At 41.9% G+C, this 461,373-nt stretch carries 383 protein-coding genes, 1 tRNA gene, 10 pseudogenes and 1 riboswitch (1 of these 395 only partly in view); of the genes and pseudogenes, 225 read left to right on the forward strand and 169 right to left on the reverse strand.

Annotation, left to right across the window (positions count from 1 at the left end; genetic code table 11):
- Positions 1-90: 90 nt before the first annotated feature.
- The 5 genes from katG to AC0L6H_RS06255 all read left to right on the forward strand — a co-directional run bounded on the left by katG (position 91) and on the right by AC0L6H_RS06255 (position 6,611).
- The gene (gene katG, locus AC0L6H_RS06235; protein WP_473393218.1) at positions 91-2,280 is read left to right on the forward strand and encodes a catalase/peroxidase HPI; all 2,190 of its coding nucleotides are present in this window, start codon (positions 91-93) and stop codon (positions 2,278-2,280) included.
- A gap of 234 nt (positions 2,281-2,514) precedes the next feature.
- The gene (locus AC0L6H_RS06240; protein ID WP_473393220.1) at positions 2,515-3,528 is read left to right on the forward strand and encodes a cupin-like domain-containing protein; all 1,014 of its coding nucleotides are present in this window, start codon (positions 2,515-2,517) and stop codon (positions 3,526-3,528) included.
- A gap of 349 nt (positions 3,529-3,877) precedes the next feature.
- Positions 3,878-5,599 carry an outer membrane protein assembly factor BamB family protein gene (locus AC0L6H_RS06245; RefSeq protein ID WP_473393221.1) on the forward strand — a complete coding sequence of 574 codons (1,722 nt, stop codon included), beginning with the start codon at positions 3,878-3,880 and terminating at the stop codon, positions 5,597-5,599.
- A 75-nt stretch (positions 5,600-5,674) separates the two neighbouring features.
- Complete coding sequence (locus AC0L6H_RS06250; protein WP_473393223.1) at positions 5,675-6,094, forward strand: cytochrome b562; 420 nt, start codon at positions 5,675-5,677, stop codon at positions 6,092-6,094.
- Positions 6,084-6,611, forward strand: a complete 528-nt coding sequence (locus AC0L6H_RS06255; protein ID WP_473393225.1) for a cytochrome b/b6 domain-containing protein — start codon at positions 6,084-6,086, stop codon at positions 6,609-6,611. Before AC0L6H_RS06250 ends, AC0L6H_RS06255 begins: the two co-directional genes overlap by 11 nt.
- A 210-nt stretch (positions 6,612-6,821) precedes the next feature.
- Here AC0L6H_RS06255 and AC0L6H_RS06260 read toward each other — a convergent pair whose 3' ends face one another.
- The 6 genes from AC0L6H_RS06260 to AC0L6H_RS06285 all read right to left on the reverse strand — a co-directional run bounded on the left by AC0L6H_RS06260 (position 6,822) and on the right by AC0L6H_RS06285 (position 18,272).
- Positions 6,822-8,225: a DUF1552 domain-containing protein gene (locus tag AC0L6H_RS06260; RefSeq protein WP_473393226.1), complete on the reverse strand. Its 1,404-nt coding sequence runs from the start codon at positions 8,223-8,225 to the stop codon at positions 6,822-6,824.
- An 81-nt stretch (positions 8,226-8,306) separates the two neighbouring features.
- On the reverse strand, positions 8,307-11,036 hold the full coding sequence (locus AC0L6H_RS06265; RefSeq protein ID WP_473393227.1) for a DUF1592 domain-containing protein: 2,730 nt from the start codon (positions 11,034-11,036) through the stop codon (positions 8,307-8,309).
- Positions 11,037-11,058: 22 nt separating this feature from the next.
- Positions 11,059-12,399 (reverse strand): L-fucose:H+ symporter permease, encoded by a 1,341-nt coding sequence (fucP, locus tag AC0L6H_RS06270; protein ID WP_473393229.1) that lies wholly within the window; start codon positions 12,397-12,399, stop codon positions 11,059-11,061.
- A 42-nt stretch (positions 12,400-12,441) separates the two neighbouring features.
- Positions 12,442-13,800 carry a DUF1552 domain-containing protein gene (locus tag AC0L6H_RS06275; protein WP_473393230.1) on the reverse strand — a complete coding sequence of 453 codons (1,359 nt, stop codon included), beginning with the start codon at positions 13,798-13,800 and terminating at the stop codon, positions 12,442-12,444.
- Between the two features lie 5 nt (positions 13,801-13,805).
- Entirely contained in the window at positions 13,806-17,471 is a 3,666-nt protein-coding gene (locus AC0L6H_RS06280) for a DUF1592 domain-containing protein (protein ID WP_473393231.1), read from the reverse strand.
- A gap of 456 nt (positions 17,472-17,927) precedes the next feature.
- Positions 17,928-18,272 carry a hypothetical protein gene (locus AC0L6H_RS06285; RefSeq protein ID WP_473393232.1) on the reverse strand — a complete coding sequence of 115 codons (345 nt, stop codon included), beginning with the start codon at positions 18,270-18,272 and terminating at the stop codon, positions 17,928-17,930.
- An 87-nt stretch (positions 18,273-18,359) separates the two neighbouring features.
- Here AC0L6H_RS06285 and AC0L6H_RS06290 point away from each other — a divergent pair, with 87 nt between their 5' ends.
- The 3 genes from AC0L6H_RS06290 to AC0L6H_RS06300 all read left to right on the forward strand — a co-directional run bounded on the left by AC0L6H_RS06290 (position 18,360) and on the right by AC0L6H_RS06300 (position 25,734).
- Positions 18,360-24,098, forward strand: coding sequence for a DUF6701 domain-containing protein (locus AC0L6H_RS06290; RefSeq protein WP_473393233.1), 5,739 nt, complete (start codon positions 18,360-18,362; stop codon positions 24,096-24,098).
- A gap of 364 nt (positions 24,099-24,462) precedes the next feature.
- Entirely contained in the window at positions 24,463-24,951 is a 489-nt protein-coding gene (locus tag AC0L6H_RS06295) for an HD domain-containing protein (RefSeq protein ID WP_473393234.1), read from the forward strand.
- Between the two features lie 57 nt (positions 24,952-25,008).
- Positions 25,009-25,734, forward strand: a complete 726-nt coding sequence (locus tag AC0L6H_RS06300; protein ID WP_473393235.1) for an alpha/beta hydrolase — start codon at positions 25,009-25,011, stop codon at positions 25,732-25,734.
- On the opposite strand, the gene AC0L6H_RS06305 is transcribed toward AC0L6H_RS06300, so the two are convergent.
- Positions 25,731-26,654 carry a hypothetical protein gene (locus tag AC0L6H_RS06305; RefSeq protein ID WP_473393236.1) on the reverse strand — a complete coding sequence of 308 codons (924 nt, stop codon included), beginning with the start codon at positions 26,652-26,654 and terminating at the stop codon, positions 25,731-25,733. The genes AC0L6H_RS06300 and AC0L6H_RS06305 overlap by 4 nt on opposite strands.
- Positions 26,655-26,984: 330 nt before the next feature.
- On the opposite strand from AC0L6H_RS06305, the gene AC0L6H_RS06310 reads away from it, so the two are divergent.
- Positions 26,985-27,536, forward strand: coding sequence for a demethoxyubiquinone hydroxylase family protein (locus AC0L6H_RS06310; RefSeq protein ID WP_473393237.1), 552 nt, complete (start codon positions 26,985-26,987; stop codon positions 27,534-27,536).
- 291 nt (positions 27,537-27,827) lie between these two features.
- Here the strand turns inward: AC0L6H_RS06310 and AC0L6H_RS06315 are convergent, their stop codons facing one another.
- From AC0L6H_RS06315 to AC0L6H_RS06330, 4 genes are all read right to left on the reverse strand, one after another.
- Entirely contained in the window at positions 27,828-28,034 is a 207-nt protein-coding gene (locus AC0L6H_RS06315) for a hypothetical protein (RefSeq protein ID WP_473393239.1), read from the reverse strand.
- Between the two features lie 199 nt (positions 28,035-28,233).
- Positions 28,234-31,041: a TonB-dependent receptor gene (locus tag AC0L6H_RS06320; RefSeq protein ID WP_473393240.1), complete on the reverse strand. Its 2,808-nt coding sequence runs from the start codon at positions 31,039-31,041 to the stop codon at positions 28,234-28,236.
- 311 nt (positions 31,042-31,352) lie between these two features.
- Positions 31,353-31,895: a hypothetical protein gene (locus tag AC0L6H_RS06325; protein WP_473393241.1), complete on the reverse strand. Its 543-nt coding sequence runs from the start codon at positions 31,893-31,895 to the stop codon at positions 31,353-31,355.
- Positions 31,896-31,940: 45 nt separating this feature from the next.
- Positions 31,941-34,868 (reverse strand): hypothetical protein, encoded by a 2,928-nt coding sequence (locus tag AC0L6H_RS06330; RefSeq protein WP_473393243.1) that lies wholly within the window; start codon positions 34,866-34,868, stop codon positions 31,941-31,943.
- A 360-nt stretch (positions 34,869-35,228) separates the two neighbouring features.
- Between AC0L6H_RS06330 and AC0L6H_RS06335 the strand changes: the two genes are divergently transcribed.
- Together AC0L6H_RS06335 and AC0L6H_RS06340 are read left to right on the forward strand one after the other, a co-directional pair.
- Positions 35,229-35,651: a hypothetical protein gene (locus AC0L6H_RS06335; RefSeq protein ID WP_473393244.1), complete on the forward strand. Its 423-nt coding sequence runs from the start codon at positions 35,229-35,231 to the stop codon at positions 35,649-35,651.
- A 227-nt stretch (positions 35,652-35,878) separates the two neighbouring features.
- On the forward strand, positions 35,879-36,565 hold the full coding sequence (locus AC0L6H_RS06340; RefSeq protein ID WP_473393245.1) for a DUF2202 domain-containing protein: 687 nt from the start codon (positions 35,879-35,881) through the stop codon (positions 36,563-36,565).
- Between the two features lie 49 nt (positions 36,566-36,614).
- Here the strand turns inward: AC0L6H_RS06340 and nrdD are convergent, their stop codons facing one another.
- On the reverse strand, positions 36,615-38,429 hold the full coding sequence (gene nrdD / locus AC0L6H_RS06345; RefSeq protein WP_473393246.1) for an anaerobic ribonucleoside-triphosphate reductase: 1,815 nt from the start codon (positions 38,427-38,429) through the stop codon (positions 36,615-36,617).
- Between the two features lie 715 nt (positions 38,430-39,144).
- On the opposite strand from nrdD, the gene AC0L6H_RS06350 reads away from it, so the two are divergent.
- Positions 39,145-41,325: a prolyl oligopeptidase family serine peptidase gene (locus tag AC0L6H_RS06350; RefSeq protein WP_473394476.1), complete on the forward strand. Its 2,181-nt coding sequence runs from the start codon at positions 39,145-39,147 to the stop codon at positions 41,323-41,325.
- A gap of 83 nt (positions 41,326-41,408) precedes the next feature.
- Here the strand turns inward: AC0L6H_RS06350 and AC0L6H_RS06355 are convergent, their stop codons facing one another.
- Both AC0L6H_RS06355 and AC0L6H_RS06360 read right to left on the reverse strand, forming a co-directional pair.
- Positions 41,409-42,014: a hypothetical protein gene (locus AC0L6H_RS06355; protein ID WP_473393247.1), complete on the reverse strand. Its 606-nt coding sequence runs from the start codon at positions 42,012-42,014 to the stop codon at positions 41,409-41,411.
- Positions 42,015-42,035: 21 nt separating this feature from the next.
- A pseudogene (locus AC0L6H_RS06360) lies at positions 42,036-43,033 on the reverse strand (branched-chain amino acid aminotransferase).
- Between the two features lie 282 nt (positions 43,034-43,315).
- On the opposite strand from AC0L6H_RS06360, the gene AC0L6H_RS06365 reads away from it, so the two are divergent.
- Complete coding sequence (locus tag AC0L6H_RS06365) at positions 43,316-43,963, forward strand: DsbA family oxidoreductase (protein ID WP_473393249.1); 648 nt, start codon at positions 43,316-43,318, stop codon at positions 43,961-43,963.
- Positions 43,964-44,024: 61 nt separating this feature from the next.
- Here the strand turns inward: AC0L6H_RS06365 and AC0L6H_RS06370 are convergent, their stop codons facing one another.
- Positions 44,025-44,333, reverse strand: a complete 309-nt coding sequence (locus AC0L6H_RS06370) for an isoamylase early set domain-containing protein (RefSeq protein WP_473393250.1) — start codon at positions 44,331-44,333, stop codon at positions 44,025-44,027.
- A gap of 218 nt (positions 44,334-44,551) precedes the next feature.
- Between AC0L6H_RS06370 and AC0L6H_RS06375 the strand changes: the two genes are divergently transcribed.
- On the forward strand, positions 44,552-45,430 hold the full coding sequence (locus tag AC0L6H_RS06375; RefSeq protein ID WP_473393251.1) for a MipA/OmpV family protein: 879 nt from the start codon (positions 44,552-44,554) through the stop codon (positions 45,428-45,430).
- A 62-nt stretch (positions 45,431-45,492) separates the two neighbouring features.
- On the forward strand, positions 45,493-46,644 hold the full coding sequence (locus AC0L6H_RS06380) for a cupin domain-containing protein (RefSeq protein ID WP_473393253.1): 1,152 nt from the start codon (positions 45,493-45,495) through the stop codon (positions 46,642-46,644).
- Positions 46,645-46,669: 25 nt separating this feature from the next.
- Here AC0L6H_RS06380 and AC0L6H_RS06385 read toward each other — a convergent pair whose 3' ends face one another.
- Positions 46,670-47,485, reverse strand: a complete 816-nt coding sequence (locus tag AC0L6H_RS06385; protein ID WP_473393254.1) for a DUF2145 domain-containing protein — start codon at positions 47,483-47,485, stop codon at positions 46,670-46,672.
- A gap of 20 nt (positions 47,486-47,505) precedes the next feature.
- On the reverse strand, positions 47,506-47,961 hold the full coding sequence (locus tag AC0L6H_RS06390) for a hypothetical protein (protein WP_473393255.1): 456 nt from the start codon (positions 47,959-47,961) through the stop codon (positions 47,506-47,508).
- Positions 47,962-48,114: 153 nt separating this feature from the next.
- On the opposite strand from AC0L6H_RS06390, the gene AC0L6H_RS06395 reads away from it, so the two are divergent.
- The gene (locus tag AC0L6H_RS06395; protein WP_473393257.1) at positions 48,115-48,873 is read left to right on the forward strand and encodes a helix-turn-helix domain-containing protein; all 759 of its coding nucleotides are present in this window, start codon (positions 48,115-48,117) and stop codon (positions 48,871-48,873) included.
- Positions 48,874-48,910: 37 nt separating this feature from the next.
- On the opposite strand, the gene AC0L6H_RS06400 is transcribed toward AC0L6H_RS06395, so the two are convergent.
- Entirely contained in the window at positions 48,911-49,561 is a 651-nt protein-coding gene (locus AC0L6H_RS06400; protein ID WP_473393258.1) for an alpha/beta fold hydrolase, read from the reverse strand.
- 519 nt (positions 49,562-50,080) lie between these two features.
- On the opposite strand from AC0L6H_RS06400, the gene uxuA reads away from it, so the two are divergent.
- Genes uxuA through AC0L6H_RS06415 form a run of 3 tightly spaced genes read left to right on the forward strand, consistent with a single transcriptional unit; the run spans position 50,081 to position 54,211 of the window.
- A complete protein-coding gene (uxuA, locus tag AC0L6H_RS06405; RefSeq protein ID WP_473393260.1) occupies positions 50,081-51,274 on the forward strand; it encodes a mannonate dehydratase in 1,194 nt (397 codons plus the stop codon).
- Between the two features lie 28 nt (positions 51,275-51,302).
- Positions 51,303-52,715, forward strand: a complete 1,413-nt coding sequence (gene uxaC / locus AC0L6H_RS06410) for a glucuronate isomerase (protein WP_473393261.1) — start codon at positions 51,303-51,305, stop codon at positions 52,713-52,715.
- Positions 52,712-54,211, forward strand: a complete 1,500-nt coding sequence (locus tag AC0L6H_RS06415) for a mannitol dehydrogenase family protein (RefSeq protein ID WP_473393263.1) — start codon at positions 52,712-52,714, stop codon at positions 54,209-54,211. The genes uxaC and AC0L6H_RS06415 overlap by 4 nt, the downstream gene beginning before the upstream one ends.
- Before the next feature lie 18 nt (positions 54,212-54,229).
- Here AC0L6H_RS06415 and AC0L6H_RS06420 read toward each other — a convergent pair whose 3' ends face one another.
- Positions 54,230-54,931: a FadR/GntR family transcriptional regulator gene (locus tag AC0L6H_RS06420; RefSeq protein ID WP_473393264.1), complete on the reverse strand. Its 702-nt coding sequence runs from the start codon at positions 54,929-54,931 to the stop codon at positions 54,230-54,232.
- A gap of 769 nt (positions 54,932-55,700) precedes the next feature.
- Between AC0L6H_RS06420 and AC0L6H_RS06425 the strand changes: the two genes are divergently transcribed.
- Entirely contained in the window at positions 55,701-60,854 is a 5,154-nt protein-coding gene (locus AC0L6H_RS06425) for a thrombospondin type 3 repeat-containing protein (protein WP_473393266.1), read from the forward strand.
- Between the two features lie 13 nt (positions 60,855-60,867).
- Here AC0L6H_RS06425 and AC0L6H_RS06430 read toward each other — a convergent pair whose 3' ends face one another.
- From AC0L6H_RS06430 to AC0L6H_RS06450, 5 genes are all read right to left on the reverse strand, one after another.
- Positions 60,868-61,548, reverse strand: a complete 681-nt coding sequence (locus AC0L6H_RS06430) for a DUF4097 family beta strand repeat-containing protein (RefSeq protein WP_473393267.1) — start codon at positions 61,546-61,548, stop codon at positions 60,868-60,870.
- Between the two features lie 376 nt (positions 61,549-61,924).
- Complete coding sequence (locus tag AC0L6H_RS06435) at positions 61,925-62,302, reverse strand: hypothetical protein (protein ID WP_473393268.1); 378 nt, start codon at positions 62,300-62,302, stop codon at positions 61,925-61,927.
- Between the two features lie 14 nt (positions 62,303-62,316).
- Entirely contained in the window at positions 62,317-64,281 is a 1,965-nt protein-coding gene (locus tag AC0L6H_RS06440; protein WP_473393270.1) for an alpha/beta hydrolase family protein, read from the reverse strand.
- 102 nt (positions 64,282-64,383) lie between these two features.
- Positions 64,384-65,994 carry a phosphoenolpyruvate carboxykinase (ATP) gene (gene pckA / locus AC0L6H_RS06445; protein WP_473393271.1) on the reverse strand — a complete coding sequence of 537 codons (1,611 nt, stop codon included), beginning with the start codon at positions 65,992-65,994 and terminating at the stop codon, positions 64,384-64,386.
- A 241-nt stretch (positions 65,995-66,235) separates the two neighbouring features.
- On the reverse strand, positions 66,236-67,123 hold the full coding sequence (locus AC0L6H_RS06450; protein WP_473393273.1) for a DMT family transporter: 888 nt from the start codon (positions 67,121-67,123) through the stop codon (positions 66,236-66,238).
- Positions 67,124-67,338: 215 nt separating this feature from the next.
- On the opposite strand from AC0L6H_RS06450, the gene AC0L6H_RS06455 reads away from it, so the two are divergent.
- The gene (locus AC0L6H_RS06455; protein WP_473393274.1) at positions 67,339-69,513 is read left to right on the forward strand and encodes a glutamine synthetase III family protein; all 2,175 of its coding nucleotides are present in this window, start codon (positions 67,339-67,341) and stop codon (positions 69,511-69,513) included.
- Positions 69,514-69,574: 61 nt separating this feature from the next.
- Here the strand turns inward: AC0L6H_RS06455 and AC0L6H_RS06460 are convergent, their stop codons facing one another.
- From AC0L6H_RS06460 to AC0L6H_RS06495, 8 genes are all read right to left on the reverse strand, one after another.
- A complete protein-coding gene (locus AC0L6H_RS06460) occupies positions 69,575-69,832 on the reverse strand; it encodes a hypothetical protein (protein ID WP_473393276.1) in 258 nt (85 codons plus the stop codon).
- 32 nt (positions 69,833-69,864) lie between these two features.
- The gene (locus AC0L6H_RS06465; protein WP_473393277.1) at positions 69,865-72,147 is read right to left on the reverse strand and encodes a xanthine dehydrogenase family protein molybdopterin-binding subunit; all 2,283 of its coding nucleotides are present in this window, start codon (positions 72,145-72,147) and stop codon (positions 69,865-69,867) included.
- Positions 72,144-72,653, reverse strand: a complete 510-nt coding sequence (locus tag AC0L6H_RS06470; protein WP_473393278.1) for a (2Fe-2S)-binding protein — start codon at positions 72,651-72,653, stop codon at positions 72,144-72,146. The genes AC0L6H_RS06465 and AC0L6H_RS06470 overlap by 4 nt, the downstream gene beginning before the upstream one ends.
- A gap of 23 nt (positions 72,654-72,676) precedes the next feature.
- A complete protein-coding gene (locus AC0L6H_RS06475) occupies positions 72,677-73,345 on the reverse strand; it encodes a nucleotidyltransferase family protein (RefSeq protein ID WP_473393279.1) in 669 nt (222 codons plus the stop codon).
- A 9-nt stretch (positions 73,346-73,354) separates the two neighbouring features.
- Positions 73,355-74,386, reverse strand: coding sequence for an XdhC family protein (locus AC0L6H_RS06480; RefSeq protein ID WP_473393280.1), 1,032 nt, complete (start codon positions 74,384-74,386; stop codon positions 73,355-73,357).
- 220 nt (positions 74,387-74,606) lie between these two features.
- Positions 74,607-74,834 (reverse strand): hypothetical protein, encoded by a 228-nt coding sequence (locus AC0L6H_RS06485; protein ID WP_473393282.1) that lies wholly within the window; start codon positions 74,832-74,834, stop codon positions 74,607-74,609.
- A 3-nt stretch (positions 74,835-74,837) separates the two neighbouring features.
- Complete coding sequence (locus AC0L6H_RS06490) at positions 74,838-75,839, reverse strand: YHYH protein (protein ID WP_473393283.1); 1,002 nt, start codon at positions 75,837-75,839, stop codon at positions 74,838-74,840.
- A 137-nt stretch (positions 75,840-75,976) separates the two neighbouring features.
- Entirely contained in the window at positions 75,977-76,972 is a 996-nt protein-coding gene (locus AC0L6H_RS06495; protein WP_473393285.1) for a GGDEF domain-containing protein, read from the reverse strand.
- 256 nt (positions 76,973-77,228) lie between these two features.
- On the opposite strand from AC0L6H_RS06495, the gene AC0L6H_RS06500 reads away from it, so the two are divergent.
- Positions 77,229-77,441 carry a hypothetical protein gene (locus tag AC0L6H_RS06500; RefSeq protein ID WP_473393286.1) on the forward strand — a complete coding sequence of 71 codons (213 nt, stop codon included), beginning with the start codon at positions 77,229-77,231 and terminating at the stop codon, positions 77,439-77,441.
- A 151-nt stretch (positions 77,442-77,592) separates the two neighbouring features.
- Here AC0L6H_RS06500 and AC0L6H_RS06505 read toward each other — a convergent pair whose 3' ends face one another.
- Positions 77,593-78,081: a tetratricopeptide repeat protein gene (locus AC0L6H_RS06505; RefSeq protein ID WP_473393287.1), complete on the reverse strand. Its 489-nt coding sequence runs from the start codon at positions 78,079-78,081 to the stop codon at positions 77,593-77,595.
- A gap of 175 nt (positions 78,082-78,256) precedes the next feature.
- Between AC0L6H_RS06505 and AC0L6H_RS06510 the strand changes: the two genes are divergently transcribed.
- Together AC0L6H_RS06510 and AC0L6H_RS06515 are read left to right on the forward strand one after the other, a co-directional pair.
- A complete protein-coding gene (locus AC0L6H_RS06510; protein ID WP_473393289.1) occupies positions 78,257-79,045 on the forward strand; it encodes a YiiX/YebB-like N1pC/P60 family cysteine hydrolase in 789 nt (262 codons plus the stop codon).
- A 113-nt stretch (positions 79,046-79,158) separates the two neighbouring features.
- Positions 79,159-79,713: a YceB family lipoprotein gene (locus tag AC0L6H_RS06515; protein ID WP_473393290.1), complete on the forward strand. Its 555-nt coding sequence runs from the start codon at positions 79,159-79,161 to the stop codon at positions 79,711-79,713.
- 40 nt (positions 79,714-79,753) lie between these two features.
- On the opposite strand, the pseudogene cynS reads toward AC0L6H_RS06515, so the two are convergent.
- From cynS to AC0L6H_RS06530, 3 genes and pseudogenes are all read right to left on the reverse strand, one after another.
- Positions 79,754-80,204, reverse strand: a pseudogene (cynS, locus tag AC0L6H_RS06520) (cyanase).
- A gap of 13 nt (positions 80,205-80,217) precedes the next feature.
- The gene (locus AC0L6H_RS06525) at positions 80,218-81,954 is read right to left on the reverse strand and encodes a bifunctional protein-serine/threonine kinase/phosphatase (RefSeq protein WP_473393291.1); all 1,737 of its coding nucleotides are present in this window, start codon (positions 81,952-81,954) and stop codon (positions 80,218-80,220) included.
- A gap of 138 nt (positions 81,955-82,092) precedes the next feature.
- A complete protein-coding gene (locus tag AC0L6H_RS06530) occupies positions 82,093-82,941 on the reverse strand; it encodes a formate/nitrite transporter family protein (RefSeq protein ID WP_473393293.1) in 849 nt (282 codons plus the stop codon).
- A 351-nt stretch (positions 82,942-83,292) separates the two neighbouring features.
- On the opposite strand from AC0L6H_RS06530, the gene AC0L6H_RS06535 reads away from it, so the two are divergent.
- The gene (locus tag AC0L6H_RS06535; RefSeq protein ID WP_473393294.1) at positions 83,293-83,955 is read left to right on the forward strand and encodes an SDR family oxidoreductase; all 663 of its coding nucleotides are present in this window, start codon (positions 83,293-83,295) and stop codon (positions 83,953-83,955) included.
- A 102-nt stretch (positions 83,956-84,057) separates the two neighbouring features.
- On the opposite strand, the gene AC0L6H_RS06540 is transcribed toward AC0L6H_RS06535, so the two are convergent.
- The 4 genes from AC0L6H_RS06540 to AC0L6H_RS06555 all read right to left on the reverse strand — a co-directional run bounded on the left by AC0L6H_RS06540 (position 84,058) and on the right by AC0L6H_RS06555 (position 87,957).
- Positions 84,058-84,429 carry a glutathione S-transferase N-terminal domain-containing protein gene (locus tag AC0L6H_RS06540; protein WP_473394477.1) on the reverse strand — a complete coding sequence of 124 codons (372 nt, stop codon included), beginning with the start codon at positions 84,427-84,429 and terminating at the stop codon, positions 84,058-84,060.
- Positions 84,430-84,518: 89 nt separating this feature from the next.
- Positions 84,519-85,433, reverse strand: coding sequence for an SDR family NAD(P)-dependent oxidoreductase (locus AC0L6H_RS06545; RefSeq protein WP_473393295.1), 915 nt, complete (start codon positions 85,431-85,433; stop codon positions 84,519-84,521).
- A gap of 136 nt (positions 85,434-85,569) precedes the next feature.
- The gene (gene nagZ / locus AC0L6H_RS06550) at positions 85,570-86,586 is read right to left on the reverse strand and encodes a beta-N-acetylhexosaminidase (protein WP_473393297.1); all 1,017 of its coding nucleotides are present in this window, start codon (positions 86,584-86,586) and stop codon (positions 85,570-85,572) included.
- 72 nt (positions 86,587-86,658) lie between these two features.
- Positions 86,659-87,957, reverse strand: coding sequence for an anhydro-N-acetylmuramic acid kinase (locus tag AC0L6H_RS06555; protein WP_473393298.1), 1,299 nt, complete (start codon positions 87,955-87,957; stop codon positions 86,659-86,661).
- Between the two features lie 257 nt (positions 87,958-88,214).
- On the opposite strand from AC0L6H_RS06555, the gene AC0L6H_RS06560 reads away from it, so the two are divergent.
- Entirely contained in the window at positions 88,215-88,637 is a 423-nt protein-coding gene (locus AC0L6H_RS06560; protein ID WP_473393299.1) for a CBS domain-containing protein, read from the forward strand.
- A gap of 58 nt (positions 88,638-88,695) precedes the next feature.
- Here AC0L6H_RS06560 and AC0L6H_RS06565 read toward each other — a convergent pair whose 3' ends face one another.
- Positions 88,696-88,965: a DUF1801 domain-containing protein gene (locus AC0L6H_RS06565; RefSeq protein WP_473394478.1), complete on the reverse strand. Its 270-nt coding sequence runs from the start codon at positions 88,963-88,965 to the stop codon at positions 88,696-88,698.
- A gap of 9 nt (positions 88,966-88,974) precedes the next feature.
- The gene (locus AC0L6H_RS06570) at positions 88,975-89,115 is read right to left on the reverse strand and encodes a hypothetical protein (RefSeq protein ID WP_473393300.1); all 141 of its coding nucleotides are present in this window, start codon (positions 89,113-89,115) and stop codon (positions 88,975-88,977) included.
- A 131-nt stretch (positions 89,116-89,246) separates the two neighbouring features.
- On the opposite strand from AC0L6H_RS06570, the gene AC0L6H_RS06575 reads away from it, so the two are divergent.
- Positions 89,247-89,885, forward strand: a complete 639-nt coding sequence (locus tag AC0L6H_RS06575; RefSeq protein WP_473393301.1) for an ATP-binding protein — start codon at positions 89,247-89,249, stop codon at positions 89,883-89,885.
- 356 nt (positions 89,886-90,241) lie between these two features.
- Here AC0L6H_RS06575 and AC0L6H_RS06580 read toward each other — a convergent pair whose 3' ends face one another.
- Entirely contained in the window at positions 90,242-91,540 is a 1,299-nt protein-coding gene (locus AC0L6H_RS06580) for an ATP-binding protein (RefSeq protein ID WP_473394479.1), read from the reverse strand.
- A gap of 815 nt (positions 91,541-92,355) precedes the next feature.
- Between AC0L6H_RS06580 and AC0L6H_RS06585 the strand changes: the two genes are divergently transcribed.
- Together AC0L6H_RS06585 and AC0L6H_RS06590 are read left to right on the forward strand one after the other, a co-directional pair.
- Positions 92,356-92,580: a DUF433 domain-containing protein gene (locus AC0L6H_RS06585; RefSeq protein ID WP_473393303.1), complete on the forward strand. Its 225-nt coding sequence runs from the start codon at positions 92,356-92,358 to the stop codon at positions 92,578-92,580.
- A 48-nt stretch (positions 92,581-92,628) separates the two neighbouring features.
- Complete coding sequence (locus AC0L6H_RS06590; RefSeq protein WP_473394481.1) at positions 92,629-92,820, forward strand: DUF5615 family PIN-like protein; 192 nt, start codon at positions 92,629-92,631, stop codon at positions 92,818-92,820.
- A 185-nt stretch (positions 92,821-93,005) separates the two neighbouring features.
- Here AC0L6H_RS06590 and AC0L6H_RS06595 read toward each other — a convergent pair whose 3' ends face one another.
- Positions 93,006-93,629, reverse strand: coding sequence for a tyrosine-type recombinase/integrase (locus tag AC0L6H_RS06595; protein WP_473393304.1), 624 nt, complete (start codon positions 93,627-93,629; stop codon positions 93,006-93,008).
- Between the two features lie 393 nt (positions 93,630-94,022).
- On the opposite strand from AC0L6H_RS06595, the gene AC0L6H_RS06600 reads away from it, so the two are divergent.
- Both AC0L6H_RS06600 and AC0L6H_RS06605 read left to right on the forward strand, forming a co-directional pair.
- The gene (locus AC0L6H_RS06600) at positions 94,023-95,069 is read left to right on the forward strand and encodes a PDDEXK nuclease domain-containing protein (protein WP_473393305.1); all 1,047 of its coding nucleotides are present in this window, start codon (positions 94,023-94,025) and stop codon (positions 95,067-95,069) included.
- Between the two features lie 403 nt (positions 95,070-95,472).
- Entirely contained in the window at positions 95,473-95,985 is a 513-nt protein-coding gene (locus tag AC0L6H_RS06605) for a hypothetical protein (RefSeq protein ID WP_473393306.1), read from the forward strand.
- Between the two features lie 102 nt (positions 95,986-96,087).
- Here the strand turns inward: AC0L6H_RS06605 and AC0L6H_RS06610 are convergent, their stop codons facing one another.
- The 3 genes from AC0L6H_RS06610 to AC0L6H_RS06620 form a co-directional block, all read right to left on the reverse strand.
- Positions 96,088-96,672, reverse strand: coding sequence for an FMN-dependent NADH-azoreductase (locus tag AC0L6H_RS06610; RefSeq protein ID WP_473393307.1), 585 nt, complete (start codon positions 96,670-96,672; stop codon positions 96,088-96,090).
- Between the two features lie 26 nt (positions 96,673-96,698).
- Positions 96,699-97,343 (reverse strand): pirin family protein, encoded by a 645-nt coding sequence (locus tag AC0L6H_RS06615; RefSeq protein ID WP_473393308.1) that lies wholly within the window; start codon positions 97,341-97,343, stop codon positions 96,699-96,701.
- A gap of 86 nt (positions 97,344-97,429) precedes the next feature.
- A complete protein-coding gene (locus tag AC0L6H_RS06620) occupies positions 97,430-97,873 on the reverse strand; it encodes a DoxX family protein (RefSeq protein ID WP_473393309.1) in 444 nt (147 codons plus the stop codon).
- A gap of 179 nt (positions 97,874-98,052) precedes the next feature.
- Between AC0L6H_RS06620 and AC0L6H_RS06625 the strand changes: the two genes are divergently transcribed.
- The gene (locus tag AC0L6H_RS06625; RefSeq protein WP_473393311.1) at positions 98,053-98,946 is read left to right on the forward strand and encodes a LysR family transcriptional regulator; all 894 of its coding nucleotides are present in this window, start codon (positions 98,053-98,055) and stop codon (positions 98,944-98,946) included.
- Between the two features lie 510 nt (positions 98,947-99,456).
- Here the strand turns inward: AC0L6H_RS06625 and AC0L6H_RS06630 are convergent.
- The 6 genes from AC0L6H_RS06630 to AC0L6H_RS06655 all read right to left on the reverse strand — a co-directional run bounded on the left by AC0L6H_RS06630 (position 99,457) and on the right by AC0L6H_RS06655 (position 105,394).
- Entirely contained in the window at positions 99,457-100,068 is a 612-nt protein-coding gene (locus AC0L6H_RS06630; RefSeq protein ID WP_473393312.1) for a hypothetical protein, read from the reverse strand.
- A 515-nt stretch (positions 100,069-100,583) separates the two neighbouring features.
- Positions 100,584-101,738 (reverse strand): heme biosynthesis HemY N-terminal domain-containing protein, encoded by a 1,155-nt coding sequence (locus AC0L6H_RS06635; protein ID WP_473393313.1) that lies wholly within the window; start codon positions 101,736-101,738, stop codon positions 100,584-100,586.
- Complete coding sequence (locus tag AC0L6H_RS06640) at positions 101,735-102,943, reverse strand: uroporphyrinogen-III C-methyltransferase (protein ID WP_473393315.1); 1,209 nt, start codon at positions 102,941-102,943, stop codon at positions 101,735-101,737. Before AC0L6H_RS06640 ends, AC0L6H_RS06635 begins: the two co-directional genes overlap by 4 nt.
- Complete coding sequence (locus tag AC0L6H_RS06645; RefSeq protein WP_473393316.1) at positions 102,936-103,658, reverse strand: uroporphyrinogen-III synthase; 723 nt, start codon at positions 103,656-103,658, stop codon at positions 102,936-102,938. Before AC0L6H_RS06645 ends, AC0L6H_RS06640 begins: the two co-directional genes overlap by 8 nt.
- A 41-nt stretch (positions 103,659-103,699) precedes the next feature.
- Positions 103,700-104,671: a hydroxymethylbilane synthase gene (hemC, locus tag AC0L6H_RS06650; protein ID WP_473393317.1), complete on the reverse strand. Its 972-nt coding sequence runs from the start codon at positions 104,669-104,671 to the stop codon at positions 103,700-103,702.
- A gap of 39 nt (positions 104,672-104,710) precedes the next feature.
- Positions 104,711-105,394 carry an alpha/beta hydrolase gene (locus AC0L6H_RS06655; protein ID WP_473393319.1) on the reverse strand — a complete coding sequence of 228 codons (684 nt, stop codon included), beginning with the start codon at positions 105,392-105,394 and terminating at the stop codon, positions 104,711-104,713.
- 478 nt (positions 105,395-105,872) lie between these two features.
- Here AC0L6H_RS06655 and gmk point away from each other — a divergent pair, with 478 nt between their 5' ends.
- The 4 genes from gmk (at position 105,873) to AC0L6H_RS06675 (ending at position 110,492) form a co-directional block, all read left to right on the forward strand.
- On the forward strand, positions 105,873-106,526 hold the full coding sequence (gene gmk, locus AC0L6H_RS06660; RefSeq protein ID WP_473393320.1) for a guanylate kinase: 654 nt from the start codon (positions 105,873-105,875) through the stop codon (positions 106,524-106,526).
- A 163-nt stretch (positions 106,527-106,689) separates the two neighbouring features.
- Entirely contained in the window at positions 106,690-106,962 is a 273-nt protein-coding gene (gene rpoZ / locus AC0L6H_RS06665) for a DNA-directed RNA polymerase subunit omega (protein WP_473393321.1), read from the forward strand.
- Between the two features lie 152 nt (positions 106,963-107,114).
- Complete coding sequence (gene spoT, locus AC0L6H_RS06670) at positions 107,115-109,235, forward strand: bifunctional GTP diphosphokinase/guanosine-3',5'-bis pyrophosphate 3'-pyrophosphohydrolase (RefSeq protein ID WP_473393323.1); 2,121 nt, start codon at positions 107,115-107,117, stop codon at positions 109,233-109,235.
- Between the two features lie 57 nt (positions 109,236-109,292).
- Positions 109,293-110,492 (forward strand): benzoate/H(+) symporter BenE family transporter, encoded by a 1,200-nt coding sequence (locus AC0L6H_RS06675; RefSeq protein ID WP_473393324.1) that lies wholly within the window; start codon positions 109,293-109,295, stop codon positions 110,490-110,492.
- Here AC0L6H_RS06675 and AC0L6H_RS06680 read toward each other — a convergent pair.
- Positions 110,481-111,092, reverse strand: coding sequence for a DUF502 domain-containing protein (locus tag AC0L6H_RS06680; RefSeq protein WP_473393326.1), 612 nt, complete (start codon positions 111,090-111,092; stop codon positions 110,481-110,483). The genes AC0L6H_RS06675 and AC0L6H_RS06680 overlap by 12 nt on opposite strands.
- Before the next feature lie 49 nt (positions 111,093-111,141).
- Positions 111,142-111,402: a DUF5062 family protein gene (locus tag AC0L6H_RS06685; protein ID WP_473393327.1), complete on the reverse strand. Its 261-nt coding sequence runs from the start codon at positions 111,400-111,402 to the stop codon at positions 111,142-111,144.
- 212 nt (positions 111,403-111,614) lie between these two features.
- On the opposite strand from AC0L6H_RS06685, the gene AC0L6H_RS06690 reads away from it, so the two are divergent.
- The 9 genes from AC0L6H_RS06690 to AC0L6H_RS06730 all read left to right on the forward strand — a co-directional run bounded on the left by AC0L6H_RS06690 (position 111,615) and on the right by AC0L6H_RS06730 (position 122,151).
- On the forward strand, positions 111,615-112,001 hold the full coding sequence (locus AC0L6H_RS06690; RefSeq protein ID WP_473393328.1) for a RidA family protein: 387 nt from the start codon (positions 111,615-111,617) through the stop codon (positions 111,999-112,001).
- 18 nt (positions 112,002-112,019) lie between these two features.
- Entirely contained in the window at positions 112,020-112,703 is a 684-nt protein-coding gene (gene trmH, locus AC0L6H_RS06695; RefSeq protein WP_473394482.1) for a tRNA (guanosine(18)-2'-O)-methyltransferase TrmH, read from the forward strand.
- 125 nt (positions 112,704-112,828) lie between these two features.
- Positions 112,829-113,467 carry a peroxiredoxin-like family protein gene (locus tag AC0L6H_RS06700; RefSeq protein ID WP_473393329.1) on the forward strand — a complete coding sequence of 213 codons (639 nt, stop codon included), beginning with the start codon at positions 112,829-112,831 and terminating at the stop codon, positions 113,465-113,467.
- Between the two features lie 91 nt (positions 113,468-113,558).
- On the forward strand, positions 113,559-116,087 hold the full coding sequence (locus AC0L6H_RS06705; RefSeq protein ID WP_473393331.1) for a PepSY domain-containing protein: 2,529 nt from the start codon (positions 113,559-113,561) through the stop codon (positions 116,085-116,087).
- Between the two features lie 267 nt (positions 116,088-116,354).
- Positions 116,355-116,840, forward strand: a complete 486-nt coding sequence (locus tag AC0L6H_RS06710; protein ID WP_473393332.1) for a DUF2383 domain-containing protein — start codon at positions 116,355-116,357, stop codon at positions 116,838-116,840.
- A 232-nt stretch (positions 116,841-117,072) separates the two neighbouring features.
- Positions 117,073-117,522: a PA2169 family four-helix-bundle protein gene (locus AC0L6H_RS06715; RefSeq protein ID WP_473393334.1), complete on the forward strand. Its 450-nt coding sequence runs from the start codon at positions 117,073-117,075 to the stop codon at positions 117,520-117,522.
- 205 nt (positions 117,523-117,727) lie between these two features.
- Entirely contained in the window at positions 117,728-118,636 is a 909-nt protein-coding gene (locus AC0L6H_RS06720) for a glycosyltransferase family 2 protein (RefSeq protein ID WP_473393335.1), read from the forward strand.
- A 120-nt stretch (positions 118,637-118,756) separates the two neighbouring features.
- Positions 118,757-120,112, forward strand: a complete 1,356-nt coding sequence (gene traF / locus AC0L6H_RS06725) for a conjugal transfer protein TraF (protein WP_473393337.1) — start codon at positions 118,757-118,759, stop codon at positions 120,110-120,112.
- Positions 120,113-120,126: 14 nt separating this feature from the next.
- Complete coding sequence (locus tag AC0L6H_RS06730) at positions 120,127-122,151, forward strand: hypothetical protein (protein ID WP_473393339.1); 2,025 nt, start codon at positions 120,127-120,129, stop codon at positions 122,149-122,151.
- 2 nt (positions 122,152-122,153) lie between these two features.
- On the opposite strand, the gene AC0L6H_RS06735 is transcribed toward AC0L6H_RS06730, so the two are convergent.
- Positions 122,154-122,969 (reverse strand): hypothetical protein, encoded by an 816-nt coding sequence (locus AC0L6H_RS06735; protein ID WP_473393340.1) that lies wholly within the window; start codon positions 122,967-122,969, stop codon positions 122,154-122,156.
- A 269-nt stretch (positions 122,970-123,238) separates the two neighbouring features.
- On the opposite strand from AC0L6H_RS06735, the gene AC0L6H_RS06740 reads away from it, so the two are divergent.
- The 7 genes from AC0L6H_RS06740 to AC0L6H_RS06770 all read left to right on the forward strand — a co-directional run bounded on the left by AC0L6H_RS06740 (position 123,239) and on the right by AC0L6H_RS06770 (position 130,500).
- Complete coding sequence (locus tag AC0L6H_RS06740; protein ID WP_473393341.1) at positions 123,239-124,087, forward strand: mechanosensitive ion channel family protein; 849 nt, start codon at positions 123,239-123,241, stop codon at positions 124,085-124,087.
- Between the two features lie 84 nt (positions 124,088-124,171).
- Entirely contained in the window at positions 124,172-126,250 is a 2,079-nt protein-coding gene (gene recG / locus AC0L6H_RS06745; RefSeq protein ID WP_473393342.1) for an ATP-dependent DNA helicase RecG, read from the forward strand.
- Entirely contained in the window at positions 126,243-127,103 is an 861-nt protein-coding gene (locus AC0L6H_RS06750; protein WP_473393343.1) for a class I SAM-dependent methyltransferase, read from the forward strand. The genes recG and AC0L6H_RS06750 overlap by 8 nt, the downstream gene beginning before the upstream one ends.
- 44 nt (positions 127,104-127,147) lie before the next feature.
- A complete protein-coding gene (locus tag AC0L6H_RS06755; protein WP_473393344.1) occupies positions 127,148-127,621 on the forward strand; it encodes a redoxin family protein in 474 nt (157 codons plus the stop codon).
- Between the two features lie 242 nt (positions 127,622-127,863).
- Positions 127,864-128,328, forward strand: coding sequence for a hypothetical protein (locus AC0L6H_RS06760; RefSeq protein ID WP_473393345.1), 465 nt, complete (start codon positions 127,864-127,866; stop codon positions 128,326-128,328).
- Positions 128,329-128,439: 111 nt separating this feature from the next.
- On the forward strand, positions 128,440-128,934 hold the full coding sequence (locus AC0L6H_RS06765; RefSeq protein ID WP_473393347.1) for a hypothetical protein: 495 nt from the start codon (positions 128,440-128,442) through the stop codon (positions 128,932-128,934).
- Positions 128,935-129,318: 384 nt separating this feature from the next.
- Positions 129,319-130,500, forward strand: coding sequence for a BaiN/RdsA family NAD(P)/FAD-dependent oxidoreductase (locus AC0L6H_RS06770; protein WP_473393348.1), 1,182 nt, complete (start codon positions 129,319-129,321; stop codon positions 130,498-130,500).
- A gap of 437 nt (positions 130,501-130,937) precedes the next feature.
- Here AC0L6H_RS06770 and AC0L6H_RS06775 read toward each other — a convergent pair whose 3' ends face one another.
- The 3 genes from AC0L6H_RS06775 to AC0L6H_RS06785 all read right to left on the reverse strand — a co-directional run bounded on the left by AC0L6H_RS06775 (position 130,938) and on the right by AC0L6H_RS06785 (position 133,668).
- Positions 130,938-131,141: a helix-turn-helix transcriptional regulator gene (locus AC0L6H_RS06775; RefSeq protein WP_473393349.1), complete on the reverse strand. Its 204-nt coding sequence runs from the start codon at positions 131,139-131,141 to the stop codon at positions 130,938-130,940.
- The gene (locus AC0L6H_RS06780) at positions 131,131-131,538 is read right to left on the reverse strand and encodes a hypothetical protein (protein WP_473393350.1); all 408 of its coding nucleotides are present in this window, start codon (positions 131,536-131,538) and stop codon (positions 131,131-131,133) included. Before AC0L6H_RS06780 ends, AC0L6H_RS06775 begins: the two co-directional genes overlap by 11 nt.
- A gap of 396 nt (positions 131,539-131,934) precedes the next feature.
- Positions 131,935-133,668 (reverse strand): serine hydrolase domain-containing protein, encoded by a 1,734-nt coding sequence (locus AC0L6H_RS06785; RefSeq protein WP_473393351.1) that lies wholly within the window; start codon positions 133,666-133,668, stop codon positions 131,935-131,937.
- Positions 133,669-134,193: 525 nt separating this feature from the next.
- On the opposite strand from AC0L6H_RS06785, the gene AC0L6H_RS06790 reads away from it, so the two are divergent.
- Together AC0L6H_RS06790 and AC0L6H_RS06795 are read left to right on the forward strand one after the other, a co-directional pair.
- Positions 134,194-135,159, forward strand: coding sequence for a hypothetical protein (locus AC0L6H_RS06790; RefSeq protein ID WP_473393353.1), 966 nt, complete (start codon positions 134,194-134,196; stop codon positions 135,157-135,159).
- 151 nt (positions 135,160-135,310) lie between these two features.
- Positions 135,311-135,778, forward strand: coding sequence for a hypothetical protein (locus AC0L6H_RS06795; protein WP_473393354.1), 468 nt, complete (start codon positions 135,311-135,313; stop codon positions 135,776-135,778).
- A gap of 93 nt (positions 135,779-135,871) precedes the next feature.
- Here AC0L6H_RS06795 and AC0L6H_RS06800 read toward each other — a convergent pair whose 3' ends face one another.
- The gene (locus tag AC0L6H_RS06800) at positions 135,872-137,968 is read right to left on the reverse strand and encodes an alpha/beta fold hydrolase (RefSeq protein ID WP_473393355.1); all 2,097 of its coding nucleotides are present in this window, start codon (positions 137,966-137,968) and stop codon (positions 135,872-135,874) included.
- Between the two features lie 184 nt (positions 137,969-138,152).
- Here AC0L6H_RS06800 and AC0L6H_RS06805 point away from each other — a divergent pair, with 184 nt between their 5' ends.
- On the forward strand, positions 138,153-138,713 hold the full coding sequence (locus tag AC0L6H_RS06805) for a GNAT family N-acetyltransferase (RefSeq protein ID WP_473393357.1): 561 nt from the start codon (positions 138,153-138,155) through the stop codon (positions 138,711-138,713).
- 96 nt (positions 138,714-138,809) lie between these two features.
- On the opposite strand, the gene AC0L6H_RS06810 is transcribed toward AC0L6H_RS06805, so the two are convergent.
- The 3 genes from AC0L6H_RS06810 to AC0L6H_RS06820 all read right to left on the reverse strand — a co-directional run bounded on the left by AC0L6H_RS06810 (position 138,810) and on the right by AC0L6H_RS06820 (position 140,089).
- Positions 138,810-139,274: an META domain-containing protein gene (locus AC0L6H_RS06810; protein ID WP_473393358.1), complete on the reverse strand. Its 465-nt coding sequence runs from the start codon at positions 139,272-139,274 to the stop codon at positions 138,810-138,812.
- A gap of 298 nt (positions 139,275-139,572) precedes the next feature.
- Positions 139,573-139,866, reverse strand: coding sequence for a type II toxin-antitoxin system RelE/ParE family toxin (locus AC0L6H_RS06815; RefSeq protein ID WP_473393360.1), 294 nt, complete (start codon positions 139,864-139,866; stop codon positions 139,573-139,575).
- The gene (locus AC0L6H_RS06820; protein ID WP_473393361.1) at positions 139,853-140,089 is read right to left on the reverse strand and encodes a ribbon-helix-helix domain-containing protein; all 237 of its coding nucleotides are present in this window, start codon (positions 140,087-140,089) and stop codon (positions 139,853-139,855) included. The genes AC0L6H_RS06815 and AC0L6H_RS06820 overlap by 14 nt, the downstream gene beginning before the upstream one ends.
- Before the next feature lie 776 nt (positions 140,090-140,865).
- Here AC0L6H_RS06820 and AC0L6H_RS06825 point away from each other — a divergent pair.
- Positions 140,866-142,290, forward strand: a complete 1,425-nt coding sequence (locus AC0L6H_RS06825) for a hypothetical protein (RefSeq protein ID WP_473393363.1) — start codon at positions 140,866-140,868, stop codon at positions 142,288-142,290.
- The gene (locus AC0L6H_RS06830; RefSeq protein ID WP_473393364.1) at positions 142,229-143,113 is read left to right on the forward strand and encodes a hypothetical protein; all 885 of its coding nucleotides are present in this window, start codon (positions 142,229-142,231) and stop codon (positions 143,111-143,113) included. Before AC0L6H_RS06825 ends, AC0L6H_RS06830 begins: the two co-directional genes overlap by 62 nt.
- A 409-nt stretch (positions 143,114-143,522) precedes the next feature.
- Here the strand turns inward: AC0L6H_RS06830 and AC0L6H_RS06835 are convergent, their stop codons facing one another.
- Positions 143,523-144,947: an FAD-binding oxidoreductase gene (locus AC0L6H_RS06835; RefSeq protein ID WP_473393365.1), complete on the reverse strand. Its 1,425-nt coding sequence runs from the start codon at positions 144,945-144,947 to the stop codon at positions 143,523-143,525.
- 352 nt (positions 144,948-145,299) lie between these two features.
- Here AC0L6H_RS06835 and AC0L6H_RS06840 point away from each other — a divergent pair, with 352 nt between their 5' ends.
- The 9 genes from AC0L6H_RS06840 to ltrA all read left to right on the forward strand — a co-directional run bounded on the left by AC0L6H_RS06840 (position 145,300) and on the right by ltrA (position 156,098).
- The gene (locus tag AC0L6H_RS06840) at positions 145,300-147,654 is read left to right on the forward strand and encodes a chondroitinase-B domain-containing protein (RefSeq protein WP_473393366.1); all 2,355 of its coding nucleotides are present in this window, start codon (positions 145,300-145,302) and stop codon (positions 147,652-147,654) included.
- Between the two features lie 9 nt (positions 147,655-147,663).
- The gene (locus AC0L6H_RS06845) at positions 147,664-148,710 is read left to right on the forward strand and encodes an efflux RND transporter periplasmic adaptor subunit (RefSeq protein ID WP_473393368.1); all 1,047 of its coding nucleotides are present in this window, start codon (positions 147,664-147,666) and stop codon (positions 148,708-148,710) included.
- A gap of 51 nt (positions 148,711-148,761) precedes the next feature.
- A complete protein-coding gene (locus AC0L6H_RS06850; RefSeq protein WP_473393369.1) occupies positions 148,762-149,460 on the forward strand; it encodes an ABC transporter ATP-binding protein in 699 nt (232 codons plus the stop codon).
- Complete coding sequence (locus AC0L6H_RS06855) at positions 149,457-150,614, forward strand: ABC transporter permease (RefSeq protein ID WP_473393370.1); 1,158 nt, start codon at positions 149,457-149,459, stop codon at positions 150,612-150,614. The genes AC0L6H_RS06850 and AC0L6H_RS06855 overlap by 4 nt, the downstream gene beginning before the upstream one ends.
- 2 nt (positions 150,615-150,616) lie before the next feature.
- Positions 150,617-151,804: an ABC transporter permease gene (locus AC0L6H_RS06860; protein ID WP_473393372.1), complete on the forward strand. Its 1,188-nt coding sequence runs from the start codon at positions 150,617-150,619 to the stop codon at positions 151,802-151,804.
- A gap of 244 nt (positions 151,805-152,048) precedes the next feature.
- A complete protein-coding gene (locus tag AC0L6H_RS06865; RefSeq protein WP_473393373.1) occupies positions 152,049-152,705 on the forward strand; it encodes a glycoside hydrolase family 17 protein in 657 nt (218 codons plus the stop codon).
- 2 nt (positions 152,706-152,707) lie between these two features.
- Positions 152,708-152,938 carry a glycosyl hydrolase family 17 protein gene (locus AC0L6H_RS06870; RefSeq protein WP_473394483.1) on the forward strand — a complete coding sequence of 77 codons (231 nt, stop codon included), beginning with the start codon at positions 152,708-152,710 and terminating at the stop codon, positions 152,936-152,938.
- A 2-nt stretch (positions 152,939-152,940) separates the two neighbouring features.
- Positions 152,941-153,867, forward strand: coding sequence for a glycoside hydrolase family 17 protein (locus AC0L6H_RS06875; RefSeq protein ID WP_473393374.1), 927 nt, complete (start codon positions 152,941-152,943; stop codon positions 153,865-153,867).
- A gap of 956 nt (positions 153,868-154,823) precedes the next feature.
- Complete coding sequence (ltrA, locus tag AC0L6H_RS06880; protein WP_473393376.1) at positions 154,824-156,098, forward strand: group II intron reverse transcriptase/maturase; 1,275 nt, start codon at positions 154,824-154,826, stop codon at positions 156,096-156,098.
- A 257-nt stretch (positions 156,099-156,355) separates the two neighbouring features.
- Here the strand turns inward: ltrA and AC0L6H_RS06885 are convergent, their stop codons facing one another.
- On the reverse strand, positions 156,356-157,036 hold the full coding sequence (locus tag AC0L6H_RS06885) for a hypothetical protein (protein WP_473393377.1): 681 nt from the start codon (positions 157,034-157,036) through the stop codon (positions 156,356-156,358).
- A gap of 441 nt (positions 157,037-157,477) precedes the next feature.
- Between AC0L6H_RS06885 and AC0L6H_RS06890 the strand changes: the two genes are divergently transcribed.
- The gene (locus AC0L6H_RS06890) at positions 157,478-158,605 is read left to right on the forward strand and encodes a Fic family protein (RefSeq protein ID WP_473393378.1); all 1,128 of its coding nucleotides are present in this window, start codon (positions 157,478-157,480) and stop codon (positions 158,603-158,605) included.
- A 282-nt stretch (positions 158,606-158,887) separates the two neighbouring features.
- Here AC0L6H_RS06890 and AC0L6H_RS06895 read toward each other — a convergent pair whose 3' ends face one another.
- Entirely contained in the window at positions 158,888-159,367 is a 480-nt protein-coding gene (locus AC0L6H_RS06895) for a hypothetical protein (protein ID WP_473393380.1), read from the reverse strand.
- 674 nt (positions 159,368-160,041) lie between these two features.
- Between AC0L6H_RS06895 and AC0L6H_RS06900 the strand changes: the two genes are divergently transcribed.
- Entirely contained in the window at positions 160,042-160,743 is a 702-nt protein-coding gene (locus AC0L6H_RS06900; protein WP_473393381.1) for a 2OG-Fe(II) oxygenase, read from the forward strand.
- 469 nt (positions 160,744-161,212) lie between these two features.
- On the opposite strand, the gene AC0L6H_RS06905 is transcribed toward AC0L6H_RS06900, so the two are convergent.
- The 5 genes from AC0L6H_RS06905 to AC0L6H_RS06925 all read right to left on the reverse strand — a co-directional run bounded on the left by AC0L6H_RS06905 (position 161,213) and on the right by AC0L6H_RS06925 (position 165,666).
- Entirely contained in the window at positions 161,213-161,587 is a 375-nt protein-coding gene (locus AC0L6H_RS06905) for a VOC family protein (protein WP_473393382.1), read from the reverse strand.
- Positions 161,588-161,811: 224 nt separating this feature from the next.
- Complete coding sequence (rtcA, locus tag AC0L6H_RS06910; RefSeq protein ID WP_473393384.1) at positions 161,812-162,849, reverse strand: RNA 3'-terminal phosphate cyclase; 1,038 nt, start codon at positions 162,847-162,849, stop codon at positions 161,812-161,814.
- 18 nt (positions 162,850-162,867) lie between these two features.
- The gene (locus AC0L6H_RS06915; protein WP_473393385.1) at positions 162,868-164,091 is read right to left on the reverse strand and encodes an RtcB family protein; all 1,224 of its coding nucleotides are present in this window, start codon (positions 164,089-164,091) and stop codon (positions 162,868-162,870) included.
- 87 nt (positions 164,092-164,178) lie between these two features.
- Positions 164,179-165,288, reverse strand: coding sequence for a slipin family protein (locus tag AC0L6H_RS06920; RefSeq protein ID WP_473393386.1), 1,110 nt, complete (start codon positions 165,286-165,288; stop codon positions 164,179-164,181).
- A gap of 307 nt (positions 165,289-165,595) precedes the next feature.
- Positions 165,596-165,666, reverse strand: a tRNA-Leu gene (locus tag AC0L6H_RS06925).
- A 331-nt stretch (positions 165,667-165,997) separates the two neighbouring features.
- On the opposite strand from AC0L6H_RS06925, the gene rtcR reads away from it, so the two are divergent.
- Entirely contained in the window at positions 165,998-167,590 is a 1,593-nt protein-coding gene (gene rtcR / locus AC0L6H_RS06930; RefSeq protein WP_473393388.1) for an RNA repair transcriptional activator RtcR, read from the forward strand.
- A 9-nt stretch (positions 167,591-167,599) separates the two neighbouring features.
- Here the strand turns inward: rtcR and AC0L6H_RS06935 are convergent, their stop codons facing one another.
- Entirely contained in the window at positions 167,600-169,234 is a 1,635-nt protein-coding gene (locus AC0L6H_RS06935) for a diguanylate cyclase (protein WP_473393389.1), read from the reverse strand.
- 341 nt (positions 169,235-169,575) lie between these two features.
- On the opposite strand from AC0L6H_RS06935, the gene AC0L6H_RS06940 reads away from it, so the two are divergent.
- A complete protein-coding gene (locus tag AC0L6H_RS06940; protein ID WP_473393391.1) occupies positions 169,576-170,109 on the forward strand; it encodes an RNA polymerase sigma factor in 534 nt (177 codons plus the stop codon).
- Positions 170,096-170,446, forward strand: a complete 351-nt coding sequence (locus tag AC0L6H_RS06945) for a DUF6768 family protein (protein ID WP_473393392.1) — start codon at positions 170,096-170,098, stop codon at positions 170,444-170,446. The genes AC0L6H_RS06940 and AC0L6H_RS06945 overlap by 14 nt, the downstream gene beginning before the upstream one ends.
- Positions 170,447-170,481: 35 nt before the next feature.
- On the opposite strand, the gene AC0L6H_RS06950 is transcribed toward AC0L6H_RS06945, so the two are convergent.
- Entirely contained in the window at positions 170,482-171,564 is a 1,083-nt protein-coding gene (locus AC0L6H_RS06950; protein WP_473393394.1) for a M48 family metallopeptidase, read from the reverse strand.
- An 11-nt stretch (positions 171,565-171,575) separates the two neighbouring features.
- The gene (locus tag AC0L6H_RS06955; protein WP_473393395.1) at positions 171,576-172,793 is read right to left on the reverse strand and encodes a YjgN family protein; all 1,218 of its coding nucleotides are present in this window, start codon (positions 172,791-172,793) and stop codon (positions 171,576-171,578) included.
- 465 nt (positions 172,794-173,258) lie between these two features.
- Between AC0L6H_RS06955 and AC0L6H_RS06960 the strand changes: the two genes are divergently transcribed.
- The 14 genes from AC0L6H_RS06960 to AC0L6H_RS07025 all read left to right on the forward strand — a co-directional run bounded on the left by AC0L6H_RS06960 (position 173,259) and on the right by AC0L6H_RS07025 (position 187,503).
- Positions 173,259-174,629 (forward strand): MBL fold metallo-hydrolase, encoded by a 1,371-nt coding sequence (locus AC0L6H_RS06960; RefSeq protein ID WP_473393396.1) that lies wholly within the window; start codon positions 173,259-173,261, stop codon positions 174,627-174,629.
- 116 nt (positions 174,630-174,745) lie between these two features.
- Complete coding sequence (locus AC0L6H_RS06965) at positions 174,746-175,285, forward strand: sigma-70 family RNA polymerase sigma factor (RefSeq protein ID WP_473393398.1); 540 nt, start codon at positions 174,746-174,748, stop codon at positions 175,283-175,285.
- The gene (locus tag AC0L6H_RS06970; RefSeq protein WP_473393399.1) at positions 175,282-176,019 is read left to right on the forward strand and encodes an anti-sigma factor; all 738 of its coding nucleotides are present in this window, start codon (positions 175,282-175,284) and stop codon (positions 176,017-176,019) included. Before AC0L6H_RS06965 ends, AC0L6H_RS06970 begins: the two co-directional genes overlap by 4 nt.
- 272 nt (positions 176,020-176,291) lie before the next feature.
- Entirely contained in the window at positions 176,292-177,884 is a 1,593-nt protein-coding gene (locus AC0L6H_RS06975) for a DUF4331 domain-containing protein (protein WP_473393401.1), read from the forward strand.
- A gap of 12 nt (positions 177,885-177,896) precedes the next feature.
- Positions 177,897-178,412 (forward strand): Ig-like domain-containing protein, encoded by a 516-nt coding sequence (locus AC0L6H_RS06980; RefSeq protein WP_473393402.1) that lies wholly within the window; start codon positions 177,897-177,899, stop codon positions 178,410-178,412.
- A gap of 95 nt (positions 178,413-178,507) precedes the next feature.
- Positions 178,508-179,578 carry a tetratricopeptide repeat protein gene (locus tag AC0L6H_RS06985; protein ID WP_473393404.1) on the forward strand — a complete coding sequence of 357 codons (1,071 nt, stop codon included), beginning with the start codon at positions 178,508-178,510 and terminating at the stop codon, positions 179,576-179,578.
- A 2-nt stretch (positions 179,579-179,580) separates the two neighbouring features.
- The gene (locus tag AC0L6H_RS06990; RefSeq protein ID WP_473393405.1) at positions 179,581-180,681 is read left to right on the forward strand and encodes a HupE/UreJ family protein; all 1,101 of its coding nucleotides are present in this window, start codon (positions 179,581-179,583) and stop codon (positions 180,679-180,681) included.
- A 259-nt stretch (positions 180,682-180,940) separates the two neighbouring features.
- On the forward strand, positions 180,941-181,957 hold the full coding sequence (locus AC0L6H_RS06995) for a response regulator (protein ID WP_473393406.1): 1,017 nt from the start codon (positions 180,941-180,943) through the stop codon (positions 181,955-181,957).
- Positions 181,950-182,912, forward strand: a complete 963-nt coding sequence (locus AC0L6H_RS07000) for a sensor domain-containing diguanylate cyclase (protein WP_473393407.1) — start codon at positions 181,950-181,952, stop codon at positions 182,910-182,912. The genes AC0L6H_RS06995 and AC0L6H_RS07000 overlap by 8 nt, the downstream gene beginning before the upstream one ends.
- Before the next feature lie 48 nt (positions 182,913-182,960).
- Positions 182,961-183,389: a thioredoxin TrxC gene (gene trxC, locus AC0L6H_RS07005; protein ID WP_473393408.1), complete on the forward strand. Its 429-nt coding sequence runs from the start codon at positions 182,961-182,963 to the stop codon at positions 183,387-183,389.
- Between the two features lie 83 nt (positions 183,390-183,472).
- Positions 183,473-184,591, forward strand: a complete 1,119-nt coding sequence (locus tag AC0L6H_RS07010; protein WP_473393409.1) for a flavin monoamine oxidase family protein — start codon at positions 183,473-183,475, stop codon at positions 184,589-184,591.
- Between the two features lie 100 nt (positions 184,592-184,691).
- On the forward strand, positions 184,692-185,276 hold the full coding sequence (locus AC0L6H_RS07015) for a TetR/AcrR family transcriptional regulator (RefSeq protein WP_473393410.1): 585 nt from the start codon (positions 184,692-184,694) through the stop codon (positions 185,274-185,276).
- Positions 185,277-185,393: 117 nt separating this feature from the next.
- Complete coding sequence (locus AC0L6H_RS07020; protein WP_473393411.1) at positions 185,394-186,692, forward strand: serine hydrolase domain-containing protein; 1,299 nt, start codon at positions 185,394-185,396, stop codon at positions 186,690-186,692.
- A 178-nt stretch (positions 186,693-186,870) separates the two neighbouring features.
- Positions 186,871-187,503 (forward strand): RpiB/LacA/LacB family sugar-phosphate isomerase, encoded by a 633-nt coding sequence (locus tag AC0L6H_RS07025; protein ID WP_473393412.1) that lies wholly within the window; start codon positions 186,871-186,873, stop codon positions 187,501-187,503.
- An 84-nt stretch (positions 187,504-187,587) separates the two neighbouring features.
- Here the strand turns inward: AC0L6H_RS07025 and AC0L6H_RS07030 are convergent, their stop codons facing one another.
- Positions 187,588-188,868: a multifunctional CCA addition/repair protein gene (locus AC0L6H_RS07030; RefSeq protein ID WP_473394484.1), complete on the reverse strand. Its 1,281-nt coding sequence runs from the start codon at positions 188,866-188,868 to the stop codon at positions 187,588-187,590.
- Positions 188,869-189,100: 232 nt separating this feature from the next.
- Between AC0L6H_RS07030 and AC0L6H_RS07035 the strand changes: the two genes are divergently transcribed.
- The 6 genes from AC0L6H_RS07035 (at position 189,101) to AC0L6H_RS07060 (ending at position 195,246) form a co-directional block, all read left to right on the forward strand.
- A complete protein-coding gene (locus tag AC0L6H_RS07035) occupies positions 189,101-189,922 on the forward strand; it encodes a hypothetical protein (RefSeq protein WP_473393413.1) in 822 nt (273 codons plus the stop codon).
- Between the two features lie 72 nt (positions 189,923-189,994).
- Positions 189,995-190,546, forward strand: a complete 552-nt coding sequence (locus AC0L6H_RS07040; protein ID WP_473393414.1) for a protein tyrosine phosphatase family protein — start codon at positions 189,995-189,997, stop codon at positions 190,544-190,546.
- 306 nt (positions 190,547-190,852) lie between these two features.
- Positions 190,853-191,494: a DUF642 domain-containing protein gene (locus AC0L6H_RS07045; RefSeq protein ID WP_473393415.1), complete on the forward strand. Its 642-nt coding sequence runs from the start codon at positions 190,853-190,855 to the stop codon at positions 191,492-191,494.
- Between the two features lie 267 nt (positions 191,495-191,761).
- The gene (locus AC0L6H_RS07050) at positions 191,762-192,844 is read left to right on the forward strand and encodes a zinc-binding metallopeptidase family protein (RefSeq protein WP_473393417.1); all 1,083 of its coding nucleotides are present in this window, start codon (positions 191,762-191,764) and stop codon (positions 192,842-192,844) included.
- 24 nt (positions 192,845-192,868) lie between these two features.
- On the forward strand, positions 192,869-194,323 hold the full coding sequence (locus tag AC0L6H_RS07055) for a circularly permuted type 2 ATP-grasp protein (protein WP_473393418.1): 1,455 nt from the start codon (positions 192,869-192,871) through the stop codon (positions 194,321-194,323).
- Positions 194,324-194,325: 2 nt separating this feature from the next.
- Entirely contained in the window at positions 194,326-195,246 is a 921-nt protein-coding gene (locus AC0L6H_RS07060; protein ID WP_473393419.1) for an alpha-E domain-containing protein, read from the forward strand.
- Between the two features lie 26 nt (positions 195,247-195,272).
- Here AC0L6H_RS07060 and moaA read toward each other — a convergent pair whose 3' ends face one another.
- The gene (moaA, locus tag AC0L6H_RS07065) at positions 195,273-196,244 is read right to left on the reverse strand and encodes a GTP 3',8-cyclase MoaA (RefSeq protein WP_473393420.1); all 972 of its coding nucleotides are present in this window, start codon (positions 196,242-196,244) and stop codon (positions 195,273-195,275) included.
- A riboswitch (molybdenum cofactor riboswitch) is annotated at positions 196,236-196,407 on the reverse strand. (Overlaps the previous gene by 9 nt.)
- A gap of 72 nt (positions 196,408-196,479) precedes the next feature.
- Positions 196,480-197,346: a protease HtpX gene (htpX, locus tag AC0L6H_RS07070; protein ID WP_473393421.1), complete on the reverse strand. Its 867-nt coding sequence runs from the start codon at positions 197,344-197,346 to the stop codon at positions 196,480-196,482.
- Between the two features lie 200 nt (positions 197,347-197,546).
- Between htpX and pnuC the strand changes: the two genes are divergently transcribed.
- A complete protein-coding gene (gene pnuC / locus AC0L6H_RS07075; protein WP_473393423.1) occupies positions 197,547-198,194 on the forward strand; it encodes a nicotinamide riboside transporter PnuC in 648 nt (215 codons plus the stop codon).
- Positions 198,195-198,197: 3 nt separating this feature from the next.
- Entirely contained in the window at positions 198,198-198,740 is a 543-nt protein-coding gene (locus tag AC0L6H_RS07080; RefSeq protein ID WP_473393424.1) for an AAA family ATPase, read from the forward strand.
- A 76-nt stretch (positions 198,741-198,816) separates the two neighbouring features.
- On the opposite strand, the gene AC0L6H_RS07085 is transcribed toward AC0L6H_RS07080, so the two are convergent.
- On the reverse strand, positions 198,817-200,892 hold the full coding sequence (locus tag AC0L6H_RS07085; protein ID WP_473393425.1) for a cache domain-containing protein: 2,076 nt from the start codon (positions 200,890-200,892) through the stop codon (positions 198,817-198,819).
- Positions 200,893-201,339: 447 nt separating this feature from the next.
- On the opposite strand from AC0L6H_RS07085, the gene AC0L6H_RS07090 reads away from it, so the two are divergent.
- The 3 genes from AC0L6H_RS07090 (at position 201,340) to AC0L6H_RS07100 (ending at position 204,342) form a co-directional block, all read left to right on the forward strand.
- Positions 201,340-202,383 carry a TRAP transporter substrate-binding protein gene (locus tag AC0L6H_RS07090; RefSeq protein WP_473394485.1) on the forward strand — a complete coding sequence of 348 codons (1,044 nt, stop codon included), beginning with the start codon at positions 201,340-201,342 and terminating at the stop codon, positions 202,381-202,383.
- Positions 202,384-202,518: 135 nt separating this feature from the next.
- Positions 202,519-203,052, forward strand: a complete 534-nt coding sequence (locus AC0L6H_RS07095) for a TRAP transporter small permease subunit (protein WP_473393427.1) — start codon at positions 202,519-202,521, stop codon at positions 203,050-203,052.
- A complete protein-coding gene (locus tag AC0L6H_RS07100) occupies positions 203,053-204,342 on the forward strand; it encodes a TRAP transporter large permease (RefSeq protein WP_473393428.1) in 1,290 nt (429 codons plus the stop codon).
- Positions 204,343-204,364: 22 nt separating this feature from the next.
- Here the strand turns inward: AC0L6H_RS07100 and AC0L6H_RS07105 are convergent, their stop codons facing one another.
- On the reverse strand, positions 204,365-204,829 hold the full coding sequence (locus AC0L6H_RS07105; RefSeq protein WP_473393429.1) for an invasion associated locus B family protein: 465 nt from the start codon (positions 204,827-204,829) through the stop codon (positions 204,365-204,367).
- 94 nt (positions 204,830-204,923) lie between these two features.
- Positions 204,924-205,925, reverse strand: coding sequence for a hypothetical protein (locus AC0L6H_RS07110; RefSeq protein WP_473393431.1), 1,002 nt, complete (start codon positions 205,923-205,925; stop codon positions 204,924-204,926).
- A gap of 363 nt (positions 205,926-206,288) precedes the next feature.
- Here AC0L6H_RS07110 and AC0L6H_RS07115 point away from each other — a divergent pair, with 363 nt between their 5' ends.
- Together AC0L6H_RS07115 and AC0L6H_RS07120 are read left to right on the forward strand one after the other, a co-directional pair.
- Entirely contained in the window at positions 206,289-206,513 is a 225-nt protein-coding gene (locus AC0L6H_RS07115) for a VF530 family protein (protein WP_473393432.1), read from the forward strand.
- A gap of 165 nt (positions 206,514-206,678) precedes the next feature.
- On the forward strand, positions 206,679-208,136 hold the full coding sequence (locus AC0L6H_RS07120; RefSeq protein WP_473393434.1) for a polysaccharide lyase family 7 protein: 1,458 nt from the start codon (positions 206,679-206,681) through the stop codon (positions 208,134-208,136).
- Positions 208,137-208,153: 17 nt separating this feature from the next.
- Here the strand turns inward: AC0L6H_RS07120 and AC0L6H_RS07125 are convergent, their stop codons facing one another.
- The gene (locus tag AC0L6H_RS07125; protein WP_473393435.1) at positions 208,154-209,053 is read right to left on the reverse strand and encodes a dienelactone hydrolase family protein; all 900 of its coding nucleotides are present in this window, start codon (positions 209,051-209,053) and stop codon (positions 208,154-208,156) included.
- A 183-nt stretch (positions 209,054-209,236) separates the two neighbouring features.
- On the opposite strand from AC0L6H_RS07125, the gene AC0L6H_RS07130 reads away from it, so the two are divergent.
- The 12 genes from AC0L6H_RS07130 to AC0L6H_RS07185 all read left to right on the forward strand — a co-directional run bounded on the left by AC0L6H_RS07130 (position 209,237) and on the right by AC0L6H_RS07185 (position 220,371).
- Positions 209,237-209,560: a hypothetical protein gene (locus AC0L6H_RS07130; RefSeq protein ID WP_473393436.1), complete on the forward strand. Its 324-nt coding sequence runs from the start codon at positions 209,237-209,239 to the stop codon at positions 209,558-209,560.
- A 116-nt stretch (positions 209,561-209,676) separates the two neighbouring features.
- Positions 209,677-210,111, forward strand: a complete 435-nt coding sequence (locus AC0L6H_RS07135; protein ID WP_473393437.1) for an MgtC/SapB family protein — start codon at positions 209,677-209,679, stop codon at positions 210,109-210,111.
- A 129-nt stretch (positions 210,112-210,240) separates the two neighbouring features.
- Entirely contained in the window at positions 210,241-210,846 is a 606-nt protein-coding gene (locus AC0L6H_RS07140; protein ID WP_473393439.1) for a hypothetical protein, read from the forward strand.
- 20 nt (positions 210,847-210,866) lie between these two features.
- The gene (locus AC0L6H_RS07145; RefSeq protein ID WP_473393440.1) at positions 210,867-212,252 is read left to right on the forward strand and encodes a hypothetical protein; all 1,386 of its coding nucleotides are present in this window, start codon (positions 210,867-210,869) and stop codon (positions 212,250-212,252) included.
- A 40-nt stretch (positions 212,253-212,292) separates the two neighbouring features.
- Positions 212,293-213,819, forward strand: a complete 1,527-nt coding sequence (locus AC0L6H_RS07150) for a hypothetical protein (protein ID WP_473393441.1) — start codon at positions 212,293-212,295, stop codon at positions 213,817-213,819.
- A gap of 36 nt (positions 213,820-213,855) precedes the next feature.
- Positions 213,856-215,883, forward strand: coding sequence for an SUMF1/EgtB/PvdO family nonheme iron enzyme (locus tag AC0L6H_RS07155; protein ID WP_473393443.1), 2,028 nt, complete (start codon positions 213,856-213,858; stop codon positions 215,881-215,883).
- A gap of 46 nt (positions 215,884-215,929) precedes the next feature.
- Positions 215,930-216,064, forward strand: coding sequence for a hypothetical protein (locus AC0L6H_RS07160; protein ID WP_473393444.1), 135 nt, complete (start codon positions 215,930-215,932; stop codon positions 216,062-216,064).
- A gap of 1 nt (position 216,065) precedes the next feature.
- The gene (locus AC0L6H_RS07165; protein WP_473393445.1) at positions 216,066-216,851 is read left to right on the forward strand and encodes a MotA/TolQ/ExbB proton channel family protein; all 786 of its coding nucleotides are present in this window, start codon (positions 216,066-216,068) and stop codon (positions 216,849-216,851) included.
- A gap of 14 nt (positions 216,852-216,865) precedes the next feature.
- Positions 216,866-217,936, forward strand: coding sequence for a VWA domain-containing protein (locus tag AC0L6H_RS07170; protein ID WP_473393447.1), 1,071 nt, complete (start codon positions 216,866-216,868; stop codon positions 217,934-217,936).
- A 37-nt stretch (positions 217,937-217,973) separates the two neighbouring features.
- Positions 217,974-218,933 (forward strand): vWA domain-containing protein, encoded by a 960-nt coding sequence (locus AC0L6H_RS07175; RefSeq protein WP_473393448.1) that lies wholly within the window; start codon positions 217,974-217,976, stop codon positions 218,931-218,933.
- A 72-nt stretch (positions 218,934-219,005) separates the two neighbouring features.
- The gene (locus tag AC0L6H_RS07180; RefSeq protein ID WP_473393450.1) at positions 219,006-219,908 is read left to right on the forward strand and encodes a homocysteine S-methyltransferase family protein; all 903 of its coding nucleotides are present in this window, start codon (positions 219,006-219,008) and stop codon (positions 219,906-219,908) included.
- A gap of 7 nt (positions 219,909-219,915) precedes the next feature.
- Positions 219,916-220,371, forward strand: a complete 456-nt coding sequence (locus AC0L6H_RS07185; protein WP_473393451.1) for a GDSL-type esterase/lipase family protein — start codon at positions 219,916-219,918, stop codon at positions 220,369-220,371.
- 9 nt (positions 220,372-220,380) lie between these two features.
- Here the strand turns inward: AC0L6H_RS07185 and AC0L6H_RS07190 are convergent, their stop codons facing one another.
- Positions 220,381-221,607 carry an RNA-guided endonuclease InsQ/TnpB family protein gene (locus AC0L6H_RS07190; protein ID WP_473393452.1) on the reverse strand — a complete coding sequence of 409 codons (1,227 nt, stop codon included), beginning with the start codon at positions 221,605-221,607 and terminating at the stop codon, positions 220,381-220,383.
- Between the two features lie 381 nt (positions 221,608-221,988).
- Here AC0L6H_RS07190 and AC0L6H_RS07195 point away from each other — a divergent pair, with 381 nt between their 5' ends.
- The 3 genes from AC0L6H_RS07195 to AC0L6H_RS07205 all read left to right on the forward strand — a co-directional run bounded on the left by AC0L6H_RS07195 (position 221,989) and on the right by AC0L6H_RS07205 (position 225,380).
- A complete protein-coding gene (locus AC0L6H_RS07195; RefSeq protein WP_473393454.1) occupies positions 221,989-223,329 on the forward strand; it encodes a putative bifunctional diguanylate cyclase/phosphodiesterase in 1,341 nt (446 codons plus the stop codon).
- 16 nt (positions 223,330-223,345) lie between these two features.
- Positions 223,346-223,789 (forward strand): BLUF domain-containing protein, encoded by a 444-nt coding sequence (locus AC0L6H_RS07200; RefSeq protein ID WP_473393455.1) that lies wholly within the window; start codon positions 223,346-223,348, stop codon positions 223,787-223,789.
- A 520-nt stretch (positions 223,790-224,309) separates the two neighbouring features.
- The gene (locus tag AC0L6H_RS07205; protein WP_473393456.1) at positions 224,310-225,380 is read left to right on the forward strand and encodes a cysteine synthase A; all 1,071 of its coding nucleotides are present in this window, start codon (positions 224,310-224,312) and stop codon (positions 225,378-225,380) included.
- Positions 225,381-225,610: 230 nt separating this feature from the next.
- On the opposite strand, the gene AC0L6H_RS07210 is transcribed toward AC0L6H_RS07205, so the two are convergent.
- Positions 225,611-226,162 (reverse strand): YkvA family protein, encoded by a 552-nt coding sequence (locus AC0L6H_RS07210; RefSeq protein ID WP_473393458.1) that lies wholly within the window; start codon positions 226,160-226,162, stop codon positions 225,611-225,613.
- 192 nt (positions 226,163-226,354) lie between these two features.
- Positions 226,355-228,601, reverse strand: coding sequence for a response regulator (locus AC0L6H_RS07215; protein ID WP_473393459.1), 2,247 nt, complete (start codon positions 228,599-228,601; stop codon positions 226,355-226,357).
- Positions 228,602-228,883: 282 nt separating this feature from the next.
- Here AC0L6H_RS07215 and AC0L6H_RS07220 point away from each other — a divergent pair, with 282 nt between their 5' ends.
- The 3 genes from AC0L6H_RS07220 (at position 228,884) to AC0L6H_RS07230 (ending at position 231,927) form a co-directional block, all read left to right on the forward strand.
- Positions 228,884-229,117, forward strand: a complete 234-nt coding sequence (locus AC0L6H_RS07220) for a FeoA family protein (RefSeq protein ID WP_473393460.1) — start codon at positions 228,884-228,886, stop codon at positions 229,115-229,117.
- A 33-nt stretch (positions 229,118-229,150) separates the two neighbouring features.
- The gene (feoB, locus tag AC0L6H_RS07225) at positions 229,151-230,968 is read left to right on the forward strand and encodes a ferrous iron transporter B (protein WP_473393462.1); all 1,818 of its coding nucleotides are present in this window, start codon (positions 229,151-229,153) and stop codon (positions 230,966-230,968) included.
- A gap of 80 nt (positions 230,969-231,048) precedes the next feature.
- Complete coding sequence (locus AC0L6H_RS07230) at positions 231,049-231,927, forward strand: ATP-grasp domain-containing protein (RefSeq protein ID WP_473393463.1); 879 nt, start codon at positions 231,049-231,051, stop codon at positions 231,925-231,927.
- On the opposite strand, the gene AC0L6H_RS07235 is transcribed toward AC0L6H_RS07230, so the two are convergent.
- The 6 genes from AC0L6H_RS07235 to AC0L6H_RS07260 form a co-directional block, all read right to left on the reverse strand.
- Positions 231,885-232,106 carry an aldose epimerase family protein gene (locus tag AC0L6H_RS07235; protein WP_473394487.1) on the reverse strand — a complete coding sequence of 74 codons (222 nt, stop codon included), beginning with the start codon at positions 232,104-232,106 and terminating at the stop codon, positions 231,885-231,887. The genes AC0L6H_RS07230 and AC0L6H_RS07235 overlap by 43 nt on opposite strands.
- A 27-nt stretch (positions 232,107-232,133) precedes the next feature.
- The gene (locus AC0L6H_RS07240) at positions 232,134-233,336 is read right to left on the reverse strand and encodes a response regulator (protein ID WP_473393464.1); all 1,203 of its coding nucleotides are present in this window, start codon (positions 233,334-233,336) and stop codon (positions 232,134-232,136) included.
- Positions 233,323-235,554: a hybrid sensor histidine kinase/response regulator gene (locus AC0L6H_RS07245; protein ID WP_473393466.1), complete on the reverse strand. Its 2,232-nt coding sequence runs from the start codon at positions 235,552-235,554 to the stop codon at positions 233,323-233,325. Before AC0L6H_RS07245 ends, AC0L6H_RS07240 begins: the two co-directional genes overlap by 14 nt.
- Before the next feature lie 147 nt (positions 235,555-235,701).
- Positions 235,702-236,319: a GTP cyclohydrolase II gene (ribA, locus tag AC0L6H_RS07250; protein WP_473393467.1), complete on the reverse strand. Its 618-nt coding sequence runs from the start codon at positions 236,317-236,319 to the stop codon at positions 235,702-235,704.
- A 129-nt stretch (positions 236,320-236,448) separates the two neighbouring features.
- A complete protein-coding gene (locus AC0L6H_RS07255) occupies positions 236,449-237,105 on the reverse strand; it encodes an EAL domain-containing protein (RefSeq protein ID WP_473393468.1) in 657 nt (218 codons plus the stop codon).
- Positions 237,105-239,300 (reverse strand): diguanylate cyclase domain-containing protein, encoded by a 2,196-nt coding sequence (locus AC0L6H_RS07260; RefSeq protein WP_473393469.1) that lies wholly within the window; start codon positions 239,298-239,300, stop codon positions 237,105-237,107. Before AC0L6H_RS07260 ends, AC0L6H_RS07255 begins: the two co-directional genes overlap by 1 nt.
- A 269-nt stretch (positions 239,301-239,569) precedes the next feature.
- On the opposite strand from AC0L6H_RS07260, the gene AC0L6H_RS07265 reads away from it, so the two are divergent.
- Both AC0L6H_RS07265 and AC0L6H_RS07270 read left to right on the forward strand, forming a co-directional pair.
- Positions 239,570-239,956: a c-type cytochrome gene (locus tag AC0L6H_RS07265; RefSeq protein WP_473393470.1), complete on the forward strand. Its 387-nt coding sequence runs from the start codon at positions 239,570-239,572 to the stop codon at positions 239,954-239,956.
- Positions 239,957-240,042: 86 nt separating this feature from the next.
- Positions 240,043-240,714 carry a glutathione S-transferase family protein gene (locus tag AC0L6H_RS07270; RefSeq protein WP_473393471.1) on the forward strand — a complete coding sequence of 224 codons (672 nt, stop codon included), beginning with the start codon at positions 240,043-240,045 and terminating at the stop codon, positions 240,712-240,714.
- Between the two features lie 2 nt (positions 240,715-240,716).
- Here the strand turns inward: AC0L6H_RS07270 and recQ are convergent.
- A pseudogene (gene recQ, locus AC0L6H_RS07275) lies at positions 240,717-242,569 on the reverse strand (DNA helicase RecQ).
- A gap of 201 nt (positions 242,570-242,770) precedes the next feature.
- Between recQ and rarD the strand changes: the two are divergent.
- A complete protein-coding gene (gene rarD / locus AC0L6H_RS07280; RefSeq protein ID WP_473393472.1) occupies positions 242,771-243,691 on the forward strand; it encodes an EamA family transporter RarD in 921 nt (306 codons plus the stop codon).
- 29 nt (positions 243,692-243,720) lie between these two features.
- Here rarD and uvrD read toward each other — a convergent pair whose 3' ends face one another.
- Together uvrD and AC0L6H_RS07290 are read right to left on the reverse strand one after the other, a co-directional pair.
- Complete coding sequence (gene uvrD, locus AC0L6H_RS07285; protein ID WP_473393473.1) at positions 243,721-245,889, reverse strand: DNA helicase II; 2,169 nt, start codon at positions 245,887-245,889, stop codon at positions 243,721-243,723.
- A 134-nt stretch (positions 245,890-246,023) separates the two neighbouring features.
- On the reverse strand, positions 246,024-246,635 hold the full coding sequence (locus AC0L6H_RS07290; RefSeq protein WP_473393475.1) for a flavin reductase family protein: 612 nt from the start codon (positions 246,633-246,635) through the stop codon (positions 246,024-246,026).
- A gap of 230 nt (positions 246,636-246,865) precedes the next feature.
- Here AC0L6H_RS07290 and AC0L6H_RS07295 point away from each other — a divergent pair, with 230 nt between their 5' ends.
- Together AC0L6H_RS07295 and AC0L6H_RS07300 are read left to right on the forward strand one after the other, a co-directional pair.
- The gene (locus tag AC0L6H_RS07295) at positions 246,866-247,051 is read left to right on the forward strand and encodes a hypothetical protein (RefSeq protein ID WP_473393476.1); all 186 of its coding nucleotides are present in this window, start codon (positions 246,866-246,868) and stop codon (positions 247,049-247,051) included.
- A 75-nt stretch (positions 247,052-247,126) separates the two neighbouring features.
- Positions 247,127-247,654 carry a paraquat-inducible protein A gene (locus AC0L6H_RS07300; protein ID WP_473393478.1) on the forward strand — a complete coding sequence of 176 codons (528 nt, stop codon included), beginning with the start codon at positions 247,127-247,129 and terminating at the stop codon, positions 247,652-247,654.
- A gap of 32 nt (positions 247,655-247,686) precedes the next feature.
- Here AC0L6H_RS07300 and cysE read toward each other — a convergent pair whose 3' ends face one another.
- The 7 genes from cysE to AC0L6H_RS07335 form a co-directional block, all read right to left on the reverse strand.
- Positions 247,687-248,496, reverse strand: coding sequence for a serine O-acetyltransferase (gene cysE, locus AC0L6H_RS07305; protein ID WP_473393479.1), 810 nt, complete (start codon positions 248,494-248,496; stop codon positions 247,687-247,689).
- A gap of 138 nt (positions 248,497-248,634) precedes the next feature.
- The gene (locus AC0L6H_RS07310; RefSeq protein WP_473393481.1) at positions 248,635-249,399 is read right to left on the reverse strand and encodes an exodeoxyribonuclease III; all 765 of its coding nucleotides are present in this window, start codon (positions 249,397-249,399) and stop codon (positions 248,635-248,637) included.
- 185 nt (positions 249,400-249,584) lie between these two features.
- Positions 249,585-250,268 (reverse strand): hypothetical protein, encoded by a 684-nt coding sequence (locus AC0L6H_RS07315; protein WP_473393483.1) that lies wholly within the window; start codon positions 250,266-250,268, stop codon positions 249,585-249,587.
- A 232-nt stretch (positions 250,269-250,500) separates the two neighbouring features.
- Complete coding sequence (locus AC0L6H_RS07320; protein WP_473393484.1) at positions 250,501-252,114, reverse strand: NAD(P)/FAD-dependent oxidoreductase; 1,614 nt, start codon at positions 252,112-252,114, stop codon at positions 250,501-250,503.
- 154 nt (positions 252,115-252,268) lie between these two features.
- The gene (locus tag AC0L6H_RS07325) at positions 252,269-252,988 is read right to left on the reverse strand and encodes a hypothetical protein (RefSeq protein ID WP_473393485.1); all 720 of its coding nucleotides are present in this window, start codon (positions 252,986-252,988) and stop codon (positions 252,269-252,271) included.
- Between the two features lie 252 nt (positions 252,989-253,240).
- Entirely contained in the window at positions 253,241-256,003 is a 2,763-nt protein-coding gene (gene prsT / locus AC0L6H_RS07330; RefSeq protein ID WP_473393487.1) for an XrtA/PEP-CTERM system TPR-repeat protein PrsT, read from the reverse strand.
- Positions 256,004-256,304: 301 nt separating this feature from the next.
- A complete protein-coding gene (locus AC0L6H_RS07335; protein WP_473393488.1) occupies positions 256,305-256,988 on the reverse strand; it encodes a cyclase family protein in 684 nt (227 codons plus the stop codon).
- Positions 256,989-257,238: 250 nt separating this feature from the next.
- Between AC0L6H_RS07335 and AC0L6H_RS07340 the strand changes: the two genes are divergently transcribed.
- On the forward strand, positions 257,239-259,944 hold the full coding sequence (locus tag AC0L6H_RS07340; protein WP_473393490.1) for a cation-transporting P-type ATPase: 2,706 nt from the start codon (positions 257,239-257,241) through the stop codon (positions 259,942-259,944).
- A 68-nt stretch (positions 259,945-260,012) separates the two neighbouring features.
- On the opposite strand, the gene AC0L6H_RS07345 is transcribed toward AC0L6H_RS07340, so the two are convergent.
- Positions 260,013-260,144 (reverse strand): helix-turn-helix domain-containing protein, encoded by a 132-nt coding sequence (locus AC0L6H_RS07345; RefSeq protein ID WP_473394488.1) that lies wholly within the window; start codon positions 260,142-260,144, stop codon positions 260,013-260,015.
- 12 nt (positions 260,145-260,156) lie between these two features.
- Positions 260,157-260,336 carry a transposase gene (locus AC0L6H_RS07350; RefSeq protein ID WP_473393491.1) on the reverse strand — a complete coding sequence of 60 codons (180 nt, stop codon included), beginning with the start codon at positions 260,334-260,336 and terminating at the stop codon, positions 260,157-260,159.
- Between the two features lie 38 nt (positions 260,337-260,374).
- On the opposite strand from AC0L6H_RS07350, the gene AC0L6H_RS07355 reads away from it, so the two are divergent.
- From AC0L6H_RS07355 to fdxA, 14 genes and pseudogenes are all read left to right on the forward strand, one after another.
- A complete protein-coding gene (locus AC0L6H_RS07355; RefSeq protein WP_473393492.1) occupies positions 260,375-261,601 on the forward strand; it encodes an RNA-guided endonuclease InsQ/TnpB family protein in 1,227 nt (408 codons plus the stop codon).
- Positions 261,602-261,735: 134 nt separating this feature from the next.
- Positions 261,736-262,332 carry a hypothetical protein gene (locus AC0L6H_RS07360; protein ID WP_473393493.1) on the forward strand — a complete coding sequence of 199 codons (597 nt, stop codon included), beginning with the start codon at positions 261,736-261,738 and terminating at the stop codon, positions 262,330-262,332.
- 249 nt (positions 262,333-262,581) lie between these two features.
- On the forward strand, positions 262,582-263,037 hold the full coding sequence (locus AC0L6H_RS07365; protein ID WP_473393495.1) for a c-type cytochrome: 456 nt from the start codon (positions 262,582-262,584) through the stop codon (positions 263,035-263,037).
- 299 nt (positions 263,038-263,336) lie between these two features.
- Positions 263,337-265,382 carry a GAF domain-containing hybrid sensor histidine kinase/response regulator gene (locus AC0L6H_RS07370; protein ID WP_473393496.1) on the forward strand — a complete coding sequence of 682 codons (2,046 nt, stop codon included), beginning with the start codon at positions 263,337-263,339 and terminating at the stop codon, positions 265,380-265,382.
- Between the two features lie 135 nt (positions 265,383-265,517).
- On the forward strand, positions 265,518-266,951 hold the full coding sequence (atpD, locus tag AC0L6H_RS07375; protein WP_473393497.1) for a F0F1 ATP synthase subunit beta: 1,434 nt from the start codon (positions 265,518-265,520) through the stop codon (positions 266,949-266,951).
- Complete coding sequence (locus AC0L6H_RS07380; RefSeq protein WP_473393499.1) at positions 266,941-267,381, forward strand: F0F1 ATP synthase subunit epsilon; 441 nt, start codon at positions 266,941-266,943, stop codon at positions 267,379-267,381. Before atpD ends, AC0L6H_RS07380 begins: the two co-directional genes overlap by 11 nt.
- A 66-nt stretch (positions 267,382-267,447) precedes the next feature.
- Positions 267,448-267,753 (forward strand): AtpZ/AtpI family protein, encoded by a 306-nt coding sequence (locus tag AC0L6H_RS07385; protein ID WP_473393500.1) that lies wholly within the window; start codon positions 267,448-267,450, stop codon positions 267,751-267,753.
- On the forward strand, positions 267,746-268,060 hold the full coding sequence (locus AC0L6H_RS07390; protein WP_473393502.1) for an N-ATPase subunit AtpR: 315 nt from the start codon (positions 267,746-267,748) through the stop codon (positions 268,058-268,060). Before AC0L6H_RS07385 ends, AC0L6H_RS07390 begins: the two co-directional genes overlap by 8 nt.
- The gene (locus AC0L6H_RS07395) at positions 268,047-268,718 is read left to right on the forward strand and encodes a F0F1 ATP synthase subunit A (protein WP_473393503.1); all 672 of its coding nucleotides are present in this window, start codon (positions 268,047-268,049) and stop codon (positions 268,716-268,718) included. Before AC0L6H_RS07390 ends, AC0L6H_RS07395 begins: the two co-directional genes overlap by 14 nt.
- A gap of 33 nt (positions 268,719-268,751) precedes the next feature.
- A complete protein-coding gene (locus tag AC0L6H_RS07400) occupies positions 268,752-269,033 on the forward strand; it encodes a F0F1 ATP synthase subunit C (protein WP_473393504.1) in 282 nt (93 codons plus the stop codon).
- 2 nt (positions 269,034-269,035) lie between these two features.
- Positions 269,036-269,833, forward strand: coding sequence for a F0F1 ATP synthase subunit B family protein (locus AC0L6H_RS07405; protein WP_473393506.1), 798 nt, complete (start codon positions 269,036-269,038; stop codon positions 269,831-269,833).
- Positions 269,811-271,226 (forward strand): annotated as a pseudogene (locus tag AC0L6H_RS07410) (alternate F1F0 ATPase, F1 subunit alpha); the annotation flags it as partial. The gene AC0L6H_RS07405 and the pseudogene AC0L6H_RS07410, both read left to right, overlap by 23 nt.
- 16 nt (positions 271,227-271,242) lie before the next feature.
- Positions 271,243-272,157 carry a F0F1 ATP synthase subunit gamma gene (locus tag AC0L6H_RS07415; RefSeq protein WP_473393507.1) on the forward strand — a complete coding sequence of 305 codons (915 nt, stop codon included), beginning with the start codon at positions 271,243-271,245 and terminating at the stop codon, positions 272,155-272,157.
- Positions 272,158-272,348: 191 nt separating this feature from the next.
- Entirely contained in the window at positions 272,349-272,672 is a 324-nt protein-coding gene (gene fdxA / locus AC0L6H_RS07420; protein WP_473393509.1) for a ferredoxin FdxA, read from the forward strand.
- Positions 272,673-272,720: 48 nt separating this feature from the next.
- Here the strand turns inward: fdxA and rlmE are convergent, their stop codons facing one another.
- Complete coding sequence (gene rlmE / locus AC0L6H_RS07425) at positions 272,721-273,341, reverse strand: 23S rRNA (uridine(2552)-2'-O)-methyltransferase RlmE (protein ID WP_473393510.1); 621 nt, start codon at positions 273,339-273,341, stop codon at positions 272,721-272,723.
- 204 nt (positions 273,342-273,545) lie between these two features.
- Between rlmE and AC0L6H_RS07430 the strand changes: the two genes are divergently transcribed.
- Positions 273,546-274,292: a TrmH family RNA methyltransferase gene (locus tag AC0L6H_RS07430; protein WP_473393511.1), complete on the forward strand. Its 747-nt coding sequence runs from the start codon at positions 273,546-273,548 to the stop codon at positions 274,290-274,292.
- Here AC0L6H_RS07430 and AC0L6H_RS07435 read toward each other — a convergent pair.
- Complete coding sequence (locus AC0L6H_RS07435; RefSeq protein ID WP_473393512.1) at positions 274,287-275,690, reverse strand: MATE family efflux transporter; 1,404 nt, start codon at positions 275,688-275,690, stop codon at positions 274,287-274,289. The genes AC0L6H_RS07430 and AC0L6H_RS07435 overlap by 6 nt on opposite strands.
- 126 nt (positions 275,691-275,816) lie before the next feature.
- Between AC0L6H_RS07435 and AC0L6H_RS07440 the strand changes: the two genes are divergently transcribed.
- Positions 275,817-276,728 (forward strand): helix-turn-helix domain-containing protein, encoded by a 912-nt coding sequence (locus AC0L6H_RS07440; protein ID WP_473393514.1) that lies wholly within the window; start codon positions 275,817-275,819, stop codon positions 276,726-276,728.
- A 7-nt stretch (positions 276,729-276,735) separates the two neighbouring features.
- Here the strand turns inward: AC0L6H_RS07440 and yghU are convergent, their stop codons facing one another.
- The 7 genes from yghU to lptM all read right to left on the reverse strand — a co-directional run bounded on the left by yghU (position 276,736) and on the right by lptM (position 282,267).
- Positions 276,736-277,590, reverse strand: coding sequence for a glutathione-dependent disulfide-bond oxidoreductase (gene yghU, locus AC0L6H_RS07445; protein ID WP_473393515.1), 855 nt, complete (start codon positions 277,588-277,590; stop codon positions 276,736-276,738).
- A 6-nt stretch (positions 277,591-277,596) separates the two neighbouring features.
- The gene (locus AC0L6H_RS07450) at positions 277,597-278,322 is read right to left on the reverse strand and encodes an HAD-IA family hydrolase (RefSeq protein ID WP_473393516.1); all 726 of its coding nucleotides are present in this window, start codon (positions 278,320-278,322) and stop codon (positions 277,597-277,599) included.
- Positions 278,319-279,233: a tyrosine recombinase XerC gene (locus AC0L6H_RS07455; RefSeq protein ID WP_473393518.1), complete on the reverse strand. Its 915-nt coding sequence runs from the start codon at positions 279,231-279,233 to the stop codon at positions 278,319-278,321. The genes AC0L6H_RS07450 and AC0L6H_RS07455 overlap by 4 nt, the downstream gene beginning before the upstream one ends.
- 5 nt (positions 279,234-279,238) lie before the next feature.
- The gene (locus AC0L6H_RS07460) at positions 279,239-279,952 is read right to left on the reverse strand and encodes a DUF484 family protein (RefSeq protein WP_473393519.1); all 714 of its coding nucleotides are present in this window, start codon (positions 279,950-279,952) and stop codon (positions 279,239-279,241) included.
- On the reverse strand, positions 279,949-280,758 hold the full coding sequence (dapF, locus tag AC0L6H_RS07465; protein WP_473394489.1) for a diaminopimelate epimerase: 810 nt from the start codon (positions 280,756-280,758) through the stop codon (positions 279,949-279,951). Before dapF ends, AC0L6H_RS07460 begins: the two co-directional genes overlap by 4 nt.
- A gap of 84 nt (positions 280,759-280,842) precedes the next feature.
- Positions 280,843-282,093: a diaminopimelate decarboxylase gene (lysA, locus tag AC0L6H_RS07470; RefSeq protein ID WP_473393520.1), complete on the reverse strand. Its 1,251-nt coding sequence runs from the start codon at positions 282,091-282,093 to the stop codon at positions 280,843-280,845.
- 3 nt (positions 282,094-282,096) lie between these two features.
- Positions 282,097-282,267, reverse strand: coding sequence for an LPS translocon maturation chaperone LptM (gene lptM / locus AC0L6H_RS07475; RefSeq protein ID WP_473393522.1), 171 nt, complete (start codon positions 282,265-282,267; stop codon positions 282,097-282,099).
- Positions 282,268-282,438: 171 nt separating this feature from the next.
- On the opposite strand from lptM, the gene rraA (AC0L6H_RS07480) reads away from it, so the two are divergent.
- Positions 282,439-282,921, forward strand: a complete 483-nt coding sequence (rraA, locus tag AC0L6H_RS07480) for a ribonuclease E activity regulator RraA (protein WP_473393523.1) — start codon at positions 282,439-282,441, stop codon at positions 282,919-282,921.
- Between the two features lie 17 nt (positions 282,922-282,938).
- On the opposite strand, the gene AC0L6H_RS07485 is transcribed toward rraA (AC0L6H_RS07480), so the two are convergent.
- Genes AC0L6H_RS07485 through mpl form a run of 3 tightly spaced genes read right to left on the reverse strand, consistent with a single transcriptional unit; the run spans position 282,939 to position 285,756 of the window.
- Positions 282,939-283,724 (reverse strand): S1/P1 nuclease, encoded by a 786-nt coding sequence (locus tag AC0L6H_RS07485; protein ID WP_473393524.1) that lies wholly within the window; start codon positions 283,722-283,724, stop codon positions 282,939-282,941.
- Positions 283,725-283,766: 42 nt separating this feature from the next.
- Positions 283,767-284,384, reverse strand: a complete 618-nt coding sequence (locus tag AC0L6H_RS07490) for a flavin prenyltransferase UbiX (RefSeq protein ID WP_473393526.1) — start codon at positions 284,382-284,384, stop codon at positions 283,767-283,769.
- Entirely contained in the window at positions 284,377-285,756 is a 1,380-nt protein-coding gene (gene mpl / locus AC0L6H_RS07495; RefSeq protein WP_473394491.1) for a UDP-N-acetylmuramate:L-alanyl-gamma-D-glutamyl-meso-diaminopimelate ligase, read from the reverse strand. Before mpl ends, AC0L6H_RS07490 begins: the two co-directional genes overlap by 8 nt.
- Positions 285,757-285,954: 198 nt before the next feature.
- Between mpl and AC0L6H_RS07500 the strand changes: the two genes are divergently transcribed.
- From AC0L6H_RS07500 to AC0L6H_RS07510, 3 genes are all read left to right on the forward strand, one after another.
- The gene (locus AC0L6H_RS07500; RefSeq protein ID WP_473393527.1) at positions 285,955-286,923 is read left to right on the forward strand and encodes a class 1 fructose-bisphosphatase; all 969 of its coding nucleotides are present in this window, start codon (positions 285,955-285,957) and stop codon (positions 286,921-286,923) included.
- A 74-nt stretch (positions 286,924-286,997) separates the two neighbouring features.
- Positions 286,998-287,534: an inorganic diphosphatase gene (gene ppa, locus AC0L6H_RS07505; RefSeq protein ID WP_473393528.1), complete on the forward strand. Its 537-nt coding sequence runs from the start codon at positions 286,998-287,000 to the stop codon at positions 287,532-287,534.
- 127 nt (positions 287,535-287,661) lie between these two features.
- Positions 287,662-288,144: a DUF3299 domain-containing protein gene (locus AC0L6H_RS07510; protein WP_473393529.1), complete on the forward strand. Its 483-nt coding sequence runs from the start codon at positions 287,662-287,664 to the stop codon at positions 288,142-288,144.
- Positions 288,145-288,166: 22 nt separating this feature from the next.
- Here the strand turns inward: AC0L6H_RS07510 and AC0L6H_RS07515 are convergent, their stop codons facing one another.
- The 3 genes from AC0L6H_RS07515 to AC0L6H_RS07525 all read right to left on the reverse strand — a co-directional run bounded on the left by AC0L6H_RS07515 (position 288,167) and on the right by AC0L6H_RS07525 (position 292,069).
- A complete protein-coding gene (locus AC0L6H_RS07515; RefSeq protein ID WP_473393530.1) occupies positions 288,167-288,562 on the reverse strand; it encodes an acyl-CoA thioesterase in 396 nt (131 codons plus the stop codon).
- Positions 288,563-288,565: 3 nt separating this feature from the next.
- The gene (gene uvrA / locus AC0L6H_RS07520) at positions 288,566-291,400 is read right to left on the reverse strand and encodes an excinuclease ABC subunit UvrA (protein WP_473393532.1); all 2,835 of its coding nucleotides are present in this window, start codon (positions 291,398-291,400) and stop codon (positions 288,566-288,568) included.
- Between the two features lie 195 nt (positions 291,401-291,595).
- The gene (locus tag AC0L6H_RS07525; RefSeq protein ID WP_473393533.1) at positions 291,596-292,069 is read right to left on the reverse strand and encodes a LabA-like NYN domain-containing protein; all 474 of its coding nucleotides are present in this window, start codon (positions 292,067-292,069) and stop codon (positions 291,596-291,598) included.
- 452 nt (positions 292,070-292,521) lie between these two features.
- On the opposite strand from AC0L6H_RS07525, the gene AC0L6H_RS07530 reads away from it, so the two are divergent.
- From AC0L6H_RS07530 to ssb, 4 genes are all read left to right on the forward strand, one after another.
- Entirely contained in the window at positions 292,522-293,403 is an 882-nt protein-coding gene (locus AC0L6H_RS07530) for a hypothetical protein (RefSeq protein WP_473393534.1), read from the forward strand.
- A gap of 167 nt (positions 293,404-293,570) precedes the next feature.
- Entirely contained in the window at positions 293,571-296,363 is a 2,793-nt protein-coding gene (locus tag AC0L6H_RS07535) for a tetratricopeptide repeat protein (protein ID WP_473393536.1), read from the forward strand.
- Positions 296,364-296,468: 105 nt separating this feature from the next.
- Complete coding sequence (locus tag AC0L6H_RS07540; protein WP_473393537.1) at positions 296,469-297,842, forward strand: MFS transporter; 1,374 nt, start codon at positions 296,469-296,471, stop codon at positions 297,840-297,842.
- Between the two features lie 24 nt (positions 297,843-297,866).
- Complete coding sequence (ssb, locus tag AC0L6H_RS07545) at positions 297,867-298,418, forward strand: single-stranded DNA-binding protein (protein WP_473393538.1); 552 nt, start codon at positions 297,867-297,869, stop codon at positions 298,416-298,418.
- A gap of 182 nt (positions 298,419-298,600) precedes the next feature.
- Here ssb and AC0L6H_RS07550 read toward each other — a convergent pair whose 3' ends face one another.
- Positions 298,601-299,335 carry a FadR/GntR family transcriptional regulator gene (locus AC0L6H_RS07550; RefSeq protein ID WP_473393539.1) on the reverse strand — a complete coding sequence of 245 codons (735 nt, stop codon included), beginning with the start codon at positions 299,333-299,335 and terminating at the stop codon, positions 298,601-298,603.
- A 284-nt stretch (positions 299,336-299,619) separates the two neighbouring features.
- Here AC0L6H_RS07550 and AC0L6H_RS07555 point away from each other — a divergent pair, with 284 nt between their 5' ends.
- Positions 299,620-300,573 (forward strand): sugar kinase, encoded by a 954-nt coding sequence (locus AC0L6H_RS07555; protein ID WP_473393540.1) that lies wholly within the window; start codon positions 299,620-299,622, stop codon positions 300,571-300,573.
- 128 nt (positions 300,574-300,701) lie between these two features.
- Here the strand turns inward: AC0L6H_RS07555 and AC0L6H_RS07560 are convergent.
- Positions 300,702-300,884 (reverse strand): annotated as a pseudogene (locus tag AC0L6H_RS07560) (PLP-dependent transferase); the annotation flags it as partial.
- Between the two features lie 434 nt (positions 300,885-301,318).
- Here AC0L6H_RS07560 and AC0L6H_RS07565 point away from each other — a divergent pair.
- From AC0L6H_RS07565 to tldD, 25 genes and pseudogenes are all read left to right on the forward strand, one after another.
- Entirely contained in the window at positions 301,319-302,383 is a 1,065-nt protein-coding gene (locus AC0L6H_RS07565) for a biogenesis protein MshI (protein ID WP_473393542.1), read from the forward strand.
- Complete coding sequence (locus AC0L6H_RS07570; RefSeq protein ID WP_473393543.1) at positions 302,367-302,987, forward strand: hypothetical protein; 621 nt, start codon at positions 302,367-302,369, stop codon at positions 302,985-302,987. The genes AC0L6H_RS07565 and AC0L6H_RS07570 overlap by 17 nt, the downstream gene beginning before the upstream one ends.
- Positions 302,984-303,682 (forward strand): hypothetical protein, encoded by a 699-nt coding sequence (locus tag AC0L6H_RS07575; protein ID WP_473393544.1) that lies wholly within the window; start codon positions 302,984-302,986, stop codon positions 303,680-303,682. Before AC0L6H_RS07570 ends, AC0L6H_RS07575 begins: the two co-directional genes overlap by 4 nt.
- Entirely contained in the window at positions 303,672-304,142 is a 471-nt protein-coding gene (locus AC0L6H_RS07580) for a hypothetical protein (RefSeq protein ID WP_473393546.1), read from the forward strand. The genes AC0L6H_RS07575 and AC0L6H_RS07580 overlap by 11 nt, the downstream gene beginning before the upstream one ends.
- The gene (gene mshL / locus AC0L6H_RS07585) at positions 304,139-305,827 is read left to right on the forward strand and encodes a pilus (MSHA type) biogenesis protein MshL (protein WP_473393547.1); all 1,689 of its coding nucleotides are present in this window, start codon (positions 304,139-304,141) and stop codon (positions 305,825-305,827) included. Before AC0L6H_RS07580 ends, mshL begins: the two co-directional genes overlap by 4 nt.
- 3 nt (positions 305,828-305,830) lie before the next feature.
- Positions 305,831-306,784: pseudogene (locus AC0L6H_RS07590) on the forward strand (ExeA family protein).
- Positions 306,781-307,806 carry a tetratricopeptide repeat protein gene (locus tag AC0L6H_RS07595; RefSeq protein ID WP_473393548.1) on the forward strand — a complete coding sequence of 342 codons (1,026 nt, stop codon included), beginning with the start codon at positions 306,781-306,783 and terminating at the stop codon, positions 307,804-307,806. Before AC0L6H_RS07590 ends, AC0L6H_RS07595 begins: the two are co-directional and overlap by 4 nt.
- A gap of 2 nt (positions 307,807-307,808) precedes the next feature.
- A complete protein-coding gene (locus AC0L6H_RS07600) occupies positions 307,809-309,761 on the forward strand; it encodes a GspE/PulE family protein (protein WP_473393550.1) in 1,953 nt (650 codons plus the stop codon).
- Positions 309,761-310,993, forward strand: a complete 1,233-nt coding sequence (locus tag AC0L6H_RS07605; protein ID WP_473393551.1) for a type II secretion system F family protein — start codon at positions 309,761-309,763, stop codon at positions 310,991-310,993. The genes AC0L6H_RS07600 and AC0L6H_RS07605 overlap by 1 nt, the downstream gene beginning before the upstream one ends.
- 4 nt (positions 310,994-310,997) lie before the next feature.
- Positions 310,998-311,525, forward strand: a complete 528-nt coding sequence (locus AC0L6H_RS07610; RefSeq protein ID WP_473393553.1) for a hypothetical protein — start codon at positions 310,998-311,000, stop codon at positions 311,523-311,525.
- 14 nt (positions 311,526-311,539) lie between these two features.
- Positions 311,540-312,145: a prepilin-type N-terminal cleavage/methylation domain-containing protein gene (locus AC0L6H_RS07615; RefSeq protein ID WP_473394492.1), complete on the forward strand. Its 606-nt coding sequence runs from the start codon at positions 311,540-311,542 to the stop codon at positions 312,143-312,145.
- Between the two features lie 27 nt (positions 312,146-312,172).
- Complete coding sequence (locus tag AC0L6H_RS07620) at positions 312,173-312,688, forward strand: prepilin-type N-terminal cleavage/methylation domain-containing protein (protein ID WP_473393554.1); 516 nt, start codon at positions 312,173-312,175, stop codon at positions 312,686-312,688.
- A gap of 54 nt (positions 312,689-312,742) precedes the next feature.
- Positions 312,743-313,309 carry a type II secretion system protein gene (locus tag AC0L6H_RS07625; RefSeq protein WP_473393555.1) on the forward strand — a complete coding sequence of 189 codons (567 nt, stop codon included), beginning with the start codon at positions 312,743-312,745 and terminating at the stop codon, positions 313,307-313,309.
- Positions 313,296-313,613, forward strand: coding sequence for a type IV pilus modification PilV family protein (locus AC0L6H_RS07630; protein WP_473393557.1), 318 nt, complete (start codon positions 313,296-313,298; stop codon positions 313,611-313,613). Before AC0L6H_RS07625 ends, AC0L6H_RS07630 begins: the two co-directional genes overlap by 14 nt.
- 67 nt (positions 313,614-313,680) lie before the next feature.
- Complete coding sequence (locus AC0L6H_RS07635) at positions 313,681-313,896, forward strand: hypothetical protein (RefSeq protein ID WP_473393558.1); 216 nt, start codon at positions 313,681-313,683, stop codon at positions 313,894-313,896.
- Complete coding sequence (locus AC0L6H_RS07640) at positions 313,896-314,774, forward strand: prepilin-type N-terminal cleavage/methylation domain-containing protein (RefSeq protein ID WP_473393559.1); 879 nt, start codon at positions 313,896-313,898, stop codon at positions 314,772-314,774. The genes AC0L6H_RS07635 and AC0L6H_RS07640 overlap by 1 nt, the downstream gene beginning before the upstream one ends.
- A complete protein-coding gene (locus AC0L6H_RS07645) occupies positions 314,764-315,255 on the forward strand; it encodes a type II secretory pathway component (protein ID WP_473393561.1) in 492 nt (163 codons plus the stop codon). The genes AC0L6H_RS07640 and AC0L6H_RS07645 overlap by 11 nt, the downstream gene beginning before the upstream one ends.
- Positions 315,252-320,297 (forward strand): DUF6701 domain-containing protein, encoded by a 5,046-nt coding sequence (locus AC0L6H_RS07650; RefSeq protein ID WP_473393562.1) that lies wholly within the window; start codon positions 315,252-315,254, stop codon positions 320,295-320,297. Before AC0L6H_RS07645 ends, AC0L6H_RS07650 begins: the two co-directional genes overlap by 4 nt.
- Before the next feature lie 143 nt (positions 320,298-320,440).
- A complete protein-coding gene (locus AC0L6H_RS07655; protein WP_473393564.1) occupies positions 320,441-321,484 on the forward strand; it encodes a rod shape-determining protein in 1,044 nt (347 codons plus the stop codon).
- 11 nt (positions 321,485-321,495) lie between these two features.
- A complete protein-coding gene (gene mreC, locus AC0L6H_RS07660) occupies positions 321,496-322,371 on the forward strand; it encodes a rod shape-determining protein MreC (RefSeq protein ID WP_473393565.1) in 876 nt (291 codons plus the stop codon).
- A complete protein-coding gene (gene mreD / locus AC0L6H_RS07665; protein ID WP_473393566.1) occupies positions 322,372-322,848 on the forward strand; it encodes a rod shape-determining protein MreD in 477 nt (158 codons plus the stop codon).
- Positions 322,849-323,421, forward strand: coding sequence for a Maf family protein (locus tag AC0L6H_RS07670; protein WP_473393567.1), 573 nt, complete (start codon positions 322,849-322,851; stop codon positions 323,419-323,421).
- Positions 323,422-323,427: 6 nt separating this feature from the next.
- Entirely contained in the window at positions 323,428-324,894 is a 1,467-nt protein-coding gene (gene rng / locus AC0L6H_RS07675; protein ID WP_473393568.1) for a ribonuclease G, read from the forward strand.
- Positions 324,894-328,784, forward strand: a complete 3,891-nt coding sequence (locus tag AC0L6H_RS07680) for a YhdP family protein (RefSeq protein ID WP_473393569.1) — start codon at positions 324,894-324,896, stop codon at positions 328,782-328,784. Before rng ends, AC0L6H_RS07680 begins: the two co-directional genes overlap by 1 nt.
- A 103-nt stretch (positions 328,785-328,887) precedes the next feature.
- The gene (gene tldD / locus AC0L6H_RS07685) at positions 328,888-330,333 is read left to right on the forward strand and encodes a metalloprotease TldD (RefSeq protein WP_473393570.1); all 1,446 of its coding nucleotides are present in this window, start codon (positions 328,888-328,890) and stop codon (positions 330,331-330,333) included.
- A 7-nt stretch (positions 330,334-330,340) separates the two neighbouring features.
- On the opposite strand, the gene AC0L6H_RS07690 is transcribed toward tldD, so the two are convergent.
- Positions 330,341-330,625 (reverse strand): YebG family protein, encoded by a 285-nt coding sequence (locus tag AC0L6H_RS07690; protein WP_473393571.1) that lies wholly within the window; start codon positions 330,623-330,625, stop codon positions 330,341-330,343.
- A gap of 215 nt (positions 330,626-330,840) precedes the next feature.
- Between AC0L6H_RS07690 and AC0L6H_RS07695 the strand changes: the two genes are divergently transcribed.
- Positions 330,841-331,437, forward strand: coding sequence for an HAD family hydrolase (locus AC0L6H_RS07695; RefSeq protein ID WP_473393572.1), 597 nt, complete (start codon positions 330,841-330,843; stop codon positions 331,435-331,437).
- Positions 331,438-331,605: 168 nt separating this feature from the next.
- Positions 331,606-332,862, forward strand: a complete 1,257-nt coding sequence (locus AC0L6H_RS07700) for a helix-turn-helix domain-containing protein (RefSeq protein ID WP_473393574.1) — start codon at positions 331,606-331,608, stop codon at positions 332,860-332,862.
- 9 nt (positions 332,863-332,871) lie between these two features.
- On the opposite strand, the gene AC0L6H_RS07705 is transcribed toward AC0L6H_RS07700, so the two are convergent.
- The 3 genes from AC0L6H_RS07705 to AC0L6H_RS07715 form a co-directional block, all read right to left on the reverse strand.
- Entirely contained in the window at positions 332,872-335,094 is a 2,223-nt protein-coding gene (locus AC0L6H_RS07705) for a GspE/PulE family protein (RefSeq protein ID WP_473393575.1), read from the reverse strand.
- 174 nt (positions 335,095-335,268) lie between these two features.
- On the reverse strand, positions 335,269-337,503 hold the full coding sequence (locus AC0L6H_RS07710) for an ATPase, T2SS/T4P/T4SS family (RefSeq protein WP_473393577.1): 2,235 nt from the start codon (positions 337,501-337,503) through the stop codon (positions 335,269-335,271).
- A 157-nt stretch (positions 337,504-337,660) separates the two neighbouring features.
- Positions 337,661-340,291 carry a diguanylate cyclase domain-containing protein gene (locus tag AC0L6H_RS07715; RefSeq protein ID WP_473393578.1) on the reverse strand — a complete coding sequence of 877 codons (2,631 nt, stop codon included), beginning with the start codon at positions 340,289-340,291 and terminating at the stop codon, positions 337,661-337,663.
- A gap of 563 nt (positions 340,292-340,854) precedes the next feature.
- On the opposite strand from AC0L6H_RS07715, the gene rpsJ reads away from it, so the two are divergent.
- Genes rpsJ through rpsQ form a run of 11 tightly spaced genes read left to right on the forward strand, consistent with a single transcriptional unit; the run spans position 340,855 to position 345,802 of the window.
- A complete protein-coding gene (gene rpsJ / locus AC0L6H_RS07720) occupies positions 340,855-341,166 on the forward strand; it encodes a 30S ribosomal protein S10 (protein ID WP_006012796.1) in 312 nt (103 codons plus the stop codon).
- Positions 341,167-341,201: 35 nt separating this feature from the next.
- Positions 341,202-341,840 (forward strand): 50S ribosomal protein L3, encoded by a 639-nt coding sequence (rplC, locus tag AC0L6H_RS07725; protein ID WP_473393580.1) that lies wholly within the window; start codon positions 341,202-341,204, stop codon positions 341,838-341,840.
- Between the two features lie 14 nt (positions 341,841-341,854).
- Positions 341,855-342,460 carry a 50S ribosomal protein L4 gene (rplD, locus tag AC0L6H_RS07730; RefSeq protein ID WP_473393581.1) on the forward strand — a complete coding sequence of 202 codons (606 nt, stop codon included), beginning with the start codon at positions 341,855-341,857 and terminating at the stop codon, positions 342,458-342,460.
- Positions 342,457-342,756 carry a 50S ribosomal protein L23 gene (rplW, locus tag AC0L6H_RS07735; protein ID WP_473393582.1) on the forward strand — a complete coding sequence of 100 codons (300 nt, stop codon included), beginning with the start codon at positions 342,457-342,459 and terminating at the stop codon, positions 342,754-342,756. The genes rplD and rplW overlap by 4 nt, the downstream gene beginning before the upstream one ends.
- Positions 342,757-342,767: 11 nt before the next feature.
- A complete protein-coding gene (gene rplB, locus AC0L6H_RS07740) occupies positions 342,768-343,592 on the forward strand; it encodes a 50S ribosomal protein L2 (protein ID WP_473393584.1) in 825 nt (274 codons plus the stop codon).
- Between the two features lie 15 nt (positions 343,593-343,607).
- A complete protein-coding gene (gene rpsS / locus AC0L6H_RS07745; protein WP_473393585.1) occupies positions 343,608-343,883 on the forward strand; it encodes a 30S ribosomal protein S19 in 276 nt (91 codons plus the stop codon).
- Between the two features lie 12 nt (positions 343,884-343,895).
- Positions 343,896-344,228, forward strand: coding sequence for a 50S ribosomal protein L22 (rplV, locus tag AC0L6H_RS07750; RefSeq protein WP_473393586.1), 333 nt, complete (start codon positions 343,896-343,898; stop codon positions 344,226-344,228).
- 9 nt (positions 344,229-344,237) lie between these two features.
- The gene (gene rpsC / locus AC0L6H_RS07755; protein ID WP_473393588.1) at positions 344,238-344,942 is read left to right on the forward strand and encodes a 30S ribosomal protein S3; all 705 of its coding nucleotides are present in this window, start codon (positions 344,238-344,240) and stop codon (positions 344,940-344,942) included.
- A gap of 2 nt (positions 344,943-344,944) precedes the next feature.
- The gene (gene rplP, locus AC0L6H_RS07760; RefSeq protein WP_473393589.1) at positions 344,945-345,358 is read left to right on the forward strand and encodes a 50S ribosomal protein L16; all 414 of its coding nucleotides are present in this window, start codon (positions 344,945-344,947) and stop codon (positions 345,356-345,358) included.
- Complete coding sequence (gene rpmC / locus AC0L6H_RS07765; protein ID WP_473393590.1) at positions 345,358-345,549, forward strand: 50S ribosomal protein L29; 192 nt, start codon at positions 345,358-345,360, stop codon at positions 345,547-345,549. The genes rplP and rpmC overlap by 1 nt, the downstream gene beginning before the upstream one ends.
- Before the next feature lies 1 nt (position 345,550).
- Entirely contained in the window at positions 345,551-345,802 is a 252-nt protein-coding gene (gene rpsQ, locus AC0L6H_RS07770) for a 30S ribosomal protein S17 (protein WP_473393592.1), read from the forward strand.
- A gap of 55 nt (positions 345,803-345,857) precedes the next feature.
- Here rpsQ and AC0L6H_RS07775 read toward each other — a convergent pair whose 3' ends face one another.
- Complete coding sequence (locus AC0L6H_RS07775) at positions 345,858-346,712, reverse strand: hypothetical protein (RefSeq protein ID WP_473393593.1); 855 nt, start codon at positions 346,710-346,712, stop codon at positions 345,858-345,860.
- A 335-nt stretch (positions 346,713-347,047) separates the two neighbouring features.
- On the opposite strand from AC0L6H_RS07775, the gene AC0L6H_RS07780 reads away from it, so the two are divergent.
- The 3 genes and pseudogenes from AC0L6H_RS07780 to AC0L6H_RS07790 all read left to right on the forward strand — a co-directional run bounded on the left by AC0L6H_RS07780 (position 347,048) and on the right by AC0L6H_RS07790 (position 354,443).
- Positions 347,048-348,886 carry a S8 family peptidase gene (locus AC0L6H_RS07780; protein WP_473393594.1) on the forward strand — a complete coding sequence of 613 codons (1,839 nt, stop codon included), beginning with the start codon at positions 347,048-347,050 and terminating at the stop codon, positions 348,884-348,886.
- A gap of 344 nt (positions 348,887-349,230) precedes the next feature.
- The gene (locus AC0L6H_RS07785) at positions 349,231-351,069 is read left to right on the forward strand and encodes a S8 family peptidase (protein WP_473393595.1); all 1,839 of its coding nucleotides are present in this window, start codon (positions 349,231-349,233) and stop codon (positions 351,067-351,069) included.
- 183 nt (positions 351,070-351,252) lie between these two features.
- Positions 351,253-354,443: pseudogene (locus AC0L6H_RS07790) on the forward strand (ligand-binding sensor domain-containing protein).
- A 299-nt stretch (positions 354,444-354,742) separates the two neighbouring features.
- Here AC0L6H_RS07790 and AC0L6H_RS07795 read toward each other — a convergent pair.
- Positions 354,743-357,772 carry a sigma 54-interacting transcriptional regulator gene (locus tag AC0L6H_RS07795; RefSeq protein ID WP_473393596.1) on the reverse strand — a complete coding sequence of 1,010 codons (3,030 nt, stop codon included), beginning with the start codon at positions 357,770-357,772 and terminating at the stop codon, positions 354,743-354,745.
- Positions 357,773-358,087: 315 nt separating this feature from the next.
- Between AC0L6H_RS07795 and AC0L6H_RS07800 the strand changes: the two genes are divergently transcribed.
- Positions 358,088-359,446 carry a 3-deoxy-D-manno-octulosonic acid transferase gene (locus tag AC0L6H_RS07800; protein WP_473393598.1) on the forward strand — a complete coding sequence of 453 codons (1,359 nt, stop codon included), beginning with the start codon at positions 358,088-358,090 and terminating at the stop codon, positions 359,444-359,446.
- Positions 359,447-359,550: 104 nt separating this feature from the next.
- Here AC0L6H_RS07800 and AC0L6H_RS07805 read toward each other — a convergent pair whose 3' ends face one another.
- Positions 359,551-361,716, reverse strand: coding sequence for a M3 family metallopeptidase (locus AC0L6H_RS07805; RefSeq protein WP_473393599.1), 2,166 nt, complete (start codon positions 361,714-361,716; stop codon positions 359,551-359,553).
- 302 nt (positions 361,717-362,018) lie between these two features.
- Here AC0L6H_RS07805 and AC0L6H_RS07810 point away from each other — a divergent pair, with 302 nt between their 5' ends.
- Positions 362,019-363,539, forward strand: a complete 1,521-nt coding sequence (locus AC0L6H_RS07810; RefSeq protein WP_473393600.1) for an EAL domain-containing protein — start codon at positions 362,019-362,021, stop codon at positions 363,537-363,539.
- Between the two features lie 15 nt (positions 363,540-363,554).
- Here AC0L6H_RS07810 and purU read toward each other — a convergent pair whose 3' ends face one another.
- The 3 genes and pseudogenes from purU to AC0L6H_RS07825 form a co-directional block, all read right to left on the reverse strand.
- Positions 363,555-364,403, reverse strand: a complete 849-nt coding sequence (gene purU, locus AC0L6H_RS07815) for a formyltetrahydrofolate deformylase (protein ID WP_473394493.1) — start codon at positions 364,401-364,403, stop codon at positions 363,555-363,557.
- Positions 364,404-364,419: 16 nt separating this feature from the next.
- Complete coding sequence (locus tag AC0L6H_RS07820) at positions 364,420-364,713, reverse strand: peptidoglycan-binding domain-containing protein (protein ID WP_473394494.1); 294 nt, start codon at positions 364,711-364,713, stop codon at positions 364,420-364,422.
- A 6-nt stretch (positions 364,714-364,719) separates the two neighbouring features.
- Positions 364,720-365,639: pseudogene (locus tag AC0L6H_RS07825) on the reverse strand (lytic murein transglycosylase); the annotation flags it as partial.
- A 446-nt stretch (positions 365,640-366,085) separates the two neighbouring features.
- Here AC0L6H_RS07825 and mrcB point away from each other — a divergent pair.
- From mrcB to AC0L6H_RS07840, 3 genes are all read left to right on the forward strand, one after another.
- The gene (gene mrcB, locus AC0L6H_RS07830; RefSeq protein ID WP_473393601.1) at positions 366,086-368,398 is read left to right on the forward strand and encodes a penicillin-binding protein 1B; all 2,313 of its coding nucleotides are present in this window, start codon (positions 366,086-366,088) and stop codon (positions 368,396-368,398) included.
- Positions 368,399-368,752: 354 nt separating this feature from the next.
- Positions 368,753-369,091: a P-II family nitrogen regulator gene (glnK, locus tag AC0L6H_RS07835; protein ID WP_473393603.1), complete on the forward strand. Its 339-nt coding sequence runs from the start codon at positions 368,753-368,755 to the stop codon at positions 369,089-369,091.
- Between the two features lie 24 nt (positions 369,092-369,115).
- On the forward strand, positions 369,116-370,348 hold the full coding sequence (locus tag AC0L6H_RS07840) for an ammonium transporter (RefSeq protein WP_473393605.1): 1,233 nt from the start codon (positions 369,116-369,118) through the stop codon (positions 370,346-370,348).
- 146 nt (positions 370,349-370,494) lie between these two features.
- On the opposite strand, the gene gloA is transcribed toward AC0L6H_RS07840, so the two are convergent.
- On the reverse strand, positions 370,495-370,938 hold the full coding sequence (gloA, locus tag AC0L6H_RS07845; protein WP_473393606.1) for a lactoylglutathione lyase: 444 nt from the start codon (positions 370,936-370,938) through the stop codon (positions 370,495-370,497).
- Complete coding sequence (locus AC0L6H_RS07850; protein WP_473393607.1) at positions 370,939-371,325, reverse strand: VOC family protein; 387 nt, start codon at positions 371,323-371,325, stop codon at positions 370,939-370,941. It lies immediately after the preceding gene.
- 231 nt (positions 371,326-371,556) lie between these two features.
- On the opposite strand from AC0L6H_RS07850, the gene AC0L6H_RS07855 reads away from it, so the two are divergent.
- The 4 genes and pseudogenes from AC0L6H_RS07855 (at position 371,557) to AC0L6H_RS07870 (ending at position 374,619) form a co-directional block, all read left to right on the forward strand.
- Positions 371,557-372,090, forward strand: a complete 534-nt coding sequence (locus AC0L6H_RS07855; protein ID WP_473393609.1) for a prepilin-type N-terminal cleavage/methylation domain-containing protein — start codon at positions 371,557-371,559, stop codon at positions 372,088-372,090.
- Positions 372,091-372,376: 286 nt separating this feature from the next.
- Positions 372,377-373,375: pseudogene (locus AC0L6H_RS07860) on the forward strand (permease).
- An 8-nt stretch (positions 373,376-373,383) separates the two neighbouring features.
- Entirely contained in the window at positions 373,384-373,620 is a 237-nt protein-coding gene (locus AC0L6H_RS07865) for a thioredoxin family protein (RefSeq protein WP_473393610.1), read from the forward strand.
- A gap of 177 nt (positions 373,621-373,797) precedes the next feature.
- Positions 373,798-374,619 carry a M90 family metallopeptidase gene (locus AC0L6H_RS07870; RefSeq protein ID WP_473394495.1) on the forward strand — a complete coding sequence of 274 codons (822 nt, stop codon included), beginning with the start codon at positions 373,798-373,800 and terminating at the stop codon, positions 374,617-374,619.
- Positions 374,620-374,641: 22 nt separating this feature from the next.
- Here AC0L6H_RS07870 and AC0L6H_RS07875 read toward each other — a convergent pair whose 3' ends face one another.
- From AC0L6H_RS07875 to AC0L6H_RS07890, 4 genes are all read right to left on the reverse strand, one after another.
- Positions 374,642-375,745 (reverse strand): diguanylate cyclase domain-containing protein, encoded by a 1,104-nt coding sequence (locus tag AC0L6H_RS07875; protein ID WP_473393611.1) that lies wholly within the window; start codon positions 375,743-375,745, stop codon positions 374,642-374,644.
- A 127-nt stretch (positions 375,746-375,872) separates the two neighbouring features.
- Positions 375,873-378,974 (reverse strand): efflux RND transporter permease subunit, encoded by a 3,102-nt coding sequence (locus AC0L6H_RS07880; RefSeq protein ID WP_473393613.1) that lies wholly within the window; start codon positions 378,972-378,974, stop codon positions 375,873-375,875.
- Complete coding sequence (locus AC0L6H_RS07885; RefSeq protein ID WP_473393614.1) at positions 378,971-380,164, reverse strand: efflux RND transporter periplasmic adaptor subunit; 1,194 nt, start codon at positions 380,162-380,164, stop codon at positions 378,971-378,973. The genes AC0L6H_RS07880 and AC0L6H_RS07885 overlap by 4 nt, the downstream gene beginning before the upstream one ends.
- Positions 380,151-381,536: a TolC family protein gene (locus AC0L6H_RS07890; RefSeq protein ID WP_473393615.1), complete on the reverse strand. Its 1,386-nt coding sequence runs from the start codon at positions 381,534-381,536 to the stop codon at positions 380,151-380,153. Before AC0L6H_RS07890 ends, AC0L6H_RS07885 begins: the two co-directional genes overlap by 14 nt.
- A gap of 208 nt (positions 381,537-381,744) precedes the next feature.
- Here AC0L6H_RS07890 and efpL point away from each other — a divergent pair, with 208 nt between their 5' ends.
- Positions 381,745-382,311, forward strand: coding sequence for an elongation factor P-like protein EfpL (gene efpL / locus AC0L6H_RS07895; protein WP_473393616.1), 567 nt, complete (start codon positions 381,745-381,747; stop codon positions 382,309-382,311).
- 35 nt (positions 382,312-382,346) lie between these two features.
- Here the strand turns inward: efpL and AC0L6H_RS07900 are convergent, their stop codons facing one another.
- The 5 genes and pseudogenes from AC0L6H_RS07900 to AC0L6H_RS07920 form a co-directional block, all read right to left on the reverse strand.
- Positions 382,347-382,769 (reverse strand): DUF3465 domain-containing protein, encoded by a 423-nt coding sequence (locus tag AC0L6H_RS07900; protein WP_473394496.1) that lies wholly within the window; start codon positions 382,767-382,769, stop codon positions 382,347-382,349.
- Positions 382,746-383,654 (reverse strand): annotated as a pseudogene (gene ypfJ / locus AC0L6H_RS07905) (KPN_02809 family neutral zinc metallopeptidase); the annotation flags it as partial. The gene AC0L6H_RS07900 and the pseudogene ypfJ, both read right to left, overlap by 24 nt.
- 64 nt (positions 383,655-383,718) lie before the next feature.
- A complete protein-coding gene (locus AC0L6H_RS07910) occupies positions 383,719-385,965 on the reverse strand; it encodes a YgiQ family radical SAM protein (protein ID WP_473394497.1) in 2,247 nt (748 codons plus the stop codon).
- Between the two features lie 692 nt (positions 385,966-386,657).
- Entirely contained in the window at positions 386,658-389,897 is a 3,240-nt protein-coding gene (locus AC0L6H_RS07915; RefSeq protein WP_473393618.1) for a S41 family peptidase, read from the reverse strand.
- A gap of 620 nt (positions 389,898-390,517) precedes the next feature.
- A complete protein-coding gene (locus tag AC0L6H_RS07920; RefSeq protein WP_473393619.1) occupies positions 390,518-391,141 on the reverse strand; it encodes a tyrosine-type recombinase/integrase in 624 nt (207 codons plus the stop codon).
- Positions 391,142-391,255: 114 nt separating this feature from the next.
- Between AC0L6H_RS07920 and AC0L6H_RS07925 the strand changes: the two genes are divergently transcribed.
- The 3 genes from AC0L6H_RS07925 (at position 391,256) to AC0L6H_RS07935 (ending at position 392,301) form a co-directional block, all read left to right on the forward strand.
- On the forward strand, positions 391,256-391,501 hold the full coding sequence (locus AC0L6H_RS07925) for a ribbon-helix-helix domain-containing protein (protein WP_473393620.1): 246 nt from the start codon (positions 391,256-391,258) through the stop codon (positions 391,499-391,501).
- The gene (locus AC0L6H_RS07930; RefSeq protein WP_473393621.1) at positions 391,494-391,775 is read left to right on the forward strand and encodes a type II toxin-antitoxin system RelE/ParE family toxin; all 282 of its coding nucleotides are present in this window, start codon (positions 391,494-391,496) and stop codon (positions 391,773-391,775) included. Before AC0L6H_RS07925 ends, AC0L6H_RS07930 begins: the two co-directional genes overlap by 8 nt.
- Before the next feature lie 79 nt (positions 391,776-391,854).
- Positions 391,855-392,301: an Ig-like domain-containing protein gene (locus AC0L6H_RS07935; protein ID WP_473393622.1), complete on the forward strand. Its 447-nt coding sequence runs from the start codon at positions 391,855-391,857 to the stop codon at positions 392,299-392,301.
- A gap of 275 nt (positions 392,302-392,576) precedes the next feature.
- Here the strand turns inward: AC0L6H_RS07935 and AC0L6H_RS07940 are convergent, their stop codons facing one another.
- Together AC0L6H_RS07940 and AC0L6H_RS07945 are read right to left on the reverse strand one after the other, a co-directional pair.
- Positions 392,577-393,314, reverse strand: coding sequence for a PEP-CTERM sorting domain-containing protein (locus AC0L6H_RS07940; RefSeq protein ID WP_473393623.1), 738 nt, complete (start codon positions 393,312-393,314; stop codon positions 392,577-392,579).
- Positions 393,315-393,745: 431 nt separating this feature from the next.
- Positions 393,746-394,525 carry a hypothetical protein gene (locus AC0L6H_RS07945; RefSeq protein WP_473393625.1) on the reverse strand — a complete coding sequence of 260 codons (780 nt, stop codon included), beginning with the start codon at positions 394,523-394,525 and terminating at the stop codon, positions 393,746-393,748.
- 397 nt (positions 394,526-394,922) lie between these two features.
- On the opposite strand from AC0L6H_RS07945, the gene AC0L6H_RS07950 reads away from it, so the two are divergent.
- The 5 genes from AC0L6H_RS07950 to AC0L6H_RS07970 all read left to right on the forward strand — a co-directional run bounded on the left by AC0L6H_RS07950 (position 394,923) and on the right by AC0L6H_RS07970 (position 400,791).
- Positions 394,923-395,471 (forward strand): P-loop NTPase family protein, encoded by a 549-nt coding sequence (locus AC0L6H_RS07950; RefSeq protein ID WP_473393626.1) that lies wholly within the window; start codon positions 394,923-394,925, stop codon positions 395,469-395,471.
- A 546-nt stretch (positions 395,472-396,017) separates the two neighbouring features.
- Positions 396,018-397,712 carry a gamma-glutamyltransferase gene (ggt, locus tag AC0L6H_RS07955; RefSeq protein ID WP_473393627.1) on the forward strand — a complete coding sequence of 565 codons (1,695 nt, stop codon included), beginning with the start codon at positions 396,018-396,020 and terminating at the stop codon, positions 397,710-397,712.
- On the forward strand, positions 397,712-398,653 hold the full coding sequence (locus tag AC0L6H_RS07960; RefSeq protein WP_473393629.1) for a Dyp-type peroxidase: 942 nt from the start codon (positions 397,712-397,714) through the stop codon (positions 398,651-398,653). The genes ggt and AC0L6H_RS07960 overlap by 1 nt, the downstream gene beginning before the upstream one ends.
- Before the next feature lie 44 nt (positions 398,654-398,697).
- The gene (locus AC0L6H_RS07965) at positions 398,698-399,426 is read left to right on the forward strand and encodes an ATP-binding cassette domain-containing protein (protein WP_473393631.1); all 729 of its coding nucleotides are present in this window, start codon (positions 398,698-398,700) and stop codon (positions 399,424-399,426) included.
- A complete protein-coding gene (locus tag AC0L6H_RS07970; RefSeq protein ID WP_473393632.1) occupies positions 399,427-400,791 on the forward strand; it encodes an ABC transporter permease in 1,365 nt (454 codons plus the stop codon).
- 4 nt (positions 400,792-400,795) lie between these two features.
- Here the strand turns inward: AC0L6H_RS07970 and AC0L6H_RS07975 are convergent, their stop codons facing one another.
- The 3 genes from AC0L6H_RS07975 to AC0L6H_RS07985 all read right to left on the reverse strand — a co-directional run bounded on the left by AC0L6H_RS07975 (position 400,796) and on the right by AC0L6H_RS07985 (position 404,280).
- Positions 400,796-401,890, reverse strand: a complete 1,095-nt coding sequence (locus AC0L6H_RS07975) for an adenylate/guanylate cyclase domain-containing protein (RefSeq protein WP_473393634.1) — start codon at positions 401,888-401,890, stop codon at positions 400,796-400,798.
- Complete coding sequence (gene hemL / locus AC0L6H_RS07980; protein WP_473393635.1) at positions 401,891-403,177, reverse strand: glutamate-1-semialdehyde 2,1-aminomutase; 1,287 nt, start codon at positions 403,175-403,177, stop codon at positions 401,891-401,893.
- Positions 403,178-403,263: 86 nt separating this feature from the next.
- On the reverse strand, positions 403,264-404,280 hold the full coding sequence (locus AC0L6H_RS07985) for an aspartate carbamoyltransferase (protein WP_473393636.1): 1,017 nt from the start codon (positions 404,278-404,280) through the stop codon (positions 403,264-403,266).
- Between the two features lie 138 nt (positions 404,281-404,418).
- On the opposite strand from AC0L6H_RS07985, the gene AC0L6H_RS07990 reads away from it, so the two are divergent.
- A complete protein-coding gene (locus AC0L6H_RS07990) occupies positions 404,419-405,321 on the forward strand; it encodes a DMT family transporter (RefSeq protein WP_473393638.1) in 903 nt (300 codons plus the stop codon).
- Here the strand turns inward: AC0L6H_RS07990 and AC0L6H_RS07995 are convergent.
- Positions 405,318-405,992, reverse strand: coding sequence for a TetR/AcrR family transcriptional regulator (locus AC0L6H_RS07995; protein WP_473393639.1), 675 nt, complete (start codon positions 405,990-405,992; stop codon positions 405,318-405,320). The genes AC0L6H_RS07990 and AC0L6H_RS07995 overlap by 4 nt on opposite strands.
- 206 nt (positions 405,993-406,198) lie before the next feature.
- Between AC0L6H_RS07995 and AC0L6H_RS08000 the strand changes: the two genes are divergently transcribed.
- From AC0L6H_RS08000 to AC0L6H_RS08010, 3 genes are all read left to right on the forward strand, one after another.
- Positions 406,199-407,437: an efflux RND transporter periplasmic adaptor subunit gene (locus AC0L6H_RS08000; RefSeq protein WP_473393641.1), complete on the forward strand. Its 1,239-nt coding sequence runs from the start codon at positions 406,199-406,201 to the stop codon at positions 407,435-407,437.
- Entirely contained in the window at positions 407,434-410,592 is a 3,159-nt protein-coding gene (locus AC0L6H_RS08005; RefSeq protein WP_473393642.1) for an efflux RND transporter permease subunit, read from the forward strand. Before AC0L6H_RS08000 ends, AC0L6H_RS08005 begins: the two co-directional genes overlap by 4 nt.
- 96 nt (positions 410,593-410,688) lie before the next feature.
- Entirely contained in the window at positions 410,689-411,393 is a 705-nt protein-coding gene (locus AC0L6H_RS08010; protein ID WP_473393643.1) for a DUF2982 domain-containing protein, read from the forward strand.
- Positions 411,394-411,412: 19 nt separating this feature from the next.
- On the opposite strand, the gene AC0L6H_RS08015 is transcribed toward AC0L6H_RS08010, so the two are convergent.
- Positions 411,413-414,574 carry a hybrid sensor histidine kinase/response regulator gene (locus AC0L6H_RS08015; RefSeq protein ID WP_473393645.1) on the reverse strand — a complete coding sequence of 1,054 codons (3,162 nt, stop codon included), beginning with the start codon at positions 414,572-414,574 and terminating at the stop codon, positions 411,413-411,415.
- Positions 414,575-414,777: 203 nt separating this feature from the next.
- Here AC0L6H_RS08015 and parC point away from each other — a divergent pair, with 203 nt between their 5' ends.
- A complete protein-coding gene (gene parC / locus AC0L6H_RS08020; protein ID WP_473393646.1) occupies positions 414,778-417,093 on the forward strand; it encodes a DNA topoisomerase IV subunit A in 2,316 nt (771 codons plus the stop codon).
- A 17-nt stretch (positions 417,094-417,110) separates the two neighbouring features.
- On the opposite strand, the gene AC0L6H_RS08025 is transcribed toward parC, so the two are convergent.
- Positions 417,111-419,021, reverse strand: a complete 1,911-nt coding sequence (locus AC0L6H_RS08025) for a methyl-accepting chemotaxis protein (protein ID WP_473393648.1) — start codon at positions 419,019-419,021, stop codon at positions 417,111-417,113.
- 219 nt (positions 419,022-419,240) lie between these two features.
- On the opposite strand from AC0L6H_RS08025, the gene AC0L6H_RS08030 reads away from it, so the two are divergent.
- Entirely contained in the window at positions 419,241-419,558 is a 318-nt protein-coding gene (locus AC0L6H_RS08030; protein WP_473393649.1) for a hypothetical protein, read from the forward strand.
- 24 nt (positions 419,559-419,582) lie between these two features.
- Here AC0L6H_RS08030 and AC0L6H_RS08035 read toward each other — a convergent pair whose 3' ends face one another.
- Positions 419,583-420,611: a GGDEF domain-containing protein gene (locus AC0L6H_RS08035; protein ID WP_473393651.1), complete on the reverse strand. Its 1,029-nt coding sequence runs from the start codon at positions 420,609-420,611 to the stop codon at positions 419,583-419,585.
- 323 nt (positions 420,612-420,934) lie between these two features.
- Complete coding sequence (locus AC0L6H_RS08040; protein ID WP_473393652.1) at positions 420,935-421,618, reverse strand: thioredoxin family protein; 684 nt, start codon at positions 421,616-421,618, stop codon at positions 420,935-420,937.
- An 87-nt stretch (positions 421,619-421,705) separates the two neighbouring features.
- Here AC0L6H_RS08040 and AC0L6H_RS08045 point away from each other — a divergent pair, with 87 nt between their 5' ends.
- Positions 421,706-422,068 carry a DUF2750 domain-containing protein gene (locus AC0L6H_RS08045; RefSeq protein ID WP_473393653.1) on the forward strand — a complete coding sequence of 121 codons (363 nt, stop codon included), beginning with the start codon at positions 421,706-421,708 and terminating at the stop codon, positions 422,066-422,068.
- A gap of 85 nt (positions 422,069-422,153) precedes the next feature.
- Here the strand turns inward: AC0L6H_RS08045 and astD are convergent, their stop codons facing one another.
- From astD to rpe, 7 genes are all read right to left on the reverse strand, one after another.
- Complete coding sequence (gene astD / locus AC0L6H_RS08050) at positions 422,154-423,629, reverse strand: succinylglutamate-semialdehyde dehydrogenase (protein WP_473393655.1); 1,476 nt, start codon at positions 423,627-423,629, stop codon at positions 422,154-422,156.
- A gap of 13 nt (positions 423,630-423,642) precedes the next feature.
- Positions 423,643-424,683 carry an arginine N-succinyltransferase gene (gene astA, locus AC0L6H_RS08055; protein WP_473393656.1) on the reverse strand — a complete coding sequence of 347 codons (1,041 nt, stop codon included), beginning with the start codon at positions 424,681-424,683 and terminating at the stop codon, positions 423,643-423,645.
- A 10-nt stretch (positions 424,684-424,693) separates the two neighbouring features.
- The gene (locus tag AC0L6H_RS08060) at positions 424,694-425,902 is read right to left on the reverse strand and encodes an aspartate aminotransferase family protein (RefSeq protein WP_473393657.1); all 1,209 of its coding nucleotides are present in this window, start codon (positions 425,900-425,902) and stop codon (positions 424,694-424,696) included.
- Positions 425,903-426,323: 421 nt separating this feature from the next.
- Entirely contained in the window at positions 426,324-427,553 is a 1,230-nt protein-coding gene (locus AC0L6H_RS08065; protein ID WP_473393659.1) for an HDOD domain-containing protein, read from the reverse strand.
- A gap of 5 nt (positions 427,554-427,558) precedes the next feature.
- Positions 427,559-428,140: an anthranilate synthase component II gene (locus tag AC0L6H_RS08070; protein ID WP_473393660.1), complete on the reverse strand. Its 582-nt coding sequence runs from the start codon at positions 428,138-428,140 to the stop codon at positions 427,559-427,561.
- A 1-nt stretch (position 428,141) separates the two neighbouring features.
- Positions 428,142-429,185 (reverse strand): tryptophan--tRNA ligase, encoded by a 1,044-nt coding sequence (gene trpS, locus AC0L6H_RS08075; protein WP_473393661.1) that lies wholly within the window; start codon positions 429,183-429,185, stop codon positions 428,142-428,144.
- 9 nt (positions 429,186-429,194) lie between these two features.
- A complete protein-coding gene (rpe, locus tag AC0L6H_RS08080) occupies positions 429,195-429,857 on the reverse strand; it encodes a ribulose-phosphate 3-epimerase (protein ID WP_473393662.1) in 663 nt (220 codons plus the stop codon).
- A 418-nt stretch (positions 429,858-430,275) separates the two neighbouring features.
- Between rpe and AC0L6H_RS08085 the strand changes: the two genes are divergently transcribed.
- From AC0L6H_RS08085 to AC0L6H_RS08095, 3 genes are all read left to right on the forward strand, one after another.
- The gene (locus tag AC0L6H_RS08085) at positions 430,276-430,911 is read left to right on the forward strand and encodes a TorF family putative porin (protein ID WP_473393663.1); all 636 of its coding nucleotides are present in this window, start codon (positions 430,276-430,278) and stop codon (positions 430,909-430,911) included.
- A gap of 317 nt (positions 430,912-431,228) precedes the next feature.
- Positions 431,229-431,552 carry a hypothetical protein gene (locus AC0L6H_RS08090; RefSeq protein ID WP_473393664.1) on the forward strand — a complete coding sequence of 108 codons (324 nt, stop codon included), beginning with the start codon at positions 431,229-431,231 and terminating at the stop codon, positions 431,550-431,552.
- Entirely contained in the window at positions 431,549-431,746 is a 198-nt protein-coding gene (locus AC0L6H_RS08095; protein ID WP_473393665.1) for a DUF2970 domain-containing protein, read from the forward strand. The genes AC0L6H_RS08090 and AC0L6H_RS08095 overlap by 4 nt, the downstream gene beginning before the upstream one ends.
- A 3-nt stretch (positions 431,747-431,749) precedes the next feature.
- Here AC0L6H_RS08095 and AC0L6H_RS08100 read toward each other — a convergent pair whose 3' ends face one another.
- Positions 431,750-434,164 (reverse strand): putative bifunctional diguanylate cyclase/phosphodiesterase, encoded by a 2,415-nt coding sequence (locus tag AC0L6H_RS08100; RefSeq protein WP_473393666.1) that lies wholly within the window; start codon positions 434,162-434,164, stop codon positions 431,750-431,752.
- A 343-nt stretch (positions 434,165-434,507) separates the two neighbouring features.
- Positions 434,508-437,285, reverse strand: coding sequence for a TonB-dependent receptor (locus tag AC0L6H_RS08105; protein WP_473393667.1), 2,778 nt, complete (start codon positions 437,283-437,285; stop codon positions 434,508-434,510).
- Between the two features lie 588 nt (positions 437,286-437,873).
- On the opposite strand from AC0L6H_RS08105, the gene AC0L6H_RS08110 reads away from it, so the two are divergent.
- Together AC0L6H_RS08110 and AC0L6H_RS08115 are read left to right on the forward strand one after the other, a co-directional pair.
- Positions 437,874-438,059 carry a DUF1289 domain-containing protein gene (locus AC0L6H_RS08110; RefSeq protein WP_473393668.1) on the forward strand — a complete coding sequence of 62 codons (186 nt, stop codon included), beginning with the start codon at positions 437,874-437,876 and terminating at the stop codon, positions 438,057-438,059.
- 184 nt (positions 438,060-438,243) lie between these two features.
- Positions 438,244-439,434 carry an amino acid aminotransferase gene (locus AC0L6H_RS08115; RefSeq protein ID WP_473393670.1) on the forward strand — a complete coding sequence of 397 codons (1,191 nt, stop codon included), beginning with the start codon at positions 438,244-438,246 and terminating at the stop codon, positions 439,432-439,434.
- Positions 439,435-439,511: 77 nt separating this feature from the next.
- Here the strand turns inward: AC0L6H_RS08115 and rraA (AC0L6H_RS08120) are convergent, their stop codons facing one another.
- Positions 439,512-439,991: a ribonuclease E activity regulator RraA gene (gene rraA / locus AC0L6H_RS08120; protein ID WP_473393671.1), complete on the reverse strand. Its 480-nt coding sequence runs from the start codon at positions 439,989-439,991 to the stop codon at positions 439,512-439,514.
- A gap of 129 nt (positions 439,992-440,120) precedes the next feature.
- Between rraA (AC0L6H_RS08120) and glmS the strand changes: the two genes are divergently transcribed.
- From glmS to AC0L6H_RS08150, 6 genes are all read left to right on the forward strand, one after another.
- Positions 440,121-440,546 (forward strand): methylaspartate mutase subunit S, encoded by a 426-nt coding sequence (gene glmS / locus AC0L6H_RS08125; protein WP_473393672.1) that lies wholly within the window; start codon positions 440,121-440,123, stop codon positions 440,544-440,546.
- Positions 440,543-441,913: a hypothetical protein gene (locus tag AC0L6H_RS08130; protein ID WP_473393674.1), complete on the forward strand. Its 1,371-nt coding sequence runs from the start codon at positions 440,543-440,545 to the stop codon at positions 441,911-441,913. Before glmS ends, AC0L6H_RS08130 begins: the two co-directional genes overlap by 4 nt.
- Positions 441,910-443,112, forward strand: a complete 1,203-nt coding sequence (locus tag AC0L6H_RS08135; protein WP_473393675.1) for a glutamate mutase L — start codon at positions 441,910-441,912, stop codon at positions 443,110-443,112. The genes AC0L6H_RS08130 and AC0L6H_RS08135 overlap by 4 nt, the downstream gene beginning before the upstream one ends.
- Positions 443,103-444,677 (forward strand): AMP-binding protein, encoded by a 1,575-nt coding sequence (locus tag AC0L6H_RS08140; RefSeq protein ID WP_473393676.1) that lies wholly within the window; start codon positions 443,103-443,105, stop codon positions 444,675-444,677. The genes AC0L6H_RS08135 and AC0L6H_RS08140 overlap by 10 nt, the downstream gene beginning before the upstream one ends.
- Positions 444,678-445,381: 704 nt before the next feature.
- Entirely contained in the window at positions 445,382-448,603 is a 3,222-nt protein-coding gene (locus AC0L6H_RS08145) for a TonB-dependent receptor (RefSeq protein ID WP_473393677.1), read from the forward strand.
- A gap of 201 nt (positions 448,604-448,804) precedes the next feature.
- A complete protein-coding gene (locus tag AC0L6H_RS08150) occupies positions 448,805-450,559 on the forward strand; it encodes an immunoglobulin-like domain-containing protein (protein ID WP_473393678.1) in 1,755 nt (584 codons plus the stop codon).
- A gap of 177 nt (positions 450,560-450,736) precedes the next feature.
- Here AC0L6H_RS08150 and AC0L6H_RS08155 read toward each other — a convergent pair whose 3' ends face one another.
- From AC0L6H_RS08155 to pilM, 9 genes are all read right to left on the reverse strand, one after another.
- Positions 450,737-451,309 (reverse strand): DNA N-6-adenine-methyltransferase, encoded by a 573-nt coding sequence (locus AC0L6H_RS08155; protein ID WP_473393680.1) that lies wholly within the window; start codon positions 451,307-451,309, stop codon positions 450,737-450,739.
- 112 nt (positions 451,310-451,421) lie between these two features.
- A complete protein-coding gene (locus AC0L6H_RS08160; RefSeq protein WP_473393681.1) occupies positions 451,422-453,053 on the reverse strand; it encodes a DamX-like protein in 1,632 nt (543 codons plus the stop codon).
- A 50-nt stretch (positions 453,054-453,103) separates the two neighbouring features.
- Entirely contained in the window at positions 453,104-454,183 is a 1,080-nt protein-coding gene (aroB, locus tag AC0L6H_RS08165) for a 3-dehydroquinate synthase (RefSeq protein WP_473393683.1), read from the reverse strand.
- Between the two features lie 29 nt (positions 454,184-454,212).
- Positions 454,213-454,728 (reverse strand): shikimate kinase AroK, encoded by a 516-nt coding sequence (gene aroK / locus AC0L6H_RS08170; RefSeq protein WP_473393685.1) that lies wholly within the window; start codon positions 454,726-454,728, stop codon positions 454,213-454,215.
- Positions 454,729-454,985: 257 nt separating this feature from the next.
- Positions 454,986-456,791 (reverse strand): type IV pilus secretin PilQ, encoded by a 1,806-nt coding sequence (locus tag AC0L6H_RS08175; protein WP_473393687.1) that lies wholly within the window; start codon positions 456,789-456,791, stop codon positions 454,986-454,988.
- Entirely contained in the window at positions 456,784-457,323 is a 540-nt protein-coding gene (locus AC0L6H_RS08180; RefSeq protein WP_473393688.1) for a pilus assembly protein PilP, read from the reverse strand. The genes AC0L6H_RS08175 and AC0L6H_RS08180 overlap by 8 nt, the downstream gene beginning before the upstream one ends.
- Position 457,324: 1 nt before the next feature.
- On the reverse strand, positions 457,325-457,921 hold the full coding sequence (locus AC0L6H_RS08185) for a type IV pilus inner membrane component PilO (protein WP_473393689.1): 597 nt from the start codon (positions 457,919-457,921) through the stop codon (positions 457,325-457,327).
- Between the two features lie 5 nt (positions 457,922-457,926).
- Complete coding sequence (locus AC0L6H_RS08190; protein WP_473393691.1) at positions 457,927-458,511, reverse strand: PilN domain-containing protein; 585 nt, start codon at positions 458,509-458,511, stop codon at positions 457,927-457,929.
- Positions 458,499-459,569, reverse strand: coding sequence for a type IV pilus assembly protein PilM (pilM, locus tag AC0L6H_RS08195; protein WP_473393693.1), 1,071 nt, complete (start codon positions 459,567-459,569; stop codon positions 458,499-458,501). The genes AC0L6H_RS08190 and pilM overlap by 13 nt, the downstream gene beginning before the upstream one ends.
- 138 nt (positions 459,570-459,707) lie before the next feature.
- Here pilM and AC0L6H_RS08200 point away from each other — a divergent pair, with 138 nt between their 5' ends.
- Positions 459,708-461,373, forward strand: partial view of a penicillin-binding protein 1A gene (locus AC0L6H_RS08200; RefSeq protein ID WP_473393694.1) — the 5' portion only. The gene runs 1,055 nt beyond the window's last position; the window shows 1,666 of its 2,721 coding nt (coding positions 1-1,666); its start codon is at positions 459,708-459,710; the stop codon falls past the right edge of the window.

A 461,373-nucleotide genomic window follows, 5' to 3' on the forward strand; every position in this document is an offset into this window, starting at 1 on the left:
TATTCGTGTTGGGGTCTAGTATCAATACAAGTTAACCAAGGTAAAGCTTGTTAAGCTGATTCAGAACAAGCGATGAAAAAGGATTAAATTATGAGTACAAATCAAAACGACACAGGCGGAAAATGCCCAGTAATGCACGGTGGAAACACATCTGCAGCCACCAATGAAAAGAACTGGTGGCCAAAAGCACTCAACCTCGACATATTACATCAGCACGATAGCAAAACAGACCCCTTAGGGACTGACTTTGACTATGCAGAGGCTTTTAAAACTCTTGACCTAGAAGCTGTAAAAAACGACCTAAAAGACTTTATGACAAGTAGCCAAGATTGGTGGCCATCAGATTGGGGACACTATGGTGGCCTAATGATCCGTATGGCATGGCATAGCGCAGGTACCTACCGTATAGCTGATGGTCGTGGCGGTGCAGCAACGGGTAATCAACGTTTTGCGCCAATAAATAGCTGGCCAGACAACGCTAATTTAGATAAAGCACGTCGACTACTGTGGCCGATCAAGCAAAAATATGGCAACAAGTTGTCATGGGCTGATTTAATCATCCTAGCTGGGACGATAGCCTATGAATCGATGGGCTTAAAAACCTTTGGTTTTGCCGGTGGACGCAAAGATGTATGGCATCCTGAGAAAGACATCTATTGGGGTTCTGAGCAAGAGTGGCTAGCAACATCAGACTCTGAGAACAGTCGCTACTCGGGTGAACGTGATTTAGAAAACCCACTCGCAGCGGTAATGATGGGCTTAATATACGTTAATCCCGAAGGTGTTGATGGTAAACCTGACCCCTTGAGAACGGCCCACGATGTGCGTGTTACCTTTGAGCGCATGGCGATGAACGATGAAGAAACCGTTGCCCTAACAGCGGGCGGCCATACCGTGGGTAAATGCCATGGAAATGGCAGCGCTGAAAATCTAGGCGGTGAGCCAGAAGCGGGCGAACTCCAAGAACAAGGTTTAGGCTGGAACAATCACAAAACCCGCGGCATTGGCCGTGACACAGTCACCAGCGGCCTAGAAGGCGCTTGGACAACCAATCCAACTCAGTGGGATAACGGCTATTTTTACCTGCTATTAACTTATGACTGGGAATTGAAAAAGAGTCCAGCAGGAGCATGGCAGTGGGAGCCAATTGACATAAAAGAAGAAGATAAACCAGTGGATGCTGAAGACCCTTCAATTCGTCACAACCCAATCATGACTGACGCTGATATGGCAATGAAAATGGACCCTGAATATCGCAAAATTTCAGAGCGTTTTTACAATGACCCTGAATATTTCTCAGAAGTCTTTGCTCGCGCTTGGTTTAAATTAACCCATCGCGATCTAGGACCAAAAAGTCGTTATTTAGGGGCTGATGCGCCAAAAGAGGATTTAATTTGGCAAGATCCAGTGCCAGCACCAAAAGCAGAGTTAACAGATAGTGATGTGGCTAGCCTAAAAACAAAAATACTTGCCACTGAAATACCTGCATCTGATTTGATTGCGACAGCATGGGACAGTGCTCGTACTTTCCGAGGCTCTGACTATCGAGGAGGCGCAAATGGTGCGCGTATTCGATTAGCGCCTCAAAAAGATTGGCAAGGTAACGAACCTGAGCGCCTTCAAAAAGTACTCAGCGCCCTTGAAAATATTCAAGCGGATTTTGCAAAAGAAGTTAGCATCGCAGATTTGATTGTACTTGCGGGTAGCACGGCTGTTGAACAAGCAGCTCAAGCAGCGGGCGTTGATATACAAGTGCCCTTTACCCCTGGACGAGGTGATGCCACAGATGAGCAAACTGATGTGCCATCCTTTGAAGTATTGGAGCCCATACATGATGCATTTCGTAATTGGTTGAAAAAGAACTACACGGTCCAACCAGAGGAACTCATGCTAGATAAGAGCCAGCTTCTTGGTTTGACTGCACCTGAAATGACCGTATTAGTCGGCGGAATGCGCGTGTTAGGGACCAACTACGGCAACACAAAGCACGGTGTTTTTACAGATAACGTTGGCGTACTAACTAACGATTTCTTTGTCAACTTAACGGATATGAATTACAAGTGGGAGCCTACTGGCCGCAATTCATACAATATTGTAGCGCGCAAAACGGGAGAGACTAAATGGACAGCAACACGGGTTGATTTAGTCTTCGGTTCAAACTCAATTTTGCGCTCCTACGCTGAAGTTTATGCACAAGATGACAACAAAGTTAAATTTGTAGAAGACTTCGTTAAAGCTTGGGTAAAAGTAATGAATGCAGACCGCTTTGATCTGTCCTAAGTAAAATCAACTAAGTGACCTAAGCCCGCTAAGCATAAGTTTAGCGGGCTTTTTCAATTGGTCCAAGCAAATTGCCCTTTGTTTATCTAACTAACTTGCGTGAGATTCAATGTCGTCAACGGTTGACTGCGATTATCTAATTGCGAGAACGCAACCCAAAGTTTAGCAATACAATTTAAAATCCAATACACTCTGTTTTTAGATTAAAACAATAACCATTATTAGAGAGCAATAGTGACATTTGATTTAAGCAAGTTGCCGGCACCTGACATATATAGCAAGGTGACAAAAACACAGTTTGAGCAAGAGCTTAAGCCTAAAGGTATGCCTTTTGTTATGAAAGGGTTTGCCTCAAGCTGGGAGCCGGTTAAAGCGGCAAATAGTCAACAAGATATGCATAGCTATTTGACCTCATGTGCCAGTAGTCTGAGCAAAGCGATGTCTTTAAGTCGTATTCCTAAAACAGAAAAAAGCCGCATGTTTTACAATCAAGATATGACTGCAATGAATTTTGGGGTAGCACAATTACCTTTGGAAAAATGCCTAGCGCGAATGCTTAGCGATTCGCATAATGCCGACTATGCAGCGCAATGTGTGCCAATAGAAAAATATTTTGAAAAATTACTAGCGCAGATACATAACCCGCTTGTTGAAAATACCTTGACCCCGTTTATTTGGTTTGGAAATAAAGTTGTAGTTGCCCCCCACTTTGATGAGTCAGACAATATTGCGGTAGTCGTAGCAGGCAAGCGCCGCTTTACGCTGTTCCCTCCTCAACAAACTGAAAATTTATATATTGGGCCCTTAGAATTCACACCAGCTGGACAAGCAATAAGCTTAGTAAATATTCTTGAGCCAGATTTAAAACAACATCCTAAATACGCCAAAGCTTATGCAAATGCCTTATCAATTGAACTAGAGCCCGGTGACGCAATTTATATTCCTACACCGTGGTGGCATCACGTTCAATCGCTTTCTAGTTTCAATATATTGGTAAATTATTGGTGGAACGATAGCGATTTAGGCACAGCAAAGCCCTTAGCTGCGATATTGCATGCGATGCAGGCATTTCGCCATTTACCTAAGGCGCAACAAGATGCCTTTGCGAGCATGTTGCAATACTACGCTTTTGACGACCCAAAGAAGTCTCATGAACACATACCTAAACATGCAAAAGGGTGGTTAGATGAGGCAAATCCAAAATCGAGATTGGAGTTGGAGCACTTCATTAAAGTGTTTTCTAAATAACAACGACCTAATACAAGTTTCGCGGATTGTTAGCGGGCACTTGGCCTTGTAAACAGCAAATTTGCTAAATCTTGTTTAATCTACTATATTCCATTATCTAGAAATAGTGTTATATTATATATATAAACGCATTTAAGAATGAGTTTAACTAAAAGTTTATAGTTTGGTGTGATAGGCGAAATTAAACACAAAGAGGCCCAATGATGAAGATTAACCATTTTGAGCCGCAGCCGCAGTGATGATGAGTAGCTTCAGCAATAAGCCAAGACTGGACAGTGTCTGCCCCAGTACCAATATTTTTGAACATGGGAATGTTATTTAAATGCTTAGGAATTTGGGGAAAGTTAAGGTGTTCAGATCACTTCGTAGTATAATAAGATTATCGATTGCTGTAATTGTTGTTACCGCGATATTCAGTTGTAAGCACTTACCAAACTCATCGCTTAGCGATAGCCAAAATTGGCCGCAAGCCGCAGGCCCTCAGCATAGCTGGGCTGGCACAGGGCCAGCTGCTCCTAACAGTTGGAGTGTAGCTCGAAACGAAAATATTCTATGGCGCACACCCCTACCAAATGGTGGCCAAAGCGGCATAGCCGTTTGGGGCGACCGTCTTTTTCTAACTACCTATACAAAAGACACCGGTGGCGATGAATTGATGAGCGCCGATATCAGTGGGCACGCTGTAGACGCGGCTACCGGTGAAATCTTATGGACAGTACAACTGCCAGGTTCTGTCAAAAGTCCCATGCTTTACGCCTATTCAGACTCCACCACGCCTACACCCGTGACCGACGGTAACTTGGTTGTTTTTACCAATGCCAGCGGCGTAATGGCTGCCTTTGATTTTGATGGTAACGAAGTTTGGCGGCGTGAATGGAAACCTTGGGGACGGCCTCCTTATCCTTTTAACAAACAACATGAGCCTATTTTATATAATGGCGTGGTAGTTAACGTTGAACCTCGCGACGGTAATCCTGAAGAATTTTTTGGTTGGAATTATCTTCGCGGTATAGATATAAACACAGGGCAAACACTGTGGGAAGCCCAAGATGGCACCACGACTTATACAACCTCAGTCTTTGGTTTTGCCCCAGATGGACGACCGGCTATCATGACCGGACGAGGCGGCCATCACGGTGTTCCTGAACGCCCTATCGGCTTAAGCCTAGTTAGCTTAGCAGAAGGCGAGGCTGGCAAAACCATATGGCGTTTTGAACCACGCACAGATAACGACGGGCGTGAATTAGCCGAAGGCGAAGTTCTTGGTAACACTCATGCTTGGCAAGTGCTTTGGGTTATGCATTGGAACAAAAAACATGCCTATATGTTTAATTTAAACCCTGAAGAATCTCATGTGGTGATAGATGCTGAAAATGGCAAGATGTTGGCAAAAACGTCGATGATAAACAATGTAGATTATCGCCCCTGGGATATATCTAAAAATGAACATCGCCTTTATGAGAACGTGAATATTAGAGACATGCGTGACTGGTCGCCAAGGGTAAATGCGGGCCCTGAAAACTATATGTATGTTTACCCCGCGTGGCATACCAACATCGTTGCTGAGGGTTACCATTATTTTTTAACCAGCACCGCCCACACGCGCAATAAACGAGCACATCCTAAGGGTAAAGCAGGTCCATCCCATTCGATTGGTCGAGTTCACATTGCAACAGGTAAAACTGAGTATTTAGAGTTACCAGTCAGCGTTATCAGAAAACCAGGGCAGCCTGACGAGTTTATATACGGCGTTGAAGTGAAAACAAGTACCCTAAATAGCCAAGGCAAAGAAACAGCAGGAAATGCCCGTTCAAGAAGTGATGGCGCCACCTTTCCGGTGTTCTGGGGAAGCCCGAGCAATATTAATGGCACTTTGTTTTTCCATACCACACTAGGAATAACATACGCGATTAAGGCAAATGCGCCTGTGTTAGATGCATCAGCAGTGTTAGCGATTAATGATTTGGGTCCATCAGGTGAAACCTGGAGTCTCAATTCTATTAGTTATGCTAACGGCAAGATTTACCATCGCAGTTTGAAAGAGTTAGTGGCCATTGGTTTTACACCCTAGGTAGCCAATAACTTTTTGAAATTGTTTTTTTACACACAAACACTTAATCATTATCATTACTTGAGAACCAACCCTATGAAATATGTAGTCAGCCTTGTAACACTAGTCCTAATTTTCTCCACTTTTAGCTTTTCAAACGCAGTATTTGCAAAAGTACCAGACGAAAATAGCGTCGTTTCTAAAAACTTCAAAGATATCGGCCGCTCTTTGCGTAGTTTGCGCAAAGCTGATAACAGCCAAGACATTATAGAGTCACTCGAAAAAATAAGAGTTATTGCGCTTAAAAACCGTGAAGAAGTGCCAAGCGTTATGAAAGCCGGTACTGCAGAGTTCACCAAATATCAAAAAGGTATGGACACCTTTGTGGAAAATATAGATAAGCTTATTGCTGCTGTTGATAGCGGTGAAATAACCAGTGGCCGTGAAGTGCAAAAAAAGTTGGGTGCAGACAAGAAACATTTTCATAAAGAACTCGACATAGAAGATGACCACTAAAAATAGTACAGTCAAAAGCGCTTCTATCGGCTGGGACTGGCTAGTACGCTTAGTACATTGGTCAGTAGCGGCGCTTTTCATAAGTAACTATTTCTTCACCGAAGAGGGCTCTGAGATACATGAAAATGTAGGCTGGGTTTTATTAGGCCTTGTGATCGCGCGCTTACTTTGGGGGCTTACTTTTGCGAAAGGCCCTAATCGTTTGCGTGACTTTGTGCCAACACTTGGCGCGACTAAGCAACATCTCACTGAGTTAAAAACCAGAACACCAAAGCAGCGTGTTGGACACAATCCGTTTGGCGCCGTTGCCATTTATGCGCTTTGGACTGGGCTTATTACTAGTGCATTAACCGGCTGGGGAATGGACACTGACTGGGGTTTTGAAAATGACGTCGATCAGTGGCACGAATTAGCCGTTGAATTCACCTTTGTTGTGGTATGTATCCATGTCACAGCGGTTATTCTAGTCTCGCTCTGGCTTCGCAAAAACTTGATTCGTGCGATGATTTTCTCTTAACCCATATGGATGTGACGGATCGTTGAAGCTTCATGCGTCACCTCCGCTTAAAGCCATTCGCTTAAGCAAAAAGCCATCAAAACGTCATTCCCGCGGAGGCGGGAACCTCCTTGGAACATAGTAAAATCAGATAGTTAAAGGATGTGTTGGCAGATTCCCGCCTCCGCGGGAATGACGGATATGTTTGAATTTTATGTTAACCGAACAGCATTAAACCCCGCGGACGGTTCCTGTGCTGTCGGCGAAGTTTCTTGTTTTCACACCTAACTTTTGAAGCATTGTTAGATACAAGTTAGACAGTGGTTTGTCGCCCTTTATGTTATCCATTTTATAGGGCTCAGGGTCGCCTGGCGCCCATGCGCCGCGATAAGCGTTGGCACCGGCATGGTTGTAGTATTGCCCATGCTTAAAGCCCATAGATTTACCCCCAGCCAGTATTAATGGATAATTTTGAGAGAGATGGAAAGCACTTGAGGCCGAACCAAACAAAAGCAAAGTGTTGTCGAGCATGTTGCCATCACCTAGTGGTTCAGGTGTCGACTTAAGCTTGGCCACAAAGCGCCCAAACTCTTCGGCCTGAAAGCGGTTATAAATGCCAAAATTCTTCCAGCCATCTGGATATTTTGTTTGATGCGAGAGCTTATGTGTTAGCGGAAAACCCACTGCCCGCGCAAGATAATCACTAATGCCAGCACCAAGCTCTTTTCCTAGCATGTAGGTTGCCACGCGAGTTGAGTCTGTTTTAAAGGCGAGGTAAATCAATTCATACATCGTTTGAATATAGTTTTGCGGATCATCCGGCGTGATATCCAAATTTAAGTGGCTGGCGTCTACACTGGGTAGCGGAACATCCATCCAACGCCCAGCTTTCTCTACTTTACGCTCAGTTTCACGCACAGAATGCAGAAACTCATCAAGGCTATGTTTGTCGTTGCTAGATAAATCGCCGCGTAGCGTGCGGGCATCGTTCATCAGTTCATCAAGTGCGCTGGTACTAAGTGCTAAACGTCTAGCAGCATTTCCATCATCCTTAACAAATAGCTCATCAAAAATACGTTTGGGTTTATTTTGGGCTGGAATCGCTCGACCATTGCGATCAAAAGACATTGTATGGGCGCCCCGAGGAGTACCTGTACCGCCATCTGTCGACATCACAAGCGATGAAAAGCGGGTATGCTCACCAACATGCTCTGCATACACTTGGTCAATGGATATCGCATTTTTATAATCACCCGCACCGCCTGTATTTGCACCTGTTAAAAACTGATCGGCATTTGAATGGCCATGCACGCTGCGAGCAGAGGGGTGAGAAAAACCTGAAAGAATCGTTAGTTGATCACGCAAGGGTGCAAGTGGACTTAAGCATTTACTGAAGGTGAAATCGCTACCCGACCCATGTGGGAACCAAGACCAATCTTGATAGGCAGGATCGTCCTCGCGTGGCATGGGCACACCATTGGGTATATAAAAGCAGGCTAAACGCTTACGACTAGAAGGGCTGCCAGCTAAGTTATCTATACTAGAAAAGGTTTCAAACGCGGGTAATGCAAGTGCAAAACCACCGAGTCCACGAAGAAACTTCCTGCGGTCAAGGTTGTTGAGTTTTTTAGTCATATGTAATCCCACCTTGTTGTAGCTTATTAATTTACCCAATGGGCAGTCATTCGTCTAGCGAGCACTCATCATTAGCAAATGCTATTTCGTTTTAAAAATGTCACTAGTCACCAGCAGTATGACTAGTGTTTCAAGCCCGTCACCTTGCATTCTAAGGTCGGCAGTAATACTTTCGATATTTGCTCGGTCTGAAAAGCTCAGCGGTCGGCCAAGTGCGAAAGTCGCCATTTTATTTACCATGGCCGAGGTGAATTGGTCTTGTCGGTTAGTGAGTAAATAGCGTTTAAGTCCGTCAATACCGTCGAGCTTCTCTTTATTAAAGAGTAAACTCGTGGCATCTACCGTCTTGCCATTTATTTCATCGCGCCAATTGCCAGTTGCATCGAAGTTTTCCATTGCAATACCCCAGGGGTCAATTTTCGCATGACACGACATACAAGCAGGATCGTTTCTATGATCCTCCATACGCTCCTTAAGCGTTAACTTGAGAATGTCGGGGTCGGTCAAATCTATTTCAGGTACTACCGGTGGAGCAGGCGGCGGTGGGTCGTTCAACACACTTTCTAATAACCAGATACCACGCTTTAAGGGGTTAGAGTCTGCACCGTCTGAGTTCATTGCCAACAAACCTGCTTGGGTGAGTATGCCACCTCTTATATCATTTGGCTTAAGCTCGACCTTTTGAAAAGCCTGCCCGTATATACCTTCCATTCCGTAATGCTGCGCTAACTCTTGGTTAACGATGGCGTAATCGGCATGAAGAAAATCCATCACACTATGGTTGTTATGTAACACTTCTTCAAAGAACGCAATGGGTTCTTGTTTCATTGCTTCTTGTAGACTTTCTCTAAAATCGGGGTATTCGGTTTTATTGACCGTTAAAAAATCAAGCAAATCCATATCTAACCACTGCCTGACAAAATGCTTTGAGAACCGTTCGCGGCGCGGGTCTTTAAGCATTCGCTTGGTTTGCTGAACCAGTTGCTTTGTATTGCTTAGCTCTCCTTTGGCCGCTAAATCAAGTAACTCTTGGTCGGGAATACTAGACCAAAGAAACATAGCTAAGCGATTGGCCAGTTCGTAGTCGTCAAGGGCGAGAGTCGTATCTGATTCAGATGGCGCTGTTTGTACCAAATACAAAAATCTTGGAGACGACAACACGGTGGCTAGCACTTCTATTACGGCTTGTTGGAAATCTTCAGAATTAGGACGAATACGCTCAAAGTATTTTACTTTTGCATCTAGTTGAGCATCGCTAATTTGCCGTCTCCACGCTCGTGGCATAAATTGACATAAAATTTCTCTTACATAGGCGCTTTCGTTCTCTGTATTAGTAGACGCGATAAATACATTCTTATGGGACGCCGGTGGCCATTGCTCATAAACGGGCGATGCTACTTCTACATAATCAAATTGAATATCTGCGCCTTTTTCAAATGAGGTATTATGAAGCCGAATATATTCTGATGGATTGGTTAATTTTGGGGCGCCCAATGCCACTGTTTTGCGAACAGGATTACGAGGGTATACATCACTTAGGTGAATATCCCATTGATAAAATGTGGGCTCACCCGGCGCTGCATCAATGACTAAGTCTTGCTCACTAATGCGAACAGAGCCTTTTGAGTTGTTACTACCTTGCCAGCCAAATTCCAGTGCAAGTCTTGGCACAAGATGAGGCTCATTTGACATTTTTGACGCTCGTACACGCACGCGCATGATGCCTTCATCGGGTAACTTATTTCCAAGTTCAACCACCATTTGTCGCCCTGCTGGAAGCACGGCAATATAGTCAGATGGCGCAGGTACTTCAGGGGCCGTTGTTGAAGGTGTCCATGCATTCAGCGCTCGGCGAAAATTCCATTTAGCGGGGAAATGTTCACCGGTGCTTGTGTTGAAATAATGCGTTTGGTCTTTTCGAACTTTGTTTGTTCTTTTTGGCGCTTTCGCTACTGGAGCCTTTGCTAGCTTGGTATCTTCTTTTGCTTCTTGCTCAATTACCTCGGCGTTTTCTACTGTTTGCTGAAGCTCAGCATCGAGCTGCGCACGTGTTTTCACTTTTCTCGTTGCTGCTTGCTTAGCTGATATTCCCCAATACAACATTTGCGGTTGCTCGCCACGTACAGTTGCTCTATTTAAGGCACTACGGTTTAACTCGAGGTAAGTGCTGTATTGTTGAGGCGAAATTTTTAGCATTTCAGAGCTGTTTTTGAAACCGTCTTCAGATGCCGGGTCAGGTGGCAGGTCATTTGAAAATGCTAAAGGAAGCCCTAGCAAATCTTGTAAGGCGTAGTTGTATTCATAGCTTGTCATTCTGCGAAATGATGAATGCCCGCCTTCGCTTCGGCGTATCTGTGAAGCTAGTTGAATTTCATCTGAGAGCCAATCAATCACTTTACTGCGGTCTTCACCGGCCATCTCAGGTGTTTCTTGTTCGTCTTCTTCATCTACGGGTGGCATTTCACCGTTACTCAATACGTCTACAACTTCAAGCCACCAGTCAACATCATCACCGCGTGTTAGGTTTGGATCGAGTGTATCCATTCGAAAATCGGCTTTTTGCTTTTTCTCGCCATGACAGCTGTAGCAAGTTTCTTTTAAGATTGGTTCAATCTCGTTTTGAAAGGTAGCCAAATCCGGTTCAGGAGGGCCTGCGTCTAGCGACTTAGCCTGTTTGATTTTGTACTTAGAATGAAGCGCACCGGCTGTTTTGAGCTCATCGAGCGTCGCAGAGGGAGCGGCAGCGATGGCTATATCTGCCGTGCTCATCACAATCGAAGTGCTTAGTAGTGCGCTTGTTATTAGTTTCATTTTTACTTTTCTGCTGTTTATCTTAAATTGAATCGTGCTCAAACCCTAAAGCGATTTCTCGTTTACGCGCAAAAATGCTGAAAACTAAAACTACAGTAAAGCAAGCCAGTGGTAATAAATAACTTATATTGACGTTACCGGTTTGATCAATAATCCAGCCTTGTAACGGCACTAAAATAGCACCGCCTAAAATAGCCATAATGATGAAAGACCCGCCCAGTTTACGATCTTCACCAACACCCGTTAAGCCCAACCCGTAAATGGTTGGGAACATAAGTGACATACATGAAAAACAGCCAAGCAGCGCGTAAGTGCCAATGTCACCACCAACAAAAACTGCAATGCTGACCAATACGATGGCTAGACTCGCCATGATGGTGAGCAAACGTGTGGGCCTGATGTAGGTCATTAAAAACGTACAAATAAAGCGAAAGCAGGTATAAACGCATAAACCATAAAACACGTAGTCACCCGCTTCTGCCACACTGCTGATGCCTGAAAGATTATCCATTATGTACTTTATCGCATAAGTCCAAACACCAATTTGACAACCCACATAGAAAAACTGAGCCACCACGGCAAACTTCCAGTTAGTGTTGCTTTTCAAACGATTAAACGACGCTTTTAAACTGCCAAATTTTTCGCCCGACTTCGCCACAGGGAATCGCGTAATAAATATAATCGCAGCGAGGCTTAGGGCGACTAGCGCAACTATAATATATGCGGTCACTACGTTGCCTAACTCTTGCGCTTGGATGTTGTTTAATGCCTCTGCCGACATTGCTGCTCGGTCTGATTCGGTCGCCGCATTTAATCCTTTCAAAATGACTTCTTTACCTAAAAACACACCCATCAATACACCAATTGGATTAAAGGCTTGTGCTAGGTTTATGCGTTGGGTCGCGGTTTCTTCAGGGCCCATTGACATGATGTAAGGTGCAGCAACGGTTTCTAAAATGGCGCAACCTGCAGCAAAAACATAAAAGGCGAGTAAAAAGAATTCAAAACTCATTGCTTGGCTGGCGGGATAGCACAAAATAGCGCCGGCAGCGTAAACCGTTAGGCCCGTCAATACACCGTTTTTATAACTATATTTTTGAATTAGGTAGGCAGCTGGCAAGGCCATACAAAAGTATGCACCGTAAAAAGCAGATTGAATAAACGATGATTGAAATTGGCTCATACTTAGCACTTGCTGAAAAGCCGGCACCAGAAGGTCGGTCATATTATTCGCCGCACCCCATAAAGCAAAACAAGCGGTAATTAACACAAATGGCCATAATAAGCCGGGTGAAATGATTCTTGGTTTTGTTTCTGCAGGAGCGATAAATTCTGCTGCGGCCACTTTTGGGTTTACTTCCATCGTTTTTCTCACTGTTTGTTTTTTATTCTAATTGGGCTAGATTTACACTGAAAACAGCTTGTCTAATCCGGCTGTATGTTCATTGCTATCGGCGAAATGTTTAGTTGGTACCTTGGCAGCGTTCAGCATTTTGACGAACAAATTAGACATATGAACCTCGTCTGAAAACTTATGGAAGCTGCCATGCTGTAAGCCCATATTTTTGCCACCAGCAAGTATTAACGGACAGTTACGTGCGTTGTGGGTGCTGCTACAAGGGTTACCGTATAATACTTGGGTGTTGTCGAGCAAAGAGCCAAACTGATCTTCGGTGTTTGCCATGCGTTCAATAAAATAACTAAAATGGCTTGCTAACCATTGGTCGTACTGCCCCCATTCTTGCCAATGGCCTGTCGCTTTATCGTGACTGATTTGGTGATGGCCTTTTTTCATGCCCAAGGCAATTTTAGGGTAGGCATCACCTAATCCCATGCCGTCTTCACGAGAGATCATATACGAGGCTACCTCGGTTAAATCTAATTGAAATGCTAAAACGATTAAATCAAACATGGTGCGAATGTAGGCTTGGGGATCAATTTTTGCGTCAACCGCTAAATCTATGTGGTCACTACTAAAATCAGCTAAGGGAATATTAAGCCATGCCTCGTTACGTTTTATTTGGCTTTCCAAATCACTTAATGAATCGAGGTGTTGGGTTATTTTTTCTTGGTCATTAACGCCAAGTTTCTTTTGTAAGCGTTTTGCATCTTCAAGTAATAAGTCGACCACTTTTTGGTCGCGCTGCAAGCTTTTCTTGCGCTCAGCAGAACTACTATTGCCGTTTATAGAGAAGTAGCGTTCGAATATGAGCCGGTGGTTGTGCTCAGATGGTATGGCATCACCCCGTGCATTAAACGATAAGGTTGATGCTCTTGATTTAAAACCCACACCGCCGTCTGCAGATAAAACCAGTGAGCGATAGCGGGTGTTGTGTTGCTTAATGGATGCAGCAAGCTGATCCACAGAAATACTATTATTGTAGTCTCCTCTAACATCACCGGCAGTTAAAAAAGTATCGCCCGCGATATGGCCTAATAATTTTCGCGATCTTGGATGACTCAAGCCGCCAATAATCGACATATCTTTTCTAAAAGGGGCAAGAGAAGATAAAACATTGGTTAGTTCGTAATTTCTACCTTCGCCAAAAGGGAACCAATTCCATTGCTTGTATTGTGAATTTTCACCTGGTAGCGAAACACCGTTAGGGGTTGAAATAAAACACATACGTTTAGGCGCAGATGCACGTTGCCCAGCGTTAGGAAGTGTTTTTGCCATACACTCTAAAAACGGCAAGCAAGCAACAACACCGGCACCTTTTAAAAAGGTTCTGCGTTTGAGACTAAACCCTTTGTGATAATTCATGTTTATTACCCCTCACTTGGATTGTTATTGGCATATACAAATGCTTGGCTTTCAACAATAGCGTTTATGATGGTTTGCATCTGATAATCATCATTTTTTGCTTTGTTTAAGATTTCATTCAGTAAATCTTCATCATGAAAACTAACTTCTTTACCAAGGGCATAAGCGTATAAATGCTTAATCACAGATAAAGCGACTTGATCTTGTTGCTCAGCCAATAAATAGTTTTTAATTTCGCTTACACCTTTTATAGACGTGCCGTTTGGCAAAAATACTTGGTCGTCTATTGCTGCTCCTTTGTAGTTATCGCGTATGCGGCCCACTGCATCATATTTTTCAAATACAACACCATAAGGGTCGATTTTAGCGTGACAGTCACGGCATGACTCTTTATCTCTGTGTAGTTCTAATTGCTGCTTTAAGGTCAGGTTTTCAAAACCCGGTGTTTCAGGATCTAAATCTGGCACATTAGGCGGAGGTGGTGGCGGTTTATCGCCTAGTATTTTTTCTTTCAACCAAACGGCGCGTTTGACAGGGTGGCTATGCACGCCATCAGCATGACCGGTTAAAAAAGCGCCTTGTGATAACAAACCACTTCTGCCGTGATTCTCATTTAACGAAACCTTAGTAAATTGACTACCGTAAACATCATCAATGCCATAAAACTCTGCTAAATTTTGATTCAACATAGTAAAGTCTGAATCAACCACATTTAGCACCGACAAGTTTTCTTGAAGCAAAGTCTTAAAGTAATGCTGAGTTTCTAAGGCCATATCCTGTTTCACAAAACGGGTATAATCTGGGTAAGTCGACACATCAACAGTTTGGTTTTGTTGTCTATCTAAGCGCAACCATTGGCTGGTAAATACTTTGATAAATTTCATTACCTTATCGTCAGCTAACATACGCTGAATCTGCCCTGATAACTGCGAAGTAAGTTGCCCTTGCTTGGCTAAATTCATCAACTCGCTGTCAGGTGGTGAGTTCCATAAAAAATAAGACAAACGACTTGCGAGCGCATATTGATTATTCGCCTCTTGAGCCGTCTTATCCTCGGCAAGCATAAGGTCTTGATCAGGTTGCGCTAAATAAAGAAAGCTTGTTGAGGACAACACCACGACTAAGGTTTCTTTAATGCTTTCTTCAAAAACAGGGTAGTCGTCTTTAATGCTCAACCAGTAGTCCATATATAACGCTAGCTCGTCCTCAGAAACGGGTCTTCTGTAAGCCTTGCTTATAAAATTCTCTAGAATTTCTTGTGCATAATCGGTGGGGTCAGAGTGCTTGGAATCAACAAAGATATCTTGATGAGATTGACTCGGCCACTTCTCAAAATAAGGGGCTTCAAACTCAATATAATCAACATGCAATGAGCTACCTAAATCGGTGTCATTTTTAACTAAGTTGTTGTTCCATAGGCCAACTTTTAAGCTACTGCTGGTGATGTGATTACCTTCTGTACCATGAGGAGGTATGGGTAAATTTTCTAAGCGGCCGTAGAAGCTATAAACTTTTTCGTCGTCTTTAGTATTGGTGACGGTTACGCTTTCAGTAAAGGTTTTGTAGTCCATGCCATCGTCGGTTCGCGTCCCTATATAGGGAATAAGTTCAGCTTTCGCATCGGCAAATTTGCTGTTGTCATAATAATCAAGTTTTAAGGCCTTAACGTTTTTGTTATCGCTATTAATTTTAGTGAAAACAATATAGCTAAAACCTGAAAAGTTAACGTCACTGTTAATGCTGACTTTTAGCGTTTTGTCACGAATCAAAAAGGCAACGCCAATACTCGAACTAACAATTTCGCCAGGCGCCGCCTGACCCGTTGGGCGTATTGGCGCATTAAAGGTTATATCGTCATTAATGGTAACTGTCACACTGCTCATCGCATCGGATGTAACCTCAGGATGAACCAGGTCGATTTGAAAATAATCAGACCCTCTGCGAGGCACTTTTAGCTTTGCTTCTCCTGAAATATGCGCACTGTTATTGTCAGGAATGAGGGTGCTCGCTAATTTAGTAGATTTAACCAAGCCCTGTACATTGGTAAATTTAGTGCTTGGCAAAATCAGAGTGTTTCTGCCCGTTTTAGTTTGTTGAATGGGTTTATTGTTTTCGTCTAAATTAACCAAAGACTTCGCTTTTGCTAGTGCCGTGGCATTGATCAAAGGGAATTTGAAAGCCTCTCCTTTAGATGCTTTAACTCTAATGGCGAAGTCGCCCTCACTTGGATATTGATCTTTAATTTGCATAGCAAGATTAGGAGAAGGACCATGCCACGCGCCATATTTACCGCCTTCTGTTGTTTCTACATGCGGTAAGGCCGAAAGTAAGGTAATTCCTTCACTTTTGATTTGCAGTCTTTTTGGGTCAGAGCCTCGAAGGCTAGCGCTAAAATAGCGTTTTAACTCGTCGGTGCTTTGTTCTGCTTTCGCCTTGCCGTCACTTGATAAAATTTCGACGAAAAAGTCATCTCCATCGATGGGTAAATCTAAATAACCTCTAGAGGTCGTGTTGGGCTGTCCTTTACCAATTCCTTTTCCAAAATGCATTCGATAGTGGCTTACAGCAGGTTTTTCACCAATGTTGATAGCTTGGTCAAGGGCATTTCGAGCGATTTTTTGAAAGGTCTCTAAATGCAAAGTAGAAGAACTTAAAAGCTCAGCGTTGTTACTAAAGCCAATTTCCGATAAGGGATCGTCGGGGAGCTCACTGCCAAAATCAATTTTTACGCCTAATAAGTCTTGTAGGGTGTTGGTATATTGTTGTTTGGTGAGGCGCTGAATAACTTGCTTACTTTTTCCTTTTTTACTCTCTTTTGCCAGCGCGATGCCCTTTGTCATCCAGTCAACAATTAGCTGCCTTTCTTTATTACTGGGCTGTTGTTTTTTTGCTGGCGGCATTTCACCACTGTTGATCATATCCAATGCTGCATGCCATTGGGGAGCGTCATGCCCTGTAACAAAATCAGGGTTTAGCACCGATAGCTGAATGCCGCCTTTTTGCTGGTCTTGACCATGACATCCAAAACAATATTGTTCTAATAAGGGCTGCACGTTTTCAACAAAATGTTGGTCTTCAACCTGTGCTAAATCTATCGCCTTTTTCTCTTCAGGTAGCCATGATTTGATTGCACTGGGCGCATAGCGTGTTAAGTAAGTTTCACCATGCACCAAATTACCACCAGCATGTGCTGCAATAAATAAGGTCACGACTAAGGTCACTGTCGACAGCGCATATACAATACTAAGCGCTTTGACGCGGTTTCTAAGCGATGAGTGCTTTAAGCCTGTGCATATGAAGGTCAGCATCGCCACCGCAATACCGGCAACTAGGTGACTTTGGATTTCCTCAAAACTAAAGCCTTCATTTGACGCTAAGGTCATCCCTAATAACACCGTAGCGGAAACGGAAATACTCGCAAACCACCAAATATATAGGATGATTTCTGACATATTCTCAATTTGTTTTTTGCGAATAATAAATTCTAGGATAGGTATGAGTACGATTAGGGTAATCGGAAAATGTAAGACCAAAACATGAAATCGGCCTAAAAAACGCGTAACACCCTCGCCACTAACACCATCGAAGGGCATTATGAAGGCCACGCATAAAACCAATACCGCTAAACTAATCAGTATTGTGATAGGTGTTACTTTGTTACTTTTGGCCATTCATCCCTCGCGTATCGTACGCCTAATGCAAACTCTTAAAGAGATAGACGACTGTGTCCTTGTTTTTGCTAGCGCTTTAACAAGGCTTTTGATTGTGAAAATTAATACAGTTGCTTGAGCTTAGTATCCACTTTCTTCACATGAGTTTCTAGAACTTCATACAAAATTTACAGTATCTTTACATATAAAACTACCTTTAATGTTGTTCGCAAACGACACTTTATCATTCATGTAAAGTTAAGATTACAAAGAAAGGAAATAAAGAGCTTTATATGAGCTTTCGTGGAAACGTTATTTATTATAATAGATACAGGAGCTTAGAGGACTAAATTGAGCTTGATTCGGCTTCTTAAAAAGCGCGTGTATGTTTTAGTTTTATACGCAAAATATAAAAGATATCTTTATAGGTTATTTGTACCTTTGAACTTTTAGTTTCGGCGACACCAAAACCTTTCATCAGTACTGAGTTTTTTCGTTAATGTCTTTTCTTCGACGCTCTGCCGCCTCAAGCAGTAATATTTCTTGTTGCTCTTTTATAGATGCAGCTTGCTCTAGAAGCTCAATCTCAGAGCTTGTTCTTTCATGCTCCATATCTTCAAGTAAAACCTTATTTTCCGCAAGTTCCATCAGTTGACTGGATTTTATTAATTTTTGCTCCCTTAAGGCTCTATTATTTTGCTGTGCGGCCGTTAAAGACCTAAGTTGTTCATCTAAATTTGATGCGCTTTGATTATCTTTATCGCCTTGACTGCAAGATAGCAACAGTGCGGTACAGATAAATAATATTATAGGCTTAAGCATGACGTTTTATCTCCAATTTATATTAGTAATATACACAAGTATAAAATCTGATAACTATTTCAAGCTGAAAAGCCTTAGACTCCATCGATGAAAAAACCATTCTTTTTCTTCACCATCATAGTTGTGCTTGCTCTAATTACAGAGCATGTTCGAGCAAATGTATTAAATACCTCAACGCTGACTTTAATTGACAGTCAACATGACAATTCCACTTGGGCTGCCAGTAATTTGCTAGATGAAAATGCAAGTACTCATTGGTTATCGTCTTCGCTTACAAATGATTTAAACTTTTTATTGAGTGATAGCAATGAATTATTATGTTTAGCTGGATTTGAATTACGCAATTATGGTTACGACTCAACTTCTGTAAATCAATTTATGTTGCTTAGCGCCATCGATGAGTCCCTAAGTGCGGATTCAGGCGAAGAAGGTTGGAGACCCATAGTTGCAGATGCTAACCCAACGCAAAAACTTGATTATTTAAGTTGGGCTCAAGGTGCTCGGCTGGTGTCAATTGACAGTCAACTTAATAGCAGTAATTGGGGAGCAAAGAATCTAAACGACGGTAATATCAACTCTATATGGTTGTCGAATAAGTCAAATAATACTTTAGAATATAATTTTGATTCTGATTGGGACAGTGTTGCAGACAATTCAATCCACATAAGCGAATTTGAAATCATAAACTATGGTAACGATGATCGTTCGGTCAAAGATTTTCAAGTAGAAGTAACACAGGACGGTATAAACTGGGTGAAATTAGAGGTCCCAGGTTCAGTTGCTGGCGACTCCTCATATATTTATACTAGGAAAGATAACGGTGGCGTAATAGGCGCCATCGACAGTCAACACAATACGAGTAGTTGGGCTGCAGCAAATATACATGATGGCGATGCGAATAGTCGCTGGTTAAGCAACAAAACAAACAACATAATCGAGTTTACTTTTGACCCAAATAATAATGGCACAAGCGGTGCAGATGGTGACAGCGATGATCTTTTCAATATAAATCAATTTAGTATTCAGAACTACGGCAGTGACGACCGTTCTGTAAAAGAATTTCAAGTTGCAGTACAAACCTTGTCTAACCCTGCATGGGAAAAAATAAACGTACCTGGCGCATCCATTGGACAAACAGACTTTAACTTTGCGCTTTCTCACCATGGTGCCGTTTTAACAGAAATAGATAGTCAACACAATTCAAGCTCATGGGCGGCCGCTAATCTTCATGACGGTGATGCCAATTCTAGATGGTTGAGTTCTAAAGGAAACAATACCTTAGCCTTCCAGTTTGATATAAATGATAACGACATTGAAGCAGAGCCATCTGATCAATTTACCTTTGATAGATTTTTTCTCCAAAATTACGGTGCCGATGATAGAGCGATTAAAGACTTTCAGCTTGCTGTTAAAACATCAAGCAACACAACATGGAAAAAAATTGCTGTACCTGGTTCAGCGCCTGGAAGCCCTAATTTTAACTTTGTTCTGTCTCATCATGGCGGCAGCTTAGTCAACATAGACAGCCAACATAATACGAGTTCTTGGGCTGCGGCTAATATCCATGACGGAGACATGAATAGTCGTTGGTTATCGAGTAAATCAAACAATACGTTAGACTTCCAATTCGATATTGATGGTGATGGAGTCACAAGCACTTCTAATGATTACTTCTCTTTCGAAAGTTTCTATCTCGCAAATTATGGTAGTGACGACAGAGCCGTTAAAGATTTTCAAGTTGAAGTGAAAACTGCGTCCAACTCAAATTGGGTAAAATTGCCAGTGCCCGGCACTGCTGCAGGAGATCCTAACTTTGCTTTCTCAAATTCCGCTAATGGCGGCAGTTTAAGTGTTACCGATAGTGAATTAAATTCTACGAATTATGCCGCCAAAAACCTCCATGATGGAGATGCAAATAGTTTATGGTTGTCGTCAAAGGCAAGCAACACTCTTGCTTTTACCTTTGACACCGACGGCGATGGTATAAGCGGTGACAACATTAATTTAGATTCAATACAATTTATTAACTTTGGTACAAACGATATATCAATACAGACCTTTGAAATTGATATACAAATTTCAAACGGTGCATGGCAAACCGTTTCATCTCCTCAGGGCGGCACTATATTTACTGCCAATATGAATGCCGATTTACAGACCTGGTCTCTATCTCAATACAGTAACGTAACCGCTATACAAATTCGAACATTAACAAACTACGGTGACGCTTCTTACACGGGCGCACGTGAAATAACTTTTTTAGGTAACGCCGTAGGCCCATCACACACTTTTAGTGCCGCTATGAACGGAACCGGAGAAACCTTTGTTTTAGACAGTGCCTCGCAACCCATTAATGTAACTGATGTGCGCTTACGAACAATTAATAACCATGGCGATCCTGATTATATTGGTGCTAAAGAATTTAGAATACAAGGTGATTCAGTCAGCAAAAGCTATACTTTTAGTGCTGCCATGCAAGGCAATGGAGAAACCTTCGAGATTGATAGCGATGAAATTCCAGTAAACGTAACAGATGTGAAATTGATTACTATCAACAACCACGGCGATCCTGACTATATTGGCGCAAAAGAATTTAAATTATTAGGCCCATCAATAACGACGAGTAAAACGTTTGTTGCGCAGATGAACTCAGATGAACAAGTCTTTATTCTAGACTCTGGTGATGTCCCTGTTGATGTAACGGCGGTCAAACTAATCAGCATTAGCAATTATGGTGATGCTGATTATATTGGGATGAGGGAGTTTAATATAATTGGTCCGTCAGTTGTTCCATCCACCACCTTTTCACTTACTCAAAGCTCGCAAGTTCAATCCATAGAGTTGGATACTGAAGACCAAGTCGCTGATGTGCTTGGTGTTCGAATTAAGACTATCAACAATCATGGCGATGCTGATTATATCGGTATGGCAGATTTTAAATTATTGGGCACTGCAACAGGCCCAAGTTATATTTTTAGTGCTGAAAATATCACGACATCGCAAATATTCGACTTCGAGCCAACCAGTGTCGGTGTTTTACGTTTTCACAGCTTGAATAATCATGGTCATCGGGATTATATAAGGGCGACTGATTTTGGTGCCTTTACTGGTGTTTGTAAAACTGCGCAATGGCGCATGGAAGATGGTGTGTGGAGCGGTTCTTCAAATGAAGTACAAGATAGCACTAGCGGTGGCTACCATGGAAAAGCAATAGGCGTGAACAATGGTGGTTTACCGACTATTGCGCAATCGGAGCCAGCATTAGTTGGCGACCCTGGCACTTGTACTTACGGAGAGTTTGATGGTGTCGACGACTACGTTGAAATTGCTAACGGTGATGGCTTGGATGAACTTTCAAAATTCACGGTGGCGGCATGGATTAAACCTAATAGTATTTCGCAAACCAATGGTGGTGACAGCCGCGGTATATTTTCGAAACAAGGAGATACAGATGGCGTCAGATCTTTAGCTGCATTTTTCAATAATAGTAGCGGCAATAAGTTAAACGTGGACATTGTTGGTGATGACGATAGATTTGTTTCCAATACCAGTTTCAGTATCGACACTTGGTACCATATAGCGATTGTTTACGATGGCAGTAAAGGGGAGTCCGAAAGAGTAAGTTTATACGTGAATGGTCAATTGGACGGCACTTTCTCTGAGTCGAGTGCTGAAATTCCCGATACCAATGGCAAATTTTATATTGCAAACCTATATTCTTCTTTCAACCAGAATAATGTGTTTGCTGGAGCGATAGATGAAGTAAATTTCAAAGCAATTGCTTTGCAGCCATCTCAAATAAACTCCCTAATGAATCAAACGAGGCCATGTACTGCTCCATTACATCATATTCAAATTGAGCATGATAACAATGCGCTAACTTGCAGCCCGCTATCCATGACGCTCAAAGCCTGTGTTGATGCCGCCTGTGATTCTCTAGCGCAAGTTGATGTAAATGTTACGCTATCGTCAACCCATATGAACTCGAGTTGGAGTCAAAGTACTATCTTAATTCCGGCTCAGCAAAGCGCAGAAGTAGAGTTGACTCATACCGATGCTGGGTTAATTACGATTGATGCCACTCCTGACATAAGCACGACTGAACCTACGAGCTGCAGTCCAAGTTGCGACATAGAGTTTTCAGAAGGAGGCTATGTTGTTAGCCTCGAAAATCATCAATCATGTGAAAGCGCTGAACTAAGTATTCGAGCCGTAAAAATGAGTGACACCAGCACCAGTTGCTCAAGTGCATATAATGGAAATCAGCCTATAGATTTTACTTTCAATTATGAAAATCCTACGAATGGTACTATTTTGCCTATGCTAGACGGCACTGCAATGGCAGCAAGCGGGGCTGTGCAAAATAGAAATATTACTTTTGACGCCAATGGAAGTGCTACCTTGAGCTTTAGTTATAGAGATGCAGGAAAAATCTCTATAGACGTAAGCGATCCTGCTAACAATGGTTTATCACCCTCTAGTGTCGTTGCGGTTGTTAGCCCAGCAAAAATACTTGTGTATAGTCCAGATGAAGAGGCTCAGTGTGTTAGTGGTGATGCTAATTGTTCGGTATTTAAAAAAGCAGGTGAAGAATTCAATCTAGCGGTAGCGGCGTCCTGTAGTGACAACAGCATCACACCTAATTTTAAAATGAATGATATTCCTTTGTCTATTCAAACTGTTGCGCCATTGCTAGGTAACCCCGTGTCACTTGGTGTAACAACGGTGAGTATCACTGATAGTGATGAGGGAAAAAATATAGAAAACACGCAAACTGTGTCAGAAGTTGGCGTATTTACGATTACTGCTACTCCACCAACAGCCGCTTATTTTGGTCAAACAGTTCCTTCTGGAACGAGTGAAAATCTTGGTCGTTTTACGCCCAGTCATTTTGATTTACAAATAACCGAGAATGGTATACTCAGCAGTGGTAATGGTTTCGTCTACACTGGGCAAATGCAAACTTCAAACACTAGCGAAGGAAAGTTAGGCTATCTTATTGAGCCGCAATTTACTGCTACTGCAAAGTCGCTGTCTGGCAGCACCATGCGAAATTACGCAGATACCTTCATGAAGTTAGCAGTAGACAGCGCGGATAAAGTTATACCAAGCAGTGACAATTTGCAGTTAGGTGCAGACGGTATTAATAAAGTTACGCTGAGTGCTAGTTTGCAAGCGCTTAATATGGATGCAGAGGATGGTGTCGCCACCTTCACATTCTCAAGCAACGATCATTATACATACACACGCAATGCAAACGCATTGGTGGCGCCTTTTATAGGCAATATATCGCTTATTATCAATGGACTTGAAGATGCGGATTCGGTTTTGGGCGTAGATACAGATAGCGACGATACCAACGGTTTGTTGAGTTTGAATCCTAGTGGCGAGGAAGTCAGGTTTGGACGTTTATTTATCGAAAACGCATTTGGCCCAGAAACTCACCCAATAGCGGCCCCTATGTATGCTCAATATTGGGACGGAAATACTTTTATAACAAATCGACTCGACCATTTTACGTCAATAGATCCTAGCGCCAATGCAACCATCACAGATATAAGTCTTATGCCAGCAACTACGTCACTTTTCGAGCCGGGACTTTCGAGTTTCATTTCTGGCGAAACAGAGGTTTCATTAACAGCGCCTGGTGAAGGAAAGCAGGGCGAGGTTAAATTGACCTATGACACAGATGCATGGTTGCGCTATAACTGGAGCGATCCTGGTAATCTTGTAGATGGTTCGTTTGATGAAAATCCTTCCGCAATCATTCGTTTTGGTCTATATCGTGGGGACGACCGAACATTTCATTGGCGCGAACAATTTTAATTCCAATCCAAGGCACTTTACCTAGCATTAAAGAGGCGACTTGGTAGCTTATTTAGGAACTGACTGGGCAGATCCTTTTTTAGAGCGGGTTAAAAACGATAATTTGCCCTAAGCGCTACGGCATTTCCAGACCCTAAATCGATACCGTTGATTGCGCTTCATTTGATTCTTGCCGCTCAGCCATGCTAACTAAACCTTTATACCGGGCATCCATAGTAAGCGCGGAAAAGTCATAGGGGTTATTACTAAAAAAATAGTAAGCTAGTAAAATGGATAAAGGAGAAGGTTTTCGCAAAGTAAAAATTTCTTGTAGTTACAATTTTCCACTTCATACTAAGTGCTAGAAAATCAACAGAAGCCCACTATGAAAGAAGAAGCTAGATGCTACGCTAATAAGGCTCACGGCGCTCAAAAATATGGCGACTATCCTTATTCTGTCCATTTAGACGAGGTTGCTAAAATAGCTCGCAAATATGGGGAACAAGCTGAGGTAATAGCATATTTACACGACGTAGTTGAAGATACCGACCGTACCGAGGAAGACATCGAAAAAGAATTTGGCTCTTTGGTAGCTAGGTGCGTTTCTATCTTAAGCGATGAGCCGGGTGAAACAAGAAAAATACGCAAAGCAGCAACGTATAGAAAAATGGCTCTAGTCAAAGGTGAGGAGTCTCTTGCCTTGTTAGTAAAGGCTGCTGACCGGCTAGCTAACATGAGAGCATGTATTAGGATTCAAGACGAAAATTTTCTAAATATGTACAAATCAGAGCATAAAGTATTTCGCGAATCAGTATATAGGCCAAATCTTTGTGAAAGTATTTGGCAAGAAATTGAAAAGATACAAAATGCTTAATAAGCGCTTTCATCGAACACCGGAATGGTAGTTAGCGCGCAATGTCGAGGATAGACTATGAAGAAAAGCTTATTAATTTTAATTTTTTACTTATCTAGCGCATCGTCTATGGCTGAAGAGTGTGTTGTATTACTTCACGGTATGGCTCGTAGCGATAGTTCTATGAGCAAAATGGAGACGAAACTTACAGACGCTGGATATGATGTCGTGAATTTTGACTATCCTTCAACCAAGTATAATATTGAAAAGTTAGCTACAGACTTCCTTCCTAATGCAATAGCTCAATGTAAACCTAACGCAGTTATAAATTTTGTGACTCATTCCCTTGGTGGGATTGTACTGCGTAAATATTTAAGCGATAACAAACTAGAACAACTAGGCAGAGTGGTCATGTTAGGTCCGCCAAATAAAGGAAGCGAAGTTGTTGATAAGCTCAAGAATGTGCTGGGTTTTAAATTTATTAATGGCCCAGCGGGTTTGGAATTAGGCACCGATAAAACAAGTGTTCCAAACATACTTGGGGCAGTCACTTACCCTGTAGGAATAATAGCCGGCAGCTCAACGATAAATCCTATCCTTTCTCTAATGCTTCCAAATCCTGATGACGGCAAAGTATCAGTGGAAAACACGAAGCTTAAAGGAATGGCTGATCATATTATTGTCCCAGTTTCGCACCCTTTTCTTATGCGAAATGACGATGTCATCAAGCAGGTTAAAATGTTTCTAGCAACTGGAGCGTTTCAACATAATGACGATGAAAGCAGCGCTGTGGTAAGAGATTAAGGGGTCTGACTCTTACCCTTTGATTCTCTGCGACAGTACAAAATGAATGGGATGGTAGTAGCAAATAGCCAAAATGTTAGAGGTGCTGGAACTTCTGTTATATCAGATACTGAAACAAAGCCCTTAATAGTATACGTAAGCTCAGGCCAAGTTATGGTTTCTGAAGCTGTATAGGTACCCTCTGGTAATGTTACTTGGTCTTCATAGGTGTGCTCGCCAGCAATTTGAATATAGGACCAAATTTGGGAATTGTCAGAGTTTTGAGTAACACTCATCTCTACTGTGGTTGCTGTTGCTTCACCAGGTGCTGAAAAAGTTTCTACAGTCCCATCATTGTTTACGTCTTGTTCCCAGTCGTGAGACTCTGCATTCGGATGGACATTTGGGTCTACTATCTGTATTGCTGGTGCTGAATCATAATCTGGATCATTTGGTTCGACGGTTGGGTCAGCGTCAAGATCCATTCCCCAGAGATTTACCGCGTGACCATTTCCATCTTGATCGAACATTAACAGAATTATTAACTCATCATCTAACCACTCGTTGGTTAAGTTCTCATAGGTCAATCGAGACCCTGAAAAAGTTTTAATATCAGCAGTAAGATCCCATCTTTGCAGCATCGAAGCCATGGCTGATGTGAGGTTTGACGCAGATCCAGCATTTTCGTCGCCGCTTGAATCCCATAGGCTATGGAAGTCCTCTTGAGCACCTCCAACATCGGTAACATCGATGCCTAGTTGCGGCTGCTGTTCCGCGACATGTGCTAATAAATTAATAGCAGCAACGTCAATACAACAAGAGGGGTTGCCAACGTACCCTGAATCTTGAATGGCTCCTGGTAGGGATGTAATGGGCATTGCCCAAGTTGGCGCAGTGAGAGCGCCAATAAAAAAAGCAATCAATTTTGGATAGATTTTCATTGGTAAGTCTCTATATAGGTTAGCGTTAGTGCAAAATGCAAGAACATGGTTAAACAAATATACAATACGCTAAGGTTTAATTATTGATAGAGATCAAAGATTTAGCTTGGAATAGGATTTTGAACTACAACACAGTAAAGAGTCTAATGAGGAAAACAAACGGTACTGATTAAATGCGGCAAACACATCATTAGAAGTATGAACCACCTTTTCAGACCTCGTACCTAATAATTTACGCTCGTATCGGCAATTCTGCTTTCTCAGCTATCGGCGCTGATCTACTTATATTTTTCGCGGTAAAAAATGTACATAGATAAAGTTAGGACGAATATGGAAACAGCAAAGCCAACAGCGCTATCATCATTAAGTAAAGCAGAGCTGAGAGCTAGCCACGCTGGTGAGACCGGGGCGGTCTGGATTTACCGTGGAATACTCGCTGTGAATTGGTTAATAATGGATGATGATGTCGTTAAGTTTGCTCAACAACATCTAAATACTGAAAAGCAGCATCTAGAAGGGTTTGAGCAGATTATTCATCACTTCAGGGGAAGTTTGCTGCTTTTGTTCTGGGCTGTTGCTGGATTTATAACAGGTGCCGTTCCGGCCTTATTCGGCAAAAACTATGTTTTTTACACCATTTATTGCGTGGAATCTTTCGTAGACGAACATTATCGCACGCAAATAGAACGATTACGCACCGATGCACACCCTGTTATGGTTTCATTTATGAAAAAAATGAAGAACTACCACGCAGATGAACGTCACCACAAGCAAGAGGCGTTGCAGTCTATGACCACACAACCCTCACGCCTTATGAAATGGTGGGGTGTGCTTATCGGTAAAGGTTCAGCAAGTGCGGTTGCGCTTGCTAAGATAATATAAGCTATTGCAAGATGGGAAGTATATCAAGAGAACGAAGAGATAAAGCCTGCGGCCGCTGCCGAGTTATTGCAAGCAAGCTATTTCGCGTGCGTAGCTCTGCTACCGAGCCATGGATGTTTTTGTGCCAAGCCTGTCAGCAAACATTAAAAGCCAGCAGTAACACTTATGTCTATGGTGGTACGTGGAAAAAGAAAAAGCGGAACTAGGACCAAGGACTCTGACCCTTTGATTCCCTGACCCTTTGATTCCCTTTGATTCCGCTTTGCTTTGTAATACGGGTGTTAGACGCTATTAAAAACCAGCTTCAACGCACTTTTCTTGGCGCTTTTGAAGGTTTTTTAATTTCTTCTCGTTGTCACCTGCCTTTTCGATCATCTTGACAATCTTGGCACAACTTTTTTCAGACGGAACGAATTCTTTCTTTTCTTTTTTCTCAACAGCCACAGATAAGCTAGAAACCGTTAAAATTGCAGCTAGTGTCATTATTCTTAAAATCATTTTTTTATCTCTCTACTTGTTCATTATTTTATACAATTGTTTATTGCATCGTTCGGTAATAATAAACGCAGCGTTTACTGTCAACGGCGAGCGAGCGCAATCATACTCTCAAAAATAAAACGGCCTAGCGCCTTTACGCAAAATTTACATATTTCGAATAAAACTAACAAAGGCCGTTAATTTACCTATTAACTACAAATTAGAATTTGTAGTTAAGCCCTAATCTAATGTCTCTACCGCTATGAGACATTTGATACGTTCTCCATGTGGGTACGTCGTTTTCTAAGGCGTTACCCTCTGTCAAAATTGGTGGTAAACCGGCACCTGGATTGGGTTGCTCCAATAAGCGAGTAATAAAGGTGCGATCATAGGTGTCTGTAAGGTTGGTGATGGCCAATGTGAAAGATAAATTTTTACTGGCTTTATATCGTCCAGAAAAATCGACTGTTGAGCGCGCATCAGCCCATATGGAACCGCTTTGATTTACTGGATCTACGAGCCTTTCAGAACGATAGTTATAAGCTAAACGTGCAGACCAAGCCTGATTTTCCCAGTACAACGTAGTATTAACGGTATCCTTTGATGTATTTTGCAAAGGAAATCCACTTAGCAATTCTGATGTACCTGCGTCTTGCTCAGCATCAACAAAGGTCGCTTCACTATCGGTGTAGGTATAATTCACGATAGTACCGAAATACTGCCAAAAACCAGGTAAAAAGCTGAAGTCTTGTTGATAGGACAATTCTAGGCCTTTAACAAAACCACCATCACCATTGACCGAGGTTGTTGTCTCCAAATCTATTAGCAAGTTACACAAGGTTAAGTCCGTAACCTCTTCTGGACAGGGGAAGGTCACTTCTTCTGTTTTGGTGTAGGTTAATGAGTCAATATCCTTATAAAAAGCAGCTGCCGAGACCATCGCGGTGTCTTGGAAATACCATTCCCATGATACATCAAAGGTGTTTGCTAAGGTCGGGTCTAAAAATGGGTTACCGGCTATGGCTCTTGGATTTGCTCTATTTTGCAGAATGATGTTGTTGCCTGGTCTTAACTTAGATGCTTTTGGTCTTGCCATTACTTGTGCTGCACTAAAACGTAAAAGCATTTCTTGGGAAAGCAAATATCGCGCATTAAAGCTTGGTAAAACGTTTGTATATGTATTGCCGCCTTCACTAGCAACGGTAAGTTGTGTTGGCGTTGCATTTGCTGGGAAGCGGTAACCCGAGTTTCCTCGTGACCAGTTTTTAGTTTCTACAACGCGAACACCAAAATCTCCACTGAGCTTGCCATCTAACATATCAAAGTTAGCCATTACGTAAGCAGCAAGGGTTTCAAATTCGGACGAACCTGTGCCCAATTCGTCTTGTTCTATCTCAGGGTTAGCAAAGTATCTATCAAATATGTCTACCATGTTAGGTACAGGCCAGCTTCCGCCCTGCACGCCATCCACCCGTTGCATAAAATTGTCTGCAGGAAATACATCAGCGTTGTCAGCTAAATATTCAACCACACCCGCTTCTAAGCTCGTTGAAAAAGACGTAACTTGAGAGGCTCTATCGTTTTTATACCACTTGGCGCCAAAAGCGACGCTCACGATAGGCCCCAAATCAACATCACCTTCCATATCTACTTGAAATGAATAACTGTCGTTGTCGGCGTCACGTTCGTCAAACCATATTTGCGCTAGGGGCAAGGTTTCGGCGTTCCAATGTGAGTCACCGGTTTCTTCGAAAGTAAAAATAGGCCCAAGTAATATATTGCCGCTTTCATCTACCCATGAAGATGTTGCAGGCTCCCTAACCGTTGCGGCGTTGTAGTTTAGTCGGCGATTTACCGGCCAATAGTCTTTAGTTGCGCTGTAACCTAGGCTTGCATTTAAGGTCCAATCACCATCAAATAACACGTGTTGGTAATTTAAACCAATCACGGTTGAGTCACTTGTGGTCTCTTGTTTTCTGGATAAAATATTACCACTAGCAACATCATTATGACTAACAAAGGAGGTTGCCGACTCTGCATCCCAAAGGTTATCTGCTCGCAAACCTGTAATGCGCATTTGATGTTGTAAAGAATCTTTTGTTTGGCGTGAAAACGACACGTCTAACCAAACACTATTGTTTTCGGTGGGGCTATATTGAAGTGTTGTTGTGCCACCTACGCGAAGCCGGTCTAACAACTGAATGTTTTTTTCGACGCCAGTTGGTTCAAAACTGCTGATAACGCCATAAACTTCGCCTGTTGCATAATCAGTCGCGGTTGTATTTCGGTATGCCCAGCCATAGTTTGTTTGTTTATCAAGGCGAGAGTAGCGTCGGTCGTAAAAGAAGGCGGCTGTTATGCCAAATTTATTATCTAAATAGTTTTGACCAAATGAGCCAGACACTTTTATATCGGTTTTTTCGGCTAAATCATTGTATTTTGCTTGTACCGATAATTGGACTTTTTTATCTTTGATGTCTAGCGGCTTCCATGTGCTGAGCTTGACTGTGCCGCCTAAACTACCTTCATCTTGATTGGCACTAGGCGTTTTTATGACTTCAATTGACTTGAGCATATCTGCAGACATACTAGAAAAATCAACTGCGTTGTCGTCACCTGTACTATTCATGGTAACGCCGTTCATTTTTACATTGTTAAAACTACCTTCTACACCACGGATGGTAATTGTGCTGCCTTCGCCATCAACATTTTCAATGCCAATGCCTGTTATTCTTTGCATCGCTTCTGCGATATTTTCATCGGGCATCTTACCCATGTCTTCTGCAAATATCCCATCGGTAATATTTTTTGCAAAACGTTTTGCGTTTAGTGTTCTTGTTGCACTTCCTCTAAACCCTGTAACTTCAATAACTTCTGTTTCATCTTCTGTTGTATCTGCCGCAACATCTTGGTCTTGCGCGTAGGCTATATTGCTTGACCCTAGTAAAAGCGGGAAAAGCGCTATGGATATAGCCTGTGCTACTTTGTTTTTCGGTGTTCTCGTGTTGCGTCTGTAATCAATAATCATTATGTTGTTCCTAGTATAGTTGATTGCTGTTTGTGTGTTTTTAAATATAATATACCCATTATGTAAATCCGTCGATTACAAAATGCTTACATGCTAAAGATTATTTTTCATCATTTCTTAACAGCTTTATAACAAAAAGATACAAGCTAATAGAGAACTTCTGTTTTTATTACATAAAAAGCATTTTTGGTAGGCAAGAATAGCGTTTATTTTGTGTGGTTTTATATATGATTGGTCATGTTGTTGGGGCACGAAGGCCGAATAACTGCCAAAATAAAGTGTGTAAATACACTGTAGTGTGGCGGGAATAACTAGCGAGTACTTTTGAACGAAGACGATGGGGGTTCTAACAAAAAGGCCCTAGCTGCGCCACGGTCGTTTTGGAAGGTATTAAGTGATAGATAACTTGCTTGGTTTGGCACGATCACGACAAACGATATTTCAGAGACCACATTTGGGCGCAGTCGCCAAGAAATTTGTTGCTGTGGAAGTTCAAATTTCGCACCATCGATGGGCTTGACCGTAACACTAGCGTCTTGATATGTGGCCCCTTCAAATTGCAATGTCATATAAAGATGATTGGGTTTATCCGTTTTCTTTATCCAATAGTAGGTATTAATTTTTGAAGCTTGCTTATTTATTGGAGGAGGTCCACCAAGCCAGCGTTGAGTTCTTTTGCTTGTTGCTACAGGCGCATACAAAGTACTACCGTCTTGGCTCTTGAGCGATTCATCTTGTGCTAGTGTATCTTTAACAGTACGTAAATCGGGCTCATAGCCTGTATTAGTCGGTGGCTCACATGCTGTAACTAGCAATGTAAGCATTAAGGCAAAAAACCGAGAGCAATTGCACATGCAACTGCCTTCGGTTTGAGTTCTGTTTATCTTTTTAAACACTAACTATTCCGGCGCTCTTGCTAATTCTACTTTAAAGCCGCATTGGCTGCCGTTTAATATTTCTTGAGGCTCAAACATGCTCAGTTTTAAAGAATATTGCTTGCCAGACTCAACAGCAACGCGTCCATAATAATTGTCAGCATCGACCCCATGGTAATTAAAGAATATTACGCTATTGCCGTCTTCATTACGCATCTTAAAGAGGGTGTTTTGATCGCCCACAATATGATCATATTTATTTTTTAATCTAACCAATAAATTGCCAGTAAAGTTAGCGGTAAAGTGGAAACGGCGTCTCATACCCAGTCCGTTATCGCTGTTAGCACCGGGCAGATTTCTGTTTACGCAAAAAGGTGTTGAAGACGGTGTTAATAGTGCTGGCGACTCATCGCCAGTAGGAGCTGGTACCGAATCAAGATTTAACGCAATGTAGAGTTTTTCTAGATCGTCAGCGCCAGTCTCTGCATCACCTTTATTGTTTTCAGCGCTAATCGCTGGGTCTGCTGCGATACCTGATGGAAGCACGCCAAAAGGTTCGCTAGATTTAATATTATGAGCTGTCATTAACGATTCTACGTCAGTTCTTACATCTGGATTAGCTTCTAAATAATGATATAAGAATGCGAAAATAGTGGCTGAATGCATTTTTGTTTTAAGGGTTGTAACTGCATCAAAGAATTCATTCAGACCTTTACCTGGAAGTGTACCAATACCGTATAATAATGTGATTATGCTTGATTCAGAATAGAATCCAGTAACACTACCTGCAACTGATATGTCGGTTAAATCCATACACCAACCACCCATTTGTGCATCATCCGCTACGTCACAATAGTATTTGCTGCCCGATAACAAACCACCGATTGCAGTACCGTAGCCTTCCCCGTAGGCTAAACTAGCATCTTTGTGTTCGTAATCAGAATGCGAACCACCGGGGCTATCAGAGTAAGATAATTTATCTTGTAAGTAGTGACCAAACTCATGCCCAATAACACCTTGGTCAAATTCGTCTGTATCAGAATCTGCTTTACCTAAAATATAAAGACCGGGTTGTAAACCCTGACCTGCATAGTGGGAGGTATCGATTTGTCCAAGATTTTTATCACCTCCAGTTCCAATATTTTTAGTAGACCAATAAATATTAAGAGGCGGTAAGCTAACGTTTGGATTAATACTAGAAAGGGCATCTGCACCTGCTTTCATGGTTCTGAGGATAGCAAAAGGAGCAGATTGTCTTTGGTCTTCACTAATAACTCGACCACTATCATTGAAACCAATTTTAGCAAGTAAATCTTGTTGTGGGTTGTCAGAACCTGGCTGACTTAATGTCGTAAAGAAGGGAGTTGATATTTGGTACATTTTTCGCGGAATAGTATCGCTAGTGTTGTCGCGTACAGCGAAATTATATTCAGCGCCGCTGTTCGCGTTTGCTCTGGTTTTTTTAATTTCTGCTTTTACAACAACGCTAACACTGGTTGACTCCGGTGCATTGCTAAATTCGTAATATCCGTCATCAAAAGTTGTAGTGCTTGCTATTATTTCGTTGGCTGAATTGACTAAGTCAACGGTAACGCCCTTGACATCAAAACGAACGATTTTATCGCTTCTATAATCATGTGCCGCGCTAGTGGCAGCATCAATAAATGGGGCTTCAGCTGCTACATAACCAAACACATAGCTAGTGCCAGTGGATGTTGCTGCCGTTGCGTTAGCACTTCTATTGTTTGTTTTGGTTCTGCTCAGTAATTCATTTGTAGAAATAAACTCACCACTAGCATAATCATATGTACCAGGCTCAACAACCGTTATGGTGCTGGTGTTTTCAACTCTGCCGTGCATATCTTTAACCACAATTTCTGCTTCACCAGGCACTTGCGCTGGACATTCGGCATATACCAAATCATATTTGTTGTCGGTACTGGTGTCAGAAATTATTTGAAAGTCGTGTACCAAACAAGGTTCACCGGCTAACGTAACATCTAGCTTTAATGATAAATGTGTACCAACAATATCAAAAAGTGACGTTGTATAAGCGTCTATTACGCTCAATGCTTCAAGGCCATGACTTTCAGGATGATCGGCATCTATGTATTCGACTTGTGATGCAACTGGAGCAAGTACTACGTCATGGAAAAACTTATCTAAGTTTTCATCACTACCTAGGTAAGGTTCTAACCTAGTGTTGTTAAACATATTGTCTAGCGCATAAAAGTACGACTCACGTATTTCTTCATTTGTGAAAAAACCGTTGTTGGCCATACCAATGAACAATTCTTCTATTACAAATTCAGCATTATCAACGCCATAGTCTTCTTGCAATTGCGACAATGCCGCTAAGACCAAGCCGTAATTGCCTCGTTCGCTGCCGTCCATCGTGTCTACATTGATGTTTTGCGGCACTACCGCAGTCAAATCAATTCCAGCTAAGCCAAAGGATTTAGCAACGTTGGTTAATACATTTGTATACTCTTCTGGCGCTAACTCATAATAGTCGACAACTCTTGCAGCTACTTCAGTTAAGGGGCTCACCGTAGCGCTAAACTCTGAACTTGTAACGGTAACGTATGAGCGCAATGTGCCTGCAGTTAATATCTCTCCCGTGGCTTCGTCTTCATATGTGCCACCGCTACATTCAATTACGGCTAAACCAGTATCGCTGGGCACATCTTCGAATATAGCAACACCTGCGTTAGTTTCAGACGGCCCGGCTATTGTGCTCATGTTGCTATATGGTTCAAGTAGCGAACACGTGCCGCTATCAACGGGCGCGAGGACAAAATTTACTGTGGATTGTAAGGGGGCTGGTGTGTCATCGTCCTTATCGTCGTCGAGGAAACATCCACTTAAAAAAGATGCAAAAATAAAAGTAGATATACCTTTGATTAACAAATTTGCATTTTTGGACTTGCTTTGTGTATTGGCATGAAACATTTGGAAACTCCGTATGTAAATGTGTGTGTCGAAGCGACTAAACCGAAGATCTGACTACAGGCGGGTTTTCGGATGGCGGGAGGACTTCAAGAACACTTGATATAGAAATTTACTAAACATAGAACGCAAGCTTATATAAAAAATAAACACTTGTTCTAAATAGCAGATTTCGTTCTACAAAATTAAGGTGCCATAATACATTGCACTCAGAAATTTAGATTCAACTTTTATGTAAGGCTTTGTAAGCACTCGATAAAACGCCCGCTAAATTCTGTGTATCTAAATATGGCCTCAAATTTGCTACTAGTCATCTCTAAAACCACCTATACAAACAGAAAACTAGTAAATTAGAGGTAAATTATGCAAATTAAACTACTTGTAGGATTGTTATTCGTTAGTGCTGTCGCCCTTGCAAGCGATGACGCTACTATTTCAACAGATGCCAGGACGCCGATTCAATTAAGCGCCAAAGAGAAAGACTTTGTGTTAGAAAGAATGCGAAGAATGCTAGAAACGCTCACTGGAATTCAACAAGCTATGGTAGATGAAACGCCAGAAAAGATTGACGAATTAGTTGACTTACTCTTTGATTATACGAGAGAAAATCATCCCAGAGGTTTGCATGGAAAAATGCCAGCCGGATTTCAACAAATGAGTAAACAAGTAAACCGTCAGTTAAAAACCTTAGGTAAAGGAGAACTAGATACGGTCTTTATACAAAAGGAAGTGGTCACTATTATGTCAACCTGCAATGCATGTCACCGTTCATATAAAATAGAGTAATGCTCTTGCTCCTATTAAGGGGCGGGCAATCTCGCTATTGCTGCTACTATTTTGCCAAATTTGTCATTACCCCTGTCGATTTTGTCGCAAAGCATCGCTAAAATAATATGATAAATTTAGATTTTATAAAAAATACATGTAAAACAGTGGCTTGTGCTTTTCTTTGCTGTGGCATGGCGTTTGCAATCTCTTTGATAGAATAATCTAATTAAATAAGTGAATATCCTATGAAGAAATTGATAACCCTAGTTGCAATAATATTAAGCGTGTTTACTTTAAGCGCTTGCGGAGGAAGTTCGAAAGACACTGATGCGGTATTAAACGTTGATGTAGATGGCGCAACAACAGTTAACACTAGCACGCTCACCAATAATCTCGATAAGATTGGGCCTAGTGCCTTATCTGCTGGTGAGGAAGAAAGCCTTGCGTTTATGCGAGAAGAAGAAAAACTCGCTAGAGACGTTTACACCGCGCTTTATAATATTTATGGAACAAAAATTTTCAGCAATATAGCGGCAAGCGAGCAAAGTCATACAGATGCGGTACTTTCTCTAATTGAGCGCTATGGTTTGGTTGACCCTATGCAAATTGATGCCTACGGCTCATTCGAAAATTCAGAGCTACAACTCATCTACGACAACTTAGTTGTATCAGGTTCAATTTCTCTATTAGAAGCCTTATATGTTGGCGCTACTGTTGAAGAGTTAGATATTTATGATTTGCAAAACCAGTTAGATAACGTGGTTGATAACGAAGATATCATTTTCGTTTACGAGAACCTTTTGAAAGGCTCTCGTAATCACTTACGCTCTTTTAATAAACAAATTAAAAGTAATGGCGGTGTTTATACGCCCATTTATATTACTCAAGCACTTTACGACAGTATCATCGCTTCCCCAATGGAAACTAACTAATCTCGACGTGGCATGGGCTTTATCTAGATTTAAGGCGAAAAAGTAAAAGCTAACTGCATACTAGTTTTCGTTCTTTTTCTATACTTACAGGTGATTTATGGTAATAGCGTAAACTATGCTCTAAACGCCTCCCTTCACTAAATGCAGATACTCTTTTTAGATAGCCAATGACGCGCGTGCCATGGTCTATATTCTTAGAAGAGCAAGCAGGACATTTATATAAGGTTGCCTTGTTTATATGGTCACACTCATTGCAAATAGTGATTTTCACGTTAACGCAAAAATAATTGCAACCTGTTTTGGCTGCTATATTCAGAAGATTCAAAGCATTTTTTTGCGATAGCTTTTCTTCTAAATTCAAATGCAAAGCTGACCCGCCATCAAGATACTTAGTCATTTCCTTGCCGTGCATTATAAATTTATCAACATGGTTAACTTCATTATTTTCGACGGTATAAAAGTAAGAGTTATAACAGTCTCGTCGTACCCAATATCCGTCTTCTCTATCCCATTTTGCGTTCTTCACGCCTAAGTTTTCAGCTGGTACAAACTCGGTATTGAATCTATAACCATATTTATTTAATGCTCGCTTGTTCGCGTCATAAATAATCTGTAAATTATTTGACACAAAAGTTCTATAATCTGCGTTGTTACTTATTCTTATTCCCAAGAACTCTGCCGCTTCAGGCATCCCATTAATACCAATGGTTAGAAACTGTTTGTTTAAATCGATAAAACCGGCTGAATATACTGGCAATGCATTCAACTCGAAGTAGTCTTGCATTAAACTCCTGTAAGCCACCTGATACTTTTGTATTTTCTCAACTTCTTCTTTCAAATTACGATTGTCTTGGATTAAGCGGTTCATATTAATCGTAATAACGTTAATCGAGCCTGTTGAAACGCCACCTGCACCTAGGCTGTATGAGAAAGAGTTATCAACAATTTCATTGCGCAAACGGCAACAAGAAGCCAGTGAATCTGGACTGTCTGACTGGTATACAAAGAAAGAACCTCCTTCACTCATCGATTTTGCGCACATTTGTGCAAACTCTCTATCTTTCACCTTTTCATTCTCGGTCAACATTGCCGCAGTAACAACGGGGAAGGTTAAAATGGCCTTATCGCGCTCTTTGGTAAACCAGTCCAAGAAAAACGATTGCATCGCTTTTATATCTTCCCACTTTGGTTTTTGCATGTTTGGAAAGACAAAATCTCCAAACATAGATTCAAAATAGCATTCGTCATACAAGGAAATGTTCCAAAATACACTTTGATAACCACGCGCAGCTGCGGGTTGATTAATCGCATAGACAACATGTTGTAAGTGATTTTCAATCTGCTTTGTATGCGTCGCTAGGTAATCAGCTCCAAACTCTCTTCGTGCAAAATGGTCAAAGTAGATTAAAAACTCAACCGTTGCTATGGCGCCCGCAAATTGTGCGCTAATAGCAAATACCAGATTAACAAAGCTTCCACAAAATGATTCTAGATGCTGAGGTGCTTTTGATTCGCCACCTAGTTTAGTCAAACCATCGAGCAAAAATGGGTACATCGTAATTGAAGCGCAATAGGGTTTTAAACTCGTTTCGTCATGGACATAAATTTCATGATTCTCTATTTGACGAGCATACTCTTTTGCTAATGCAGGGCTGAATAACTTTTTGATTCTTTGTTGGACCTGTGCTCTATTCACTTGAATGAAGTAATCCTTCATAAGCTCTGCTTCTAGGGTTGCAATATTCTTTTGAGTAACGTTTGCGTTTGCGTCTAGATGCGCGCCATCAGCGGCGTTATGAGCACACATATAATTTTTAATGAAGTCGAGCTTATGATTAATATGTTCTTTTGGTAATTTCAACATGTCAGAGTATCTCCTGAAATTTATGGTTAAGTATGCGATTGCTTGCCACTTCTATAAACTTTTGATTGGTATTGACTTGGTTAAGGCCACCTAAATCACGTAACCAGGGCCCGGTTTTAAGAAATGTGAGTCGCTTTTTTATCTGTTCTGAAACTTGATTCAAACCCGTGTACAAACAGGTTTTGAGTTTGAATTCTTGCGCTATATCCAGCATTTCAATCAATTTGTTGGCCTTCCATTCACCACCAAAAAAAACAACGCAAGATATATAGCCATTATATTGCAACAAGTAATGTGTAAACGTTGCTGTAGTAAGTGGGCTACCCCTTCTTCGGACCAGGTATCTTTACTATGACAGCCCTTGCATCTTAGTGGGCATCCCATCACCGTAAAGCCTAAACTGACTTCATCAGGAACCTCTTGAAATAGTATTTGTGGACTAAGCGTGTTAAACATTGAAATCTCTATAAACACAATATGTTGTGTATTTATAATTCAAAAACACAATATATGGGTGATCTAGATCAATTTTTCACTAGAAATACCAATATTGGTGGAAGAATCGATCTCCGTTTTTAGTTTGCTTGTGTCATGTACTTTTTGTGTTCACTAAGGCATTTAGCGTAATATGAACAAGAATGACTATTAATTCGTAACAACAAACGACATAAAAATACAATAATTGGAAAATTCGATGAATATACATAATCCAGCATTGCTTAAGAGTGCGATTGCTCTGACGATGGCAAGCTTTATATTGGCTTGCTCTCCTAAACCTGAGGAAGTTGAAATGGCTAGCGCCAAAGAAGTTAAGGTTAAGCCCGTTAAAGTAACATATCCAGAAACAGCCAAAGGCGATGTGGTCGATACTTATTTTGGCCAAGAAGTACCTGACCCCTATAGATGGTTAGAAGATGATCGCAGCGAAGAGACTGAGGCATGGGTTGTCGCACAAAATGCGACTACTCAAGAATATTTGAAAAATATTCCTTATCGGACAGAAATAGCAGACGTGGTGCGTGATCTACTTGATTACGAACGTATTTCTGCGCCCTTCAAAGAAGGTGATTACACTTACTTTTATAAAAATGATGGCTTGCAGAATCAAAGTGTTGTTTACCGTCAAAAAGACAATGGCGAGCCTGAAGTATTTTTAGATCCCAATAAATTTAGCGAAGACGGAACCGTTTCATTATCGGGTTTATCTTTCTCTAATGATGGTTCACTTGCGGCTTATCAAACCTCTACTGGCGGCAGCGATTGGCGAGAAGTTTATATTATTGATACTAAAAGCATGGAGCAAATTGGCGAGACTCTAGTTAATGTAAAATTCAGTGGTATGCAGTGGTATAAAAATGAAGGCATATATTACTCAAGCTATGACAAGCCAGAAGGGTCTGAGTTGAGTGAAAAAACTGACCAGCATAAACTCTACTATCATAAGCTCAACACCCCGCAGTCTGAAGACGCAAAAGTATTTGGACACACAGATGAAGAGAAACATCGATACGTAGGCGCGCAAGTAAGTGAGGATAATCGCTTTTTAATGGTAAGTGCGGCGATATCAACGTCTGGAAACAAAGCTTTTCTGAAAGACTTAAGCAAGCCTAACAGTCCTTGGAAAACGGTTAAAGACAACTTTGATTCAGATGTATACATGCTCACGAGCGAAGGTGACAATTTATACCTAGTGACTAACGAAGATGCACCAAATACCAAAGTCGTGATGGTAAATGCCTCTAATCCAGGTGTCAGCAATTGGAAAGACGTGATTGCTGAAACAGATAACGTATTAGTACCTAGCACCGCTGGTGGATTCATTTTTGCAGAATACATGGTGGATGCGATTTCTAAGGTGTACCAGTATGACTTAAGTGGGAAAAAAGTTCGCGAAATTGATTTGCCCAGTATCGGCACTGTAGGTAGCTTCGATGGTAAAACTGACGATACTAGTACCTACTATACGTTTAGTAATTACACTACGCCCACCTCAATTTATGCTTACGATATCACCAGCGGTGAATCTAGCTTATACAACAAACCTGCATCAAAATTTGATGGCGAAAAATTTGTATCTAAACAGGTCTTTTATACATCTAAAGACGGCACTAAAGTGCCTATGATTATTACCCACAAAGAAGGCACTGTATTAAACGGCAATAATCCCACCATTTTGTACGGCTATGGTGGCTTTAATGTCAGCTTAACGCCTCGATTTAGTGCAACAGTTTCAGCATGGCTTGAACTAGGAGGCGTTTACGCTGTGCCTAATATTCGCGGTGGTGGTGAATATGGAAAAGCGTGGCATGATGCCGGTACGCAAATGAAGAAACAAAATGTATTTGACGACTTTATTGCCGCCGGTGAATACCTAATTAATGAGAAATATACCAGTAGCGAATACTTAGCTATTCGTGGCGGGTCAAACGGCGGCTTGTTGGTAGGTGCCGTAATGCTCCAACGCCCAGACCTTGCCAAAGTCGCTCTTCCAGCCGTTGGTGTACTTGATATGCTACGTTACCATACCTTCACTGCAGGTGCAGGATGGGCTTACGATTATGGAACGTCTGAGCAAAGTGAAGAGATGTTTAAATATCTTAAGGCTTATTCGCCAGTGCATTCGGTTAAAGCAGGTATAGAATATCCGGCGACCTTGATAACCACTGCTGACCACGATGACCGCGTAGTACCTGCGCACTCATTTAAGTTCGCCGCAGTGTTGCAGCAATATCAACAGGGCGATAACCCCACCCTTATCCGCATTGAAACTGACGCAGGCCACGGCGCTGGTACGCCCATCAGTAAAACGATAGAGCAATATGCAGATATCTATGGCTTTACTTTATACAACATGGGGGTTTTATCTCTGGATCAGTTGCAGCGGACTAACGAATAATATCTTTCGGATGGCATTGCAAACAAAAAGCTTGCAAACAAAAAGCCCGCTAACAAAAGCGGGCTTTTCTTATATTAACAGATCTATTCGCTTTCATAGCCCCAAGGCGTTACTGGCAAATCAACAGCCTTAGTCAAATCAAACTCTACTCTAAACTCTCTTCCTTGGCGGATTAGGCGATATACAAATTTATTTTCGTATATGTACATTTGCCAAGTATTGCCAACAGATTGAGCAATACCTAAATTCACAAAGAGTAATTTTGAATAAGCATCTGCAGGGAAGGACTGAACATTGTTGTACCCTGCGTCAACGGTGTGCCCACCGTACATCGTGAGTTCGTCATCAGAGCCGTCTTTTTCACGATGGTCGTGTTTTAAACTTAAGCCACTTCCCGTTTTAGTGATAAGCCACGTTCGTGAAGCATCATCACCCACATGAAAAGGCACTTGTAACTGCTTGTTTGTGCATGAGCGTACATGCATCACGAGCTTATTGTCAAAAGCTGGACTTGGGTCATTGTCGAACACGACTTTCCCTTCAAAGGCTTTCCCGCAATGCTTGGCGATTGCATCAAAAAAAGCATCATGCGTTGGGATAGACACTAAAGGTGCCGGCTTAGCGAAAGCTAAGTTGCTTATACTCAGCAAGGCAAACAGAGCCAATGCGCTAATAATGCCGTTTTTCATACGTGTATTCCTCTAGTCATCTTAATTGACTTTTACTAGCCAGCCATGTGTATCAGGCGCTTTGCCCCATTGGATATCATTTAAGGCTTGACGTAACTTCATTGTAGTAGGGCCTGCTTCGCCGCTGCCAACTTGATATTCTTTGCCTTTGTGAATAAAGGTGCCAACAGGAGTTAATACCGCCGCGGTTCCTGATAATGCTGCTTCTGTACCTGGTTTTTGTGCTCGTTCCAATAGTTCTTCTACTGTGATATTGCGCTCGCTTACTTTCATACCGAGGTCTTTAGCAAGGGTCAAAATCGAGCTTCGTGTTACGCCATGCAAAAAGCTTGAATCAAGTCCTTTGGTGATTATTTCGTTATCGTCGATTAGCAAGAAGTTCGCCGCTCCGGTCTCTTGTACATCGCCATTAGGGCAAAAAAGTATTTGATCTGCTTGGACTTCTTTTCTTGCTTTTAATATTGGGGGAGGGCGCTTGCGTAATTACCGCCACTTTTCACCATGCCCATGTGTGGAGCACAACGCATTCCGTCTTCGTCTAACAATAGGCGTAGCGGTTTTGCTCCACCTGCAAAGTAGTCACCAACAGGAGACAACAAAACATACATCATTGAGCTTAAAGATGGTGCAGCTGCCTTACCAATTGAAGCTTCTGTGCCAATATGAGTTGGGCGTATATACATAGAGCCAGGAGGTTCAGGCACTTCACTAGAATACTGTGCAAGAATATCTAAAATCATTTCTTGAACTTGTTCTTTATTGATTTTAGGTAACGATAGTAACTCACTGCTTTGGGCAAAGCGTGCAATATTTTGATCCATTCTAAACGTATAGATGCTGCCATCGCTGTGTCTAAAAGCTTTAAGCCCTTCAAAACACGTGCTCGAATAATGAAGCACATGGGCACCTGGGTGCAAACTAATACTTTGCGAACTGACTGTGCGAGCAACGCTCCACTGTTCATTTTCGAAGGTGGTCATTGCCATTTGTGGCATAAAAACAGTACCGAAGACAGCCATTACATTTTTCCTAAAGTGTTAAAGTAAGCTTACTAATATTTAAAGTGAGTGCTTATTATTGCTAAGCGAAGCGTGTTTGCACGCTACTTGGTTCAACTATAATGTGAATAGCAATTATTGTACGCCAAGATAACAAATAAATCAGGCAACTTTTTATTAATTTATGTAGATAAATATTGCTGCATTTTAGCAATTAATTGGTATGTGGTAACACATACGATATTATCAACAGTCTGGTGGCTTGATATTCATCAACTAGTTAATGAAAAGGACAAGTATTTTATGCAAAGCATCCAAATTGATATCGTGTCAGACGTTTCTTGTCCTTGGTGTATTATTGGTTACAAGAGCTTACAAATTGCGCTCGACCAGATAAAAGACAAAATTGAAGCACAGATCACTTGGCATCCATTTGAACTAAATCCCCAAATGCCGCCGCAAGGCCAAGAAATTAATGAACACTTGGGGCAAAAGTATTCGATAAATGAACAACAAATTCAGCAAAATCGTGAAGTAATAAAGGAACGCGGCTTAAGCGTGGGCTATGAATTTGGGAATCGAGGAGGAGGTCGAATTTATAATACCTTTGACGCGCATCGTTTATTGCATTGGGCGAAAGAAAATGATCTTCAGACAGAGCTAAAACTGGCGCTATTTGACTTATATTTTCAACAATCAGGCGACCCTAGTGACCACAAGCAATTGCTAGAAGTTGTTAAGAGTGTGGGTTTAGATGCACAGCGAGCAAATGAAATACTTGCAAATGATGACTATGCGAGCGACGTAAGAGAAGAGGAGCGGCATTATCAATCCCAAGGGATTTCATCGGTGCCAGCAGTGATTGTGAATAACAAACACCTTATTAGCGGGGGACAGCCTCCCGATGTGTTTGCGTCTGCACTAATGCAAATAAGCCAACAGCAAGGGTAATAGCATAAAAAAATGGGTAGCTAAGATGCTACCCATAATTATAGTGAGCGTTAACTAATAGCTATACTGCAACAACCGAATTGTCGTCAAACGAGACTGGTGATGGAACGTAAGCATCGGCATTCCAATCGTTTTCCCACTCTTTATTGTCTAGCAAATAACGAAACTCATATTGCGCGTCTTTTGATAAAACGACCGTTGATGAAAACGAACCATTCTTTAGTTTCTTCATGGGGGCAGCACTAAGATCCCAATCATTAAAGTCACCAACTATGCGAACATTCTCCGCATTTTTAGCTTCTTCTTTAGATAATTTGAAGGTTACTTTACAAACAGGTTTGGATTTTAAATATTGTTTCTTTAAGCTCATGAGACTTTCCTTTGGTAATTAAGTTACAGTAATTGCTCAATTATACAGCAGATTTTGCTATTTATGAATATTTTTTGTAATTAAATTACGAATCGAATTTGTCGCTTATAGGTATTAAAACTTGATGCATGCATCGAGACGATTATATAAATTGTGTTTTGCTCTTTTTCTTACTATTTGAGTATAGAATTATACTAACGAAACTTAAGGGAAGGTATATGCAACGTGATTTTTGTCTTTTATATAGCGTCAAGCTTGTCGCCATCATTTCACTTTTAGTGGGCGCTAATGCACTTGCTAACTCGAATGCCGAGGCTGAATCACCTGATTCGCTAGACCGTAATTTAACTGGGTTTGAAGGCGTGAACGAAGCGCAGCCTTTGTGGGAATTTGGTGTTGGCGGTGGCGCTATTGAGGTTGCCAATTATCCCGCCTCTAGTGAGCGTAACTTTATTGCATTGGCAGCGCCTTACTTAGTTTATCGCGGTGACGTGTTTAGAGTTGGGGGAGGGAACGGTGCACGAGCAGTCGTGATTGAAGAAAGTAATTTTGAGGTCGATTTGTCATTTGGCGGCGCTTTTTCTGCCGACAGTGAAGACAATTCGGCACGCGCCGGCATGCCCGAGCTCGATTTTTTGTTTGAAGTAGGTCCTCAGTTTATTTACAAGGTAAAAGACTTTGATTTTGATGGCGGTGGAAATGCTCGATTAACCGCAAAGCTACAAGCGCGGGCTGTTTTTTCAACTGATTTTGGCCGCGTCGACCAACGAGGCTTTGTGATTGAACCCACTTTATCTTACCAACAACGAGGCGTTCTTTTTGAGGATACGGGTTTAAACGTAACGTTTAGTGCAATATATGCAAGCGAAAAGTTGCATGACTATTTTTACCAAGTAGATGCTATTTATGCGACTAGCAGTCGTGCGGAATATGACGCTAAAAGTGGCTACCTAGGTAGCGAGCTTTCGTTAAGTGTTTCCTTCCCGATTAGTAAATCGGCGCGTGGCTTTTTGGGGGAAGCGCGCAGTTTCATCAGGGTGCAGCTAATGAAGATAGTCCTTTATACGAGGATGATGTCACGTATAGTGTGGGCCTAGGATTTGTATGGCGCTTATATGAAAGTGAGCAAAAAGCGAGTTGGTAAAAGTAAATGATGATAATGGATAAATTTGATAAAGCATCCTTTGTGCAAGATTATTGGCAAAAAAAGCCCTGCTTAATAAAGCAATTTGCCCCCGGTTTTGAAGACCCTTTAGATGAAAATGATTTAGCAGGCTTGGCCCAAGAAGAAGACGTGGATAGCCGTATAGTGTCAAACTTAAACGGTGTTTGGGATGTGCATCAAGGACCTTTTGACGATTTTTCAGATCATTGCAAAGGTGACTGGTCGCTATTAGTGCAAGGTGTAAACAATTATATTGATGAAGTTGAGGCCCTATCGTCACTAGTTGATTTTATACCACATTGGCGCTTTGACGATGTCATGGTCAGCTATTCAACCCAAAATGCAGGTGTAGGCGCGCATACCGACCAATACGATGTATTTATAGTGCAAGGTAAGGGCAGTAGACGCTGGCAAGTCGGTTTACCTAGCACCGGCGATGAAAAAAACATTACTACGCATCCTTTGCTTAGATTAATTGAAGATTTCACACCGGTTATAGATGAAGTATTGCAACCCGGAGATGCGATATATATACCGCCAAAGCACCCTCACAAAGGCATGACTTTACTTCCCTGTTTAAACTATTCACTAGGTTTTCGTGCACCCACTAATTTAGAAGCCCTAAACGGTTTGCTTGATGAAAGTGACGACCTTCAAACTGCGCAAACACGTTATAGTGACCCTGACATTACTCGTTTACGTGGGCAAGCAACTTCGTCCATGGAAGTGACAAAAGCTGAAATAGATCAGCTAAAAGCTAATATTGTCGAATTGTTGAATAGTTCGCAAGCCGAGCATGCGCTTATGCAATACCTATCTCGCCAAGCTTTGCCTGCAATTGACGGCATTATAAGCTATACCGCCGAAGCACTTGAAGCGGCATTGTCAAACGGTAGTTGCTTCGAGAAAATGCCAGGTGTTAAACCTATATACAAAGAGCAATCATCTCCCCATTTTGTTTTTTATATAGATGGCAACAGCTTTAAGGTGGATACAGCAATCGCCGAGTTGGCAAAGTCGTTGCTAGCCAGTGACTCAATATCAGAGATCCCCAAAGCGCTTTTAGCCCAAAGCGATGAAAAACGAGACTGGCTCACTTTGCTATCACAGTTGATTGACGCTGGATACTGGATAGCCGTCGATTAAGCCGTCTCGCGAATAAATTAACTATTTAGATTGCTGTGGGGTAAATGTTTTCATCTAAGCTTACCGCATGCTCTACTAAATCATATTTTTGTAAGTACTTGGCGATGCTGGTGAAGGTCGCCGTTCTTACTTTTCCTTTGTGATCTCTGGTTGTCACGTCTTCCATCAATGCTGCCCCCAGCATGAGTTTGAAACGATTTGTTCTTACTCTTTGCGCGTCAAAATGGGCCTGAGCATTTGCTTTAAGTTGCTTGATATCACTGGTTTTATATATCGCAGCATTTAACATATCGAGGGTATGCTCAGTGCAATTTTGATACATGCTGTTATATGGGCTAGCTAAAACCGTGTATTTAGGGTTGTGCAATTTCTCATTTTCGCCTGAAGCAATAAGCTTGATTAATTGTTGCTGAATTTCTGGCGTAGGGATAACAATGCCCGCGCGCAACTCATAAGCACCCCAAAAGAAGTCAACCGGATAGTCGGTGATCAACTGGCTTTTGGTTTTATCATCTGCATCTTGGTATAGGTTATGAATTGCATAGCCGTTTACCACGCTGCCATCGCCCAAGGTAATTGCAGAATAAACGGCAATCGCGGTATGAGTGTATAAAATCCCTTTTGGTAGGTCTTTTACAGGGCGACCTACCCGAGAAATAATAAATGCTCTAGCGCCTTTAGCCGCGGCGTATTTTTCAACGCCTTTGGAAAAAGCAACGACATCTTCTGCTTTGTGTTGTATTTGCGCTTTTTGCTGACTGCCTGCATTGGCAGCCCCAACAACAAAAAATAAGGCCGCAAAAATAAAAAAACCTTTTTTAACTGCATATTTGATATTCATTGCCTTTTCCTTTTAGTCAATTAGTGCTTACTTTTCTCAATGGTGGTTTTCTTTACGGCATTAAGTGTTTCAGTTGTTGTTACCGTGGTTGTTTCTGACTTATCTTTTGTGGCCGGCGGCGTTACTTGGTTAGGTGCTGGGTCAGCAGTAATAACTAAATCGGTCACCTCCAGTGGAGCGTTGTTGTGTGCGTGTACTGATACTCGCTGACCACTGTGTGCAATAGAGTCGCCCACAGAAACGGCGACACTGCCAGCAGCTAAGCTTACGCCACCTGCTATAACAATGGGGGCAGCAACAACAGCGCTCGCCACCTTCGCACCTGTTTCTACTCCATCAACTACCGCAAGCACAACATGTTTACTCGCTTGACCACTATGATGTACCGAACCGCCTTCCGCCATAGCCGGTGGGGTAATTAGGCTAGTCGCTGTTAACGCTGAAATGATTAATGCAGATGTAAGTAACTTTTTCATTGTGATTTCCTTTTGTTTAAAGTACGAACACAATGTAGGCTTTAGTATTTATATTGTAAACCAAGTCATGAAATGTATACTTTTATGACACGCTTGGTATATTTATATGATACTTTTAGGTGAGGTTAAACAAACCAAAGGATGCGTAAAGTTATGAGTCAAATTGCCTTAGTCAGCAAAACGCTAAAGAAGCTTCTTAAACAAGAACAGCTTACCTACCGTGATGTAGCAGAAAAGCTAGCGATGAGTGAAGCGAATATAAAGCGCATCTTTGCCCACAATAGCTTTACTCTCGAGCGACTCGAGGAAATTTGCATGTTGTTGGATATATCTTTGGCCGATCTTTTTTTGATAGCGCAAAAACAAAGCGAGAAGATTAGCCAATTAAACCATAGCCAAGAAGAAGAATTACTGGCGAATCCTCGTTTATTGCTTGTTGCTGTGTGTGTGCGTGATGGTTGGACTTTTGGTGAAATCATTGATTACTACGACATTGATGAATTTGAATGTGTCCGCTTGTTGGCAAAACTAGACAAGATCCGCATAATCGACTTGCTACCCAACAACCATTACCGTTCGTTGATTGCACAAGATTTTAGATGGATCCCCGGCGGCGTACTTGAGCAGTTTATGCAAAAAGAGGTGATGGTAAAATTCATGGCACCCAAACACAACGAACCTTGGACTTTTCGCTTTTATTTACGAGGGCGATATTCGCAAAGCTCCATTGATATCATTCAGCGCAAACTTAACCAGGTTACTCAAGAAGCGGCGCAACTAAACGTAGAAGACCAATCTTTACCACTGGATAAGCGTCAACATATGGGAATGCTCTTGGCCATGCGCCCCTGGGAGCCTTCTTTGTTTGAAGACATGAAACGAAGAGCAAAAAAGGGGTCAGGGTCACTTTAGCCTTAAAGTTTCTGCGTCTTTTTTGACGCTGCAGCGCTTAGCATTCGGAAAGAGCTTGTAAGACGATTTTCCATACTTCATAGTGAAAAGGTAAACCCATATGACTGCAATTTACTTCAATAATTGTAGCCTGCAAACTGATATTGTCGACGCAAGCGGGTTTTGCTATTACTCCATCATATTTGCCGTTGATAATCGTTATAGCTTGTTTTATGGGATTTTTATCTCGCAATGCAATCTCGCGCTCTACCCAGTCTAAATCTATTCCATTTTTACGAAAACTTTCAGCGGCGGCGGTGTATTTTGGTCCACCAATCGAAGGTGTGCCCAAGGTAATTACTTGTGAAACATGTTCGGGCAATTCACGGGCAACTTCACGTGCAATACATCCACCTAAACTCCAACCAAGTAAAGCTAAAGGCTCACCTATAGTTTCACTTAGTGATTTAACGCGAGCAACCGAACGAGTGCATAAATAGGGTACGCCCATTTCTTCTTTTGTGATGGGCGAGACTTTATCTTGAGTGCTTTTCACCCACGTATCGTTAACCTCAGACAACAGAAATGGACGTTTCAATCCGGCGTCGTTAAGGCCCAAGCCCCAATCGTAAACTTTATGACCATGTAAGCCTATAAAGCGGTTCAAAGGCGCAAAGTAGCGGTTGTCAGTGCCGTAAGCAGGAAACATGACTACGTGGTTATTCGCTTTGGCAAATTCGCGGAGGATACGTTTTGTGCGCGGGTGTAGGAGCGACAAAAGGTCTTTTATCGAAAAAAGTTCTAGAAAGAAATCAATCTTTCTGGGGGGATGAAGAAGCACTGGCTTATGAGAGTTTATAAAACGATCCTCAAACCGAGAGTTGTTGTGGCAGAAAGTTGCCTATTATTTAAGCGCATCAGCGGATAAATGTCGAGGTGTTGCTAGAAATTGATTTATGAATACTATTTTTGGCCTTACCAATATTAGTAGAATTAATTTTTATACCGTCATTTTGGCTTAAGTCTGTTCCAGGGGGTGATAAAAGGCCTTAAAATAGCGTTTATTTGGTAAGGCCACTTGACATGGTGGCGCGTTTCATCGACTATTTGCCCTTGAGCAAAAATAAGAAAAGGCCGCGTGACTGTCTCACGACCTAGACGGTGAACGGTATGTACTTATCTAGCGATATTTTTTTAGTATTTCTTAACTATCCTGAGGTAACAAAACATGATTGAAACGTGGAGATGGTTTGGGCCAGACGATTCAATAAGCTTACAAAAAGTTCGTCAAGCAGGTGCTACCGGCATAGTCACCTCATTACATGATGTAAAAACCGGTGACCTATGGACAGTTGAGGCTATTCAAAGTCGCAAAGATATGATTGAGGCCGCAGGATTAACTTGGGATGTTATTGAAAGTATCCCTGTTCATAACGATATAAAAACCCGCACGGGTGATTACCTTCAATATATCGAAAATTATAAACAATCAATTGTAAATGCTGCAAAATGTGGCGTATACACTATTTGCTATAACTTTATGCCGGTGGTTGACTGGACGCGTACAAATTTAATGTACAAATTGCCGAACAACAGCCACGCTCTGCGCTTTGAAATGACTGACTTTGCCGCATACGATGTTTACGTGTTAGAACGAGACGGTGCCCGTGAAAGCTATAGCGATGCGGTACTCGAAAAAGCAGATGCACGTTTTAATGCGATGTCTGCAGCAGAACGTTTAGCCCTTGAGAAAAACATTATTGCAGGCTTGCCAGGCGGTGAAGGTTCGTACACGCGCGACAGCATTCGCGCCACCATTCAACAATTTATTGATTTAGGCACCGAAGGCTTCCGTGAGCATTTGTTTGCATTTTTACGTGACATTATCCCTGTGGCCGAATCAGTGAATGCTAAAATGTGTATCCATCCTGATGATCCACCCTTTTCCTTATTTGGATTACCGCGCGTTGTGTCGACTGCTTCAGACGCCCATCGCTTGCTTGAAGCATGCCCTAGCCCTGCAAATGGGCTCACCATGTGCGCAGGCTCATACGGTGCGCGCGGCGACAATAATTTAGTTGAGATGGTAAGAGAGTTTGGCCCCAGTATTTATTTTGTTCATTTGCGTAACGTGATACGTGAAGATGACGGTTCTTTTTACGAGTCAGACCATTTAGATGGCGACAACGATATGGTTGGATTAGTCGAAGCGCTATTACTTGAAGAAAAACGCAGAAAACAAAGCAGTGACGGCGATGATTACTTGCGCATTCCAATGCGCCCTGACCATGGCCACTTGCTCGATGACGAACTAAATCAAGAAGGTGTTAAGCCCGGTTATAGCTATGCAGGTAGACTGAAAGGATTGGCAGAACTGCGCGGTGTTATGCACACGATGTCGTCGTTCGTAAATCGTACTTAATTTATCGCACAGAGCTAAGGAAAACGAAGTGAGCACGCCTTTAATATTACACCCAGATCGTTTATTCCCAAGCGATACAAACACGCGTAATATTGCGCGTGAACTTTATACCCAAATTAAAGACCTACCTATTATTAGCCCCCATGGGCATACTGATCCAGCGTGGTTCGCGAGCAATGAAAACTTTTCTAATCCTGCAGAGTTACTTATACAGCCTGACCACTATGTGTTCAGAATGTTGTATAGCCAAGGGATTAAACTTGATGATCTTGGGATTGGTAAAAGCGAAAAAGCAAGAAATGTAACGCCAGAGACAGTCTGGGAGATTTTTGCTAAGCACTACCACTTGTTTAGAGGCACGCCTTCAAGAATGTGGATGGACTATGTGTTTTCTGAAGTATTTGGCATAGAGGTCGCTCTTAATGCATCAAGCGCAGATTATTATTACCAAACGATAAATGACAAGCTAAGTCTTGATACCTTTAAACCACGCGCTCTATTTGACCGCTTTAATATTGAGGTTATCGCGACCACCGAAAACCCGCTAGATTCCTTAGAACATCATCAATGTATTCTAGACAGTGATTGGGATGGTAAAGTAATTACTGCCTTTAGGCCTGACAATGTGCTTGACCCCGAATTCCCAACATTTGCCAAAGATATTGCAAGCTTGGGCGAAATAACCGGTGAAGACACCACTCATTTTTCGGGTTATTTGAATGCGCTACGCAATCGTCGTTTGTTTTTCAAAAAGATGGGGGCGACTTCGAGCGATCATGGCCATTTTACTCCGCGTACGGAATCTCTTTGTGCTGATGAAGCAGCTCGTTATTATGCTAAGGCTTTAGCGGGTGAGTTGAACGCTGAAGGTGCGGACGTGTTTCGCGGCCATATGCTCACGGAAATGGCGCGTATGAGCATAGAAGATGGCTTAGTGATGCAAATACACCCAGGCTGCTATCGCAATCACAATAATTTTGTTTTTGAACATTTTGGGCGTGATAAAGGCGCTGATTTACCCATGCCAACGGAATATATCCTAAACCTCAAACCATTACTGGATGAGCTAGGGAACGATCCTCGCTTGCAGATTATTTTATTTACTCTTGATGAAACTAGCTATAGTAGAGAACTTGCGCCTTTGGCTGGCCATTATCCTTGTCTTAAATTAGGGCCCGCTTGGTGGTTTCATGATAGTCCAGAAGGCATGCGCCGTTTTAGGCAACAAACAACCGAAACAGCGGGTTTATATAACACCGTTGGTTTTAATGACGACACCCGCGCTTTTATGTCTATTCCGGCCAGACACGATGTTGCTAGACGAATCGACTGCGGTTATTTAGGCCAAATGGTTGCTGAACACCGCATGACACTTGAAGAAGCACATGAGTTAGCCATTGACCTAACTTACAACCTTGCAAAACAGGCTTACCAGTTATGAATAAACGTTTGAGTTTACAAACCATGCACGAGTTGCCTGACTCAGTTATACGGCCTAATTACGATATAAAGGCACATAAAGCGGGCATTGTTCATATTGGTATTGGTGCTTTTCATCGTGGCCATCAAGCAGTCTTTACTGATGACGCTATTGCCATTAGCGGCGGCGATTGGCGAATAACTGGGGTGAGCTTACGTAGCGCGTCGGTGAGTGAACAAATGAATCCTCAAGATGGTTTGTATACCGTCACAGCCAAGTTTAATGGCAAGCAAGAAACACGATTGATCGGCTCGGTTGAGCGCGTTTTGGTGGCCCCAGAAAACCCGCAAAGTGTTATTGACCTACTCGCATCTACACAAACCAAAGTAGTAACCTTAACCGTTACTGAGAAAGGTTATCACTACGATATGAGCAAGCATGCTTTGCTCGTGTCAAATGCTGACATTCAGCATGATATAGCACATCCAAATGCGCCAGTTTCTATGCCTGGTTACATCGTTGCGGCATGTTTAGCTCGAATGCAAAATAGCCATGCAAATGATGGTGCTGTGAACAAACTCAGTGTTATTAGTTGCGATAATCTTCCCGAAAATGGCATCGTGACAAAAAAAGTAGTAATCGATTTAGCAGCTCATCATGGGGAAGAGTTGGTTGCGTGGATAAAAGCAAACGTTAGCTTTAGCAGCTCTATGGTTGACAGAATTGTACCCGCGGTCACGCAGTCAGACCGTGAAGCCTGTAAACTTAAACTAGGTATGCTTGATGAAGCGATGATACAAACCGAAACGTTTAAGCAGTGGGTAATTGAGGATAATTTTTATACGCCTATTCCTGATTGGAAAGGTGCTGGAGCTATTCTCGTTGAGAATGTTGAGCAGTACGAAAAACTAAAATTACGTACATTAAATGGCTCACATTCGGCCCTTGCTTACATGGGGGTTTTGTTAGGCTATAAATGGATACACGAGGCTATTTCAGATCCGCTCTTGTATAAGCTTATTGAACGCCTAATGGAAACAGAAACAGGGCCAAGCTTGCATACGCCGATAGGTTTTGACCTTGGCTTGTATCAAGAGCAAATCCGCGCGCGCTTCTTAAATGATGAGATTCCTTATGCAACACAACAAGTGGCAATGGATGGCTCTCAAAAGATAGTACAGCGAATTTTAGCGCCCATTATTGATAACAAAGAAGCTAAGCTAAATAGTGACTCTATTTTGATTGCAGTATTAGCGTCTTGGTTGATTTATTTGCGAGGCAAAGACGAGGCTGGTATCGAATATGAGATAAGAGATCCCTTGGCTGAAAACTTACACAAATTGGCGCTTGAAAATCAAGCTTCAGCAAGCAAATATATTGATGCGTTATTTACCCAAACGAGTATTTTCCCTGCTAGTCTTGTGAATGATAAGGCTTTCGCCACGGACGTTGTCACTGCTATTGAGGCTATCGATGAAAAAGGCTTGAAGGTGTATATTCAAGCCCTTATTTGCTAGCCGCCGTAGTCGATAGCATTATTTATTGAAGTGCGTGGCGGCGTTGGCTGTCGCGTTTTCAATGTGTAGCTTCATTGCCGTGCGTGCCCGCTCAGGGTTTCGCTGTTCTAAGGCCGCTAAAATATTCTTATGCTCTTGAATTGATGGGTGTACACCTTCTTCTCGAATGCGTTTAAGAAACATAGTGCTCAGTTCAGATTCATTTCTCAGTTTCCACAACCAATCTACTACTGACGAGATAGCACTATTTTGGCAAGCCTGAGCAATAATCGAGTGAAATTTTTGGTCAGCACGTTCTGACGCGTTAGAAAGTTTTTCTTCTTCTTCCATTTCGTCAATCGTTGCTCGTAACTCAGCAAGTTGTTCATCGGTTATACGCGCCGCTGCAAGTGCGCACGCTTCCGCTTCTAAGATGTATCTAATTTCAAGAATTTCAAATGGCCCAGCGCCTTTATCGCCTAAGGTATCGCTGATACGATGCTGAGGGTGGGTAACGTAAATACCAGAGCCGGTGCGTATTTCAATAACACCAGAGAGTTCTAGCGCAATCATTGCCTCTCTAATCGTTGGGCGACTTACGCCAAGTTGTTCAGCAAGTTCGCGCTCAGAAGGAAAGCGCTCGCCAGGCTTGATGACTTCATTGGAAATGAGCTTTTTAAGTTGCTCTGCTACCTTCATATAAAGACGGTCGCTTTTAATTGTTTGTAATTCTAAGTTCATGCAGTTGACTACTTTTTGGTATTTTTTTGAATATAGTGTGCGTTCAGCCCAAGCTAGAGTATACCCGAACTTGAATAGAAATTAGCATATTTTAAACTGTGCATTATTTCTACGCCAGCACCCGTCAACTATCGCCTTACAACCGTCATCTTCGCGAAGGCGAAGATCTCCAAAACAGCCTAGTAAACATAATAGAAGATTGAACTTCTATGTGTAATGTTGGAGGTTCTTGCCTTCGCAAGAATGACGGGGTTATCGCAAGAATGACGCGGGGGAGCGCAAGAATGACGCGGGGGTATCCTATGAAGGTGGTATGTAAATAAATAGTTATTTCGGTAGTGGGTACTTACTAGGGCGGTTTGAGAAAGGGCTTTTAAAACAAATGCGAGCACTGCCCTGAGCTTTGGCAACAGGTAGTGTCATAGTGAGGTCAAAGATTGCAACGAAGGCTTTTTGCCGTTAGGAAGAACTCTTGTCTTAGGCCAAGTATTTAAAGGCGGGTCGCTATGTCAATCAGAATGCCCACAATTTTGGGTATATAAATTCATCCGTATATCTTAATACTCATAATTAAGCAACGCAGAATAATCCTCATGCTCCTTAGCCGACAAGAGGCAAGGGAATAACTGAAATTCATCTTAGAATTAGTCGCATATAGCAAGTTTGGTCCCCTATTTAAGCCTAAAGGTTTTGGCTATAAACGCGATGTATTCCTTAGTTATTTTGTTTTTATTACTACCCAAGCTCCCCCTTAGTCAGGATGGCAAAATTGAAGTCGACAATAAGCAATATTTGGCAGCACTCAAGATTGAAAGATAGTCGTGTTTTTTCAAGATCATTCGCGACCCTGTGTCTTTCTATTCTTGTTATTTCCCTAAATGTTAGTGCTCAAGAAACTGCAGACACACGCGCGCCCGTTTTACACAGATTAACCCTTACACCTGATAACGTGGCGTTAGACTCATTAAACGCAAATGGACTCGAAATTTCAGTAACGCTTGTTTTTGAAGATGATAATGCTGTTTCGACAGGTGATTTTTACTTAGAAAATAGCGACAGCAGCGAGCAACTGCTTTTTATTCAAGAAGGCGAATGGACAAAGAGTGGCGATTTCCATACAGGTGTTTTTACAACTAGCATTAGCAACTTAGAACCGTCTGGCATGTGGTATGTGAGTTCATTGGTGGCTACCGACAGCGAAGGTAATTCAACTAGTGATTACGATACAGCTGAAGAACTAATTCTAGCCGCACAAATCCCCTTCATATCAACAACTGAATCAAGCAATGATATGGTTTTCGACGGTCAAATCGAAGTAAGTGCGACTTTAAGCCAAACCGGCAACACCCAAAAAAGCTACTTAGACCTTGTGCTTGAAGATGGCATTGAATACGACCTTTGGTTTGTTGCCAACGCCAGTACCGAGTTTGAAAGCATTGTGTTTACAAATGGGATTAGCATCGCACAATCGTGCACAACCTTTGTTGACTATACAAAATGCCGTGTGACCTCATCAAACAATAATCTAGCAATCTTAGCGACGGTTGACACACAATCAAGTGATTCGGTTAGCTATGGCTATAGTGTATTGCTTCAGCCTATTCGTGACGGTAGCGAAGCGCTGTGGTTAAACAACTATGCCGAATTTCCACGCGTTGATGTAGACAACGACGGCATCCCAAACGAGCAAGATGTAGATGATGACAATGATGGCGTAAATGATACCGAGGATTTATTCCCCTTTGACGCTAGCGAGTCTCTGGATTTTGATTTTGATGGGGTAGGTAACAACGCTGATACTGATGATGATAACGACGGCGTGATTGATGAACAAGATGCCTTCCCATTCGATCCTTTAGAAAATAATGACAATGACAACGATGGCTTAGGCGATGTTGCTGATAATGACGACGACAACGATTTGGTCATTGATTCACAAGATGCCTTTCCCTTCGACCCAACTGAAAGCCTTGATAGCGACGCTGATGGCATAGGTAACAATGCTGACAACGACGACGACAATGATGGCGGCACCGATGATAACGATGCGTTTCCCCTAGACCCCACCGAAACTATTGACAGTGACGGTGACGGCATAGGGAACAATGCAGATACCGATGATGACAATGACGGCGTACTTGATGTAAACGATGCGTTCACCCGTGACCCTAGCGAAAGTATTGATACCGATGAAGACGGCATAGGCAACAACGCCGACGATGATGATGACAACGATGGTGTGTTGGATGTTGACGATTTATTTCCACTTGATAATGGGGACTTTGACGACAACGACCAAGATGGTGTTGGCGACAATGCAGACCTTGACGATGACAACGATGGCGTTAATGACGAAGACGACGCATTCCCGTTTAATGCCAACGAGACCAGTGATTTTGATAACGACGGTATAGGTAACAACGCTGACCCAGATGACGATAACGATGGCCTCGACGATAGCCATGACGAGTTCCCCTATGATGCCAGCGAAGTGGCTGATTTTGACGGCGACGGAATAGGTAATAATGCCGATACAGACGACGATAATGATGGTGTATTAGACGTAGTCGATGCTTTTGTCTTTGCGGTAACTGAATGGTTTGATACCGACAATGACGGTATTGGCGACAATGCTGACCCCGATAACGACAATGATGGCGTTGATGACCAATTCGATGCTTTCGAAAATGACCCTCTAGAAACGATAGATACTGATGGAGATGGCATAGGGAATAACAGTGATACCGACGACGATAACGACGGCGTACTTGATGCACAAGATAGATTTCCGCTAGATGCCAGTGAAAGTGCAGATACTGATGCTGATGGTATTGGTAACAATGAAGACCTCGATGATGATGGTGACCGTGTCCCTGATGAGATTGATTTGTTTCCCTTAGATAGCAGCGAAAGTGCTGATAACGACTTAGACGGTGTAGGCAACAATGCCGATAGCGACGACGACAACGACGGCGTGCTAGATATAGATGATGCATTTGACTTTGATGCAAGTGAAAGCATAGACACCGACGGCGACGATATAGGCGACAATGCCGATACCGACGACGACAACGATGGCTTTGAAGATAGCAATGACCTATTTCCTCTTAACCCTTTAGAATGGGCCGACAACGACCTTGATGGTCAGGGAGATAACAGTGACAACGATGACGATAATGATGGCATTGCTGATGCTGATGATGCTTTTTCCTTTGATGCCACCGAAACCTTAGATAATGACGGTGACGGCATAGGCAACAATGCCGATACTGACGATGACAATGATGGTGTTTTAGATGATGTAGATGCCTTCCCTTTTTCAGCAGCTGAGCAACTAGATAGCGATGCTGACGGTATTGGTAATAATGCTGATCAAGATGATGACAACGACGGTATTGTTGATGTAGATGATAGTCAACCTTTGAACCCCAGCATCGGTGATGATCAAGCACCTACCATAGACGGCATTAGCGATTTAATAATAGAAGCTACAGGCCCGTTAACGACTATTCCATTGACCGAACCACGTGTACGCGATAACAACCTCAATCCGGCGACCTTAAGCAGTGACTATGTGCAGCCGCTGCCTTTAGGTGAGCATGTTATTACTTGGAAGGCAGTCGATTTTGCTGGCAACATAAGCACTTTGGCGCAAAACGTAGTCGTTCAAGATACCATTGCGCCAGTGTTTGATGAAAGTGCAGTGCTTGATATAAGGTCACGAGGCATATTAACTGATGTAAGCCAAGACATTAGCGAAAGCGCTACAGATTTGGTTGATGGTGAAATAGATGCCGTACTGATTACTGAAAATAACCTTAAAGCGGGTGCGCAAAGCGTCATGTTGCAGGCGACAGATGCTTCAGGAAATGCATCAATCAAAGAACTATTTGTTAACATACTACCGACTTTCACCGCCAAAGCCTATGGGGTTTCTGCGCCAGGTAATCGCTTGCGCTTACCTATTGTGCTGTCGGGCAAAGCGCCAGAGTATCCTGTTAGTGTTGAGTACACCGTAGTTGGCCCCGTCACTTCAGCAAGTTCTGGTGTTTTCTATATTAACCAAGGCCAGCGCGCCACCCTTGATATTGACGTGGCAGCGACGGCTAACTTAGGCGATACACTTTGGATTAATTTTGCCAACCCACAAAATGCGGCAATTGGTCGTTTGTCTCAAATTCGTATTGACCTTAGTAATGCGAACCAAGCACCAGTAGCGGATATAAAATTACTGCAAAATAGCGAGGTTGTGAGTTTAGCGTATCAAGACCAAGGCGAAGCAACCTTGCTGGCGAACATACGAGACATCAATCTCGATGACTTTCATCAAGTGGTTTGGGAAGTGGTAGCCCAAGGCAACCGTGACAATGTGCTCAGCATCGCTGACCTTAACAATGACAACAATTCAGCGACTTTTGAATTCAATCCAGCCTTGCTTGAAGCAGGTGAATATATCGCTCGGGCGCAAATTAGTGAACGCAATACCGCAGAGCTTTATTCGTCTAGTATTGAGTTTGCCTTTTCAGTCGCAGCGCTAAAACCTGTGTTATCTGCATTTATTGATAGTGACTTTGACGGTCTTTCTGACCAAGCGGAAGGGCTTAGCGATGACGATTTAGATGGTGTGCCAGACTACCTTGACGATGAAGAAAATACCGCGACTTTACCCACGGGTGCAAGCGAACAACCCATCACAACACTCGCTGGATATCGGTTAACCTTAGGTGACATCGCCAAAATGAGTGAAGCGCAAAGTGCTGCAAATGCGGTGATTTCAGAATTTGATATTCAAACTTATGGACTGTCGTCGTATTATCCAGACGTAGAGGTGGACGACCCGCATTTTGATGCGATTCAGCAAATTACCAATTTCAATATTGAAAACTTAGAAAGCATTGGTGAAAGTGTGCCGGTGGTAATTCCTTTAAATACGGGTTCCTTAATTCCCGAAGATGCTGTGTATCGCAAATTTAATAGTCGTGATGGTTGGTTTACCTTTGTTGAAAATGCACACAATGTAATTATGTCGGCTCCATTTGATGCAAATGGCAACTGCCCTGAAACAGATTCGAGCCTTTATTTAAATGGTTTAACGCCGGGCGATAATTGTATTCAGTTAATTATTCAAGATGGCGGACCAAACGATGCTGATTTGACTGAAAACGGTCTCATAAAAGATCCGGGCGTGTTATCACGACGCTTACCAAATCGCTCACCACTGATTAACGTAGCACAGCAAACTAACGTATTTGAAGGAGAAACCGTTCGCGTTGATGCTTCATTAACTACCGATGCTGAGGGTGATGATCTTTTATTTACTTGGACGCAAATAGGCGGTATTCGTATAAACTTAGGTGAAAATATTTCCCCACTGCTGAGTTTTAACGCGCCGCAAGTTAGCGAGAATGAATCTTTACTGTTTCGTTTAGACGTTTATGATGGCCGCGACACGTCAAGCGTAAATATTCGTGTGAATATTTCTAATAAAAACTCCATTCCGACAGTGTCGATTGATGCGCATAGCAGTTCGGTAAATGAAGGCGATCAGCTCACCTTGACCGCCGATACCTATGATGCAGATGGCGACTTCCTTTCGTTTGAATGGCGTCAGATAAGTGGGCCTAGCGTAGTTTTAAGTGGGCAAAATGGACAGTCACTTAGCCTTACCTTGCCTGAAGTTAATGCCACTACGTCGGTGACGCTTGCAGTATTTGTTGCTGATAGTGAAAAACAGGTGTCGGCATCTACAACGATTACCATTGTTGACACAACTTCCGTACCCGAGCCAAGTGATGGTGAGGCAAGTGGTGGCGGTGCTATGAATATTTATTTGTTGGCTTTAGCTTGTGTGATTGCATGGACGCGGCGCAAAAAAAGCCCTATTGGCGTCAATAGGGCAAGTCTAGGAGGGTTGAATAAATGACTAGTGTGTGGTTTTAAAACTTTTCAATTACTTTGCTACGCAAGCTGTCGTCATCAAAGTCGAACTCTACCGGGCCTTCAATAATAATATTGCCTTCAACAATCACGCCTTTTTCAATTCGTAGTACGGGTAAACGCTGCGAGTAGTTGTTGTTATTGTTTCTGCGCTTATAAACAATGTCACCCTGTACACGGGTTTTACCCAATAATTCGATTGATGCATTTACGGTTTCGATGTTCTTTTCTACTACAACTCCTTCAATCACTATTTTGCCGTTCACAGATGTTACGCTGCCTTTTACTAGCGAGTTTTTGTTCAGTTCAATTTTCCCATTGACGGTGCTTACATCACCATTTGCCGTTAGACCCGTTCCCGCGCTAAGTTTGCCATTGACGGTTGAGAGATCATCCAAGCTCACGTTATCGCCAACCGATAGGCGGCCATTAACGCTTGAGACATCTTCGGCTGTCACGTTATCTTCAATGGTGAGTCTGCCATTAACTGCAGATGCGTCTTCGATGGTTTTGCCTTCACCAATGGTTAAGGATTTGTTGACTGTTGAATAATCTCCGTCCATTGATATTCGAGCACTCGCTTTGCCAGAACCAACGTGCACGATGCACCCTGCTAATAGAATGAGCGACATTATTGCTACGATAAAGGTCAATACGGGTCTTTTTACTTGCTTGGTCATGTTTGTGTCCTTTTACTATTTTCTTATTAGAATGTGTGTATTTTATAAGTCTTTGTAACAAATTCAGTGCCAATATTATTTAATCAATAAAAACAATTAGATAAGTGAATTCGTCGTCAATGAGACGAAAAGTAGACTGCTAAAATCGTTAACTTTTGGTGTATTTGATTATTAAGTCGCTCTATTTCTTAGGAAGGTTTAAATGGCTGGTAAAAAATAAAACCTTGGGGAGGCATAATGTTAATCTTTTAAGCGAATCGTCTTTTTTGCAAAGGGAGGGGGTTTAATACTTAATCGAATCGTCTTTCCTGCGAAGGCAGGAATCTGCTTGATACAACCGCTTTCATCCCATAAATAGAGGATGTTTTTGGAGATCTCAGCCTGCGCTGAGATGACGGGTGGCGCGGACGACGAAGGGGGCGCGGATGACGGAAAGGGCTCGGGTGACGAAAGGGGCGCGGATGACGAAGGGGGCGCGGATGACGGAAAGGGCTCGGGTGACGAAGGGGGCGCGGACGATGAAGGGAGGGGGTTTAATATTTAATCGAATCGTCTTTCCTGCGAAGGCAGGAATCTGCTTGATACAACCGCTTTCATCCCATAAATAGAGGATGTTTTCGGAGATCTCAGCCTGCGCTGAGATGACGAAAGGGGCGCGGATGACGAAGGGGGCGCGGATGACGGAATGGGAGCGGATGATGGGTGAGGGGGCGGAAGGCGAAGGGACGCAGAAGGCGCAGGGAGGGGGCGCCAAAACGCCCCTATAAGCTATAAGTCTAAATGTTTGTCTAAAAACTTTAGTACCTGCTCGTAGTAATGCAGTCTGTGCTCTGGCTTATAGAAACCGTGTCCTTCGTCTTCTAATAACTCATACACATATGGATGCTTTGCCTCATCTAAGGCGGCTACTAAAGATTCAGCTTGTTCTATGGGGGCTCTTTGGTCTTCTCCGCCATGAACTATAAGGACGGGGGCTTTTAATTTATCTATATTGTAGCTAGGAGAAAAGGCCTTAAGGTTAGCTTCATCGGTACCTAACACCTTTTTTAAGAAGGTTTGGCCGCTGTCTCGTTCAGCTACATCGCCCTCTTCAAACATTAGCGGTAAATCATAAACACCCACCACACCAATGGCACATTTAAACATATCGGGTTCTAGAATCGAGCTTTGCAAGGCTGAGTAACCGCCAAAGCTTGCCCCCATTATACAAATATTATCTTTATTAACTGTTCCTTCAGATATGAGGTGTTTGACACCATCTATTATGTCGAACTGAATTTCACTGCCCCATTTTCTATGGCCTGAATGCTCAAAATCACGACCGTATCCACCCGATCCTCGGAAATTAACCTTCAACACAGCCATACCACGGCTCGCAAGTAGCTGAGAACTAGGATCGTAACCCCACCAATCTCTTGGACCATGCGGACCGCCATGAGGCATCACGACAAGCGGCAGGTTTTTGGTTTCAACATTGTTTGGTATGGTTAAGTAGCCATAGATTGTCTTACCGTCTCGGGTTTCAAAATTAATGGGCTTGGTTTTTGCCATTTGTTCTGGATTAATCCACGCCATCGATGAAAACAAACGCCCCAGATTGTTGGTATTTGCATTAAACAGGTAGTAATCACCGGGATTACTGTCACTAGAAGCATATACGATACTCAACTTGCCATCTGAAGTACTGCTAACCAATTGAACTTGTTGACCTTGCAAAGCTTGTATTAACGACTTTAATTGAGCGCTCTTTTTTGATCCGTTGTCGATGAAAGAATAAGTCGGGTAATCAAGCTCAGTTTCGATGGCATAAAGTTCTTTAGAAATTTCATCAACCCACACATCTTTAGGCGAGACACGCTCATCTTGCGACAAAAGTGTAAACTCGTTGGTGTTGACATCCAAAGCGTAAACGCCTTTTGGCTCGCCTTCTTTAGAGGCGCTGACATATACGATGTCTCCCGAGCTATCGAAAGTGAGTAATTGAATGTCTTGAAGATCTTTTCGGCCCAAATCAGCTGTTTGCCATTCTGACTCTTCTGGCTTACGTATATATACTTTTTGATTAATGTAGTCGTCACTGCTCACTGCCACTCTTACATTACCATCATGGTCAGTTACAAATACTGCCATTCGTGAAGGAGACCGGGTAACCGTCTTTCGTTTGCCGGTATACACATCGACCTCATACACAATGGTATAAGGGTCTTTGCTAGCGGTCCAAGGGTATGTGACGATAAGCATTTTACGCTTGTTATCGACCAGCGGGTCAAGTACAAAAGATGTGCCAACGAGGGGTTTCGCTCCACTTTTTAGGCGGCTAGCAGTAGCGACGCCACTCTTATATCCAGCTAAATACTCCCCTTTACTGCCATCAGCGTTTATACCAAACAATTCGCCATGATACTGAGGATGGTCTTGCCAGCCTCTTAGGTATTGCTTTGCAATAACAACTCTTTCATCATTCACCCACGAGTAACTCCCTACCTGCGCATTTCCGGGGAATTGCACAGCATGAAGTACTTTAAAGGTTTTCATATCCAAAATCGCTAATACGCTTTTGCCTTCTGGCTTTGTAACAACCGCTAAGTAATCACCTTTAGGCGATATCTTTACTTGGCTGTATTCGGTACTGCGACTGAAATGCTCAACAGGGATGTTGCTCGTTTTAGCACTGACAGTGCTGCCTAATAGAAGAGCAACGGTAAGAATAATAGTAGAAAAATAGGTAGCCATAAAATTCCGTTTTTGTAAAAACGCCAAGCTTACCTAAGGGGACTTAATTTTTCAATGTTCGAAAAGAAACATAGCACAGCATTTAGCTGTGCTATGTACAAACTAATACACTGGGACTTTAGGCCCTGCACTAACTAGAGCACGGCCTTCATCGGTGTCAGTAAACTTCTCAAAATTTTCGATAAATAAGCCAGCCAAATCTTCTGCTTTCTCTTGCCATTGAGCACTTTCGGCGTAGGTCGCACGAGGATCGAGTATTTTTGAATCAACTCCGTGTAGCTGTGTTGGAATTTGTAAATCAAAAATAGGCAACTGATGGCTTGGTTCATCATCAATACTACCGTCTAAAATGGCATCGATGATGGCACGAGTCGCCTTAATAGAGATTCGTTTGCCTGTGCCGTTCCATCCGGTATTCACTAGGTACGCTTGGGCGTTTGCCATATTCATCCGCTTTTCGAGCACATGTGCATATTTTGTTGGATGCAAGGTAAGGAAGGCTGCACCAAAACAACTTGAGAAGGTTGGCGTGGGTTCAGTTATACCGCGCTCAGTGCCAGCTAGTTTGGCTGTAAAGCCCGACAATAAATAATACTGTGTTTGCGCCGCGTTAAGCTTTGATACTGCGGGTAACACACCAAAGGCATCGGCGGTCAAGAAAATTACTTTGTTAGCATGACCTGCTTTCGAAACGGGTTTAACAATATTATGAATATGATGAATGGGATATGAAACCCGTGTATTTTCGGTCAATGAATTATCATCAAAATCGATGGCGCCATCGTCAGCAACTACCACGTTTTCGAGTAAGGCATCACGTTTAATTGCTTCGTAAATATCTGGTTCGTTTTCTTTCTTTAAATTGATGGTTTTGGCGTAGCAACCACCTTCAAAATTAAACACGCCATTGTCATCCCAGCCGTGCTCATCATCTCCAATCAGTTGGCGCTTCGGATCGGTCGATAAGGTGGTTTTGCCGGTGCCAGATAATCCGAAAAAGATGGCCACATCGCCTTTTTCGCCAACGTTTGCACTGCAGTGCATAGAGGCAATATCTTGTAGTGGCAAATAGTAGTTCATCATCGAGAACATACCTTTTTTCATTTCCCCGCCATACCATGTTCCGCCTATTAACTGAATGCGTTCGCTTAAGTTAAAGGCAACAAAGTTCTCAGAGTTTAGGCCTTGTTCCTTCCAATTCGGGTTAGTGGTTTTCGCACCATTCATGACAATAAAGTCAGGCTCAAAGTCGGCTAATTCTTGCGCTGTTGGGCGAATAAACATATTGGTGACAAAGTGCGCCTGCCACGCTACCTGCATCACGAATCTCACCGCTAGGCGCGTGTCTTTATTGGCGCCACAAAATGCGTCTACAACAAATAAGCGTTTGTCACTCAATTGCGTTGTAATCAGGCCTTTTAGACTTGACCAAACTTCTGGAGAAATCGCCTTATTGTCATTTTTTCCTTGATCAGCCCACCACATGGTATCTCTGGTCACATCGTCTTTCACAATGTACTTGTCTTTAGGTGAGCGACCCGTAAATTGACCTGTTTTTACCGAAACAGCACCTAGTTCGGTTACATATCCCTTCTCGAAACCTTCGAGCGAAGGATCGGTGGTTTCCTTAAATAATTGTTCATAACTTGGGTTATGAATTATTTCTTTATTTGTTTCTATTCCGTAAGTTTTCAAAGAATTGATCAGTTTCACTTAAATACTCTTCCTAATGGCCAATTTGTCTGCAGCGGGCTTTGTTATTTGCTCAAGCAGGATTTGTGAGAGTTTTAGAGTAACAAATTTAAAAGTATTTTTTGTATTTTTAATAGTTATTTTGAAAGTTTTCAGACTAAAGTTGATCGGGATCTTGAAAACTTTCAATTAATGTTAAAATTCTTTTAAAAAATTTAAATTTTTGTGAGTGAATTTTACGATAAAGTCGATATTGTGTTGGCTATTTGCGCGGTGAAGCAGAAACTTGCGTTAGCCTACTCGTCCAATATGCCCCAAGCATTGCCAGCAAGAATCCAGGAATCGTAATTAACTTGGGAATTTCACCGGCTACCGGCCAAGCAATCAATGCACCTACCGCAGGCACCATGAACATAATCGATGCGACTTTTGACACAGAACCGTTTCTGACGATAAATAGCATTAACATGATCCCCAAAATCGAGTTGCCCAATACTAAGTATGATAGCGATGCAACAAAAGGCAGCGTAATTGTGGCATCAAAGCCTTCAAAGTAATAAGCAACAGGTAAAGATACGACAGATGCGAAAGCGTATTGCACCCAAGTACCGACGATAGGATGAACGTCTAATTTTCGTTGTTTGTCGATTACCTGTCCAATAGACATGCCAACAACAGCAGTAAAACCAAGGATAGCCCCTAGTAAAAACCCCTGATTTTGCTGCATGTCGACACCAATAATAAGGGCAGCGCCCGATAAGCCTAAACACAACGACAGCCATATTTTCCAAGATGGCATTTTTCGCGCAAACAGCGCCGCTGAAATAATGACCAGTACCGGTTGACTGGCCGCAAACAAGGCCATAATGCTGGCACTAGCACCTAGCTTCATTCCTACATAAATACTACCAAAGTGGCCAATATGTAAAAATAAACCTGTGCCCATTAGGCTATAACATGTCGATAGTGTTGGCATCTTTAAGCGCAGCAGTAAAACAAATGGCGTGAGCACTAAAAACGCGCCCGTAAATCTATAGGCTAATAGATTTAGTGGTTCGGTGTATTCTAAGGCTAGTTTAGCGACCGCATAGCCTGCGCTCCACACGCACAAAAAGAGCAAGGGGAAAAATGGTTGAATTCTAGTGAGCATGGGTTTCGCACAATGAAAGTATGAAGTGACGTTAACAGTTTCTGCTACGCCTATCAATGCGACTTAGTGTCTACAAGCAGAATGTTACTACTTTGGTATCAAGATTCAATGTTGGACTAATTATTGCTCAGTGACTTGTAAATACTTTTAGAGACGCGCTGAATTTTAGCTATAAAAGTCTCTGCTCCCCTTTATATACAGGCCAAGGAAATCAGATGAGTGGATTGACACCAAGAAAGAATGCGATAACTGAAATCACAAACCGTGCTCCAAAAGAGTGCAAGATGCCCGGTCCGTTGAGCCAAATTTGGGCAACGGATGTTTTTGGTTTAGCTGCAATGGAAGAAGCATTATCTAAAAATGCATTTAAAGCAATAAAGAAAACGGTTCAAACTGGTGCGCCACTTGATTCAGCGACAGCTGATATTGTCGCGGCAGCCATGAAAGATTGGGCAATGAGTAAAGGCGTTAAGTTTTTCTCGCACATTTTCTACCCAATGACCAACATTACTGCTGAAAAGCATGATGGCTTTATTATTACTAATTCTGATGGCGGTGCAATTACCGAGTTTACCGGCAGTTTGCTTATAAAGGGCGAGCCTGACGGTTCATCTTTCCCTAATGGTAGCTTGCGTATGACTAACGCCGCGCGAGGCTATACTGCATGGGATCCAACTAGCCCAGCCTACGTGATGCATACCGCAAATGGTGCCACCTTGATGATACCAAGTGTATTTATGTCTTGGACAGGTGAAGCTCTAGATAAAAAAATCCCATTATTACGCTCAAACAAAGCCATGGACAAAGCTGCACAAAAAGTACTTGGCCTAATGGGTGAAACTGAAATAGCACCGCTTAATTCTAGCTGTGGTGCTGAGCAAGAATACTTCTTAGTTGACGAACATTTTGCCAATGCCCGTCCTGATTTGTTGCTAGCGGGGCGCACTTTGTTTGGTGCACCGCCGGCTAAAGGCCAGCAGTTTGACGACCATTACTTTGGTGCAATACCTGCGCGCGTTCAAGTATTCATGCAAGACTTTGAAGACAAACTATTCCGCTTAGGTATTCCTGCCAAAACTCACCATAACGAAGTAGCCCCTGGTCAATTTGAAATTGCGCCTTATTTTGAGGCCGCTAACGTTGCCGCTGATCACCAGCAGTTGTTAATGACGCTAATGAAAAGTACCGCAAAAGAACATGGATTTTTATGCTTATTGCACGAAAAGCCTTTTGCTGGTGTAAACGGTTCAGGTAAGCACGTTAACTGGTCGGTAGGTAATGCAACTCAGGGTAACTTGCTTGATCCGGGTAGCACGCCGCATGAAAACCTTAATTTCTTGCTATTTTGTGGTGCAGTAATTCGTGGTGTGCATTTATACGGCCCAATGCTACGCGCAGTAATTGCATCTGCCGCTAACGACCATCGCCTAGGCGCAAACGAAGCACCTCCTGCTATCTTGTCGGTCTATTTAGGTGACCAGTTAGAAGGCGTATTTAAAGATATTAAAGCAGGTAAATTACTCGAAAAAGCCAAAGGGGGTCTAATGGATTTAGGCCTATCTCAAATCTTAGAGTTTGAACGCGATCCGGGTGATCGAAATCGTACTTCTCCTTTCGCTTTCACGGGTAACCGTTTCGAGTTTAGGGCTGTTGGTTCATCTCAGTCGGTATCTGGCCCATTAGTCGCAATGAATACGATGTTAGCAGATTCACTTTCTTGGATTTCTGACAAGTTAGAAGCTGTTATGGCGAAAGGCGAAGACAAAACCGCTGCTGTTATTACGGTATTGCAAGAGTTAATGGAACTGCATGGAAACGTCATCTTTGGTGGCGACGGCTATTCTAGCGAATGGCATAAAGCCGCTGTTGAAGAGCGTGGACTTAAAAATATTCCAACCTCAGCAGAAGCATTACCTGCGTTTAAAGAAGAGTCGGTTATTAAACTCTTTGAATCGACCGGCGTACTTTCGCCTGCTGAATTAGCAAGTCGTTTTGAAGTGTATGCTGAGCAATATATTTTATCTATTGAAGTTGAATCGAAGTTGGTTGTAGGTATGGCGAGCACTCGCATTTATCCTGCTACAGTAGAATACTTAGATAGCTTATCAAGCGCCGCTTATAATCTAAGCAAGCTTAAAATAGAAATCAGTCACAATAGTATTGATAAAATCGCCAGCGAAACAGACTTGATGATGGCAGCCGTTACCAAGCTACAAGATGCGCTTGAAAAAGAAGATTTTGACACGGTTGAAGATCACTTAAATTACTGTGCTCACACCTTGTGTCCGCTAATGCTTGAAGTACGTAGCCACGCTGATGCACTGGAATTAATCGTATCTGACGACTTATGGCCATTGCCTAAGTATCAAGAAATGTTGTTTATTAAGTAAGAGTTTAATCCCCTTGGGGTCATCTCAGCGCAGGCTGAGATCTCCCCAAAGCATCCTTTATTTATGGGATGAAAGAGGAAGCATCAACAAGCAGATTCCCGCCTCCGAAAAATGTTGTTTGTTTAACATAAAATCCAAACAGATCCGTCATTCCCGCGGCGACGTAATGCTGTTCGGTTAACATCATATCCGTCATTCCCGCGGCGGCGGGAATCTCCTTGGAACACTGTAAAATCAAATAGTTAGAGGGTGTATTGGCAGATTCCCGCCGCCGCGGGAATGACGTTTTTGATAGTTTTTTAGCTTGACCGGATGGCATTTTGCCGCCGCGGGAATGACGCGGGGGCTTACTTATACTTTAAAATGTTTACTTACCGGTAAGTCTCGAATTCGTTTTCCTGAAGCATGAAATATAGCGTTCGTTAAACTTGGCGCTACCACAGGCGTGCCTGGCTCACCAACACCCCCTGGAACTGCGTCTGATTCTACGATATAAGATTTAATCATAGGGCTTTGTGACATACGCAGCACTTCATAATCATTGTAGTTGGATTGCTCAACCGCGCCATCTTGTAAACTAATTTCACCCAACATAGCCAATGACAGGCCAAATATCATCGACCCCTCTTGCTGTGAGCGAACACGATCAGGGTTTACAACGGTCCCCGCGTCGATGGTTGAATGCATTTCAAGCACTTTAACCTTACCTTCTGTGACGCGCACTTTTGTGGCTACTGCTACATAACTCACAAAGCTTCTATGTGCACTTATTCCCCAAGCTTCACCTTCTGCTGTAGGTTTATCGGCGCCTGACTTTGCAATGACGTCGTCTAAAACATGTTTTAGACGTTTAGTGTCAATGGGAAAGCGTTCAAGAGTTTGCCCATAATTACCGTACTTAAAGCCTTGTTCATTTGGGTCAACGAGTCTGTCTTCACCCAGCAATTGATGCCACATCTGTTGCGTAGGCATGTTGGCAGCTTGGGCTAATTCATCAACAAAGCTGCCTTGAGCGAAAGCATGCTGAATATTACTCACTGAGCGAAGCCAACCAATTCGAACATGAGCAGGGGCCTTGTGTGTTTCGCAAGATAGATTGGCTACCTTAAACGGCATGTCACCAAAGCCCAAGCTCAATTCACCGACCGACGGCTCATCGCTAACATTATTAAATGTCCAGCTGATACTGGGGAAAGCTGTGCGCTGAATCCAAGCAGTGACCGCTTGGTCTTCGTCTAAACCTGCTTCAAAATGCTGTGAACTAACGGCATGGTAATAACCGTTGCGGATGTCATCTTCTCGGCTCCATATGACTTTTACGGGTTTACCCGTATGTTTTGCAAGAAGCGCTGCTTCAACCGAAAAATCGGGTTTTGATTTTCTTCCAAACCCGCCACCGAGCAACGTAACGTTTACTTTGACACTTTCTTTATCTATGCCAAGTGCTGCGGCTACATTTTGTTGAGTACTTTGCGGCGTTTGTGTACAGGCCCATACTTCGCATAAGCCGTTTTTAAATACCGCCGTTGCCGCAGGTGGTTCCATAGGGGCATGCACTAAGTAAGGTATACTATAACTAGCAGAAACTTTGCGCTTTGCCTCTTTCATCACGGAGTAGGCGTCACCACCTTCACGAATAGTTTTACCTTTCGTGACTATTTTTTGCTTAAGCTTTGCTAAGTACTCGCTTGAGTTATGACTGCTGTGAGGGCTATCTCCCCACTTAATATTTAATGCTTTGCGACCTTGCAATGCGGCCCAAGTGTTACTCGCAATAACGGCAACTCCGTTTGATGGATGAAAAAGCACCGGCGCTCCTTGCTCGGGCATTTCAAATACATCTACAACGTCCTTGGCTTTTAAGGCCGCGGCTTTATCAAAAGACTCAACTTTTGAACCAACAACAGGCGCACGTTCAATACTGGCGTATAACATACCGTCTAGTTTGATATCTTGGCCAAAGGTGGTGTTACCGGTAACGATGTCATGCAAATCAACGATGGGCATTGATTTACCAATATAGCTAAAGTCTTTTTTAGATTTATAGCGAAGCGATTCAATGTCGGGTGTCTTAATCTTTGATGCGGGTTCAGCTAAAGACCCAAAGGATAGTTTTTCATTGTTACTTTTATTGATGACAAAACTGTCTTTTGCATAAACCTCGCTGACGGATATTCCCCATTTTTCTGCTGCCGCTTGTTCAAGCATGGTTCTAGCGGTCGCGCCCATTTCACGCATTTTGGCATAAAAATCTCTAATTGAACGGGAACCATCGGTGTTTTGACTACCATAATTTTCATCGGCTAAGCCTTGAACAACATGGACATCGTCCCATGCCGCGCAAAGTTCATCGGCAACAATCTGGGGGATCCCGGTTCGTATGCCTTGACCCATTTCGCTGCGGTGACAAACTATGTTGATGCGCCCGTTGCTTTCAATGGCGACAAATAAATTAAGGCTATTATTATGCGAATCATTGCCGTGAGCCCAGACCGGTGAGCGAAAAGGAAGGAGGGAGCCGATTATAAGACCAGCGGTGCTTATGCCGGTTAATTTTAGAAAGTCGCGGCGATCAAGCACTTTTGTTTCTATTGCCGTTTTTTTACTTGCGCCTTGCTCAAATTGTTCAATCATGCTTTTTCTCCCACATTTTTAGCCAAGCTAAAGTCAAGTGATGCGGTTTTCGTCGCGTTTTTTAAAGCAGCGTCTTTAATTGCGGCTTTAATGCGTGGATAGGTACCACATCGACAAATATTACCCTGCATAGCGCTGTCAATAGCGGCATCGTCGGGATTAGGATTGTTCGCAAGTAATGCAACGGCACTCATAATTTGACCCGATTGGCAGTAGCCACACTGGGGAACGTTGTGCTCTACCCACGCCTGCTGTATAGGATGGCTTGCATCACTTGGTAGGCCTTCAATGGTTGTGATTTGTTTTCCTGCAACGGTTGCCAGTGTCATAACACAAGAACGGATAGGGTTGCCATCCATGTGCACGGTGCAGGCACCACATTGAGCAATACCGCAGCCAAACTTTGTACCTGTCATATCAAGCATGTCGCGAAGTACCCATAGTAAAGGCATATTGGGATCAGCATCTACTTCGATGGCTTTGTCGTTAAGTGTAAAACTTATCATATTGTAACCCTTTGAATAATATTTCAATGGTGAGTGTCGCTGCTAGCGGCACGCTTAGTTGATGTATACAACTGCAAATCAGTTCTAGTATCGATATCTCTTGCACCCTCTGGTAAATCAAAGCTAACAATACTGTCCATATTGCTCCGAAGTATATCTCGGGCGCCTTTGTCGCTATTAAGTATAACTAGATCGCTAAAATACCTTCGCGGAAAAATCGCAGGTGCGCTTGGTTTTCCCTGATAAAAAGCGGCGACTATTTTGTCACGGTGCTTTTTAGATTCTTTAACCATAAGCTTACACTGCTCAGCTCGAATTTCCACTTGATCACCCAGTGCGATAAAAACATGGCTAATATCGCTCTCTACGCTTTTCACGCCAGCTGCGATTGATGCGCCCATGCCTTGTTGGTAGTTTTCTGCCATCAGGTAGTCGATATGCGTATTTTGCGTTCGCCTAGTCATTGAGTCTATATCACTCTGCGCCAAGGACTCTTTTATCAATGTCGCATTGGCACCTAAAACAACGCCAATGGCAGAAAAGCTAGCTTCAATCAGCATACTTAAGGTGTGCGCAAGCATTGGCTTTTCATCAATAAGCGCAAGTTGTTTTAGGCCGTTAAAGCGCTTGCTTTCGCCAGCGGCGAGTAGCAAAGCTTGTATTTTGTACGGCGAATTTTTATCGCTACGCATAAGCCCTCTTTATTCGAGAATGTTGCTAATTGATTTCGCATCACTACCTTCAATGAAGGCGTGTATTTCCGATAAAATAGAAAGCGCGATGGATTCTGGTAGCTCCCCACCTAATCTTAAGCCAATAGGGTTTGCTAGGGCTTTACGTAGACTCGGTGTTATCGTCTTTTGTAAACTAGTCGTTTCAGAAACGGCCAACCCCGCTTCTTGCAATACTCTTTCAGTGCGGTGCACCGGGCCTAACATACCAACATAGCGCGCCGAACTGTTTTGTGCCAATAACAATGCTTGTGCATCTAACTTGATACTGTGAGTCATGATCACTATGGCATCAACGTTTGCCAACCATGCGTGGTCGTTTGAATCGCCTAAGTCTTGCTTAATTATTTGCTTTGCGTTGCTAAATAGCGTTTTTCTTGCGTATCCAGCGCGCGGGTCGGCAATGCTTACCTGCCATCCCAAATTACTCGCTATTTCGAGCACGGGTACTGCATCAACCCCACCGCCAAAAATACCAAGGCGCAACGCAGGTTTGATAATGTGGGTAAATGTATTGTTTGCTTGTGCCTTTAAACCAATATCGACGGTTTCAAGGTCATTAATCTCACGCACCTGATTGGCAGGAAGACTTTCATGAAGCGTTTGGGTATAGGCACAGGCCTTGTGCTGATTGATTAATCGGCGTAGCTTGCTGAGTTGCAAATAGTCGTTTGATGTATTGATGGGCTGTAACAGTATGCGAACCATTCCTTGGCAACCAATACCTAGCTGCCAAGCAATATCTTCTTCGTCGCGCATATCATATTGAATTATACGATTGTTACTCGTGTCCCAGCATTGACGAGACTGGCGCATAATATCTGACTCTAAACATCCGCCACTTAACAAGCCATGATATTGGCCTAAATTATTAAGCAACATCATTGCGCCTGGCTTGCGATATGATGAGCCTTCAGTGGCGATAACCGTGGCTAAGACCCACTCTAGGTCATCGCGCTGCTGGTACCAAATATCTAGCAGTTGTTGGATATGGTTAGCCATTTTTAATACTTAGACACTATATTGACTAAACGGGAGTGCTTGAACACAGGCTTATCCTCGGCAAGAGTTATTCTGTTAACAACTATCACTTATTTCGTTGTGATTTTCGTTAGTGTACTACCGCGACGCAAAAGTTGCTTTAAGTTTATTTGGCCCAATAAAAAAGACGCATATCGCATCTTTATTTTGTAAGCATTGTTTATATCAACAATTGAATATCTTAGCGCTTCTCAATCGGCTGATTTCGAACGCAAATTAAGTCGTCTCCAACTGCTCTGCAAGTGCCTTTATAGAGCATGTTTTCTTGCAAGATATAGCTACAAGCATCGCTAAGGGCTTTGTTTTCACAAGCGTCCCAAGCCTTGCTTGTGTGATGCCCATCATGCGCGAATAAGGCACCGCTTGTTGCCACAAATAAACAAAAAGCCCAGATTGATTTATGTATCATATATTACTCCGCTAATTTTCCGCTATAACAACCAATAAACATATTTTCTGCAATGCTAGCCGCATGATAATGATAACCGCGTGTGTCATCGTCGTGTCCTCGGCAATCATCAAGATCGGTAGATTCATTGCCTTGCTGATCTAGCATGCCATATATCCCAAAACCATCTAGGGCGTATCCCATTTGGGCAGCATGGCCATCTTGCTCTGCAACAATTTCACTGCAACCAGCAGAGCCATGGTAGTGATATCCCGCTACTGGGTTAATGTGGCCTGCACAATCATCAAAAGCGGCTATTGTATATGCACCTAAAATGGCATCTACTGGTGCCGGTGGCGCAATGGCGACTCCATTTAAACTCAAACCAACATCATCACGGCCAATACTTGTTGGGCTGCTCGCTTTAACTGGTTGCACAGGGATTAAATAGGTAGCTTGTATACCGCCGCCAACATATTCAAGTGCACATTCAACGCAATGATTTTGTAGCGATGGGTCAACATTTGGTCTGGCTGCACCATCGCACTTTTCAAGTGTATCGGTGATGTTAACTAAGCCTGTTTGCGCATCAAACAGTTGCCAATTGCTGTCGTTATATAAGGTCGCTAAGTTTTGGATGAAGTCACCATCTATATCATAGACTTCCCCATTGCCGTCAAACCAAATACCCACTTCGTCTGCGCTTGCATAAATGTCTGTTGGACAAAATGAGCCTACTTCGTGAGTCGCTGGTGCACCGGCAATAGTGAACTGATAACACGTTGTTTGGGTGCCATCATTTAAAGTACAGGCTGTTGTAATGACGGTTTCTGTGAGTGCACCACTTGCGAAGGCAAAGGGGTCTACTTCAGGTTGCGTTGTTTCGCTTGGGGTGTCTATTTCAGTTGTATCGTCATCGAGGGTGTTTGAGTCACTTCCGGAACACGCACTCAAGCTAAACAATAGCGCAGCGATAATTGTGAAAAATTGTAGTTTCGAACGAGAAACAGTATTTATGTGTAACATATGGCATACCAATGATTTATTAATGTGCATCATTGTATGTTCTGAATGTGTAGTTACTGTGCAGAAACAGGGTAGATTTTGATAATTTTTAGGGATTTAGGAAGTTGACACCCAAATCCGCCTTGTTGCTCTTTAATTCAATACGCTATTTGATTCCTGCCATTGCGTTTTGCAACATACAGCTTTTCATCGGCATCTTTCATCCATTCTCTGCAGTCGCGATTCTTATGTACTTCAGAGATGCCAATACTAACGCTGAGTTGTTTTCCAATTGCTGAGGGTAAATTCCTTATGGCTAGCCTGATCTGTTCAGCCTCTCGTTGTCCTTCAACCAAACTAGTATCATGCATCAGAATAAGGAACTCTTCTCCTCCAATTCTAAATAACAAGTCTGTACTTTTGAGCTTAGCTGAAATTTCTGCGGTTAAATCCATTAAGACTTGATCGCCCACATCATGGCCAAAGTTGTCATTAATCGTTTTGAAATGATCGATATCTATTAAGCATATTGTTGATAAGACGTCTTTTTGTTTATAGTGCTCTATCGCTTCTTTCAAGCGTTTAGATAAGCTATTTCTATTGAGGACTCCTGTCAAAGCGTCAGTACTTACTTGTTTGTTCAAGACTGATTGGGCGATAGTGATTTCTTTTGATGAAATGAAGATAAATATACTTATACCTATCAATACCATGCAAAATCGTATCGCAATGACTTGCTCAAGACTTATCCAAGCGACAACAAGCACGACTGCCAGAAAGACTATATTTGCGTATTTTGCATAATGAAAAGGTAAAATATAATAAATACCAAATACACATAAATATGACCAGTACGATCCCACTACATTCAAAGATATCAAGGCCGTAATTGAGGCTAGCGCCAAGGCGGGCACAATGGCAAAGAGACTTAAATAAAGCGAATATTTTCCGCGATAGGTTATTATGGCGTTTGCTGCGAATAAAAGTGCAACGCAAAGGGCAGTGATGCCGCTGAACGGACGGTCTTGGAAAAAATTATTGATACCAAAAGGCAGCATGATTAAAACAGAAACCGCAGACACCCCAAAAGCCGACCTCGTTAGGAAGTCTGATTGGCTCAATGCCGAATTGCCGGCTTTTGAAAACGAAAACATAGGGCGTTGCTGTTCCTTTAGATGGATAGGGGCATCCAATAGGGGGACATTCAAATAACGAACTAGAGTTCTACTATAACGTCATCTTGTCCAATTACTTGAACATAAGGCAAGTTTCAATTGTTTGCAACTTATCGATGATAAGCGCCCTCTTATTTAACTATGCTTTAGCCCAGTATTTACGCTAGTCAAGTTGGCGTAATATAACTTCGCCGTTATATTCAATAACGGCGCTTTTAAAATTATGGAGTGAGATATGAAAAACAATGGATTAGCAAAACCTAAATTATTAAGCGATGAAGAGGCGGGTGGCGTAAGTGCTGGCCTTGCGGGTATGCAAAGTGATAATACTGACACAGACCTATGTAATGGTGGTGGCCTTTTGACAAGCCAATTTCCCTTAAATGGGCCGGGTTCTCGTACTATTACCCCGCCAAGCATTGAACTGTATGGCTTCATGCTAAGATAATAGCGAGGTATAACAAATTGGCAATGCAACAACAGTATATCAACCTAGCCTGTGTGCTAGGGCTGATTTACTTGCCAATTCCCTTAAGTAGAAACAAGAGTGCGTCCATAACGCGCTTGTTTGATGCCATGAAACGTCTCTAACAGGGGGCTTAAAGCCCTTCTGTTAGATTTTTTGCACACTGCATTACACGTCTGTTTGAGCCGGTAGAGGCTCTTTTCGAGCAAGTGATTTCTTGCGCTTGTGCGCCATAATTGTCAATATAACTTTTCACATGCGGGGCTAGCATGGCACGATGCTCTTTGCTAAATGCATTGTGAAGTTGATCTCGTGCATCACGCCACTTTTTCTCATTAGCTTCTGCTGCAACACTCAGCCATAAGTATGCTTGTGCGTAATCTTGTTCAACACCCAGTCCTTCTATATAGAGTGTTGCCAAATTGTACTGAGATATTTTATTGCCGAGCTCAGAGGATTTAAGAAGATGCTCGTAGGCTTGCTCATAATCTTTTACCTGCATTGCAGAATCACTGAATTTTGCATACTTATTGTATTGCTCTACCTCAAAACTGCTTGCTGCTTGAACTGTGATTGCGCTGGAAAGGATAATGCTAGCGACTGCGATAATAAATTTTCTCATGATAATGGTCCTTGCGTTTTAGTGAGGGTGTGATCATGACATAAGTAAATGTAATTTAGTGTGTAAGAGTGTAACAATATTTATATTTGTTACTATTTAGATTCATTTAAATGTTAAAATAATGTGGCGCATCTAGCGTTTGTTGCTTTACATCGAGGAAGATTCTAATAAAACTATGCCAACTCAATCACCAACACCGTCGTGGTTTTCTCGTTTAGGAAATGCAATAGGTGATAGCCTCGCAAACTTTTTAAACAAGCCTCATGAGAACTACAACACATTTAGTCTAATTACTGAAGCGCAGTTAAGAGCGACTTTAATACCTGGAGATTTGATTTTAGTCGAGGGCAACAGCCGAATAAGCTCGGTTATAAAATACCTGACTCAATCGACTTGGTCTCATGTTTGTATCTATATTGGCGAACATGAGGGCTTAGGCCCTATTCTTGAGGCCGATTTAGTAGACGGAGTGGTCACAGTTCCTTTAAATAAATACGATGGTTTTAATTTAAGAATTTGCCGCGCGCACAAACTAAGTGAACAAGATACTCAGGCTTTATTAACATTCTTAATCGACAAAATAGGTGTGCAATACGATACTAAAAATATATTTGATTTGATGCGTTATCTATTGCCCGCCCCACCTGTGCCCCAGCGCCTAAGGCGCAGGATGTTGACCTTTGGAAGTGGCGACCCTACCAAGGCAATCTGCTCAACTTTAGCCGCCCAAGCGTTCCAGTCGATTGCTTATCCCATATTGCCTATGTCGTCAGATAACAACGATGGCAGCACAACACAAACTAAGACTGGGTTAAGAAGCAATCAAATTGAGCTCATGTTACGCATGCATCATACCCACTTTACCCCTCGAGATTTTGATTTGTCGCCTTATTTTAATATTGTTAAACCGACTTTAAATCGCGGTTTCGATTATAAAAGCATCCAATGGGATGATGAAGAGTGAAAGGTTATTTATTCGCTAAACAGTGACATAAATAGACAAAATAAACATAAATATAGCGTAAACTACGCGCTTGCGTTATTTCACAATAAATTGATGAATCAAATAGGGTGCCCATGAGAGTATTGTTAGTAGTAGTTTTTTTAATGTTAACGGGCTGTAGTGCTACTCAAGGCCTGTCTGTACATACCTTTACCAATGCCAACGCTGAGGCGGTACTGAAACAAGAACTTCCCAAACTAAGCAAAGAATTACGATTAATGGGGTTGCCAGTAGAATTTGAAGTAAACGATCTTCGCGTTGATATAGGCCCAGACAATCGTGACGTGGTTGTTTTAGGATTTGACTCGACCGCAAAAATCAGCGCATTTTCTTTTTCATACCCGGTGGGCTTGAGTTTGCAAATAGAAGGTAGCCCTTATTATGACAGCAAGGAAAAAGCCGTTTTCTTGCGCGACGTGAACTTACTTGATTCCAGTATTGATGCCGGCGGTTTTCGAGGTAATCTTGGCGTATTGAACAACGAAGCCTTAGCCTTAATTAATGCGTTTTTACAAGATAACCCTGTTTACAAACTGGATATGAACAATCCAAAACTAGCGCTTTTAAGCAAGCTACCTTTAGATATGCAAATCACGCAGGGTGCTATTAAAATCGTACCAAGGCTATAAACTTAGCGGCCGTATCTTTACGCCAAGCATTAACGCGTTATCAAAAGGTTTTGTATGGTAAAAACTTACCTGATAAAACAACATTTACGCGGTCGCCATTGGGGTTTTCTTCGCGCTGAATATCCATTGAGAAATCAATTGCGCTCATAATGCCGTCACCAAATTCTTCATGAATGAGTTCTTTGATAGTGCTGCCGTATACATTTACCACTTCATACCAGCGATATATTAGCGGGTCGCTAGGTACGGCGGTTGGCAATGAGCCTTTGTAAGGCGGTATTTGAAGCCACGCAACTGCTTCATCAGGTAATTCAAAAAGCTCACCTACTGCGGTAGCTTGTGCTTTGTTTAGGGTCATTTGCCCTAAACAAGCGGCAGTTGTCCACTCTTTTGACAGTTGCAAGGTCTCGGCAACCTCACTCCATTTTATATTCTTTGGTCACTTTTTGTGACATGATTAATGCACTTACTTGTTCTCTGCTAGTGATCATGAGATTTCCTTTTTTAATGGGCTAGTTTTTCGATGTATATAAGTAAGCCAAGCACGGTAATGCCTAGCGTTAACGAAACAGTTTTCCAAAATAGAACGGGTTTGCGTTCGAGTAGCGGTGCTTTGTTTCGATTTACAAATTTTGGATTTGGGTTACGCAAATCAAAAACAAATTCAGATAATTCTTGATAGCGTTTATGTGCAAAGGGTTGCAGTGCTTTTTGCAAGGTAGCATCAATCCAAGCGGGGATTTCCCTGTCAACATCTAATACCGATTGATAAATCAAACGCCTTTGCGCTGAAACGCTGCGCGCTTTGGCAAGTTGAGTGCTATAAGGAAAACGACCACTTAGCATAAAGTAAGCAATAACCGCTAAGGAGTATTGGTCTGAACGCTCAGATACTGACTCCCCAATAAAATATTCCGGCGCCATAAACAATGCAGTGCCTTGCATCTCGTCTTCGTCTGCACTTGATTGCGCTTCAACTATGCCCGCAATTCGCACGCCGCCAAAATCGATAATTTTCGCGGTCCCGTTTTGGTCAATCATAATATTGTTAGGGCGCAGGTCTTGATGCAATATTTCTAAGCGATGCATGGCCTGAAGCCCTTTTGCAATTTGCTCGACAATATTGCGAACGGTTTCAATATCCGGTTTAGGATTGTCTATTAGCCACTGATTTAGGGGTGTACCTTCAACATATTCAAATACGCTATAAAGATATTGTCGTTCGCGTTTTTGATTAAACGCTTTGAGTATATGTGCGTTATTAATTCGCCTTGCGACCCATTCTTCAAGGGCAAAACGCTCTAAATAATTACTGTCTTGGCCTAATTCGACAGATGGGATTTTTAGTACTAGTTTGTCACCGCTTTGCTCGTCTTCTACTAAGTAAACATGGCTTCGGCTGCTAGCATGTAACTCTCGTATTACCCTAAATCCATCAAATGACTGTCTTGCTTGTAACAGTGGTGGTGGTGCTAGTTCGCCTATGTCAGCACTAAGCTCGTTGTTTTGGCTGCTAGGAAGTTGCTCGATGGCAACGATTTGTATACTCGCATTATCGTCACTGCCATTTTGTAAGGCTCTATTCACTATGGCTTTGGCGGCGCTTTCTAAATCGTGATGTCTATTGAGTATTTGTAAAAACACCTCGTTGTCGCAGTGCTCAAAAACACCGTCAGTGCAAAGCAGAAAATAGTCGCCCTCGCGCATGTCAGTGCTTTGATAATCAATTGTAATATGTTGTTTAAAACCAAGTGCTCGGCTTAAATAGCTTTGTTTGCTTGATGTCCAAGAACGATGGTCTTTAGTCAGTTGCTCCACTGCATTTTCGCGAATACGATAAATGCGGCTGTCACCAACGTGGAAGATATGCGCCAGCCCACCTTTGCATACAAGCGCGCTGAATGTGCAAACATAGCCTTTGTCATGATCAAAGCGATATTCACTTTTTTGAGTTTGTGCGCTCAGCCAGCCATTAATAGCTTCAATCACGCGAAGACCCGAGGTTTGCACAGACCATGTATCAGAGGTGCAATAGTAGTCTTGCAAAAAACTTTTAATCGCTGTTTCACTGGCGATTTGACTGACTTCGCTACTACTAATGCCATCGGCTAAGGCTATTGCGGCGCCTTTTAGATGCAATTGGGAACCCGTGGGGACAAGAGCACCATGGAAGTCTTGGTTAATCGCTTTTTGGCCTTTAGTGCTGCATTGACCAATGTTTAGCTTAAGTGGCGCATTCATATATCTTGTAAGCTCTTGTTAGTCGTCAACTTGTTACCACACTAGCCGTTTTAGCAGCATTGTAATGGTGAGAAAGACAACACGAGTACTCACTAACAGTACTCGTGTGCCTTAAAGTTCGATAAAGAGTACAATCTTTTATAAGGCCGCAATGGTATCTTTTTGGCTTTTTTGTGCTTGTACTTTTCTCTCTTTACTTGTTTTAACATGCGTATAGTAAAGAGGTAGGCCTACTAGCAACAAACCACCGGCTAAGTTACCCAATACGGTAGGAATTTCATTCCAAAGCAGATAATCACCAATAGTGAAATCACCGCCCATGATCATTGAGAAGGGGAATAAAAACATATTCACGATTGAATGCTCAAAAGCCATATAGAAAAACAGCATAATGGGCATCCACATGGCGGCCATTTTGCTGCCCGCAGAGGTAGAAATCATTGCGCCAACTACGCCCATCGACACCATCCAGTTACATAACATGCCACGGATAAAGATGGTAAACCAACCCAATATGCCTTGCTCTTTATAGCCTAATGTACGGGACTCTCCAATCGTACTCACCTTTTCAGCTACCGCACCGCCGTCAACTTGATAGCCGTAGGTTAGAATGAAAGAAGCAAAGAAGGCTACCGTAATTGCGCCAGCAAAGTTGCCACAAAAGACCAAGCCCCAATTGCGCATAAGTTCTTTCATAGTGCATCCGGGGCGTTTATCTAGTACGGCTAAGGGTACTAAAGTAAATACACCGGTTAGCAGGTCAAACTTCATCAAATAGAGCATGATGAAACCAACTGGGAATAATACTGCACCTAATAAAGGATTGCCGGTTTTAGAAATAATGGTAATGGCAAAAAACGCGGCTAACGCGAGAATTGCACCTGCCATAAATGCTCTAATAAAGGTGTCTTTGGTCGACATAAATATTTTCTGTTCGCCGGCATCGACCATTTTGGTAGCGAATTCTTTGGGTTCTAAGTAAGCCATAATGTTCCTATTTCATTCTTGGGAATATGTACTTTGCATTTTCCAAAAAAACGCTCACACCCCAACTGCATGTTCTACGCAGGTAGGTGTGAGCGCCAATGCTCTGTAATATTCAACTAGTTACGTGTTAGAGTTTGTATCTCAAATAGTTGATTCTTTATTTGTTCATGTGGATTTAGTGCCATCCACTTGTAATGTAGCAAATAACGAACCATAATTTTTTTTCATATATATTAGGCACTTAACTTTTCAGACACTTTGGAAATGGATATTTTGCCTAAGCATGGTGCGTGAGTCTGCACTATTACGGGTCAATTAAGTCATTTTTAATAAGCTAATAAAGGAGAAACAATGGCAACTGTAGTGATCACCGGTGCAAATAGAGGCATTGGATTAGAATTTGTAAGACAATATTTAGCAAAAGGCGACAAGGTATATGCTTTGTGCAGAAACAGTAGCGACGAGCTAAAGCAAACAGATGCGCAGATTATTGACGGGGTTGATGTTGCAAATCCTGATAGCCTTGAAAAATCATTGCAAGCCCTAGGCGATGTCGACATTGATATATTAGTCAACAATGCAGGTGTACTGGCTGATGAAAGCTTAGACGATTTTAATTTAAGTACCATAGAACAGCAATACAAGGTGAATGCAATTGGCCCGGTGCTAGTGACACAATTATTGCGTAAGCAATTAGTTTCTGGTGCGAAAGTAGCGTTGATCACTAGCCGTATGGGCTCAGTTACTGACAACACTTCAGGCGGTCGCTATGGTTATCGTATGTCTAAAGCGGCGCTTAACATCGCGGGGGTGTCTTTAGCCCACGATCTAAAACCGCAAAATGTAGCAGTGGCTTTATTACATCCGGGTTATGTACAAACTGAGATGGTTAATTATGGCGGCGATATTTCGGCATCTGACTCAGTGAATCGATTAATACAACGAATCGAGGAACTCAACATGCAGAACTCTGGTGGTTTTTGGCATTCTAATGGTGAAAGCTTGCCTTGGTAATATCGTTATGCCTTAGCCCATCGCATTTTTGCTAAGGCATAATGCTGTTCGCCTATGTGTTTACCACTCCATTCGTCTTCGCGAGCATGACGATTGGTTTCGTTAGCCAAAACGTTGTTCTAGATAGTCGATAATTGCGGTCGAGTCATATAGCCATTTGGTTTCGCCATTGTTTTCAATTTTCAAACACGGCGTTTGAATTTTCCCTCCTCCAGACAACAATTCCTCCCTGTAAGGAGAACCTTTTGATACGCTGCGCTTTTGCACAGGCAAGTTTAGCTTGTACATTTTGCGACGAGTCTTTATACAAAAAGGGCAGGCAAAAAATTGATAGAGGATTAATGATTCAAGCTCTGCCTCTACTTGCTGCTGTTTTGCTGGGATGCGCTTCATTTTTCTGCCTCGTGTAATCAAGTCAAAAAAGACAATAATAGCGCCCAAGAAGTTTCTTACTAAGTTGATTATTAAGCTCATCATAACTGCTATGTGGGTAAGTGAATTGAAAACTGCGCGTAGTGTACAGAAATCAGAATAAAAACGACATGCTCAAATGCAACTAGCTTTTACAAGTTTACCATTTCTTCATCCAACAAGTGTTTCAGTAACTCACTTTGTTGCGCGTCATCCATGGCTTTGTCAATCAAATCTGCTCGCCATGCGGTGGCTTGACGGTAATTTGGATGCGTAAAAATATATTGTTGCTTGGTCCCTAAGGCCTCGACTACTCGTTTAGCGAGCAACTCACTGGGAATGCCTGATTCAACCAGCGCTGCCGCTTGGTTATAACTCTTTTGGTGTCTTTCTTTTTCTTCGGCACCTAGCGCTTTTGAGGCTTCTTGTGAACTATACTTTTGCTGTTTATTACGCAGTGATTCGTGAATTCTCGTTTTAACAAAGGCAGGGCACAGCGCTGATACATGAATATTATAGGGCTTTAATTCAACAGCCCAGCTTTCTGTCATCGAGACAACGGCAGCTTTCGTGGCCGCATAGGCACTTGAAAAAGGCACGCCCATCATACCGGCCATAGAGGCGACGTTTATTATCCAACCGCCCTCACCATGCTTTTTGATTTGTGGTGTGCAAGCTTGAGTGCCATAAAGCACGCCCATTAAATTAACATCGACTACCCATTTCCAAGTATTGTGATCTGTCTGTTCAATTTTCCCTGGAATACCGCCCACGCCAGCGTTATTGACGACCATATGTAGCTTGCCAAATTTTTCTATTGTTTGGGCAACACACTCTTCCCACTGGCTGTATTCAGTAACATCTAACTTGCAAGCATGAACATTTATATTTTGCGAAGACAAAGCATCTTTGGCTGATAGCAAAGCTGCTTCATCAATATCAGCGATAACAATATTCATTCCCAATGTGCCAAATTCTTTTGCTAGTGCTAGACCAATACCGCCGGCTGCACCAGAGATAAGCGCGGTTTTGCCAAAGTATGGCGTATTTTCTTGAGATATTGACATAAAGACTCACTGCGGTGTACGAATTAGATTTACTTCAATATAAAGCGGGCGGGCTTGAGCTAACACTTTATTTAGTTAATTTCTTAATCTTAGTTTTATGAATAGTCTGTAATTCGAACGCGAGTTTGAATGGCGCTTAACCATAATTCTTCATAAGAGAGTCTAGTTCAGCCTTAAGCTCAGCACTATCTATGTCGGGTATGGGCTTAAAGGCAACTTTCTCGGCCGTGTTTGCCCTTATTAACGACTCTGCGCTGAGTTCTTGCGTTATGCCTAGTAATGACTGCATTTCATCAAAATCACCACTGCAATGCAAAGCGATGTCGCAGCCAGCAGCGATTGCTTGCCTAGCACGAGAGGCTACGCTACCCGACAATGCTTTCATATTTAAATCGTCAGTCATAATTAGGCCCTTAAAGCCAATAATATCGCGCATAATTTTATTTACTACCGTGGGGCTAATTGTTGCGGCTAGGTTGCGATCGATTTGATCAAATACGATATGAGCGCTCATTGCCATACACTCATCATTTAGGGCCTTAAAGGGAACGAAATCCCAATCATTTAACACACTTATTGAGGCGTTCACTTCAGGCAGTTCTAAATGGCTATCGCTCGTTGCACGACCATGTCCTGGCATATGTTTTATCACCGGGGCAACGCTAGCACGTTTCAAACCATTGGTAATTTGTCTTGCAAGCTCTATTACTTTTTGTGGTGAATCACCTAGTGCACGCTCAGCAATTATATTATTTGCATTGCTTTGAGGAATATCGAGCATCGGCGCACAATTTGCATTTATCCCGAGGACTTTTAGCTCTAAACCGGTCAGGGTAGCATTGAGTAAACAGGCGCGCTTTGCTGTTTCAATATTTTCTTCATACATATTGGAAAATACGGTAGGGCTTGGTGGTATTCGCCAATGTGAACTAGGTAGGCGAGATACACGCCCTCCTTCTTGGTCAATGAATACCATGAGGTCGTCACGTTGCATTTGTGCTTTACAGTCTTCGATTAGATTTTTTATTTGTGTAGGGTTGTCGATGTTTCGAGCAAATAAAATAATGCCCCATGGCTGTAATTCTTTAAAAAGGCTTCGTTCTTGTGCGCTTAATTGGGTTGAACTACATCCTACAATTACATTCGTTGCCACTGCCTATTCTCCTTAAAAGACGATATTTGTAACACCCTGATAATATACTAAAAACACAAATAAGACCTAAGCTCATGGCAAACTTATTTTACCAAAAGTAGTTGCGGGGATCCCATTGTTGTTTGCAAAGAGCTGACTATCTCCAAATAAGCTTTGGTTTGCCAATACAGCAAAAAGCGCCGCTTCTTTCGCATCTGCTGGTAGGCCCAAAGCATCAGAGGTTTTAATCTTGATATTGGGTACACATCGCGCAAGGTTTTGCATTAATACCGCATTGTGAACTCCTCCGCCACTAACGTAAATAACAACCGAGTCTTTGTTATTTGTGTCTATTGGTAGCTTTTTGATTGCTTGGCCAATACTTTGTGCGGTGAACATGTTGAGCGTTGCCATCAAATTATAAAATGGCTGTGCTTCTAGCGGAAACGCAGATAGCTGTGTTGACTCACAAGTCCTTAAGCAGTCAAGAATGAAATCTATGTTCAGTATTTCTTGGCCGGTAGAGAGGTTTGCTTTAGGTGTATTTTCCCCTAGACCAGATTGGCGACAAACCAATCTTTCTAGAAGTTTCGCATCGACTGTCCCTAAAGCGGCAAAGTGACCGTCTTTATCATAGCGTTTAGTTATCAATGGCAGGCTACATGCTTCTCCGTGCCGTTGTTTTATGCTCTTTGCAAAGGCAATTGCGGCATCCATAAGGGTATTTCCGGGTCCTGTATCTGCGCTGACAAGTGAATCAAACTGTGCGTTAGAGGACAAAAATGTAAAATTTGCTATGCCGCCAATATTTAACAAGATACGGTTTTCTACTTTAGTGCTAAAGAGTAAAAAATCTGCGTAGGGCACTAGCGGCGCACCCTCACCATCCGCTGCAATATGTTTTTGTCTAAAATCACTAACGGTGAGAATTTGAGTTAAATAGGCAAGGTGGTCACCATCCCCTATCTGCAAAGTGGCTGACTTGAGCTTAGCCGAATCGTTACTCTTTACTGCATGTTCGAACGAATTGGGGGCATGAAAAACGGTTTGTCCATGGCTCGCCAAAATGTCAATCTCTGATGTGTCTATATTCCATTCTTTAAGACAGGTTAGAAGTATACGTGCATGTTCTCTTGCTACATATGCATTTGCTTGAGTAACGGCATGTAACGGAGCATCGGCATTTGCGAAAATTGGATTGATTGTAGCTAAGAAGTTTTCGTTATAGCTGACGGATTTGAAGGATTTCAGGACGAGTTCAGTATTAACGCCATCACCTTTTATTTCACATAGTGCGATGTCTAAGGCATCTAAGGAGGTGCCGCTCATTAGTCCAATTACAACACGAGCTTGGTCGGCCAACAATGATAACTTTTTAAGTGCAGCATTCATTTTTACGGTGCTAGTAGAAGTATTATCTTGTTAGGCATCATGCCATAAGTTTGCTTGGCTTTCTTGTCTTAGTGAAAAATAATAGACGGCGAGGTGAGTGAAAAAAAGGTAGACCGGACTTGAGTACGCCGAAAGTCGCAGTAGATTCTTGCTCGGCAAAGCTGTTTTTCATTTACTCTGCTAGATTTGTCAACTATGCTTAAACTTGAGCGCATATTTGTTTACAATTTATTAACCAACACAAACGTGGAGTACTGATGGAATCATTGAAAGTTAAAGACTATATGAATCGTCGTCCAGTGAAGCTCTTATTGGATATGCCGGTGGCTGAAGCAGTTGAACAACTGTTGCTAAGCAAGCAAACGGGTGGTCCTGTCATTAATAAGCAACTTGAACTTGTAGGCTTTTTATCAGAACAAGATTGTTTAGGGCAAATGATTACCTCAAGCTACTATCGTGAGCAGGTCTGCAGGGTCGAAGATATAATGAAAACGCCGGTTTTATCTGTGCGCGGCAACGATTCTATTATTGAGCTTGCACAAACAATGATCCGCGAGAAACCAAAAGTTTATCCGGTTATTGACGACAGCGGTATGCTCATAGGCACGATAAACCGAACTGAAGTCCTAAATGCAATTGATGTGCAATTACATTCCGGATACACATCTAAAGGCAAATAAGATAGCTAAGTAAACTTAGCTGCATTTTGTTTTACAAACAGACAGTTAGCTTATTCGCTTAAAGTGGATGTGCTTCGTTCATCGCTTTTAAATCAGCCACAATAAGCTGTTTTAAAATAGTCATGTCTATGTCAGCAAGCTTGTTTATGTTTAAACACGATTTGCCGTGTTTGTGCTTGCCCAGTGCCTTGAGTAATTGCGGATGTTTTTCAACACCACGCATTAGATACAAGCTTATGTATTGTTTTCGTGGAGAAAAACCGCTTCGCATCCATTGCAGGGTTTTGCCTTGGCTATTGCTATAATCGTAGTGACCAAAACCAACAATGCTAGTCCCCTACATTTGCGCTTCGCACTGACATATTTCTTTGTACACGTCTAACAATACAAGAGCATCGCTTCGCCTTATCGGGTGTTCAACAGACATTAAAAAGTCCATTACAGAGGCACTGTTTCTCTTTGTTTTCGCTTCACTCATTGGTATTTCCCTTCGAAAATTGCCTGCTTAAGTATAATACTAGCTACTTATGTCCGAATAGCTATCACTTATTTTACGTTGGTTGAGCAATAATAACTGCCTAACAACAGCAATATTCAGGGGATGATTCTGTGAAAAAAAACCTGCTTGATGGTATTGAAGCACACACAGAAGACTTAATGACACAAAGCTCACAAAATAAAGCGTCTCAAGATGCAATGCAAGCCGTGCTTGATGTTGTAGGAGTTGGTTTGGCGCGAGTTTCAAGTATCGTACACAACATGTCGATAGGCGTCGCTTCTGACTATTCAACGCAACAATCCTACAATATTAACCATTGCATCGAATCGGTCAGCGAGAAGTTCGCTAAAGACTTACCATCCAATATACACTTAGAGTTATGTTTGTCTAAGCTACCACCGGTGTATGTAGATACATACAAAATACAACAGTTGTTGCTTAATTTGCTTACCAACGCGCTCGAAGCAATAGAATGTGAGGGGGTGATTGTTGTTTCATCAAAGCAACAAGGAGGTTATTTGCAAATAGCAGTTGCCGATAATGGCTGCGGTATAGCGTCATGCTTGCAAGAAGCAATATTCGATCCTAGCTTTAGTGGTCACAAGTCAGCAGAGTCTACCGGATTAGGCCTTGCAATTTCTCGCGATATTGCAACTGAACATGGAGGACAATTGTGTGTCGAATCATCGTTGGGCGAAGGTTCTGTGTTCACGTTATTATTGCCGACTAATAAGCTTGTAATTCATTAATAAGTGAGAATATAGGCATTGCTATAGTTTGATAATAATGAGCATCTTGACTGGCTCCTGTGAGGTAGTAAGCGGTCGTTGATTTTTGCATTCTGCTGAGCAAATTTGGCGTTTATAGCTAATTTTAATGATAGGCTAGTTAACGCCCTAAGCGGGCATTGAGCCAGTCGTAAAATGCGCCTGTTTTTGCCACACTAGCACACAAAGAATTCAAGGAAGAATGCATGTGCTGGCAAAGCAGGTTTTACCAACAAACAGGCAATAACCGGTGCCCCACTTTATGCCCATTCAATGGTGCAATTTTATGCAACCTGATGATAAAGCGCTTCTGGTAATAAAACACCTATCATATGCGGCTATTTACCCCATAACGATGATAACGGAGCGGCCCAAATGTTTTCGCCAACAGGCATAGTTTCAGTACCATCATATAACAACAAGCCCGTTTTAAAACGGTTGCCAGCAAGCCCTGCCAACTTTTTCAGTCCTTTTAAGTCTTTGTCAGTAACAGTAGCCGAGGCTTTGACCTCGACCCCAACAATATCCCCTTTAGTATTCTCGATTACAAAATCTACTTCAACTTTGTCGGCATCTCGATAATACATAATGCCATAATTACCGTCGGAGTGTGTCGCATGTTTAATAAGCTCGCCATAAACGAATGTTTCTAGGACGTTGCCGAATCGAGTTTTATCTTGTTGAATTTCGTCTGTTGTTAAATCAAGTAAAGTACTCAATAAACCTGAATCAATAAATTGTAGCTTGGGTGTTTTTACGACACGACTGAGCCGATTACGAGACCAAACGTCTATTCGTTTTAGTAAATACATTTGCTCAAAAATGCCGATATATCTGGATGTTGTCTTACCATCAAGGCCGATTTGACCGCCGAGTTTACTATAATTACACATTTGCCCCACAGTCTGGCATAGCGCACTTAGAAAACGCGGTAATTGATCAAGTTTGTCAATAGTCGCGATATCTCTAACATCCCGTTGAATAATAGCGTCAATGTATTGTTGTGACCATTTGGCTCGTCTTCGATATGATTCTCGTGCGACCGCTTCTGGATAACCACCTTTTAGAACACGATCAATAAGCTCATCCCCGACTGATATTTGCTCAGCCTGAAGAATGCGCCCGTTAAACACGTTATCGATCCAATTAGTAGTTTGCAGTACTATTTCGCTTTGAGACAGGGGTAATAAAGACAAAGTTTCCATTCGTCCGGCTAGCGAATCAGCAACTTTTGGCATCGCCATTAAATTTGCAGAGCCTGTAAGCAAGAATCGCCCTGGGCGTCTGTCTTCATCTACACTCTTTTTAATCGCTAATAGTAATTCCGGAGCACGTTGAATTTCATCAATCACGACTCTGTCGATGTCTCTTATCATGCCTACCGGATCGTTTTTAGCGGAAAGAAGTGTTAACTGATTATCTAATGTTATGTATTTCATTCCCTGCTCAACCGATATTTGCTTAACTAGGGTTGTTTTGCCAGCCTGACGTGGTCCTGCTAATAAAGTAACGGGTGTATCTTGCTGTGCTTCGAGTAAACGAGGCTTGATGAGTCGAGAATACATATCTATTTTATCCACAATAACATTTTGCATTAATTCAGGACTATAATACCGTAAATTACGGAACTCAACCACGTATATTTCGGAAAGTATGCTGTTTAATTCTGACAAAATAAGCTAGGTAACCAGAGCAATAAATGTTAAAAAACAAAGAACATATACGATTTTGACTTACTTTAATCCATTAAAAAAGCCCGCAGACTGTAAAATCTGCGGGCTTTAAATTCTTCACATTGCAACCTTATGCAATGCTATGCACGGTGCTTCAATTGAAGCCTGCTCGCCAGTACCATCTACAATTCACGACGGTCCGTTAATCGCTCGTTAGTTTGCAATATCAATGGTAAATGGCGATGGGAAAGTTTCGAAAGCAAAGTCTAATTTAATCTTACAATATCTGACTGAACAACAAATTACTGAAATTAAAAACATGGCTATCAAATTGATTAATGAAATGAAGGAGCAGCTTCAGATTAATGTACAAAAATTAGTCAACTCAATTTGAGTTTCTTTGACTTATCGGAATGCTTAAGTACTTTTGTTACCCGAGCTAAAAGAGGTTGAAAACCAGTAAAATCTATTTCAGATTTCTGCACTTTTACTATATTTTTGCAAATGCTGCATGTTTCGGGAAAAGAAGGTTGGAAAGTGATCGAATAAAACCGAAATGGGCGGATGTTTTCACCGAAATACGGATAATTAACAAAGCAATAGGAGTCACCTAATTAAAATACGAGATTTTTCAATATTTTACGTTTGTTTATTCAACTAATGAAAAAGATGATCTTGTGTAACGGCAAAATAGTGGCTCGGTTAGTTATTTTATAGAACGGAAAAACGCTGTAAGATGCAAGCAACATCAACAGATTTTAGTATTAAGTAGGTTAACTATGAATTATCAAGACCACTTAGAAATTGTTTCCGGTAAGCGTAGCGGTAAAGCATGCGTGAAAAATACTCGTATAAGTGTCTACGATGTTTTAGCTTGGCTAGCTACTGGACTCTCTGCGCAAGAAATTATTGATGACTATCCAGAATTAACAACAAACGATATTAGCGCGTGTTTGGCATATGCAGCACAAAGAGAGCATAGACTGGTGACAGTGGCGGCATGAAGCTACTTTTAAACCAGAACATATCGCATCGCCTAGTCAAACTAGTTAATTGAAGTCTATCCTGGCAGTAATCAAGTTAGTTTACTTAATATGGGCGCTGCGGAAGATATAGCTATTTGGGAGTATGCAAAAGAAAATGATTTTTGCATTGTCACTCTGGACTCTGATTTCAACGAATTTAGTACACTTTGGCAAGGGCCTCCGTTTGTGATTTGGTTGAAATGTGGCAATCAACCTTAGAAAGTTATACTTGATAAATTACTGACAAATCAGTCTACGATAGAAAACGCACTCAACAACGAGGAAGTTTGGTGTATTGAAATCTATTAGATTCGTTTGATCCTCCCCAACATGAGCATTTGGCGCTTCCACGCCCAAAGCCGACGTTGGCCAAAAGCAAATTTGTTGAATATATTATCGCTTATTTATATATCAATGCTCTCTGAGATTTCTAGCGCATCATCCACTTCTATCCCAAGATAACGAACTGTGCTTTCTATTTTCGAATGGCCAAGTAGCAATTGACAGGCTCTTATATTTTTCGTCTTTTTGTAAATTAGCGATGGTTTTGTTCGGCGCATCGAATGAGTGCCATAATGGGTTCCCTCTAATCCGATAGAGTTTATCCATCCATCAACAATACGGCTATATTGTCTGGTGGACAGATGCGGTGAATCCTTTATTCTTGATTTAAAAAGATAATCAGAACTATCTAGTCCACTTTTTTGAATCAATGCCTTTAACGCTATCCGAGTTTGTTCGGTGATTTCGAATTGCACAGGCTTTCCGGTTTTCTGTTGAATTATCTTTGCCCGTGATTGAATACTCATGCCAAGCGCTATGTCTCTAACCCGCAGAGATAGCAAATCACAACCTCGAAGCTTGCTATCTATACCAAGGCTAAATAATGCTAAATCTCTAACATTACCTGAAATTTCTAACCTAACTCGAATAGCCCAAATCTGCTTTTGTTTTAGTGCTAATTTTTGACCAACAAGCTTACCTTTATTCCAAGGCTCTTTCTTTTTATACAGTACAATCGGATGCATAAGATAAACTCCAAGCTATATAGGTTTCATTTGTTAATAATTAACAAAGCAATAGGAATGCCATAATTAAAATACGATATTTTTCAATTTGTTACGATTGTTTATTCAATTAATGAAATAGATGAGATGGTAAAACGGCAAAATAGTGCCTCGATACTTTTTTACAAAACGACAACGTTACGTGTCAATTCTTGATAGGCAACGTTGTGGATTAAATATTTACCTTATTAATTTTTAAAATATCGTCAGAAGGCATTCAGGCGCTAAAAAATATAGCGCTGAGGAACAGTGGTATATAGATTTAAATCCACATATACTTTATGAGATTAGTAAGGGCTTTTAGAATATTTATTACTAGTTCTATTATCTAGTTAAGGAAAAAAAGACTACAAAATGACGGATTTAATTTCTAAGGATACAGGTTATCTTGCTGCACTAGAAGATATCAAGCTTAAAGTAAGAACAGCTAGACACAAGGCCGCATTAGCTGTTAATTCTGAACTAATAGCTCTTTACCATAAAATCGGATTCTCTATTGTTCAACAGCAGCGGAATTCACAGTGGGGCGACAAAGTTTTAAGTGTTTTAGCAAACGATTTAAAGTCTGAATTTCCCGACATGAAAGGACTGTCGATAACCAATCTAAAATATATGCGCTCTTTTGCTCAAGCATGGCCTGATTTGAATGAAGATAAAATAGGTCAACAAGCTGTTGACCAAATTCCCTGGGGTCATAATATTGTATTGCTTCAAAAGTTAAAGGACACTACTGAAAGGCTATGGTACGCGAGTAAAACTATTGAAAATGGTTGGTCACGCAATGTATTAGTTAATCAGATAGAAAGCAGGCTAATTGAGCGGCAAGGTAGTGCCATTACTAACTTTGACTCGACAATGCCATCTTCAACCTCAGAATTAGCAAAGGAAACCTTTAAATCACGCTATATTTTTGATTTTTTAAAACTTGGAGAAGAAGCGCTGGAGCGAGATATTGAAGATGCATTAGCCGAGCAAATCAAAAAATTTCTATTAGAGCTTGGAACTAGTTTTTCTTTCGTTGGTAAGCAAGTGCGTCTTGATGTAGGTGGCGATGAGTTTTACATAGACTTGTTGTTTTTCCACATCAATCTGAATCGCTATATTGTGATTGAACTAAAAGCTGGAAATTTCAAACCTGAACATGCAGGTCAGTTAAACTTTTACCTGACAGCCGTTGACGAACAAATTAAACTCGATAGGCATGAACCATCTATTGGGCTTCTATTGTGCAAGAACAGAAACAAATTAGTTGCCGAGTATGCGTTGCGTACAACAGCTAATCCTATTGGCATTGCCGAATATCAAATCAATGATAAGCTTCCCAAAGAAATTGAAGAGCAGTTACCGGCAATTGACAAGTTAATTGATAATGTATCTTCAGTCATTGCAGAAGGCAAATGAGTATGATGAACAGCTAGATGCGGTGTTTATACTAGACGCAAAAGCTCACTGTGTAATTTGGCAAGTTAAGACGCCCAAAGCAGACATAGCTTGTATAATATATGTTATTGACGATTTTCGTTAAGACAGATCCATTTTCCTTCCACATTTTATTCATAGACCATAAATAAAACGTTCTCTGACTTTTAATACTTCATATCGGTGCAATTTTAAATGAAATCATCATGGTGTGGACATTTCTGTGCTTTGAATAATAAGCTCTCAGCTACTTTCGATAGACTACCTTCAAAAAATAATATTTGTAGATTGATGTTTTTTCTGAGTCTACAATTGGCTAGTAAAATTTGAAATCATAAACAACATGTTTTGTCCAATGCTACATACTTAAGTAAGAGAGGAAATTATGATAGGTGGTCCTGAAGACGCAGAGATAATTGCACGTCTGAAAAAAGCCAGTAATAACGATAAGATACCTGACAGTGACAAAGGACTATCCATCTACGGGATATTTGCAGTCATTATTGTACTTGCATATTTATTTGTTAATTTGTTTCTTTATGTGGCAGAATTTTTCATGACATATTTCGATAATCTAAAGAGTGATGTCTTTCAGCAGGTTCAGCTGTTTTTTGCAATATTAATCTTGAGCCTTGCACTATTTGTTTTTCGACAAAAAAAGAAAGTGATCTACGGTTGTATAGAGATAGCATTCTCGTTTTTTGCTATTTGGTTTTACATGAATAATATGATTAACAATTCTGAAATTGAGGGTATTCTAACGTTAATTGGTGCAATCTACATATTTATCAGAGGAATGGAAAATATCGTCAAGGGAGCAAATAATGCACCTAGAATACTTTTAGAAACATCATTGCCAGAAAAAAATGATAATACTAAATCAGGAAGGCTTAAGTAGCGTCATAGTTAGTATTTGGCGCTTCCACGCCCAAAGCCGACATTGAGTTTGCAATAATTTTTCAAAAAAATACCAAGCAGTTACTTTGAGCAGCATATTACATTATTTTAACTTCTCTATTTGCGCTTTTGCATAGCTGAGTACTTGCTCCTCACCACTCATGAGCGCACTTGCATCGATAAATTCGACGTCCTGAATACCTAAAAAACCGAGTACATGTTTTATCCATGGGGAAACAAAGTCGACCTCAGAATCTAATTTAGTCCCGCCGGACGTTACAACAACGTATGCTTTTTTGTTTTCTAGTAAGCCAACAGGCCCATTTTCGGTATACTTAAACGTTCGGCGAGCACGCGCTACCATGTCAATCCACGCCTTAAAAGCGGCGGGTACACCAAAATTATATATCGGTACGCCTATTACAATGTTATCCGCCGCCTCAAGTTCGCAAATGAGTTGCTCAGATAGCGCTAACGTTCCTTTTTGCGCTTGCGTGCGCTGTTCAGCTGGTGTGAAGTTAGCGCTAATCCACTGCTCATCCACAAACGGAAGTGCGTGAGTAAGATCACGCTCTGTGACCGTTGTTTCCGAGTTACTCAATTGAGATACAATGAGCTGACTCAGTTTGCGGCTACTAGAATCAGCAATTCGCATGCTCGCGTTAATTTTTAATATCGTGTTTTTCATAATATTCTCCTCTATATTTAAGTAAATTAGGGTAGTTCAAAGACTAATAAGCTCGCGTCTTGCTCAGTCCTATTGTGCAGTGTTAGGCTTGTTTCGTTCACTAGTTTTGCGCCGTCACCTTGTGTCAGTTCAAGATCATTGAGTTGCACTTGCCCGTTCAGCTGATGAAGGTACACTTTAGTCCCGCAACTCGCCGTAAAAGTATGACCGGTGCCTGCTTTAACAATCAATTGATGCAGCTTTGCGTTTTGCTTAATGCGCAGCGTACCGCCTTCTCCATTGGGCGTTGCAATGGTGGTTAAACCATATGCTTTGCCAAAGTCTTTTTGCTGATACCCCGGGCGTTCGCCATATACATTTGGCTTTATCCAAATTTGCAAAAATTTTAGCCTATCGGTTTTCGACGCGTTATATTCACTATGAAAAATGCCTTTGCCTGCTGACATTAGTTGAAACTCACCCGCCGGCAATACTTTAATATTTCCCGTGCTGTCTTTGTGCTCTATTGTCCCCTCAAATACATAACTGATAATTTCGACATCACGATGGCCATGCGTATCAAAACCTGCACCTGCTAGCACTTCGTCGTCATTAATAACCAATAACTCCGAAAAACCCATGTGGTCATTATCTTGGTATTTGTGGAATGAAAATGAATGCTTGCTTGGCAACCAGCCAAAATCCGAATTACCTCTGTCTTATGCTTTTCTTAATGTGATCATTGTGTACTCTCTATCGATTTACGCTATTTACTGTATTAGGCTAATTTTTTAGCAATCAATTGGTCGATACCAATTTTCCCAGAACCAGAAATTGCAAGAGATACGCTCGCAGCGAGTAAGGCTAACGCGAATTCATAGCCGTTATTCGACATAAAAAGGCCATTTGCGAAATGCACGGAGAAAATAGCGACTACCATGGCAATGGCTAACACAGCTGCAGCAGGGCGAGTAAGTATGCCAAATAAAATTAATAAGCCACCAAAAAACTCGCCAGCACCGGCTAAAAGGGCCATTAATAAACCAGGTGCCAAGCCAATAGATTCCATCCATCCTGCAGTACCTTCTAAGCCATAACCGCCAAACCAACCAAATAATTTTTGCGCGCCATGTGCCATAAAAATTATGCCAACAGGTACTCGTAAGACGAGTGAAGAGTAGCTTTCATTCGTTTGTGTTAGTGTTTTGATAAGTGTTTTCATTTTCTTTCCTCAATAAATTTAAAGTAGATTGGTTTGTTAAAAAGTATATTATTTAGTTGATGGGATGTAGTATAAGAAGCCTGAAAAGAATAAAAAATCAAAACGTTTTGAAGAGTTAACTCAAAATATTTGAACAAACCAAATTACTCTAAATTTATGGGTGCTAAAAAGGGGGAGTGATGTATCAGGCTATCTCAATTGATGCGTTAAAGGCGCTCGATGCTATTGACAAAAAAGGGAGCTTTGCTGCCGCGGCTGAATCTTTATTTAAAGTACCTTCAGCGCTAACTTACACCATCAAGAAATTAGAAGATGAAATCGGAACACCTTTATTTGACAGAACAAAACAAAGAGCAGTTTTAACGCCTGCAGGAAAATTAGTCTTGGCTCATGGTCGAGACATTCTACTTGCCACAAATAAAATGGTAGATGCTGTTACACAATTAGAATCTGGTTGGGAAAGAGAGTTACGCATAGCACGTGATACAATCATTCCGGAGCATATTATTTTTGACCTACTATCAGAGTTTACCCTGTTACCGCATTGTGTCGACGTTTCTATAAGTGAAGAGGCTCTCGGGGGTGGTTGGGACGCGCTTCATAGTAAGCGTGCTGATATTGTGATAGGCGCCTCGGGTGAGCTTCCAAAAGGAATGTTCAACATCCATAAGATATCAGACATAAATTTTGTTTTTGCCATCGCGCCGCACCATCCTCTTGCATCACTTGATGTTGCTATTCAAGCGGAGCATCTTGTGGACTATCCATCTATTATCGTGAGTGATACCTCAGAGTTATTGCCCACCAGAGAGAGTGGATTATTTACTAGTAAGCAAGCAATACGCGTGAACAGCATGCGCGCCAAACTAGAGGCGCAACGACTCGGAATTGGCGTCGGTTTTTTGCCCCAGCATCTTGCACAACCCTTTTTAGATAGCGGTGTTTTAATTCAAAAAGCTTGTGCAATTCCGCGTTTAAGTCAAGAAATGTATGTAGCGTGGAACAAAGGACAAGATGGCAAAGCTTTGATGTGGTTTATCGAAAAGCTTCGCCAATACAATTGGCAATTTTAGAATGCAAACCCAAAAATCTAATATGGCCGCTAATGCCCCCATAAGAGCCGTTCATGGCACAAATATCATTGATAAAACGAACCGCAAATCGTAATGGGATTTTGAATACGAACGACCGCAACTGGATGGTGTTTGCCAGTTAATTAATTGATACATGCTATTACTATGTTAGATCGAACCCCTGAGCCTATACACCGTTGAAAGTATTCCGACCTTTGACTCGTGATAAATAGAATTCTCTCACTCTTGAATCGAAGCTTAGTAAAATTTGCAAATTTCCTGAGGTTTTAATTAATATAATCAATCACAAATTTATTTTGTAGAATTATGAAGGGTTGATTTGGTTTTGACCTAAAGTAATGCAATCCTTGCTAACATTTATTGTTCAGCATTAAAAAGGCGATAACATAAATACTGTTATTGCCTAAATAAATGCCACGAAAACCCCCAAGGATATTTTCCCTGTTTAATCGAACATGCAATCCATAATTATGGATTGCAGATTAGAGTTTATTTTCGCTTTGGTGCACTCGCTAATGCTATTAGACCCAAACCAAACAAGAGTATTACTGGCGGTACAGGAACCGTAGTTGCTCTATCTCGAATGAACAACACTTCAGCAAAGAAGTTAGATTCTCCATTTTGGTTATACCATCCTACCGTATTAACGTTCTGACCAGAACCGTTCATCCAATCACAAGAGTTATTTCCGTCGCCTAAGGTAAAGTACGAACTTGCGCAGGCGCCATCTGAAAGAGAGTCCTGATATGCAGAGTTTAAATATTCAAAATATGCTCCACTAATAGGATCTACTCCGTTAAATAAAACATTAGCACCAGGGAAAAGAAAGTCTAAAGCAGTAGGCGCAATGGCCATATCTGTAGCTTCTGCAATTCGCCAGCCTAGGTTCATTTGAAAAGTTGCATCGACAGTATCACAATCACCTGCATCCTTTGTAACACAGCTTGCTCCCCAAGCCCAATCAAAGCCATTTAACGTTATGTAGGTATTAGTTGGCAGTGCAGTTTCAATAAGCGCAGCTTGAGATGCCGTACTACATAAGCTCAAAAAAGCTATTAGTACAATGCTTTTTGCATCAAGTAATTTTCGCAATTTCGTCATGGTTATATCCTCTATAAAAATTATCCATATCATTATTATCTATTTCTTATTACTACATTAGAAATGTACTTTGCAACGCTAGGCGACATGATCAACTGCGGTGCGCTGTATAAATAATGTACAACATGTATGTTTTTTATTATAGTCCATTTTACCCTAATAACACTTTTAGTAAGATTTAATAAGTTAAGTAATTACTTTTTATAAGGATTTTTTTGCTTCAAAATATCTTGTTTATGATAGGCATGGCATTAGCGACGGCGTTATCCCCTACCAACATTCACAAAAGTATACCGACCAAGTAGCTTGCGAATTACTATTTAAGTTTTTAAGGCGGGGGGGGGGAAGTATGGTAGACAAGGACAAAATTGAAATTTACAAAGAAGAAAAATACATAGCAAAAGATGAATGTCGTAGTAAAAAGCTGATTTCACTACAGACCTATCAAACTATGTTTACAATAACAGAGCTTGTTGTTGCAAGACACCTGCAAAGGTGTCTATTTATTCTGAAGTTTACTTAAGTAAGCCTTTATAAAGTAAGTTGGCTTGTTCAAACTCTTGTCTTTTTTCCAGTATACAGGCCAATAATGCTTTATCAGTTGGGTGTGGATCCAGCTCTATGGCTTTGCTTATTGCTTTGTAAGCAAGTTCATAATCTTGCATATTATACGCTAGGTTTGCCAATACTGAGTACAAGGCCGCTTTTTCTGGATGCTTCTTTATTTCTTGTTCAATAAAGCGGATGGCCACAGTTGGGTTAGGGTGGTTAAGTTGTTTGAATAAGTTCCAGTAGCTTTCGTGATGATGTTTACTAGCAATATTCACCAATTCTTTTTCAGCTTCAGCAGACAGCCCTTGATCGATCAATAACTGTAAGTAGGCCATTTGATTGGCTTGGTCTTTGCGTTCAGCACGACTAAGTTGCTGCCAGTGAGTCTTCAAAGCATTCGCACCATGTTTACTCGCAATGGCAGCGAATTCTCCAGTGGTCCATTGTTTGGACCATCTCAGGTAGTCTTCCCCAAGCAGCTTTTTATTCTCTTTTGCAAGTGACTGAATCTGTTCCCAGTCATTTAAACCTTCGAGTACATTCAATTTAAGGACAACAAAAGGCTTCGAGTTGCGGATTTTCCCCTCAACACTTGACAACAAGTTCATGGCCTCTTCACTCTGGCCATTCATCAAGCATAATTCGGCTTGTTTCATCAGCGCTAAGGGAGCAGATTTAGGATGGTCCATTGCCTGAATCAAATAGGCTTGTGCTTGCTCGTTCTCCCCGGCTTGGCGCTCCAACTCTGCGGCAATTAAATAATTGGTGCCTTGAAAGTCGCCTTTATTCGTTTTTCTGATCAGTTTACGCGCTTGTTGATGTTCGTTCATCAGCATCGCATTTATACTTTGATAAAATGCTTGAGTTTGTTGACGTTTCGACAAACTACCTAACCACGTACGTGAGCCCGATACTGCCCTAAACAATCTACGCATCAGCCATATAAAAACCCATAAGCCCAAGGCCGACAATAGTAATATTATAAAACTACCAAGCAGGGATGCCTGAATAATCGTGCCCGACAAATCAATAATCACGCGACCTTCAATGTCGGTAAGTTTATACCCAAAAAGAAAAGCGGCTAATACACAAACAAAAATAATAATAAGTTTGATCATAGTTGATTATCCAATGTCTCTTCGTTAGCACTTGGATTATTATTGAACAAGCCTTGAATGCGTTGTTCAATAATTCCTTTTAACGATGCTTGTGACTCTAGTGTGTCTGGGTAATTTCTAGAGAAGTCGAGGCTTTGTAATTCTTGTAACGCGCCTAAAAACTGACTTACTCGGCTATTATCTAACTGGTAATGTTCAACGATTAACGATATCGCTTGTTGGATTGCTGTGCGATACAACTCAACTTGTTCGCTCAAGGCTGCTGTTTGAGCTTGGCTTAGCGCATGTTTAAGTTGTTGCTCTATCAACCATTGTTGACGCTCTGCTAAATAGGGTTCCAAAGGCTTGTCGACGTAATCAATGCTGACCAAATCACCCACGATTGATTCCCATGTTTTGCTCAGGTTCTCACGCCAATCGCTTACATCTTCGCTAAGCGCGAGATCTTTTGTGTTGGTATTCTCTGGCAGTTGCAATTTATCTAAGGGAAGTTCGCCTACTTTAGGCAACATGCCCGCGATGGCCAAAGCGATAGAATTTGTGGAAACCGGGTTAACTTGATTTAAGGCTTGAATATCGCCGGCTATTAATGCGCGCACAGGAAATAATGACGGGTCGTTTAAGTCATTTAATCTTGCATCGGCTTCTTTTAACAAGGTCATAGCAGTACGTATATCTTTTTCTAAGTATAGCTTGCGTCCTGCCATATTCACTAAGTAGTTAGCTTCAGCCAATAACCAATCTGAAGGACGACGTCCTGACATTTCGGCCAAGCGCTTGTTTAACGCTTGTGCTGTGTCTTTTGCTTGTTGTAACTCACCTTGCAAGTTAGCCAATTTTTGCTCGTTTTGTGCCTGTACATTACTGATATCGCTTTTTAGCGCCTCGGTGCGCTGTTGCAACTGGTTAGTATTAACTTGCAAACTTTTAGACTGTTCATTGAGGTCTTGTTTTAAGGATATAATGTCGGTTTGGGTAGTCGAATCATCGTCTAGAATTTGCGTATAGTACCAATATGCGCCAGCACAAAGTACAATGATGATTATCAAATTAATTAGTGTAAAAAACCACAAAAGGCCTGTTTTGGCTGTTTTCTTGTGAGTAGATGCTTCCTTAGATGCAGACTTAGTGGTAGTTTCCTCAATCACTACCGCGTCTTCCATTTCATCTGATGGCTTGCTGGGCGATTGGGTTAATTCAGTCATGCAAAGCTCCTGTTTTTACTAGTTGATTGGCGCAATTAAGTAAGGCTTTATTGCTGGCACCTTGGCTTACTAAAATATGCCGAATGCCGTGTGTATAAGCATAGTCTTTTATCCGTTCGCTGGCGACTATCCATATGCACGACCTTAACGTGTTTTGTTGATTTAGATCTAGCTCAGTCAATAAAAGCTCAGTAATCTCAATACTCGTGCTAATGATACACTTTATTCGCTTGGGCTCAAAAACAAATCCTCGGATAGCGTCTGTATTGGCAACCCGATTGTAAACGTCTAGCACGTGAACCTTGCCGCCTCGCTCAGTTAAACCCGGTGCAATTAAGTTTCTACCGCCTTCTCCCTTTAATAGCACAATACTTTTATCTTTAATGTTTTGTAGTAAAGGGAGCTGTAAAACCCCTTCGGAATTTTCTGGCTTGGCTATGTATATGTTGCGGCTGTCTATTAAATCACGTAATTTTTTTGCACTAGACGCGCCCACACACACAAAATCGATAGTCAAAAAATCAATTGATAGTGTGTGCTTACTTAAGGTTTCTGCTAACCATTTTACGGCATAAACCGATGTGATGATAATGCATTTTGGCGAAGCATTGCATAAACTAGCGCTAAGCGCGTCATCTTTATTAACGCTAATATCCATAAGCGCCAAGGCATGGGCTTGCAAGCCTGACTTTTGGAATAGGTCAACTGTTTCCAAAACTTTGTCTTTAGGCCTCGCAATGAGAAAACTCATCAGTACTACAAAGCGTCTAAAATGGCTTTAGCACCTTTCGCTTGTAGCGCTTTAGCAAGGGTTGTGCCTAAAGTCTCGGCCGCTTTTATATCATTTACCTTGCATTCAACTTTGCCACTTGTGTGCAGCACTGTACTGCCGTCGGGCGATGCGACTAAGGCATTCATGCTAAGAGTACTTTTGCTATTTTGATGGCGCATATCGTATTCGGCAAAACTACCAATGGGCACTTGGCAACCGCCTTGAAGTTGTGCATTCATAGCGCGCTCTGCTTTCACTCTGAGCGCTGTTTGCGGGTGATTAAGCTTTTGTAACATCGTGATTAATGCTGCATCGTCGTTGCGACATTCAATGCCAACGGCACCTTGACCTACAGCAGGTAAACATAATTTAGGGTCTAACTCATGCTTTATGCGATTGTTCATGTCTAAGCGAATAAGTCCTGCTGCCGCTAGAATGATGGCGTCATACAGGCCATCGTCGAGCTTTTGCAAACGCGTATTTACATTACCTCGGAGATCTTTAATGTTTAAATCAGGGCGCACCGCTTTAATTTGGGCTTGGCGACGTAAGCTTGATGTACCAACCACTGCTCCTTGAGGCAATTCATCAAAACTATTGTAGGTGTTTGATACAAAAGCGTCATAAGGATTTTCTCGTTCACAAATACAATGCAATCCAAAACCGTCAGGAAATGCAACCGGCACGTCTTTCATCGAATGCACGGCTAAGTCAGCTAAATCATTTTGCATCGCAACTTCTAACTCTTTTATAAAAAGCCCCTTTCCGCCAATTTTCGCAAGGGGTGTGTCGAGTATTCGGTCGCCTTGTGTCGACATTGGTACAAGTTCAACCTTGAGCTCTGGAAAATGCTTGAGTAGTTGGTCTTGCACGTAATAGGCCTGCCACATAGCTAAGGCACTTTTACGGGTGGCAATACGAATGAGGCTTTTAGTCGGAGCTGGGCTTGTTTGCATAGGCGCTTTATATTTCCGTATGAGTCGTTGTGTTTGAAACTAAGATAGGTACGAAGTGATGAATGCTGAGATGTCGTTTATTTCTGGCATACATACATTGTGTTGCATTCCATATTGTTTCCACGATACATCATAGCCGTTGTCTTGTAATGTGGTATAGGCAAGTTTACCTAAACTCATTGGAACCACTTCATCTTGAATGCCATGGCAGCATAAAATAGGGGTCGTCATGTTTGCCGCATGTTTTTCAGTGGTGAGGCTTGCCGGTTCACACATATAAGTAGAAAGCCCAGCTATACCCGCAAGTGTTTGGTCAAAACGTGTGCCCAAATGTAAGGCAATAACGCCGCCTTGTGAAAAGCCAATTAACATGATCTTGTCTGCTGGGATACCTTGGGAAATTTCATGTTCAATCAGTGCTTTTACTTGTTCGCTAGATTCAAGTACTCCTTGGATATCGGCGCGACTGCCCATGTCCATTGTTTTAATATCATACCAAGCACGCATTTTCATACCGTTGTTTATTGTCACCGGACGAATGGGTGCATGGGGAAAGATAAACTTAACGCCAAGTGCTGGGTCCAACTTTAGTTCAGGTGCTATGGGAGCAAAACCATTGCCAGAATCACCCAAACCGTGTAACCAAATGATGGTTGCTTTGTGTTGCCCTTGCGGCGCAATTTCTACGCCGGGTAATAGCTCATCAGAAGAGACATTTTGCATTACATCAAATCCTTGCTTTGTGGTTAAATATTACGTTAACTTCATTAAATTATTGCGCTTCTTTCTTCATATTACATTTCTTTCTTCATATCGCGTTTCTATCGTCATATTTGCATTTCTATCGTCATATTTGCATTTCTATCGTCATATTTGCATTTCTATCGTCATATTTGCATTTCTGTCGTCATATTTGCATTTCTATCGTCATATTTGCATTTCTATCGTCATATTTGCGAAGGCAAATATCTCCCCAAAGCATCAATTAGTTGATGCTAATCGCTTTCTTTCATACAATTCTCGAAATTCGAATGTTCAGAACGAAACCCAAGCGTAAATCCAAGTATGAAACAGACTACTTTCACGACCGCTATGGTAGCATAAGACACCAGTTGCCTGACAAGCAAAAGCGATGACTTTAGCAATGGCATTTATTAGAGTCATACAACATTTCAGTTTACCCATTGATAGGACACGACTAATGACAACTTCTACCGCGAATCTTTTTATCGTAGCCGCCCCATCTGGCGCCGGAAAGTCTAGTTTAATCAGTGCATTGTTGCAGCGGGCTGAAGAGGGGCATCTTGTAAACAATGCCGAACTTTCGGTTTCGCATACGACTCGTAAGCCCCGAGAGGGAGAAGTTGACGGTAAGCATTATCACTTCATAGATGTCGAACAATTTAAAACAATGATTGCTGAAGATGCATTTTACGAACATGCGCAAGTCTTTGATAATTACTATGGTACTTCAAAAGCGGCCATTAACGACAAGCTTTCACAGGGCATTGACGTATTTTTAGATATTGATTGGCAAGGTGCGCAGCAAATCAAAACGTTAAACCCCGATGTGGTATCTATTTTTATTCTTCCGCCTTCACGAGATGAACTTAATGCTCGCTTAGTCAGCCGTGGCAAAGACAGCGACGCGGTAATCGAAAGCCGTATGCAACAAGCGCAAAGCGAAATGTCTCATTATCAAGAGTTTGATTATGTGATTGTGAATGACAATTTTACCCATGCATTAGATGAATTAATTACCGTGGTAAAGGCGCAGAGTTTACGTACCGAGCAGCAAGGTATTCGTTATCAAGCTTTGCTGGAAGATTTGCTTTCAAACAACGCCAGTAACTAAAACAAGGTAGCTACCGAGGCTAAGAAACATTAAAGAACGCTTTTTTTGTTAAATATCAGTGCAAATTAGCGTAAATTATGCATTATTAACTATATTCTTTTTGCGAAGTGCTTTATACTTCGCCCCCATTTTTTGAAATTAACGCTAAACAACGGAGCTCGTAATGGCACGTGTAACAGTAGAAGACGCTGTAGACCAGATTGGTAATCGATTTGACTTAGTATTAGTAGCGGCAAAGCGCGCTCGTCAGCTTGCTATTGAAGGGAAAGACCCATTGGTAGATCCGCTTAATGATAAGCCAACCGTTGTTGCTTTGCGTGAAATTGAGCTTGGCCTTGTAACAGCTTCAACTGTTGAGCAAACAGAGCTACAAGATCAACGCGAGCAAGAAGCGGCGGAATTTGCTTCTGTTGCGAGTATTTTAGCGAATAACTAAGCCAATTTTGTCGCGGGTAAAGTAGCAACTTTACGAGCGATATAAAAAAAATTAAAAACGTCGAGTAAAATCGGCGTTTTTTGTTTTGCAAAGCACCAAAATAAACGTATTCTACTTGTTATCGTTAAATTTTATTAAGGTAATGAGTTTAGGTGTATTTATTTGAAGGGTTAGAGGCAAAAATCAACACTTACTTGCCAAAAAAGCAAGTCGATTACGTGCGCGCTTCTTTTATTCTGGCACGTGATGCGCACGAAGGCCAAACCCGTTCTTCTGGCGATCCCTATATAACTCACCCTGTTGCCGTAAGCAGTATTTTAGCTGACATGAAGCTAGACTATGAAACCCTCATGGCTGCGCTCCTACACGACGTTATTGAAGACACAGAATACAGCAAAGAAGACTTAAGCTTGGCTTTTGGCGAAACGGTAGCAGAGCTTGTTGAAGGTGTAAGTAAGCTCGATAAACTCAAATTTAACTCTAAGCAAGAAGCGCAAGCAGAAAACTTCCGCAAAATGTTAATGGCCATGGTCAAAGACATCCGCGTTATATTAATCAAACTTTCTGATCGCACGCACAATATGCGAACGCTTGGCTCTTTAAGGCCAGAAAAACGCAGGCGCATCGCACTTGAAACCCTTGAAATATACTCTCCCTTGGCCCATCGCCTGGGTATATATGATATTAAAAATGAGCTTGAAGATTTAGGTTTCCAAGCAATGTACCCCATGCGGTACCGAGCGCTTAAGAGCGCAGTAAACCAAGCGCGCGGGAACCGCAAAGAAATTATCGAACGCACACGCTTAGATTTCACAAACAAGCTTGCAGAATACAATATAAACGGGCGCGTACAAGGCCGCGAAAAGCACCTTTATTCTATTTACCGTAAAATGCAGAAGAAGGAATTGTCTTTTAATGAAGTCATGGATATCTATGGCTTTCGTATTATCGTCGATTCTATTGATAACTGCTATAGAGTATTAGGTGCAATCCACAGTATTTACAAGCCTATCGAAAACCGCTTTAAAGACTACGTAGCTATCCCTCGAAGCAATGGTTACCAATCTTTGCATACATCCCTAAAAGGGCCTCATGGCATTCCTGTTGAAGTACAAATTAGAACCGAAGAAATGGACCACTTGGCAGATAAAGGTGTTGCTGCTCATTGGTTATACAAAGAGAGCAATGACCGGGATAACACTTCACAGCTGCGCGCAAATCAGTGGATGCAATCGTTAGTAGAGCTACAACAAAATGCGAGTACCTCGGTCGAATTTATCGAAAACGTAAAATCAGACTTATTCCCGGATGAAATCTACGTATTTTCGCCTAAAGGAAAAATTATTGAGTTACCCACAGGAGCGACTGCCGTTGATTTCGCATATGCGGTGCATTCTGACGTAGGAAATACTTGTGTAGGGGCACGAGTTGATCATCGTAACTATCCCTTGAGTGCGGCCCTTGAAAACGGTCAAAGTATTGAAATTATTACTTCACCGCGAGCTAAGCCTAATGCTAACTGGCTTAATTTTGTGGTAAGTGCCAGAGCGCGCTCGAATATTCGCCATTTCTTGAAACGTCAACATGCACACGATGCCAAGAATATGGGCAATCGACTATTGCGCCATGCCTTAGGCACAATCAAACTCGATGAAATCGACCAATCAGAGATAGATCGTGTTGTTGAAGAAACCAAATACCAAAGTTTTGACGAGTTGCTTGCCAATATTGGTATGGGTAATGAAATAAGTGCGATGGTGGCGAGGCGATTGGTCGGCGAGAGCACTGAAATCCCTGACAAAAAGAGTAATGTTGCGATTCGCGGGACAGAAGGGTTAATGGTGCACTTTTCAAGATGTTGTCATCCTATTCCTGAAGATGAAGTTGTGGCCATACTCAGCCCAGGCAAAGGTGTGGTTATACACCAAACCGGGTGCACCAACATTCGAAAACTATCTAGAGAAGAACCACAGCGAGTATTGCCAATGCAGTGGGGGCAAGATGCGCAAGGTGACTTCAAGGCCGCTGTTCGCGTAGAGGCAATTAATCAGCAGGGAACACTCGCATCATTAACCGCCGCTATTGCATCATGTGACTCATCAATCGTAAATCTTCAGACCCACGAACGTGATGATAATAATTTGGTTGTTGATATTGAGTTGACGACACGCAACCGTATACACTTTGCCACGATTATGCGCAAAATTCGCACGCTACCAGAGCTTCAAAAAGTATCACGACATAGCCAAACAAAAGTACAAGCAAAACAATAAGAAAGGTCGCGAGTAAACTTACTTTAAGCAGGTCATCGCTCAATAACAGGATGTGTTTTGTCAAATTTTAGCTCTGGGTCACGTAAGACCACTTCTCTTTGGGAATTCTTTTCTTTACCTGCAATATCTGCGGGCTTTGTAGCGGTACTAGTTGGCTACACAAGCTCGGCTGTTATTATCTTTCAAGCGGCCACAGCCTTAGGTGCTACCAGTGAAGAATTGAGTTCATGGTTGTGGGCCCTAGGCTTAGGCATGGGCTTGACCAGTATTGGTCTATCGTTGTTTTATAAAGTACCAATACTTACCGCGTGGTCTACGCCTGGTGCTGCGCTACTAGTGACAAGTGTTGAAGGCCTAAGTTTAAACGATGCAATCGGCGTTTTCATTTTTAGCTCTTCTCTCATTGTGATATGTGGCCTTACCGGTTGGTTTAATAAATTGGTGAAACACTTGCCTTTGCCGCTTGCCTCAGCAATGCTGGCTGGCGTGCTATTCCAATTTGGTCTAAATGCGTTTGGCGTGTTGCAAAACGATATCTTGCTGGCGGGAATAATGATTGCAAGCTATATTCTGCTTAAGCGCTTTTTGCCGCGGTTTGCTATTGTATCTGTGTTAGTGGTGGGCGTTATACTGGTGTATTTTCAAGGTCGCTTAAGTGCATCAGACATTGCGCTAGAATTTTCAATGCCAGTGTGGACGAGCCCGACATTTACCTTACAAAGTCTCATTGGCGTTGGCTTGCCGCTTTTTATTGTCACAATGGCATCCCAAAATGTGCCGGGTATTGCGGTACTAAAAGCGAATAATTTCTCACCTCCCATCTCTCCCTTAATCAGTTGGACTGGGATAAGCGGTTTAGTGCTGGCACCTTTTGGTGGTTATGCGTTTAACTTGGCGGCAATTACCGCTGCCATATGTATGGGAGACGACACCGGAACTCGCCGCGAAAATCGCTATTTTGCAACGGTTTGGGCAGGTATATTCTATTTGTTAACTGGTGTGTTTGGCGCAACGGTCGCGCTTTTATTTGCAGCCTTTCCCACAGAATTAATTATGCTCATCGCGGGCTTGGCGCTCCTTGGTACTATTGGTAATAGTTTGGCCACTGCATTGAGCGAGAGTGACGCCCGAGAGGCGGCCCTCATCACTTTTTTATTGACCGCATCAGGGAGCAATATTTTAGGTATCAATAGCGCATTTTGGGGGCTGTGTATTGGCTTATTAGTTTTTCATTTAACAAAAAAGTCAGCCAGTTGACGCTTTTTTAGGGGTAGGCGCGTCATCCTCTTTCTTAGAAATCGAATTTCCACCGGTAACCGCAATCCGCATAGCGGTTTCAACATCTATATCTAAATCGCTTATTTTTGCTGGATCTAAATATAAGGTGTAGCCACCAATTTGATAACTCATGGGCATGTAAACAGCGACTTTATTGTCGTTAGGGAACAGGACTTTTGCGACTTTGTCATTTGTTACAAAACCAATTAAATTTACCCCTTCACTTACTTCAACCGAAACTGCTCGCTTGGTTCCCGCTTCTTTTTTTATTTGAAATAATTCAACCGCATCTTGAATGGCACCGTAAAGAGTTTTGACGACCGGAACGCGCTCTATTAGGCGCTGGCCTGCATTAATAAACAAACGAACAAAATAGGCATTTACGAATACACCAATGATGGCCAAAAGCGCTATTATGGTGATAACGCCTAAGCCCGGGAAATAATAATGGGCAGGCAAATACGGGGACAATAAACTTTCGGTGGTAATGGCAATCCACATCAATAAGTATAATGTTAGGGCAAAAGGTAAAATCGTGAAAAGGCCCTTGAGGGTCAGTAAAACGAATTTATTGAGCATTGCTCTGCATTCCTTTAAGAGATGTCGTGGCTGGTGGTTATATGTATGCTTATTTTAGCAATTCGTGATCAGGTGGCAATTGTTTCATTATCCACATTACTAAGCGGTGCTTTAAACTAGCTAGGTCTTCTTTGTTTTCAGGTAGTGGGGTGATTAATTTGTCGTGTACTAATAAGCGGTACAAGCTTTCAACTTTCTCTTTTGCAGAGTCGGTAGGCGAAAAGCCCTTGTACCCGCGATTTTTCGCATAATGCTCTGCAACGGTAATTGCTTTTTTAAGCAATGCGTTTTCATTTTTTATCTTTTTCATTAATACGCCACTCAATCATTGAAGCTTGAGAATAAACTATGTGCCTGTGCTATTCAATACGCAAGCATAATCGCCATTTATGCGTTTACTTCTAATTAAGCATACTAAGGCTTTTTGTTTTCTGTTATAACGTTTATTTAAACAAATCAAAACGGCCGCCCTAGCAACTAATGTGCACATTACAGGTGGCTAAACGCTAAAAAAGGGAACCCATGTCTAAGTCAGTTATTCAAACCAACAACGCTCCAGCCGCTATCGGCACCTATAGCCAAGCCGTAAAAGCGGGTAATACTGTTTATTTGTCAGGTCAAATTCCGTTGATACCCGATACCATGGAAATGGTGTCACAAGACTTTGAAGCTCAAGCAGTACAAGTCTTTGAAAATATCAAAGCAGTAGTTAAGGCGGCCGGTGGCAACACCTCTAACCTAGTAAAGGTGAATATATTCTTGACCGATTTAGGTCAGTTCGCCAAAGTCAACGAAGTCATGGCAAAATATTTTGAACAGCCCTATCCGGCAAGGGCGGCAGTACAAGTGAGTGCTTTACCTAAAGGTGCACAGATTGAAATTGATGCGGTTATGGTGCTGCCAGAATAAATGTCACATTCGCAATCCATGACATCAGAGCGATACAGTAAAATCCGCGAGCTCTTATCGAAAAGGCAGCCTGACTTAACGCTTCTGCTAGAAGAAGTACATAAACCACATAATGTATCGGCGGTCATACGTTCGGCTGATGCGGTGGGTGTGCATTGTATTCATGCCGTTTGGGAAGAAAATAAGCCCTTACTTCGGGGTACCGCGATGGGCAGTCAAGTTTGGGTCGATATGAAACGCCATCCAAGTACTGAAAACGCAATTGCTCATTTAAAATCTGAAGGTATGCAAGTACTGGTTACTCACCTTGACGACAGTGCCATTGATTTTAGAGAAGTAGATTATACCTTGCCTACTGCAATTGTGTTAGGGCAAGAAAAAACAGGCGTTACTGATGATGCCATTGCAATGAGTGACCAAGCTATAGTGATCCCAATGCTTGGTATGGTGCAATCTTTGAATGTGTCGGTGGCCGCGGCGCTGATTCTTTATGAAGCGCAGCGCCAACGTGATAATGCAGGAATGTATAATCACAATGCCTTAAGTGAGGCCGAAGCGCAAAGAATCTTGTTTGAAGGCGGCTTTCCTGTGTTGCATGGTGTGTGTAAGCAGCGCAACTTGCCATTTCCGTATATAAATGAAAACGGAGAAATTGAGGCTAGCGATCAGTGGTGGGAAGCCCTGCAGTATTCTGATAAATAGCAATCGCTGGCAGCACGGTAGGTAATACGCAGCACTTCATTATATTTAATTTTCTACAGGCTGAAAGATTTTACTGCTTGTGGAGGTCTACATCCATCTAGATATTATTTACCTACGGATACCCAATGAAAAAATATGTTTTAGTCTTAATACTTAGTATTTTGTCTTTACAGGCCTTTGCAATTGATCGCACGCAAATACGCGATAACCCTGAAGATGTTACACCAATATTAAACGGTAGCACCGCACCAAATGCAAATCTAAAAATGGCCGATGGTTCACCAGTTAGCTTGCAAGCGCTATTGATGCAAAAGCCCGCTGTCATTGTGTTTTATCGAGGAGGTTGGTGCCCTTATTGTTCACGTCAATTGGCTGAGCTTAAAGACATTGAAGCGGACTTAGTAAAAGAAGGTTATCAGATTTTAGCGATTTCTCCTGAAAGCCCGGAAAAACTGCAATCTCAAAAATTAGAAGCTGAATTTGCAGCGCAGTTGCTGTCTGATCAGAATCTAGACGCGATTAAGTCTTTTGGTATCGGATATTATGTACCCAGTGACACCCGTGCATTGTATAAAGACCGCATGAATGTTGACTTAACCAGCGACGATTCTAACCGCGCTGTGTTGCCAGCTCCTGCTATTTTTATTACTAACACCGAAGGGCAAGTAGTATTTAGTTATGTTAACCCTAACTTTCGCGTAAGACCTTCTGCAGAGTTAGTGTTAAGCGCAGCGAAGTTGGTTAAGCCTAGCGCTTCAGAATAACTAGATTTTGCATAGTTGGCACTTTAGCAGAGAATAATTTATATTAACGCATTATTTAGAAATCGCTATGATGTAAAGGCACACTTCTTAAATGAGCGTTGGGTTAGATTCTTCAGGAATTGCTACGCCGCCACCGGCTTTAAAAAAGGCACGTAAACTACATAGATGGCTAATGGCCTTTGTGGGTGTGCAACTTTTTGTGTGGGCGTTAACCGGTGCGTATATGGTCTTTCCCAATATTCACTACATTCATGGGGATCATCTTTACAAACAGTCTATGCCCAATTTAGGCACTCAAAATGTAAAACTGACCTTCAAACAAGTGCTAAATCGTTACCCGAACGCAACTAATATTCGATTAGGGTGGCTGGGTGATAAAGCCGTATATCGATTAGACTACTATAGTGAAGACGCACTACGAACAGTCCAGGTGATGCTAGACGCCCAGACCGGTTTGGGCGTGCGCCCGTTGCAGTTGGTTGATGTCATAAACCTTATTCCTGAATTGATAAATATGCCAGATATTGAGGGCGCTGCTGTCGACACCGTGCGCCTTATCGATGCTGACACCATAGACTTTCCGACTGAAATAGGCAGTAAAGGTCTTCCTCTTTGGCAAGTTCAGCTAAATACATGGGATAAAACTCGCGTGTATATTTCTGAATTTACCGGAGAAGTTGTCTATGTTCGCCATCATGCTTGGCGTCTATTTGATTTATTTTGGCGCTTGCATATTATGGATTACGTAGATGGTGACGAGCCCGAAAACCTGTTACTTGCCGTTACTTCGGTCATTAGTGCTTTAGCCGTTATTGCTGGTTTAGTTCTACTTTATTATAAAATGCTAAGCCCAAAACTAGCCCCTTCTGAGCAAGATACAAGTTTTTTTAAAAAGGGTCTTGGGGCTAAGTTTAAGCAATCTCATCAATGGTTGGCATTGTTAGTCTTTGTGCAGCTTGTTTTGTGGCTAACAAGTGGCTTTTTGCTCGCTCGCATTGACCACCCATTAGCCACCGGTCAAAATACGGTAATTGAAGCGCCAGAGAGTATAGAACTCGTAAATAATCGCGCCCCTGACTTTGTCGATATTGCGTTTTTATTGTCGCAAAATAAGCATACAGAAGCGGTGTATCTTGAACAATTAGGTAATCGTTGGGTTTATCGTTTACAACATAAAAAAGGGCAACATGAATATTGGGAAAGTGACTATTCCGTTTTTGATGCGCTTAGCGGAAACGCTGTTACCATCTCTAGTGCGCTTGCTTCGAAACTTGCACTAGCCACCTACAAAGCCGACGATCCATTGTCGAAAGTCAGGATAATAAACGCTAAAAAATATCAACAAAATGTCCCTGAGTTACCTCAAGAACAAAACGCAGTATGGCAGCTTAGCGTTGACGATGCATTGAACACAAAAATTGTACTCAATGCCCAAACTGGTGCACTTATTGCGCATGTAAACGATGCGACACCATTGCGCAACTTATTGTTTAAATTGCATTTTATGGATTACGCGAACCAAGGTAGTTTTAATAATATGTTTGCAAAGCTATTTGCTGCATTGATGCTTATGCTGTCTTTTAGCGGTCTCTACTGGTTGTTTGCATTACTCAAAGACGGGCAATTAGCGTTACCTGCGATATCTTTAAGCGACCCGGTCATTGAGCGTGAACCTCAGTTACGTGAGCGAACTAGGCCTGAAAATTGGGCGCCTAGCGAGCCAGTAGTTACGGTCCTACCGCGTAAAGCACGAACTGAATTGGATGCTTGGTTTGCTTCAAGACCTAATCCTATTTTGCGAGAACGCGCGCCGCGTAATTTACAATCAGAACTGGATGCTTGGTTTCTCGCCAGACCTAATCCAATCTTGCGCGCCAAACCAGATAAAAATACCCAAGAGGCGCTGGATGCTTGGTTGGCCTCGAGACCAAACCCAAGGCTTGTGCCCAAACCTGATCGCAATACCCAAGAAGCGCTTGATCAGTGGTTATTGTCGCGACCCAATCCTCGATTGCAGCCTAAGCCTGACAGACACACTCAAGAGGCGCTGGATCAGTGGTTGTTGTCGCGGCCAAACCCTCGCCTAACACCCAAACCAGACAAAACCACTCAAGAAGCTTTAGATACTTGGTTGGCGTCAAGGCCTAATCCGCGTTTAGAGATTAAACAGCCTTCCCAAAAGCCCGTCAGTGAGAACGTTCAACCAAGGCCTGCAGTCATTCAAGCGCCGCCTGTTGAACACAAAGTCATACCCAAGTCGAGATGGGAGCTTTTTGCCGATTGGTGGTCAGTTAATATGACCTTCGCCAAACGTAAAAATCTTTATATTAAAATTCTTTATGAGGTGCCAAAACCCAATGGCAGGACAGAATCGAATTTTAAAATTACCGTCAATCCACGCATGACGATTCTTGAAGGGCTAGATAACTTCCGCTTTAATATACCCTCTCAGTGCGGTGGTGGCGGTTCATGCGGTCAGTGCGTATGTCAAACAGCTAACAAAACACGTATTACGTCTGCCGATAAAGCGCATTTGAGCAAACAACAATTAGATGACAACTTCCGCTTGGCTTGTCAGCATCGAATCAGCGCTGTTAAACGTATTACATTGTATAAATAAAGCCGCCGAAAATATTATCCGGTTGCCCCTGGGTGCAGAAATCTCCAAACACGCGCCTTATAGTTGTGCAGCATACTCATGTAAAAATTACGCACATCTGTTTACTAATTTACTGAGTTCTCGAATAATACGCATCCGCATTGCATAAATAGCTATTAAATTCAATCGCTTAGTGCATCGCTTTATGGCATAAAATTTGTAACCCATCCTAGTACCCACAACGCTGAATACACCTTGCTTCGGCACGAATTACCTAGGAGAGTCAAAATGGATGCGTTTACAACGAGCAACACAGCACGGTCAAACTTAAGCCGCGAACTTGGCGTGCTCAACGAACTTCTTGCGGTTTTATATGACAGCAAGGACTTCTTCGAGCAGGCCGAAAAGTCGACCAGCGTGGTTGAACTCAACAGGCTTTTCAACGAGAACGCTAAGAATCGCGAGAATTCGAAAGAGTACGTGAAAAATATGATAGTCGCTCGCAAGGGTATAGCCGTCGCTCAAGGAACAATGTCGGGCGAGTTACGCAAACTATACACAGAGTTTTTATGCTTGTTGAGCGATGATCATTTACGCTTACTCCATCAAATGATCAATCATGAAACACGTAATAAAAATGTACTGGATGATTTAGTTGATACCGCTGAGCCAGGCTTTGCGGCAGCTTTGGTCGAAGAAATAAAGCAAGAATTCGCAGAAACGATTAACACTATGAAAGATATTTTAGCAAGCCAACAGCAATCCGACCAATAAGACTCTGTTTAGTTTGTTGTCTCAGCTAAAGGGATAGTCCTATCATTTTTGCGATTGTGTAAACTTGTAAAACACTTTGTAAAAATGAAACACCTTGCAAATACTCTTGAAGTTACAAAGCATAAAATCTTTATAAATCAATGGATTGAACTTGGTATGAAGCATGCTTACTATCTATTGTTATTCTGTAAAGTTAGCAGGATTTTAATCTAAACTTAAAACAGGAGTTACTATGAATAATGCAACAAAGAAAGTAGAAAACGTATCAGACGTGATTCAAGTACTACAAGCTGGCATCGATTTTTATCAAGATGCAATTGAGAACATCGATCACAATGCGGTTAAGGCAACATTCAGAAGAATGATTTCGGCCAAAGAAGATGCAATAGATAAGCTTCAGCCTTTAGCGCTAGCTGAGCAAGGCCAATTTGAAACCGGTTCTTCATGGGCGGTCGAAGCACGTAAGATGTATACCAAATTTGCATCACTCTTGACAAGTGATACTGAATACACTTATGTAAACCAGCTGGAGGAAGTCGAGGATAAAGTACTAGAGGCCTTAGACAGCGCCCTTGAAAAAGATCAGCCAGCAGAAGCGATGGCGACCTTACGTACCTTACGAGCGTCAGCGCAGACCTTACATGATGAAATGAAGGCATTGCAACTCGCTACTGAGAGCTAGATATTTTTAATGCGGGATAGCAAGCCCGTATTACTGAATGATGATAGGCCGTGCTGCCGGCCTTTTATCGGAGAGAAACCACTTACTTTCGGGTAAGTGGTTTTTTGCTTTTACGCAGCCACAAAAATTTTGTGTTGAAAACTTATATAATTAAGGTAGTTTTAGGCTCGTGAATTATTAGGTTTACACTTTATAGGATTAATCAGTGCTGCAACCGTCGTTAGCTATTTATATATTCTCATTTAATCGCGGGGCATTTCTTGCCAATGCAATAAGCTCTTGTCAGCTGAACGCGCCCCAAGCAAGCATCACCGTTGTGGATGACAACAGTTCTGACGCAGCCACTGTCGATTTTTTACAAAAACTACCTGATGGCGTTGCATTAATTCAGCCCGAAAAGGTTAAAGATTCTCGTCACGGTGGCTTATATAATAATATGCAGCGCGCGCTGGGCGACGCACAAAGTGACTACGTTTTATTTTTACAAGACGATGTACAGCTTGTTCGCCCACTTGCACAAGATGATTATCAATATATCGAAGACTTTTTTACTCAGTTTCCATCAAAAGCATTTTTAAATCCCGTGTTTTTAAAAGGGCAGCGGCATAAGCGCGACAATCGCATTACCTACGTACATGCCGACTTTCCTTGTTATTTCCGTGATTACCCAGAAAAAAAGCGTTCTACGGGACTGACCTATTCAGACATCGTTATTGTGCATAGACAACGACTTGTGGACCAAGACTGGCAATTTGCCGTGAGTGAAAAAGACAGTGCTGCTAAAGCGAAAGCGCTATTTGGCGAAATGGGCTTTATGGCTCACCCTTTTGTTATGTACTTACCACAAGTACCAGTTTACAGAGGCAAAGTAAAAACCTCGGCGGTAGCCTTGGCAGAAAAATGGTCAGGCACTGAACCAAAGCGTTTTCTTGAGAAAAGCAGTGAATTTTGGCAACAATTTAAACAACGAGATCTACGTCAACTGCCTGTTGCTGAGACCTTCTTAAATTGCTGCGATGAAAACATTAGTAAGCCCTATCAATATAGTGCCGTAAACGCATATCCTCTGCTAAGAGTCTGGCATAAGCTAACGCTTTTGTTTGCGAGGAAGTAAATTGGCTTTAGCACCATTACGGTATGTTTTTTGATAACTTAAATACCCCTTCAATACCTTTTTCCTACCCCTAAGTCGTTAATCTATCAACATACAGAAGCCATATTGTTGAGAGCGCTCGTGACCCTAAACACACTTAGTCCATCCAAAAAATACGCAATTTTTGCTAGCAGTATAGGTTTTAGTACAGCCTTATTGTCTATGTCTCTTATGGCGCAAGAACCCATTTCGTCATCGGGTAGTGGTTTGACACGAGCAAGCGCGATTGTAGGAGATGATTTACACTCTGCGTCGACCAACCCAGCCGCTCCCAGTTTTATGTTACGGGGGAAATCGGGCTTTCAGAGTAATTTTATTGCACCATTTGGTGCGGGCTACGAAGTAGGGAAGGTAGACGCCTTAATCGATGAACTCGACGACCTTATCGATATTCTAGAAAACGATAACCTCAGCGCGCAAGATGCTTTAGACGCAAAGGACCGCTTTGACCCCTTTTTGCAAAATGCCGCGCGTGACGGAATGCTAAAAACCTCTGGTTACCTAAATTTACCCTTTATGCCGCTTATGTATCATAGCAATGACTTAGGTACGTTTTATGGTGATTTCAAAATGTCAGGTTCCTTAAGAAGCATCGTGCTTGATGATGATATAGATATTATTGCCCTTAATGATAGCTTTAAGATAAATACCTCGGCTGCGGTTTACGTTAAAAGCGCGGGGCTTATGAGTCTTGGGCTTGGCTATAGCAGGCCGGTATGGAAGTACGATGGTGGATTGTTACATGCCGGTATTAAAGCGAATATCAATAGTTATGAACTATCTAAGAACGTTATTTCGCTAGCAGGCTTAGAAGATGGCGAAGATATTGGCGACGCAATTCAAGATGACTATGAAGCCAATGCCAACACTGCTACGAATGTTGGTATCGACTTTGGTTTGATGTGGGTGTCTGACTACTTTAACGCTGGCCTTACTATTCGCGATATCAATCAACCCGAATATGATTATGGTTCACTGGTGGCCAGTACTAGTGAGTGTCAGGCCTTACAGGGTGTATCACTCGACAACTGTTTTGTTGCCCAAGAAGCAATCGCCGAAGGCCGTATAAACGGGAATGAAGTTTTTATCGCTAATACACAAGCCACCTTAAGCGCATCAACTTGGCTTGGCGAGGGGGTGCGTTGGGGCTTTCATACTTCTATCGACCTCAATGATAAAAACGACCCTATGGGCGATATGTATCAATGGGCTAATGCTGCCGCGACCGTGCAATTCAATAACTGGGTAGTGCCTGAATTCAGATTTGGTTACACCAAAAACTTAGCCGGCACTGAGCTTGGATATTACAGCGTAGGCCTTACCTTTTTCAAACAAGCTCAACTAGACCTTCGATGGAGCGATGAAACGGTTGAAATTGACCAAAGTAGTGCACCACGCAGCGCTTACTTCAGCTTTGCAATACAAACTAAATTCTAACAGGCTTTGCTACTATGATAATTTCAAAAACTTATGCCAAAATTGTTGCTCTTGCCGCTTGTGTTGCCATGCTTAGTGCGTGTGGTGGGGCTACGGAAGAGCAAGACGCGCAATTACCAACAAACCAAACACCTGATAGTCTTGTGCCTATTAATGGCGTGGCCTTAAACGGTTATTTAGCTAACGCTATTGTGTGGATTGATTCACGCGAGAATAATGCCCCCGACGGATTTGAAACCTTTGCCTACACCGACAGCCAAGGCTACTTTAGCTATAATCCGAATTCGGGCACTAATTATTGTGAATCATCACAAACCAGCTTACAGCGTTTTTGTTTAAAAACAGGCGCACCCACCGGAAACCTAGTAATTAAGGTGGCCAAAGGCGTAGAACTGATGACAGGTGAGGCTTTTCGCTCGGTACTTACGGCAAACGTTTCGGTTGATAAAGCACGCACAAACATGCAAAACGCGCTGGGCTTAGGCCCAAAACCTAGCGGCGATACTAGCGTTTGGCAGGCGCAATTAGATGATGCACAAGTCACGTTATCTTCAATATCGAGCATAGCGCACTATCTAAATAAGTCAGGTCAAGGCAATCTTAATTTGCGTAATGCTTTAAACGACTATGGCTTTAGCTTATCAGCAAACATCTCCAATCAAGATATTGTTAATATCGACTATATTGCCGGAGCAGCCTTAGGTGATGCCGATGCTACCTCATTGTTTATGGCCGATGCGACCCTAGGGCGTATAGTTGATGTTATTTCGATGAATTTAAATGAAGCCGCTCAAGGGGTAGACTTTGGGCAAGATGGCTTGCCTTTAAGCACTGCTGATAGCGTGTATGAGTCGATGGCTAGAAACTTCTATGCGCTTACGTCATTGCTTACATCACAAAGAAGTACGCACGTTGCAACACAAAGCGCTTTACTTGCTGCAAAAGCAAGTAACAGCGATTCATACAGCGCTATCTTACAAGACGCCATTGATCAATTATTAGGAAGCTTCACTGCGGCAAACTTAAATTTACCTGCGGTGCAAACGCGAATTGGTGCCTTAAGTGGCAACCAAAATATCGCTAATATGGTGAACAATTTATATCGCAGTGCGCAACTAATCTCAGCTGACTTTAACGCTCAAAATGACAACAGCTTGGCGTTAGCTGCCTTTCAGCAAACCATCTTGTTACCCACCTTAACGCGCCCGGTTGCTTATGCTGGTGAAGCCGAGTTAGTCGCAATAATGGCGCTATCTGAAATATTGGCCTCAAGCGACTACATCCATGTTTTTGAAGTGCTAACAGACATGGCTTTTGGTGTTGACGGTGCCCAAGACATTATCGAAGCAGTTAAGCTTGACTTACAAAGCCTAAGTAACGATTTACGAGAAATTGTTGAAAACAGTGCTGAAGTAGCTGACGCAATCGCACTAGATACGGGCAACGAGAATGGGCTGGACCAAAGTGCTTTAGAAGCGGGTGTAACGGCGATTGAAAATGGTCAAGATAGCATTGAAGTTAGCACTTTGGCAGACGTGCAAAGTGTTGATGGAACAAGTCCTTGGGCCAACAAAAAGCTGAGTTTGTCGGGAATACAAGACAATGCTGAGCAAGGCCAAGTTATTGCTTACTTCATGCAAGACGGTAATAGTAACAGCGGCGAACTGATTATGTGTGTTGCCTATAAAAACTATAGCGACCCTAGTGATGACATAGATGGAAAACGGTTTGTTGGCACATGGTCAGCCCTTGGTGGGGAATCCCAAAGTAGAATGTCTTTAGTCGCAGAAGGCTTCAACATTCAAATGAATGTGCTCGGTGAAACGCTTGGGCGTGATATTCCAAGTGACCAACAAATTCCAAGTTTAGGGCGCAATCCAAATGAAGCTTACGGTAAATTTGGATTTACGCTAAACGAAGATAAGGCCACTTGGCATTCAGACGACGCCTCGGTTAATGGCGACTTTGGTTTAAAAGACGCCCAAGACGTACCTGAAAATAATCAGGCCTGCGCCGCGGTGCTTGGACTTAGTGATTAAGTTTAAAACCTTGCTGACGCTAAAAGGGTGACGGTGGCAAGATCTTGGTCTTCTAAATCAATCCCTAAACCAAATTTAAGAGATACATTGGGATTAAACCAATAATCACCGCCAAGTTCGGCAGTAGTATTGGAGTCTGAGCCAAATAGGCTTCTATTGACGATGTCGAGCGAAGTGCTCCATTTAGGCGTGAAGAAATAACGTGCGCCTAATGCAATAGAGTCAAAGTCGCCAATGATGTGTGCTTTTAAGTCTATATCCCAGCCAGGTGAGAATACCTTCGCTTCGGGGTCAAAGCTAGTATAACGAGCAAACACATTCATTCCGACGTCAGTATATTTAAAGCTAAATCTTTGTCCGTTGTAGCCAATGTATTTAGACGTATCTCTAAAGTAGTCTACGCCAGCACCTACTTCCCAATGTGAGTTTATGAAGCGTCCAACATCAATGCCTATTTGATATTCTTTAACGTCACCATCAAAATAATCTTGGGTTTGTTGCTTAACACGACCCCGCACTACATAGTCATTGTCCATGTAGTAATCACCTTGTAAACCGACTTGTTTGAAATTTCCTGTGCCAAAATAATCGAGTTCTACAGAATTCGCTCTTTGCAAATAAGGCGAGATTAAATAAGGCTGATTTCCTATAAGTACGCCATCGAAGTAATGTTTATATTGTATTCCTACAAATTGGTCACTAAGATCGCGAAGATCTGACAGACCAAGATTAACTTCATGTTTGATCGTAGTTTCGTTGGCACATGCGAAGCTACTAATGCAAAGTAGTAAAACACTCGTAAAACTTTTATTGCTCATATTCATCCCTAATGAGTGGTGATTGTGTAGGTGTAACGCGGGGAGCGCATTATAATGCTTAACGACTGTTTTACAAGCTTAAACGAAAGCATAAGTTCTTAAAAATCCGCATAATAATTTATGATGTGGCTTGAATTGAATAGATGTGTAGAGGTCTTTTTTATTGTAAAATCCCGACTAAAGTAGAGTCTTTTTAGTAATATGCTACCCTGTAAGCAACCAGCGCTCTTATGTTGTTGCTTTCTTTATTCTTTTGTCCCAAGGTTCTCATGCTCAGTAACATTCTTGAACATCCGGTAATACTAACGCTTGCAATCATTATTGTGGCGGCGGTACTAAAAATGATTATTAGCAAGCTTGAACGTAGAGCGCGTAAGCGCAAGCTGCGTAAAGAGCGCGACAATAAACACGTTACGCATAGTGCTCGCCACCTTGTTAATTTACTGACCATAGTCTTGCTGTTGCTTATTTGGTCATCGGAAATTCAAAACTTCGCCTTGTCGATTGCCGCGTTCGCGGTGGCGATTGTATTGGCAATGCGTGAATTCATTCAATCGATCATTGGTTTCATCTACTTAGTTAGTACGCGTCCTTTTAGAGTAGGTGATTGGATACAACTTGACGGTGATTACGGCGAAGTCGGAGAGATTGACTGGGTAAAAACCACCTTGCTTGAAATTGATATGAAGACCTATCAAATTACGCGCCGCACAATTTCTATTCCCAATAGTAAACTTGTGGTTAGTACCATCAAAAATCTTAATTTTATTAAGCGCTATGTGACCCATTCCTTTACGATAGTGAGAAGCGATGAATTAAATTTTTACCCCTTGTATGATGAATTGCTTAAACGCGCAAACGTCTATTGTGAAGAGTTTTATGAGGTGGCCGCGCGCTATAACTCAATTATTGAGCGTAAACTCGATGCGACTATTTCAGGCCCTGAACCAGAAATAAGATTTAGCACTAGTGATATTGGCGATTTCAAAGTGCACGTGACACTATTTTGTCCAACAGAATTAGCCCTTTCCCTAGAACACAAACTAACGGCCGATTTCATGGAAATGTGGGAAACCTTAAAAACCCAACGAGATATGAAAAAGCTAAGTGCCCAATAGTTAATTAGACACTCAAGAACAGTTGGCGAAAAATCGAGGGTTTGTTACTCTTAAGCTATTGTTCTCTATACAAAGACTTATTGCATGAAGTCCTTAGCCGACACATCGGTTATTACCCTCAAAGGTGTTGGCGCAAAAGTCGCTGAAAAATTAGCGAAACTAGGCCTTAAAACCCTTCAAGATGTGATTTTTCATTTGCCCCTGCGCTATGAAGATCGCACGCGCGTTTACGCTATCGCCGATTTGTATGCGGGGATCCATGCCACTATTGTTGCCGAAGTACTTAACGCCGACATAAAATACGGCCGCAAACGCATGCTTATTGTGCAAGTGTCAGACGGCAGCGATATTGTTAATTTACGCTTTTTCCATTTTTCTGCAGCTCAGCTTAACGGCTTTAAAGTAGGTGCTACGGTTCGTGCTTTCGGTGAGGTGCGCTCGGGTAACAATGGCATGTGGGAAATAATGCATCCCGAATATAAGATTGTGAATAACACTACAAATATCCAATTAGAAGAGCATTTAACGCCTGTCTACCCAACAACCGAAGGGGTTAACCAACTTACATTACGTAAACTAAGCGAACAGGCCTTGCAGCAACTAGATAAAGGCGCATTGTTAGATCTTTTGCCCAAAGGACTTTATTCTGATCAACTTAGTTTGCTTGAAGCCCTACATTTGGTGCACAGGCCGCCGCCAGATGTAGACTTAGCCATGTTAGATGAGGGCCAGCATCCTGCCCAATTGCGCTTAGTCTTAGAAGAGCTATTAGCGCATCACTTAAGCATGTTGAAGGTAAGGGCGCAGTCAAATCAAGACCCAGCAATTGCGATAACCCTAGACGACAAACTCAAAGTCGCATTCTTAAACAACTTGCCCTTTTCGCCAACAGGAGCGCAGGCCCGTGTGGTGAAAGAAATTGAACATGATCTCACTTGTGCTCAGCCCATGATGCGTTTGGTTCAGGGCGATGTGGGTTCAGGCAAAACCTTGGTCGCAGCATTGGCGGCTTTGTCAGTTATTAGTAGTGGCTATCAGGTTGCACTAATGGCGCCAACAGAATTACTGGCTGAACAACACGCTAAAAACTTTGCTGACTGGCTAACGCCATTGGGAATCAATGTAGGCTGGTTGGCCGGCAAATTGAAAGGCAAAGTGCGTACAACAACCCTCGAAGCGCTGCAAAGCGGAGAAATTCAATTTTTAATTGGGACTCACGCTATTTTTCAAGAGGCGGTAATCTATAAAAATCTAGCATTGGTTATTGTTGATGAACAGCATCGTTTTGGTGTGCACCAGCGTTTATCCCTGCGCAAGAAAGGGGAAGCGCAAGGCAAGTATCCGCATCAACTCGTGATGACCGCGACCCCCATTCCAAGAACTCTCGCGATGACCGCCTACGCTGATATGGATACCTCGATTATTGATGAATTACCACCAGGACGAACGCCTGTAGTCACAGTAGTACTGCCCGATACTAGGCGCAGTGATATTGTTGAAAGAGTGCGCGTCTCTGCGCTGCAAGACAAAAGGCAAATATATTGGGTGTGCACGCTTATTGAAGAATCAGACATGTTGCAATGCCAAGCCGCTGAAGATACCGCCGCTGCCCTAGTTAATGCACTTCCCGATTTAAAAGTAGGCTTGGTGCATGGGCGTTTAAAACCCGCTGAAAAACTAGAAGTAATGGACAAGTTCAAAACGGGTGCACTTGACTTATTGGTAGCCACAACGGTAATTGAAGTTGGTGTTGATGTACCTAACGCCAGTTTAATGATTATCGAAAACCCAGAGCGCCTTGGCTTAGCGCAATTACATCAATTGCGGGGCCGGGTTGGAAGGGGCTCAGTTGAAAGCCATTGTGTGTTAATGTATCAAAGTCCATTGTCGAAAACAGCGCAAAAACGATTAGGCGTGTTACGCGAATCCAATGATGGTTTTTATATTGCTGAAAAAGACCTAGAAATCCGTGGGCCAGGAGAGCTTTTAGGGACCAAACAAACCGGCGTTGCCGATTTAAAAATTGCCGATTTGGTGCGAGACGCAGCGCTTATTCCACAAGTGAAAAGCTTAGCTGAAACCATGTGGCATGAACACAATGCGCAATCTGAAGCACTCATCAGGCGCTGGCTAGCTTATAAAGATGAATATTCTAATGCGTGATAAATCAACTAAAGTACCCAACACCACCGATAACGAGGCTTTGCTGAAAGACGCGGTGATACTTGTTGAAGACAGCGGTAGTTTGCATGCCAATGAGCAAGCAAGCTTGCTCAGTAAAAAACTTGGTCTGCAAGTACACACTATTCCTTCAAACAAGGTAAAACAAAAGTTTACTCAAGCTCAATGGCAATTAGTTTATACCCAAAAAGGCTTGGCACTTAGGTTATCTAGTGAGCCATCTTGGTCTGATATTCTGGTTGATTTTGCCGCCTCACATTTAAATTATCGCCAGCAACATGGCGGTGGACGCAACGAGGCTATTGCAAAAGCGATTGGCATTAAGGGCAAGCAAAGTATAAGCGTTTTAGATTGCACCGCAGGCATGGGCACCGACAGTTTTATAATGGCCAGCGTAGGTGCAAAGGTAACCATGATAGAACGTAGCCCAATTATTGGCAGTTTACTAAATGATGCATTACTTAGAGCAACAAGCGCAAACGATGATTGTTTAGCAATATGTTCGCGCTTAAGTTTAGTACAGCAAGATGCAATATCTTTTTTAAAGGCTGGTAAGGCCGAAGACTCTCAAACAGAAGTGGTTTATTTAGACCCAATGTTTCCTCATAAAAAGAAATCGGCTTTGGTGAAAAAAGAAATGCGCGCGTTTCAGCTTCTGCTTGGGCCTGACCAAGACAGCGAACAATTATTAACTGCCGCAATAAACTTTGCCCCTAAACGGATCGTAGTTAAAAGGCCGGCAAGCGCCGCGCCACTAGAAAACGCCCAAGACTTGCAACCAACTATGGCAATAGGCTCTAAAAAACATAGATTTGATGTATATTTGATTAACTAGCAGTGTATAAAAACAAAACTAACCCAAGAGATTAAGGAATGACTATGATTGAAGTAGGTGCAACACTCCCAGAAACAAGCTTTAGCACCATTGCTGATGGTGATATGAAAAACCCAAATACTATCGATTTATTTAATGGTAAAAAGGTGGTCTTATTTGCTGTGCCAGGTGCTTTTACGCCTACCTGTTCACAAGCGCATTTGCCCGGCTACGTTGCCTTAGCAGACAAAATGCAAGAAAAAGGCGTAGATGACATTATTTGCTTATCGGTTAACGATGCCTTTGTTATGGATGCGTGGGGCAAGGCATCTAATGCTGAGCACATCACTATGCTTGCAGACGGGAACGGTAACTTTTCGAAACTAATTGGCCTTGATATGGACACCGATACATTTGGTGGTATCCGTTCGCAGCGCTATAGCATGCTAGTTGAAAATGGGGTCGTTAAAAGTTTACACGTTGAAGAACCAGGTAAGTTTGAAGTATCTGACGCCGAGACCATGCTAAAATCCTTATAAAATCTGCCATATTGCCCCGTATGGGCAGTAATTTAATTTGACGCTTGGTAAGCACTAAGCGTCTTTATTTTACATCTATATTTTCCGTTATTTGTAAACTTCACAGAATCTGCACTTTCTTTGCACATTTGTTCGCTATTGTTAGGTTGATACAAATGTGGCTAGTATGAGGAAGTTGATGCTTGAGGAAGTGAGGTAGTCAGCATTTAGTATTTATTTCAACCCAACTAAAGGAAATACTAATGATGAGTTCAATCAATGGTGCGATGGGCATGCAAATGCAAGCGCCCCCGCCACCAAATGCAAACCGTGCTTCGTCAGTCACAAGTGAACAACAAGCTTTTATTGAAGAAACCTTAGCAAACTACGATGCAGATAGCCTTAGTGAACAAGACGCAAGTGCGATTGTTGAGGCATTTAAAGAGTCTGAAATTAGGCCAAGTGCACAATTTGCAGAAATCCTAGCAGATTCTGGTTTTGACGCTCGCGAGTTAGGCGATTTAGCTAAAGTAAGCGAAGGTAATAACGCCGGCGGAAACAGACCGCCTCCACCACCACAGGATGCAAGCGAAACCTCGTTGTCCTCTATTGTGGACTATTTAGATAGCTTGTCTGATGAAACGTCTACAAGTGAAAGCTTAGCGAATGAGCTAGCAAACAAGTTTGGTTTGTTAGAAGGTCAATCGCTAGTTGATATAACGGCATAAAGCCCCATTCGGCATTAGCAATAGTAAAAACCGATGCCAATAATAGCGTCGGTTTTTTTAACCTAACCACGTAAAAAGATTTACGCGGCCTTACCTCTGTGGAGTCACTTTTTGAGTTATAAAATTGGTATTTTCATCTTAATGCTTTCGTCTATTTTGCTTAGTGGCTGCGCAAATAAACCTGAACGTAGGGGCGCGGTAAGCCAACAGTTCGACACCGATATCACCAGTGATGGTTCAAAGCGCTTTATATTCTCGATAACTCGCGCTCGCGGCGGGTCTGACGATGGCGAAAGACCTTCTGGCAAAGGACAAAAACGCGGCCAAGGTGGCTCAGGTCCACCAGAAGGTAAGCAAGGCGGCAGAGGCAAAGGACGGGGTGAGCAAGGTGGTAGCAGCCAAGGGCAGGGTAGAAACTCTCAATCCCAAAGGTCGGCAGAAGACACCCGCACTGAAATATTGAAACAACTTGAGTTGAAGCTGGCAGAAACCGCATATTGCCGCAATGGCTACATTGAACTTGACTATAGCTCGCTAGCCGGCAAAAGCGAAATTAGGGGCGAGTGCCAAGAGAGCGCGTCTGCGGCAGATAAAAAGAAGTGGTGAGCTAAAAACCGGAGCAGTGCCTAGTTTTGCGCTAAGTTCGGCTCCGCTCCGTCACCTTCGCAAACCCTCCCGTGTTATATTTGCGCCCCCCCCAGTCATATTTACGAAGGCAAATATCTCCCAAAACGTCCACAAGTATTATGCACCTAGTGCGGTATAGGCAGCAGATTCTTGCCTGCGCAAGAATGACGGGGGCGCAAGAATGACGGGGGCGTAAGCAAGAATGACGGGGCGTGTGCAAGAAAGACGGGCAATAATCAAGAAAGGGCTATAAAAATTGAATTTACGCATACTGAATATGCCTATTTGCCAATAAGTGTTAAAATCCTTCGCGACAATAAACAAGGCAAAAAAAGCCGCACAAATATAGGCGAGTAGTCGACAGTGAAATATGATGTGATTGTAATTGGAGCGGGTGCTGCAGGTTTGTTGTGTGCAGCAACGGCCGGTGGACAAGGCCGCAAAACCTTGTTGCTAGACCACGCGAAAAGACCAGGGAAGAAGATTCTTATTTCGGGTGGCGGTCGCTGTAATTTCACCAACTACTATATAGAGCCTGAAAAATATCTTTGTCAAAACCCTCATTTTTGCAAGTCAGCGCTGAGCCAATATACCCAGTGGGACTTTATTGCCTTAGTTGAAAAATACCAAATCAAATATCATGAAAAGACTTTAGGGCAACTATTCTGCGACGACTCTGCAAAAGAAATTGTGGCTATGCTGGTCGCAGAGTGTGAGCGCAACAAGGTAGAATTTAGCTTCCAGAGTGACATTTCCGACGTAGAAGCTTTAACAGGCACAGGGTATCGAGTTACAACCAATAAGGATAGTTACGAGTGTGAAAGCCTTGTTGTTGCAACAGGCGGCCTGTCGATGCCAAAACTTGGCGCAACGCCATTTGCCTACAAATTAGCAGAACAATTCAACTTAGCAGTACTGCCATTGCGCGCAGGCTTAGTACCCTTCACATTACCACCACAACTCAAAGAACCGTTGGCTGAAGTATCGGGAGTGTCGATGAATGTTGAAGTATCAACACCAAACAAATCATTTGTTGAAGACATGCTGATCACTCACCGAGGGCTGTCAGGCCCATCTATCTTACAAATATCTTCCTACTGGCAAGCGGGCGAGGAAGTTTCGATAAACTTGTACCCAAATGGAGATTTTGCTGCCTTTTTAGAAGAAGCCCTGCTAAGCCAGCCCAATGTGAGCCTTAAAAATTTACTAGCGACAAAATTTGCAAAAAGATTCGCTGAAACCTTCATCGATTTACTGGGCTTTGAAAATGTACCAATTAAACAGCTCAGTCATACCCAGCGAAAGCGTTTGAGCGATCTTGTACATAATTGGCGCATTCGTCCTGACGGCACTGAAGGCTACAGAACGGCCGAGGTAACCTTAGGTGGCATAAACACAGATCAACTCTCATCCAAAACAATGGAAGTCAAAAATCAAGCCGGACTTTATTTTATTGGTGAGGCGGTCGACGTGAGCGGCTGGCTGGGCGGCTACAACTTTCAGTGGGCGTGGAGCAGTGGGTTTGTGGCTGGGATGAATGCTTGAATTGTGGGAAGTGTAAATAAAGTTGGCTCAAAGTGAACCGTATCAATAACAATTAGACTAAGTTAACACCTATATAATTAGGAATTATTTATGACCGATTCGTGCCATATCCCGTCATTCCAAACTTGATTTGGAATCTCCTGAAATGACAAGGAAGTGCCAAGAGGCGTCATTCCAAACTCGTTTTGGAATCTCCCAATACAGAAAGCGGACATTTAAATTGATAGTTTGTTTGGCTTCTTTTTGCGTGCAATTAGGCTGTTAATTTAGGGAGAGCTCCGACTTCTTTGTACGTATACCGGACGAAATAAAATCAAGCCCCGCTCTGGAGGCTATGAGGTAGTTCACATAATTATGATAGAATTGCTCTAAAAGATGCTTAGTTGCCGTGGCGTAGCAATAAGTATTAGACACAGCACAAAGAAAACACATATTTTCTAGTTGTTTTGCTCTTTAGGACAAAATATTTCTTCAATGCTTTTTCCAAAAGTCTCTGCAAGAGCAAAAGCAAGAGTTAAAGAAGGATCATGTTTTCCTGTTTCTATGGCATTCACGGCTTGACGTGACACTCCTAACTTTTCAGCAAGATCTGCTTGAGACCATCTATTTTCTGCACGAAGTACCCGCAACCTATTCTTCATGGGTATCGCTCGCTAGTTTAATATACTGCGCTACACCAAAGATAACTGCGATTGCTGGCAACATAAATGCTGGACTAATAGTCGGCACTTCAACCATTTCTGAGAGCAAGCCATAAGCCATTGCCGCACAACCAACAACCCCTATAGCCCAAAGCAAACTTTCACCCATTACCCTCTGGATGTATTCATCCAATGACCGATAATGATTTACTACAAGCTGCAATAAAAATATCACCGGAATCACAGGTGACATTGCAAGGAATCCCGTGCTGTATATAGACAAATCATTGGTCTCATTCAATACCACTGATAACGCTAAAACCGCTAAAAACATTGCAATATGCAACATAAATTTGACCAAAAACTTCTTTTCCTTTTTACCTAATTCATTACTCATATTTAGCTCTCCTGAAGTTACCTTATTCTCTCAACATATTGTAATTTTGTCACCATAGACTGACATAGTGTAAGGCTAGCATTACATATAGCGCACAGATAGTCAAGCAAGCCTGACAATAAGATAGGTATGTATTACATATTGTGAAATGTTAAAAGATATTTTTAAGAGAACTTAATGACTATAAGTCAGCGTCAGCAGGACGATGAACGCACTATATGAGCAATTAGGAAACGGCGATCTGTACTTGTGCACAGACCTGCAGCAGCGGTGAGCAAGTTTATTTACAGTCCCCAGAATGTTTCATTGAAGTGTCCGGCTAATTCAACCACAACACAGGTGGCGGTCTTATTAGAGCAGTCTAAATAAGCAGTGAATAAGCCGCGGTTTCCCTTTTTAATTCATTTTCTCGAAAATTATGCCTTTAGCACGGTTAGTATCTAGCGACAATCCGGTTATATTACCGCTTTTGTCTCTAAGAACTTTAAGTAAGCCCAGCCCTTGGTCTGCAAGCAGTGTTTCTAGGTCGATATGAAATAAGACAGTTTGATTGTCTCTTTTGTCAAATGCGACAAGTTGCTTATCGATCAGTCTAATATCTAATTTCTTATCCAGTTCAACACTAAAATATTCTCCAGTGAGCGCGTTTAGAACAGGTAATGGTACTGATAGAGCGTTAAGTTTTTTTACCAAAAATGTTAAGCCCCAAGCTACATTGTCGTAGCTGATGGTTCCATTAGGGTTAAACCACAAAACGCGTCGGTTATTTTTATCCACTAAAGCATTTTCTTGTGTCGGCCAAACCTGAATTCTTTTTGCATCAACTATATTAAGATAGAGCTTATTGTCCCCACTCTCTTTCTCCACCAACACTTCTAGCGAATATGAAGGATAATCAGTAAATTGATATCGGCCTGTGTAACGTTCAATTAAATCAGATGTTAATTCTACGAGCTCTAGGGTTAATTCCGAATTCTCATCGTGAGAGGGCGTAGTATCGCTGCTAGGGGATTCTTCTTCAGGAGTTAAAAAGTCCGCTAGAAAAATATCGAATATTTTGTAAGTTAGTTTTGTTGGATTACTGTGAGCATAATTGCATAAAGCAACAGCAGAAAAGTGGTGTTCATGATTTCGAACAAATTGAGAACGATATCCTCCCCAAGAGCCGCCGTGTAGAATTATCTCTAAACCTTTGTAATTTTCATGCATTAGACCCAAAGCGTAAGGAATTTCTTCACCATTATTCAGCGTTCCTTTTTTATAGAGTTGCTCTTTTAGCCATTTATAGTCTTCGCTGTAGAATATTGAATCCCACTTTATAAGGTCTTCAGTAGTAGAGAACACTGCGCCATCACCATACTGTTCCCAATTTGACACATCTTTCACAAACATGCCATCTTCTAAAGCGTATGCTTCCACACGGTTTTTAATTACTTTTTTGTGGGAATTCACGTAAGTTGTCACCTGCATTTCGAGCTCATCAAAAATATGTTTTTTGGCGAATTCTTTTAGGGGCACACCAGATACTCGTTCTACTATTTCAGCCGCCAATAAATAGCCAGAATTGCTGTAGGAATATTTTTCCCCCGGCACGAAATCCAACGCCTTTTGAATTTTCATAAAAAACATTGCATCTTTTTGAGTGGTGACATCGTCTATGTGGTGATTTGAGAGCGTCATAAGATTAATATAATCGCGGATCCCACTAGTATGATTTAAAAGATGGCGAATTGTTATGACCTTACCGTAATTGGGTATTTCGGGCAGATATTTTCTTATATCGTCTTCTAGTTTAAGTTTGCCTTGATGTTGCAGAATTAAAATACTGGCAGCAGTAAATTGTTTTGAGTTTGAAGCAAGGTCAAAAATAGATTCTTTAGTGATGGGTGTCATCAAGCCCAAATGGCCATAGCCATACTGGCCTTGAAAAATGATATTGCCTCTGTGATAAGCCGCAATCGAACAACCCGGGCCCTCGTCTCCAATCGTTTCGGAAAAAATACGATTCGCGTTTGCAGACTTTTTAGCAAGGTTTGAGTTCATCTCATTTGAAACAACAGGAGCAGAAAACACAATTACCCAGAAAGTCGCAATGAGAGTAATTAAATTAATTTGCTTAAAAACGTCCATATCGGAATCCCTTACATAAAGTTTCAATGAAACCCGCAAAGCGTATCGTGTTGGAATGTTAGATGCGGGTAGGTCAGATTTACATTATAGACTACTTTTAAGCAATGAAGGTTGGCGTATCTTGTACGCGTTAGCCTTCAAAGATGCGTGTTATTTTTGTCGCTTCTTTAGATGTAGCACGGGAGCTACAGCCAGTGAATTTAGAGGATCTCACACTTTTTACTAGTCTAAACTCAACTGGCTCCCTGCGTGTATTAGCTATTCACTAACAGGCAGTTTTTACGGGGCGAAGTGTCAGGTTTTTTTACACATTATTTAAAAAGCTTTGCTTGCCTGAGTAATTTACCTTTAATTACAATGGTTTATGATGCTGGCTCGATTAATGCAGTTTCGTTTTAGAATGCTCACTAAAATTTAAATATATTGCATTCTTCCCAGAGTTCTCAAGGCTCCCATGTATGGGATATAACAATGCATTAAACAACCGGACAAGATTTTGTTCGCGAAATAACGGAATTACTTAAAATGATTAAAAAAACAATAATGGCGGCATCAATATTGATGGCAGTAACGGCTATGCCAGCTCAGTCTGCTATCGTATTTAACTTTGATTATTCAGACAATCTTGCGGGCGTTGGCTTTCTAGACGCTACTGAAGGAGCTGATCGTCAAGCTGCGATGGACGCGGCCGGTAATTACTTCTCAGGAATGTTTGGTTCTTTCTTTAGTGATTCTGCCGTTTTAGATATTTCGGTAACGTCATTCGACGATGTAAACAACAGTCTCTTGGCGTCAGCAGGCTCTAACCTACAAAGCACTTGCGGCGCAGCCGGTGGTTGTGTGGTGACAGAAGTGGTTAAAACAAAACTTCAAGAAGGTATCGACGCAAACGGCGCCAATGCCGATGGTAGTGTTAGCGTGAATTTCGGTGTAGATTGGCAGTTAGATGGTAATACACCTGCTGGTCCATCAGAGTTTGATTTTTTTGCGACTATTGCTCATGAGCTAACCCATGCACTCGGCTTTGGTTCAGCAATTAGCGAAGACGGCTTCGGTTATTTTAACGACGAATGGACCGCTTTTGATTTGTTTTTGAAAGATAAAAATGGCAACAGCGTTATCGATGACTTGTTCTTTTTAGACCACACGGTTTGGGACGGAGCGAAAACTGCTGGTGACAATCTACTATTTACCGGCGCGAACGCAGTAGCGGCTAACGGCGGTAACGGAGTAGAAATTTATAGTCCGGGTACATGGGAAGAAGGCAGTAGCGGAAGCCACCTAAATACTGACAACCCTGACTTTTTTGGTAGCATGATGAAACACAACCGCGATTTTGGCTTCGAGCCACGTATGTATAACGCTGTAGAAGTTGGTATGTTAATGGATATTGGTTACTCACGCGTCACTAATGTTTCTGCTCCTGGCTCTATTGGTTTGGTACTTTGCGGTCTTCTTGGAGGTTTATTCTTACGTCGTAAAAAGTCGTGAGAATAATATAGTGCAATTAAAAGCACATATAGTAAAAGCCTGGAGACAGGCTTTTACTGCTTCTGTAATGCGATTCCAAAAAACATCAAAGTCGCGTTTTGGAAGGCTAACTTTGTTGTCTATCGCAGTATTTGCTGTAGGAACGAACGCAATGGCATTTCATGGTAGAACGCAAACTGCTGCGCTTCCGATGTCTTATCAATTAGAAGATGTAAAAATAGTTATTACCCGTCACAGTGGCGCGTATGTGGGCTCTAAGTCTGAAACACTCAAGGTGTTGGGTGCGCTTGGTTCAAGCAAAGCGGTATTGACCGTTGGCGATCAATCTCTCGATTTTAGTTACTCGACTAAAGAGTTGATGCAACTACTCAACGCATTTTACGAGCTTCGATTTTTCGACCTCCCAGCAAGACTTAATATTAAATACTCTGTTTTCTTAAATGATCAGGGCAGCGTTATCACTAGCGCACTTTCAATGGCCGATACGGCTCCTACAAGCATTTGTTTTACCCTGCCTACCTACGAAAAATGCGTCACATTAAACAATGACGCACCCACGGAACTAATTAAGTTGGTGGATGAGCAATTCTCTAAGGCCAAGACCAAAGCCAAAGGCTAAATCACTATTCGAAACATTTCTTAGTTTGATTTGAGTCCATGATTAAGACTCAAACCAAACTAAATACAAGCACACTCTAACCTTGACTTTGTTCTACCATGGCGTTATCCCCCAGACTAGAAAAATAACACTTAGTAAAATCGCAGAGAAGCTCAAAAGAACAAAGCCTATTAATGTGCGCTTCCTAAGGGGCTTATTCTTATGTGTTTTAAATGTGAGTACAAGCGTCGCTATGCCAAATAATCCTGACAACATTACTAGTAAAGCACCCGCGCTAGCCGGCGGGGCAAAACCCGCCAGGATACTAATTTCGCTAATCTCAACAGCTGCGCCAACACCTGCTCCAATTAGCCCGACTCCAACCAGCAATAAAAGCGATGTAATAAAAGCGGCTATTCGTGGGCGTGCCGGTCCAATGCCTGGCACTGCAACACTACTCGAGCTAAAGCGTCTGGCAACTGCTCCCCAACAAATTATGATGAAAGCTAACAAAGAAACAATAATAGGGGTAGATGCAAAAAAAGCCGGAGCAACGATGTTTTTTGGTTCATCCATAGCTCTTGCTGCGAGCTTTAGATGTATATCGGTTTGTAAGTAGTCTAAAAATTCTGGTGGCTCCACTCCTTCTTCAAGGCATGAAGCATCTAGGTTTTTGAGATTTTGACTTGGGTCGTCAAAAAAGTCAGTGAGCACTTGTGAAGCACATTCTGGCATTGAACGAGTAGGGCCATGACCTGCATAGGGCACAATTACTAAGCGTCCGTTGCTAAACCCAGGTGCAATCCTTTGTGCCAGTGGTGGCGGAGTAACTGGGTCCCACGCACCATTGACTATTAAGGTCGGAATATCGCTTTTAATAAGCTGATAATCTTCACGGTCTCGTGGTGACAAACCAGCCTCGACACAGGCGTCAGCCATTAACTGGGAGCCTTCGACAGAAAATGCCCCCTCACTAAAGCCAAAGTCTTCTTGTAAATCTTCTGCCGCAACACTGGCTTCTGCGGCCATATAGCCATCGTTACATCGTATTGCGCTACCCATACCTTCCGAAAAGCCTGAAAATCCACCGTCAACATCTGCCATGACCTGAAACACTTCTTCATCTCTATTTTCAATCATGCTGACTAAGCTTCGCATAACCGAGGGAATAGCCGGGTGAGCATCTTGTTCATAGAGCATTGAAAATGGCGCAAATGGCACAATCAAGGCGGGTATATTTGCTTTACCCGACGGAAAAACCTCTTCATCAAAGGTATCTACCGTAATCGGATTTGCGATAAGTGCGTTACCGGCGGCATAAAAGGCTTCTTCTAAACCATCACAAATTGAGGCGTCTTGACGAGCACATTCTTCAAATACATTGGTATTGTTTCGCGCTACCCATCGATGGATACGCATTAAGTCGCCTAAATCATTTGGTACAATTGCATCTAGCACTAAAGCGCGTATGGCATCACCGTCAACGTTAACCAACATTTGTCCTAAATGACTTCCGTAGCTAATACCCCAAACATTCCACGAATCAAACCCCAAGGCTTGGCGAAGCGCTCGTACATCGCGGGCATTTTCGACAGTATTGTAGGCAGTCAAATCGACACCTCGATTGCTAGCGGCTGCAAAACACGCTTTCATGCGTTGTGCGTTTTCAATTTCTTGTGCTTTTTGGTTTTCTGCAAGGACAAGTTCACGACTAGTGTTGCCATAGTAGGGGCAAAGCTCTTCAGAATCACCAATACCACGTTGATTAAGAATATATAAATCACGGGTTTTGGTTAAATCATGTTCTAAAAAGCGACCAACATAAAAATCTATCCCCGCGCCTGGCCCACCGGTAAGGTAGATAATTGGGTCTTCTCGTGCTTCAAGCACTTCTTCATCATCTTTTGATGACTTATCATCGTCTTTATCGAGACTCGCCTCGGCGACGATATGAGTAAATATGATTCGAAGTAAACGACTGTTAGGGACTTCTCTGTTTTCAGGCACGGTAATAAAGCCGCAGCGCACTCGGCCGGGTTCATAATCAACCTCATTTTTAAACGGGCAAATCACATTAGTGACGTCACTAACATAATCGTTTAAAACAACATTATTTGTTACTTCAGGTTCTGGTGATTGTTGGGCGAAAGCTTGTGCATACAAAGAAAATACAAATAACGCTAAGAGGTATAGTGAGTTGTTCGTCATCATTTAAAGTCCCTTATTATTCTATTTGGACCATAGGCCATTGCTTTAGAGTATATGACTAAATAAAGCTACTTACTACAGCTCTATACCGCAGGGGTTTTGTACTGTAGCTTAGAAGTGTTGATATTCTTCCCAATGTGTAACAATGTCGCTAGTCCTAAAAACAAGCTTTTTAAAGCGAGCCATTGTGAAAACCATTAATAATTCAGCGCGGCTGCAATATCGTTTGTACGATTTAAATAATCAAAGTATGCGCGAACATGATATCGATGAAATCTGGCAAATAGACCAAGACCCAGAAGTAATGCGCTTCCTTACCAAAGGGGTTATTACAAGCCGAGATGTCATGCAAAGTATTTTTATTCCCCGCATAAATTCATACACCGATACTGACAATGGTTACGGTATGTGGCGGGTAGCGCTAGCAAGTGACAATACCTGTATTGGCGAGATTATTGTGCGGCCCATGAACTTTTTTACCGAATCACCACATTTGCATGATATTGAATTGGGCTGGCGCTTTATTAGAAAGTACTGGGGCAATGGCTACGCGACCGAAGCTGCCGCGCATCTAATGCAAGAAATCGCCAAAAAACCGGAAGTTAAACATTTTTCTGCAATGGCAGACCCAAAAAACCTTGCTTCAACCCAAGTAATGCAAAAACTAGGGATGCAATTTGTTGAGCATGTTGTACACAGCGATCCCTTAGGAGACACGCCGGTTGATATTTACCGGATTAACCTTTAACTTACGCTGTTTGTCGTTTAGGGCCTGTGTATTATTAAATCCGAGAATAAAGCCAATAAGGAATAATTGTAAAAGCGCTTGATGCAAGGTGTAACATTAATTGTTTGACAAACTACTATTAGACAATTTAATCATTCGCAATTTTTGCTGCCCCTCTTGGTCGACGATAATCACAATGTCATTTTCCAATAAGTCATAGGCAACAGCGCTGCTTAATGCTGATAAAAAGCGTTGTTCTTGATTCATTAAAGCAGGTGGGCAGGCTTTACGAGTGCTGATTGTTTGGGATATGTTAATGAAGCCATTTTCAATTATTGTATTTGCAGAATAGCGATTACAACCGGTGGAGCCAGAAACCCGACCGTTTTCTTCTATGTTTAGCGTAATCATGGAATAGTCGATTATGCCACCTTGGTCAATATCTTCAACTTGCCACAAACCAAGCAGGGGAGATTCATTTGTCACCTCAACGTTTGGTGGGATTGAGTCGGGCTTATTCGTGCAGGCTGCAAGTGCGAATATAGTTAAGGTCATTAAAAAGTATTTAAGTTTAGAATTCACTATTGTTCCTATTAAGCATAGTTTGAGAACACCATAGCAGTATAGATGCTTAACATCATGGTTTTCCAGCCAATATGCCAAAAGTGTAATATTAAATAGCTTACGATTTAAATAAAAGATCTAAGCGAGATAAGAAAAGGATGCTTATCCTCAAGTATTAATGAGCATATTATCATTTTTCGTAAGACTAAGTATGGCGTGAGGGTACTGCGAGTACTTTATAAAAAAATGGATTTTGTTCGCCATCTTTAACTGGCAAATACCATCCAATAATGGTCATAGTTTGAGTGTTTGCAAGCTATAGCCAGACATCCATATCTTGACTACCAAGGATTGCCATAACATCTACCCAGTCATGATTAATACGATAGTAAATAACATCAGCGCGATGAGGATATCGTCTATAGCCTTGCCTAAAGTGGTCTACTGATTGATAAGCTAGAGGAGTTGCGGCTATCTTCCCAAAGGCATCAAAGAAACTCTGGAAATATTCATCAGCTTGCTTTTCGCCAAATTCTTTATATCCATAGACATATATTCGTCGCAGATCTTCTTTCGCCTCAGAAGTTAAACGATATTTAGTCAATATCATTGACACTCTGTTTAAACTCCGCAAGCATTTCTTTAGGTGATTGATACACGAAATCGCTTTTTTCTGCTCGGTCAAACTTTTGATTAATATATTCAGCGCGCCTAGCCCGCCTGACTAAGTCATTGATGAGCTCACTTTTACTGGCGTAATCGCCAGCGCCATCTACTTGAAGCTTGAGCCACTCGTCGTTCTTTTCAGTCAGAGTTACACTTTGTCTAGCCATACTTTATTGCTCCCATTTTATTGGTGCAATATTACACCAATCACGTAAATCATTCCATTTGAACTTTAGGTTCGCTTTACTGCATTAAAATATTACTATTAAACAGCCTAACTGGTCGGTTCTAAATTCAAACCGCTTACGTTGTGGCCGCCTAAAGCATGCATTTTAATATCTGCCTATGTTTAGTTTTGATCAAAAATTATTTATTTGAAGGAGGCGCTGGATATCCTTTTAAGCGCATTTTATGTTGGGGTAGTTGCGTCCCGAATTTGAGATTAGCTTCGGAAAATTTGTTCTCACCAACTAATTTCGATAAGTTGACAGTACCCTAATTGTTTTAGAAACAGATTTACCTTCAAATTTTGCGCTGGATGTTTTCAGTTTGCTAGTAGAGTTGGGAAATTTCTGCCTCCGCAGGAAGGACGCAGATTGTGGTGGTGAAACTTACCCTTAATCGCCGTACATATAAAGTATGCTTGTATCTACGTACATTCAAAACAACATTCTTCAAGTAAACAGACTCTTCACCCAAATGCAATTTAAATCAATACAAATCTACACCAACCGCGAGTTATAAAGCGTTAAACTCAATAAAAATCGGACATGTTGCATAGAAAAGGCTTATCGTTTATCTGTCCTTTCATAAATGTTCAGAATATGATCCACGTCAAGTCCTCGATAGACTGTTTTTGCTAACTTTGATCACGTATTGATTTTGGTGCGTCATTTATTTGGGCCAATTATCAACATAAATCGAGCTAAATAAGAGGACTACCATGATGATAAAGCCACTCAACCAGAACACTGATAGAAAGCCTATTTGTGCAAGAAAGTTAGGACACTCTAACAATCGCCATTGCGATATTACTAAACCCGCTTATTTCGCAAGAAAAAGCATATTCACGAAAGCCCAATTTATAGCTGCGATGACATTCGCTTATTTAGTCTTACCATTAAGTGGCGCATCAGCAAGCATTATTGAAGTCAATACCGATAATTTGAGTATTAGTGGCTTGATTGGAACACAATATACAACCCGAATAGGGCTGAAGGAAGAGGCCCAGTTTATCTTCCAAGGCGACCTAGATCTTTCTAACAGTACAATAAATTTTACAGGAAGTAGAACCGCATCAATTATTGTTGGAGGAAACGCGACACTAATTAATTCCAATTTTCAATTATCTGCTACTAGCAGCGCTGGTATCCTCGGCGGAGGTTCGGGTGGAAATGGTGGTGATGGCGGAAATGGTGGTGATGGCGGAATTGGTGGCAAAGGTGGTAAAGGCGGTAATGGTGGTGACGGCGGTCGTATCTGTATTTTAGACTGTCCGGACGGTAGTTCGGGACAGGGTGATAGTGATATTTCCAGTGTCAACGGCGCTGACGGGACAAGCGGTTCAATCGGAGCATTCGGATATAACGGTACCGCCGGCAAGAATAACTCCACAGGAGCGGGCATAGGTGGCATTGGTCAGTCAATAGCCAACGCAGGTATAAAAGGCCCTTCTGTTGACGGAGGGGAGGGAGGAACAGGCGGCTTTGGTAGTGGGCTTCCTGGGGACGACGGCGGTAATGGTGGTAATGGCGAATGGGGTATTTCAGGAAGTGATGGCAGCAGCGGCGCTAACGGTAATAATGGTGTTAGGGCGGTAAATAATATCACTGGGTTCGACACAATTTCTGCGGGCAGCGGCGGAGGAGCAGGGGCTGGTGGTCAAGGTGGCGGCGGCGGTGGTGGTGCCAGTGGTGGTGGCGGTGGTGGTGGCGGTGGCGGTGAAGAAGGAGAGAGAACAAGTAATGGTGAAGGTGGTGCCAGCGGCGGTAGTGGCGGTGGTGGCGGCGGTGGTGGCAGTGGAGCAAAAGGCGGCACTGGCGGATTTGGTGGCGGTGGTGGCGGTGCTTTAGAGATAATAGCCTATGGTAATCTCGATATTAGTAATGCAAATTTAGAGGCGCGTGGAGGCGAAGGCGGTATACCAACGGTTGGTCAAAATGGAGTTGATGGTAGACGAGGAATTAATGGAACCAGAGGTTCAAATACTTCTGGCCGCTTTGGCCAATATGGTCGTGCGGGGGGAAGCGGAGGACAAGGCGGAGTATTCAGTCCCACCACCGCTGGTAATTCAGGTGGAGAAGGCGGTGCTTGGTCTAACCCCGGCTCAGGCGGTACTGGGAATAGACGGTGGAGGTTCGGGTGGTAGTGGTGGTTATGGCGGAACTGGTGGCACAGGAGGCTCAGCTGGTTTCGGTGGCCAAGGCGCAGGGGGTTCTGGTGGGACAATAAAACTTGTTGGGTCAACGGTAAGTAGCACTGGTACGTACGTTGACACTTCAGGAGGGGCTAGCTTAGGTGACGCCGGTGGTAGTGGCCGATTGTTGTTTGGCAATAATGTCGGTCAAACCTATCAAGGCTCGAACATTTCGGCAACACCTGAATCGGGTTCAGGCCCTACAGATATCAATCCGTTCTTGGCTGGTGGTTCTGCCGGTGAAACTCCTTTTATACCTGAACTTAAGGGTGGGCCAGAAATATATGGCCTTTCGAATACGTCCATACCAAACGTGTTCGATGGCATTGCATTGCCCACATACGAAACCGTGGCACTGGTGCGTCGAGACACTATTTATGATTTACCTGAATTTGTTGGTTTTGATGCTTTGTACCTTGCTAACCTTAGCGGAATTGAAATTTTACTTCCAAAACTTGGCGTAGGTTTCCCACAATTCACACATTCTTTGTTGAAAAGAGGAAGCGCGTTAAATCCATTTTTTGGGGGAAGTGGTTCACAAAAACTAGTCACGTTAAAACCTTTTGAAATATATACAATGCTAATCCCTGAATCCTCGGTGTTTTTTAATTTCAGTGGCGTGGCTAATAATAATTTCTTTGAGCTAAGCACTGCAACTCTACAACCCGGTCAATTCATTTCAATTGCAGTAAATGAACCCCGAAACGTTGCCTTCTTTGCGCTTTGCACATTGGGGATATTTTGTTTGCGAAAAAAAATTAAAGGCTCCCTCTGAGCGTCACTATGACGAGTGGGTACGTACAAAACGTAAGTACAAAACGCTCACCGTTTATCTTGCGCGTTTGATTCAGCCCTTGATTAGGTACTGTCAAGTTAACATTCACTATGCTGTTTAGGGGGTTCCCACTTTCGTGGGAACGACCTAGGATGTTTGAAATGTAAAAGTATTCAATCCGTCCGGAATTTGCCTCTTAGCCGACAGTCAAGACTCCATGGCCCCCAACCGTCTTTATGATCTTTTTCTAAAAAAGAGCTTTGTCTTGATGCCAGCTTACTAACCAGTTATTCCCAGTATTTCTATCAGAAAATATAACACTACTAACGGGTGTTCTAATTCAAAGCATTGCTTTAGTTTACTCGTGCTCATAATCAGCAATGTGTTTATGATTTGCCTCGTAATGTTGTTACCAAAGTTTATTTCTGAAACGATATTCGGGGTCTACTTTTCTCTTTAGTTCAAAGTATTCACCAGCCCTAGGGTAGGCGCTAGCGAACTGTTCGCTTGTCGCATGAAGTTGATACGGCAAATAATAGGCGCCATTTTCTTCAATGACTGCATTAATTATTTCTCTACTCCAAAGTTCTACTTCTTTACGTGCCGCTTCGCTAGTTCCTTGACGATAATAAACAACAAAGGCAAATACTTCGGTTCTCGCCCAAGCTAATAATGAACCACTATCTGGCAGTGCATGGCGAATTGAAACATTGATAATATTAGCTTGATGCTTCTTGAATATGTCAGCCATTTTGATGCCAAAGCGGTCGAAGTTTTCAACTGGAACAAAGTACTCCCTGAGTGCGTAGGTCTGATTCGTTCGAGAAGATGGTTCAAGTTCGTTAACATCATAGCTTGCTTCGTAGTTTCGCCATTGCACTACATTTACAGAGTATAGGATTGGCTCTAAAACATGTTGGCGCATCCATTTCCCAAAGTTTGAATCGGCTACAAATTGGGCCACTTTAGGTTGCCAAGTATAGTCTTTGTTCTTGGGAATAAGTCTTTGTTCAACGGTCAAGGCTTCATCAGTAGTTAGCCAACTAACGCTACGTAGCTCATTAAAGTTTGGAGGGTAAATATCAGCATTATGGAAAATAACGCTTTGGTCATTTCTGATATTAGTAGAAAAATATTCCTTATAGTTTTGAACCTTCATTGTTTCGGTGTAACGTTTAACTTTAACGTTATCTGCAAGGTTTAAAGTAACCTCAGCAATAACCGCTATGCCACCGTAGCCGCCAATAGCCCCGTAAAATAATGTCGAATTGTGTGTTGGAGAAGCAATTACAATTTCACCATTCGCTTTGATTAATTTTATCGATTCAACAGACCTAATAATTGGGCCTTCCCCAATGTATCTGCCATGAACATTTACACTCAACGAACCGCCAACAGTAAAGTTTGCGTATGTTTGCATGATTTTTATAGAAAGGTTTTCAGGATCAATAAGCTCTTGCAGGGTCCGCCAAGTAATGCCGCTCTGCACAGTTACTTGTTTATTCGCGGTGTCTAACGCCAGCACTTTGTTGAAGGTTCGCATGTCAAAATGAATACTGTCAGGGTAGGCAATTTGCCCACCTTGACTAAATCGCCCGCCACCAATTGAGATTGGCCCTGTAGTCGATTGAATTGCATCAACTATATCCTCAATAGATCTTGGTTGAATGACACGAGTAACTTCGATGGGATTTAGCTGAGTAATATCGTTTACAATATTTAGCTGTTGATCTTTTGGAGGGTTGCTGTCATCAAAATCGATAAAAATATAGGCAATAAATAGGCCTAGCAATAGCAGTAAACTTACTGTTATTTTGAGTATAAACCTAAGCAAAAGAACACTTCCTTTTAATCCGAATTCCATAACAAATAATGGCATATAAACGCTGATTTAGTAATTAATTTCAAACATCGCTTTGCTTTACATTTAAAAACTGACGACTCTCAGAAATTGGAAGTAACAAAACTTAAGTAAATGACAGAGCAAGAAAAGCGTCGTTGGCAGCAACATTAAGTAGTTGAACGTGGCAATCCTGTGAAAACCTCAATGGGTGAAATGTTTGTTTTAAGATGGCGAGTTAGCAATCATAAGATTAGGTACAACAGCTTGATATGTGAAATTTGGTTTCAACAAGAAAAAGTGTATAGTCAGAACTCACATCATCAATTTTAGATATAAAGGTATTATGAAAAAATTAATATTAACGTTAGGCATATCTTTCTTTTTATTCGCTTGTAATCAGTTAAGCACAAACAATACTTCTGCCACCGATGGCGTTCAACTTAGTGCAGTAAATAGTGCAGTAAATCAGGTTTTGGTTGGCAATGATGCTCAATTAAAAGAAGCTATAAAGAATGCTATTGCGGGTGATCATATAGTCTTAAAAAATGGCACTTATACTGATGTGCAAATCGAATTTTTTGGCGAGGGTACAAAAGAGAAGCCTATCGTTTTGCGAGCGGAAACTGCCGGTAAGGTTTTTATTGAAGGCAAATCTAATCTTCAAATTGGGGGCAACTACTTAGTTGTGCAAGACCTGCATTTTAGAAACGGTTACACGCCTACCAGAACCGTGATTCGATTTAAAATTGATGATGACAAAGTCGCGTTCAACTCTAAAGTGACAAACACTGTTATTGAAGAGTTCACTCAATTAAACAGGCACGACAGCGATACATGGGTTGAATTTTGGGGTCAACACAATGAGTTAAGCAATAACTATATTGCTGGGAAATCGAATTTTGGGCCAACGGTTATGGTGCGTTTATCTGGAAACCAACATGTTAATACCCATCATCAAATCGTGAATAACCATTTTGGACCACGGCCAAGAAAAGGTGGCCCTCATGGCGAAACTATGCAAATTGGCAATAGCTCAACATCAATGACACCCGCATATGTGAATGTTGAAAATAACTTGTTTGACCGCGCAAATGGTGAAGTTGAAATTATCTCAAGTAAATCTAACTTTAATCGGTTTAAAAACAATGTGTTCTACAAAAGCGAAGGCTCTTTAGTTTTAAGACACGGAAATTACGCGACCATCGATGGCAATATTTTCATAGGTGATGATGATTCAACTTTTTATGGCGGTATTAGGGTAATCAACACTGGCCACTGGATTACAAATAACTACTTTTACAAATTAAATGGTGAAAAATTTAGAGCGCCAATTGCTGTAATGAACGGCATTCCTAAATCACCATTAAATAGATACAACCAAGTGACAGACGTAGTTGTTGCTTATAACTCGTGGATTGAGTCTCCAACGCCGTGGTATTTTAGCGTTGGCTCTAATGTAGACCAAAGCGCGGTATTGCCAAAATCTGAAATACGTTCTGCAAGACCAATAAGAACGCTATTTGCCAATAATCTAATATACAACTCAGATAAAGCAGACTATCCCATTTATCGCTACGATGAAGTTGATGGCGTTAGCTTCAAAAACAATATTTCAAACAATGAAAACAAAACGGATGTCGTGTCGGCTGGACTCGTGACGCAAGCTTTGGATATGCAAAGGGTCTCAGAATACTTAGTCGCGCCAGTATCTAACAACTCAGATGTCTACAATGGTTTTGATTTCGCTAAAATTGAAACAGACTTATTTGGAACAAGCAGAAGTTCGAACAATAACGTGGGCGCAATTATAAGCCCAATAGCGTCAGAAACAGTTTTGTTCGATAAAGCAAATTATGGCACCAGTTGGTTTACTGCCGAAGAAGAACAAAAAGAAGCAGCAGTCTTTCAGGTTGCTAATGCTAATGAATTATCAACAGCAATTAATAAAGCGAACTCAGGCGATATAATTGAGTTGACCTCGTCAGACTATTCGATTGATGCCACCATTGATATTAATAAAGAAATTTCAATTGTGTCGGCCAACAAAGACAGTAAGTCGACCTTAAATTTCAGTTCTCAAGGCACGGCGTTTTTAATGCTGCCAAAAGGTCATTTGCATTTAAACAGCGTAATTATTAGAGGTAACAATAAGCAACATGCATTTTCTACCTTAGATAAGAATATGTCTAAAGCCTATGACCTATCTATAGAAAACGCTGAGATTTATAATTTCATGAATGTGTTGGAAGTATCTAAAGCTTCATTTGCGGACTCAATCACGGTCAATAACGCAATCATTGCTAATAATCAAAACGGGTTTATGCTAAACAAGGAAGATGATGACAAGGGTGATTACAACGTGGAGTTTTTAACGATTACAAACTCTACCTTTAATAATATTTCAGGCTCTATTATTGATTACCACCGCGGTGGATACGATGAATCAACCATTGGCGGATACTTGGTTTTTGAAAATAACACCGTGACTAACTCAGGGGCAGAGCAGGCCGATAGTGTCCTCATCAAAAACCGAGGAATAGTAAATGTGGAATTTAAAAACAATACCTTCAAGAATAACCCAGTGAAATTGATTGCTGTTCTTTGGGGAGCAAAAGGTCAAAAGCCAGTTGATAATACCACTATTAATTCAGGCAAGATTGAAGTTGTGCAGAATTTGAAATTAAAATTAATGTATTAAGGGATAAACGTGGCAGACAAGAGCGAACTGTTAAAACAACTAAAAATTGATAGACAAGCAAGCAGTGAGTCATCCCAACTTAAAGTGTGGCATCTATTACTTGTCGCGATTGTTTGCATTGGCGTAACGTATTGGCTAACGTCGCGTTATCAGCGCGACGTTTCTGAAACTGCAGTAGCGGTCACTAGCGAGCCGAATAAAGTAAATACGCAAAATAAAAACGAATCGACGGTCGCCATTAACAGTGTTGACAACAGCTCACCAAGCTCGACAAAAAACGCAACAAATAATGACAGCATTCTCAATTCGTCTGGTTATATTACCGCTAGACGCATGGCAACTGTATCATCAGAAGTAATGGGACTGATTACCGAAGTCAACGTAGAAGAAGGCATGGAAGTCAAAGAGGGGCAAGTGTTAGCTCGCCTCGATGACGCCCTTGCTAAAGTCAATTTTGAATATGCCCAAGCGCAAATTGCGGTTTTAAATGCAAGGCGAAAATCAATCGTTGCAAACTTAGATGAGGCACGCCTAGTGTATAAACGGGTACTTGATAATCAATATTCAAGTAACGCAGAACGCACCAGGGCATTCGCAAGTCAGCAAAGCCTTATTGCTAATCTAGAAAGTGCAGATGCAGACCTGGTACTCGCCAAAATTGAAATACGTCGACAATTAGAACGCTTAGATGATCATACCATTAAGGCACCGTTTGGCGGTGTAATTACCCAAAAAAATGCACAACCGGGTGAAATTGTTGCGCCCTCGTCAGCAGGCGGTGGTTTTACCCGAACAGGAATATGTACCATTGTTGATATGAGCTCATTGGAGATAGAAGTTGACGTAAACGAATCGTTTATTGGACGCGTTTATCCAGGGCAAGCCGTGGAGGCTGTGCTTGATGCCTACCCAGATTGGAAAATACCTGCCTCGGTGATTGCTACTATTCCCACTGCCGACCGTGCTAAAGCAACGGTTCAGGTGCGTATCAATATTGAACTTGAAGACGCTCGAATTTTGCCGGAAATGGGCGTAAAGGTGGGCTTTTTAAAATAATTAGCCTCAACGATGAACAAAGAAAGTAAAAAATTAGAAAAGGATATTTTTATGAGCACCGACAATTTATTCGAACTCAGTAATGTATCTAAACGCTTTACGAAAGGTAAAGAGACGATCAGCATTTTTGAAGATTTAAATATGAATATCAAAAAAGGTGATTTTATGGCAATTATGGGCCCATCAGGCTCGGGTAAAACTACCTTACTAAACCTTTTAGGTGGCGTCGACCAACCTACTACGGGCGAAATTACCTTTGATGGGAAACGTATCGACAACCTTAGCGAAAGCCAACTAGCTAAGTGGCGGGCGAATAACATCGGGTTTATTTTTCAATTTTATAATTTGATGCCAATGTTAAATGCAGCTAAAAATGTTGAATTGCCTTTGTTGCTAACAAATCTCAGCAGTAGTGAACGTAAAAAACAAGTTGAAACAGCGCTCGAATTAGTTGGCCTGAGTGACAGAGCCAAACATATGCCAAACGAAATGTCAGGCGGTCAACAACAACGTGTTGCCATTGCTAGAGCCGTTGCATCTGATCCAAAATTTCTATTATGTGATGAACCAACAGGCGACCTAGATAGACAAACCGCGGACGAAATTTTAGAGATGCTTCAGTTACTTAATGAGGAATTTGGTAAAACTATTGTGATGGTAACGCACGATCCATCTGCCGCCAAATACGCGAAACACACTGTTCATTTGAATAAGGGGGAATTTGTTAAGCAAGAGGAATTGTTGTCATGAAAGACCTCTATTTAGTCTATAAAAATTTAACCCGCAAAAAGCTAAGGTTATTTTTGACAACCTTTGCGATTTTTATTGCCTTTTTAATTTTTGGGGCAGTAATGACTTTGCGTAGCGCCTTAAATTCAGGTGTAGAAATGTCGGCAGACAATCGCTTGGTGGTAGTACATAAAACCAGTTTTACCAACCCTTTGCCCTATGCCTATGTCAATAAAGTCAAAAATGTAGATGGCGTTAAAGATGTCGCCCATGCTAATTGGTTTGGCGGATATTACAAAGAACCTACTAGTCAGGTCGTTACCTTCGCTGTTGACCCTACTTCCTACATGAAAGTATATCCCGAACTCGTACTTCCTCCAGACCAATTAGAAACTTGGTTTAATAACCAAACGGGTATGATCGTTGGAGAACGCATTGCTAAAGCAAATAACTGGAAAGTAGGTGACCGCATTCCATTGTCTTCAAATATATTTTCTCAAAAGACGGGCGGCCAAACGTGGGAGTTTGAGATCGATGGAATATTTAAAGGTGATGATGAAAAAGTAGATACAAGTTATGTGTTAATTCATTATAAATATTTTAATGAAACTCAAGCTTGGGGCGGGGACAGCATTGGCTGGATTATTTTGACAACCACCGATGCTGCACTTAACGAACAAGTCGCAACAACAATCGATGACAATTTTGCGAACTCCAATAACGAAACAGACACCAGTACAGAACAAGCGTTCAATAAGGCATTTATCGACCAAATTGGCAATATAGGCTTGATTATTTTCGGTGTGGTATTTATGGCATTTTTTACCATATTAATAGTGGTAGGAAACACTATGGTACTGGCTATTCGCGAGCGAACAAAAGAAATTGCGGTACTCAAAACCTTAGGTTTTGAATCCACCCGCATATTTAAAATGGTTTTACTAGAATCATGTTTGCTAGCGTTTTTAGGTGGGCTATTAGGCTTAGCTGTTGCGAATATGGTTATCAACGTAGCGTCTGAAGAAATGGCAAGATTTTTACCTAACTTAATACTCGACCAAGATATTATATTGCAAGCACTCGCTTATATGCTGCTTTTAGGGCTTATCACAGGAATAGCACCTGCCATTAGGGCCTTACGATTAAATATTGTTACAGCTTTCAGTAGGGGATGATAATGAGTACATTAATGTCACAAAGTGCTGCAGTTATTAAAATGAACATTCAAAGTTTACCACGCCGGTTGTGGATGTCTTTAGCTATGGTGTTTGCTAGCGCAGTCGTTGTTGCAATATTGCTTGCTTTTTTGGCAATGAGCAAAGGCTTTGAAGCTACCTTACAAAGCGCCGGCTCTGATGATGTTGCGTTTTTTATGCGTACTGGCTCAGCTGCCGAATTAAACAGTACAACCTTGAAAGAACAAGTAAACTTAATTGAGCTTGCCCCAGGGATTCTCAAAGATGATCAAGGTCCCGTGGTATCACCTGAGCTATATGTAATGGTAGATGGCCTAAAAAAATCAACCCAAAGTGAGGCAAATATACCCTTACGCGGCCTTGAGCAAACAGGCATATCAATGCGCAAAGGTTTTACCTTAACAGCAGGGCGCTTATTTACGCCTGGTACCGACGAGCTCATAGTAGGTGCTGGCATATTACGTGAGTTTGACGGTTTTGAATTAGGCCAAGAAATTCGATTTGGCAAAAATAGATGGAAAGTAGTTGGCGTGTTTTCTACTGGTGGAAACGTATTTGAAAGTGAATTATGGGCAGACGCGAAGGTTATTCAGAATCTTTATAATAGAGGGAGTTCTTATCAATCTGTGCGCGCTCGACTCGCACCAGGTGCAAGTATCGAAGAAATTTCTGACTATTTAAAAAGTGAGCCGCGTTTAACTCATGACGTGCAAACCGAATCAGCTTATTTCGCTGCACAAGGAAAAAGTTTGTCTTACATGGCGACTTTTGGTTGGGTTATTAGCTCTATTATGGCATTAGGTGCTCTGGCGGGGGCATTAAATACCATGTATACATCGGTGTCTGACCGGGCTATGGAGATTGCCACCTTACGTGCCATCGGCTTTAGCCACTTTTCTGCGTTTATTGGCACTATGGTTGAAGCGATGACATTGGCTGTTATTGGTAGCCTAGTAGGCTCTATAGCAGCCTATATTTTCTTTGATGGTTTGAGTGCGTCTACGCTCGGTGGTAGTTTTACACAAGTGGTATTTAGTTTTAATTTAACACCAGAGTTATTTCTTAATGGCATTTCCCTTGCGTTAATCATTGGCTTTATTAGCGGGTTTTTTCCAGCTTGGCGGGCTGCAAATGTCCCTGTGATTGTCGCTTTTCAAGCCGATCACTAAATATATATGAGGCAGTATGCGCGCACTTTGTTGTGTGCATACTCCCATTAAAGAATCTGTCACAGACTCGTTTGCAATTGCCTCAATAAAAAAGCGACCAATCGATAATTCTAGTGCGTACTCTTGGTGGGTTTTTAACACTGCACCTCGTTAGTAGTCCACTTTATCGACTTTTTAATGCATGTACCTCTGGTATCGGCTAGTTTCCACACAGATTATTTTTGTCACTTGGAATTTTGATTACATGAGCGCTCGATACGACCATATTTTATCCTTAACTGGCCTAAACAAAGCAGAAGCTAGCGATGAGCAACTTCGCGCCTTGTATCATGAACAATTAAATAAGGGCTTGGTTGGCCTTTGCATTAGCCCTTACGAAGAAGGGCAGGAGCCAGGTGACGAGCTGAGCGAAGAACAAGTGCATAGACGACTCAAAATCATGCAGCCTTATACCAAATGGGTTAGATCTTTTTCGTGCACCGAAGGTAATCAACATGTGCCCATTATTGCTAAAAGGCTTGGCATGCAGACTTTAGTTGGCGCATGGTTAGGTGAGGATGAAGAAAAAAACCAAAATGAAATTAATGCACTCATCGAATTGGCGAAAACCGGTGTAGTCGATATAGCAGCTGTTGGTAACGAAGTGCTTTATCGCAAAGAGCTAACCCAAGAGCAACTCATCGCCTACATCGAACAAGTGAAACAAGCCCTGCCGAATATTCCAGTGGGCTATGTTGACGCGTACTATGAATTTGAAAATCATCCTGAATTAACAGAAGTTTGTGATGTTGTGTTGGCAAATTGCTACCCTTACTGGGAAGGCTGTCATATAGATTATTCTTTGTTATATATGAAAGATATGTATCAACGAGCTAAAAAGCTGCCAATGGCAAGCGCGTAATTATTACCGAAACTGGTTGGCCTAGCCAAGGCGAGCAGTTTCATGGGGCGCAACCCTCTGAAGAAAACGCAATGAAGTATTTTATAGACGCGCAATACTGGTCACAGCAAGATAATATCGAAATGTTCTACTTTTCTTCATTTGATGAGAGTTGGAAAGTGGGTGCAGAAGGAGACGTTGGCGCGTACTGGGGTTTGTGGGATAAGCACGAACAATTAAAATATCAAGAATAACAATGAGTATAGTTATGACGCGAGTATTACCAATAGAACCAGCAATTTGTTATTCGGGCTTTCGTGAAAATCAAAGCCCAGATAGCCAAATTTACCCTACCTACGAGCAAGTCAAAGAAGACTTATTGATACTCGAAAAATCGTGGTCTTATTTAAGACTGTATGATTGCGACCCGCATGCGCAAACCATTATTGAGGTTATTCAGAAAGAAAAGCTACCCTTACGGGTGATGCTAGGCGCTTATGTAACCGCCGAAATCAATAATGAAAACTGCCCGTGGGGCGGTACATATGAGCAAAGTCAGCTAGACGCGAATAAAAAGTATAATGACGAACGCATTGATTTATTAATCAACTGGGCCAATCGTTACCCTGATATTGTGCATTCGCTATCCGTTGGCAACGAAGCAAGTGTTGATTGGACCGATCATCTTATTAGCGTTGAACGCCTAATAGACTTTGTACGTAAAGTAAAAGCAAAATGTAAGCAAAGCGTCACCTTTTGCGAAAACTATGTTCCTTGGCTCGAAAAGCTTCAGCCTTTGGTTGATGAAGTCGATTTTATCTCTATCCACACCTATCCGGTTTGGGAATATAAGCAAATTGAAGAAGCGATTGAATACACAGAACAAAACTACAATGATGTCGCAAAATTATACCCTCACAAACAAGTTGTTATCACCGAAGCAGGCTGGACAACGCATTCAAACGGACGCGGCATTGAACCTAGCAACGTCTGCGAAATGCGTCAAAAACGTTATTACAACGAGATAACGGATTGGGCAAAACAAAATGAAGTTATCGTATTCGTATTTGAAGCATTTGACGAACCATGGAAAGGTTCTCATGAGCCAAAAGAACCAGAAAAGCACTGGGGCTTATTTACTGTAGATAGAAAGCCAAAGCTTGTCATGCAAGACGATTATTAACAAACGCAAATACTAAAGCTAGGGAATGGCTCTGATAGCTGATTTTATTGACGGGCAAGTTGACGCCCATTCCAGACCTTCGAAATTATGTTTCGAAAAAAACCTTTGCTTTCGCAATCAGGCAAAAAACATCATATTGCGGTCAGTACTCCACCTCAAATCTATAAACACCCTAGGTCATTCCCGCGGAGGCGGGAACCTGTTTGCCCAGCGAAGCTGGCAGACCCAGCAGGACAATCAGAAGCCTGCGTCACCCTTGATTGAGGGGAAGACAATCCGACTGGCAAGTGCGTCACTGGCTAACGGTGAGGTGTGAAGGAAGCCATAGGAAGTTAGCGATACACAACGTAAGTGAACCTGTTTCGGCAGGGCTGGTGGATAAGCATGCAGGTTAATGTGACGTCCAATACTCAATCAGACCAGTCTTGTGGGTGAGGGTGGAATAGCTAACAGGGAGTCAGTGCAGTAACTGGGGAAGCCTGACACCATTATCTGTAAGCGAGTCATCGCGAGCAGACATGATAACCAAGAGGTGACTCAAGGTTATGATGAGGTGCGAGGTGGCAGATGAGCCCGTAGTAGTGAGTAAGGCTAGGCCTGTGAAAGCCAGTAATGGTGTGGAGGACAAAACCAAGCCGACTGCTAGCAATATGTCTAGCGGAGCAAGTGACACTCAAAAGGCGTCACATGTTGCGAAGGGGTGAAGTATGGTATGCGTTCGTGATGAGCATATCGTTTTTTTTTAGTGGTACACGTATCGGTTCGCAACCGAGGTATTGCTGGTTGGTGAGAGGGTGATGCCTCCACTGGTCAACCAAACCGTACAGGGGAGTAATGCAGTGACATGCTCAGTAGATTGCCTAAGTGCTAGCACGCTGACACGCCGCGTGAAATATACCAACACGAGAAGAGATGGTATGGTCCCCACACGACATATATATCCAAAGGTGCATAGTATGAGAGTTTATTATAGCTTGTATGGTCGCTTGTTGAATAAACAACGATTACAAGAAGCGTTTGCAAAAGTAAAACGTGCCGAAGGGGCTGCCGGCATTGACGGTGAAACCTTGGAAGACTTTGCGCAAACACTTGATAATAATCTTGAAACGCTATTGCATGAGCTCAAGAATCGAACGTATACACCGCAAGCCGTTCGGCGGGTAGAAATACCCAAAGACGATGGTGGCACTCGATTATTGGGTATTCCTTGCGTCAGAGATAGAGTCGTTCAACAGGCTCTGACGTCATTATTAAGCCCTATCTTCGAAACGCAGTTTCACCCATCAAGCTATGGGTATCGACCGCAACGAAGTGCACACGATGCTATCAATAAAGCCACGTTGTTTATCCGTCGATACGGGTTACAACATGTGGTGGATATGGACGTGTCGAAATGCTTTGATTGTCTTGACCACAAGATAATCATACAAAGTGTCAAACGACGAGTGACAGACAGTAGCGTGTTGAAACTGATTCAACAGTTTCTAAGCAGTGGGGTAATGATAGAGGGTCATGTGCAGGCAACGACAGTCGGCAGTCCACAGGGGGGTGTCATCAGCTCATTATTAGCGAATATATATTTGGATGCGTTTGACCAATTAATGCGTCAACGCGGACATCGAATAGTTCGCTATGCTGATGATATCCTCATCTTCTGCCGTAGTCGTGCGGGTGCAGAGAATGCGCGGAACCAAGCCACAAACTATCTAGAGAAAACGCTTAAGCTACAAGTCAATCAAAGTAAATCACACATCGCGCATAGCGATAATGGAGTGAAGTTTTTAGGCGTTGAAATTGGTACGTCACGAACCAATATCCAAGCTAAGAAACTGAAAAGTTTGAAAGACAAGCTAAGGCAGTTGACTAGACGCAAAGGAGGCAAGCCACTGAGTGTAGTGATTGCTTCTATTAATCCGCTGCTGCGGGGGTTTAGTCAATATTTTAGAATTGCAAATGCCGACTGGGCATTTAGCAGCGTAGCTGGTTGGCTACGCAGGCGACTGCGAAGCATTCAACTGAGACTATGGAAAACTCCGAGGCGGTTAAAGAGGCGGCTATTGCAACTAGGCCATCGCAAACCATTTACGGGGCTTCGTATGACGAGTTGGAGCAGTGCTAGCTCACTTTATACACATATCGCGATGTCGAACAAATGGTTTAACAGCCTTGGGTTAGTAGACATTGCAAGTGTTGAAACAGGGTATGTATTCAGTGATATATCTGGAGCATAGTATGCATGAGCCGTATACGAGGTCCGTACGTACGGTTCTGTGAGAGGGATGAGGCGGCGACGCCTCACCCTACTCGAACGTACCACACAAGAAATGTTTCAATAGCAATTGTTTTATATTGTTGAAACAACGTTTTTTTGACTTCAAGCTCTCTGACCCGATGCGTTCTTTATGGCTGATAAAGTATCTACTGCTTCTCATTCTCATACAGTCCCGATAGACTGCGCAAAAAGATTGCGGAATTTATTACTAGTTTTTTACTCTCTCTCCCCAACCTTCTTCACTACAATAACTGCATACATAATGAGTAAAAGGGGAAACATTAAAATCGAAGCCAATGATAACGCAACAACAATGCCATACGCGTCATCTGCAGCAGTTTTATTGCTGGGATTTATACCTGCCATAATTTCGAAGGTTGCGTGCTCTAAATTTAGTAGGCTTAGGATTACTATTATGAGCGTTATGGGTAATAAACTGGCAACAATTATGACAAGGCCACTCAGCCTTGCTAACGTTTTTAAGAAGTATACATAGAGTGCTATTCGCCAAATCGCTACTATAGCTAAAAACCACATATTCGCAGTAGCCGCAGCTTCCATCGTCATAAATTTTTCTACTGGAATTGCATACAAAATAGCAGGGGGCGACGTTAGTGTGACAAATAGCAATACGTTTTTATAAGACCAAGCATTGGGTTTAAACGGCATAAGTAACATGAAAATAATACCCGCTAGAACCAATACATACACCAGCGAACCCAAACCCAAATATTGCCACCAATATGCGCTAGCGTGATCCCAATAGCGTCCAATACCAGCAAGCCACGTGCACACCAAACCAAATTTAATTAGTGCAAGCGAATGCTTTTGAATAAATGGACCATTGGCACGAAAGGTAAGAAAATAATAAGTCGCAATGACTAGCGCTTTAAACAAGGGGGATACGACTCACTTATAACAAAGTAAAGTTAGTACTCTGTCTTAACTCATTCAAAAAATCAATAGGATTGAGTGAGGGAAGAATAATACATCCATAATGCTGCAACGGCCGCTCCCAAGAACCATACCTCAAAAATACAAATGACTCCTAATCGATAGCATACCTGCCGTTAAGGAAACACTCCGCTTAAGCTGGTTAAGTCTTATTCTTCTTTAATATTTGAAGCAATATCTTTTACTAATTGCTCAATAGCCGGCAACTGTTCTTCGATTTGTTTTGGTAGTTTATCGTTTATTGTGTACTCTGCAGTGTTGAGATTAACATATAATGCACATCATGTTAAAAATAACACCATAATTAAACATGATGCGGTAGACATAATCATAGGCTTAACGTATATTTTCATACATGTTAAAAATAACGCTGAAAATTAACCTATGACAAATAAAGTCGATCCTGATGTGCCTTTTGATGTACCACCGCTTCCACCAATACAAAGCGTAGAATCTCTCGATGTGCTTAAGAAATTAGCGCCAGCAGCGCGTTCACTTAGTGCACTTGATCAAGTGTCGAGGTTGCTTCCCAATCAATATCTATTGGTTAATCTGATTCCAATACTAGAATCTCAATCAAGTTCACAAATTGAAAATATTGTTACGACAACAGATGAGTTATTCAAATATGTTGATGATACAGCAGGGGCCTCTGGCAGTGTAAAAGAGACCTTGCGGTACAAAAAAGCGTTATTCATAGGACTTGATACTATTACCGGTGACAATGCGAGACCATTGACGGCGAACACGGCAATAGAAGTGTGTTCGTCTTTGACAGGCGTTAAGGGGGGCGTGAGAAAGGTATCGGGTACCAATTTGAAAAATGCCAGAACGGGAAAGGTGATTTACACGCCACCTGTGGGTGAAGACGTCATCAATCATAAGCTCGCCAATTGGGATAAGTATTTGCATAATAACGATGTAGACCCATTAATTGCAATGGCCGTACTTCATTATCAATTCGAAGCCATTCACCCCTTTTTAGATGGCAATGGCCGAACCGGTAGGATAATGAATATTTTATTTTTGGTTGAAAAGGATTTGCTCAGCAAACCAGTACTCTACCTGAGTAAGTTCATTCTAGAAAATAAGGATGAGTACTACGCGAAATTGAGAGCAGTAACGCAAGATGGGGACTGGGAAGCATGGGTGAGCTTCATGCTTGATGCTGTGAAAGTGACATCACAGTGGACAATAGAGAAGGTGAATGCAGTGGTATCACTGCAAGCTGATACGGTGGCTTATGTAAAAAAAGTGATGCCACAAGAGTATTCACATGAGTTGATTGATGAATTATTCCAAAATCCTTATATTCGTGTAAAAAACGTACTTAAATCGAATATTGTGAAATCCAGGCAAACGGGGATGAAGTATTTGAGAGCCCTAGTTGAAGCGGGCGTACTGAAAGAAATGGCGCATGGGAAAGAGGTGCTATTTATTCATGAACGGCTACTATTTCTAATGACGCATGACGTGAATGATTACAGAAGGATTTCTGGATCTTTAACTTAAATACACGCTTGGCATTCTCTGCTACCCAAGACATAGCCCTTGACTAATAGGGCTAATCTGATTAGCGGTGTGCTTTACAATTACGTTTAGCTTGCTATCGCCGTTTTACTTTGAACGTCTGCTCTAGGGGGTGACAACTAAAAATTCCAATATGGCCGCTAATCGAGGGCACAGCAGTCATATTTTATTGCCCAAGACGTAGACAAAGACAAGCTTTGGAAATCAATTCTGACAGAACAGCTTAAGTGTACTTAGTAATCATTGGTAATCACACTAATACAGTTAAGGTTTACATATATAAAAACCCGAGGCCTGCGAGGTAGCACTTCCATCATAACGTATAAAACCAAATCCTTTGGAGCCGGTAACCCGCGAATTGCTTGTCGCATAACTCACATTTCCACTTGGCGTCGGGTCAGGACATTCTTCCGGGCAATCTGCATCATCCACCAACTCGTTGAAACTTTCTAAGGCATCTTCTTTAGCCTCTTTTCGTGCATCTGCAATTAAACTAGAACGCGCTTTGACCCAGTCTTCAAGAATAGTAGGTCGCCTCGTTAAAGATATCGTAATACTTTCTCCGGTAAGTGGAACATTCGTCTCACACGCGACAATTGTAGCGTCCCCAACAACTTCATCACCGGCGGTATTCACGTCAGACCAATCAATTATTCGCTTGCTGACATAAATAACAACAACCACGATTACAACTACGCCAAATACAGGAAGAGCATATTTTTTTACTAATGCTATTGTTTCCATTGTAGCCCCCTTGTTAAGAGGCAAAAGTAGATGTGAAACGTAATTGCGATTATTTCACAATAGCCCCTTCTTAAATGAAGCATTTAATATGCCACACAAATTATTCCATCAAATACAATAGCTTAAAAAATGTACAATTCGGTTTTTACTTTTTGTGTAAAAAAACCTGACAAATATTAAAGGAACTCTGAAAAAAGTGTAAATTATGCTGACACAAATTGTTGATTAATTATCCACTTGTCAAGTTTAATAAAGAACTGTTTTCTTTGGACTTGATGTTTCCGTTACTTAAATTGAACAAAGCCTATCAATTTCCGAAAACCTTAAGCATGAAATCCCACATTTAGTATGCGCCATTTTTTGTTTAACGGATTGAATGCTATCAGGCTATTTCACGCCCTAGCTGTGGAGCGCGGAGAATGTCTGCGAGTGCTGCGCTGTTAGTCGATGATGTGTTGCACAGTTCCTGAAGGGGTTATCCACTTGGTCAGTGGGTGCTGAGTTTACTTATTCCGCTTCAATAGTTACTAGCAAGATATCCACGAGAGTTAAGCAAAGTAATGCAAATTATGGCGCAAGCAGTTCATAAAGCACAGATACTCATACAAAACTAAAGCAAGCTAAGGTCATAAACGATATAATCTACCAAAATTAAGCCAAATAAAGGATTGTTCGTGAGCAGCCGTACCAAAGATTTTATTCGCGTAATTGATAACGCGCTTTCTCCCGATCTATGTGAAAAATTAATCGTCGCTTTTGAGAATAGCCAACATTTAGGGCCCGGTAGAACGGGCGGTGGCGTTAATGAAAACATGAAGAAGTCTACCGATGTATCAATATCGAAATACCCAGAATTCAAAGACTTACATCAACAGGTACTGCAAGTAACTTCTTTTCATTTGTTCGAGTATTTTAAAGAATTTCACTTTGCCTTAATTGGTCCCATTGCACTGACATTGGCAGATCCTAAAACGGGTCAAGCGGTTCCATTGAGCGACAACAACTTCGTTGAGCTTGGTTTACCCAAACTACCTCAATTGGTAGAGTATTTATTCAGATTAGGAGAAATCAATGCCCAGCGTTATACCGTAGGAGAGGGTGGCTATCCGTATTGGCATTCAGAAGTATATCCGCAACCGGGTAGCGTAGACGCTTTACATCGCAACTTGCTATTTATGTTCTATTTAAACGATGTAGAAGAAGGCGGAGAGACAGAGTTTTACTATCAGAATGAAAAGATAAAACCAAAGGCAGGCACTATGGTAATAGCACCAAGTGGCTTTACACATACGCATAAAGGGAATGTGCCTATATCTAACGACAAATACATCCTAACATCTTGGGTATTATTTAACCCTGCTGAGCAGATATTTTAACTTACCTAAAACATCTAAAATAGGCTTGATAAATTGTTCTGGTTTATTGGTAATTATGGCTAATCTAAAGCCTGCGCTTTTTAAAGCCAAAAGTCGTAGTACTGCTTTTACCCCCGTTCTTGTCTGTTAGGTTTGAGCATCATTTTTGCACCAACGCTTAGGAGCTTAATTTTTAATTGTAGCTCTAAGTTGTTTATTAAGTTTCCATAATAGCTGTGCTGTAAAGCCAAATATAAATGTGCAAAAGATAAATATTTTTGAAATTAGTAGCGATACATTTTTTATGCTAGTTCTACTCGCATACTCGCATACTCGCATACTCGCATACTCGCATACTCGCATACTCGCATACTCGCATACTCGCAGCACAATATGTTTAGCGAGGGCCTCACAAATCAAATAGATTACATGAAAGAAGCCTGCAGCAGTGGCGATTAGCACTAATAACTAAGTACTAAAACAAGCTGAACTACCTGTGTTGGTCAATCAAAATAGGATTACCATCAGGGTCTGTCATCATAAAATTAGCTGGGCCTTTATTATTTTCGCCAATCATTTTGCCGCAATCAATTCCTTTGTCGCTAAGCATTTTTTGCAGGTATCTAACATCTATGTAGTCGTCAATATTTTGGGCGTTTGCATCCCAGCCTGGGTTAAACGTGAGCATGTTTTTTTCGAGCATCCCTTCGAACAAACCAATCACCTGGTCGTTTGCGTCTTTCATAATTATCCACTTTTGCTCCACATGCCCTGCCATTTGCTTAAACCCCAGTTTTTCATAAAATTCTTTTGAGATTTTAATGTCAGCGACTTTTAAGCTGATTGAAAGTAAACCTAGTACCATGACTATTTCCTCGTTGTGTATGTTTAGCAAAAACCCATTTAAGCTTAAGAACATAGCGTAAAGCATAAGAGCATTCAAACTCGAATGGGTTAATTGCTGCTAAATTAGTAAAAATAATGTTGCGCCTATATATGTCGTTACAACTAGGTGTCAGACCCTTGCCTTGTTCTGATTGCCCACCTTAAGCTTCAATAACAGTATTTGTTACGGGTAATTTTCATAATTTACTCATTTAAATAGACGGCCCATAGTACATCATTAATTTGTTCCAATTTTATCTCACTTCCCAATAACTGTTTGATGACCTCAATATTAGTTGTTGTGTGCAAGCTCGGTTTTGTTGTTGTATACCGGCCGCTTCCCGCGAGTGCTATCAACAATAGCAACTGATCAGCCAAGTGCTCCTCAACGGCAGCTTTAGCATGAACAAACTTGTTTACTCGTCCTACAGCTCGTTTGGCAACTCTTTCTGCTGATACGCCTAGCTCGCCAACAACTTCAAAGACATTTTGATGTGTCTTACTGTCGATACTTAATTGAAAACTATTACCCGGACCAGGGGTGATGACTTCGGTAACGTGACTTACCGCATTTTGCCAATTAAGAATTTCCTGAGCCTTCGTGATTTCTCTGTACCCTATACTTGTTGGCAACAAACTTATTAACGCATTAAGTGAGCAATTATTGATATCACTGGCAAAATCGCACCCTGCATCAGTCAAATGAATAGGCTTTAGCTGTGGAGTTGGCTCAATAAGTATCTGCCATTTACCGCCGCCAGCTGGATAAAAACCTAAGCTGGCAGTACTAACTTTACAATTCACTCCCATATTTTTTAGCACAGGCAAAAATGATTTTTCCAAAAAGCACAATGATGGTGACATACCATTATGTGTGCCTCCCTCAAACGTTACTTTTGAAGATGTTTGTGCTAACGCCAAGGCAGGTAAAATAGTTTGGCACACCAAAACCGTGCTGCCAGCTGTGCCAATGGCGAAGTGGAAATCACCTGACTTTACTTTTCCTGGAGAAAACTTGATGCGACTAGCCCCAAGTTCAACGCCCTCTGTCAAAGCGCCACAAATTTCTTGGGCCGCCAAAACACAGGTTAAATGCTGACGCAATAAGCCGGTCTTTTTTCTTCCTGCGCGAATGTTTACTAGTTCAATGTTTTGCTGAGTTAACATGGATAAGGTCAGAGCCGTCCTTAGCACCTGACCACCACCTTCTCCTTGTGAACCATCAACTACGATATAATTCATTGGTAATCCTTTATAAATCTATCCTTTAACACAAACTATTTGCTTCAAGGTATATACAACTTCTACAAGATCTTTTTGTGCTTCCATCACTTTATCAATGTCTTTGTATGCATGGGGTATTTCATCAATGACTGATGCGTCCTTTCTACACTCCACACCTTGTGTTGCAGCAATTTGGTCTTCCACGCTATACACTTTCTTTGCTTTGGTTCTGGACATTACTCGGCCTGCGCCATGGCTGCAGCTATTAAAACTTTCAGGGTTGCCGAGTCCTCGTACAATGAAGGATCGTGCCCCCATACTGCCTGGAATAATGCCCATTTCGCCTTTTTCAGCGCGTACTGCACCTTTCCTTGTGACAAAGCAATCTTTACCAAAATGACGCTCACGCGAGATGTAGTTATGGTGACAATTAACCGCTAGTTCGGCGGTTGAAAACTCAACAGGCAATTGCTTTTTTAACGCTGCAATTGCATTAAACATCATTATTTCACGATTTTTAGCGGCAAAGTCTTGTGCCCATTCCACCGCTTCAACATAATCATCAAAATAATCACTACCTTCTTTAAGATAAGCTAAATCCATATCTGGCAGGTTGATTTGATGGCGCTGCATTTCTTTTTTCGCTAATTCGATAAAGTAAGTACCAATTCGATTCCCTACGCCGCGGCTGCCAGAATGAAGCATTATCCAAACAGCATCATTTTCATCTAAGCAAAGTTCTAAAAAGTGATTGCCTGTTCCCATAGTGCCCAAATGCTTAACATTGTTCGTTTTCGCAATAGCGGGGTGCTTGTCACAAATACGCTCAAATCGCGCTTGCAACTTCAGCCACTCGTTAGCGACAATGTCAGGTACGTTATGCCAAGAACCTCTATCCTCTCTTCCTCGGCCGCTCGTTCTACCGTGCGGCACAGCAGCTTCAAACGCATGTCTTATTGCTGATAAATTATCGGGCAACTGACTTGCCGTTAGCGTGGTTTTAGTCGCAACCATCCCGCACCCAATATCTACACCCACCGCCGCTGGTATTACCGCTTCAACTGATGGGATCACGCTTCCAATAGTTGCACCTTTCCCCAAATGTACATCGGGCATTACCGCGATATGGGAATGTACTAAGGCCATTTTTGCAATGTTATTCAACTGCTGTTGAGCTTGCTCTTCAAATGGAACGCCTTTGGTCCACGCTTTAATTGTCGCGCTTCCCTCATTTTCGATAATGTTGTAATTTCTACACATTAGTCTTTCCTTCATTCTTTTTATTTTTTAATAAGCGGGCTACAGTTAATTCTGTAGCCCTTTTCCTATAATTGCGCCGTGCACAAGCTAGGCAATTTTTACTACGCCATTCATCAGGCCTTCCAGCCCACCATAAACGGTTAAGCTATCAATTCTCTCGGCTACTTTTTCAAGTGCTTCTAATTCCTTTAGGCGCATCAACGTAGGATTGTTTTCCATTACCTTCGCAGTGTTATGCAAGCTTCTGGTCGCTGACGTTTCTTCACGTCTTTTTATCACATTGGCTTCAGCCGCTTTTTGCGCTTCTACCACCTGATTCAATATTGCTTTCATTTCGCCAGGTAAGATAATGTCTTTCACGCCAACATTTAAAAGTGATACGCCAATATCTGATAATCGCTCGACAACGAGTTCTTTTACGGTTTCATTGACGTATAGCTTATCCAACAGGATATCATCCAATGATTTAGTACCAACCGCTTCTCTCAAAGCTAATTGCAGCGTTTTATACACATAATCATCTACTTTATCGACGCTACGTGCTGCGAGCTCTGCATCATGCACTTTAATACTAGCACTCAAATTTATGCGCAAACTAACTCTGTCTTTACTCAGGATTTCTTGTCCAGAAATTTCAAGCAACTGGGTTCTACAATCAAAAGATTTTAGCTCAATGGCATGGTTAAACTGCCAAAAGCCATGCTGGCCTGGCGCTAGCCTTTTGGTCAACTGCCCATTAACGTACAACAAACCAATATGATCTTTAGCGACACTCACATCAGCAATTGGCTTCACTGCCACTGTGCGTTCACTTTTAATCAAGCGCAAAGATGTATTCGCACCCGCTCTATTTATCAAGAAAAGCGTTTTGTCGTCCACTTCTATATTTTCATCAATAGACAACTTCTCTAATCTTATTTCACCCGCATCTTTCCAAAGGTATAGATGCTCGCTAGGCGCAACGACACCTACAAGTAGGTCGTTAACAAACAGCAAACCCACTTCTGTGCTATCGAGTTTTGCGTGATAAATATGCTCACTTAATTGTTTGTGATTTTTGTATAACCTGCCTGCATTCTTTTCTAAAAAATACAGTTTATTAATATCAAAAGTGACACACTCCAACTCATTCTTGATATCCCAAAGTTTGTGTTTGCCTGGGGTAAGCACATTAACTAATTCTTTATTTTTGAACACTAGCGCTCTTTGATTCTCTGCCAGAGCAATTATTTTTCTAAATAGTATTTTTTAAACATTTCTAATTTCCTTATTTAACCCTCTTTTGAGGAAGTGTTAGCAAGGGTTGAATACATATTTGATAACGGCCTCAAACTTCAATGTTGTGGGGAGCATCCGGCTTGCCACTGCATATTCGTTATTGGCGTTTATCAAACATCGGCGCTAACTACTTACTAACGATGTATTACTTATCATTGTATTGAGGGTGGGAATTGAACCCACAACCAACGGGGTAAAACCGCTGCTCTACCAATTGAGCTACCTGAATTTAAGGAAGGATTCGAACCTTCACCAACAGACCTAAACTGTTGCTCTATCCAACTGAGCTACTTAAATGCTAATCAAGATGGGAATTGAACCCATGACCGGCGAAAATTTAATTCGCTGCTCTATCCAACTGAGCTACTTGATAGTTGTTTGATTAGGTATACGCAGTCGCATTGCTTAGCGTACCGAAGTGACTTTTTGAATCACGTTCAAATAATCAGACACTTTTACTATTACAAGTCATGTGCCAGTTTTTTCTGGAATAAGAATAAGAGTTTTAAGTTGCTGAATTTAATGGATTTAGTTTGTATTTCAATGAAATTACTAAGGTTATCCTTGAATCTATAAATACTAAGATGTATCTTTTTAGATATTAAATTATCTATGTGGATAGTAATAATTGAAGAATACTGTTGTCGTAAGTTTAATCGGAACGCAACTAGACTATGTCGGTAAAAGAGTCGACAGATGGACAAAATGGCGTCCTAACGTGAGCCTGTGTAGCCAAGAAGACTTGATAGTAAATCACTTGCATGTGCTGCATGATAATCATAGTAGCCGCTTAGCGAATAATGTTGCCCTTGATATTGAGTCTGTTTCGCCTGAAACAAATATTAAGCTGCATACGGTAAACTTCAATAATCCTTGGGATTTTGAAGAGGTTTACGCAAAGCTATTTGATTGGTGCCAACAACAAGAGTTTGATACCGATAAAAATGACTATTTGTTTCATATAACAACAGGGACCCACGTTGTTCAGATATGCAGTTATTTACTTACAGAAAGCCGACACTTCCCTGGCCGCCTGATTCAAACATCACCTGATCACAACAATAAAAATAAGTCGATTGGACGCATACAAATAATCGATTTAGATCTATCTAAATATGATCAATTAGCCACCAGGTTTGATGTTGAGCATCAGCAAGGCAAGGATTTCCTAAAAGGGGGCATTGAAACTAAAAACAAGGCGTTTAACAGCCTTATTAGCCAAATAGAAAAAGTAGCCATTCGTTCCCAAGATCCAATGTTACTTACCGGGCCTACAGGCGCTGGCAAAAGCCAATTAGCAACACGTATATTCCAGTTAAAGAAAAAACGCTCAATGTTAAAAGGTAGCTTAGTCTCAGTAAATTGTGCAACGTTAAAAGGTGAAAATGCGATGGCTGCACTGTTTGGCCATACTAAAGGCGCATTTACCGGCGCACTAAAATCAAGAGATGGATTTTTACTTAGCGCCAACAATGGGGTTTTATTTTTGGATGAAATTGGCGAGCTTGGTTTAGAAGAGCAAGCAATGTTACTGCACGCCATTGAAAATAAAACCTTCCACCCTGTGGGCAGTGATACAGCGGTTCAAAGTAACTTCCAACTTATTGCGGGTACTAATCGAGATTTAAAAAAAGAAATTGAAAAAGGCTCATTTCGAGAAGATTTGTTAGCCCGTATAAACCTTTGGACATATGAACTACCCGCGCTTAAAGATAGAAAAGAAGATATTCCAGCAAATATTGATTATGAGATAGATTTATTCGCTCAAAAAACAGGGCATCGCACGCAGTTTAACAAAGAAGCTAGAAATCACTTTATTCGTTTTTCTATATCTAATGAGGCGTTATGGTCAGGGAACTTTCGCGATTTAAGCTCAGCAATTACTCGGCTTTGTACCTTGGCTGATTCTTCAAGAATTACCATTGATGATGTTGAAGATGAAATACAAAGGCTGAAGTGTGCTTGGAATCCGTCAGGTAGTAACTCAGTGAGTAATACGCTCAATAAATATCTGTCCAAAGCGCAAATTGAACAATTAGACAGCTTTGATGCCAAGCAACTTAACTATGTGCTTGATACCTGTAAACGCCATAACAGCATGGCTTCAGCGGGAAGAGAATTATTTAATGTTAGCCGTACTTTAAAATCTCAAGCCAATGATTCGAGTCGCTTACAAAAATACCTACACAAGTTTGGACTAAAGTGGGGGGACTTATTGTAATGCTAGTACTTAGTCTAAAGAAACCACACAATTGCGGCCTTGCTGTTTGGCTTTATATAAGGCTTTGTCTGCTAAGATAACTAGCTTATCAAGCTCAATGTCGCTAGGTAGAGCGCTAACCACGCCAATACTCAATGTTACCTTGTGTGTTTGTGCTACATTAGTTGAATCAAAGTACTCTCTTAAATTTTCAGCGATGTTGAGAGCGGCATCGGTGCTGGTATTCGGTAAAAAGATAAGGAACTCCTCGCCGCCCCAGCGCAAGGGAATATCGGAGTCGCGCAAACGCTGTTTTAATCGTTGTCCTACACTCTCTAGCACTTCATCTCCAACCACATGACCGTACTGGTCATTTATACGCTTAAACCAATCCAAATCAATAAGGATAATGGCCATCGGTGTTTTATTTCGTATACCCAGCTTCCACAGGGGGTAAACTAAATCAGAGAATGCGCGCCTGTTGTATAAGTTAGTCAATGGATCGAGCCTTGCGTTTGATTCTGCATTTTCGCGAGCTTTTTGGGCCATCTTAAAGTTAAAACCAAGCGAAATTGATAGTAGTGACATCTCCAATAGCATACCAATTTCAATCCCCCTAAACGCCCATTGGGAATAGGGTATAACACCCCAAGTAGCAAGACTCGATATGGTTGCGCCCCCAGCGCCCATCAAAATCGCAGGAACGAAAAACTTTGCCAAAGGATTGCCGTTTTTAAATGAAAAGTATCCTATTACTAGCATCCATATTGAGAGAGTAGTCAATATTACCAGCTGAGTCATAATTGCGATGGAACGATCATTTAGTAGCAACAAACAAAGCGCTACTGTTAACAAGCCGGCATATATCTTATTTCGAAAAGCATAAAGTGAGGGCAAATAAGTCCGTGTATTTAAAAACTCTAGCGTAAACATGACACCTGAAAACAAATAAACAAACATGAGCGTTGGCATCAGGTTTTGTTGCAAATAAATCGATTCGGGCCAGAGCTTCCAAAAGCCGTGGCCGGTATATGTAAAGTTAAAGATCGTGAAGGCGAATAAATATGCAGAATAGAATAAGTACCGACTTTCTTTTAAATAACCATAAAGGGCAATGTTGTAAATGAATAAAATGCTCAGTGCCCCATATAAAGCACCATAGAAATAGGCATTTGAAAACGCTACCGCAATATGGCTTTCTTGCGCACCAATGTAAATTGGTACGGTAAGGGGGTCTTTGGCTTTTATGCGAAAATAAACATCAGTTAATCCCTTTGGAAATTGATAGGGCACTGCAGGCATACGTCTTGCTAATGGGCGCTGCAAGAATGGCAGATTATCACCCAATGAAACGCGTTTTAGTATTCGCTTATTCTGCACAAAATAGATGTCAATTTCATCCAACCAGGCATTATCTATTTTTATGACTTGTGTGTAAGCATCATCACTTTCATTATTGATTTGTAAAACAGCCCATAAGGTCTTATTCGTAAATCCAAAGCTAACTTGAGATTGCTTATTGCGGACAAACTGTTGGTTTTCAAATGCCCTAACAGCATCATTAATTGTTAAGTCACCTGTTGTATCTGAAACTAGATAAAGTTGCTCATTAACAAGTTCGATGCCATTGTTAGGTTCGTTTGCGTAAACATTTCCAACGCTCACAACTATCGCGCTTATGATCATGATGGAAAATAAAAAAACGCGACACAGATACATCACAATGGACTCTTCCCGTTTTTACAATTACTGGTTCCCAGAACAAATCTCCAGATTAACTCTATTATTGCGCACAATTACGCAATAAGCCATTTATGCTTTATCGGCAGGGAAAGCGGATGTAAAAGGGGGGAGATATATTAAATACTTGAATCTTCGCCTTTCTTGCGAAGGCCTAATAGCGTTTTAGCTATGAGAAAAATAAAAAGAACCCAAGCTAGCTTTTAATCGTCTTTATCATTGAGTAATGTCAAACGGGGGGAACTACAATTGAATAAAGTGATGAAGTGTTGAATCAATACGAGATTGAAATTTTAGTTATTGATGCCAAACAGGGTAAAACATTGGCTATAGAAATGCTTTATAGGCACTTTGTGACGCCTATGCGCCGTTTTGCGTTGCTGAGGGTCGGTGACAAAATGCTTGCTGAGGACTTGGTGCAAAATGTGTGGATTAAGGTAGGCAAACGCCTAGCGAGGTTGAACAACGTCAGTTTGTTTCGGAGTTGGTTGTTTAGAGCCCTGCGCTGGGAAATATTGGATTGGCAGAAAAGTAGACAGCATATCTGTACACTTAATACCGAGAACATGGATCAAATTGTGGCTAACTCAGCAATAGATACCAGTGCCTTAGTCCCAATTTTGCAAAAACTTGAAAGTAATGAACGCGATGTTGTGGAGCTATACTACCTCAACGATTTGTCGTTGATAGAAACATCAATGGCCTTGGCAATACCTGAGGGCACAGTGAAATCAAGACTACACCGCGCAAGAGAAAAAATGCGTAAACAAATTGAAGAAGGAAGAAATGATGAATATTGATGAAAAAATAAAGCAAGATCTACTAGAGCAAAGCAAAGAACTTGACGATTTAATGAAAGAGAACGACAGCTTAAGTGGTTATTTGGGTGCAAGCTTCTCATCTGGTCTAGGTTGGTTGGTTAAAATAGGCTATTTACTGGCAACATTGTTGTCGATATTACTGTTTTATTGTGCTTATCAATTTTTCACCGCGACAGCAGAAAAAGAGGTCTTTTGGGGAATATGTTTAGTGATTGCTTTTCAAGCTCAAGTAGCAACCAAGCTATGGATTTTCATGCAGTCAAACCGCAGTTATCTTTCTAAAGAGTTGCGCTTGTTGATGTATCGCCGCCAATAAGTGATATTTGCGTGTGAACAAGCTATAAACACAGCTTAAGGCTTTGTTTCGCTTTGTTCACTTTCTTTTGTGATTAACTTCTCGCGATATTCAGGTGGTAAGCCAGAAAATTCGAGTGCATTAATAATGCGTTCGTCAGTTAGTGGATGCGAACTCAACAGTTTTTCAAAAGCGTTTGGATTATTGTCATCTAATTCAGAGAATTTTTGCATTGAACGCGCAAAGTCTACCGGATCTTTCCCTGTGCTTTGCAACTGTGCTAGCGCAAAGTTATCAGCTTCCCATTCAAGCTTTTGCGTAAACTGGTTGGTGGCAAGGGTGTTTCCAGCGCTGGCAAAGAAATCAAAAAAAGCGCTCACATCACCAATAAAAAAGTTGATAGCGATTGATGACACTATCGTTTGAGAAATTAAGCGCATGGAATGATGTTGTTCAACATGCCCAATTTCGTGCATAAAAATGGCTGTTAGAATATCTTCGTCATAATCTAGTAATTCAAGCAGTTGGTCGGTAAATACAATGGTACCGTTTGGAAGGGCAAAGGCGTTTGGTCCCATCGCTTCGGCGTTGCGAAAGAGTACTGTGTAGTTTTGATGTTCTAGTGACATTTCACTAATAAGCATTTCCCAGCTTTTTCGTAAAGCAGCGGTTTTTTCGGTGTCGGCTTCGCTTTCTCCAAGCACAGTAGAGTCAAGTGTTTTCAGGGTATGTTCTGAGGATATTTCAACGACTGCATCAGGAATGTAGGGCGCAAATACCACGGCTATTGCTGGCACAGCAACGGCAAAAATAAAATATAGAGCCAGTGGTACTGCAATAATTGACCCAATAACGGCTTTAGGTGAACGCTCCCAGCGGCTTACGTCACTTTTACCATTCGCAAGCCAAGGGTCGACTAAAGAATCTGATTCAAGCACCAATAAGCTTTTGTTCGGTAAAACTATGTCACGAGGGACGGAGCCAAGCTTGTCTGATATTGTTAATTCAGCGCGCTTAGCAGATACTGCTTGGCCATCAGATAGGGTAAAGTACATAAGCCCGCTGTCATGTAGCTTCACTTCTACAGCTTCAAACCCAGCGCCACCTGACGCAAAGTATTTACCCTCAACGATTATCATTATTGCTACCTTTAGCCTATAGATATATCAATATCAAATGCGCCTATGACTTCATCGGCTACCGCGCTTTCATTACCGCCACTTTTCGCGACTACCTCATCAATACCTTCTAATATTGAGATTTCAGTTGCACTGGTAAGCAAACGTGTTGTTCGTACCTTTACCCATGGATAGGCAAGCCCTAAGCTGAAAACTAACATAAAAAAGTTGGTGATGTTCAATAGAACCAAATCCAACACTTGAAGATCAGAGCTAAACACAGCAACATCTTCTATTCGCATATTGTTGTATACATGGTTGCGTATATACGCTTGATAAAAAGAAGTGCCTAGAACCAACACAAATAGATATATTATGATACCTACAAAAGCGGCGACTGACGCACCTAATGTAGCCCCGCCTTCACTGTCTATCATTCCTCCAGCTAAACCGCTCAAGCCTAAAACTGCACCAAAAACCATTACGCCGACAAACATGATCCCGCCCGATACCAACGTGGCAATATAATACTCACTTGCCTGAAGCGTTGGAGTGAATTTTTTGTCTCCGTAGGTCATGTTTTCATATAAAAACTCATCAATTTTCTTGAGTACCCAAGGCAAGGCTAGGTAAAAAGTGACGATTGCTAATATAGAGTATAAGAAAAACACAACATAAGCTCTGCCGTAACGCTTGGTGAAGTTAAAGCGAACATTTCGATAGGCCATCATACGCATTCTAAAGCGTACGCCCATGACAATAATAACTGGCGTAACGGCAAATAAAAATAAGAAAACCGGAACCGCAAAAATTGGACTGAAGTTAGAAGCGAGCACAAATATCACAAATAGTAAAAAGGCAATTACGCGGCCAACTAAGATTTGAATAGGGGTCGCAAGGTAAGATAGGCGATGCCCAGCAATTTCAGTATTGGAATAGAAGTAACGCTTAGTTCTTACGGTGGCCCAAGCAGAGTAGATACCCAAGGTCACAATCGATAAAAACAAATTAACAATCCAAATGGCGAAATACTCAGTGCCGTTGCCATGAAATTTTACCCGCTCTTTAGCGATCACTTGCTTATCATCAACTTGTGGAGAAGCATGTATTGCGTTTCTCTCCTCAATAAGCCGGTGTAACATTTCAGCCCTTTCAGGATAAATGTCTTTGTCGATACTGGCGTAAGCTTGCTTGAGTTCTTCGAGGGAATAATAGGTGTAGTCGATGTTATCAGTTTGATTGTCTGACATTTAATATCCTTATTGTGTTTCCATTGAGTTACAACAAAGCGCATGCTTTGAGAGCGCGCGCTTTAATTCAGAGTCCAAAAATACCTGAATTTATAAGGCAAAGGAAGAGTTTTGCCCGTTTCTTAAGCATTTCCCTCGCATATATTTGTAAATACTCGTGATTTTATAACAGCGAAGTGCAGGGCTTTCATATTCGTGAATCAATTTTACAGGTAACTGCATTCAAAATAGACGTAATGCTTAATATTTTTGTATTCCCCTGAGTCATTGTACTTGTCACCTCTAGTGTTCCGTTTTTACATGAAGTATTGCACTTTTACATGTTCGAATTTTTATTTGGCAGAAGCGTGTTTGTATCGTATTGAAATTTATGGCTTTTATGTGTTGTTCTTACTGGCATGGTGTTTGTAATAGTGTGTGTATCTAATAGGCTACCATTTTACATAAGTTCATTTAGGAGACTCTATGTTTATTGAAACAGTGAAAACAGAAGGCATAGCTCACTTGTCCTATGTCGTAACTTGCAACGGCCAAGCTTGCGTAGTAGATCCCCAATTAGATTTTGTGCAATACATAAAACTTGCCGCGAAGCACAATTGTCGAATTACCCATATTTTTGAAACCCACAGGAATGAAGACTTTATTTCAGGCGCTGTTGGCTTAGCTAAGCAAACAGGAGCTTCGGTGTATCATGGTGAAAACGCAGATAAAACAATATGCTACGCACAAACCACTAAAGATGGCGATACATTTAGTATTGGCAGTGCTCAAATTAAGGTTTTAGCAACGCCAGGGCATACTAAAGACAGTATTTGTTTAGCCTTAGCCGACACTAATTATTCAACCAATCCAATCGCTGTTTTTACAGGTGACACTTTGTTTGTATCAGATGTGGGTAGAACCGATTTTTATCCTGACGAGAAAAAAGAAATGGCAAGCAGCCTATACGACAGCTTAGAAAAACTACTGCAGTTAGGGGATGAAGTTCAGGTGTATCCGGCGCACGGAGCTGGTTCTGTTTGTGGCGGTGGTATGGCAGATCGTGAGTTTACTACCATAGGATATGAACGCAAAAATAACCCCATGCTAAATAAAGAGAGCAAAGAAGCATTTGTTGATGCAAAAGTTAACGAGACCCATTACTACGCGCCTTACTTTGAGACCATGGAAGAATCGAATGTAAAAGGCATTGAGAAGCAAATAAGTCAAAACCTTTGCCAGCCCTTAACAAATGAGCAAAAAGAGGCGTGGTTAGCGCACGACGATAGGCCCGGCATTATTATTGACGTGCGCTCGGAGCAAAGTTTCAGAGAAGGTCATCTCCGCGGTAGCTTGTGCTTTCCGGGTTCGCTTTTAAGCGCTTACGCAGGTTGGGTGCTACCTTATAATACGAAGTTATTAATTGTGAGTGACGATCACAATCAAGCACAAAGTGCTTATATGCAATTGTCTCGAATGGGATACTTTGACTGTGAGGGATATATAACTACCATTCCTGCTCGTGCCGAAAAAAACGACTCGCTAATTGACAGCGTTGACAGCGTGAGTGCAGACGAGGTAGAAAAACGCTTATCTGACAAAAAAGGAAATTGGATCTTGTTAGATGTACGCAAATCCGACGAAGTCAACAATATGCCCTTACCCGGTGCAACACATGCTTACCTTGGGCACTTGGCAACGTCGATGGAAGATTACAAGCCAGACATTAAATATACTTGTATGTGTGGCAGCGACAAACGCGCGACTGTCGCCGCAAGTATCCTAAAACGTAACGGTATCAAGCTAGTCGATGTGTTTGAGGGATCTTTTAAAGGATGGATGAAATACCAAAAATAGTCTTTGAGTAGCGGTTTACCCACTGGCACAAAAGGCTTGGTTTTCAGCTTATTTTGTAATTTGTTGCATCCAAAATGGATAGTGCGTAGTTTAATGTATAAACAGGGGAGATAAATATGGAACATGAAGAACTTCTCGATTTACTACGCAAAGTCGCAAATCGAGATCAAGTAGCATTTGAAACGCTGTACGAAAAAACATGCGGCCAGCTTTTCGCTGTGGCGTTAAAAATGCTACAAAATAAAGAAAGTGCAGAAGAGGCTTTGCAAGAAGCCTTTATCCGCATTTGGTACAAAGCTGATTATTACAAAGAGGGTCAAGGGACAGTTCTTACGTGGATGGTAAGCATTGTGCGTTATCGCTCATTAGATATGTTGCGTAGCAAAAAGGTAAGAAAAGAGGACACCTTAACTGACCAAGCTGAAAATTCTGTTGAAGAGGATATCTTTTCACCGGGATTAAAAGATCCTAATAATCTTAAACTCAATGATTGTATGGAACAACTAGACCTGCAACAAAAGCAAGCCATTCATTTGGCTTACTTTCAGGGCTTGTCACATTCAGAGGTGGTGACTCATTTAGATTCGCCTTTAGGAACAATAAAGAGCTGGATTCGCCGGGGTCTTTCAAGTTTGCAGAGGTGTTTAGGACTATGAATTATAATAAACCCCAACTTATATCAGCCCTAGCTGCTGAGTATGTATTAGGTACGCTTCGCGGTAAGGCAAGAGACCGTTTTGAAAAGCTAAAATTTGCTAACGAAACAATTTTGCAAGAGGTATCGTATTGGGAATCAAAACTCAATGGGCTTTCTCTTGAGCTTGAAGCCGTTGCCCCAGAAGCGCTGGTTTGGCAAAGAATTCAGCATAAACTGAACTTTGTTAGCCAAGACGATGAAGTACAAAAAGAAATACAAAGTGAAGAACCCAATAAAGTGATTGATGTAGACTTTAAAGGGGCTAAGAACCGTGCTTGGCAATGGACATCTGGTTTGGCAATTGCGGCAAGCCTAATGCTGGCTGTATTGTTAGTAAACAATATTACTAGCGTCAAAGATGTTCAAGTACAAAGCGTTGCGGTTGTTACAAATGAAGACGCTAAGCTGATGTGGTCGTTCAGTATTCTCGAAGACGAAATAGAAGTTAGAAGGTCGACATTAGTTCCTCGCTTGGCGAATAACGACTATCAGTTATGGATAGTGCCAGCGTCGGGTGCTGCGCCAATATCTATTGGTGTTATGCAACAAATAAAGAATCTGAAATTACAAAAGCCTGAGATTTTCGACAACATCGAAATCGCAGCCCTTGCAGTAAGTAAAGAGCCCTTAGGTGGTTCTCCTACGGGAGCGCCTACTGAAGTGCTTTATGCAGCCGAACTTGCAACTTTGTAATTGTAGGAACTTAAGCGAACTCAGCGATACCTAAACTCTAGGTATCGCACAATTAATTTATAGTACTAGTTCGTTAACATAGAAATAGACACCAACAAAAGCCTAAATTTTGTTGGTGTTTTTTTGTGCCGAAAAAACATGTCCACTGACCCTGCTTCGCCATCAATTAGTGCTATAAAAAATTAATTTAACTTTCTTGCATCCAATATCAATAACTGCGCGTTTGGCTTTGTGACACTCAATGAAATTTGATAAATAAAAAGGGAAACATCATGCAAAAAACGAAAATTTCTAAAATAATAAGTACGCTGTTAACCATTGCAATAGCAGGTAGTGCGGCTGCTTCAAGCCATAGAGAAGCGCCAAATATTACGCGCTTTCCTACATTAGATTCTACCGACTTCTATGTGTTTAATAGTTATGAAGAAGGCCGAGGTGATTACGTCACCCTCATTGCAAACTACATTCCATTGCAAGACGCATATGGCGGCCCTAACTACTTCGCTATGGACCCACATGCAACCTACAGTATTCATATCGACAACGATGGCGACGCCGTTGAAGATTTAAGTTACACCTTTAACTTCAATAAAATGTTAGCTAACAATAACCAAGGTATTGCCTTGAATGTAGGTCCAGAAGGAGCTCAAAAGTCAATTTCTGTGCCTTTAGTCAACGTTGGTGGCATTAGCGCTGCTGATCAAGGCGCGGCAAATTTCAAAGAAAGTTATGCAATAACGCTTATCACTGGCGATATGGCAACAGGTACTCAACAAGCCGTTACTAATGTTACTGCTGGGGGTGCTGTGTTTGCAAAACCACTAGATTTCATAGGAAACAAAACCTTTAGCAGTGCACAAGGTTATATGGAATATGCCAATAGCTTTGTTTACGAAATTGCCATTCCCAATTGTAGCGCCATGGGTCAGGTTTTCGTTGGGCAGCGCAAAGACCCCTTCGTAGTTAATTTAGGTAAAACCTTTGACTTGGTTAACTATGTACCGGTGGAAGGTGATAGTGCGCCAGGTGCGGGTGATGGTGCTGGGTTTCCGGGTGGCATAACGCAAAACAGTGACAACGACGACCTTTTAGATAAAAACGTAACCAGTATCGCTCTTGAAATTCCTAAGAGTTGCCTAACGGGTTCTGGAAATGGCTCAATTGGTGCGTGGACAACTGCGAGCTTACCACAAGCAAGAATATTGAATCCAAATGCGAGCTTCGATAAAACCGAAGTCAATGGCGGTGCGCTTACGCAAGTTTCGCGTTTAGGGTCGCCGTTGGTGAACGAATTGGTAATTGGTATAAAAGATAAAGATAAGTTTTCGTCATCACATCCTAGTGCCGATGGACAATTTGCAGACTATGTAACGCATCCGTCGTTACCAGAGTTACTTAATATCTTATTCAAAGATGCCGTAAACACCACTCTAGGAGCCAATATTGAAACCCTTGCGCCTACCAATTTTCCTAGAACGGATTTGGTAGCTGCTTTCTTAACCGGTGTTGAGGGCGTGAACCAATTACAAACGGTGACACCTTCAGAAATGTTACGTTTAAACACAGGTATTGCTGCCACACCTATGATGCAGCAGTCTTCATTTGGGGTGGCCGGCGATGACTTGGCTGGTTTTCCAAATGGACGTCGCCCTGGTGATGACGTTGTAGATATTGCATTAAGAGTCACAATGGGAGCCTTGTGCCATGATATTCCAGTGGCGGGTACGCCTACTAATTTAGGCTTTTGTATGCCAGAAGATGCCAGCGTAGGTAATGTGCCATTTACCGATGGTGCGCCTAGCAATGCCAACATGATGATGGGTGAATTTCCATATTTAGCCGCCCCAATCGCTGGCTCAGAATAATAGGAGGAAGTAATGAAGATATATAACACTGGATTTAAACTAAGTGTGATTACCATCCTACTAGGTGGCCTAAGTGGCTGTTTTGATAGCGATAGTGATAAAGATGATGTGAAGGTGAATAACCCACCTTCAGCAATGTCTATCGATATTATTACGCAAACAGAAACCGCCGTTACTGAACGTATTCCAGCCTCAGACCCGGATGCAGAGGCCTTGATTATTAAAATTGACCAAGAGCCAATGTTGGGTAGTTTGAGCATCAATAATGATTCTACGTTCACCTATGTGCCCTTTGCTGAACAAACGGGAGCAGACAGCTTTAGCTTTACCGTAAGTGATGCCGGTGGGCTTGAAGCGAGCGCTACGGTCGGAATAAGCATTGAAGCGTTGCAAGTGCCCTTTACGCAGTTTTCACGAGACGTGTTCGCAGCAGATGCAATGACTGAAGCTCGCGCGATAAACGGGCGAGAGTTTATTCAAGATGGAATGGGTAGCCAAGATTATCAAGATCTTATCGACAACAACTAGAAAGTTTCGTCACGGATGGCACTTTAACTAGAACGTTTAGCCAAGGATGGCATTTTAACTTTCGCTTTATTTACAACAACAAGCGAGAACAAATAATGCGTGCACTACTATTTAGTATTTTATGTTTAACATGCGGGTCGCTAAGCGCAAAAGAAGCATATATTCCTCATAACCCAAATAAAGTCATTGTAAAGTGGTCTGTAGATAGTCGCGACATCATACCAAAAGAAGAAATCACTCGCTTATTGGATAAAGCAAAATACCCTGGGAATAGCCACTACTATGCACAAGCTGCGCTATTGCTAAAAGAGATCACAACTAAAAACAAAGATCGTGAGTTGCAATATTACGAGGCGGTGATTAAACAGTACTACCACGAATTCGCCAAAAGCAGCGATATTTTAGAATCGCTCATTAAAACCCATTCAAGTCACTTAAACGCGCGTTTATTACTGGCTAATACCTATGCTGTTCAAGGGTATTTTACTGACGCCAAAAGCATGTGTTCTAGCTTGGTAGGGCGCATAGAAAATATATTAGCAGCGGCATGTTTATTGAATATTGATGCGCAAAAAGGTAACGAAGAAGATATAAGAGTCGCAGTCAATTCCTTATCTACTTTCTCAAAGTCTCACCCTTCTGAAAATATACAAAGCCAAGTATACATTGATGAAATTATTGCGAGCATGGCAAGTTATATAGATGATTATGCATTCGCCGACGAAATTCTTTCAGAGCATGTTAACAAAAATGTACCGGTTAGTTTTTGGGTGCTTTGGGCTGACGTACAGCTAGCCTTAGAAAGGCCCAATGAAGTATTGGAAAAACTTGGCAAAGTTGTTACTAACACCCAGAATCAAGACGACGCGCTTTTGCTTAGGCTTGCGCTTGCCGAGCAAAAGTATGATAGGCAGTCTACGCTTTGGTTTAACAAAATAAGAGAACGTATATTGTTGCGTGAGCAGCGCCAAGACGAAGAACATGCTTTTGATATTGCGCTTTACTACTTCAAGCTCGCACCAAACTTAGTGCGTGCAGAGAAATGGGCGAAGATAAATTGGGCAAATGCGAAAAATAAAGAAGACGCGCTTTTGCTGGCTAACATCCAAAGTAAAGTGACTAGTGTAGATATGCAGGCTTCTCTTGCTAATACGAAGGAATATTAACAATGAAAACAGTATGGTGTGTTGTTTTATTTCTAAGTCTTTTTAGCAAAGCCTACGCCCACGAATTAAGTACAAGCTTTATTTCGGCGAACATCGACAACGACGGACTCTTGAAGGGGTCAATAAAGCTAAAATTGCTTGATCTAAAAGAAGCGGTTGTTCTCGACACGAATAATAACGGAGAACTGACATGGGCAGAAATAGAGCAGGGATCAGAGCAGGTTGCTAGATATATTCAAAAAGGCGTATTGTTTAGTCGAGATAACAACATCTGTCCTTTAAAAATAAGTCCCCAAATGATGTTAGAAGAACAAAGCGCGGCAACATACTTGCTTGTTGATTATACAGCCCAGTGCAGTCCCAATGGAAGTCTCACCCTAAGCTACAAATTGTTGTTTGATTTATTCGACAATCACAAAGCCATTGTGTCGGTGAACGATGCACAAAATGATTATTTGAGTGTGCTTAGCGACAGCGAAACACCTACCACGTTTTCTTTACAGTCAACAGGCAAATTACATACCTTTGGCGTCTTTTTGTACCAAGGGATCGTGCATATTCTCATTGGTTTTGACCATATTTTGTTTTTGCTCACTTTATTACTGACCGTCAGTTTATACAGAGCAAACAATCGCTGGCATGCGATTGAGAGCACAAGCAGCATTTTCAAGCGTACCTTGTGGATCGTGACCTCTTTCACAATCGCGCACTCTATCACCTTATCGGGAACTGCTCTTGGGATCATTCCGGTATTTGGCTCATGGATTGAAGTTGTGATTGCAGCATCAATATTGTTTAACGTTATCAACAATATTTTTCCGATGCTGAGCCGCTTGAGCTTAATCACCTTTATCTTTGGTTTGATTCATGGGATGGGATTTGCGGGCGCCCTTGCTGAACTCGGCTTGCCTGAAAATCAAAAGTTGATGAGCGTACTTGCTTTCAACTTTGGTGTTGAACTTGGCCAGCTACTCATCTTGATTGTTGTTTTACCGCTACTAATTAAAGTGCGCTATACGATGTTCTACAAAAATAAAGCGATGCCTTTTTTGTCTATATTTATAGGCCTGCTGGCGGTTTATTGGATAATAACGAGGTTATAAGTCATCAAGGTAGCCGATTAGCTACAATTTTGGGAGTAGTAAAGGCTTCAACAAGCTAAAAACCAACCAATAAAAACGAGGGCGAGTCTATAAGCAGAGGCTTGAAAGTAAACAACTTTGGGCTAAATAAGCTGGTTGCATCAACATTGATTTATGTTTACTCTAATCCAGTTGAACGAAAGACCAGCAATTAGAGTATTAGTAAGCTCTGCGCAGTTTATAAATAGTATCGAGCTTTTACGTCTTTATAGGAATCTACATGTCTCTTCCAATTGTCATTTGTGACGATTCATCATTTGCACGCAAGGCGATTGCGCGCTCGCTTCCTGATGGGTGGGATGTAAAAATCAATTTTGCCGAAAACGGCCAACAAGCAATAGATCAAATTGAAAAGGGCAATGCCCATGTGTTGTTTCTCGATTTAAATATGCCGGTAATGGACGGCTATGAAACCATGAAGATTATCCGCGAATACGATTTGCAAACCATGGTGATTGTTGTTTCAGGCGATATTCAAGACGAGGCTCGCACTAGAATGCTTGGCTTAGGGGCATTGGAGTTTATTGAAAAACCTATTAACAATGCAAAGCTCGTCGGTATTCTGAAAAAATACGGGATTTACGACGGCGACGGTAACAGCGGTAAACGACAACAAGCTAATCAAACTGGCCATGAACTCAACGATAAACTCGATTTGTTTCGTGAGGTTTGTAATGTCGCGATGGGTCGCGCCGGTAAAAACCTCGCTAAGCTCCTTAATATTTTTGTTGAACTTCCCGTACCTAATATTAGTATCGTCCATAGTAACGAATTGAGCATGGCTATTGCCGAAATTGATCGAAATGAATCTGTATCGGCGGTTTCTAAAGGCTTTGTAGCACAAGGTTTAAAAGGCGAAGCGATAATATTGTTCAGCGATACCCACATCAAAAGCTTAAATGCACTGCTGGGTTTTGATGAAGAAGAAGAGATTTCTGAATTAAGAACTCTCATGGATATTTCTAATATCATAGTGGGAGCTTGTTTGAGAGGTATCGCAAATCAATTGCAATTAGATATTACTCATACCACCCCCATTGTTTTGGGAATGCATTGTAATTTAGAAGAGTTAGTAAGTAAGAATGTGTCTCGTTGGGAAGAGTTATTGATGGTCGAAATCGCGTATTCCATACCATCTGAAAAAGTTAACTTTGAGCTGCTTCTCCTTTTGCCAAAGGATTGCCTAAATAGTACTTATGAGCGTTTAGTATCCTTAGGAGAAACGCACAGTGCCTAAGTCAAACGCAGTATTAGAATCAACTCAATGGTTAGGTGAGATACTTTCCTCACTAGAAATGGGCATTGTCATCACCGACAAAGATTTTAGGGTTGAGCTGTGGAATCAATTTATGCAAAACCACAGTCAAAAAGAACCCAGTCAAGTGGTAGGAAAAACCCTCGATGAACTTTTCCCAGACATTAATCGCCGATGGTTGACACGTAAATGTAATCCGGTTTTTGCACTAGCAACGCCTGTTTTTTTGATCTGGGAACAACGACATTATTTGTTCAAATTTGATGCCAGTCGCCCCGTTACCTCCAACACCGATTACATGTTTCAAAACATAACGATTACCCCTTTGCTTGATAGCAGTGGCAACGTTGAAAAGCTGTGTTTTTTGATTTATGACGTTACCGATCAAGCATTAAATAAAATGCGTGTAGAAGGTCTAAATAGCAAACTTGAAACGATCAGTCGGGTTGATGGGTTAACCGGTTTGTACAATCGACGCTATTGGCAAGAAAGATTTGAAAGAGAATTTAAACTAAGCGTTCGCAACAAGTCACATGTATCTCTTATCATGCTAGACATTGACAATTTTAAAGCGGTAAACGATTGTTACGGACACTTAACTGGTGACGAAGTAATTCGCAATATTTCGAAGGTAATCCGTTCTGCCATTAGAGAAACCGATATTGCAGGGCGCTATGGTGGCGAAGAGTTTGTGGTCATGTTACCCGATACATCTTGTGATAATGCGGTAGTGGTTGCCGAGCGTATACGCGAAATGGTAATGAATGCCCAAGTAAAATATGAAAACCATGAGCTTGAGTATACTTGTAGCTTAGGCGTCGCGCCAAAACTGTCGAGCTATAGTAAACCGCAAATGTGGATTGAAGCTGCTGATAAAGCCTTATATGTCGCAAAACAAAGTGGCAGAAACAAGGTTGTTGTGTCTTCAGATAGCTAAATAGCTGATCATATTAGAAATTCATCTTAATTTAGTATAGGAAGGTTTATGCATATAGTTTGTTCATCGTGCGCCGCGATTAATCGAATCCCTGAAGGAAAAAGCCATACAGATGCAAAGTGCGGTAGTTGTAAGGCGCTTGTTTACACGGGCCAACCGGTCAACTTATCGGATGCAAATTTTTATCGCTATATTGAGAAAAATGACTTACCCGTTTTAGTCGATTTTTGGGCCGACTGGTGTGGTCCATGTAAATCAATGGCCCCTACATTTACTAAAGTAGCGCTTGAATCTGAAGGTATTTTGTTTGCGAAAGTTGATACGCAAAAAGCGCAACAAGTTGGTGCCCAAGCACATATTCGTTCAATACCAACATTGATATTTTTTCATAAAGGCAAAGAAATGGAACGTATATCTGGTGCGCTTAATCAACAACAAATGAAACAATTTATAATGCAATGCCTTAGTAAACTTTAATTGGCGTAAATGTCATTGTGGCCGACAACAGTAGAGGGTTTGAAGCTTAGAGCAAGGGTATAGCTGCGTATTAAGATTGGCAAATGACTAAAAAACACGTGAAAGACATTAGGGTAAAGCACACCGATGTCGCCATCATTGGCGGTGGATTGGCAGGACTTTACGCGGCAAACCAGCTTGAGTCTCGAGAAATTCCTTATCAACTCTTTGAAAGTAAATCCATTTTTGGCGGCAGGGTCGCGGGTATTCCTAGCGCTGTGGCTACGCCAAATTTTTACGATATGGGGCCAGCGTGGATATTTCCTCACCACCACTTAATGCAAGAATTAGTTAGGCATATGGGATTGTCAGTCTTCCCTCAATATACCAATGGTGAAGTGCTGTATCAGTTTGAAAATATTAGGGATCCCCGCAGGATCTCGAACAGTCCAGCGCAAGTAACGTATAGAGTCAGAGGCGGTTTATATTCTTTGATTAGGCAACTTACACGTAACGCAGATCAAAATCGCCTCAATGCTAAACATACAATACGCAGTGTTGTAAAAAACGGTAGTACTTGGAAACTAAGTGCAAGTGCGGATGGGGTAGAGGTTCAGACAATTTGTAAACACCTTATGTTTGCAATTCCTCCACGCATCCTTGCGCGTGATTTTGCTCGCGCCGGCTTTATGAATAACATATTAGAGCAACAGCTTAAACAATCTCAAACGTGGATGTCAGCGCAAGCAAAAGCGGTGATTACCTATCCACGACCATTTTGGAGAGAACAAGGTTTGTCTGGTCAGGCATTTAGTCAAGTCGGTCCGATGGTCGAGATCCACGATGCTTGTTGTAGTGATGAAGACGGTTTTGCTTTGTTTGGTTTTATAGGAATACCCGCAACTCAGCGCTTACGAGAATCTCAAAAAGAGCTGAAGAAAGCTTGTATCAAACAACTTGGCGATATTTTTGGGCATAATGCTTATCGATTTGAAAAATGCTACATAAAGGATTGGGCGAAAGATTCAGATGTATGTACAGGCCAAGACCAATCTGAAGGTTCCCGCCATCCCCACTTAAATTTGCAAACATGTGAAAGTGCTTTGCTTGGGGAAAACATTTATTTAGCCGGTAGTGAGTTTGCAACGGCCGAGGCCGGTTATTTGGAAGGCGCATTAATTGCAGTCAATGCCGCTCTGAAAAAGCTAGAAAGCCGCATGTGAGCGAACAGATCCCTTACGATAAATGCATGATTTTTAAACAGTTGCTTAATATAGCAATCGATCTTAATATTAGGCTACAAATCCCCGACTAGGACTAGAAATGGCGAGAACCCGCGAGTTTAATGCCGATATTGCGCTGAAAAAAGCAACTGAATTGTTTTGGGAACTCGGTTACGCCAATACGTCTATGCGTGAAATGGTTAAGCATACCGGTGTCGCACACGCTGGACTTTATACTGCATTTGGTGGCAAGGAGGAGTTGTTTTTAGCAGCCTTAGAGAAATATGAACAGCGTATCTTTTCGTACTTATTCAGCGGATTGGAGTCTGAGCGGGCTTCGCTTAAAGATATTAAAAAACTGTTCTCATTTATAACCGGCGCAAGTGACGACAAGTACTTCAAAAATGGCTGTTTTATTGCTAATACAGCACTAGAGTTTAGTGGTAGCTCTGATGCTATTGACACAATCCTCAAACGTACTTTTAACCGCCAAGTTAAAGCATTTGAACATGCTTTACGCCACTCGGTCTCTCAAGGTTTGATCAAGGAAACGGTTAATGTTGAAGAAACGGCGGCCTCACTAACGGTCCTTTTTTATGGGTGTTCGTCACTCACGCGAATGAGAGCGCCGACCGATGCTATTGAACGAGCCATCAGCTCAACACTTGCCGCAATTGAACGCTAGTATTTACTCGCCTTAACCTATGTAACTATATAATTTCCACCTATTTGAAGTATTGCTGTATTTAGCCATAAAATGAAGTTGCGGTCTTTGAATATAAGAAAACAATAAGAGAAAAAAATGAAAATACTAACGCTGCTATTTACTTCATTCTTGACGATGTCATGTGTTGCTGCTTCGGGCAATCAACAAACTCCACCGCCAATTATTGAGGACGCTTTACAGCCATACACGTCAAGCTCAAACGATATTGTACAAGGTATGTCAATATCGAGACTAGCATATGTTGATGAAGTTATGACGCGCTATATCAACGCCAAAAAACTTGTAGGTACCCTTAGTTTGGTGTCGAGAAACGGTAAAATTGTGCATTTTGCTGCGCATGGCCAGCGTGACCAAGAAGCCGGCCTTGCGATGACCAAAGATACGATTTTCAGAATCTATTCAATGACCAAACCGATTACCGCTGTAGCGGCCATGACCTTGTGGGAGCAGGGCAAGTTTCATATGAACGATCCTATTACAAAGTATTTGCCCGAGCTTGCCAATTTGAAAGTCTACGTGAGTGGAAAAGGGGAAGATATGGTTTTAGAGGATGCGAAGCACCCTATTCGAATTATTGATTTATTCATGCATACCGCTGGGTTTTCTTATGGATTTACTGGGAGTGAAGTCGACAAGCTATATCGAAATTCGCCCATAGGCTTGGGCAAAACATCTCCCGATACTGTTTTACATGAATTGGCCAAATTACCGCTTAATCATCAGCCGGGTACTCAATGGCACTATGGTGTAAATACTGACGTTATTGGCTTTATGATTGAGCGTATTACGGGTAAAAAATTAGGCGATTACATGCAAGAAGTCATTTTTGAACCTCTCGAAATGAACGATACCGGCTTTTTTGTCGCAGCAGAAAAATTAGCAAGATTCGCGCAAGTATATGGCCCGAATGATAAAGGCGAAACGATTGCAAACAACAATGAGCCCTTGGGTGACTTTGAGTCAGACCCTGCCATTCACAATGCCGGTGGGGGCTTGACATCGACCATTGGTGACTATCATAAATTTACGCAAATGTTACTCAATAAAGGTACCTATAAGGGCAAGCGTATTCTTGGTCGCAAAACCGTTGAGTATTTAACGAGTAATCACTTACCTCCTAAGCTTATCCCGTTTGAGGCTTCTGCACCCGGCGAAGGTTATGCTTTGGCGATGTCGGTAACGATTGACCAAAACCAGAGTTTATTTATGGGATCTACGGGGGACTATGGTTGGGGTGGTGCTGCATCTACTTACTTCCGTATTGACCCAAAGGAGAACATGGTAATTATTGCTTTTGCGCAATTTTTACCCATTGGATTTCATCCTTACCATGACGATTTCAGAAACGTTGTGTATCAGGCAATTGTCGACTAGTTTTTTCTAACACATCACGTTCGGTTTTTAACTGCATCTAGGCGAAAGCTTAGGTGCACGCATTTCGTTGCATTTTGGGTTTATCTTACTTTTATTTTTGCACCCATCTGCACATCTAAATAGTTAAGTGATATGATAAGCATATAAGTAGAGATTCTTTATTTTTTAGGAAAGTATTATGAAAATTGCGTTAATGAACGAAAACAGCCAAGCAAGCAAAAACGCTGTTGTGCTAGAGCAACTACAAACAGTAGCAAGCCAGCAAAACCATGAAGTGTATAACGTTGGCATGAGTGATGAGAATGATCATCATTTAACCTATATTCACTTAGGTATTATGTCGGCTTTGTTATTAAACAGTAAGGCAGTTGATTTTGTGGTAGCAGGTTGTGGCACAGGCCAAGGTGCATTGTTGTCACTAAACGCTTATCCGGGAGTTGCATGCGGCTATTGCATCGACCCTGCTGATGCGTACTTATTTGCGCAAATCAATAACGGAAACGCCTTAGCACTGCCCTTTGCCAAAGGTTTTGGTTGGGGTGCTGAGTTAAATCTTCGTTTTGTTTTTGAAAAAGCATTTACCGGTGAAACCGGTCAAGGCTACCCACCAGAGCGCCGCGAAGTACAAGCGGTTAACGCTGGTATTTTAAACACGGTGAAAGAAGCAACTAGCAAGTCATTGTTAGATGGTTTGAAAGCGCTAGACCCAGAACTGGTAAAAACTGCAGTAGGCGGCAAGCGCTTCCAAAAATGTTTCTTTGATAACTGCCAAGATGATGCAATAGCTGAGTTTGTAAAAGCATACATTTAAGTGACTTACGTGGCGTCCATATTAGCGCAAAAAGCGGAGTGATGACGTTCATAGGCTTCATGTAGCAGTAAAATAGAAGACTGCCTACACTTTGTTAAACGTTGCCACTGCCGCTCGGATACAATCAATTTGCGCTATACGTACAGCCTCACCTAAACTCGGTCCATGTTTTCCTTGTTCAATAGCTTGTTTGACGACTTCTTTCGTATCGAGCTTTTGTAATTGCGCCAACAAATATAGCGCAAACTCAATTTGTGGATACGGTTTATTGATAAGGGTAGGGCCGCGACCTTGAGCATCACATTTGCAGGCATTTAAAAATTGAGTGAAACGTTCAGGCTGCTTTATAGCGTTAAATTTCTCAATAATTAATTTTTGTAAACTTTTCGGTTTTAACTCAAAAATACGATGACAACGCAGATGGTTGTCACTGGTAAGTTTGGCTAGGTCGCGCAGCTTGTTGGGCACTTTCAATCGCTCACAAAAGCTTTCGATAATGGGCACGCCCGCTTCTTCGTGCCCATGCAAATTGCCTCGTTGTTGATAACAAATAGCTTTACCAAAGTCGTGGGTAAGCGCTGCAAAACGCGTTTCTAAGTCGTAGTTTAATTCAGCAGCCCTGTTTAGTACTAACATGGTGTGTATAAAAACGTTACCTTCCGGATGATGTTCCGGGGGCTGTGGAATGTCTATCATGTCTGATAATTCAGGAAAGAGGGCAGATAATACGCCCATGTCGTTGAGCGCTTCAAAGTACAATTGCGGTTCTCGCTCGCTTAGTGCTTTTTCTGTTTCTTTAAATACGCGCTCGGGCACCAAATGCGCTAATTCGCCCGCCTTAAGCATTTGCGTGACTAAGGCTTTGGTGCTCTCGTGTATACGCCATTGTTTACCGTAGCGGGCTAAAAAACGAGCAAGGCGAAGGACTCTCACCGGGTCTTCGCTAAATGCCGATGTAGTGTGGCGCAATATTTTGTTTTCTAGATCTGCTTGGCCATTGAATGGGTCAATAATGTCGCCATTGTTACTAAGGGCCATCGCATTAATACTTAAGTCGCGCCGGGCTAAATCTTCTTCCAGTGTGACATTTTCACTGGCATCTATACTAAAGCCTGTATAACCTGAGCCAATTTTTCGCTCGGTCCGAGCTAAGGCGTATTCGTCTTTAGTTTTTGGATGTAAAAAAACCGGGAAGTCTTTACCAACGGGCGTATAGCCGAGGGATTTCATATCTGCAACTGACGCACCTACCACCACGTAGTCTCTATCGTGAATAGTTAAGCCTAGTAACTGGTCACGCACAGCACCACCTACAAGATAAACATTCTCGAGCGTTTGCTTTGGATTTGTCGGCTTACTTGTCAAATTATGAATGCCCTTTTTGTCTTCGTTAAGGTGATTGTACGCTTCCTCGATAATTATGCTCAAATGTTTTCTAGCAATTAACTGTTGCTTTGTTTACGTAATTTCATCAATCTAAATCACTTAAATGCTAGTACAAAATAATGCATTACTCAACGAAGGCGATATCTAGTGAAGCTTTCGTATCATAGCCAATGAGGATAACCTTATTTCAAGCGCCACTGCTATTTACTTCATGTTTTTCATCGTTATCTTAGCGCTGTTCACCTATGGGTTTTCAAGCTTGCTAGAAAAAGACGTCAATGGTGTAAGCCGCACAAGCAATGGTGAAATTGTCTATGTAGGTACTATTGACCAAGATAAAGTTGAAAAGGTCATGACGCTATACGAGCCTGGCGATCGTTTAGTTATTACCAGTTCGGGCGGAGATTTATACGCAGGCATCACGCTTGGAGATTTCATTCAACAACACAGAATGTCTGTTGAAATCGTCGATTTCTGCATATCTTCATGTGCAAACTATGTGTTTTTGTCTGGCTATACAAAAATCCTCAATCCTAGCGCCTTGGTAATTTTTCACGGGGGCCCTAAACAAGCTAATTTCCGTTCTTTAATGCAGCAAGCCTACGACGAAGATAACCCTGTAAATAAAACGTTTGGGCGGGAAGGCTATGAAGCTATCATTTCTACCAGCGACGTCAAGAAACGAGCGAAACTTGGTCAAACCGCTGCACAGTCAGCATGCGGCAGAAATGAAGTACTAAACGTTTATGGGAAATGTGAGGAATTTGGGCCAGAGCAAAGGCTGCAGTATATTATTTATCTAGAAAACGAACTCTACTCTAGAGTGAATCCTGCTATGGATAAAAATATTCCCTATTACGGACAACTAGGGGAATATGAATCGATTTATCAAGCTTACAGATTTTTTGGTTTTTACTATAGTCTCGAATCCCTAGCCAAGTTGAATGTTGAAAATGTGAGTGTAAAAGGCGATTGGTGGCGACCTGAGACAAACCCGCTTTTTAGGCGAGTATACGAAGTAGAAATTGAGTAACTTCCTTAAATCTTAAGATTATATTATGCTATTTAAACTTTCCTAGTTTTTCCGTTTTTAGGACGCCATTCGATGAAATGTACTATTAAGGTCCATCTTGTTACTTTATTTCTATTGCTTTGTGCTGCCAGTAATTTGATTTGGGCAAACACTTTATCAACCATCGATGAGTCAGATAAACGATTGAAAAATTTAAAAAACTATAGGGTAGATACGCCCACAATGCTAAGTGCAGGTTTGCCAAAACCAATACATTTTAAAGCATTGAAGGAGAAGGGCGTGCGTAATGTGGTTGATTTGATTCCTGGGGATCGAAGTGACGAGATGAAGCTTATGCAAGAACTTGATTTAGCCTATCATAATATTGGGGTTGATTGGGACAAGCCGACCTTAGCGAATTTTGAGGCCTATGTGCAAGCGATGCAAGCTGCAGAGGCAAATGGCGGGATTACCCTAACACATTGTAAACTAAATTGGCGAGGCGCAGTATTCACTTATTTATATAGAACCACGCAACTAAACGAAGACGAAGAAACTGCCAAACAACACATGCTAGAAACTTGGTCGCCCAACGATACATGGCAAGCATTTATCGACAAAGTAAAAGCCAAATATAACGCCTAAATTCTGCAAGCAACAAAGCGATAATACCCATGCTTCAAGCATAATTTTAGGTATTTTTAAGCATACGCTATGTTAAATAGCTGCTACCAACAAGCCCCTTATACCTCTACATTAACCTTGGCCTGAGCTTGTCGAGATACTTTACAGCATTTGAAATGTTATTTTTCAGAACGAAAATACCCAAGCAAAACAGCGTCCTAATTTTTGGCTTAATACTTGCTCTTTATCTTATATAGATATGATTTGAGTCCTTGGCTTGATTTATTAATTGTCGTATTCAGCTTTTTACAATTACAGAGGTATGTAATGAAATTATTAATAAAGATACTTATGGCGGTATCCGTTTTTGCCATCGCATCAGGGGCAAATGCTAACTTAGTCGTCAATGGTAGCTTTGAAGATGCATATGTTTGTAAAAATCAGTGGAAGTGGTTTACCGCTGACCAAGTGAATGGTTGGGATGGCAGCACCATAGAAATATGGAATAACTTTCAGCACTTCTCATCGTTTGACGGTCAACAACATGCTGAACTAAACGCTCACAACAACGGCAATAATCAGTTTTCAATCTATCAAAGCTTTGCCACAACAAAAGGCGCTAGCTACGATGTGAGCTTTGCTTATGCAGCTCGCACGAGTAACAATGAGCAATTTTCTTATACACTTGAAAGTGGTGCTGATATTGTAGAAACATCAACTATCCGTAATCATTTAGTAAAAAAATGGTCGATGTTTGAAACTAGTTTTGTAGCAAGTAGTGATATATCGAGTATTATGTTTACATCAATTATTCCTTCGGTCGGAACAGTAGGTAATTTCTTAGATGACGTGGTTGTCGCGTTAAGCCCAAATCAACCAAGTGTAGATGTTTCTGCACCTGCAGGTCTGGCGCTAATATTCGCAAGCATCTTGTCACTTATATACTTACGTAAACGCCAAACGCTATAAAACATACACGGTTTTACGCAATGAATGTGCTCATCATGCATTGCGTAAAGCAATTACGTTCTTCAGTTATGATTGAATTCCACCAAAGCTCTGCTCACTTTCAACAAAAACTCGCCCATATTACAAGCTAAGAACATAATAGTTGTTGTATAGCGTACCAATAGTATCTATTCTTTAAACTAGTTTTATTTGCATACGTGCATTTGTATTAGTAGCACGCGCCAAGTGATGACGACGTGTATAAAGTAGATTTTTTGGAGTGCTTGATTGAAAACCTTTTCTTGCCAATGTGGTAATACACTGCATTTTGCAAACACACACTGTGTAAATTGCGGTCTGAAAGTGGGCTTTTTGCCTGACGTTCAGCAGCTTAGTGCATTTACTAAAAATGCCAACGGTAAGTTATTGGCATCTCACAATGGTAAAAAATATCGCTATTGCAAAAATTTCACCATTTATGATATTTGCAACTGGATGGTTGCCGAAGATGACCACAACGATTTGTGCCTATCTTGTCGCTTGACCGAGATTATCCCCAATTTAGATGACCCTGAAAATATTAAGCCTTGGTTTTTACTTGAGCACGCTAAGCGCCGATTTTTATATTCAGCCATAAAACTTAATCTGCCTATCAAAAACAAACTCGAAGACCCGGCACAAGGGCTAGGCTTTGCTTTTTTACGCAATCAAACGACCGATGATTTTGGGAATGAGTTGTTTGTTAAAAACTTTGTTACCACAGGGCATAGCAACGGCCTAATAACGCTAAATATCGAAGAAGCCAGCGACACCGCTCGTATTGATATGCGTCAAAAAATGAATGAAAAATACCGTACCTTACTTGGCCATTTTAGGCATGAGTCTGGACACTATTATTGGGATAGGTTGATATTAAATTCAGACCGCTTGGAGGATTTTAGAAAACTCTTTGGCGATGAGCGTTTAGATTATCAGGCAGCGATGGCTAACTATTATGAAAATGGCCCAGCTAAAAACTGGCAGGACGTTTGGATCAGTGCTTATGCGACGATGCATCCCTGGGAAGACTGGGCCGAGACATGGGCGCATTATCTGCATATGGTCGATACTTTAGAAACAGCCAATGACTTCGAGCTAAGCATTTCCCAAAAAGAAATAATTAGTCCTTATTCTCAGGGTGATGACCACTCTAGTTTAGCCGTAGAGAAAAGTTTTACACAATTGTGTGACGGTTGGTTCTCACTAACACAAGTATTAAACGCATTAAACAGAAGCATGGGAATGGATGACGCTTATCCTTTTGTCATCTCCTTAACATCATTAAAAAAATTACGCTTTGTGCATCAAACTATAATGGAAAATCTAAGTTAAATAACGACACCAAGAGAGGTCAGTATGGCAATAAGATGGGGCAGTTATAAAGTAACTAACTTGCATGATGAACTTGTCGAAAAAGCAGGTAAACCACGCGACCATGCAACGCACCTTTGTGAGTATTTACGCGCGCTTTCAGACAAAGAAATCAATGAATTGAAGGCAGCATCAGACTTGGCCATTCACACGATGGGGGTGACATTTCGCGTCTACCACCAAGAAGAAGGCTCCATTGATAGGGCTTGGCCTTTTGATATTGTACCAAGGTTAATTGATGCAAAAGAGTGGCACGAAATTGAGAAGGGCCTGAAGCAACGTGTAAAAGCCTTAAATATGTTTATTGACGACTTATACAACGATCAGAACATTATTACCGATGGTGTTTTTCCGGCCAGCATGCTCAAAAAATCGAAAAATTTCTTAGAAGAATGTAAAGGGTTTAGCCCCGCCAATGGCGTATGGGCAAACATTTGCGGCTCTGATTTAGTGCGCGACAACAAAGGCACGGTATACGTATTAGAAGATAACTTGCGCGTGCCGTCGGGCGTTTCTTATATGTTAGAAAACCGCCATGTAATGAAGCGTGTCTTCCCTGAAATGTTTGAAAAATACAACATTTTGCCGGTCGATGACTATCCTTCACAGTTGTACGATATGCTTGCTGAAATGTCACCGCGTAAAATAGAAGAGCCTGAAATCGTTGTATTGACTCCGGGTATTTATAATTCAGCTTATTTTGAACATGCTTATTTAGCTCAGCAAATGGGCGCTGAATTAGTCGAAGGTAGCGATCTTGTTGTTAAAGACGATGATTGTGTTTATATGCGAACCATAAATGGTTTATCGCGAGTAGACGTGATTTACCGGCGAATTGATGACTGGTTTATTGATCCCGAAGCCTTTCATCCTGATTCGTTGCTAGGTGTGCCAGGACTTATTCGGGCGTGGAAAGCAGGTAATGTAGGCCTAGCAAATGCACCGGGTTCTGGTGTTGCTGATGACAAAGTAGTGTATGCCTATGTCCCGAAAATTATAGAGTATTATTTAAAGGAAGAAGCGATTCTTGCCAATGTTCCCACCTATAAATGCAACAATAAATCCGAGCGCGAATATGTGTTAGAAAACATCGCCGACATGGTGGTGAAGCCGGCGAATGAATCGGGTGGATATGGGATGCTAATAGGACCTCACGCGAGCGAACAAGAGCACGAAAAATTCCGCAAATTGATTAAAGCCGATCCACGAAACTACGTGGCGCAACCCATGCTAACCTTGTCTACCGCGCCGACTATGGTGGGCACAAGAGTTGAACCTAGACATTTGGATTTACGTCCGTTTATTTTGTCGAGTAAAGACATAAAAGTCACAATGGGGGGCTTAACCCGTGTGGCTCTTGAGAAGGGCTCGATGGTGGTTAATTCATCTCAAGGTGGTGGCAGTAAAGACACCTGGATAGTCGATATGGGAGCGCAATAATTATGTTATCAAGAGTTGCAAACAACCTGTACTGGTTAGCCAGATACCTCGAACGAGCAGAAAATACTGCACGCTTAATCAATGTTAACTCACACTTATTGCTTGATTTACCCACTAGTGTAAAACTTGGGTGGGAGCCTATAATTGATATTCTCTCTTTTCGTGAAACCTTTTTAGAGAATTACGACAACGCCGACGAAAAGAGTGTTATAAATTTCATGGTCGTTGATAAAGACAATCCCGGTTCGATTGTATCAACACTTATGGCTGCCCGTGAGAATGCCCGCACCGTCAAAGAAATTATTCCGCGCGAAGCATGGGAACAAATTAATGCGCTTTATTTGTACGCAATAGAAAACAAAGCTGACGCTTTTACGCGGCGTTCGCGCTATGCCTTTTTGAACAAGATAATACTCGCCAATCAGACCATAACGGGCATGTTAGCGGGTACGATGACACAAGATGAAGGTTACTCCTTCATGCGCATAGGGCGTAATTTAGAGCGAGCGGATATGTCTACTCGCATAATAGACGTGCGTTCTGCGTCTTTGCTTGCAGATGTAGATAGTGAGTTACCCGCCTTTAATAATATTCAATGGATGGGCGTACTCAAATCCATGACCGCTTATCAAATGTATAGACGGGAAGTGAGAGTGCGGATTAATCGCGAAGATGTGCTAACGTTCTTATTAACAGACCCTCGTTTTCCTCGCTCTCTAATTCACGCTTTAGAGCAAGTCGAGCGCTCAGTTAGCGAGCTTCCTAAGTGCAAAGATGTGGTGGCACAAACGGCGAGTGTTAAAAAGCTTATTTTGAATGCTAAATCAGCGATTCTTAAACAAGAAAAATTGCATGAGTTTATCGATGATATTCAATTAGGCTTGGTAGAAATAGACAAAAAGATGCTTGACGTTTATTTCTAGGCGAGTAACGGTTGGCCATGCTTGGATTAGCCTCCAAGCATGGCCAACTGTTTGGTTGCACCTGTAAAACCTTTGTGTAATTCATGGCTAGATGTTTTTAGCTTTAAATGCTCGCGCAAAACTTGGCATGTTGCTTCAACATCCCCTGCACTAAGCGGGTCTCTTATATCTAATCCTACTTCAGAAAAAAGGCATAGGTGTAACTTTCCTGAGCTAGATACCCGCAAGCGATTGCAGCTACTGCAAAATTCTTTACTGTAAGGCATGATTAAGCCTAAATTCCCAGCGTAATCAGGGTGGCTAAACTCTTGTGCTGGCCCGGCATGCTTCTCGCGCGTGATACGCTGCCAACCCTTGGCCAATAAATCAAGCTTTATATCTTCGCCTCTTACATGGTTTTGTGCGAAAAAAGTAGCGTTGTCGCCTGTTTGCATTAACTCAATAAAGCGCCATGTTACGGCGTGGGTTTTCAGATAGTCTAGAAACTGTTGCATGGTGCTTAAGTTAAATTGCTTTAGCATCACTGAATTGAATTTTATGCTTTTAACCCCGGCGTCTACTGCTTTATCAACACCTTTTAGGATATCAACAAGCTTGTCTTTTCCCGTGATTGCGGCAAACATACGTGGGTCGAGGCTATCGGCGCTAACGTTTAACGCATCGAGGCCGGCGTTAGCATATTTGTGAATGTCTTTTTTGAGTCTAAATGCATTGGTGGTTAGTGCTACTTTCTCTATACCCGGCGTGTTTTTACAAATGGATATAATATCGACCAAGTCTTTGCGCAGGCTAGGTTCGCCGCCGGTGATACGGATTTTACTCGTACCCATCTTCGCAAATGCGCTAACCAAAGTCGCAATTTCATCCAAGGTCATATTGTCTTTGGACGTATCACATTCATTGCCATTAGGTAGACAATAGTTGCACTTAAAATTGCACATTTCTGTAACAGACAGGCGCAAGTAATGAAACTGCCTGCCAAAGCTATCTTCTAACATTAATTGACCCTTTCCAGTAAAAGCGTGTGAGCCATAGGGCTCCGGGAGGGCAGTCGATTTCTCATACTACCCCGGCAAATCTATGTTTGCGGCTGCTTAATCATGGAGTGCTACTGTTATGTAGCGCCTCTTTAGACCAAGCAGCTTCGAGTCTTGTTTGGTATCTCTTACACAGAGAATATGTCAGTTTACCCCATTTAATCAACTTTTTAGCAAAATATAGCTGTTCGAATAGCTACTCGAGCGCCTTTATGCGCTCAGCTAGCGGCGGGTGGCTAGCAAACAGTTTGTGAATCTTGCCTGAGTTTATCGCGAAGGCGGCCATTTCGTCAGGCATATCAGGACTGGCTTGATGACTTTGCAAGCGCATGAGGGCGCTGCGCATTTTGTGCTTACCTACCAAGTTGGCAGCACCTGCATCTGCTCTGAATTCTCTATATCGAGAAAACCACATTGTAATGGTCATGGCGATCACCCCTAACACCAGTTCAGCAATAATTGAGACTATCCAAAATGCTGGCCCATGTCCCTCTCTCGTTTTAAATACGACGCGATCAACTGTGTGCCCTATGATTCTAGACAAAAAGATGACAAAGGTATTCATCACCCCTTGTAATAAAGTCATAGTGATCATATCGCCATTTGCCACGTGAGCCACTTCATGGGCTAAAACTGCCTCAACTTCGTCTTGATTCATGCTTTCTAATAGACCGGTGCTAACGGCTACTAGTGAGTTATTTCTATTCCAGCCGGTGGCAAAGGCATTGGGTGCATGGCTTTGGAAAATGCCTACTTCAGGCATCCCAATTTTTGATTTTTGCGCAAGTTCACTTACCGCTAGCACAAGCCAGCGTTCTTTGGCATTACTGGGTTGTTCAATAACGTGAACACGCATGGAGCGCTTCGCCATCCACTTTGAAATAAACAGCGAAATGAACGACCCAGCAAAGCCAATCACCAGAGCATAAATAAGCAGTGATACCAAATCTAAATCAACGCCGTTTTGCGCTAATAAACCTTGTATACCAAAAAGACTAAAGGTAACACCTAACAGTGCCATTATGGCAAGGTTGGTTCCCAGAAATAGCATGATTCGTAGCATAGTGAGTCCTTTAAAACAATAATGACAATAAGACAAGACCATAGACCAAAAAGTCACATTTTTGATGACTTTTTTTACATGCTTCATTTGCCTATAGGATTATAACGCGCCATACTCAGGCCTAGTGTTAATTTTATAAAAAATTAATAGACAATGTGCACACGCCAAGTGATGGATGTTAACTAAGAAAACACGATAAGATGACCTTACAAGACTTTATTGCTGGCTTTATGGGCGCTAGCCCCATTGAAATTACCGCCTCGGTGTCGGGCTTTATTTGTGTCTACTTGATCATAAAGCGCAGCATATGGTGTTGGTTTTTTGGCCTGATTCAAGTTAGCTTATTTTCGTACGTATTTTTTAACGCTAAACTCTATTCTGATACTGGCTTACATATTATTTATATTGGGCTTCAATTTTATGGCTGGTGGAACTGGCGACGTCATGCCACGCAAAATCAAGGCCAACCCGAACTCATTATTCAAGCAACTACTTATAAAGACATAGCCTTGTGGGTATGCGTGTCAATATTAAGTGCGAGCATTCTTGGTTACATTATGAACACCTACACCGAGGCTAGTTTTGCCTATGCCGATGCATTTACGACCTGCACAAGTCTTGTTGCACAATGGTTATTGTCACGCAGACATTTGTTAAACTGGTCGTTTTGGATAGTCGTCGATATCGTGGCTATTTTTATCTATTTTCAAAAAGGCTTATATCCTACATCGGCCTTGTATTTTACCTTGTTAGTTATGTGTTTCTTCGGTCAATACGCTTGGCTTAAGCAATACAAGCAACAAACACAAAGCAGTAACTCTGCACGTATAAATAATCAGGATGAGTAAAATTTGACAATAAAAGTTGTTTTTATGGGTGCGCCCTCAACAGGGAAAACCACAGTAATGCTAGCCGCGGCGAAACATTTTGACGCCCCTTATGTGCTTGAGTATGGCCGTGAATATTGGGAAAAGCATCAAAGTAATCGCTTACTAACACCTGAGCAATTGCTATTTATTGCTGAAGAACAAATTAGGCAAGAAGATGAGGCACTAAAGCAAGGGACTGAGTTTTTGTTTGTTGATACCAATGCATTAACTACCTGGCATTTTGCGCAAGACTATCATGGTAGCGCACTGCCAAAATTAACAGTGTTAGCTGATGAAAGCAAAGAACGCTTCGACCACGTTTTTTTGTGTGGAGACGAGATCCCCTACGAAGATACATGGGAACGTTCAGGTGATGTAAAGCGGCATGAATTTCAGGCTTTTATTACCAACGAATTACAAAGGCGAGGTATTGCTTATACTCGTCTTGTTGGCAGTGTAGAAGAGCGCCTTGAGAGGATTAAACAGGTGCTAGAAGTTGAATATAGTTGTGCCAGAAGCTATTAATCAAAAAAACGTGAGCCTTTATCGAAATGTATAAGCCGCTTTGGACCTTCACACTTTTATGGATAAGACCTCACTATTAAGTTTCATCTACCTTACTGGGTTGCTCGCTAATTAGGCCTTGCTGTACCGCATACCTGACTAATTCAGCTATTGAATCTAGTTTTAGTTTAGATTTTATGTTGCGTCGATGAGCCTCTACAGTGCGATAGCTAATAGATAACAATTGTGCGATTGCTTTGCTTGAGTGGCCTTGTGCAATATAACTTAAAATCATTTGTTCTCTGGAGGTTAAGCGCTGTTGGTTTTTAATCGGTTGTTCAATCAGTACTTGGGCAATCGAACTACTAAAATGCTTGTTACCTTTGGCTACCGATTTGATTGCCATGTATACTTCTTCAGATCCTGTATCTTTTAACACGTAGCCCGATGCCCCTGCCTGCACTGCGGCGGTCACAAACTCAACTGAGTCATGCATTGAAAAAATAAGAATTTTTATATCGGGTAGACTTTCTAGCAATATTTCAGTGGCGTCCAAGCCGTTCATCGAAGGCATGCTTATATCCATTAGAATAACGTCGGGATTACATGCTTTTGCTTTTTCCAAAGCTTCTTCTCCATCATCTATGGCGCCAACGACTTCTATGTCATCATAATAGGATAAACATGCACTTAAACCGTCTTGAACCATTGGGTGGTCATCAACCAGCATGACTCTGATAGGAGATGTTTTTTCTATATGTGGCATAATTAAGCAGTCCTTTGGTTCTATCTTTTCTTGATTTTTTTGGTAGTAGTGATTTGCAAAAACATGTTTTGGAATTTTGGCGATTACTGTCGTCCCCTTGGCGCTTGAGCTAAGTGTAAACTCCCCTGAATGATACTCTACGCGTTCAGTCAAATTACGCAAACCAATCCCCGACGTAGACAAGAAATGTTCAGCGTCTTTGCCTTTAATCTCACCTATACCTATACCATTGTCTTGCACTTTTAAAGTAAGCCAATTCGACGTTATTTCAATACTAATAGTGACCTCTGTGGCTTGAGAGTGCTTTTCGATATTCACTAATGTTTCTTGCATTACTCTATATAAAGTTGTGCTGATGGTATCGGGCAATAGTTTTTTAAGCGCTGGTTTGTATATATTTACGACAATACCGGTGCGATCAGAAAATTCACTGGCTAATGCCTCTATTGCTTCAGATAAACCTAATTCATCTAAAATTCTAGGATGCAAATGGTGTGATATTCTGCGTATCTCATTGATTGCGCTTGCTAAATTAGTCTCGGCTTTTTGTAAAGGAAGCGGTTTTTCAATATTGTCTTTGGTAAGTTTTATACCAGTGGCTTCAAGTGAATACTTAATGGACACCAAGATTTGCACAATGCCATCGTGCAGCTCCCTCGATATATGTCTTTGTTCTTCTTCTTGTAAGGTTACGATTTTCTGCCCAAGCTGACTAATTTTCTCATCACTTAAGCGTTTGTGCTTGAAGTGCAATATAAGCCCAACGGTAAAAATCATGAATATTGAACCAAGAGCTACGAGTAAAATGATTGAACGCGTCCGGTTAACTTGTTTGTCGATAGCCTGCTGTATTTCTGCAAGTTGGGTTTCAACACTATCGAGGTATACGCCAGTGCCAAACATCCACCCCCAATCAGGCAGAAATTCTGCATAGCTTAGTTTTTGAGTGAGCTCTTTTGTTGTTGGTTTATTCCATGAATACTGGTGAAAGTCGCCGCCATTTTTCGCATGCTTGATGAGTATCTGAATAGTGGGATCTCCATCTGAATTTGTATAATCCCATAAATCTTGACCGACTAGTTCAGGTTCAGTTGGATGCACAACATTGATCCCGTCTTCTTGATATGCGAAGAAATAACCGTCACCTTGCTCGTAAATTAATGAAGATAAAATATCTTTAACTTGCTCCTTTGCTTCTTCATCAAAGGGACTCGCTTTGTTGTATATGTGGTTAATAGATGCACGTGCAATTTTTGTGTAATTTTTTAACTCTTTTTGCTTTTGTTCGATTAAAAAAGACTCTAGCGACACTAAATTTTCGGCAGATAAATCGCGATATTGGTCTGTCACAAGTATGTAAGTAAACACGGCGGTTACTACCACTTGAATAACCGCTATTAACTGCATTCTTAAAGAAAAAACATAAGGTTTGGGTGCTTATTGCTTGCTATAAAATGATATTCTCACTTTCACTTTGTAAATACCATGTAAACAGAACATGATTCGGGATAATTAAGACCATAGTAGTGCAACTACATAAGGGTATATGTTGCTTAGTTATAGGCTAACTATTAACAAAAATAGAAACAAGGCTTACACCTTAGTCTTAAGTAATTGATACCATCTCTTGCGGCGTTTTGTTAATTCCGTTAAAAAACATAGTTTTACAAAAATTATGTGTCAGTTGTAGGTAGTACTACCTAGATCATATAGGCAGTTTCCCTAATATCAATTTGATGACATTTCTTTAACATTCATATCGCATACATTTGCTCACCTTGTTTTTAGAGCAGCCACAATAAACCCTATGTCGAAAAGGAAAGTAAAATGAAATTCAAGACATTCGCTGCCGCTATGCTTGTTGCAAGTATAGTTGTTAGCCCACTTACATTGGCAAAAGAGAAAATTTACCGCTGGAAGCTAGCTGAAACATGGGGTCCAAATTTCCCAGTTTTTGGTGACGCGACTAAAAACATGGCAAGAATGGTTGAGGAAATGTCAGGTGGTCGATTGCAAATAAGAATTGACTCATCTAACAAGCATAAATCTGCCCTCGGAATTTTTGATTTTGTTCGTACTGGGCAATATGAAATGGGTCACTCAGCATCTTACTACTGGAAAGGCAAAGACATTGAAACAATGTTTTTTACCACCTTACCATTTGGTATGACAACGCCAGAGCAATATGCATGGTTCTATCATGGCGGTGGTATGGAGCTGATGAAAGAAACCTATGACAAATATGGCATTATGTCATTCCCAGGCGGTAATACGGGCAACCAGATGGGCGGTTGGTTTAGAAAAGAAATCAACACACTCGCAGATTTAGAAGGTCTCAAAATGCGTATCCCGGGTTTTGCGGGTGAAGTACTTGCTAAATTAGGCGCAAAACCTACCAATATTCCTTCGGCGGAGCTATACACTGCGCTTGAGCGTAACACGATTGATGCACTTGAGTGGGTTGGTCCTTCATTAGATTTACGTATGGGTTTTCATAAAATTGCGCCGTTCTACTACACAGGTTGGCACGAGCCAGCAACTGAACTTCAGTTTATGGTGAATCAAAAAGCCTTTGATAAATTGCCTGAAGACTTACAAGCTATCTTAACTTATGCGATGAAAACAGCTGCATACGACATGTACACTCAGTCTACTCACGAAAGTGCAGTCAACCTAGCAACTATTCAGCAAGACTATCCAAACGTAAAAATTCGTTCATTCCCACCTGAAGTAATGAATGCGATAAAAGCTGAAAACGACAAACTACTTGAAGAGTTTGCTGCTAAAGACCCTCAAGTTAAGAAAATTCTTAATTCAATTGAAAGCTACAAAGCCAAAGCACGCCAGTGGACCAACTTCTCTGACCGAGCTTACTTAGACAATTTCGATTCGAAATAGTTAATAAATTGAGGGGCTCACGTTGAGCCTCTCGTGTTTTTTTCAAACTTAGTCTTGGAATATTCTACGCACGCAAGCAGCCTACTGACTGTTTTTAGTTCATTCCAAGAGTAAGTTTCATAGAGGCCAATTACTATGGTTTTTCTGCATAGAGTTTTAGGTAAATTCATAGACGCTGTTGGCTGGCTAACCGTTGTATGCATGCTAGCTATGGTTGCTAACGTATTTTATGACGTATTGATGCGCTATTTATTCAATGATGTCAGCATAGGTATGCAAGAGTTAGAATGGCATTTATTTGCTGCTATGTTCATGTTTGGAATTGGTTATACATTAAAAGAAGATGCACACGTTCGCGTAGATATCTTTTTTGAAAAGCTTTTGCCGCATACACAAGCAACTGTCAACATCATCGCCGCGATTGTTTTCGCGCTGCCCATTAGCTTAATTGTTTTGTATTACGGATACGGATATGCGCTTGATGCCTATCAAATGGGAGAAGGCAGCCCTGATCCAGGTGGCTTACCTCATAGATGGATCATAAGAGCCGTTATCCCTGCTTCAAATCTGTTCTTAATTATTTGTATTTTGTATCACATATTAGACAACGCCTTAAGGTATAAGCAGCCTAATATCCACGAAGACCACATTCATAACGAGGGCGTGTAGATGGAAGAATTCATTGGCATCATCTTATTCTTTGTCGCCCTTGTACTATTGTTCGGTGGCTACTATGTTGCATTCACGTTTGCGGGTGTATCTGTTTTAGTTGGCGTTTTCTTCTTAGGGATGGATTTATTCGAATTCATGCCATACAGAATCATGAGTATCATGGAAAATACCACGCTGATGTCTATCCCCATGTTTATCTTTATGGGAATAGTGCTACAAAAAACAGGGCTGGCTGAACGCTTACTTGAATCCTCAGCTAAACTGTTTGGCGGCATGTCAGGCGGTGTTGCTATTTCTACTATTATTGTTGGCGCTTTATTAGCGGCTTCTACAGGCGTAGTGGGCGCATCAGTTGTTGCAATGGGGGTTATCTCGTTGCCGGTAATGCTTAAAAACAATTACCACCAGCCTACCGCAGCGGGTGTTATTTGTGCTTCGGGTACCTTAGGTCAAATTATCCCTCCTTCCATAATCTTAATTATTTTGGGTGATGTGATGGGTATTGCGGTGGGTGATTTATTCAAAGCTGCAGTGGTACCTGGCGCAATGTTAATTGGCGCTTACGTGCTATATATTTTGTTTTTGAGCAAAACTCGTCCCGATTACTGTCCGCCTATTGAGGTTGATGAAGATATGTCAGTAATTGTTAAGCAAGCGCTTAAAGATATTGTACCGCCATTACTGCTTATCATTGCAGTACTTGGGTCTATCTTTTCAGGTGTTGCTACTCCCACCGAGTCTTCAGCCATCGGTGCGGTTGGAGCAATGATACTAGCGCAGTTTTATGGTGGTATTTCGCTTAAGACTATTTTTCAGGTGTCAAAAGAATCAGTCAAAGTCTCATCAATGATCTTTGCGGTATTAATCGGTGCAACGGCGTTTTCTATGGTATTTAGTTATTCAGGCAGTGAATACTATGTTGAAGAGTTCTTTTTGAACTTACCAGGCGATAAATGGATGTTTATTATTTTGGTAATGGTTGCCATTTTAATCTTGGGTTTCTTTATCGACTTCATTGAAATTGCATTTTTGGTCGTGCCAATTATTACTCCTGTCGCGATTGCACTAGACATTGACCTGATATGGTTCGCTATACTCATTTCAATGAACCTGCAAACCTCCTTCTTATCGCCGCCCTTTGGCTTTAGCCTATTTTACTTAAAAGGCGTTGCGCCAAAATCAATGAAAACGCTGACTATTTATAAAGGTGTTGTTCCATTTATCATCTTACAAGTAATCGTATTAGGGTTGATTGTTGCCTTCCCCGACACGTTTATTATTTTTTAAAATGCTGGATAATTTGATTGTACTAACTATTCACGTTCTCCAGTACTTCAGCAAATTTGTACAAGGAGAAGCTGACTTCTTCACTCGTCGTTTCAGATCTGAAAAACCGGATGTTAAGCATTTCAGCGTTGAGCATGGTGTTTTTGACATTTTCGTCAAGCAATACAAATACTTTACAGCCTTTTGGAAGGCACGTTGTGTAGGGTTGTGCAAATTTGAGGTCACCAATCACAATGCCTAAACCTGGCGGTAGATACATTCCTAATGGCAGGTCAAAGCGCAGGGCGAGAGTACCTGCACTGTCTATTTTGCTGAGCGTTACTGCGAATTTTAGGCTCATATCTTTAGATGCAAGAGTTTGTGAGGCAACACAGTGGTCGGTACAAGAAATTGTCCAATTGCCCACAGCGTGGTGAAACTTGGCGCTACAAATAGCTGAAAAACTTAGAATGGTGCACAGCAATAATAGCTTATTCAATCTAGACATAGTGAACTCTATTTTTAAAAATGATGCTTACTAAAAAGCAAGCGCGCATAAAAAAGCGGCAATCTAGTCGCCGCCTATACATTAGCATATAAACCTACGTTGCGCTTAATCTGCGTTTTCTGATTATTCCGATTAGCGCAAGTATCATTATAGCGGTCGTTGCTGGCGCGTTGACAGGTTGTGGGTCAGGGCCATTAGGATTTGCTAATGGCGTGCCACCAACGCCTGAAAACGCAAGCATAAATGTGGGTGCGAGTTTGCCATTGCGATCTAAAAATCCATTTTGATCAGTGTCACCGCCAGACCAACCAAGCGAGTAGGCTTCTGCTCCCACTTTTCCCAAGGCAGCAAGAGACGCTTCTATGCCTTGTGCCGCACCAAAGAAGATGTCAAACGTGGTCGTGTTACCGGCTTGCAATTCACCAAAGCCAAAGTCAAAGTTAGCGCCTTGGTCGAAAGGTCCGTAGGCCTCGAAGTCACCGGTGATATCACCATCACAAGACTCAAATGGATTTGATTGACAAAAGCCGTTGTTTGTTGCGGCAATGATGTTAGTCGCATCCCCTGTTCCGCTAATACTCACCAACTCACTAAAAGGCGTTGGAGATGCGTCCCAGTCAAAGGTGCGGCGATAACGCAAATCTGCAATATCATTGCCGGATGTATTTTCGATAGAAACGGTAACTTGATAAAGGTTGTCAGATTCTTTTGATAACGCAAAGTGATGGCTAACTTGCAGTTCAGTACCCATTGCGACAATAGACGTTGCGGTTGTAGAGCTAGAAGTAAAACCCACACTACTTAAGCCAGTAATAGGAAAGTTGTTGTTAGCCATACCAAACTGGCCTGTATCACCAATGCCAACACCCCAGCCTTCGCATGCACAGCCGTGTGAAGTGGACTCATACTCTGCACCTGTTTCGGCGATATACCGCATGCCAACAGCAGAAATTCCAGAAACATCAGCCACCGTACTCGGGACAATTAGCTGGCCAAATTCATCAACACCAAGCTTTATCTTCCCATCGCTAATTACGGCGCCAGCATGAGCAAAGCCAGCAATAAATAATAAGCAAACAGCGCTTAACAACTTCATTTATGTTTCCTTTTTACCGTCTATGAGTAACTACATTTGAGGTGCGTAAGCGTTCTAATAACGGTATCAACCGCACCTAAGTAACATTAATTTCTTACTCTCTAACAAACGATTCAGCAAAGATTATGCCATTATTAAAGGCTATAAAATTCAGATGTTTAAGAAATGGCTTTTTTCGAGATGTAAAAAATGCTGACAATACGTAAGTGATAGACATCCGCGGGTAGTGCAACTTGCTCAATCTAGCCAAAGCTTTCGTGGCAGTGTGTTTACACTAAATTGCATGATTGAATAAGTGGCCGTTTACGGTTAATGTGATGGCGACAAATTCTTTAGATGACTACGAAGTGAAACACCTAAACTATGAATGATAACAATCAACAAGCAAATAATCCCTTGCACGGTGTAAAGTTAGCAGAAATCGTTACCCAGCTTCATGCAAAGTATGGCTGGGATGGTTTAGCGCAGCGTATTAATATTAATTGTTTTAAATCTGACCCTTCTGTTAAGTCGAGTCTAAAGTTTTTACGTCGCACGCCTTGGGCCCGTGAAAAAGTAGAAAGTCTTTATATCCGCACATTTACTTGATCATAAGCGCTTTTATCAACTATCGTACAAAATGGTTAACCAAAACGTTCAAATTAAATGTTAAATTGGTATTAATATTTTGATGCATTGTGTTACCAACTCTCCTATACTCCAACAACACGCTTGCTGTATTTCGTAGCTGCTAAATGAATAGGATAGAAATAAGTGCATAACTTTCATAATAAATGCAAACATATAACATGGTCCTTGCTCGCAATTGCTTTGCTAAGCGCATGCGGGGGAGGTTCTTCTGAGCGTCCATCGGTGGTTGTCGTGCCTGTTACACCGCCAGTAACTACGCCGCCAGTGACTACGCCTCCTGTAGAAGAGTGCGTTAACGTTCAACATGATATTATTAGCGCTAGTGACGATGGCACATTCACCGCGCCTTATTCGCCAAGCCAGGTCTTTGATAAAGACACCACGCCTAGTTCAAGATGGTCATCAGCCGGCGTTAATAAAACCCTTACTCTCGATTTAGGACAATCATTGCCTGTTGGTGCGTTAAAGCTTAAATGGTATCGCGGTAGTGAGATTGTTTCGCGCTTTTTAGTCGATACATCAAGCGATAACGTTGCCTTTACTGAAGCACTCAGTGCTTCTGATTCAAGCGGACGCCACAGTGGATTTGAATTGATAAACCTTAGTAGTGACGATGCACGCTATATAAGGATCACCGGTCTTGGTAATAGCAGTAATAGCACCAACGGTATAATAGAAGTTGAAGTACATAGCTGCGAAAATGCAGACGGCAGAATTGTCGAGGCCTACCCGAACGAACTTGGTATCGAGCTTAACGATTGGTATTTAAACATTCCTACTGATGAAGATAACAGTGGCACCTCCGATTCTATTTATGAAAACGAACTTGCTGCTGGCTACACCAATTCTGAGTATTTTTACGCGTCTGCTGATAATGGTATTGTGATGCGCTCGCCCAGCTATGGTTTTAAAACTTCTCAAAATACGAGCTATGTTCGGGTTGAACTACGCGAAATGTTACGACGCGGAAATACCAGCATTAGCACTCAAGGGGTCAACAAAAATAATTGGGTGTTTGGAAGTGCCTCTGCCAACGGGCAAAGTAATGCTGGTGGCGTGGACGGTACGCTCAAGGTAACACTTGCAGTAAACAATGTAACAACAACGGGTGAAAGCTTTCAGGTTGGGCGTTTGGTTATAGGGCAGATTCATGCAAATGATGATGAACCGATCCGCTTGTATTATCGCAAGTTACCTAATAACTCAAAAGGTTCGCTTTATTTTGCCCATGAAAGTCGCCGTGAAGTGAACGGTTCCAATATTGAAACCTACGTTGACATTATTGGCTCACGCAGCAGTAGTCAAGCAAACCCAAGTGATGGCATAGCCTTAGACGAGAAGTTTACCTATATCATTAACGTAACCAATAATTTGCTAACGGTAACAATACAGCGTGAAGGCAAAGCCGACCTTGTCAGAGACTTTGATATGTCTGACAGCCTTTATGATGCTGACAATCAATATCATTATTTTAAGGTTGGCGTTTACCATTTGAATAATTCTGCAGATCCGTCGGAATATGCCCAAGCAACCTTCTACGAAATAAAGAATAGTCATATGGGCTACGCTGATAGTGAATAGCCCAATGTAATTATCTTTTAGCTCAGATGCTGTTCAAAAAAGGCAATGGTTCTTTGCCATGACAACTCAGCATCTTTAGGGCTATATCTGCTGGTCGAATCATTATGAAATCCATGTTGCGCACCGGCATAAAAGTGCGCTTCATAGTCCGCATCATTTTCTTTTAGCACCTTCTCATAATCTTCCCATGTCGCATTAACGCGTTTATCTTGTTCAGCAAAATGAATCAAGATGGGCCCTTTCACGTTTGCCTGTAATTCGCTAGAGGCAGGTGTTCCATAGTAAGGTACTGCTGCATTCAGTTCATTTGGCATACTTGCTGCTAGTAAATTACTGATGTAACCACCAAAACAAAAACCTACCACGCCAAGCTTTCCTGAGCTTTTTTCATGCTGTTTAAGCCAGCGCGCTGCAGCCATAAAGTCTTGCTCAATTTTACTGCGATCAAGGCTGCGCTGCATGCTTCTGCCTTCGTCGTCGTTACCTGGGTAGCCGCCAAGTGGATGCAGTGCATCTGGTGCAAATGCGATAAAACCGGCTTTAGCGAGTCTTCTTGCCACGTCTTTTACATAGGGGTTTAAGCCTCTGTTCTCATGTACTACCAATACACTAGGGGCCGTTTTTTCTAAATTGCGAGGGAGTACGAGATAACCGCTGCCTTTACCGTGACCTCTGGGTGAGTCAAATTCTTGGTAGGTCGCTTTAATATCAGGATCATTAAAACTGATTTGCTCGGCCTTGGCATAATCTGGAATAAGCGCGCTTGATATGAGCCCTAGCGATAGTCCAGTGACTGACAATGAGCCTAAGCGGCTTAAAAAAGTTCGACGGTTAATGTCGCCATGCGCATATTCATCGTACCAATCAAAGGCTTGCTGAGGAATTTGTTCAGGGCTAATATTCTTTTGAGATGACATAGTGGTTCCTGTTATTTTTATGTTGTCGCTTTATTGTATGAAGTAGCATACTTTATATGATAATACCTAGGCATTTGTTCACTTTACTGCTTTTTTCTATTTAAATTCCTATCCTAAAGTTGCAATTATATCGCCTAAAGACTTACTATCGAATAAAGAAAAACATAATGGAATAGAAAACACATGGGCTTGTTAACAGCGATTGGACGTAAAATGACGGCTGCGCGTTTTAGACGCAAGCACTTGCAAATTATTCAAAACATTCAAGCCGATTATATCAATACAATAATAGATGAACTGGTAGAAGATGGCTGGGAAGTGGCTGATCAATATGATACGACATCTTCACTAAATCAACAGGGTGAGTGTATTATTCGTCGCGGCCAAAGCACCTTGACCTTCACCTTAGACTCAACCGTACTGGGAGAAATTGTTGGGCCTGCTCGAATCATTACCAGCTTAGCTCAGCAGTACAAACTTGTCGCACTTGATTCTCCCCAATACTAATTTTTAAGCAGAATAAAGCAATACAAGCGGCAACAATCAATGCTGCTACTATGTTTCTATACTGGCATGACGCTGGCACTAGACTGGCGAAATAAATAAAAAAAACGGAGATTACGATGGAAGTATTGGATTTAGACTTATCCGTTATTGTTTACAATCTTTATCAACTTGCTATTGCCTTCGTGTTGGCGCTTCCTATTGCTGTAAATAGAGAGACTCATACTGATGGCGCAGGTTTGCGTACCTTCCCACTAGTCGCAATTTCATGTGCAGCATTTATGCTAGTTGCAAAAGACGTTTATCCCGACCTAGAAGCGCAAGCCCGTGTAATGTATGGGATCATTACCGGAATAGGTTTTATAGGCGGTGGCTCAATCATCAAAAACTCAGAAAGTGTGCATGGCACCGCCACTGCGGCCGGTATTTGGTTGACCGGCGCAATTGGTGTTTCTGTGGCTTATGGTCGCTATGAAATCGCCGTTGTGTTGAGTATTATTGGGTTTCTTGTACTACGTTTCATGCTTCCTTATAAGAAAAAGATAAACAATTAGTTAGGGCCGTACTAAGCGAGCTAAAAAATTCCTTAAAAAAACACCTTGCCATAAGCAAACTTCACTTATCTGAACCTTTTGATACTGTGTTATTCTAAGCACTATTGTAAAAGAGGAAAAATTGCAGATATGAGTACGCAAACAAATAGCTATTTAGCCATTTTCTCACATGCCGAGAATTTTATGACTGGCATATCTAAAGCGATGATATTGGCCACGCTATTGCTCGCTTCAGCGACTAGTTTTGCATGGTGGCAAAGTGGCCAAACAGTAGCTTCGCCCTATGAATGCACGCAAGTCGCGCTAGAAGATGTAGATAAAAGCTTATTGACCAAAGAAGAACGTATAGCGCTTCTTGATGAATCCTTAACCGCGTCTATCGACAGTTATAGTACGTGCGTAAGTTCTGCTGCCCAAGCCATGTCTGGTGGCGGCTCTGGGCAGGGCGAAGGTACTTCAGGGCAAGATGCCCAAGAAAACAATGACAACACCACTAGTGTTAATAACGCCAGTAGTGGTAATCAAATGCCAGAAGAAATAAGGGCGCAGCAAACCCAACAAACATCAGACGATACGCGCGGCGCGCCTACTTCTAAAACGCCCCGCGGCATTATCCCGCCAAAAGATAATGACAAAATAATTTGTAAGCTCTTATTTCAAGAGATAGCAACAACGCAAGATGCTGATATGCTAAAGGGACTTAAGCAACAGTATCAAAATTATCAGTGCGGATAATACGATTAATGGAAAAATTAATGAGAACCAATATTACGACGCAATTATCGAAACAAAATAGATCTACTCGCAGTACAAATCAGGTGCGTCTGAGTCGTTTACTCAGACGCATAACGCGCTTTACGTCTTGGGCGGTTTTAAGTGCAGTGGTAATTATGGCAGGTTGTGAAAGTACTGCTTCTAAAAACGCCCGTGACCCCATTCTTGTTGGCCCAGCAGAACGTCCGCAAATGGGTTCAGAGCAAAGTGAGACCTTAAACGAGTTAGCCAAAGCTGACATATTCTTAGACGTAGCCATCCCAACCTTTTCTCCAGGTTTGCCACTAGATAGCTATGGTGAGCTAGATGGCGACGAAATGGTTGACGAGGGAATTTGGCCACAACTGCGGCGCACTGAGGCAAAACTCTTCGCCTCTGAAATGAAAACAGCACTTGATAGCAAAAAGGTCTTCGGTAGCGTAAGCGTGGTGCCTGATTCTAGTACACCGTCTGACTTATTCGTACTTGGTGAGATAAAAGAGTCTGACAGTGAAGTTGTTGAAATAGAAGTGACAGTTGTTGACAGCAGCGGCGAGATCCTTGGACGAAAGTCTTTTGATTATAAAGTATCAAAAGGCTTTATGCGCGACCAACGTAATCAAGGCAGAAATCCTTATGAGCCAGTGTTTACCCAAGCCAGTGACTATGTGGTGAGTTTGCTTGCAAAAATGTCGAGCGAAGACAAGCAGGCAATTAAAAATATGTCTTTGATGCGTTATGCTCGATATTACTCACCTGAAAACTATTCTCAGTATGTAGAATCTTCTATAAAACGTAAGAACAGGCAACGCTACTATAAGTTTGAATTGACCGGTATGCCTGATGCCGATGATCCCATGCTCAAAAGAATAGAAGATTTACGCGCCCAGGAGCTTCTTTTTGTTGACCGACTACAAGACAACTATGAAGTGTTTCAAGCGGAAACGCGCAATGCATATGCTACATGGCAGGAAGAAACGCTGCCAGAGATACTTGCCGCTCGCGAGGCAAGAGCTGAACGAAATACAAAAGCTGCATTAGGCATTGGCGCTGCAATTCTCGCGGCGATTTTGATTAAAAAAGGAAGAGAGAAAAGCCGTGAAAGTAACCAAGATACCAGTGAATTTGAATTAGGCGCAGTTACTGCGGCTCTTGGTTCAGTATGGGCAATAAATGAAGCGTTTAAAAATAATGCGCGTATGAAGGTCCATAGCGCGATTATAGAAGAACAAGGCCAAGCGCTGGATTTAAGCGTAAGCCCTACGGTAATAGAATTCGAGAACCAAACGATTGAGCTTCAAGGAACAGCCCAAGAGCAATATTTACAATGGAAAACGCACTTACGTAAAGTGTTTGAGGAAGAGAAAACACCCGACGTGCAATTGTAATAGATTTCATCATTGGTAGAGGGTTAACAAGGATAATTTGGTGGCAAGCGATAACAACAATCAGACTGATCAACTAAACACAAAAGTAGAGCAAGCTGAGCAAAGTGGCGGGGGTGACAACGTAAACGCCGATAAGCCTTTACAAAGTCACCCTGACGCGAAAATCCATGCGCATCAGAAACAGCATCAGCGTCAACTTCGTAAACTTGTGGGCGGTGGTTTGTTAGTTGCGTTTATCATTTTAGCACTGTTCACAGGCAAGTATTTTATGGGCGAAACGAGCGAGCAGCCCAATACAGACCTACAGGTGACTGAGCCCATCTTAACCGACAGCGAAGTGGCCAAATTCCGAGAGGAGTTTAAACAAGCGCTTGTGCAATACGAATTCACTTTGCAAAGCGACGTCGACGAAATAATGCTAAGTGACTTTGAGCCAAATCGGGCAAGCGAACTCGCATTACTTAAAGAGCAGGCCTTAACAGCATTTGCACAAGGTGCATTTTTACAAGCTAAACAAACGCTCGATCAACTTACCCAAAAATCGAAAAGTTTGGTTACCGACTGGAAAGCGCAAATAGCGCAGCACGTGAAAAATGGCCAAGCCGCTTTCAATTCTGATCAAATCCCTCAAGCGCAACTAAATGTTAACAAAGCTTTGGCGCTTTCGAGTACGAATATCGCAGCTCTTGAACTACAAAATCGAATTTATGCCCATGGGGAAGTATCCAAATTAATTGATGACCTCAAAATAGCGGTAAACGAAAATAACTGGCCTAAACAAGTAGAGGTTATCACTGATATCATTGAGCTTGACCCAGAACGAAGTGAATTAGAAAAAGAACTTGAAACAGCCAAAAACAAATACGAACACCAGCAGTTAGCAAAATACTTAGAAGAGGCAGACATTGCTCTGCAAAAAGGTGAATTGACTAAAGCTGCGCAGTTAGTAAGCGATGCAAAAAGTATTAAGCCAAATAGTAAGGGTGCTGGTGCACTTGAAGCCCGTATAAACGCTGCAAAAGCACAATTGGGCTTAGCTGGGCTAAAAACAAAGATCAATGTAGCAATCCAAGAGGATAATTGGGACGAAGTTAGCGCACTAGCAACATCGACCTTAGCCAAACACCCAAATGACGCGGATATAAAAAAATATCAAAGCCAAGCTCAACAAGTACTGTCGGCGAAAAAGTCATTAACTATATTCTTGAAGCGTCCTGATCGTTTGGCTGACGACGGAGTCCGAGAAGCAGCCGCAAAGACGCTCCAGTCTTCATTTAAAGCCTCAATGCTGTCACCCAGTTTGCAAAAGCAAATAGAGCAGGTCGCAACAAGTATTGACCAATATGCAAAGCCAGTAGAGATAACGGTCAATTCTGACGGCAATACTTACATTGTAGTGTTAGGTGTTGGCCATGTGGGCCAACATAAAGAAAAAGTAATATCACTTACGCCGGGAGATTATGTTTTACAGGGCAAACGGGATGGTTACAAAAACAAACGACTAGAGTTTACGGTAAGGGCTAATGCGCCACTCGCGCTTACCCTAATATGTGATGAACGCATTTAAGTCCTTGCTAAGGCCAATAAGAGTAAATAAATAAGAATGCAGCAAGCTATTGATTCAAAAATAAAAAAAGCCCAGCGCAAAGGTGCCGGCGTCTATGTTTTGTCAGCCCTAGTAACAGCTCTAGTACTAATTTCTTTTATTTTGTGGTTGTTTTTAGTCAGAGGCTTCAGTTTAGTCATTGGGCCTATTGATGCTCAAGAAAATGCAAAAGTAGAGCGAGTATCCGGCCTTGCATGGGTGGGAGAGCGCAACGTTTACTCTTTAGGTGGCGAAGTAAGTATTAGCGTAAGCGCCGATACATTCGAACCATTACTGGTGACTATTAATAATCAAAGCCCTAGTACGATTGAAATAATCTTACTACCCAGCCCCGCTACCATTAAAGCCCAGGCGGTATTGGGAAACAACAGTACGCGCCAAAGTCAGTATCTGCCGCAAACTCAATGGTATTTAAATGGCGTATTAATTCATGTAGGTGGCGCGCTGCAGCACAAAACAGCTCCAGGGAATTATCAATTAGAGGTGAGCAATCCTTATTTTGAAACGGTCACTCAAACACTAGATTTAGCCCGCGCAGAGGTGCTTGATATAGCGCCAAACTTAGCCTCGGTTGCTGGAAAGATAACTATCGATTCGGTCCCTAGTGGCATTGAAGTAACCATTGATGGACAAGTTGAAGGTAAAACCCCTCTGGTTTACGAAGGAGAGGGCGGTGAATATGCGGTTGAACTTAAAAGCAGTGATTATATTACGATTGACGAAACTATCGCGCTGCAGACTCGTTTTTTAAGCCCTAAAAGAAATTACCAATTGTTGCCAAAGCCTGGCGTTCTAAATGTAAGTGCCCAGCCAAGTGACGGCGTATTGCTCATAAACAATATCGAGCGTTCGCTAGGGGAAATAGAACTAGCAGCGAATAAAAGCCACAAAGTTGAGTATGTAAAACCAGGACATGACAGCTATAGCAAACTTATAAATGTTAATAAAGATTCGCCGACTTCGTTGGAAATACGTTTACAGCCGCAGTATGGACAGGTGACAATAAATACAAATGTTCCAGCAAGTGCAAGTCTTAATGGGAATCGTCCTGAGAACACGCCAGTAAGTGCGCGCTTACTGTCAGTTAAACAACAGCTGAACGTGTCAGCAGATGGCTACCGAAGCGTAAAACAAAGTTTTGTGCCACAAGCGAATAAAAGTACTAACATCAATATTAAACTGCTGACCGAGTTTGAAGCACGACGGGCTGAAGGCAAGCCATTATTTGTCAATACCATTGGCATTAATATGCTTCGCTTTAGGGGAGATGCCTTCACGATGGGTTCTCCCGCTAATGAAACGGGAAGACGACGAAACGAACATCAAATTGATGTGGATTTTGAAAGGGCATTTTGGGTGTCTGACAAAGAAATTACTCAAGGCCAATTTTCGGCATTTTTAAGCCAAAATAAACGAGTAGAGTCAAAGTTACCCGTTACGGGTGTAAGTTGGCTAGAGGCCGCTCAATATACAAACTGGTTAAGTGAACAAGAAGGCTTGCCCCCATTTTATCGTTTTGTGAACGGGCGCTATGTTGGCATAAATAACAAGTCAAACGGATATAGATTGCCCACCGAAGCTGAATGGGAATGGTTGGCGAGAAAGGCGAAACGCGCCACAACTACCGTTTATGTCTGGGGTAACCAAGAGAAACTGCGCGACAACATGGGTAACTTTGCAGACAAAACAAATAAAGGCAAGCAGCTTATCTTCTTTGAAGATTACCAAGATGGCAAAACGGGAATTGCAGAGGTGGGTAGTTTTAAAGCTGATCGCGCGGGGTTATATGATTTAGACGGTAATGTTAGTGAATGGGTGCATGACTTTTATACTAACAGCTTGCCAGACACGACTAAACGTCACGCAGACTATACCGGCGCTGAAGGCGGTGACAGCTGGGTGATAAAAGGCGGTAATTTTGAAACCGGCCGTTTGCGAGAACTGCGTGGAGCGTTTAGAGAATTTTCTAGCGCGGGAAAATCGACCGTTGGGTTTAGAATTGCACGTTACGACAGTGTGCAATAAACACATAAAAAAACATACATTTTGCAGTTGGCGATAAGAGAATAATATGAAAAAAGCAAACAACACTTTGAGGAAATTACTATTAGCAGTCCTTTGTATTGGTATTTTGGGTGCAACCGCAGTTGTCACCGCCATGCAGATTAGCCTAGATTCTCCAGCCAGTTTACCGAGCGACATTTAATATGAAAAAAGAATATGCCCATACCTCCAGTATGAACCCATCTCCAATTGTTTCGATGGTGGTATTTTTAGCCATAGTGGCGCTCATTCATTTACTCTATCAGGGGGCGATAAGACCTTTTGCTGATGCGGCTATTGCTGTTTATGGGAGCGGCGCAACAAGTAACATTTGGGTTATTTTCAAAGACTTCGAACAGCAGGCCAGTGTAAGCATTGGGATTTTTTGTGCCTTCCTTATTATCTACAAGTATCAGCGTATTGTGTTTCATGAAGAGCCACTTTTTACCATGGATTATCTTGAAGGCTATGATAAAACTCAGGCCCTGGATGTTAGCCAAGCCCTTAACGAACTTGAACAAAGTGCTTATGCTAACAACAGCTCAATGTCTACTTGGATAAATTGCCTTAGGCGCTACAAAAATACACAAAACGTGCAACATGCCTCTAATGCCATTACCGAGAACGTAGAAATGTTGGCAGCCCAGCTCGAATCAGGCAATAGCATGATTCGTTACTTTATATGGGCCATTCCCAGTATTGGCTTTATTGGGACCGTTCGTGGTATCGGCTCTGCGCTGGCAAAAGCGGAAGAAGCGGTTGCGGGCGACATTTCAGGTATGGTCGACAAGCTAGGTGTAGCATTTAATTCAACGTTGGTGAGTTTAATCATTTCTATTATCCTTATGTATTTGCTACACGTGCTGAATAACCGCCAAGACGAGATGGTAATAAACACCCAAAAGAATTGTGAGAAGCACTTGCTCACCCAGCTTCACCATCAAGTATAAATCTAGCCTAAATCATGTTAAAGAAACGACGCGAAGGCGCATTTAATCTAGCATTTTTGGACGTTATGGCCTGTGGTCTGGGCGCAGTTTTGCTGATTCTGATTATTGTTAATTTTAATGACGACACGCCTATTCCTAGTGATGAAATCGAAAAGCTAGTGCAAGAGTTAGCGGCAACTCAAAATCAGTCACAAGCCTTATCAAATAATTTAGATGATCAAGCCTCGCAGATGTCATCGGCGCAAGCTAATGCTAACGAGCAAGCCTTAAGGATTGCACAATTGGCGATAAAGCAAAAAGCCTTGCAACAGGCTATAGCAGAAAAACAAGCCGTAATTGCGGACTTAGAGGATGAGGTGGCAGCGAGTGCACCATTAACAGCTGACGATACCATTGCCTTACCAGAAGTTGGTGAAGAAAATTACTTATTAGGACTTGTTGTCCAAGGACGAAGAATTGGCATTTTAATTGATACGAGTGCCTCAATGACGGATGAAGGCCTAATTGACATTATTAAGCGTAAGTTAGCTAGTGACGAGGTGAAAAAAGCCGGTGAAAAATGGCAGCGCACCGTGCGGATTGTAAAATGGATGCTCGCACGTTTGCCCGAAAGTGCGCAACTTGCTGTGGTGAGTTATAACGATAAGGCCTCTACACTTGGCAATCAGGCGACCACAAGCGCTAAAGTCAGTATGAATATTGACGCTTTGTTGTCTGACCTAAACACATTAATCCCTCAAAATGGGACCAATCTACAAGTGGGCCTAGAGGAACTGCAACGAGCGATGCCCAATATGACAGACCTGTATATTATTACCGATGGCTTGCCTTCGCTAATTAGCGCATCTAGCGGATTTTCAGCAACTAGGGGATGCAACCCATTGCCAGGACAACAAGCAACGATTAGTGGAAGCTGCAGAGTTAAGGTAATGCAGCGTACAATGAACGTGAATAGATTATCTGGAGTACGAACAAACGTTGTTTTACTGCCACTTGAAGGCGATCCACAAGCCCCTGCTTTATATTGGCAATGGGCAAATTTTACCGGTGGTACGTTTATCAGTCCTGCGGTGACGTGGCCATGATGATGCCGAATGACTGCCAAACGCCGGTAACCATGCGATGAGAAAGACACGGACACCCATTGAAGTGTTTAGCCTATCCTTTCTTGATGTAATTTCTTGCGCATTTGGTGCGGTAGTCATGCTTATTTTGCTTGCTAAAAATGGCCAAGACGGCGATTTTAGTCAATCTGCAAACGTGGCAGAAATAACTGAGTCCATTACCGCTTTGTCGCAAGCACAAAGTGAATTAGAAAGTTTGGAAGCACAAATGGCCGCACAACTCGCGAAGCTGCAGCGCGCCCAGCAAGAAGGCGCAAGCAACGACACCAAAGCTCAGGCCCTACAAGCGGATATAAGTCGCGCCCAGCGTGATCTTCAAAAACTTAACGATAAGGCATCTGGTTTAGAAAAGTTAGTCGACAGACGAGAGCGCGCAGCAATTAGTGTTGGGGATGCCAACGAACGAGACGATGAAGTTGGTGGTATTCCAGTTGATAGTGATTATGTTGTTTTCATTATTGATACCTCTGGCAGTATGAAAATCATGTGGAACAAGGTTGTCGATAGCATGAGAGAGGTACTCAACAATCATCCCGAGGTCAAAGGTTTCCAAGTTATGTCTGACAATGGTGAGTACTTACTACCATCAAGCGCAGGGCGTTGGCGAAGAGACACAAGTGCGCAACGAAACGGCATTTTACGGGCTATGCGTTCATGGTCAGGAAGTTCAAATAGTTCACCTGTTGAGGGAATAGAGCTAGCCCTGCAAGCATATGGAAGACGCACTGATTCTTTAGCGCTCTACGTGTTTGGTGATGACTATTCGGGTGGTTCTTATGATGTTACTTTAGCCAGTATTAATCGATTAAACACCAATGGCAAAGGCGAGAAAATAGCCCGAATTCACGCGATTGGTTTTCGTCAAGCAAAGCGTGAATTAGGACAAGACAGTTTAAAGTTTGCGACCTTGATGGCCGAAGTTGCCAGGCAAAACAACGGAACTTTCATTTCTAAATGAAAAAGATGCGCTGAAGGAGTTAAATTTTAAATATGGTTTTCGTATTGGTAAACACTGTAGAGCACAATCTGTATGCATAAAATCACATTATTAGATGGTGGAATGGGACAAGAACTTCTCAAAAGAAGTAAAAGAGATGTCACACCCATGTGGTCGGCAGATATGATGTTGCATGAGCCTGAATTAGTCAGTGAACTACATGTAGATTTTATCAATGCCGGCGCCGAAGTCATTATATTAAACACCTACACCGCTACCCCTCCTCGGCTTGCTAGAGAAGGCCAACTAAATAAACTTGAAACGCTTCACAATAATGCCAAAATAGCTGCTAAACAAGCTGTAGCAAAGTCCAATCATAAGGATGTGAAAATTGCGGGTTGCTTACCACCACTAGTCGCCAGTTATAAGGCGCAAGCGTGTTTAAGCTACAACGAGTCCTATCTTATTTATAAACAACTGGTTGCACTACAAAATGATGCTTGTGACTTCTTTATTTGTGAAACCATGTCTTCAATAACCGAAGCTAAAGCGGCCTGTGCGGCAGCTAAGCTATCTGAAAAACCCTTTTGGCTTGCCTTCACCATCGCTGATAATTCAGAGCAATTATTAAGAAGCGGAGAATCTTTACAAGCAGCCTTACAGGCGGTGTTAGCATTTAAACCAAACGCTATATTGTTGAACTGCAGCCAACCAGAAGCTATCAGTGCTAGTTGGCCACTTTTACAAAAAATAAGATCAAGCGCTGAATATGACATTGAAATTGGTGCTTATGCAAACGGATTTACATCGGTTGAAGAGCTCTACCCAGGCGATACAGTTGCCGCTTTAGATGCCAGACAAGACTTGTCTCCTGATGCATATCTAAAGTTTGCTAAAATGTGGGTTGACTCAGGCGCAACAATTATTGGTGGATGTTGTGAAATAGGACCCGACCATATAAGGGCAATGTCATTGTCACTAAATGACATGGCATAAATAGAAAATGCTTCCCCAAAAGCGTGACCAAGACTGGTGGCTTGCTCGTCATCAACAAATATTGCTGGACAAGGCGCGATTATCTGATTGTGCCGAAATTGTCTTGGTGGGTGACTCAATAATGCACGAATGGGAACTAGAAGGTTATGACGCTTGGCAGCGATACTTCAAAAATCGTTCAGTTCTAAATTTGGGTTTTGCTGGTGATTGTACGGAACATATTCAGTGGCGACTTGAAAATGGTGAGCTGGATAATTTACAAGCGAATCATTATGTGGTGCTTGCTGGCACTAACAATGCGGGTCACAGAAAAGAAGCACCCACCGATATTGCCAACGGTGTGATTCAGATCGTTGAAACGATAAGAGCGACTATTGCATCGCATGAGCACAATCCATTCTCTGAGAAAGTGAACTACCCATCGACGTCACTACGTGTCGATCAATGGGCTTCTTCAGTCTAGCTTTTGTGGCTAGGCTGCTTCTCTTTTCTCAGTTCCAGCAGCAAACTTCAATAACTCGAAGACTTTCGTTTTAATAGCTGATTTTTTCTGAGATGTGGGGGCTGCCCGTGCGACGATCCCAGCCGCAATTAAATCCAATTCACCTGTTTTAGCGATGCTTTTAGCCGCTGATAGGTCGCGGTTTTGGTAGGCCTCGCAAGCTTTACAAGTGAAATGCCTGTCGTTCAATGTTAACACATGATGCTGTGTGCACTCGTTGCAAATCCCTGTGGATTTTTCGAAACGGTCAATTTCGTGATAGAGCTTACCTTCAAGCTCCGCTTTGTATTTTGAAAGCTTGGTTATTAACCCCATCACGTTATCGGCAACCATACTACCATTGAACTTCTGCATCCCTTTTACGTTTAAATCCTCGAACACTAAAATGTCATTTTCATTGGCTATCTGTCGTGAAATTTTGTGCGCAAAGTCGAGCCTTTGCCTTGAGATTTTACCGTGTAACTTGTTGATGCGCTGTTTTGTTTTGTGCCAACGATTTGAGCCTTTATTTCGGCGTGCAAGCTGTCGTTGTAATTGATTCAACTTTTCTTTTGATTGCTTTAAAAACTTCGGATTGTTAGCAACAAAGCCGTTCGAACCCACCACGGTTTGCTTTGAGTTAATATCAAAGCCAGCAATAGTTTTTAAAACGCGAAGCGCAGATTTGCACTCGACCTCTTGAGTGATACTGCATTCCCATTTTCCGTGGCGATACTGAATAGTTACCGTTTTGATTTTGCTCGTTATCTCGCGGTGCAAAATGATAGGCACCTTACCCACTTTTGGGATGCTGATAGTGCCATCTTCAATTCGGATGCAATTGGAGTTGTTGACAGCTCGAAAAGAATCTTTGTGAAGTTTTTTCTTTTTATATGAGATCTTATACTTTGGAAAACGCTGCATTCGACCTCTCGAAAAGGCATTCTTGAGGGCGGTTTCTAGGTCTCTGGCTACCTGTTGCGCTGCCGCCGAGTCAAAAGATTTAACCCACTCGAACTCTTCGAATGGCTTAACTTCCTTAAGAAGCGAAGCCATATCTTTGTAAAACAAAAACGTTTTATCGTACTCATAACGACGCATATTTTCAGACAGCAACAGGTTCCAAATACCACGGGCTGTCGCGCCAAACTCAATGAGTTTGGCTTCTTGTTCTGGCAATGGATTTAGCCTGTAGTTGTATCTAAGCGTCTTTTTCATATACTGTATAGACTACTGTATAAGAATGGGTTGTCAAGATGGAATATGAAACTAAATCACACTGTAAATATCTAATAGCGTTACATTTAATCTTGGTTGTGAAATATAGAAAGCAATTTTGGATTGAAAAAACATTTTGGTCTGACGGGTATTTTGTTTGCTCTGTTGGAAATGCATCTGCTGATACAATTTGAAAATATATTCAAGAGCAGGGTTAGCTATTCCGATTCATCCCATCGACGCCGCTTCGCGTCGATCAATGGGTTTTCTCGGAAAGTTTCGATAAAATATATCTGTACAAATAATTAACTTTGCCGCAAATGTCTAGTAAAGTCTGTGATGTTAGTTATCGATTAATTCACTTCGTTGAGGATTATGTAAATGGATAGGGGTAGCATACAAGGAAGCCAATTAGACAAATTAACTCAATTACCAAATAGAACATTTGGGCTTGAATTAGTCGAAGACCTATTGGTTAGTGAGGATGTACAAAAAGTACAAGTTATTGTCTTAGAGATAGCAAGGTTTGGGCAGATAAGTGACAGTATTGGTAATGCACTTGCTGATACTATTTTAGCTAAGGTAGCTAAGCGTTTGTCGAACGTATTTTCTAACGCATTGTGTATATTTAGAACGCACGGTGATCACTTCTGTTTAGTTTTTGATGGCCGAGTCGATTTGCATGATGAAGTAAGTCGCATACAAGATTTTTCTCAACGTCCTTTTGCGATCAGTGGCAATGTGATTGTTTTAAGTACTCGTATGGGAGTAGCCGAAGCAGCAGTCAAAAGTCAAAGGTTTACGGATACTATGCACGCCGCAGAGGCCGCTTTGCATTACGCAAACAGCAATGGTCTAAAAGTGTGTATGTTTGAGCCCCAAATGCTTAAAACTGCTCAACAAGCGCATCAGGTTGCTAACGACCTGCGGTGTTCATTGACCACAAACTCCCATGAGCTCTTCAATGCCATTAGCAGTGAAGAGTTCTACCTTGTTTATCAGCCAATCATCTCAAAAGGAATGAATAAAGTTACGGGTTTTGAAGCTTTGCTAAGATGGAATCATCCCATCAGAGGATCGGTTATGCCCAATACCTTTATCCATATTGCGGAAGAAATAGGTGTTATGGATGTCTTAGGATCATGGGTGATACGCAAAGCTTGTGCAGACCTTGTAAAATGGCAGAAAGCATCCCAGCTCACTGAAATCATTATCAGTATTAATGTGAGTCCGGTTCAATTAGTAAATCCCGAAATGTTAATTCATTCCTTAGAAGAGGCAATTATAGAGTCGGGTATTGATCCAGAGTTAATCCGAATTGAATTAACTGAGTCGGCCGAATTTGTTAGTAGTATGCCGACTACTCTTGATGCGATAAAAAAATTGGGGTGTAAGATAGCGATTGACGATTTTGGCACAGGCTATTCTTCTATTGTAAAACTCACAACACTTCCACTCAATATTCTTAAAATAGACAGTTCTTTTATCTCTCAGTTGGATTCAAAGAACCCCAGTAAATCCAAACAAGCTTTACTGATTGCTCGCGGTATTTATGGTTTAGCGCATGCGTTAGGCTTAGGGGTCATTACCGAAGGTGTTGAAACTGCCGAACAATTAGCTATTGTGAGCGATCTAGGTGCGGATCTTATACAAGGGTTTTACTATGCTAAACCCCTCCTCGAAACAGAAGTATTAGAGTATTTGAGGCAACCTCTAAAATGACGTTAATGGAACAATTATGTCGACTTTATTTAAATTATCTTACATAAGTAAAAACTCTATTGTGGGAAGTAAGCAAGAAATCCAATTACAGATTGAGTCAATATTAAAATCAGCGATTAAAAATAACACTAAGCTAGGCATTACGGGAGCGTTATTGTATTCCGGTGGTTATTTTTGCCAAGTTATCGAAGGCGAAGAAAGTCATGTTGAAGAACTTTTTGAAACCATTCAACAAGATAGCCGACATACTCAAGTGACAGTGCTTAACTTCGAAGCGGCTGAGGAAAGAAGCTTTTCTGAATGGGCAATGGCGTTTGCTGGTATCGAGGACTCAATGAGGTTTGATCTCGATGGCTTAAAAGAAACTAAAGACCTCAATACAAATGTAAAAAAGGGGAAAGACCTTGTCAATGTGTTAGAAACACTTGTCAGAAATAGACAGGCGAGCAACGCACCTTAAGTAAACTTTAAGACTAGCAAGTAGCCTGCCTGACTACTACTAAAACGAGGCTATCTAATTTCAGAGCCTCGCTATGAAGTTGTTAGCTGGCTTGAGCATTACGACGCTCAATTGTAAATGGCTCCACTTTTCCATCGTTCGTTTTAGCTGCGTAGGCCGATACGTCTGAAATAGTAATTCCTTGTTCTTGTTAAGTAAAAATTTCACTAAAGCATCTTGCAACTTCTACTTTCATCAATAAAGGCGTGAAAGTAGGGCAAAAGAATGTTTCGCATAGGCGTTTCTAAATCACTTGCTTGATATTAATACTTACTTCATGGATGATGAAAGCATATTGCATGAATCGCTTATGCTCGACTTATTGCACCCAAATGCAGCGCAATATGAAATATAGGCATGTGCCCTAGCGGATGTTCTTAATTAGTTATATAAATAACTATCTGTCGGGTTCATCAGTCGCAAGGTGATGGCTGATCATTAGGTCAAATACTCAATAACAAACATACAAGGGTAGTCGTTGATGAATCCTGAAAATTCTCAAATTGAAACAAAGATTTTTAACAAAGTAAGCGAACAAATAGGCAACACTGACCTATTAAAAATAGCTTCATTATCGGCGCTTACAGGTAGTGAAATTTTAGTTAAATGTGAACATCAAAATCCAGGCGGTAGTATAAAAGACCGTGCAGCACTGCAAATGGTGACCGATGCCATTGAAAAAGGCCATTTAAAGCCAGGCATGACTATTGTTGAAGGCACTGCAGGTAACACTGGTATTGGTTTGGCCCTAGTGGCGAAGGCATTAGGCTATAAATTAATTGTTGTAATGCCTAAAGGCCAAACACCAGAGAAAGAACGATTAATAGAATTGCATGGTGCCATCTTAAAACTAGTAGACCCTTGCCCTTTTGCAAATCAAAATCATTTTTACCACACCGCTAAGCGAATAGCGCAGGAGAACGAAGGTTATTGGTGGGCCGATCAGTTTGAGAATACAAGCAACTATAAAGCGCATTACCAGAATACGGGGCCAGAAATCTGGCAACAAACACAAGGAAACATCGACGCTCTAGTATCTGTCTGCGGAACAGGGGGAACAATAGCGGGAAATTCTAAATTTCTTAGTGAGAAAAATCCAAATATACTAAATTGGCTCATCGATCCCGATGGTTCTGGCATCCACAACTATTTAAAAACCGGTAGTTATGTTGCAAATGGAGGGGGGTCATTCACCGAAGGTATTGCAATAATGCGTCTTGTAGAAAACTTCAAAGCGGCTCGTTTGCACCGTTCTGTTAATTTACCCGACAAAGACTTAGTCGCAATATCGCGCTACGTTCGCGACCACGATGGCATAATCTTAGGGTCGAGTTCGTCGTTAAACGTTGCAGGTGCTGTGTATGCCGCTACCAAAATGCCTAAAGGTAGCCGCATTGTCACTTTTTCATGCGATTTGGCAGAGCGCTCATACTCGAAACTATGGAATGAAGACTTTTTGGAAACCAAAGGTATTCAAACCGATAGTTTACATGTTCCCGATTTAGTACAAAGCTATCATGATTCAAGTGACTACTTCACCATACCGAGTTGAGCTTAATCAGCTCGTAAAACTAGCGCATTGCTTAATAGTTTGTTGGATAAATCTCGTAAACCCATCGCTGTCATTGTTTTTGATCAAGTCAGCCATTCTTTCTAGCTACTGTTTTGTCTGCGCGCATCAAGCAGAACTTGAATTTCACTTTTGTTAGTTCTGTGTCAATCTGCAGCAGTTTAATGTACATGTTATTTTTTGCACACTAAACTGCCCAGTCTTGTCGTTTCTTACATCACACGTGAAAATAAGCGACGTCTGCCTGATTTCGCTTTGTTACGGCGTAAGCGTGAGCGACATTCACCACGACCGGCTTCTAACCAGCTCTCACGGTTTACGTTGGCTTCTGCGCCGCGGCGATTTTCTTCAGTTGATCTAAAACTACAAAATGCTTCATAAGCTTCTAAATCAAGTGACATGTCTTGAATGACAAGTTCAATCATAATTGCATCATCTAAATAGCCAAGGCCTGGGATGTTGTCTGGGACTAAATCGTGGGGTTCACTAAAATAGGCTAAAGAAGTCAATATTTCGGTTTTTTCATCATCAGGTATTTGCCATTCATCATCTTGCAACGCTCTAATCAGGCGCTCTAAAGAGCTCAGTCTGCTTTTGACAAAATCAGGAACATTCGCGCTTTCCATTTCTGCACACAAAGCACTTGCTTTAGCGATGACTTCTGACTCTGGAAGCTTTTTAGCGCTTTCAATAGCAGTGCGCATCAGGTCGCGAAAGTGCGTTAAATCGTCTTCGCTGAGTTCCAAACTAATTTGAATAGACATATCGATTCCTTCTGAAATTATAATTATAGAATTAAAAACCAAAAATAGTGGTGTTTATTTACACTGAGGAAAGCATATACAGTAATCTCAGCCGAGTAAAGTCGCAAAGGGGTAAACATCTGAAAAGCATCTTTAAAAATACAATAACGCGCTTACGGATTGAGCTTATTTAATTATTTATGTCGAGTATTCTTAGCTATTACTCGAAGCAAAGTTTATCCACTTATCGAGAATATTCTCAAGTGATTGCGCGTTTATCGGTTTTGCTAAATAGTCGTCCATTCCTGCATGAAGGCACTTATCTTTATCACGAGGCATTGCATTTGCTGTCAGCGCAATAATTACAATGTTCTTATTTTGCATGCCCGCAACCCCTTCTCTGATTTGTTTTGTCGCTTCATAACCATCTAGTATTGGCATTTGGCAATCCATAAGTACATGGGTAAAAGCCTCGTTCTTCTCTGCAGCCTGTTTTAGTTTTGATATTGCATCAGCACCATCAATTGCTACTTCGCAGGTCATACCTATACTCGTTAACAATTGGTTGACGATAACCCTATTTAATTCGGTGTCTTCTACTAACAGTAAATGATTTTTTTGCCACACTTTAGTTGAAACGTCGTCATCACTAAATATTAAGGGATGGTTTGATTCACAAATGTCTTTGCTATTTATTGCTTGTAAAAGCTGAGACGGAAGCAAAGGTTTTGATAAAATGTGTGAGAAATTTGACTGAGTAATTGAATCTGAAGTCTCAATATTTAGCTCACTTGTCAGTAAGATTAACTTCATGTTTTTATACTGGGGTTTAGCGCGAAGCAATCTTGCAAATTGCCCACCATTCATGCATTCAAGTTCAAATTCTAGTATTGCTATCTGAAATTGACCATCGCCACTCCCTAGTGTTTTTAGGGCGTCTTGTGCAGAACTAACGCCCGCCACTATATAGCCCCATTTAGTTAGCTGGCGACACGTGACATTGCGCCTAGTAAGATTACTATCGATAACTAAAATTCTTAATTTCTGCTCTCGCTTGGGAGAAGTGTTAAGGTATTTACTACCATATTTTTCAATCGGAATAGTTACCGTAAAACAGCTTCCTTTACCTATTTCGCTTCTAACTGATATTTCGCCACCAAGCAAAGTGCTCAAACTTTTTGAAATTGTTAGGCCCAGACCTGTGCCTCCATAGCTTCTGGTGGTGGAAGAATCTGCTTGTTCAAAGGAATTAAAAATTTGGTCTAATTTAGATGTTTCAATACCTATGCCTGTGTCTTTTACTGAAAAGCGACAATAGTATTGTCCTTTTTCAATCACCGTACTTAACGTTACTACTATCTCACCCTCGTGTGTAAATTTAACCGCGTTGTTAATTAAATTGTCTAGCACTTGTTTTAGACGATATGGGTCGGTAGTCGCTAAAGTGAATTCAACCTCGGTTGTATCGAGAATAAGTTCAACATCGCTTTTACTTATCGTGTTTTGCATTAAACCAACGGCATATTCAAATAGCTCTATTAGGTTGCATTGCACTTTGTCTAGCTCAACTTTTCCAGCTTCTATCTTTGAAAAATCAAGTATGTCACTAATAAGCGTAACTAGATTTTCACCCGACTTATAAGCGATATCTGCCTGATATTTTTGTTTTTCACTCAAAGTCGAGTCTTTCAGTAAGCCCAGCATAGAGATAATACCGTTCATTGGTGTTCTGATTTCATGACTCATGTTTGCTAAAAATTCGCTTTTAGCCTTATTGGCTTGTAGTGCCTCATGCGCGAGGTTCCGGGCGCTAACTTCAGCGTGCAACAATTGTGATTTAAATTGTAGAAGAAGCACATAAGCTAGGTATACGTAATTCAACATATTCAAACAATTACCAATTATAAAACCAACAGAGAGGTAGGTATCATTTGTTAGGGCGTAAGGAAATGAGAGCCAAAATAATGCGTAAGCGCCCAAAATAAAGGGGAGTATGATTTTAACTCGACCAAACCATGCAGACGCATGTTTGTGAATTAGCCAGGCTATAAAAGTCAAAGCGCATGTTTGCGATAGTGCAAACCATATTGCAAATAGATTTGCGCTAGATAGAACATGATTCAAAAATACAATACCAACGATGGCCAAACCAAAGAAAGTAAGCAAGCGTCGTATTATTTTTGCCGTGAAGGGTTTATCGAATACTTTATAGAAACCAAGAATTAGGCACAGTTTTTCTAGGTTTAAAAGTGTCGCGTAAATTGTTAGCTTGTATTGTTGAGGAAACCAATCGACAGGAAATGATAAGAATATTCGGCCAGCTAAAACCGTTAAAACCGCCAAACACCAAAAAGTAGCTGCATATTTTGATTTGTGCAGGTTTGATAACCATATTAATAGGCAAAATACGAGGGAGTAAGTGGTAATGCCTATAGTGTTAATGGTTTCTGAAAATTCCACTATGCACCTGTTATATATGTATTTTTTATCTTAATTAGCTGTTTAATCATGCCTAACATACATTAGTTATGCACTCGATGAAAATAGTTGTTTTAGTTTTATCGGCGGACAGAGGCGTTTAATAAGATCTATAAACGCAATATGGCTTGGCAATCTCTATTGATTTGGATCATATAAATGCCACAAGCATCGAGCAAGGAACAAATTTACCTTTATTTACCTAATGAGAACCATTACTATTATCATTCACAAACAGCGCTTTGTAACAACAGGTAGATACAGATGACCCTATGGGAAATGCCAAAAAAAACCAGTGCCATACTATTTAAGCTTGACGAGAACCTAACAGGGCCTATAAAAACGCGCTTGAATGAAATGGGTTTTGTGCCAGGCGAGCCTCTTAAATGTATAAAACGCAGCCCTTTTAATGGTCCGCTTGTAGTTCAAATTCAAGACTGCGTGTATTCACTTGACCGCCATTTAGCGCAAAATATTAGCGTAAATACTCACTCATAAATAAGCCTAGATTCACAAAAAGTAGTCATTAACATGCAGCGCATCATACTAGTGGGTAAGCCAAATTCAGGCAAAAGCTTGTTGTTCAACCAATTAACGGGTTTAAAACAAAAAGTCGCAAACTTCCCTGGTGTCACCGTTGAACTCAAAACAGGGCGCTTTGGCGAGTTTGAGCTGGTGGATTTTCCTGGTACCTATTCGCTTTCTAGCATTTCTACTGATGAAACCATTGCTATCAATCAACTCCATGTTGCTATGGAGCATGAATCTACTTCACTTATTATTTGTAACCTCGATGCGACTAAATTAGAGCGCTCGCTGGTATTTGCCTTACAAGTGCAGCAGTTGGCTAAAGCTCACGATAAAGCGGTCATTTTTGCACTAAATATGATTGATCAACTTAGCCGCTTTGGACATAGCATCAATGTTCAAAAGCTCAGCGAGCAACTAGGTTCACCAGTGTACGCGGTGTCGGCAAAAACATTGATAGGTGTTGCTGAGTTTACCGAAGCTCTGAAAGATCATGCTAGCAACCCGCAAAATGCAAAAGTTGGGGAGCTAAGTGTTGAGCAAAGTGAATTTATAAGTTTTGCTAAGACCCTCGCTAAAGAACATGGTATTTCGCAAGATATCGCCCTTAAACAACAAAATAGACTCGACGCCTTTTTACTCAATAATATTGCCGGTGGCCTCGTATTCTTAATTATCATGTTTTTCTTATTCCAGAGTATTTTTACATGGTCAGTGCCGTTGATGGATGGTATTGAAACCGCAATAAGTTGGACTGGAGCTAAAGTTTCAGCGATATTGCCCCAAGGTATGTTCAACGATTTTGTTAATGATGCGATTTTTGGTGGCGTTGGTGCATTTTTGGTTTTTGTACCTCAAATTATGGTGTTGACGCTTATCATCGGCTTGTTAGAAGACAGTGGTTATTTGGCGCGAGCAGCTCTTATATGTCATAAGCCCTTAAGCGTATTTGGATTGTCTGGCCGCAGTTTTATTCCCTATTTGTCAGGGCATGCCTGCGCTATTCCCGCGATTTTGGCTGCTCGTACTATTGAGTCACCAAGAAAACGTTTAATTACGATGGTTACCGTACCATTGATGTCTTGCTCAGCCCGATTACCTGTATACGCGCTATTGGTTGCAGTACTTGTACCAAAAGTGAGCTATTTAAATGGATGGGTTAATCTACAAGGGGCGGTTTTCTTTTTACTGTATTTTGGTGGCATATTAACGGCTCTATTGGTCAGTAAGCTCTTAAATACGTGGCTTGAAAAGACCGACCAGCAAAACGAATTACCCTTTATCTTAGAATTACCTTCATATCGTTTACCTCATTGGCGGCCTTTGTTCTATAAAACAATGAACAGCGCTCAACAATTTGTGCGTCGAGCGGGACCTATCATTTTTACCGTATCGGTTGTCATTTGGGTCTTAGGTTATTTTCCAAGTAACGGCGATTTAAATGCTTCGTATTTAGCTGCAATGGGGCAATTTTTAGAGCCTATTTTTGCGCCCCTCGGTGTTGATTGGCGCTACGGCGTTGCCATCTTAGTTTCGTTTTTAGCGCGAGAAGTCTTTGTGGGTGTGTTAGGTACACTGTTTAGCATAGAGAATGCTGACGAGAACATCATCGGCTTGGCCGAACAAATGCAAGCTGATGGTTTTTCTTTAGCATCGGGCGTTGCGTTACTGGTTTTTTATGTTATTGCTTTGCAATGTGTCGCAACAGTCGCCACCCTCAAAGGCGAAACAGCTAAGAATCGCTATTCATGGGGCGTTTTTGTAGGCTATGGGCTTTTGGCATATGTTCTTGGCTCAATTGCTTATTGGATCCTTACTTAATTTTACTTGTTTTCTCCTCGACCCAAGTACATTTTTCACTTAGTCTATATAACTAACTTATTTCCTTTCAAGGAACCTGAATGGGTCGTTGTGCATTTTTAACTACCGATAATTTAGAAGAATTCTTTATTTATGATGACTTAGTAAAGCCTTATTTAGCTGAACTAGACTGGCAAACAACTGATGTTTCTTGGCATGATAAAACGGTCGACTATAATCAGTATGACGTAGTGGTCGTCAGAAGTACTTGGGATTACCAAGCATTTTGCGACTCATTCATGCAAACACTTGCAAAAATCGATAACTCCAAAGCGGTATTAGAAAACCCCTTGTCATTAATGCAATGGAATGTATCTAAATCATATTTGCGAGATTTAGCTGACAAAGGTGTCGCAATATTACCCACGGTTTGGCTTAACGGATTTGACAGCAAAGCTATACTAGCTTGCTTTAGTCACTTTGCTACGAATGAAATCATTATTAAGCCATTGGTTAGCGCCAATGCTGATTTCACCTATAGATTGACCGAAGAAGACTTTTTGTTTAAGCAACAAAACATTAAAAACGAATTAGAAAATCGTGAAATTATGGTGCAAGCTTTTGAAAAAAACATAGTGGAGAAAGGTGAATTTTCGTTGTTTTATTTTGCGGGTGAATACAGCCATAGCATTAACAAACTCCCTGCCACTGGAGATTTTCGAGTACAAGAGGAACATGGGGGACAATTAAAAAGTGTTGAACCTAGTGACGCCATGCTCACACTTGCGCAAAAAACCCTACAAGCGCTCCCAGAGGATGCTTTGTATGCACGTATAGATATGCTCGAAACAAAAGCAGGATTTGCTATCATTGAAGTTGAGTTAATTGAGCCTTCTTTGTATTTCAATATGGATGAGGAGTCTCCAAAACGCTTTGCTCAAGCAATTGTGCAGCGTGCAAAATCAAAAGAAAGTAAGTAGTCACTGTTTTCGCTAACAAATGGGGTTACTACCCCCACTTTTTTGTCAAAACCTTGAATACCCCCATGCAAATGATTGTCGCCGTCGTTTTTAGCAAGGGAATATTCAGTAGCATTTAGGGCAAACTTAATATTGGCGATACGATTTGAGAAGCGACCTATAATAGCGCCAAAATATATTTTTTACTTATCCTTAGCGGAAGCTTGTTATCCAACGTGTTTATCTAATAGCTGTTGGATAGTACTTTTCCTAATTGGCTTTACTATATAACCTTTGGCACCATTTTTTACAGCATTTGCGACAGTCTCTTTCTGCTTATTTCCGGTAAGCATAATAATGGGCGTGTCATGATTGAGATGGTCTTCACCTCTGGTTTGTGCAACTATATAGATGCCGTTAGTGTCAGGTAGATTCACATCCATTAATACCAAATCGTATTTTATGCTATTTAAGCTAGCAAGTGCTCTTCTGCCAGACACCGCAATCTCGGTATTAATATTGAGAGATTTTAAAATTCTCAAAGTAAGTTGCTGGCTAATTACATCATCTTCTACCAACAGTACTTTAGGTATGGTCCTTTGCTTCTCTGAAGCAGCGTCGTTTTGAATGTCTTGTTGATAAAGTCTATTGAACATGGGCTCAGGATGCTCGTCGGGGACGTCTTGCTCTTCATTTTCAACAGGGGGCTCGAAGGCAATTGCTGAGTTCAGCAAGCCAATCGCTTTTTCTTGAAGTCTGATTAAGCTTGGACGTATGTCATCCGATTTTATTTTGGCAAGGGTTTCCTTTAGTTTGACCAGATCCAGTGATGCATTTTGATGTTTCTGTATTTTTATCGCCGCGTCGTCTAAGGCTTTTTCGATTTCAGCTACGCTTTCCTTGAAGTTTTGCTCGAGGCTTTCTTTGCTTTCCAAGAGTTTGTTCATTAACGTTAAGAACTCAGGACTTGTGTTATCTTGCAGCCGTTGCGTTATGTTACGCTGGTGCATAAAGGGCAGGGTGACCCCAAGTTCGATCAGTAAGTGCTCGCATATCAGAATAATCCGATTTGATTCATATAAAGGGCGAGAGACTAAGTAATCGTCAATAGCGTTGCATCGATGTGCATCAAAAGCATCCGATTCGTATTTTAATGGAACCAGTGCAACAACCTTGTGATCACATAAAGTATAGTCTGCCACTGCGTCTATCGCTCTATAGTAAGCAAACATGCTATGTTCTAGACTATCGCCAGTCATCAAAATAACCTTCGGCACAGACTGGTTAACTAAGTGTCGGCACAAGTCTTTTACATTTTTACACGCATAACAATCATTAAAGTGCTTTTTGACTTTGTCAAAGATAAACTTATCATTTTCAGAGTCAGTAACGTATAAAACTATTTTGTAGTTTTTATTAGCATTTTGCATGTTGCACCCAATCGGTTGTTTCACTCAACGAATTATTAAGATCTTGAATAACAGACGATAGTGTTTGTTCTACTTCTGAGTTATTGCGTTCCTCTCGCGATACCATTTCCAAATGTTCGCATGACATACATAATTTTTGTGCGCCAATTATTTTCGCGCTACTTTTCATACGATGACTTATTTCACTTAGCATTTTCATATCATTTAATAGTATAGCTTGTTTAAGTTCAGCTTTCGATTTTTCCATATTTTCGACAAATAAAGATAAAAACTCTACTTTTTCTGACACATCAGTTTCGCCCATAATGGAGTCTAGAGCGGAACTATCAAAATACGCTTTACTGGCAGGCTGACTACTAATCGATTTTATCTTTGTTGCAAAGCTCTCGCTTTTATTGATTTGTTGTGAAACTAAGTCAGCAATTCCTTGTAGCTTAAGCGGTTTCATAATGACGGCATCGGCCCCCGATTTTTTACAATCCTGCTCACAATCTAAGGTTTTGTCGGCGGTAAGCACATACATTTTGCTATGGCCACTGATTGATTTTTTAACTTCTAGTGCTTTGATTATCTGAATTAATTGCGCGCCTGTTTTATCTGGCATTTGATAATCGCTAATGATTAACTGATGATGTTTTTTCTGCCAAAGTTTTATAGCACTTTTTGCGTTATCAGCAAAATCTGCATCGAGTGAAAGCTTTTTGCTTTGTTCTTTTAGTACAAACATATTGGCGGGGTTGTCTTCCACAAAAAGTACTTTTACTGAAGCTAATTTAGCGCTTAATTCTTTGTGCGCTGCGTTTTTTTGCATATGTTGTATAGCAGGGGCGCTTTCAATGACTTGAATTGGGATAATTAAACGCATTTTGCTACCTTCGCCGATGCAGCTATGCACGTTTATTTCGCCTCCCATCAGTTCGCATAGTTCTTTGCATATACTCAAACCCAAACCTGTACCACCAAAATTGCGATGGATCTGAGAATCAGCTTGAGAGAAGCTATCAAAAATATGCTTTTGCGCCTCTTCAGAAATACCCATTCCGTTATCACTCACTTCGATATGTAGATGATTGTCGTTGTCAAACTCTACGTTAAGCTCAACTTCGCCCTGTTCCTGCGGACAAAATTTAATACTGTTGCTAATGAGATTATTTAATATTTGTGATAGGCGAATGTCGTCAATTGAGGCAAATTGCGGTAGCTTATCAGACAGCCTGAGCGACAAGTGTATCGACTTTTCATGAGCCTTGGCTTGATGGTTAGCTAGCACTTGTCCAAAAACGTCAGCAAGGTTACAAGTGACCTTATTTAAAGACATCTTTTCTGCGTCAAGTTTCGTGTAGTCTAATACGTCATTGACCAATCGAAGAAGCTGTTGTCCACTATGATCTAAGCGTTTAATGTATTCAGATTGGGCAAGCTTTTTGTCTGCTAAACATAAATCTAGGATGCCCAACATTGCGTTAAGTGGTGTTTTCACTTCGTGGCTCATGGCAGCTAAAAAACTAGATTTAGCTTGGTTTAACGTGAGTGATTCTTTGTATGCGAGTTCAAGCTGCTCATGCAAAAACATAATTGACGATTCGTCGATAAACAAACAAATCCGTTCGCCATTTTGAGAAATAGAATCTCGATATTCTATATACCTTTGGTCGACGTTACGAAATGAAAAGGTGAGTGAATGATTTTGCGTTAATTTACGTTTCACTAGTCGCATAAATGCCTTTTGCTTACGCTCCTTACCTTTTAGGATTTGACCACTTATCTGATCAATAAGATCGCTAAGTGTAAGTCTATCTATTTGTGATTGCTCGATGAAGGGGAAAAGGGTAAACAAGGTTTTATTGGCAAATTCAATCAGTCCGTTTGTATTGGTAATAACAACCGCTTCGCCCATGCGATGAATTGCTGCGACTAAATTATCGTAATGTTTTTCAGGCTCTTTAGTGTGCGTGTTTCTAAAAGACACTAGAAATAGCTTGTTACTGACTTCAAGTGTGTCAAGGTCTAGCCTTAACTCATTAATCTGGCAGCTAGAATGAAATACGCCATTTTCTATTTTGGCGAGAATAGTCGCAGCTAAGATTTTAAGGTCTGGTGGAGTGAATTTGTATTTATCAAAAAGAGAATTGCCAACAATCTGCGAATTTTTCGCATCAAAAATAATGGCGGCTTGTTCTAATGTAGATATGAATGTTACTAGTTGAATGAGAGTCACAATAAATAAACAAGCCTGTAGATTTGATTTCTTGTTTATTTATCGGCAATCCCCGTAAAATCTGCATTACACAAATTTATAAAGGTCTTTGCAAAAACACTGCTTATTCTGCTGCTAGATTAAGATTTGTGATGCAACGCGCGCGATTTATTTTAGATTGTCGGGATCAAATTGATGACCAAGTTTGCTTGTTTTCGTGCGCAAGTAAGCCTTGTTTTCTTTCGTTATGCCATGGTCGATTGGGCGACGCGAAACAATATTTATTCCCATGTCCTTAAGGGCTTTAACCTTTTTAGGGTTGTTGGTCATTATTTCAACGTCACTAATATTAAGCTTATCGAGCATCAACTTGCATATCGCATAGTCGCGCAGGTCAGCATCAAAACCAAGATGTTCATTAGCTTCAACCGTATCGTAACCTTGGTCTTGCAAATTGTAGGCTCTAATCTTATTAAGCAAGCCAATGCCTCTGCCTTCTTGGCGTAAATAAAGCAAAACGCCATGGCCGTGCTGGACAATGTTTTCGAGCGCTTTTTCTAACTGGAACCCGCAGTCACAACGCGTACTGAATAGTGCGTCTCCAGTTAAACATTCTGAATGAATTCTGATTGGAACGGTTGTACCGGGTGCCCAGTCGCCGTAAGACAACGCGACATGTTCTTGGCCATTACTATTATCAATAAAACCATGAATACTAAAATTGCCGAAGCGCGTAGGCAATGTGGCTTGGCTAATAAACTCAAATCTGGGGCTGTTGGATGTCATTAATGTCTGCTTTGTTACGTAATAAACTACAATGGTATTATTGGGGCGATACGCCCTTTTACAATCATTTATTTGTAAAAAGCGTCATCAAACACCCGCCGTGTTGCCTATTTTTGTTGTCGATTGGCACTAACTATTGTTAGTTTCTGCATAATCACTGTAAGAAGTTAATGGTTCGGGTTTCGCTATACAGTAACCTTGTGCAAAGTCTACACCCAATTTGCCAATTTGGACCATGATTTCTGGCGTTTCTACAAATTCTGCCACTGTTTTTATTTTCATCGCTTCGGCTACGTCTTTAATTGAGGTAACCATGGCTAAGTCGATTGGGTCGTGCAAAATGTCTCTAATGAAATGCCCGTCTATTTTAACAAAATCTACCGGTAAGTCTTTTAAATAGGTGTAGCTAGAAAACCCGCTTCCAAAGTCGTCTAAGGCGAAGGTGCAGCCTAAACGTTTAAACTTATTAATAAACTCTACTGCATCATTCATTTTAATGATGGCCATCGTCTCTGTAATTTCAAAGCAAATTTTATGGTAAGGAATTGCGTATTTTTCAAATGCGTTCAACAAGAAGAATTGGAAGTCATCGTCAGATAGGCACAGTCCAGATAGATTTATATTCGCTTTCCCTAAATTGTTAATATGCTCAGGATGGGCGCTTAACCATTTAAAATAAGCTTCTACTACCTGTTTGTCGATTTTATTACTAATGAGGGCTTTCTCAGCACTTGGCATGAAAAAGTCAGGCGCTACCAAATCGTTGTCTTGGGTGCGAAGTCGCACTAGTATTTCGTAATATTGAGACGAATCGTACTTGTCGAGGGGGCGGTAATGCTGATAAAAAAGTTCGAAGCTTTCTTTTTTATCGCCATGTTCACTTCGTTTACCCAAAACAGTTCACGTTTGTAGTTCGAGTGCATGCCCATTTCTGGTGAATAGACATGTATTTTATCGCGTCCGCCTTCTTTGGCGATTAAGCATGCAGTGTCAGCATAACTTAATAGTTCTTCGCCACTCGGGATGCTGTCGTCACATGGGGCAATACCAATACTGACACTTTGATTGAATCGATGTCGGTCCCACTTAAACTCAAATTTGCGCACTTTTTTAAGGAGTTCATTTGCCAAAGAACGCAGCTCATTACTATGCTCAAAATCGACCATTAGGCCAAATTGATCAGCGCTTAATCGTGCAAAAAGATAATTATCGCTTACGACATCGAAGAGTTCGTGTGCTAGTTCTTTAATAAAGATGTCACCAGCAGAGTGGCCACAAGTGTCGTTTATGACCTTAAATTGGTCTACATCTAAAAATAAGAGTGCAAATTTACCAGATTGGTCGGTAGACTGAATCCGTTCATTCATGACGTGCAAAAAGTGACGGCGATTAAACAAACCGGTGAGTTGATCGTGTGTGTTAAGGTACTGCAAATTAATTTGATGAAGACGCCTTTCGGTAATGTCAAAAAGTGAACCGAAATGTAGTTTTTCGTCATCGACCTTTTTTAACTGGCACGAAATAGAAAACCAAAATTCGCTACCATCTTGTCGTTTACCTTTTATTTCTTTCCCTAGCACCGTTTGTTGAATGCTTAGCTCACCTAGCAGCAAATCTGCGTCTCGCGGATTGGCAAAAAAATCAGACAGGTTGGGGTTGCTTGATAAAAAACTATCACTGTTACTATAACCAAATAGTGAGCAAATAGCAGGATTGACTTGAATTAACTTTCCCTTTGGTAGCGCAGTATATAGACCTTCGGCGGCATGTTGGAACAAATCATTGTACTGCTGTAACTGAGCTATTTTCTCGCTTTGAGAGAACAAGCGTTTGGTTTGAATCGCCTGCTCTCGGCTAATAATGGCAACAGCGATGAGCATAACCCCTAAACACGTAAACGCTAATGGATAGGGGGTGCTAAACGAGAGATAGCCGGCATTGTTAAGAAAATTTAAAAGCTCGAGCAATCCAACAAAACCAAGTGATAACCAACCTGAAAAATAAATAGCTGCGCTGCGCATATCAATAGCCTTACGATACACAATGGTAGCCAGGGTTTTGCTTATCAATAAAATGATTGCACAAGCCATTAAACCTAGTAATTGGTATAAATCAGGTAAGGTGAATATACCAACAAGAGGCAGCGCTAGGATTAGGTAATGGAGTCTAATCCACCAAACTGAAATTGGCTCAAAAATAACTCGTGAAATTTTGATGCTAGCAAACAGGGTTACTACTAAGCTCAGGCCAGTTAGCTCGGCGCTTAATGAAGGAAGTAGAAAAAGTGAGGGCAATATACCTTCTGCGCTTAACATGGTGGTCATTACGCCGGTTGAAAACAGACAAAACCAAAAGCGGGCGGGGGCATTGCGTAGGATATAAGTGAGTAAAAAGTAAGTTGCTAGTAAAGCTAGACCGCCACACATGGCTCCTAACAGGATTAGTCGAATGCTAGCTTCTCTGGAATAAGATTCACTTTGCCAAAGTTCTAAGGGTAGTAAGGTTTGCCCATCATCTTGAATGCGAACGTAGATCGTAAAGGTTGATTCGCCTCTGGAAATGAGATTCATTTTAAAACTTTTGCTACTAAGATTTGTTCCCGATTTTAGCTCATCTTCAGAGCGTGCACTTTGCACTATTCGCCCTTGTTCATCTAGTACAAAAACATCAACGCGATCGACAAAAACGCTTCCGGCAAGGAGCGTTAACATGCGATTGCTAGTGGCGTTATTTGTAAGGGTAAAACGGGCCCATAAAACTGAGTCTTTAGGAATTGATGTGAAATCTGAGTAGTTTTGCCATTGCGTGAGTTGCTGTACGTCTGATAGCAACAAACCTTCACTGGTGACGTGAAATTGAGCAAACTCATTGACGTTAACGGCTTTATCAAAGTAAGCATCGACGTCTTGAGTAGCTATGTTGGCTTGAGCCCAGCAAAGCGAACTTGTTAATAAAGAGACGAAAAGAACCAGAAGACGCAAGCGTGTCATCCAACTAAGTGTTAGTAATCCCCTATTTAGCCAGAAAAACCTATATTTGTGAAGGTTTTACTGCTTGTTTTCGATTACCTTAAGCAATAACGTAAAGATAAGCTACTATGAATGATTTTCTTGAAATGGCTTTGATAGGTAATCACTAATGCTTGAATTGACCGCACCAGTGGTTTGGTATTTTGAATAATTAAGGCATACTCTACTGGGCAAACGTGGTGTAACTTGCAACATCATAAAAACATATTAAGGTGAAATAAATGAAATCGACGTTTTTCTCTACTCATTGCAATAAAGTAGGGGTATTTATAAAAGTCGCTGCGTTAATGAGTGCTTTTGTCAGTATATCTGCCTGCGCAGAGTCGGGCCTAACTGGTAATATTGAGGATGGTAAAAAGAAGTCGACAATGTGCGCTCAGTGTCACGGTAAAAATGGGATTGCCATTATTCCTATCTACCCCAATTTAGCCGGTCAAAAGCAAGCTTACATGGAGTTACAGCTCAAAGCGTTTCGTGCTGGTGAACGAATTAACGCAGCCATGACGCCCCATGCACAGCGCCTAAGTGACCAAGACATCGTCGATTTAGCTGCCTATTACGCCAACATGGACCCTTCTGGCAAAAAAGCACCCGCAAAATCGCAGTAGACGCGTTTGAGGGTCTTGTTCACAGACTAATCCGAAAGCTAACGCAATGTGTATAAGCAAGTACGATTAGATAAACAGGCCCATTTATGTTCACACTGCACCATTTAAATAGTTCACGCTCGCAGCGTATCGTTTGGTTGTTCGAGCTACTGCAATTGGATTACGAGATAAAAGTCTACCAGCGTGATGAGAAAACAAACCTAGCTCCCAACAGCCTAAAAGCAATTCATCCTTTAGGTACGGCGCCAGTGTTAACACACCAAGGTAAAGTGATTGCCGAATCTGGCGCAATCTGTGAGTACATTGTAAAAGAAGCGAAGGATACAATACTTATTCCCCCTAAAGACCACGATGATTTTGTGGATGTACAGTTTTGGTCTCACTTTTCCGAAGGGAGCTTTATGCCGCCGTTGGTGACAGCGATGGTGTTAAATAAAGGCAAAGAAAAAGCCAGTCCCTTTTTCATTAAATTTATTGTTGGCAAATTTGTTGAAGCCGTGCTCGATGCTTACTTTGGAAAGGCTATTAAGCGGAACACTGAATTTGTTGAGAAGCATTTAGAAGGTCGTCAGTGGTTAGTGGGTGATGCACCGACAATCGCTGATGTGCAAATGAGTTTTGGCTTAGAGGCAATGGCTAAAGCAGGGCGCTTAGCTTCTTCACCTAATTTAGCCGCCTATGTTAAGCGTTTCCAGAACGAGGCAAGTTATCAACGCGCTATGGCGAAAATGGAAGCGGCAGAAAACACAAGGTCTTAGGATTACTTAGCCGCTAAGTAGTCAGATATTAGGCGAGTGAAAGGCTCGCCATATTGCATAAGTTTCTTTTCGCCCACTCCAGTTACATTCAAAAAATCACTTTGTGTAATCGGCATTTTTGCGGCCATGTCACTTAAACTAGCATCGCTGAATATGGTAAACGCCGGCACACCTTGCTCTACAGAAAGTTGTTTACGTAAATTCTTAAGCTTGGCAAAAAGTATTTTATCTATATTTGTAGGTTCGTACTTGTTCTTTTGCGCTGAACTAACTTTAAATTTCGGTACTGCTAATTGGACCTTTGTTTCACCCTTAAGTACACCTATGGCAGAGTCATTTAAACGTAAAATTCCGTTCAAGGTCATATCAATTCTAATATGTCCTTGATGGATAATCTGTTGAATTATGTTATGCCAGTATTGATCTGGGTCTTGCTTGCCAATACCGTAAGTACTCAGTTCATTGTGTTTATTTTCTAGAATTTTGTGGTGCTGCTTACCGCGTAATATATCAATCACATACTGAACAGCTGTGTCACCGTTTAGGCGGTAAATACAAGACAATAGTTTTTGCGCAACAACGCTACCATCAAACATTTTCGGGGGTATTGGCAAATATCACAGTTACCGCAAGCCTCGTGGCGATGATCGCCAAAATAATTAAGTAACACTTGACGTCTGCAGGTCTGCGCTTCCGCAAAGGCCTGCATGGCTTCAAATTTATGCATTTCGATGGTAAAGCGCTCGGCAGTAGCGCCATCGGCAATCCATTTTTCAATGCGCGCAGCGTCCTTATCGTCAAATAACAGGAGTGCTTCTGCTGGCATGCCATCGCGCCCTGCACGGCCAGTCTCTTGGTAAAAGGATTCAATACTTCGGGGAACATCGTGATGCACAACAAAGCGTACGTTGGATTTATTGATCCCCATACCAAAGGCAACTGTCGCAACAACAACCTGAAGGTCATCTGCTAAAAAAAGATTTTGAATGCGTTCACGCTCATCGTTTTCTTTGCCGGCATGATAAGCACCACAACTAATGCCTTTTTTACTGAGTTTAGCTACAAGGTCATCAACTTTTGCGCGACTGTTGCAATATACAATGCCACTGTTTCCGCGCTGTTGCTTCACAAAATCGACGACTTGATCACCGCCTTTATATTTGGCTAGCAAATTGTAGCGAATATTAGGACGGTCAAATCCGCCTTTGTATATAAAAGGGGATTGTAAGCCCAACTGATAAACAATATCGCTTTGGGTGGCATGGTCGGCGGTAGCGGTCAGTGCGATGACAGGTGCGTTTGGGAAGGCTTGTTTCACTTCATTTAAACGCCTATATTCTTTGCGAAAATCGTGTCCCCACTGGCTGACACAATGAGCCTCATCAACCGCAATAAGGCTTACGTCAATTGATTGTAAGCTTCGTAAAAAATAGCTCTGAAGCAGACGCTCTGGTGCAACATATAATATATCTATGTTGCCACTATGTAACTTTGCATTTACTTCGCTGGCTTGTTCGGGGGCTAAGCTCGAATTTATATAAGCGGCTTCAACGCCTTGTGCTTGAAGTTGTTGCACTTGATCTTGCATGAGTGAAATAAGAGGCGACACAACTATGGTAAGGCCTTCTAAAACAAGGGCTGGCAATTGATAGCAGATTGATTTACCACCGCCGGTGGGTAATAGAATTAAGCTATCGTGACCATTTAATACACTTTGTATCACGTCCCACTGACCATCACGAAATTCGTCGTACCCAAAGCTTTGTTTCAACACTTTTAAACAGGTGTTTCGTAAGGTATTAGGCTCTGAATTATTAGGAGAACTTATTTCAGAGGGACAGGCAGCTTCGATCAATTTACGGCTCATTCTTAGTCGGGACATCTTTGACGCCATTGTACTGACAAATGCGTCTGATATCTAATGTTCTGAAGGATAGTTTGGACCCAATCCAGAAACTATACTTGCATGACAAGACACAATCTCAGACAATGCGCGCCTATTCATTTTTGCGTTTGTCGCATTGGGCAACAAACCTTAATTACCCTCGGGAACTCAGTGAACGCACAAGCGAACGATCAAACAAAAGCAGGCATCCTTTTTGCTATTGGTGCATACACCATGTGGGGTGTTGCCCCCATGTATTTTAAATTGTTAAGCAGTATTCCCGCCGCTGAAATTTTAATGCATAGGGTGTTATGGTCAGCATTGGTCCTTGTTTTTTTAATTGTAGGCTTAAAAGGCATCAGCAAAGTACGTGTCGCACTTAGCTCACCAAAGATTCTTGCTACCTTGCTATTAGCAGGTTTACTCTTATTAGTGAATTGGTTGATATTTATATGGGCAGTAAACAACAACTATCTGTTAGAAGCGAGTTTAGGTTACTACATTAATCCGCTTATAAACGTATTTTTAGGGCGTCTATTTTTAGGTGAAGTACTGCGGCCATTACAAAAAGTGGCCGTGGGTATAGTGATTATTGGGGTATTAGTTTTACTGATTAATTATGGTAGTTTGCCATGGATAGCGCTGACCTTAGCATTTAGCTTTAGTGTGTATGGCTTGCTTCGAAAGCAAGTAGCCGTAGATTCAATTCCTGGATTGTTTATTGAAACACTAATGATGTTGCCAGCGGCGATTATTTATTGGGTTTGGTTTGCTGATGTGAGTGGGGACTTTACTCAAAACTCTCCATTGCTGACAACGCTATTGATCAGCGCAGGAATTGTCACTACCGCCCCTTTACTTTGCTTTACGGCTGCAGCAAGGCGTCTGCGTTATTCAACCTTAGGTTTTTTCCAGTATTTAGGCCCCAGCATTATGTTTTGCCTCGCCACATTTTTATACGATGAAGCTTTATCAACAGCTAGGCTCGTCTCATTCATATTTGTGTGGTCGGCGCTCGCCTTATTTACCTATGATTCACTAAATAGTTATGCCGCGCAGCGCAAAATTAAAAAGGCGACAAAACCTGTTTAATTAACTTTTTAGCTAATGCGTCAGCTATCTTAACAGGGTTGTAACTTTGCGTAGGCTAACATAAGCCACTTACTGCCAATATTATCAAAGTGCACCTGCACACGGCCGTGCTCTCCACTACCTTCGTAGTTTAATACGGTGCCTTCTCCAAATTTAGCATGCATAACGCGTTGGCCTAAAGAGTAGCCGCTGTCAACAAACGAGCTATGTGAAACTTGTGCACTAAAACGATTGTGAACAGGTTGGGCAACTTGTGAACGTAGACGTATTTCTTCGATAAAATCACTGGGTATTTCGCGCACGAAGCGAGAAATAGTATGGTATTTATCTTGCCCGTATAGGCGACGAGTTTCAGCGTAGGTGATTACCAATTCTTGCATTGCACGGGTCATGCCCACGTAGGCTAAACGGCGTTCTTCTTCAAGTCGGTCAGGCTCTTCGTTACTCATATTGCTGGGGAACATGCCTTCTTCAACACCTGCTAAAACGACTAATGGAAATTCTAGTCCTTTGGCTGTATGAATCGTCATAAGTTGCACTGCGTCTTGGTCTGCATCGGCTTGGGCTTCACCGGCTTCTAAACTGGCGTGTGCCAAAAACGCGGCCAAAGGGGTCATCTCTTCTGTATCATCGGGCATTTCGAATTGCTTAACCGCAGTCACAAGCTCTTGTAAGTTCTCGATTCTCGCTTGGGCTTTATCACCCTTCTCTGCTTGATACATTGCATATAAGCCAGACCCTTTTATGACTGTATCGGCCTGCTCATGCAATGGCATTTCGTAGGTATCTTTAGCTAGGTTATTAATGGTGTCAAAAAAACTGGCCAAGGCATTTGCAGCGCGTCCCGATAAGCGTTTCTCGCTGATCATTGCATTACCCGCATCCCACATTGATTTGTTTTGCTCCCGTGCGAATTGACGAATATTGCCTAAGGTTTTGTCGCCTAAGCCCCTTGCTGGGGTGTTCACCACTCGCTCAAAGGCAGCGTCGTCAACGGGGTTACTCAACAAGCGCAAATAGCTCAAGGCATCTTTTATTTCTTGGCGTTCGAAGAATCGTAGCCCACCATAAATACGATAAGGCATGCGCTGGTGCAATAAAGCTTCTTCTAAAACACGTGATTGCGCGTTATTGCGGTATAAAATTGCGCATTCTGCTAAGGCCGCACCTTGTTCATGAAAGTCTTTTATGCGCGCTACAATAAAACGCGCTTCGTCTACTTCGTTAAAGCCGGCATAAAGCGCTATTTTTTTACCTTCTTCACCTTCAGTCCATAGCTTTTTACCTAAGCGGCCGCCGTTATTATCGATAACTGCGTTAGCCGCATTTAGAATATTACTCGTTGAGCGGTAGTTTTGTTCAAGGCGTATGGTCTGTGCATTAGGGAAGTCTTTTAAAAAGTGCGAAATATTTTCAACATTTGCACCGCGCCAGCCGTAAATTGATTGATCGTCATCTCCCACAATCATCATGTTGTTGTCTTTGGTGGTCAGCAGTTTAAGCCATGCATACTGAATATTGTTTGTGTCTTGAAATTCGTCTACTAATATGGCTCTAAATCGTTGTTGATAGTGTTTTTTGAGTGAAGCGTTATCGCGAATAGTTTCAAAACAGCGCAATAGTAGTTCAGCAAAATCCACTAAACCTGAGCGCTGACAAGCATCTTCGTAGGCTTGATAGATATCGCGCATTTTCTTTTGATTTGGGTCGTCGAAGGTCTCAACTTGAGCTGCTCGTAATCCTTCGTCTTTATTGCCATTTATGTACCATTGCACTTGCTTTGGTGGCCAATGTTTTTCATCTAAGTTAAGTGCTTTAATGAGTCTTTTAACTAAACGATATTGATCATCAGAGTCAAGAATAGTGAAATTTTGTGGGAGTTTTGCTTCTTCGTAATGCAGTCTAAGTAAACGATGGGCCAGCCCATGGAAAGTACCCATCCACATATTATTAAGCGAGCTGCCCATTAGTTTCTCAACTCTAGAACGCATCTCTTTAGCGGCTTTATTGGTAAAGGTTACTGCTAATATGCCATAGGGAGAGATGTGCTCAACTTCCATTAACCATGCAATGCGATGCACTAGCACCCGGGTTTTACCGCTTCCTGCACCTGCCAATATCAGCATGTTTTGGTTTGGTGCCCCAACAGCTTCGCGCTGTGGGTCGTTTAGTTCGTCAAGAAGCCGTGATACATCCATTAAATAACCTTTGTAATACCAGTGAAGTGTGTAAACACCTTTTTTATAAGCGCCTAATATAGCAAGAAAGAGGCCGTAAAGCTGTCTATTTATACAGCATTTGTGGCCAACTGAAAACCTGTACCAAGAATAGGCTACTTAGGACGACTTTTAGAGATTACTTCTCCCAAACTTGCATATTGATTTGCGCCTAAACGAGCTAAAGGGTTTACACTTAATGCATTTATATACATGCGCTCGTCTTTTTCGTTCACTACACTGTCATTAAGGTATAAAGAAATAGCTTGTGCAAATACCAGTTGTTGTGGTGAATTCCCAATTTCGCTAGTACTGTGTACTTTACATAAATACGCAATAGGGCAATCAGCTATACGTTTTAAAGGCCAGCCTTGCTGTTCAACCAAGGTGATATTATTTTGGTTCACTTCACTTTCACCATAAGCGAGGGTTGACGCAGTTGCTGTGACCGTGTCTGCTTGCTCAACATGGGCAATATGGATAACGCAATAGGCCCCTTCTACCAAGTTCGTGGCAGTATCTTTAAATGCCCCGTTAGGTTTTTTACCCATCGACAACATACACAAGGGTGGATCTGAACATACGGCATTAAAATAGGAGAACGGCGCCAAGTTCATGCTTTTATTCGTGTTTTCGCTAAGCACCCAAGCAATAGGGCGAGGAATAATGGTTTGGGTCATTAGATGGTAAATATTACTACTCGATAGGCTCGATAAATCTATATTCATAAACGCTTCTCTGTTATCAGGCTTGGTTTGGCGTACAATTTTAAGTGAAAACGGCGATATTTTTAGAGCCAATAATGGCCAAATTAAGCCGCTTTTACCTCTAGTATATCTTTTTAGCATAAAAATAACGGTTTTTAGCGTAAATTTATTGGCTAAGCTTATTCATTTCTCTTGTATTTAGCACTACACTAGCCGATACACAATAAGTGTTTATTAATTAGATAAGTATTATGGGCAAAGATAACCGTGTTAAGTTAGATGAGTTTGATGAAGAAGAATTAGCGCACGCATCAGATCATAAAAGTGCAGCAAAAATAAGAGCTGAGCTTGAAAAGAAAAAGCGCGAGAAAAGACTCAAGAACAACGAGTCTAAACAGCGTCATCACAGTGAGCATGAATCAAAAGACGATTATTGAGTGGTCTTCAAGCATATAGGATTTGGCTTAACCATTATTGCTATCGCTTGTTTTGTGCCAGGCATAATACTGCCTATGTTCGTTCTAAATATGGACATGGCGGTGGGCTTGTCTGGTGCAGGATTTACTTCAGGTCTTGTCAACAAAGAACTTTCAATTCTTGCTACGGTGTCTGAGTTGTGGCGCGAGCAGCGGTATTTAGTTTCCTTCCTTATTTTCGCTTTTTCTATTTTAATTCCAATTGCGAAAACGGTACTAGTTAGCTTCGCCTATTTCATACACGATACCGTAAAGCAACAAAAGCTGACAAAATTCGTCGCGATAATAGGCAAGTGGTCCATGGCCGATGTGTTTGTTGTGGCCGTGTTTTTAGCGATATTGTCTACCAACCATGCGCAAAGTAAAGAAGCGCACGAACTTTCCTTTTTCGGTATGAAAATAGCCTTTGAAATAAGTACCCAGACCTTATCTAACGTAGGGCAGGGGTTTTATTTCTTTGTGGCGTATTGCGTATTATCTTTAATAGGTAGCCAGTTCATACTGAAAAGTGTAAATGATAATATTAGCTCGCTAAAAATACCCGATGCTGAGCAATTGCAATAACTCTATTACACGGGTAACAGTCAGCAATACCGTTATTTAACGGCGGCGTTGTCATCAAAAATGTTTTGGTCCATTGAGTCGCAAGGCATATCGCAGTTGGGCTTACCTACTATTTTCGCCGGCACGCCCGCGACTGTCACGCAAGGTGGTACGTTGATTAATACGACGCTACCCGCGCCTACTTTTGAGCCTCTACCAATTTCGATATTGCCGAGTATCTTAGCACCCGAACCAATCATTACACCTTCACGTACTTTAGGATGGCGGTCACCTGACTCGCTACCAGTACCTCCAAGAGTGACTTCTTGTAAGACTGAAACATTATCTTCAACAACTGCGGTTTCACCAATAACAATGCCGGTTGCATGGTCTAACATAACGCCTTTTCCTATGCGTGCTGCAGGGTGAATATCAACTGAAAATACCTCAGAGTTTCGGCTTTGTATAAATAGTGCTAACTCTTTACGCCCAATTTGCCATAAATAATGCGCTAAACGATGCACCTGCAATGCTTGAAAGCCTTTAAAGTAAATCAGTACTGGCAGGTAACTAGATACAGCAGGGTCTCGGTGCACAATGGCTTGCGCGTCAGCAACAGCAGCCTCAACAATTGCGGGGTTGAGCAAATATGCTTCATCAAACATTTCACTTACCGCAATAGCTGGCATTACATCGTCGCTTACTTTATTCGATAAGATAAAGCTTAGCGAGGTCTCAAAATTATGGTGGTTTTGTACGCAGGCGTGCAAGTAGCTCGCAAGCATAGGCTCTTTCGCAGAAACTTCTTTAGCTTCTTGTTTTAAGGCAAGCCAAAAGGCTTCGCTGCTGATGGTGTTATGCATAGTCATGGCTTTTTGAATTAGTTGCTAATGCGTAGTGTAGAACAATACATGTAGGCATTAAAGTGAATCAAAAGAGGAGGGCATGAAAAAGTCCGCGAAAGCAGACTTTTGAAACATGTATCAAACTCTTGGTTCGTATTAAAGAGACAAGTGCATACTGACCGGACAATGGTCTGAGCCAAGAATATCAGTATAGATGTCAGCTTCTTTGATTTTATTTTGTAAGGCAGATGAGACTAAAAAGTAGTCTATCCGCCAGCCTACGTTTCGTTCACGGGCGCCAGCTCGATAGCTCCACCAGCTATATTTGGCTGTTTCAGGATGCAAGTGGCGAAAGCTATCGGTAAATCCAGCAGCAACAAGATTGTCTAGTCCATCGATTTCTTTTTGCGTGTAACCGGCGCTTTTATCGTAGTTCGCTTTAGGGCGGGCCAAATCAATATCACGATGGGCAGCGTTTAAATCGCCGCAAATAACCACGGGCTTTGTCTTTTCTAATTGTTGCACATATTGTAAAAAGTCAGCATCCCATTGAGCGCGATAATCCAAGCGCGATAGGTCATTTTTTGAATTAGGTGTGTATACCGTTACCAAGTAAAAGTCGTTAAACTCAGCACACAACACACGTCCTTCTTGGTCATGTTCTTCTATGCCCATGTCTTTAGTTATATCGATGGGCTTTTCGCGGGTTATAATACTGGTACCAGAATAGCCTTTTTTGACCGCCGAATTAGTATAAACATGGTAACCTTGCAAGTCGCAAAGTGCTTCAATGACCTGTTCGTCTTGGGCTTTCGTTTCTTGTAAGCACAGCACGTCGCAATCCATCGACGCCATCGACGCTAAAAAGTCCTTTTTCATCACGGCGCGAACACCATTTACGTTCCACGATACAAGTTTCATTATGCTGGCCTTTATTTATCAATTTACTCTAGGCTGCGTATTGTAACGATTAACAAAATAATGCCAAGCTTTGTTCGACCCTCTCTTTTGAAATAGGGAGTAAGGCGCTAAATTAGAACAAAAAAGGAACTCCCCTAGAAAAAGGTGAGTTCCTGTAGTTTACTAGAAAGATATTTTTTTGTAGCTTATTTGCGCTTTCTTAAAGCGACTAGCCCACCTAAGCCCAATAGTAAAATTGCAATATTCGTAGGAGTAGAAACATTTACCGCTGTAGCATTTGCTCTTATTAAGAAATTTCCGGGAAAGCCAAAGTCGTTTGGTTGGCCATTAGTTGTAGTGTTAATCAAATCATTAGGGTCGATAGCCGTGGAGTTTAAGTTAGTAAAAACAAAGCTGCTACCGTTGTCAGAGTTCGCGTCTCTGCTTACGGCAAAATCGGTAGATTGAAAACCTACATAAAACCAATCACCAAGGGTAAATGTAAGTGGGGCGCTTAGGAGATAATCAATAAAGGTATCAGTATGGCTACTTTGGACTGTTCCTGTAAAGGTACTCATCACCACAGCATCGAAAGGGTTACCATCGTTAGTGGGGTCGCTCCACACGTAGCCCGTTATAGTGCTGCCGTCACCGGGTGCATCAGCGTTTGAATTAGCACCAAAGGCAATGCTAACTGAATTAATCCTTTCACCGCCTGCAGCAGTTTGAAATCCGTTCATCCAGATAAGTGTTGAACCTGTGCTGCCGATTGAGGACTCGCCACTGCCGTCGTCTACAGCATAAATGACACTTGCACGTGCAGTGTTTAAAAACACTAAACCTGCCAATAAAATACTACTAAAAATTATAGCGATACTACTGCTTTTCATAATTTACTCTTATCGGTTGGGGGATTCAGCTCACCAAGGTGGCGAATCAAATACATCTGAAAAGGATTTAGCAATTTAAATGCCAAGAAATTATTGTGAAGGTGAAACAGTCACTTATCGTTTTAGTTAGTTGTTAACGGCGAGGGACTGTAAATATAGCTGACGCTAATAAACCGAACAGTTGCTGTGCCCAATGTAGAAGGTAAATGGTCTAATAATTTTGCTTATTAGGCTATGTGTTAATTTCATTTATGATTGAAAGCGCGACTGCTTCAGCGACTCTTATTCCATCAATTCCTGCTGACCAGATACCACCAGCATAACCAGCGCCTTCACCTGCAGGATATAGTCCCTTAACGTTAACGCTTTGATAATCTTCACCTCGTTTAATGCATATTGGTGAGGAGGTTCGGGTTTCAACCCCAGTCAGTAAGCCATCTGATTTTGCGAAGCCTTTTATTTGTCGTTCAAAAGCCGGGATTGCCTCACGAATGGCTTGGCTAACAAATTCAGGTACGACTTTGCTCAGATCAGTAAGAGTCACGCCTGGCGCATATGAAGGTTTTACATCGCCAATTTCTGCGCTTTTATTTCCAGCCATAAAATCCCCAATTAGCTGCGCTGGGGCGTGGTAGTTTTCGCCACCAATAGTATAGGCGAGTGCTTCTAAGCGACGTTGTAATTCAATACCAGCTAAAGGATGACCAGGGTAATCTTCTTCGGGTGTTATGCCTACAACAATTGCGCTGTTAGCATTACGCTCAAGGCGCGAATATTGGCTCATTCCGTTAGTAACAACGCGGCCAGGTTCAGATGCTGCGGCCACTACTGTTCCGCCAGGGCACATACAAAAACTGTAAACGGTACGGCCATTTTTGCAGTGGTGCACTAACTTGTAGTCAGCAGCGCCTAATATTTCGTTGCCTGCGTTGTCACCAAAGCGCGCAGCATCAATCATGCTTTGCTCATGCTCAATTCTAAAGCCAATAGAAAAGGGTTTCGCTTCTATATAAACGCCTTGCTCATAAAGTGCAGTGAAGGTGTCACGAGCACTGTGTCCTATTGCTAGTATGACGTGATTACAGCTTAGGTAGTCGCCGCCAGACAAATGTAAACCTTGAATCTTATTGTCTTGTAAATCGAGTTTTTCTACACGTGTGCTGAAACGAAATTCGCCGCCAAGGGAGATTATTGTCTCGCGCATTTTTTCAACCATATTGACTAATTTGAAGGTACCAATATGCGGTTTGCTCACGTACATAATTTCTTCTGGGGCGCCAGCTGCCACAAACTCATGTAGCACTTTTCTCCCGTAGTGCTTGCGGTCTTTAACTTGGCTATATAGCTTTCCGTCAGAAAACGTACCCGCCCCACCTTCCCCAAATTGCACATTCGATTCTGGATTAAGTGCTTGCTTACGCCAAAATCCAAAGGTGTCTTTTGTACGTTCGCGCACCGCTTTACCGCGTTCAAGAATAATCGGCTTAAAACCCATTTGCGCTAAAATAAGAGCGGCAAAAAGGCCACATGGACCTAAACCAACTACCACCGGACGATTACTAAGGTCTGCCGGCGCTTGTGCTACAAAATTATAGCTCATATCTGGGGTAAGGCGTACGCGGGGATCTTTTTCGAATTGCTGCAAAAGTGCATCTTGGTTCATCACTTCAACATCGAGGGTGTAAATAAGATAGATGTTTCGGTTGTTGCGTGCGTCGTAACCACGTTTAAACATGTCGTATGAAATCAATTCTTCTTTACGAATATTTAGCTTGTCTAAAATGGCCTTTTCAAGGGCTAGCTTATCGTGATCAAGGGGGAGTTTTATGTCGGTTAAACGCAGCATAGCAATATCACTCTTTAAAACGCCGGACAGCCTCTCTGCCAGGGCGAGTTATTTTAAATCAGATGCGCATTTATAGATAGCCTTGATGCGGATTGACAATAAAAAACCCCGCACTTTGGCGGGGTTTTCATGTTCTAACTTATTGTGCTAACTATTACGCTTTTCTGCGAGTTGCGACGACTAATCCAACGAGCCCTAGCAGCATGAAAATGCTGGTAGCTGGTGCAGAAGCGTCGATGATTGTCTTTGTCTCGAAAACAAGCAAGTCTTGTCCAGGAGAATCTTCAGCGAACAAGAAGGTTAAGTCGTAATCAGAACCCAAACCACTTAAACCACTTAAGAAGCCTGAAGCAAGCGCTGCAATACTTGCATCTAAACTACTAGCTTGACTTCTTACCTTGAAGTTACCAGCAGAAATGTCTAAATTGCCAGCATCAGCAATAATTTCCCAAATAGCAACTTGGAACGCTGCAGCTGTTTTACCAGTTGCATCACTTAACATACTAGAAACGTTAGAAGTAGAGAATAAACTACTTAAATTAGCTACTACACCTGGGCTAAATAAGCTGTTAGTTACTGAATAATCTGCAGCAAGACTTAGGGTATCGTCAAGTTCAATGCAAAATGCTAAATAGTCATTATTTGTAGAAGTTTCGGTGACTCTAAAAAGACCCGCATTGACGTTGCTAGATATTCCATTTTCTTTTATAGATACATTTTTGAATAGTCGCTCACCGCTTGCACCATAAACACTAGTACTATTAGTTTGAGATATGTTTACATTGCCCGATAATCCAGCGTGCGCGGCAGCGCTTGCAAAAATCGATGACAAACCTATTACCAAGACCCCTGCGGCGAATATATAGTTTTTCATTTTTATTCCTTAATGAATATTTAATTTACTTATTTTTTCACCAAGTCCAAACACTATTTAGCAGATTTGAAGGCGAATACTTTTCCACTCGCAATAATTATGCCAAGCAAGAAAACGTAAGGTTTTACATAGGCTTAAAGAAATATGTTATCTAAGCAAAAACAGGTATGTAAAGAATTCTGACAAAGAAAAGCACAAATATTAATCTACCCTCGTAACATGCTCGTTGCCCTGCTTGGTCGACCTCTAAGCTCAATTCAAATGTTTAATTTGCAACTGTAATAATCTGTCTCGCGCAGCTTGAGATTTCAACCTAGATGTAAACTGCTGTATTTTACGCTTGCCTGTAGAAGTGTTTTTATCGACCAATAGCGCCTCTATGTAATTCAGAATTATATCTTCGTTTCTTACACTATCGTACATAGCCAAATTATAAGCTTCTATTGCTTCGCTAGATTTACCCTGTTGCATGAGTACCTGAGCATAGGTGTCGGCATAGTCTAAGTTGCTTGGGTCAGTCGCATGGGCTTTGGCACTATATTCATAAGCTTTGGTATAGTTTTGTGCTTCAAAGTGCAGGTAAGCTGCGTTGTTTAACAAGCCTGCATTGTTAGGAAAATCATTAAGTAAAGATTCGAAAGTAGAAAGTGCAATGGCGGGGTCAAGCGCAGCCAGTCGCAGGGCATACATCGCTTTGCTGTTAGCATCGTTTGGGAAGTCTGCCACGTGTTGTTTAATGATTGCAAAAGCTTCGTCATTTTTTCCTGCAAGGTCTAGCGTTTGCGCATATAGCTTTAAATTATCAGCAGTCTTAGCGGCTTCATAGGCAGTGTTTGCGTCTTCAACGGCATGTTTGCCTCGCCCTTCTAAAACGGCAATCCGCGCTTTAGTGCCTCTTACATAGGGTGTTACATCTATCCCTTTCGGTAAACCCATTAGTGCTCTTTTAGCTCTGCTCACGTCGCCCGCTTTTGCATAGTAATGGGCCGCTATCATTTCAAGTTGAATAGCTTCGTTGTTTTCTAAAAAGCGCCTTGCTGCTGCCGCTGCTTGTTCGTAATCACCCTGCATGTCTAAAACCTGTATTAAGCCCAAGGTTGCATCAATGTCGTTGGGGAATAGGCTATTGAATTGATTGTAGTGGCTAAACAATTCATCAAGCGCATTCATATTATACAAAGCCATGCCTTTAACTTGCCAGTATCTATAAATCGTAAAGCGATTTGCGTCTATTGGTCTTAATGCATCAACCGCTTCTTTAAATTGCTTTTGTTCTACCAAAACTGATGCATACAAAAGGTTTAGGGCTTCGTCATCACTATTGCTTGCCACGGCCTGTTTAATTTTGGCTATCGCTTCATCATTATTGCCCAACTCACTTGTGATTTTGTAATAACTTGCTAATACTTTCGCGTTGGCAGGCTCTTTATCTAACAGGGCCTGAACTTTGGTTAAGCCTTCCTCATATTTTTCCAATTGCATATCTATCATAATGCTGGCTAACTGAACGAATACGTTTTTTGCATCAATACTTAAGGCTGTATCGACAATAGCATCAGCTTCAAGGTATTTTTGTTGCGTAGCAAGCATATCAGCTTCAAGAATGTAACCTTCGATCATCAAAGGTTGCTCGCGTTGCCACTGTTTTGCGAATGCCATACCTTTATCAACTTGTTTAGCTAATACATAAGCACCAGCAAGTGCCGATTTTATTTCATATGATTGTGGATTTTGCTGCAAGGCTTGTTCTAAATCGGCTATGCCTGTGAGGTCGTTTACAGCAAGCTTTAGGGCTGCTGTACGAACTAAATCGTCGGTAGTTTTGTCGCTTTTTTGGCCCTCGATTATCATATCTTTGGCAGCGTCAATGTTGCCTGATTTGATCATTTCATAGTTTGCACGTGGGAATAGTCTTAATTCGTCGGGGCCGTTATTATCTATACGGCTTAGTATCTTTGTCGCATCAACAGCATTGTTTAGTGCTAGTTGACTGTCAGCTAATATGGAAAGTGCAGGATGATTGTTTGGTAACGAGTCGGCCGCTACTAAAAGATGGCGAACAGCGCTGTCAAAATCTTCGGTTTTGTATGAGGCTAAACCTGCAATTATGCGTGCATTTAGGTCGGTAGAACCTGCATTAATTGAGGCCTCTGCAAATTTCTTAGCGCTTATGTAATCGTCATTTTCTGAACGAACCGATGCTTTGAGTAAATTCAATACACTGTTGTTTGCATTTAGCACTAGCAGTTCATCAATATACTTTTCAGCCTTAATATAGGCTTGCTGTTCCATCAAAAGGCTTATTAAGGCAAATTTTGCCTCTACATCATTAGGTGCAACAACTAAGTATCTCTCGTACAATTGAGTTGCTTTTGGAATGTCTTTATTAAGCATCTGCAAACGAGCTGCCACATTAATTACGTCTCTATCATTTGGTGATGTTTGCAAAACACTATTTATGTTACTAATCGCGGAAGGAATATTCTGGGCTATCGCGAATTGATAGCTTTTTAGAATCCCGCTATAAACCGTACCTACATTCATAAGCACTAGCTCATCAACTAAGGCTGAGGCTTGTGGTATTCTTTCTAGCGCCAACAACGACGTGACTACGCGAGTGCCTATTTCTACTTGTTTTTCGGGTGTTAGCTTGGATGAATCGTATGTGAGCTCCGCTAAGGCAACATTGGCTGATGAACGAGAAAGCGATAATGCTAGCATGGGCAATACTACGCTCTCGTCATAGCCATATTCTCGCGCGCGAGCAAGTTCTTTACTTGCTTCGTCATACATGTCGAGCTTAATGTATATTTTACCTAATTCGAAACGTATTTGGGCGGAACGTGGCGTTCCTTGTACTGCATTTTTTAGCGCAACCACCGCGCCTTCATTATTGCCTTGTGCTTCATATTTGGCGGCTTCTTGCAGATAATCTTCTGGACTCTTTTCACCGCAGCCAGTAAACAACGTTCCAATAAATAGTAAAAATAATAGCTGGGTAACAAACCTAATCATAACAAAACACCTTTTATTTAAGGACCAGAATACTTGTCTTAGTCTTAAACCTATCCAAACAGATTGAAAATTGAATTTCTAATACAAGCTCATTGCGAGCCAAGAATGCGAAATTAAACCATAATTTGTTTCCGTGTCATACTGTTGATTAAATAGATAGGTATAGTTATGGCATGAATTACTATAGTGCAGCGACCCAATATTAGCCGAGTTTCTCTCAATCGCAGCCTACAAAAATATTGGGGCAGTTACTAATTGAGAATTGCTTTAAATACTGCTCGTATTCAGCATTAGTGCTACCCTATTTTTGTTCACATACTTGCACGAAAGCTCTCACGGGAAAAGTTCCCATGCCGGTGATTTTCGGCGGAACGGCATAAAATTTTGCGCCCATGGAGGGCACTTTTTCCAAATTGGTCATATGTTCACATATTAGAATATTATTATTCAGCAATAAGCTATGCACTGGTCGTACTTTTGTTCGCGTATCATCAATATTATGAGAGTCAATTCCTACCAGTTTTGCCCCTTTATCGACTAATAATTGCGCGGCATCTTTACATAAGTAGGCATGGTTTTCGTAATATTGTTCAGTGTTCCAGTGCTGGCTCCAATTCGTATTTATTAATACTGCTTTATTCTTTACATCTATATTTTTAAAAAAGCTAATATCGACTTTTATGTGGTTGCGAGCATCTATAACGACAACAGATAAGTCAGCCAGAGCTTCTAACGCAATCTCTGCGAGATCATTGCCATCGGCAGCGAAATGAAATGGTACATCAAGATAAGTCCCGGTATTACTTACCATCTCTAATTTGCCGATTTGAACTTCATAATCATCGCCATAAATTGATTTCGATGCTTTACGGCTCAGATAATCGCAAATCACAGGAGCAGGTAATCCTTTATAGGTCACTAATCCATCATAGATTCGATGACTTAAATCAATAAAGAGGCGATTGTTATGCTTAATGTCGGGCATGTCCATTCCTTATGTTTTCGATTAATTCTATTATTGAGTAAGGACGACTAAAATAAGATTGTCTGGCTTCGTCAAAAGTTACAGATAATTACTTCGCCGCTATTTAGCAAAAATCTATATTACTTAGAAATAAAGAAATCGCTAGGGCAGACTGACTCATCAGCTTTCTATTGTTTTCAGCATTGTGTGTATTCGCTGCTGAACGTGGTCTTCATTAGAAAAACAAAACCAATTTTTTCGGGATAGTTAAATGGATAAGTATAATAAATCACAAGATTGGCATGCACTAAGCTCCGAAGTTGCTTTCGAGACTTTAAATACTACTCCAAATGGCATCTCTAAAGAAGATGCAGATCAAAGACTTCAGCAATATGGAAAAAATCAGTTGCCAGCGCCACAAACTCGCTCTAGCTTAATGCGTTTTTTGTATCAATTTCATAACCTTTTAATATATGTACTTATAGGCGCAGGTATAGTTACAGCCGCTCTAGCGCATTGGGTAGATGCAGGTGTAATTGCTGCTGTGGTATTGATTAATGCGATTATTGGTTTTGTGCAAGAGGGAAAAGCAGAGGATGCCCTAAAAGCCATTCAACAAATGCTATCTCCAAACGCGATGGTTATACGCGAAGGCAAACAAGTTGTGGTAAAGGCCGAAGACTTAGTGCCCGGGGACATCGTATTTTTACAATCAGGTGATAAAGTACCCGCCGATTTGCGACTGTTTCGTGTTAAAGGACTGCAAATTCAAGAGTCAGCGTTAACCGGAGAGTCTGTAGCAGTAGAAAAAAGCGTGGATTCAGTCACCCCTGCAAGTGTGCTTGGTGACCGCTTATGTATTGCCTATTCAAGCACATTGGTCACTCATGGACAGGGGCGCGGTATCGTTGTTAAAACCGGTGCAAATACCGAAATTGGACGCATAAGTACCTTAGTTTCTCAGGTGCAGGCGATTACAACCCCCTTGTTAGCGCAGATGGCGCAGTTTGGCCGTTGGCTAACATTCGCTATTTTATCAATAGCAGCGCTTACCTTTGTGTTCGGTTATTTTCTGCGATCATACGCCGCTTCCGAGATGTTTTTAGCCGCTGTAAGTTTAGCAGTAGCCGCAATTCCTGAAGGCTTGCCGGCCATAATGACTATCACGCTTGCTATTGGTGTGCAACGTATGGCAAAGCGAAATGCAATTATTCGAAAACTTCCAGCGGTAGAAACCCTTGGCGCTGTATCCGTTATTTGTTCAGATAAAACAGGCACATTAACACGCAATGAAATGACCGTAAGATCAATTGCAACGGTTAACAATGTGTTTGAAGTTTCAGGCACAGGATATAATCCTCACGGCACAATAAGCTTAGCTGGTCAGGAAGTTCTAAGAGAAGAACGACCAATATTACACGATCTCTCACGTGCCGCTATGTTGTGTAATGACGCTTCGTTAGAGCAAAAGGGCAATGATTGGATTGTTAATGGCGACCCCATGGAAGGAGCCTTGTTGGTTGCGGGAATGAAAGCTGGGATTGATATGGAAACCGAATTGAAAAGTTATCCTCGAAAAGATCTTATCCCATTTGAATCTGAACACCGTTTTATGGCCACACTTCACAAAAGCCATCGTGATGAGTCTTTTGTTTTTGTTAAAGGTGCGCCAGAACAATTATTAAAGATGTGTACTTTGCAGAAATCCTTAGACGGCAATATGCCTTTAGACAAGGAATATTGGCTCCAACGAATAGAAGAATTAGCAAAGCAAGGGCAGCGAGTACTAGCCATTGCGATTAAATCGGCAAGTCCGGAAAAACAAGAGTTGCAGTTTTCCGACGTAGAGCACGACCTTGTAATGCTTGGCTTGTTTGGCATGATTGACCCGCCGCGCGACGAAGCAATTGAAGCTGTGCAAGCCTGTAAAAAAGCAGGGATCCGAGTAAAAATGATTACTGGTGACCATGGCGCCACGGCGCTTGCCATTTCACGCCAACTTGAGCTTGTTAATACAAATTCAGTGCTTACAGGTGAAGACATTGCCAGTATGAGTGAGCAAGAACTTAACAAGCGTGTGAACGAAGTAGATGTTTATGCACGGGTAAATCCAGAGCATAAACTTTTGCTGGTCAAACTGCTGCAAGAGCAGGGGATGATAGTTGCCATGACAGGGGACGGAGTGAATGATGCACCCGCGTTAAAACGCGCTGATGTAGGCACGGCAATGGGACTTAATGGCACAGAAGTTGCCAAAGAGGCATCTGAAATGGTATTAGCAGATGACAATTTTGCGTCCATTATGCATGCCGTAGAAGAGGGACGAACCGTCTACGATAATTTAAAAAAATCTATTATATTCATTCTACCGACTAACGGCGGCGAAGCCTTGCTTGTGTTAGGCGCTATTGTACTTGGCTTTGATCAGCTTCCGCTAACGCCTGTACAGATTTTATGGGTCAATATGATTACCGCAATCACGCTTGCGCTGTCTCTAGCCTTTGAACCTTCTGAGCATAACGTAATGAATCGGATGCCACGCAAATCTAATGAACCTATGCTCAGTGGCTACTTAGTTTGGCGAGTAATATTTGTTTCTTTCATTTTGATGATTGGCACAATGGGGCTATTTTTATATGAAATTCAGGCCGGTGCGAGTATTGAATTTTCACGCACAATTGCCGTAAATACACTGGTGATGTTTGAGATTTTCTATCTGTTTAATTCGCGTTATATCAAAGATTCAGTTTTCAATTGGGAAGGGTTCACAGGCAATCGATATGTACTGATAGCGATTGCTTTGTTAGTTTTATTTCAAATTGGGTTTACTTATTTAAGTCCTATGCAAACCATGTTTGGAACCACCTCAATTAGCTGGATAAATTGGTTGCAAATAATATTGGTTTCTTGCTCAGTATTTTTCTTGGTTGAGTTTGAAAAATACCTTGTGCGAATAAGAGAAAGTAAAACTCTTTAAATTAAACGCAGTGCTTACTAATTAGTTTTCTAGTTTTGTTGATGTTGAGGAACGTTTATTAATACAAACTAAGTAATATCGAACTTATTCAATCGATACACAAAAGTTTTATATGACATTCCTAAGTGCTTAGCAGCAAGGGTTTTATCGAAACTTTCCGAGAAAACCCATTGATCGACGCGAAGCGGCGTCGATGGGATGAATCGGAATAGCTAACCCTGCTCTTGAATATATTTTCGAATTGTATCAGCAGATGCATTTCCAACAGAGCAAACAAAATACCCGTCAGACCAAAATGTTTTTTCAATCCAAAATTGCTTTCTATATTTCACAACCAAGATTAAATGTAACGCTATTAGATATTTGCAGTGTGATTTAGTTTCATATTCCATCTTGACAACCCATTCTTATACAGTAGTCTATACAGTGTATGAAAAAGACGCTTAGATACAACTACAGGCTAAATCCATTGCCAGAACAAGAAGCCAAACTCATTGAGTTTGGCGCGACAGCCCGTGGTATTTGGAATCTGTTGCTGTCTGAAAATATGCGTCGTTATGAGTACGATAAAACGTTTTTGTTTTACAAAGATATGGCTTCGCTTCTTAAGGAAGTTAAGCCATTCGAAGAGTTCGAGTGGGTTAAATCTTTTGACTCGGCGGCAGCGCAACAGGTAGCCAGAGATCTAGAAACCGCCCTCAAGAATGCCTTTTCGAGAGGTCGAATGCAGCGTTTTCCAAAGCATAAGATTTCATATAAAAAGAAAAAACTTCACAATGATTCTTTTCGAGCTGTCAACAACTCCAATTGCATCCGAATTGAAGATGGCACTATCAGCATCCCAAAAGTGGGTAAGGTGCCTATCATTTTGCACCGCGAGATAACGAGCAAAATCAAAACGGTAACTATTCAGTATCGCCACGGAAAATGGGAATGCAGTATCACTCAAGAGGTCGAGTGCAAATCTGCGCTTCGCGTTTTAAAAACTATTGCTGGCTTTGATATCAACTCAAAGCAAACCGTGGTGGGTTCGAACGGCTTTGTTGCTAACAATCCGAAGTTTTTAAAGCAATCAAAAGAAAAGTTGAATCAATTACAACGACAGCTTGCACGCCGAAATAAAGGCTCAAATCGCTGGCACAAAACAAAACAGCGCATCAACAAGTTACACGGTAAAATCTCAAGGCAAAGGCTCGACTTTGCGCACAAAATTTCACGACAGATAGCCAATGAAAATGACATTTTAGTGTTCGAGGATTTAAACGTAAAAGGGATGCAGAAGTTCAATGGTAGCATGGTTGCCGATAACGTGATGGGGTTAATAACCCAGCTTTCAAAATACAAAGCGGAGCTTGAAGGTAAGCTCTATCACGAAATTGGCCGTTTCGAAAAATCCACAGGGATTTGCAACGAGTGCACACAGCATCATGTGTTAACATTGAACGACAGGCATTTCACTTGTAAAGCTTGCGAAGCCTACCAAAACCGCGACCTATCAGCGGCTAAAAGCATCGCTAAAACAGGTGAATTGGATTTAATTGCGGCTGGGATCGTCGCACGGGCAGCCCCCACATCTCAGAAAAAATCAGCTATTAAAACGAAAGTCTTCGAGTTATTGAAGTTTGCTGCTGGAACTGAGAAAAGAGAAGCAGCCTAGCCACAAAAGCTAGACTGAAGAAGCCCATTGATCGACACGTAGTGACGTCGATGGGTAGTTCACTTTGGAGCTATAAGTTGGTACAAGACTTGTAATACTCTGAAGTGAAAGCCTCAACATAACCGGAGTAAAGCGTGAAAATACCAAACAAATATTCTGCAATAAGCATAGCCCTTGGTCTGATCTTAACAACGACTTTAATTAGCCCCCTTGCAATTGCACAAGAGAGAACCGAAACAGTCAAAGTGAAACACAAAGTAATCCAGGTAAATCAAGAAAACGAATCGCCGACGACCATTGAAATAGAACAAGATGGTAATACGCAAGTGATTGAAATCAGTGCACAAGAGCTTGCTGATGAAGCACTTTTGAATAACAAACTTTCGAGCTTAGATAAAGAAACACGCATTATTGTAATGCAGGTACTTTCGTCGAAAGAAAAACATTTCAGTCCCAACGGCAGCGCAATGCATACTCGACATAAATATGAAATGGCTGTTGATGACGTTGATATTGATATAGACAGCGATCACGATGTTGATATAGACATAGATAGCGGCCACGATGTAAAACACGTAAAAGAAATATTGGTGATTAACGACGGTGACGACGTCGATTTTAAAGGACCAATGACCGGTCACCATCAAGTGATTATCAAACTTATTGAAAAAGGTAAATTTACGCCCGATCAATTGGCTGAAATTCAAGGTGCGCTAGACGCGAAGTACTAATATCACAATAGGTGCGAAGGCAGTCAGCTGCCTTCTATCCCTATATGTCTGTTATTCACAAATAAGGTACATCGTTTTCCTGCTTGTATAAAATGACTGGACTGTAATTGACTGCTTTATGCATTCTTTTATAAGCTCGTTGATCTACGTCAATGCGAAAAAGTGCTTTAGCGTTATGTTTATAGAGTAGAATTCTTACAGGTACATGCATTCCCTGTTTTAACTTTTTAACAGAAAAAAGGAAATGTGATGAAAACTTATATTGTTTTGATTAGTTTTATGGCAGGTATTTTCTCTCTTACAGCGTGTGATAATAGTGTCGATGCACCCAGAGGTTTTAGCCTACCAGAAGGTAATGCAGCAAATGGCAAACAAGTGTTTATCAAACATCAGTGTCTTGCATGTCACACAATTCAAAATGCATCAGACGCCTCCTTACAAGCAGAGCTTGAACAACGATTTGAATTAGGGGGTGAAAAAAGTAAAGTAACCACTTATGCAGAATTAGTGACAAGCATAATTAATCCTTCCCATAAAATTGCGGCTAGTTATAAGTTGCAAACTAAAGACCGAAGCAGAACATCAAAAATGCGCAATTACAATGACGTGATGACGGTGACTGAACTGGTCGATTTAGTTACGTATTTGCAGCCACACTTTAAAGTTAAGCCTTACGAGTACACCTCGTATGGACGTTATTACTAACTACACCGCGCTTACCTCGTTGCCATAAGCAAGGCATAAATTTCTAATTAAATATCAGATAACTAAGTATGAAGTATGATACTTTTAGTAGTGTGATAATAAAGCACCATTAGGTGTAATTTACTCGACCATTTTCTACTGAAATTGCTTAGTAGGGTGGAATGTTGCTTATGACAAGCACTTATAATTAGAGTAAAAAGAGCGCAAAACTAAATGTCTTCGGTCATTTACTCAACAAATTAGTTGTTTTGTGCTCTGTGATCAGTCTTTTAGTGCCGTGGAGTAAAAACAAAAAATCTATGCAAGTTTTCAAGCAACTTTATAATATTACCACTAACAATCAATTGTCTTTCAATGAAAAAATGCATGCATTGTTAGCGGTGGGCATCGAGGTGTTTGATCTACAACTTGGTATCGTCAGTGAAATTATCGATGACGAATACATTGTGCGCTATGCGATATCTCCCGATAATTCACTTGAAGCAGGCACCGTGTTTTTACTCAAGAACACTTATTGTGTGCATACACTCAACGCCAACAAATCTACGTCCTTTCACCATGCGGGAGAAAGCCATATTAACCAACATCCATGCTATCAGGGTTTTGGTTTAGAAAGCTATATAGGTGCGCCTCTACTGGTCGACGGACAACGTTATGGTACTTTAAATTTTTCAGCCGAGGCGCCTAGAGCAAAGCCCTTTACACAAGAAGATCACGATTTAATAGAAGTACTTGCCCATTGGATAGGTAATGAAATTGCAAGGAATCAAAAAATACTTTTATTAGAAGCGCAACAAGAAGAATTAGAACGCCAACAAATGGTCTTACAAGATATGGGACAGTTGGCTGGCGTAGGCGCATGGGAAGTTGATTTAGTCAAAAATACGGTTTATTGGTCTGCTGTCACAAAAGAAATTCATGATGTTGAACAAAGCTACACACCCGACCTTGAAACTAGTATTAATTTTTATAAAGAAGGTGACTCTCGCGATCGAATTAGAGCTTGTGTAGAAAAAGCAATCGCTGAAGGTGGTCGGTTTGGTGGTGAATTTGAAATTGTTTCTCACACAGGAAAAACCAAGTGGATAGCAACTGAAGGTAGAGCCGAATTTGAAAATGGTCAATGTACTCGTTTAGTTGGCGCGTTTCAGGATATTACAAAGCAAGTATTTTATCGTGAACAATTAGAAAAACGGCACAAAGAGTTGTCGTTGGCTATGGACGCACGTAGTGTATTTTTAGCCAATATGAGTCATGAGTTACGTACTCCCATTAATGGTGTGTTGGGCATTTTACAAGTTATTAGATCGGATAATTTTGATGCTGAGCAAACTCGCTTCTTGGGTATGGCGCGTGATAGCGCATCAACTTTATTAGCATTAGTAAACGATTTATTAGATTTCTCCAAAATCGATGCCGGCCAGGTTGATTTTGAATTGCTACCCATTAACGTTAATGAATATTTGACCCACTTCATTAAGGTGTTTAATTTAAGCGCGAGCGAGAAATCCTTGCGCTTTGATGTAGATTTTTCCGCAACTGAAGGTGTCTTTGTGAAAGCTGACCCCATGCGGATCCGCCAAATTGTAGCCAATTTGTTAAGTAATGCTATAAAATTTACGCACCAAGGGTTTATTAAAATTTCTTCGAGTTTTCAGCAACGAGATCAGCAACGCGTTGAACTCGTCATCAGCGTTGAAGATAGCGGTATTGGAATTTTGCCTGAAAAAATACCTGAGCTGTTTTTGCCGTTTCGCCAAGCAGATGTATCTACAACCCGTCAATACGGAGGTACTGGGCTTGGCTTATCAATTTCACAACAATTGGCGAAACTCATGAACGGTAAAATTTCTGTACAAAGCCATGTAGGTAAAGGGAGTACTTTTACTGTAAATTTGGATTTGTTGCTGGATTCAACAAAAAGTATAGCTACAAAAGAACCAATTGACTCGTTCAATGCAGATTTAAGTCAATTGAGGGTCTTGGTGGTGGAAGATAACGAAATCAATCTGGTTATCGTGTGCGAGATGTTGCGGCAACATGGGATAAACTTTGATACGGCGAAAGATGGTATTGAATGTTTAGCTAAATTGGGTGATACCGCGGCGCCTCCATTCTCTCTAGTTCTTATGGATTGCCAAATGCCCAACATGGATGGTTATGAAGCGACGGTGGCTATTCGCTCGACGGCTTCTAACTATCAAACGATTCCAATTGTGGCATTAACAGCTAATGCCATGCAAGAAGACAAGCAGAAGTGTTTAGCACTTGGCATGAATCACTACTTGTCAAAACCTCTAGACAAAAAAAGCTTATACAAAGTACTTAAAAACTACGTCACATAATCCTTTTTATCTTTCATACCTTACGATAATTTTGATACACATCAAAACTCCTTACTATCTTCTAGTTTATTGTATAAGCTGGGAAGTAGTTTAAAAATTGACCTATTGCTGTCTCGAATTGGATAAGGTGCGACGATGAATGAGTTTACAGTAAACGTGCCTGATGCAAATGTCGGCAAGGTCACGGCGGTACAGGGTAGCGTTGTTGATATATATTTTAGTGAGAAATTGCCCGCGCTGCGCAATTTATTAAGCATAGATAGAAGCGACAAACGTCTATCGCCCATTTTCCTTGAAGTGCAAACACAATTAGATGCCAAACGTATTCGTGCAATTGCATTAATTCCTACAGCAGGATTAGCGCGAGGTATGCTAGTGTCTGATACAGGAGGCCCACTAAAAGCGCCCGTAGGCCCTGAGATTTTATCCCGTATGTTTGATGTTTTTGGCAATACAATTGACCAACTACCCGCACTAGAAAATGTGCAATGGCGCTCAGTGCATAATACGCCACCACCGCTGTCGCAGCGCTCTACCAAAACCGAGGTGTTCACTACTGGCATTAAAGTAATAGACTTGCTGGTACCACTCGAAAGAGGCGGTAAAACAGGGCTGTTTGGTGGTGCGGGAGTAGGTAAAACTGTTTTATTAACGGAAATGATCCACAACATGGTAGGCCATCAAAAAGGGGTCAGTATTTTCTGTGGCATAGGTGAGCGCTGCCGTGAAGGTGAAGAACTACACCGTGAAATGAAAGATGCTGGCGTGCTCAAAGACATGGTCATGTTGTTTGGGCAAATGAACGAACTACCCGGAAGCCGTTTTAGGGTAGGGCATGCAGCATTAACAATGGCTGAGTACTTTCGCGATGATGAACACAAAGACGTTTTATTACTAATTGATAATATTTTCCGCTTTATTCAAGCTGGTTCTGAGGTGTCTGGCCTTATGGGACAAATGCCGTCGCGCTTGGGTTATCAGCCTACATTAAGCACAGAATTAGCACAGTTAGAAGAGCGCATTGCCAATACTGATGCGGGTGCCATTACATCCATTCAAGCCGTTTATGTACCGGCTGACGATTTCACCGATCCTGCTGCCGTGCATACTTTTTCGCATTTATCGGCATCTATTGCTTTATCTCGAAAAAGAGCCGGTGAGGGGCTTTTCCCAGCGGTTGATCCTCTACAGTCACATTCAAAAATGCTAACACCTAGTATCGTTGGCGAACGTCATTATGAGTTGGCGCAATCTGTTCGTCGAACGCTGGCAAAATATGAAGATTTGAAAGATATTATCGCCATGCTCGGCTTAGAACAGTTGTCTCAAAATGATCGTAAAGTGGTTTCTAGAGCCCGTCAATTGGAGCGTTTTTTAACACAGCCATTTTATACAACTAAGCAGTTCAGTGGAATGGAGGGCGCAACGGTGAGAGTTGAAGATACATTAGATGGCTGTGAACGTATCTTGCAAGACCAATTTATTGATTTACCTGAAAGTGCTCTTTACATGATTGGACGCATAGACGAACTGAAAAAAACACAGGCGAAAAAAGCGAATGCAGAATAATATTGCAGGTGCACCTGATGCAGAGAAAGCAACAAACCTGATGCAATTGCAAATATTGCTACCCTCAAAGGTGTTCGCTCAACATGACTCAGTACAAAGCATGGTGGTGGATACGAGGCAAGGGTCTTTTGGGATACTGGCGCGCCGTCGTGATTGCGTAGCTGCATTGGAGCCAGGAATACTAACATTTCAAGTTTACGGCCAACAGCCTCAGTATGTGGCGGTAGACGAAGGCATATTGATTAAAAAAGCAGAGCAAGTAAAAGTATCGGTGCGAAAAGCGCACTCGGGTAGCGATTTGGCTAAGCTAAAAGAAACAGTATTAGCTGAATATTCGTCTCTAACGGAACAAGAGCTTGAGGTGCGTGCCGTGCTTGCACGTTTAGAAAGCAGTTTCATGCGTGGTTTTAATTCACTGCATCAATTTTAAGGCTTAGATTGATTTATTTAGCATTGCTGGCCGAGCTTAACAGAGATCATGAAAGGGGCAATGAGTGTGCACAAAAAAGACCGTTTTGTTAAGAACATTGACAGTAAAGTGAGTCGAAAGATCAAGGCACAAAAGCAACAACATCGTTCTGTGTGGATGGGCTTAGGTTCAATGGGAATTGTGGGGTGGTCGATTGCGGTGCCTACTTTACTTGGATTATTGCTAGGGATCTGGCTCGATAAGCACTACCCCACTGGATTTAGTTGGACACTTAATTTTCTGATTGTAGGCGTTGTAATGGGCTGTTTTGTTGCTTGGCGTTGGATATCAAAAGAAGCAAAGGCCATAAATAAGGAAGATAAAAATGACTGATATGTTGCTATTGTCACTATTCATTGGAGCTGCACTAGGGGCATTCTTTTTTGCGTCTTTATGGTGGACAGTACGCAAGGGAATAAATACAGAAAACCCTGCATTATGGTTTATGGGAAGCTTCATACTGCGAATGACTATGGCTCTATTTGTATTATATTGGCTTGCTCAATTTGGTAAATGGCAGTATTTAGCGGTAGCGCTTGCTGGTTTTATTGTTGCACGAGTAATTATCACTCGTATTGCGCCGTCGCCCGCGCCCCCAGCCACATCTTCGGCAAAGGAATCAAATCATGCACCTGAGTAGCGACGAAATAGTGTTTTGGCAATTGGGCTGGATTAACCTTAATTTAACTATTGTGACAACGTGGGGAATTATGTTGTTGCTGAGTATGGGGGCTTGGTTAATTACGCGGCGTTTAGATAGTGGCTTGCACATCTCACGTTGGCAAAATGTGCTTGAGGTCATCGTTATCGCTGTAAACGAGCAAATAAAAGAGGTTGGACTAAAGCAATCACGGCTTTATTTGCCTTTTATAGCAACCTTATTTTTATTTATTATGGTCTCGAACTTGCTCAGTGTGTTCCCTTTGTATGAACCGCCAACAGGCTCGCTGTCAACCACCATTGCCCTAGCATTATGTGTGTTTGTAGCGGTGCCGTTTTATGGGGTTCGCAAACAAGGCGCAGGTGCTTTTTTGAAGTCTTATTTTGAGCCAACAATCTTAATGTTGCCCTTTAACATTATTGGTGAGATTTCTCGCACTTTAGCCTTAGCTATTCGCTTGTTTGGCAATATTATGAGCGGTGCAATGATATTGGCCATTTTGCTAATGGTAACGCCGTTCATTTTCCCTATATTAATGAATGCATTACACCTATTAACAGGCGTGGTTCAAGCGTATATCTTTAGCATTTTGGCTACTGTTTATATTGCCTCTGCTACAAATAATGAGTCGGCTTAACAATACGATTTTTACTTTCAAAAAGGAACATTTATGGACAGTATGACTTTAATTGCAATAACTTCTATTATCACCGCCGGTTTAACTATGGCTATTGGTGGTTTGGGGCCTGCTCTTGGAGAAGGCAAATCGGTAGCCAGTGCTCTTGCTTCTCTTGCGCAACAACCTGATGCCTCTTCAACGATAACGCGGACTTTGTTTGTTGGCTTAGCGATGCTTGAATCAGTTGCTATTTATTGTTTTGTCGTCTCAATGATCTTGATTTTCGCTAACCCATTCTGGAATTACGTGACCGCACAGGGTGTTGGGGGATAATCGTGTTATTCGATTGGTTCACTGTTTTTGCGCAAATTATTAACTTTCTCATTTTAATGTGGCTTCTTAAACATTTTTTGTATAAACCTGTTTTAGATGCCATTGATGCAAGAGAAGAGCACATTGCTAAATTGCTTACGGAAACTGAACAAGCGCGTCAGCAGGTCGAAAAACAAGAAACTGAATTAGTCGCTAAAAACGCAAATTTTGCTTTGGAAAAAGCTGATTTACTGCAAAAAGCGCAAAAAGAAGCTGACACCATGAAAGCACAATTGCTCGAGGAGGCGTCGGAAGAAGTTATGCAACAACGTCGAATATGGTTACTTAGTTTGAGTAATGAGCGTGAAAACTTTGCCCATGGAATTAAGAAAAAGACCCAGCAAGAAGTGCTTTATGTTGCTCGAAAAGTGTTATCAGATTTATCAAGTATTGAACTTGAATCACAAATAATCAATGTGTTTATTAAGCAGTTATTACAACTCAATGAACAACAAAAAGAAGGCTTTGTGAAAAACAACAACACTGACGTTTCAATCCGCAGTGCGATGGTCTTGCCTGACGACATTAAAACGCGCATACAAGAGGCTATTACTGCAGCTTTTTCCGCTAACTTAAAAGTCAAATATGAAAACGACAAGGAACTAGTGAGTGGAATTGAGTTAATTGGCGGGGGTCATAAGTTAAGCTGGAACATCGACGATTATTTTTCGAACTTAGAAGAAAATATTACCGCTCTGGTCGACCTTAAGATTATGCAGGGAACTAAGCATGCTCAACATATGGGAGAGTCAGGTGTCTGATCTTGATAAAACAGTTGATCAAGCGTTTGCACAGTTGCATTCAAGCAGCGATGCTTTTAACCCCCTGTTAGAGAATAAAGAAATAGGCATAGTTAAAAGTGTTGCTACTGGGATTGCCAAAGTGACCGGATTACCCTCAGTGGGATTTGAAGAATTAGTTAAATTTCGCAATGGTTTATTAGGTATTGCCTTTGATTTAAGTGAAGAAGAAGTTGGTGTTATTTTGCTAGGCGACTATTGGCTCATACAAGCGGGCGATGAAGTGCAACGCACTGGCCGTGTAATGGACGTACCTGTAGGTGAGGCATTGATTGGACGAGTTATTAACCCCTTAGGTGAGGCGATGGACAACAAAGGGCCAATAGAATGCAAGGAGCGCTTGCCAATAGAAAGACCTGCCGCTGCTATTATGGATAGAATGCCAGTTACTAAGCCATTGCAAACCGGGATTAAAGTTATTGACGCTATGGTGCCAATTGGTTTGGGTCAGCGTGAACTAATACTGGGTGATCGTCAAACAGGCAAAACCACAATAGCCTTAGATACCATTATTAATCAACGAGGACAAAATGTGCAATGCATATATTGTGCTATTGGCCAGCGCGCTTCCGCAGTAGCTAAAGCAGTTGCCGATCTGCAAGCCCATGGCGCTATGGAATATACGACGGTTTTAGTAACCGAAGGCAATGACGCCCCTGGAATGACCTATATTGCGCCATATGCGGCAACCAGTATTGCTGAATACTTTATGTATTTAGGCAAAGATGTGTTAATCGTTTATGACGATTTGACGAATCATGCGCGCGCCTACCGCGAAATAGCCTTGCTATTACGCAGACCTCCTGGTCGAGAAGCTTTTCCGGGAGACATTTTTTATATACATTCGCGACTCCTAGAAAGAGCGACTCACCTAAGAGAAGGCTTAGGAGGAGGCTCATTGACCGCACTGCCAATAATCGAGACAGAAGCGCAAAATATGGCGGCCTATATTCCAACTAATTTGATATCCATTACAGACGGCCAAATATATTTATCACCAAAACTTTTCGAGTTAGGCATATTACCCGCTGTTGATGTTGGGCTTTCAGTGTCAAGAGTTGGCGGCAAAGCGCAACGAGAAGATTACCGAAAAGTTGCGGGGAACTTAAAGTTGGCTTATGCGCAGTTTGAAGAGTTAGAAAATTTCGCTCGCTTTGGTACGCGTTTAGATGAAAGTACTCAAGCTCAGTTGGATCATGGCAAACGAATTCGTGCGTGTTTAAAACAAGCTGAACACGACCCAATAGCCGTTGATGCCCAAATAGCGCTTTTAAAAGCATTAGGTGATGGCGTATTTGATAAAATTCCGCTACATGACTTGCATGAAGCAGAGCAAAACCTCTATCGCCAATTAAATGCGGATTTTGGCAATGACTGATAGTTTGGAGGTGCTGCGTAACAGAGTAGAAGACGCCACCGAGCTACAAGCTGTTGTGCGAACTATGAAGGCGATGTCGGCGGCGAGCATTACGCAATATGAAAATGCAGTTAGCGCCTTAGAAAGTTACTATAGCACTGTGGAACAAGGGCTTATTGCTTGTTTAACAACTAGTCAGTCGCCCTATCTTAATCAGCTTGCTAAGCGCACAAATTGTCAAGCCGCAGTTATTGTATTTGGGTCTGACCAAGGATTAGTAGGGCAATTTAACGATATTCTCGCTGAGTATGTAGAAGAACAAGTGCCTGATATTGGCACAAATCCATATCTTTGGGTAGTAGGTGAGCGAATGAATGCTCGTTTGCAAGATAGCAATTTAAAAATCGAAGATTGTTTTAGTTTGCCAAGTTCAGTAACTGGCATTACTCCATTGGTAGGAGATTTGTTGTTGGCAACAGAACACTTGTGGGAATCAGACTTGCAAGCTCCTTTGTATTTGTTTCATCATAGGCCAGAGTCTCAATCGGGGCTTTATAAACCAAGGATGTATCAACTTTTACCACTTAACACCAGTTGGCATCGAAGTTTAACAAAACAGCTTTGGACAGGCGCCAGTATCCCTGAAACCTTGGGTTCAAGCAGGCAAACTTTGCGTGCATTGATTCGAGAATTTCTATTTGTATCAGTTTATCAATCATGCGCAGAGTCACTAGCATGTGAAAATGCGAGCCGATTAGTTGCAATGCAACGGGCGGAAAAAAACATAGACGAAATGCTCGATGATTTGCGTCATAAATATCATCATCAACGTCAAGAAGCAATTGATGCCGAGTTGTTTGATGTTGTCGCTGGATACACTGATGAAGACCGTAACAACAAACTCAAAGCTAACAAAAACAGAGAGTAATGTGGTTTCCTACCGATATACTCTCATCATCAAATAGGAAAACACCCCAAACGGATTCATCACCCTTTTATGCTTGTGTAACAGCGCTATAAAGGAATGGGCGTTTGCACAATAATGACAAACAAGCTTGTTTTTTTAGTTGTCTACTTTACACTTGGCGCTATGAGTAGAAATGGAGCTTGAGACCCTGTATGACTTTTGTAGTAACCGACAATTGCATTAAATGTAAATACACTGATTGTGTTGTCGTTTGTCCAGTAGACGCATTTTTTGAAGGGCCCAATTTTTTGGCGATTGACCCTGTTATTTGTATTGATTGCGCGCTGTGCGTGCCTGAATGCCCAGCTGATGCGATTTTTCAAGATACAGAACTACCTGAGGATCAGGCGCCATTTCTTGAGCTTAATGCGAAGCTGTGCGAGCAATGGCCTAATATTACCAAACTAAAACCTGCGCCAGCTGATGCTGACAAATACAACGGTATACCCGGAAAACTTCCACTACTAGAACGCTAAACGATATGCCAGTGCAAAAGGTGTTTACGTTAATAGGGCTTACGTCAACTAGCCTTTAAAACCCTTTGCAACCACATAGACTTCTCGAGAGCGAGGGCGCGAAGCTGCAGGTTTTCGAATAATCACCTTATTAAATGAGCTTCTTACATCTTTCACATACTCTTCGTAGCCTACACCTTGAAATACTTTTGCGCAGAAATTGCCGCCGGGTTTGAGAACATTGCGCGCCATATCCAGCGCCAATTCAACTAGATAAATAGAGGCGTATTGGTCAGTCGTATTGACCCCACTAATATTCGGTGCCATGTCAGAAATTACCAAATCTGCTTTATCGTTGTTAAGTGCAGCAAGAATTTCTTCATACACCGCTTCTTCGGTAAAATCACCCTGTATAAAGGTCGCCCCTGCTAAGCCATCCATGGGGAGAATGTCAGAAGAAATTAAGCGACCTTTGTCGCCAATGAGTGGAATGACGATTTGTGACCAACCGCCAGGAGCCGCGCCTAAATCCATCACAATACTGCCGCTGCGCATCAAATTATCTTTTTCGTTAATTTCGATTAGCTTGTAACTGGCACGTGAACGATAGCCGTCGGCCTTAGCTTTTTTTACGTAGGGGTCGTTTACATGTTCGTCGAGCCATTTCTTGCTGGTTTTTGATCGGGCCATTAGGTCATTCTGCTACTTATATCGCGAAAACAAGGCTTATTGTAAGCTGGCGCAAGTAATTTGCAAATCGGTGTGGATTTTTAGTGTCTACTGCCTGACTTCGAAATAGCAAAGCGCTACACTTAGCATCAACAAACTAACTTTTGCTATACGCTTGCGATAAATAGCACTGCGCGATCTTAATGAGCACATGGACAAAGCAATATGAAACTAGACGACGTAAAAAAGCTCCATCAAAAAAAGTATCGCGCACAATTTGGCTATTACTTGGTTGAAGGTGAGCATCTTATCTTGGAGTTGCAAAAAGCGCTAAATACGCAAACCAATTCACAAAACATAAGCATTTATGTCACAAAAGATTATGCGAGCTGGGCGCAGCAACTCGCGATGGATGTAACTATCGTTACTGTGACTGTTAAGCAAATGGCGCAGATCAGTAATACCAAAACGCCCCAAGGAATTGTAGCTTGTGTTCCTTTGCCCAAAACACCAGTGACAGATGCTGCACCCAATTCCCAACATATACGCTCTATTTATTTGCACGAAGTACAAGACCCTGGCAATTTAGGCACTATCCTGCGTAGCTTGGCGTGGTTTGGTAATTGTCGTTTGTTGCTAAGTGCGAACAGCGTTGACCCTTTTAATCCTAAAGTCGTGCGTGCCAGTATGGGAGCAATTTTTCATGTGCCCATTGAGTTGGAAGTGGGTTTAGAAGATTTACAGCGCCGCTTTACTAAGTTTGCTTATCTAGATATGCAAGGTAGCCCTATAAATTCGCGCGCTTTTGCTGACTACGATTGTTATTTATTTGGCAATGAAGCGCGCGGGGTTCCCAGTGACGCCTTGTCTCAATTTAACGCTCAACCTTTCACAATTAAGGGCAGTGGCGCGATTGATTCACTTAATTTGGCCAGCGCCGTTAATATTTGTGTTTATCAACTGTCGTTATGAGTTTGCTTTCACCAACGACTCTTGTCCGGTAAGATTGCGCAACCAGTGTTTTGCTTGCATACGATAGAAAAACAGGATTGATTTCACAATTTCTTCTGAATAGGTCGCAAGAACAACCCAATAAAGTGAAAACTGAAAATAGAACGCGGCTGCAAAAGTAAGCGGAATACCAACCAACCACATGCCAGAAATATCTATCAACATACAATGTTTATTGTCACCACCTGCACGTAAAATTCCCATAGACGCGGTCATATTAAATACTTTTATGCAGGTACCAAGCGTAATGAGGACAAAAATATTGTGTGCGATTTCGAGCGTGTCTGGACTCAGTTTAGTGTATGGCATAAACACTAAGGATTCTAAACTTAGCATTAAAATCGCCAAGCAAAAGGTAACAATAGGTGCGCTTATCGCAAAGCCACGAGCTACCGTCCATGCTCCATCAAAATTGTCTTGGCCAAGGCGTTGACCCACCATAATTGAACATGCCGATGCAAAACCAAAGAAAAACGATATAAGAATACCTTCCAATGGTGCCATCAAGCTCATAACGGCAAGCTCTTGAGTGCCAATACGGCCAAATATAAGCTGATACACAAAGGTACCTACTGACCACACGCCAAAGCTAACCATCATAGGCCATACCAAATGTATTAGGCGCGCCCATTGCGCTTTATCTCGCAATTGCGAGCGACGAATTTGCGCTGGGAAAACCACATGCTTTACCGCAAATAAACAATATAAAATGAGGCCTGCATGAATGCCCCGGGCGATAAAGGTTGCCCAGGCAGCGCCTTGTACGCCCATCGCTTCAACTTGCAAACCGCCGTGTATCAACCAATAATTTAGGATTATATTGATGATAATAGCAATGCTGCCGAGTATCATGGGCAGCTTAACCTCTCCTAGGCCTCGTAGTGCGTTTTCAAAAATCATGATGACGACCACAAAGGCGAGGCTTGGCATGGTGACCCACAAATAGCGCTCACCCACGTTAATGATTATTTCGTCCTTTGTACCAAGCCCAACAAGCACGTCGCCAAACATAAAAGTACAGGCGACGATGGGTAACAGCGCAGCAAAACCAATAAGCAAGGTTTTTACAATCACCGCGTTTATGGCTTTACTTTTGCCGGCGCCGTAATATTGCGCTGACAACACGCCCACACCGGCGGCAAGACCTGACAAAATAATCAGGATCACAAACTGTATGCGATTGCCCAAACCTACCGATGCGACGGCTTCGTCGCCTAAATGGCCAACCATCATAATATCACTCATACCTAACATCGTGACCAAAATGCTTTGTAAGGAAATGGGCCAAGCCAGTTTAATACTTTGTTTAAAAGTAGATGGCTTGTTATAAGCAGCGCTAGTGTTGAGCTTGTCTTGCATAGTAAATAAGTCTGAGCCAAAAATAAGATAAGGATAATGATGTTGCGTATATTAGTGAAAGCAGTCTAAATAAACATCTCTAGAAATATCATGTATCATGTCTAAAACTATCATTTTGGAAAAACCATGTGGCAAGATATTCTCGATATTCACCCCGACTGCCAAGAAGACTTTTTTAACTTTGAATCTTTACCGGGCAAGGGCAAGTCTTTTATTGCATGTGCAGGCGTGTCGAGATTACAAACACAGTATCGAATAGGCAAGACCGGTAGAGGAGAACTTTTTGGTGACAGGCCGCAGGGGCGTACACATGTCCATTACTTAATTGCCACGAAGTCTGGAAGCGCCAAGCTTCATATCCCTTCGCAGCGCACAGGTAGCACGCAAGTCGCAGAAGAGCAATATAGTGTAGGTCCAAATAGCATTATGCTATTGCCCGCGGGCACGCCATTTCTATATGAATTAGACAGTGAGCAATGGGATATATGCTGGCTGTTATTACATGACTGTCCAAGTTATTACTTTATTCGCGACCTTTCGCCAAAGGTATGGACCAGTAATAACGCAGCCCTTATTTACCAAACCATGTCTTTGATCCGTGATTTTGAGCATAGCGAAGGTCACTATAATTCAGACATTTTGCTACGCTTAATCGAAGTTTTGCTTTACCAAGTAGAACAAAGTGTACAACAAAAGCCTGAACAATCTTCCCAGCAACAACGTTTTCACGCACTCATGCGCTCGGTTAGTAAGCAACTACAAGTGCCGTGGGATGTAAAATCATTGGCAAGTAAATTACACCTATCTGAGCCACAGTTTTATCGTTTATGTAAAAAAGAGACCGGTAAAACCCCAATGAAGCTGCTGAACGAAACCCGAATGGAGTATGCATGTTATTTATTGCGTTATACTAATTGTAGTTTAGAGCAAATTGCCGATACTGTCGGTTATGCCGACAGTGCCGGCTTTGCTCATCGATTCAAGCAAGTTTTTAAACTCAGCCCTGGGCGTTGGCGCAACAGCCAAAAGCTCGCTTGAGTACTGTTTATTTTGCGAGGACGTCGTCTATATCTTTGGCTGAGTGTCTGTTGGCTAGTTGCTCGTTTTCCTCTCCCCATACGCGATTAACAATGCGGCCGCGTTTTACGCCAGGTCTTTTGTTTAGCTGCTGAGCCCATCGGCGCACGTTAGTGTAAGTGTCCACTTCTAAAAATTCAGCGGCTTCATACAAATCACCCAACACTAAAACGCCGTACCATGGCCATATTGCCATATCTGCAATGGTATACTCGTCCCCAGCAATAAACTCATTTTTAGCGAGTTGTTGGTCTAAAACATCCAATTGACGTTTGACTTCCATTGCGTAGCGATTGATCGGATATTCATATTTTTCTGGGGCGTAAGCGTAAAAATGACCAAAGCCTCCCCCAAGGAAAGGTGCACTGCCCATTTGCCACATCAACCAAGACATGGTTTCAGCGCGTTTGTTGCTGTCATCTGGTAAAAAGTGGCCAAATTTTTCGGCAAGATGGATTAGGATTGCACCCGACTCAAATATTCTCAGGCCTTGTGAATCGCTCCTATCCATCAAAGCGGGAATTTTAGAATTTGGATTTACCGCAACAAAGTCACTTCCAAATTGCTCGCCTTCTTGGATATTGACAATGTGGGCGTCGTATTCAGCGTCTTTAATACCTAAGGCAAGTAATTCTTCAAACATGATGCTTACTTTTACACCATTGGGCGTGGCTAATGAATAGAGCTGAAAAGGGTGCTCGCCAATCGGCAGTTCTTGATCATGGGTTGCTCCCGAAACAGGGCGATTTATATTAGCAAATTTACCGCCACTAGCTTTGTCCCAAGTCCATACTTTAGGTGGTTGGTATGTATTGTCACTCATAAATGTCTACCGTTTTTTAATTAGTTGAATTAGGTCTTTGAGTTCACTAAGTTGCACATGTGGCAATACCGACGCACTCTCGTTTGCCAGATTCATGGGTCTATTGACCGCAAGCCAGGCGCTTTGATATCCAGCATTTGTTGCGCCTTTAATGTCTTTGTCGAGATCATCGCCAACATGAAGTATGTTCTTGCTCGGTATCTTAAGTTCTTTTGCAACATAGTCGAACATGGCACGATGAGGCTTCATTGGATACTTTTCACTCGCATTGACTATACAAGTAAAATACTTCGCTATCCCAATAGCTTCACAATTTACATTACCATTGGTAATGGCTGCAATAGGCACCTGTTTAGCTAGCTTTTTTAAGGTTTTACGCACCGATGGATCAACTTCAAAGTCACTTCTTTTAAAGTAAAAATGATCAAAGCAATCTTTTACCGCCAGTGCTGTTTCATCATCTTTCATGCCGCTTTGCATAAACCCTTTGGTTAATACAGTAGCGCGTAGCAAGCTTACATCACTCGCTAGTCCAGGTTGTTCGTTAAGTATTTCGCTACGAATGTCCTGCCATTCATTTTTCGAAATTTTGGCCGCTTTTGAGTAATGTTTTTTGATGTACTTTTTTATACTGCGTTCGGCTTCATGTATATACGGCATGTTGTCGTATAAAGTGTCATCTAAATCTAAAGTGATCGCTCTAATATGAGATAAGGGTTTGTATACAATCACTTTTTTCGTGCTCTTGGATGTGCGTTGTCATAAACTTCGCTTAGGTGTTGAAAATTAAGATGAGTATACACTTGGGTAGTAGATAAATTTGCATGCCCCAATAGTTCTTGTACACCTCGTAAATCGTTGCTCGACTCAAGCACGTGCGTAGCGAATGAATGGCGCAATGTATGCGGGCTAATTTGTTGATACAAAGTTTGATGTTTTGCCCACTTTTCAAGGCGCGTTGCTACTTGACGATTAGACAATCGCGTTTTCCTAATTGATATAAATAGAGCGGGTTCTTCAGAAAAAGGTATAAGGTCTTTCCTGAGTGGCAGATATTCGTCAATAGCTTCTTGCGCTTTGCTACCGATAGGTAAAACTCTTTGTTTATTTCCCTTGCCGGTTACCTTTAATGTCCCGTCACCAAGCAAATCAGAAAGCATCAGCCCAGTTAACTCTGCTAAACGTAAACCACAGCCATACATAAGCTCAAACAAACACTTATCTCTAACACTTAAGAAGTCGCTTCCATCAAAGTTTAACAAGCTACCCATTTCATCTACATTTAAATATTTGGGTAATGGTTTGTTCTGTTTAACCGCATGTATTGCATCTAGAGGGTTCGCTTTGAGAACTTTCTTATGCACCAAAAAGCGACAAAAATTTCGTAATACCGTTAATCTAAGATTTATTGAACGCGCCGATAGGCCTTCTCTGTGTGCTTGTTGCAAAATCCTTTTGGCAATCGTTGGCGTGAGATCTGTCCACTCAATTAACTTTGTATTAGTGGCGATGCTTTGTAATTGCCGCGTATAACTTTTTACCGTATGAGGCGACAATTGGCGCTCAACCCTGCACACTTCTATATATGCGTTTATCCACTGCTGGACACTAGAAAGTTCAGAGTTGGTGGGGTCAGTATTCATAAATACTAGCGCAAGCGACCTAAGTGGTGGTTTAGATTCTTGCGTAAGTAATCAACTAACACGGTATCCATGTCGGGCTGAAAATGTAATGAGTCTTTGCTCGATATGACTAGTAAACCAAGTGGCGCAGATTTTCCTTGCGTTTCTTGATTGTCATTTAACCTTACAAGGGCTACTGATTCGGCCTTTGCTTTTGGAAACAAAGCTTCTTTTTCTATATTTGCTAAACGCCCAAAATAGAAGGGTTGCTTGGCGAGCTTTTTATCAAATAGCGAACGTTGTTGGATTTCACTTAAGGGGGCTTCATCTTTATTGTCTAGTAATACAATACGCGCAGACTCAAGCCCTAAGGTGGTAACCAAGTGAGCTTGTAGGCTTGTTTCTAAATCTGCGATTGAAGTTGCCTTCGCCAAGTCTAGATTTAACTCGGCATAGGTTTTATAAATAAGTTCATTCTTGCGAGCGTTTGAGACTAAACCTTCTAATTGCGACTTAAGCTGCTTTATTTTGTCACGAGACTGTGCGGCTTGAATTTGAGTGAGTGATACCACGCCATTGTCTTGCAATTGCACTTGGATTTGCACTAACAAATCAGGGTTGTCGATTAAAAAGCTAGGGTGTGCCAACAAATATTTGGCAACCGACTCTTTGCTCACAGTGCCGTTGCTCTTAGCGCTATCTTCTATATCGCTAGTTTGTACATTTGCCTGTTCTGTCATAATAATATTTGTCCATCGTAAACATGTTGTGCAGGGCCGGTCATTTTTAACATTGAGTCACCGCCTTGCCACTTTATTTTTAGCTCACCGCCTAACAGTGTTACTTTCACGTCCTGGCTTAGCTTGCCTTGAATCTGACCAATCGCCACCGCAGCGCAAGCGCCGCTTCCGCAGGCAAGGGTTTCACCGGCACCGCGTTCGTAAACTCTGAGTTTTATCTCGTTTTTATTAATGATCTGCATAAAGCCAACATTAACACCTTCAACGAATCGTTCATGCTTTCCTAGTATAGGCCCAATCGTATTAATGTCGATATTATCTACATCATCGACTTGGACTACACAATGCGGATTACCCATCGAGACTACACCGCAAAAAAAGGTCTTATCGGCTTCGCGAATAATATAAATATTTTCTTGCTTGTTCGCGATAAACGGAATTTGCTCAGGTACAAAGTTCGGCCTGCCCATATTGACCGTGACATTGCCGTCTTTTTCGAGATATAAGATCATTCTTCCCGACTTAGTACTTACGCTTATCTTATTTCGATTAATTAGGCCTTTGGTTTTTACGAAACGAGCAAAGCACCTTGCACCGTTACCACATTGCGCTACTTCACTGCCATCGGCATTAAAAATTCGGTAGTGGAAATCTTGCTCAGGATCATAGGGCGGTTCTACCAATAACAGTTGGTCAAAACCAATACCGAAGTTACGGTCTGCCAGCGCGAGTATTTTTTCTTTGGAGAAAAATACATTTTGCGTAATGTTGTCTATGACGACAAAGTCGTTTCCTAAGCCATGCATCTTTGAAAAATGCACAATGCTTTTTTTATGCTTATTCGAAAAACGTTGTTCGTTTTGCTTATTGTTGGCGTCGTTGTGCATAAATTAATTAGGCACCTTTTGTTCGCCTTTCCATAAATCACTCAAGCTTTCTCTTTCTCGCACTACATAGACATTAGCACCATCAACCATAATCTCGGCGCAGCGACAGCGACTATTGTAATTGCTCGACATTACAAAGCCATAAGCACCGGCGCTTCGTACGGCTAAATAATCACTCGCTTGGATATTGAGTTCGCGGTCTTTGCCTAAGAAATCACCCGTTTCACAAACTGGGCCCACTACATCGTAAACACTTCCTTTGCCTTCTCGTTGAGTGGTCGCTTCTATTTTTTGCCAAGCGCTATATAGGGCTGGGCGCAGTAGGTCGTTCATAGCAGCATCAACAATAGCAAAGTTTTTTTCTTCGCCTTGTTTTAAAAACTCTACTTTAGTCACTAGAATTCCTGCATTAGCCGCAATCGCACGGCCGGGTTCAAGTATTAACGTTAAATCCTCACGACCCGTCATCGATTTAGCCATCGCAGCTGCATATTCATCAGGATGCGGAGGCTTTTCGTCATTATAGGTAACGCCTAATCCACCGCCTACATCTAAGTGTGAAATGTGAATCCCTTTTTGTGCTAGCTCATCAATAAGGGCTAATAGTCGCTCTAATGCGTCAACAAAAGGAGATAATTCGGTTAGTTGTGAACCAATGTGACAATCCATGCCTTGAATATCTAGATTTGACAGACTATTTGCATACTCATAAGCACGCATTGCATCGTCTTTTGCTATCCCAAATTTGTTCGCTTTTAAGCCAGTTGAGATGTAAGGATGGGTTTTTGCATCCACATCTGGGTTTATTCTTAATGAAATAGGGGCTTGTTTGCCTAGCGATTTGGCCACAGCGTTGATTCTATCGAGTTCAGGAATCGATTCTACATTAAAGCATTTTATGCCTTGCTCTAGCGCATAAGCAATTTCGTTTTCTGTTTTAGCAACGCCAGAAAAAACCACCTTAGCAGGGTCACCACCGGCTTGGATAACACGTGCTAGTTCACCGCCTGAGACAATGTCAAAACCTGAGCCTAATTTTGCAAGTACCGACAATACGCCTATGTTTGAGTTGGCTTTTACGGCATAGCAAACTAAATGTTTGTGAGCACTTACTGCGTTGTCAAATGCTTTCCAGTGGCGTTCCAAGGTCGCTCGAGAATAGATATATGTAGGTGTACCATGGTCTTTGATAATGTCGTTAACATTGACATCTTCGGCGAACAAGTCTGCGCCTTTATAGTTAAAAAAGTCCATTAGTTAGGCTCCTTCAGATACAGGTAAGGTAGATGGGCTTGATACCGCATTCGTGCTCGGTACAGGTGTTGTTTCAGGAGCTTTATCGGGAGAATAGAGCGGGCCACGTTGCCCACAGCCAGCTAGGACCAGCAATAATATGCTAATCAGAGCGCTTATTTTTATGTAACGCATAGTCTTTTTCAAAACAAATATAATTGCGCTAACCATGCCTTGCACAGAGCTAAAATGCAACCTTTCGATGCGCTAAATTAATAAATAAAAGTAAATTTAGGTGTATATAGAATGCATAAAAAATGTGCTAGTGTTAGCACATACAAATATGTGAGACTTTAAGGAAGACCTATGGAATTCAATACCTCAGAAATATGCGATATGTTTGCCGATAGTGTTGATGTTGTAGACCCTATATTTACTAACTACGGTGCACGTTTCGTTTATTGCGGAGAGATTACTACTATTAAGTGTTTCGAAGACCGCGGATTGGTCGACAAAGTACTCGCTACAGATGGTATGGGAAAAGTGCTACTAATCGATGGCGGTGGTTCGTTACGACGCGCTCTTATTGATGCCGAAAACGTTCAATTAGCACTCGAAAATCAATGGGAAGGCATTGTTTGTTATGGTGCGGTTCGTGATGTAGACCTGCTAGAAGAATATGATATTGGCATTCACGCCCTTGGCGCAATTCCGGTCAGTGCAGATGCGCGCGAGATTGGTGACTTAGATGTTGCCGTTAATCTTGCTGGGGTAACCTTTTTGCCAGAGGACCATTTATACGCAGACAACACGGGTATTGTATTGTCTGCTGATCCCCTAGAAATTTAGTCTAAGCGCTAGATACTTTATTTGAAGGCATCGTTAAGGTGTGCCGCTATTCGGACGCCCGCTTGTTGCAGTCGTAGCTTCATAACAGGGGTATGATCATACAAATATTGCCATGAAAGCTTGTCACTTTCTGGATAAATGGTGTCTCGTATTTTGGTGCTTTCTGCAATATACACCAATGGATCTGTGGTGTACCACTGTTTTGCAAGCTCAGCTGAAATCTTAGGCGCTAAAAATTCATACCATTCAGTGTACGAAAGCTGTTTACGGTCAATCAGACCCGAATCCCATACGCGGTGTAGGTTAGAATCTTCCCAAAAGAAATTGACTTTAACATCGTTTCCTCCTCGATCAGTGCCATTACCTGCATGTAAAGGTTGATGTAAATCCCCAATGATATGCACAATCATTTTAAGTGCTAGTTGTTTGTCAGCTCTTGATGCTTGTGGGTCTTTGAGGGTTTTAGTAAACATTTTTAGTGCGGTATATGAATCACCACTGGCCGGCGCAGCAACTTCATCATAGCTCTTACCCGCAGGCACGGTTACATAATGGTAGGGGCCAGCGACTTTTTGCCAAAAATGCTCAGGGTTAGATCTGTTTTCATCAGCATAGGTACTTATTTCAGCGAGTGTCTCGTAGTCTAGAATTAAATTAATCGCACGTTGCGCTTCGGGAGTTAAATACAACTCAGCAATTTTACCGGTAACACGATGACCAGTTTGCCCCCACGCATGGGCCATTTGAGCGTAGGTCGATGTAACCAACAAAGCTGCAAATGCTAAAGACTTAACGATTTTCATAGTAGTTCTCCAATTTTATACTTATATTAGCTTTCGCCCATACTAGTCTTTTGGTGTTTGATAGCCCCATGGCTTTACAAGGGATTGTGGTATATCTAGGTGGTTTAGTATGCGGGCCACTACAAAGTCAACTAAGTCTTGTATGCTTTTGGGATTGTGGTAGAAGCCGGGGGCTGCTGGCATAATGGTCACGCCCATGTTCGATAGCTTCAACATGTTTTCCAAATGAATACTAGAAAATGGCATTTCTCTTGGCACGAGTATTAACTGGCCTCGTTCTTTAATGACCACATCAGCGCCACGTTCGATCAAATTGTCGCAAGCACCAGTGGCAATGGCTGATAATGTACCTGTTGAGCATGGGCACACCACCATTTGCTTGGGCGCTGAAGAACCAGATGCGACAACAGAAAACCATTCTTCTTTTCCATAGACTCTTATTTGATTCGCTTTGGCGTTGGTAAGCTCAGTAAAATATGCACTTGCTGACTCTGGTTTAGCTGGTACTTTAAGATCTTCTTCAGTGGCAAATACAACACGCGCAGCCGACGACATCAACACATGTACTTCGCACTGCGCTTTGACCAATTGCTTGAGTAAAGATAGAGCGTATGGTGCCCCAGAGGCTCCGGTAATGGCCAATGTAATGGCGTTACTCATTTACTGCTCCTAATGCGTCTAATATTCGTTGATGTATACCATCAAACCCGCCGTTACTCATCACTAGTATATGACTGCCTGGTGCAGCGGCTTTGGCAACAGCCTCTACAATAGTGGCGACTGACTTGTGTGGGTAAACTTCAATCTTACTGTTATCGATTACGTCTTTTAACGACCATGACAGATTGTCGGGCTCAAGCAAATGCACCGAATCTGCTTTTTCCCATGCTTGGGATAATTGATTCTTATGCACACCCATACGCATGGTATTAGAGCGAGGTTCAACTATTGCGATAATATTTTGATTACCCACTTTGTTGCGTAAGCCTTCAATCGTCGTTTCAATCGCCGTTGGATGATGCGCAAAATCGTCATACACGGTAATTCCGTTAACCACGCCTTTAATTTCCATGCGTCGTTTTACATTTTTAAATGTAGTCATTGCGTTTACGGCATCTTCAATATGCACGCCAGCATGATGGGCCGCAGCAATTGCCATAAGTGCGTTGTTCATATTGTGCTCACCAAAAAGAGACCACTTTAAACGTGCGTTTATTTCACCTTTGGCGTCACCTTTATAGCTCAGCAAAAATTCGCTGCAATCTGATTTTATTTTAGTCGCTTTCCACTGCGCTTTGCTCGCATCACCAATAAAACTTTGTTCACTCCAACAACCCATTTCGAGCACGGCTTCTAAATTTGGTTCAGCTGCGGGCGACAATATAAGGCCATTAGCGGGTACTGTTCTGACTAAATGGTGAAATTGTTTTTTAATGGCGTTTAGGTCTTCAAAAATATCAGCATGGTCGAATTCAAGATTGTTTAATACTAGTGTGCGAGGGCGGTAGTGAACAAACTTTGAGCGCTTGTCGAAAAATGCACTGTCGTATTCGTCAGCCTCGATCACGAAAAATGGAGATTTTCCAATACGTGCAGAAATACCAAAGTTTTCAGGCACACCTCCTATTAAAAAGCCCGGCGATAAACCAGCAGATTCGAGTATCCAAGCGAGCATGCTACTTGTAGAGGTTTTACCATGCGTTCCGGCAACGGCAAGTACCCATCTGTCTTTGAGTAAATGATCTAGAAGCCATTGAGGGCCACTTGTATAAGGTAAATTGCGATTTAAAACGTACTCAACAGCGGGATTTGAACGAGCCATTGCGTTGCCAATAATGACCATGTCAGGCGCTGGGTCAAACTGACTTTCATCATAACCTTGGGAAAGTGTAATGCCGAGCTGTTCTAGTTGTGTGCTCATTGGCGGATAAACGTTTCTGTCTGAGCCGGTTACTTTGTATCCTAAGCTTTTGGCGATGGCTGCGATGCCGCCCATGAAGGTGCCGCAAATTCCTAATATATGTACGTGCATGTTTTGTATAGGTAAGTGAATAATCGCGCAATTGTAGCAGATGATAAGGATAAGCCGAAATAACTGTTTCTCATCCGCGCCCAAGATAGTTACAATCATTATGGTATAGACTAAAGTGTTTTGTGTTTTTTCTCCATTAATCCCTTAGTTTATGCCATACTTTACTTGGTACGACACTCACACAGGAAACGTATATCAATGAAACGACTCAATACCCAATTGCAGAAAGATGGTGCCCCCCTCGAATTAATTTTACTTATAAGAACACTACTGGCTGCCTGTAAGGAAATTTCTTTCCGCGTCAGTCAAGGCGCACTAGCTGGCGTCCTCGGGTCGACTCTGAGTGAAAATGTACAAGGAGAAACACAAAAAAAACTCGATGTAATTTCTAACCAAATACTCAAAGATATTTTGTCTGAATCAGGGTACGTAAAAGCCATTTCCTCAGAAGAAGAAGAAGGTGTTGTACCTTGTTCACCCGATGGTAATTATTTGGTGAGTTTTGACCCTCTAGACGGATCGTCTAACACTGAAATAAACAGTCTAATTGGGACTATATTTTCAATTGCTCATGCACCGCAGTGGATGGAGCCAGATGACCCTTCAGCATTTTTGCAACCTGGAACGCAAATGGTCGCAGCAGGATACGTACTATACGGTCCATCCACAATGCTAGCGATGACAACCGGTCGCGGTACACACTTATATACGCTTGATAAAACCCACGGCGGTTTTCTTCTTACATCGGCGAATCTTCAAATACCAGAGCAAACCAACGAGTTTGCGATTAACACTTCAAACCAGCGCCACTGGGAAGAGCCTATTCAAAAATATGTGTCAGAACTTATCGCCGGTGCCGAAGGGCCTCGCGAAAAAGATTACAACATGCGTTGGGTTGCAGCCATGGTGGGTGATATTCATCGCGTACTTTGTCGCGGCGGTATCTTTATGTATCCATTTGACAAACGTAATCCTAAAATGCCGGGCAAATTGCGTTTATTATATGAAGCGAACCCAATGGCCTTTCTAATCGAACAAGCCGGTGGACTTGCCTCTACTGGGAGCGGACGCATCATGGAAGTGATGCCTGAAGAAATTCACCAACGTGTCCCAGTCCTTATTGGTTCTAAAGAAGAAGTTGAGCATTGTGTGGCTGGCTTTAAATAGCCACATGATAAGGCACGCCTTTTCACGTAGGCGTGCAAACAGTTTATTAAATTATTATTGAGCAAAGGAAAAAAATGAGCTTAAATAACGTACCTGCAGGCGATAAGTTACCTGACGAAGTCCTTGTAATTATTGAAATTCCCGCCTATTCATCACCCATTAAATATGAAGTCGACAAAGACACCGGTGCTTTGTTTGTGGACCGTTTTATGGGCACTTGTATGCAATATCCGTTAAACTACGGTTACGTAAACAATACCCTGTCGGACGATGGCGACGCAGTAGACGTATTAGTAATGACACCACATCCTTTAATTGCGGGTTCGGTTGTTAAAGTTCGTCCAGTAGGCGTATTAAATATGACCGACGAATCTGGAGAAGATGCGAAAGTTATTGCTGTTCCAGTTGATAAACTGACTAAAATCTATTCTGATATAAAAGATATCGATGATGTTCCTGAAATCACTAAGAATCAGGTTGAGCACTTTTTCTCGCATTATAAAGATTTAGAACCAGGTAAATGGGTTAAAATTGAAGGCTGGGCGGGTATTGATGCGGCGAAAGCTGAAATCGTTAGTAGCGCTGAGCGTTATCAAAAAGAAGAAAGCTAATCATAGGCTTGTGATTACAAGTTAGTCGATTATTAAAAGCTCGCATTTGCGGGCTTTTTTCATGCTATCTTTTGTTTCATCCTAGTACTATTTTTTGACATTGGATTAAGCCGAATTGGAGCTATTTATGAAACGTCATTTTCTTACTTTTTTAATTTTAAGTGTGTGTACCTTTGTGAGTACTTTGGCAATGTCACAACAAGCGCCCAAAGAATTATATTGGGAAGACTTAGTCCCGAAAAATTTTACGATGCCGCCAGTTTCAATGGAGCATACGAGTAGCATGGCACAAGTCGCACCTAATGCCCCTTTGATAGAAAGTTTAGATGGCACTTTGGCAAAAATTCCTGGTTTCGTCGTGCCACTAGAAGGAGATGCTGAACTGATCACCGAGTTTTTGTTAGTCCCTTATTTTGGCGCCTGTATACATGTCCCGCCACCACCATCAAATCAAATAGTTTATGTCAGGTTTTCTGAAGGCGTGCCGATCGACAATCTCTATGATGCTGTATGGGTTACCGGAAAGCTTTCAACCGAAGGTTGGACGGGTGACATTGCATCTGTTGGTTACAGCATGACCGGAATAAGCCTAAGTCCCTTTGACGGTTAGTAGTAAAAACGTCAACGTTAATTTACTGCTCAATCAAATTAGCTGCCAAAGCCTGTTTTATCTCAACAGGTATGCTGCGGGATTTTTTGGTCTTGTAGTCAAAGTGAACCAATGTGGTTTTGCCTTTGGCTTTTAATTCACTGTCTTGCCAACATTCTTGATAAACTTCGAAAGAGCTTGTACCTATCCTGCTTATCCATGACTTAATGGTGACAATTTCTTGCAAGTATATTTGTTGTAAAAAATCCACATTATAACTGGCCAAGATTAAAGGCCAGTTTTGTAAGTTAAGATCAGGTACGAATAATTTGAAAATTGGCATACGGGCCGCTTCAAACCAAGCGACCAACACCGTATTACTAACATGCCCCAAGGCGTCGGTCTCGCAGAAGCGAACGCTATATTGTTCACAGTACATTACTTATCTCTTTACATTTAGCATAGGGGCAAGAAAACTCCCCGTGTGAGATTTTTCATTCAGCGCCACCTCTTCAGGTGTGCCTTGTGCAATAATTTGACCACCACCAGAACCACCTTCTGGCCCTAAATCAATAACCCAATCGGCGGTTTTAACAACGTCCAAGTTATGCTCGATTACGACCACAGTGTTACCGTGATCTCTTAATCGGTGCAATACCTGAAGTAATTGCTTAATATCATGAAAATGCAGGCCAGTTGTGGGCTCATCTAAGATATAAAGGGTTTGACCTGTATCTCGTTTAGACAGTTCTTTGGCTAATTTTACGCGTTGGGCTTCACCACCTGAGAGTGTCGTTGCCGATTGACCTAAGCGGATATATGATAGGCCAACGTCCATTAAGGTACGCAGCTTTCTTGCAATGGAAGGAATGGCCTCAAAAAATTGATGAGCATCCTCAACCGTCATGTCGAGAACTTCATTGATGTTTTTATTTTTAAATCGAATTTCTAAGGTTTCTCGATTGTAGCGCTTACCTGCGCATACATCACACGGAACATATACGTCGGGCAAAAAATGCATTTCCACTTTTATTACGCCATCACCTTGGCAGGCTTCACAACGACCACCTTTTACATTAAAGCTAAAGCGCCCTGGTTTGTAACCTCGTGAACGTGACTCTTGGGTCCCCGAAAATATTTCGCGAATAGGCGTAAAAATACCAGCATAGGTAGCGGGGTTAGAACGTGGCGTTCTACCAATTGGACTTTGGTCAATATCAACGACTTTATCCAAGTGTTCTAAACCAGTCATGGATTTGTAAGGCGCTGGTTCGTTTACTGTTGCTCGGTTTAGTTCACGCTGCGCAATACGGTAAAAAGTATCGTTGATCAGGGTAGATTTTCCTGAGCCCGACACGCCGGTAATACAGGTCATTAATCCCGTGGGAATGCGCAAACTAACATCGTTTAGGTTGTTGCCGGTGGCGCCGACTAATTCTAGCCAATTTTTATCTTCGGTAGGTGTACGCACACTCGGTATGTCTATTTTCTCGATACCGGCTAAATACTTACCCGTTAGGGAATTTGGACAGTCCATAATATCTTGTAGGCTGCCTTGGGCAATGATTTCACCGCCGTGCACACCCGCACCAGGGCCGATATCTACGATATAATCAGCCTCTTTTATGGCATCTTCATCGTGTTCAACCACAATTACTGTATTGCCTAAATCGCGTAAATGACGAAGTGTTTTTAATAAGCGTTCATTGTCGCGTTGGTGCAAACCTATAGATGGCTCATCAAGCACATACATTACACCCACCAAGCCTGCCCCAATTTGGCTGGCCAAGCGAATACGCTGGGCTTCACCACCTGAAAGGGTGTCGGCACTACGTTCAAGTGACAAGTAATTTAAACCAACATTAATTAAGAAATTAAGTCGGTCCATAATTTCCTTTAATATTTTGTCAGCAATGGTTGCACGCTGCCCGCTCAAGTTCAGGTTTTTAAAGAAATTAAAGGCTTCTTCTATCGACATTGTGGCGATGGTTGGTAGGTTTGTTTCTTGAATAAAGACGTTGCGTGCTTCAAGGCGTAAACGAGAGCCTGCACAAGTTGTACATGGTTGGTGGCTAAGGTATTTGCCTAACTCCTCACGTACGGTGTTTGATTCAGTTTCTTTGTAGCGCCTTTCCATATTTGGGATAATGCCCTCAAACGGATGCTGACGCTCCATAATGTCGCCGCGCTCATTGATATATTTAAACTTGATTGACTGGCCTTTTGAACCATGCAAAACGATGTCTTTTGCCTCGTCATCTAAGTCTTGGAACGGAACTTTTAGATTAAAGCCGTAATGGTCAGCGACCGACATGAGCATTTGGAAGTAGTAATAGCTGCGTTTATCCCAGCCACGGATAGCACCGCCAGATAAACTTAACTCTTCATTGCTGATGACTCGGTGAGGGTCAAAAAATTGCTTGGTACCTAGGCCGTCACAGGTCTGGCAAGCGCCCGCTGGGTTGTTAAACGAGAATATACGAGGCTCAAGCTCAGTGATGCTATAACCACAATGCGGACAAGCAAAGTTCGCAGAAAACACGATCTCATCTTGCGTAGCATCATCCATGTATACCACTTTTGCAGTGCCTGCTGACAACGCAAGTGCTGTTTCGAAGGATTCAGCTAGACGCAATTGCAGGTCGTCGCGCACTTTAAAGCGGTCCACAACCACTTCAATGGTGTGCTTTTTGCGTAAATCTAAGTCTGGTGGATCCGATAAATCACATACTTCGCCGTCAATTCGAGCACGAATAAAACCTTGTGCACTTAAGCCTTCTAAGGTTTTGATGTGCTCACCTTTGCGCGCTTGTACAACCGGTGCTAGCAGCATGAGCTTCGTTCCTTCCTCGAAGCTAAGTACTTTGTCTACCATTTGACTAATCGTTTGTGCGTCTAAAGGAACCTTATGATCTGGACAACGAGGTGTACCTACGCGCGCAAACATCAAGCGCAAATAATCGTAAATTTCGGTGATGGTTCCTACGGTAGAACGTGGATTGTGAGAGGTCGATTTTTGTTCAATCGAAATCGCTGGAGATAAGCCCTCAATATGGTCTACGTCTGGTTTTTCCATCATTGACAAAAACTGCCTGGCGTAGGCCGACAAGCTTTCTACATATCTGCGTTGCCCTTCAGCATAGAGTGTATCAAAGGCGAGTGATGACTTGCCCGAACCCGACAAACCAGTGATCACCACTAGTTTGTCGCGAGGTAGTGTTATATCGATATTCTTTAGATTGTGCGTACGCGCACCGCGAACTTCTATATAATCCATATTTGCTAAAAATAACCCTTTTTTGAGTAATCAGCTATTATGTCATAGCTTGTTGAAAAATGATGCTATTGTTGTGTAAGAATTAGATGTTGATTATGCAAACGACCTACTCATGAACTAGCTTGTTTACGCGAAAATAGTAGCTAAGGGTCACGTTCATTGTGTTTAATTGTCAATTCGCTTCTTTAATTTAACTCATAACAGCCATTTTTGGTCTATATCAATGAATGCATTTGCACTGTTGATCAGCGCATTGGCGGTCAGATTAAGGACACCGTAGACCGAGGTTTTGCAGCCATGTTTGTGGGCAACGGTATCGAGCAATAGTGCAAAATCACCGTCGCCCGACAACAGAATGATCTCATCAACAAGTGGGGCTTTGTCTAATACGTCGATAGTAATTCCCACATCCCAATCGCCTTTTGCAGATCCATCAGCCCGCTGGATGAAAGGCTTCAGCTTTACCTCAAAGCCCATGTGCCTAAGCGCACTTTGAAACTTCATTTGTTGCGCGTCTCCACGGTCAATCGCGTATGCATAGGCGCACACTATTTCGTTGTTTACACTAAGGTCTTGTATAAAAGCTCTGTAGTTAAAAGGGCGCTTGAAGGTATCGCGGGTAGTATAATATATGTTTTGCACATCAACGAAAATTGCGACTTTGTTCAAGGTGGATTCCTCTGCACTAAGGATTGACAGTTCGCGGACAATAACAAATTATTGAGAATTTGTAAGTTTATTCACAATTTGGGGTCTTTTCTCTCGTTGCCACGTGATTCTTTGACAATCAACGTCAGCATACTTTTATGCCGTATACCTATGGTTTCCATTGCGTGGAAGGGTTTTTCTATACTTAGGTATAGTGAAGGTCTAACTATTTTGTGTGACCAGCGTATATAATGAAATTTAAAATGTGCGAAGGCTTTGTTTTTTGCCGGCAACAATGTTTAATAAATAGACGTTTTACAATTGGATATTGTCAGATAATTTTACAATTTATTCTTATGCCCTCTATTTATGATAATAAACAGCTGTTTTATATGGTTATATTTTTTGGTACTTTTCTTGCATCCGTCCTTTCATAAGCTACGCGCGCAAGATTAGGTTTAGGTATTTATTAGATGTTGAAGTTGAAAAAGATAGCAGTCATTGCGGCCGCAATGATCACAATGAGTCCGCTACATTCTCTGGCAGATGTTTCAATTGTCGATTTTGACTATGATGCTAACGGCAACAAGATAGGCAATGCCGACGTCATTAGCAATCAATATAGTGATTGGGGTTTGACCGTTAGCGGCTGTAATATCAACGGTCACGTTGCCGCAGGTACAGACCAAGTTAACGGCGTTTGTGTAAATCCAGACGACGTAAACACACAAACCGCTTTTGATACACTAGAAAACCACACTAATGACAGAGATTTAGAATTCAATCTAGTGGGTGGTCAATACGTAAGTGAAATCAGGCCTTCAACGGTTTACGAACCATTGACAGAGTTTAAAGACTACTACGAAGATTTACATGGAGCGGGTACACAGGCAGCCAAGTCATACAAGAGTCCTGGCAATGTACTTATTATCCATGAGCGCGCAGGAGAATGTGACCCTGTTACTTGTGGTGATAATCCAGACGATGAAGGCGACCGTCCAGCGGGTTTCTTCGTGTTTGAATTTGACCGCCCAGTCGACATTTTAAGCTTAGATTTTTTCGATATTGAGGTAAAAGAAGCGCAACTATCTCAACCAGCAGCAAGTTTGTTTTTTCACTCTAGCAATGGCATTAGTGAAGCGGCAGTACCATCATTATCTGATGGTGATTATACGCGTGTTGCCTACAACACGATGTTCGGCATCACTAAATTAGTCGTGAACATGCCAGGTTCGGGTGCTATCAATAACCTCGTTTTCAGAGACTCTGTAAACAACGTTTCAGCCCCCGCGTCTTTGTTAATGTTACTAGCTGGTTTTGGCTACTTAGTAAGACGCAAAATTATCGCTAAGTAAGCATTGTTCAACAGAAAAGCCGCTTATTTCTAGCGGCTTTTTCATTTATAGCAAAACATACCTAAGTACTATCTAAAGGCACTATGCACTAGGTATCACCATTATTATGTCAGCATGAAACCGTATTCCACTTTAGTTGTGCGGAATAACAGATGAGACAGTAGTTAATGATTGGAAGAGTTATAGTCTTTTTAAGCGTACTTGTGTTTTCGGCGATGTCCCTTGCCCAAACATCGGGTACCTATGAAAAAGCGTTTCAATCATATTATGATGGCAATATAGAAGAAGCTTACATTCATCTAAAAAACGCGCTTGAACAAGAACCCAATAATATTTCATCTAAAATTCTAATGGGTAAAGTCTTGTTGGCTAAAGGCCTAATTCACAACGCACTCAACGAATTTGCAGATGCGAAAGCCGCTGGCGCCGATCCAAACCTTATTATTTTCCCGACAGCGAAAGCGCATCTAATGCTGGAGCAATTTGAAGAAATTATAGAAATGTCTGACAAAGATCTATCCAAAGTGAACCGGATAGATTTTTATCTCATAAAGGGTAACGCCTACCTCAATATTGGTGAGCGTGACAACGCAATAGACTACTATAAAAGGGCCTTAGCGCTTGATACTCGCAATATCAAAGTGCTGGTTAATATGGGCTATTTTTACTTACTTAATCGCGATGTCGAAGGAATACACGAAGCTGTCGGCCAGTTGATTGCTATTGCTCCAAATGACTTTAGGGTTTTGCACCTTAGAGGGCAAATAGCGAAAGCCTACAAAGACCTCAATCTAGCGCATATTTATTTTGAGAGAGCCTACGCAGTAAACCCTACCGATGCGATTGTAAAGCGCTCGCTGGCTGGCAGCCACGTGCAGCGCAAAGAATTCGATCAAGCAAAGGTCATCATAGAAGAAATACTAGCGCAAACACCCGACGATCCTTTTGCATTGCTATTTAAAGGGCGACTAAACAAAGAATCACAAGACTTAGACGATGTTGACTTGGTTATCGCGCAACTCAATCAGTCGTTAACCTTGATCCCTGACGAAATCAAAAGTCAGAAAAATGAATTGTTCTTAATCAGAGGATTGGCTAACTATTTAGAAGGCAACTATGAACAGACCGTTGACGACTTATCGACGTATTTAGTGAAGCAGCGCAACAGCGTCAATGCTTTAGGGATACTAGCTGATACTTATATCAAGTTAAATCAAAACTACAACGCGCTATTATTGCTTGAAGAAAACGATAATTACATAACGGGAAATAAAAAGGTCAGTTTAGTCCTTTGCAATCTGTATATTAATGCGAAAAAAACCTTTAAGTGTGAACAGCTACTCGATGAGTTAATCAAAATACATGGAAACGAAGCGAGTTTTACTTTCATGCGCATGCGCTCATTGATGGTCAGAGAAAAGTATGAAGAGGCTATTGAAATTTATGAGTCGGTTTTTGCTAATGCTGAACATCCGTCTATATTATTGACTTCTATCGATCTATACACCTCGTATAAGCAATATGCCGTTGCACTAACACAGGTTGAAAAGCTGATTGAAGATGAGCCTGAAAACCAGGAGTTTCGATTGATAAAAGCAGATTTGTTACTTAGGTCTGGGGATGTGGGGGGATCTAAATCCATTGTTGATCGCATAATTAGTGAGGGGGCAACGTCGACTAAGGCTGAATTTACACTAGGGCGTATTCATTTGCTGACTGGGCAATATGATCAAGGTCTTGCGGTGGTCGAACCCTTGCACAATGCAAATCCTCGGGTTGCTTCTATCGCATTTTTATATGCGCAATTATTAATGGCAATTAATGATAATGATAAAGCACTAACGGTATTGCTTAATACCTCTGCTTTAGGCGAGAGAAGTCAGGCGATGTCAGAGCTTCTGGTCAAGATTTACATGAGCAAAGAGGAATATACCTTGGCACTCAGTGAAATCAATCACTTGCTGCGTCAGCATTTTTTAGTGCCTGAATATGTTATGACGAAGGCTGAGATCTTTGCCAAAATGCGCAGCCCCGAAAAAGCGATTAGTCAGCTAAAAATACTTTTTGGTATATGGCGCGAATATCCTGAAGACTTGTCGGTATTAACTGAAAAACAAATAGGCATAAAAGATTATGTTGGTGCCACTGAATCAATAAAACTCGCTATTGAGCTAGCGCCCGACGTCCTTGAATACGAAGTGCAGTTGGTACGAATCTATCTTTTACAGAATAATGTAGAAAAAGCTCAGGCTCTAGTAACCGAACTTGATGAGCGTTATGGTAATGCGCCCTTACTTAGTATTGTGAAAGGCGAAGTGGCGAAACAACAAGGGCAATTGCAACTTGCTCAACAGTTTTTCTTAGAAGCTTATCAATTGGATAACGCCTATGCATTAGCTGCCGTAAAACTATACCAACTCGCGCTCCAAGGGGTTGAACCTGAAATGTTTTTAGAGGTGATGACCAAGCACTTAATAAAATACGAACATTCACATTTAATACGCAACTTGGTCGCAGATTTTTATATGCTTAACTCAGACTACGATGAAGCCAAGTTTCACTACAAAATATTGCTTTGGGTAAAGGGCTTACCTAAGAGAGAGAATGTACTTAATAACCTCGCAAACATAGAGTTGATGGCACAAAACTTAGACGTTGCTTACCAATATGCTGAGCGTGCTTATTTAATCAATTCTCGTTCAGCGGCGGTGGTCAATACAAAGGCATGGATAATGGCACAACAAGGACGCTACGCAGATTCTTTAGCATTGATGCGCCAAGCCATTTCTTTGCGGGCTTTTGACTCAGATTTTCAATACCATTTGTCATACGTGCTCGCTAAACTTGGTCGCAATAGAGAAGCCATCGTAGAGCTTGAGAAGGCTCTTAATCATGACAGCCGATTTGAACAACGTGAAGAAGCAATTGAATTGCTTCGTACTTTACAAGCATCGCCATAGGCTTTTATTACTGTATTTATCTGACGCTATTAATATGCCCAAGAACAGTTTACCATACACGCCAAATCACTCATTACTCTATATTTAAGGATGTTTTCAGCGTAGATGGAAACGAACTCACTCAGCAAATCTGAATGGCAAGCAGGTATTAGCTTAGCATCGGTGTATGTGTTGCGTATGCTGGGCTTGTTTATGGTTATCCCCGTTATTGCTGTAGCGGCAAAAGCCTACCCAGATTATTCACCTCTTTGGGTCGGATTAGCCATCGGTGGCTATGGTCTCACTCAAGCGATTTTCCAAATTCCTATGGGCTTGCTGTCGGATAAGTGGGGTCGAAAACCCGTTATATACTTGGGCTTGCTATTATTTGCATCTGGTTCATTGATTGCAGGATTGGCTGATAGTATGTACTTGCTTACTGTTGGTCGAATATTGCAAGGTAGTGGTGCTATCGCTGGTGCAATAATGGCGCTGGCTACCGACGTCACGCGTGAATCTCAGCGTACTAAAGTGATGGCAATTATTGGCATCTCAATTGGTTTTTCTTTCTACATTGCCTTGTTAATAGGGCCGCTTATTGCAGCTAATTTTGGTATGCAAGGCATCTTTCTCATCACGGCGTTATTTTCATTATTGTGCATCCCATTGGTAAGGTTTGGTATAAGCAATACCGGCGTTGATGAGCCATCGGGCGATGCACTGCCGAAGACGAAACTGCTGTCTACCTTGTTTAGGCATTCGCATTTGTGGCGGTTAAATTGGTCGGTCTTGGTCATTCATTTATTGATTACCTGTTTTTTTGTCCAAATACCGGAGATGTTAGTCAACATAAATGTGCCACTAAGCGAGCATTGGGCCCTTTATTCGGTCGTTTTATTTGTCTCAGTTTTAGGTCTGTTCATTTTAATTAAAGTCGCTGACAAATTACCTGTGAGTACAAGCTTTCGGCTCGCCCTATTGTTAGTTGCGTCGGCGTTTCTTCTTTTACTTGTGCAAACACCCTCGTGGACAGGCATTGCGATTGCGGGTGTCTTGTTTTTTAGTGGCTTTAATTTTTTAGAAGCAAAAATGCCCGCAATGGTTTCTTCAATATCGCCAGCAGGTAGCAAGGGCAGTGCGATGGGTATATATGCCAGCCATCAATTTTTTGGGGCATTTCTCGGCGGCCTTTTGTCTGGTCTATTGAACAGCTATTTTTCGCCACAATATACCTTTATCATGTGCTTAGTGCTGATCTTTTTGTTAAGCTTATTAGCGAAAGGTTTAGCTAGTACGCAACGGATAAAACGCGTTACACTAAGACTTGAAGATTGTCATAGAGACACACAAAGCATGCTCGCTTTGCGCGATAAAATAAAATGTATGGACGGCGTACAAGAAGTACTAGCTGACCCTACTGAGAATGCGATGTATTTAAAGGTAGATGCGAAAGCCTTTAAAATAGAAACGGCACGAGCGTTGATCAAAGCACAAGACTAAAACAAGATTTATAAAGGAAATACAATGGCCTCAAGAGGTATAAACAAAGTCATTATTGTAGGTAATTTGGGTAATGATCCCGAGTTGCGCTACATGCCAAACGGCAATGCTGTCGCAAATTTGAGCGTTGCTACGAGCGAAAGCTGGAAAGATCAACAGGGTCAACAGCAAGAGCGTACCGAGTGGCATAAAGTAACCATGTACCGTCGTTTAGCTGAAGTCGCTGGTGAATACCTAAAGAAAGGTTCGCAAATTTACATTGAAGGCAAATTGCAGACACGTAAATGGCAGGACCAATCAGGTAACGACCGATACACCACTGAAATCATAGCCGACAACATGCAAATGATGGGCAGTGGCGGCGGTGGCGGAGGTCAAAATTCGCAAGGTGGCGGCGGTTATCAACAACGTCCGGCACAGCAAAACACGGGTGGACAGCAGGGTGGACAGCAGGGTGGACAGCAGGGTGGACAAGGCGGCTACAATCAAAGACCTCAGCAGCCTCAGCAGCAACCTCAACAAGCACCTAAAATGTCAGAACCCGATATCGACTTTGATGACGATATTCCGTTTTAATTTCTGATGAAGTTATTGGCGTCAATATAAACACGAACAATAAACTAACCCGCTAACTTTAGCGGGTTTTTAATGCTTACAATCTTAAAATTAAAAACGTTGTAGCCTAAGGTGTAAGCTAGCGGCCTTACTAAGTTAGCATATAGGCGCAAATCTTCTCTAGTCACTTTCTCTAAGAAAACCTACTGGCTCAACAAATGGTTGATCGAATACAAATCACGGGTTTGGGTTGACTGTTTGCGCATTTCTTCAAGTGCTTTTGCTTCACTCATCGCGAACAAAGAATTAATCAACCGGTTGAAATGTGCGTGCATGGCGGCGCGCGCACTTTGTGAGTCTCGCTTTTTAAGGGCTACATATATTGCCCGGTGTTCTTCTAGGCGATCTTTATCGCTAGTACTACATACATTGCTGTAGGCATTTTTAATCTGTGGCTGTGAATCACGCAGCGCCCAGAACTTTTTAACCGTCAAAGACAATGCATTGTTTTTCGTTGCATTTGAAATAATAAGATGAAACGCCCTGTCTGCTCTCTCGGGCTCTTTTCCCGCTTCCATATCATCTAATGTTTTAGCAAGTTCATCTAGTTCTTCTTCGGTGATTGAAATGGCAGCTAATGCGGCGGCTTCACCTTCTACTAGCGCACGTGCTTGGGTTAATTCAAAAGCACTTACGTTGACGCTAGCGTCTTTATCTGTTTCAGTTTCTAGTACATAAACGCCCGAGCTTGTTTTTACTTCAACACGTCCGCGCACTTCTAGTGCGATAATAGCTTCTCTGACAGTGGGGCGACTGACGTTAAATGTTTCTGCAAGTTCACGCTCCGGAGGCAATCGACTTCCGGGTGGATACATGCCAGAATCAATTAATGTTTCAATTTTTTCGACTATGTGCCAAAACATACGGCGATTTTTCATTGTTCTACCTTAATAATCTTACAACACGGCGTACTGTTTTCGTTACCTAAACAATACCTACCTCTTTTTAGTTTTTTTCTGTAGGTACCTACTTTGCCAATTAGCCCTACTTTTGTAAGTAAATTGGCGGTAGTATCAACCATAGTCTTCAAGAATACACTTTTTATGGTACATTACCAATACTATTGATTTGGTAATGACTATTAAATAAAATGGTAAGGCCACATTACCGCATGGCCGTATAACCATTTTCCCTGTAACTTTTTAATAATGCGTTGTGAAAAATGAACAATAAATCCTCGGTACTATTCATTGGCGAAGCTATGCTGGAGCTAGTCAATAAAGCTAATAACACCCTAGCGAAGTCTTTCGCTGGAGACGTATATAACACTGCTGTTTACATGAAGCGAGCATATCCACAATTAACCTCTGGTTTCATGAGTGCCGTAGGTGAAGACATGTTGAGTCGCGAGTTTATTAGTAAGTCGCTTAGTGAATCTTTGGATATGGACAATGTCGCCATTTCAAGTAAGCGCCACTTAGGCACTTATATGGTTGTAAACGATGAAACCGGAGAACGTTCCTTTATTTATTGGCGCAGTGATTCTGCCGCAAAGTATACCCTCTCTAGTTTGAGTGCTGCGCAATTAGAGCGTATACATAGCGAATATACTAAAACTGGCGTGGTCTTCTTTTCAGGCATATCGCTAGCTATATTAAAGCCGGAAGAACGAGAATTGTTATGGACCTTAATAAGCAAGATGCAAGCAGAAGGAGCCTTAGTAGTATTTGATCCCAATTACCGCCCAGCGCTTTGGGAGAATGTTGAAACAGCGAAGCAGGAAATTGAAAAAGCCTTCGCGCTCAGCGATTGGTTGATGCCGGGTCTAGATGATTTTAAATCGCTATACGCAATGAATACCGTAGAGGAATGCTTAGCTTTCTGCGAACAGTTCGCATTCTCTGAGTTAGTCTTAAAGCAGGGCGAAAAGTCAGTACACGTGATAAACAGTGACGGCCATAAAGAGTTTGATATTGTTAAGAGCACGAAGGTTGTCGATACGACTTCCGCTGGCGATGCGTTTAATGGTGTATATTTAGGCTCAAGATTACAGGATCTATCCCCGCAAATATCAACTAAGCTAGCAAATTATGCAGCCAGTAAGGTTATTGAAACGCCAGGAGCCATCATGCCGGCAGCGCTTTTTGAGGAATGTTGGGCCAATAAACCAAATTAGTCGCACGAGTGCATATAATTTACTTTTGTTTGGTTAACCTTGCGTATAACCAAAAAGAACGCATAATGCAAAGCTGTGGTATACAAAAAGTTACCCGTTTAAACATGAATTTAAACGGGTACGCTCTGCTATCTTATTGCAAATGTTTTTCTAAATTCATGGTCCAGAACCGCGATCAAATCATTAAGAAATTCTAAGTCTGTCGATAACCGAACAAGTCCATCAGTGGCGCCAAATTCGTTCCCAAGTTCAATAGAAGCACCCGAGTGAGTTGCACTTGCAGGGTGACACACCAAGCTTTTACTTATCCCTAGATTGTCCGCCTATTTTAAAATAGTTAGTTTGCCTTAAGCTGCAAGGCCCTGTGATCTTGCTGTATCTCCTTTTTACTATTTTTTCGTTTTACCACCAATAATGCGGCATATATTTGCCGATATACAAGCCCCGTTGCGTCTCACAAATGACGTATTCATGCAAGGCTCTCATTTTATTTGAGAAGCTTTATCTCTTTGTTTTAAACAATTTTTATTTCTGGCCGATACCACAGGTGAGGATGATTTTTTAGGTATACAGGTTGGCAGACATATTGCTTACGCTTACATATTAGGTCGGTTTTTTGTCTGCGTGGCATGAATTTGACGTTCCGAATAAGCACTTGTATGGGCAAATACTGGCACAAGCTGTTAAAGAGGTACACTTTAAACTGAGCTTGTGCACAAACAACATTTTGGATTAAACAGACACTATGCGAATAAGTTGGAAGCAATTTATTAAACGAAAACTGCGTAAAGCTTCAGCTTACCATAGCGTAGGCATTGCTTTTACAGCAGACCAGGTATTGCTCTGCGCTTTGCGTAAAAGTAAAGGTAAATACACTTGGGCCCTCGACGCTAGCTTCTCCCATAAAAGTTGGCAAGACAGCCTGCCAGCATATGTGCAAAAAAATGGTTTGGCCGGCGCGCCTTGCTTTTTCGTTTTGTCATCACATTGGTATCGAATACACCAAGTTGACAAACCAAACGTAAAAGAAGACGAATTATTTGACGCTTTACAATGGCCAATTCAAGAAGTCTCTGGTTCAGACAAAGAAATTGTATATGACTATTCAGAGTTGCCAGTACAAGTTGCGGGTCAAAATAAAGTCATGGCAGTGGCGATTGCTAAAGAAGAAGTTGAAAAGCTTGCCAAGGTCATTTATTTGGCCGACTTGGATCTGAAATCGATATTAGTAGAAGAACTCGCCACAACACATTTGGTGCAAGATTCTAACGAACCGGTTATTACCTTAGTACAAGAGCATGGAGAGGTCGTCGTTTTAAATATAATCAAAAATAACCAACTATATTTTACGCGTCGATTAAAAGGCTTCGAAAATATCGGTGGATTTAGTGAAGTCGAATTAGATATGGGAATAACGGATTCAATTTGCGTGCAAATACAACGTTCAATGGACTTCTTTGAGAGTCAGTTACGTCAAGCTCCTATAAGACGTATTTTGCTCAAATTAGATTCTCCCCACACCAGTTTTTTATCGAGTCGTATTGCCGAATCTATGGGCGTCGTATGCGAAGCATTTGAGCCTGACATTAGCTGTTCTGAAGAGCTTAATTTTAAGATGGCAAGTTTTAGCTGTTTGGGCGCCGCTTACACGGGCGCGTTGACCATGCTAAATAATCCTAAAGAAGAGGCCGCAGAAAAAGATGCTAAGGAAGGTGAAGCGGGGCCCGTATCAAACAAGAAAGCTGATACAGCACTTAAAACTAACAAGGTAGAAACAAATTTGGAGGCCCCTAGTGAAATCACAAATTAACTTATTACACAAAGGATTCGTTCCAAAATTTGAGTGGGTATGTGGAGATCATTTTGTTGGGCTAGTACTAACTGTCATTGTGCTATGCACAAGCGCTTTTGGTTTGAGCAATTATTATCATCAACAACAACAAAGCACAGTGACCAAAATAAAAAAAGAGATTAAGCAGCAGCAAACGAGTATTGACGAACTAACGTCATCGCTTACCGCTAGAGCGACCGATCCGCTACTAGAAAGTAAGTTGGCGACACTGAGTGAGCAAACACGCGCTCGTACACTTTTATTGAACCACATTCGGAATTTATCGGAGCTTAAACAGCGTTCTTTTTCAGTGTTGTTTGATTCATTAGCGCAATCAAGTTCCTCAGAATTGTGGCTGACCCATTTTCTGGTGAAACCAAATGAACTTAATATTGAAGGCCAGCTTTCTAAGCCGCGCGCCTTGCCTATTTGGATTAGTGAGTTGAGCAAAACCGACTTTTTTAAAGGACAAGAATTTAACTTAGCGAGCGTTGAACGTGAAGATTCTGTATTAGTTTTTCAGCTAACAAGTGTGAATAAAAACGAAGTTAGTACCTTAGCACGAGCTGAGGTGAAAAAATGAAAAACAGTAATCAAGGAAAACCTAGTTTACTCACCCGAGCCAAGACGAAGTTCGATGGGCTTAAAAAGCGCGAACAAAATCTATTATTTTTTGCTATTCCGGTGACCATTATTATTGTTTTTTTTCTGCTGCTTATTGAGCCAGAGCTAAAAAAATCCATGAGTCTACAAGACAGTGTGTCGCGTCTTAATAGTCAGTTGGCGATGGCAAAGCTAAGTAACCAAGAGCTCATGCAACAGGCGCAAATCGACCCAAATGCGCGCGTTAGTCAGCAAATCGATAGCTTAGAAAAACGCTTGTTTACCTTAAACAGCGAATTTGAGGGTGAACTCAATCAATTAGTATCGCCAAAAGCAATGCCTGTATTACTGCAGCAACTTTTTGAAAAAGCGACCAATTTGTCGCTTATTAACATGAAGTCGGTTGCCCCAGAAATTCTGATCACCAACGGTGTTAACAACGATGACAGTAAATCTGATAAAAGCAATGAGCAGCCCATTTACCGCCATGGAATTGAAATAACTTTTGAAGGTAGTTTTTTCGCGACTCGAGATTTTTTATCTCAGGCCGAAGCATTAGGTTGGAAACTATATTGGCAAGATCTTTCATATGAGGTGAGCGAACATCCAGACGCGATAACCCAAATGACATTATTTACACTCAGTACGAGCGAGGCATTCATAGGTGTTAATTAATAAACTACAACGAAATCTGAAAAAGCAATTGATGAGCCGGCACACTTTTTTAGCGCTGGCTAGCTGCGTATTACTTTTTGTATGTGGTGTATTGTCACAAAATGCTTCTGCTCAACAACAAAAAATAAACACAGAACCACGAAATACAGCTAATCATAGAGTCAATAAACTGGCTTTAAAAAATGATCCAACTCGGCCTCCTAGTGTCATTGTTCAGCAACTTAAACAGGCGCTAGAAGTCGCTCCAGAATATGAACTCACCGCGATATTTACTCGTGATAAGCAACAATATGCGGTGGTCAACGGAAACGTAGTAAAGGCTGGCGATCCCATAGCCAACATGCTAGTGACGAATATAACCGGAACAAACTTAACCATGAAAAACGCTGCATCATTTGAAGATACGATGGTGCTTGAGCTTAGCGGCGCCGTTTCGATTAAAACGCAGGTGACAAAATGAAGTTAACGCAACTCCCTTTTAAGAAATTACAACAATCGCTTATTGTTATTGCCCTTGGAAGTGTCTTAATAAGCTGTGCGTCGCAGGAAAAAAGCCATGTAGAAGATTATTTGGCGAAAGAAATAGCGCAGCAACTAGAACGTAATGATAAGGATGAATTAACTGAATTACCTGATTCTGTCAATGATGTGTTGTTAGCGAATGCGCCTAGCAACGAACAAGACGCTATGCTCCAAGCTGAGAAATACGACATCAATGCCAGTGGTGTTGATGCTGTTAGTTTTTTTGCGGGTTTAATTAAAGACACACCGTTTTCAGTAGCGATACATCCTGAAGTGAGTGGTTCGATTAGTCTCAATTTGAAGCAAGTTACTATTGACCAAGTCTTTTCATTGATTACTGATATTTATGGCTATCATATTCAGAAGAACGATACGATTTATCGTATTTACCCGGCAGGCATGCGCACTGAAACTTTCACCGTTAACTACTTAATGATGCAACGTGATGGCTCTACGCAAACCAGTATTATCTCGGGTGGTGTAGCGCAAGGTGGTGGTAGCAATAGTAATAATAGTAACCAATCACAAAATAATTTAAGTGGCAGCGGCGGCGGTGGTTTAGGTGGCAATGGCACAGGCAGCAGTCGTAATGGCGTTGGCGGTGGTAACGGCACTACCATTAGTACCAACATTGAAACAAATTACTGGGAAAACCTAGAAAAAAGTTTAATGACCATGCTTGGAGACAAAGATGGCCGTTCGGTTCTCGTATCCCCGCAAGCGGGCTTGGTATCGGTACGCGCATTGCCGAGCGAATTAAAAACGATTCGTCATTTCTTAAAAACATCTGAAGATAACTTAACCCGTCAAGTTGTTATCGAGGCGCGTATTTTAGAAGTAACCCTAAGCGACGAATTCCAGCAAGGCATTAATTGGAGCGAAATCGCCGGGAACATTGGTAGCACTGACTTTACCTTTAACAGCAGTGCCGGCGTACTTGGAAATGGTATCGCTTCTGCTTTAGGCGGCATTGCTAGCTTGACCTTTTCAAGTGAAGACTTCTCTGGTGTGTTAAACCTTTTGTCGACGCAAGGTAATGTGCAAGTCTTATCTAGCCCGCGTGTTACGGCAATCAATAACCAAAAAGCGGTAATTAAAGTAGGCGATGACGAATATTTTGTAACCGACATTTCAAGCCAAAATACGATTACCTCAACCACGACATCGGTTGTGCCTGACATTGAGTTAACCCCGTTCTTTTCAGGTATAGCGCTAGACGTTACGCCTCAAATTAACGACAAGGGGAGTATTTTGCTACATATCCATCCTTCGGTAATTGAAACTCAGGAACAAGAGAAAGTGGTAACACTCAATCAAGAGCAAATTGTGCTGCCGTTAGCGCAAAGTACGATTCGTGAGTCCGACACCATTATTAGAGCGAATTCAGGAGAGATAGTAGTGATTGGTGGCCTTATGCAATCGATTATTACTGAAGAGCATTCACAAACCCCTGTACTTGGCGATATTCCTTATTTTGGTCAACTGTTCAAAAATATCCGTGAAAAAGAAACCAAACGAGAATTAATCATATTGTTAAAACCTACCGTGGTAGGCGCTAACACCTGGACTGAACAACTTGAAAACAGTCGTGCTCAAATGGCCGATTGGTTATACGTGGAGTAAAAAATGTACTTGTATCATTTTGGTATTAAAGAATTACCTTTTACCTTAACCCCTAATACACAGTTCTTTTTTGGTTTGCCAAGTCACAACGAGGCACTCACCGTGCTTGAAACAGCGCTTTGCTCTGGCGAAGGCTTTATTAAGGTAACGGGGGAAGTAGGTACTGGGAAAACACTGGTTTGTCGTAAGTTATTAAACACGATGGCGAAAGGTTTTGTTGCCGCTTATATTCCCAATCCTTATTTGTCACCTAGTGAGTTGCGTCATGCGGTGGCAAGCGGAACTGCAGGTGGATTTGCCAAGTAATTCTGACCAGCAAGAATTTACCCAAGCGATACAAAAAAATTAGTCGAAATCCGTAAATCAGGACAGTCAGTGGTGCTTATTATTGACGAAGCTCAGGCATTACCTGATGAGAGTATAGAAGCGTTGCGTCTAATGACTAATTTAGAAACTGAATCGGCTAAATTAATGCAAGTTGTGCTTTTTGGTCAGCCTGAGTTAAACCAAAAAATTGCGCGCCCTGAACTACGCCAATTGCGTCAGCGCATCACCTTTTCTTACGAGCTGCAACAAATGAATGCAGATCAAATCTATCAATATGTGAATCATAGAATGGAAGTCGCGGGCTATGACAAGCCTGAGGTATTGTTTTCAAAATCGGTGTGCAAAAAACTCCTGAAAGCCTCTATGGGCACGCCAAGGATAGTTAACACAATATGCCACAAAGCGCTCATGCTCGCGTATGGTGAAGGCAAATATATTGTCTCAAACAAACATATAAAAATCGCCGCAAACGATACAGAAGCCGCACAAACACTAACCACAAATTCTTGGTTAAATTGGGCAATTCCTGCTATCGCTTGCGTAATCGTGACCACAAGTGTTGTCGTACACACAAATTTTGGGCATGAATATCAGAATCTAGTTAGCTTGGTAACCGAGTGGAATAAATGAGTGTCGTAAATAAAATGCTGCGCGATTTAGATAATCGCGAGTATGTAAAAAGCTTCAATGCAAAAAGTGCCAATTATGTACCACCAAGGTCATCAAAAGCCTTGTGGAGTATTATTGCTTGCTTGACCGTATTTTGTATTGTGGCGGCTAGTTACTCCGTTTATTTGGTGAATCAAGAAGCACCTAGTCGGCCTTCTGGCGATTCTCAAAATATCGATTTAGAAAAAGGTGATCAATATGCTTCTATCGATAGTTTGACTACCCCAGCAAGCAGCGCTGACAGTTATCGCGAGCCAAGCATGCATAGCGCGCAAGCTTTTTTACCAAAACCAGGCGATGAAATTATGCTGGGATATGCTTCGGCTGTTCCAAGTACGCAAAATGAAGTGAAAGTAAACACGCGAACCGTGGAACCAGGCAATATGAAAGTTGCGCCTAGCGATGGTTCGCAAGCGACGCTGTCAACTCTACGTGCCCGCGCGCACATAGCTTCAGAGCAGAATAACGATGCCGAAGTGGTCAGATTGTTAAAACAGATACTTGTTTTAGCCCCTCAAGAAACACGTACGCGTAAGCAACTTGCTGCACTGTTGTTTTCTAAAAATCAACTTACTGAGGCGCAACAAGTCTTGGATCAAGGTATTCGCTTCACGCCAGCAGACTCCAGTATGCGTCTTATGCAGTCGCGTATTTTGTTTAAACTAGGTGACAACGAAAGTGCCTTTAAGGTACTTGCTGGCCATCCTTATGATTCACTCGCAAACGATGAGCTCGTTAGTTTTAGAGCTGCGCTGGCTGAAAAAATCGGTCTCTATGGCGCGGCCCAACAAGACTATCAGATTCTGGTGCAGCGCAATCCTAGTGACGCAAAATGGTGGTTAGGTCTTGGCGTGAGTCAAGACAAACAAAAACTTAATAAGCAGGCCATCACTTCATATCAACAAGCGCAAGCGTTAAATCAATTGCCACAAAATGTCGATTCATTTGTGGCTGAGCGCATTAAATTACTGATGGGGCGTTAAAAATGGTTCAACGCATTAAAGTTCGTCTTGGTGACTTACTTGTTCAAAGTGGTTTAATCGACGAAGACGAACTACAAAAAGCGCTTTCGCAACAGCGTAATTCTGGTCGTAAATTAGGTTCGACCTTGGTCTCTATGGGATTGGTAACTGAATTTCAACTACTTGAACTGTTATCAAAACATTTAAAAGTTCCACTGATTAATTTATCCGATTTTAAAATTAATCCCAATGCCGTGCGTCTCCTTCCAGAAATTCAGGCTAGACGCTATCGGGCTTTGGTGCTCGAAGATAGAGGAGATTCATTGCTCGTTGGCATGAGCGATCCGGCTGATATCAATGCTGTTGATGACCTTGTATCAAAATTACCTAAGCCAATAGAAGTGGCGGTAGTGAGTGAAAGCCAGCTTTTTGAAGCCTACGAAAACTACTATCGTAAAACCGAAGAAATTGCCTCATTCGCGCAAGAACTCGCCGACGAATATGATGATGAAACGGAGTTCCAATTAAATTCGGGTCTTAGTGACGACCAAGACAACGTTGTGGCGAAATTACTGCAATCTATTTTTGAAGATGCAGTTATGGCCAAAGCTTCTGATATTCATATTGAACCTGACGATAAGCAGTTACGCATTCGAATGCGTGTTGATGGCGTGCTGCAAGAAAACATTATTCAAGAAGCGAACATTGCTGCGGCATTGGTATTGCGCCTTAAGCTAATGTCGGGCCTAGATATATCTGAAAAACGTTTGCCCCAAGATGGTCGCGCACAGGTGAACATTAAAAATCATCAAATCGATGTGCGGGTTTCAACTATGCCGCTACAAGCTGGTGAATCAGTTGTGCTGCGATTACTGGATCAGTCGCAAGGTATTTTGAGCTTAGAACAAACCGGCATGCCACCCAAAATAATGCGGCGTTTTCGTGGTTTATTAAAACGTCCTCATGGCATGATTTTAGTCACAGGCCCAACAGGGTCGGGTAAAACAACGACGTTATACGGCGCATTAAACGAGCTAAACAAAGCAGAAACAAAAATAATTACGGTTGAAGATCCGGTTGAATATCGATTGCCTCGTATCAATCAAGTACAGGTAAACACAAAAATAGACCTTACCTTCTCGAGTATTTTGCGTACCACCCTACGTCAAGACCCTGATATTCTTATGGTAGGCGAAATGCGTGACCATGAAACTGTTGAAATTGGTTTGCGTGGTGCATTAACCGGCCACTTAGTATTATCGACATTACATACTAACGACGCCATAAGCAGTGCGATTCGTTTGCTCGATATGGGTGCCCCAGGATATTTGGTTGCGAGTTCTCTAAAAGCGATTATCGCACAACGTTTGGTCCGAAAAATATGTGACAACTGCGCCACAAAACACGCACCTACCGAAGAACACAAAATATGGTTGTCGCAACTCGATAGCAACCTTGAAAGATTTACTTTTAAACAAGGTAAAGGCTGCCAACGCTGCAACTTCGTTGGATACAAAGGCAGGGTTGGTGTGTTTGAGCTTTTGCAGTTAAATGAAGAAATGATGCAAGCGCTTAAAAACGATGATACCGCGGCTTTCACCACGGCAGCTCAATCATCTGCCGACTTTAGAACCCTTGCACAGGCTGCGCTTGATTACGCTAAAATTGGTATAACCTCACTTGACGAAGTCATGAAGCTTGTAGAAATGGTGCAGGAAGTAAGCCCTGAACCAATCCCCAAAGCTCAGAGCAAGGCGCAACAAAGCGACACTTCCCCAGAATTACCAACAGCTAAGCCCTTAATCAGTGAAAAGGAGTTTGGCGCTAGTATAGGGGAGCGTGAGATTCAAACAGACAAGCCAAAAATGAAAGCAGCATCAACGACGGGAGTGTCTTCTGGCTTTGTGCCCTCGCCTGCAATTGAATCAGAGTACAAACCTAAACCCGGTGGTTTGAGTTTAGAGGATCTTGACTAGTGGCTTCTTTTCAATACACCGGTCGCGCCGTTTCTGGCGAAGTACAATCGGGAGCGGTAGATGCGCTAGATATAAACTCAGCGGCAAAAATACTGCAAACTAAACAAATTACGCCTATTCAAATTAGCCCAATTGATACTGACAATAGTAAAGCGGCTAAACGTACAGCGAAAGAAAATCAAATAAACTTCTTAACACCAAAGGTAGCGCTAGAAGATTTGATCATTTTCGCGCGTCAAATGCACTCGTTGACCAAAGCAGGAATTCCTATCATTAGAGCGGTAAAAGGCTTAACGACCACCCGTTCATTGCGTTTAAAAGAAGCCTTGTTTGATATTATTGCTAGCTTGGAAAAAGGCCGTAGTTTTTCGTCTGCACTAGCACTGCATCCCAAAATATTTAGCCAGCTTTTTATCAGTGTAGTGCACGTTGGCGAGAATACAGGGCAATTAGATGCGGCCTTTCGACAGCTTTCAGATTACCTCGAAAGAGAACAAGCTACGCGCAAACAAATAAAGGCAGCTACACGCTACCCAATGTTTGTGATCATCGCCATTACCATGGCCGTGGTTATTCTAAATATCTATGTTATCCCGGTCTTTGCAGACATGTTTTCTAAGTTTGGCAGTGATCTTCCCGCTACCACGTTGTTCCTTTTGGGGATGTCCGATTTCTTCGTAAACCGTTGGTACATATTGGTTTTCAGTATATTGGTATTGATTTTCATAACTAAGCAATACAAAGATACCCAACAAGGCAGACTTAAGTGGGATTATTACAAAATAGCGATGCCAATCATTGGGCCTATCATTGAACGTAGCTTACTTGCACGGTTTTCAAGAAGTTTTTCGATGATGTTAAAAGCCGGTGTACCGTTAACGACTTCGCTGACTCTGGTTGCTGAAGCGGTAAGCAATGCCTATATGTCAAATGCCATATTAAATATGCGCAAACGCATAGAAAAAGGGGAGAGCTTAACAAGAGTGGCCTATGCCAGTGATTTATTTACGCCGTTAGTGCTGCAGATGATTAGCGTAGGTGAAGAAACCGGTCGCGTAGATGAATTGTTAGAAGAGGTGTCTGACTTTTACGAACGAGAAGTTGACTATGACCTCGCTAGCTTAACATCAAAAATTGAGCCGATATTGATTTCTGTTGTGGCTGTAATGGTGCTCGTGCTGGCTTTAGGCATATTTACACCAATGTGGGACATGATGGGCGTGGTGGGCTAAGACCATGTGGTCAAACACATTCTTACGCTACGCGACAGCAATTACCATCGTATTTGTTTTAATGGCATTGACCATAAAATACACCATGAAAAGCGACACTGCTTGGCGTGATGTAAGTAGTCAAGGTTTACACACTAAGATACAAACGGGTCTTACTCAAATGTATTGGCAGTGGCAAGCACAAGGACGCGCAAAAAGTATTGAGTATTGGCCACAAAATGCAGAACAAGCATTTGTGATAAATATGACCAATGCTGGGCTACCTGTTGTAAATCCTGACAACGAAGGTTGTTTAACGTTTTTAAATTGGTTTGTTGATAAAAAAATACTAAATAAAAACGTGAATGTGACGATTACATACATACAGAAAACTTTTGTAGAACAAGGTCAAAGCGCGCCAAGAAGTAAAAACCAAGGCGAGCAAGCAAAGGAAGTGAAAGATGAAGCGATACATTCATACTGTCAGTTCCATTATGCAGGCCGAGTTCATCAATACGATATAACCACCGGCAAACTTCGGTTCGCTGATTAGGAACAAAAATGGCAATGAAACAATTTAAGAAACAATCTCAGTTTGGCTTTACGCTGATTGAACTGGTCATTGTTGTCGTCATATTGGGTTTACTTGCAGCCACTGCTATTCCGCGTTTTCTTAATGTAACAGAAGATGCAGAAGACTCTACTGTAGAGGGTGTAGCAGGTGGGTTTGCCACCGGTGTAGGGTTAACTAGAGCACAATGGGAAATTGAAGCCCGTCCTCGGTTCAACCAATCTGATAATAATTCGTTTGTTACAATTGAGGGCTTGGCCGTAGGAATCGACGGTGATACAGGGTATCCAACAGGTCATATGACGAACGATAACAGTACCGAAGACGATGCAATGTCACGTTTAGATTGCGAAAGTATATTTAATCTGATTATGCAAAGTGCACCAACTATCACTTCTGTTTGGGAGCCTATTGACGCTGAAGAGTTTCAATATTTCACTAACGTGAACGAAGGGATGGGTGCCGGTGGAAATGATGTTTGTCATTATTATTTGATGCAAACAGTCAAGAATGAAAGAGAAGAGCCGTTAACCGTTACAACCGGGAATGGTTTTGCATATGACCCTAGAATTGGTCAAGTACAAGTTTTCAGCAATAACTAACTTTATTAATAATACTCAGGAGCTACCATGAAGCAGCAACAAGGCTTTACACTAATCGAACTAATCATCGTCATTGTTATTTTAGGGATTTTGGCGGTTACCGCCGCACCTAGATTTATTGACATCCAATCAGATGCACGTAAGGAAACATTGCAGGGCGTTAAAGCTGCTATACAGGGCGCTTCGCAACTTGTATACGCAAAGGCAGCAATAAAAGGCGTTCAAAAAGCAGAAGATTCATTTGTAACTTTAAGCTCTGGCCAGGTAGATACTAAATACGGCTATCCAGATGCTGATGCGGTGACTTCTGTTGCCTTATTACAACGCTTTGTTGATGTTGAATTGAAAGACACAGGTATTGACGCGCAACTGACGCTCGACACCGGTACAACGTCTGACAACCAATTTACGATTCGTTTTGACAGTATTGCGACCGTTGCAGCGTCAGCACCAGACCCTGAGACAGGCTGTTATATCAAATATACTAGCGCTTCAGGCGAAGGCACTACACCTACTTTCACCGTGCTTGACAACAACTGTTAATCAGCGTGTTGAGCATTATTATTTCAAAGTTAAGCAACAGGCTCCACATTTGAGATGAATAAGGCACACATTGCATGTAAAGCTCCAAAACAAGCTCAACAAGGTTTCACCCTTGTTGAGCTTGTTACCGTTGTAATACTCCTTGGCGTATTGGCCTTGGCTGTTGCGCCACGGTTTATGGGATCCAGTGGCTTTGTAGAATACGCCTTGCAGAAGCGCCTTATAGCCAGTCTTAGAAATACCCAATTAAAAGCAATGTTTGATACACGCAGTAGTTTTTGCTACCGCACAATATTGGTCACTGGGAGTAGCAGTAGCGCCGCCTTTGGTCCTAGTAGTAAAAGCTATTTAAGCGGAAATGAAAGTGCTTCGTGCAGCACCAATATTGACTCAACAAGTCCCGCATTTTTACGTTCAAGTGACAGTGAAATCAATGCTGAAGGGATCAGTTTATCGGCACTAGATAACAGCACAAGCATCACCTACCTTCAATTTGATAATTACGGTAAACCCTATACTTCTGCAGGCACTTGCGCCAGTGGTTGTGTCATTAGTTTCTCTGGGGAAAGTAGCGCTAAGATTTGCGTTGCTGACCAAGGTTATGTGTATGCGTGTGAATAAAACACCTCAAAAGAACAATAGCAATGGTTTTACGCTAGTAGAGCTTATTATTGGTATTGTTCTTTTTTCAGTGGCGATGGTCACCATTATCTCGGTTATTATGCCCCAAACCAAGAAAGGTATTGACCCAATTTGGCAAGTCAGAGCAGTCACGTTGGGTCAATCGCTGTTGACTGAAATATCATCAAAAGCATTTGATGAGGCCTCAATTACGGTAAGCGGACGCCAGGCTTGTGGAAATGGCGTAAGCTGCACCAATTCAGCTTCGCTAGGTCCAGAAGGGGGAAAGTCGAAACAACTATGACGATATTGATGACTACCATGGTTTAAACTTAAGTGGTGTTGATATTTCTAATGCGTCGGCGAGCACCTTGACTAGTGATATAAGCGATTTATTTTTGGGCTTTGAAGCGCGGATCCGTGTTTTTTATGACCAAGATGCCAATGGTGTAGATGACGACGACATTAATGGCGATGGCACCCCCGATAGCGGGACGGTAACCGGAAACCAAAAACTAATCTCGGTAATTGTCGTCACGCCCGACGGTGAAGAGATCGCGTTCGCTACGTTTAGGAAGAATGTCTAATGCCTAAATTATGTCAGCCTTATTCATCCTTTCGCCAGAGTCCTAAACAGCATGGCTTTACCTTGATAGAACTGATTGTTGTTATCGTTATTCTTGGCATAGTGTCGATTAGTATGAGCGGTATAGTGAGAAATGCTATGGACGCTGTAATAACGGTTAGTGAGCGCGAAACCTTGGTCCGAGAAGGTAGCTTTTTAGTCGAGCGTTTCAACCGCGAACTTAGTGCTTCGGTGCCAAACTCTGCGCGTATTAGTGGCAACGCCGCTGTGCATTGTATTGAGTTTGTTCCATTAAAGTGGAGCGCTAATTACTTAAGCTTGCCGCTTTCAGGGCAGAGCGACAACACGGCTCACCTGACTGAGCTGAGTGATATTCAAGGAGGTTCATTTACACCGAGTACGAGTGATTATGGCATTGTCTATCCAACCCGTGCTACGCAGGTTTATGATGCGAGCCTAGGGCATAGAAAAGAAGTACAAAGCTGTAGTGATGATGGCGACGGTGATTGCGCCACACTTGATGATAGCGATAAAGTCGTGCAAGTTGAATTTGACGATGGTTTTGCTCAAGAGTCACCTTCAAAACGTATGTATTTTGCCCAGCAAAGTATTAGTTATTGCATGCGCAATCAGCAGATTTATCGACATACCGATAACATCAATGTCAATCAGACTTTGTACACCAGCGGCGGCAGTTTAATGGCGCAAAATTTGGTCAATCAACTGGGCGCAAGCGCAAGCTCCGGTGAGCAAAACCCATTTCGTAGTCTAGGCGCTTCATTTTCTCGCAATGCGTCAACACAAGCCTTATTTATTTTCGGCCGAGAAGAAGAGCGAATAAGCTTTATGCAAGAGGTGCAAGTTCCCAATGTACCCTAATCAACAAAAAAGACAGCAAAATTTGTTTGTTAAAAAACAAGCATTCAAACCCTTCACACAAGGCAAACAGCGCGGCAACATGATTGTGATGGCACTATTTGTCATTGTCGTTGTTAGCTTGTTAGCGGCGACACTCATTAATATTATTTCTGCGTCATCAAGCAGTACGATTCACCAAGTATATGGTTTGCGCGCGCAACAAGCCGCGAAATCGGGTATCCAAGAATTATTATCTCGGAGTTTCCCGACAGATGGCAGTTCGGTAACTTGCAACACTACGGCAAATAGTGGTGCAAGCTTTAGCAATATAAACGGCTTAAGAAACTGCAGCTATTCAGCAACGTGTACTACGCAGACAATCTCGTTTAGTAATGTAGACCGCCAGTACTATAAGTTTTCAAGCACTGGCAGTTGTCTCATAGACGACAACGTCGTTAGTCGAACATTGTCTGTTGATGCAGTGCAGGAAATAAGTCCTTGAAGAAGAATGTGCTGCTTATTGCATGTTTAGTCTTTGGCTTACTATTAACGGTCTTTTCGAGAAATGTAAGTGCTAGCACCTGCGCCGCGGTATTTCCTGAAGTACTTAGTTCTTATGACGCCTCAGGTATCGCTAATTTCGGCTATAATTCACGTCTTCATGACACTGACGGCGTCCTAGATATTGGTATAGGGACAGACAATGCTAGCCAAAGCTGCAATTCAGCAAGCTGCGTTTCATCAGGCAATTCGTCTGCCGCTGCGCTTTTACCAAGCTTCAATTCTACTAATAGCTCGCAAGATTATACGTTTCCGGATAACAGTAATTATTCAGTTCCCCAAGGTAGTTATGACGATATTACGATAGGCGCAAACTCTACCCTAACGATAAACAATGCTAATGTAGATACCCGTGTTGATACAGTTACCATCAATGCAAATTCAAATGTAATTTTAGGCAGTGGAACCTACTGGGTAGACGATTTAGTGCTTGGAGTAAATGCCAAAATTTCAGTAGCAAGCGCTAGTAAAGCGATTATTTTTGTCAACAATTTAAGTCTAAGTACGAATTTACGCTTCAACTCTACTGGAAGTGAAGACCAACTTACCATTGTTGCCATGAATAATATGAGCGTTGGTTCAAACACGCAGATGCGAGGCTATTTGTATGTCAATGGCGACTTAACCTGGGGTGATAACATCCTTTTTTACGGTGCGATCAATGCAAAGAATGCAACAATTGGAGCGAGCAGCAATTTTTATACGCGTGTTTCTGGGCTAAGCAGTGCCGTGTTTGAGGGTATCTGTGGTGATTCTAGTAGCCTCCCGGCGCCAATTATTTATTATTCTATGAATATGTGTAGCGTTACATCAGGCGCCAACACAATTAACGATGAAATAGGAAGTCAAGACGCGGATACACAAGGTGGCATTAGTATTAATAACACAGGTGATCATTGCCAAGCGCTCAATTTGGACGGTAACCAGTCATATATAGATATGCCAGATCCGGGTTTTAGTGGCTTAAGCGAAGGCAGTATCTCGCTTTATATAAACACCTCCGACCTAAGTCATAGCAATGTTCCTAGTCAAGGTTCGATGACCTTGTTTTCTCGTGATGCTACTGGCTACCAAACGGGTGGACATTTAACCGCTTGGGTTACCGATTCTGGAGCAATTCAAGTACGCCAGCAAAGCTCAAGTGAAAGTTATAATCTAATTACAACGTCAAATATTATTCAAGAAAATACTTGGCACCACGTCGTATATACGTGGGGCAGTGATGGTATGCGGATTTACGTTGATGGGCAATCGCGCGCAAATTCAACGACCTATACCGGTGGCTTTGCGGCCAACGGTGTTGAAATGGCAATAGGCGCATCAGCGGTAACTTACAACCCATCCTCCTCAAGTACAAGAACCTCGCAATTGAAAGACTTTTTCATAGGCAGTATAGACGAGCTACGGATATACGATGAGCAACTGACTATACAACAAGTGACAAGTCTAAATGAACTTGCCTCGGGCGCTTGTTCTAGTTGCCACGTTGCGCCAGAGTTAGTTAGTCACTGGGGTGGGGATGTTTGTAGTATCAATGCGAATCAACTTGCCGATATTGTTTCAGGACACGATGCGGTTATTCGAAATGGGATTAGCATTGAGTCTTCTAGTCGCTTTTGTCAGGGCTTGTCATTTGACGGAAACCAATCCTATGCAACTGTCACTCACAACAGCGACTTCGAAATTGCTGATGGCGCTATTTCTATGTGGTTTAAGGTTGCTGATTTATCGCATTCAAACAACAGTTACGCCGGTGGCAACGCTTTATTTTCAAAGGACACTCTAAATTATTCTAATGGGGGTCATCTGGATATACGCGTTGATAGCGCCGGTAAGATTCAAGTGCGCCATCAAACCACGAACTCGTCACTCGCCTTTGGCACCTCTGCTGTGGTCGCACAAGAAAATCAGTGGCATCATTTGGTCTACAGTTTTGGTTCACAAGGTGTTTCTATTTATGTTGATAATCAGCAAGTGTATTTTGACGGCGCCTACACCAATGGCTTAGGTACAAATGATGAAGTCATGGTCTTTGGCGCTACAGCAAGAACCGGCAATAAAGGTCAAACAAGCGCAAGTAATTTTAGAGACTTTCTAAAAGGTGAACTTGATCAAATAAAGATTTATCGTAATCAGCCAAATAGCAGCGATGTTGAATCTTGGTTTAATGAGTCTCAAGGAGTTTGCGCGACGTGTGATAGCCTAAAAGCTAAATATACATTTGAAGATGCACAAACAGGCACTATCCCCGTGGTCGACAATAGCGGTAATAATAATACCGCTTCTTTAGGCACAAACCTTAGTGTTGCTGCAATTGCCAACAACATTTCTTGTCAAGCGATTTCAACGCCTCAAAGCAGTTCGACCGATGCTAGTTATTACTTTGACACAGGTATATCCCCTAGTGAAATTGGTACACGCGGGTCTATCTCGTTTTGGTATCAGGCTAAAACCGCTTGGAATAGTGGTGTAGCCAGGCAATTGTTTGACGCCACAAACGGCACAAGTGGCATAGCGAAATACTTTTTTCTAGCCATTCAGAGCAATAGCCGCCTAGTTTTTGGTTTTGAAGATGAGAATGATACTGACGTGATTGTTAGTACTGGTACCAATAGCTATGCGGCGGATACATGGGTGCATATAAGCGTGCAATACAACCTTATTGATGATGAATACAGCATTTACTTAAATGGGGTTGACCAAACTTCATCGGTTTCACTTGATGTGCAAGTGCCAAACTTTGGTCCAATGAATAGTTTAGTGTTTGGTGACAATCGTTCTAGTTACAACGTCTCCGGTGCGACAACTAACCCAGCTTATGGTTACTTTGACGATATCCGAATATACTCTCAAGTAATATCTACGAGTCAAATTGCGGCCGACATAGCCGATGTGCAAGATTGCCCTGTAATCGACCACTACTTAATTGAGCATCCTGCTACCGCGTTGACATGTGATACGCCACAAATAACGATAAAGGCCTGCGTAAACAGTGATTGTAGCGAACTCTCAACGCAAAGTAGCACGGTGACGTTAACGCCAGATGAGTTTAGCACTTCAAATACCGTGACTTTCATCGGGCAAAGTACCTTAAACCTAAATGCGCAAACACCCGGAACCTTGACCTTAGGTAGCAGTAGTCAATCGCCTTCAGCCTCACTAGAGTGCAGTAATGGCTGCGACATTGAATATGAAGATGTTGGGATACAGTTTTTTCATCGTTTGAGTGGCGCTACCAGTTTCGCGAGTACGCCCTTTCTTGCTCAAAGTAGTTTGGACAATGTGGGAATAAGGATTGCAGGTGTATCATCTGGCGGTCTTTGTGGGGGCGCAGTTGACGGCCAAAGCAACATAGACTTAAGCTATTCGTGCGTGCAATCGGGCGGTGTCGATTATACACCTGCAGTATGCAATGTACCTTTTGCTGGAATTGCGCTTTCAGGCGGCTATTCGCAATCGGGCAGCTTAAGTCTTAGTTTTGATAGTAATGGTGAAAGTGATTTTGGAGATTATTCGTTTGCAGACGCTTCTTTATTGCGACTTACCGCGTCAGCCACTGTTGATGGTGCAAGCATACAAAGCGCAAGCACAGATATACCCATTGTGCCGGCGAGTTTATTCATTGCCAGCAATGCAGGCGCAGTGAATACCGCTGGCGAACATATAAGTGTCTCGTTGACAGCAAAGGGTGCGCAAGGAGCGACTTTACCAGGCTATCAAGCCAATGATTTAGAGCTCAGCGTAAAACGACAGATTCCTTCGAGTAGCGATGGTGTCGATTCTCAGTTTTATATTCAAACGGGAAGCGCAACGACAACATCCCTAAATGAAGTTTATTCGAATATTACGATGACCTTTGCCAACGGTGTAGCTAACTCAACTTCAGCCTATATGGAAGAAGTGGGCACTTACATAATTAATGTTAGAGATAATGATTATTTAGGGGCGCAAATAAGCGCTTTAGAATATAGTTTAGGGCGCTTTATTCCAGCCTACTTCGATGTAGTCGAAACCCATCAACCTGTTTTGCAAAATACGGTAGGCGGCGCCTTTACATATATCGGGCAAGCGTTTGAGTTTGCATCTGGCCTTGAGCCAAGCGTAACGGTAACCGCTTACAATGCATTAGGACAAATAACGCGTAATTATGCCAGTGATCTTTGGACTCTCGATGTGGCCGCGAATAGTTTAGCTTCAAGTCCGCAAGTGACAGACAATAGTGGTTATTCAGGAAGCCTAAGCCAGAGCGTCATAGCGAGTTCGATATCAACCTCAGGTACTGCACAATACGATGGTATAGCGGTTTTCTTAGGTAATGGGCTGACCTATAAATACCAAAAGGTGGCGGCCCCGACCGGCATTGATGTTTCTCAGTTTCCTGCTTTATTTGATCTCAGTTTGCCCTCAACTTGGTTTGTTGACGCCGATGGAATTTGCTATAAACCAACATATCCGGGAAGCTGTGCTAGCTTTGCATTTGAAGATATTACCGGCGCTGACATGCGCTATGGCAGGCTAAATGTGCAAAACGCATTTGGGCCTGAAACCCAGGCCCTGCAAATTCCTATCATGGTCGAGTATCTTGACGGCGGGCAATGGCGAGTAAATACTGCAGATGATTATACCTTAATGACCTTAAATCAAAGTGCTGGCGATATTAGTATTATTCATGATGTACAAAGTCCAACAGACCTTACAGGTTTAATCCCCAGTATTAGCATTTTAAATATTTTTGACGATGGCATTTTACCCGCAGACGATACCGATATCGGCCCGTTTCTATCAGGTGGCGAAGTACAAAGTGGCAGTTTTTACATCGAGTTGATCCCCCGCAATGTATCAGGTCATTGGTCGAGTTATTTAAATATAGATTGGGACGGCGACGGTGATATTGACACCGACGACAATCCATCAGGAAACATCATTTTGGGTATCTATAATTCCAATGATCGAACCCTGCATTGGCGAGAGGAACTCAATTAGTCAGTCTTTTGCTTAATATGCGTTGGTTTTCTTATATTTAGTGGCCAAACTAGCGCATTTACTTGCTTACAAAGCTATGGAAATCTAAAGACTTAGGTTACACTACGCCTATTTTATTACTATCAAAATAATAAAGGCATTCCATGTTCAAAAAGCTTCGAGGCATGTTCTCAAACGACCTGTCTATTGATCTAGGTACCGCAAATACCCTTATTTATATTAAAGACCAAGGTATCGTGCTAAATGAACCTTCGGTGGTCGCTATCAGGCAAGAGCGTGCAGGTGGTCCCAAAAGTGTTGCTGCTGTTGGTCATGAAGCTAAGCAAATGCTGGGCAGAACCCCAGGTAATATTAAAGCTATTCGCCCAATGAAAGACGGTGTTATTGCTGATTTTTACGTTACCGAAAAGATGCTTCAGCACTTTATCAAACAAGTGCATGACAATAACTTTTTACGTCCTTCACCCCGCGTTTTGGTTTGTGTTCCTTGTGGCTCAACCCAAGTAGAGCGAAGAGCGATACGTGAATCAGCCCTTGGCGCTGGTGCGCGCGAAGTTTATCTTATTGATGAGCCTATGGCAGCAGCGATTGGAGCTGGCTTACCAGTATCTGAAGCAACAGGGTCAATGGTTGTTGATATAGGTGGTGGTACCACCGAAGTCGCTATTATTTCATTAAACGGTATTGTCTATTCATCGTCTGTGCGTATTGGTGGTGATAAGTTCGATGAAGCGATTATTAACTACATTCGTCGTAACTTTGGTTCGCTTATTGGCGAAGCAACGGCCGAGCGCATTAAACACGAAATTGGCGCTGCTTACCCGGGCGAAGAAGTTAAAGAAATTGAAGTGCGCGGGCGTAATTTAGCAGAAGGTGTGCCGCGTGGTTTTACCCTAAACAGCAACGAAATTCTTGAAGCCCTTCAAGAGCCTTTGTCTGGCATAGTCAGTGCGGTTATGGTCGCGCTAGAGCAATCTCCACCAGAACTCGCTTCTGATATTTCTGAACGCGGCATGGTGCTAACCGGCGGTGGCGCATTATTGAAAGATCTTGACCGTTTGTTAATGGAAGAAACAGGCATTCCAGTCGTTATTGCTGACGATCCACTAACTTGTGTTGCAAGAGGTGGTGGTAAAGCATTCGATATGATTGATATGCATGGCGGCGATTTATTTAGTTACGAATAAGTTTTGCTATTATGAACGAAGTATTTGCCCGCGGCCCCACGCTTTTTACTCGGCTCTGTATAGTGCTGACCTTGAGTGTGGCGGCCATGGTTGTTGATACCAAGTTTGAGAATATTTCTACCGTGAGGACTTACCTCACGTCGTTTGTTAGCCCCTTACAGTATATAGCCGACCTACCTGGCGCGATGCTTGATTGGAGTGCGTCTCGTTTTACTTCTCGCCAAAGCATGCTCGAAGAAAACGAACGGTTGACCTCGCAAATTACCCTTATGAATGAAAAGCTTCAACGCTTTGTTGTGCTTGAAGCTGAAAATAACAATCTTCGAAAGCTTTTAGATGCGCCAATGCGCGGGAAAATGCACAGAATGATTGCCGAACTCATGGCGGTTGACAACAACCCTTACAGTCATCAAATTGTTATTAACAAAGGCGCTATTGACGACGTATATGAAGGGCAGTCAGTGCTTGATGATACTGGTATTGTTGGTCAAATTGTAGAAGTTGGAACGACCAACTCCCGCGTGCTGCTTATTTCGGACATTACCCATGCAATTCCGGTACGCGTGAGTCGTAATAACATTCGTATGATAGCCAGCGGCAGTGGCAGTCTAGATGAATTGGTTTTGAATCATGTGGCCCACAGTGGCGATATTGAAGTAGGGGATTTATTGGTATCATCAGGCTTAGGCAATATTTTCCCAGAAGGCTATCCGGTAGCCACGGTGACAAAAATAGTGCGTGATGAAAGTAAGCCCTTCGCAGCTATTACAGCCACTCCGTCAGCGCAACTCGATCGGTTAAAATATTTGTTATTGCTTTGGCCAGCCGATATTGCACCCGACGAAGCATTAAGCCCCACTGAAGTACTTGAGCTTGAGGGGAGCTAAATGAAAACCAATAAATCGTTCATACTCATCAGTATTGTTATTGGTATCGTTTTACAGATCATCCCAATGCCTCCGCCTATCGACCTATATCGTCCAGACTGGTTGCTGCTTATCTTAATTTATTGGTCTATGGCGCTTCCAAATAGAGTCAGTTTAGGAACTGCTGCCATCGCAGGGTTGATTCTCGATATTTTGTATGGCACGGCGCTAGGAGTACATAGTTTCGGATTAGCCGTGGCGGTGTATTTAGTTTCTGCTAATTATCAACGTTTACGCAACTACTCAATGATACAACAAGCAATTACGGTGTTGGTCATATCATTGATATATCACCTCATCGTCTATTGGCTACAATATTGGATTACGGGCATTGAGTTTAATTGGATATTTTTATGGCCAGCAATGGCGTCGATGATTATATGGCCTTGGCTCTTTTGGTTGTTAAGAAAATTTCGACGCAACTTGCGGGTTCAGTAGATGTGGCCTTTGCCGGTAGTGCTAGGTTCGGCTTCACCACGACGCCGAGAACTGCTGTCTTATGTCGTCCAAGCACTTTCTTTTGATACCGCCGATATTGATGAAACTCCCTATGCACAAGAGTCAGCATTGGCATTAGTCGAACGTCTAGCAAATACTAAAGCCGAGGTTGTGGCTAAACGCCATCCGAATAGTCTTGTTGTGGGTTCTGATACGATTGTTGCCATTGACGACATCATTTTAGGTAAACCTAGCGATCTACAGGATTTTATGCGCATGATGCAGCGCTTGAGCAATCGTCGCCATCAGGTCTATACTGGCGTAAGTGTTATAAATACTGCGACGAATAAAGTGTGTAATAAGGTACTTGTTACACAAGTTGAGATGGGAGAAATATCAGCTAACAGTGCGCTAGACTATTGGCATACCGGCGAGCCTGCCGATAAAGCGGGTGGTTATGCCATTCAAGGTATTGGCGGACGTTACGTCAAATCAATAAGTGGTAGTTTAAGCTGTGTTATTGGCCTGCCAATTTATGAAACTAAACAACTGCTAGAACAAGCTATCGAGTAAAGCACCATGAGCGCAGAGTTATTAATTAATGTTACCCCGTCTGAGTCGCGTGTGGCCTTAATCGAAAATGGTATATTGCAAGAAATCCACATAGAACGTCACACCAAAAAAGGACTGGTCGGTAATATCTATAAAGCGAAAGTGATTAGAGTGTTACCAGGTATGCAGGCCGCATTTGTTGACATTGGCTTAGACAAAGCCGCGTTTTTACACGCTTCCGATATTGCTGTATACGAAGAGCTTGCTGAAGAAGTAAACACCTCTCAAATTGAACGAAAAGACATCCGTGAACTTGTCCGAGAAGGCCAAGCAATTATTGTACAGGTTGTGAAAGACCCAATTGGTACCAAGGGTGCAAGGCTCACTACCGATATTACCTTACCGTCTAGATACCTTGTTTTTATGCCTTCGGTAACGCATGTGGGTATTTCGCAAAAAATAGAAGATAACGCTGAACGAGAAAGGCTAAAAAACATTGTTTCGCAGGTGTGTGATGAAAACGGTGGTTTTATTTTACGCACTGCCGCAGAAGGTGTTAACGAGCAAGAGCTAATTCAAGATGCGACTTTTTTGCGGCGTTTATGGGATAAGATCCAATCACGCAAACCCGGTAGTAAAATTCATGTCTTGTATGAAGACTTGCCAGTAGCAAGGCGTGTTTTGCGTGATTTTGTAGGCACGCAAATTGACCGCGTGAGGATTGACTCAAATTTAACTTACAAAGAGCTTAAATCCTTTACAGAAGAATATGTGCCAGAGTTGTCGAGCACACTCGAATACTATCAAGGTGATTTACCCATATTTGATTTGTACGATGTTGAGAACGAACTACAACGTGCATTAGGGCGGCGAGTCGATTTGAAATCAGGAGGCTACCTGATTATCGACCAGACCGAAGCGATGACGACAATCGATATCAATACAGGTGCCTTTGTGGGCCACCGCAACCTAGAAGAGACTATCTTCAATACCAATATAGAGGCGACATCGGCCATCGCTAGGCAGTTAAGATTACGTAATTTAGGTGGCATGATCCTCATCGATTTTATCGATATGATGGAACCTGACCATAAAAAGCGTGTCTTACACTCGTTAGAATCAGGTATGGCCAAAGACAGAGCCAAGTCAAATATTTATGGCTTCACCTCGCTTGGGCTAATAGAAATGACGCGCAAACGTACCCGAGAATCACTTGAGCACTTACTCTGTGGCGAATGCCCCGCTTGTCAAGGTAGAGGCAGTGTTAAAACAGTCGAAACCATTTGTTTTGAGATTACTCGAGAAATCGTTCGAGTAAACAAGGCCTACAGTGCCGACAAATTTGTCATATATGCCTCGGCTATAGTTGCTGATGCATTATTAGGAGAAGAGTCACATATTTTGGCAGAATTAGAAGCTTTTGTTAGGAAACCTATCAAAGTACTCACCGAGCCGCTTTATCATCAAGATAAGTTTGACGTAGTAATGATGTAATGACATCGACGGCAAAGAGTACTAGCACCTTAGGTAGGGCGACCAGTTTTGTGGTCAAAAAGTTGTGGACATTGTTTGCCATAGTCCTAGTGGTGGTCGCTCTATTTATGAGTTTGCTGCGTTACTCACTTCCCTTTCTTAATGACCATAAAGAATATGTCGAGAACTATATTGCCGACAATTATGCGGTTGACGTAAAAATAGGCGAGCTGTCTGCGAGTTGGCAAAGCCAAGGTCCTGCCATCGTGCTACGAAATTTAAGCGTCAAGAACGGTCCTCAATCTCCGGTTTCTTTGAACATCGGTGAAGTCTTTCTAGAAGTCGATTTTTGGCCGTCGATGGTTGATCTCAAATTGCATAGCAATCAAGTGAAGCTAAATGGATTAGCCTTATCTATTGATACCACGCGTTTCGAAAGCACTAGTGCTGACTTCCCGATTGTGGATGCACTTGAGAATGTGTTTTTGGAGCAGCTCAGCAACTTTATCGTATCAGACAGTCGATTGACCTTGATTACGCAAGAAACTAACAAAGTCATTGATATTACAAAGCTTTCTTGGCTGAATAAAGACAAACGTCACCAAGGAGTAGGGGAGTTTGTACTTGAAGATTTTTCTGACAACAGTGCCAGTTTCATTCTCGATTTATATGGCACGGTGGCTAGCTATAGCGGAACCCTATTTGCACGAGCGCAAGATATAAACCTTTCACCGTGGATTAACGAATATACTGGTTTGCAAAGCCAACTTGCCTCGAGCAAGGGGAATGTTGAAGTATGGACTAAGATCGAAAATGGTGAGCTAAAACGAATTGACGGGCAAGTATTGCCTAGTACCTTTGAGTGGCGCACCGAAGAGTCTAGCATTAGTAATACGGTAAGCGCTAAGTTTGCCGCCATAAAAGGGCCTGAGCAGTGGGATTTTTCTGTTGCTAATTTGAAAGTCGATATTCAAGACTCCGCTATAGTGAGTAATGTAAATGGCTATTTTGCGCCCAAGCTAGGGTTCGTGATTTCCTTACCTGAGGTGACATCTCTTAAACCTTTACTCGCGTATAGCGGTCTAGTTTCACTTTCTGTCGCTGACACCTTAGCGTTAATTAACGCTGATGCAACACTACAAGGCTTACAAGCAAAACTGGATTCTAGTGGCTTTACTTTGCAAGCGAAGATTGAAGATATTGCTTGGCAGGAACACAATGAAGTCGTGGGCATTGATGGCTTACATGCGCTAGTTTATTTACAAGATAAGCGCGGCAAAGTAGTGCTCAGTGCCGAAAACACAAGGTTACATTCACAGTATTATTTTTCTCGCTCAATGGCTTTTGACAAATTATATTTGCCCATTGAGTTTGATATTGATGGTCAAGACCAAAGGGGGCCATTGGTCACTGTGCGCGAGGCTAGTGCAGATATTGATGGTTTACTCATTGGTCTAGACACTGAATATGCGCCAAAAAACGCATTTCTATCACTTGTTGTGGACATTGATGAGTTTGAAGCAGCTAAAGTACCAAGCTTGCTGCCGAAGCATCTTGTTGGGCAAGGCACTAAACGCTTTTTGACCAATGCATTTATGGGAGCTGGCAAGGTCACTAGTGCCAATGTAATGTGGCATGGCCCCTTAAATGCTTACCCCTTTGCTGACAACTCAGGGATTTTTCAGAGTAATGTTTCTGTGACGCAAGCAGATTTCTCTTTCTCAAAGGGCTGGCCAGCCTTAAGCCAACTTGATATTGACCTATTTTTTGAAAATCAAAGTTTGCGAATGAAAAGCCCCGGTAGTTTTCTCGATAAGGTCGCACTGAGCAATTTATATGCTGAAATTCCAGAACTTAAAGCGAATGCGTTGCTCACTATTACCGCTGATGGCGCAGCAACAAGCAATGATATTACCAGCTTAATGTTACAAAGTTCACTTGCCAACAGCTTAGGACAGCTTCTCAACAATGATGTTGTTGTAGACGGCGACTTAAGCACGCAGCTTAGTTTGTTTATACCACTAGTTGACGGCACAAAACCTAGAGTAGAAGGTGACGTTTATTTTGATGACAACAAGGTCGCCATTCCAGCGCTAAATATTGCCTTTAATAATGCCAAGGGTATGCTACGTTTTGAGAACGAAACAATTGCAATAACTGATATGCAGGCTTCTTTCTTAGGACAGGACATCGATGTCCGCCTAAATGGTGAGAAAAGCGATGATAAATATGCTCTCAAGGCAAGCTTACTAGGAGATTGGGAAGTCCGCCCTTTAGCTCAACAAATCGGCAGTGACTTTGCTGATTATTTTGAAGGTAGTACAGCCTGGGAATTTGACCTTGCGTTAGATTTGATGGCCAAAGACTTTACTTACGTCGCAACTCTACGAAGTAATCTATTAGGGGTGAGCGCTCAACTTCCTCAACCATTAGCGAAGTTCGGCACGCAGGCGCTTCCCTTGATGATAAATGCTCGCGGCAGCCGCGTTGCATCAAGTATTGATTTATCCCTTGGAGAAGTGCTTAAATTTGACGGCGCATTGGCGCATAAAGAAAAACAGTTCAATCGTGCACACCTAGCCGTAGGGCCTACAGAGCTTGAAAGTAGAGGTCTTGGTTTTAGTATCAGTGGTAACTTTGAAAAACTGCACGTAGATACCTGGTACCCATTTATAAAAGCGATTACGTCTGAACTCGGCAGCTCAAAAACGCCTTTAATCGGCTTGCCTCAGCGAATATTTATTGATACTCAAAAACTGGAAGTTGCCGGCCAAACCTTTAATGATGTTGATGTAACGGTGAAGCGATTAACGGACCAGTGGAGCTTTGATATTGACGCAAACGAACTACGAGGAAATGTTTCTTTGTTTGACCAATGGTTTAGCAAAGGACTTGTGATAGACGCGGAATATGTCAGGATCACGAAAGAAAATAGTATTAGCGCTTTAGAGCCTAAAACGCTTTACGACAGCGATGACATTGATCCAAAGTCGTTTCCGCGTATAAACTTTACCTGTAAAGCTTGTGACATTGGAGGCATTAATCTAGGACGTGTAGAGCTAGAAGCTGAGCCAAATAATGATGGTTTGAAGATTAGCCAATTGATGATAAACAATGAATTTGGTAACGTCAATTCGTCTGGCCAGTGGTACAAAAGAAACGACGATCACTACACCTTCATTGCAGGGGATCTAAATAGTAATGATTTTGGTGAATTCATTAGTCAATTAGGCTTTGATTCTGGAATCAAAGATTCTTCAGCTAATTTAACCTTCCAACTTGACTGGCTAAATTCACCAATGGATATAGACCTTGAACACTTAAACGGCGCCATTGATTGGCAACTAAGTGATGGTTACTTAGCTGAAGTTAGTGATAAGGGCTCTCGTATTTTTACTTTGTTGAGTTTGAGTTCTTTGGTCAGAAAGTTATCACTCGATTTCAGAGATGTATTTGCTAAAGGATTCTTTTATGACAACATGAAAGGGTCAGTGCAGATTGCACAAGGCATAGCAGATACTCGTGATACCCTAATTGACGGCGCAGCCGGAGAAATAGAGATTTACGGTAACACTGACCTTGTTAATCAAAAACTAAATTATAATGTCAGCTTCACACCTAATGTAACGGGCAACCTTCCCGTCCTTGTCTATTTTTTAGTTAGCCCACCCACGGCACTGGCTGCTTTGGCAATAGACCAAGTGCTAACTTCAGCTAAAGTAATATCGAATATAAACTATTCTGTAACCGGCACCATTAAAGACCCCATTCTTATCGAGACCGGCAGAGAAAGCACCGAGGTCGACTTACCCGCTAGTAGAGAAAGCCTGCCTGAGGAAGAATTGCCTCCTTTTGTTCCACCAACAGAAGAAGACCTAATTGAAATTGAAGTAAAAGATGGTGTGTCCTAGGCGCAAACTGATATGCTAGCAATCATAAAAGTCGAGATATTGAAGTAATGTCGTCGCGCTGTTGGCGAAAAATAACCAATGCATTAATAAGAGAGAAATTGATTTGAATCCTAATGTTGTAGACAACTTATTGACCCAATCGGGGCTAGACCAACAAAACGTAACACAGTTGCTCGATCTTATCCTTGATTATAAAATTGATTATGCGGATTTATATTTCCAATTATCACAGCATGAAAGTTGGGTCTTTGAAGATGGAATAATTAAAGATGGTAGTTACAATATTGAAAAAGGAGTTGGTGTACGCGCTATTACTGGTGAGCAAACTGGCTTTGCCTATTCGGATGAAATTAGTTTAGCTGCCTTAGAGGATGCCTGTAAAGCGTCGCGCAGTATTGCCAAACAGGGTGCTAAAGTGGCGGTGAAAGGCTTTAAGAATTCATCTGCTAAGGCCCTATATACAAGCAGCAATCCCTTGCTCAATATGCCTGACGCTGAAAAGGTTGATTTATTAAAACGCGTTGACACTTATGTGCGTAAGCAAGCCCCTGAAGCGACTCAGATTAGTATAAGTCTAACCGGTGTATACGAAGAAGTGCTGGTTGCGGCCAGCGATGGTACATTTGCGACAGATATTCGCCCCCTAATTCGTTTGAATTGTTCTGTATTACTTGAAAAAGACGGTAAACGAGAGCGCGGTGGTTCGGGTGCAGGAGGACGCAGAACCTATGACTTTTTTGAACAAAGTTTAGAAGACGGTCAACTTCGCTATGAACAAATAGCAGATCAGGCAATTCACATGGCGCGTGTAAACTTATCTGCTGTTCCAGCGCCAGCAGGCGCGATGCCTGTCGTACTAGGCAGTGGTTGGCCTGGCGTATTGCTACATGAAGCTGTTGGCCATGGTTTAGAAGGCGACTTCAATCGTAAAGGAGCATCAACATTCAGCGGCCGTATGGGCCAACAAGTTGCTTCAAAAGGGGTGACAGTCATCGACGATGGTACCTTAGATAATAGGCGCGGTTCTCTTTCGATTGATGATGAAGGTACACCCACGCAAAGAAACGTCTTGATTGAAGATGGCATACTCACCGGCTACATGCAAGACAAGCATAACGCTGGGCTAATGGGCGTTAAACCAACAGGCAATGGACGCAGAGAGTCTTATGCGCATTTACCTATGCCACGAATGACGAATACCTACATGCTTGGCGGTGAACATAGTCCTGAAGAAATTATTAGTTCGGTTAAAAAAGGGATTTACGCGCCTAACTTTGGCGGCGGTCAAGTAGACATCACCTCGGGTAAATTTGTTTTTTCTACCTCAGAAGCATACATGATTGAAGAGGGTAAAATTACCCAAGCTATTAAAGGAGCAACCTTAATTGGCAATGGTCCTGAATCAATGCAAAAAATTTCTATGATAGGAAATGACATGTCATTAGATGCGGGCGTTGGCGTTTGTGGAAAAGACGGGCAGTCAGTTCCTGTCGGCGTAGGTCAGCCAACATTGAAAATAGATGAAATGACAGTAGGAGGGACGGCCTAAGCCTTCCCTACGCTTTCTTTAATTCGATTACGTCAGCATTTTCTTTTTCTAATAGCGTCTCGGCTGAGCTGCCCTTTAGTAACTTGCCAACAGAATCTTTATTTTTAGCCAGTAAAATGCCTAGCTCTTCAGCAAGGTCTTCGCTTAGCACAACCCCTTTTGCTTGAATATAGGTGCACAGGTTATCAGCGACTTCTAGCATTTTATCGTATTGATCGGCTTCTTTTTTGTCAGTGGTGACCAATTTTTCGACTCCCTTATGTTGCACTACATATTGAGTAATGACTGCCATATTTCACTCCGATGGTTGATGAGTTAAAAATTACCATAAATCATGGTCTTTATTCGCCAGTTGCGTGTTTAAATAAATGCAAATACAGAATCACTGCGTATATTGCTTCCACACATGCCGCGTAGTGTGCAAAATAATATACCGTTTTGCACTGTATAAATAAACAGTTTTCTTTGGTGGCCTAGCATAATCGTTGAAATATAAGGATAAAAAGTGTGTTTAATTTTGCAAAAGTAAAAGGCATTATTTTTGATTTAGATGACACCTTGGTGAAAACAAAACTCAACTTCGTTCGTCTTAAACAAGAAATTGGTTGTCGCTCTGATGACGACATTTTGTCTTTCATCAATCGGATAAATTGCCCAATACAGCAAGCACAAGCGACAGAAACAGTACTTAAGCATGAATTGGAAGATGCGCAAACATCCACTTGGCTGCCTGGGGCGCAAGATTTTGTGCAACAAGCGAGTGCTCTAGCATTGCCTTTGGCGATTGTGACTCGAAATTGTAAACAAGCAACAGATGTCAAAATCCAAAAAAATCAAATTCCAATTGATCTGGTGCTAACACGAGACGACGCGCCAGCAAAACCAGACCCAACAGCCTTGCTCACCATCGCCAAGCAGTGGCAAATAGAAACCAAGGAGATAGCCTATATCGGCGATTATATTTATGACATTCAGGCTGCCCACAATGGAAATATGCAGGCATGGTTATATAAACAAAAGGAAAACACAGATACAGCTTCTTTCGCCCACAATCTTACCTTAATCCCGCCTGATGCAAATAAATTCTCCTCAAATAGCGGCTAATGCACAGATAGTGGCCTAAATTTAACAATACATGGGCCGTTTTTTGATTGTAGTCATTGGACAAATTGTATACATTAAATAGAGCGAGCTTAAGAAGTAGCATGTGAGTATTTAGCCAACGAGCTTGTCTTGCTTCTTAGCAAATAAGTAGTAGTAAAAGGATGTTGTATGGAGTTTGTCCTCGCTTTATCACAAGAAGCTGTCATTATCGACATGGTGCTAATGTTGATTTTCTTATCTGTTTTGATTAGCTTGATCATACGCCTGTTGGCATCGTCAAAGCTTTATTCTAAAGCGCTGAACACAAACCCTTATTACAACGCCCCTCCAAACTCCCGTTCTCTTAAGAAAATAAGCAAAAATGTAGCGCTCCCTGCACAGGGTCTAAGCCCACATTATTTGCATAAAAGTTCGCAATGCTTTGCATTAGCTATTATCGAGAAAAATATCGCTAACTTTGTTTCGGGGACAGCACTAGGCAAAGTACAGATTGATTACATAAATCATATAGGTGATGAAGCAAAGCCTAGCGTTAATGTGTGCCCAATATGGCTAGATAACGCAATGTCAGAACTACTCGGTAATGCATTCAAGCACAATAGGCGCAGGGATGACTTGCAGATAGAGGTAACGGTATATCTCGAAGAAGACTATTTTCTTGTTGCTGTATCAGACAATGGCCACGGAATATCAAGTAACATTACTGACAAATTGCTTAAAGCGGCTGGCGAGTTTAGCCCGCTCATAGATACGGTCTACTCACAGCTTGATGGCCCAACTAATTTATTTAGCATTCAATCTCACCTGCGCCAGATGCAGGGTGGCTTTACCATACGCAGTGCAAGACAGTTTTTAACTAAAATAATATTGAAACTCCCTGTGAATGCAGGTGCGAACGGCCTGTGCAGTGAAGCGAAAACTACCCATTCATTTAATAAAGGCGCTCGTGAAACTCGCCCCGCTAATATCCTTTCGGCTGAACACGAGATGCTTTCTCCAGAGGCCTTAGCGATAGAAGAATGCATTACAAATTATTATTTGCGCCAACACGAGAAAACACAGTCTGAGCACTTATTATCTCAAAAATTTAGCTATCAATTTACTAAGCTTTTAGAAAAGCACTATCACGATGAGACTTTCAAACGGCCAAAAGCGGCAGAGATAATGTTGATGAGCGAGAAAACATTCGCCAGAAGAGTCCGTAAGCATTATAAAATGAGCTTTGTCGAAGCACTCAGAAAGTTTAGATTACAAAAGGCCCGCGATAAGTTGATGCAAGGCGAACAAATTACTTATGTGGCTTTCGATACCGGTTTTAGCTCTGCCTCTTATTTTACCCAGTGTTTTAGAGCTGAGTTTGGTTTTGCACCTTCACTATTATCAAAAACATTGCAAGACAGAGGGTATCTGTGCAGTTGGCGTTAAAACGACAACCTAGCTGTGCCCACTTAATATTTGTATTTGAGAGATATCGGTATCTCCTTTTAACACTTTCAACACCGCATCTTGGGTCAATGTTCGCATACCATCTTTCAATGCTTGCTCTTTCATCGCGTTTGCTGATGCTTCTTTATATACTAAGGCGCGCAAGTCGTTGGTCATGGTCAGTAATTCGTGTACGCCGGTACGTCCGCGGTATCCGCTGTCACCGCACTCATCGCAACCTTTCTTTTGATACAATCGCAGTGTATTGTCGATACCAAGCTCGCTAAAATGTTCTTCGCCATATTGACGGCGTAAAAAGCTAATTTCTTTTTCAGGGGCTATATATTCTTCTTTGCAGTTAGGGCAAAGCGTTCTGATTAATCTTTGTGCTAGTATACCCACACAAGCGTCAGAAAAGTTGACTGGATCTAAGCCCAAATCGAGCAAACGGCTTATGGTCTCAGGCGCTGAGTTAGTGTGTAGTGTAGAGAGTACTAAGTGTCCAGTAAGAGAGGCTTCAATGCCCGCGTGTGCCGTTTCTTTGTCACGCATTTCACCAATTAGAATAATGTCGGGGTCAGCACGCAAAAATGCACGAAGGGCGTTGGCAAACGTAAACCCTATTTTGGGGCTGACTTGTACTTGTTGCAAACCTGGCTGAGTTATCTCAACCGGATCTTCCGCCGTCCATATCTTTTTGTCAGGGGTATTTAAGTAGCCTAAAATTGCGTGTAGGGTCGTTGTTTTGCCCGAACCTGTTGGGCCAACAACCAGTAAAATTCCGTGCGGCTTCTTAATCATTTGCTCAAGCATATCTATATTGCGTGTAGATAGATTCATCTTTTCAATTGGCATCGCACCACCAGCCGCCAAAATACGCATAACCACGCCTTCGCCCGCCACTGTGGGTATTGTTGCGACACGCACTTCAACCGCTTGCCCTGACATTTTAAAAGCTAACTTGCCATCTTGAGGCACTCGTTTCTCGGCAATATTTAAACTCGACATAATTTTGATACGGGCGATGACCGCATTGTGATGTGATGCTGGCACTTGTGTTATGTCTCTTACAACACCATCGACTCGCATGCGCACGCGTGTTGGTGCACCTTTTTCAGGGTCGATATGAATATCAGAAGCGTTAAGTTTTTTGGCATCATGCAATACTCTACTTACTAAGCGTACAACCGCCGGCGCATCTTCTGCTAGATCATCGTGCTGTTCGTCATCATCCTCTCCCGATGTCCCTATTTCATCGAGAATTTCGTCCATTTCTCCGGGCCCGGCACCGGCACTGTTTTCACCTAAATATTGTAAGATATGATTAGGTAAACCAACGGCTATTTCATAACTTTCGATGCCCAGTGCACTTTCAATTTCCATTAATAAAGAGGCGTTGTTGGGCTCGGCCATTAGTACGATTGGATTTTCACGCACATCAGCAACAACCGCTACGTGGTTTCGTTTCAAATAGGAAAGATTGAGTTTCGCGTCGTTTTGATATAAATGGTATTTATCTGGCAAATACGCAATGAACGGCACTTGATAGTGCACGCTAATTGCGTTACCTATTTCATGCTCAGCTATACGGTGTTCAGAAATGAGTCTCTGAACAGTTTGCTTCATGGTAGCGTCGTGAGTTATTTCTTGGATGACTTTATCACTGACTAAATTTTTGTGAACTAGGTAATCAAACGGATTAGTCGTCCCTCCTAATTCATATCTAAATTTGTCGCCAAGCATGTCCGAAATTTCTTGCGCTAATAATAAGTCGTTCTCATCATAGCCGCCCGGATTGCTCGTATTTATGACTTGCATTACGCCCATTAAAACGCCTGCGTTCATTACAGGAATACAGAGAATATTGTCGGTTTTAAATTGACTTGATTGGTCGAACTTCTTGTCAAAGCGCAGTCTATAATGAATCGCTTTGAGTTGTTGATCGTCATAGGGGTCGTTGATGATTAGTGCTTGCTGCGCCATTGCCACATAACCGGCAATAGATTGCGGACTAATCGATACTTTTATTTCGCGAGTTTCCTTCCCTGTTTTAAAGCGAGCAACGAGATCTTGATGTTGCAATCTGCGTTGAAATAAAGACATCCGTTTAGCACTAAAAGCTTGTAAGATTAGTGGTTCTATCTGTTGATAAGCCGCCATTAAACTTGGCAGCTGATTTAGCTGATCTTGCAAGTTTTGAAGCATGGCAGCGTGTTGCGTACTGTTGAACATAAACGGGCGAATTTCCTCAATACTAAATAAAACGAAGGCCTACGGACTATGGACCTATAAGCGGTTATCGGCTACTTAAGCATTTTTCTTTATACTGTTTGTGATTACTATTATTACATAATGTGCAGCGTCACTTGTGCTGGCCAAAGGTCCGTTTTTGAGATTGTGTGTCCTTTAGTACCACATGCCTGAACCACTAATAATTTGTGCTTGCGGGATATCTGTTTCGCCATTGAGTACTTTTATCAAAACATCTTGCGTAAGCGTGCGCATACCATCTTCCATGGCTTGCGCTTTTATATCTGCAATTGATGATTCTTTATACACTAAACTACGAATCTTTGGCGTCATTGGGAGTAATTCATGTACACCTGTTCTGCCTTTGTAGCCGGTGTCGTTACATTCAAAGCAACCGACAGCTTTATATAGTTGAAGGTCTTCGTTGACATTCAGTTCGGCGTAGAAATCCTTACCATATTGACGCTGTAGAAAAGCATGCTCAGAGGCTTCAGCAGTATATTTTACCTTGCATTTTTCGCATAGTACGCGTACCAATCGTTGGGCTAAAATTCCTACACAAGCATCAGAGAAGTTGACCGGATCCATGCCTAGATCGAGGAGGCGCCCAATCGTTTCAGGGGCAGAGTTTGTGTGTAAGGTCGATAACACTAAATGTCCGGTTAAGGAAGCTTCAATACCCGCACTAGCCGTTTCTTTATCACGCATCTCGCCAATCAGTATTACATCAGGATCGGCGCGTAAAAAGGCTCTTAAGGCTTTGGCAAAGGTAAAACCCACTTTTGGATTAATTTGTACTTGTTGCAAGCGATATTGCGTAATCTCGACGGGATCTTCTGCCGTCCAAATCTTTTTATTAGGAGTGTTTAAGTGTCCCAAAATGGCGTGCAAGGTCGTTGTTTTTCCCGAACCAGTTGGGCCAACCACCAATAAGATGCCATGAGGCATGGTGACTAGCGATTTGAGCATTTGTAAATTGCGAGGTGATAAATTTATTTTATCAATTGGCATAACATCACTGCCAGCCAACAAGCGCATTACTATGCCTTCACCCTCTACCGTCGGAATGGTCGCAACACGAACGTCGATGGTTTGACCGCCAGAATCGAACATTAATTTGCCGTCTTGGGGGATGCGTTTTTCCGCTATATTTAGTCCGGCCATAATCTTAATGCGTGCAATAATCGCATTATGTTGTGAGCGTGGGACTTGGTTGATGTCTCGTACTTCGCCATCAACCCTCATTCTAACGAGTGTTGGACTGTCGGGTTCAGGATCAATATGAATATCTGATGCATTCATACGTTTGGCTTCTGATAAAATACTTGCGACCAATCTTACAATTGCTGGCGCATCTTCTACGACATCTTCTTTACGAACTTCTTCTTTTACCGAAATGCTGTCGATTTCACCGATAATTTCGTCAAACTCACTCGAATGAGAACGGGATTTGGTTTCACCTAAATATTGTAATATTTTTGACGGTAAGCTAAAGGCAAGTTGGTAATTGTCATCTCCTAAAGCGCTTTCAATTTCCATTAAAAGTGCTGTGTTATTGGGTTCAAACATGACGACGACGGCTTGTTCTCTAATGTCTCTTAAGATGGCTACCGTGTTGCGCTTTAAATAAGAAATATTTAGCTTTGAGTCGCTATTCGATATATGAAACTCGGCAGGTGCAAAGTCAATAAAGGGGACTTGGTAATACACCGAGAGAGCTTCGCATAAATCACTTTCAGCAATCTGGTGTTCAGTATGCAGTAAATAAGCTAAATGTTTGACGCTAGAATTATGCGTCAAATTGTCGAGTATTTTGGCGTCGAGTAAACCTTTGTGTACCAGATAATCGAAGGGCCTTACTGTGCCGCCAAATTCAAATTTATAGTAACTTCCAAATAATCTCGCAAGTTTAAATGCCAGTGTGATATCAACGTCATTAAAGTCACCATCTTCTTTATTGACGATTTGTACTACGCCTAGTAACACACCATTGCACTTCATGGGTACGCACAAAATGCTCTTGGTTTTGAACCGCGTTAAACGGTCATATTTCTTATCAAATCGAAGCTTACTGTTAATCGCCTTGAGTGCATCTTCATCGTAGGGATTGGTAACTGCAACGGCTTGTTGCGCCATCGCGACATAACCGGCGATAGACTGCGTATTAATAGCGACTTTTAATTCGCGGGTTTCTGAGCCCGTTTTGTACCTTGAGACTAAATCACGGTGATGAGTACGACGCTGAAATATAGAAAGTCGTTTCGCGTTGAAGGCCCTTAAAATAAGCGGTTCGATATGTTCAAATGCTTCATCAAGGCTAACATGTTGTTCTAAAATGCTATGTATTGTATGCAGTATATTGGGACGCAATTGACCAGTAAACGAAGTCATTCATATTTCCTAATGTGAGAGGCCCTGATGAATTATTTTTGACGGGCGGTGAGTAACTCTCACATTAAGCAATTTTTATACCATTGACAGCAAAGACTTTTTTTACCTCTGGTTTCTGTATAGACATGTTCCATTTATCGTCGTCTGCTACTGCTATTTACCTAAACCCCTCAATGTCTGTTAAGGGTTTTCCGGCACGTGTCGTCATAGGCTCGTCTAGGTCGAAAGCAAATTCAGGCATAAATGATTCTTCCTGCTCCATTGTTATTTTTCGGGCTTGAGCTTCTTTACGTGCTTGAGCTTCTTTACGTTCTTGGGCTTCTTTACGAGCTTGAGCTTCTTTACGGGTTAAAGGCTCCTTTTGCATCGATGCTCTTCTTCGTGCTAATAGTGCCTGTTGTTTCAAGGCTTCTTCTCGCTCTAAGGTCTCTTGTCGCTCCAATTCTGCTTTGCGTTCAAGTGCTTCTTGCTGCTCCAATGCTTCTTTGCGTTCAAGTGCTTCTTGCTGTTCCAATGCTTCTTTGCGTTCAAGTGCTTCTTGCTGTTTCAATGCTTCTTTGCGTGCTATAGCTTCCTGCCTTTCTATTGCTTCTTTATGCGCAAGCGCTTCTTGCTCTTCCAATGCTTGTTGAAGGGCCAAGGCATCTTCTCGCTCAATTGCTTGTTTACGTGCCAGAGTTTCTTGTTGCTCTATTTCTTTTTGGCGTGCTAAAGCCTCTTGCTGTTCCAATGCCTCTTGTAATTCTGCTGCTTCTTTACGTGCCAACGCTTCTCGTTGCTCTATTTCTTCCTGGCGGGCTAAAGCTTCTTGCAGTTCTAAAGCCTCTTGTAACTCCATTGCTTCTTTACGCGCCAGAGCCTCTTGTTGCTCTATCTCTTCTTGGCGGGCTAAAGCTTCTTCTCGTTCCATTGCTTCTTTACGTGCCAGAGCCTCTTGTTGCTCTATCTCTTCTTGGCGGGCTAAAGCTTCTTCCCGTTCCATTGCTTCTTTACGCGCCAGAGCCTCTTGTTGCTCTATCTCTTCTTGGCGGGCTAAAGCTTCTTCTCGTTCCATTGCTTCTTTACGTGCCAGAGCCTCTTGTTGCTCTATCTCTTCTTGGCGGGCTAAAGCTTCTTCCCGTTCCATTGCTTCTTTACGCGCCAGAGCCTCTTGTTGCTCTATCTCTTCTTGGCGGGCTAAATCTTCTTCTCGTTCCATTGCTTCTTTACGCGCCAGAGCCTCTTGTTGCTCTCTTTCTTCTTCTTCACGGGCTAGTGCCTCTTGCTCAGCTATAGCTTTCTCTCTAGCTAGTGCCTCTTGCTCAGCTATAGCTTTCTCTCTAGCTAGGGCTTCTTTTTCAGCAAGTGCTATTTCGCGCGCTTTGGCTTCTTGCTCGGCTAATGCTTCTGATCGAGCCAAGGCTTCTTGCTCGGCCAATAGTTCCGCTCGGGTTAAGGCTTCTTGTTCTGCTAAGGTTTCGGCTCGAGCTAGGGCTTCTTGTTTAGCTAAAGCTTGCTCTAATTCCACCTGTTCGACCATAGCTGTTTCAGGCTCAGAAGGTGTTTTGTCTTGTTCAAAATAGTCTTCCTTTTTGAATGGCGCCTTTCTTGCTATTGAAGGTTTTGTTGCGCGTCGCTCAACACCTACACTTGAATCTACATCAAAAACTTGCGTGTTATTGCCGCCGGAACTTATTGCCATATTAAGTGCATGATTGGCCTGTTTGATGATTTCTTCTACACTCAGTATATTGCCCGGTTTAAACTCAGCGATACCGATACTAACAGTTACTTTATGCCAGTGTTCTACCTTAGTTGCCTCGTGCTCTATCTGCGCTTGTTTTACTATTTCTGACATTTTTGAAGCAAAGGCTAATACGTCTTTAGTGTTAATATTAGGTACCACTAGGGCAAATTTGTCCTTATCAAAATGCGTCAGGTATTCGCCTCCTCTAGGAGCCGCTTTAGCCATTATCTTGGCAACAGTGCGCATGCACTTATCTGCCTTAGCTTTACCATAATGCTGGATATATTCATCAAAACAATCGATTTGGATTAGCGCTAAGCTAAGACTGTTGTCTGTTCTTTTGGCACGACGTATTTCTTCGTCAATGATGAGGTCAAAGAAACGTCTATTTAAAACCTGTGTATTTGGATCTTCCATCGTCGAACTTTCTAGCCTAGCTTCATATTTGCTAATTAACTCTAGGGAGTCGACGTATTTCCCCGCCGTATGAAAACTTGCTTTTAGTGTAATATTTATCTTGCAGCTTACGGCAAGCATAAGACCTGTATACACTAATAAACCCACTGATAAGGTTTTCGCAATCTCAGGGCTGACAATAAACAGACTAACAATGGATGGCGTAGCCAAGGCAAGGGTCGCCAATGCCATAATTTTTTTAGAAGCAATATTGGGTACTAGTACGAGTGACAAGTGCATTGCTATCGCGGTGCTAATTAGCGGGAAAATTTCAGAAGCGCCAGTAAATAATAGAAATACATAAGCACATGAGAAGACCACACAATTAAGAAAGACAGCGCCCGCTAAATAGTTTTCCCATTTAAGGTAGTCGACTTCATCAGCGCTTCTTTTGCGAGTAAACATCGAAAAGCTAAGCACAGTGATAAGCAATGTTGACACTAAAAAAGATTGCCACTGCACTACTAAACCCGATTCAACCGAGTCCCAAGTTAGGTAAATCAAAAAACCGGCAAACAAAAAATGCGCTAAAATAGGAATGTACGCGTGTTGATACAAATGTACGACTTTAGATTCAGCTTGTTGCGGTGTTGACCTTGGCTTCATGGTATGTTTCTCATCGTTATTGTAGTGGCTACTTCTACTACTTTAGCGCTCACGGTTTAGTTAGTTGAGTTACCAATATAAAGTACTGAAATAAAGAAAGGTTTGTTGCTCTTATACAAAATTATTAGTTTTCATAACATTGGTATAAATAACGACATAAACTAGACCAGCGCGGCTTCGGGCTGTTATGACTCATATATAAAGCTTTCATAATGACGCGCATGGGCTAAGTGATAATTAAGCTAAAGAACAAATAATAATTGATTATTTCGCAATCAAGCTTGCCAAAAGTCCATTTCTCTGTATAATTCGCGCCCACTGTTACTGAACAAGCAAGATTTTTGCTTGGCTTTAACAACGTGTAGTGGGTATATATCTAGGTCAATCAGCGCTTGTCGCTACTTTAGGTACTTACCGGTAAGTTCATTTTTACACACTACCTATAAACAGGACCTCAATAAGAGGTTATTGGTTTACGCACATCTTTTCTCCCGGTTCTCTTTACAGAGAAGGAAGGGTACGAAAAGGTGAATTTTATTGTTCTTTCGGTTGGAGCTTAATCGATGCCAAATCAAAGAATTCGTATTCGTTTGAAAGCGTTTGATCATAAATTGATTGATCAATCTACTGCGGAAATCGTTGAAACAGCAAAGCGTACTGGCGCGCAGGTTAGTGGTCCAATTCCATTACCTACACGCAAAGAACGTTACACTGTATTAACGTCGCCGCACGTAAATAAAGACGCGCGTGATCAATACGAAATCCGCACACATAAACGTTTAGTAGATATCATTGAACCAACTGATAAAACAGTTGATGCTTTGATGAGATTGGACTTAGCTGCGGGCGTTGATGTTCAGATCAGTCTGGGCTAGTAGCGCCGCAGCTAGATATTAAGAGGGTAATAACAATGTCGATTGGACTTATCGGTCGTAAAGTAGGTATGACACGCATCTTCACTGAAGATGGCGTTTCTATCCCTGTGACTGTTATCGAAGCGACCCCTAACCGTGTGACTCAGTTACGTACTGCAGACACAGACGGTTATCGTGCATTACAAGTTACCGCTGGTACAAAGAAAGCGAATCGCGTAAATAAAGCTGCAGCAGGTCATTTTGCTAAAGCTGGCGTGGAAGCTGGACGTGGACTATGGGAATTTCGTCTTGCAGATGACGAGGGTGCTGATATTGAAGTGGGCAGTGAATTAACTGTAGCCATTTTTAACGACACTAAAAAAGTCGATGTCGCAGGCACATCAAAAGGTAAAGGTTTTGCCGGTGTAATCAAACGTTGGAACTTTAGTTCACAGCGCATGACTCACGGTAACTCACTATCTCACAGAGCACCTGGTTCGATTGGTCAAAACCAATCACCTGGTAAAGTATTTAAAGGCAAGAAAATGGCCGGTCAGCTTGGTAACAAGCGTATCACCACACAGTCTTTAGAGCTTGTTCGCGTAGATGCTGAAAATAACCTTTTATTAATTAAAGGTGCCGTACCTGGCGCTACTGGCGGCGATGTCATCGTATTGCCAGCTGGCAAAGCGTAACTGGGAGTGAACTGATGGAATTAACATTGAAAGACGCTAAAAGCGCTCTTGAAGTATCAGACGCCACTTTTGGTCGTGAGTTTAACGAAGCGCTAGTACATCAAGTGGTTGTTGCATTTGGTGCTGGAGCTCGTCAAGGTACTAAAGCACAAAAAACAAGATCAGAAGTACGTGGTGGCGGTAAGAAGCCATGGCGTCAAAAAGGAACAGGCCGCGCTCGTGCTGGTACTATCCGCAGCCCAATTTGGGTTGGTGGTGGTCGTGCATTCGCTGCAAAACCTCGTGACTTTGATCAAAAAGTAAATAAAAAGATGTACCGTGGAGCGCTGAAAAGCATTCTATCTGAATTGGTACGTCAAGACCGTTTGGTAGTAGTTGAAAAATTCGGTGTAGATACACCAAAAACTAAAGAACTATTAGCAAAACTTAACGAACTAGAACTGAAAGACGTTTTAATTGTAACCGGTGAATTAGATGAGAACTTGTTCTTAGCTTCACGCAACCTTTACAAAGTAGACGCTCGTGATGTTCAAGGCATCGACCCTGTTAGTCTAATCGCTTTTGAAAAAGTGTTGATGACAGCCGACGCAGTTAAGCAACTTGAGGAGGCCTTAGCATGAACGAACAACGTTTATTTAAAGTGCTTTTAGCACCTCATGTTTCAGAAAAGTCGACTATGGTATCTGAGACTAACAATTCTTTTGTATTCAAAGTACTAAAAGACGCCAACAAAGCTGAAATTAAAGCTGCTGTTGAAAAACTTTTCGAAGTAGAAGTTCAAGGCGTACGTACCGTGAATGTGAAAGGAAAAGTTAAGCGTCACGGTCAGTCGTTCGGTAAACGCAGCGACTGGAAAAAAGCATATGTTGTGCTTAAAGAAGGTCAAGACATCGACTTCGTCGGTGGCGCTGAATAAGGGGATTTGACATGCCATTATTAAAAGCTAAACCTACCTCCGCTGGTCGTCGTCATGTTGTTCAGGTAACCAACCCTGATCTACATAAAGGAGCGCCTTACGCACCTTTATTAGAAAAGAACAGCAAGTCCGGTGGACGTAATAATAACGGTCGTATTACAGTACGTCACATTGGTGGTGGACATAAGCAACACTACCGTGTAATTGACTTTAAACGTAATAAAGACGGCATTCCAGCCAAAATTGAACGTTTAGAATATGATCCAAACCGTTCTGCGAATATTGCACTAGTGCTTTATGCAGACGGCGAGCGTCGTTACATGCTTGCGCCTAAAGGTGCCAAGTCTGGCGATGCAATCCAATCTGGTGCTGATGCTCCTATTAAACCTGGTAATGCTATGCCTATGCGTAACATGCCGGTTGGTACAACAGTACATGCGATCGAAATGAAGCCAGGCAAAGGTGCACAAATTGCACGTTCTGCTGGTGCATACGCACAAATCCTAGCACGTGAAGGCACTTATGTGACTCTTCGTTTACGTTCTGGTGAAGTGCGCAGAGTATTATCTGACTGCCGTGCAACTATCGGTGAAGTAGGTAACTCTGAGCATATGCTTCGTTCACTAGGTAAAGCTGGCGCAACTCGCTGGCGCGGTGTTCGCCCAACTGTTCGTGGTGTTGCCATGAACCCAGTTGATCACCCACACGGTGGTGGTGAAGGTCGTACATCTGGTGGTCGTCATCCAGTAAGCCCTTGGGGTGTTCCTACTAAAGGTAAGAAGACTCGAAGTAATAAGCGTACCGATAAACTTATCGTACGTCGTCGTAACAAGTAAAAGCGAGGATTCACCATGCCACGTTCTCTCAAGAAGGGTCCTTTTATAGACCTACACTTGCTGAAGAAGGTAGAAGCTGCAGTGGAAAACGGTAACAAGAAACCAATTAAGACTTGGTCTCGTCGTTCCATGATTAGCCCAGATATGATTGGGTTAACCATTGCAGTCCATAACGGTCGCCAGCACGTTCCTGTATTTGTCAGTGACGAAATGGTCGGTCATAAGTTGGGCGAATTTGCTCCAACGCGTACTTATCGCGGCCATGTCGCAGATAAGAAAGCCAAACGATAAGAGGAGTAAGAAATGGAAGCATTAGCTAAACATCGTCATGCTCGTACGTCGGCTCAAAAGGCACGCTTGGTAGCAGATCAAATCCGCGGGTTACACGTCGAGAAAGCGCTTGAAGTGCTTACTTACAGCCCAAAGAAAAGTGCAGCGCTAATCAAGAAAGTTCTTGAATCAGCGATTGCCAATGCCGAAAACAACGAAGGCGCTGATATCGACGAATTGTCGGTAGCAAAAGTATTCGTTGATGAAGGACCAACTATGAAGCGTATTAAGCCACGTGCTAAAGGCCGTGCTGATCGTATTTTTAAGCGTAGCAGTCACATAACCGTGATTGTAGCGGATAACTAGGAGTAGATAATGGGACAGAAAGTTCATCCTACCGGTATACGCCTGGGTATCAGCAAACCATGGACATCAACCTGGTACGCTAATACAGCAGAGTATGCCGACAATTTATACGGTGATCACCAAGTTCGTCAGTACTTAACTAAAGAACTGAAGAATGCATCACTTTCTAAAATCGTGATCGAACGACCAGCAAAAAGTATACGTGTCACTGTACACACTGCTCGCCCTGGTGTTGTTATCGGTAAAAAAGGTGAAGACGTAGAAAAACTACGTAATCACATCACTAAGCTTGCTGGTGTTCCAGCACAAGTGAACATTGCCGAAGTTCGTAAACCTGAATTAGATGCACAGTTAGTTGGAGATTCAATCTCTAGCCAATTAGAGCGTCGTGTAATGTTCCGTCGTGCTATGAAGCGCGCAGTTCAAAACGCAATGCGCTTAGGTGCTTTAGGTATCAAGGTTCAAGTTAGTGGTCGTTTAGGTGGCGCTGAAATCGCACGTGCTGAATGGTATCGTGAAGGTCGTGTACCTTTGCATACATTCCGTGCAGACATCGATTACGCTACATCTGAAGCATTAACTACCTATGGAATCATTGGTGTTAAGGTTTGGATCTTCAAAGGTGAAGTGTTAGGTGGTTTACCACTGACACAAGAGCAACCAGCTCCATCTGCACCTAAGAAGAAAGGCCGTAATCCTAAGCGAGAGGGTTAATCATGTTACAACCAAAGCGTACGAAATTTCGTAAAATGCATAAAGGTCGTAACCGCGGACTTGCTATTGCCGGTGGTAAAGTAAGTTTCGGAACCTATGGCCTTAAATCTGTTGGCCGTGGTCGTATGACCGCTCGTCAAATCGAAGCCGCACGTCGTGCCATGACTCGTCATGTAAAACGTCAAGGTAAAATTTGGATCCGTGTGTTCCCTGATAAGCCAATTACTGAGAAGCCTCTAGAAGTGCGTCAAGGTAAAGGTAAAGGTAACGTAGAATATTGGGTTTGCCAAATTCAGCCAGGACGTGTTTTATACGAGATGGAAGGTGTGCCAGAGGAATTAGCGCGCGAGGCTTTTGCTTTAGCTGCTGCTAAACTCCCATTTAAAACAACCTTTGTAACTCGGACGGTGATGTAATGAACGCGACAGAACTGAGAGAAAAAAGTGTAGAAGAACTAAACACTGAATTGAACAACTTGCTTCGCGAGCAGTTTAATTTACGTATGCAGAACTCTACCGGTCAGTTGGAACAAACTGCCCAAATCAAAACAGTACGTCGTAGCATCGCACGTGTTAAAACCATATTGACTCAGAAAGCTGGAGAATAAGATGTCTGAACAAAAAATTCGTACAGTCCAAGGTCGTGTGGTGAGTAACAAAATGGATAAAACCATTACTGTTAGAGTAGAAAGATTTGTTAAGCATCCTATATACGGAAAGTTTATCAAACGTTCTACTAAGTTACATGCACACGATGAAGCTAACGTTTGTAACGAAGGCGATTTAGTATCTGTTACTGAATGTCGTCCTTTGTCAAAGTCTAAGACTTGGATGTTAGTTGACGTATTAGAAAAAGCGTAAGCTTTTTTAGTCTGATATTAAAGGCGCTTTCCTTACGGTTAGCGCCTTTTTTTAACTAATCGGCTCTTAATTCTAAGGTTTCTGAAGGGATATCTAAGTAAAGCGTAATTAGTCGGCCGCGGCGCATTACAGTGAATTTAAGCATGCTTGCTGTCTTCAATTCTTCTTTGATTTCTTCGAACTCACTGGCAACCGTAACACGTTTACCATTAATCGTTTTTAATACATCGTCGCCTTTAAAACCTGCTTGTTCAAACAAAGCTGGATTTAAGCCAGGCGAAACTAGCTTTCCGTCGGCGATATAAGGCGTTGCTGTTAGCTCGAATATATGTTCAATAATCCGTGGACGGGTACTAATGTCTTGCGGCGTCATTGCTAGAAGCTCTGCATATGAGGCTTCTTCTTCTTCGTGTCCTCTGGCAAGTAAGTTCGGTGGTGTTAGCGGGACAATATACTCCTTATTTTCAAATTTCACATTGATACTATCATCGTGTATTTTCAGGATTTCAATCCCGCTATTAGCAATGAACTCATTTTCACGTCGTTCTAGTAGTTGTTCTTTATACTTAATTAACACTAATCTTGCCGCAGCTTGATACTCAGGTTCATCGACCACTTCGCTAATACCTACTAAAGCAATTAATGAATTTATATCGTCAGGTGCACTGACAGCGTTTGGTTTCGTTGTGACGGTGTTTACTTGTTGCTTGGGCGTTTCTAAAGCACGTTGTGGTGCTGGCGCCGGCTGACTGCTTAGCTGTTTAGAAGTAGGAGACGGGCTGGGCTTCTGTATGGCGATTGTGTTGAAATCACCATAGTCGTCAACTTCCTCTGTTTGCATTAGGCTGAGCAGAGAATATGCTGCGGTAAGCCCCAAAATAGTAAATAGAATTAGCAGTCTTTTTTGCACAAGTTACCCTTAATAAACCAACGCTTAGGGTATCGGCTGATTTGTTAAATCCCTGAATACTTCCTGTACGAACGGCTTATGCCTACGACCCCGTTTCAGCAAGTGCTAATGTACTTAGTTGGTACCTTTGTTCACAATATCGTTCATATTTTTAATTGACTAAAAATATGAACAAAGCATCTCTTAACTTTATTCAAAAATTTAGTGACTCTTAAAATATGAATGCAAGGTAATAAAATAATCCATAAATACAATGGCCTACGGAGAATAAAAACTTGGCACGGTAAGTGCTTTAACGTTCTTGAAAAGATATTTTGCATATTTGAGGTAGTAAAATGAGATTAGTAGGTAGTTCAGTATTTGTAATAATAGTGTCGGCAATTGCTGCTATCGCTATTAATAATTATTCAGGTGGCGGCAACAGCCTAGCCCAGGCTGATACTAAGTCTGCAACAAAATCGGTAAAATCGTACATTTTACAAGGTGCCACTGCAGAGAAATTAAACCAGCTTGTTAACGGCGTAGGCGGTAATGTAAGCCGCGAATTTCCAATAATTAATGCGGTTAGCGCTTTGTTAACTCCCAGCCAAGCGGATAAGATTCGTGAAGTAAATGGTGTTCGAATTCAAGACGACCGTACTGTGATTACCAGTAGCCTTGTTTCATATTTTAGCGACCAATCTTTTTCGATAAACAATTATATCGCTGAACAAACAGGTGCTGATAAACTCCATGATATGAATATAACTGGTGAAGGTGTCACCGTCGCTGTTATTGATAGCGGTAATAACACATGGGGAACTTTAGGTCGTTATTTGTTCAGAAATAGGGCGGATAGACAAAGAGTGACCGTGAAATATGATGCGTTTAGAGGAAGAGAGACATATTTTTTCAACGATGACCAAAACGGTCATGGCACGCATATTCAAGGTATTATTGGTAGCAGTTTGATAGATGCCCAAAGCGGTAAGTATAATGGTATAGCACCCGACGCCTATTTGCTTTCTGTAAAAGCCTTTGATGCTAACGGTGAGTCCAGCTATTCAAAAGTTTTAGATTCATTAAACTGGATATTCGAAAATCGTTACAAATATAAAATTCGTGTAGTCAATATGTCATTAGGCGCACAAGCACAAGGATATTATTGGAATGACCCAATTAATCAAGCTGTTATGCGTTTGTGGGATGCGGGTGTTGTTGTCGTGAGTTCTGCAGGGAATAGTGGCAAAGACATGGGCATTACCGTACCAGGGAATACTCCTTATATTATCACCGTTGGTGCGATTACAGACAATGATACACCATACGATATGACCGATGACAGACTGGCTTCGTTTTCTGCTAAAGGGCCAACGTATGAAGGTTTCGTGAAACCAGATGTAGTAGCTTATGGTGCTAACATCCGATCTAAATTAGATGGTGCATATTTGCTCCGAAAACTTAAAGCTAGCCTGATGGGCGCTGACTATGCAAAAGTGTCAGGTACCTCACAAGCGGCAGCGATTGTATCTGGGATAGCGGCACTAGTTATATCGAATGACCCTTATGCCACGCCAGACGAAGTGAAATGTAGAATCATGTCAGCAGCCGTGCGAGCGAGCGATAGTGAAATATCGACTTACAGTCCTTTTGAACAAGGTGCTGGTTTAGTAAACGCTTACGACGCTGCGCTTAGTACGACAAGCAACTGCGCCAACACTAGCCTTGATATTAAACAAGATTTACTCGGTACAAATCACTTTGTTGGTCCCGCTAAAATAGATGACCAAGGTAACTATTACTTAGAACTGCTTGATGGCACTATTTTAAGCCAGGGTATGCATTGGGGCGGCGCGGATTTGAACCTTAACGCCATGCATTGGGGCAGCGCAGACATTCGTGTTAATGGTATGCATTGGGGCGGAGCGGATTTAGCACTTGATGGTATGCATTGGGGTGGTAAAGATATGCACATTAAAGGAATGCATTGGGGTGGTCGCGATGTAAGTCTCAATGGTATGCATTGGGGTGGTGAAGACATGAGCCTTAAAGGAATGCACTGGGGTGGTGAGGAAATGAGCGTTCAAGGAATGCATTGGGGTGGTGAAGAAATGAATCTTCAAAGTGCGGATTTAGACGTTGAGCCAATAGATCTTAATGTAGAAGTTCCTATTGTCGAAGACGGTTGGCAATAAACAAAAGGCAAAGTAAACACAAACTCAAAAAAGGCTTTCGTTATTGAAAGTCTTTTTTTTGTCTTGCAATATCTAATGGAAATACAAGAGGCTTGTGGTCACGTTTTAGTACAACTTCAAGATAAAAAGTGGCTAAAAAATTGAACACAACCCTTCATTATTATATTCAATAATTAAGTCATTCGTTTTTTGAAGTTCATTTTTTAAGTCCAAAATTTAAGTTTCTTTTGCCTAAAAATGATAATAAGTGTGTTATTTCAATGGCTTATAATTGTTATTATAGTTGGCATATTAAATGCTATGAGACAGTTAGGAAGTTATGGTTAGTATTTAAAGGTAATAAAATGAGAATGATAAGTAGTTCAGTTTTTATTGTAATAGTCTCGGCAATTGCCGCAATTGCTGTTAACAATTATTCAGGTGATTCAGCGAACTTGTTAAGCCAAGGTAAAGAAATACCTGGCTCAACTGTGAAGTCGTATATATTACAAGGCGCTACGCCAGAACAATTGAATCAGTTGGTTGATGGCGTAGGAGGCAATGTAAGTCGTGAATTTCCTATTATCAATGCGGTAAGTGCACTATTAACACCCAGCCAAGCCGATAAAATACGCGAAGTGGGCAGCGTGCGTATTCAAGATGATCGCACAGTGATTACAAGCGGAATTACTAGCGCACTTCGACTGACCAAAACATTCTCAATTAACAACCATATAGCAGAGCAAACTGGTGCAGACCGCGTCCATGATATGAATATTACGGGCAAGGGTGTGACCGTTGCAGTTGTTGACAGCGGCACTAACTTGTGGGGAAGTATCGGCAGTTATCTATTTAGAGATTCCTCACGCAGACAGCGTGTTGCCGTTAAATATGACGCATTCAGAGGGCGCGAAACATACTATTATAACGATGACCAAAACGGACATGGCTCACATGTATCTGGTTTAATTTCTAGCAGTCTTAAAGACGACGAAGGTAATTTTAACGGTATCGCACCCGATGTATACATGCTATCGGTGAAAGCCTTTGATCAAAATGGCGAGTCTAGTTATTCAAAGGTGTTAGATTCATTAAATTGGATTTTTAAGAATCGCTATAAATATAAAATCCGGGTAGTGAATATGTCTTTAGGTGCCAAAGTTCAAAGTCACTACTGGAACGATCCTATCAATCAAGCCGTTATGCGTTTATGGGATGCAGGGGTTGTTGTGGTAAGTTCAGCGGGCAATAACGGTAAAGATATGGGTATAACAGTACCTGGCAATACGCCTTATATTATTACCGTTGGTGCAGCTACTGATAGCGGTACAGCCTATGACATGACAGACGATAGACTAGCGACATTCTCAGCTAAAGGACCCACATATGAAGGCTTTGTTAAACCCGAAGTGCTTGCCTACGGTGCTGATGTTGCTTCTAAGCTAGACGAACGCTATCTACTAAATTTACTTAAATCAAATCTTTTTGGAGATCACTATTCTGAAGTGTCAGGCACTTCACAAGCAGCGGCAATTGTCTCTGGTGTTGCAGCTCTGATTCTTTCGAATGACCCCTATGCCACGCCAGATGAAGTAAAATGTAGAATCATGACTACAGCGGTGCGTGCCAATGATGGTGAAATGTCAACTTATAGTCCGTTTGAACAAGGTGCAGGCTTGGTCAATGCTTATGACGCAGTGATGAGTTCAGCCACAAACTGTGCAAATACAAGTTTAAATATCAAAGAAGATTTACTCGGTATTAGCCACTTTATTGGACCGGCTAAAATAGATAGCGATGGTAATTACTATCTAGAACTTGTTGACGGTACGATTTTAAGTCAAGGCATGCATTGGGGCAACGCTGACATGAACGTTAGTGGCATGCACTGGGGCAATTCTGACCTTCGCGTAAATGGTATGCATTGGGGCGGCACCGATATGAGTGTGAACGGCATGCATTGGAGTGACGCTGATATCAACCTTAAAGGTATGCATTGGGGTGGTAAAGATTTGAGTCTTAACGGCATGCATTGGAGTGGCCAAGATATGAGTGTGAAAGGCATGCATTGGGGCGGTGAAGATATGGAAGTCCAAGGAATGCATTGGAGCGGTCTAGATATGAACTTGCAAAGTGCCGACTTGCAAATTGACCCTATCGATCCCAACGTTGAAGTACCGGTAGTAGAGGATGGTTGGAACTAAGCATTAAGTATCATTCTACTTACCTTAAAAGGCTTCCAATGGGGAAGCCTTTTTGTTTAAGGAAATAAAGTCCCTTGCCGATACCCTTTTAATAGAACAGTGGGTTCACAACATAAAGTTTCGGAAAATATGAATATAGTGGCAGCTCTACATCGCAAAATTATCATATCATTACTGCTAATGATGAGCGCCTTTAGTGCGTTTTCTTCAGCCGACAACATTAGATTTGAGCGAATTAGTACCCATGCTGGTTTGTCACAGCAAACTGTTATTTCTATTTATCAAGATTCTCGTGGATATATGTGGTTTGGCACTCAAGAAGGGCTAAATAAATATGACGGTGTCAACTTTACGATTTATCAACCCAAATACAACGACCCAACGGCTATCTCATCGGGCTGGATATATTCGATTACAGAAGATGATCTGGGCAATATATGGGTAGGCACTCAAGACGGCGTTAACGTATTGGATGTTAAGACCAATACCTTTTCTCACTTTACCGCGGGCTCAGACTACAATTCTATAAATGACAGCGTTGTGCGCGTTGTGCATAAAGATCGCAAAGGCACTATTTGGGTGGCAACACGAAAGGGTATTAATCAATATATTGCGAGTGAACAACGCTTCAAACACCATAACCTTTTTGGCAGTGCTGAAAACACAATGATTGATATCGTCGCCATATCTGAAGACATTACAGGCGCTCTTTGGCTAGGAAGTTCAAAACAAGGCTTATTGAGGTTTGATCCGGTAACCGAAGAGCTGACCGTGGTTTCTGGCAAATTTGATATAAACAAGCCAGATGCAAAAGTTGGGATACGTTCTTTGTTCTTAGATGACGCGCAAGTACTTTGGATTGGTACCAACGGTAATGGTCTGTTTCATTTAGACTTGAAGAAACCTAAAGCTGAGAACATCGCGCAAGCAATCAGTCACGTTAGTCAGTTTGATGGTAAAGAACTCATGGCGATATCGGCTGACCAGCAAGGCACGCTTTGGGTAGGAACAAATAGGGGCATTTATTACAAAAAGCCTCAAGATGACAACTTTATTTTCCTAAAAAACCGCCCAAATGGCTCGTCTAAATTAGTGGATGATGAGATCTGGAGTTTATATGCCGACTTCTCTGGTGTTTTTTGGGTAGGCGCATTTAATGGCCTTAACAAGTGGAACACGCGCACCACGCAATTTGACCATTTCTATGCGAACGAATCTGATGCTAAGTCCTTGTCTTCAAACAAGGTTGCTATGATTGGAAGTGACAAAAAAGGAACGATTTTTGTTGGTAGCCGCGGTGGCGTTGATTTGCTTGATCCAAAAACCGGAGAAGTATTACGTAGACTCCCCGTTGAAACGGCAACGACGCCAGGCTTAAAAGAGCCAAGAGTTATGTCTTTTGCTTATGTTAGTGATGAAGAGATTTGGTTTGGCTACCGAAATAACGGCGCAACTAAATACAATATGCTAGAAGACACTTATCAATATTATGATGCCAACAAGGATGACGACAAAGCCCTACAAACTCTTGGCGTTACGTCAATTTTGCATACAACTAGAGGCGTTGTTTGGTTAGCTACTTTTGGTGGTGGAATTAGTCGCTATAACCGCGAAACTGACGACTTCACTACGTTTTTGCACGACCCGACCGACATTAGTACACTCAGCAGTGATAAAGTAATTGCGTTATATGAGACTCGCGACGGCAATCTGTGGGTTGGTACTTGGGCGTCGGGGCTGAATATATTTGTCCCTTCTACCGGTACGGCCTTTCGTGTAAAAAGAAACGACAATGACCCTGACACTCTGGGCAGCAATAGCGTGGTTTCATTTTTAGAAGACAGTGACAACAATATCTGGATTGGCACCCATGGCGGAGGGCTTAACTTCCTTGCGGCAGAACAAAAAGAACGTGGGCATATCGCCTTTGAAAAGTTCGATACCGAAAATGGCATGCCTAGCAATGTTGTTTACGGCATGCTTGAGGACGGACAGGGCAATATTTGGTGTAGTACAAATAAAGGCTTGGTCAAAATAGATCGAAAGACCAAAAATGTTACCGTTTACAAAGCAACTCAAGGTATTCAAAGCGATGAGTTTAATTCAGGCCCACATTATAAAGACCACGAAGGTTTCTTATATTTTGCTGGCAACAATGGCGTAACGCGCTTTAATCCTGAAGCGATCAAGCCTAATCCTGTTCCTCCGAAAATAGACTTTACCGCATTCCAACGCCTCAACAAGTTTGACAACATTGAGCAAGTGATCAACGCAGATGGCGACATTGAAATCTTCTATCAAGATTACTTAATTGGCTTTGAATTTGCCGCCTTAGATTATGCCTCTCCTGTTGACAATGAATATGCTTATAAACTTGAAGGTTTTGATAAAGACTGGATTGACGTACGAGACTCGCGCAGAGCTACATACACAAACTTACCTTCAGGCACTTATAACTTTATGGTCAAAGCAGCCAACAGCGACGGTATCTGGGACGAACGCGGTAAGCATATAAAACTAATCGTAAATCCACCGCCTTGGCGTTCGTGGTGGGCCTATGCCATATATGGCGTGTTGCTTTTCAGTCTGGTGTTTTATAGCGTATTAGTGGCAAAACGCAAAGCGCGCCTGCGTGAAAATTATAGAACAAACCTGCAGCATGAGGTCAGTATTCGAACCTCTGAATTGCAAGCTGCTAACGAACAATTGTTACAGGCAAGTATTACCGACCAATTAACTGGTTTGCATAATCGTCGCTATTTAAAAGATGTTATTGAAGCGCGTTTAGAAAACATTCGACATAGATTTGCACAAGCGATTTTAGACGACAGCATGAATTATTATTCTGGCCCACGTTTAATGGCGTTGATGTTTGATTTGGACGGATTTAAGCCTGTGAATGATAACTACGGACACGAATCCGGCGACAAGGTGATAGTGCAAGTTGCCAATATCCTTGAAAATGAAAGCGCTAAGGACGACATTGTGATTCGTTGGGGGGAGATGAGTACATGGTCGTTGCTGAAGTTGATGACCTTGAACATGCGAAAACGATAGCAGAAAAAATACGCCAAGCGATTGCAAGTCATGCTTTTGACGTAGGCTTGTCGAATAAATTCCACCTATCCAGTTCACTCGGTTTTGCGCTTTATCCATTTAGTCATTACGCGCCGCATTCGATTACCTGGGATCAAGTTCACCTGTTGGCTGATCATGCGTTGTATAAATCAAAAGCGGCGGGTCGTAATACTTGGACGGGTATTGTTCAGTCGGATATTGAACTGCCTTTCAGCACGCTCAACTCACTTGTACCAAACGTAGATAATGCGATTGAAGCGAATAACGTGCTTGTTGTTCAGCGAAGTAAAAAGTAAGTAGTCAGGCGATACGCAGCTATTCGTCTTCAATTTCTTAATTGTCATGCTTTAGATAGTTCACGACTGTCCATGCCCAATACTTCTAATTAAATTTTTCAAGAATGACCATGTGATCTTTTGCTACAAGGTCGGCATTAAAAAATGCTTGTTTACTAATCACCAAGGCATTGGCTTGAACCGTCATGGTAAAGCCCTTAAAAGGTTTTACGGCAAAGCGTTCCCTTACTCATTTTACTAGGTTCAATAAGCTGGGCTTGGTTAACAGTGTCGCTCATAAAAAGCGTATGATTGAAGTTCTAGGAAAGTTGCTGCGTCCCAACAACTGCGCTCCATTGGGGCGTTTGAAGTTGTTTGCGTAGCTTATACATAGTGGGTTCGCTTACGCCCATTAACTGCGAGGCTAATCCCATATTGGCTGAATGTTGCTCTAAAATGCTACTGGCAACAATGTTTTTGACTAATTCAACCGGCGCATCTAGATGAATTTGCGCGTTGACGATTTGTGTGAGTAACTGTTCTATAGCCTGCCAATGAGTTTCATGTGCAAACGCGTTCACGTCAGGCAATTCTTTTTGCAGTCTTCTTCTGGCGGTGCTAATAGGCAGTTGCAATAAAATGGCCGTTTTCGCATGAGACTTACATTTGCTGTGCGCCATATTCAGTAGTTGTAATTCAATGGCATTGCCAATTGATACCGATAACATTGTTTGTTTATCGAGTGATGCTAAAAAATGCGTTGTTGCTTGTGCAAACTGCCTACACCAGGCCTGAGGCGTGGGTGGAAGTTGTAATATCTCATTGTCTGAGGCATCGATGTCGTGAAGATGCGTTACGTTGTTTTCACTATTTGCGACAGGTTGTGGATTGTTAGCGCTTCTCAAGCCATTATTGGCGTTAGGCAACTGATTATGATGGTATTCAACAAGCTTTGATTCACTCGTTTGTGCTGTCAAACGCGGTTTATACTCTTGAAGTTCATTGATGTCTAAGTTTAAATCAGTGAAGTGGATTTCTTCACTCGTTGTCAGCAAACTCGCTTGCATCAACTTGTTTTCCAGCTCTCGAATATTCCCTGGCCACGAGTATGACTTCATTCGCTCAATTGTCGATTGGTCTAAACGTTTTTTATCCATTTCGAATTGGCGTGCGAATTTACTTAAAAAATGCTGGCAAAGTAGATCAATATCTTCAGTGCGCTCTCTTAACGGCGGATTATGCAAGGTCACAACATTCAGGCGATAAAACAAATCTTTTCTGAAATTGCCTTTATTCACCTCGTATGCGAGGTCTCTGTTAGTAACCGCGACTATTTTTACGTCAACAGCAATTGATTTATTTCCACCAACGGGAGTGTAGTGTTTTTCTTGCACAAAACGTAATAATTTGGGCTGCATAGACAGTGGTAATTCGCCAATCTCGTCGAGTACCAAGATGCCACCATCAGCGGCTTGTATCTTGCCGGTATTGCTACTTTGAGCGCCGGTGAATGCGCCTTTAATATGGCCAAACAGTTCTGATTCTATGAGTGTTTCTGGGATAGAACCGCAGTCGACAATAACCAAAGGTTTCTTGTTTCTTGGACTGAGCACATGAATCGCGTTAATAAGCTTTTCTTTACCCGTGCCACTTTCGCCCGTAATTAAAACGGTTGCATCGGTTTGCGCAGCACGCTGTGTTTGCTCAACGATTTTTTGCATTTTGGCACTACGGTAAACCAGAGCGCTTGATTGCATGCCTGCTTTAAGCTCTAGTAATTCTTGTGCCAATTGGGCGTTTTGTTGTTCCAGATTTTTGTTTAATTCATCTTCCAGTTGACTACGTTTAAATGCCTTACCCAACTGTCTCGCAAAACCAACAAACAGCATTACGGTATCGTGGGTTAAATCGAGTAACTCATTGTGACCCATAATAAAGAAGCATTCTTTGCTGTCATTTCCCAAAGGGATAACTAAAGAATTGAGGCCATCTTCTTGAGATTCGGTGTGCTGGGAATTTGCAATGGCCAATTTTGCCGCATTGTGAACCAAATCTTGATAGGGGTGAACTTCCCACTCCAAGTCGATTATATCGGTTGCATTTTTAAGTTCAAAGCTATAGTTTTTTGCGATGCCGGGCGCGTCTTTATTCTCGTTTATACTTACAATGCCGGCAAAGGCAAATTCGAAGGTAAAGGCCAAGCGCTCAACTACGCTTTTTAACAAGCGTTCAAAAGAATGCTCGTCGGCAATGATTGATGAGATATCCCAAAGTAACAACATATTACGATAGTTAGTGACATTGTCGGGAGTGAATATGCCACCCAAATAGTTGAATTCTTGTTCGTCAAGACGAAACTTATCTGGTTCCCACTGCACTATTGTTGGGTTGACAGAGTTTTGCGCGGCTTTTAGCGCTTGCTCGGCGCGATTAATCAGCAGGCTGGATGTTGAGCCTGAGTCTAACTGGTCTTCTTCTTGACTAACAAAGGCTAAGCCAATATTAAACGTAAGACGGATTGCATTTTGTAGATATGTTTTTTTGTTTAGCGCTGTTTGTAGCTTACTGGCAAAAGTAAAGCCGTCAGCTGTAGATTCTGCATTGATCGCAATGCCAAATAAAGCGCCACCAAAACGACCAGATATATCTTCAATGCGCGTATGTTGCTCTATTACTCCGGCTATTTCATGCAGAACCAAATCGCCTTTGGCCTGGCCAAATTTTCTATTTACATGCTGAAAATCAATACAGTGCACCATGCATAAAACGATACTAGAGTGAGCAATTTGTTCATCTATACCCGTTTGCAAGGAGGTCCTGCTACGCAATTTTGTCAAGCTATCGCTGGTTAGATGAATATAATGCTCAACGAGCCGTAAATTCTCGATGGTCACGCACATGGTTTTTAAAAAGAGTGAAGACAACCACGCTCGCTCTGTACTCGCTTCAATTGCTTGTAGACTTAATTCCGCGATATAATTGGGAAGCGCTTTACAGTGGACTAGTTCGATGACTATTCGCACTGGGTTTTGTGACAGTGACGTTTTAGCCTTGCGCGCGTCATCTTTCGATTCGGTTTCAAGCATCAAACTGCATTCAATATGCGCATGCTGTGGACTAATAATACTGATGCAAAATTGATAATCGCCAAAGGGAATTATTTCTTCGTCGACGAACTCAGTGCTTTGTTGTTCATTTGTTTGGTCGAGCAATAAGGCTTGTTGCTCGTCGCCAAATTGATGTCTGAGATGACCGTTTTTCTTAAATTCTGTTACGCGCACAAACGAACACTTGGCAATCTCAAGTAGTAAAGAAAGTATTTTATCCTGTGCGTTGGCATTAACTGGCATGCAGTGTTTTTACCGATAGATCATATCCCATAGGGAAGGTATCGGCAGACATCGCCGATATTTGAGTCAAAAGCTTGATTTACTATCATCGCTAACGAGTACACATTGTATTATGTTTATAAATAACTTCTATCAACTAGCATCGTAGACTAAGCGACAAAACAAATACTTATAGTAAACGACAACAAGGGCAATTGAATTTTATTTGAAGGTTTATTGGCATCATTCCCCTAGCATGTTAGTTTAACGAGCAATGGTTAAGACGCCTTGTCTTTACTCGAAAAGACGATTCGATACTATTTTTTTGCGGAATTTATGAAGACAGGCAATCAGTTCTACACAAGCGCACCACTGCGCTTTCATGTTATAAAACTCTTATACACGATTATATTGTGTATTTTGTTGCCTCTTATTTTGTTGGCATCAAAGAAAAAACTAAGTCATGCAGGCGCTGCGCTTGCAAACCGTTCATTTTGGGAACGTTTTGGCTGGGTGAGACAGGTACCAAAGTCTGGTGGGATACACGTTCACTGTGTTTCTGTGGGAGAGTTAAATGCGGCTAGCGGCGTTATTGCTAGGCTATTGAAAGAATACCCTAACTTAGCGATTACGCTTACTACCTCATCGACCACAGGTGCAGTACATGCATATAACTTATTCAAAGATAAAGTAAACCATACTTATTTGCCAGTGGATATCCCATGGTGCATGAAAAGCTTTTATAAAAAAATAAAACCGGCACTGGTCTTGGTGACGGAAGTTGAAGTGTGGCCAAATATGCTGCATCACTGCACTAAACAGAAAATTCCCGTGGTATTAATAAATGGGCGAATGACCTCCAGATCACTTCGCAATTATAAACGATTTTCATCTTTATTTAGGCATACGTTTAGGCAGTTCAGTTATATCTGTTCACAAAGCTCAGAGTCCTTTGAAAACTTTTTAGCCTTTGGCGTCTATAAGCATAGGGTCAAGCTTTCGCGCAATCTAAAATTTGATTTGTTGCCTGTACTGGCGGATGAAGAGCTGGGTAAGCGAATTCAAAGCAGTTATGGCTTAGGAGATAGACCTGTATTGTTGGCTGCTTCCTCACACGAGCCAGAAGAAAAAATATTACTAAACGCCTACACCCAACTTAAAAAGAATCACCCCGACTTAGCGCTCATTGTGGTTCCGCGTCACCCTCAACGTTTTGATGAGGTTAATCAAATTATGTGCGCTTCTGGCTTTAGGGTGGCTCGAGTATCACAAGCTATTGACCAAGAAACACAGGGCTTTAATGACGCCTATAACCAAGCAGAAATAGATTGCCTATTGGTTGATACAATGGGCTGGCTGAAAGCCTGCTACAGCATAAGTACTATTGCTTTTGTAGGTGGTAGTTTCGCTAATAAAGGCGGCCACAATGCACTTGAAGCAGCACTTTATTCAACGCCCATCGTAATGGGGCCGAGTATCTATAATAATCCGAGTATCTGCCAGTATTTGGCATCACAAAATGCATTAATGATTGCATCTAGTGAAAAAGAACTTCAGGAGTATATTGAACATTGGCTTAGTCGCCCAGAGGATGCGGCTAAAGATGGTGAGCGAGGGCTACGAGTATTGCTCGAGAATGCAGGGAGTGTTGAATATACCCTTAGTATCCTAAGGCCTATATTAATTGAAGCATAATTTTTCAGCCCAAGCGGCGGCGACAATAAGGTAAGCGTTAATGGATAAAAAAACGGGCTATTTATTTAGCATAAATAGCCCGCTGCTTTTTACCTTACTAGCGTTTATTCGTCGTCGACAGGAAAACCTCTGTCGCGCAATAACGCTTCAACCTTCGCATCACGACCTCTAAACTTCCTGTAAGCTTCACCAGGTTCCATAGCATTTCTGACTGAGAACAGATATTTAACCAAACGCTCGCTTAGCTCTTTGTCATAGAAGCCGCCAGGTGCTTGTGCAAAGGCCTCGGCAGCGTCAGAGGTAAGCACTTCGGCCCACATGTAGCCGTAATATGCTGCGGCATAACCTTCACCTCTAAATATATGCGCAAAATGTGTAGAACGATGACGCATCACCACCTCGTCGGGCATTCCCAGTGCAGCTAATTGTTCTGATTCAAATGAATCTGGTTCAATCGTGGCAGGGTCGGTAGTGTGGTACAACAAGTCCATAATCGCAGAGGCCATGTATTCTGTGGTTTTAAAGCCTTCATTAAAGGTTGATGCTGCTTTAATCTTATCTACCAATGAGGCAGGAATAGATTCTCCGGTTTTGTAATGGACGAGGTAAGTATCGGTTACTTCATCCGTAAGAAGCCATCTTTCTAGCAATTGAGATTGAAATTCAGTGTAGTCGCGAACGCCAGAGTGCGAACTAGGATAGACCACATTTGCTGACAAGAAATGCAAAGCATGCCCAAATTCATGGAAGTAGGTTTCAGCGTCATCCCATGAGATAAGCGTGGGTTCTCCGTCGGCACCTTTTACAAAGTTTGAGTTGTTTGACGATAGCACCGACTTTTCACCGTCAAAGGTGGTGTATGACCGATAAGTTGTGGCCCATGCACCCGACCGTTTACCTTGACGTGCAAATGGGTCTAAATACCAAAGTCCAATAAATTTACCACTTGTTTTGTCAGCCACTTCCCATACTTTTACATCTTCATGAAAGACCGGAACCTTGCCGTCAGGAACGGGCGTAAACTCAAAATTAAATAATCTGCCTGCAACATAAAACATGGCTTCGCGCAGTTTATCGAGCTGCAAGTATTGTTTAACTTCATCAGAATCTAGGGCGTATTTGTCTTTTCTTACCTTTTCAGCATAAAAACGGTAGTCCCAAGGCTCTATCGTAATATCTGCGCCTTCAGCATCAGCTATGGCTTGCATATCCGCGACTTCTTCTTGAACACGTGCGATAGCAGAAGGCCATACGCGCTTCATTAGATTCATCGCGTTTTCAGGGTTTTTCGCCATACGATCTTCTAGACGCCACTGAGCATAATTGTCATAACCGAGTAGACGAATGCGTTCATGCCTTAGGGTTAGAATTTGTTTAATAAGCTCGTTGTTGTCGAATTCATCCCCATTGTCACCTCGACTGTAGTAGGTTTCCCAGACTTTTTGTCTAAGCTCACGATTGGTGGAATAAGTTAAAAAGGGGTCCATAGACGAGCGCGTGTTAGTAATCGCGAACTTACCTTTTTCACCACGCTTTTCAGCCATGTTAGAGGACGCTTTAACGAAAGAGTCAGGCAATCCATCTAGTTGGTCTTCGTTAAGATACAAGACATAGTTTTCTTCATCGGCAAGAATATTATTGCCAAATTGAGTATGTAATGACGACAGCTCTTGATTGATATCGGCATAACGTTTTTTATCTGCTTCATTTAGCAATGCGCCACTTCTTACAAAACCTTGGTAGCCGTTGGTGACTATTCGTTGCTCTTCTTCGGTGAGGCTTTGCATTTCTTCACTTTCGTATACCGCTTTTACGCGTTCAAAAAGTGCTTTGTTCTGCGATATTTTGGAGCTATATGCTGATAATTGGGGAGCCATTTCACGCTGAATATCTCGAAACTCAGGGCTTGATTTATTCGAACTCCAAATGCCGTAATAAGTGTAAACGCGGCCAAGGGCGCTACCGGCTCTTTCCATTTCAATAAAGGTGTTTGCGAAAGTCGCAGGTTCTGGATTGTTTGCAATGGCCTCATATTCTGCCAATGATGCTTCCATTCCTTTTTTAAGGGCATCTTTGAGTTGGCTTAAATCCATCTTGTCAAAAGCGGGTACGCCACCATAAGGTCCTGAAAACTCAGCCATTAAAATATTATCGTAGGACTTTTCTTGTTTGGCCGATTCAATATTTGCAGTATCAACTGGGGCTGGTGAACAGGCTGATAAGGCCATAACCAAGCTTGCAGTCAATAAACTTGTCGTTAGTTTTTTCATATGCTTCCTTATTTTTAGAACAAAAAACGTTCAATTTATTATTGTTGTATTATGTGTAGATTAGCCTCTGCGGCAAGTGATCGTCTAGTTTTCATCCAAAACCGTATGTTTAATGAGCAGTCAAGCATTTCTCGTTAAAAACGTCTTTAAACAAGCGACTAAAACATGGCATTGTATTGGCGTCTTTTTCTTTTCAATTTAAGTGGTTCATTTTGTTGCTTTTTATCTTTGCAATGTATGCGTTCTTTCAACAGCGCTTAAACAATGCTTTTTATAGTGCAAACGACTATGTGTAGATCAAAATGCTAAACCCAAATTTGAGCCGTTTTTATACTGCGTTATTTAGTATTACGGTTACCTGTTTTGTAGTCATTCTTGGCTTCGTCAGCGTGCACTTTTATACTAAATCGCAGCAAGTTAACTTTGCAAACAAACTTTTAAATTTGGTTGACGAAATAGCCATAGAAACCCGTACAAACCTCATCAAACTAAACAAGTATAACAATAGCGTTTGTGATGAACAATTGATGCGGATCATGAGACAGACATTGTTTCAAAGCAAACACGCAAAAGAGATTGGTTTTTATCAACGCGACATGCAACTTTGCAATACGAGTTTAGGCATATTCAAAGCGCCGATAAAAACTGGTAAACCTGACTTTAATGCCAACACATCACACGATGTTTGGATTTATAAACCGTCGGACTTATTTGACCAAAGTTACCCAACCTTTATTATTAAAGGCGAAAATTTTCATGTTGTAATCGACCCTCGTGAAATCATAAGTCAATCGAACCCTGAGTTTTTATGGCAGTGGGTATATCACGATACTGATAAAACGCTCGCGTTGTTTGGAGAACATGAGCTATACAATAAAAACGTTTCCCAAGACGCTTCTTTAGTAGAAGTTAACGGTGTTCATTGTTCTGCGCAGGTTACATACTGTATTGCCACGTATCAAAATTTATGGAATTCGATAAATTCAAACGAGTTCCTTTTAGCTTTTGTCTCACTACTTATTCTTGCTGTGTGCTTTTATATGACCGGCATGTTTGTGATTCGTTATTGGTTTTCCCCTGAACTACGCATAAAACGTGGTATTACTAACAAGTGCTTTTATCCCTTGTTTCAACCCATTGTTGAATTAAATACCGGCACTATAGTTGGTTGTGAAGTGCTGGCGAGATTTAAAGATAAACTCGGATTGATGGGGCCTGAAGACTTCATTTTTAGAGTATCGAGTATGAAAAAAACCATACCTTTCACTCGTGCTATATTAAAATCTGCTACTAGCGAACTTATCCGACAAGCAAACTTACCTAATGGCTTTAAGGTTAATTTTAATCTTTTTCCGAATGATTTAACCGATACAAATCTAGCAAGGTTGGCGGCGCACAAAGAGTTTTTCGCAAATAGATTTAACATCTGTTTTGAAATTACAGAAGACGAGCCCTTTAATAACAAAGCAGCACACCTAATCTTGCGTAAATTAAAAGAATTAGGCGCTGATATTGCTATTGATGACTTTGGAACGGGTTATTCAAACTTGGACCAATTACAAAGTATACCTTTTGACTACCTGAAAATAGATAAAGGTTTTTGCATGGGCTTAGAGCGCAGTACTTTTCGCGCAGGTCTCATTCCTCAAATTGTAAAGATCGCAAACTTGTTGGATGTACCTGTTGTTGCCGAAGGCGTCGAGACTGAAAGTCAACGCGTTACACTAGTAAACGAGGCTGTTGAGTACGGACAGGGCTATTTGTTTGGCAAGCCCATGAGTGCACAAGAACTCAATGCTTTAGTATTGAGTCAACAAGGATAATCTGGCTTTTTAGCATTAAGTAAAAACGATAGTTTTACTTTGACAAATAATAACGCGGTCTTCGAGGTGGTAACGTAGGCCATTCGCCAGTGCGTTTATTTCGCATCGCTTTCCTTTGCGCACCATATCTTCACTGCTATCACTATGAGAAATCCGCATGACCTCTTGCTCGATTATAGGGCCTTCGTCTAACACGCTTGTTACATAATGGCAGGTAGCACCGATGAGTTTTACACCGCGATCGTAAGCCTGTTGATAAGGCTTTGCACCAACAAAGGAGGGCAGAAAGCTATGGTGTATGTTGATGATTTTGCCGGCCATCGTTTGACACATCGAATCAGGAATAATCTGCATAAATCGAGCGAGTACGGTTAAGTCAATTTCGTAAGAATCAATAAGGCTTTCTATTTTTTCAAACGCCGCCTTTTTGTCACTAAAATCGATATAGTGAAACGGAATTTCATACCAATCCGCATACTTTTGCATGCTTTTGTGATTGGCAATGATACACGGAATATCACAATTTATTTCACCAGTATGCCAACGGTGAAGGACATCATTTAGGCAGTGTTCTTCTTTGCTCGCAAGCAAGGCCACTTTTTGTTTCTCATCAGAACTGTTAAGTGTCCATTGCATGTCATATTTTTGCGCTAATTCTGCAAAGGCTAACTTTAGGGCATTATGATCAAGGCTAAGTGAAGCCGCATCAATTTCGTGACGCATGAAGAAGCGCGCTAGTTTCACGTCGGTATGGTGGCTTGCTTCGAGTATACTGGCATTATGTGAGGCTAAAAACTGAGAAACTGCTGCAACCAAGCCCACTTGATCCGGACAATCAATGACTAATCTGTAAGTGCTACGCACCATAAATCTCCAAAAACTATTGCGTATTAAGAACCGCTTGTATGGTAGTAGGGGAAGGAAAACCATCAGCTACTAAACCATTGCGCGCTTGAAACTGCCGAATACCCTCGCGTGTCGCTGGGCCCATTATACCGTCGGCACCGCCTACTTCGTAGCCTAGCTCATTTAGCTTAGCTTGTAGTTTTGCGATATCACTAATCTTAAAGCTCGGCAAATCAGGTAGTTGCGCATATAGGCCACCGCCGCCTGCAATCTGATTAGCGAGTTGGCCAACTGCAAGTGCGTAAAACTCACTATTGTTCCAGCGCATAATAATACGGAAGTTTGCATAGGTTAGAAAAGCGGGACCTTCATGTCCTGCAGGCACTCTTAAGCGTGCTTCAATATCGCTATTAGGCAGGGCCGCTGAGTTTGCTTGCGTAATACCAAGTGCTTTCCATTGAGTAATCGTTTTTACTTCTTTGTTGGCAAGTTGGTAGTCAAAACCTGTTGGAAGTTTCACTTCTCGTCCCCAGCGAAGACCTGGTTCCCAGCCCAGTTTCCATAAAAATTAGCCGCTGATGCAAGGGCATCTCGCTCACTGTTCCAGAGGTCAATCTTACCATCGCCATCGCCGTCGATAGCATAATTGGTATAAGTTGTTGGCATAAATTGCGTATGTCCCATGGCACCAGCCCACGAACCTTGCATGCCCTCGCGCGTCAAGCCCTGAGAGTCCATAAGTTTCAAGGCGAGAAATAATTCGCCAGTGAAAAACTTACTACGACGTTCATCACACGCTAAGGTTGCCAGTGAATCGAGCGTAGACATTTTTCCTTTGTAACCACCGTAGTTGGTTTCTAAGCCCCAAAATGAAATAAGGTAATGTCCGGGGATGCCGTATTTTTCGGTTAAGGTTTTTAGAAAGTCTCGGTGCTCAGCATATTTAGCTCGACCGGTATCAATGCGCCATTGGTTAACACGTTTGGAAAAGTAATTTGGAAAGGTAGAAACAAATTCTGGCTGACTTCTGTCTAGCTCTATCACGCGCTCCACAAATCTAAAGTTGTCAAACTCGGTATTAATCCTACTTTGACTCACACCAGCTTCGCGTGCTTCGGTCTTTTTGTTTTCAAGGCACTGAGCGAAATTCGCTTTGTTTTCAGCAACAATTTGCGCTACCTCCTCACTTTTAGCAGCGTGAAGGTTAAATGAGATAGGGCAAGCGGCGAAAACGATGCCAAAGCTTAATATCATCTTTTTTGCTTTGCGTGAGATAGGCGTGCTAGCGAGTGTTTCCAAAAAGCCTTCCTTGTTTATGCAATCAATCTTAAACTGTGTGAGTACTTTACCGAGATTTAGTTCTGTAAACAATTAAATAAGGTCGAATATTAGCGCTTTAGGTGATGTTTTTCACTTTTAGGCTGGCTACACTGATTTACTGACTTGGTCTTTATTGTGTCTCGCAGGAATTGCGCAGAAAAAGAGCTAATGCAATATACCTTTGGGGCAAAGTATATGTTTGCACTGGAAAAGTGTAAACTCCCCCGCTCGTGAACTTACACAATAATAGCTCGTTTGGGCCTGTGACTGGGCTTTTTGAGAAGGGAACTTTTTCGTCCCTACAGCCACTAATAAGCGGGTATAAATGCTTACGCGGTGCAAAACATGAGCCTAATTAAAAGTAGTAAAAGGGAAAGTAGTTGAATAAAAAAAATCTCGTTTTGGCGCCGTTTTCGTGGATTAAGCGCCACTTTTTCAAATTAACGTGTTTGTTTCTCGCCATTATAGTTAGCTACTTGGTGTACTTAGACGCTTCGATTCAACCCCGCTTTGAAGGGAATAAATGGCAAGTACCTGCGCAAATATATGCGCGTCCATTGTCTATAGAACTAAAACAAGAAATCAGCATGCGCGAGGTGCTCGATGAATTACATTTACTTGGCTATCGTAAAAAACCAACTATCGCTGAGGTAGGTGAATACTCGCAAAGTAAACAAACACTCAATGTCTATCGACGAGAGTTTTACTACCCCAACAAGCTATATCCATCGCAACGTATACAAATTAGCTGGGATGGTCCGCGGATTGATAAAATTAGGGTGCTCGACACCAAAACCAACTTATTGCGCACTAGTTTAGAGCCGTGGTTGGTCTCGCGTTTAGTGAGCGGCTTAGACGAAGATAGAATGCTAATGTCTGATAACGACATTCCTTACCTGCTTAAACGGGGTCTAGTTGTTGTTGAAGACAAGCAGTTTTATGATCATCATGGTGTTGCCCCTTTATCTATCCTACGCGCATTAATTGCCAATATTACAGCTGGCAAAACAGTGCAAGGCGGGAGCACATTAACTCAGCAACTCGTGAAAAACTTGTTTTTAACCCGCGAACAATCCTATAGCCGAAAATTAAAAGAAGCCGCAATGGCCCTAGTCATTGATGCCCGCTACAGTAAAGACGAAATTTTAAATGCATATATCAATGAGGTCTTTTTAGGACAAAACGGGGCAGTCGCTGTCCACGGTTTTGGATTAGGTAGTCATTACTTTTTCAATAAACCTTTAAAAGAACTTGCCATACATGAAATTGCGACGCTCGTTGGTTTAGTCAAAGGGCCGTCGTATTATGACCCAAAACGCCATGTAGAGCGAATGACCGAACGCAGAGACTTAGTATTGCGGATGCTTCTTGAAGCCGGTGAGATCACGCCCGACGAGTATGAAATTGCGGTAAATTCTCCCTTGCAAACTAACAATAATCCCAGTTTAGCCTCAGGTAAACATCCTGCTTTTATGGATAAAGTGAGGCAAGAGCTTAAACAAGTGGTGCAAACACAAGAAACCCGACTTTCAGGAGTAAAGGTATTTACTACCCTAGATATAAACGCACAGCGGCGCGCCGAAAAAGCAATAGTTGGGGTTGTTGCGGCTAAGGCTAAAGCATACAAACAACCCGATTTAGAAGCCGCGCTGGTTATGTCCGATATTAAAACAGGGGGTATACGTGCGTTAGTGGGTGGTAAAAATACCAGCTATGCAGGGTTTAATCGCGCATTGAACGCCTATCGTCCGATCGGTTCGCTAATAAAGCCTGTGATTTATTTAAGTGCACTTGAAAATTCGAGTCAGTTTACGCTTGCTACCTTAATTGACGACAAACCAATCAGTTTTGATGACGCAGATGGTAAAAAATGGCAGCCGTTAAATGCAGATAAAGAGTTTAGGGGACAGGTGCTTTTACTTGATGCACTAGTGAAATCGTACAATGTACCAAGCGTTAACTTGGCCGCGAGTATAGGTTTTGATGAAGTCGTTAATAGTTTAAACCGTTTAGGCGCCGATAAAACCGTACGGCCCTTACCTTCAGTGGCCTTAGGAGCGGTTGATTTATCTCCTTTGCAAGTAAACCAGGTATATCAAACTATTTCGAATAACGGTATTTTAAAGCCTTTATACGCGCTCTATGCTGTGAGTACGCATGAAAATGACTTGATCTGGAAGCGCCCTCCAAGACAGCAAATCAGAGCTGACGAAGATGCTACATACTTGTTGAATTACGCCTTACATAAAGTGACGACGGAAGGCACCGCAAAACGCATTAAAACCGCCTTTCCTAATGTGAATATGGCAGGGAAAACAGGTACTACAGACGATTATCGAGATAGCTGGTTTACTGGCTTTGATCGCAACTTAGTCACCAGTGTTTGGCTTGGAAATGATAATAACACGCCTATTAATATGTCGGGCGCTACTGGAGCGCTGCCAGTTTTTATTGCCTTGCAAAAACAACAATCACCTAAAACGCTCGTTAGGCGCTTTCCGAGTAGTTTGACCATTGCACATTTTAATCGTTTGACGGGCGAACAAACCCTTCCAGGCTGCCCAAATGTAATTAGTGTGCCTGCATTAAAGTCTTCTCTAGGAGAACCTTCAGGGTGCTTGAGTCAACCCGTACCAGTAAAACAGCCAAGTGAAAAGAAAAAGTCTTGGTGGGACAGGTTGTTCGGAGATTAAGATAAACAGCACAGTACCCTAAATACCACCTTGATATGGTGGAAGTATGCTACGCCTTCTATAAACACAAAGCCTTCTGTAAGCACATCGTCATTTTTACACAGGCAAGAAAGGCGCTTGCGAAGACTCGCGCTGAAACACACAGTTTTGGTCACGCGACACAAATATTACCAGTGCACCTTTAGTGCGCAAACTCAGCCTTATGCACCACCAGGGTGCGATGATTTCGGTCGTTTAGGGCGCAAATTATTATAAGTTACTGATATTTATTACTTTTAAATTCTGGCACTGCTTTTGTATTACTCCGCATAGACTCAACACATTTTCGTTTAATTTAAGCAGGAGCAACAACATATGAAATTAGTCACTGCAATCATCAAGCCTTTTAAGCTTGACGATGTTCGTGAAGCCATCTCTGAGATAGGTATAGATGGACTGACCGTTACCGAAGTTAAGGGGTTTGGACGCCAAAAAGGGCATACCGAACTATATCGTGGCGCAGAATATCAAGTAGACTTTTTACCAAAAGTTAAGCTTGACGTCGCTGTGCAAGACGAACAAGTCGAACGTTTAGTCGAAGCCATTGTTGGTGCTGCAAAGACCGGCAAAATTGGTGACGGTAAAGTATTCGTATATGACTTAGAACAAGCCGTACGTATTCGTACCGGTGAAGTTAACACAGAAGCCCTATAAGCAGTATTCTTGGAGAACAGCACAATGGAAATTACATTCGAACTCGGGTATGCACTAGATACCTTTTACTTTTTGATTTGCGGCGCCCTTGTAATGTGGATGGCGGCCGGTTTTACCATGTTAGAAGCGGGTCTAGTACGCGCTAAAAACACCACTGAAATTTTAACCAAAAACGTGGCGCTTTATGCCGTAGCATCAATCATGTATATGATTTGTGGTTACAGCATAATGTACGGCGGTGACGATTTTACTTTATTCCTTAGCGGTATAACGGGTGATGGAGCAACAGGTGTTGAAGAGCCTGCAGGATATTCACCATCAGCTGACTTCTTCTTCCAAGTGGTATTTGTAGCGACTGCTATGTCTATTGTGTCAGGCGCGGTTGCTGAGCGTATGAAACTTTGGGCATTCTTGGCGTTTGCTGTGGTACTGACTGGCTTTATCTACCCAATGTCTGGAAGCTGGACTTGGGGCTCACAAGCTGTGTTTGGCATGTTCACTTTAGGTGACTTAGGATTTAGTGACTTTGCAGGTTCTGGTATTGTGCACATGGCTGGTGCTGCTGCAGCGCTTTCTGGCGTACTTATTCTTGGCGCTCGTAAAGGCAAATACACTAAAGATGGAAAAGCTAATGCAATCCCTGGTGCAAATTTACCATTAGCAACATTAGGTACATTCATCTTGTGGATGGGCTGGTTTGGTTTCAACGGTGGCTCTGTACTTGCTACGGCCAACGTAGAAAATGCTAACGCAGTTGCGGTTGTATTTATGAACACAAACATGGCTGCTGCCGGTGGTCTTGTTGCTGCATTATTACTAGCGCGTATTTTGTTTGGTAAAGCAGATTTAACCATGGCCTTAAACGGTGCACTAGCTGGTTTAGTTGCCATTACCGCTGAACCTTCAACACCAACTGCTTTAGAAGCTACTTTGTTTGGTGCCTTAGGTGGACTATTGGTTGTGGTAAGTATCATTGGTCTAGACAAATTAAAAATCGATGATCCAGTAGGTGCTATCTCTGTCCACGGTGTGGTTGGTTTCTTAGGTCTTATCTTAGTACCGCTTACCAACGAAGGTTCAAAATTCACAGGTCAGTTAGCAGGCGCAGCCACTATCTTCATCTGGGTATTTGTAACAAGCACAATTGTTTGGTTAGCACTTAAAGCTGTTATGGGCATCAGAGTCTCTGAAGAAGAAGAGTACGAAGGTGTAGACCTAAGCGAGTGTGGCTTAGAAGCTTACCCAGAATTTAAATAAGCCTAGAGCGACGCCTTTATGGCAAAGTTTGTAGGGAGATGCGGTAAACAAGAAAGAAAATAATAATAAGACAGAATAATATACCGCACTATAAAAGCCAGCAATTTGCTGGCTTTTTTTTGTTCACTATATACCCGCCATAAAACTTACCAAGTACCTGTATTTTCCATCGATGCCCATGGTTCTTCAGCCGCCAATGCCTCACCTTTTTGTAAGAGCTCAATTGAAATGTTATCGGGAGATTTTACAAAAGCCATGTGCCCATCCCGAGGAGGTCTATTAATCGTTACACCGTTATTTTGAAGTTTACTACACAAGGCATATATATCGTCTACACGAAATGCTAAGTGGCCAAACGCTCTACCTGTTGTATATTCTTCTTGCTTATCCCAATTGTAGGTAAGCTCTAATAATGGTGCGTCGCGTTCCTGTGCCAGAGTTTCATCATCGGGTGCGGCTAAAAAGATTAAAGAAAATCGGCCTTTTTCACTGTCATATTGACGTGTTTTAACCAAGCCAAGTAAGTCACAATAAAAGTGTAGTGAAGCATCTAAGTCAGTCACTCTTATCATGCTATGTAAGTATTGCATCTATTCATCCTCGTTTATATTTTGCTTGTCGTCTGTGCCATGCGCCCATACCGCCAGTTCGTTTTGGCAGGGATCTAAAAAGTGAAATCGTCTTCCGCCTGGGAACGAAAATATATCCGTTTTGATACTGCCACCACAGGCAATTATTTTTTCTAAGCAGGCCTCTAGATCATCTGCATACAACACCACCAATGCAGAGCCTTCACTTGCGTTGGCAGCCATGGGGGCGTGATAAAAGCCACCGGCAATGCCTGCTTTTTCGAATGCGGTATATTCAGGTCCATAGTCAACAAATTGCCAATTGAAAGCTTTACTATAGAATTGTTTTACGGCATTGAGATCGTTTGCAGCTAACTCGATATAGTTGATAGGTATGTTACTTGACATGATTTGCCTCGTGCTAACTAGCCTAGAATTGACGCCAAAGCATACCAGTGCATAAGACATCTTAGCAAGGCAAACGATTGACTAAGTATTAATACCTATTTTTGCTTCAGCCTCTTTTATGGTGCTGTATTTCCACATCAATTTTTTTAAATTCAGTAAAATCACTGCTAAAGAAAATAAAAAAAGCGCAGTTAAAAAGAAGATTAATTATGAAAATGCATTGGAGTTTTTATGCAAAAAGGTTTTACATTAATTGAATTGATTATTGTGATCGTTATATTAGGTATCCTTGCCGTTACCGCTGCCCCCAGATTTATTGACCTTTCTGATGATGCCATTGAATCGGCTACAAAGGCAGAAGCCGCGAGTTTTAAAGCCTCGATTAAATTAATCCATGGGCTATATCAAATAAGACAAACATCTCCAATACCGGTTGAAGATAAATTAGTCAATATCGACACCATCTCAGGCTGGCCAACGGGCAGTGGAAGCGGGTCTGCATTTTGCGTAAATTTGTGGAACCAAGTGTTAAATAGTTCAGAATCAGTCGTTGGCACATCAAATCCTACCCAAGCACTATCAGATGGATGGAATGCTTATGGGAATGCTGAATTTTGTGCTTATGGCAAAAAACATTCAAACTTAACATTTGCTAGCGGCAGCTTGCCGCATTTTGTCTATTATATTCGCGATATTGCCCCGGTATCTGTTTACGGTCAAAGTTATGAAGGTGAAGCGGGAGAAATACAGTTAATCAATCTGTAATCTACTGGATTATTTACACCTCAAAAGGGCTGAGTAAAATCAGCCTTTTTTTTGAATCGAAGACTGTTCGGTCACTTGAAATGCGGCCCGTTAAACAATCTACATTCTTCACGCATTTGTCTATTTTATTGTGTTTGCATCTGCGCGACGTCATCATTTCCTATGGCGAGTGCTTAGATATTTCACTATACTAAACAAACACACAACATTACCCCGTTGTGACTGCCAACAAGCAATTCTTAATACCATCAAAACGGGACCTGTTTTATAGAACAGGGGAGAAACAATGTTTGAGATATTTACAAGCTTAGCTGATTAGCTAACTTACGATGTATTAAGACTTTCGCCCGAGTCAAAATTAGCAGACGCTATACACTTCTTCATTGAAGATGTGACAAAAATATATGTGCTTTTAGTCGTCATGATTTATTTCATTGCGGTGATAAGAGCATCTTTAAATGTTGAACGGGTTAGAGATTATTTAGCGCAAAAAAATAGAGGTATAGGTTACTTTCTGGGGTCTGGATTTGGGGCGATTACCCCTTTTTGTTCTTGCTCAAGTATTCCGGTATTTCTTGGTTTTACTTCGGCAGGTATTCCCGTTGGAATTACCATGGCGTTTTTACTTACGTCTCCACTGATAAATGAAGTTGCAGTGTTGTTATTGATGAGTTTACTTGGATGGAAATTCACCCTTTTGTATGTCGTGACAGGCATGCTTATCGGTATGTTAGGTGGTTTTTTTCTAGACTCAATAAAAGCAGAGCGCTGGTTGCAGTCATTTGCAGCGAAAGCACTTGCTAAAGGCAAAGAGCAACAAAATAGTCAAGCCAATGCCATGGACTCACCAACGAAGATGACCTTATCTGAGCGACATGCCTTTGCTAAACAAGAAACATTAGAAATTTTTGGCCGAGTCTGGAAGTGGGTAATTATAGGTGTTGGTTTAGGCGCAGCTTTACACGGTTTTGTTCCTGACGGCTGGATTGAGCAACATCTTGGCGATGGACAATGGTGGTCTGTTCCCGCCGCAGTTCTCATTGGCATTCCTCTTTACTCAAATGCCACTGGGGTTATTCCCGTCATGGAAAGCTTAATCGTTAATGGTCTACCGATTGGTACAACCTTAGCTTTTTGTATGAGTACTGTGGCAGCAAGTTTTCCCGAGTTTATTCTACTTAAACAAGTCATGCAGTGGCGATTATTGGCCATAGTATTTATGATGTTGCTAGTGTCTTTTACTGTCATTGGTTGGATATTTAATACATTTACTAATTTTTTATAAGGTGATTTATGAAACAAGTTAAAGTTTTGGGTACTGGGTGTGCAAAGTGCGTTAAAGTTGCTGAATTAATTGAGAAGATATCAGTCGACCTAAATGTTTCTGTCGACGTTTTAAAAGAAACTAATCCCCAAACGATTATGGAATACGGTGTGATGAGTACACCTGCTGTTGTTGTTGATGAAAAAGTCGTGCATTCAGGTTCTATTCCGCAAACCGAACAAGTTAAAGCTTGGTTAACGGCCTAATCAAAAGTCCCGTCAGTTTGACAAACGCACATGCAATAAGGGTGCTTTGTCTATGTTAGGCCTTATCCTTAACTCAAGGACGTGGACCCAGATGCTTGGGTGTAAATGCTGAGTGATTACTTGAAAAATACAAGGATAGTACCTATGTCACTACTATATTTCTTTTTAATAGTCATTATGCTTTCCTATTTGCTTCCCTTGTTTCTTGGTGTAGTGGTTATTGCCGTTTTGGTCGGCAAGCCATACTGGCAAGAATATAAACGAAAGAAAGCCGCGAGTGCTCCTTTTAAAAAACAATGGCGAGCTATTCTTGGCCGGCGCATGCCTTATTTCAAGACAATGCCTGCGCACCTGCAACTACAATTAAAGCAACATATTCAAGTCTTTATTGCTGAGAAAAAGTTTGTTGGAAAAAATGGACTAGTAATTAACGATGATATTAAAGTCACTATTGCCGCTCAGGCTTGCTTGTTGTTGCTAAACCGAAAAACAGATTATTATCCGAAACTACGTACTATTTTGGTTTATCCTCGTGCTTTTGTGAAAGAACAGGAAGTGACTAGTACCGACGGCGTGCAATCACTGCAGCACACAGCACTTGCCGGTGAATCATGGGGCTTTGGAAAAATTGTTTTATCTTGGCAAGATACTGTAAATGGGGCTCACATACCCGATGATGGGCACAATGTCGTTATCCATGAATTCGCCCATCAGCTTGATCAAGAAGACGGCTCTGCAAATGGGGCGCCCATCTTAAGTTATCAGCAAAGTTACGCTTGCTGGGCAGATGTGTTTTCTGCGCAGTTTGAAAAACTAAAAAAGCAAGCACAGCGCGGGACGCACTCCGTCTTTGACTACTATGGCGCAACCAATCCGGCTGAGTTTTTCGCAGTCGCAAGCGAAGTGTTTTTTGAAAAAGCCAATGAGTTAAGAAATGAACACCCTAAGCTATATAATCAACTCTCACAGTATTATCGCGTTGACCCTGCTGATTGGTAGTCATAACTAGTTGCTCAAAACCTTAACTGTCCTCGCTTGAAAAATAGTTAACGCTCGTCTTTTCGGCTTTGGCTTGATACATAGCAATATCAGCATTGCGCCGCAATTTTTGCGCACTCTCGCCATCCAGAGGATAGACAGCAACGCCAATGCTACCACTCACCGACACCTCGATATTATTGGTCATTAGCGGTGCTTGCCAGGCGTCAACTATACGCTTGAGGATGAGCGAAATCTCGCTTCTGTTTTGAACTCCCGGTATGATGATCATAAATTCATCTCCACCAATTCTGCAGACGATATCCATATCTCGTAATACATCGTGCATAATAGAGGCACAGTGAATTAATACTGCATCTCCAACCTCGTGTCCGTGGGTGTCATTTATCTCTTTAAATTCATTGAGGTCCATAAAACAAACCCCAACAAGGCTTGAGTCTCGCTTAGCGCGCAAAATAGATTGCTCGAGTAAAGGCATTGCAAGCCTTGCGGCATTGCATCCGGTCAACGCATCAAAATTTGCCAACTTTTCAATTTCTTGTTTTTGTGTTTCTATTTTGTTTATTAAAGATAGAAGGTATTGATAGCCTTGCTGAGCGGTAATAAGCATGAGTATTAAGGTTAAACTTGAGCCCAATGCGGCTACAACCCAGGCCGCAATTTTCGTACTATAAACATTGGGTTCAACTGAAATGTTAATTAAATCATGTGTATACAAGTAACCAAAAGCGAGTAAAAAGCAACACCACAAAAGTGAATATGCAATGGCGGACTTAAATCCTAGGGTTAAAGCAACAATGAACGCGCAAAAAACAACAAAGGATAAGGTACCATTTTGAAGACCAAATGACAGTGTTCCCGAGATAATCATCGAACTTAGTAATAAAACAATAACCAAGTAATCAAATTTATAATTACGTTTATTTGGACGGAAATGACATATGTAGATGATTAGTGTGAGTAAAATGTGATGAATAAAAACATTCTGAAAACCAATTGTTGGCCATCTAGACAAAGAAATAGGTAATCCTATAGTACAAAATATTGCGAACCCTGCTACTAGTTTGCTTGCCAATACTTGTTTGAATGATAGTAAAGAATCTTCGAACGCTTCGCTATTTATCAAAGGACACTCCTTGCATAATAGATAATCGCTGATTTACTATACGTCAGTCTGTTTCCTTTTTCCTTTTTTTCTCATTTCGTTAATTTGCTGTTCGCTAAAAGTTACGTCGCAGTAGAAATACTTCAACTCAGTATTTCAAAACTTTGTCGAGCAATAGGTAATTAACCGGCACTAATACGAGGGTAATAAACGTGGCAAACAAAATACCAAACCCTAACGAGACCGCCATGGGGATCAAAAACTGTGCTTGGGTGGATTTTTCAAACAACAAAGGCATTAACCCAATAAAAGTGGTTAGTGAGGTAAGCATGACCGGCCTAAACCTGGCTGCACCAGCGGTAAGTGCGGCTTCCATAGCGGCCATTCCCAATAAGCGCTTTTTATTTATGTAATCAACTAATACGAGCGAATCATTTACCACAACCCCAACCAAAGCCAACATACCTAATAAACTAAATATTGTTAAGTCCATTCCCATCAACCAATGCCCCATCACAGCGCCAATCATGCCAAAAGGTATGACACTCATTACAATGAGTGGCTGTGAATAAGATTTAAAAGGGATAGCCAATAAGCAATAGATAATGAAAAAGACAAAAATCAGGGCCCAACCTAAAGAGCCAAACGATTCTCTTTGTTCTTTCGCTTCACCTTCTAAGCTGTACTTAACGCCAGGGTATTGTTGCAGCAACTCAGCCATATAAGCGTCTATATCATTTTGTAAGACTGTCATGTTCGTGCTGGTTTTATCAATATCAGCAGTTACGCTGACCGTTCTAAAACGGTCCACGCGCCTAATCGTCGATGGGCTTTTATTTGGAGTGAGTACGGCAACATGAGACAAGGGCACTTGGCTACCTGTTGGTGTCTGTATTAAAATATTGTTCAAGGTGGCTATTGAGCTTCGTTCTTCAAGGGGTAAGCGGACCATCACGCGCACGTCATCACTTCCCCGTTGTATACGTTGCACTTGGCTGCCAAAAAAGGCATTGCGTACTTGTTGTGAAATACTAGTACGCGTTAGGCCTAACACTTGACCTGCTTGAGTTAAGTCTATGCGCAGTTCTTGTTTTCCGTCTGACAAACTATCGGCTATTTCAAAAACAGTAGGGTAGGTGGCTAAGCGTTCTTTTACTTTTTCTGCCACTTGATTTAGGGTGCTGAGGGATTTTGCACTGAGCTGGATATCAATGGGATCAGACGAACGGCCAATTTCAGCTCTAAAGGTGAGTAACTCAGCCCCCGGAACTGAACCAATCATTTCTCGCCATTCATTGACCAGTTCGCGAGACGTAATATTTGATGTTCTTTGGTCGGGTGGCAATATCTCAAATCTAACTCCGCCTACGTTGGTAGAGCCGCCGCGACTGCCGGTTGTGGCTAAGACATTGGTGATTAAACTTTTTGCGTCAGACTCCGCATCATCATTATCTTCTGCTGGTTCAGTGTATTTCTGTTGCAAGGCAAGCGCATGGTCAGTCATTTGAGTAATGTATTGATTGGTGACTTCAAATGGGGTTCCTGTGGGCATGGTTAGGCTAGCGCGAACGGTTTCACTGGGAATGCGCGGGAAGAATACAAACTGGGTCCAACCACTTGAAATGAGTGCGGAGATAATAATAAATACGCCGCAAAACATACTCAAGGTACTTAGTTTGTTGGCCAATGCGCGCTTCAATACGGGTTGGTAGTACTTTAAAATCGCGCGTTCAAAGCCATCGGCAAAACGTTGCTGAAACTGCGAAAACTTACTTTGCTGAGACTTTTCAGCTCTAAGCTTGATGGTTTTTAAGTGCGCCGGTAATACAAATTTAGATTCGACCAAAGACAGTAAGAGAACCGGAATAACAACATAGGGTATTTGGGCAAAGATTGGCCCTCGGTTTCCGTCGATGAACGCCAAGGGGAGAAAAGCGGCCACGGTGGTAAGAATACCAAAAGTGACGGGGGTCGCGACTTCTTGTGTACCCTTTATAGCGGCTTCTTCACTGTTGCTAGCGGTTTTCATGTGGGTATAGATATTTTCGCCAGTCACAATGGCATCATCAACAACGATGCCAAGCACCAGAATGAAACCAAACAAACTCATGATGTTAATGGTGACGCCCATAAACGGCATAAACATAAATGCGCCTAAAAAGCAGACTGGAATCCCTAAAAAGACCCAAAATGCGATAGACGGGCGCAAAAATAAAGTGAGTAACAACAATACCAGTATACCGCCTTGAATGGCGTTTGAGGTCAAGGTTGAAATACGGCTTTTTACAATTTCAGAATCGTCATCCCAGTATGACAGCGAAAATCCTTTGGGGAGGGTGGCTTGCTTATTTTCAATATATTCTTTTACTTTGTCGGCTACCTCAATCGCGCTTTGTTGACCAATTCTATACACTTCTAAAAAAGCGGCTTGTTGACCATTAAAGCGGGTTCTAACTGGGCTTTCCTCAAAGTTATCACTAATGGTAGCGATGTCTTTTAAGCGCACCACCGACCCATCGGCATTGGTTTTGATTGGGATGTCGACAAACGCATCTTTATGATAGGCCTGCGCTTTGGTGCGAATCAATATATCGCCACCAGCACTTTTCAAATTACCTGCAGATATATCTACACTGGAGGAGTTAATGATGCTGCTAATTTGCGAAATACTTAAATCAAACTGCTGCAGTTTTGTTTGGCTGATTTCGATGGCTATTTCGTAATCTCTAACGCCATCTAAATCAATTTGCGTGACCCCATCAATTAGCAGTAGTTCATCGCGCACCTGCTCTGCATATTCTCTTATTTCCTTTTCGCTATAGGGGGCGGAAATAGTAACTGCTATTACTTCTCGGCGCCTTTGTGCGAGCGAGATGTTGGGTTTTTCGGCATCAACGGGGAAGGTGTTGATGGCATCAACCCGGCTTTTTATATCGGCTAGCATCTCACGTGCGTCATAACCACTATCGACTTCAATGGTAACTCGTGATGAGCTTTCAGAAGAGGAGCTTGTGATTTCCTTTATGCCTTCGAGATCTTGGACTGCTTCTTCTATTCGGATTGTAACGCCTTGTTCTACGTCCTCGGGTGCGCCACCTCTTAAGCTCACACTAACCGAAACACGGTCAGCATCAAAAGAAGGGAAGATTTCTAGCGGAATTTGCGTCGACAAACTAAACAAGCCGCCCAATACAATTGAAATCATGAGCAAGTTGGCGGCTACGCCGTTTCGTGTAAACCAAGCTATCATGGCAGAACCTCACTGCTTTTACCTGAACCTCTTGGTTCTTCAATTTGTACACGCGTACCTGAGCTTACTTGGCCCAAGGTTGTTAATACGAGAGTTTCCCCAGCACTTAAACCCTTATCGATAATTGCTTCATCGGTATTTTGCCAGCGTATGTTGATGTCTTTTCTGAGCAAGGCACCGTCGACCACTGTATACACATAGCTGCCTTGATAAATCGCCGAATTTGGAATGACAATGGCATTGTTGATTTGTTTGCCGACAATATCGGCATTAACGTACTGGCCTATTTTGATTGGCATTTTTTCGTCGTTTAATTCGTTGTACGGGTCTTCAATTTGTGCAATAACGTAGAGCTGTTGGGAGTCACTGCTAATTGCACCTTCAGTCCTCACTATTTTTGCCAACCAGCTTTGCTGGCCGATTAAATCAGAGTTCAGGTACACCTTCGTATTGTCGTCTAAAACGGTATTTCCCCGATATTCTTTGGGCAAATCTATTAATTCTAAATCATTGTTATTTATAGGCAATCTTACTTCAACCACATCTATTGCATAAATGCTGGCAAGAACAGAGTTACTATTTACCACTTGGCCTATGTCGGCTTGGGTGCTTAATATTCGCCCTGGATATGGCGCGGTAATCGTGGTTCTTTCTAAGGCCAGTTGGGCTTTTTGTAGCTGCGCTTCAGCTGACAATAGAACTGCTTTGGCGGCCTCTAGTTGAGGTTGTCTAAGTACCAGTGCATTAGGTTTTGAACCGTCGCCTAAACGCTGCCAATCTACTAGTGCTTGTTGTCCACGTGCCTCTTCTTCAAGTAAATTTTGTTTGCCCGATAATACATTTGCTTTTGCAATATTCACTTCGGCGAGGTAGTCGCGCTCATCGAGCCAGACGAGTGGTTCACCCTTTTCGAAAAAACGCCCATCTCTGAATTGCTCAGAAATTTTCATTATTTGACCACTCACCTGAGCGACTAAATTACTTTGAGTACGAGGTCGTACAACCCCAAAACTATTTAACATTACCTGATAATCAATTGGGCTAATGGAAGTCGTTTTGACCGTAATTTGCGGGCCGCTTGACACAGGACGACGTTGGGCTTCAGGAGGATTTTTGGTAATAAAATACACCAGCGCAATACACACCGTGAGGATGACTACAGGCAAGATGATTTTTTTAGTTACTGTCATTGATCAGATCGCTTATGTCAGAGTCGCTAGAGAAATTGCTGCCAAGGGCAAGGTGTAAGCTTATTCTATTGGTGAATAATTCACGGTTAACTTGTATCAGAGAGCTTTGTGCGTCCACAGCTCGGGTTTGTGCATCTAGCACCGTGGTGTAACTCACCAAGCCTTTAAGATATTGCTCGAATGCCAGGTCTTGAGCAGCCAACGCGTTTTCTTGTGCATTTACCAGCAGACCCTGTCTTTGCATTAAACTCTCTTCGGTCGAAAGGGCGTTTTCAACGTCAGCAAAGGCATTGTTTACTTCATCTAAATAGGCAAGTTCAGTGCTTTGCATATTTAGCCGGGCGATATCTTCATTAGCTTTTAATGCGCCAGCATTATAAATAGGGCTAGCTATGCTACCAACAAGTGACCAAATCAGGTCAGATGAAAACAAATCTTTCAATTTTTCTTCGGAGCTTCCAATATTCGCGGTCAAACGGAAGGAAGGAAAGCGTTGTTTGTGGACGTAAGCCAAGTTTGCATCGCTTGACAATAAATCGAGCCAACTAGCGCGTAAACTAGGCTTATTCATCAGCATGTCAGCTGGAATACCAATCCTTATGCTTTCAATCGTTGGTATAGGATCGCTCACGACCAAATTTCCAGTCGGATAAATGCCTAAAAGTGTCTCAAGACTTCGGATGCTAGCTATTTTAGTTGCTTTTTGTTGGGCTTGGCGAGAGAGGTCAGAGTTTAACTCATTTCGCGCCAAGTAAACATCAAGCGCGCTATTGAGACCTTGCTTATAGCCGTCTTCAATTATTTGTAAGCCTTTGCGAGAATTTTCGCTTTTGGCAATAAAGAGTGCATGCAATTGCTGTGATTCTATTGCCGTAACATAGGCAATAAATACGTTTGATACTAATGTTTGTATTTGTGATTCAAAAGTCGCTTTGGCTGATAAATAATCATACAGCTGAGATTTCTCAAAAGCCGACAGCTTGCCCCATAAATCCAGCTCATAACTGCCTGATAAGGAAAGTGCTTGGGTAGTTGTTGTTCCTGTGCTTCGTTTTTGTCGGGTAGCGCTATAATCTAAACTAAGTTCAGGCAAAAAATTTGCCTGTGCAATGCTTAATTGCTTGGCTTGAGTCTCAACATTTAGACGCGACTGCCCAATGGCATAATTATTATCAATTGCCTGTTGTGTATAGCGTGAAATCTCGTCGCTGCTGTATTTTAGCGGCCAAAAGTTTTCATTACTTGTGTAGGCTTGGTCGTAGTTCGCGTTTAACCACATAGGAGGGCTATTTTGCGTTCTATCAGATTCAGTGTACGTGGGTGTATTGGTGCATGCACTAAGCAAAAATACACAGAACAAAATTACGCGCACGGTATTCCTTAAACCTCGAGAAAAACAAACTAAATTATAGTGTCCTTGTACCTAGCGTAAACCCGCTTTACACAACCTTTACACTTTAGTCTATACAAGACGAGCTAAATTACATTTGAATAATATGCGCATTTTCATAATTTTAGTCACCCATATCGCATAAACTTGTTAATATATGCTCGAATTCATTATATCAACGAGATTGAGTATGCCAAAAGCTAGTGAAATAAAGAAAAATGCAGCCATAGAGTACAATGGAAAAGTGTATTTTGTTAAAGACATCGCAAAATTGACGCCTAGTGGGCGTGCGGGTGCCAGTCTATATAGAATGCGTTTGTATGAAGTGGCAACCGGTGCGAAAGCTGATGAAAGCTTTAAAGCGGATGAAATTATTAACACCGCTGAGTTTGGAAAGAAAAAAGTCATGTTCTCTTATGTAGACGGCAATGAATATGTGTTTATGGACAACGAAGATTACACGCCGTACTCACTCGATAAAGAAACCATAAGCGAAGAGCTTTTGTTCATCACTGAAGAAACCACAGGTTTGCAAGTGCTGATTGTTGATGACAAACCAGTCGGTATTGAGCTGCCAGCATCAGTAGATTTGGTTATCACTGAAACTGACCCTTCTATTAAAGGAGCTTCAGCCAGTGCGCGCACCAAACCTGCAATTTTGTCAACGGGCTTAACGGTACAAGTACCTGAATATATCTCTACCGGCGAGAAGATTAAAGTAAATACAAGCGAAGCGAAATTTACTAGCAGAGCCTAAAGTTTCAATCTTATAAAGGGCATGACAGTTGTCGTTTACTGATACGTTCTGCCCTTATGTTTCAGCCATCCGTCGACATGGCGACCGGCTGGGTCATGATGGGTCCAATGTAGTACGCCCCCTTTATCATTCCATTCATATTCGCCATAAAATTCAATACTATCGCCTTTGCTGATATTGGCCACTCGTGGCGCTAAGTCGATATTATGGGCAACCATCACGGTTTGTCCGCTGGCAAGTTGCATGATGAACTTTTGGTGGCGGCTGCCTTCAAGGTCATCAGCAAGGATATGTTTTACTTGTCCGCTTCCTTTGACTTGTACGTCGCTGCGTTTCGCTTTAAAAGCGGCAAGAATATCACTGTCGTCATTGGCATTTGAGAACTTTGCTAGATTGGGCGAGTAAGCTGAACTAAGCCCTGCTGTATCGACATTGCTAAAGGTGTCACAGCTGTCCATATCACCGCTTGCTAGGCCCGTTTTGAACCATTTTACGCGTTGTGCTGCGCTGCCATGGGTAAATGAGTCTGGGCTTACATAACCTCTTGCTTGTTTTTGAAGGGTGTCATCTCCTATCGCTGAGGCAGCGGTTAGGCCCTCTTCTATGTCACCAGTTTCAAGCAGTTGGCGCTGGGTGTTGGCGTGATTTGCCCAAACGCCAGCTAAACAATCTGCTTGTAATTCTTGCTTAACTGAAAGCTTATTGGCTTCAACTTCGCTAAGTCCTTGTTTAGCTCTGTGTACTTTTGAAGAGGTACCCACTAGCGTTTGAATATGATGACCTACTTCATGCGCAATAACATAGGCTTGGGCAAAATCTCCAGGGGCTTTGTATTTGTTCTTTAGTTGATCATAAAAGCCAAGGTCAATATAAATCTGTTGGTCGCCAGGGCAGTAGAACGGGCCCATTGCGGCTTGTCCCATGCCGCAGGCCGACTGCACTGAGTCTCTAAACACAACAAGTCTCGGTTCTTTATAAACCGCGCCTTTTTCGCGAAATAGTGTTTGCCAAGTTTGTTCTGTATCAGCAAGGACGACAGCGACAAAATCCATTAATTCAGCTTCGCTAGCAGACTGCTTGACCGGCTGATTTGAAGTCTTACTTGTCGCGGCTTGCTGGCTTGAAGCGGTGCCTAACAAGCCACCTAGGTTACCGGTAAAAAGGCCATAAGCGACAAAGCCCGCGACGACTACAGCGGTGCCTTTAAAGCCAAGAAATTTAAATACAATCGGTAATAGTCTAAGGAGGCCTCCACCACCAGAGCCCATAGCGCCTTGGCTCGATGGGCGTGAATTACGACGGTCCTCTACATTACTGCTTTTCCTATTACCACGCCAACGCATACCTGCTCTCCAAATATTAGGTGTTTATTAATATGATGTGTTTTATCTAATACAAACAGGTTAATCAACCCTGTTTATTCTTATTTCTCTTGGGTTTATTGTTCCCAGCATTAGCCGCTTTGTTATGTGGCTGATTGTCGCTAAAGCGCGTTAAACCTTGTTGGTGCTTTTTGGCTGCGTTGCTTTGCTTGCCTTTAGCATAAGCTTTATTGACCGATCGCTTCGCGTATTCTTTATGCTCTTTGCCTTTTAACTCATTGCGGCTTTCTTGCGGAACTAAGCACTTAGGGCCATTGCCAATTAAATAAGGCTTGCCCATTTCTATCAATGTTTTGCGTAACAAGGGCCAGTTAGCTGGATCATGGTAACGTAAAAAAGCTCTATGCAAACGTCGATGAATTTCGCCTTTGGGTACTTCCACAACTTCACTTTTGTGGTTGACCTTATGTATTGGGTTTTTATTGGTGTGATACATTGTCGTAGCATTGGCCATGGGCGATGGATAGAAATTTTGTACCTGATCCAATTTGAAGTTACGTTCTTTCAACCATAAAGCCAAATTAAGCATATCTTCATTGGTCGTTCCGGGATGAGCAGATATGAAGTAGGGAATTAAAAACTGTTCTTTCCCTGCTTCTTTGGTGTACTTGTCGAACATTTCTTTAAACCGGTCGTAGGTACCCATGCCCGGTTTCATCATTTTATCCAGTGGGGCTTTTTCGGTATGTTCTGGGGCAATTTTTAAATAGCCACCCACATGGTGTGTAACCAGTTCTTTGACATAATTGGGATCTTCAATAGCTAAGTCATAGCGCACGCCTGAAGCAATCAGTACTTTTTTCACGCCTTCGACTTTGCGAGCTTTTCGGTATAAATCAACCGTTGGGGTCTGGTCTGTGTCTAGGTGCCCGCATATGTCGGGCCATACACACGACAAGCGTCTGCAGGTTTGCTCTGCTTTGGGACTTTTGCATCTTAATTTGTACATGTTGGCGGTTGGGCCTCCCAAGTCAGAAATAACGCCGGTAAAGCCCGGTACCTTGTCACGAATTTGCTCAATCTCACGGATGATGGATTCTTCAGAACGGCTTTGAATAACACGTCCTTCATGCTCGGTAATAGAGCAAAAAGTACAGCCGCCAAAACAGCCGCGCATAATATTCACCGAGGTTTTTATCATGTCATAGGCTGGGATTTTGGCTTTGCCGTAACTTGGGTGGGGCACGCGCGCGTAGGGCAAGTCAAAAACCGCATCCATTTCTTCAGTTTCAAGTGGGAATGCCGGTGGATTTATCCAAATAATGCGATCACCGTGGCGCTGCGCGAGGGCGCGAGCACAGCCGGGGTTGGTCTCTTGATGTAATATTCTAGAGGTGTGTGCATAATGGGTTTTTTCTGCTCTTACCACATCATAAGGTGGTAGCAATACGTAAGTTTGTTCCCATGGTTTTCTTCGTTTAGTTTTTGAAGTAAAGGGCTGTACTACCACTGGTTTGGCTTTTTGTGCATCAATAGCGGCTTGTTTTTCAGCTTCAGATTGCAAAGCGCATTTGTCTTCAATCATTTCATACGGACTAGCGATAGGATCGATTTTACCAATGGTATCGACATGGGTTGAATTTACACCCTGCCAACCCGGTAAGGGCTCTTTGCGAATCACCGCTGTACCTCTGATATCTTGCATTTGCTCTATGGTTTCGCCAGCGGCAAAGCGATGGGCCATTTCCAGTAATGGTCGCTCCGCATTACCAAACATCAGCATATCGGCTTTTGAATCAAACAGGACTGATCGCTTTACTTTGTCAGACCAATAATCATAATGCGCGATACGACGCAAACTGGCTTCGATGCCGCCAATCACTACAGGCTTTTTATAAGCTTCTTTGCAGCGTTGGGTATAAACGGTAACCGCTCGGTCCGGGCGCTTACCGCCTTCATTATTTGGCGTGTAAGCGTCATCATGGCGTAACTTTCTATCAGCAGTATAGCGGTTAATCATCGAGTCCATGTTGCCAGCGGTTACCCCAAAGAACAAAGTGGGTTCGCCTAGTTTCATGAAATCGTCTTTTGAATGCCAATTGGGCTGAGAAATAATTCCTACTCTAAAGCCTTGCGCCTCTAAGGTTCTGCCAATCACTGCCATTCCAAAGCTTGGGTGGTCAACATAGGCATCACCGGTAACAATAATAATATCGCAACTATCCCAACCCAATTGGTCCATTTCCGCTCTAGACATAGGCAAAAAAGGCGCTGGATCAAAACAGCTCGCCCAATATTTAGGAAAGGAAAATAGTCCGCGCGCTGCTTTCATTCTGGGGGTTTCAGTTTTTCTAGCAGAAGCTGGCGCTGCGTTTATAGGGTCGCGATTTGCGCTTGGCATAAGTGGAGTCTCATATTAATAAAGCGGGCGGCTTGCATGCATAAGCTACCCTTATGTTTTTTACGCCGGCGATTATATCAGAGAAACACTTTGTGAGTATGTGATTATCAGCAACGCGCACCTACTCTGGTTTAAGCGCTTACATAGGCAATTGGGTTGATCCTAAGTGTCCGACGATAATAATGTTTGATATTTCTTAATATAGTTTGATAATTTTGTGCAGGCTTCATCTTGAGTTTTAATTATTCGACTGGCAAGTCACATCCATAAGCGGACCTTCAACCAGTCGTAAATTGAGCCTGTTTTTGCCACACTTGTCATTACACCATTTAGGGATGAAGGAGTGTGTTAGCATTACAACAAAGTGAAACATACAAGCGCCATCGACCAGAAACATACTCTATCAATTGGTTGAACGCTACTACCCCGAGTTTACCGACAATTTAGCTAAGCAAGGTACGTATTTACCCAAATATGTTGAGCGTGAATTAAGCAAGGTGATGCAAATTATTCATCGCGCCAATTTCCCTTTTCCACTACCCAAAGCCAATATTCCCATGACATTGCAAACTATCATGTCATACAAAACTTACACAGTTCGACTTTTTAATATATAAATCCTGTTAAAGCTCTTTTAGCAATTCCTCAACCGCCCGTTTTAACTGCTGATCTTCACCATTAGTTAGTTGTTCGGGATCATTGCGAATAATAATATCTGGCTTAGTTTGATTGTTCTCTAACCACTGTCCCTTTTTATTTTTAGCGCTTATTGGTGGAATTCCCCAGTATCCACCTAATGGCAAATCTTCAAATCCAGCAAAGCTACAAGTGCCTGGCACAGGCATTCCTACGGACTTACCAATTTTTAAGTCTGTAAAGCCACTGGCATAACAATGTCCATCGCTGTACATAGATTCATTGAATAAGGATATAACGGGTTTGGTATATCGAGAAGTTGGTTCACCCCCAACTACCCGTTGTTCAGTAGCAAAGCTTAGAAATTTCTCACCTGTAAAAAACATAGCGAGATCCGCGACCAAGTCGCCACCGCTATTAAATCTTGTATCTACAACCATTCCCTGTTTATCGCCATAGCGACCTAACATCACGTCGTACACATTACGAAAAGCGCGATCACCCATACCAGGAATGTGGACATAGCCTAGTTTACCCTTTGAAAGCTTTAATACCTCTTTTTCGTTTATTTCTACAAACCTTTTGTATAGTAGCTTGTTTTGCTCATTCAAACTTATTGGTTTAATTCTATATTGTTTACTTTCGCCAGCTTGTGTCTGAAAAGACAATAAAACAAATTTTTCCACCTTGTGGTTTAGTAATTTCGCCCAATCTAATTCATCTGTAATTTTTTCACCATTAATTGCAGTAATGCGCATTCCCGCCTTAAGGTTATATTTAGCTTTATCTAGTGGGCCACCTTTAATGATCTCAGTAATCAGTATGCCATCTTTATGATCGTCGTAATCATAAAAAATACCCAATGAAGCCGTGCTATCTGAATCTGGCGAGCTATTGGTATACTCTGCCCAAGCGTGAGAAGCATTGAGCTCACCAATCATTTCACTTAGCAACTCTGTAAACTCATAATTGTTGCTTACATGCGCAACTTTAGGCTTATATAGTTGATACATTTTATCCCAGTCGACTCCGTGCATTGTCGGCTCGTAAAATATTTTGGATGTACTTAACCACACGTGGTCAAATGATGCAGTACGGACCGCATCTTCGTCTATTATCATTTGCGCATCTATATCAACGCTCTCAAGTTTTGTCTTTTCCTTATTAAAAACAATGGACGAAATTTGACCTTCTGCCAGAAGATACAATCTTTGCTTTTTATCATCCCACGTCAATTTACCCGAGCGCTTTGAAAGATTTAATGCTTTAGATGTTTCTTGGGTTCGCAATACTGTTTTCCATAAGTCCAAGTCACCCTCAAAGGCAGTTAAATAATACAAAGTATCCGCATCCTCGTTTAAAACAGCGTCCTCTAATCTACTTGAATGAATCGTGAGTTTAGCAATTCGGTCGTCTAGATTTTGCCAATCGATTACTATTGGCTCAACAACTTTTTCTTTTGTCGAGGCTTGACTATCTTCTACACTCTTGTCTACCTTGTTGTCTGCTTCATTGGCTGATTCTATTGCTTTTAAAAGCTTATAATCATCCTCACTAAGTCGATGCTCATCCCAAGCATCTTGGGTCAAAAAGATTGAATATGCGTCAAATTGTTTGCGTCCGCTCGTCGCATAGCTGCGTAAACCGTCTCGATTACTAAACCATAAAATTTGCTTTCCATTGTTTACCCATTTAGGGTTTCTATCTATATAAGCGCTCGATACTAAGGTTTTAAAATTTTCGCTACCGTCTACATTAACGATCGCAATATCTGAGTTATGCAGTGACTTTTCATGTACGAAAAGAATCCATTGACTATCGGGGCTCCAACTAAACGTTTTGTCGCCAGCGCCAAAGGTATACGTTTCTTCTGGCGGCACTAAAGTTTTAACGTTTTTGGTGTCAATATCCATTACTCGAAGACTCTTTAAGTCTTCAATAAATGCAAGGCGTTTGCCATCTGGTGATACTTGCGCTTGAGTATAGTCTTTTTCACCAAGCAGCATCGCCTCCTCGTGAATTAGCGTTGCAGCGTAGAAAAAAGGTTCTTCTTTCCGAGCTATGGTGCTCTTGTAGATTCCCCAGTTTCCGTTTCTCAGAGCGGAATATATAAGTGATTTACCGTCTGCAGAAAAAGAAACAAAGGCCTCTTTTTCTGGTGTTGTTGTTACTTGCTTTGTAAATGCGCCATCTTCAGAAGACACAAATACATCATCGTATGCAATGTAGGCTAGCTGCTTCCCATCAGGTGACACGGCTATGTCCGATATTTCACCGTTTATACTTAGTATTTGCATATTATTGTCGACGTCTTGTGTTCTTATTTTTACGTCGACTTTTTTCGGCTCACTTCCCTCAACTAAGGTATAGAGTTCACCGTGGTGAGTGAACGCTAACTTTCCGTTACCCTCAGAAAGAAACCGTACAGGGTTAAGAGAAAATGATGTCAGTTGTTTTCTAGTGTTTGGATCGCGCAAATCTAACTTATAAACATTAAGGGTGCCGCTTTCAGCTGAAATATAATAAATACTTTCGTTATCCTTAGTGAAAACAGGATTGCGATCTTCTCCGGTAAATTGCGTTATTTGTGTGTGTTTTTTTGAATCAAAACTGTAGGTCCAAATGTCTCTTGTAATCGCAGATTGATGATGTTTACGCCAATAGTCTTCGAAGCCCTTATAATCCTGATAGACGAGTAATTCACCATTTTGGCTAACATCAACATTTTCAACCGTAATAGTCAGCAATTGATTAACACTGCCTCCATTCACTGGCACAGAATACAATTCACTAAAGTCTTGAAAGTTAACTGATGGATATTGGCGATGTTCGGTAGTGTCCATGCGCTGCCCCTTAAACATTATTAACCCATCATCATTGGAAAATGTATAAGGTATTTCATTTGAAGAGTGGAAGGTTAATCTGGTGGCTTTTCCGCCTCGCGCATCCATTTTGTATATGTCAAAATTGCCATGTCTGTCTGATGCAAATGCAAGTTGTTTTGCATCGTGGCTCCATACCACCCTAAAATCATGGGCTTTGTGATAGGTTAACTGTGTTGCTAGGCCGCCATCAGCATCAACACGATAGATATCGCCTTTATAAGTGAAAGCTATCGTTTTTCCATCAGGTGAAATTGCTGAATATCGTATCCATTCGGGATTGATTTGAGATAAGGCGTTTGTAAACATTAAAGAAAGCGAGATAGTTAGAATTAGTCTTTTCATATTTATTTTCTTCTTAGAAGTGAGTTCATATGCTTACTTGGCAACACGCAAGACTAAAACTTACATAATATATGTTGACTTGCAAATTTATAGCAAAAGAGTTGTAAAACGTGGCTACTTCACAAAAACCGCTGAACAAATTTTGCAGGAATTTAAAGAAAAGCGCCGCATAAATGTATGATTATAGACCAACACTTGCCGGTTTACCGTGATACGTATCTCTTAGTGTTAACTATTTTTACGCTAAATAAAGATTTTGCTAAAGAATATAAATATAGTTTAGGGCAAGACATGAAGCGTGATGCTTTGCTATTAGTCTGATTTACTTACCTGAAAAAAAACAGGTTACCGGCAGGCGTAATGACAGCCAGTAAAGCGCCGCAATTATCGTTGTTACGGTGACGATAAGCGAGCAGGTTTTGTTTAAAAGCTATAGTTAGCTTTATATTTGTGAATGTGTACGTCTACAATTAAGCAGTTAACTTTTCTTTGGGTAAACATTGCTTAAGAATACGAACATTTGTTTTGAGCTTGTTACTTTTACTACAATGCTGTTTAGACTAACTTCTTGACGGGCAAGTGCCATCCCAAAACCGGCCGTTGGCGGTCAACTGCAAAAATCAAATATCGATGCTTTCTGATATCTCTAATGCATCATCTACTTCAATGCCCAGATATCGAACTGTACTCTCTAATTTCGAGTGACTGAGGAGCAATTGACAAGCTCTTATGTTTTTAGTCTTTTTGTAAATCAAAGAAGGTTTGGTTCGCCGCATTGTATGAGTGCCATAGTGCGTCCCTTCTAATCCAATTGAGTTTATCCAGCCATCTACAATTCTGCTATATTGACTAGTAGACAGATGCGGTGAATCCTTGATACGAGATTTGAAAAGATAGTCGGAAGTATCAAGCGCATCTTTTTGAATCAATGCCTTTATTGCTGCTCGAGTCTGCTCAGTAATTTCAAATTGAACAGGCCTGCCAGTTTTTTGCTGAATTATCTTGGCTCGCGACTGAATATTCATTCCTAGCGCAATATCTCTGACACGCAACGACACTAAATCACAACCTCGGAGTTTGCTATCAAGGCCAAGACTAAATAATGCTAAGTCTCTTATGTTTCCTGAAATTTCTAACCTGATTCGAATTGCCCATATTTGTTTTTGTTTCAAAGCTAATTTTTGGCCAACTAGTTTTCCCTTATTCCAAGGCTCTTTTTTCTTATAAACGGCAAGTGGGTACATAATTATTCTCCAGAATTAAGTCTAACCGTAGACGTTGAGAATCTTATTGCAATACAAATGCTACTTATAATACTATTAAATACTACCAATGAAGCTATTAAGTGAATTATGAGCATGATTAAGAAGAGCATCACTGTTACTGATAAACAAAATGAGTGGATGCAAAGTCAGTTAAAAAACGGCGAATACGCTAGTGATAGCGAATTACTGAGAGATTTAATACGCAAAGAGCAACGTCGAAACGAAGACATTAGTGTCATCAGAGAGGCGCTAATTGTGGGTGAGCAAAGTGGCTATTCCACCAAATCCGCTGAACAAATTTTGCAGGAGTTTAAAGAAAAGCGCCGCATAAATGTCTAATTATAGGCTAACACTTGCCGCAGAAATGGACCTCGCTGACATTTTAGAATACGGCGAAGCACATTTTGGGACTAGTGTGGCACTTGAGTTTTATGAAGGTTTGCTCAGTGTATTCCCTAAAATCGTTAATAACCCTGCTCAATTTTCCCGAATTGATGAAGTGCGCAAAGGATACCGCAGAGCAATTTATCAAACGTATTCCATCTACTTCATCGAGCGCGAAAACTTTATAGAGATAACGCGGGTTATACGCAAGTATCCAGTAAAACTATAACTAGACTAGTATAAAATGACAGACAGTGCACATCCAATACCGGACACTCAGCCAGTCGCAAGCTAGGCGCTGTCTGTAGATGACTTCTATACGATTAGGAAAGACACACTACTTGATGTGCCCGTCTCAGGAGGGGGAATTAGTTAACGACATTCAGCAACCTGGTATAACACTCAGCACTATGATACAGACCTATCCAGAACATGGGATTTTATTTCTAAACAATGATGGTGCCTTTACTTACCAACCCGAAGCAGGCTACACGGGACTTGTTCGCTTTAGCTATCGAGCATCAGATGGAATAAGGTCTAGCGACCCAGTAGCCCAAGTATCGATTAATGTGGTGATGAAAGAAGACCTAAATAAGGACGATGGGATTAATATTGGTGATATAAAGCTATTGATGGAATTCGTTACGACACATACTTATGATCCGATAGCAGATCTCAATGTTGATGGCGTTGTCAATATTTTAGACGCAAGGCTACTAGCTCGAAAATGCGGCAATCCAAGATGTGCGTATTAGCCCTTTCGTTCCAGTAAAGGGTCAGGTCGATGTAAGATCCAGATAATAGCCCTTTGTAAATAATACGCCGCTACATTTAGGGCGAGGTGGAACATGCCCTGTATGCGTTAGGTGTACTTTTTGTTCGCACTATTGACAACTTAAAGAACCGGGAGATGCCATCTCACCAGTTTTATAAGTTATTTATGGTGTGCACTAACATGTTTAGCTCTTTTGCGAGTAATACTGTAAATATCAATGTACAAACGCTATTAACCTGAAACTCACTTAATTTATCAATTGGTAAAGCAATTATTTATTTTACGTCTTACAGGGCTAGCGAATAACAGAATCATTGAAGTTAGTAATAGTCCTAAAGTTGATGGCTCAGGCGCATTGTGAGCCTCCAGATCCATCTCAATATGGTAGGAAGTGTATAAGCCACCAGTGGTAGTAATGCCATTGTGTCCCTCAAACTCTCGAAACGTGAATTCATAAGTTAATTCTTCGCCTGGACTGAATATAGACATCAAATCTGGGCTGGTTATAGCCGCATCCCTGATAAGGTTCGAATTATGTGGCGCGCCCGGTGCAAAGTTCCAACCACTGCTAGAACCTAATGTATTGTAGCTACAATTGTTGGTACAGTTAATATCTAAACTAAATTGGGTCGAGGTGCTATCACCGCTAATATTTAGATCAAATATGCTAAATGTCCAAGGTGAGCCAGCAGTACCTGCAGGCCAAAGACTGTTGCCCTTATTTTTAAAGAACATGTCGAAAAATAAATATGTTTCTTCATTAATGCTGCCAAGTGCAATGTCTTTAGTAAAGATGGCACCCCATTTACCAGTAGTCCCGCTTGCTACGCTAAAGCCAGAAGCTCTATTTCCAATGAGTGATAAGGCGGTGTCAGGATCGTCTGCTATAGTTGGAAAACCATTCGCCTGAAGATCATATATGTCTCTATCCCAACCACTTTCTTTCCCTAAATCAACAAAAGCTGCAGTACTAACAGCTGAAAAACTTACCATTCCCGCACACAATAAAAAGTGCCATGTAGAATGAAGAAACAATCTTTTTATACATTTGCATTTAGAAAATATATGCATTGTGTTTATCTCAATTTATTAAATCAACACCTTCATTTTACCCTTTGAGTTATTAGCGTATTTGATATGCATCAAAATTAGTGTGAATAATAGACATGCCAGTTATTTGTGAATTAAGTGGTGGATGTCATTAATTGAAATAGTAAACAAGTGGTGTTATTTCTTTTATGTCTCAGATTTAGTGGGATTCAATTGACAGTTACAACAATTAGTTACAGGCTAGCCTAATCACAAACGAATGAAGACGAGCAGGAATATACTGAGATTTCGTTGATAATGTAATCTCCCCAACTTATACATGTAAATTGTGAGTCGGAGAGAAAACAAGTCTTCATTAACGGTCTAGTCGATCATCACTTTATATAGTGCGCCCGCCTAGTGAAATGAGCAAAAGTTAAAGCCATCAATATGAATGCCAAAGTATTTGGTTGGGGTGTATGTATTGCTGCTCCAGAGGCGTCTGTTATGACCGAGAAGCTGTCTACACTATCGGCAGGAACGGTGACATAAGCAAGTACTGTAGTAGACCCAACCATTGAAGTAGGGGTAACAATGTCATCAAATAAAAATTCGACAACGGGATTGAATAGCCAATCTGGTACATCGACTATTCCAGCGCCAAAGCCTTCATCTATCGCCAAGGTTTCACCGCCAGAGGGTGCAAAACCTGAAAGGTGAAAAAATGCTGAGGCAAAACCTGCTTCAACAGTCGCTTCTGATGCTGGCCCCTGCGCTAGCGAAACATCCCAATCGTAAGTAAATTCAAATACAGCAGTTGATGATGACGTAAGATCCGGATTTTCTAGTATGACAAGAAAAGAATTCAACGATGCGGCGGTACTCGCGCCGGATGGAGAACCTGCAGAACCTGAGACATCAGAGTCTTGTAGTAAAGGAGAGCCGGTAAAAGTAACAGGGTCACTTTGAAAATCTGCATCAATTGATGCGATACCTGAGCCGATTGCATCGGAAAAAGGCCCTTCGAGACCACTCAGAGCGGTGATAAACATGCCACCGTCAGATACTAATTTGAATTCTGAACTGGCGTTAGCGTCAAAAATCACAGTGCCACTTGCAGTATAGCTAACGTTTAATAGTGCTAAAAGTGTGAATATTATTTGTATTTTTCTCATAACTACTCTCCTGAGCGTAATACTCAATTGAGTCACAACATGGTTTGTGTTCAACCAACCCAATTGAGTGGCTAATACTGGCTAGTAATTACGTATACATGGCGATACAGCAGGGCCGTCGGATCAGACGATTAATACTAATCAGTTAATTACTTATAAACAAAATCATGCATTAACCAAGCCATTCTAAAAATACCATTATTTTCAATAGCATAATATTCTGCTTAAATAAACGAATGTATATGTGTAAAGAAAGCTGACACAAAAAGATGGATATTTGCCTATTTTGACGGGTAAGCTGGTACATGATTTGCTAGCGAAATTCTAAGATCAGAAGGGCGAAGGTAATTAAATGAGTACTGTTAAATATGTGTAGAGATTAATCAGAGAGAAATAGATGAGTCGAATAGTTGTTATAGGTTCTAGTTGTAGTGGGAAATCAACTTTCTCTCAAGGTCTAGCTAAGCAATCTAAAGTTGAATACATCGAGTTGGATCAATTGCATTGGTTACCAAATTGGGTAGAGCGACCAGATGAAGAATTTCGTGAGCTAGTTAGAAATGCCACTTCTTGTGATGCTTGGATCGTAGATGGAAATTATTCAATTGCTCGCGATATTTTTTGGCCGCGAGCAACTAAAATTATTTGGTTGAATCACTCTTTTAGTTTAGTGTTATACCGTGCAATTACTCGATCAATAGTAAGAGCCGCTACTAAAAAGAAACTTTTCGCAGGAAATATTGAATCGTTTAAGCAAACCTTTTTTAGTCGTGACTCAATTATTTTATGGGTACTAAAAACATATCATAGTAAACAAAAAAAATACTCCAAACTATTGAAGCAAATAGAATCTAAAGGTGTAGAAGTCATTGAATTTAATAATCAAACTCAAGTGAATGAGTACCTTAAAGTGGCAAAGCACCTGGATAACAAACTAATCAACTAAGAACGCTTGTCTATGCCAATTTCAATAAAAGGAACTGTCAGTGAATAGCATGGCCGTAAAAATAGACGACTTAAAGGATAGTGAAGTAATTGCACTGCTGATATTTCTTAATATAGTTTGATAATTTTGTGCAGGCTTCATCTTGAGTTTTAATTATTCGACTGGCAAGTCCCATCCAGTACCGGTCATAGCCGATACATCCAACACCTTATTTGAAACTTCCCACCGTCATCATCGCGAAGGCGGTGACCTCCAACTATTTAAGAAATGTTTCGATAACAATAGGTTTTATGTTATTGAAATAACTTTTCTTTTTTTGAATTTACTATGCTGTTTGGGAGGTTGCCGCCTGCGCGGCAATGACCTAGGATGTTTGAAGGTTAGAGGTGAAAATCCGTCCGGTTTCTGCCTCTCAAGGGCCGTTCAAAACCTAAAACAATATCAAACTATATTATCGTCGGACACTAAGTTAGTTTTGCCAAATACGCAATAAAACGGTATTTTTGTAGCTATTAAAAATAATAAAAACAAAAAGGTATGCCTTTAATGAAATTACGTCCTTTTTTTATCTCTTTGCTATTGAGCCTGTTGGTGACTAACACCGCATTCTCTTACGATAGAATTACTGGTGAGCCCTTCGCAACGCGCTCTGAAGTGATAGCGCAAAATGGCATGGCGGCAACTAGCCAACCTTTGGCAACTCAGGTTGCACTCGATATCTTAAAGCGCGGCGGTAACGCAATCGATGCCGCGATTGCCGCCAATGCAATGCTCGGATTAGTTGAGCCAACAGGAAGCGGCATTGGCGGTGATTTGTTTGCCATTGTTTGGGATGCTGAAACCAAGCGTTTATATGGTTTAAATGCGTCAGGGCGTTCGCCGCAATCGCTTACTCTTGCGCATTTTCAACAAAATGACATCAAGCAAATTCCAAAATTTGGACCCTTGCCTGTTTCTGTGCCCGGCGCGGTAGATGGCTGGTTTATGTTGAGTGAGCGTTTTGGCAGCTTACCGATGCAGACCTTGCTTGAACCTGCTATCAACTATGCCCGTGAAGGTTTTCCTGTGTCTGAACTCATCGCTTATTATTTTGAAATGAATCAAAAGCGCATTGGCCAATATCCAGGTTTTAGCGAGACTTTTACCATTAACGGTAAAACGCCAGTAAAGGGCCAAATCTTTAAGAATCCAGCGCTTGCTAATACGTATGAAAAAATCGCCACAGGCGGCAGAGATGTTTTTTATAAAGGTGACATTGCTCGAACCATTGGGGCGTTTATGAAAAGCCAAGGCGGTTTTTTGAGTTACCAAGACATGGCTGCGCATTATTCTGATTGGGTTGAACCGGTGTCTAGCAATTATCGTGGCTACGATATATGGGAGTTGCCACCTAATGGACAAGGTATTGCTGCCCTGCAAATTTTAAATATTCTTGAGCTTTATGATATTCAAGGTATGGGACATGATTCGGCAGAATATGTGCACACCTTTGTTGAGGCCAAAAAACTGGCCTTTGCCGACCGTGCTAAGTTTTATGCAGACCCCATGTTTAATCAGATTCCGGTTGACTGGTTAATTTCGAAAGACTATGCAAAAACCCGTCAACAACTTATTTCACTTCAAAAAGCGGCCAAACGTGTTGACGCGGGTAAACACGAAGGGGATACCATTTATTTAACCGTTGCTGATAAAGCCGGCAACATGGTCTCGCTAATTCAGAGTAATTACCGCGGTATGGGCTCAGGCATGATCCCCACGGATTTAGGCTTTGTACTGCAAAATCGCGGTGAAATGTTTGCCTTGCAAAAAGGGCACTACAATCAATACGCACCGGGTAAACGGCCTTTCCATACTATTATTCCGGCCTTTATCACGCGCAACAATAAACCTTTGATGAGTTTTGGTGTGATGGGCGGGGGAACCCAGCCTCAAATGCATGCGCAAATTGTGGTTAACATGATAGATTTTGGGATGAATATTCAAGAAGCTGGAGATGCGCCCCGCATATTGCACACAGGCTCAAGCACACCCATGGGTGAATTAATGATTGACGGCGGTTATGTAAGTTTAGAAAGTGGCTTTAGCCAAAAAACGCGGCGAGAATTGGCTAAAAAGGGCCACGAAATGACCGACAGCCTTGGCGCCTTTGGCGGATATCAGGCAATCATGTACGATGCTGAAAACAAAGTGTACTATGGTGCTTCTGAATCTCGTAAAGATGGTCAAGCAGCAGGTTATTAATGAGCCAACCCCAAAAAGGAATTTGCGCAGAACCTAATCTACACGCGCTATATTTACTCTTTAATGTTGTAAATGACGACTTAGAGGGCGTTCGGCTCAAACTCGTCAGTCTCCTTGACATATTTGATCAATTTGACGAAGAGCACTACGAAGCCATGGTCTCGGGCGTGATAGGCATAGGCAGTGCTTTTTGGGATGAGTTATATCCTAATGCTCGCCCCAAGCAGCTTGGTCCCTTTCCCGATATGCAATGCGAAGACCGTTGTGCACCAGTGCTGCCGTGCGACCTCTTCATCCAAATCAGGGCTGATCGTTTAGATATTTGCCAAGCAATCGGTATGGAAGTCATGCAAGCCTTAAAACTGCACACTGAGCTTGTTGAGCAAGTGCAAGCATTTCGTTACTTAGATGGACGAAATTGGATGGGCTTTTTAATCGCAGATGAAAATCCCCGTGGGCGCAAGAAATTTAACATCAGTTTGGTCGGAGACGAGGACGAAGCCTTTAGCAATGGCTCCTATATTCATATTCAGCGATATCGTGACGACATGTCTAAATGGAGCCGATTATCAGACCGCTTGCAGCAACAAATCATGGGCAAGACCAAGCAACACAATATGTATGTTGTAGGCTCAGGACTAGATTCTCATGCCTTTCGCACAAAGATTGTGGGGCCTGGTGGCGAGTATCCTATCTTTCTTGATCAAAGCATGCCCTATGGTGATATGAATACGCAGGGTTTATATTTTGTTGCTTGCAGTAATCATCCGCAGGCCTTTAAAAATTTACTGCATAGCCGTATATATGGCGACGACAACGGGCACTATGACAAACTACTCGATTACTCGAGCGCTGAAACAGGCGCTGCTTTTTTTGCGCCGTCTATCGATTTTATCCGTAATAATAGTGTTATTGAAGCGCCAGAACTTGATGAAAGTTAAGGTGGTTTTGTTTATAAAGGCACAATAAACTCCCAGAGGCCAAAATGTCAGTTGCGATTAGTATTGAAAATCTTCGTTTTGCTTATCCGAAGTCGAATGCGCAACAAGACCAAGCCCCCTTAGTACTTGATATCCCCGCATGGCAAATGAATACAGGTGAGCGTGTATTTTTACACGGGCCTTCAGGCAGTGGGAAAAGTACCTTGCTGAATCTGTTAAGTGCAACTTTAAGTCTTTCTGTTAATCCAACTAACAGCGGTGAACTAAAGGTGCTATCGCAGACATTAAACACACTTTCCAATGCGCAAAAAGACAAATTTAGAGCCCAGTCTCTAGGTGTTGTGTTTCAGCAACTTAACCTTATTGCCTACCTTTCTGTTGTTGATAACATCAGACTGGCCAGCGCCTTTTCAAAACAAAAAAACAGTTTTAGTGTAGACAGGGCGAAGCAAGTCCTTACTAACTTAAACCTCCCGGTGAGCATATTAGATAAAAAGGTGCACGATTTAAGCGTAGGCCAGCAGCAACGCATTGCCATTGCGCGAGCGCTTTACCATGAACCTGACTTATTAATTGTTGATGAACCGACTTCTGCGCTAGATGCGCAATCTACCGGTAAATTTATGCAACTGCTTTTAGAGAACACCGCCGCGCTAAATGCTAGTTTGCTTTTTGTTAGCCATGACATGCGATTGGCAGATGATTTTGAGCGCTGCATCGCTTTGGGCGACATTAACAAAGCCTGCGCACATAACGAACAAGAGACTATATAAATGTGGTTCACGCTAGCTTGGCAAAGTTTACTAAATAGAAAGATAACGGCACTGCTGACCTTTTGCACATTGCTTATCAGTATCAGTTTGCTCTTTTCTATTGAACATATAAGAGTACAAACGCAAGACAATTTTAAACGCACCGTGTCGGGTATTGATTTAGTGGTCGCGGCGCGCAGTAGTCAAATAAATGTACTTTTATCGAGCGTGTTTAGAATTGGGGCTAATCCTAACGCGATAAGTTGGGAGACTTATCAGAATATCGCAAATAAGGATAAAGTGATTTGGACCATTCCTTTGGCATTAGGAGACTCGTATAAAGGCTATCCTGTTGTAGGAACATCAGGTGACTACTTTAAATATTACCGCTTTGGCGATAAGCAAGCACTTACTATGTCTTCTGGACGACCTTTCGCAAGTCCTACTGAAGCGGTTATTGGGGCAAACGTAGCAAAAAGCCTCAATCTTAGCGTGGGTCAGTCAATTGTGGTGTCTCATGGCAGTGGGAAAGTGAGCTTTAGTCATCATGATCATCACCTTGTTTTGATAGTCGGCATACTCGCGCCAACAGGTACGCCGGTGGATAAATCTGTGCATGTCCCCCTCATTGCTATTGAAGAAATGCATGCGGCAGTTGCGCCGCCTTCACTTAAATCAAGTTTCAAAAAAACCAAGGATGCAGGACAGGACTTAAATAGTGCTGCTTCAACTGATGCTATTCAACATGAAGAACATAAGCATGACGACCACGACGATCATCAACACAATACTCTACAAACCATTCCTAACATTGCCCCTGGTACCTATGACTTAGTCGGCAAACCCACACAATTGTCAGCGTTTATGCTCAAAGCCGAATCACCTTTTGCAATCCTACTTTTGCAGCGCGATATCAACCAATATCAACCAGAAGCAATATCGGCAATTATGCCGCAGGTCGCGCTCAGCGAATTGTGGCAAACATTAGGCAGTATTGAGTCCTTGTTGCAGCTTATTGCATTGCTGGTACTGGTTGCTTCACTGATTGGTTTGGTCACGATGTTACTAGCATCAATGCATGAACGAAGAAATGAGATATCGGCCTTACGCGCAGTTGGCGCAAGTCCATGGTTTATTGCGAGCCTTATGCAAGCCGAAGCACTCTTTATTTCGGTCTTTGCCATTATTGGTGCATATGCGCTGGTCAGCTTCGCCATCGTTTTTAGCGGGCAATATTTACTCAGTGAATATGGGCTATATGTGTCGGTAAATATTTTCTCACCAGGCATAGCGATGTATGCGCTAATCGTGATGTTACTGACAGTCGTCGTTGCGATTGTGCCGGCTATCGCCGCGTATCGTAAAGCTAAATACTTGTTTCGCTAGGCGCTTACAAACGGATTTTTCCGTCCCATTCTACTTCGTACTGTAGTGCTTCGCATATGTTTATATGATGTTTAAATATTGGGTCGTCGGGGTGCGCTTTTTGCGCTTGGGTAAATAAAGTCAATGCGCCTCTAAAGTCGTGATTATCACGCATGCCTATGGCCTCTTGAAGAAGATTCTTTGTGGCGTTACGTTGGATAATTTCTGCATTGCTTAGGTGTTGATAGATTTCGACAACTTCTATACTCGTACTTTTTCCTTTGAGCACTACTTTATCTATGGTTCTGTTAGCAAATTCTGTTTGTTCGCTGGCTGCAGTGACAAGTTCGCGACTGGCAATGATATCAATATCAAAATAGGTGGTTAGCGTTTCAAGACGCTGGGCTACATTGACGGTATCGCCTAAAACGGTAGTGTCCATGCGATCGTCAGAACCTACCGTGCCCAACACAACCGGCCCAACATTTAGGCCAATGCCATTGCGCACGGGTGCGTAGCCACTTTTTGCGCGGTGATGGTTGTACAATTTGAGCGCTTTTTGTAAGTCCAGCGCAGCCCGCACCGAATCGGCTGCCCTATCGCTAACTAAGCCATTTGGGCGATCAAATAAAGCCATGATGGCATCGCCAATGAACTTGTCGATAAAGCCAAAGTTGTCGTGTATTGGCGCATTCATGCGTTTAAAGTAGGAATTCAAAAAATTCATTAGTTGCTGTGGCGTCATTTCTTCCGATAGGCGAGTAAAGCCGCGGATATCGCAAAACATAATAGCAACTTCATCTTCGTCAGCATAACCTAGTGCTAAGGTGTCGGCACCGCCTTTCGCGAAATGCTCAACAAACTGTTTAGGTACAAACTTTTGAAAGGTTTGATGCAGTCGCTGGGCTTCATCTGCCGTTGCGATCATAGCTGCCGAGACGGCGGCTTCGTGCTCAGCGTTGCCACCTAATTTAAGTAGGTATTCTTCATCGCGGGACATTTGTAAGGCCCGACTATTTTCTAATTGTTCAGTTGTATGCTGTTTTTGCAACCACCATAGCGCTGTGATAAACACAGCGTATAGCGACATTAAAGCGGTTACAATAACAAGAGCAATCATCTATTTGGCGGTAATCCTAGCAAATGCTTTATCGGCAGCAGTTAAGGTGGCATCTATCACATCGCTTGTATGCATTTTCGATACAAAGCCAGCTTCAAATGAGGCTGGAGCCATATAAACACCTTCGTGCAACATATTGTGGTAAAACTGGTTAAACTGCGCTTGGTTTACACTCGTCGCTTGCTGATAATTAACCACTTTTTCATCCGTAAAAAAGATACCAAACATGCTACCTGCTACATTGGTAGAAAGTTGTATACCGTTCTTATCGGCCATTTGCTTAAAACCATCAGCGAGTACTTGTGTATTCTCAAAAATACTGTCGTAAAAGCCCTCAGCTTTTAACTGGGTTAGCGCACAAAGGCCGGCTGCCATGGCGATGGGATTGCCAGACAAAGTGCCTGCCTGATAGATAGGGCCGGTAGGTGCAATATGCGTGAGTATTTCACGTTTACCCCCAAAAGCGCCAACGGGCATACCGCCGCCAATGACTTTACCTAAACAGGTTAGGTCTGGAGTAACATTAAATCGCGCTTGCGCGCCACCTAAAGCAACACGGAAACCGGTCATCACTTCGTCGAATATAAGTACTGCGCCATATTCATCACATATTGACCGTAAGCCTTCTAAAAAGCCCGGTACCGGAGGAATACAGTTCATATTGCCAGCCACTGGCTCAACAATAATACAAGCGATGTCGTCACCGTGCTCAACAAAGGCTTGTTTAACAGAATCAATATTATTGAAATCTACAGTTAGCGTATGTTTTGCAACGTCATCTGGCACGCCGGGTGAACTTGGTACGCCAAAAGTGAGTGCGCCAGAACCTGCTTTTACGAGCAATGAGTCCGCATGGCCATGGTAACAACCTTCAAATTTGAGAAGCTTGTTTCTACCCGTATATCCGCGCGCCAGTCGAATCGCGCTCATGGTGGCTTCGGTACCCGAATTGACCATTCTCACCATTTCCATAGACGGTACTATCGACGAGACTAGCTCAGCCATTTGCACCTCGGCTTCGGTCGGTGCGCCGTAGCTTAAGCCATTTTCAGAGGCTTTGATAACAGCTTCACGAATAGCTGCGTTGTTATGGCCAAGTACCATTGGTCCCCACGAATTTACATAGTCGATGTAGCGATTATCATCTACGTCGTACATGTAAGGTCCATCAGCGCGTGCGATAAATCGAGGTGTACCGCCCACGGCTTTAAAAGCGCGTACGGGTGAATTTACGCCACCTGGAATAGTAAGTTGGGCTCTTTCAAAAAGGATTTCAGATTTAGTCATATATCTATGTTTCTCTTTTGCTGATGAATGTATTTTACGTCGGTATCATGCTTTGATACGACGCTCATAAAATAAAATATAAATGTTTAAAGGCTTGCTTTATTACTATACCAATGCACGCTGCGGTCATAGTCTTGCACGATGTTTTCAACGCCCAGTGTTAGCGCAAAAAGCGCCATTCTGACCAATACACCGTTATCGGTCTGCCGAAATATAGCCAAGTTAGGGTGTACGTTTAAGTCGTTATCAAGTTCATTTGCTTCGGCTCTTGAGTCTCTTGGCAGTGGATGCATAATAACCGTCTGGGATTTAAAATGCTGGGTATAGATTTGCTGGTTGAGCCTAAACTTGCCTCGAAATTGATTGGCTTGCTCTTGGGTGGCAAAACGCTCTTCTTGAATGCGAGTTTGATAACAGATATCGGCTTCGACCAAACCTTCAAGTTTTTCGGTAATGGTAAGGACGTGTCCAGCAGATTCAATGACGTCGCAAACCTTAGTGGGCATGCTTAAGTCTTTCGGTGAGATAAGGGTGAATTTCACGTTTTTGAATAGGCTTAGCATGGTTGCTAAAGAATGCACTGTGCGGCCAAACTTTAAATCGCCGATCATGGCGATATGTAAACCATCGATACCATGCCCAAATGATGCGCGCTCTTTGGCAATGGTATATAAATCAAGCAGGGCTTGGGTTGGATGTTCGTTTGCACCATCACCACCGTTTATGACCGGTACGCGGCTGCCGTTGGCAAATTCAGCAACTGAGCCTGAAACAGGATGACGCATGGCAATAATATCGCTGTAACCGCTAAGTACTCGCGCTGTGTCATACAGTGACTCACCTTTGGCTAAGGCAGAATTACTCATGCCGGTGGTTTCACGTACTTCGCCGCCTAATAAGTTGAAAGCCGTCCCAAAGCTCACCCGGGTACGCGTGCTTGGCTCAAAAAATAAGTTGCCCAAAATAGCGCCATCAAGCACCTTAGTGCGCTTTTGACGTATTGCATAGGGCCGCATTTTATCGGCAATGGCGAAAACTTGTTCTACTGCGCTGCGATCAAATTGATGCACGCTGAGTATATGTTCCCCAGTAAAAGATTTCATGTTAGCTTACCCATATTATACTATTGAAAAATGACGCTTGCTTAGCTTTATAACCCACCCGCTAGTGTATCAAGTTTTGGCTCCCCAGGCTTATTTTAATCCAATAAGATTGCCATTTAGGTGTAGTAAACAATTAACATGAAATCAGCACGTCTTAAAACCTTCTTTAGCACCCTTCTGGCACTCATGGCATTTGCAGGCAATTCTGTTCTATGCAGGTTGGCTTTAGGCGATGAGGAAATTGATGCCACTAGCTTTACGATTGTACGTTTGTTGTCTGGAGCAATAGCATTTGTGCTTATTTTTTGGCTTGCAGGACGAATCAATCACCAAGTTCCAAGGCAAGCTTTAAGCGCGTTGTTGCAGGTTAATAGACAAAAGTGGATAAGTGCACTTATGCTTTTTGTGTATGCCGCTGGCTTTTCTTTTGCCTACATAGAACTCGATACAGGCGTAGGCGCACTGGTTTTGTTTGGTATTGTGCAATTGAGTATGATTAGCGTTAGCTTGTATCAAAATGACAAATTACCTTGGTTCCATTTATTGGGCATTGCGTTGGCATTTATCGGCCTTTGCTATTTGATTTTTTCGCAAAGCAGTGTTGACCAAGCTGGTCTATCGCTTAGTGGTTTTGTGTTTATGATTATTGCGGGAATTGCGTGGGGCGCATATACCTTGTTTGGTAGGAGCTCAACATCTCCATTTATCGACACCGGCGTTAACTTTGTACTGAGTGTCATTTTTTGCCTGCCATTGCTTGCGATTTATCTATTTATGCCTTTTGTTTTATCTAACGAAGGGTTTTTTCTCGCTATTTCGTCGGGAATTGTGACATCTGCATTCGGTTATAGTATTTGGTATATCGCCTTGCCTGGTTTGAGTCGCGTGCAGGCGGGCGTGGTTCAACTCTTGGTGCCTATCATTGCCGCATTCGGTGGTGTAATTTGGGTCGGTGAAGAAATTAGCGGCGCACTTGTGCTCTCGCAAATTATGGTGTTGGGCGGCATTGCATTGGTCATGAAAAAACCGAAGCCAGATTAAATCAGTGCCTTTTTCATTAGCTGTAAAATTGCGATGGTCTTGTTAGCAACCATTTCGGCAAGCTGCTTTTGTTTTGCCTCGCATAAGTCGTAAGGCAGGTGCAAAATGCCGCGCATATGAAAATCACTCTTTAATAAGTTAAAAAAGTCTAGTGACAATTCTTTCGCTTGTACTTGATTAAGGGCACTTTCAGGGTGTTTTTGCAGTAGTTGGCTAACAAGATTAATACTATGTAAGGGGCCTGCATCGTAAAAGAGTTGCGCTACTCTAGAGTCATGCTTTGACTCCCCAATCACGACCTTGTACATAGAAATTACGTTATCGTCATTTAATAATTGAATAAAAGATAAACCAATGTTTTGCAGTATCTCTAACAAGGGTTGGGTGTCTATGCAAATACTTGCCTCATCCACCTGATACATTTTGCACTTATTTTCGATTACCGCGTTAAACAAAGCTTCTTTGTTTTTAAAATGTGAATAAACCGTTTGTTTTGACACGCCACTTTCTTTTGCAACCGCGTCCATAGAGGTGTTGTTGTAACCCAACGACAATATTAGTTCGCTCGCGTAACGCATTATTTGCTCGCGTTTTGCCAAGCTTTTAGGGCGCCCTGGGGCGCGTTGTTGGTCTGCTTTTTGCTGACTTTTTTGCGTGTGCGGTTGGGTCATGGGCACCTACTGCTAGTTTCCTTTTGGAAACTAAAACAAATTGATTGGCTAACTAGGATTGCGAAAATTTAACATTAATAGACTGTACAGTCTAGTTTATTTATTCTACTATGCGCTCTTAACGTAGACACAATATTGTTCATTTACAGCTTTTACGCAAATCGTGAGCGTCGCGAAGCTAATTGTCACTTTTTATTGGGAAAAATATGCTTGAGCCAAACACAACTACTTCGCAAGCAACTTCAGCACAATCGAGTTCTTCGGCGCATGCAAAACCGAACAAAGGGCTTTTGATTGTTATCACCGTGATATGTTTTGCCTTGCTAACAATATTGATGATTTTTTCTGGAAATCAGTCTGCACTCGCTTTAGACGAGAATAAACTTCTGGTAACGCAGCAGGCAAAAGTTGAAGCGAGCACCATACGCATTCAAAAAAGCTATCTAAAACCACGCGTAGTCTATGGGCAAATAGCGTCTGTTCAACAGTCTGATATTGGCTTTGAATTAAATGGTACTTTAGATCAAACAAGCGTGCTTGAAGGTGCACTGGTGAGCAAAGGTCAAGTCTTAGCTAAGCTTGATACAGCCCGCTTAGAGGCGCGCAAAAACGAACTGCAAAGCGCGCTAGTCAGTGCCAAGGCAAATGCGAAATTAGCAAAATTATCCGCCCAGCGTGTGCGTCAGCTTGTCCAAAAGAAATTGGAGCCTCAACAGCGCTTAGATGAAGTACAAGCACAGTTAGATGCTGCACAAGCAGCAAGCAGCGAAGTGCAGGCTCGTCTTGATAGCTTACAAGTTGAACTCGAAAAATCGGTATTGTTAGCGCCTTTTGATGGGCAGATAGTCGCAAAGTATATCGACTCGGGCACGGTCGTTAGTCCAGCAGCGCCGGTATTTTCAATTCTTGCAAAAGAGTTATTAGAAGCGCGTTTTGGTTTACCAGAGCAAACTGCCTTCGGCTTGTCTGTGGGTGAGACGCGAGAATTACGCATTCAAGGCCAGCCATTTTTAGCTGAAGTTACGTCTGTTGCAAAACAGCGTAACCAAGCCACACGCACAATAGACGCATTATTTTCAATTGATATTAATGCATTAAACGAACAACAAAGAGCCGTGATTGTGTCAGGTGATTTAGTCTCATTAACGGTCGATATACCTGTACAAAGCACGGGTGCTTGGGTGCCAATTTCTTCCTTAGCTAGCGGGGTTCGTGGCTTGTGGACTTTGTACATTATTGGCGCTGACAACACCATTCAAACGCGTTTAGTATCGGTAGAATATGCCGACGCAAACAAAGCCTTCGTCAGCGGCGCGATAAAAGATGGAGACAGACTCGTTGTGTCGGGCATTCATCGATTAGTTCCTCATCAAAGTGTGAAGAATATTATCGACGTGAATCTTGAGTTAGCCTTGGCACAAAGCGAAAAGGCAGCGAAAATATGAGTGAACATTCAAACCAAGGAGCGTTTGAAAACCCGCCTTGGTACACTGCTTTTTATCGCAAGGGTCACCTTCTTGCGCTAAGTATCATCATCATCTTAGTGGCGGGTCTATCTGCAGTAAACACACTGCCACGACTAGAAGATCCGCGCATAGATTTGCGCAACGTTATTGTCCTGACCAGCTATCCAGGTGCATCTGCTGAACGTGTAGAAGCACTAATTAGTGACGTATTAGAAGATGAATTGCGACAACTCTTTGAAATAAAAGAGATTAAGTCGACTTCAAAAGCGGGGTTCTCGTCGCTTTCTATAGAGCTACAAGACTCAATTGATGGCGATAGTAATCAACAAGTTTTTTCTAAAATACGCGATGCTATTGATGATGCATCAAAGCGCTTTCCAGCGGGTGCAGGACAAGCGATATTAGAAGACAAACGAGGTGCCACTGCATTTACGGTGCTGCTATCAATCAAAGCCAAGTATCCTGAAAACACCCAGCTCACTCAAGTTGGTCGTATGGCCAGTGAGCTTTCTGATCGCATTCGCAATGTAGCTGGCACTGAATTGGTCAGAATTTATGGCGAACCGGTAGAAGAAATTACCGTTACTATTGATCCTCAGCAACTTGCGCTTAGTGGTTTGTCACTTCAAGAAGTGAGTCAGCGGATAGAATTAGCTGATCCTAAATTGCCGGCAGGTGTGGTTAGAACGCCAACACAAGATATGCGTTTGCAAGTCTCGCAGCCCATACAAAGCACTGCTGTGCTCGCTCAAGTCCCATTGCAAACCATTGATGGTAACTATTTACGATTACAAGACATCGCCACGATTGAAAAAGGTCCGGCGATGCCGTTTACAGAAATAGCCTTACTCGACGGCGAACGCACGATTTTTGTTGCGGCTCGTATGCAAACCACGGTAAGAGTCGACAAGTGGACTGAAGGCGTTGCTTTGAAACTGGCGCAATTCAATGAAGATTTTGGCGATTCCTTTAACGCTGAGATGATCTTTGAACAAAACAAATATACCGAAGCTAGACTAGGGGAATTAAGTGGCAATTTACTCCTAGGCAGTGCGGTAGTTATGCTTGTCGTATTGTTTTTTATGGGTGTTAAAGCGTCGTGGATTGTGGGATTAGCCTTGCCCTTGTGCGCAAGTTTTGCGGTGTTTAGTCTCAGTTTCTTTAATCAACAAATTCACCAAATGTCGATTTTTGGGATCATTATTGCTATTGGCTTATTAATTGACAATGCCATTGTTATCACAGATGAAATAAGGCTTAACCTACTTGATAAAACAAAATCTCGAATTGAGGTTTTACAAAAAAGTGTGAGTCATTTATTTTCTCCTCTGCTGGCGTCTACCTTAACGACTATCTTAGGATTTATGCCCATATTTTTATTAGCCGGAAACATTGGTGATTTTATTGGGCCTATTGCAATAAGCGTGGTAATGGCCTTACTAGGTTCTTTGGCTATTTCGTTGACCTTAATTGCAGGCTTGGCGGCCCGATATTTGCCCAGAACTAGCGATATTTCTGCACCTTGGTATAAAAGTGGATTTCAAATGCCAGAGGTATCTTATGCCTTTCGCGAACTCATTGGCAAAGCCATAAAACGGCCTATTTTAGTTTTGCCGGTCGTTGTTGTACTGTGCCTAAAGGGCTTTGTGTTGGCGCAACAACTTGCCAATGTTTTTTTCCCCAGTGCGGATCGCGATCAGTTTGAAATTTATGTCATTATGCCCGAAGGAGCGAGTATCGATTACACCTATCAAAACGCACTCAAAGCAGACGACTTTATAAGCAAAAAACAAGGAATAAAACAGGTTACATGGATGATCGGCGGCTCGACACCGTCGGTATATTACAACCAAGTCATGTCGCGCGATAACGCACCAAATTTCGCTAACGCGGTCATTAGCACTGAATCTGTAGCATTGGCCGATACCTTGGTGGTGGACTTACAATATGAGTTACAAGATGCGTTGCCAAATGCTAAAGTTATTGTACGCAAATTTGGTCAAGGACCGCCTATTGCGGCGCCAATAGAAGTTGATATTTATGGCACTGACCTTGATGTGCTTGACGAGTTAGGCAAACAAGTGCGCGTCGCAATGTCGAAAGTACCTGGGCTGACACAATCTTTAGTGTCGATAAGCGCGGGCGAGCCTGAAATTATTTTAGATGTTAGTGAAAACCAATCATATTTGTCTGCGCTTACGCTCTCGCAGATAGCGCAACAACTTCAGGCCTCGCTATCAGGGCGCACAGGCGGCTCAATTTTAGAAGGGACGGAAGAACTCAATATTCGTGTCCAAGTTGCTGAGGAAAAACGCAACACTTTGACCCAAATAGATGCTATGCCCTTAGTAACAGGGCAAGGAAGCAATAAGCAAGTCTTAGGCGTTGGTGCCTTAGGTAAGTTGAGTATAAAACCCAGCATAAGTGGTATCACGCGTTATGACGGCGAGCGGCTTAATAAAATTCAGGCGTATTTATTGCCCAGTATCGCGGCGGTGAGCGCAAGTGAGCAGTTGCGCGCCATTATTGATGATAGTATTACGTTACCGCCAGGCTATCGTATTAAAATGGCTGGTGACGCTGATGAGCAAAAACAAGCTTTGGGTCAACTTGCTACTTATTTGCCGGTCTTACTAGTGCTTATGATTACCGCACTTATTTTAAGTTTCGCGAGTGTGCGCTTTGCCGTGGTGATTGGTGTTGTGGCTATTTTATCAGTAGGGCTAGGCTTTTTCAGTCTATGGCTGTCGGGCTTGCCCATCGGATTTAACCCATTATTAGGTAGTGCAGGACTTATTGGTGTTGCTATCAACGGCTCAATTGTGGTGATTGCAGCTATTGCAGCAAACCCCGATGCAATGAAAGGCAATACGATTGCAATTGTGGATGAAACCATGAGCTGTAGCCGACATATATTGTCGACCACCTTTACGACCGTTGGCGGGCTTATTCCGCTGCTTTTGTTTAGTGAAGGTACTTTCTGGCCGCCTCTAGCCGTTGTATTGGCCGGTGGCGTTGGCTTTTCTGTGATACTCTCGTTAGTATTTACACCTGTATTGGTGGCGCTACTATGTCGCTTACGTCACCGTCGACAAAGCCGTAAAACAACAGGCTTAAGTTTACAAACATCATGAAAAAATTGAAAGATTGGTGGCAGACAGATTGTGCTTTTTGTAAGCGAACACGGTATATCATATTATGGGCAATTATTATGATGATTTTTTATTTTTATGTCTGGCAATAATTTACAATCTGACGCAATTTACATTCGAGGCGCAGCCTCTAACAACGGGATAACCACCTTACTAGTCGGGGCGGTTGTCGCACTGGTAGGCACGCTTATCATTGTGCTTCTGCCCCAACTCTTCTTTTTAGTGGGCATTTTATTTTTAAGTGGCAGCATCATTGCTTTCGTGATGGGCTTTTACAAACTTCGTGAGCCCAAATACAGTCTTGAGATCACAAAAGAAGCTATTATTTATCATCACCGAAAAGGCAACTGGCGAATTGATTGGGAAAATCTCCAACGTGTAGACGTCCCAAGGGTTCACAAAGGGCTAGAGCACGTGGATTTAGAAATGGTGGGTTTTCGATTGCGTGATCCTGAACGTTTTATTAGTGATATTTCATTGCGATTGATTACGCATCTATTGATGGAACAAAAACCCCTTGTTACCCAAGTTGTGCAAAGCGATTGTCACTCTGGACAGTGCCATAGCGATGACATCATTGATGATGTTAAATATAAATGCCAAGACGGAAGTCTGTTCACTGGTATCACTGCTATGTTTGCCAATAGAATGCGTAAACTTCAACAAGGATTAGGCTACGACATCTATCTATCGGTTAATGATTTAGACCGAGGTGGTGTTGAATTTGTCGCATTGTTGCGAGAATGCCAAGAAACGCTACTTGCCGAAAACAAAAGCCAATAAAGGATTAGCCAGATAGTACTTACTGAACAAGACTTTTTCGAATTTTGGGCCATTCTTCTATGACCTGTTCTATTTCGAGCAATAGCTTTGATATCGCGTAGGGATGCTCCTCAAACTTGCCTGTTTTTAAGATGGTTTGTACTCTATCACAATAGTTTTGTAGTTTTGGGACACCAGTATAGCAACACGCCCCATGCAGTTTGTGGATACTTTCTAAGACGATTTCGGGGCGTTGTTCAGCCCATCCTGATTCAATTTCATTAGCGTGTGATTGAAGCCTGTCGGTAAATGAATCTAAATAGTCTATTGCAGATTCTTTATTGTCATAACAAAGTTTCAAAGCCATGTCCCAATCAATGGGGTTTGGGTACAAATGGTTTTCTTCGTCATCAATGTTCTGTTCATTTGTTTGTTCGCACCATGTATGGATGAGCGTAATTAGGCCTTCTAGTTTGATGGGTTTAGGTAAAAAGTCATCCATCCCTGAATCTAAGAAATGTTGCTGCTCTTTTTCCATTGCATGCGCTGTCACCGCTACAATGGGTGTTCCAATGTTTAAGGGGGTTTTACGAATAAAGCGCGTCGTTTCTAAACCGTCCATGTCGGGCATCTGAATATCCATTAAAATTAAATCGTATTCAATTTCTTGGCAGCGCGCGATAGCGCTTTTTCCATCATAAGCTACGTCAAGGGTGATAGGGGTATCTTTTAGCCAAGTTTGTAGTAAACGTAAGTTGAGTTCCATGTCATCGACTGCCAACATTCGTATACAAGGCAATGGGTTGGACTCTTCGTCAACGGCTCTTTCCTTGGGTTTTGTATGAGTTGCACTAATGTCCTCTAGTTTACGTGTAGTGAGGGGCATTCTTATAAATTTTGCATGCGCTAACGAAGCTGTTGAGCTCAATCTATTTGGCTCAGGACCTGAATACATAAAGACAAGATTGGTGATATCAAAAGAGGCAAGTTGCTCCATAATTTCATTTCGGTGGTCGATATTTCTGAACGCAAGCGCGACAAAAACGTGGTCACTACCCACTACATATTCATGCAATTGACTTATTTGGGTGATGTCGATTGTCTCAAAACCTACTTCTTCCAGTTGCATTCTGGCTGCTTTGCGAGACTCATCCCAATGATCGACCACAAAAGCTCGACGTCCTTCAAATATTCGTTTTTTCGATAATTGAGTCGCGCTATGATCAATAATAAAGGGAATGGTTGCAGTAAATGTACTGCCCTTTGATGGCTCACTCGAGACCGTAATTTTGCCACCCATCAAACTGGTAAGCTCTTGGCAGATTACCAAGCCCAAACCGCTTCCTTGGAATGACCGATTTAGGTCATCGTCAAGTTGGTGAAAAGCAGTAAAGAGCTTGTGAATATCGTTTTGGCTAATACCTATACCACTGTCTTCAACTTTAAATTCAATGATGCATTGTTTTTCAGACTCTTCAATCAGGTTCGCTTTTAATTTGATGTATCCATAGTTGGTAAATTTGTGTGCGTTGCTGAGTAAATTGCTTAGCAACTGTTTTACTTTAAAGGCATCACCTAGCAGAAAGTCAGGTAGCTTGCCTACTTCAAAGATAAACTCTAACTGTTTTAAGTGCGCATTTTTTGACATTAAAGCTGCAACATCTTCAAGTACACTGCGCGGCGAAAAGGGACGAGTGTTTAGGGTCAACTTACCCGCTTCCATTTTTGAAAAATCGAGAATGTCGTTTACCACGGTAAGTAAGTCAGTCGCCGCTGAGTTTATAATCCTGACATGCTCTTCTCGTTCGAGTATATTTTGCTTGTTTTCTAAGGCTTTACTAAAACCCATGATTGCATTGAGAGGCGTTCTGATTTCATGTGACATATTAGCGAGAAATTGCGACTTAACGGCACTGGCTTTTACTGCTTCTTTGCGCGCAATATCCAAATGTACGTTTTGTACTTCTATCACTTCAAAATTGCTAAGGGCATCGCTTTCGGCTTCTTTAACTTCTAACTCTAGGTCGTATTGATTTCTGAGTACCATCGCTAGTAGGAATATGCTGGTTTGAAGTAGCAAGGTGAAATGGAAAATGTGCTGATGAAATGGATTACTGGGAATGATACCGAAAATAAAAAGCGCACTTAAGGTCGAGCCAACAATACAAGAAGCCCAACCGAGCAATAGCGCTCGAGCAGGAGAAAAGCCGTTAATAACTGCGTTGGCAGACAGTATGAAATTAATCAACAGTGCGCCAAAGCCTAGTGCATAAGTAAGGATAAGTTTAATAGGTGATGAAAAAATGGGAATAAAAAACGCAAAAAAGAAAATTAGGTTGCTGAATAAAACATAGATTAATAGTTTGCGTAGTGTTTTATGATAGGTTGTCTCTGGGATTAACATTAAATTTAGCAAAGTCGCGCTAATACTCATGACCATCACTATAGATTCTGCTCTTACGTGTAAATACAGAGTGTTTATCCAATCAAACAAAAGCGAAGAATGCCCGCTCCATAATAGTTGAAAGATGAGCATGACAAAAAGGTGTGCTATATAAAGCAAACTTAATAGATAACGTTTATATAAAAGAAAGGTTAGCGCATACAAAAAGAGCACTAACAAAACGCCGTAGTACATCCCCCAAATACTAAAGTCGAGCATTAATAAGCTTTGATTCGCTGTATCATTTTGTAAATAAATTGGGGCAATCAAACTCATGCTGCTAGAGCGAATATAAATATACATCTCAACGCTAGCCTGACTTGGTAAATTCAATTCGAACGACGGAAGCGGGTAGGGGCTTGTTTTATTTTGTATGCCGTCGGTCATCGAATAAATAAGCTCGCCTTCAGACATGATATAGACTTGCGCATTTTGTAATTGCGAGAAACGGATATCTAACATCCATTTGTTAATGTCAGTACGATTTTCTACGATGCTATATAACCAAGCGCCATTTTGCACAAAGCCAAAGTTAGGTGTTTTGAATTTACGATAGGGTAGTAAATTGCGAGATTTTTTGAATTCGTCAAACGAGAGCACTCTTGATTCTTGGTAATAAACCGAAAACTCTTCAGACAACAACCATGAGCTCACATCGTCTTCAATAGTTATCTTACCGCTAGCACCCCAAGCGAGAAACTGTGCGCTTAAGCAACAAATAAAGGCGATAAATTGTATGTGACGCAAATGTTTACTCAAGGGGCTGTTATGCTTTTGTTTAAAATACGCTACCATGGAGATAATATAAAATGTACAGTGCAATAAGTATAGATAATATTACGTACTTGATTTGGTCCATTTGAGTGACCAAAGCCTAATAAAGGTAGTGATACTGTGTATGCAATGGACAGAAATAAATGCGCTAAGCATTAAAATAACTATAAAGAAAAGAGTCGAGCAATATGAATAACGGCACCACTATTAATAGTGATGGGATTGAGCAAATGTCACTTGGGCGTTTTACCGAAGACGCCTATTTGAATTATTCAATGTATGTAATTATGGATCGCGCACTGCCGCACATTGGTGATGGTTTAAAACCGGTTCAACGGCGCATCATCTATGCGATGTCTGATCTTGGTTTAAGCAATAATGCGAAATACAAAAAGTCAGCGCGTACGGTGGGTGACGTATTAGGTAAATTTCACCCCCATGGTGACTCTGCTTGTTATGAAGCCATGGTGCTGATGGCACAACCTTTTTCTTATCGCTATCCTTTGGTTGACGGTCAGGGCAACTGGGGTGCACCAGACGATCCCAAATCCTTCGCTGCGATGCGATATACCGAAGCAAGACTGTCTAAGTTCAGCGAAGTTTTATTGACCGAGCTAGGTCAGGGAACAGCAGATTGGCAACCAAATTTTGATGGCACCTTAAATGAGCCTTTGGTGTTGCCGTCGCGCCTTCCCCACATTCTTTTAAACGGGATTACCGGTATTGCAGTGGGCATGGCAACAGACATCCCGCCGCATAATGTTCGAGAAATAGCCAATGCATGCGCACATTTACTCGACAACAGTAAAGCTGAACTTGCTGAGTTATTAAACTTTGTGCAAGGACCAGATTATCCCACTGATGCTGAAATAATTACGCCTAAGGCCGATATTGTCAAAATTTACGAAACCGGCCGTGGCTCAATTAAAATGCGCGCTGTGTTTCATGAGGACAACGGCGAAGTGATTGTAACAGCCCTGCCACATCAAGCATCGGGCGCAAAAATCATGGAACAAATCGCCGCGCAGATGCAAGCCAAAAAGCTGCCGATGGTGTCGGACTTGCGTGATGAATCAGATCATGAAAACCCAACTCGCTTAGTGGTAACACCTCGCTCCAACCGAGTGGATATTGAACAGCTAATGCAGCATTTATTTGCCACCACCGACCTCGAAAAAAGCTATCGCATCAACATTAATATGATTGGTCTTGATGGGCGCCCGCAAGTCAAAGGCTTAACAACCATTTTGAATGAATGGTTGGTGTTTCGTAAAAATACGGTTACGCGCAGATTACAGTACAGACTCGATAAAATATTGGCTCGCCTACATATTCTTGAAGGCTTATTAATTGCCTTTTTAAATATTGATGAAGTCATCGAGATTATTCGTTATCAAGACGAACCTAAAAAAGAGTTAATGAGCCGCTTTAATTTGTCAGATAAGCAGGCTGAGGCAATTCTAGAGTTAAAGCTACGTCATTTAGCCAAACTTGAAGAAATGAAAATTACCGGTGAGCAAGAAGAGCTCGCCAAAGAACGAGATGCCCTGCAATTATTACTTGGCTCAGATAGACGGTTAAAAACGCTAATTAAGAAAGAAATTTTAGCTGATGCCGAAACCTATGGTGATGATAGGCGAAGCCCTATAGTCGCTCGAAGTGAAGCAAAAGCACTGTCTGAAAAAGAGCTTCTCCCTTCAGAGCCAGTCACCGTTGTACTTTCGGAAAAAGGCTGGGCTCGTTGTGCTAAAGGTCATGATATTGATGTGGCTGGATTGAGTTATAAATCAGGCGATGCTTACCTCTCTAGTGCCAAAGGCAGAAGCAACCAATTGTCTGTCTTCCTTGACTCGGGAGGTCGCAGTTTTGCTTGCGATGCGCATTCTTTGCCTTCTGCACGAAGCCAAGGAGAGCCATTGACTGGTCGCTTTGCTATTGTCGCAGGAGAGCGTGCTGAATTTGTTGTAATGGCACAAGACCAGCAACAATTTTTGATAGGCTCTGATGCAGGCTATGGTTTTGTTTCAAGTTTTGAAGACATGGTCACGAAAAATAAAGCCGGTAAGGCCTTTGTATCGTTACCAGCTGCAGCGAAAATATTAGCGCCAATACCTATTACCAATGTCGAAACTGATTGGTGTTTAAGTATTTCTAATGCTGGAAGAATGTTGTTATTCCCGTTACGCGATTTACCCATTCTCGGTAAAGGAAAGGGCAATAAGTTAATGAACATCCCGTCAGCCAAAGCAAAAACCCGCGAGGAATATTTAACTCACCTAACTGTGGTGCCTGATGGTGCTAGTGTGAAAGTCATTGCAGGTAAGCGTGGGATGTTACTCTCGCCAAGCGATTTGAGTCATTACTTTGGTGAACGCGGCCGTCGTGGAAATAAACTGCCTCGCGGCTTACAGCGTGTTGACGAAATTGAAATAGAACTCGCCAAAGCAAAAGCCCCAGCGCCAAGCATTGATGATGATTCTGGCGCTCAAACGCCACCTGAATAAGTGTAGAATTGAGCGCATTATTTGCGCTCAAACACGACTTTGCCTAAATTCATAGATAGCGTGTTTAGGGCCTCAGTTTGAGCCGCAATTTGTTCAATTTTTGCCACATTTTGTTGAGAACTGTCGCGTATTTGTGTCATAGCTATGTCGATTTGATCCAGTTTACTCGATTGTGATTGAGTCGACTCAAAGACATTTTGGTTGGTTTTTGAGATAAGCGTGAATTGGTCGCTATTTTGACTCAGGGTTTTCTCTGCTTTGTCAATCGACAACACGGTGGATTCTGATTGCTGTGTTATTTTATCTATTTCTGCGGTTGCCGTTGCCGATGTCGTATTTAGTTTATCCATAATACGCTGCACTTCGCTAGTTGATTCAGAGGTACGTTTTGCTAGGTTTCTTACTTCGTCAGCAACCACCGCAAAGCCTCGGCCTTGCTCTCCAGCGCGAGCCGCTTCAATGGCCGCATTTAAGGCAAGAAGGTTTGTTTGCTCTGAAATACCTTCGATAACTTGTAATACATTAGCGATGGTTTCTGTGTTTTCAGTCAATGATTTAATCACTAAGGAAACGTCTTGTATTTTTTGCGCAAGCTCTTCAATGTCAACCTTGGTGTTGGCAATTGACTCACTAACGACTATTCCGTCAGCACTTAGTTTAGAGCTAACCTCTGAAGCATCTTGTGCTTGTTTAGCTATTTCATTTGATTCCATATTAATGCTGGCGATTGAAGATGAAACATCCAAGGTTCTGCGTGCGTTGCTGCCTATTTCATTCATGGTACTTGAGGTGTTTTGGTCGAGCAGACTGGCTATCCCTTTTAAATCTTCACTGGTTGCTGCTATTTCAGAGAACATAGTGTCGAGTTTACCGATAAACTCATTATAGCCGGTCGCAACGATATTAAATTCATGCTGGCTTTGGCGAGGGAGGCGATATTTTAGGTCTGTTTTCCCAGCACCTAAGTCTGCGAACACACTTTCGATTTGCTTGATTGGTTTAGTAATAGAACTCGCCAATGCGACTGCTGCCACTATACTTACAAGCACAATGACAAGTGCAAATAGGATCACTTGCCATATAAATGATGATAGCTGAGCAAACATTTCATGATGAGGGATTTGTGCCACCAAAAACCAATCCATGCTCGCGATATAAGCCGTCGCAACTATGGTTTTTTCGCCGTTATAGCTTGTAACAATTTGGGAATATTTATTTTTGTCGAGTAGTGTCGACGAAGAAACAGCGCCAAATAAGTTGTTTACTGATTTGCCAATGTTATCTTTATTTTTGTGTAATTGAACAATACCTGCGCTATCTACCAAATAAACGAAACCGCTTTTTTCAAGTTTAAAGCTATTGAGCATATTGACGACATCGTCAAAGGATTTTGAGGTGCCAGACAGTCCTCTACCATTCGTTTGTTGGTAGTTGACGTAAAGGTCGACTTTGCCGGTGTTAGGATCGTTGTAAACGCTCGACATTGTTTCTTCTTTACTGGCGGTATAGGCGAAAAACCAAGCGTCTGCGCTATCATTTTGAAGTGTACGAAGAAAGCCGTCTTGATTCCAGTAATTAGCGCTTTGTCGGTCAGCGAAAGACGTTGAAGTTAAGTTGTGGCTATCTGCAATATTCTTAAGTTTTGTTACCACTAAGGCTTCAGTATTTTTGGGAGAACCTTGTTCGAGCCACTCTAATAAGAAGGGGTCGTTTGCTATTTGTTGCGCAATAAGTTGCATTTTTTCAATGTCGGCATTGATTTGATTGCTCACATTACTGACAATGTTAGGAAGTTCAGTGTTTAGCAACCTATTTTCAATTGTACTTTTTGAAGAGACAACACTCATTGTGCCAACTGAAATTGCAGTCACCAATACAAATAGTGTAATCGTAAATACTATTTTTTGGCGTATTGAAAGTTGATTCATTTATGGTCCTATATCTAATAAACAGGCGGCGCTGTATTTTTGACGCGTGGAGGTAAAACTTTTTGATAAAAACTATTTAGCATTTTTTATGCCATTAGTAGCAATTTAGAATAGGCAATGGGAACTAACTTTATTGTTTGTGTTGGACAAGCAAATTAGTTGCTACTAATGTAGAGTAGCTACGTAAAAATAAGCATGACTTTAGTTAGGGAAATAGAAATGATGATGCGTAAAAAATGGTTTGTAGTCAGTTTAATGTTAAGTTCTGTACTTAGTTATGGCTGTATGTCTAAAGAAGTGGTAACGAACGAACAACAAAAACGAATGCAACGATGTGAACAATATACAGATCGTGACCGCGAGGACTGTCTACGAGGCGAGCATGTCACTATTGAAGATTATAAAGATGACTACAAGGACTTTAAGAAAGAACAACAAAAAGTTAATACAAAGGATAAACAAAAGCTCATCTTAGCTACGCCACCAGTAGTGAGTGAAAAGGAAACAGAAGATAAGCCAGAAGATAAGCCGCGCTAAAACGGGCACTAAGTTCAGTTGGCTTTATTTTGCCAACTGGACCTGATTTCTACCTTCGTCTTTTGCAACGTATAGCGCTTGATCTGCTCGTTCTATAATTTGCGCCAATATTTCTTCACCGCTGCGTGAGGCAAGGCCAAATGAAGCGGTCACACTTGGCAACTTCTCGCCGGTTTTTTTATGTTTAAAGACCATTGTTGCCAGTTTTTCCCTAATATTTTCGGCAACCACCTGCGCTTCTTCAATACTAAAGTTTGGGCAAAGCATGGCAAATTCTTCTCCACCAAAACGAACAGGCACAATTGAATTTGGGCATTCCTTTTTCAACAGGTCAGCGACAAATTTTAACACCTGATCACCTACGGGATGGCCGTGGGTATCGTTAAACATTTTAAACTTATCAATATCCATAATGATGAAACTAAGATTGCCGGTGGTGCTTGGATCATCCATAAACTGACAATATATTGCTTCTAACACGCGTCGATTACACAAGCCGGTGAGTGGATCTGTATTTGCTTCTTGTCGACTTTTTTCTAGCTCTGCTTTGAGCGCATTAATTTCATTTTGGGCGCTAGATAGTTGCCCATGGAACTGTTGATTAGCATCGTAAATTGCATTTGCGTTGGCGTTCAATTCACTTAATACAGGACGTAAAGAGGCTTCGATGTCACCACCTTCTAGTGCTGATATGTTGTCTTTTAATGCCGCTGAATATCCATTGGTTTGTTCTGTCGTTTGGTTAAGTGAATCAGATAGATTGTCGACTAACAGAGAAATGGCCTTTTGAAAGCTTTCTACTTTCTCTTCGTTTGTATTGTCTAGTTTACTAATATGTTCGATGAATAAGGATTCACCCACTTTTGGAGGGCAGGTGCCGTAACGTTCAATCGCATGGTCTAACTCTTCATTTAACTTGGGAAACGTATCGGAATAGTAGCTATACCACAGCGTATAATTTAGTGGGTTTGGGACTATATTATGTTTTACCATAGCCGGTATGGCTTGGCGAAGGTAATTAGCCGCTTGACCTGAATCGTCAGAAAATTTCATTAATATTCTCTTCTACATCGATTGATTGACAATTCCATTTGTGATGATTCCACTACCTTGTGGAAATCATGGTATCTGCGCCCCTAAAGTACCTAAATCGAAGGAAATCGGGTGCTAAGTGTTAGGTGAATAAACCACATACACGTTTGGGTATCGGCAAGAAACTAAAATTCTTTATGTTGCATCACTAAGTTTTGGCTACATTTAACGTGGTTTATTTTGATAAGATTCCCAGCTAAATGCAGGGTAAACTGGAAAATTTAAGACCTTGTTGGGAGTATTTATGGCTTGTTGGCGAAGAGAAAGGATATCTTTTTGTAAGCTCATGCGATACTGCCTAATTTCTTTCCATTGAGCGATAAATTCATCACTATCAACATTGCTATCGGTCGCTTTTTCAAGTTTGGACTTAGCAATGCGTAAGCCCTCGTTAGGCGAGCGGCGTTGTTTTGCTCAAAGCGGGCAATGGCCTCAACGTGCTGCGCTGGAATGACTTCCGGGACAGGTTGGGGGTTGTTAGCATAAGCGGCAAAGTAGCTTTTATAATCGTCCATGCCAATACTGGCAGCGGCCCCCCAAATATGCATGTCTTTTTCATTTATGATTTGCTCAGTATTCGGATCGATGATCATGACAGTTGGGGTTGCAAAATAATGTGCTTGACCAAAGCGTTGAGTAATATCGCTTAAGTTCTTATAGTAAGCTACATCTACAAAGCTAATATGATAATCCGCGTCTAATTGGCGTGCCAATGCCACATTTTGAAAGTTATCCACTAAGGCTGTGCTGTCATGGCACCATTGTGCCCCCATCACTAACAAAAATAATTTTTGTGAGGCTTGTGCAGCCTCAAGTCCATCTTGCACATCTTGCATAGGATTATTTGATGCGATGTACATGGATGTTGTTGATGTCGTATGCTGAGATGAACATCCCATCGACATTAGGCAAACAGCGACAAGTATAAAGTAGAAACGAGTAGTAACAAATATGGCAGGGCTTTGCATGAATTATATGTATCCTATGTTGAGTGCTATATAATACTCACTATTGCTAGCAAGTATGAACTATTTTAATTGAATAAAGGAAATATTATGACGCAAACGCTTTTGCAGGTTCTGCAATTGTCGCCAGACCAACGTTACGCTTTCTTGTTAAAAGAAGTCAAATTGCACCAGCAAATATGGATCCTGAATGATGCTGACGGCTGCGTAATGCTAAATAGTGAAGACGAAGATTGTGTGCCGGTGTGGCCCGCGAAAGAATACGCAGAATATTGGGCGACGGGAGAGTGGGCACAATGTGAAGCGATGGCTATATCGGTAGATGATTGGTTAGCGCGTTGGACGCCGGGTTTGGAAGGTGACGAGATCAATGTAGCAATATTTCCTAACCCTGACGAAGAAGGGCTAATAGTCTTTCCCGATGTTTTTGATAGCGATTTGCGAAAGGAGTGAAGCGTTTGGCTTACACTCCTTTTGATGGGGTTTCAAATCACTAAATATAGGCAACCTGAGGCGTCAGATCACCTAGCATGAAGACTTATTCTAAGACTAACCCAGGGCTTAAGCTTGCAGGCAGTGTCACTTTATCAAGCTCGACTGAAGCAACAGGATAAGCACAATAGTCAGCAGCGTAATAGGCGCTTGCTCGATGGTTTCCACTATCGCCAATACCGCCGAAAGGAGCTGCACTACTTGCGCCTGTAATAGGACGATTCCAATTAACGATCCCCGCACGAATACGTGGTAGGAAATAGTCATAATCGGCGGCATCGTCAGCTAATAAACCTGCCGATAAACCAAATCGAGTGGCGTTCGCAAGCGCAATGGCGTCGTCGATATCCGTGTAGCGAATCACTTTAAGGAGAGGGCCAAAATGCTCCTCATCTGGAAGTTGCTCGGCAATTTCACTTACATCGATAATGCCCGGCGAAACAAAACCTGTTTTGCTATCGCTATGCTTCATTCTAACTAATGCTTTTGCACCTAAACTTAGCAATTCTTCTTGTGCCGCAACCATCATTGCCGCCGCACGCGCTGATATCATCGCCCCCATAAAGGGTTGTTCTTCAGCATCATAAAACCCAGGCTGCAGCTTTTGCGTCGCGTTCACCAACTTATTTATGAGTTGGTCGCCATATTCACCTGCGGGCACAAATAACTTGCGAGCACAGGTACAGCGCTGGCCACTGGTAATAAAAGCAGATTGAATGATGTCGTGCACCGCACCCAATATGTTATCGACTTTCGTCACAACTAAGGAGTTGTTGCCGCCCATTTCTAAGGCAAGTATTTTACCGGGCTGTCCGGCATATTGTTGATGTAATAGTTTACCGGTTGTTGAACTACCGGTAAAAAACAAACCATCAATTTGTTCATGGCCAGCAAGTGCTTTACCCGTTTCTACTTCCCCTTGAACAAGGTTTAATACGCCGTTGGGAAGTCCTGCTTTTTGCCATAATTGCACTGTGTATTCAGCTACCAAAGGTGTTAAATCACTGGGTTTAAAGACGACGGTGTTGCCAGCTAACAATGCTGGAACAATATGTCCGTTGGGCAGGTGACCAGGGAAGTTGTAAGGACCAAATACGGCGACAACGCCATGTGGGCGATGGCGTAACATGGCCTTACCTGCTGGCATTGGATTTTCGACAGTGCCAGTTCTTTCATGATAAGCACGTTCTGAAATTGCGATTTTACCAATCATGGCGCCCACTTCAGTGGCCGTTTCCCACTGAGGCTTACCGGTTTCTTTAGCAATGATATGCGAAAATTCGACCTTATGCTCATCAAGCAAACTCGCAAATTTCTGCACAATCGTCAAGCGGGTTTCAAAAGGGGTCAAAGACCACTCTACAAAGGCTTGTCTTGCTGCATGCACAGCATCATTGACTTGTTGACCTGAGGCGGCATTGCCAGACCAAACGATTTCATTTTTAGCTGGGTCTGTAGAACGCATTTGATGGCCTTCGCCATTAAGCCATTGACCATTTATATAATGTGTATTATTTGACATTTAAGGCTCCAACTTATTTGTAAGGAGTGAAGTGTGTTGCTGAGTAACGGATTGAATCGCCTTGAGACAAGAGCAAGGCGTCGGCGAGAGCTTGACTCACCAAAACCTTGTCATCAGAAAACTGTTTTAGTTGCCCAACACAGGCTCTGAAATCACGGATGTTGGTATTGATGATAAAAAAGTTATCTAGCGTATTGATATCGAGTACCGGGGATATTTCTACCTTTGCTTCTTTACTTTGACGCACGGTGGTGATGCTATCGATATCAGCTTCTACGGTTGGCCCTGCATCAAAAATATCTACGTAGCCTCGGTATCTGAAACCTTCTTGCTCTAGTAAGCGCAGTGCAGGTTTAGTTTTTTCATGGACTTTACCAATACTTGCTTGCGCGTCTTTGGATAGTAGGTTGACGTAGATTGGATACTTGGGCATGAGTTCTGCGATAAATACTTTGTCACCAATGCCGGTCAAGTAGTCTGCGGTAGGAAAATCTACCGAGAAAAAATGCGCCTCAAGCCACTCCCAAAATGGAGATTTTCCTGCTTCATCCGATACTCCGCGCATTTCTGCTATGACCGTATCTGCGAATCTATGTCGGTGTTGCGCCATAAACAGAAAGCGAAACTTCGACAACAATCGACCGGCTAAGTTTTTGCGCGCACTTTCTTGCAAGAATAAGGTGCATATTTCGCTGACACCAGTGTAATCGTTGCAAAAGGTTAATATCTCTACGGAATTGTGCACACCTAGCTCGCGAGAAGCGTGCACTACCTTGCCCACATGGTAATGATAAAACGCATCCTGCAAGCCAACGGTCGATTCAATTCCCGAAGTACCTACAACTTCACCGGTGTCAGTATCTTCCATGACAAACAAATAACTCTGTTGTCCTGGCGCGTCGGGACACGACGCAAAGGCTTTTTCAGCTGCTGATATTTTGTTTTTAAGCAACGCTTCATTCACCGGTAGTGAGGTAAAACCAATACCAGAATCTTGCGCAATTTTATACAGCGCAGGGTAGTCGCTTTCGCGAATAGGGCGAATTACTAACATGCTTATGTCACTATTTCGCTGCCACAAGCGCAGCAATGCCGCGCTCAAATTTGGCTAAACCCTCAACAATATCTTCATCAGGAATGACAAGTGATGGCGCAAAGCGCACTACGTTTACACCGGCAACCAAGCACATGAGACCTTCGTTGTTCGCGGCCACCATAAAGTCACGTGAACGGCCTTTATATTCATCATTTAAAGCACAGCCCAGTAGCATTCCTTTTCCGCGAATTTCACTAAACACATTATATTTTTCATTGATGCGCGCTAAGTGTTCTCTAAACAAGGCTTCTTTATGGGCAACACCGTTGAGTATTTCAGGGGTATTAACAACATCAAACACTGCCTCAGCTACCGCACACGCCAAGGGGTTGCCGCCATATGTACTGCCGTGAGTACCGGGCTTTAAATGCGCTGCAATTTCTTCGGTTGTTAGCATGGCACCCACTGGGAATCCACCGCCTAAAGATTTTGCGCTGGTTAATATGTCTGGAACTACGCCAAGATTCATATATTCAAATAGTTTACCTGTACGACCCATACCTGATTGTACTTCGTCAAAAATAAGCAGGGCGCCGTGCTTGTCACAAAGTTCGCGTACTCCTTTGACAAACTCAGGGTCTGGCACGATGATTCCGCCTTCGCCTTGCAAAGGTTCCATCATGATTGCGCAAGTCTTCTCTGACATCATGCTGGCAAGCATCTCTAGATTGCCAAATTCACAATGTATTATGTCACCCGGTTTAGGACCAAAGCCATCAGAATAGGCAGGCTGGCCACCCACAGTAACGGTAAAGAAAGTACGTCCGTGAAATCCTTGGTTAAAGGCAATGATTTCACTACGCTCACTACCGTATTTCTCTAGTGCAAAACGTCTAGCTAACTTGAGTGCCGCTTCATTCGCTTCAGCCCCTGAGTTAGCAAAATATACGCGCTCAGCAAAGGTCGCATCGGTAAGTTTTTTAGCTAAACGCAGAGCGGGTTCGTTAGTAAATACATTGCTCAAGTGCCATAGTTTGTTGCCTTGTTCGTTCAAGGCCTTGGTTAAGGCTGGATGGCAATGCCCTAATACATTTACCGCAATGCCGCCGGCAAAATCAATATACTCGTTGTCATGTTGATCCCATACACGTGAACCTTGACCGCGAACTGGAACCATCGCTGCTGGATTATAATTTGGAACCATTACATCATTAAATGTGTCACGAGTTACTTGCATACGGATACCTCATTGGTGTTAGTTATTACTAATTTACAAAGGCTAATAAAAAGTCGGTTACAGCCCTAAAAATGTTGTCATTTTGTACAAATTGGAAAAAGAGTATGCCAGAACTAAAAGCAGAAGTCGCTATGCTTTATATCCGCGAGCCCTTGTTTTTATTGCGTGTTGGCGGGTTTTTCGCAATAAGTGCATAAGTATTGGAAGTTGAAATATACAATAGTTGTTACGACAACTAATAAAAGCCAGAAAAGATAATATTCTCGTAATATCCACGATAAGCCGGCCTAAGTTGAGCTTGGCGCTGTTGAAGGTTTTTCTTGGTCAGATAACTTTAGAATCGTCGTAGAGGAAATGGTCAGAGTCGGACAAATAGTAGGGGCTGCATAAATATTCAGAAAATATTCAGTTAAATTATAAGCTAGTTCTCTTTATTATCGTCAGTTTCGTCGATTATACCGGCAATATTCAAATCTATGCCTGTCAAACTCACTTTTGTCGCAATAGATACATCGCTTGATCCAATGCCAAAGTTACGCAGATACATCATTGCTTCTTGTTTCCCCATCAACTTTTCACTATGTAGCATCTTGTACTGCATAAACCCTTGCGAAACAAATAGTAATTTAGCGAGTGGATGTAGGTCTAGGCCATTTACGTGGGCCGCGTTTATTTGACGAATTTTAGCGAAGTCTTCAAACCCACCCGCTATCATCAGCCAACGGCAATTGAGTGATTTGACGACGTTTGCCGTAATCTTGTTTGCGTGAGGTTTCCACAAACTAATAATGTATTTGTGAGACGGGGATAAAGTATTAAGGGCTCTTGCCTCGTTAATATTATTGTTTTTGCGCGCTTTAATTAACTCATCTCGCAGCACATTGTCGAAAGTACGCAAATATAAATTGATTATCGCAATGCGGCCAATATTTGAGAAAAGCCCCATGTTGTAGCCAAAATGAGGTTTAACGCCGTATTTTTCAGACAGGGCTTTTGCGATATTGCCCGTGCCCAAAGTATAAACCCACATGTTTTTTACGACATTAGGCGTAAATTCAGACTTTGTAGGGTTGGTATGCTTAGCGATTAGCACAGGCAACAAGGTACGCAAGCTTTCTATACCTACAAAACTTAAGGCGCTACGAATTGTTTTTAGTACAATGGGGTGGCCAGCAGAATCGACACGATTGTATTTGGGTTGCCTGACAAACTTGAGGATACTGTCTGCTAACCAAGGTAGTGTTTCTAAGCAGGAAACTAGCCTGCTGATAGAACAAGCTTCTGTATACAGAACATCGAGTAACTTACCTAAGCTTTTATCAATCCTTAGGATTTTCTCCATGATCATATCTGTATCTTGAAATTGGACTTCTAGCTGTGCTGTTAACGTTTTATGAAAATCAGCTTCTACTTGCTGTAAATAAGCTATTTCCGCCGAGGCGGCCACTTCTTTTTTCTTGTTCGCAAGTTCTTCTACTGATAGTAAAAGGCGACCACTGTCATTTTGCACAGACGCATCTATCATGCGTTGCCTATCGGTTTTTAGGCCCGCATCTATGATTGCCTCGTCAACAGACAGCAACAGCTTATCAAAGCGGTCGCTGTACGTTTTAGCAAATTCAGTAACACTTTTTTGCAGTCGCAAATCCAAACCAATTATCCTTCACTAATGAAATTACTTAACACTTTGTGGCCATATTCTGTGAGCAAAGATTCAGGATGAAATTGTAAACCATACAACCTTAGTTGCCTGTCTTCAATCGCCATCACCTCGCGTACGCCATTTTCATAACATATACCAGTCGTCTTAAAATTCTCACTAAGCGTGCTTTCATCTACTAACAATGAATGATAGCGCGTAACCACAAAAGAAGAAGGACAATCAATAAAGAGTATTGAGCTATTATCTTCTATTGTAATAACGGATGTTTTACCGTGCCGTATATGCTGAGCTCTTACGATACTCGCACCATACGATTGGGCAATGGCCTGATGGCCTAAACATACGCCTAAAATGGGAATTTTCCCTGCAAAACGTTTTATAGCCGGCAAACATATTCCGGACTCATTAGGTGTACAGGGACCTGGCGATAAGACCAAATGCGAGAACTCAATGTTGGCAAGCTCGTCAATCGTGTGGCTATCGTTTTTTATAACCTTAACGTTTTGCTCAAGTTCTTCAAAGTACCTTGCCAGGTTATAAGTGAAAGAATCATAATTATCTATGATAAGAATCACATTAAACCTTAGGAATAAAACCTAGTGCTTTGTACACCTTAGCTAGTGTATCGGACGCTTTTTCGCGAGCTTTAGCACTTCCTTGGTGCATCACCTCATGAAGGTAGGGCAAATCTGCCCTAATTCGCGTATATTCGTTTTGAATGGGTTCAAGCAGACTCACAACAGACTCCGCAACATCGCCCTTCAAGTGACCATACATCTTGTCAGTATATTGTGCAACTAAGGCATCTATACTTTGACCGCTAGTGGCGCTAAGTAACGATAGCAGATTGGAAACACCAGGCTTTTCATCAATATCAAAGTAAATGTTGGCCTGCTCATCACTATCGGTTACTGCTCGTTTTATCTTTTTGGTCAGTTTTTTTGTATCTTCCAACAGCCCGATGTAGTTATTTGGGTTGTCATCAGACTTAGACATTTTTTTCGTAGGCTCTTGCAAACTCATTACCCGGGCACCATCTTTTGGAATGCAAGGATCGGGTAAGGTGAATATATCCCCATAGATATTGTTAAACCTTGTGGCTACGTCACGCGTAAGTTCAAGATGTTGTTTTTGATCTTCGCCCACGGGTACTTCGTTGGCTTGATATATTAAAATATCTGCGGCTTGTAACACTGGATAAGCATAAAGACCAACGTTAACGTTTGACTGATTTCTTTGCGACTTATCTTTAAACTGGGTCATGCGATTAAGCTCACCCATTTGTGTGTAGCAGTTTAATACCCAACCGAGCTGAGCATGCTCGGGCACATGTGATTGCATAAATATGGTGCTTTGCTTAGGGTCAATGCCGCAGGCGAGATAAAGTGCTAGGCCATCTAAACAGGCTTTATTTAATTCACTTGGGTCCTGCCTTACTGTAATAGCATGTAAGTCAACTATCATATACAAACAATCGTGGCTCGCTTGCATCGCTACCCATTGGCGCAACGCGCCTAAATAATTTCCTAGGGTAAGTTGACCTGAAGGTTGGCAGCCACTAAGAACAATGGGCTTGCTTGTTGTAGATGTTGTCGTATTTGATGTTGAAAAACTGCTCACAGCGTATCCCTATTTGAGTTGTTGTGTTAATTCGCTAATTGCTTTGCGGTAGTCATCTTGACCGAATATGGCACTGCCAGCAACAAACATGTCGGCACCTGCTAGATAAACGTCTCTGATGGTGTCTTTGTTAATCCCACCATCGACTTCGATTCGAGTATCTAGCCCCATTTCGTCTATTATTGCCTTCAAATGTGCTGTTTTTTCAACAATGTTGGGAATAAATTTTTGACCGCCAAAGCCAGGATTAACAGACATTAATAGTACATAGTCGAGCTTTTCAAGTACATAATCGAGGAGGCTCAATGAACTGGCAGGATTAAGTACCAAACCGGCTTTACAACCATTTTGTTTGATAAGTTCAATGCTGCGGTCTACGTGCTGACTAGCTTCAGGATGGAAACTAATCATACTAGCGCCCGCTTTAGCAAAGGCTTCTATCATTGAATCAACGGGTGATACCATAAGGTGCACGTCAATATCTGCGGTAATACCGTAATTACGCAAGGCCGTGCAAATAGTCGGACCAAAGGTTAAATTCGGGACATAATGATTGTCCATCACATCAAAATGAATAATATCTGCACCAGCCTCTAGTACCTTAGTAACTTCTTCACCTAAACGGGCAAAGTCTGCAGACAAGATGGAAGGGGCAATTAAAGGTTTATGCATAGTTCGCTCGCGTTAATTTAATTTATAGGAATGCAAGCGAATCAATTACGCCCACTTATCACTTAATACTCATTAAAGTTTGCGGGCAATTGTACAACATAATAAAAGAGCACCCGAATAAAAAAGACAATTATTTTGCGTATTGGTGCAAGATTAGCATCCAATCTTGCTCTAAAATGGTGATGACGCCACATAATAGTGCAACAAATCACCTGTAATATTGTTTATAGGGGAAGAATTTATATCAAAAATACTAGTTAAAGTAATTGTATTTTAGTGTAAGTTGTTGTAATTAATGGTTTTTAAAAGATTTTTGTTAAGTTGGCACTGCCATTGCTATCAACTAAACAAATAATAATACAAATTAGCGACAACCCGTTTTTTTATTAACATTATGTACATAGTACGGAGAACACACATGAAATTATTAACTAAAGCTACAATCGCAGCAACATTGGTCGCTTCTACATTATTAGCCACGCAAGCACAGGCAGAATTATCAGCAAATGCTGGCCTGATGAGCGAATATCACTTCCGCGGTATTATCCAAAATGGCACCGCTACTGCTAATGGTGGTTTAGATTATGAAGACGGCGGTTTTTATGCTGGCGTTTGGGGTGCTGACGTTGAAGATGGTCTTGAAGTCGATTTATATGCTGGTTACGGCCACGAGTTTGACGGCGGTTTTGGCTTAAGTGCAGGCGTTACTACCTATCTTTATACTGGCGACTTTGATAGCCGTTATGATGAAATCAACTTTGGTGCATCTTTTGGTCAATTTAGCCTTGAGTACACCATTGGTAAGCAAGCAGATGATGCAGGACTCGAAATTGCTGAAGCTGACTACACATTCGTAGGCATTAGTTTTGAGCACGAAGGCTTTAGCGCAACAGTTGGAAGCTTCGGTAAAGATTTCTCTGGTGAATATGCCGAGTTTGGTTATGGATTTGAAATGGCTGGATTTGATGCAGGCGTAGGCCTTGTAATAAGCGGCAGTGATTTAGATGATGATGAGTCTGTCTATTTCACTATCGGTAAATCGTTTAGCCTTTAAGCTTAACTAGCCTTTACCCAAGTGATTTTTTGATCACTTGGGTATCGAGTTTTAAATAACCGAATAACATAAATTTAAACCTTAGTATAGATCGCATACTGGCGTTTTTTCGTATTTACTGTAAACTAATTCTATTAATTGTTTCAGGGTGTTTCTTGCCTTGTGAATAATCAGATACGCTGTTAAGCGTGCTAGGCGTTTCTCGTTTAAAGGCAACTTTGTCTTACAACACGAAAGTGAAACGGACTTCGGCACAAACATTAACAGTTTGTTATCGTTAAGCCTGCGTGGTTAACGTAAATGATAAGGTAAATGCGATGAAAAACAAAAAGCGGTTTCCTACCAGCATGTTTGCAACAGCAACCATCGTGAGCGGAGCAATGGTGTTTATCATTAGCGCCGTATTCAACCAAGCAAACCAACCTTGTTTGAGCAACCACGTGTTCCACAATAATGCCCTACATAACAATGTGATCATTGACACCACGAATAATAAACAGACAAGTAATGACGGAACTGAACCGCTTTCGGTTTGCAATCGCAACAATCAACAAATCGGTTGGTTAACTTGGCTTTTCAAACGTTCTGATTCAGTTGAATTTCACTATCTTGACTTGCTCGAGCTATTGTCTCGCAAATGAATACACTAAAGCGCTGGTTAGGCATTATTCGTAGTGTGATGGCTGGTTTTTTTGGCGTCCAATCTCAGCGGCAATATGTCAAAGATGCTAACACCTTTTCAATAGTTCCCTTCATTATTGTTGGCGTTATAATGGTAATCGTCTTCATCTTGAGTATTTGGTTTGGTGTCAATTTACTATTGCCTAGCGCGTAAATATCAGTGTTCATGCACGTAATCCACTCCACAGCTTTTTAAGAAAACAACCAGATCCGAATGCGGGATAGGTTTAGAAATTAAGAAGCCTTGTATGTAGTCACAACCTAAAGCTCGCAATTGCGCAAACTGCGCTTCTGTTTCAGCACCTTCCGCCACAATGGGAACAGATAAACCATGCAACATTTGCGTTAGCGAACCAACGATACGTTGTTGTCGTTTGTCGACATCGATATTGTTTAGCAATGAACGGTCTAATTTTACGGTATCGTATGGGAAAGCCGTTAAATAGGATAAAGAAGAATAGCCTGCACCAAAGTCATCAATTGCAATTTTAAAGCCAAGCAAAGATGCTTTTTCAACCCAGCTTTTGGCTTGAGCGAAGTTGGTGATGAGCGAGGTTTCAGTTATCTCCAATTCAATCCTAGATGCACTCACTCCGCGTGTATTGATCATCCTTTCGACTAATTCTAAAGCGTCGTCGTTGACCAACTGAGATGGGCTCAAATTAATCGAAATAACGATGTCATTACGGTTAATGGAATCTAAATAGTCTATTTCGTCGAGTACATTTTTCACAATCCATTCAAATAGTGTATTCATGTTCTCGCTTTCTTCGAGAACATCAATAAATATCGGCGGGGGTATAAAACCTAAATCCGGGTGCTGCCAACGACAAAGAGCTTCAAGCTTTATGACGTTTCGAGAACGACTGCTAACAATGGGTTGAAAAACAACAAAGAGTTGATTTAATGCAAGCGAGGCAACAAAGTCATTTTTGACCACAAATCTTCGCTGAGCGGCATCGCGCATAGAGTCATCAAAAAACTCATAGCGATTTTTGCCACCTTCTTTTGCTTGGTACATTGCGATATCTGCGTAACGAAGCAATTGGTCTGCGTCTATTACATCAGCTTCTTGCATGCAAATACCAATACTTGCGCTAATGCTTATACTGGTGTCATAGATATGAAACGGTGCAGAAAATAGGTCGACGACTGAATCTGCCATTTTACCCAGCGCATTTTTACCGCCATAGTTCCAGTAGCAAATTACAAATTCATCTCCACCAATTCGATAGACTTTCGTGCTTTTATTGACAACACCTTTTAAACGGTAGCCAATCTTTTTCAGCATTATATCGCCCGCTTCGTGGCCTAAGTTGTCGTTTACAGGTTTAAAACCATCAAGATCTAAAAAGAAAATAGCTACATCGTTTACAGCACTGTCTAGTGCCATTTGTCCTAAGTCTTCGATTAGTACATTGCGAGTATACAGGCCGGTGGTCGCATCAATGGTTGCTTGGCGCACAAGACGCTTTTGTGAACTACTTAGTTGTTGTTCATAGGTTTCTAGTAAATCTATAGCATGCCTAAATTCGTCTTCTAGTTCATTTAATTCGTCGTTGAAATAGGATGAAGACGGGCTACCCAATCGATATCGTGCGATATTATATTCTTTTGCGCCAATCAACTTAATCGCCCGCTTTAATTGGTTAAGACGAGATATGGGGATAATTGAAAACAAAATAAGAAAAAATAAAACGCCAAACGTTAAGGTAATGAAAATAACGATAACTTGTTGTTTTTGATTGCTTTGTTGCTGGGCTAAAAGTGAAATGTCGCGTATAAACATGAGCTCTACATCTTGCCCAATGCCGGCAACGGTCTCAAACCACACAAAGTATTTATGATCGTTTGTATTCAGTTCTAAGCCTTCTTTTTCGAGTACACTAAATTGTTCATCGGTCAGCTCAATTGAAAATAAGTCATTATTTTTTTCGATTCCCGTCATAACTTCAACTACATAATGTCTTAAGCTATTACTGTTTGCAAAAATAGGCTGCGAAGGAGAGACAACGCCAATGTCACTTCCTAAAACCGAATGCAGAAAGATGATCGAAGGCGCTATGTCTGTCAGAATCGAAAAAGACCACTGTTCATTGTTGATTTTCACCGGAATAGTTGCGGTCAACTCACACAAAAAATGACAAATTATTTCGCTTCGTGGACGCAAGGACCTTCTTGTTTCTGCTTGTAATTGTCGCATGTCACTTTCAGGGAAACGTCCAAAATCAATGCTGTCTTGACCGTTACTAAATGACATTGACGAAAGGGAATAACTAAGTTGAACATTTGGCCAGATATTATTGAAAAATGGACGTATATCATGGCTTGTTTTTTTGCGCAGGCCGCTCAACATAACGATTTCTTGTGCAGAAAGTATTTGGTCTTGTAAATGTTGCTCAAATAAAAGTTGTGCAGAACGTTGATGTGTATCCTTAATATTTTCGATATTCTCTAAAAAGGATTCTTTTTGTTGCATCGTGACGAAGGTATATGAGGCCCCAAGCGATATCACTGCTACTACTATCACCAAAACAAGCATTTTGGCAAGTAATCCATTGATGCTTATCATACCCGTCTTCCTTCACCCACTAAAAGGGTGAAACTGACACAAACTGTAAGGTGGTTCATTGGCATAGAGAACAGCTAATCCTATTGAATATAAAGCGCGTTATTAGCATTTCAAGTAAACAAACAGAAGTTGTAAAGTTAGGATTTAAGAAGTCAATTTCAAGTTTACATCAATCCTATATACGTCTATAGCGTTATCGGCAACGATAATGAATTTGTTAGCATGAATTTAGGGGCTTGGCTTTATGCAGGCAAGGGATTGAAAGTAGATAATCAGCAGGGCAAGATAAATAAGGTGATACTCGAAAACACATCGAATATCACCTGGTATTGAGGTAGTAAAATTAAAACTTATAAGCCGCGGTTAACGAATATTGCCGTCCTGCTGCAAAAGCATCAAGATAGGTCGTTTCATACCCTATGTAGTCACGACGAATACTGTCGGTAAGGTTAGAACCGTTCAAGCTTAAGGTTAAATCTTCAGTCACGCGCCATGCTAGATTTATGTTCAAGCTTTCTGTTTCCCCAGTAAATCGAGCTGTTGCTGTTTGTGAACCAGTCCCTGCTAGGCTTCGGAAAAATGCATCGCGCCAAATGAAAGACACCCGAGCAGTAACATCATCATTTTCATAATAGGCCATTAAATTTAGGTTATTCTCAGAGGTGCCGGGAAAGCCAAAACCTGCATTACCCACATCTTCCTCAAACTTACTATCTACGTAGGTATAGTTCGCAGAAAAACCAAAGCCCTCGAGTTCTGGGAGCAACTTATCTAAAGGTTGGAAAATGCCAACTTCAAAACCGGTAACTGAACCGTCTGAAAAGTTAACCGGCCGAGTAACGTTAAACAAAATCGACGGGTCTTGGCCTTGCAGTGGTACTTCTGAGTTCAAGAATCTAATAATAAAATCTGAAACATCTTTATAAAAAATACTAGCAACAATCGCTCCATCGTTTTCCATGTATTTTTCAAGCGTGACATCAAAGTTTATAGAGGTCATCGGGTCTAAGTCAGGATTACCATAAGTAGCTACACCAATTTCAGATGCATCAGGGTTCGTGCTATCAGGCAGATTGATGTTACCAATAGGCGATAAATCTTGAAAGTCTGGGCGAGACAATGTCTTTGAAGCAGCCAATCGGAGTTTTAATCCCTTATCGAGGGTAAAATTAACGTTGGCACTAGGAAGGAAAGTCCAGTAGTCATTACCGACTTCAGTGAAAACACTATCTGCACCTACCACCTGGGTTAAAGCGTTAGAGGTATTTTCTGTATTAATGTAGCGAGCACCTATGTTTCCGGTTACGGGTAAGCCAGCAAATTCTGCATCGATATTAGCTTGAGCGTAAAAAGCTAAAGTTTTTTCTTCAGCGTCATAAGTATCTTGGTCTCTAACGGCTTCTACGCGGTCACTAAGGCCTGGAATGATAGCGACAACATCATTAAAGTCAGCTTGCAACCATGTGGTGGGAGTTACGCCTTGGCCAGCAAAAAAGCCGCTTGGTCTTAAGGTGCCATCAATTGTTGCGCTAATAGCATCGGTAATTTCTGGGCCTAATGTGGCGTCACGAAATTGTAGCGCAGTTTGACGGCGTTCAACTTCTAGTGATGTTTGGTTATAGTTCATACCAAACTCGATTGAGCGCACTATCTCACCATCTAAGTCATAATCAATATCCAATTTAAGACCGGCATTGTCACCCGCAACGTCGATGTCACGAGACGTGGCAGTAAAGAAAGCTGCGTCTGGGTCAGTGAAATTAGCAGAGCTAGCGACTTTCGGATATTCACCGCGAAGATCAATAAAGTAACTAGTTTCGTCTAAATCACTTAAGTTAAAGATTGGAAATTGTAATAGTTGAGTAAACTCTAAGGTAGATATATAACCATCGACCGATATGGTCCAATCATCTTTCTTCCATTCTAAATTTAATCCTGTGATGAGATTGTCTGTTTCGTTATCAAACTCCATTGTTTGAATACGACTGTTAATATTCCCAGAAACAATGGCTTTAGAAAAATCTGCGTATTGCAGTACATTGTTCTCATCAATTTCTATCGCGTCGGGTTCAAATATAGTATTTGCCCATACACCACCCTGCAAAAGTTGCAGATTGTCTCGGTGTGAATTGTTTGCGAATTTAGAATAGGTAAAATCCCATGTCGCCGAAAAGTCTTCGTTCACATGCCACTGAATACCTGTTGACAGCGAAGCGCGATCTGCGGCACTTCGAATAGGTCTAAAGTTAGTACTATTGGGGACCGAAACGCCTGATATCAGATTATCCTCACCTTCTTGGTAGCCGGCGGTGCCATTATTTTCAACTCTAATATTTCGGGTAGTATAATTTTGGAAGATTTGATCCCGAGACGTTACGTCTTCAGATACGACTGCTGCAATATAAAAACCAAAGTCTTCAGCACTATTTTTATGCGCATACAAACCATTAACCGTGAAACCATTTTCGTCAAAGCGATCGTGCGTTGTGCCTCTAACAGATACCATGCCTAAACTATCTTTGTCACTTAGTTGAGGCATGTCTAGTGGCCGCAGTGTTAGCAGGTTTACTTGCCCGGCTAATCCACTTTCAGGGCCGGCGGCGGTTTGTCCTTTTGCGATTGTCACCCCGCTTAAAATATTAGGTGGAAACACATTAAAATTCATTTTACGAAGACTTCGGCCTTCGTTACCCGCTGAAAGCACGGTGCGCCCATTGATGGTCGAATTAACAAACTCAGGGCCAAGGCCCCGTATTGAAACACGATCACCGTCTGTTCCTGCATCATCTCTTTCTATTTGAACGCCTGGGACGCGCTGCAAAGCACCCGCTATGCTGTCATCAGAAAATTGACCAATATCTTCAGAAGTAATCGCTTCTATCACGGTATTAGCATCACGTTTTAACAATTTTGCTCTATCTAAACTAGAACGTATCCCCGTCACCTGGATAACTTCTGTATCTTCTTCTGCTTGGTTCTCTGTATTTGTTTCCTGTAGCGCGTGCGCTGAAAAATGAGAAGCACCTAACAACACAGACAAAGCCGCCCCTTGCAAGCTTCTGGTGATTAAAAGAGATAAATTTGTTTTTACGAATCGGTTATGCGGTTTATTTTTTGACATAGCGTGTATCCAGTGAGGTGCTTAATTAAGTGTTTATCTTGTAAGTGGTGTAACGAAAAGTTAACAACCTGTAAACATAATCACATGGGCGCCCGGTATCTTCAAGATGTTTTTATATACAGTTAATCATTAAATAGGATCTTGATATTGATAGTTTGAATATGTTTTATTGTTTGTTTTTTATGTGTTTTAAGGTGAGATGGAGATGAATAGCTATTTAAAGATTGGTGTGTTTTTAGATATAAAACAAATAAATTATACTTAAGTATTATTTGTTAATTATTTGTTACTTTTGTGCGCCGTAAGAACTAGTAATTTTTTTAGTAGCATCAGTTTTTAGTCTCATAAGTAAATTGACTATTTTTAGAACTGTCTTCAAAATAAAATGTAGCTTTCTTGTTTTTACTGGCATCTATAAATATATTAGAATGTTTGAATAAATAAGCTATGGCTTAGGTAGAAGGTAAAATGCGGCGTAGTATCCGAGATCTATGTTAGATATTTACAATAAAATGTAAATCTGGGGTCTCTACTTACAAACATGCTAGTGAATTATTGTTTTTTTAAATTGAGTATGATGCAACAGACATGTACATAGGAAATAACGTAAATATACTGAGCCCTTGTGTTGGCAATTGTAAAATCGACAACAACGATATTTGCAAGGGCTGCTTTAGGAAGGCCTCTGAAATTACCAATTGGGTAAATAAGTCACAAGAGGAACAATTGAGTATCACCATTAGATGCAAAAAGATGATTGCTGAGCAGCAATGAGATAACCCCATCCGCGTAGATTAGACGATAAGCTTATAATTCAATAAGGCCAATGATAGCTAAGTTTCCCCGCTTAGGTATAATACACATATTTATGCAACCCTATGCTCCAGCTTGTGAGGCCTTAGAGGCTTTATATGCAGCCTAACTTTATTCATACCCATTAGGAGAGGTACTCAACCTTATGTTCGCAACGATAAAGCAACCCCCAGCAGATCCCATTTTAGGTTTATCTGTTAAGTTTAAAGCCGATAACAACCCACAAAAAATTGATCTTGGCCCCGGTATATATAAAGACGAGACTGGAGCAACGCCTGTTTTAGCTTGTGTTAAGGCCGCAGAGGCATTTCGTACAGAGTTTGAAGAAACTAAAATTTACTTGGGCTCGGCTGGTTCTGGCTTGTTTAATGATCGTATTGCTAGTCTGCTGCTAGGAGGCGACCATAAGGCAATAAAAGAGAATCGCGTAAGAACGATTTCTACTCCTGGTGGCACGGGCGCCTTGCGTATTGCTGGTGAGTTTATTAATCGTTGCAAATCGGGTGCGACAATCTGGGTGAGTAACCCTACTTGGGCCAACCACGAAGGTGTATTTGCCGCTGCAGGCCTAAACGTTAAAACCTACCCTTATTATGACTACGAGAATAAGTGCTTAGATTTTGAAGGAATGATGGACGCACTAAAACAAGTCTCTAAAGATGATGCTGTATTGGTGCACGCTTGTTGCCACAACCCTAGCGGTATGGATTTAAATAAGCAGCAGTGGCAAGCGTTCGCCGAACTTGCTAATGAAATTGGTTTTTTACCGGTAGTCGATATTGCCTATCAGGGTTTTGGTGCAGGGCTAGATGAAGATGCTTATGGATTACGTTTGTTAGCCGACAAGGTTGAGCAACTTATTGTCTGTAGCTCATGCTCTAAGAATTTTGGTCTGTATCGCGATCGCATTGGCGCTTGCTCATTAATTGCTAAAAACAGTAGCGTTGCCGATATTATCTATTCTGCTATTCAAAGAGTTGTGCGCGTTAACTATTCTATGCCTCCTGCTCATGGTGCAGCAGTGGTTGAAACTATTCTAGGGTCTGATGAGCTTAGTAGCCAATGGCATAGTGAGCTTGAAGTTATGCGCCAGCGCATAAGCCAAATGCGCCAAGCCTTGGTTAGTAATTTAGCGGCTAAGGGCGTGCAGCAAGACTTTAGCTTTATTACTCGCCAAAATGGTATGTTTTCTTTTCTGGGGATTGATGGCGAGCAGGTTCAGCGTCTGCAAGATGACTACAGTATTTATATTGTGGGCTCTAGCCGAATCAATGTAGCGGGTATTTCCCCTGACAATATCGACTATTTGACTGACTCGATTGCTAAGGTCTTGTAATTGGCATTTATAATGCCACTAAACTCAAAAAGCCCACCTTGCAGTGGGCTTTTTAATAATGAAACTCTGAGGAAGGCCTAAATGATTTTCTCAAGTGTAATGATGACCCCATCGTTATCGATATAAACATAATCCCCTTCATTAAAGTTTACGCCGCCAAAGGATACAGTTACACCGCGCTCGCTTTTTGTGACAGGTATAGATTTGCGTGAGCAGGTGCCTAAAGCAACAAGTGCTACTGGGATATCTTGAATTTGTTCGGTGTCTCTCACATAGCCATTAATAACGATGCCTGCGAAATTGTTTTTGTGAGCGAACTTCATCAAATTCTCACCCACTACCGCAAAGTATGCCGCATCAACATCTACTACCACTATTTTGCCATCACCTTCTTCGTCGCGCAGCAGCGCCACTAAATCGGCGTTGTTTTTATCCAGCTTGATGGTAGTCACCACCCCATGGCATTTATTTACTCCGCCAAAATGTTGGTAGCCGGGGCCCAATACATTTGTTTTATCGGGGTATTCATCACAAATATCTGCTGTAAAAAAGTCCATTACTATTGTCCTGCTTTAAAAAGGCTAAAAATTCTATCATTGAAGCGCAAATATTTGCATAGAAATTTAGTAATTTTGTATAAATATTTGGTAACATTGCGTCCTTTAATTTTCAAAGGTGCAATATTGATGAAGGTAGTTACCGGGGTCGTTGGCAACGATATTCATGTGGTCGCCAACCGCTTGATAGATCTGTCCTTACGCGCTAGAGGTTACGAAGTGTTTAATCTGGGCGTAAACACCTATTTGGAAGAGTTTTTTGATGCTGTTGTTGAAACAGGCGCAGATGTTCTTATGATTTCGTCTCTAAACGGTGAGGCGGAAGGTTGGGGCAGAGAAGTTAAACCGCTATTAACCCAGTACAAAAAGCTCGACGATGTGGTCATGATGATAGGTGGCAACCTTGTGGTAGGCCGTGGTGATCCTGAGGAAATTCAGCGCAAGTATAAAAATTATGGCTTTGATCTGGTTTGCCACCAAATTGATCTCAATACCGGTTTAGATATGCTCGAAACTTACCTTGAACAAAGAACGATAGAGAGAAATAACCAATGAGTTTATTGCAGGAAGAGCGAAAAATCATACTCAGCAATGAATTTGTTGATGCTTTTGACTTTGCCGAGGTGACAGACTTTGTTAAAAACGCGAGCAAAGAATTGTTTATTTCTCACCACTTTAAAAAAAATAAGAATAAAAAAATGTTGGTACAGCCGCGCGGCGGTTTCCCTACCTACGAAAAACAATATGCACTTTATGAATTTTTCCTTAAGGCCAATGTTGATGTTTTGCCGCTTACCGTTGATTCAAATACCCGTTTAAACGATTATCAAACTGCGCAAAAAATGCTTCGCCTTAGTGAAGAAAATAACATCGATATGCTAAATGGTTACCCCTTAGTTACCCACGGTTATCGCACTACGCGCAAAATGATTACCCATTTTGACAAGCCAGTTAGCCTTCGTCACGGTACACCTGACGCACGATTGTTAATTGAGACAGCGATTGCCTCAGGTATTTTTGAAATTGAAGGCGGCCCAATTACCTATTTACTGCCATATTCTAAAAACTTCCCGCTCGATAAGGCATTTCTTTACTGGAAGTATGTTGAACGTGTATGCGCAGATTACTCTAAGTTAAACGAGCCTATTAATCGCGAATCTTTTGGTCCGCTAACAGCAACCATGGTGCCTCCCTCAATCACGATAGTGATTCAACTGCTAGAAATGCTGCTATCTCTTGAAGAAGGAGTGAAATCGTTTTCGGTATCTTTTGCTCAACAGGGCTCGATGATGCAAGATATTGTGACTGGCGCGGTGCTTAAAAAACTGGCTCGCCACTACGCCAAAGAAATAAACTGTGGCGATGCTGACATTCATTTGGTTTATCACCAATGGATGGGCGCTTTTCCGATGAACCGTGATTACGCTGACCAACTCATCAATATGTCAACGGTGATTGCTTCAATGGTTGGGGCAGATAAAATTATCACCAAGACCTGTGAAGAAGCGGTGGGTATTCCCACCAAAGAAGCCAATGCTAAAACGGTCGCAAATACCCAATATACTTTGCGTATTCTAAACGGGTTGCCAACTGTTGTTGACGAAGAAGAAGAGGAAATTCTGACACTTGAAGTGAAAGCCATCATGGAAGCTGTGTTTAATGATCCTGCCGATACCCTTTGGCGCAAAGTGTTCAACTGCATTAAAAGTGGCATCATTGACGTACCTTTTTCTCCACATATTATAAATCACAATGAGATGATAACGCTACGTGATGCTCAAAAGAACATTCGTATCATTAAACGAGGCAATGTACCCATGCCCGATCGCTGCTATGAGTTTCATAAATCTAAATGCGACCTATCTAAAGACACGACCAGTATCGTTAACGACATCATTCACGATATAGGAATTATGCAATGAGCAAAACCACAGAAAAATTACTGATTGATGTGGGCAGTACCTACATGAAAGTCAGTACTGAAGGTCATATCGAACAACATTTTCGTGATTTTAATCGGGATATTCTTGATGATCTCGTGAATAAGTGCGGCGATACCTTGAAGCGTTTTGACAAAGATGATGTGCACATTTGTTCTTCTGCTAATGGCGGTTTAAGTACTTTGATTATTGGGGTTACGCAATCATTTTCGTTAAAGTATGCAACCAACATTGCCTTTAATTCTGGTATTAATATTATTGATACCATCCTCTATCAAAATATAGCAGACTACTCTGTGCCCAGTGAATTGGTAGACGTGGTGATTATTGTCGGCGGTATTGATAGTCATTGTGAGCTTTTTGGCGAAAGCCTTTTCAACTATCTAGAGCAGCTTAATTACTCAAATATTGTATTTGTTGGCAGTGAAAAAGACGCTCCCGCCATACAAGCTAAAATTGAGGATGTGGTGGTACTGCCTAATATTATCGACAACCGCCTTCATATTGTAGAAGAACACCTCAAGAACTACCTAACTAATTTGTACCAGCAAGACATCGAAGGAAAAGAAGACATAAAGCATTTGTACAGCATTACAAATAATCAAATCTTCTCGACACCTTACATTGTCAATAAAGCCTTACCACATATAGATGCGAGCTTTTCTGTAGTCGACCCCTTTATATTGCTTGATATAGGCGGCGCCACCACAGATATTCACTACTCAAAAGATTTAGTCGATGAGAATATCGTCACCGAGAACGAATACGATCGCTTGGTTTTTAAAAAGTTGGGCGTATATAAATCCCGCGAGTCATTGATTTTTTCGGCAAAAGACAATGAATTTGTTTATGAATTGTTGATGCATTTAAAGGTAACCGAAAATATCCTTGAGGAGCATAGCGAGCGTGCGACCAAAATACTGATGCAGTTGGCAATCTTTTTGGTACTGTGTAAAACTTCCCATTACCGCAAGGCTTATATTAATTTAAAACTACTGGCGATTAATTCTATTGTTTTCACCGGTGGTATAACTAAGGTATTAAACCAAGAAGAAGTAGAGAATATTGTCGCTTTCTTCTATAAAAAGGTTTTAACCTCTGAACACAAACCTCGGTCTATCATCGATAACAAGTACGATATTTGGACATTGGGTGCAAAGGAGTTACAGGCATGTCAATAAATTGTATTCGAGCGATCCTAGAAGCAGCTGTGAAATCTCAACCCCAAAAGCCTGCCATAGTATTGAATAACCAAGACCTGACTTACACGCAACTCTTTACCCGTGTTAATCAGGTGGCGTTCTACCTGGACGAGCTTGATTTACCTAAGGGCAGCCGAATCGGAATTTACTCATCAAAAAGTATCGATCAAGTGGTGGCCATATTAGCAGTATTGTCTACAAATCATATACTTGTGCCCATGACCCAGTTTTTGAAATCGGAGCAGGTTGAATACATTATTAATGATTGCGACATTAAGTGTGTATTGACTGATCAACAGCATCTCAGTGCTATTGATGAGAGTAATTTTTCTGGACAAGTGGTCTCTTATGAAACGACTCGAAGTGAAATCGCTTCTTTTGAAGAAATTTATAAATATTATAACAAGCCCTATGAATGCAGTATAAATGGTCATGCAAATGCTTTGATTACTTATTCTTTTGGTCTTACGGGCACGCCAAAAGGGATAGTTATTTCTCATCGCAACTTAATAGATTCGGCGCGAGTAGTATCTCAATATCTGGATTTACAGATTGATGATGTTATTTCTGGTTTGCTGATTTTCAATTTGGACTATGGCTTAAATCAAATTTTCTGTACTTTATATAAGCGCTGCACTCTGGCCTTGCACAATTTTATCTTACCGGGTGATTTCTTTGACCACCTTATTAACGATAAAGTCACTGTTTTGCCTTTGATGCCCTTTAATATTTCCCAGATGTTTGAAGGTGGTAATCAGCGCCTACCAAGTCCAGAGTTATTTGCCAGCGTTAGGACAATTACGTCTTCTGGGGGTAATGTCTCGGCAAGCATGATCCGCGATTGCAAGAAACAGTTTTCTCAGGCCAAGTTCTATTCTATGCACGGACTGACAGAAGCTTTTCGTTCAACCTACTTAGATCCATCTCAGATTGAGATCCGTCCCGATTCTATTGGTAAAGCTATTCCTGACGTTGAGCTTTACGTTATTGATGAAAACGGCAAAGAGTGCGCGGTTAGAGAAGTAGGGGAGCTGATTCATCGCGGTGGCTATATTTATCGCGGCTATTGGAATTCACCTGACCAAACCGCTATGCGTTTTAAATCAGTAGAGATACTAAGTGATGTCCTCGATTTGGAAGGAAAGTTGAGCGATGAAATCGTGGTGGCTACCGGTGATTATGTTTACAAAGATGAAGAAGGCTACTTCTATTTTGTATCTCGCCATGACGATATGATTAAAACGCGCGGCTTTAGGGTTTCCCCCTTCGAGATTGAATCTGTTGTGGCTAAAAACATTCCACAAATTAACCAATGCGCGGTTTTTGGTATGGATAATGAGCAGATTGAAGAAGAGGTCGTGATGGTGTATTCGGCAGACAAAGAAATTACTCAAAAGGAAATCTTATTTGAGCTGAAAAAACACTTAGCATCTTATATGCTACCCAGTAAGGTTGTTTTTAAGCGATCGCTACCTTTAGTTCAAAGTGACAAAAATCGAATTAATAAAGATGAGCTTAAGCGGGAAATGTCACAAGGCTTTTGATTAAGCCTTGAGGGGTTAAGACTATTTTATCTATTTGCGCATAAGGTATATGGGTTGGGGCTAGGTCCTTTTTTGATATAAATGCAGCCACCCCTCGCTCTTGTTATGCATTAGAAAATAGTCCGTCTGTTGCCCTAAAAAAAGATATTTCCTCAACGCAATCTTGTGGGGAGCTGACAGGAGCAATCTTTACGGCTCGTCGATTTAGCTCGGTTCAGATTTTTACAAATTGATTAATTACAATTATTCGCTATTTCTCTAAGTGACTGTAATTTAAAGCTTGTGCCCAATTATATATAATTTTTTCTAAATTAATTAATATCCGCTCAAACTGAATGATTTCGCATGAAATGGCCTTTCTTTTTGCAAACTACACTGTCGCTAGTCAATCCCCCAAGGCCTTAAAAACTTTAGGAAAAGTGTGAAGCGGTGCTCTTTTGAGTTATCGCTATGCAGAGTAAGCTCATTTAAAACTCACTTGAAATAAATACTCCATGTTTCTCCCCCTCATGTCCTGGATTTAATTTATTTTTTATTAAAAATCAATAGCTTGAGGTTATATTTTGGCCCTTTACTGTTTCTTTACAATAACATTACAAAATTTACATTTACTGTTGAATTAATATTCACAATGGCCTATTATATTTAATTAGACACATTCGGATATGCTAAATTAAACGCACAACACTGTAATGGAAATAAATATGGCTAAACAAACTCATTACAAAAAGTCTAACTTTTTGAAACATAAATTATCGATTGCTATTGCTCTAGTCTTGCTAGGTAATACTGCAGCTTATGCTCAGCAAGACAATAGCGCTGAGGAGACTGAAGTAGAAGTTGATATGTCTATAGCTGAGGCGGAAGCAGCCGCTAGAGCCCAAGCAATAGAAGACGGTTTAATGACTGAAGATGGCACAGAAATTATTGAAGTCAGTGGTTTTAGGAGCAGTGCGACAAAACAATTAAATAACAAACGCTTTTCAGAAAATATTAGTGACTCTATTTTTGCAGAAGATATTGGGAAAATGGCAGATTCAAACATTGCAGAAGCAATGTCACGTATTACCGGTATTGGTATCGATAGGCAAGATGGTGAAGGTACAGAAATTACCGTTCGGGGTGTTGAAGGTAGTTATAATAACGTACAAATGAACGGCGTGACCATGACCAACAGTGGTGATGACAACAGTGTCGATTTCTCGAATATGTCTGCTGATATGTTACGTTCTATCGAAGTTATTAAAAGTGCCACGGCTAAACAAGATGAAGGTAGTTTAGGGGCAACGATTAAGTTAAATACTTGGAAACCGCTGGATCTTAAAAAACCAAGAACAAGCCTTAGTCTTAGCGGTGTGTACAATGATTTATCCGAAGAATTTTCGCCAAAATTAGGTTTTGCTTTTGGTAGAAACTTTTCTAAAAGCTTCGGCATGACAGCTTCTCTAAATTATTCAAAGCAGCAAACACGTGGTGACAGGACCAGTAATTACAAATGGCAATATCGCCGGGCCGCCACCGCAGTTGATACAGCGGGCAATCCATTAGGTGAAAACTATTGGCTTCAAGACACCCCCGTTGATTTTGATGGTAACGGTATACCTGACTTTCTATTTGTTCCAGGGCAAGGCCAAACAACCGCTTTCGACCCAAATGCTTATGAAAGAAACCTTTCTTTCAATGAAACAGAGACTCTTAGTTTATCGTCGACTGTGCAATACATAATAAACGATAATTCAAGTTTTTGGGTAGACCTTACCCATTCAGAAAGAGAAAAGCTGACCAAACAGTATAATCTTAACATTCAGCAACTTTATACAACGACTACAGATGTTTCGGGAGAGATAATTCGTCCTACAGCTGTTATTGGCGAAGATGGTACTTCACTACAATTCTCAGGGCCTAATGCGACAGCTCGCCAAGTCGTATGGAGAAAGCCAATTAACACAAGCACCGATACTATTGGTCTAAATTATCAACATATTTTCTTAGATGGCACGTGGACATTAGATGCAAAAGTTGGTTACAGCCATTCTACTCAGCAGTGGCCTATTGAAGAGTCTAATAGAATAATATTTAACGCGAACGTTTCTAATCCCGATGGTGGCTCTAATAAACAGCCAGCAAGCGCTGATTGGCGCGATGAAAACGGTAACTTGTTACTCACTCCTATATTCGGCACAGCTGATGGTGAGTACTTCCCTAGTGCAAACCTACCTATTCAAAGTGCACAATTTATTGTTAAAGATATTGACGATCAAAGCCTTACCTTCTCATTTGATGTGGAAGGCGATATTGACTTTGGTCCTCTAACTAGGGTTTCTTTTGGGGCGAAGGTTATTGATCGTGAAAGAAAGGGTGAAGCGTTAAGCTTTTACGCTAACTTAGGTGACCCTGACGATCCTAATGCCACCCGCAATGCAGATGGAAAACTAGCATCTGAAGTGACAGTTGCTGATTATCCAGGACCGTTTCCAGCAGACAACTATTTAACAAACGTGATTGGTGGTACGACTAACGGTTGGGATCTTCCAAATGTTGATGCTATTTATAATGATTTTTGGCCAGACGTTTACGCTGCTACATCAAGAACAGATCCAAACATCACTTTCAGCGATGCATATGACGATGATGAACCGACTAATACTCAATTTGGCTCACAAGCTGTATACCTGATGTTTAACTACGAGTTCCTTGATGGTGATTTAAGAGGTAATTTTGGCTATCGTTACAGTAAGACGCAAGCCGAGGCAAGTAGTCGCTCAGGATTTCGTTTTAGAGAATGGGATCCAGATGCCTACCCTGTAGAAGATGATTTTGGCAATATAGTGTCAACAACAGGCGGATTTACTGGCGCTAACTTCGATATAACCGATGTAGTTACTGGTGAAATTGATTATGGTATTGGTTTACCAAGCTTCAATGCTCGCTACGATATCACCGATAAGATGCTAGTGCGTTTTAGTATCTCAAAAAATATGTCAAGGCCTAAACCGTCTCGATTAATTCCAGCCTACCTTATTACTGCCAGAGCGGAAGGAAATACACCGGTTGCGACTGGCGGAAATCCAAGTTTGAATCCGACTGAAGTTATTGCATATGACTTCTCATGGGAATGGTATTTTAAAGACACCGCGATGGTATCTGTTGCACCTTTCTATAAAGACTTTAAATCAATGACGTATCGTAGAACCGATGAACGTGGTTTTCCGTTGAGTGAATGTGCTGATGCATCAGAGTTCCCCACCAATATTAGAACGGAAGAAGAGTTAGCCGCAGGATTGGAAAATGGTATCAATCAGCAACCTTTCCGAGACTTACATTGTGGTCGAATTATTGAAGGTGTAGAGACTACTACATGGTTAAATGGTGACGGCGGTGAAATCTTTGGTGTAGAAACGTCATACCAACAAGACTTTGACTTTTTACCCGGATTTTTACAGTACTCTGGTATTATATTTAACTATACCTACACTGACAGTATAGCGACTTATATCGACAAAAATGGTGATGATAGCGAACAAACAACAGCAAGCTTGTTAGATGGATTCCCTATGCAAAACACCTCTAAAGATACAGTCAATACCACCTTGTACTGGGAAAATGAAGGTCTATCTCTTCGTCTTGCCTATGCCTATCGTTCTAAGAGACTTAAAAATTCGAACTCTTGGGATGGCGCAATCTGGGAAGATGATCGTGCAACGGTTGATTTCTCATCTCGATATAAAGTGAGTAAAAAACTATCACTTAATTTCTCCATTACTAACTTAACTAAAACCTATAACCGTACCTTTATTACACGTTTACAAGAACAAGATGGTCTGCTTTCAGAAGGTAGCGCATTAGATGGTGCTCCTGATTGGAGAACATACACGGTTGATTACAATGGGCGTAATGTCAAATTAGGTATGCTGTACAAGTTTTAAGGTGAATTAAAATTTAATCAGTGCGATTCGTGTTGAGACTTAGTGCTAAATGCTTACAAAGTCTCAACTTAACAACGCTATATGTCATTCTTCAAAATAGCGTTGTTAATATCTTGCATTGTTGTTATCGCCTAGCTTTATAGAGGCTAAGTAACTTAACAGCTTGCATAGAAATATATATAAATTAATAAAGGATACTTTATGAAAAACATGTCTTTTTCGGCTTTTAAACCTAAAAATATAGTAAAAGCTGTTTGTTTTACCCTAGGGCTGACTATGTTGTTTGGCTGTATTGAGGGTGAAGGAAAGAGCGACACTACCAGCGGTGATTTGACGCCGCCAGTGATAACCTTAACAGGCCCGGCCAATGTCACTATTGAATCATTCGAATCGGGTATACCCTATATGGAAACGGGTGCTACCGCTTATGATTTTGTTGACGGTCCAGTGAGTCTGCAACCTGTGGGTATCGATGCGGTCGACACAAGTGTGTTGGGTGATTATATAATTACCTTTCATGCAGTTGATAATGACGGCAATGCTGCAATTCCTGTAACTCGAACTGTTACCGTTGTACAAGCTATTGATAGAACAGCACCCGTTATTACTTTGAATGGTGACGCTGAAATTACCTTTACCAAAGATGGCGATGAGTACTACATTGAGGAAGAAAACGGCGGTGCAACAGCACTAGACGATTTTGAATCATATACCGGAAGTGGTGAAGTTGCAGTTATAGTATCAGGCGATGTTGTAGACAATGACGAAGCGGGTGTATATACCATTACTTACACTGCCACTGATTCTGCTGGCAATACGTCAACGCTAGATCGTATCGTAACGGTTATTGGTGATCCCAGTGAACCAGTGCTTACTTTAAGGGGTGAAAAGACAATAACCCATGTAGTTGGTCGCCCTTATCGCGAATTTGGTGCTACGGCAGTTGATCTTGAAGATGGCGATATGACGGTTCCTGCACCTACAGGCACAGTTGACCATACTACACCTGGTACCTATACATTAACTTACACTGTTACAGATACTCAAGGTAAAACGGTAAGTACAGATAGAACTGTTGAAATAATAACAGCTGAAAATGCACGTCCGCTTATCTTTACTGTAGATACTTCTGTTTCTGTTGATAATGAGGGACTTCCAAGTACCACGCTTAGTGGTAGCAATGCCTTTGTGTTAGGGGTCTATAATGCTGGACGTACTTATGACTTTGACGTTGATTGGGGCGATGGCAATATAGAAACTAATTTAACTGACCCATCAATTACGCATTTTTATGATGTGCCGGGCACATACACTATTTCTATTAGCGGTGAGTTTCATCAATTTCGTACGCCAGATTTAATGAAAGTTGTCTCAATTCAGCAATGGGGCGATATTGAATATAGTGATTTTCAATGGAGTTTAGCGGACAGTGGAACATTTGAAGAGTGGCCTACTGATATTCCTGACGTGACTAGAACGTATGAAGATCCTAATGCGACAGCAAATGGAATATACCGCCGCTTCATGCTGAGAAGTAAAGCTAATCCCGATATTAGCCTTTGGGATATAAAAGGCCAAGCTAACTTCATTGCTGCGTTCAACAACGCGACTAACTTTAATCAGCCACTTGATATGTGGGATACGAGTTCTTTGACTCACGCTAGGCATATGTTTTTGAATGCGGTGAGCTTCGACCAAGCACTACCTAGCTGGGATATGTCAAGACTGACAACGGCAAATGGGACGTCGCAAAACACCTTTAATAACATTGGTATGAGCGTTGCAAACTGGGATGCTACTCTGGTTGGATGGGCTGCACAGAACAAAGTGTCTGGCGCTAGAATTAATGCAAATGCTAATTTCCATAGCGAAGTAGGTGCTGAAGCAAAAGCGACCTTAGAAGCGTTAGGTTGGATTATTAATGATGCTGGTTTATATGTTGAACCAGGCGAATAAGCTATACTCTGAACGTAGGTCGAACAAGAGTTGAAGCTACAAGCTCCCCCTGTGTTACCTACCTGTCGCCTTTAATAATAGGTGATAGGGAAGGTGAAACAGGGGGCTTTTTAGTTGCTAAATGCCTACTAAATCGGTATTCAATTTTTTTAACTTTATGACACTTTGTGCTAGATATTATTTGGCGGGATTCATCACAAAGCCATGCTTCTCAAAGACTTTTTTGAATTTTGATTTTCTCTTTCCGAAATAAAAGAAAGCTTGACCACGAGTATTGCCTGAAACGTTCTTTCTATCATTATTCCAAAAACTTATACGATGGTTAGTAAAGCATATTGCAGTGCAGTGGTTTACAAGGGCACTAAACCACCTCGTATCGGTAGCATTATTTGCGAGCACAATACCTTCTGAGAAATTTTGTGCTTCATATTGGTCTACAAATTTATTCACTGAACGGCCACATAATCCTGCTGAATACGGTGGGTTCATGAATATTTTCGCGTCTTTTACAATATCCCAATCATTATCAAATGCACTATTTTCAAGAGTGAAAATGTGAGTTGCTCTAACAATTTCATTTGCTTTTTCAGACGAAAAAGGGTCAAGATCGATATTTCCTAATACAGCCCTAACAGAATCTATATATTCAGGCGGAGTGAACCATGAATCTGAATCACGCTTGATAGTTGATGTTGCCCCTGGCTTAGCTCCAATATAAGCCAATTTGTTCTTGTTAGCTTTTGTCGTCAAATTTGACTCACTATCTGTTTAGAATTTTAACTATAGTTTATAGGTTTTTAGATAGCAAAGACATCCATTCTACCCGTGGCCTACAAATTAACGGATTTTTGTCACGCATAATTTATCTGCGGCTAATTTCTTGCTGTATTTGGTTAATGCTTTTTGCAAAAGGTCGCGCTTCCTTTACATCTTCTGGCAGTGTTGTCAATTGATCAAGCGCTGCGTCAACAGAGCCAAATGACTGCCTATATAACACGACATACCAAGGTCCACCATAACGCTGAGTTTCGTAAACCCAAGTTGAAGCCTTCAAATTGTTATTGTTAAGATAGTTCTGGAGTACTTCGGGGTTTTGTATGCCAGACAATTGTAATACGACAGCGTCGGTCGGCAACGACAATAGTGTGGTTTCATCAAACTGATAGTCAACACCGGAATCACTTTGTTGGTCTTGCGCCTGAGCTAAAGCAGTTTGCTCAGTTTCTTCGCTCATTTCTGCACTAGCATTGTAGGTGTATGCATTTTGTATATCTTCTTGACTAGTAAACTGGGCGTCTAACTGTTCAACACTGATAATATCAGGCACTTGAAAATCGCCGTCTGGATTATTTGTGACGTTCTTTGCAATCACTTTGGGTTGAGGCAAGGCTTCTTTTTGCAAGGCAATAATCGTACTGCTAGGAGCGAGTGACTCATCTGCGTTATTATTGCTCTCACTTTGCATAGCTGCAGACACCAAAACGGGTGCCTTAAGTGTCATATCTTTGTTTATGCTTTTTGCTTTGTCGGCTGATTTTGTCCAAGAAGTGACCAGTGCAGCATCGGTGTATGTGCTTGTTTGCTCGGGCTTATCGCTTTCTGTGCTTTGACTCGTAGTTGACTCTAATTCAACCACTTCAAGTGGTGCTTGATATGTAGTCTTAGTAAAGCTGGTTTCGTTGAGTGCTTCATCTACAATAATTTGACGTTGGGCCATACCTTCAAAAGCTTGTTCATCTGTACTGCTTTCTAGCTCGGGTTCATAGCTTGACGCCGCTTCAGCATCGCCTGCTAATAGTGACGAAAATTGGCTTGGGTATTGCCACGCCATTAGACTTACAAAAACCAGCAAAAACACTGACAATATGCCACCGATAAACCACCGATTGCTTACCAATGGCTGATTTGAGGTACTAAACCATGATGACTTATCAGCCATTAGTGCTTCAAGAGCGTTGACATCAAAACCAACCGGGTTGACGGACTCACTCGACAACAATACCGGTTTATGGCTGTTATGCATTGGCAACCATTCTTGTGCCTTTTCTGCCCAAGCAGACTCGCCAAACAAAATTATATTTAAATGAATGCTCTGATCTGATTGTTGGGAATGCATCACCCAATCCCACAACTCTTGCAGAAAGCTTTCTTCAAGGGCTTCGGCTTGCGTAATGCAGACCAAGTAGGGGCCGTTTTGACTTGATAGACCGTCTTGGGGATCACCCAGTAGTTGTTGTAGAGGACGAATGAAACTGCCAACTTGATGACCACCAAGTTGGCGACAAATTTTACCGCGATAATCGCTGGCTTGTTTTGAACTTGACGCTGTGAAAAACGAGATTTCGGTATCAACTTGCTGACTTGATAAGAAATCACTCAAGGTACGCTGCTGATCTGCAACAGATTTACCGCTGACAAAAATCAGTTGCGATGAGTAGTTCACAAGATGGGAAAGTCGTTTGTGAAGTTCTGACACGGTTAGCGTTATACCCAAATACTTGTACCTGCATCAAGCCGCTTAAACACGGCTTGTGCATCGTACGCTTATTCTCCATTAAGTAGTTGTTTAAGCTCCTGTTGTGTAACGTCGCTTACTACCTGCGCTTTGCCTAACCCAATGGGTAAAATAAATCGCATGGTGCCACTTAATACCTTTTTGTCTCGTTGCATATGCGTAATGTAATCATCTGCCTGCATATTTGAAGGCCCTGTAATAGGAAGGTCAAAGTAGGTAAATAGTTCGCTTACCTGTCGTAATTCTGACGTTAACATTTGATTACGCATTACAGATAGCTCACAAGCAAGGACTGTGCCAGCAGCTACAGCTTCACCATGGAGCCATGTGCCATATCCCATTTGCGCTTCTATTGCGTGTCCAAATGTGTGGCCTAGGTTTAAGAGTGCGCGAATGCCGTGTTCTTTCTCATCAAGGTTGACAATGTCGGCTTTTATTTGGCAACAACGAGCAATCATTGTACTGAGTGCATCAGCTTGTTGTTGCTGTATTTCTGCCTTGCGTTTAACTATCCAATCGAAAAATGGCTTATCATAAATAATGCCATATTTAATAACCTCAGCCATACCCGCTGAGAACTCTTTTGCAGCTAAGGTGCTTAGCGTTTGCGGATCAATAAGCACGGCTTTAGGCTGATAGAACGCGCCAATCATATTCTTACCCAAGGGGTGATTGACAGCTGTTTTACCCCCAACAGATGAGTCGACTTGTGATAACAAGGTAGTGGGAATTTGTACAAAGTCGATTCCACGTTGATAACAAGCCGCGACAAAGCCACTCAAATCACCAATGACACCGCCTCCTAAAGCGACAATGCATGCGTCTCTGGATATGCGTCGCTCTAGTAATTGACCCATGACGAGTTCAAAGCTGGCAAGCGTCTTGTGTGCCTCACCATCAGGTAAAATGATACTAGAGATTTCTTTATCAGCTTGTTCTAGTAAGTTTATGACGGTGCTTAAATACAGCGGTGCAACGGTGTCGTTGCTTATAACAACAACTTGTTTCCCTTTTATTGCAGACAACAAAAAACCGGCGCTTTGCAAGCTGCCGGCTTCAATTGCAATAGGGTAACTACGTTCACCAAGAATTACGTTTATGCTTGGCATGTTAATTATCCTTTGAGTATGTGTACCTTTTATAGGCCTATTTTGCTAATAATTTGATTGGCGACTGCACGCGCACTCTGATCGTCTGTTTCAATAACGTAATCTGCTACTTCTTCATAAAGAGGGTTACGTTCTTCACCAAGCGCTCTTAATACCTTTTCAGGATCATCGTTTTGCAACAAGGGTCTGCGTTTGTCACGCTGAGTGCGTGCGACTTGTTTGTCAATTGTGGTTTGCAAATAGACTACAATTCCACGCGCCGACAAACGGTTTCGCACGGCACTTGATACAATTGAGCCGCCACCGGTTGCAAGCACAATACCTTGCTTGTCTGTTAGGTCGTGAATAATGGTTTCTTCGCGTTTACGAAAACCGTCTTCACCTTCCAAATCAAAAATCCAAGCGATATCAGCACCTGTTCTGCGTTCTATTTCTTGATCTGAATCGAAAAATTCTAAATGAAGTTCATCAGCTAGATGTCGGCCTATAGTGCTTTTCCCTGCGCCCATTGGGCCTACAAGGAATACGTTACGTTTCTCTGCCATATTTGTTTAAATCACATCTTTTGAAAGTGGTGTTGGTTATATTGGATGTTTTGTACCAACAATTACCATAACAGGCAGTGTCTGTTATGAGCGCGTTAATCCTCGCGTGAGTATCGAGACCCGTGATTATCTCAAGTATCGTGGTGTATTTGCAAGCCTTGTCTGCAAATAGATTTCCTTATACATAAAAAATGACGCATTAAGCGTCATTTTTTATGGGTTTTAGCAACTATTCGGTTTTGCTCATTTTATAATCATTACATTTCGGTCGTGATGATTTTAGGTGTAACAAAGATTAAGAGTTCGCGTTTTTCTTCTCTTTTTCCATTTGAGCTAAACATTTTTCCGATTAATGGTAAGTCGCCTAAAAGCGGCACTTTGGTTACGTCACTTGTACTTGTTTGCTGAAAAATACCGCCAAGAACAATGGTCTCACCATTTTCGACCAATACTTGCGTGCTTATTTCTTGCGTATCAATCGCCACAGCCGGACCTGTTGACGTAGACACCGTATCTCCACGAGTATCTTGAGTAACCACTAAATTCAGTATTATTCTGTTATCTGGTGTAATGTGAGGCGTTACGCGTAGACTCAACACCGCTTTTTTGAACTCAACCGAGGTCGCGCCACTTGACGTTGACTGTACAAACGGAATCTCTGTTCCTTGCTCGATATAGGCTTCCTGTTGGTTTGCTACGGTAATTCTTGGACTGGCAATAATTTCGCCTTTGTTTTCAGATTCAAGAGCACTTAGCTCTAAATCTAGAATGTTGCCGTCAACTAAACTCGCGATTTGAAAGCCAATACGGCCAGCGGCATTGGTTACCGGTAGATTCACATTAAGTCTGTCGGATATTGTGCTTGGCACTGAACCGCTATTGGTGATATCAGCACCTAGCAGCGAGCCTGAAGTAGCACCATCACTTGAGTTACTGGTTAATCCCCAGCGCACGCCTAACTGTTCGTCAGCGTTGTCTCTTACCGTGACCATTCTAGATTCTATCAATACTTGTTTAACAGGGATATCAAGCGCTGCTATTGTAGTACGAGCTTCGTCTATCGATGCTTGGGTGTCACGAATTAATAATGTATTGGTTCTCTCGTCAACGCTAACAGTCCCTCGCGTTGACAGTATTCCGCCTTCGGGAGATTTCAATATCGTGGCGAGTTCTTCGGCGCGGGCATAATTTACCGCAATATTGGCCGATGTAAGTTCCGCTAAGTTTTGCACTTGTTGCTTAGATTGCAATACCTGCGTTTCTCTTGCTGTTAACTCTTCGCTTGGTGCAATTAGTAATATATTGCCTTCTAAACGCTTATCTAAACCACGAATCTTAAGGATCATTTCTAATGCTTGATCCCAAGGAACGCCCGACAAGCTAATAGTAACATTGCCATTTACAGTGTCTGTCGTTACAAGGTTGAAGCCATTTACTTGCGCGATAATTTGCAATACCTGACGCACCGGCACATCTTGGAAATCAAGGCTGATAGGCTTACCCGTGTAGACAACGCCTTGGGCTTCTGCTACTTCTTCTTTTGTTAAAGGTGAAAATGAGAAGATAATCTGGTTGGCCAAAACTTCTTTGTTCACTTTGACGTTTCCGTCATATTTCACTTCTAAGCGTGAGTGCGTTTCGGTTTGAAAGGTCTCAATAGATCTGAGCGCAGTACCAAATTGTGAAACATCTATTTGCACATACTGGTCATCATTCACTTTGGTTTTTTCAAAGCTTATATCCACTTTTCCTTGCGCTTCGATAAACGATACTTCTGGTGCACCGTTTTCAAAGTCGACCACAACGTTGGCAATGTCGCCGCGGCGAGTAAAGTCGATATTAGACAAATGACTAACACTTAAGGCTTTGGTGTTTGCTTTAGGGTCGACTAACTCACTATTTATTATCGATGATTTAGTCGTATTGTGCTGTGTCTTTGTACTTTCAATCTGGTCTTGCGCAACCACGCCAAACGCAACGAAACAAACAACTAAGGTTAAGCTCAAATACCGTAGTGATTTGTTGCGGTCCAATTTCCGATTAAAGATATACTTCTTAGACATTATTGTTTTCCTCTACCATTGACGAGATTGTCAGCTTTGCTTGTTTGCTCTTCCAGCATCCAGCGCCATCTGGCAGCATTTCTTTGATTAAAATTTCGGTTGACGTTATCGCGGTTACGCGGCCATGAAATAGGCCTATATAGCTACCATACGTCACTTTGTGTAAGCTACCGTCGTTTGCCTTTACCAGCGCATATTTGCGCCCATTAGAGGTAAACACGCCAGCCATTTGTAAACCATCAAGTCCGAAGTTTTCTAACGGCTGTTTACGTCTATTCGGATTTGGTTGCTGACAATTGGGACTGTCAATAGGTTTATCGGCAACTTGCTCAGTTCTTGAACGTAAAAATGGACTGCGTAAGTGACTTGCCGAATAACTTACATTTGGCAATGGTTTAAATTCAGGATAGGGCTCGATATTTACCTCGGTATTAGCACGCACTTGTTCGGTATACACGATTAAATCGTCAATATTCGCTCCGCATCCAGACAACAGCACTAACGAACCTAGGCCTAGTAATAACTTTTTCATATTATTCTTGCCCCCTAGTCTCAGCGCGGTAGGTTTTAGCTTGCATCGACAGCGTCAATTGATTCTGTTTGCTCGAAATTTCAAAGTCGTGCAAGGTAACAATCCTCGGCAGGTTTGCGACATTGGAAGCAAATTGTCCAAATTCATGGTAACTCCCAGATACCTCAATTTGGATAGGCAGCTCAGTGTAAAACTCTTTAGGTATTTCTTGTTGCCAATTAAGCAATTTAAAAGATAAACCAGCATCAGTGCCCACGTAGGTTACGTCATCAAGCAGCCCCGGCGTTTCGTTGCTGGTAGGAAGCGACTTGAGCATAGAAGAAAAGTCTTTTTCTATTCTCTCTAGCTGTTCTTCGTATGCTTCTAAATTGACCGCTACGCGATATTTCGCTTCAAAAGTAGAGCGCAGTTCTGCTTCCGCTTTTTTGGCGTTTTCAAACATAGGTAACTTATTAGAAATAATGGCGTAATAACAAATCGCGCTCACGATGACTGCGCAAATAAGGCCAACAACTATTTTAATTTCTTTGGGCCATATTGCGACCTGCTCAAAGTCGAGGTCATTTATTTCTTTTAACTTATTAAAATCAAAGTTCATAAATTCTATTCCTCCCCTGAGTTTGCTTGTTCAACTTCAACTGGACCGTATTTAGCAGAAATTGCAAAGGTCAGTTCGAAGTCACTTACGGCATTTAGCCCTGATTTATCTGCAACAATCGACGATAGCACCGGATTGACGAAAACATCAGATTCTTCCAACGCGCGCATGAAACTCGACAAACGATTGTTTGAGTCACTCAAACCAGTAATTTTTATCTGATTGTTTGATCTTGACATAGTGTCAAACTCAACACCGGCAGGAACGGTTTTGGCTAGTTCGTCAAAAATAATTGGGGTCAGATTTCGGCTAACTTGTAACTGCTCAATCAGCGCCATGCGAAGCCCAATAGCATCTTTAGCTTTACTAATTTCTTGTATCTCTGCTATTTTTCTATCCAAAACTTCTATTTGTTGTTTTAAATAATTGTTTCGTGAATTTTGGTTTCTTATTTGCTGATCAATCGCTTGGCCTATAATCCAAAACAAAATAAAAACAGAAACGGACACAAAGACTAACGAGCCTAGATATTGTTTTTTCTGGGTTTGGCGCAGTGATTCACGCCAAGGTAGTAAATTTATCTTTGCCATGATTCAAGTTTCCTCGTGGCAAGGCCTACAGCTATTGTTAGCTGAGGGGCTATGCTGTTTAATTTTTCAGCATTCAATTTATCGCTTATTTCCATTCCCGTAAACGGATTAAACAAAGCAACCGGAATTGACAGCTCTTTATCGAGTTCTTCACATGCATTAGGAAGATTGCTCACGCCGCCGGTTAAATAGAGTTTACTTGGAGAAGGTTTATGCGTGGTAGAGGTGTACATCTGCAATGCACGCTGAATTTGTTGTTGTAAGCTGGCATAGAAACTAGGCATGGTTTCTTCAAACCAATCATCTGGCGCCGTATTGTTTGCAATTTGTTGTTCCACCTCGTGCACATCAACACCGTAGATGAGTGATAGATCTTGATTCAGCTTGTTTAAACCAAAAGAATGTTCTTTGGCATAAATAACTTGATTGTTTTGCACTACGGTAAGTTGTAATAAAGATGCGCCAACATTTATGCAACACACAACTTCGTCTTCGTCCAGTTCATCTTGCAAGTAAAGCATAAACGCTTCACCTAAGGCGTTAGATTCGACATCTATTATTTTCGGCTCAAACAAATTTTCGCGCACAACGGTCATCCGAGAATCAACTAAATCACGGTGAGCCGCACTTAAAAGAACAGCGACTTTGCCATCGTTAGCTTCGTTCATGGGTAACTCTTCAAAATCTAAATAGACTTCAGACAGTGGGTAGGGTATTAAACTATCAGCCTCTAACTCAATCTGGCTTTCTAGCTCAAAATCACTCTGGTCTGGCTCCATGTACACGAGCTTACAAATTACCGACGAACCTGCTACGGCAAGTGCGCAATATTTATTTCTATCCTTGAGTGATAATTTGACTTTTTTGAGTGTTTTACTAATCGCATCGAAATCTTTAATTTCGCGCTCAGCAAATGCCGAACCAACAATGGGTTCGCAAGCATATGCGATTACTTTCGTAGAGCTAGAGGATATATCTAGGCTTACAGCCTTTATATATTTGGTCCCTATATCTAAACCGATAATTGTTTTGGCTTTTTTTGAAAAAAGCGACTTCATATCATGGTAGCCTAATGTGGATTACAGTATCATACACGTTCATAATACTGAGATTTAATTTATGGTATGTACTAGTTAACGACACATACGTATAAATTCTGAGTGCTTTTCAACAATTATTTGAGATAAACACACGCCGTGAAGTATATAAAAATCTTTTTTATCATTAGTATCCTTGCTTTGCTACTGGGCGTAGGTACTGTCGCTGGGCTATATCTCTACTACAAAGATGAACTTCCGAGCGTAGAAGTACTTAGAGACGTTGAATTGCAGACACCTATGCGAATTTATACCAAAGACGGTAAATTGATTTCCCAATATGGTGTTAAAAGAAGAATCCCCGTTTCTTTAGAAGATGTTCCCGAGTCGCTAGTACAGGCGATTATCGCCACAGAAGATAGTCGTTTTTACGAGCACATTGGGGTTGACCCCATCGGTGTAATGCGAGCCGTCCTTAACTTGGTCACCACCGGTGAAAAAGGACAGGGCGCAAGTACTTTGACTATGCAGCTAGCGAGGGGCTTTTTTGGTTTAACGCGTAAAAAGGAATATTCTAGAAAAGTAAAAGAAGTGTTTATTGCCCTTAAGATGGAGCAAGAGCTGAGTAAAGATGAAATACTCGAACTCTATCTCAATAAAGTGGAGCTTGGACATAGAGCCTTTGGGGTAGGTGCGGCGGCGCAAGTTTATTACGGTAAATCGTTGCAAGAACTGAGCTTAGCGCAAATCGCCACTATTGCGGGTTTACCGCAACGTCCGTCGGTGTTAAATCCTATATCTCGTCCAGATTTATCTAAGGAAAGACGCCGTATCGTATTGTTGCGTATGCTTGATGAGGGTTATATCACTCGCGCGCAGTTTGACGAAGCATCAACTGCTCCAGTGACCGGCTCTAAACACGGTGCAGAAGTTGATATGACGGCGCCCTATTTAGCTGACATTGCGTATAACGAGATGATTTCTATTTACGGCAAAGAGATTGCTGAAACGAGTGGATTTAAAGTGTTTACCACGGCGTCGTCCTTACATCAAAAGGCAGCGCAAACTGCCGTCGTAAGAAACTTGCACGATTACGATGAGCGCCACGGTTACCGAGGTCCATTGGCAACCATATGGAATGCACTTGACCCACTTGCCCTTGAAAAAGAAGGCTATGCTTTACCATTATCACAAGCTGATATAGCAAAACTTACAGAACAAAATGGACCCTTTGTTAGACCTGATGAAGAAGAGTTAGATAAAATCTTAGGGGAAACGGAAGTTATTGGCGACCTTATTCCAGCAATTGTAATTAGGTCTGAAGGGCAGTCCTTGCTAGTTCGTACCCTAGATTATGGTCAACTCACTATTGAGTGGGACGGTCTAGACTGGGCCCGGCCATACATTGATGACCAAAGGCAAGGACCAGAGCCTAGTCAAGCTACTGACATCGTGCAAGAAGGGCGACTTATATATGTGCGTAAACGCCCAGAAGATGCCGTGTGGCAGCTATCGCAGTTTCCATCTGCTAGTGGCGCATTTGTCGCTGTTAACCCCTTTAGCGGAGAGGTTGATGCACTCGTAGGCGGCTATAGTTTCTATCACAGCCAATTTAACCGTGCGACTCAAGCAAAACGCCAAATCGGTTCTAACGTAAAACCCTTTATTTATGCTTCTGCGATAGATAACGGTTACACCCTCGCCAGTGTCATAAACGATGCGCCAATCAACCAATGGGATGCTTCATCGGGCGTTGCATGGCGGCCACAAAACTCGCCGGCGCTCTACGACGGCCCAATCCGTATGCGCGTTGCACTAGGAAAAT

The organism is Glaciecola sp. G7-5 (genome assembly GCF_055808975.1).

Bases quoted from the DNA above. Each gene is read 5' to 3' on its own strand.
- AC0L6H_RS08045 (WP_473393653.1), top strand. From the start codon at position 421,706: ATGACGCAAACGCTTTTGCAGGTTCTGCAATTGTCGCCAGACCAACGT.
- AC0L6H_RS07205 (WP_473393456.1), top strand. From the start codon at position 224,310: ATGAATCCTGAAAATTCTCAAATTGAAACAAAGATTTTTAACAAAGTA.
- AC0L6H_RS07490 (WP_473393526.1), bottom strand. From the start codon at position 284,384: ATGAGTAACGCCATTACATTGGCCATTACCGGAGCCTCTGGGGCACCA.
- rlmE (WP_473393510.1), bottom strand. From the start codon at position 273,341: ATGGCCCGATCAAAAACCAGCAAGAAATGGCTCGACGAACATGTAAAC.
- AC0L6H_RS06795 (WP_473393354.1), top strand. From the start codon at position 135,311: ATGGCATTTCATGGTAGAACGCAAACTGCTGCGCTTCCGATGTCTTAT.
- AC0L6H_RS06255 (WP_473393225.1), top strand. From the start codon at position 6,084: ATGACCACTAAAAATAGTACAGTCAAAAGCGCTTCTATCGGCTGGGAC.
- AC0L6H_RS06540 (WP_473394477.1), bottom strand. From the start codon at position 84,429: ATGAGCTTAATAATCAACTTAGTAAGAAACTTCTTGGGCGCTATTATT.
- AC0L6H_RS06995 (WP_473393406.1), top strand. From the start codon at position 180,941: ATGTCTCTTCCAATTGTCATTTGTGACGATTCATCATTTGCACGCAAG.
- glnK (WP_473393603.1), top strand. From the start codon at position 368,753: ATGAAATTAGTCACTGCAATCATCAAGCCTTTTAAGCTTGACGATGTT.
- AC0L6H_RS07340 (WP_473393490.1), top strand. From the start codon at position 257,239: ATGGATAAGTATAATAAATCACAAGATTGGCATGCACTAAGCTCCGAA.
- AC0L6H_RS06415 (WP_473393263.1), top strand. From the start codon at position 52,712: ATGAATAAACGTTTGAGTTTACAAACCATGCACGAGTTGCCTGACTCA.
- AC0L6H_RS07705 (WP_473393575.1), bottom strand. From the start codon at position 335,094: ATGTTCAACAGTACGCAACACGCTGCCATGCTTCAAAACTTGCAAGAT.
- AC0L6H_RS07550 (WP_473393539.1), bottom strand. From the start codon at position 299,335: ATGAAAAATCGCCGTATGTTTTGGCACATAGTCGAAAAAATTGAAACA.
- AC0L6H_RS08190 (WP_473393691.1), bottom strand. From the start codon at position 458,511: ATGGCAAAGATAAATTTACTACCTTGGCGTGAATCACTGCGCCAAACC.
- AC0L6H_RS07620 (WP_473393554.1), top strand. From the start codon at position 312,173: ATGAAGCAGCAACAAGGCTTTACACTAATCGAACTAATCATCGTCATT.
- AC0L6H_RS06610 (WP_473393307.1), bottom strand. From the start codon at position 96,672: ATGAAAAACACGATATTAAAAATTAACGCGAGCATGCGAATTGCTGAT.
- AC0L6H_RS07795 (WP_473393596.1), bottom strand. From the start codon at position 357,772: ATGCCAGTTAATGCCAACGCACAGGATAAAATACTTTCTTTACTACTT.
- AC0L6H_RS06970 (WP_473393399.1), top strand. From the start codon at position 175,282: ATGAATTATAATAAACCCCAACTTATATCAGCCCTAGCTGCTGAGTAT.
- AC0L6H_RS06300 (WP_473393235.1), top strand. From the start codon at position 25,009: ATGAAGAAAAGCTTATTAATTTTAATTTTTTACTTATCTAGCGCATCG.
- ribA (WP_473393467.1), bottom strand. From the start codon at position 236,319: ATGACATCCAACAGCCCCAGATTTGAGTTTATTAGCCAAGCCACATTG.
- AC0L6H_RS07900 (WP_473394496.1), bottom strand. From the start codon at position 382,769: ATGGACAGCTGTGACACCTTTAGCAATGTCGATACAGCAGGGCTTAGT.
- AC0L6H_RS06975 (WP_473393401.1), top strand. From the start codon at position 176,292: ATGCAAAAAACGAAAATTTCTAAAATAATAAGTACGCTGTTAACCATT.
- AC0L6H_RS06945 (WP_473393392.1), top strand. From the start codon at position 170,096: ATGATGAATATTGATGAAAAAATAAAGCAAGATCTACTAGAGCAAAGC.
- AC0L6H_RS06340 (WP_473393245.1), top strand. From the start codon at position 35,879: ATGAAGAAATTGATAACCCTAGTTGCAATAATATTAAGCGTGTTTACT.
- ggt (WP_473393627.1), top strand. From the start codon at position 396,018: ATGAAATTACGTCCTTTTTTTATCTCTTTGCTATTGAGCCTGTTGGTG.
- AC0L6H_RS06330 (WP_473393243.1), bottom strand. From the start codon at position 34,868: ATGTTTCATGCCAATACACAAAGCAAGTCCAAAAATGCAAATTTGTTA.
- astD (WP_473393655.1), bottom strand. From the start codon at position 423,629: ATGTCAAATAATACACATTATATAAATGGTCAATGGCTTAATGGCGAA.
- rpsJ (WP_006012796.1), top strand. From the start codon at position 340,855: ATGCCAAATCAAAGAATTCGTATTCGTTTGAAAGCGTTTGATCATAAA.
- AC0L6H_RS08100 (WP_473393666.1), bottom strand. From the start codon at position 434,164: ATGATAAGCATCAATGGATTACTTGCCAAAATGCTTGTTTTGGTGATA.
- AC0L6H_RS06335 (WP_473393244.1), top strand. From the start codon at position 35,229: ATGCAAATTAAACTACTTGTAGGATTGTTATTCGTTAGTGCTGTCGCC.
- AC0L6H_RS06375 (WP_473393251.1), top strand. From the start codon at position 44,552: ATGCAACGTGATTTTTGTCTTTTATATAGCGTCAAGCTTGTCGCCATC.
- AC0L6H_RS06495 (WP_473393285.1), bottom strand. From the start codon at position 76,972: ATGTTTTCGTTTTCAAAAGCCGGCAATTCGGCATTGAGCCAATCAGAC.
- lysA (WP_473393520.1), bottom strand. From the start codon at position 282,093: ATGGACTTTTTTAACTATAAAGGCGCAGACTTGTTCGCCGAAGATGTC.
- AC0L6H_RS06365 (WP_473393249.1), top strand. From the start codon at position 43,316: ATGCAAAGCATCCAAATTGATATCGTGTCAGACGTTTCTTGTCCTTGG.
- AC0L6H_RS06305 (WP_473393236.1), bottom strand. From the start codon at position 26,654: ATGAAAATCTATCCAAAATTGATTGCTTTTTTTATTGGCGCTCTCACT.
- AC0L6H_RS07655 (WP_473393564.1), top strand. From the start codon at position 320,441: ATGTTCAAAAAGCTTCGAGGCATGTTCTCAAACGACCTGTCTATTGAT.
- AC0L6H_RS06285 (WP_473393232.1), bottom strand. From the start codon at position 18,272: ATGCTTAAGCCTATAATATTATTTATCTGTACCGCACTGTTGCTATCT.
- aroK (WP_473393685.1), bottom strand. From the start codon at position 454,728: ATGGCAGAGAAACGTAACGTATTCCTTGTAGGCCCAATGGGCGCAGGG.
- AC0L6H_RS06635 (WP_473393313.1), bottom strand. From the start codon at position 101,738: ATGATCAAACTTATTATTATTTTTGTTTGTGTATTAGCCGCTTTTCTT.
- AC0L6H_RS07880 (WP_473393613.1), bottom strand. From the start codon at position 378,974: ATGATAGCTTGGTTTACACGAAACGGCGTAGCCGCCAACTTGCTCATG.
- AC0L6H_RS06690 (WP_473393328.1), top strand. From the start codon at position 111,615: ATGTCTAAGTCAGTTATTCAAACCAACAACGCTCCAGCCGCTATCGGC.
- AC0L6H_RS07810 (WP_473393600.1), top strand. From the start codon at position 362,019: ATGCTAAACCCAAATTTGAGCCGTTTTTATACTGCGTTATTTAGTATT.
- AC0L6H_RS06555 (WP_473393298.1), bottom strand. From the start codon at position 87,957: ATGAATGCTGCACTTAAAAAGTTATCATTGTTGGCCGACCAAGCTCGT.
- AC0L6H_RS07145 (WP_473393440.1), top strand. From the start codon at position 210,867: ATGAGAACCAATATTACGACGCAATTATCGAAACAAAATAGATCTACT.
- hemL (WP_473393635.1), bottom strand. From the start codon at position 403,177: ATGACTAAATCTGAAATCCTTTTTGAAAGAGCCCAACTTACTATTCCA.
- rpsC (WP_473393588.1), top strand. From the start codon at position 344,238: ATGGGACAGAAAGTTCATCCTACCGGTATACGCCTGGGTATCAGCAAA.
- AC0L6H_RS07105 (WP_473393429.1), bottom strand. From the start codon at position 204,829: ATGTCTAGATTGAATAAGCTATTATTGCTGTGCACCATTCTAAGTTTT.
- AC0L6H_RS07315 (WP_473393483.1), bottom strand. From the start codon at position 250,268: ATGAAAAGCAGTAGTATCGCTATAATTTTTAGTAGTATTTTATTGGCA.
- AC0L6H_RS06715 (WP_473393334.1), top strand. From the start codon at position 117,073: ATGAATAATGCAACAAAGAAAGTAGAAAACGTATCAGACGTGATTCAA.
- AC0L6H_RS07460 (WP_473393519.1), bottom strand. From the start codon at position 279,952: ATGACAGAACAGGCAAATGTACAAACTAGCGATATAGAAGATAGCGCT.
- AC0L6H_RS07140 (WP_473393439.1), top strand. From the start codon at position 210,241: ATGAGTACGCAAACAAATAGCTATTTAGCCATTTTCTCACATGCCGAG.
- parC (WP_473393646.1), top strand. From the start codon at position 414,778: ATGAATAACGGCACCACTATTAATAGTGATGGGATTGAGCAAATGTCA.
- AC0L6H_RS07985 (WP_473393636.1), bottom strand. From the start codon at position 404,280: ATGAAATCTTTTACTGGGGAACATATACTCAGCGTGCATCAATTTGAT.
- AC0L6H_RS07930 (WP_473393621.1), top strand. From the start codon at position 391,494: ATGTCTAATTATAGGCTAACACTTGCCGCAGAAATGGACCTCGCTGAC.
- AC0L6H_RS06585 (WP_473393303.1), top strand. From the start codon at position 92,356: ATGAATTATCAAGACCACTTAGAAATTGTTTCCGGTAAGCGTAGCGGT.
- AC0L6H_RS08085 (WP_473393663.1), top strand. From the start codon at position 430,276: ATGAAATTATTAACTAAAGCTACAATCGCAGCAACATTGGTCGCTTCT.
- AC0L6H_RS07210 (WP_473393458.1), bottom strand. From the start codon at position 226,162: ATGTCTATTCAAATTAGTTTGGAACTCAGCGAAGACGATTTAACGCAC.
- prsT (WP_473393487.1), bottom strand. From the start codon at position 256,003: ATGATTAGGTTTGTTACCCAGCTATTATTTTTACTATTTATTGGAACG.
- AC0L6H_RS07690 (WP_473393571.1), bottom strand. From the start codon at position 330,625: ATGGCAGTCATTACTCAATATGTAGTGCAACATAAGGGAGTCGAAAAA.
- ltrA (WP_473393376.1), top strand. From the start codon at position 154,824: ATGAGAGTTTATTATAGCTTGTATGGTCGCTTGTTGAATAAACAACGA.
- AC0L6H_RS06525 (WP_473393291.1), bottom strand. From the start codon at position 81,954: ATGAATGCGCCACTTAAGCTAAACATTGGTCAATGCAGCACTAAAGGC.
- AC0L6H_RS08115 (WP_473393670.1), top strand. From the start codon at position 438,244: ATGTTCGCAACGATAAAGCAACCCCCAGCAGATCCCATTTTAGGTTTA.
- AC0L6H_RS06825 (WP_473393363.1), top strand. From the start codon at position 140,866: ATGATGATAAAGCCACTCAACCAGAACACTGATAGAAAGCCTATTTGT.
- AC0L6H_RS06865 (WP_473393373.1), top strand. From the start codon at position 152,049: ATGAGCGCTCGATACGACCATATTTTATCCTTAACTGGCCTAAACAAA.
- gloA (WP_473393606.1), bottom strand. From the start codon at position 370,938: ATGCAATACTTACATAGCATGATAAGAGTGACTGACTTAGATGCTTCA.
- AC0L6H_RS07645 (WP_473393561.1), top strand. From the start codon at position 314,764: ATGTACCCTAATCAACAAAAAAGACAGCAAAATTTGTTTGTTAAAAAA.
- AC0L6H_RS06960 (WP_473393396.1), top strand. From the start codon at position 173,259: ATGTTTATTGAAACAGTGAAAACAGAAGGCATAGCTCACTTGTCCTAT.
- hemC (WP_473393317.1), bottom strand. From the start codon at position 104,671: ATGCAAACAAGCCCAGCTCCGACTAAAAGCCTCATTCGTATTGCCACC.
- lptM (WP_473393522.1), bottom strand. From the start codon at position 282,267: ATGCGTTACATAAAAATAAGCGCTCTGATTAGCATATTATTGCTGGTC.
- AC0L6H_RS07615 (WP_473394492.1), top strand. From the start codon at position 311,540: ATGAAACAATTTAAGAAACAATCTCAGTTTGGCTTTACGCTGATTGAA.
- rplP (WP_473393589.1), top strand. From the start codon at position 344,945: ATGTTACAACCAAAGCGTACGAAATTTCGTAAAATGCATAAAGGTCGT.
- AC0L6H_RS06775 (WP_473393349.1), bottom strand. From the start codon at position 131,141: ATGAAGAATAGGTTGCGGGTACTTCGTGCAGAAAATAGATGGTCTCAA.
- AC0L6H_RS06490 (WP_473393283.1), bottom strand. From the start codon at position 75,839: ATGTTACACATAAATACTGTTTCTCGTTCGAAACTACAATTTTTCACA.
- AC0L6H_RS06545 (WP_473393295.1), bottom strand. From the start codon at position 85,433: ATGTCAATATCTCAAGAAAATACGCCATACTTTGGCAAAACCGCGCTT.
- astA (WP_473393656.1), bottom strand. From the start codon at position 424,683: ATGTTAGTAATTCGCCCTATTCGCGAAAGCGACTACCCTGCGCTGTAT.
- ppa (WP_473393528.1), top strand. From the start codon at position 286,998: ATGAGCTTAAATAACGTACCTGCAGGCGATAAGTTACCTGACGAAGTC.
- AC0L6H_RS07440 (WP_473393514.1), top strand. From the start codon at position 275,817: ATGTGGCAAGATATTCTCGATATTCACCCCGACTGCCAAGAAGACTTT.
- AC0L6H_RS07015 (WP_473393410.1), top strand. From the start codon at position 184,692: ATGGCGAGAACCCGCGAGTTTAATGCCGATATTGCGCTGAAAAAAGCA.
- rpoZ (WP_473393321.1), top strand. From the start codon at position 106,690: ATGGCACGTGTAACAGTAGAAGACGCTGTAGACCAGATTGGTAATCGA.
- AC0L6H_RS06785 (WP_473393351.1), bottom strand. From the start codon at position 133,668: ATGGACGTTTTTAAGCAAATTAATTTAATTACTCTCATTGCGACTTTC.
- AC0L6H_RS06420 (WP_473393264.1), bottom strand. From the start codon at position 54,931: ATGAACTTAGAATTACAAACAATTAAAAGCGACCGTCTTTATATGAAG.
- yghU (WP_473393515.1), bottom strand. From the start codon at position 277,590: ATGAGTGACAATACATACCAACCACCTAAAGTATGGACTTGGGACAAA.
- glmS (WP_473393672.1), top strand. From the start codon at position 440,121: ATGAAGGTAGTTACCGGGGTCGTTGGCAACGATATTCATGTGGTCGCC.
- AC0L6H_RS06250 (WP_473393223.1), top strand. From the start codon at position 5,675: ATGAAATATGTAGTCAGCCTTGTAACACTAGTCCTAATTTTCTCCACT.
- rplC (WP_473393580.1), top strand. From the start codon at position 341,202: ATGTCGATTGGACTTATCGGTCGTAAAGTAGGTATGACACGCATCTTC.
- fdxA (WP_473393509.1), top strand. From the start codon at position 272,349: ATGACTTTTGTAGTAACCGACAATTGCATTAAATGTAAATACACTGAT.
- efpL (WP_473393616.1), top strand. From the start codon at position 381,745: ATGCCAAAAGCTAGTGAAATAAAGAAAAATGCAGCCATAGAGTACAAT.
- AC0L6H_RS08140 (WP_473393676.1), top strand. From the start codon at position 443,103: ATGTCAATAAATTGTATTCGAGCGATCCTAGAAGCAGCTGTGAAATCT.
- AC0L6H_RS07820 (WP_473394494.1), bottom strand. From the start codon at position 364,713: ATGCGCTGGAACAATAGTGAGTTTTACGCACTTGCAGTTGGCCAACTC.
- AC0L6H_RS07995 (WP_473393639.1), bottom strand. From the start codon at position 405,992: ATGACCCAACCGCACACGCAAAAAAGTCAGCAAAAAGCAGACCAACAA.
- AC0L6H_RS06385 (WP_473393254.1), bottom strand. From the start codon at position 47,485: ATGAATATCAAATATGCAGTTAAAAAAGGTTTTTTTATTTTTGCGGCC.
- AC0L6H_RS06655 (WP_473393319.1), bottom strand. From the start codon at position 105,394: ATGCAAAATGTCTCTTCTGATGAGCTATTACCCGGCGTAGAAATTGCG.
- trmH (WP_473394482.1), top strand. From the start codon at position 112,020: ATGACATCAGAGCGATACAGTAAAATCCGCGAGCTCTTATCGAAAAGG.
- AC0L6H_RS06530 (WP_473393293.1), bottom strand. From the start codon at position 82,941: ATGGCTTACTTAGAACCCAAAGAATTCGCTACCAAAATGGTCGATGCC.
- AC0L6H_RS07220 (WP_473393460.1), top strand. From the start codon at position 228,884: ATGACCCTATGGGAAATGCCAAAAAAAACCAGTGCCATACTATTTAAG.
- rtcA (WP_473393384.1), bottom strand. From the start codon at position 162,849: ATGAATTATATCGTAGTTGATGGTTCACAAGGAGAAGGTGGTGGTCAG.
- AC0L6H_RS06895 (WP_473393380.1), bottom strand. From the start codon at position 159,367: ATGGAAACAATAGCATTAGTAAAAAAATATGCTCTTCCTGTATTTGGC.
- recG (WP_473393342.1), top strand. From the start codon at position 124,172: ATGAAGTCCTTAGCCGACACATCGGTTATTACCCTCAAAGGTGTTGGC.
- AC0L6H_RS07040 (WP_473393414.1), top strand. From the start codon at position 189,995: ATGAAATGTACTATTAAGGTCCATCTTGTTACTTTATTTCTATTGCTT.
- AC0L6H_RS07640 (WP_473393559.1), top strand. From the start codon at position 313,896: ATGCCTAAATTATGTCAGCCTTATTCATCCTTTCGCCAGAGTCCTAAA.
- AC0L6H_RS06850 (WP_473393369.1), top strand. From the start codon at position 148,762: ATGAGCACCGACAATTTATTCGAACTCAGTAATGTATCTAAACGCTTT.
- uvrA (WP_473393532.1), bottom strand. From the start codon at position 291,400: ATGGATTATATAGAAGTTCGCGGTGCGCGTACGCACAATCTAAAGAAT.
- AC0L6H_RS06455 (WP_473393274.1), top strand. From the start codon at position 67,339: ATGAGTGGATTGACACCAAGAAAGAATGCGATAACTGAAATCACAAAC.
- AC0L6H_RS06485 (WP_473393282.1), bottom strand. From the start codon at position 74,834: ATGATACATAAATCAATCTGGGCTTTTTGTTTATTTGTGGCAACAAGC.
- AC0L6H_RS06815 (WP_473393360.1), bottom strand. From the start codon at position 139,866: ATGATATTGACTAAATATCGTTTAACTTCTGAGGCGAAAGAAGATCTG.
- AC0L6H_RS08105 (WP_473393667.1), bottom strand. From the start codon at position 437,285: ATGTCAAAAAATAAACCGCATAACCGATTCGTAAAAACAAATTTATCT.
- AC0L6H_RS08130 (WP_473393674.1), top strand. From the start codon at position 440,543: ATGAGTTTATTGCAGGAAGAGCGAAAAATCATACTCAGCAATGAATTT.
- AC0L6H_RS06475 (WP_473393279.1), bottom strand. From the start codon at position 73,345: ATGCGTAGCGATAAAAATTCGCCGTACAAAATACAAGCTTTGCTACTC.
- AC0L6H_RS06640 (WP_473393315.1), bottom strand. From the start codon at position 102,943: ATGACTGAATTAACCCAATCGCCCAGCAAGCCATCAGATGAAATGGAA.
- AC0L6H_RS06310 (WP_473393237.1), top strand. From the start codon at position 26,985: ATGGAAACAGCAAAGCCAACAGCGCTATCATCATTAAGTAAAGCAGAG.
- AC0L6H_RS07060 (WP_473393419.1), top strand. From the start codon at position 194,326: ATGTTATCAAGAGTTGCAAACAACCTGTACTGGTTAGCCAGATACCTC.
- AC0L6H_RS06705 (WP_473393331.1), top strand. From the start codon at position 113,559: ATGAGCGTTGGGTTAGATTCTTCAGGAATTGCTACGCCGCCACCGGCT.
- feoB (WP_473393462.1), top strand. From the start codon at position 229,151: ATGCAGCGCATCATACTAGTGGGTAAGCCAAATTCAGGCAAAAGCTTG.
- AC0L6H_RS06950 (WP_473393394.1), bottom strand. From the start codon at position 171,564: ATGATAATCGTTGAGGGTAAATACTTTGCGTCAGGTGGCGCTGGGTTT.
- AC0L6H_RS06510 (WP_473393289.1), top strand. From the start codon at position 78,257: ATGCCAACTCAATCACCAACACCGTCGTGGTTTTCTCGTTTAGGAAAT.
- AC0L6H_RS06760 (WP_473393345.1), top strand. From the start codon at position 127,864: ATGATGAGTTCAATCAATGGTGCGATGGGCATGCAAATGCAAGCGCCC.
- AC0L6H_RS06740 (WP_473393341.1), top strand. From the start codon at position 123,239: ATGCTCAGTAACATTCTTGAACATCCGGTAATACTAACGCTTGCAATC.
- rpsS (WP_473393585.1), top strand. From the start codon at position 343,608: ATGCCACGTTCTCTCAAGAAGGGTCCTTTTATAGACCTACACTTGCTG.
- AC0L6H_RS08035 (WP_473393651.1), bottom strand. From the start codon at position 420,611: ATGAAATTTTCTGACGATTCAGGTCAAGCGGCTAATTACCTTCGCCAA.
- AC0L6H_RS07180 (WP_473393450.1), top strand. From the start codon at position 219,006: ATGCATAAAATCACATTATTAGATGGTGGAATGGGACAAGAACTTCTC.
- AC0L6H_RS07625 (WP_473393555.1), top strand. From the start codon at position 312,743: ATGAATAAGGCACACATTGCATGTAAAGCTCCAAAACAAGCTCAACAA.
- AC0L6H_RS07565 (WP_473393542.1), top strand. From the start codon at position 301,319: ATGCGAATAAGTTGGAAGCAATTTATTAAACGAAAACTGCGTAAAGCT.
- AC0L6H_RS07885 (WP_473393614.1), bottom strand. From the start codon at position 380,164: ATGACAGTAACTAAAAAAATCATCTTGCCTGTAGTCATCCTCACGGTG.
- AC0L6H_RS07600 (WP_473393550.1), top strand. From the start codon at position 307,809: ATGGTTCAACGCATTAAAGTTCGTCTTGGTGACTTACTTGTTCAAAGT.
- AC0L6H_RS06860 (WP_473393372.1), top strand. From the start codon at position 150,617: ATGAGTACATTAATGTCACAAAGTGCTGCAGTTATTAAAATGAACATT.
- AC0L6H_RS07175 (WP_473393448.1), top strand. From the start codon at position 217,974: ATGAGAAAGACACGGACACCCATTGAAGTGTTTAGCCTATCCTTTCTT.
- AC0L6H_RS07300 (WP_473393478.1), top strand. From the start codon at position 247,127: ATGTTCGTTCTAAATATGGACATGGCGGTGGGCTTGTCTGGTGCAGGA.
- AC0L6H_RS07265 (WP_473393470.1), top strand. From the start codon at position 239,570: ATGAAATCGACGTTTTTCTCTACTCATTGCAATAAAGTAGGGGTATTT.
- AC0L6H_RS07095 (WP_473393427.1), top strand. From the start codon at position 202,519: ATGGTTTTTCTGCATAGAGTTTTAGGTAAATTCATAGACGCTGTTGGC.
- gmk (WP_473393320.1), top strand. From the start codon at position 105,873: ATGACAACTTCTACCGCGAATCTTTTTATCGTAGCCGCCCCATCTGGC.
- AC0L6H_RS08060 (WP_473393657.1), bottom strand. From the start codon at position 425,902: ATGCAAGTAACTCGTGACACATTTAATGATGTAATGGTTCCAAATTAT.
- AC0L6H_RS07715 (WP_473393578.1), bottom strand. From the start codon at position 340,291: ATGAAGCCAAGGTCAACACCGCAACAAGCTGAATCTAAAGTCGTACAT.
- AC0L6H_RS07855 (WP_473393609.1), top strand. From the start codon at position 371,557: ATGCAAAAAGGTTTTACATTAATTGAATTGATTATTGTGATCGTTATA.
- AC0L6H_RS06395 (WP_473393257.1), top strand. From the start codon at position 48,115: ATGAGTCAAATTGCCTTAGTCAGCAAAACGCTAAAGAAGCTTCTTAAA.
- AC0L6H_RS07310 (WP_473393481.1), bottom strand. From the start codon at position 249,399: ATGAAACTTGTATCGTGGAACGTAAATGGTGTTCGCGCCGTGATGAAA.
- AC0L6H_RS06990 (WP_473393405.1), top strand. From the start codon at position 179,581: ATGAAAACAGTATGGTGTGTTGTTTTATTTCTAAGTCTTTTTAGCAAA.
- AC0L6H_RS07325 (WP_473393485.1), bottom strand. From the start codon at position 252,988: ATGAAAAACTATATATTCGCCGCAGGGGTCTTGGTAATAGGTTTGTCA.
- AC0L6H_RS07595 (WP_473393548.1), top strand. From the start codon at position 306,781: ATGAGTGTCGTAAATAAAATGCTGCGCGATTTAGATAATCGCGAGTAT.
- AC0L6H_RS07130 (WP_473393436.1), top strand. From the start codon at position 209,237: ATGGGCTTGTTAACAGCGATTGGACGTAAAATGACGGCTGCGCGTTTT.
- AC0L6H_RS07670 (WP_473393567.1), top strand. From the start codon at position 322,849: ATGTGGCCTTTGCCGGTAGTGCTAGGTTCGGCTTCACCACGACGCCGA.
- AC0L6H_RS07190 (WP_473393452.1), bottom strand. From the start codon at position 221,607: ATGAAAAAGACGCTTAGATACAACTACAGGCTAAATCCATTGCCAGAA.
- AC0L6H_RS06905 (WP_473393382.1), bottom strand. From the start codon at position 161,587: ATGGTACTAGGTTTACTTTCAATCAGCTTAAAAGTCGCTGACATTAAA.
- AC0L6H_RS07100 (WP_473393428.1), top strand. From the start codon at position 203,053: ATGGAAGAATTCATTGGCATCATCTTATTCTTTGTCGCCCTTGTACTA.
- pnuC (WP_473393423.1), top strand. From the start codon at position 197,547: ATGACCTTACAAGACTTTATTGCTGGCTTTATGGGCGCTAGCCCCATT.
- AC0L6H_RS06480 (WP_473393280.1), bottom strand. From the start codon at position 74,386: ATGGCTAACCATATCCAACAACTGCTAGATATTTGGTACCAGCAGCGC.
- AC0L6H_RS07240 (WP_473393464.1), bottom strand. From the start codon at position 233,336: ATGCAAAATGCTAATAAAAACTACAAAATAGTTTTATACGTTACTGAC.
- AC0L6H_RS06710 (WP_473393332.1), top strand. From the start codon at position 116,355: ATGGATGCGTTTACAACGAGCAACACAGCACGGTCAAACTTAAGCCGC.
- AC0L6H_RS07290 (WP_473393475.1), bottom strand. From the start codon at position 246,635: ATGAATATAGATTTATCGAGCCTATCGAGTAGTAATATTTACCATCTA.
- AC0L6H_RS07115 (WP_473393432.1), top strand. From the start codon at position 206,289: ATGAATGATAACAATCAACAAGCAAATAATCCCTTGCACGGTGTAAAG.
- AC0L6H_RS07110 (WP_473393431.1), bottom strand. From the start codon at position 205,925: ATGAAGTTGTTAAGCGCTGTTTGCTTATTATTTATTGCTGGCTTTGCT.
- AC0L6H_RS07540 (WP_473393537.1), top strand. From the start codon at position 296,469: ATGGAAACGAACTCACTCAGCAAATCTGAATGGCAAGCAGGTATTAGC.
- AC0L6H_RS06630 (WP_473393312.1), bottom strand. From the start codon at position 100,068: ATGACGAAATTGCGAAAATTACTTGATGCAAAAAGCATTGTACTAATA.
- AC0L6H_RS07435 (WP_473393512.1), bottom strand. From the start codon at position 275,690: ATGCAAGACAAGCTCAACACTAGCGCTGCTTATAACAAGCCATCTACT.
- AC0L6H_RS07945 (WP_473393625.1), bottom strand. From the start codon at position 394,525: ATGAGAAAAATACAAATAATATTCACACTTTTAGCACTATTAAACGTT.
- AC0L6H_RS06505 (WP_473393287.1), bottom strand. From the start codon at position 78,081: ATGAGAAAATTTATTATCGCAGTCGCTAGCATTATCCTTTCCAGCGCA.
- AC0L6H_RS06700 (WP_473393329.1), top strand. From the start codon at position 112,829: ATGAAAAAATATGTTTTAGTCTTAATACTTAGTATTTTGTCTTTACAG.
- AC0L6H_RS07335 (WP_473393488.1), bottom strand. From the start codon at position 256,988: ATGCCCGACATTAAGCATAACAATCGCCTCTTTATTGATTTAAGTCAT.
- ssb (WP_473393538.1), top strand. From the start codon at position 297,867: ATGGCCTCAAGAGGTATAAACAAAGTCATTATTGTAGGTAATTTGGGT.
- AC0L6H_RS07555 (WP_473393540.1), top strand. From the start codon at position 299,620: ATGAACAATAAATCCTCGGTACTATTCATTGGCGAAGCTATGCTGGAG.
- AC0L6H_RS07990 (WP_473393638.1), top strand. From the start codon at position 404,419: ATGAAATCAGCACGTCTTAAAACCTTCTTTAGCACCCTTCTGGCACTC.
- rpsQ (WP_473393592.1), top strand. From the start codon at position 345,551: ATGTCTGAACAAAAAATTCGTACAGTCCAAGGTCGTGTGGTGAGTAAC.
- AC0L6H_RS06600 (WP_473393305.1), top strand. From the start codon at position 94,023: ATGACGGATTTAATTTCTAAGGATACAGGTTATCTTGCTGCACTAGAA.
- AC0L6H_RS07355 (WP_473393492.1), top strand. From the start codon at position 260,375: ATGAAAAAGACGCTTAGATACAACTACAGGCTAAATCCATTGCCAGAA.
- AC0L6H_RS06470 (WP_473393278.1), bottom strand. From the start codon at position 72,653: ATGATAAGTTTTACACTTAACGACAAAGCCATCGAAGTAGATGCTGAT.
- AC0L6H_RS07530 (WP_473393534.1), top strand. From the start codon at position 292,522: ATGTTGAAGTTGAAAAAGATAGCAGTCATTGCGGCCGCAATGATCACA.
- AC0L6H_RS07370 (WP_473393496.1), top strand. From the start codon at position 263,337: ATGCAAGTTTTCAAGCAACTTTATAATATTACCACTAACAATCAATTG.
- AC0L6H_RS06265 (WP_473393227.1), bottom strand. From the start codon at position 11,036: ATGAAACTAATAACAAGCGCACTACTAAGCACTTCGATTGTGATGAGC.
- trxC (WP_473393408.1), top strand. From the start codon at position 182,961: ATGCATATAGTTTGTTCATCGTGCGCCGCGATTAATCGAATCCCTGAA.
- atpD (WP_473393497.1), top strand. From the start codon at position 265,518: ATGAATGAGTTTACAGTAAACGTGCCTGATGCAAATGTCGGCAAGGTC.
- AC0L6H_RS06295 (WP_473393234.1), top strand. From the start codon at position 24,463: ATGAAAGAAGAAGCTAGATGCTACGCTAATAAGGCTCACGGCGCTCAA.
- AC0L6H_RS06820 (WP_473393361.1), bottom strand. From the start codon at position 140,089: ATGGCTAGACAAAGTGTAACTCTGACTGAAAAGAACGACGAGTGGCTC.
- AC0L6H_RS06450 (WP_473393273.1), bottom strand. From the start codon at position 67,123: ATGCTCACTAGAATTCAACCATTTTTCCCCTTGCTCTTTTTGTGCGTG.
- AC0L6H_RS06400 (WP_473393258.1), bottom strand. From the start codon at position 49,561: ATGTTTCCTGCTTACGGCACTGACAACCGCTACTTTGCGCCTTTGAAC.
- AC0L6H_RS07840 (WP_473393605.1), top strand. From the start codon at position 369,116: ATGGAAATTACATTCGAACTCGGGTATGCACTAGATACCTTTTACTTT.
- AC0L6H_RS07045 (WP_473393415.1), top strand. From the start codon at position 190,853: ATGAAATTATTAATAAAGATACTTATGGCGGTATCCGTTTTTGCCATC.
- rng (WP_473393568.1), top strand. From the start codon at position 323,428: ATGAGCGCAGAGTTATTAATTAATGTTACCCCGTCTGAGTCGCGTGTG.
- rplD (WP_473393581.1), top strand. From the start codon at position 341,855: ATGGAATTAACATTGAAAGACGCTAAAAGCGCTCTTGAAGTATCAGAC.
- AC0L6H_RS07170 (WP_473393447.1), top strand. From the start codon at position 216,866: ATGTTAAAGAAACGACGCGAAGGCGCATTTAATCTAGCATTTTTGGAC.
- AC0L6H_RS07960 (WP_473393629.1), top strand. From the start codon at position 397,712: ATGAGCCAACCCCAAAAAGGAATTTGCGCAGAACCTAATCTACACGCG.
- AC0L6H_RS07870 (WP_473394495.1), top strand. From the start codon at position 373,798: ATGCTTTCCTATTTGCTTCCCTTGTTTCTTGGTGTAGTGGTTATTGCC.
- AC0L6H_RS08135 (WP_473393675.1), top strand. From the start codon at position 441,910: ATGAGCAAAACCACAGAAAAATTACTGATTGATGTGGGCAGTACCTAC.
- AC0L6H_RS08185 (WP_473393689.1), bottom strand. From the start codon at position 457,921: ATGAACTTTGATTTTAATAAGTTAAAAGAAATAAATGACCTCGACTTT.
- AC0L6H_RS07020 (WP_473393411.1), top strand. From the start codon at position 185,394: ATGAAAATACTAACGCTGCTATTTACTTCATTCTTGACGATGTCATGT.
- rpe (WP_473393662.1), bottom strand. From the start codon at position 429,857: ATGCATAAACCTTTAATTGCCCCTTCCATCTTGTCTGCAGACTTTGCC.
- AC0L6H_RS06750 (WP_473393343.1), top strand. From the start codon at position 126,243: ATGCGTGATAAATCAACTAAAGTACCCAACACCACCGATAACGAGGCT.
- AC0L6H_RS07155 (WP_473393443.1), top strand. From the start codon at position 213,856: ATGCAGCAAGCTATTGATTCAAAAATAAAAAAAGCCCAGCGCAAAGGT.
- AC0L6H_RS06260 (WP_473393226.1), bottom strand. From the start codon at position 8,225: ATGACTAAAAAACTCAACAACCTTGACCGCAGGAAGTTTCTTCGTGGA.
- AC0L6H_RS06465 (WP_473393277.1), bottom strand. From the start codon at position 72,147: ATGATTGAACAATTTGAGCAAGGCGCAAGTAAAAAAACGGCAATAGAA.
- AC0L6H_RS07010 (WP_473393409.1), top strand. From the start codon at position 183,473: ATGACTAAAAAACACGTGAAAGACATTAGGGTAAAGCACACCGATGTC.
- AC0L6H_RS08000 (WP_473393641.1), top strand. From the start codon at position 406,199: ATGCTTGAGCCAAACACAACTACTTCGCAAGCAACTTCAGCACAATCG.
- AC0L6H_RS06985 (WP_473393404.1), top strand. From the start codon at position 178,508: ATGCGTGCACTACTATTTAGTATTTTATGTTTAACATGCGGGTCGCTA.
- AC0L6H_RS07160 (WP_473393444.1), top strand. From the start codon at position 215,930: ATGAAAAAAGCAAACAACACTTTGAGGAAATTACTATTAGCAGTCCTT.
- AC0L6H_RS06800 (WP_473393355.1), bottom strand. From the start codon at position 137,968: ATGATGACGAACAACTCACTATACCTCTTAGCGTTATTTGTATTTTCT.
- AC0L6H_RS07935 (WP_473393622.1), top strand. From the start codon at position 391,855: ATGACTTCTATACGATTAGGAAAGACACACTACTTGATGTGCCCGTCT.
- AC0L6H_RS07780 (WP_473393594.1), top strand. From the start codon at position 347,048: ATGAGATTAGTAGGTAGTTCAGTATTTGTAATAATAGTGTCGGCAATT.
- rpmC (WP_473393590.1), top strand. From the start codon at position 345,358: ATGAACGCGACAGAACTGAGAGAAAAAAGTGTAGAAGAACTAAACACT.
- AC0L6H_RS06875 (WP_473393374.1), top strand. From the start codon at position 152,941: ATGAGTATAGTTATGACGCGAGTATTACCAATAGAACCAGCAATTTGT.
- AC0L6H_RS07850 (WP_473393607.1), bottom strand. From the start codon at position 371,325: ATGTCAAGTAACATACCTATCAACTATATCGAGTTAGCTGCAAACGAT.
- AC0L6H_RS07135 (WP_473393437.1), top strand. From the start codon at position 209,677: ATGGAAGTATTGGATTTAGACTTATCCGTTATTGTTTACAATCTTTAT.
- AC0L6H_RS06890 (WP_473393378.1), top strand. From the start codon at position 157,478: ATGACAAATAAAGTCGATCCTGATGTGCCTTTTGATGTACCACCGCTT.
- AC0L6H_RS08150 (WP_473393678.1), top strand. From the start codon at position 448,805: ATGAAAAACATGTCTTTTTCGGCTTTTAAACCTAAAAATATAGTAAAA.
- AC0L6H_RS06570 (WP_473393300.1), bottom strand. From the start codon at position 89,115: ATGAGTGAAGCGAAAACAAAGAGAAACAGTGCCTCTGTAATGGACTTT.
- AC0L6H_RS06320 (WP_473393240.1), bottom strand. From the start codon at position 31,041: ATGATTATTGATTACAGACGCAACACGAGAACACCGAAAAACAAAGTA.
- AC0L6H_RS06440 (WP_473393270.1), bottom strand. From the start codon at position 64,281: ATGGCTACCTATTTTTCTACTATTATTCTTACCGTTGCTCTTCTATTA.
- AC0L6H_RS07485 (WP_473393524.1), bottom strand. From the start codon at position 283,724: ATGAAAATCGTTAAGTCTTTAGCATTTGCAGCTTTGTTGGTTACATCG.
- AC0L6H_RS06790 (WP_473393353.1), top strand. From the start codon at position 134,194: ATGATTAAAAAAACAATAATGGCGGCATCAATATTGATGGCAGTAACG.
- AC0L6H_RS07090 (WP_473394485.1), top strand. From the start codon at position 201,340: ATGCTTGTTGCAAGTATAGTTGTTAGCCCACTTACATTGGCAAAAGAG.
- rraA (WP_473393523.1), top strand. From the start codon at position 282,439: ATGGAATTCAATACCTCAGAAATATGCGATATGTTTGCCGATAGTGTT.
- AC0L6H_RS06965 (WP_473393398.1), top strand. From the start codon at position 174,746: ATGGAACATGAAGAACTTCTCGATTTACTACGCAAAGTCGCAAATCGA.
- AC0L6H_RS07195 (WP_473393454.1), top strand. From the start codon at position 221,989: ATGGATAGGGGTAGCATACAAGGAAGCCAATTAGACAAATTAACTCAA.
- AC0L6H_RS06680 (WP_473393326.1), bottom strand. From the start codon at position 111,092: ATGCTCAATAAATTCGTTTTACTGACCCTCAAGGGCCTTTTCACGATT.
- AC0L6H_RS07035 (WP_473393413.1), top strand. From the start codon at position 189,101: ATGTTTTTCATCGTTATCTTAGCGCTGTTCACCTATGGGTTTTCAAGC.
- katG (WP_473393218.1), top strand. From the start codon at position 91: ATGAGTACAAATCAAAACGACACAGGCGGAAAATGCCCAGTAATGCAC.
- AC0L6H_RS06535 (WP_473393294.1), top strand. From the start codon at position 83,293: ATGGCAACTGTAGTGATCACCGGTGCAAATAGAGGCATTGGATTAGAA.
- moaA (WP_473393420.1), bottom strand. From the start codon at position 196,244: ATGTTAGAAGATAGCTTTGGCAGGCAGTTTCATTACTTGCGCCTGTCT.
- AC0L6H_RS07925 (WP_473393620.1), top strand. From the start codon at position 391,256: ATGATTAAGAAGAGCATCACTGTTACTGATAAACAAAATGAGTGGATG.
- mreC (WP_473393565.1), top strand. From the start codon at position 321,496: ATGAACGAAGTATTTGCCCGCGGCCCCACGCTTTTTACTCGGCTCTGT.
- AC0L6H_RS06620 (WP_473393309.1), bottom strand. From the start codon at position 97,873: ATGAAAACACTTATCAAAACACTAACACAAACGAATGAAAGCTACTCT.
- AC0L6H_RS07865 (WP_473393610.1), top strand. From the start codon at position 373,384: ATGAAACAAGTTAAAGTTTTGGGTACTGGGTGTGCAAAGTGCGTTAAA.
- AC0L6H_RS07800 (WP_473393598.1), top strand. From the start codon at position 358,088: ATGAAGACAGGCAATCAGTTCTACACAAGCGCACCACTGCGCTTTCAT.
- AC0L6H_RS07940 (WP_473393623.1), bottom strand. From the start codon at position 393,314: ATGGTAAGTTTTTCAGCTGTTAGTACTGCAGCTTTTGTTGATTTAGGG.
- AC0L6H_RS06460 (WP_473393276.1), bottom strand. From the start codon at position 69,832: ATGCCATCCGGTCAAGCTAAAAAACTATCAAAAACGTCATTCCCGCGG.
- AC0L6H_RS06380 (WP_473393253.1), top strand. From the start codon at position 45,493: ATGGATAAATTTGATAAAGCATCCTTTGTGCAAGATTATTGGCAAAAA.
- AC0L6H_RS06500 (WP_473393286.1), top strand. From the start codon at position 77,229: ATGAAAAACAATGGATTAGCAAAACCTAAATTATTAAGCGATGAAGAG.
- AC0L6H_RS07125 (WP_473393435.1), bottom strand. From the start codon at position 209,053: ATGTCATCTCAAAAGAATATTAGCCCTGAACAAATTCCTCAGCAAGCC.
- AC0L6H_RS07970 (WP_473393632.1), top strand. From the start codon at position 399,427: ATGTGGTTCACGCTAGCTTGGCAAAGTTTACTAAATAGAAAGATAACG.
- AC0L6H_RS07805 (WP_473393599.1), bottom strand. From the start codon at position 361,716: ATGAAAAAACTAACGACAAGTTTATTGACTGCAAGCTTGGTTATGGCC.
- AC0L6H_RS07185 (WP_473393451.1), top strand. From the start codon at position 219,916: ATGCTTCCCCAAAAGCGTGACCAAGACTGGTGGCTTGCTCGTCATCAA.
- uvrD (WP_473393473.1), bottom strand. From the start codon at position 245,889: ATGGATGTATCACGGCTTCTTGACGAACTAAACGACCCACAGCGCGAA.
- AC0L6H_RS07910 (WP_473394497.1), bottom strand. From the start codon at position 385,965: ATGAAAGCAGCGCGCGGACTATTTTCCTTTCCTAAATATTGGGCGAGC.
- AC0L6H_RS07295 (WP_473393476.1), top strand. From the start codon at position 246,866: ATGGGCAAAGATAACCGTGTTAAGTTAGATGAGTTTGATGAAGAAGAA.
- AC0L6H_RS06980 (WP_473393402.1), top strand. From the start codon at position 177,897: ATGAAGATATATAACACTGGATTTAAACTAAGTGTGATTACCATCCTA.
- uxuA (WP_473393260.1), top strand. From the start codon at position 50,081: ATGATTGAAACGTGGAGATGGTTTGGGCCAGACGATTCAATAAGCTTA.
- AC0L6H_RS08005 (WP_473393642.1), top strand. From the start codon at position 407,434: ATGAGTGAACATTCAAACCAAGGAGCGTTTGAAAACCCGCCTTGGTAC.
- AC0L6H_RS07270 (WP_473393471.1), top strand. From the start codon at position 240,043: ATGTTCACACTGCACCATTTAAATAGTTCACGCTCGCAGCGTATCGTT.
- mpl (WP_473394491.1), bottom strand. From the start codon at position 285,756: ATGCACGTACATATATTAGGAATTTGCGGCACCTTCATGGGCGGCATC.
- AC0L6H_RS06755 (WP_473393344.1), top strand. From the start codon at position 127,148: ATGATTGAAGTAGGTGCAACACTCCCAGAAACAAGCTTTAGCACCATT.
- AC0L6H_RS07965 (WP_473393631.1), top strand. From the start codon at position 398,698: ATGTCAGTTGCGATTAGTATTGAAAATCTTCGTTTTGCTTATCCGAAG.
- AC0L6H_RS07350 (WP_473393491.1), bottom strand. From the start codon at position 260,336: ATGGAATATGAAACTAAATCACACTGCAAATATCTAATAGCGTTACAT.
- rplW (WP_473393582.1), top strand. From the start codon at position 342,457: ATGAACGAACAACGTTTATTTAAAGTGCTTTTAGCACCTCATGTTTCA.
- AC0L6H_RS07390 (WP_473393502.1), top strand. From the start codon at position 267,746: ATGACTGATATGTTGCTATTGTCACTATTCATTGGAGCTGCACTAGGG.
- AC0L6H_RS07055 (WP_473393418.1), top strand. From the start codon at position 192,869: ATGGCAATAAGATGGGGCAGTTATAAAGTAACTAACTTGCATGATGAA.
- AC0L6H_RS06780 (WP_473393350.1), bottom strand. From the start codon at position 131,538: ATGAGTAATGAATTAGGTAAAAAGGAAAAGAAGTTTTTGGTCAAATTT.
- AC0L6H_RS07700 (WP_473393574.1), top strand. From the start codon at position 331,606: ATGGAGTTTGTCCTCGCTTTATCACAAGAAGCTGTCATTATCGACATG.
- AC0L6H_RS07915 (WP_473393618.1), bottom strand. From the start codon at position 389,897: ATGAAAAGACTAATTCTAACTATCTCGCTTTCTTTAATGTTTACAAAC.
- AC0L6H_RS08095 (WP_473393665.1), top strand. From the start codon at position 431,549: ATGAATACACTAAAGCGCTGGTTAGGCATTATTCGTAGTGTGATGGCT.
- mshL (WP_473393547.1), top strand. From the start codon at position 304,139: ATGAAGTTAACGCAACTCCCTTTTAAGAAATTACAACAATCGCTTATT.
- AC0L6H_RS07710 (WP_473393577.1), bottom strand. From the start codon at position 337,503: ATGACTTCGTTTACTGGTCAATTGCGTCCCAATATACTGCATACAATA.
- AC0L6H_RS07430 (WP_473393511.1), top strand. From the start codon at position 273,546: ATGAAACTAGACGACGTAAAAAAGCTCCATCAAAAAAAGTATCGCGCA.
- AC0L6H_RS07320 (WP_473393484.1), bottom strand. From the start codon at position 252,114: ATGCTGCGTTTAACCGACATAAAACTCCCCCTTGATCACGATAAGCTA.
- AC0L6H_RS07500 (WP_473393527.1), top strand. From the start codon at position 285,955: ATGAAACGACTCAATACCCAATTGCAGAAAGATGGTGCCCCCCTCGAA.
- AC0L6H_RS06290 (WP_473393233.1), top strand. From the start codon at position 18,360: ATGAAAAAACCATTCTTTTTCTTCACCATCATAGTTGTGCTTGCTCTA.
- AC0L6H_RS06855 (WP_473393370.1), top strand. From the start codon at position 149,457: ATGAAAGACCTCTATTTAGTCTATAAAAATTTAACCCGCAAAAAGCTA.
- AC0L6H_RS08030 (WP_473393649.1), top strand. From the start codon at position 419,241: ATGATGATGCGTAAAAAATGGTTTGTAGTCAGTTTAATGTTAAGTTCT.
- AC0L6H_RS07680 (WP_473393569.1), top strand. From the start codon at position 324,894: ATGACATCGACGGCAAAGAGTACTAGCACCTTAGGTAGGGCGACCAGT.
- nrdD (WP_473393246.1), bottom strand. From the start codon at position 38,429: ATGTTGAAATTACCAAAAGAACATATTAATCATAAGCTCGACTTCATT.
- AC0L6H_RS08025 (WP_473393648.1), bottom strand. From the start codon at position 419,021: ATGAATCAACTTTCAATACGCCAAAAAATAGTATTTACGATTACACTA.
- AC0L6H_RS06355 (WP_473393247.1), bottom strand. From the start codon at position 42,014: ATGAAAAACGGCATTATTAGCGCATTGGCTCTGTTTGCCTTGCTGAGT.
- AC0L6H_RS07085 (WP_473393425.1), bottom strand. From the start codon at position 200,892: ATGCAGTTAATAGCGGTTATTCAAGTGGTAGTAACCGCCGTGTTTACT.
- AC0L6H_RS08175 (WP_473393687.1), bottom strand. From the start codon at position 456,791: ATGTCTAAGAAGTATATCTTTAATCGGAAATTGGACCGCAACAAATCA.
- AC0L6H_RS08145 (WP_473393677.1), top strand. From the start codon at position 445,382: ATGGCTAAACAAACTCATTACAAAAAGTCTAACTTTTTGAAACATAAA.
- AC0L6H_RS07785 (WP_473393595.1), top strand. From the start codon at position 349,231: ATGAGAATGATAAGTAGTTCAGTTTTTATTGTAATAGTCTCGGCAATT.
- AC0L6H_RS06955 (WP_473393395.1), bottom strand. From the start codon at position 172,793: ATGTCAGACAATCAAACTGATAACATCGACTACACCTATTATTCCCTC.
- AC0L6H_RS07165 (WP_473393445.1), top strand. From the start codon at position 216,066: ATGAAAAAAGAATATGCCCATACCTCCAGTATGAACCCATCTCCAATT.
- AC0L6H_RS06735 (WP_473393340.1), bottom strand. From the start codon at position 122,969: ATGAGCAATAAAAGTTTTACGAGTGTTTTACTACTTTGCATTAGTAGC.
- AC0L6H_RS07415 (WP_473393507.1), top strand. From the start codon at position 271,243: ATGACTGATAGTTTGGAGGTGCTGCGTAACAGAGTAGAAGACGCCACC.
- AC0L6H_RS07950 (WP_473393626.1), top strand. From the start codon at position 394,923: ATGAGTCGAATAGTTGTTATAGGTTCTAGTTGTAGTGGGAAATCAACT.
- AC0L6H_RS06280 (WP_473393231.1), bottom strand. From the start codon at position 17,471: ATGGCCAAAAGTAACAAAGTAACACCTATCACAATACTGATTAGTTTA.
- rplB (WP_473393584.1), top strand. From the start codon at position 342,768: ATGCCATTATTAAAAGCTAAACCTACCTCCGCTGGTCGTCGTCATGTT.
- AC0L6H_RS07630 (WP_473393557.1), top strand. From the start codon at position 313,296: ATGCGTGTGAATAAAACACCTCAAAAGAACAATAGCAATGGTTTTACG.
- AC0L6H_RS07455 (WP_473393518.1), bottom strand. From the start codon at position 279,233: ATGAATACTGACCCCACCAACTCTGAACTTTCTAGTGTCCAGCAGTGG.
- AC0L6H_RS06595 (WP_473393304.1), bottom strand. From the start codon at position 93,629: ATGCATCCGATTGTACTGTATAAAAAGAAAGAGCCTTGGAATAAAGGT.
- AC0L6H_RS07380 (WP_473393499.1), top strand. From the start codon at position 266,941: ATGCAGAATAATATTGCAGGTGCACCTGATGCAGAGAAAGCAACAAAC.
- AC0L6H_RS06315 (WP_473393239.1), bottom strand. From the start codon at position 28,034: ATGATTTTAAGAATAATGACACTAGCTGCAATTTTAACGGTTTCTAGC.
- AC0L6H_RS07920 (WP_473393619.1), bottom strand. From the start codon at position 391,141: ATGTACCCACTTGCCGTTTATAAGAAAAAAGAGCCTTGGAATAAGGGA.
- AC0L6H_RS06730 (WP_473393339.1), top strand. From the start codon at position 120,127: ATGATAATTTCAAAAACTTATGCCAAAATTGTTGCTCTTGCCGCTTGT.
- AC0L6H_RS07400 (WP_473393504.1), top strand. From the start codon at position 268,752: ATGGACAGTATGACTTTAATTGCAATAACTTCTATTATCACCGCCGGT.
- AC0L6H_RS08090 (WP_473393664.1), top strand. From the start codon at position 431,229: ATGAAAAACAAAAAGCGGTTTCCTACCAGCATGTTTGCAACAGCAACC.
- AC0L6H_RS06625 (WP_473393311.1), top strand. From the start codon at position 98,053: ATGTATCAGGCTATCTCAATTGATGCGTTAAAGGCGCTCGATGCTATT.
- pilM (WP_473393693.1), bottom strand. From the start codon at position 459,569: ATGAAGTCGCTTTTTTCAAAAAAAGCCAAAACAATTATCGGTTTAGAT.
- AC0L6H_RS06685 (WP_473393327.1), bottom strand. From the start codon at position 111,402: ATGAAAAAGATAAAAAATGAAAACGCATTGCTTAAAAAAGCAATTACC.
- AC0L6H_RS07510 (WP_473393529.1), top strand. From the start codon at position 287,662: ATGAAACGTCATTTTCTTACTTTTTTAATTTTAAGTGTGTGTACCTTT.
- AC0L6H_RS07230 (WP_473393463.1), top strand. From the start codon at position 231,049: ATGGGTCGTTGTGCATTTTTAACTACCGATAATTTAGAAGAATTCTTT.
- rraA (WP_473393671.1), bottom strand. From the start codon at position 439,991: ATGGACTTTTTTACAGCAGATATTTGTGATGAATACCCCGATAAAACA.
- AC0L6H_RS08110 (WP_473393668.1), top strand. From the start codon at position 437,874: ATGTACATAGGAAATAACGTAAATATACTGAGCCCTTGTGTTGGCAAT.
- rplV (WP_473393586.1), top strand. From the start codon at position 343,896: ATGGAAGCATTAGCTAAACATCGTCATGCTCGTACGTCGGCTCAAAAG.
- AC0L6H_RS07025 (WP_473393412.1), top strand. From the start codon at position 186,871: ATGAAAATTGCGTTAATGAACGAAAACAGCCAAGCAAGCAAAAACGCT.
- AC0L6H_RS06275 (WP_473393230.1), bottom strand. From the start codon at position 13,800: ATGAATTATCACAAAGGGTTTAGTCTCAAACGCAGAACCTTTTTAAAA.
- cysE (WP_473393479.1), bottom strand. From the start codon at position 248,496: ATGCATAACACCATCAGCAGCGAAGCCTTTTGGCTTGCCTTAAAACAA.
- AC0L6H_RS06605 (WP_473393306.1), top strand. From the start codon at position 95,473: ATGATAGGTGGTCCTGAAGACGCAGAGATAATTGCACGTCTGAAAAAA.
- AC0L6H_RS07515 (WP_473393530.1), bottom strand. From the start codon at position 288,562: ATGTACTGTGAACAATATAGCGTTCGCTTCTGCGAGACCGACGCCTTG.
- AC0L6H_RS06515 (WP_473393290.1), top strand. From the start codon at position 79,159: ATGAGAGTATTGTTAGTAGTAGTTTTTTTAATGTTAACGGGCTGTAGT.
- htpX (WP_473393421.1), bottom strand. From the start codon at position 197,346: ATGCTACGAATCATGCTATTTCTGGGAACCAACCTTGCCATAATGGCA.
- AC0L6H_RS07395 (WP_473393503.1), top strand. From the start codon at position 268,047: ATGCACCTGAGTAGCGACGAAATAGTGTTTTGGCAATTGGGCTGGATT.
- mreD (WP_473393566.1), top strand. From the start codon at position 322,372: ATGAAAACCAATAAATCGTTCATACTCATCAGTATTGTTATTGGTATC.
- aroB (WP_473393683.1), bottom strand. From the start codon at position 454,183: ATGCCAAGCATAAACGTAATTCTTGGTGAACGTAGTTACCCTATTGCA.
- AC0L6H_RS06560 (WP_473393299.1), top strand. From the start codon at position 88,215: ATGGAATCATTGAAAGTTAAAGACTATATGAATCGTCGTCCAGTGAAG.
- AC0L6H_RS08180 (WP_473393688.1), bottom strand. From the start codon at position 457,323: ATGAAAAAGTTATTACTAGGCCTAGGTTCGTTAGTGCTGTTGTCTGGA.
- AC0L6H_RS07575 (WP_473393544.1), top strand. From the start codon at position 302,984: ATGAAAAACAGTAATCAAGGAAAACCTAGTTTACTCACCCGAGCCAAG.
- AC0L6H_RS07610 (WP_473393553.1), top strand. From the start codon at position 310,998: ATGTGGTCAAACACATTCTTACGCTACGCGACAGCAATTACCATCGTA.
- AC0L6H_RS07365 (WP_473393495.1), top strand. From the start codon at position 262,582: ATGAAAACTTATATTGTTTTGATTAGTTTTATGGCAGGTATTTTCTCT.
- dapF (WP_473394489.1), bottom strand. From the start codon at position 280,758: ATGCATGGCTTAGGAAACGACTTTGTCGTCATAGACAACATTACGCAA.
- fucP (WP_473393229.1), bottom strand. From the start codon at position 12,399: ATGGAAGTAAACCCAAAAGTGGCCGCAGCAGAATTTATCGCTCCTGCA.
- AC0L6H_RS06840 (WP_473393366.1), top strand. From the start codon at position 145,300: ATGAAAAAATTAATATTAACGTTAGGCATATCTTTCTTTTTATTCGCT.
- AC0L6H_RS07975 (WP_473393634.1), bottom strand. From the start codon at position 401,890: ATGATTGCTCTTGTTATTGTAACCGCTTTAATGTCGCTATACGCTGTG.
- AC0L6H_RS06325 (WP_473393241.1), bottom strand. From the start codon at position 31,895: ATGTGCAATTGCTCTCGGTTTTTTGCCTTAATGCTTACATTGCTAGTT.
- AC0L6H_RS08010 (WP_473393643.1), top strand. From the start codon at position 410,689: ATGTCTGGCAATAATTTACAATCTGACGCAATTTACATTCGAGGCGCA.
- AC0L6H_RS06390 (WP_473393255.1), bottom strand. From the start codon at position 47,961: ATGAAAAAGTTACTTACATCTGCATTAATCATTTCAGCGTTAACAGCG.
- AC0L6H_RS07200 (WP_473393455.1), top strand. From the start codon at position 223,346: ATGTCGACTTTATTTAAATTATCTTACATAAGTAAAAACTCTATTGTG.
- AC0L6H_RS06430 (WP_473393267.1), bottom strand. From the start codon at position 61,548: ATGACCAAGCAAGTAAAAAGACCCGTATTGACCTTTATCGTAGCAATA.
- AC0L6H_RS08040 (WP_473393652.1), bottom strand. From the start codon at position 421,618: ATGCAAAGCCCTGCCATATTTGTTACTACTCGTTTCTACTTTATACTT.
- AC0L6H_RS06915 (WP_473393385.1), bottom strand. From the start codon at position 164,091: ATGTGTAGAAATTACAACATTATCGAAAATGAGGGAAGCGCGACAATT.
- AC0L6H_RS06370 (WP_473393250.1), bottom strand. From the start codon at position 44,333: ATGAGCTTAAAGAAACAATATTTAAAATCCAAACCTGTTTGTAAAGTA.
- AC0L6H_RS07535 (WP_473393536.1), top strand. From the start codon at position 293,571: ATGATTGGAAGAGTTATAGTCTTTTTAAGCGTACTTGTGTTTTCGGCG.